The organism is Streptomyces sp. NPDC027663, from assembly GCF_055566415.1.
The window spans coordinates 1-396010 of sequence record NZ_JBVHSK010000005.1 but is presented as its reverse complement, the minus strand read 5'-3'; the positions used below and the strand labels follow the sequence as shown (position 1 = coordinate 396010).

The following is a 396010-nucleotide window of genomic DNA, read 5'->3' as shown; positions in this document are numbered from 1 at the left end:
GGGGTCCCTCCCGCGCGAGCGAAGCCGAGCCTGGGGGTCCCTCCCGCGCGAGCGAAGCCGAGCCTGGGGGTCCCTCCCGCGCGAGCGAAGCCGAGCCTGGGGGTCCCTCCCGCGCGAGCGAAGCCGAGCGTGGGGGAGCCGTGCCGGGCGCCGCGAGCCGGTGAACCTTTCCGGTCACAGCACTAGAGGTCCCTCAGCCGCGCCACGATCTCCCTGAGCAGCCCCGGATCGGCCGCCGGGCCGGTGGCCACGATCCGGCGGGGCGGATCGATGCGGATGAGCCGGGCCTCGGCCAGGTCGCCGAGGAGCACGCGGACGACGGTCAGGGGCAGGTCGGCGTCCGCGGCCAGCTCCACGACGGGACGCGGGCCGCGCCGGATCAGTTCGAGCAGGGCGGCACCCGCGTGGTCGACGCCGGCGGCCGGACCGCCGGTGTCCAGCGCGGTGACCCGCGACATCAGGTCGATGGTGTGCCGGCCGTCGGGCCGGGTGCGGCCCCGGGTCACCGTGTACGGGCGCACCATCGCCCCGGTCTCGTCCTCGTACCAGTGCTCGTCGCTCACCACGCGGTCACGGGGCGCTGCGGGCCGCGGCGTCCAGATGGCGGCCGAGGCGGCGGACGAGCAGGGCCATCTCGTGGGCGAGCTGGCCGACGTCGGTGCCGGCCTCGCTGAGCACGGCGAGCCGGCTGCCGTGCCCGGCCGGAGTGATGAAGAGGTAGGCGTCCTCCAGCATCACCATGGTCTGCCGCACCTTCCCCGCACCGAACCGCTCCCCCGCCGAACGGGCAAGGCCGTGGAAGCCGGAGCAGACCGCGGCCAGATGCTCGATGTCCCGCCGGCGCATGCCGTCCGAGCTGCTGAGCGGGAGGCCGTCGGCGGTGAGCAGCACGGCCTGGCGGACGTGCTGCGTACGGGCCACGAGGTCGTCCAGCAGCCAGCCCAGGTCCGTGCCGGGCGCGGCGGGCTGCTCGGGGGTCTGGTCGTCACGGTCGTCACCGTGCATCGTCGGTGTCCGTCCCTTCGTCGGCGGAGCCGGTGGGCGCGTCGGCGCCACCGGGTACGGGCAGGCCCTTGCGGCCACGGTCGAGACCACGCTGGAAGGCACCGAAGATCGCCCGCATCTCCTCGGCGTCCAGCTCCGGCCCGGCAGCGCCGCCCGGTGCCGGGGGCTCGTCCCGCAGCTCCGGCGCGAGGGATGCCTGCCGGACCCGGGTGGGCAGCGCGGGCACGTCCGGGGGGCCGGGTTCGGCGGCCGGCCCCGAGCCGGGTCGCGGCGGGTCCGGCGGCTCGTCCGCAGCCGGGGGCCCTCCGCCACCGGACAGCTCCGGGGCAAGGCGCGGCGGGTCCGGCGGCTCGTCCGCCGCCGCGGGCCCTCCCCCACCGGGCAGCTCCGGGGCAAGGCGCGGCGGGTGTGACGACTGCCCGGCCGACGGCACGTGTCCTGCCACGTCAGCCGGCTCCGCTTCCGGTGCCGTGCCGACCGCGACCGCCGGCTGCCGCCCGGCGGCCCGCTTCCTCGACGGCAGCTCGGCCGCCCCGGCGCTCCCCCGCGTCTGCGGCAGCTCCCGCAAGCCGGCCGGTCGCGGCTCCCCGTCCCCGGCGAGCGGTGCCGTCCGGCCCGCCGCCGGTTCCGGCTCGGCCAGCACCGCCGGAGGCAACCGCACCACCGCGGTCGTCCCCCCGTACGGGGAGTCCCGGAGGGTGACCTCGATGCCGTGGCGGGCGGCGAGGCGGCCGACGACGTAGAGGCCGAGCCGGTCGTGCCGGGTGGGGTCGAAGGCGTCGGGGGCGGTGAGGGTGCGCTGCGCTCCGGCGCGCGCCTCGGCGTCGAGGCCGAGCCCGCGGTCGTCGATCTCCACGACGAACCCGCTGCCGACCCGCCCGGTGCGCAGCGTGACCTGGGTGTGCGGCGGCGAGAACGCGGTGGCGTTCTCCAGGAGTTCGGCGATCAGATGGACGACGTCGGCGACGGCGTCCGCCGCCACGCCCACCTCGGGCATCGGCGGCACGGCCACGCGCGCGTAGTCCTCGATCTCGCCGACGGCCGAGGTGACGACGTCCGCGACCGGTACGGGCCGGCGCCAGCGGCGGCCGGGGACGGCCCCGGAGAGGATGATCAGGCTCTCGGCGTGCCGGCGCATGCGCGTGGTCAGATGGTCGATGCGGAACAGCTCCCGCAGCACGTCCGGGTCGTCGGTGCGCCGCTCCAGCATGTCGACGAGCTTCAGCTGCCGGTGCACCAGCGCCTGGTTGCGGCGCGCGATGGTGAGCAGCACGGCGAACTGTCCCCGGCGCAGGCCGGCCTGCTGCACCGCGGCCTCCACGGCGGCCAGCCGCGCGGTGTTGAAGGACCGGCCGACCTGGCCGATCTCGTCGTCGTGGACCTCGTCGGCGGCGAGCGGCGGCGCCTCGGTCACCGCGTCGACGTCCTCGCCGGCGCTCAGTCTCCGCATGACGTCGGGCAGTTGCCGCTGGGTCAGGACGTCGGCCGCGTCCCGCAGGACCTCCAGGCGCCGGGAGATCCGCCGGGCGCCGCGCACCGCGAACCACAGCGACAGGGCCACGGCGGCCAGTCCGACGGCGCCTACGACGGCGGCCTTGGTCAGCTCGCGGTAGGCGAAGGCCCGCCCACGCGCGGCGGAGTTCTCGGCGGAGCTGGTGCACAGCTCCCGGTAGCGGACGACGGCCCGGTCGATGGTCGACCGCCAGCTGCCGGCCGCGACGGCCTTCCCCGCCCCGCCGGCACCGGCCCGCAGCAGCGCGTCCTCCTCGCGCACCAGCGAGCCGTGCAGTTCGCCGCGCTGGAAGTGCTCGAAGAGGCCGCGCGAGTCGGCGGGCAGGTCGGGCACATAGGTCCGCTCGAAGACGCGCCGGTCCTCGACGGTGGCGGTGAGGGTGTCGTACTGCCGGTCGGTCAGGGCACCGGCCGCCCGCGCCCCGGCGACCAGGGCGTCCTCGCGCGAGACGAACTCCCGTACCCGGACCAGCTCGACGACGACCTGTGCCTCACGGGCGAGCTGCCCGGCCTGCAGGGCCGTGAGCGTGGACTGCACGTCGAACCCGGGTTCCACGAGCGCGCTGTACTCCTCGACGGCCCGGTCCCAGGTGATGCCCCGGGACAGCACGCGCGAGCGCAGCTTCTCCAGCTTGTCCGTCGCTCCGACCATGGTGTCCAGGGCCTGCCGCTGCCGGTGGGTGAGCCGGCCGCGGTCGCCGTCGCGGACCGCCTGCCGCATGGCGTCGACGGCCCGGTCGGTGCGGCGCTGCTGGCCGAGCAGGCCGCCGGCGGCGGCCGGGTCGGGGCGGGCGCCCAGATAGGCGGCGGACATCCGGCGCTCGATCTGGATCTGTCCGATCGCGGTGTCCACGGGGGTGCCGAAGTCCTCGTACACCCCCTGGAGCCGGACGAGCGCGCGGAGTTCGGCGGTGACGGACACCATGGCGAAGCTCCACAGGGTCATCAGGGCGACCGCCGGGGCGAGCGCGAGCGCCACGATCCGCGCACGGACGGTGGTGGGACGGCCGAGGGGCCAGCGCATGAGGTACCTGCCGGTGTTACCAGTCAGTAGAAAGTGCGGGACAACCTACGGGATCGTCGCCCCGCACCGCAATGGTGACCTGGGGTAACCCCGAGTCACCCAGGGGGCAGCGCGAAGGTGGTGAGCACCGCCGCGTGGTCCGACGGCCAGTCGTTGTCCGCCACGTCCGGCCAGGGACGAGGCTCGCCGGTGACGACGGTGCGCGCATCCCGCACGGTCAGGCCGCGGTGCAGCACGTAGTCGATCCGGTCCTGCGGCTCGGGCCGGCCGCTGCCGTCCTCGTGCACGGGGTGGACCGGCGACCAGGTGTGCCCCGGCGCGGCGACCGGGTCGGGGTGGGCTTCCCGGTAGGAGTCGTTCAGGCCCGCCGCCTCGGCGGCCCTGGTCACCGGCCACTCGACGTCCGGCCGGTCCAGGTGCGAGGGACAGTTGAAGTCACCGACCAGGACGACCGGTACACCGTCCCGCGCCGACTGCTCGATCCGTTGCAGCGCGTCCCGCATCTGGGCGAGCCGCACCCCCTCGTGAGCGATCAGCTCGGCCGCCGGCAGCCCGTCGAAGACGGACTCGTACGGCCCGTAGGGCGTGTAGTGCAGATGCACGGTCCATACGTCGACCTCGCGGCCGGGGGCCACCGCGACACGCACGCCCGCGGCGCCGTAGAAACCGACGTCCGGGTCGCCGAACCGGGCGGTGATCGGGTGGCGGCTGAGCACGCCGAGGTTCTCACCGGCCCGGTGGTGGTGCCAGCCGAGCGCCTCGGCCAGCTCCTGGGCCGCGGTGCCGGCGGTCTCCTGGAGTCCGACGACGTCGGCACCGCTCTCCAGGATCACCTTCAGCTGCTTGGCGCGGTGGTCGTCGACCTTGCTGCCGCCGAGCCACAGGTTCCAGCTCATGACCGTCAGTCCGGGCGCGACCATGCGGCCCAGCCCCTCCGGGGTGACTCCGACCAGGCTGTCCCGTACGGTCCGCCCGGGTGCCGCGCCGATCGGCGCGAGGGACGGTACGGCGAGCACGGCGCATCCGGCGGCCTCGGCGGAGGCCACCCCCGTCTCGGTGTCCTCGACGGCCACGCAGGCGGCCGGCTCGACGCCGAGGGCGTGGCAGGCCGCCAGGTAGGGATCGGGGGCGGGCTTGGTGCGGGCGGTGTCGTCGGCCGTCACGGAGGCCGCGAACCGTCCGGCGCCGAGCGCGTCCAGGACGACGTCGGCCACCGCGCGCGGGGACGCGGTCACCAGGGCGGTGGGGATACCGGCGGTGGCCAGGGCGTCCAGCAGGTCCAGGGCGCCGGGGCGCGGCACGATCCCGGTACGGACGCGCTCGGCGAACTCGCGGTGCAGGTCGGCCGCGAGCTGTCCGCCGGGGCGGCCGGTGGCCGCGCCGAGCCAGGCGGCGGTGTGCTCGACGGGGCGGCCGAGCACGTCCGGCTGGTCGGCCTCGGTGAGCGGGCGCCCGGCGACCTGCTCGACGGCCTCCCACCACAGGCGCTCGGTGTCCACGAGCGTGCCGTCCATGTCGAACAGGACCGCCTGCAGCGGGAGGGTGGGGGTGTGGGGGGTCACGTCGGTGTCGTTCCTCACTTCTGGATGCGTTCGGCCACCAGCACGGCACGCTCGGGCAGCGACACGCCGACGGCCGCTCCGGCGCCGAGCCCGGCGGCCTCGTGCGCGGGCAGGTCGGCCTTGGCCTCGGTGCCGTCGGCGAGCCGCATGGTGACCCGGACGACCGCGCCGAGGAAGGCGGTGGCGACCACGCGGGCGCTGCCCTGCTCGTCGGCGTGCACGCGAACGGCCTCGGGCCGCACCAGTACGTCGACGGCGCCGTCCGGCACCTCGCCGTCGGCCGGCAGCCGCTGCCCGAGCACCTCCACCGTGCCGTCCTTCAGCTCGCCCGGGATCCGGCTCATGGTGCCGACGAACTCGGCGACGAAGGCGGTGGCGGGGCGGCCGTACAGCTCTGCGGGTTCGGCGCACTGTTCGAGGCGGCCGGCGCGCATCACGGCGACCCGGTCGGCGACCGACAGTGCCTCTTCCTGATCGTGCGTCACGAACAGGGTGGTGATGCCGAGTTCCTGCTGGAGCCGGCGGATCTCCTCGCGCAGGCTGAGCCGGACCTTGGCGTCCAGCGCGGACAGCGGTTCGTCCAGCAGGAGCACGCGCGGGCGCAGCGCGAGGGCGCGGGCGAGCGCGATGCGCTGCTGCTGGCCGCCGGAGAGCTGGTGCGGGTACCGCTCCCCCTTGTCGCCGAGGCCGACCAGCTCCAGCAGCTCCGCGGCGCGGGTCCGGCGTTCGGCGGTGCGGACCTTGCGCATGCGCAGCCCGAAGGCGACGTTGTCGAGGGCGTTCAGGTGCGGGAAGAGGCTGTACGACTGGAAGACCATCCCGGCGTCCCGGCGGTGGGCCGGGACGTGCGTGACGTCCCCGCCGTCCACCAGTACGGCGCCGGAGTCCGGGTGTTCGAACCCGGCCAGCATGCGCAGCGCGGTGGTCTTGCCGCAGCCCGACGGGCCGAGCAGCGCCAGGAACTCCCCCGGACGGACGGTCAGGTCGAGTCCGTCGAGGGCGACGGTGGAGCCGAACTCGCGGCGCAGTGAGCGGAATTCGACGGTGGCGGCCTTTTCGGCGACGGCCTTCTCGAGCGTGGTGGCGGTCATGGTGTGTGTCATCCCCGGGAAGGAGCGGTTCGGGAGCGTCCGCCGCCGGCACCGGCGAGCGCGAGGAGCAGGGCCCAGGTGACGAGCAGGCTGAGCACGGACACGGCGACGGACATCTGGGCCTGCGAGCCGCCGATGTTGTAGATCCACACGGCGAAGGGCCGAAAGCCCAGCAGCTGGGCGACGGTGAACTCGCCGAGGACCAGGGCCAGCGTGAGGAAGGCCGCGTTCAGCAGGGCGCCGCGCAGGTTCGGCAGCACGGCCCGGACGAGGGCCTGGGGCCAGGAGGCGCCGCAGCTGCGGGCGGCCTCGACGAGGGTGCGCACGTCGACTGCGCGCAGGCCGGCGTCCAGCGCGCGGTAGACGAACGGCAGCGCCATCACGACGTACGCGAGGACGAGGACGACCGGGAAGTTCTCGTCCTGGATCGCCACGAAGGTCTGGAACAGCGGGGTGTGGGAGAGGTGCTCCGGGCCCCACTTCAGCACGGTGACGATCCCGGCGACGAAGGCGATCGGCGGCACCACGAGCGGCAGCGAGCACACCACCTCCACCACCGGCCGCAGCCGGGGCGCGCCGAGCCGGAGCGCGACCACCGCGGGCACCATGAGCAGCAGCACGACCGCGATGGTGGCCACGGCCAGCTCCAGCGAGAGCAGCAGGCTGGAGGCGAAGCCCTCGGTGGAGAGGATCTTGCTGTAGGCATCGAGGGTGATGCCGTGGCCGGGCACGTCGACGGTGAAGATCACGGACGCCGCGAGCGGCACCAGGAAGTACAGGGCGGCGAGACCGAGGACGACCCACCGCCAGAGGGTCAGGCGTCGAGCCATCGGGCACTCCGTCGCTGAAGGGGCAGGTACACGGCCATGACCAGGCCCGCGACCAGGACCATGTCGAGGCTGAGGGCGAGGGCGACGTTCTCCTGGCCGACCAGCACGTTGCCGGAGAGGGCGTCGGCGATCTGCAGTGTGACCAGCGGAACGGCGCTGCCGACCATGGCGGCGGCGGTGGCGTAGGCGGCGAAGGCGCTGCCGAACAGCAGGACCAGACCGCCGAGCAGGGAGGGCGCGAGCACGGGGAGGGCCACGTGCCGCCAGTACTGCACGCCGGTGGCGCCGTTGTTCAGGGCGGCCTCGCGCCACTGGGAGCGCAGTCCGTCCAGGGCCGGGGTGATGGTGAGGACCATGAGGGGGATGAGGAAGTACAGGTAGACGAGGACCAGGCCCCAGAAGCTGTACAGGTCCCAGCCGCTGTCCTTCAGACCGAGGTGCACGGTCAGAACGCCCGCGTTGCCGAGGGTGGCGACGAAGGCGAAGGCCAGCGGGACGCCGCCGAAGTTGGCGAGCACACCGGAGGCGGTGAGCACGGCCTCGCGCAGCGCGCGGGAGCGGGAGCTGACCACGGCCTGCGCGAGCGGCAGCCCGAGCAGGGCGCCGAGCGCGGCGGAGACCGCGGACAGCTTGACGCTGCCGAGCAGCGCGGTGAGGTACGGCCCCTGCAGCGAGGTCGTCAGGTTGGCGCCGGTGTAGGAGGCGGCGCCGCTGGTGGCGTCCTTGACCGTGAAGGCGCCGTCCACGATGGCCACGGCGGGCAGCCCGAAGGCGATCGCCGTGAACACCAGCAGCGGCACCACGGCCAGCCAGCCGGGGGCGCGGCGCCGCCGCTTCGCCGAAGCGGCGGGCGCCACGTCCGCGCGCGTGAGGGCGGCGGTCATCCGGAGACGGCCTTCCCCCAGCCCTGCGCGAGGGCCGTCTTGGCCTTGCTCTGCTGGTCCTCGGTCGGGAAGGTGGGCGTGCCGGTGACCTTGGGCAGCTTGGCGGCGGCCGTCTTGTCGAGGGTGCCGGCCTTGTCCATGGCGGTCATCAGGGCCGGGCGGGCGTATCCCTTGAGCCACAGGTTCTGGCCCTCGGCGCTGTAGAGGTACTCCTGCCACAGGCGGGCGGCCGCCGGGTGCGGGGCGTCCTTGTTGATGGCCTGGGAGTAGTACTGGGCGTACTGGCCGTCGCTGGGGATGGCGACCTTCCAGTCGACGCCCTTGGACTTGAACTCGTCGGCGTAGCCGGCGTTGAGGTAGTCCCAGTCGATCGAGATCGGCGTCTCGCCCTTCTCGACGGTGGCCGGGGTGGACTCGACGGGCGTGTAGTTGCCGTTCTTCTTGAGCTTGGCGAAGAAGTCCAGGCCGGGCTGGATGTCGTCGAAGGAGCCGCCGTTGGCCAGGGCCGCCGCGTACACGCCGCCGAAGGCCGAGCCGGACTTGGTCGGGTTGCCGTTGAGGGCGACCTGGCCCTTGTACCGGGGCTCGAGGAGGTCCTTGAAGGTGGTCGGGCACTCCTTGACGCGTCCCGCGTCGCAGCCGATGGAGATGTAGCCGCCGTAGTCGTTGAACCAGCGGGCCTGCGAGTCCTTCTGGCCTTCGGGGAGGTCGGCGAAGGAGGCCACCTTGTAGGGCGCGAGCAGGCCCTGCTGGGCGGCGCTGAGCGCGAAGGAGCTGCCGAGGTCGAGGACGTCGGGGGCGCGGTCCTGGCCCTTGCGGGAGGTGACGGCGTTGATCTCGTCCTGGCTGGAGCCGTCGGGGCTCTCCACCTCGATCTTGATGCCGTACTTCTTCTGGAAGCCGTCGATGAGGGCGCCGTAGTTGGCCCAGTCGCGCGGGATCGCTATGGCGTGCAGCGTGCCCTCCTTCTTGGCCGCCTTGACCAGGGCGTCCATGCCGCCGAAGTCGGCGGCGGAGGTGGCGGTGGCGGCGCTCTTGCCGTTCTTGGTGGCGGTCGACGCGTTGTCGGGGGCGGCGCCGCAGGCGCTCAGCGCGAGCGCGGCGACGACGGCGAGGGAGCCGCCGAGGACGGCGTTTCTCGGCAGGGACACGGTCACGGTCTCTCCAGGGGACGCACGGGAGTGGAGTAGTGCGGGGAACTTGTCTGAACAAGTTGGCCTCAGTACGCCCGTCGCCGGTGTCGTGTTCGTGAACACTGATCAAACGACAGGCCCCGTTTCCCTGCACACTTCCGGCTGACACGGATCACCGGAGGTGTGGATTAGGCTGGTCACGCTGTGCACAGTGAGCTGAGCAGAGGGGAAGCATGACGGCGCGACACGAGGAGATCGCCGGCGAACTGCGGCGGGCGATCGACCGCGAGGAGTACACGGTCGGCAGCCGGCTGCCCTCGGAGTCGGAACTCGCGGCGCACTACGGCGTCTCACGCGGGACGGTCCGCCAGGCCGTCGCGACCCTGACCGCGGAGGGGCTCATCGGCTCCCGCCAGGGCGCCCGCCGGGTCGTGCTCGCCAGCCGCCGCAGCCAGAGCTTCGCCGAACTGCGCAGCTTCGCCCAGTGGGCCCGGGCGATGGGCCGCGAGGCCACCGGCCAGGTGGTGTCACAGGAGTACCGCCCGGCCACGCAGGAGGATGCCGTACGCCTCCAACTGCCCGTCGGCACCCCCGTGTTGCACGTGGTGCGGGTCCGTGGCCTGGACGGTGAGCCGGTGCTGCTCGAGCGCACGGTGTACGCCGACTGGATCGCCCCGGCGGTGAAGGCCATCGAACCCGACTGCGCATCCGTCACCCAGCGCCTGTACGACGACACGGGTCTGGTCTTCGCCTACGGGGAGCACGTGATCGACGCGGTCGCCTGCGGCGCGCTGGACGCCGAGCTGCTGGGGGTGCGCCGGACGAGCCCGCTGCTGCGGGTGCGGCGGGTGACGACGACGCCCGAGGGCCGCCCGGTGGAGTGGTCCGACGACCGCTACCGCTCGGACGCGGTGAGCTTCAGCGTGCGCAATTCCATAGGAAGCAACGCGCTGGCGCGGAAGACCGCGGAATAGAACCCGGGGCGCCTGGTCGTACGCCGGGTGCGGACCGTCGTGGTTTCTCGCGCAGTTCCCCGCGCCCTTTCAGGGACGCTGCAGCTGAGCGCCCTTCAGGGGCGGGGGGAACTGCGCGACCAGCCGACGACGGCCCGCACCCGGCACACGACCGGACGCCCCGAGCCCGAGTCCCCCTTACCCCGGCGCCCCTGAGGAGAAGCGCCGCAGCAAGGGCGACAGCACCAGAACCGACTTGGTCCGCTCGACGAACGGCTCTCCTGCGATCCGCTCCAGCACCCGCTCGAAGTGACGCATGTCGGAGGCGAAGACCTGGGCGATCGCGTCCGCGTCGCCGGTGACGGTCGACGCGGCCACGACCTCCTGATAGCGCTCCAGACCCCGCTGGATGGTCTCCGGGGACGTGTTGCTCCGGCAGTAGATCTCGATGTACCCCTCGGTCTCCCAGCCGAGCGCTCCCGGGTCCACCCGGACGGTGAATCCGGTGATGGCTCCGGTGGCCCGCAGCCGGTCCACGCGCCGCTTCACCGCGGGCGCGGACAGGCCGACCATCTGCCCGATGTCCGCATAGGAGCGGCGGGCGTCCTCGGCGAGGGCGTGCACGATGCGTTCGTCGAGATCGTTCAGCACAGGGGGTGGTTCACTTCTTCGGTCCGGTCACTTCTCTGCCGTCACCGCGAGGTCCTCACCGGTCGCGAGACGGGAACGGCGATAGCCGTACAGGAAGTAGAACACGAGCCCGACGGCCATCCAGACACCGAACACGATCCAGGTGACGGAGTCGAGGCTGAACATGTTGTACGCGCAGAACCCGAAGCCCAGCACCGGCAGCACCGGCCCGAGCGGCACCTTGAACGTGCGCTCCAGCCCGGGCCGCTTGTAGCGCAGGACGACGACCGCGATGTTGACCAGGGCGAAGGCGAACAGCGTGCCGATGCTGGTGGCGTCGACCAGCTTGCCCAGCGGGATCAGGGCGGCGAGCACACCGCAGAAGAGCGACACGATCACCGTGTTGAGGCGGGGGGCGCCGGTCTTCGGGTGGATCTTGCCGAGCGCCTTCGGCACCAGGCCGTCGCGGGACATCGCGAAGAGGATGCGGGTCTGGCCGTAGAGCACGGTGAGCACCACGCTGGCGATGGAGATGACCGCGCCGAGCGCGAGCATCGTGCCCCAGAAGGTCTGCCCGGTGACGTCGTTCATGATCGCGGCGAGGGTGGCCTCGGAGCCGTCGAACTTCTTCCAGTTCCAGGCGCCCACGGCGACGCCCGCGACGAGCACGTACAGCGCGGTCACGATGATCAGCGAGAGCATGATCGCCCGCGGCAGGTCCCGCTTGGGGTTCTTCGCCTCCTCGCCGGCGGTGGAGGCGGCGTCGAAGCCGATGTACGAGAAGAACAGCGTGGCGCCGGCGGCGCTGACGCCCGACATCCCGAGCGGCATGAAGTCGCGGTAGTTGCCGGACTTGAAGCCCATGAAACCGACCGCACAGAACAGCACGAGCGCGGCGATCTTCACACAGACCATGATCGTGTTCGCGCGGGCGGACTCGCGGGCGCCGCCGAGCAGGAACACCATCGCCAGGAGGACGACGATCAGGGCGGGCAGGTTGACGATGCCGCCCTCGCCGGGCGCCGAGGACAGCGCGGCGGGGATGGTGACGCCGATGGTGCCGTCGAGCAGCTCGTTCAGGTACTCGCCCCAGCCGACGGCGACGGCGGCCACCGACACGCCGTACTCGAGGACGAGGCACCAGCCGCAGACCCAGGCGACCAGCTCACCCAGCGTTGCGTACGCATACGAGTAGGAGGAGCCGGCGACCGGGATGCTGCCCGCCAGCTCGGCGTAGGACAGGGCCGAGAAGAGAGCCGTGAGACCGGCGATCACGAAGGCCAGGGTGACGGCGGGACCGGCCTCGGGAACGGCGTCGCCGAGGACGACGAAGATGCCGGTGCCGAGGGTGGCACCGATGCTGATCATGGTCAGCTGCCACAGCCCGAGGGAACGGCGCAGCTGGCCCCCCTCACCGTGGCCGCCCTCTGCGACCAGGCGTTCCACGGGCTTGCGACGCATGAGGCGCGCGGCGACGCCCGGGGACGCGGGGGCGGCCGGTATCTGGTTCTGCGGGGGTGCGCCATGGTCGAGCACGCGTGGGCTCCTTATCGCTGCCGGTCTTTGCGGGTACGGACCGGCACGACTGCCGGCCCTCGTGGACGGGGACCGGTGGGGCCTGCGAGGGCAGGAACCCACCGAGCGGGGTCCCCGCCACGCCACGTACTAGCGCATGACCCTACGAGGCAGGCCTTCACGGGCGTAATGCAGCAACCTTGCGCATCCCCGCATGATCATTGCGTTCATCCGGCCGGAATGACAAATCGTTGCACGCGGGCTGTCGACCGTTGCACAGACCCTTCACAGGCCCCTTCCCGTGCCCTTCCGCACACCCGGCCGCGGCGCCCTCCGCACACCCGGCCGCGGCGTCCTCCGGGCGCCCGGCCGACCGGCTGTCCCGCGCGGGAACACCGACGGCCCCCGCCGTTCCCGGCAAGGGAACGACGGGGGCCGTGACAACGGGACTTGAGGTCAGCTCCAGCTGGCGTGCAGCGGCTTGCCCTCGGCGTAGCCTGCCGCGCTCTGGATGCCGACGATGGCCTTCTGGGCGAACTCCTCCAGGGAGCCGGCACCGGCGTAGGTGCAGGAGGAGCGGACACCCGCGATGATCGAGTCGATCAGGTCCTCGACGCCCGGGCGGGCCGGGTCGAGGAACATGCGGGAGGTCGAGATGCCCTCCTCGAACAGCGCCTTGCGCGCCCGGTCGTACGCCGACTCCTCCGACGTACGGTTGCGCACGGCACGCGCGGAGGCCATGCCGAACGACTCCTTGTAGGCGCGGCCGCTCGCATCGTGCTGGAGGTCTCCGGGCGACTCGTAGGTGCCGGCGAACCAGGAGCCCACCATCACGTTGGACGCGCCGGCCGCGAGGGCCATGGCGACGTCGCGCGGGTGCCGGACACCGCCGTCGGCCCACACGTGCTTGCCGTACTTCTTCGCCTCGGCGGCGCACTCCAGGACCGCGGAGAACTGCGGCCGGCCGACGCCGGTCATCATGCGGGTGGTGCACATGGCGCCCGGGCCGACACCGACCTTGATGATGTCCGCACCGGCGTCGACGAGGTCCTTGACGCCCTCGGCGGAGACGATGTTGCCCGCGGCGATCGGCACCTGCGGGTCGAGCGCACGCACGACCTTGACCGCGCTGATCATCGACTCCTGGTGGCCGTGCGCGGTGTCGATCACGAGGGTGTCCACACCGGCGTCGAGCAGCTGCTTGGCCTTGCCGGCGACGTCACCGTTGATACCGACGGCGGCGGCGATCCGCAGCCTGCCGTTCGCGTCCACGGCCGGCGTGTACAGCGTGGCCCGCAGGGCGCCCTTGCGGGTGAGGATGCCCGCGAGCCTGCCGTCCTTGTCGACGGCGGGGGCGTAGCGGCGGTTGTGGTGGTCGAGGGTGTTGAAGGCCTCGCGCGGGTCGATGTCGGCGTCCAGCAGGAGCAGGTCCTTGGACATGACAACCTCGAGCTGGGTGAAGCGGTCGACGCCGGACAGGTCGGCGTCGGTGACGACACCGACGGGCCGCTGGTTCTCGTCCACGACGACACCGGCGTTGTGCGCCCGCTTGGGCAGCAGCGCCAGGGCGTCGGCGACGGTCTGGTGCGGGGCCAGCACGATCGGGGTGTCCAGCACCAGGTGGCGGCTCTTCACCCAGGAGACGACGTCGGTGACGACGTCGATCGGGATGTCCTGAGGGATGACCACGAGGCCGCCCCGGCGGGCCACCGTCTCGGCCATGCGGCGGCCGGCGATGGCGGTCATGTTGGCGACGACGAGCGGGATGGTCGTGCCCGTGCCGTCCGGCGAGGCGAGGTCCACGCCCTGACGCGAGCCCACCGCGGAGCGGCTCGGCACCATGAACACGTCGTCGTACGTGAGGTCGTACGCGGGCTGGATGTCATTGAGGAAACGCACGTGCTGCACATCCCAGTCGATCAGAGGTGACCCCCGGACGGGTGCGCCAGGGGGAAAGAGCACGTACTTCATTGTCCCATGACCGCCTGGCCGTCATGGCCTCACAAAACATCCAGGGCGGCCGGAGAGGCGTTAGGAGGATCCTCCAAGGGCGAGGAGGACGGTGAGCGCGGGCGTCCGGTCCACCGCCTCCGCGAAGACCTCTTCGGCGGTCCGCCACTCGTCCGGCACCGCCTCGGCATAGGTGCGCCAGCGCCGTACGACGATGAGCAGCCCCTGCTCCACGGCGCCCTCGGGCCAGACGGTGTGATCGGAGAGGGAGTCGGCCAGCGCGTCCCAGTTCCGGCCGAACCAGTCGGGCAGCGCCAGGGCCCGGGAGATGCGGTCCATCAGGCCCGCTTTGCCCGTGACCCCGTCCAGGTCCAGGGTGACCGTGTACCGGCCGCCCAGGTCTTCCGTCATCTCAGCACCGCCCGGAACGACTCGTAGTGATCATCGGTGGAGTGGGGACCGCCCCGTCGGCAGGACGGCGAGCAGGCCCGCGAACGCGCGGGTGACGAACCGCAGCAGCAGCGCGCCGTTGCTGCCGCGGCCGTCCCGTCACGACGGCGCCGCGACCCGCTGTCCGGTCCCGGGCCGGTGCCCGGCCGGACCGTGCCCGGCCGGTGCCCGTCCGAACCCTGCCCGGCCGGTGCTCGTCCGGACCGTGCTCGTCCGGACCGGTCCCGGGCCGGTGCTCGTCCGGACCGGTCCCGGTCAGTGCCCGTCGGGGTCCGCCCGGCTGAGCGCCGGCTTCGGCGCCGGGCCCGCCGTCATCAGGTAGTCGGCGGCCGAGGTGTCGGTCACCAGGCTGGTGACCAGCCCGGAGCGCAGCACCGCGTCGATGGCCGACGCCTTGCGCTGCCCGCCGGCGATGGCCACGACCTCCGGGATCCGGCGGAGCTGGTCGGCCTTGACCGTGATGCACCGCTCCCCCAGGTCTCGCCCGATCCGGCGGCCCTCGGCGTCGAAGAGGTGCGCGGACATCTCGGCGGCGACACCGAGCGAGGCGTAGTGCGCGCGCTCCTCGTCGCTGAGCATGTCGTGCACGGTCGAGATGCCCGGCTCCCAGGAGCCGATGGAGACGCAGGCGACCGTGACCTTGTCGAAGTACTCGAAGGCCCGGGCGAGCCCGGTCTGGTTGCGCAGCGCCGCCGCGGTCGCCGCGTCCGGCAGCAGCATCGGCGCGTAGATGGGGTGCGCGTCACCGCCCGACACCTGGGCCGCCCGGCGCACGGCCTCCACCGAGCCGCGCTCGGCGGTCCCGGCGTCGTACACGCCCGTCAGCTGCACCACCGTGCAGGGCGGCAGCCGGTCGAGCGCCGCCGCCATGTGGATGGTGGACCGGCCCCAGGCCAGCCCGAGCACGTCCCCCTCGTTGACCAGCTCGCCGAGCAGGTCGGCGGCGACCTCGCCGAGGTTCTCCGGGTCGGGGGTCTCCTCGGCCTCGGCCGGCGACTCGACCACGACGGCGTGCCTCAGGCCGTACCGGGCGCGAAGCGCGTCGGAGCGCTCGGCGTCCAGCTCGGCCGGGACTCGGATCTCGATACGTACGAGATCCCGTTCGAGGGCCGTCTCCAGGACCCGGGCCACCTTGAAGCGGCTGACGCCGAACTCCTCCGCGATCTGGATCTTGGACTTGCCCTCGAGGTAGAAGCGGCGGGCCATGGCCGCCGCCTGCACCAGCTCAGCGGGTCCCATCCGCATGGCTGACCGGCCCGCCGACATACCCGACACGGCGATCTCCTCACTGCTGTTCACACTCTGGATTCGCCGTTCATCCTTGCAGATTCGGCGCGACTGATCCGCCCTGATGGGCGCCGTTCACTTAACCGTTCACTTGACTGTGGCTCAGTGGTCGCATGCCCAGGACGCCTTGGCGGTGGCCGTCTCCGCCTGTGCGCGCAGGGCACGGACCGCCTCCGCCGGGTCGTTCGCCCCGTAGACGGCCGAGCCGGCGACGAACACGTCCGCTCCCGCGTCCGCGCAGCGCTCGATCGTCGAGGCCGAGACACCGCCGTCGACCTGCAGCCACAGCTCCAGACCGTGCTTCTTGATCAGCTCCCGGGTGCGGCGGATCTTCGGCAGCATGATGTCGAGGAAGGCCTGGCCGCCGAAGCCCGGCTCGACCGTCATGATCAGCAGCATGTCGAGTTCCGGCAGCAGGTCCTCGAACGGCTCGATCGGCGTGGCGGGCTTCAGCGCCATGGAGGCACGGGCGCCCTTCGCGCGGATCTCCCGGGCGAGCCGCACCGGGGCGGCGGCGGCCTCCACGTGGAAGGTGACGGACGACGCCCCCGCCTCGACGTACTGAGGCGCCCAGCGGTCGGGGTCCTCGATCATCAGATGGCAGTCCAGCGGGGTGTCCGTCGCACGGGCCAGGGACTCCACGACCGGGACGCCGAGCGTCAGGTTCGGGACGAAGTGGTTGTCCATGACGTCGACGTGAAGCCAGTCGGCGCCTTGGACCGCCTTGGCCTCCTCCGCCAGTCGGGCGAAGTCGGCGGACAGGATGCTGGGGTTGATCTGCACGGCCATGACCCAAGCCTGCCATGCCGCTGCGCTTGGCTGTAGCCGCGGTCCCCCGAGGTCGTGGTTCGACTGCGGGCCGGTGGGTGGCCGGTCGCGCAGTTCCCCGCGCCCCTGGGGAACGACCTGAGCGGCGTCAGGCAGTCCTGCGGATCAGGGCCAGGTACATCGCGTCCGTGCCGTGGAGATGGGGCCACAGCTGTACGTCCGGCCCGTCGCCCAGGTCCGGTACGCCGGGCAGGAGGGGGCGGGCGTCGATCACCTCGGTGTCCGGGCGCTGCTTGAGGACGTCGGCGACGACGGCGCGGGTCTCGGCGAGGTGGGGGGAGCAGGTGGCGTAGCCGACGACTCCGCCCACACGCACCGAGTCGAGGGCGGTGCGCAGCAGGGAGCGCTGCAGCGGCGCGAAGTTGTCGAGGTCCTCGGGGCGGCGGCGCCAGCGGGCCTCGGGGCGGCGGCGGAGCGCGCCGAGGCCGGTGCACGGGACGTCCACCAGCACCCGGTCGAAGGAGCCGAGGCGCCACGGCGGGCGGGTGCCGTCGGCGGCGATGACCTGGTACGGCCCGGGATTGCCGTGCAGCGCCTTCTCGACCAGGCCGGCCCGGTGCGGCTGCTTCTCGGAGGCGAGCAGCACGGCTCCGCGCTCGGCGGCGAGGGCGGCCAACAGCGCGGCTTTGCCGCCCGGCCCGGCGCACCCGTCGAGCCATGTCTCGTCCGGCCCGTCCAGCGGGGCGTTCGCCAGCGCGAGGGCGACCAGCTGGCTGCCCTCGTCCTGCACGCCGGCGCGTCCCTGGTGCACGGCCTCGACCGCGCCCGGTTCGCCGCCCTCGGCGAGCCGCACGGCGTACGGCGACCAGCGCCCGGGTACGGCCGCGTCCTCGCGGAGCAGTTCCTCGGTGGTGGCCCGGCCAGGACGCGCGACGAGCGTGACCTCGGGGCGCTCGTTGTCCGCGGCCAGCAGTTCCTCGATGCCGGCCCGGCCGCCGCCCAGGGAGTCCCACAGCGCGGAGACGACCCAGCGGGGGTGCGAGTGCACGACGGCGAGGTGGTCCTCGGGATCCTCGTCGTAGGGCGGCGCGACCTTCTCGATCCAGCCCTGGAGGTCGTCCTGGGCGATCTTGCGGAGCACGGCGTTGACGAACTTGGCCCGTCCGTCGCCGAGCACCACGCGCGCCAGCTCCACGGAGGCGGAGACCGCGGCGTGCGTCGGGATGCGCGTGCCGAGCAGCTGGTGCGCGCCGAGGCTCAGCACATCGAGCACGGGCGGGTCGACCTCGCGCAGCGGCCGGTCCACGCAGGCGGCGATGACGGCGTCGTACGTGCCCTGCCGGCGCAGCGTGCCGTACACCAGCTCGGTGGCGAGGGCGGCGTCCCGAGCGTCGAAGTCGCCCTTGTCCCGGGCTTTCTTCAGCAGCGGCGGCAGCACGAGGTTGGCGTACGCGTCCCGCTCGTCCACCGCGCGCAGCGCCTCGAAGGCCAGGATGCGGACGGGATCCTTCTGGGGACGGCGGTAGGGCTTGGCGGGCCTGCGCGGCCGCCGGGACTGCTCGCTCACGAAAAAGGTGCTCCGGGTGTGATGAAGAAGGTGCGCCTCCAGCCTACGTCGGCGCACCCTCCTCTCCGCCGTCCGGGGCACCGGCCCGGTGCGAACCGGCCGCCCCGCGGACCAGGCCGCCAGCTGCTCCGCGAACCCGGCCGCCGGCTACTCCGCGCACCGGGCCGCCAGCTGCTCCGCGAACCCGGCCGCCGGCTACTCCGCGCACCGGGCCGCCAGCTGCTCCGCGGACCCGGTCGCCGGCTGCTCCGCGATGGGCCGGGCCGCCGGCTGCTCCGCGATGGGCCGGGCCGCCGGCTGCTCCGCGAACCGGGCCGCCGGCCGCCCCGCGAACCCGGTCGGGGGCGACGGCACGGGCCCCGTCGGCTGCCCCACCGTCCCGGCCGTCAGCCGCCCAGCGTCTCGCCCTCCGCGATGCGCACCCCGCGGGCCCAGTCGGCGGCCCGCATCGGCTTCTTGCCCTGGGCCTGCACCCACAGCAGCTCGACGCCGTAGGAACCGGTGCCCACGTGCACGCTGTTCTTGCCCACCGCGAGCCGGCCCGGCGCGAGGTCCGTCCGCCCGGGCACGGGCGTGACATGGATGAGCTTGAGCCGCTCGCCGCGGAAGGTGGTCCAGGCGCCGGGCGCCGGGGTGCAGCCGCGCACGACCCGGTCGACGCGCAGCGCGGGCGTCGCCCAGTCCACCTGGGCGTCCTCGACGGTGATCTTCGGCGCCACGGTGATGCCCTCGGCCGGCTGCGGTACGGCCTTCAGGGTGCCGTCCGCGATGCCGTCCATGGTCGCGGCGAGCAGCCCGGCACCGGCGAAGGCGAGCCGGGTGAGCAGGTCGCCGCTGGTGTCGGTGGGACGGATCTCCTCCGTCACGGTCCCGTACACGGGCCCGGAGTCGAGCCCTTCCTCGATGAGGAACGTGGAGGCGCCGGTGATCTCGTCGCCCGCCATGATGGAGTGCTGCACGGGCGCGGCACCGCGCCAGGCGGGCAGCAGCGAGAAGTGCAGGTTGACCCAGCCGTGGGCGGGGATGTCCAGGGCCGCCTTCGGCAGCAGGGCGCCGTAGGCGACGACCGGGCAGCAGTCCGGCGCGATCTCCTTCAGCCGCTCCAGGAACTCCGGGTCCCGCGGCTTCAGGGGCTTCAGCACCTCGATCCCGGCCTCCTCCGCGCGCTCGGCCACGGGGGACGCGACCAGCCTGCGCCCGCGCCCGGCCGGCGCGTCGGGCCGGGTGACGACGGCGGCCACCTCGTGCCGCCCGGAGGCGAGCAGGGCGTCCAGAGCGGGAACGGCGACCTCGGGGGTACCGGCGAAGACGAGCTTCATGGGCGGGATCGGGCCTCTCGGGCGGGGGTGAGCGGGCAGCGCACCAGTCTATGACCTTGGACGGCGCACGAGCAGACGGGCGGCGTACGCATATGCCCGTACGCCCCCACCCCGTGACCAGCGGACCGCGAGCGCGTTGGTCAAGAAAGAGTTGACCACATCGGGCCGCTTTGGCGGCCCAATTCCTTTCAACGCCGGTTCGAGAGGCTTGTTCATGGCCGACCACGCAACCCACGACGCCCAGGCCCGGGCCAGCCTGCACTTGCTGGTGCGGGACATCGAGCGGGTCCGCCGGCAGGTGGACGCGCTGCGCACGCTCACCGCCCAGCTGGGCAACGTCTACCGTCCACGCCGCTCCGGCCCGTCCACGGGCTTCGTCGTCTACGGGCGCGCCCCCGCCCCGACGGTCCGCCTCGCCCAGGAACTGCGGGACAGTGTCGAAACCCTGGTCACGGCCGCCGTGGACTTCGACCGCTCGCTCGGCTTCTCGTGGGACGCGGTGGGTTCGGCGCTCGGGGTCACCAAGCAGGCGGTGCACCGCCGCTACGGCGCCCGCCGCGCCGCGGCCCAGACGGCGGCCGACCCGGAGCGGACGCCGGAGCCGTCCGGCACCCGCACGCTCAACGTGAACGCGGCGCTGCCCGCGCTGCCCGCGGTGCCGACGGTCCCCGCGGCCCGTTCCATGCCGACCCAGCCGACCGCGGGCAGCCCGGCCCTGCGCGACGACGTCCGCCCGACGGCCTTCCCCGGCCCCCGCAACGGCTGACGCCACTCACCCGTGCCTTGCCCTCCCGGCGTCTCCGGGAGGGCAGACGTAGGGCATCCCGCATCCACTCCCCCGCGCCTCGTCACCCGATGTCCGGAGGGTCGACCCGCACCCGGACCGGCTCCCCGCTCCCCCGGGCCATCCGTCCGGCCTGCGCGGTCTTGAGCGCAGCGGCGAGCGCGGACCCACTGCCCGGGGGCACGCGGACGAGTGCCCGTTCCCAGTGCTCGCCGGGCGGCGGTGCGCCGGTCCTGCGCGGGCTGCCGGGCATCGTGGGCGCAAGCGGCACCGGACCCAGCAGCTCGGCGTCCGGCGGCAGCTCGACCGTGGTGAGGAACTCGGCGACCGCCGCGGACGGCCCGGACACGGCCGCCATCCGGGAAACCGGCGGGAAGCCCAGCTCGGCCCGCTCGGACAGCTCCCGCACGGCGTGCCCGACGGGATCCCAGCGCACCAGCGCCTGTACCGGCCGCAGCGTCGGCTCGGCCACCACGACCACCGTGCCGCCCTCGGTCTGCGGCCGCACCAGCGCGCCGGCCGCGATCCACCGGCGCAGCGCGTCCTCGCCGGCCCGCAGGTCGGGTCGCACGAGCATGGCCCAGCCGTCCAGCAGCAGGGCCGCGGCATAGCCGCCCTCGGCGACCGGCTCGGCGCCGGGCGTGCTGACGACCAGCGCGGGCGTGCCGGGCACGGTGTCCAGCACATGCTCCCGGCCCGAGGTGCGCACCGGTACCGCGGGAAAGGCCCGCCCCAGCTCTTCGGCGGTCCGCCGTGCTCCCACGACTTGGGCGCGGAGCCGGAAGCCGCCGCACTCCGGACAGTGCCAGGCGCCCTCGTCGCGCCCGCACCAGGCGCACCGCAGCGCCCCCGCGTCCTGCCCCTGGAGCGGCCCGGAGCAGTGCCGGCACCGGGCGGGCGCCCGGCACTGGGCGCAGGCCATGCGCGGCGCGTATCCGCGCCGGGGCACCTGCACCAGCACCGGCCCGTGCCGCAGCCCCTCGCGGGCGGCCTGCCAGGCGAGCGTGGGCAGCCGGGCGGCGCGGGCGGCCTCGTCGCGCGCGAGGTCGTCGTCCCCGACCGTCCGGACGAGGGGTGCGGTGCGGCGCACCTGTTCCCGCCCCGCCACCAGCGGCCGGGCCCAGCCGCTCTCGACGAGCTGGGCCGCTTCCACGGTGCAGCTCCAACTCCCCAGCAGGAAGGCGCACTTGTCCAGCGCGGCCCGCAGCAGCAGCACGTCCCGGGCGTGCGGCTGGGGAGCGTGCTGCTCGCTGTGGCTGTCGTCCCCGTCGTCCCAGATGGCGACGAGCCCCAGGTCCTGCACCGGAGCGAACATCGCCGCCCGCGTCCCCACGACGGCCCGCACGGAACCCCGGCGCACCGCGAGCCACTGCGCATACCGCTTCTCGGGCCCGGCGTCGGCGGTGAGCAGGGCGTGCCGGCCCGCGCCGAGCAGCTCGGTGAGCGCGGCGTCGACCCGTGCGGCGGCCCGGCCGTCCGGTACGACGACGAGGGCGCCGCGTCCCGAGGCGAGCGTGGCGGCGACGGCACGTGCCAGCTCCTCGCTCCACAACGGCCCCGGCAGGGCGTTCCACACGGCCCTGGGCGCCCCGCCGGAGGCCAGTGCGTCGAGGAATGCGCCCCCGTGCTCGTACCGCGTCCAGGGCCCGGCGTCGGGGGTCCGGGGCGGCGGGAGCGGTGTCGGGGACGGCCGCTGCTCGGCGCGGGCGCTGCGCGGCGGCACGGCCAGCTGGAGGACGTCGGCGAGACTTCCCGCGTACCGGTCGGCGACGGCTCGCGCGAGTCCCAGCAGCTCGTCGCTCAGCACCGGCTCCGGCGACACGACCTGGGCGAGCGCGGCCAGTGGTCCGGAGTAGTCGGTCTCGGCCCGCCGCTCGACGAGGAAGCCGTCGATCAGTCCGCCGCCCTCCCGGCGCCCTTCCCGCACCCGGCCGCGCCCGGCCCCGAACCGCACCCGCACCCGCACGCCGGGCTGCGCCTGTGCGTCCAGTTCCTCGGGCACGGCGTAGTCGAAGTACCGGTCGAGGTGCAGCACTCCTTTGTCGACCAGCACCCGGGCGACCGGCAGCTCCTTGGCCAGCGCGGCCCCCCGCCAGGTCCGCGGTTTGGCCCGCGGCTCCTTGGCCTTGCGCACACTCTCCCGGATGAGCGCGAGCTGCTCCGGCGGCGCCCCTTCGGCCCCGCCGTCCCCCTCTGCCGGGGGCACCCCGTTCTCGCTGCTCACGCTTGCATTCTTACCAAACGGCACCGACAAGCCGGGCTCACGGGCATGAGCGGACCGGCGCCCGGCCGCCCGGAACACCTGCGGGGCCGTCCGGCGGCCCCGGTGGACAGGTGGCGTCCGGCGGCGCGACGGGGTTCGACGGGGACGACGACGGACGACGCGGACGTCCGGCAGCCGACCGTCCGGATCGTGGGGTCGACCGCGTCCTGCGCCGGATCCGCCTGGAGGCGGCCTGACGGCCCCGCACACGCTGAGGCCCGGCCCCCCTTTCGGGGGCCGGGCCTCAGCGTTAAGAGTGGGCGGAACTACAGGCCGGCGGCCTGGCGCAGCGCGTCCACGCGGTCCGTGCGCTCCCAGGTGAAGTCGGGCAGCTCGCGGCCGAAGTGGCCGTAGGCCGCCGTCTGGGAGTAGATCGGGCGGAGCAGGTCGAGGTCGCGGATGATCGCGGCCGGGCGGAGGTCGAAGACCTCGTCGATGGCCTTCTCGATCTTCTCGTGGTCGACCTTGGCGGTGCCGAAAGTCTCGACGAAGAGACCGACGGGCTCGGCCTTGCCGATCGCGTAGGCGACCTGGACCTCGCAGCGGGCGGCCAGGCCGGCGGCCACGACGTTCTTGGCGACCCAGCGCATGGCGTAGGCGGCCGAGCGGTCCACCTTGGACGGGTCCTTGCCGGAGAAGGCACCGCCGCCGTGGCGGGCCATGCCGCCGTAGGTGTCGATGATGATCTTGCGGCCGGTCAGGCCGGCGTCGCCCATCGGGCCGCCGATCTCGAAGCGGCCGGTCGGGTTGACCAGCAGGCGGTAGCCCTCGGTGTCCAGCTTGATGCCCTCGTCCAGGAGCGCCTTCAGCTCCGGCTCCACGACGAACTCGCGGATGTCGGGGGCGAGCAGCGACTCCAGGTCGATGTCGGAGGCGTGCTGCGAGGAGACGACCACGGTGTCGAGGCGGACGGCCTTGTCGCCGTCGTACTCGATGGTGACCTGCGTCTTGCCGTCCGGGCGCAGGTAGGGGATGGTGCCGTTCTTGCGGACCTCGGAGAGCCGCTTGGACAGGCGGTGCGCCAGGAAGATCGGCAGCGGCATCAGGGTCGGCGTCTCGTCGGACGCGTAGCCGAACATCAGGCCCTGGTCGCCCGCGCCCTGCCGGTCCAGCTCGTCCTCGTCGCCCTCGACCCGGGACTCGTAGGCGGTGTCGACGCCCTGGGCGATGTCCGGGGACTGCGCGCCGATGGACACCGACACGCCGCAGGAGGCGCCGTCGAAGCCCTTCTTCGAGGAGTCGTAGCCGATCTCGAGGATCTTGTTGCGGACCAGGGTGGCGATGTCCGCGTAGGCCTTGGTCGTGACCTCGCCGGCCACGTGGACGAGGCCGGTGGTGATCAGGGTCTCGACCGCGACACGGGAGGTCGGGTCCTCGCGCAGAAGCGCGTCGAGAATGGTGTCGCTGATCTGGTCAGCGATCTTGTCGGGGTGACCCTCGGTCACGGACTCCGAGGTGAACAGGCGACGGGACACAACGCTCCCTGTGGTTGCAGCGGCTGCTGGCTGATCATTTGCGGACGACGCTGGGCTGCGCCTGGCGTCGTCCGTGAAACAGTTTATCGGTCGCACTCGGCCGACGGGCCACCGTCTCGCCTCTCGGGAGCGCTGTGACCTGCGGCACGGGCATTCTGCACAATGGCGAGCGGCCTTGGCCAGGGCCGCCACGCCCGTTTCGAGCCCGGCGCGAGCGGACGGAGAGTTCGCCCGTTCGCGTGCCGGACGTTAGTCCAGTCGTCCTACGACCAGGTCCCAGACCGTGTCGGCGAGGGCCTCCTTGGGGCCGTGCGGCACCGGGGTCTCGGTGCCGTCCGCGCCCAGTACGACGGCCTCGTTCTCCTCCGCGCCGAAGGTCTTGCGCTCCCCGACCTCGTTGACCACGAGCAGGTCGCAGCCCTTGCGGGCGAGCTTGGTGCGGCCGTTGGCGAGGACGTCGTCGGTCTCGGCGGCGAAGCCGACGATCACCTGTCCGGGGCGCGCACGATCGGCCGAAATCTCCGCAAGAATGTCCGGATTTCGCAGGAGAACGATCGGCTCCGGTTCCTGGCCGTCCTTCTTCTTGATCTTTCCGGCGGCGTAGGCGGCCGGGCGGAAGTCGGCGACGGCGGCGGCCATGACCACGGCGTCGGCGTCCGCCGCGGCTTTGAGGACGGCCTCGCGGAGCTGGACGGCCGTGCCGACCCGGACGACGTCCACGCCCGCCGGGTCGGGCAGGCCGGTGTTGGCCGAGACCAGCGTCACCCGGGCGCCGCGGGCGGCGGCGGTGCGGGCGAGCGCGTAGCCCTGCTTGCCCGAGGAGCGGTTGCCGAGGAAGCGGACCGGGTCCAGGGGTTCACGGGTGCCGCCTGCCGAGACGACGACGTGCCGCCCGGCGAGATCGGGCTCGGTCACGCCCCGGGCCAGCACCCGGCGGCACACCTCGAAGATCTCCGCTGGGTCGGGCAGCCGGCCCTTGCCGGTGTCGACGCCGGTGAGGCGGCCGACGGCGGGCTCGACGACGACGGCGCCGCGTCGGCGCAGCGTGGCCACGTTCTCCTGGGTGGCCGGGTGCTCCCACATCTCGGTGTGCATCGCCGGGGCGAAGACGACCGGACAGCGGGCGGTGAGGAGCGTGTTGGTCAGCAGGTCGTCGGCGAGGCCGTGGGCGGCCTTTGCGAGCATGTCTGCGGTGGCCGGGGCCACGACGACCAGGTCGGCGTGCTGGCCGATGCGGACGTGCGGGACCTGGTGGACCTCGTCCCAGACCTCGGCGGAGACGGGGTTGCCGGACAGGGCCGACCAGGTGGCGGCGCCGACGAAGTGCAGCGCGGAGGCGGTGGGCACCACGCGGACGTCGTGACCCGACTCCGTGAACCTTCTCAGCAGCTCACAGGCCTTGTAGGCGGCGATGCCACCGCTGACCCCCAGCACGACCCTCGGCTTGTCCACCGTGTCTCCCCGGACTCGAAAACGTACGACGGAACCGTACGACTCCATGACACACCACAGGCCCGGCAGGGGCCCCCGGCGTTCGCCGGGGGAATGACTGCCGGGCCTGTTGGATGAGTCAACCGCAATCTGAAAAGTACTACTGAGCCGGGCCTTCGATGGCCTCGGAGGTCAGCAGACCGGCGTTGATCTCACGCAGCGCGATCGAGAGCGGCTTCTCGTGCACGTGGGTGTCGACGAGCGGACCGACGTACTCGAGGAGACCCTCGCCGAGCTGCGAGTAGTACGCGTTGATCTGGCGGGCACGCTTGGCCGCGTAGATCACGAGGCTGTACTTCGAGTCCGTGGCCTCGAGAAGCTCGTCGATCGGCGGGTTGATGATGCCCTCGGGCGCGGTGATGGAAGAGGACACGCTCTACCTTCCGATGGATGGAAAAGAATCAATGATCGTGATCAGAGTCACGATCACACAACGTCCATCAAGGCTAGCAGCTCGCGGGCCACGTCCTCGACGGAGGTGTTGACCAAGGTCTCGTCGAACTCCGGCTCGGCCGCCAGCTCGGTCCTGGCCGCCTCCAGGCGGCGTTCGATGACCTCGGGCGGCTCGGTCCCCCGGCCGGTGAGCCTGCGCACCAGCTCCTCCCAGGAAGGCGGAGCCAGGAACACCAACTGGGCGTCGGACATCGACTCCCGGACCTGGCGAGCGCCCTGGAGGTCGATCTCCAGCAGCACGGGCTCGCCGTTCTCCAGCCGCTCCAGCACGGCCGCGCGGGGCGTTCCGTAGCGGTTGCCGGCGAACTCGGCCCATTCGAGCAGCTCACCGTTGGCGATCAGCTTGTCCATCTCCTCGTCGGTGACGAAGAAGTAGTGGACTCCGTGCTGCTCACCGGGGCGCGGCTTTCGGGTCGTCGCGGACACCGAGAGCCAGACCTCGGGGTGTTCCTTGCGCATATGGGCGACGACCGTGCTCTTGCCGACCCCCGAAGGGCCGGAGAGCACGGTCAGCCGCGGACGTGCGTCCGGGGGCTCGGGGGTCGTCCCCCGGAGTGTTACTGCCATGCAGCGATTATTCCAGCAATCCCGGAGTGCCCGGGACTCCCGGTCCGCCCGGGGGCGGACTCAGGAGCCGGTGCTGCCGAACTCACGCTCCAGGGAGGCGATCTGGTTGGAACCGAGACCGCGCACACGGCGGCTCTCGGAGATGCCCAGACGCTCCATGATCTGCTTGGCGCGGACCTTGCCCACGCCCGGCAGGGACTCCAGCAGCGCAGAGACCTTCATCTTGCCGATGACGTCGTTTTCCTGGCCCTGCTTGATGACCTCGTGCAGGGAGGCGCCGGAGTGCTTGAGTCGATTCTTGACCTCGGCCCGCTCCCGGCGAGCCGCGGCGGCCTTTTCGAGCGCGGCTGCGCGCTGTTCAGGGGTAAGGGGCGGAAGAGCCACGCCTACGTCACCTCGGATGTCGAACTGTCGGATACGGACCGGTGAGGAACCTAGTCGCCCCACACCTGGGGAGCCACGAGCAACACGCTGCCCGCTGTCCCCCACTGCCTGAAGGGCGTGGGAGGCGTCCCCACTGCTCGGAGACTAGCGGGCAAGTCCGCCAGAGTCAGCGAGAACAGCGGAAAAGTCCTGGTCAGCCTCCGTCAGGCCGGACATTTGAGACATAATGCCCTCGATTTGAGGATGTATTCACACTCAAGTCGGCGCGATACCGCTCCACCGAGCCCACCGCCAGGGGTCAGGCGGCACGGACGGCTGCCTGGATCTCCGCCGCGAACCGCCCGGCCGCCTCCCGCAGCGCCGCGACGTCGGGACCGTGACGCAGAACACCCCGGCTGACGTTGGGCACGACGTTGCGGACAGCCGTCCCGAAGACCCCGGGCAGATCGGCCGGGGTCGCCCCCTGGGCCCCGATGCCGGGCGCGAGCAGCGGGCCGTTGATGTCCAGGTCGTACGAGGACAGGTCGCCGAGCGTGGCGCCCACGACCGCGCCGAAGGAGCCCAGCGGCTCCTCCCCCGCGTTCTCGGCCGCCAGGTGGGCCAGCATGGTCGCGCCGATGGTCCTGCCGTCCCCGCGCACGGCGTGCTGCACCTCGCCGCCCTCCGGGTTCGAGGTCAACGCCAGCACGAACAGCCCGGCACCGCTCTCCCGGGCCAGGGCCACGGCCGGGCTGAGCGAGCCGTAGCCGAGGTACGGCGAGACGGTGAGGGCGTCCGAGAACAGCGGGGCGTCCTTGTGCAGGAACGCCTCGGCGTAGGCGGCCATGGTCGAGCCGATGTCGCCGCGCTTGGCGTCCATCACGACCAGGGCACCGGCCGCGCGCGCCTCCTGCACCGACTTCTCGAGGACGGCCAGGCCGCGCGAGCCGAACCGCTCGAAGAAGGCGCTCTGCGGCTTCAGCACGGCCACCCGGTCGGCCATGGCCTCGACGACCGTGCGGCTGAACCGCTCCAGGCCGGCGACGTCGTCGTTCAGGCCCCACTCGGCGAGCAGGGAGGAGTGCGGGTCGATGCCGACGCACAGTGGGCCGCGCTCGTCCATGGCGCGGCGCAGCCGGGCGCCGAAGGGGTCCTGGGGGCTCATGCTGGTCATCGGGGCGTCCTCACGTCGGCGCCGACCGCGTCGGCGAGGGTGGCGTACGGGCTGTTGCGCAGACGGGCGGCGAGACCCTTGTGGATCGCGCGGCACCAGAAGGGGCCCTCGTAGATGAAGGCGCTGTACCCCTGGACCAGCGTGGCGCCGGCCAGGATCCGCTGCCAGGCGTCCTCGGCGGTCTCGATGCCGCCGACGCCCACCAGGGTGATCCGGTCGCCCACGCGCGCGTACAGGCGGCGCAGGACCTCCAGGGAGCGTGCCTTCAGGGGAGCGCCGGACAGGCCGCCGGTCTCCTTCACCAGGGCGGGCGCGGACCGCAGGCCGAGGCCCTCGCGCGCGATGGTGGTGTTGGTGGCGATGATGCCGTCCAGGCCCAGTTCCACGGCGAGGTCGGCTACCGCGTCGATGTCCTCGTCGGCGAGGTCGGGGGCGATCTTCACCAGCAGCGGGACGCGCCGGTTCGCGACCGTGCGGTCGGCGGCCTCGCGCACGGCCGTCAGTAGCGGCCGCAGCGCCTCCGTGGCCTGGAGGTTGCGCAGACCGGGGGTGTTGGGCGAAGAGACGTTGACGACCAGGTAGTCCGCGTACGGCGCGAGGCGCTCGGCGGACTTCACGTAGTCGGCGACGGCCTCCGCCTCCGGGACGACCTTGGTCTTGCCGATGTTGACGCCGACGACGGTCCTGAAGACCGGCTCGCGGGTGGCCAGGCGGGCCGCCACGGCCAGCGAGCCGTCGTTGTTGAAACCCATGCGGTTGATCAGCGCACGGTCCGCGACCAGCCGGAACAGGCGTTTCTTGGGGTTGCCCGGCTGCGGCTCCCCGGTGACCGTGCCGATCTCGACGTGGTCGAAGCCCAGCATCGACATGCCGTCGATGGCGACGGCGTTCTTGTCGAAGCCGGCGGCGAGCCCGAAGGGGCCGTGCATCCGCAGCCCGAAGGCCTCGGTGCGCAGCTCCTTGTACCGGGGGGCGAGCGCGGCGGCGACGAAGGTGCGCAGCACGGGGATCCGGGCGGCGAGGCGGATCCAGCGGAAGGCCAGGTGGTGGGCGGCTTCCGGGTCCATCCGGCGGAAGACCAGGCGGAAGAAGAGGTGATACATCGACTGTCCTCACACGGAGGGGGGACACCGTCTCCGGAGTCCCCCCTCATAGGCGGCTAGGGACCCGCGCCCCGAAGGGGCGCGGGGCGGCTTTGACATACGGCTCCGCCGCGCGGGCGCGACCGGCCACGGCCGGCCCGCAGCGTGGACACGGCCCGCGCGAAGCCCTGGTCGCGGGGCGAAGCCCTAGTCGCGGGCCGCGGTCAGGTGTTCCGCGTGTTCCTGGAGCGAGCGGACGCCCACGTCACCGTGGTTGAGGGCGTCGATGCCCTGGACGGCCGCCGCGAGCGCCTGGACGGTCGTCAGGCACGGCACGGAGCGGGCCACCGCGGCCGTACGGATGTCGTAGCCGTCGAGGCGGCCGCCGGTGCCGTACGGGGTGTTGACGATGAGGTCGACCTCGCCGTCGTGGATGAGCTGGACGATGGTCTTCTCACCGTTGGGGCCGGTGCCCTCGGACTGCTTGCGCACGACGGTGGCGTGGATGCCGTTGCGCTTGAGCACCTCGGCCGTGCCCGAGGTGGCGAGCAGCTCGAAGCCGTGCGCGACCAGCTCACGGGCCGGGAAGATCATCGAGCGCTTGTCGCGGTTGGCGACCGAGATGAACGCGCGGCCCTTGGTGGGCAGCGGGCCGTAGGCGCCCGCCTGCGACTTGGCGTACGCCGTGCCGAAGACGGAGTCGATGCCCATGACCTCGCCGGTGGAGCGCATCTCCGGGCCGAGGACGGTGTCGACGCCGCGGCCGTGGATGTCGCGGAAGCGCGACCACGGCATCACGGCCTCCTTGACGGAGATCGGCGCGTCCAGCGGCAGCTCGCCGCCGTCGCCGTGCTGCGGCAGCAGGCCCTCGGCGCGCAGCTCGGCGATGGTCGCGCCCAGCGAGATGCGGGCGGCGGCCTTCGCGAGCGGCACCGCGGTCGCCTTCGAGGTGAAGGGGACCGTCCGGGAGGCGCGCGGGTTGGCCTCCAGGACGTAGAGGATGTCGCCGGCCATCGCGAACTGGATGTTGATCAGGCCGCGCACGCCGACGCCCTTGGCGATGGCTTCGGTGGAGGCGCGCAGGCGCTTGATGTCGAAGCCGCCGAGGGTGATCGGGGGCAGGGCGCACGCCGAGTCGCCGGAGTGGATGCCGGCCTCCTCGATGTGCTCCATGACGCCGCCGAGGTACAGCTCCTCGCCGTCGTAGAGCGCGTCGACGTCGATCTCGATCGCGTCGTCCAGGAAGCGGTCGACGAGGACCGGCCGGGAGGGGCTGATCTCGGTCGACTCGGCGATGTAGGCGGCGAGGCGGGTCTCGTCGTAGACGATCTCCATGCCGCGTCCGCCGAGGACGTAGGAGGGCCGGACCAGGACCGGGTAGCCGATCTCGTCCGCGATGGCCTTGGCGCCCGCGAAGGTGGTGGCCGTGCCGTGCTTCGGAGCGGGCAGACCCGCCTCCTCGAGGACGCGGCCGAAGGCGCCGCGGTCCTCGGCCGCGTGGATGGCCTCGGGGGACGTGCCGACGATCGGCACGCCGTTGTCCTTCAGGGCCTGCGAGAGACCCAGCGGGGTCTGGCCGCCCAGCTGGACGATCACGCCCGCGATCGGGCCGGCCTGCTGCTCCGCGTGGACGATCTCCAGCACGTCCTCGAGCGTCAGCGGCTCGAAGTACAGGCGGTCGGAGGTGTCGTAGTCCGTGGAGACGGTCTCCGGGTTGCAGTTGACCATCACGGTCTCGTACCCGGCGTCGGACAGCGCGAAGGAGGCGTGGACGCAGGAGTAGTCGAACTCGATGCCCTGGCCGATGCGGTTCGGGCCGGAGCCCAGGATGATGACCGCGGGCTTCTCGCGCCGCGCGACCTCGGTCTCCTCGTCGTAGGAGGAGTAGAAGTACGGCGTCCTGGCGGCGAACTCGGCCGCACAGGTGTCGACCGTCTTGTAGACCGGGCGGATGCCCAGCGCGTGCCGGACCTCGCGGACGACGTCCTCGCGCAGGCCGCGGATCTCGGCGATCTGCTGGTCGGAGAAGCCGTGCCGCTTGGCCTCGGCGAGCAGGTCCGCGGTCAGCTCGGGGGCCTCGGCCAGCTCGTCCGCGATCTCCTTGATCAGGAAGAGCTGGTCCACGAACCACGGGTCGATCTTCGTGTACTCGAAGACCTCCTCGGGCGTGGCACCCGCGCGGATGGCCTGCATGACCGTGTTGATGCGGCCGTCGGTGGGCCGTACGGCCTCGTGCAGCAGGGCGTCCTTGTCGCCGGGCTCGCCGACGAACGTGAACTGGCTGCCCTTCTTCTCCAGGGAGCGCAGCGCCTTCTGGAAGGCCTCGGTGAAGTTGCGGCCGATGGCCATGGCCTCGCCGACCGACTTCATGGTCGTGGTCAGCGTGGAGTCGGCCTGCGGGAACTTCTCGAAGGCGAAGCGCGGGGCCTTCACGACCACGTAGTCGAGCGTCGGCTCGAAGGAGGCCGGGGTCTCCTGCGTGATGTCGTTCGGGATCTCGTCCAGCGTGTAGCCGACGGCCAGCTTGGCGGCGATCTTGGCGATCGGGAAGCCGGTGGCCTTGGAGGCGAGCGCCGAGGAGCGTGAGACGCGCGGGTTCATCTCGATGACGATCACGCGGCCGTCCTCGGGGTTCACCGCGAACTGGATGTTGCAGCCGCCGGTGTCGACGCCGACCTCGCGGATGACGGCGATGCCGATGTCGCGCAGGATCTGGTACTCGCGGTCGGTCAGCGTCATCGCCGGGGCGACGGTGATGGAGTCACCGGTGTGCACGCCCATGGGGTCGAAGTTCTCGATGGAGCAGACGACCACGACGTTGTCGTGCTTGTCGCGCATCAGCTCCAGCTCGTACTCCTTCCAGCCGAGGATGGACTCCTCCAGGAGCACCTCGGTGGTCGGGGACAGTGTGAGGCCCTGGCCGGCGATGCGGCGCAGCTCGTCCTCGTCGTGGGCGAAGCCGGAGCCGGCGCCGCCCATGGTGAAGGACGGGCGGACGACGACCGGGTAGCCGCCGAGGGTCTCGACGCCCTTGAGGACGTCGTCCATGGAGTGGCAGATGACCGAGCGGGCGGACTCGCCGTGCCCGGTCTTGCGGCGGACCTCCTCCACGACGGCCTTGAACAGGTCGCGGTCCTCGCCCTTGTGGATCGCCTCGGGCTTGGCGCCGATCAGCTCGACGCCGTACTTCTCCAGGACACCGTTCTCGTGCAGCGAGATGGCGGTGTTCAGGGCCGTCTGGCCGCCCAGGGTGGGCAGCAGGGCGTCGGGGCGCTCCTTGACGATGATCTTCTCGACGAACTCCGGGGTGATCGGCTCGACGTAGGTGGCGTCGGCGATCTCCGGGTCCGTCATGATCGTCGCCGGGTTGGAGTTGACGAGGACGACGCGCAGGCCCTCGGCCTTGAGCACCCGGCAGGCCTGGGTGCCGGAGTAGTCGAACTCGGCGGCCTGGCCGATGACGATCGGGCCGGAGCCGATGACCAGGACGGACTGGATATCGGTGCGCTTAGGCACGCTGGCCCTCCATCAGGGAAACGAAGCGGTCGAACAGGTAGGCGGCGTCGTGCGGGCCGGCTGCCGCTTCCGGGTGGTACTGGACGGAGAAGGCGGGCTGGTCGAGCAGCTGCAGCCCCTCCACGACGTCGTCGTTCAGGCAGACGTGCGAGACCTCGGCGCGGCCGAACTTCGTCTCGCTGACCTTGTCGAGGGGCGCGTCCACGGCGAAGCCGTGGTTGTGCGCGGTGACCTCGACCTTGCCGGTCGTGCGGTCCTGGACCGGCTGGTTGATGCCGCGGTGGCCGTACTTCAGCTTGTAGGTGCCGAAGCCCAGGGCGCGGCCGAGGATCTGGTTGCCGAAGCAGATGCCGAACAGGGGCGTCCGGCGCTCCAGGACGGCGGTCATCAGCGCGACCGGGCCGTCGGCGGTGGCCGGGTCGCCGGGGCCGTTGGAGAAGAACACGCCGTCCGGGTCGACCGCGTAGATGTCGTCGGCCGTGGCGGTGGCGGGCAGCACGTGCACCTCGATGCCGCGCTCGGCCATGCGGTGCGGGGTCATGCCCTTGATGCCCAGGTCGACGGCGGCGACGGTGAACCGCTTCTCGCCGACCGCCGGGACGACGTACGCCTCCTTGGTCGCGACCTCCTCGTAGAGGCTCGCGCCCTTCATGTGCGGCTGAGCCTGCACGCGCTCCAGCAGCTTCGCCTCGGGGGCGATCGCCTCGCCGGAGAAGACGCCGGCGCGCATCGAGCCGCGCTCGCGCAGGTGGCGGGTGAGGGCGCGGGTGTCGATGCCGGAGATGCCGACCACGCCCTGGCGCTCCAGCTCGTCGTCGAGGGAGCGCTTGGCCCGCCAGTTCGACGGCACGCGCGCGGGGTCGCGCACGACGTAGCCGGAGACCCAGATGCGGCTCGACTCGTCGTCCTCGTCGTTCCAGCCGGTGTTGCCGATCTGCGGGGCGGTCGCGACGACGATCTGGCGGTCGTACGACGGGTCGGTCAGGGTCTCCTGGTAGCCGGTCATGCCGGTGGAGAACACGGCCTCGCCGAAGGTCTCCCCCACGGCCCCGTAGGCGCGGCCGCGGAAGATGCGGCCGTCCTCCAGGACGAGTACGGCGGGAAGCGCCTTGTTCCTCTGAGAGGAGCTTCCCCTGGTGGAGGTCGTCATCGTGCGCCTTCCGTGTTGTCGGTCATCTGGTTCAGGGTGTCGACCCATGCGCTGTGCTCGGCCGAGTGGTCGGAGCGGAAGCCGGAGTCGATCAGTTTGTCGCCGTGTGCCCAGGTCACCACCAGCAAGCCGCCCTCGGTGAGGACCTTGCCGGCGATGCCCTTGTCCAGGCGGGCGCCGCGCAGTGCGGCGGTGGGGACGAAGAAGTCGGTCGCCCCCGGGCGCTCGACCTCCAGACCCTCGTCGGTCAGGGTGAGCTCGGCCCGGCTGCGGGTGCCCAGGCCGTGGGCCACGATGCGGTCCAGCCACTGCCCGGCGGTGGTGGAGCCGTGGTAGCGGCCGCTCATGCTCAGTCTGGCCGGGCCGGTCTCCTCCGGCGCGCTGGGCAGCGCGGGCAGGTCGCCCTGGAGGGTGCCGCGCCACTTCCAGCCCTCGCGCATCAGCCAGTAGACGAGCGCGATGAAGAGGGCGAGTCCGACGAGCCAGCCGATCCGCCCGGGCCAGTTGGTGACCTCGGCGGATTTCTGGGCCTCGGCCAGCAGGATTACAGGTGTCACGTGAGCTTCCCGTCGACGAGCGTGGCCTTGCCCCGCAGCCACGTGTGCGTCACACGGCCCGGCAGCTCACGTCCCTGGTACGGGGTGTTGCGGCTGCGCGAGGCGAAGCCCGCGGGGTCCACCTGGCCACGGTATGCCGTGTCGACGAGGGTGAGGTTGGCGGGCTCACCAGCCGAGACGGGACGGCCGTGCCCGGTGGCCTGTCCGATCTGCGCGGGCTTGACGGACATGCGGTCGGCGACGCCGGCCCAGTCCAGCAGGCCCGTGTCGACCATGGTCTCCTGGACCACCGACAACGCGGTCTCCAGGCCGACCATGCCCATGGCGGCGGCGGCCCACTCGCAGTCCTTGTCCTCGTGCGGGTGCGGGGCGTGGTCGGTGGCGACGATGTCGATCGTGCCGTCGGCGAGCGCCTCGCGCAGGGCGTGCACGTCCCGCTCGGTGCGCAGCGGCGGGTTGACCTTGTAGACGGGGTTGTACGTCCGCACCAGCTCGTCGGTGAGGAGCAGGTGGTGCGGGGTGACCTCGGCGGTGACCCGGATGCCGCGGGACTTGGCCCAGCGGACGATCTCGACGCTGCCGGCGGTCGACAGGTGGCAGATGTGGACGCGGGAGCCGACGTGCTCGGCGAGCAGCACGTCCCGCGCGATGATCGACTCCTCGGCGACGGCCGGCCAGCCGCCCAGGCCCAGCTCGGCGGAGACGACGCCCTCGTTCATCTGGGCGCCCTCGGTGAGCCGCGGCTCCTGCGCGTGCTGGGCGACGACGCCGCCGAAGGCCTTCACGTACTCCAGCGCGCGGCGCATGATCACGGCGTCGTCCACGCACTTGCCGTCGTCGGAGAAGACGGTGACGCCCGCGGCGGACTCGTGCATGGCGCCCAGTTCGGCGAGCTTCTTGCCCTCCAGGCCGACGGTGACGGCGCCGATGGGCTGCACGTCGCAGTAGCCGTGCTCCTTGCCGAGCCGCCAGACCTGCTCCACCACGCCGGCGGTGTCGGCGACCGGGAAGGTGTTGGCCATGGCGAAGACGGCCGTGTAGCCGCCGCTGGCCGCCGCGCGGGTGCCGGTCAGGACGGTCTCGGAGTCCTCGCGGCCCGGCTCGCGCAGATGGGTGTGCAGGTCGACCAGGCCCGGCAGCAGCACCTTGCCGCCGGCCTCGATCACCTCGGCGCCCTCCGTGCTGAGGCCCGTGCCCACGCCGGCGATGGTCTCGCCGTCGATCAGCACGTCCTGCGGCTCACCACCGAGCACCTTCGCACCGCGGATCAGGATCTTGCTCATGGTCTTACTTCTCCTCGGTGGTACGGGCGTGGGTGAGGGCGGGTTCGTTGCCGCCGAGCAGCAGGTACAGGACCGCCATCCGGATGGAGACGCCGTTGGCGACCTGCTCCACGGCGGTGCAGCGGTCGGAGTCGGCGACCTCGGCGGTGATCTCCATGCCCCGGACCATCGGGCCGGGGTGCATCACGATGGCGTGCTCGGGCAGCTTGGCCATGCGGTCGCCGTCGAGGCCGTAGCGCCGCGCGTACTCGCGCTCGGTCGGGAAGAAGGCGGCGTTCATGCGCTCGCGCTGCACGCGGAGCATCATCACGGCGTCGCACTTCGGCAGGGTGCTGTCGAGGTCGTACGAGACCGAGCAGGGCCAGGACTCGATGCCGACCGGCAGCAGGGTGGGCGGGGCGACCAGGGTGACCTCGGCGCCGAGGGTGTGCAGCAGGTCGACGTTGGAGCGGGCGACCCGGCTGTGCAGGACGTCGCCGACGATGGTGATGCGCTTGCCGGACAGGTCCTGGCCGAGACCGGTGTCGCGGCCGATCAGCCGGCGGCGCATGGTGAAGGCGTCCAGCAGGGCCTGGGTGGGGTGCTGGTGGGTGCCGTCGCCGGCGTTGACGACGGCGGCGTCGATCCAGCCGGAGTTGGCCAGGCGGTACGGGGCTCCGGAGGCGCCGTGCCGGATGACCACGGCGTCCACGCCCATGGCCTCCAGGGTCTGCGCCGTGTCCTTCAGGGACTCGCCCTTGGACACCGACGAGCCCTTGGCGGAGAAGTTGATGACGTCCGCGGACAGGCGCTTCTCGGCGGCTTCGAAGGAGATGCGCGTGCGGGTGGAGTCCTCGAAGAAGAGGTTGACGATCGTCCGACCGCGCAGGGTCGGCAGCTTCTTGATCGGCCGGTCGGCGACCCGGGCCATCTCCTCGGCGGTGTCGAGGATCAGGACGGCGTCGTCGCGGGTGAGGTCGGCGGCCGAGATGAGATGACGCTGCATCTGTCAGGCTCCGTAAGGCAGTTCATTCGGGAGGATTCGGGCAAACCAGTGCGCGGGTGGGCACGCCGAGGCGGCCCGGTGCCTGATCTGCTACTGGCCGGCCTTCACACCGAGCAGCACGGTGTCGCGACCGTCCTCCTCGGTGAGCTGGACCTTGACCGTCTCCCGCAGCGACGTGGGGAGGTTCTTGCCGACGTAGTCGGCGCGGATGGGCAGTTCACGGTGGCCGCGGTCGACCAGGACCGCGAGCTGCACCGCGCGCGGGCGCCCGATGTCGTTCAGGGCGTCGAGGGCGGCGCGGATGGTGCGACCGGAGAAGAGCACGTCGTCGACCAGGACGACCAGCTTGCCGTCGATGCCGTCGCCGGGGATCTCGGTGCGGGCCAGCGCACGCGGCGGGTGCAGGCGCAGGTCGTCGCGGTACATGGTGATGTCGAGCGAGCCGACCGGGATCTTGCGGTCGGTGATCTGCTGCAGTTTGACGGCGAGCCGCTGGGCGAGGAAGACGCCCCGGGTCGGAATGCCGAGGAGCACCACGTCGTCGGCGCCCTTGGCGCGCTCGACGATCTCGTGGGCGATGCGGGTCAGCACCCGCGCGATGTCAGGCCCCTCGAGAACGGGCCGGGCATCGGATGCATGCAGGTTTGCGTGCTTGTCCATACGAAACGGACCTCCTTCTCCGCCTCACGGGACGGACCTTAAAGGACGTCGGAATTGCGCCATCCACCGTAGCAGGTCCCCGGACGGCCTCGATCACCCCCTCGGCGTAACCGGCCGCCACTACCACGGAAGAGTCGGTGTGGACCATTCGGCTTGACGCATGAGAGTCACGCTGCGTAACCTCACAGTGAGTTACCAGCCGCGCGGCGGGAAGACAGCCGGCCGCGTCGACACAGTGTCCGGGGAGCTATATGTCCAGCGAATACGCCAAACAGCTCGGGGCCAAGCTCCGGGCCATCCGCACCCAGCAGGGCCTTTCCCTCCACGGTGTCGAGGAGAAGTCCCAGGGTCGCTGGAAGGCCGTGGTGGTCGGTTCGTACGAGCGCGGTGACCGTGCCGTGACCGTGCAGCGCCTTGCCGAGCTGGCCGATTTCTATGGCGTTCCTGTGCAGGAGCTGCTGCCGGGCACCACGCCGGGCGGCGCCGCCGAGCCGCCGCCGAAGCTGGTCCTGGACCTGGAGCGGCTGGCCACGGTACCGGCCGAGAAGGCGGGCCCCCTGCAGCGCTACGCCGCGACGATCCAGTCCCAGCGCGGTGACTACAACGGCAAGGTGCTGTCGATCCGCCAGGACGACCTGCGCACCCTCGCCGTCATCTACGACCAGTCCCCCTCGGTCCTCACCGAACAGCTGATCAGCTGGGGCGTCCTGGACGCGGACGCGCGTCGCGCGGTGGCCACGCACGAAGAGGCGTAGCCGCCTCCGAAAGCTCAGCAGAAACGTGCCGCCGGGGTGTCCGGAACTCTATGGTTCCGGACACCCCGGCGGCTTTCTGAGCGCGTCCCGGGGCGCGGAGGTCCGGATACACGCCGGAGGGCCCGCAGCACGCCTGCTGCGGGCCCTCCGGCGTTTGTCGTACCGGCTCAGGCGTCCCGGCGCAGCGTCGGCTTCAGCTCCTTGAGCCGGCCGAGCAGGCCGTTCACGAACGAGGGCGACTCGTCGGTCGAGAACTCCTTGGCCAGCTGCACCATCTCGTCCAGGACGACGGCGTCCGGGGTCTCGTCGACCCAGATCAGCTCGTACGCCCCCAGCCGCAGGATGTTGCGGTCGACGACCGGCATCCGGTCGAGCGTCCACCCCACCGCGTACTGGGCGATCAGCTCGTCGATGCGCGTCGCGTGCCCCGCGTAGCCCTCGACCAGCTGCATCGTGTACTCGCTGACCGGGGGCTGCCGGGTGTCGGACCGGGAGAGCCGGATCCAGTCGGCGAGGACCGTCAGCACGTCGGCGCCGCGCTGGTCGCCCTCGAAGAGGATCTGGAAGGCGCGCTTGCGGGCCGTGTTGCGGGCAGCCACGGTTAGCTGTTCACCCGGCCGAGGTAGTCGCTGGTGCGGGTGTCGACCTTGATCTTCTCGCCGGTGGTGATGAAGAGCGGGACCTGGATCTGGTGGCCGGTCTCCAGGGTGGCGGGCTTGGTGCCACCGGTGGAGCGGTCACCCTGGACGCCCGGCTCGGTCTCGGCGATGGTCAGCTCGACGGCGGCCGGCAGGTCGACGAAGAGCACCTCGCCCTCGTGCTGCGCGACGGTGGCCGTGAAGCCCTCGATCAGGAAGTTGGCGGCGTCGCCGACGGCCTTGCGGTCGATGTGCAGCTGGTCGTAGGTCTCCATGTCCATGAAGACGAAGTACTCGCCGTCCATGTACGAGAACTGCATGTCGCGCTTGTCGACAGTGGCCGTCTCGACCTTGACGCCGGCGTTGAAGGTCTTGTCGACGACCTTGCCGGAGAGCACGTTCTTGAGCTTGGTGCGCACGAAGGCCGGGCCCTTGCCGGGCTTGACGTGCTGGAACTCGACGACGGACCAGAGCTGGCCGCCTTCGAGCTTGAGCACCATGCCGTTCTTGAGGTCGTTCGTGGAAGCCACGGTTGCGGAATCTCCTGGACTGACGTACGACCCCGGGGTCACGCGCTACAGCGCGAGCAGCTCCTTGGTCGTGATGGTGAGTAGCTCGGGTCCGCCGTCCGCCTCGGGGCGTACGACGAGCGTGTCATCGATCCGGACGCCGCCCCGGCCCGGGAGGTGGACCCCCGGTTCGACGGTGACCGGCACGCAAGCGTCCAGTTTACCCATGGCCGCGGGCGCCAACTGCGGGTCCTCGTCGATTTCGAGTCCGACGCCGTGTCCGGTGAGCGGTGGCAGGGCCTCCGCATAGCCGGCGGCGTCCAGTACCTGGCGTGCCGCGCGGTCCACGTCGCGGTAGGCGGCGCCGGGTGCCAGGGACTCGCGTCCGGCGCGCTGGGCTGCGAAGACCAGGTCGTACAGCTGGATCTGCCAGTCGGCGGGTGAGGTGCCGATGACGAACGTACGGCCGATCTCGCAGCGGTAGCCGCGGTAGGTGGCCCCCAGGCACACGGAGAGGAAGTCCCCCTCCTCCACACGCCGGTCGGTGGGGCGGTGACCGCGCCGGCCGGCGTGCGGGCCGGTGGCCACCGAGGTCGGGAAGGCCGCACCGTCGGCTCCGTGGTCGACCAGTCGCCGTTCCAGCTCCAGCGCCAGGTGCCGTTCGGTGCGGCCGACCAGGATGGACTCCAGCAGCTCGCCGAGGGCCTGGTCGGCGATCTCGGCGCCGATGCGGAGGCAGGAGATCTCCTCCTCGTCCTTGACCACCCGGAGCTGCTCCACGGCGCCACCGAGGTCGGTGAGGCGGAGCCCCGGGACGACCGAGGTCAGCGCCCTGTGGCGGGCCACGGTGAGGTGGTGTTCCTCCACGGCCAGGGAATCGGCGCCCTGGGCCGCGCCCAGGTCGGCCGCGGTGACCGCCGGGTCGCCTCCGGGCGACGGGAGGACGTGCAGGCGCAGGTTCTCGTCCGGCCGGCCCTCGTACGGACGATCCTCGAGCGGGCCGACGCAGACGAGCATGTCTTCGCTCTTGCCGAGGAGCAGGACGGAGCCCCGCGGGGCTGCGGCGGCGAGGTAGCGCACGTTGGCGGGGCGGGTGACGAGCGCTCCCGCGGTGCCGGCCGCGTTGACGTGGTCCCTCAGCCGGGATCGGCGGTTCGCGTACACCTCTGACATGAGATGAGCGTAGGAGTTTTGTGTCGATTGTGCCGATTTGTGGAGGGCCGAGTGGGGCTTGGAGGGGGCGGTGCGGCTGTTTCCAGGGGCCGGTGAAGCGAGGGCTGGGGGCGCGGTCCCCCGCACTCCGCAGGGGCCGCCGGCTCCCGCAGCTACCAGCTCGGGGGGCTCGCGATCGCCCTCGCCAGGACCTCGTCCAGGACGCGGGCCGTGCCCGGGACGTCCAGCTGGGAGTTGTCGATGATCGGCAGGCCCGAGCCGTACCAGCCGGCCATGCGGCCGTGGATGCGGGCCACCTCCTCATCGGTGAGGCGGCGGTTGCCGGAGCGCTCGGCATTGCGCTCCAGGACGATGTCCAGGCCCGGGAGCAGAACGACCGGGAGCAGGCCCGGGCCCACGTGCCGCTTCCAGCCGCCGAGGCCGACGACCGGGCGGTCCGGGAAGACGGCGTCGTCCAGGATGCAGGAGATGCCGTTGGCGAGGAAGTTCCGTGCGGCGAAGCCGCAGGTCCGGCGGGCCAGCCGGTACTGGGCCTCGGAGTTGTCGTTCCAGCCGGACTGCGGGTCGGCGAAGCCCGAGCGGACCCATTCGCGCACGTCGTCCAGGCTGATGTGGGCCGTGGGGACGCGTCGGTGGTCCGCCCAGTACTTGGCGACGCTGGTCTTGCCCGCGCCGGCCGGGCCGATGAGCAGGACCGCGAGGGTGGTGGTCGTCGGGTCCGGGACGGGAGCCGCCGCGGGGGGTGCCGCGGGCACGCCCACCGGTCCGCCGGGTGGCAGCGGCACATGCCCGGTGGTATCAGGGGCGGGCGGGGCGCTGACCGGCGGGGCCGTGGACGGCGGCACCGGGCCGGAGAAGGCAGCGGGCTGCTGCGGGACCGTGGACGGGGGCACCGGCCCGGGCGAGGCCGGGAAACCGGGCGCCGGAACCGGCGGGGGCACGGGGGCCGGCCCCTGTGGGACTCCCGGGGGCGGCCCCGGGTGATGTGCGGCCGACGCCCAGCCGGCGTGCGGCCCCTGCCCCGGCTGGTGGGGCGGCGGCAGCGGAGACCCCACTGCGTGCTGCATCCGTTGCCACTCCGTCTCGTCGTCTCACGGCTCGTTCGCCTCCGGGGCGCCCGCGCCGGTGCCGGCAGCCCGGTCGCGCTCGGCCCTTCGGGCCTTTGCACGGCCGGCCTCTCGACGCCGACGCGCCCCTCCGTCCCACGTGTCGCAGGCGATTGGCGCAGGCAGCAGGGCGCACCCCCGCTGCCCACCGAACGGTACCGTCCCCGGCCGTCGTTTGGTGAAACGGCCGGGGACGGCCGGAAGTGCCCGTTCCGGAAAGGGGATCGGACGCGGCGAGCGGTCCGGTGCCTACTGGCCGACTTCGCCGTAGGCGGCGAGCAGGACGGCAGGGTCGGGGCCTTCGAGCAGGGTCGGCCTGGCCAGACCGTCCAGGACGACGAAGCGCAGCAGGTCTCCGCGGGACTTCTTGTCGACCTTCATCGTCTCCAGCAGCTTGGGCCACTGGTCGTAGCGGTAGTGCAGCGGCAGGCCGACGGATTCGAGGATGGTGCGGTGGCGGTCGGCCGTCCTGTCGTCCAAGCGGCCCGCCAGCCGGCCGAGTTCGGCGGCGAAGTGCATGCCGACGGCGACCGCGGCGCCGTGCCGCCACTTGTAGCGCTCGTTCTTCTCGATGGCGTGGCCGAGGGTGTGGCCGTAGTTGAGGATCTCCCGCAGGCCGGACTCCTTCAGGTCCGAGGAGACGACCTCCGCCTTGACCCGGATCGACCGCTCGATCAGCTCGGCCGTGTGCGGGCCCGCCGGGGTCCGGGCGCCCTCGGGGTCGGCCTCGATCAGGTCCAGGATCACCGGGTCGGCGATGAAGCCGGCCTTGATGACCTCGGCCAGGCCGGAGACGTAGTCGTTGACCGGGAGGGAGTCCAGCGCGGCGAGGTCGCACAGGACGCCGGCCGGCGGGTGGAAGGAGCCGACCAGGTTCTTGCCCTCGGCGGTGTTGATACCGGTCTTGCCGCCGACCGCCGCGTCCACCATGGCCAGCACGGTGGTCGGGATGGCGACCCAGCGCACCCCGCGCAGCCAGGTCGCGGCGACGAAGCCGGCCAGGTCCGTGGTGGAGCCGCCGCCGACGCCGACGATGGCATCGCTGCGGGTGAAGCCGGACTGGCCCAGCGCCTTCCAGCAGTAGGCGGCGACCTCGGCGGTCTTGGCCTCCTCGGCGTTGGGCACCTGGATGGCGACGGCCTCGTAGCCCTGCTCGGCCAGGTCGGCGCGGAGCGCGTCGCCGGTGCCGGCCAGCGCCTCCGGGTGGATCACCGCGACCCGCTTGGCCTGGTCCCCGATCAACCCGGCCAGCTCGCCCAGGAGTTGCCGGCCGACCAGCACCTCGTACGGGTCGGTGCCCGCGGTGCCCGCGACCTGGATCCGGGTGACTGCCTCGCTCATGCTTGCTTCAACTCCAGTGCGTCGAACGCTGCCTGCGTGACCTCTTCGGGGGTACGGCCGTCCGTCGGGACGACGGCGGTGGCGACCTCCTCGTACAGGTGCCGGCGCGCCTCCATCAGTTCGCGCCACTGCTTGCGCGGGTTGACCGCGAGCAGCGGGCGCGCCACGTTGAGGCCGGTCCGCTTGACGGCCTCCTCGACTTCCATCGAGAGGTACACCACCCGGTGCCCGGCGAGCAGCGCACGCGTGTCCGGGTCCAGGACGGCCCCGCCGCCGAGCGCGACGACGCCGTCGTGCTCGGCGAGCGCGACCTGCACGGCCCGCTTCTCGATGGCCCGGAAGGCGGGCTCGCCCTCGTCCACGAAGATCTCGGAGATCGCCCGGCCCTGCTCGGCGACGATGTCGTCGTCGGTGTCCCGGTAGCCGACGCCGAGGCGCTCGGCGAGCAGCCGGCCGACGGTGGACTTGCCGACACCCATCGGGCCGACCAGCACGACCGCTGGCACGACGCTCATCGGATGGCGAGGTTGTCGAGGTAGGACTGCACGTTGCGGCGGGTCTCGGTGACGCTGTCGCCGCCGAACTTCTCCGCCACTGCGTCCGCGAGCACCAGCGCGACCATGGCCTCGGCGACGATGCCGGCCGCCGGCACCGCGGAGACGTCCGAACGCTGGTGGTGGGCCTGGGCCGGCTCGCCGGTGGTGACGTCCACGGTCTGCAGGGCCTTGGGCACGGTGGCGATCGGCTTCATGGCCGCGCGCACCCGCAGCAGCTCACCCGTGCTCAGCCCGCCCTCCGTGCCACCCGCGCGGCCGGAGACACGCCGGATTCCGTCGGGCGTGCTGACGATCTCGTCGTGCGCCTTGGAGCCGGGCACCCGGGCCAGCTCGAAGCCGTCGCCGATCTCCACGCCCTTGATCGCCTGGATGCCCATCAGCGCCGCGGCCAGTCGCGCGTCCAGCTTGCGGTCCCAGTGCACGTGCGAACCCAGGCCGACGGGAACGCCGTAGGCCAGCACCTCGACCACACCGCCCAGCGTGTCGCCGTCCTTGTGGGCCTGGTCGACCTCCGCCACCATCTCCTTCGACGCGTCCGCGTCCAGGCAGCGCAGCGGGTCCGCGTCCAGCTTCTCCACGTCGGCCGGGGTCGGGTACACGCCCTGGGGAGCCTTCACGGAGCACAGCTCCACCACGTGCGAGACGATCTCGATCCCGGCCGTCTCCTTCAGGTACGACCGCGCCACCGCACCGAGGGCCACCCGGGCCGCGGTCTCCCGGGCCGAGGCGCGCTCAAGGATCGGACGGGCCTCGTCGAAACCGTACTTCTGCATGCCGGCCAGGTCGGCGTGACCGGGACGCGGACGCGTCAGCGGCGCATTACGGGCCAGACCCGCCAGCACCTCCGGATCCACCGGATCCGCCGCCATGACCTGCTCCCACTTCGGCCATTCCGTGTTGCCGACCATGATCGCGACGGGGGAACCGAGGGTCAGACCGTGCCGGACACCGCCCAGGAAGGTGACCTCGTCCCGCTCGAACTTCATCCGCGCACCGCGGCCATAGCCGAGCCGCCGCCGCGCCAGGTGATCCGCCACCATCTCCGTGGTGATCGGCACGCCGGCGGGAAGCCCCTCCAGCGTCGCGACAAGTGCGGGTCCGTGGGACTCACCCGCGGTCAGCCAACGCAGCCTGCTCAACGATGCTCCTCAGTGTTCGCGCCCGGTTACTGCCCGTCGTACGCACGTCCGCGCGTACGGCGACGGGGCGGCCGGGTGCGCGACCCCGGTACGCCACCTCTGATCCTCCCACGTCCGGGGTCCGCGATGGCCGCCGGTCCAGCAGACGGACGGAGCCGGGCGGCTGTCAGCGGGCCGCGAGCGCCTTCTCGCCGGCGCGGCGCATGGCCTCCAGCGGGGCCGGGGCATGCCCGGTCATGTGTTCGAACTGGAGTACAGCCTGGTGAACCAGCAGGTCGAGTCCGCTGATCACCGCCCCGCCGAACATGGACCAGCGCGCCGCCAGCTCGGTGGGCCAGGGTTCGTACAGCACGTCGAAGAGGGCGGCGGGACGTTCGGGTACGGCGGCGGCGAGGGCGTCGGTCGTCCCGGCGGGCGTGGTCGCGATCACCAGCGGGGCGCGCAGGGCCTCGGCGGCGTCGGCCCAGTCCGCCGTGCGGACCTCCACGTCGAGCCGTTCGCCCCACTGCCGCATCTCGGCGGCGCGGGCCTCGCTGCGGACGTAGGCGACGACCTCCCCGGTGCAGATCCGGGCCAGTGCGGCGAGCGCGGAGGAAGCCGTGGCGCCGGCGCCGAGGATCGCGGCGGAGTCGACCTGCTCGATGCCGTGCTCGCACAGCGCGGCCACCATGCCCGGGATGTCGGTGTTGTCGCCGAGCCGGCGGCCGTCCTCGGCGAAGACGAGCGTGTTGACCGCGTCGACCGAGGCGGCGGTGTCGCTGACCTCGTCCAGCAGCGGGATGACCGCCCGCTTCAGCGGCATGGTCAGCGACAGCCCCGCCCACTCCGGCCCGAGCGTGTCGAGGAAGCCCGGCAGGGCCGCCTCGTCGACCTCGAAGCTGTCGTACGACCATCCGGTGAGTCCGAGCGCGTCGTACGCCGCCCGGTGCAGCACCGGCGAGAGGGAATGGGCGATCGGCGAACCGAGCACGGCGGCACGGTAACAGTCGGCCCGTTCAACAGACATCGCCCCTCCAGGGAAACCCTCAATGGCCGAAAAGTGAGCCATAGCAAATCTAACAAGTTCGAGCGAAATGGTATCACCAGCCATTCCGACGACTTGACAGGCCAATACCCACAAACAAGATTCGATCTTGTGGTCAACTCCGCGCTAATTGGAAAAATCCAAAGAAACGGAAACCCTAGAGTGAATCGAAGAGTGATTACCGCTTGCGCAGCAGCCGCCGCATCAGTGGCTCTCATGTTCGCTGGCGCCGGATCCTCCTACGCCGGCACGACTGCATACGCCTGTAACGCTATAGCCAGCGGCGCTGGCGCCTGCGACGGAGAGGCCACCTTCGATCCTACTGACTTCGTCTTCAGCGGAGTCGCAGTGGGCGAGCGCGTCGTCGTCAAGGACAACAAGGCAGACGGCCATGGCGTGCAGGTGTACGGTCGTGGGACGGTACCCCCCACCGACACGTATGCAATGAAGGAGCAGGCAACAGCTGCTACTTCTATCACAAGATCCCGGAGGGCAAGTCCGTGTGGATACAGGTTTGCCTGACGGAAAAGAGCGAGGAGATTAACTCCACCTGCGGTAATTTGCGCTACGGCAAGGCGTAGGCCTACCGGCCGGTCAGTTCTTGCTCTAGAGAACTGACCGGCGTACCGCCTCCTCACCGGCAGTGTCGGCCGCTGCCGGGCAAGCAGCCCCGCCCAGCGTCGCCACAAGTGCGGCACCGCGCGACTCGCCCAGCAGGCCCAGACGGCAGTCCCGCCAGGAGAGAGTGAGTACTTCCAGATCTCCAAGCGAGCGGCGCGGCACCGTCAATTCCCTTTCCTTGAGGCATTCCACTCGTCCACCAGTTTCTCATGATCAGCCAGCGTCTTCGTGAACTTGCTCGTCTTGCCGTCCATGGAGATGAAGTAGTACCAGCCGTCCTGGGTCGGGTCGAGCGCGCCCTTGAGTGCCTCTTCTCCCGGGTTATCGATGGGACCCGGCGGCAACCCCTTGGAGAAGTAGGTGTTGTAGGGGTTGTTGTACTTGCGCAGCTCGGTAATGCTCAGATCAAGCTTGCTCTGGTTCTTCACATAGTTGTACGTGGAGTCGAATTCCAGCCGCCCATAGGTCTGGTTGTTATCGAGCTTGAGGCGGTTGTAGACCACCTCCGCCATCTTGCGGAAATCATCGTGACTCGTCCCCTCGGCCTGCACCAGGCTCGCCACGGTAAGGAGCTGCCAGGGGCTTTCGAGGCCGAGCGCCTTGGCTTTGCCTTCCAGACCCAGTTCCTTGTACTCAGCAGTGGCCTGGGACACCATCTTCTTAAGAACGTCCTCGGGCTTCTGCCCCTTGGCGACCGCGTAGCTCGAGGGGTAGAGGAAGCCTTCCAGTGGGTCCTTGAGGCTGGAGTGGTTCATCGCCCAGGCGGGCAGCCCGAGGTGCTTGTACTCCTTCTTCGCGACACGCGCCGTGGTGCCCGCCGCCACTCCGAGGCGCTTGTCGATCAGGGCGTAGACCGCCGTGTTGCGGAGGCCTTCGGCGATGATCAGATTACTCCGGCTCTTCGGACTCAGCATCAGTCCCACCGCGCTCGCGGCGGACATCTCCTTCTCCAGGGTGTACACACCATCCTGGAGCGACTTGCCGTCAGGGTTCGCCTGCAGTGCGGAGACGAACGCAGCCGCGCTCTCAACCACGCCCGCGTCCTTCAGCTTCTGGCCGATCTCCCAGCCCCCCGCGCCCTTGGGGATCTCCACCGTGACCTGCTCGCCGTTTCCGCTGCCCGCATAGTCCGGAGCCGCGCCGAAACGATTTTGGTAGAACTTGTAGCCGAAGTACCCGACTCCGCCGAGGCCGCCGCCCAGCACCAGGACGACCACCATGCAGGCGCAGCCGGTGCGGCCCTTCTTGTTCTTGACGGGCTTCCTGCCCTTGCCGCGCCGCTCGCGCCGGCTCTGGAGCTCGTGCTCCTCGTCGTCGTCCTCGCCGCCGCCTCCGGCGACGAAGGCGGGCTCCTCCTCGTCCGGCGCCCCGGGCTCCGGCTCGGGACGCCGGCGGCTGGGCGGCACCGGCGGCGGGTAGGCCTCGTCCGTGCCGTAGAAGTCGGGCTGTTCCCCGCCGTACGCCGCGGGCTGCTGGCCGTACGGGTCGCCGGGGTCGGGGGCGTAGGGCACATGGCCGTGGGTCCCGGTCGCGTCCCAGGTGCCCTGGTGGAACTGCTGCTGGGCGGTGCCGGCGAACTGCGGGTCGTACGAGGGCCGGCCCTGTGCGTCGTAGTACTGGTGCTGCTGCCCGTCGTAGCCGGGCTGCTGCCGGCTCCAGTCGCCGTGCTGCGGCGCCTGCGGATAGTGCTGTGGCTGACCGCCGTAAGGGGACTGCTGACCCGCGTGGGCCTGCTGTCCTCCCCATCCGCCGTCCCCGTACAACGGGTCCTCCGGATGCCACGGTTCGGAGCCTGGGCCCCGGCCATACTCAGTCATCGATCCCCTAGAGCCGCGAGGCCGACGGCCACGCGGCCGCTGGGCCGGCTGCCGTTCCGCCTCTTGCTGTGCCCCGGCTGTTCGAACACCGGCGCATCGCGCGGAACGTTACCGTATCGCGATCAGATGACCACTTCGACGCCTTCGCCGGGTGCTTTGCCTGACACCCGTTCGGATTCCAGGGCCTGCTGCAAAATGATGACCGCGGCGGCCTGGTCGATGACGGAGCGCCCCTTCTTCGACTTCACGCCCGAGGCACGCAGCCCCTGACTGGCCGTCACGGTCGTCATCCGCTCGTCGACCAGGCGAACCGGCACCGGCTCGATGCCCTTGGCCAGCTCCTGGGCGAAGGCGCGGACCTTGACCGCGGCCGGCCCCTCGCCCCCCTTGAGGGAGCGAGGGAGGCCGACGACGACCTCGATCGGTTCGTACTCCTCCACCAGTTGACGCAACCGGCGGTGGGCGGCGGGGATGTCCCGGCCGGGGACGGTCTCCACCGGGGTGGCGAGGATCCCGTCGGGGTCGCACGAGGCGACCCCGATCCGGGCGTCCCCGACGTCGATCGCGAGCCGACGTCCTCTGCGCATCGCCCCGGCCTACTTCGCCGTCTCGGCGACCAGGCGCTCGACGGCGTCCACGGCCTCGCCGACGGCGGCCGGGTTCTGGCCGCCGCCCTGGGCGACGTCCGGCTTGCCGCCACCGCCGCCGCCGAGGGTCTTGGCCGCGGCGCGGACCAGCTCACCGGCCTTGAGGCCGCGGTCGCGGGCGGCGTCGTTGGTGGCGATGACCGTCAGCGGCTTGCCGTTGTTGACCGTGAAGAGGGCGACCACGGCGGCCCGGCCGCCCTGGATGCGGCCGCGCACGTCGAGCACGAGCTTGCGCAGGTCGTCCGGGGTGGTGCCGTCGGGCACCTGGCCGGTGACCAGGGCGACGCCCTTGACGTCCTTGGCGGACTCGGCGAGACCCGCGGCGGCCTGGAGCACCTTCTCGGCACGGAACCGCTCGATCTCCTTCTCGGCGTCCTTCAGCTTGCCGAGCATGGCGGAGACCTTCTCGGGCAGTTCCTCGGAACGGCCCTTGAGCAGCTCGGTCAGCTGGTTGACGACCGTGTGCTCGCGGGCGAGGAAGTTGTAGGCGTCGACGCCGACGAGGGCCTCGATACGGCGGACACCGGAGCCGATGGACGATTCGCCGAGCAGCTTCACCAGGCCCAGCTGGGCGGTGTTGTGCACGTGCGTGCCGCCGCACAGCTCCTTGGAGAAGTCGCCGATGGTGACCACGCGGACGCGCTCGCCGTACTTCTCGCCGAACTCGGCGATGGCGCCCTGCTTCTTGGCCTCGTCGATGCCCATGACCTCGGCGTGCACGTCGAGGTCGCGGGCGAGCACCTCGTTGATCTTCTGCTCGACGTCGGTCATCACGGCCGTCGGCACGGCGGACGGGGAGCCGAAGTCGAAGCGGAAGCGACCGGGCTGGTTCTCGGAACCGGCCTGCGCGGCCGTCGGGCCGAGGGCGTCGCGCAGCGCCTGGTGGGTCAGGTGGGTGGCCGAGTGGGCGCGGGCGATGGAGTGGCGGCGGCGGGCGTCGATCGAGGCGTGGGCCTTGGCGCCGACGGTCACCTCGCCGACCTGGACGACGCCCTTGTGGACGTAGACGCCCGGGACCGGCTTCTGGCAGTCGCGGATCTCGATGACGGCACCGGAGTCGACCTTGATCCGGCCGGTGTCACCGATCTGGCCGCCGCCCTCGGCGTAGAACGGGGTGCGGTCGAGGACGACCTCGACCTCGTCGCCTTCGGAGGCGGCCGGCGAGGAGACGCCGTCGACGAGGATGCCGACGATCGTGGTCTCGCCCTCGGTGTCGGTGTAGCCGATGAAGTCGGTGGCACCGGCGGAGTCGGCGATCTCGCGGTAGGCGCCCATGTCGGCGTGGCCGGTCTTCTTGGCCTGGGCGTCGGCCTTGGCGCGCTCCCGCTGCTCCTTCATCAGGCGGCGGAAGCCGTCCTCGTCCACGGAGAGGCCCTGCTCGGCGGCCATCTCCAGGGTGAGGTCGATCGGGAAGCCCCAGGTGTCGTGGAGCAGGAAGGCCTTGTCGCCGGAGAGGACCGTGCCGCCGGAGGCCTTGGTCTCGGTGACGGCGGTGTCGAGGATGTTGGTGCCGGCCTTCAGCGTCTTCAGGAAGGCGTTCTCCTCGGCGAGGGCGACCTTCTCGATGCGCTCGCGGTCGGTGAGCAGCTCCGGGTACTGCCGGCCCATCATCCGGATCACGGTGTCGATGAGGTCCTTGACGACCGGACCGGTGGCGCCCAGCAGACGCATGTTGCGGATGGCTCGGCGCATGATGCGGCGCAGCACGTAGCCACGGCCCTCGTTGCCCGGGGTGACGCCGTCGCCGATGAGCATGGTGGCCGTGCGCATGTGGTCGGTCACGACGCGCAGGGAGACGTCCGAGTCGTGGGCGTCGCCGTAGCGGACACCGGTCAGCTCGGTGGCCTTGTCGATCACGGCCATGGAGGTGTCGATCTCGTACATGTTCTGCACGCCCTGCAGAATCATGGCGAGCCGCTCCAGGCCGAGACCCGTGTCGATGTTCTTGCTCGGCAGGTCCCCGAGGATCTCGAAGTTGTCCTTGCCGATGCCCTCGCCACGCTCGAACTGCATGAAGACGAGGTTCCAGATCTCCACGTACCGCTCGTCGTTGACGGCGGGGCCGCCCTCGACGCCGAACTCGGGGCCGCGGTCGTAGTTGATCTCGGAGCAGGGGCCGCAGGGGCCGGGGACGCCCATGGACCAGAAGTTGTCCTTCATTCCCAGGCGCTGGATGCGCTCCTTGGGCACGCCGACGACCTCGTGCCAGATCTGCTCGGCCTCGTCGTCGTCCTGGTAGACGGTGATCCACAGGCGCTCGGGGTCGAGGCCGTAACCGCCCTTGTCCTGGGCGCTGGTGAGCAGCTCCCAGGCGAGCTTGATGGCGCCTTCCTTGAAGTAGTCGCCGAAGGAGAAGTTGCCGCACATCTGGAAGAACGTGCCGTGGCGCGTGGTCTTGCCGACCTCTTCGATGTCGGGCGTGCGCACGCACTTCTGCACACTGGTGGCGCGTGGGAACGGCGGCTTGACCTCACCCAGGAAGTAGGGCTTGAAGGGCACCATGCCGGCGGGGACGAGGAGCAGAGTCGGGTCGTCCGCGATGAGCGACGCCGAAGGGACGACGGTGTGCCCGCGCTCCTCGAAGAAGCTCAGCCAGCGGCGGCGAATCTCGGCCGACTCCATCAGTGGTCCTCATTCCGGTTGTACGAGTGCATCGGGGGTTCGATGTACTTCGGGTTGCTGCGGTCGTTCTCGATGGCGGTGTACCGCCGGGGCGCGGGGAGTTCGGGGTCGTCGTGGATGCCGAGTGCCTCCCCCAGCTCGGCCTCCCGCCGGGCCATGTTGTCGCGGACGTCGAGCGCGAAGCCGACCGCGCGGTCCTTCAGCCGCTGACCGGTCTCCAGGGCCTTGTTCGCCGCGGTCGCGGCCAGGCTCTCCGGAGTCAGCTGCCTGAGCTTGCGGTTGACCTTGGTGGTGGCCCACACACCTGCGGCGACGCCGGTGCTGAACCAGAACGTACGGCGGAACATCGCTCGGTCTCAGTCCTTACTTCCGCTTGCGTCGTGCGGCGGGGACCGTGCGGCCCACGATCACGGTACGCCGGGGCGACTTCGCAGGCACGTCCGCCTCCTTGCGTCCGCCGAGCGCCCGGCGGACGCCGTAGCCGAAGGCCGCGACCTTGACCAGCGGGCCGCCGAAGGTGGAGGCGACGGTCGTCGACAGCGCGGAGGCGTTGGAGGTGACCTCCTGGACGTCGGAGGCGATCGCGTCGACCCGGTCGATCTGGGTCTGCGCGGAGCGCACGGCCGCGGAGGCGTCGGCGAGCAGGGGCACCGCCTGGTCGGTCACGTCCGCGACGAGCTTGGTGGTCGCCTTGAGCGTCTGGGCCAGCCTCGCCAGGGCGACGGCGAGGAAGGAGACCAGAATCGCCCAGAAGACGGCCACCAGGATCCCGGCCACCTCTCCACCGGACACTGTGCGCACCCGCTCCCTGAAACGTGCTCTGAACATCGGAACCATGAAAAAAGCAGTGCCCCGAGCCTATCGCGCCGGGGCGGACGCTCCGTACCGGAATAGGGCGCTGCGCGGGCGGACTTGCGGGAAGCGATTGTACGGAGTGAACACGGGTCAGTACGCTCCGTGTCTCATGCGAGGTCCTCAGAGCCCCGGCCCCTGGGCGGACGGCGAGCCGCCCCTCGAACTCACCGCATTCGTCGGGCGCGCGGCCGAACTGGCCGAGCTGGCGACGGCACTGCGTCAGGCACGGCTGGTGACCGTGACCGGGGTGGGCGGGGTCGGCAAGTCCCGGCTGGCCGTGCGGGTGGCGGCGCGGTGGCCGGCCGGTGGTACCGGGCGGGGCGGTGCCGCGGTGAGCCGGGGGCGGGTGGAGCTGGCGCCCGTGCGCGATCCGCAGTTCGTGGAGTACGCGGTCGTGGAGGCGCTGGGGCTGACCGACCACACCGCCCGCATGCCCCGGGAGACGCTGCTGGAACGCCTGGCCGGCCGGCGGGTGCTGCTGGTGCTGGACGGCTTCGAGCATCTGGTGGAGCCGTGTGCCGGGCTTGTGGCGGAGCTGCTGCGGAAGCTGCCGGACCTGCAGGTGCTGGCCGCGGGCCGGCGTCCGCTGGGCCTGGCGGGCGAGCGGGTGTTCCCGCTGGCGCCGCTCGGCGAGGACGAGGCGGTGGAGCTGTTCACGGACCGGGCCCGGGAGCAGGGGGTGCCGCTGTCGGACGGCGGCGAGGTACGGGAGCTGTGCCGCCGGCTGGAGGGGATCCCGCTGGCGCTGGAGCTGGCGGCGGGCCGGCTGCGGGCGCTGTCCCCGGCGCAGCTGCTGCAGCGGCTCGACGACCGGTTCCGGCTGCTGACCGGCGGCGGCCGGGACGCTCTCCCCGGCTCTCGGCTTCACCCGGTCCCGGGCGGACCCCCGCTCCGGCACCAGACGCTGCGCACGGCGATCGGCTGGAGCCACGAACTGTGCACGCCCGCCGAGCGGCTGCTGTGGGCACGGCTGTCGGTGTTCGCGCAGACCTTCGACCTGGAGGCCGCCGAGTACGTGTGCAGCGGGGACGGCCTGGCCGCGGAGGACGTCCTGGACGTGCTGTCGGAACTGCTCACGCAGTCGGTCATCTCCCGCGAGGAGACCCCGGCGGGTCCCCGCTACCGGATGCTGGACACGGTCCGGGCCTACGGCGTCGAGTGGCTGGCGGCCACGGGGGACGCCGGCCGGCTGCGCCGACGGCACCGCGACTGGTACCTGGGCCTGGCGACCTGGTGCGAGCTGGAGTGGTTCTCGCCGCGGCAGCGGGAGGTGGCCGCGCGCGTCGAGGCCGAGCTGCCCAATCTGCGGGCAGCTCTGGATTTCTCGCTGACCGACCGGGACGAGGCGCATCTCGGCCAGTATCTGGCGGGGTCGCTGTGGTTCTGCTGGGTGGGCTGCGGCCGGCTCGCGGAGGGGCGGCGCTGGCTGGAGCGCAGCGTGGAGCTGGAGTCGGGGTACGAGCAGTCCCGGCTCAAGGCGCTGTGGGTGCTCGGCTATGTGGCAATCCTGCAGGGCGACACCGTGCCCGCGCTGCAGGCCCTGCAGTTGTGCCGGGAGCAGGCGGAACGGGTGGCCGATCCGGCGGCGCTGGCGTACGCGGAGCACCGCGCCGGGTGTCTGGCCCTGGTGACGGACGACACGGCCCGCGCGGAGACCCTGCTGCGGTCGGCTCTGGAGCGCTACCAGCAGATCGGCGAGCTGAACAGCAATGTGCTGATGGGCCAGGTGGAGCTGGCCATGACCCGGGCCTTCCAGGGCGATCTGGCGGACGCCGTGCGGCTGTGCGAGGACGTACGGCAGGTCTGCGAGGACCACGGGGAGCGGTGGGCCCGCTCGTACGCGCTGTATGTGCTGGCGTACGCGGCCTGGCTGAAGGGCGACCCGGCCGGGGCGCGCGAGCTGCTTGCGGAGTGTCTCGGCAACGCGCACGCCTTCCGTGACCTGCTGGGCTCCGTGTTGTCGATCGAGCTGCTGGCGCTGGTGACGGTGACGCAGGGCGATCCGGTGGAGGCGGCGGTGCTCCAGGGCGCCGCCGGGCGGCTGTGGCCCTCGGTCGGGCTGCCGCTGTTCGGTTCGGCGCACTACAACGCCCCGCACGAGCAGTGTGAGGCGGCGGCACGGCGGGCGCTCGGCGACGCCCGGTACGCGGAGTGTGTGCGGGAGGGGGCGCGGCTGGACCGGGAGGCGGCGGTGGCGCGGGCGCTGCGCCACCGGGAGCTGGGGTCGCTGTCCGCTGTGCCGGCGCCGCGCGGGCCGGCCTCCCGGGACGGGGACGCCGGGGAGACGGGCAGACGGGGTGAGAGCGAGCCGGAGAGACGAGGGGACTGCGGGCCTCAGGGCGAGCCGGGCGGACGAGGGGACTGCGGGCCTCGGGGCGAGCCGGGGAATCCGGGTGAGGCCGGGAAACGCGAACCCGCCGCCTCGCCCACCCGGAAGGGCGGGGAGACGGCGGGCTGAGGTGCTGCGCCTGGGCTGGGATCAGCGGGCGTAGTACTCGACGACGAGCTGCTCGTCGCAGATCACCGGGATCTCCTTGCGGTTCGGCTCGCGGTCCAGGCGGAACGCCAGGGCCTTGAGGTTCACCTGCAGGTAGCGCGGGGTCTCACCGTCGGGGGCGAAGCCACCCTCACGGGCGATCGCGAAGAGCGTCTTCTCCTTGGAGCGGTCGCGGACCTGCACGACGTCGTCCGGGCGGACGCGGAAGGACGGCTTGTCGACCTTCTGGCCGTTGACCTGGATGTGGCCGTGGACGACCATCTGGCGGGCCTGGTAGATCGTGCGGGCGATGCCCGAACGCAGGACCAGCGCGTCGAGGCGGCGCTCGAGCTCGATGATCAGGGCCTCACCGGTCTTGCCCTGGACCTTGGAGGCACGCTCGTAGGCGCGGACGAGCTGGCGCTCGGACACGTCGTACTGCGCGCGCAGACGCTGCTTCTCGAGCAGACGGACCTTGTAGTCCGAGTTCTGCTTGCGGCCGCGGCCGTGCTCACCCGGCGGGTAGGGGCGGGCCTCGAAGTACTTGACGGCCTTCGGGGTCAGCGCGATGCCGAGGGCACGCGACTTCTTGACCTTGGGGCGGGACTGGTTCGCCACTGTCTTTCGTCTCTTTCGTAGTGTTCGGCTCGTCAGGGTTAGGGAGGTCGCATCCGCAGCCGGGAAAACCCGCGGGTCCACAGGGGACCTGCCGGGCAGCCGCTTCCCTGGTCTGGGCACATACGTGCAGCACGCGAGTGGCCCACCGACCGCTCCCGTGGGTTCCGGGTGGTGGTGGGCTGCCCGCGACACCGATCGACGGTGCGCGACGCTCCTGGAGCCAGTCCGCCAGGGACTGGTTCTCCGGCTGACGCTCCCGCTCTGACAGCACGGGACTCAGCACTCCGGAGCAGTCTACAGGGTGCTCAGGTCCGCTTGCGACCGAGGTGTGTACGGGTCCACTCGACGGCGTCCGCGTATCTGGCCTCCCCGCCGTGTCTGCTCGGGGCGTAGTACTCGCGGTCCTTGAGGGCGTCCGGGGCGTACTGCTGCCGGGCGATGCCCTCGGGCAGGTCGTGCGGGTACACATAGCCCTGTGCATGGCCGAGCTTGGCGGCGCCCTTGTAGTGCCCGTCGCGCAGGTGCGGCGGGACCGGGCCGGCCAGGCCCTTGCGCACGTCCTCCAGGGCGGCGCCGATCGCGGTGGTCGCGGAGTTCGACTTGGGGGCGAGGGCCAGGGCGATCGTGGCGTGGCTGAGGGTGAGCGCGGCCTCGGGGAAGCCGATCATGGCGACGGCCTGGGCGGCGGCGACCGCGATGGGCAGGGCGTTCGGGTCGGCGAGACCGATGTCCTCGCTGGCGGAGATCATCAGGCGGCGGGCGATGAACCGGGGGTCCTCACCGGCCTCGATCATGCGGGCCAGATAGTGCAGGGCCGCGTCGACGTCGGAGCCGCGGATGGACTTGATCAGGGCGCTGGCCACGTCGTAGTGCTGGTCGCCGTCGCGGTCGTACTTCACCGCCGCCCGGTCGACGGTCTGCTCCAGGGTCTGGAGGCTGATCTCGGTCTCGCCCTGGTCGAGGGTGGCCCCGGCGGCGGCCTCCAGGGCGGTCAGGGCGCGGCGGGCGTCGCCGCCGGCGATCCGCAGGAGGTGGTCCTCGGTGTCCGCGGGAAGGCCGACGGCGTCCTTCAGGCCGCGTTCGTCGCCGAGCGCCCGCCGGAGCAGTCCGCGGATGTCGTCGTCGGTGAGCGGCTCCAGCGTGAGGAGCAGCGAGCGGGAGAGCAGCGGGGAGATCACCGAGAAGTACGGGTTCTCCGTGGTGGCCGCGATGAGGGTCACCCAGCGGTTCTCGACCGCCGGGAGGAGGGAGTCCTGCTGGGCCTTGCTGAAGCGGTGGATCTCGTCCAGGAAGAGGACGGTCTCCTTGCCGAAGCCGCCGGAGGCGCGACGGGCGCCGTCGATGACCGCGCGGACCTCCTTGACGCCCGCGGTGATGGCGGACAGTTCCACGAACCGCTTGTCGGTCGCCTTGGACACGACGTAGGCGAGGGTCGTCTTGCCGGTGCCGGGCGGGCCCCAGAGGATCACCGAGGACGGTCCGGCCGGGCCGCCGTTGCCCTCGCCGACCAGCCTGCGCAGGGGCGAGCCGGGCCCCAGCAGGTGTTGCTGGCCCACGACCTCGTCGAGCGTGCGCGGGCGCATCCGCACCGCCAGGGGACTGGCTGCCGGGTCCTTCTCCTGGCGTTCTTCTGCTGCAGCGGTGAACAGGTCGGGTTCCACGCTGAAACCCTAGAACACCGCACTGACAATCCCCTCGGCAGCGTCAGCTGGTCCAGAAGTCCCACCAGCGGGTCAGGACCAGCATGCCGATGATGCCGACGTGCAGGACCGGCAGTACCCAGGTGAACTCGCCGAAGAACGACTTCAGCCAGCGCGGCGACGGCAGGAAGGCGTTGCGGACGTTGAACGAGGTGACGTACCAGAACATGATGATCGTCGCGACCCATGCCAGCGAGCACCACAGGCACAGCGCGTTGATCCGGTACAGGGACTGGAACTGCAGCCAGGTGCAGAAGGCCACGCCGAACAGCGTGCCGAAGTTGAAGGTCAGCCAGTACCAGCGGGGGAAGCGGGCGCGGGCCAGCAGGCTCATGCCGACGCAGATGACGATGCCGTAGCAGACCAGGCCGAGCATCGGGTTCGGGAAGCCGAACGCGGCGGCCTGCTTGCTCTCCATCACGCTGCCGCAGGAGACGATCGGGTTGAGACTGCACCCCGGGGTGAAGGTCTTCCCCGCGACCTTGGCCTCGAGCAGCTTGAACTTGTCGATCGTGATGACCCAGGCAGCGAGCAGTCCGGCCGCACCGGTGATGATCAGCAGCAGCGCGAAGGCACGGCTGCCGCCCTCCACGCGTGGCACCCCGGCGGCGCTCTCCGGCTCGGGATCCGTGGAGACGTCCTTGACTGTCGTCTTGCTCATCACGCCGATTCCGTCACTCGAGAGTTGGACCATCTTCGGGCAGGGCCATTGTGCCGCACAGGCCTGTGTGTCCACCGTTCGGTGGACACAAGGAGGTACGCACGGTGGTCACGGATCGTTCGGTTCCGGCCGATGCTCGTGGGTCACGACAGCACACGCGAACGAACGCGCGGTGGACGTAGGCGGCTGCGCCGGCAGTACGGGAAAGCGACGCAAGCCGTACAGGGACTGCGCAAGGGTACGGGGGCTGCGCAAGCCGGTACGGGGGCTGCGCAAGGGTACGGGGACGTGAGGCCTCGGTCCTCGGTGCGGCCCGGCTGCGGCCACGCGCGCGTGGCGAGCCCTTGCGGGAATTCCGCCGGCAGGACGAATCGGCGCGCACGGAGTTGACGGTCCGCGAGACGGCGGTCATCGGCCGGCGGCGCGGGTGCGATGCGGGTCGGCCGGGTGGCAGCGGGTGCGGCGCGGGTCGGCCGGGCGGCAGCGGGTGCGGTGCGGGTCGGCCGGGCGGCATGGAGGCCGGTGGGGGTCGGCCGGGCGGTGAGGAGGGCGCCGGGTCCCCCGGCGCCCTCCTCGTGGTTGTGCAATCAGCCGAGCCGCGCCTCGAGTTCCGCCACGATCTCGTTCACGCCGATCGCCGTCTGCTCGCCGGACTCCATGTCCTTGAGCTGGACGACGCCCTCGGCGAGGTCGCGCTCACCGGCGACGACCGTGTAGCGGGCGCCGGAACGGTTGGCGTTCTTCATGGCGCCCTTCAGGCCCTTGGCGCCGTAGGAGAAGTCCGCCGCGATGCCCACCTTGCGCAGCTCGGTGACCTTCGCGAACAGCACGCGCCGGGCCTCCTCGCCGAGGGGGACCGCGAAGACGCTGGTGGACGACGGGATGTCCAGTTCCACGCCCTCCGCCTCCAGCGCGAGGACCGTGCGGTCGACGCCGAGCGCCCAGCCGACGGACGGCAGGGCGGGGCCGCCGATCATCTCGGACAGGCCGTCGTAGCGGCCGCCGCCGCCCACCGCGGACTGCGAGCCCAGGCCGTCGTGCACGAACTCGAAGGTGGTGCGGGTGTAGTAGTCCAGGCCGCGCACCAGCTTCGGGTCGTCCTCGTAGGAGACACCCGCCGCGGTGATCAGTTCGCGCACCTCCTCGTGGTACGCCTTGCAGGCGTCGCACAGGTAGTCACGCAGGAGGGGTACACCGGTGAGCTGCCGCTGCACCGACTCACGCTTGTCGTCGAGGACGCGCAGCGGGTTGATGTCGATGCGCCGGCGGGTGTCCTCGTCCAGGTCCAGGCCGCGCAGGAAGTCCTGCAGCGCGGCCCGGTACACCGGCCGGCACTCCTTGTCGCCCAGGCTGTTCAGCAGGATGCGGAAGTTGCTGAGGCCCAGCGAGCGGTAGGCCTGGTCGGCCAGGATGATCAGCTCGGCGTCCAGCGCCGGGTCCTCCGCGCCGATCGCCTCGGCGCCGACCTGCGAGAAGTGCCGGTAGCGGCCCTTCTGCGGGCGCTCGTAGCGGTACTGCGAGCCCGAGTACCAGACCTTGACCGGCAGGTTGCCCGCCTTGTGCAGGTTCGCCTCCAGGACGGCTCGCAGTACGGGAGCCGTGGTCTCCGGGCGCAGGGCGAGCCTGTCGCCGCCCTTGGTCTCGAAGACGTACATCTCCTTCGTCACGATGTCGGTCGACTCACCGACACCGCGCGCGAAGAGCTCCACGTTCTCGAAGCCGGGCGTCTCGATGTAGCCGTAGCCGGAGTTGCGCAGGGGCGCGGCGATCGCCTCGCGCACCGCGAGGAACTTCGCGGAGTCGGGCGGAAGCAGGTCGTACGTGCCCTTGGGGGCCTTGAAGGTGCTCACGGAAGCTCTCTCGTCACATTCCTCGTCGGGGAACCTCGAAGGCTCCCTGGCCGGCGGCCACCTGCCGCAGATAGGGGTTGGTGGCGCGCTCCTGGCCGATGGTCGTCTGGGGGCCGTGGCCGGACAGCACCACGGTGGAGTCGTCGAGCGGCAGGCACACGCGGGCCAGCGACTCGAGCATGTCCTCCATGGATCCGCCCGGCAGGTCGGTGCGTCCGATGGAGCCGGCGAACAGCAGATCCCCGGAGAAGAACACCGACGGGATCTCGGCGGTCTCGGGCATCCGGAAGGTCACCGACCCCCTGGTATGGCCCGGCGCGTGCGCGACGGAGAACTCCAGGCCCGCCAGTTCGAGGGTGGTGCCGTTCGTCAGCTCCTTGACGTCGTCCGGCTCCCCCACGGTCAGCTCGCCCAGCAGCGGCATGCCGATGGACCGGCCGATGCCCTTCGCGGGGTCGCTCATCATGTACCGGTCCTCGGGGTGGATCCAGGCCGGCACGTCGTGCGCCCCGCAGACGGGGACGACCGAGGCCACGTGGTCGATGTGGCCGTGGGTGAGGACGACGGCGACGGGCTTGAGCCGATGCTTCTTCAGTGCTTCCTCGACGCCTTCGGCGGCCTGATGGCCCGGGTCGATGATCACGCACTCCTCACCGGCGGCGGGGGCGACGAGATAACAGTTCGTCCCCCAGGCCCCGGCGGGGAACCCGGCAATGAGCACGATCGTCCTTCGTTGTGTCGGTTGCAAGCGGCTTCAGCAGCAGTCAGAGCCTACCGGCGCTGCCGTTTCCTCAGCGAACCCATATACGGTACGGGGCTACACGCAGCGGTCGGATCACGAGGACGCACGCGTACCGCCCGACACACGACACGCATGAGGAGAAAACCCGGTGGTCAGCCAGGAGCAGCGGCGGCGTCAGCTCGCCCGGGAGAAGTTCTTGCGGCAGCAGCAGCGGCGCACCCAGGCGCGGCGCAAAGCCCGTCTGCGCAACTCCGTGATCGCGTCGGTCCTGGGCGTGGTCGTGATCGGCAGTGTCGCGCTGTACACGACCGGGGTCCTGAAGGACGACGACAAGAAGGCGAACGCGAGCGCCGAGACGACGCCCAGCGCCAAGCCGACCAGCAAGGCTCCGGACCCGTGCGGCAAGCCGGCGGCGGGCTCGGTGAAGAAGCTGAGCTGGAAGAAGGAGCCGGCGATGACGATCGACACGTCGGCGAAGTACACGATGAAGCTCGCCACGACGTGCGGTGACATCGGCATCGCCCTGAAGGCCGCCGAGGCCCCGCACACGGTGAACTCGTTCGCCTTCCTCACGGACAAGGGCTACCTCGACCACACCAAGTGCCACCGGCTCACCCCGGAGGGCATCTTCGTGCTGCAGTGCGGCGACCCGCAGGGCACCGGCATGGGCGGCCCGGGCTACACGCTCCCGGACGAGAACCTGAAGGACAAGAGCCTCAAGGGCAACACGTACCCGGCGGGCACGGTGGCGATGGCCAACACCGGGCAGAAGCACACGGGCGGCAGCCAGTTCTTCCTGGTGTACAAGGACAGCCCCCTGCCGCCCCAGTACGCCCCGTTCGGCACGATCGACGCGGCGGGCATGAAGGTGCTGAAGAAGATCGCCGACGCCGGCGCCCAGCCGGCCGACCCGACCTCGGGCAACACCGCTCCCAACGCGACCGTCGTGATCGACAAGGCGACCGTCACCAAGTCCTGACGGCGCCGGAAACCCAAGAACGGCCGACTGCGGAATTCGGTGGCGCTGGATGCGGACAGGCAACCCGCTGGTCGCCTATGTTGGCCGTGACGAAACTGTGGACGATGCCCGGGGGCCCTCAGGCCCCCGCAGGCATCATGTGGAGGAGGCGCTGTGAGCAGCGACCCGTGGGGCCGCGTCGACGAGACGGGGACCGTGTACGTGCGTACGGCCGACGGTGAGCAGGTCGTCGGTTCCTGGGCGGCCGGCTCCCCCGAGGAGGCGCTTGCCTACTTCGAGCGCAAGTACGAGGGCCTGGTTGTCGAGATCGGCCTCCTCGAGAAGCGAGTTCAGACCACCGACCTCTCGGCGAAGGACGCCCAGACCGCGATCGACCACCTGCGCGAGCAGGTGGACGCGCACCACGCGGTCGGTGACCTGGACGCGCTGCGGGGGCGGCTGGACAAGCTCGTGGAGACCGTCGAGGCGCGCCGCGAGGAGCGCAAGGCGCAGCGGGCCAAGCAGTCCGACGAGGCCCGCAAGGCCAAGGAGGACCTGGTCACCGAGGCGGAGCAGCTGGCACAGTCCGACCAGTGGCGGGCCGCCGGTGAGCGGCTGCGGGCGCTGGTGGACACCTGGAAGGGCCTGCCTCGTCTGGACCGCAAGTCCGACGACGAGCTGTGGCACCGGTTCTCGCACGCCCGGTCGGCGTTCTCCAAGCGCCGCAAGGCGCACTTCGCGCAGCTGGACGCGCAGCGCGAGGAGGCCCGCCGGATCAAGGAGCGGCTGGTCGCCGAGGCCGAGGCGCTGTCGGGTTCGACGGACTGGGGTCCGACGGCGGCTCGCTACCGCGAGCTGATGTCGGAGTGGAAGGCCGCGGGCCGGGCCCAGCGGGAGCACGAGGACGACCTGTGGAACCGCTTCCGCGGCGCCCAGGACGTGTTCTTCGCCGCCCGCAGCTCGGTCTTCGCCGAGCGGGACGCCGAGCAGTCGGAGAACCTGAAGCTGAAGGAGGAGCTGGCCGAGGAGGCCGAGAAGCTCCTGCCGATCGGTGACCTGAAGACCGCGCGGGCCGCCTTCCGCTCGATCAACGAGCGCTGGGAGGCCATCGGCCACGTCCCGCGGGACGCCCGGCCGAAGGTCGAGGGCCGGATGCACACCGTCGAGCGGGCCCTTCAGGAGGCCGAGGAGGCCGAGTGGCGCCGGACGAACCCGGAGGCACGCGCGCGTGCCGAGGGTCTGACCGGTCAGCTGCAGGCCGCCGTGGACAAGCTGAAGGGCCAGATCGAGCAGGCGCGCGCTCAGGGCAACAACGCCAGGGCCGACAAGCTGGAGCGTGAACTGGAGGGCCGTCAGGCGCTCCTGGAGCAGGCGCTGAAGGGCCTGCAGGAGTTCGGGGGCTGAAATCCCCTCACCCGCATGTGAAAGGGCCCCGTACGCGCGTACGGGGCCCTTTCGCATGCCGTTCCCGGTCCGGGGGCCGCCCGGCTACGAGCGGCTGCGTCCCGAGGTCACGCGGTACACGTCGTACACGCCCTCGACGCCGCGGACCGCCTTCAGGACGTGGCCGAGGTGCTTCGGGTCGCCCATCTCGAAGGTGAAGCGAGAGGTGGCCACCCGGTCGCGGGAGGTCTGGACGGCCGCGGAGAGGATGTTGACGTGCTGGTCGGACAGGACACGGGTGACGTCCGACAGCAGGCGGGAGCGGTCCAGGGCCTCGACCTGGATGGCGACCAGGAACACGGAGGACTGGGTCGGCGCCCACTCGACGTCGAGGATGCGCTCCGGCTCGCGGGACAGCGAATCGACGTTGACGCAGTCGCTGCGGTGAACCGATACGCCGCTGCCGCGGGTGACGAAGCCGATGATCGGGTCGCCCGGAACCGGCGTACAGCAGCGGGCCAGTTTGACCCACACGTCGTCGACGCCCTTGACCACGACGCCCGGGTCGGCGCTGGAGCGCCGCTTGCGGCCGCGGCTGCGGGTCGGCGGGACCGCCTCGTCGATCTCCTCGGTGGCGGCCTCCTCGCCGCCGAGGGCCTGGACGAGCTTCTGCACGATGTTCTGCGCGGAGACATGGCCCTCGCCGATCGCCGCGTACAGCGCGGAGATGTCCGAGTAGCGCATCTCGTGCGCGAGCGTGACGAGGGAGTCGCCCGTGAGGATGCGCTGGATCGGCAGGTTCTGCTTGCGCATCGCGCGGACGATGGAGTCCTTGCCCTGCTCGATCGCCTCGTCGCGGCGCTCCTTGGAGAACCAGGCCCGGATCTTGTTGCGCGCACGCGGCGACTTGACGAAGCCGAGCCAGTCGCGGGACGGGCCGGCGCCCGGCGCCTTGGAGGTGAAGACCTCCACCAAGTCGCCGTTGTCGAGGGTGGATTCGAGCGGTACGAGCCTGCCGTTGACCCGCGCGCCTATGGTGCGGTGACCGACCTCGGTGTGGACCGCGTACGCGAAGTCCACCGGGGTCGCGCCGGCCGGGAGCGCGATGACGTCGCCCTTGGGCGTGAAGACGAAGACCTCGTTGCGGGACAGGTCGAAGCGCAGCGACTCCAGGAACTCGCCGGGGTCCTCGGTCTCCTTCTGCCAGTCCAGCAGCTGCCGCAGCCACGCCATGTCGTTGATGGCGTCCTTGTCCTTGCCGGACGCCTTCGGCACGTCGGTGCGGACCTTGGAGGCGCCGGCGACGGCCTCCTGCTTGTACTTCCAGTGCGCGGCGATGCCGTACTCGGCGCGGCGGTGCATGTCGAAGGTGCGGATCTGCAGCTCGACCGGCTTGCCGTTGGGCCCGATGACCGTCGTGTGCAGCGACTGGTACATGTTGAACTTGGGCATCGCGATGTAGTCCTTGAACCGGCCGGGGACCGGGTTCCATCGCGCGTGCACCGTGCCGAGGGCGGCGTAGCAGTCGCGGACCGTGTCGACGAGGACGCGGATGCCCACCAGGTCGTAGATCTCGGCGAAGTCGCGGCCCCGCACGATCATCTTCTGGTAGACGCTGTAGTAGTGCTTCGGGCGGCCGGTGACGGTCGCCTTGATGCGGGCGGCACGCAGGTCGGACTGGACCTCGTCGGTCACTATGGCCAGGTACTCGTCACGCTTCGGTGCCCGCTCGGCCACCAGCCGTACGATCTCGTCGTACATCTTGGGGTAGAGGATCGCGAACGCGAGGTCCTCAAGCTCCCACTTGATGGTGTTCATGCCGAGGCGGTGGGCGAGCGGCGCGTAGATCTCCAGCGTCTCGCGCGCCTTCTTCTCCTGCTTCTCGCGCTTGAGGTACCGCATGGTGCGCATGTTGTGCAGGCGGTCGGCGAGCTTGATGACCAGGACGCGCGGGTCCTTGGCCATGGCGACGACCATCTTGCGCACGGTCTCGGCCTGTGCGGCCTCGCCGAACTTGACCTTGTCCAGTTTGGTGACGCCGTCGACGAGCAGGGCGACGGTGTCGCCGAAGTCGCGGCGCAGTTGGTCGAGGCCGTACTCGGTGTCCTCGACGGTGTCGTGCAGCAGGCCCGCCATCAGCGTGGCCGGGTCCATGCCCAGCTCGGCGAGGATGGTGGTGACGGCGAGCGGATGCGTGATGTACGGGTCGCCGCTCTTGCGCTTCTGGCCGCGGTGCCAGCGCTCGGCGACCTGGTAGGCGCGCTCGATCTGGCGCAGCGTGGAGTTCTCGATCTTGGGGTCGTTGCTGCGCACTATGCGGAGCAACGGTTCCAGGACCGGGTTGTACGGGTTCGCGCGCTGGACGCCGAGGCGGGCGAGACGCGCGCGGACGCGGTTGGAGGAGCCGGTGCGGCCCGGCTGCACAGCGGGCGGGCGCACCACGGGCGGCTGCACGGGGCGCTCGGGAGATGAGGGTCCCCCCGCGCGAGCGGAGTCGAGCGTGGGCTTGGGACGCGAGGCCTCGGCGCTCTTCTCGACGGGCGCGGACTGGGCGTGCTCGACCGTCCCGCGGGTGTCGTTCTTCACCTGGGAAGTGTTCGGCGCGGGCTTTGCCGCGGCTGCCGAGGCGGGCTCGGGCTTGGCGGCGGTCAGGTGCTGGGCCTCGTCTGGCAAGAGGACTCCTCGTGCGCGATCCGGGTCCCCCGGTCAGGCTCCGGAGACCCCATGGTAGCGATCCTGCGCCTCGACATCGCCTGCAGGCGGCTGTGAGGACCGTCTACCCGTGAAACGCGCGGGGTTCCCGCAGGATTCCGGCAGATGACCGCGGGGCGTCCTGAGGGTGTCGCCGCACAGGGCTCCGGGCGGGTACGACGGGCCCGGTTACCCCGGTACGACGCGGGCCCGGGTACCCGGGTGCGACGGACACAGCCGCCCGTGCGTTACTGGCCCGGCCTGGTGCGACGGACACAGCCACCCCGTTGCGACGGTCCAGGCCACGCAGGCGCGACGGACACAGCCACCCCGTTGCGACGGTCCAGGCCACGCAGGGGCGACGGACACAGCCACCCCGTTACGGCGAACGGCCGCCCCGGTCGTGTGCCGGGGCGGCCGTCGCCGTGCGGGTCCGGGTCAGACCTGGAGGAGCGCCTCCAGCGGGGCCCCGGCGAGCGCCGGTTCCAGGCGGGCGCGGCCGCCCAGGAAGCCAAGCTCCATGAGGACCGCGAGGCCGCAGACCTCGGCGCCCGCGCGCTGGATGAGGTGGATCGCGGCCTCGGCGGTGCCGCCGGTGGCCAGGACGTCGTCCACGATCAGGACGCGGTCGCCCGAGGCCAGGTCCTCGGCGTGGACCTCGATCTCGGCCGAGCCGTACTCCAGCTCGTACGCCTGCCGCAGGGTGGCTCCGGGCAGCTTGCCCGCCTTGCGGACCGGGATGAACCCCAGCCCCGCGCGGACGGCGACCGGGGCGCCGAGGATGAAGCCCCGGGCCTCCAGGCCCACGATCTTGGTCGCACCGGTGCCGGCGGCGATCTCGGCGAGGGCGTCGGTGAGCGCGGTGAAGGCCGCCGGGTCGGCCAGGAGCGGGGTGATGTCCTTGAACATCACCCCGGGCTCCGGGTAGTCGGCGACGTCACGGATGCGGCTGCGCAGCAGCTCCTGGATGCCGGTCATCGGCGCTTGCCCGGCGTCCGGCCACGGCCCCGGTTCCGGGACGCGGGCTGGTTGCGCGGCCCCACCACGGCGGGGGCGGCGTCCTGGCTCTCGTCACCGGCGCCGCGGTCCTCCGCGAGGTCCTCGCCGGCGCCGGCCTGGGCACGCTTGGCCATGACCCGCTTCTTGAGGGCCTTCATCGCCGGCTCGCGTTCCTTGAGGTCGGCGACGAGCGGGGTGGCGATGAAGATCGACGAGTAGGCACCGGCCGCGAGACCGACGAACAGCGACAGCGAGATGTCGTTCAGCGTGCCCGCACCGAGGAAGCCGCCGCCGATGAAGAGCAGACCGGCGACCGGGAGCAGGGCGACGACCGTGGTGTTGATGGAACGGACCAGAGTGCCGTTGATCGACCGGTTGGCGATGTCGCTGTAGGTGAACCGGGTCTGCTTGGTGATGTCCTTCGTCTGCTCCTTGAGGCTGTCGAAGACGACGACCGTGTCGTAGAGCGAGTAACCGAGGATGGTCAGCAGACCGATGACCGTGCCGGGCGTGACCTCGAAGCCGACCAGGGCGTAGATGCCGGTCGTGATCGTGATGTCGTGGATCAGCGCGACCAGCGCCGCGATGGCCATGCGCCACTCGAAGGCGATCGCCAGGTAGATCACGACGAGGACCATGAAGATCGCCAGGCCTTGCCAGGCCTTGGTGGCGATCTGCTCGCCCCAGCTCGGGCCGACCAGGTCGGCGGCGAGCTTCTCGGGGTCGAGGTTCAGGTCCTTGGCCAGCTCCTGCTTGATCTTGTCGGACTGCCCGGTGTCGATGCCCGCGATCTGGATGCGCAGGCTGCCGTTGCCGAGCTTCTGCACGACCGACTGGTGACCCGAGGCGTCGTTGGCGTACTTCTCGGCCTGGGCCACCGAGGTGCTCATGTTGGTCGGCGTGTTGAACACCGCGCCGCCCTGGAACTCGATGCCCATGTTCAGGCCGCGCACCGCCAGGCCGACGATGGCCGTGATGGTGATCAGGATCGAGACGCCGTACCAGATCTTGCGCTTGCCGACGAAGTCGTACGAGATCTCGCCGCGGTGCAGCCGGGCGCCGAGGTTACCGAGTTTCGACATCGCTCAGGCCTCCTTCGGGTCGACGGGGCCGGCGGCGGGACCGGCGGGACGGCGGGTACGGCGCAGCGGAGGCTTGGCGCCCAGGCCCTTCGGGTCGAGACCGGACCACTTGTGGCCGTTCGCGAAGAACGGGCGGCGCGCGAGAAGCGTCATCAGCGGCTTGGTGAAGAAGAAGACGACGACCACGTCGAGCAGGGTGGTCAGACCGAGCGTGAACGCGAAGCCCTGGACCTTGCCGACGGTGACGATGAACAGCACCGCGGCGGCGAGGAACGACACGAAGTCGGAGACCAGGATGGTGCGCCGGGCGCGAGGCCAGGCCCGCTCCACGGCGGGGCGCAGGGAGCGGCCCTCGCGGATCTCGTCCCTTATGCGTTCGAAGTACACGATGAACGAGTCCGCCGTGATACCGATCGCGACGATGGCACCGCAGACGGCCGGCAGGTTCAGCGCGAAGTTGATGGCCGGGCCGAGCAGCGACATGATCACGTAGGTGAGGATCGCGGAGACCAGCAGGGAGGCCATGGCCACGACCGACAGGCCGCGGTAGTAGACCACCAGGTAGATCACGACCAGGGCGAGGCCGATGGCGCCGGCGAGCAGACCGGCGCGCAGCTGCTCACCGCCGAGCGCGGCGGTGACGGTGGTGACGGACTGCTCCTGGAAGGAGAGCGGCAGAGCACCGTACGACAGCATGTTGGCGAGGTTCTGCGCCTCCTCCTGCTGGAAGCTGCCGGAGATCTGCGCCTGGCCGCCGGTGATGGCACCCTGCACGAACGGGCTGGAGACCACGTCGCCGTCGAGGACGATGGCGAACTCGTTCTGCGGGCGCTGGTTCTTGGCCAGCTCGCCGGTGATGTCCGCGAACTTCTTGGTGCCGCTGCCCGTGAAGGTCATCTGCACCTGCCAGCCGGCGGCGCCCTGAGTGTCGAAGATCGCCTGGGCCTTCTTCACCTCGGTGCCGTCCACGGCGACCGGGCCGAGCAGGTACTTGTACCAGGCACCGTCGTTCTGGCCGCAGGCCACGGTGGGCTCACCGGGCTTGGCGTCCTTGCCGGCCCGGGCGCGGTCGGCGGGCTTGGTGCAGTTCAGGGCCGCGTACTGGGCCTGCAGCTTGGAGTCGGTGGCCGACCCGCTGGAGGAGGCCGACGGGGTGGGCGACGGCTTGGAGCTGCCGGAGGCGGAGCCGCTGGGCGAGGGGGTGGCGTCGGCCTTGAGCGCGTCGCTGACGGACCGGCCCTGGGAGGTCGCCGTGGCCGTCGGGGACGCGGTGCCGGACGCCGACTGCGGGGACGAGGCGCTCGACAAGGGGCTCGTGCCCGGGGCCGGCGAGGAGCTGCCACTGGAGGAAGCGCTGGGCGAGGGGCTCTTCCCGGCCGGGACGCTGGGCTCGCTGGCCAGGACCGGCCGGAAGTACAGCTTCGCGGTGGTGCCGACCTGCTGCTGGGCCTCCTTGGAGTTGGTGCCCTTGGGGATGTTGACGATGATGTTGTCGTTTCCCTGGGTCTGCACCTCCGCCTCGGAGACACCCAGGCCATTGACACGGCGGTTCATGATGTCGACCGCGGTGTCCATGTTGGCCTTGTTGATCGCGGACCCCTGGTCGGCCTTCGCCTTGAGCGTGATGCTCGTGCCACCGGCGAGGTCGATGCCGAGACGCGGAGTCTTGTGCCCGGAGAGGAACATCCCCCCGGTGAGCGCCACGATGGCGATCAGGATGAGGGCCAGCGAGCGCCCTGGCTTGCTCTGGGCGCTCGCGCTTCGGCCCCTCTTAGGTGCTGCCACCTTCTCGTACTCCCTCTCGGGCCGCCCCGCGCCCGGTCGGCGCGGTCGGCCATGACATGGTGTCGGGCTCCCCTGCGAAACAGACGCGCCCGGGGTGCGCGGGGCGGGCTCGTGGCGCCGCCGCCGCGCGTCCCGGGGCGTGACTACTTCGTGTCGGAGTCGCCGTCGGACTTCTTCGGCTCGTCCTGCGCCTTGTCCTCGGCGGCGTCCTTCTTACCGAGGTCGATCTTCTCGTCGGAGGCGGCGGCAGCGGCGGCGGTTCCGTCGGTCTCGTCGGTCTCGGTGAGGGAGGAAGCGTCGTCCGGGACGACGTCGGCGTCGGACTTCAGGTCGTGCTCGATGCCGTGGACGATGCGGTTGTACTCGTCGTCGGTGAGGACGGCGCCGATGGCGTTCTTGGCGAAGAGCAGCTCGACGCCCGGTCCGGCGTCGAGGAGGACGGTGTCCTCGTTGACCTCCTTGACCGTGGCGTACATGCCCCCGATCGTGCGGACGCCGGAACCGGGCTGCAGCTGGTTCCGCATGTCGGCGGCCTGCTGCTGCTTCTTCTTGGCCGAGCGCGTCATCAGGAACATGGCCGCGATGAGCACGATGAACGGGAGAAGGGTCAAGGTATTCACGGGACGGAATTTCCTTCGCGCGACCGCGGCGGAGAGCGGCCTATGTGATGGGGGTGTGGTCGGCGCCGCCCGCAAAGGCGGCATCGGCGGAGTCTAAGCGAGTCCGCGTGCATGGAACAACGCTCAGCATGGCACCTGAGTTCCTGGTCCGGCCAATGCCCTCGCCGTCACAAAGGCATCACGTCGTCACGGGACGAAGCGCGGCTCGCCGCCCGTCGCCGCAGGATGGCGCCGCCTTGCCGGTCCTGCGCCGTCGGCCTCCGGAACAGGTCGTGCCGTCACGTCCCGAACAGGTCCTGTTGTCCGTTTCCCACAGCCCCTCCGGGGGCCGAGTGGGGCGGGACGAGGCCGAGGTGCGCCCAGGCGGCGGGGGTGGCGACGCGGCCGCGCGGGGTGCGGGCGAGCAGACCCTCCCGGACCAGGAAGGGTTCGGCGACCTCCTCCACCGTCTCGCGCTCCTCCCCCACCGCGACCGCGAGGGTGGACAGGCCGACCGGGCCGCCGCCGAACAGCTTCAGCAGGGCCTCCAGGACGGCACGGTCGAGCCGGTCGAGACCGCGCTCGTCGACCTCGTACACGGCGAGGGCCGCGGCGGCGATCTCGCGCGTGATCAGTCCGTCGGCCTTGACCTGCGCATAGTCGCGGACGCGGCGCAGCAGGCGGTTGGCGATGCGGGGCGTGCCGCGGGAGCGGCCTGCGATCTCGGCGGCGCCGTCCGGCTCGATCCCGACGTCCAGGAGGCTTGCCGAGCGGTGCACGACGCGCTCCAGTTCGTGCGGCTCGTAGAACTCCATGTGCGCGGTGAAGCCGAAGCGGTCGCGCAGCGGGGGCGGCAGGAGGCCCGCGCGGGTGGTGGCGCCGACCAGGGTGAACGGGGGCAGTTCCAGCGGGATCGCGGTGGCGCCGGGGCCCTTGCCGACGATGACGTCGACACGGAAGTCCTCCATCGCCATGTAGAGCATCTCCTCGGCGGGCCGGGACATGCGGTGGATCTCGTCCAGGAAGAGCACCTCGCCCTCCTGCAGGGAGGAGAGGATGGCGGCGAGGTCGCCGGCGTGCTGGATGGCGGGGCCGGAGGTGATGCGGATGGGGGCGCCCATCTCGGCCGCGATGATCATCGACAGGGTGGTCTTGCCGAGGCCGGGCGCGCCGGACAGCAGGACGTGGTCGGCGGTGGCGCCCCGCGCGCGTGCGGCGCGCAGGACCAGGTCGAGCTGCTCGCGGACCCTCTCCTGACCGATGAACTCGCCGAGGTCCTTGGGACGCAGGGCGGCCTCGACGGCCTGGTCCTCCCGGTCGGCCGCAGGGCCGACCAGCCGCTCCGCGGATGCGGTGGAGGTGTCGGTCGGGTCGTCCCAGTTCACTGCCATTCTCCTCGCGGTGGAACGCCGGTCGCGTCGGTCGGCCGGGGGTCCGGGGGTGGGTCGCACGGCACGGCGCGTGCGTGCCTTGCGGCGGTCTCGGGTCAGCGGGCTCGGTTCAGGGTCTGCAGGGCGGCTCTCAGCAGCCTGCCCACCTGGGGGGTGCCGTCGGCGGCCTCGGCCTCGGGCGCCACGGCGGCGACCGCCTCGTCGGCCTCCCGGGTGGCGTAGCCGAGGCCGATCAGGGCCGCGTGCAGCTGGTCGCGCCAGCCCTGGGTGACCGGGGCGCCGACGGCGGGGGCGCCGACGGGCTCGCCGAGCCGGTCCTTCAGCTCCAGCAGCAGCTTCTGCGCACCCTTCTTGCCGATGCCGGGGACGGCCGTGAGGGCCTTCTCGTCACCGGTGGCGACCGCGCGGCGCAGCGCGTCCGGGGTGTGCACGGCGAGCATGGCCTGGGCCAGGCGCGGGCCGACCCCGCTCGCGGTCTGCAGCAGCTCGAAGACCTGGCGCTCGTCGTCGTCGGCGAAGCCGTACAGGGTCAGCGAGTCCTCGCGGACGACGAGGGAGGTGCGCAGCTTGGCCGGCTGGCCGATGCGCAGCGTCGACAGCGTGTTCGGCGTGCACTGGACGGCCATGCCGACACCGCCGACCTCGACGACCGCTGCGTCGGGGGCGAGTGCGGCGACCGTGCCGCTGACGAAGGCGATCATGCCGTACGGCCTTTCGTTGCGTGGGCGGTGTGCTGGGCGACGGCCTGCTGGAGCCGGTTCTGGGCGGGGGCACGCCAGATGTGGCAGATGGCGAGCGCGAGGGCGTCGGCGGCGTCGGCCGGCCTGGGCGGCGCGGCGAGCCGGAGCAGCCGGGTGACCATGGCCCCGACCTGGGCCTTGTCGGCGCGGCCGCTGCCGGTGACGGCGGCCTTGACCTCGCTCGGGGTGTGCAGGGCGACGGGGATGCCACGCCGGGCGGCGCACAGCATGGCCACGGCGCTGGCCTGGGCGGTGCCCATGACCGTGCGCACGTTGTGCTGGCTGAAGACGCGCTCGACGGCGACGAACTCGGGCCGGTGCTCGTCCAGCCACTGCTCGATTCCCTGCTCGACGGCGAGCAGCCGGTGGCTGAGGTCGACGTCCGCGGGCGTCCGTACGACCCCGACGCCGAGCATGGTGAGCGGCCGGCCCGCGACCCCTTCCACGACACCGACGCCACACCGGGTCAGCCCTGGGTCCACCCCCAGTACACGCACGCGCGCCCCCTCCGTTCGACCGCCTGTTTGTGCAGGCTATCGGGTGCCACTGACAAAGCGACGGGCCGACGGGTGTGTGTCCCGTCGGCCCGTTCGGCAAGCCGCGTGCGTTACGCGTCCACCTTCTCCATGATCTCGTCGCTCACGTCGAAGTTGGCGAAGACGTTCTGCACGTCGTCGCTGTCCTCGAGCGCGTCGATGAGCTTGAAGATCTTCCTGGCGCCCTCCTCGTCCAGCTCGACCTGGACGGACGGCACGAAGCTGGAGTCGGCGGAGTCGTAGTCGATGCCGGCCTCCTGCAGGGCGGTACGGACCGCGACCAGGTCGGTGGCCTCGCTGATCACCTCGAAGGTCTCGCCGAGGTCGTTGACCTCCTCGGCGCCCGCGTCCAGGACGGCACCGAGGACGTCGTCCTCGGCCAGCTCGCCCTTGGGGACGATGACGACGCCCTTGCGGCTGAACATGTACGACACCGAGCCCGGGTCCGCCATGTTGCCGCCGTTGCGGGTCATGGCGACGCGGACGTCGGAGGCGGCGCGGTTGCGGTTGTCGGTGAGGCACTCGATGAGCACCGCGACACCGTTCGGCCCGTAGCCCTCGTACATGATCGTCTCGTAGTCGGCGCCGCCGGCCTCGAGACCGCCACCACGCTTGATGGCGGAGTCGATGTTCTTGTTGGGCACCGACTGCTTCTTGGCCTTCTGGACGGCGTCGTAGAGCGTCGGGTTGCCGTCGAGGTCCACGCCGCCCATCCGCGCCGCGACCTCGATGTTCTTGATCAGCTTCGCGAAGAGCTTGCCGCGCTTGGCATCGATCACGGCCTTCTTGTGCTTCGTCGTGGCCCATTTAGAGTGGCCGGACATCTGCCTGTCTCCTTCGCGTAACCCATCTATGAACGAACGCCAGAGATCCTACAAGGACTCGGCGGTCCCGATGGTGCGCACCATGTCGACGAACAAGGCGTGCACGCGGTGGTCGCCGGTCAGTTCCGGGTGGAACGACGTGGCGAGCGCGTTGCCCTGGCGGACGGCGACGATGTGCCCGTCGTGCTCGGCGAGCACCTCGGTCCCGGCGCCCACGGACTCCACCCAGGGGGCGCGGATGAAGACGCCCTCCACAGGATCGCCCGGGATGCCCTTCACGTCGAGCGCGGCCTCGAACGACTCGTTCTGCCGCCCGAAGGCGTTACGGCGCACGATCATGTCGATGCCGCCGACGGTCTCCTGGCCCGAGCGCGGGTCGAGGATCTTGTCGGCGAGCATGATCATGCCCGCGCAGGTGCCGTAGACGGGCATGCCGGCCCGCACGCGCGCGCGGAGGGGCTCCATCACGCCGAACAGGATGGCCAGCTTGGAGATGGTGGTGGACTCGCCGCCGGGCAGGACGAGGCCGTCGACCTCGGCGAGTTCCTCGGGGCGCCGCACCGGCCTGGCCACGGCGTCGGCCGCGGCCAGGGCGATGAGGTGCTCCCGTACGTCGCCCTGGAGGGCCAGGACGCCTATGACAGGAGTGTTCATGGGGTTCCAGTACCTGAAGGTCCGTGAAGGTCCGTCCCGGTGCGCCTACCAGCCGCGGTTCGCGTAGCGCTCGGCCTCGGGAAGGGTGTCGCAGTTGATGCCGACCATGGCCTCGCCGAGGTTGCGGGAGGCGTCCGCGATGATCTTCGGGTCGTCGTAGAAGGTGGTGGCCTTCACGATGGCGGCGGCGCGCTTGGCCGGGTCGCCGGACTTGAAGATGCCGGAGCCGACGAACACGCCCTCGGCGCCGAGCTGCCGCATCAGGGCCGCGTCGGCCGGGGTGGCGACGCCACCGGCGGAGAACAGCACCACCGGGAGCTTGCCCAGCTCGGCGACTTCCTTGACCAGCTCGTACGGGGCGCGCAGCTCCTTGGCGGCGGCGTACAGCTCGTGGTTGTCGAAGCCGCGCAGACGGGCGATCTCGTTCTTGATCTGGCGCAGGTGGCGGACGGCCTCGACCACGTTGCCGGTGCCGGCCTCGCCCTTGGAGCGGATCATCGCGGCGCCCTCGGCGATGCGGCGCAGGGCCTCACCCAGGTTGGTGGCACCGCAGACGAACGGGGTGGTGAAGGACCACTTGTCGGAGTGGTTGACCTCGTCGGCCGGGGTGAGGACCTCGGACTCGTCGATGTAGTCGACGCCGAGGGACTGCAGGACCTGGGCCTCGACGAAGTGACCGATGCGGGACTTGGCCATCACCGGGATCGAGACGGCGTCGATGATGCCCTCGATCATGTCCGGGTCGGACATGCGGGCCACGCCGCCGTCCTTGCGGATGTCGGCCGGCACCCGCTCCAGGGCCATGACCGCGACGGCGCCCGCGTCCTCGGCGATCTTCGCCTGCTCCGGCGTGACGACGTCCATGATCACGCCGCCCTTGAGCTGCTCGGCCATACCGCGCTTCACGCGGGCGGTGCCGGTCTCGGGAGCCTGGTTCTCGATGGTGGACACGGGTGACCTCACTGAAGTGAAAATGGGTTTCTGCTCCGATGAGGAAACGGGAGTGGACCAGGCCACAGCAAGGGCCAATGGCAAGCCGGTGGATCCTTTTGGTCCACGCGGGGTTTCAGGAGACCCGCTCCACCAGGGCCGCGGGCGGCTCGTCGTCCATCTCGACGGCCAGCGGGAACGGGGCGTGGCCGGCCAGCCGGAACCAGCGGACCTTGCGGTGCTCACGGAGCCTGCGGGCGGCCCCCACGGCGTCGTTGTGGAAGCGGCGGGCCATCGGCACCCGCCGTACGGCCTCGGCCAGCTCACGGGCCGCTTCCTCGCCGCCCGGGGCCTCCCGGACGGCCTCCACCTGTGCCGGATCCCCGAAGACGGCCCGCAGCGCCTGGCTCAGCTCGCTCTCGGCGACCTCCCGGTGCTCCTCCTCGGCCTGCCGGGCCGCGTGGGCGGCCTCGTACAGCACGATCGAGGCGGCCGGGTCCAGCACGCCCGAGGTCGCGAGTTCCTGCGCCACGGACGCCCGCCGCAGCAGCTGGGCGTCGAGCGCGGCCCGGGCGGCGTCCATGCGCACGTGCAGCCGGTCCAGCCGCCCGGCCGTCCAGCTCAGGTACACGCCGATGGCGAGGAGTGCGACAAGGATCCAGATCAGGGTTGCGGTCACGGCCGAAGGCTATCGGCTGGCAGGACACGCCCCAGCGGCCGGCGTCGAGCCGACCCCACCGGCCCCGGACCAGCCCAGCCCCGCCGGCCCCGACCGGTCAGTCCCGGGCCAGTCCGAACCGCGCCCGCAGCCCCGTCGTGCGCTCGTCGGCGCCTACCGCCGCCGCGCCCGCCGTCACCGTCTCGTAGACGGACAGGATGTCCGCGCCGACCGTCGACCAGTCGAACCGCCGCACATGGGCGCTGCCGCGCTTGCGCAGCTCCTCCCGGCGCGCGGGGTCCTCCAGCAGCCGCAGGGCCGCCTCGGCCAGCGCGTCGGCGTCCTCGTTGGCAAAGACCTCGCCGGCCTCGCCCTGGTCGAGTACCTGCACGAAGGCGTCCAGGTCGGAGGCGAGGACGGGGGCGCCCGCGGACATCGCCTCGACCAGGATGATGCCGAAGCTCTCGCCGCCGGTGTTGGGCGCGACGTACAGGTCGACGCTGCGCAGGAACCGCGCCTTCTCCTCGTCGCTGACCATGCCGAGGAACTCCACGCGCGAGCGCAGTTCCTCCGGCAGTTCCTCGACGGCCGCCTCCTCGTCGCCCCGGCCGGCGACCAGCAGCCGGGTCTCCGGGCGGGCGGCCAGGATCTTCGGCAGGGCCCTCATCAGCACCGGCAGGCCCTTGCGGGGCTCGTCGATCCGGCCGATGAAGCCGAGGGTGTCGCCCTGCCACTCGGGCTTGGGCTCGGCCCTCGCGAAGAAGTCCACGTCGACGCCGTTGGGGATGACCACCGCATCCCCGCCCAGGTGTTCGACCAGAGTGCGGCGGGCGTACTCGCTGACCGCGATCCGCGCGCTGATCTTCTCCAGCGCGGCCTGCAGGATCGCGTACGCGGCGATCATGGCGCGCGAGCGCGGGTTGGAGGTGTGGAAGGTCGCGACGATGGGTCCCTGGGCCGCCCAGCAGGTCAGCAGGCCGAGCGAGGGCGAGGTCGGCTCGTGGATGTGGACCACGTCGAAGGCGCCGTCGTGCAGCCAGCGCCGCACCCGCGCGGCCGACAGGAACCCGAAGTTCAGCCGGGCCACCGAGCCGTTGTACGGCACCGGGACCGCGCGGCCGGCCGAGACGACGTACGGCGGCAGCGGGGTGTCGTCGTCGGCCGGGGCGAGGACGGACACCTCGTGGCCGAGCCGGATGAAGTACTCGGCGAGGTCGCGGATGTGGAACTGGACGCCACCGGGCACGTCCCAGGAGTACGGGCAGACGATCCCGATTCTCACGAGGGTCCCTTCGCGGGGTCGAGGTCGGCGAGCCACAGCCGCTGGAGCATGTGCCAGTCCTCCGGATGTTCGGCGATCCCGGTGGCGAAGGCGTCGGCCAGCGCCTGTGTCATGACGGACGTCTTCTCGGCCCTCGTACCCGACTCGGGCACCTCGACCGGCGGGTGCACCCGGCCCTGCATGACGGGCGAGTCGTCGTACCAGAGGGTGACGGGCAGCAGCAGCGCGCCCGTCTGCTGGGCGAGCAGGGCCGGTCCGGCCGGCATGCGGGCCGTCTCGCCGAAGAAGTCGACCTCGACGCCGGAGGCGGACAGGTCACGGTCGGCGACCAGGCAGACCAGGCCGCCGTCGCGCAGCCTGCGGGCCAGGGTGCCGAAGGCGGTGCCGCCGCTGTGCGGCAGGACCTCCATGCCGAGGCCCTCACGGTAGGCGACGAACCGGTCGTAGAGCGTCTCGGGCTTCAGGCGCTCGGCGACCGTCGTGAACGGCGTCTCCAGCGCGGTGGTGACCCAGGCACCGGCCAGGTCCCAGTTGGCCAGGTGCGGCAGGGCGAGGACCACGCCCTGCCCGGAGGCGAGTCCGTCGGTCAGATGGTGGATGTCCTTGCAGTCGAAGCCCGTCTTCACACGCTCGGCGCTCCAGGCCGGCAGCCGGAAGGACTCCATCCAGTAGCGCAGGTACGACCGCATGCCCGCGCGGGACAGCTCGGCCAGGCGCTCCGGGGTGGCGCCGGGCACCACGCGCGCGTAGTTGGACTCCAGGCGCCGGACACCCTTGCCGCGCTGTTTCCAGGCGAGGTCGGCGATGGTCCGCCCGAGACGGACCGCGACGGGCTCCGGGAGCCTCTTGACGGTGCTCCAGCCGAGGCCGTACAGCGCGTCGGTCAACCGTTCCGCCGTGCTCACTTCGCCGCCTCGCTCCCCCGGGACGCGTTCTCGCGGGTGGCGGCCTCCTCGGCCTCCGCGGACTCCCGGCGGACGGTGACGACCCGCTGGATCAGCGTGACGAGGCTGCCGACGGCGACGATCCACAGGGCGATCGGCAGCAGCCACTGGATGCCCGGCACACCGAACGTGTGCAGGCCCGCGAAACCGGCCGCGACCAGCGAGACCACCAGCCGCTCGGCGCGCTCGACGAGCCCGTTGACGGCCACCGGAAGGCCGATCGACTCGCCGCGCGCCTTGGTGTACGACACGACCTGCCCGCTGGCCAGGCAGAAGATCGAGACGGCGCACAGGACGTCGTCGTGGCCGTTGCCCGCGTACCAGAGCGCGAAACCGCCGAAGATCGCACCGTCGGCGACCCGGTCCAGGGTTGAGTCCAGGAAGGCGCCCCAGCGGCTGGAGCGGCCCAGCTGGCGGGCCATGTTGCCGTCGACCAGGTCGGAGAAGACGAACAGGGTGATCACGACCGTGCCCCAGAAGAACTCGCCCCGGGGGTAGAAGACCAGCGCGCCCGCCACCACACCGGCCGTGCCGATGAGCGTCACCGTGTCGGGGCTGACGCCCCGGCGGATGAGAAACGCGGCGAACGGTGTGAGGACACGCGTGAAAAATGCACGCGCGTACTTGTTCAGCATGGCCTTCCCGACGGTCGGTGTCGCCGCGGCCCTGGTGGCCTCCGGCTGGCCCATCGTAGCCACGCGCACGCGTGCGTGACGGGCGGGCACCCGCAGCCCGTCGCGCGAGCCGGTGCGCGCTGCCGCGCGCGGCGCGGAGGTGACGCGATCGGTACGGGTCCGCACCCTTCGTGGTCCTTCGTATGGACGCGGCGTGACGGGAGTGGAAAGCTCGAATAACCGCGGGCGTCGCCGGAGCCGCCGCAGCACGCGGGTTCCGCGCGTCCCGCGCCCACAGTGACCTCACCGTGCACGGGAGGCAGGATCATGGGCGACAAGGCACAGTCTCACCACCCCGGGGCCGCCGGCAGGGCTCTGGCGGCCGACCAACCCGCGTCCGTACGGAATGTGGTGCTGGTCGGCCACTCCGGCTCGGGCAAGACGACTCTGGTGGAGGCCCTCGCACTGGCCGCGGGGGCGGTGAACCGGGCGGGACGCGTCGAGGACGGCGGCACCGTCTCGGACTACGACGACATCGAGCACCGCCAGCAGCGCTCGGTGCAGCTCTCCCTGGTGCCGGTCGAATGGGACGGCATCAAGATCAACTTGCTGGACACCCCCGGATACGCCGACTTCGTCGGTGAGTTGCGGGCCGGTCTGCGCGCCGCGGACGCGGCCCTCTTCGTGGTCTCGGCGTCGGACGGCGTGGACGGCTCGACGCGGATGGTGTGGGAGGAGTGCGCGGCGGTCGGCATGCCCCGCGCGATCGTGATCACGCACCTGGAGTCCGCGCGCGCGGACTTCGAGGAGATGACCCGGATCTGCGCGGAGGCCTTCGGCGGTGACGACCCCGACGCCGTCCTGCCGCTGTATCTGCCGCTGCGCGGTCCCGAGGGCCCCGACGGGCACGCACCGGTGACCGGTCTGATCGGGCTGCTGTCGCAGAAGCTGTTCGAATACGCGTCCGGGGAACGCAAGGAGTCCGAGCCCGGCGAGGACCAGCTGCCGGACATCGAGGAGGCCCGCAACCGGCTCATCGAGGGGATCATCGCCGAGAGCGAGGACGAGACCCTCATGGACCGCTACCTGGGCGGCGAGCAGGTCGACATCAAGACCCTCGTCCAGGACCTGGAGCGGGCCGTCGCCCGCGGCAGCTTCCATCCCGTCCTGGCCGCCGCCCCCGCGGCCGAGGGCGCCAAGCAGGGCCTCGGCACGGTGGAGCTGCTGGAACTGATCACCGGCGGCTTCCCGACCCCGTTCGAGCACCCGCTGCCCGGGGTGACCACCGTCGACGGCAAGAGGCGCGAGCTGAAGCCGTGCGACACGGACGGACCGCTGGTCGCCGAGGTCGTCAAGACGTCCTCGGACCCCTACGTCGGCCGGATCTCCCTGGTCCGCGTCTTCTCCGGCACCCTGCGCCCCGACCGGACGGTGCACGTCTCCGGGCACGGCCTGACCGATCGCGGCCATGAGGACCACGACGTCGACGAGAAGATCGGCGCGCTGTCCATGCCCTTCGGCCGGCAGCAGCGCCCGGTGACCCACGCCGTCGCCGGCGACCTGGTGTGCGTGGCCAAGCTGGGCCGCGCCGAGACCGGGGACACGCTCTCCGCCAAGGAGGACCCGCTCCTGATGGAGCCCTGGCAGATGCCCGACCCGCTGCTTCCGCTCGCCATCCACGCGCACAGCAAGGCCGACGAGGACAAGCTCTCCCAGGGGCTTTCCCGGCTGGTCGCCGAGGACCCGACGATGCGCCTGGAACAGAACCAGGACACCCACCAGGTGGTCCTGTGGTGCCTGGGCGAGGCCCATGCCGACGTCGCCCTGGAACGGCTGCGCAGCCGCTACGGGGTCCAGGTCGACGTCGTCCCGCACAAGGTCTCCCTGCGGGAGACGTTCGCGCACAAGGCGGCCGGGCGCGGCCGGCACGTGAAGCAGTCCGGCGGACACGGCCAGTACGCCATCTGCGCGATCGAGGTGGAGCCGCTGCCGGGCGGCTCGGGCATCGAGTTCGTGGACAAGGTGGTCGGCGGAGCGGTGCCCCGCCAGTTCATCCCGTCCGTCGAGAAGGGCGTCCGGGCCCAGGCGGCCAAGGGTGTCGCGGCCGGCTATCCGCTGGTGGACGTGCGGATCACGCTGCTGGACGGCAAGGCCCACTCGGTGGACTCCTCCGATGCCGCCTTCCAGACGGCGGGCGCGCTCGCCCTGCGCGAGGCCGCGGCGGACGCGAAGATCCATCTCCTGGAGCCGGTCGCCGAGGTCAGCGTGCTGGTCGGCGACGACTACGTGGGCGCAGTGATGAGCGACCTCTCCGGCCGCCGCGGCCGGCTGCTCGGCACCGAACAGGTCGGCTCCGGGCGGACCCTGATCCGCGCCGAGGTGCCCGAGTTCGAGATCGGCCGGTACGCCGTCGACCTGCGCTCGCTCTCGCACGGCACGGCCCGCTTCGACCGGAACTACGCCCGGCACGAGCCGATGCCGCCGCAGATCGCCGAACGCATCCGCGAACAGGGGGGCGACGAAGGGTAGTCGGAGCACGCCCGGCTCCGCGCGCGGGCGGGCGGCTTCGGCCGTCCGCCCGCGGGCTGTCGGTGCCGGCGGATACGCTGATCACCTGATCACGTCGTGCCGCAACCGTCCGGCTCTCGTCGGGTATCGCGGCGACGGCCGCTTCAACAGGTGTGCGGAGCAGGGAAGTCGGGAAGGCCGCAGGAGCGACACCGGCGGCGATGGGGGCGGGAATGTCGTTTGGAACGGAGTGGGACGGGCCCCAGGTGCCCGTCTCGGGCGACGAGGGGCAGGCGGCGACCTCCGCGCTGGCTTCCGCGGCGTACCGGGACAGCCCGGTCGAGGAGATCAAGAAGGCCGACAACGAGTGGCACCAGTCGACCGTGAAGGCCGGCCGGCTCAAGCTGTTCCGGCCCAATCTCGGCGAGGCGTTCTCCCGTGCCCTGGTCGACCGGATGCTCGCCCCCGGCCGCAAGCCGCTCATCCAGTCCTTCGGCTCCGAACCCCGCTTCGTGGTGGAACACGCCCTGGCCGCCAACAACATCCGCCGGGAGCGCGACAACCGCCTGACCGCCATCACGGTCGTGTGCGGCCTGCTCTTCCTTCCGGGGATGATCGGCTGGCTGCTCGTCTTCCAGCTGCGCACCTTCGTCGCCAGGCGCGACGACAAGCGGGCCGGGACGCTGGCCACCGCGCTCCTGCTGGGCGTCGGCGTGCTCGCCGCCCTGTTCCTGATCAAGATGCCGTTCACCGGCTTCTGGGCGTGGTACGCCCGCGCGGCCGTCGTGATGCCCGTGCTCGGCTGGTTCTGGGCCAAGCAGATCTGCGAGCGCACCGCGAAGGATCTGCGGGCCCGCTGGGACGGTCTGCTCTCCGGCACCAGCGTCGGCGCCAAGGTCCCGGAAGCCGTGCCGCGCGGGCCCGGCCAGACCGCCGCCGAGGACCTGCGCCAGGCACTGGCGCGGCTCAGCGCCGAACAGCAGTCCAACTCCGTCTTCTACGCAGGCCCCAAGGGCATACTCGGCATGGGCACCCGCTGGGGTGCCTGGCAGCTCGCCGAGGACCTGGTGCCCGCCGACGCCGGCCGGGAGATCCACCCCTTCCGCAGCTGGGACGTCATACGCGCGATCCACGACCAGCTGGCGCTGCTGGAGCGCGGCCCCCTGAACACGGGCGGCTTCCCCAAGCCGTCGATACGGCACTGGATCGTCACGCCGATCGGCGAGAAGGCGGCGGCGGTGTCCCGGCCCGAGGGCACCGACGTCGAGGCCTTCCAGGTCAAGCCGCACGCCATACAGGAGATCTGCAACAAGCAGCAGTTCGGCAGCGGCGACCGGCACTACCTGGGCGTGCAGTGGACCTTGTGGGACGGACAGCTGGTCATCACCATGCTGATCACGGTCACGGTGCTGCACGAGACGCTGCGCATCGAGGTCACCGGGCATGCGCTGGGACCGGTGAACCCGCTGTTCACCGGCAAGCCGGAGGCGCCGACCAAGGAGGTCGCCAAGTCCCTGAAGCCCTGGGAGAACCGCACGATCAAGCTGCCGTTGGTCACCACCGACGAGGTCGTGCGGCTCGCCGTGCGCGCCCCGCTCACCTGGTACCCGCCGCTGCTCAACTGGCTCGGCGGCTCGCTCGGACTGCCCGAGCCGTTCGGGCTGCGGCACGCGTGGGCCGACCAGCCGTGGCGCCACCGCTTCATGGCCGACGACGCGCTGCGCGCGGCCACGCCGGTGCTGCGTGTGGTGCACTCGGCGGCGATCAGGGTGCTGGAGGACAACGGCGTGAACACCGAGAAGTTCGGCGCTCGCTCGGCGTTCCTCAGCGGCAACGTCCAGGACCCGAGTCCGCGGAAGGCCGACCTGTACGACGCGTGAGCCTGCGGCGGCCCCGCCGGTGCGGAGCCTGCGCTGGTCCGGCCGGTGCGTCGGTATGGGGTGGTCCGCCCGGTGCGTGAGCCTTCGGTGGTCCGCCCGGTGCGCGGCGTGGGGCGGTCAGTCGAGTGCGGCTGCGTGGCCCTTTGCGGTTCCTGGGGGCTGCCGCCCCCGGACACCCGCCTCGGCCGCGCACGGCCTCGTCCCCGAACGCCGGACGGGCTGTTCTATGCCGCGGCCGGCCACGCCTCCGCCAGCATCTTCCTGGTGTCGGCCAGCAACTGCGGCAGCACTCTGGTGTGCCCCACGACGGGCATGAAGTTCGTGTCGCCGCCCCAGCGGGGGACGATGTGCTGGTGCAGATGGGCCGCGATACCGGCGCCCGCCACCGTGCCCTGGTTCATGCCGATGTTGAAACCGTGCGCGCCCGACGCCGTGCGCAGGGCGGTCATCGCCTGCTTGGTCAGCTCGGCCAGCTCGGCGGTCTCCGGCCCGGTCAGGTCGGTGTAGTCGGCGACGTGCCGGTAGGGCACGGTCATCAGGTGGCCGCCGTTGTACGGGTACAGGTTCAGCACGGCGTAGACGTGCTCACCGCGCCGGACGATCAACCCGTCCTCGTCGGACTTGGCCGGGATCGAGCAGAAGGGGCAGCCGTCGTCGGCCCCCGGACCGGTCGGCTTGTTCTCGCCCTGGATGTAGGCCATCCGGTGGGGCGTCCACAGGCGCTGGAACGCGTCCTGGGTCCCGACTCCGATCTGCTGCTCCGGCTCACTCGTCATGCTAGGCAGCATATGGCTTCGCTCCTTCCCGGCGTGTCGCCGGGGCTGCGGGAAGGAGGTCTCCGGCCAAGCTTGGCCGGTGGACGACGACATCCGTACGCAGCGCTGGAACCGCTGGGAGGGGCGCGCCGCCCTGCCGCTCGGCATCGCGTCGCTGGTCTACCTCGCCGGCTACGCGACACATGTGCTGGCGCACGGCCTGCCCCCGGGCCTGGACGACGTCGTGCGCGCGATCATCGGGGTCGCCTGGGCGGTCTTCGTCGTCGATTACGCGGTGCACTGGCGGCTGAGCGGCCGCGGCCCCCGCTTCGTGACCAGCCATTGGCTGGACACCCTGGTCATGCTGCTGCCGTTGCTGTGGCCGGTGCGCATCGTGCGGCTGTACGACGTGGTCCAGCGGCGGCGCCGCGGCGCACGTCTCACGCTGCACGCGCGCGTGATGCTCTACGCCAGCATCTCCACGGTGCTGCTGGGCTTCTCCGGCGCCCTCGCGGTGTACCAGGCTGAGCACGCCGCACCCCACGCCACCATCCGGACGTTCGGCGACTCGGTCTGGTGGACCTGCTCGACTCTGACGACGGTGGGATACGGGGACGTGGTCCCGGTGACCCCCATGGGCCGGACCGTCGCGGTGGGGATGATGGCCTGTGGTCTCGCTCTGCTCGGCGCGATCACCGGCTCGTTCTCCTCGCTGCTGCTGCAGCGCTTCGCCCGGGGCGCGGACGAGGAAGGGCCCCCGGGAAGCTGATCCCGGGGGCCCTTCGGGCTCGTGCGGTGCAGACCTCGTCAGACCTGGGCCCGCTCCTCCACGACCTTCGCGATCTTGGCGATGGCCTCGTCGAACGGGATGCCGTTCTCCTGGGAGCCGTCGCGGTAGCGGAAGGAGACCGAACCGCCCGACATGTCCTCGTCGCCCGCGATGACCATGAAGGGCACCTTCTGCTTCTGAGCGTTGCGGATCTTCTTCTGCATGCGGTCGGAGGAGGAGTCGACCTCGACGCGCAGACCCTTCTTCCTGGCCGCGGCCGCGAACTTCTCCAGGTACTCCACGTGCGCGTCGCCGATCGGGATGCCGAGCGCCTGAACCGGGGCCAGCCACGCCGGGAAGGCACCCGCGTAGTGCTCCAGCAGCACGGCGAAGAAGCGCTCGATGGAGCCGAACAGCGCGCGGTGGATCATGACCGGGCGTTGCTTGGAGCCGTCCGGACCGGTGTATTCCAGGTTGAAGCGCTCGGGCAGGTTGAAGTCGAGCTGGATGGTCGACATCTGCCAGGTCCGGCCGATCGCGTCCTTGGCCTGGACGGAGATCTTCGGGCCGTAGAACGCGGCGCCGCCCGGGTCGGGGACCAGGGGCAGGCCCTGCTTCTCGGCGACCTGGCGCAGGGTCTCGGTCGCCTCCTCCCAGACCTCGTCGGAGCCGACGAACTTCTCCGGGTCCTTGGTGGACAGCTCCAGATAGAAGTCGGTGAGGCCGTAGTCGCGCAGCAGGCCGAGGACGAAGGTGAGCGTCTTGTCCAGCTCCTCGGACATCTGCTCACGGGTGCAGTAGATGTGCGCGTCGTCCTGCGTGAAGCCGCGGGCGCGGGTCAGGCCGTGCACGACGCCCGACTTCTCGTACCGGTACACGGTCCCGAACTCGAAGAGGCGCAGCGGCAGTTCGCGGTAGGAACGGCCGCGCGCGTCGAAGATCAGGTTGTGCATCGGGCAGTTCATGGGCTTGAGGTAGTAGTCCACGCCCTCGTCGAGCTGCATGGGCGGGTACATGCCCTCGGCGTACCAGTCCAGGTGCCCGGACGTCTCGAAGAGCTTCCCCTTCGTCGCGTGCGGGGTGTAGACGAACTCGTAGCCCTCTTCCTCGTGCCGGCGGCGCGAGTAGTCCTCCATGACGCGGCGGACGATGCCGCCCTTGGGGTGGAAGACGGCGAGGCCGGAGCCGATCTGCTCCGGGATGGAGAAGAGGTCCAGCTCGTTGCCCAGCTTGCGGTGGTCACGCTTCTCGGCCTCGGCGAGGAAGTCCAGGTACGCCTTCAGCTCGTCCTTGGACGGCCAGGCGGTGCCGTAGATGCGCTGGAGCATCGGGTTCTTCTCGCTGCCGCGCCAGTAGGCGGCCGCGTTGCGCATCAGCTTGAACGCCGGGATGAGGCGGGTCGAAGGCAGGTGCGGACCGCGGCAGAGGTCCTTCCAGCACAGCTCGCCGGTCTTGGCGTCCAGGTTGTCGTAGATCGTCAGCTCGCCGGCGCCGACCTCGACGTCCGCGCCGTCGTCGTGGGAGGCCGAGCCCTTGAGGCCGATCAGCTCCAGCTTGTACGGCTCGTCGGCCAGTTCCTCGCGGGCGGCCTCGTCGGTGACGACACGGCGGGCGAACTTCTGCCCGCGCTTCTGGATCTCCTGCATCTTCTTCTCGATGGCCTTGAGATCCTCGGGCGTGAACGGCTTCTCGACGTCGAAGTCGTAGTAGAAGCCGTCCTTGACGGGCGGGCCGATGCCCAGCTTGGCTTCGGGGAACAGTTCCTGCACCGCCTGCGCCATGACGTGCGCGGTGGAGTGGCGCAGGATGCCCAGACCGTCCTCGGAGGAGATCTCGACGCCCTCGACCTCGTCACCGTCGGACAGCGCGTACGTGAGGTCCTTCAGCTCGCCGCCCACGCGCGCGGCGATGATCGAGCGCTCGCCCGCGAAGAGGTCGGCGGCCGTAGTGCCCGTCGTCACCACACGTTCTTCCCGCTCGGAATCGCGTTGGATGATCACACGGACGTCTGACACCGGTCTCTCCTGACTGAAGGTGGGGTGCGGCGCCATACCAGGAGCGCGCGCACAGGCGATCGTACCGACCCGACGGCGCCGACCGCGAAACGGTCACCCTCAGTCCTCGTCCGCGTACGCTCCCGGCTCCCCGTCGCCGCACGCCTCCTCGAAGAAGTCGAGGTTCTCCTGCAGGGCCTTCATCAGACGGTCCCGCTCGGCCTCGTCGACCTGCACGGGTACGACCCCGGAGGCGCCGGTCAGCCGGCGGAAGCCGCCCCGGCGCTCCAGCCTGCCGTGGACGCGCACCGGGAGCCCGACGAGGTGGGCGTGGCCGGCGATGCGGTAGTCCTCCTCGTCCAGGGTGACGCGGAGGTGCGGGACCTCGGCTCCGGTGAGGACGCGCAGGCGTACGGTGCCCTCGCCGCCGGGGCCGGAGCGGCGCATGCGGACGACGGCGCCGGTGATGCGGACCGGGACGGAGGGTTCCTCGCGGAGGTAGCGGGCGGCGGCCTCGCGCAGCACGGGCAGGTCGCCGGGTGAGAACTCGACGGGATCGGCGGAGGCGGCGCACCCTTCGGGTACGCGGACGCCGGGCGCCCAGGCGACGGCGACGCGGGCGCCCTCGGTGCCGCGGACCAGGGTGGTGAGCGCCTCGGTGAGTTCGCGGCTGACGCCTGCTTCGACGGCGCCGTCGAAGGCGTCCATGCCGCCGGTGGCCCGCTGGTAGTCGATGGCCTCGCGGGCGGCGTGCAGTGCCTGGTGGAGGCGGACGGCGAGGGGGCGGCCGGTGGGGACGGGCGCGAAGGCGGTGAGGGTGCGGCCGTCGGCGGTGGGTCCGACGAGGACGTCCTCCAGGAGGGCCGTGGCGGCGCGGCGGTGGCGGGCACCGTAGTAGCCGGCACGTGCGCGTGTGGCGAGCGCGGCGGCGAGCAGCATCTGCCGGGCGGCGCCGCGCAGGTGCTCGTCGGCGGTCCAGGGGGCGGCGCCCGCGGGGCCGCTCGGGCTGTCGCGCCACCAGCGGATCTCGTCGCTGGGTACGGCGAGGGAGATCAGCACTTCGCGCGCGGCGGAGGTGTCGCTGCGGGCGAGGGCGTCGAGGGCCTCGCCGAGCAGGTCGTCGCTGTCGGGGAAGGCGCGGCTCTCGGGGACGAGCAGGCTCGTCCCGCCGCCGCCCGGGCCGGGCGGGGTCCAGCGGCCGTAGCGCCCGGCCGCTCCCCCGCGCCGCTGCCAGCCGTGCCGGTGGAGCAGGGCACCGAGCACGGCGGGGTCCACGTCGGCGGGCTGCGGCGGCCGGTTCCAGGGCAGGTTGTCGGGGTGCGGCCGGACCTGCCGTACCGGCTCGTCGGAGGGACGGTTCCTCATGGCCTGCCTCCCGTCCCGACCCGCGTCATGATCTCGCAGAGGGCCCGGTCGTCGAAGATGCGCGAGGTCGGTATCCGCACGGTGGTCCGGTGCCGGCCGGTGACGGCGTGGCCGGCGAGGTTGACCCAGTAGCAGCAGTGCCTGAGGTCGAGCCGGTCGTGGCTGGCGCGCAGCCAGTCGTCCTGTGCGCGCGGGACCAGCATGACGACCAGGATCTTGTGCACCGAGACGGGTGTGCGGGCCAGCTTGCGCAGGTGGTCGTTGTCGAGGGTGAAGGAGAAGAAGCGCCCCGGGGGGTTCGGCGCGACCTGGTAGGTGGCCTTCAGCTGCACCTTGATGGTGACCTCGTCGTCGACCGTGTGTCCGGGTGCGCTGTGGCTGACGTGCCAGTCGATGCCGTTGTCCGGGAAGGGCTGGGACAGCGAGCAGCCGGCCGCGGCGGCGACCGCGTGGAGATAGCCGACCTGCAGTGTCTCCATGCAGGCGGTGGTGGCGAGCGTGCCGCGAAGGGGGCCCGGACGGTCGGGCAGCAGCCCGCCCCGCTCGGGCTGCGCTATGGCCATGACCAACAGCCTTCCAGGCAATGAGTTTCCCCGCTGCGGGCCGCTGAACTGCAAAGACCCGTACTCCTGTTGTGTCCTCCCGGCGTACGGCGCAAACGGCCCGGGTATCACCAAACAGGCAGAAGACGGAACGTCACCTGCCGTGGGTGAACGAGGAGTTGGGTTGGGATGACGACCTGGTACGAGGGGCCGCTGGCCGCCTTCGACACGGAGACGACGGGCGTGGACGTCGAGACCGACCGGATCGTGTCGGCCGCCGTCGTCGTCCAGGAGGCGCCGGGCACCCGGCCCCGGGTCACCAGTTGGCTGGTGAACCCGGGTGTGCCGGTGCCGGAGGCGGCGACGGCGGTACACGGGCTGACGGAGGAGCACGTGCAGCGCAACGGCCGCTGGCCGGCTCCGGTGATGTACGAGATAGCCGAGCAGCTGGCCGAGCACGCGGCGCTGGGCCGGCCGCTGGTGGTGATGAACGCGCCGTTCGATCTGACGCTGCTGGACCGGGAGTTGCGCCGGCACCGGGCGTCGTCGCTGGACCGCTGGTTCGAGTCGGTGCCGCTCCGGGTGCTGGACCCGCGGGTGCTGGACAAGCATCTGGACCGCTACCGCAAGGGCCGCCGCACGCTGACCGACCTGTGCGCGCACTACGGCGTGACGTTGCAGGGCGCGCACGACGCGGCGGCGGATGCGCTGGCCGCGCTGGACGTCGTACGGGCGGTGGGCCGACGGTTCGCGACCCGGCTGGAGCGTCTCTCGCCCGCCGAGCTGCACGCGCTCCAGGCGAACTGGCATGCGGCGCAGGCGCGTGGGCTGCAGGCGTGGTTCGCGCGCAGCGGCTCGGCGGAGATCGTCAGCACGGAGTGGCCGCTGCGGCCGGAACTGCCGGCGGCTGCGTGAGCCCTCGGCGGCATGCAAAAGGCCGGTCCGCTGCTGCGGACCGGCCCTTCCCGGTGGGCGATACTGGGTTCGAACCAGTGACCTCTTCGGTGTGAACGAAGCGCTCTCCCACTGAGCTAATCGCCCGGGAACGCACTGAACAATACAGGCCCGGGCGGCGTTCGTTCAAACCGCTTCCAGCCGACGCCGCAGTCCGCGCTGCCCGGCACGCATCATCAGCGCGTGGTTGGCGCGCAGGACGGGCCGTCCGGGTACGGAGAACAGCCTGAGCAGGGGCCTGCGCACATCGACTTCCTGGTCGTACCGGGCGAGGGTGCCGGGGCCGCCGGCGGTGACGGTCCAGCGCGACCAGCCCTCGATGTCGCCGGAGAGTGCGGCCTCCAGGACGCCGGCGGCCGGGTCGCGGCGGATCTCCCGCACGGTGAACGTGAGGGTGTACGGCAGCACGGACCGGATGGTGATCACACCGGTGGCGTCGTCCAGGCGGGTCGCCTTCCGCACCTGCGGCCACCAGCGGGGATAGTCCTCGGCCCGCTCCAGCGCCGCGTAGACGGTGGCCGGCGGGGCGGGCAGGGACCACAGGCTGCGGAAGCGGTAGTGGTTGCGGTCCATGGACCGAGTGTGCCCCGCCGAGGTGCATAAATCTGAGTACGCGTACTCATGTACCGGGCCGTGACCCCCATCACACTCAGGGCAGGAGCGCCGCCGCCCGTGCGACGGCGCTCCCCCGGCCAAGCCCGGATCTACCGCCCGCCCCCTGGGACCGGAGGCCGATGAGCATTCCTCACTTGTCGTATTTCCCAAGGAAAGTGACGGCGTTTCGGAAAACGTCTCGGGGATTTCCTCCGAGGGCCCGGGGCCGGAACTTCTCGCCGAAGGATTACCACGTCCGGAAGTCGGTCTTGACACCTGTCTTCGGGCGCCGCCTCTCGGCCGGGGTGATCGCCTGATCGGCCTTCTCGACCCCTCCCTCGACGCCCACCGAGAGTAACGGATCGTCACCATCCGTTTTGAGGCCGCACCGCACCCCGCACCCCGCACCCGATCATCGCGGCGAGCCCGAGCCAGGCCGGGGTCTCCGTGCGGCCTGTGGGGGCCTGGGTGCGGACGGGAGCGTACATACGCCGACGGCCCACCTGCATCTCGCAGGTGGGCCGTCGGTCCGGGTGGGCGATACTGGGTTCGAACCAGTGACCTCTTCGGTGTGAACGAAGCGCTCTCCCACTGAGCTAATCGCCCGGGCGCAGGAAGAACATTACCCCATGTCAGGGGGTGCCTCCGACCAGGGGCCGGGCCGACGGACGGCCGGGCCCCCGGGGATCGATCACTGGTCCTTGATCTTCCACGGCATCACGACGCCGAACTTCCACAGGTAGATCCCGGCGAGCGTGCCGATGATCAACAGTCCGATCACTGTCAGCGTGATGTTGCGACGCCGCACCTTGGGGTCGAGGGCCCGCTGGGCAGCCTCGGTGACCTTGCGTTTGGTCCAGCGCAGCACGAGCTGGGCCCAGACGAACTCGGTCGCCCAGATCGCCATGCCGCCGAAGATCACCACCCAGCCGGGTCCCGGCAGCGGCAGCATGACGATGCCGGCCGCGACCACTGCCAGACCGACCACGAAGACGCCGACCTGCCAGCTCAGATGCAGGGCCCGGCGGGCCTTGATGAACTCCGGCGCGCGGGAGCCGAGGCCGCTCCCGGCCTCCTGCCCGGCCTCTTGCCGGTTCGTCCTCGCATCGTCTGCTGCCACGGCGACCTCGCCCGCCTCGTCACTCCCCGTATTCATGCACACAAACCCTACCGGAGCGAATCCGGTCACCGGAATGGCCGTAGGTCTGGTACGAGTTCTCGGCCGGAAGAGTTACGTAAACACACGCAAAACCCTCAGAGGGGTTTACAACGGCATCGTAGGTGGCATGTCGATTTCGCCGACGTGCGAATCCCCGAGCGCACACTGAGCGAAAGGCCCTGGCGCTTATGAACACCACGGTCAGCTGCGAGCTGCACCTGCGCCTCGTTGTGTCGAGCGAGTCCTCCCTGCCTGTCCCCGCAGGCCTGCGGTACGACACGGCCGACCCCTACGCCGTGCACGCCACCTTCCACACCGGAGCCGAGGAGACCGTCGAGTGGGTGTTCGCCCGCGACCTCCTCGCCGAGGGGCTTCACCGGCCCACCGGCACCGGCGACGTCCGCGTCTGGCCATCCCGCAGTCATGGTCAGGGCGTCGTGTGCATCGCCCTCAGCTCCCCGGAGGGGGAGGCGCTGCTGGAGGCCCCGGCGCGAGCCCTGGAGTCCTTCCTGAAGCGAACAGACGCCGCCGTGCCGCCCGGCACGGAGCACCGGCACTTCGATCTCGATCAGGAGCTGTCGCACATCCTGGCGGAAAGCTAGGGCCGCGGCCCTTCCAAGCAGCCCGGCGCCGTCCACTCGGGGAGACGGCTCGGGCCAAGACAGCCGGATACGGCAGGACGTACGCCGTCACCGTGAGCGATCGCGGGGGCGGCGTCGGCCTGCGTCCGGGCCGGGCCCGCGTCCGCGGCGGGTGTGACGCGCGTCGACGGGACCGGGAACCCCTGGCGGCACGTAGGCGTTCTACCGGCAGTCCGGATCGGGCACGGGCCGGTGCAGTGGGCGCGGTAGTCGCTACCATCGGCCAGCATCGGCGGGCGTCCGCCCGACCCCCCAGGCCAGGGAGCGAAACGTGCTGATCACCCACGACACCCGGTGCGCCCTCGACACCGTGGTGGATCTGGTGAACACCGCGCCGGAGGACGACGCGGTGGCGGACGGACTGCCCGATGTCCAGGCGCTCGCTGACTTCGTACGAAGCCACGAAGTCAGCGATGTCGGTGTGCTGTCCGAGTTCGACCTCTCGGCGGTGCGCAAGGTCCGGGGACGCTTCGCGTCGATCTTCGCGGCCTCCGATCCCCGCGCCGCGGCCGGGATGATCAATGAGCTGATCGCCGCGGCGGGCACCACGCCCCGCCTGACGGACCACGACGGCTACGACTGGCATGTGCACTACTTCGCACCGGGCGCCTCCGTGGCCGACCATCTCGCGGCCGACTGCGGGATGGCGCTCGCCTTCTTCGTGGTGGCCGGGGAGCAGGAACGGCTGCGGCGCTGTGAGGCACCGGACTGCCGGCGCGCCTTCGTCGATCTGTCCCGCAACCGCTCGCGCCGCTACTGCGACAGCCGCACCTGCGGGAACCGGCTGCATGTCGCCGCCTACCGGGCCAGGCGCAAGGAAGCGACGGGCTAGCCGGCCGGGCCTGGGCGACGGGCGGCCGACCGCGAACCGCACCAGGCGACCGGGGCCGCGAAGGCAGGGAGTGGCCGGGCCGCGAAGGCACGGGGTGGCCGGGCCGGGACGCGCGGCACCCGGTGCGACGTCGGTCCCGGCGGGTGGCGCCGGGACGGACGTGTACGGCTCACAGCAACAGCAGGTCGTGCAGCGCAGCCGTGAGGAGCAGACACCCGATCACCGCAAGGAAGATCATCAGCGGTGGCTGGGAGAGGGCGAAAAGGCACCCGCGAGGCTCGTCCTTCGGCGGCGCGGCCTCGCTCTGTGTCGTGTCCAGCATCTCGCGGCCGATGATGGCGCACCCGCGTCGCCGCACGCGATCACTAACCCTGATCTTGCGAGTGTGCGCCGAATGCCCTCAGATCTCGTTCAGCCGGTGAACGATTCCGCACGTACAGGCGTCGCACCGTGTCGTTTCAGTGAGTCGTATGACTGTCATATGCCGTGCTTCTTGAGGATGGCCTCGATGTCGCTGAAGTCCTCCGCGGGGGCGCCGGACCGGGGGGCGGCGGGACGTGCCGCGGGCCGGGACGCCTGGCCCAGGGACGGCGCAGAGGCGCCGGGCGCCGTCGCGTCCGGCCCCGACCGCCTGGCCGCCTTGCGCCCGGAGCCGGCACCACCGCGCCGGCGCTCCACGGCACGCGTGCCGGCGAACAGGAGCCAGGCCGCGCCCAGGACCCCGAAGCCGGCCCAGGCGGTGGGGCTGAAGGCGGTGTCGGCCAGCCAGCCGACGACCCCGGTCATCACCAGGCCGACCGGCACGAGCGAGTAGGCCGCGATGCGGACCGCGGCCAGGAACCGCTTGCGGTAGGCCGTGACCACCGCAATGCCCAGGCCCGCCGCGGACACGGCGGAGCAGACGGTCTCGGCAATCATCCGGTCCTCCTGGCAGGGCTCCCGTAGGTCCCTTCCATCCTGCACCGCCCGGTCCCCGCGATGCCATGTCCCGGCCGCACATCAGGGAGATCTCCGGGTCGCCTCATCCCGTGGTGCCGTTCCCGGGAGCCGGCCCACCGACCCGCCGGCCCTCCTTCCCCGGCCGCTCCCCCCGCAGTGGCCCGGAGCCCGGCCCCGCCCCCACCGACCCACCCGCCCCGACCGCTCCCCCACAGTGGCCTGGGAACCGGCCCACCGGCCCATCGGCCCCGGCCGGTTTCCCGCGAGGTCCCGATTGGGTGGCCCGCGTCCCGCCTGGAAGACTGGGGCCCATGAGCGACTCCTCCCCCGCACGCACCGAAGCCCTCGTCCTGGACGTCTGGTGCGAGCTGCAGTGCCCCGACTGCCGTACGGCCCTCGACGACGTCCGCGCTCTGCGCGACCGCTACGGCGACCGGCTGGAGCTGCGTCTGCGGCACTTCCCGCTCGAGAAGCACAAGCACGCCTTCGCTGCGGCCCAGGCCGCCGAGGAAGCGCTGGAGCAGGGCAAGGGCTGGCCGTACGTGGAGGCCGTGCTGGGACGGGTGGAGGAGCTGGACCGGACGGGAGAACCCCTCCTGGTCGAGGTGGCCCGCGAACTCGGTCTGGACGCAGAGGAGTTCGACACCGCGCTCATCGACGGCCGGCACATCCTGGTCGTGGACGCAGACCAGGCCGAGGGCACGGCGATCGGCGTGACCGGGACACCGACGTACGTCATCGACGGCGAGCGGCTCGACGGCGGCAAGAGCCAGGAGGGGCTGCGGGCCCGGATCGAGGAGATCGCGGACCGGCTGCTGACCGAACGGGACGGCGGGGGAGCCTGAGCGGCATGGCACACCCCGGGCCCGCCTCACGGCCCTACAGCAGGGTCTTCGCCAGGGAGCGGCTCACGGTCTCGTACCCGAGTGACGTGTAGAGCCGCTCGGCCGGGGTGTTGCCCGCGAAGACGTTGAGGCCGAGGACCGGCCGGCCCGCCTCGATCGCCTGGCGCTCCGCCAGCAGCATGAGCGTACGGCCGTGTCCCCTGCCGCGGTGTGCCGCGTCCGCCTCGACGTCGAAGACGTACGCCCGGGTCTCCTCCAGAGCCACCCACAGGGTGCCCACCCGGCTGCCCTCGTGCTCCAGCACGCTGAAGAGCATGCCCTCGGTCGTGAGCCCGTCCGGCAGCAGGCGTGCGTGGTCGGCGCGGGCCTTGGCACGGGCCGCGGCCTCGGGGACGCCCAGGCCGATCCACATGCGCGCGTACCGCTCGCTCTCGCTCGCCCGCCAGGCGTCGAACTCGGGCCCGGTCATGGGCCGCCCGTGGCTGCCCGGTGGCAGTGCGGGCGGGGTGGTGCCGAGGCGCTTTTCCATACCGCGGTTGCGCTCGGTGTAGCCGAGGGCACCGAACAGGCGCAGCGCGGCGTCCGCGGTGGCGGGGAGCACGATCCCGATCTGGGTGCAGCCCCAGCCGCGCGCCACCTCCTCCGCGGCGAGCGCGGCCACGGTGCCCCGGCCGCGACGCCGGTCGGGCTCGGCGATCCGCAGGTCGGTGATGCGGGCCACCGAGTCGCCGAGGTCCGGCGCGGTGCCGAGGTGGATCTCGCCGACGGGACGGCTGTTCACGCACACCGTGTAGTGGCGGGAGCGGGTCCCGTCGGCGTTCCGCTGGAGCGGCTCGGCCGGCCGCAGGGTCGTGGTCATCACAGGTGTTCTACCCGCCAGGACCCCTCACGTCAGCCCGTTTCATCGTGCTCAAGGGTCCGGGTCCCGCCCTGCTTGCTCGTTTTCACCGGGCTCAGGGGTCCAGGTCCTGCCCGGACCGCTCGTCGAAGATCCGCATGGCCTTGGCGGTCACCGGGCCCGGTGTGCCTGCCAGTTCGCGCTCGTCGATCCGGTGCACGGCCTGGACGTCCCGCAGGGTCGACGTCAGGAAGACCTCGTCGGCGCGCCGCAGGACGTCCAGCGGCAGATCGGTCTCCTTGGCGCCGGTCCACTCGACGGCCAGGGCGCGGGTGATGCCGGGCAGACAGCCGGAGGCCACCGGCGGGGTGTGGACCTCGCCGTCCAGGACGACGAAGACGTTCGACCCGGTGCCCTCGCAGAGCTGTCCCACCGTGTTGCCGAACAACGCCTCGGAGGCGCCGTGTTGGTGGGCGCGGGCCAGGGCGACGACGTTCTCGGCGTACGAGGTGGTCTTCAGGCCGGTGAGGGCGCCGCGTTCGTTGCGGGTCCACGGGACGGTGATCACCGCGGTGGTGTCCGGACGGCGGGTGGTCGCGCCGAGGGCGACGACCAGGGTCGGTCCGTGCTCGCCGCGGTCGGAGCCGAGCGGGCCGTGGCCGCCGGTGTAGGTGATCCGCAGCCGGCCGAGCGGCATCGGATTGGCGTCGAGGACGGCCGCACAGGCGCGGCGCACCTCGTCGTGGTCGGGGTCGGGCAGGCCGAGGCCGCGGGCCGAGCGGGTCAGCCGGTCGAGGTGCCGGGTGAGCGCGAACGGCGCGCCGTCCACCGCCTTGACGGTCTCGAAGATGCCGTCGCCGACCGTCAGCCCGTGGTCGAAGACGGAGACCCGGGCGGAGTCCAGGTCGCGCAGTCCGCCGTCCAGCCAGATCCTCATGTGAGCGCCCCTTCGGTGTCCTCGTACGTTCCCGACGCTACCGCGAGCAGCCGGGACGCCTTCAGCTCGGTCTCCCGCCACTCGCCCTCCGGGTCGGACCCCCAGGTGATGCCGGCGCCGGTGCCGAAGCGCAGCGCGGCCGCGCCGTCCACGGACCGGTCGATCCAGAAGGTGCGGATGCCGACGGCCAGCTCGCCGGTGCCGCGGTCGGCGTCGACCCAGCCGATGCCGCCGCAGTACGGGCCGCGCGGTGCCGTCTCCAGCTCCTCGATGATCCGGAGCGCGCTCGACTTGGGAGCGCCGGTCACCGAGCCGGGCGGGAACGCCGCGTCCAGCAGCTCCGGCCAGCCGGCGCCCTCGGTCAGCTCGCCGCGCACGCTGGAGACGAGGTGGACGAGCCCCGGGTGCTTCTCCACGGCGCACAGGTCGGGGACGGTCACGCTGCCGGTGGCGCAGACACGCCCGATGTCGTTGCGGACCAGGTCCACGATCATCACGTTCTCGGCGTAGTCCTTGTCCAGGAGGTCCGCCTCGGTGCGCCCGGTGCCCTTGATGGGTCCCGACTCGACCGTGCGGCCGTGCCGGCGCAGGAACAGTTCGGGCGAGGCGGTGGCGATCTCCACGCCGTGCCCGGGCAGCCGGATCGTTCCTGCGTACGGCGCCGGGTTGCCGCGTGCCAGCAGCGCGGTCAGGGCGTCCACGTCGGCGCCGGGGGCGACGGGCGCGCTGAGCACCCTGCAGAGGTTGGCCTGGTAGACCTCGCCGGCCGCTATGTGCTCGCGGATCCGGTGGACGCCCGCCGTGTACGCGGCGCGGTCCAGGGAGGAGGTCCAGTCCCCCGTCGCCGGGCCCTGCCAGCGACCCGGCACCGGTGCGGGCACGGACTCCTCGCGTACGTCCGCGAAGCGGGCGCAGGTCAGCCGCCCCTCGAAGTCCGCGCACACGGCCCAGAAGCCGGTGGAGTCCAGGGCGGCCGGATCGCTGGTGACGTCGAGGAGCCCGGTGGCGACGCGGTCGCCGAAGCGGGCGAGAGGAGGGTGGTGGAGCACGTGGTCGAGTCTAGGTCGGGTGTCCGGCGGGTGGCCCCGCGATGTCCCGGCGGGGGCCCTGACCGCCGGGTCTGCCAGGTCCACCGCAGCACGCTGCGCAAACGCGTTTTTGTACTGGCCCGGGAATCCGCTAGAGTTCAACACGTCGCCGGGACGCGGAAGCGGACCGAAACGACAAGCGGACGTAGCTCAGTTGGTAGAGCGCAACCTTGCCAAGGTTGAGGTCGCGAGTTCGAGCCTCGTCGTCCGCTCGAAGGAAGAAGGGGTCATCCCGATCCCCTACACTCCTGGTGGAGTGGCCGAGAGGCGAGGCAACGGCCTGCAAAGCCGTCTACACGGGTTCAAATCCCGTCTCCACCTCCAAGGACGATTAGCTCAGCGGGAGAGCGCTTCCCTGACACGGAAGAGGTCACTGGTTCAATCCCAGTATCGTCCACTGGATCCGTCGGCTCGTACGACAGGTTCCGAATCCCGCGCGATTAGCTCAGCGGGAGAGCGCTTCCCTGACACGGAAGAGGTCACTGGTTCAATCCCAGTATCGCGCACTGTCTGTGACTCTCGAGTCACAGCCCGCGGACGATTAGCTCAGCGGGAGAGCGCTTCCCTGACACGGAAGAGGTCACTGGTTCAATCCCAGTATCGTCCACACACCAAGAAGCCCCCGACCGTCTCGTACGGCCGGGGGCTTCTTCGTCGGCTCAGCTGGAGAACAGCATGTGACCGAAGCTCTTGTGACGGTGGTGCCCGTACTGACCGTGGCCGCCGTGGTGGCCACCGTGCGGGGCACCCCAGGCGGGCGCGGCCGGCGCCGCCGGGTACGCCTGCGGGGCGGCCGGGGGCGGCGGGGCCGGCTGGGACCACTGGGACTCCAGGCGGGTCAGCGCCTCCAGCTCGCCGTAGTCGAGGAAGATGCCGCGGCAACCGCTGCACTGCTCGATCTGGACGCCATTGCGGTTGTACGTGTGCATCGGCGCATGGCACTTCGGACACTGCATGGTCGGCTCAACTCCTCGCCGGTCGGTCCTGCTTCGTGTTTCCCCAGGACAGACTCCGTCCGGCCCCGGGCGGTTGCAGCCTAGTCCGGGGAACCGGAAGCGGGTGCAGAGGGGACCGAAGGCATCCGCGCGCAGGCGTCGACCAGCGCCTGCTCCACCTCGTCCAGCGGTCGGTCCGCCGCGAGTGCCTTGGTGAGTGCCCGGGCTGCCGTCTGCACGGTGAGGGCGCGGGCCGGGACGTCCAGGGCGGCCCAGGGGTCGCCGTCGCCGGGGACGGCCGGGCCGCCGTGGTGCCGGTAGGCGGTCAGGAAACGGGTCCACTCGTCGGGCGGGAGGAGCCCGCAGGCGTACCAGGCGGCGGGGCGGGCGAGGTCCCAGGCCGGGACGCCGGCCCCCAGGTCGTCCACGTCGATCAGTTTCCAGGGCCCGTCCGGTGCGGGGTGCCGGACGAGCTGGCCGAGGTGCAGATCGCCGTGGCACAGGGTCTGTGGCCCCGGCATGGGGGCCGCCGCCCGGGCCCAGGCGGGCAGCGCGTCCCAGGCGGCCAGGACCGGGTCGACGGCCGGGGAGGGCCCGGTCCTGGCCGCTCGGAGCAGCAGGACGGCGCGGGCGGCTTTGGCGGGTCCCCGCATCGGGGGGATGCCGGGTGGCGCGGGCGTGCGGTGCAGCCGGGCGAGGAGAGCGGCGACCGCTTCCCAGGGAGCCGCGTCCGGGTCCTCCGGGTCCACCGGGGCGCCGTACGGCCAGAAGGTCACCAGACGGTCGTCGAGCCGGGCCGGGGTGGGGGCCAGCGGGGCGAGGAACACGGCCGGGAGGCGGGCGGCCGCGGTGAGGCGCAGGGTGAGCGCGGGGTGGTCGGTGCCGGGGGCGTGGGCCTTGACGACGGTACCGGCGTGCCGGACGACGGTGGCGTCGGGGCGGTCGGCGAGGGGGGTGGTGCCGCAGATGCAGGGGGAGTGAGGGGCGGCGGGAGTGTGGGGGTGGGCGGTTCCCATGGCCAGCGCGGTCAGCGTGGATATGAGGGGGGCCGTGGTGTGGGCCACTTCGTGTGCGTCTGCGTCTGCGGTCAAGGGTGCCTCTGCCGGGGTGGACTGTGTGGCCGAGGGTATCGGGGTGGGGGCGTTCGCGGGGTACGCGATGCCGTGGCGGGCCGGGGATCGGAGCGCCCGCCCGCGCCGGCGGGGTGCCGTTGCGCCCGCCCGTGCCGCCCCTGGCGGCACGACTGCCGCGGCTGGGTCCACGCGGTGACCGGAGTCGCGGCGCGGGTCGGAGACGCGGCGGGTGTGGCTCCCAGGGGCGCGGGAACGGCGCGGGCGGGTACGGAACCGCGGACGCGTGACGACCGGCAGGACACCACGACCGGCATCTCGGCGCCGCACCCGCAGTCCGCCGCACTCCCGCCAAAACGGCTATGCCGGCGCAGCTCCCCAGCTGCGCCGGCATGTGTGCCGTCCGCCGTACCCCCGTCCCCACGGGGTTTCATGGATCGATGTCCCCGCCCGGACCGCTCTTCCGGGCCTGGGGTCGCCGCTCAGCGCCCCAGCATCGCACCCACGGACGACGCCTGTGTGGCCACCGTCTCCCAGCCGTCGAAGACGAGCAGGAGCAGGGCCGCCAGGGGAAGGGCCATGAGCGTCGCCACCAAAGGGTGGCGACGGCCCGTCCGGCGGGGGGCGAACGCGGTGCGTCGCGGTGCCGTGTGGGCCATGGTCCCTCTCCTGACCGTTTCGGTTGTCATCTGCAGCGGCGGGTGCCTGACCTCGGGGGACGAGTGCTGCACCCGCCGCTTGACCTCAAATCTAGGCGCGCGGCGCACTCCGGGCGTCATGCCCTCGTACCGATTGCCGGGCCTCCCCGAGGATGAGCCACGACCTGCGGAGTACTCCCCAGGGTGGAGACGCGGTCGGACGTCTCGGGGTCTTCCCGGAGGGGTCGCCCACTGTGTCCGGGCATGTCCGAAGCATCCAGGGAGGGGCGGACGGAGTGACTTCGATCACTCGGGGCGGGGGTGCGAGGGGGGTCCGACGCGGATCGTGATGCGGTGCGCGTCCTCGGTCGCGGGGCGCCCCCGGCTGTACGGCGGTGAGGGCGCGGACCCGTGTCCGGAGCCCGCGTGCGACCCCAACCTCCCTGTGCCGAGGCGGGGTTGGTGCCACCGATGCCCCAAAGGTGCCGGAAGGCGAGGCTTTCTGACCGCGTTTCACCTCCCCTGAACGGCCCACACAATCCGCCCGGCCGAGAGGGCGCGGCCTCTGCGCGCAGGCGGCCGTGGAAACGTAAGCTGTGCCACGTCACAGGGACCGGGCAGCGGGGATGAACATGGCGATGATGCGCCTGAGGCGCGAGGACCCGCGCGTCGTCGGCTCGTTCAGGCTTCACCGACGGCTCGGCGCGGGCGGGATGGGCGTGGTCTATCTCGGCTCCGACAAGAAGGGCCAGCGGGTCGCGCTGAAGGTGATCCGGCCCGACCTCGCGGAGGACCAGGAGTTCCGCTCCCGGTTCGCGCGTGAGGTGTCGGCGGCCCGGCGCATCCGCGGCGGCTGCACGGCCCGGCTGGTCGCCGCCGACCTGGAGGCCGAGCGCCCCTGGTTCGCCACCCAGTACGTGCCCGGGCCGTCCCTGCACGACAAGGTCGCCGACGAGGGTCCGCTCGGTGCTGCGGACACGGCGGCGGTCGGTGCGGCCCTGTCCGAGGGGCTGGTCGCCGTGCACGAGGCCGGTGTCGTACACCGGGATCTGAAGCCTTCCAACATCCTGCTGTCCCCCAAGGGGCCACGGATCATCGACTTCGGCATCGCCTGGGCCACCGGTGCCTCCACGCTCACCCACGTCGGCACCGCGGTCGGCTCGCCCGGCTTTCTCGCGCCCGAGCAGGTGCGCGGCGCGGCCGTCACCCCGGCCACGGACGTCTTCTCGCTGGGCGCGACGCTGGCGTACGCCTCGACCGGCGACTCGCCGTTCGGGCACGGCAGTTCCGAGGTGATGCTCTACCGCGTGGTGCACGAGGAGCCGCACCTGTACGGCGTACCGGACGCGCTCGCCCCGCTGATCCGGGCCTGCCTCGCGAAGGACCCCGACGACCGGCCCAGCACCCTGCAGCTGTCGCTGCGGCTCAAAGAGATCGCCGCCCGGGAGGCGCAGGGTCTGGACGGGGTACGGCCGCCGGCCCCGCGTGCCGCCGAGGCGGACCGGCCCACCGGCCGGCTCACCGACACCTACCCCGAACAGCAGCGCACCCAGCGGCGTACCTCCTCCGGTACACCGGTGCCGCGCGGGGCCGCGCCGTCCCGGGGCGGTGCGCCGTCGCGCGGCGGGGTGTCCTCGCGCAGCGACATGTCGTCCCGGGGCGCGATGCCCTCACGCGGCGGCAGCGGTACGCGCGGTACGGGTGCCGCCTCGCGGCCGGGTGCGGTGCGCCCCACCCCGGTGCCCCGCGGCGGCGCCCCGCGCTCCGGCAGCGGCGGCCGGCCCGCTGCGCGCAGCGGTTCCGGGCGGCCGGGGATGCGCCCGTCGGGGACCGGGCTGCGGCCGGCCAATCCGCGGCTGCTGCGCCAGCGGCTGTTCGTCTTCGTGGTGGTGACGCTGCTCGTGGCGCTCGGCATCGCCGTGGCCCAGGGCTGCCAGGGACCGGCGCGCGGGCAGGGCGGCGACGGCGGTGTCCGGCCCCAGCGACAGACCCAGCCCAGCTACCCGCCGCTCGACGGCAAGGTGATGTCGGAGCAGTACAAGTCGACTCTCAGCCGCGACGCCGGGAACTGACCAGGACCGCGCCGGAGTACGGCCCCCGCTCGCACGAGCAGTACGCCGTCCGATCAGGAGACCGGCCCAGACCGGCCGGCCAGGTTCCCGGCCGGCCAGGACGGCGCCCGGCATCTGCTGCGTCCTCGGCTGGCCAGGTCGGATCGATCAGCCTTCGGCTGGTCAGGTCGGACGGGTCGGCCCCCGGCCGGTCAGGTCATCGACGGTCAGGACTCCGGTCGGCCCGTCGCCACCGCGTAGAAGGCCACCGCAGCCGCCGCGCCCACGTTGAGGGAGTCGACGCCGTGGGACATCGGGATGCGGACCCATTCGTCGGCGGCGACCAGTGCCTGTGTCGACAGCCCGTCACCCTCGGCGCCGAGCATGAGGGCGACCCGGTCCATCCGGTGCGGGGCGGCTTCGTCGAGGGAGCGGGCCTTCTCGTCGGGGGTGAGCGCGAGGAGCGTGAAGCCCGCCTCGCGGACCGAGTCCAGGCCCTTCGGCCAGGTCTCCAGGCGGGCGTACGGCACGGAGAACACCGCGCCCATGGAGACCTTGACGCTGCGCCGGTACAGCGGGTCGGCGCAGTCGGGCGAGAGCAGGACCGCGTCCATGCCGAGGGCCGCGGCCGAGCGGAAGATCGCGCCGATGTTGGTGTGGTCGTTGACCGACTCCATGATCACGACGCGGCGGGCTGACCGGAGCAGTTCGCCGGCCGTCGGCAGCGGCTTGCGCTGCATGGAGGCGAGGGCTCCGCGGTGCACGTGGTAGCCGGTGACCCGTTCGGCGAGTTCCGGGCTGACGGCGTAGACCGGGGCCGGGAGTTCGTCGATGACGTCGCGCATGAGGTCGATCCACTTGGCCGAGAGCAGCATCGAGCGCATCTCGTAGCCCGCTTCCTTGGCCCTGCGGATGACCTTCTCGCCCTCGGCGATGAACAGGCCCTCGGCCGGCTCGCGCTTGCGGCGCAGCTCGACGTCGGTCAGGCCCGTGTAGTCGGTCAGGCGCGGGTCGTCGGGATCCTCGACGGTGATGAGATCGGCCACAGGGTGATACTGCCTTGTCCTGGGTGTGCTGCCAACGGCTGGGAAGGGGCGGGTTACCCCGGGTTACGCGTGATCAAGCGGTGGGCTCGGGACCGACCCCGACGACCTCGCCGATGACGATGACCGCGGGCGGCTTCACGTCCTCGGCCCGCACCGTCTCCGCGACCGTCGCCAGGGTGGCGTCGACCCGCCGCTGCGCGGCCGTCGTGCCCTCCTGGACCAGGGCGACCGGCGTCTCGGGCGACTTGCCGTGCGCGACGAGCGTCTCGGCGATCTTCCCGATCTTGTCGACGCCCATGAGGATCACCAGGGTGCCGGTGAGCCTGGCCAGCGACGGCCAGTCGACCAGGGAGCGCTCGTCGTCAGGCGCCACATGGCCGCTGACCACGGTGAACTCATGAGCGACCCCTCGGTGGGTGACCGGGATGCCGGCCGCGCCCGGAACCGAGATCGAGCTGGAGATGCCCGGGACCACCGTGCACGGGATGCCGGCCTCGGCGAGTGCCTGGACCTCCTCCATGCCGCGGCCGAAGACGAACGGGTCACCGCCCTTGAGCCGGACGACCGCCTTGCCCTGCTTGGCGTGCTCGACGAGCGCGTTGTTGATGGCCTCCTGGGCCATGTAGCGGCCGTACGGGATCTTCGCCGCGTCGATCACCTCGACGTGCGGCGGGAGTTCGGCGAGCAGGTCGCGCGGGCCCAGCCGGTCGGCGATGACGACGTCCGCCTCGGCGAGGAGGCGCCGGCCGCGGACCGTGATCAGGTCGGGGTCGCCGGGGCCGCCGCCGACCAGGGCCACGCCGGCGGTGCGGGTGCGGTGGTGCGGGGCGACCAGGGTGCCGTCGCGAAGTCCCTCGACGACCGCGTCGCGGATGGCGGCGGTGTGGCGGGGGTCGCGGCCGCGCGCGTCCGTGGTGAGCACGGCGACGGTGACGCCCTCGCTGTGGCCGGTCGCCGGGGTCCAGGCGGTCGCCTTGTCGGCGTCGTCGGAGCGCACGCACCAGACGCGATGCCGCTCGGCCTCGGCGGAGGCCTGCTTGTTGGCGCGGGGGTCGCTGGTGGCGATGAGCGCGTACCAGGCCTCGGCGAGGTCGCCTTCGGCGTACGGCCGCTTCTCCCAGGTGATCTCGCCCGCGTCTGCCATGGCCTCGACGGACGGAGTCGCTTCGGGAGAGACGAGCAGGATGTCCGCACCCGCGGCGATGAGCGCCGGCAGACGCCGCTGGGCCACCTGACCGCCGCCGAGGACGACCACGCGGCGGCCGGAGAGGCGGAGGCCTACGGGGTAGGCGGGGTGTTCGGCCATGAGGGACGGCTCCTCGTGCAGCTGTGAGTTGGGCGCGCTGCACCTTCGGAGCGGCCCTGACGTGCGGATTTTAAGCCGTGGACACGGCAGACGGCAGGGGTGGTCCGGCAGCTGGGCACCGGACCGCCTCATGCAGACGGAACGGGTGGTCAGGCGGCTGGGCGCCGGACCGCCTCATGCAGTCGGTACGGGTGGTCCGGCAGCCGGGCGCCGGACCACCCCGTCGTCCGACGGCTACTTCTCGGTGACCCCCGCCGAATCGAACGTCGCCACCTCGTGCATGGCGCGCGCCGTGCTCTGCACCAGCGGCAGCGCGAGCAGCGCGCCCGTGCCCTCGCCGAGACGCAGGTCGAGGTCGACCAGGGGGCGCAGGCCCAGCTTGTTCAGGGCGGCCACGTGGCCCGGCTCGGCGCTGCGGTGGCCAGCGATGCAGGCCGCGAGCACCTCGGGGGCGATGGCCCGGGCCACGAGGGCCGCGGCACCGGCGCTGACGCCGTCCAGGATGACCGGCGTACGCAGGGACGCGCCGCCGAGGAGCAGGCCGACCATGGCCGCGTGCTCGAAGCCGCCGATGGCCGCGAGGACACCGATCGGGTCGGCCGGGTCCGGCTGGTGGAAGTCCAGAGCGCGGCGGACCACCTCGGTCTTGCGGGCCAGCGTCTCGTCGTTGATGCCCGTGCCGCGACCGGTGACCTCGGCCGGGTCGGCGCCGGTGAAGACGGAGATCAGCGCGGCGGACGCGGTGGTGTTGGCGATGCCCATCTCGCCGGTGAGCAGCGCCTTGTTGCCGGCCGCGACCAGGTCGCGGGCGGTCTCGATGCCCACCTCGATGGCCGCCTTGGCCTCCTCGCGGGTCATCGCGGGGCCGGTGGTCATGTCGGAGGTGCCGCCGCGGATCTTCCGGGGCAGCAGGCCGGGGGTGGCGGGCAGGTCGGCGGCCACGCCCACGTCCACGACGCAGACCTCGGCTCCGACCTGGGTGGCGAAGGCGTTGCAGACCGCTCCCCCGCCGAGGAAGTTGGCCACCATCTGGGCGGTGACCTCCTGCGGCCAGGGGGTCACACCCTGGGCGTGCACGCCGTGGTCACCGGCGAAGATGGCGACGGCGGCCGGCTCGGGGATCGGCGGCGGGCACTGCCGGGACAGCCCGGACAGCTGCGCGGAGATGATCTCCAGCATGCCCAGCGCACCGGCCGGCTTGGTCATGCGCTTCTGGCGCTCCCATGCCTCGCCGAGCGCCTTGGCGTCGAGCGGGCGGATCTGTGCGACGGTCTCGGCAAGCAGGTCGTGGGGTTCCTCTCCGGGCAGGGCACGTCGGCCGTACGTCTCCTCGTGCACCACCCAGGACAGGGGGCGCCGCTTGGACCAGCCGGCCTGCATCAGCTCGGGCTCGTCCGGGAACTCGTCGACGTACCCGACACACAGGTAGGCGACGACCTCCAGATGCTCGGGCAGGCCGAGCGCACGGACCATCTCCCGCTCGTCGAAGAAGCTGACCCAGCCGACGCCGAGGCCTTCGGCGCGGGCGGCTAGCCAGAGGTTCTCCACCGCGAGCGCCGAGGAGTAGGGCGCCATCTGCGGCTGGGTGTGACGGCCGAGGGTGTGACGGCCGCCGCGGGTGGGGTCGGCCGTGACGACGATGTTGACCGGCGTGTCGAGGATGGCCTCGATCTTCAGTTCCTTGAACTGCTTGGCCCGGCCCTTCGGCAACGACTTGGCGTACGCCTCACGCTGACGCATCGCCAGTTCGTGCATGGTCCGCCGGGTCTCGGCGGACCGGATGACGACGAAGTCCCAAGGCTGCGAGTGTCCGACGGAGGGCGCGGTGTGCGCGGCCTCCAGGACTCTGAGCAGCACCTCGTGCGGGATGGGGTCGCTGCGGAAGCCGTTGCGGATGTCACGGCGCTCGCGCATGACCTTCAGGACGGCCTCTCGCTCGGCGTCGGCGTAGCCGGGCGCGGCGGGGCCGGTGGACTGTCGTGCTTCCGCCACAGTGGCCGTGCTCTCTTCCTGGTCGGCGGCCCTGGTCTCCAGGTCCTCCGCGTGCTGGACGACATCGGGGGCGGGCTCCCCCTCCGACGCGGCCGGTACGACGGCCGGTTCACCTTCCCGCGGCGCGGGCACGGTGGCCACCGGCCCCGGCAGTTCCTGGGGGCCCTGGGTCCCTTCCACGGACAGGGCCTCCACCGGCAGACCGACAGCAAGCAAACCATCCGCGGACAGGCCGTCGACGGGCAGACCTTGCTTGGGCAGCAGGCCGTCGACGGGCAGGCCATGCACCGGCAGGCCTTCCGGGGGCAAGCCTTGCGCGGGCAAGACTTGCGCGGGCAGGCCTTCCATGGGCACGCCTTCCGTGGGCAGGACGAGGGGCTGCGGCGGCGTGGGCGCCAGGTGCGGGGTGGTGGGCACCTGTCCCTCCACCGGCACGAACTGGCCGAGCGGCTGCTCCGCGTCGGGCGCGTACGCGGCCGGCACCGTGCCGTCCGGAACGGCGTCCGCCGCCTGCGGCTGGAGCTGCGGGCCGGCAGGGCCGATGGCCGGCGCGGGTGCGCCGGCCCGGTCGGCGGCGTCCGGTACCTGCGACGGGTCCTGCGGCGCGGCGGACGTGGTCGGGGCGTCGGCGTCGAGCGGGGCGCGCTCGGCGAGCTGCGGGCCCTCAGCCTGGAGCACGGCCGGCTCGGCCACCTCTGCGGGCTCGGCCGTGACCGCACCCACGGGCTCGGCGACCACGGCGTCCTGGTCCGCGGGGGCGACGGGCTGTGCGGGCTCGGCGTGCGGTACTTCCGCGGCCGGTGCCAGGGGCTCGGCGGCATCGGCAGCGGCGGGCTCGTCGGTCGGTACGACGCCGGAGGCGTCCGGCGCGGCGCCGGGCAGGTCCGAGCCGGGCTCAGCCGGAGCGCCGCAGGCCGTGGTCTCGGGGGCCGTCGGGGCGGCGGGGGCCGCCGTGCCCTGGGCGGGAGCGGCGCCGGAAGCCGGAGCCGCCTGCGGTACGGCAGCCGCGTCGGCGGACGCGACGGCGCCCTGCGCGGCGACGGGCTCCTGAGCATCGGCGGGAGCCAGGGCTTCGACGGGGGCCTGCACTTCGCCGGGAACCTCGGCTCCGACAGGCACCTGGGCTCCGGCAGAAGGAGTCGGAACCTCGGCGGGAGTCTGGTCTGCGGCAAGTGGCTGGGCTTCGGCAGGTGCCTGGCCTGCGAGAGCCTGGGTTCCGGCGGGAACGTGGCCTTCGGCGAGAGGCTGCGCTTCTGCGGGTGCCGGCCCTTCGGTGAGCGCCTGGGCTTCGGTGAGCGCCTGGGCTTCTGCGGGTGCCTGGTCTTCGGCAGGAGCGTGGACTCCGGCGGGGGCCTGGCCTTCGGCAAGAGCCTGGCCCTCGGCAGGTGCCTGAGCCTGCGCCGCAGCGGCAGCCTGGGCCGCATCGGGGACCTGCGCGGCGTCGGCCGCTTGCGCGGCAGCACCAGGCTGCACGCCCTCGGCCGACTGCACATTCCGGACCGGATCGGTGGTCCCGGCCGGCTGAACCGTCTCGTCCGTCGTACCGGTCGGCGAAGCCCCCGAGGGGGCTTCAGCGGCCTGCGCGGGGTCCGGGACCTGGTCCGGAACGGCCTGCGCGGGGGCCGAGGTCTGGTCCGGAACGGCCTGCGCGGAGTCCGCGGCCTGTACGGCCTGAGAAGGGTCCTGGGCCTGGTCCGGTACGACCTGACCGGACGTCTCCTGGACCGGAAGAGTCTGTTCCGCCGGGTTCGCCACGGGGGCCTCCGGCGCCGGGGGCACCTGGCCGGCCACGCCCTGCTCGGCGGACGCCGCGGCTCCCTGAACGAGCGCGGGGTCCTGGACTCCGGCCGACACCTCGGCGGCCTGCGCCGGCTCGGCGGGCGTCGATGCGGGCTCTGCGCCCTCGGGGGCGGGAACGGCAGCGTCAGCCGTCTGCACGGTCTGCTCCGCCGGAGACGCCTCGGCCACGAAGGCCCCTTCGGCGACAGCCCCGCCGGCACCGGCAGCCACGTCCTCGGCGGCCGTCGGCACCGGCGCGTCCTCGGTGACCTGACCAGCCGGCGCCTGGGCACCCCGTGCCGCGGAAACCTGAACGCCTTCGGCACTCTGCACCACAGGAGCCCCAGCGCCCTCGGCACCCTCGCCCACGGGCATCGCAACACCCTCGGCACCCTGCACCGCCAGAGCCGCGGCCCCGTCGGCACCGCCCACAGGCACCGCAACACCCTCGGCGTCCTGCGCCACCGGAGCCACAGCCCCCGCGGCACCCTGCACCGCCGGGGCCTCGGCAGCGTAAGCACCCGGGTCCGCTGCTGACTGCGCGCCCCCGACGCCCTCCGGGCCGCCCTGCCCGGCCGCAGTCTGAGCAGTGTCGGCGCCCTGAGCGACCGGAGCCTCGTCGCCCTCGGCACCCTGCGTCGCCGAAACCACTAGACCCTCGGCACCCTGCGTCGCCGAAGCCACAGGGCCGTCGGCACCCTGACCCGCTGCCGGAACCGGCATGCCCTCGGCACCCGGCGCGGCCTGCGCAGTCCCGGTCGCCGTCGGCGCGCTGTACACCCCGTCGTGGCCGTGCACCGGCTGGACCCCGTCATGGGCGTGGACGACCTGCGCCTGGCCGGAGCCCGCGGGCGGCATCTGTGCCGCCGCTTGCCCGGCGAGGCGTGCCACCGCTGCCTGGGCGGCATCGGCAGGCTCGGCCGGGCCAACCGTTTCGGCAGCCGGGGCCCGTGCGGCGACCTGCCCCGGGGCGGTCTGGCCCGGGGAGATCTGGCCCGGGGCGGCCGGGGCCGCACCCCAGGGGGCCGCGCTCTGCGGGGCCATTTCGCGCAGTGGCTGCGCGTCGAGGTACTCGGGGCCCGTGGCCGGCGGCCCTGGCTGCCGTACCGGCGCGCCGGCGGGGCCGCGGTCGGCGAGGGAACGGACCGGGCTCGCGGAGGCGTCGGGGATCGGCGGGCCGAGGTGCAGCGGGCGGCGCGGCGGCTGCGGGGCCGCCGCCGGGTCGTGCGGCGCGGACAGGATGGGCGACGGCGGCACCGACGCGGGGGCCGGGTCGGGCAGGCGGACGCCGCTGAGGTCGACCGAGCCGCTGTCGCGGCCGGCCGTCTCGTGCGGGCCCGGTTCGTGGACGGTCTCCACCACCGGTTCCGGAGCGGGTGGCGGCACCTCGTTGCCCCACGCGCCCTGGGCACCCGGCAGCAGCAGGTCTTCGTCCTCGGCGGGTGCCTCGGAGAGGTAGGTGTACGCGCCGTGTGCGGGGACGCCCGGCTGCTCCACCATGCCTGCGCTCTCCGGCTGTCCCTCGCCCGGGATCTGGCCGGTGTCGGTCATGCGTACCCCTCGCCCATCGGTTAGTGCTTCTACGACCAGCTCATCCGGAACGGCGCACCGACCGCCCCGCAGTGAAGAACGAGCGTCCGTGCCCAGCGGCACGAACGACCCGCCGGAAAAGGCGACAAAGCCATTCGGTGGCATTGTCCCGGTCGTTCCGCCGTCGCGACAGCATGATCCGCGACAGCCCGCTGTGGACTGCGCCACGTTGCGCGTCCCCCGGTCCGCCGTACCACACCCACCCCAAAACGGGCGTGCGTTCCGGACATTGGCGAACGAAGTTCGGACCACCGGTGCGGTACAACGATCGGCCAGCCTACCGCGCGCGGTACGACAACACGATCACGGGGCGCGATCGGGCAGTACCCCGCTGAGCAGGAACGCTACGTTCCGCTCGGTCTCCGTCCAGGCCCTGGTGTCGAGTTCGACGGACTGGAACAGGGCGCACTCGACCCGGTAGCCGTGCTCGGTCAGGTCGCGGCCGACGCGCTCGGCCGCGTCCCGGGTGGCGGCGTGCGTGACGATGCGCTGCGGGCGCCGGTCGGCGACCGCGGAGACGACGGCCGGTCCGCCGCCACCGACCCGTACGACGTCGGGTTCGGGCAGGTTTTCGAGGATGTGCGGGGCACTGCCGTGGACGATCTGAAGGTGGACGCCGAACCGGCGTGCGGCTGCTTCGGCGCGGACACAGGCCGTCAGGTCGTGGTCGACGGCGATGACGGCGGCGCCGGCGCGTGCGGCCTCCGCGGCGAACGCGCCGCTGCCGCAGCCGATGTCCCAGACGAGGTCGCCGACCCGGGGCCCGAGGCGGGCGAGTTGGGCGGCGCGCAGCAGTTCCGTCTCGCCCTCGCCGAGCCGGCCGCCGTAGGTCTCGTCGGGCTGCACCCAGCCGCGCGGGCCGGCGCCCGGGTCCCGTCCGGCGATCCAGCCGCCGCCCTCGCCGGCGCCGACCGGGCCGCCGATGACGATGACCACGTTGGGGTCGCGCCAGCTGTGGTCGGGCGCCTTGTCGGAGGTGACGACACTGACCCGCTCGCGTTCGGTGCCCAGTTCCTCGCAGATGACGAAGGTCCGGTGCACGCCCTCCAGCAGGAGGCCCAGTTCGGCGGGGCCGGCGCCCGGGGCGGTGAGGACGGCGACCTTGGGGTGGGCGCGGCAGACGTTCACGGCCCGGCGCAGGGTGCGCGGGTGGGCGACGACGACCTGGGCGTCGTCCCAGGGCATGCCCGCCCGGGCGAAGGCGGCGGCGACGGAGGAGACGGCGGGGACCACCTCGACCTCCAGGCCGAACTCCGGTGCGCGCAGGGTCCGTACGACGCCGAAGAAGCCGGGGTCGCCGTCGGCGAGGACCACCGCGCTGCCGCGGTGGGCGGCGATGCGGCGGGCGGCCAGGGCGAGGCTGCCGAGGCGGATGCGTTCGGCGGCGGGAGGCACCTCGGGCAGCGCCAGGTGGTGGGCGGCACCGGCCACCAGTGTGGCGGCGCCGAGGGCGGCGCGTGCCGCGGCGGTCAGCGGCGAGCCGTCCCAGCCGATCACCGTGACCCGGTCGGCCATGGTCGTCAGTCTCCAGTGGGTTGTGCGCGGGTCTCGGGTGCACCCGGGCAGGCTCCGTGAGGGTACCCGGTGAAGGTGCGGGGCTCGTCGCCCGCGGACTCAGTTCCAGTCCGAGTACGAGGTGAATCCGTCCGGGTCGGCCGGCTGGTCGCTCACTCCGGCGAGGTCCTCCGGCAGCAGGCTCCAGACGATGACGTCCGTGCGCACGTCGGTCCAGGCACCGTCGCCGGTCCTGGTGCGCGCTATCCAGGCGTTGCGGAGCACGCCCTCACTGATGCAGCCGATCTTCTGGGCGACCTGCTGGGAGGCGGTGTTGTCGGCGGCGGTGCGCAGTTCGAGCCGCTCGAACTTCTGGTCGTGGAAGAGCCACTGGGCGATGGCGAGGGCGGCCTCGGACGCGTAGCCTTCACCGCGGGCCCAGGGCGCGATGACGTAGGCGATCTCGCTGGAGCGGACGCGCCAGTCGGTGTTCCTCAGGTGCACGAGGCCGACGAGGCGTTGGGTGAGGAACTCGGTGACGGCGAGGACGATGCCGCGCCCCTCGGTGCGTTCTTCCGGGGCGATGCGGACGATCCACTCGCGGGCGTCGGCCGCGGTGTAGGGGTGGGGCACGGAGGTCCAGGCGACGACCTGTTCGTCGTTCATCATCTCGGCCAGGGCGGGCACGTCGTCCTCGTCGAGGGGACGCAGCACCAACCGCTCCGTGCTGATGGAGATGTTGGGGAAGGTGCTCGTCATGCGCCGCTCCGTAACCTTCGGGAATTCATCGGACGACCGTCAGGGCCGTCAGGCCTGCTGAACTGCCCAGCATGCAGCATGAACCCACTGAACCGCACAACGGGGTCCACACCCGGTGAGGGTGTGGACCCCGTGTGTCGCGGAACGCCGTGTGCGGGTGCCGTCGGCTGTCGGTCACCGGCACGGCGGACCCGTGGTGTCCGACGGCTCTAGAAGGACGGGATGACCGAGCCCTGGTACTTGTCCTCGATGAACTTCTTGACCTCGGGCGAGGTGAGGAGCTTCGCGAGCTTCTTCACGCGCGGGTCGTCCTCGTCGCCCTTCTTCACGGCCAGGAAGTTGCCGTAGGGGTTGTCCTTGGCGGACTCCAGCACGAGGGCGTCCTTGGCGGGCTTCAGGCCCGAGGAGATCGCGTAGTTGCCGTTGACCACGGCCGCGTCCACGTCGTCCAGGGAGCGCGGGGTCTGGGCGGCCTCGACCTCCTTGAAGGTGAGGTTCTTGGGGTTCTTGACGATGTCCCGCGGGGTGGCCTCGGTGCCGACGCCGTCCTTGAGGGTGATGAGCCCGCCCGCGGCGAGCAGCTTCAGGGCACGGGCCTCGTTCACGGAGTCGTTGGGGACGGCGACGGTCGCACCGCTCTTGAGGGCGTCGGCCTTCTTGACCTTGTGGGAGTACAGGCCGAGCGGCTCCAGGTGCACCGTGACGACGGGCGCAATGTGGGTGCCGCGCTTCTTGTTGAAGTCGTCGAGGTACGGCTGGTTCTGGAAGTAGTTGGCGTCCACGTCGCCGTCTTCGGTCGCCGTGTTCGGCGTGATGTAGTCGGTGAACTCCCGGACCTCCAGGTCCAGGCCCGCCTTCTTCGCCAGCTTGTCCTTCACGAAGTTCAGGATCTCGGCGTGCGGGGTGGGGCTCGCGGCGACGACGAGCGGGCCGCTGGAGTCGGAGGAGCCGGAGTCCTTGCCGGAGCCGCAGGCGGTCAGCCCGAGGGTGAGGGCTCCGGTGGCGAGGACGGCGGTGGTGAACTTAGCGGTGTTACGCACGAAAAGTGCCTTTCCTTAAGGGTGGTGCGACCCCGTGTATGGGTGTACGGGGGTTCCCGTGTACGGGTGTACGGGGGTTCTGGGGGCGGGTCAGCTCTTCTTGACGGCGTCGGCGGCGACGGTGCCGGGGAAGATCCCCCGCAGCGGCTTGAAGAGGAGCAGTGCGCCGGTGCTGCCGCTGCGGCGGTGCAGCGAGCGTGCCGCGTAGTCGCCGGCGAACTGGAGCAGCGAGATGACGACGGCCAGGATGGCCACGGTGATCCACATCATGCCGGTCTCGAAGCGCTGGTAGCCGTAGCGGACGGCCACGTCCCCGAGGCCGCCGGCGCCGACGGTGCCCGCCATGGCGGAGTAGCCGATGAGGGCGATGATCGTGGTGGTGGCACCCGAGATGAGCGAGGGGAGCGCCTCGGGCACGAGGACGCTGCGGACGACCTTCCAGGTGCTGCCGCCCATGGACTGCACGGCCTCGACGAGCCCGCCGTCCACTTCGCGGACGGACATCTCCACCAGGCGGGCGAAGAACGGGATCGCGCCGATGGCGAGCGGCACGATCGCGGCCTCGCGGCCGATGGTGGTGCCGGTGACCCAGCGGGTGAAGGTCATCAGCGCCACCATCAGGATGATGAACGGCATGGACCGGGCGACGTTCACGATCTGCCCGATGGCCTTGTTGACGACGACGTTCTGCAACAGCCCGCCCTTGTCCGTGAGGACGAGGAGGATGCCGAGCGGGAGCCCGGCGACGATGGCGATCAGCGTGGACCAGCCGACCATGTAGAGGGTGTCCCAACATGCCTGGGACAGCACCGGCTGCATCTCCGACCAGGTCACTTCGCACCCTCCTTGACCAGCACGGGCGCCTCGCCCGCCGGGCCGACGACGTCGATCTGCAGACCCTGTTCGCGCAGGAAGCCGATCGGCACCACGTTGTCCTCGTAGCGACCGGGCAGTTCGATGCGCATGCGGCCGATCTGGAGGCCGCCGACGGTGTCGATGGCGGCGCCGAGGATCGAGATGTCGATGTTGTAGGTGCGCGCGAGCTGGGAGACGACCGGCTGGGTCGCGGACTCACCGTGGAAGGTGACGTCCAGGACGGTCCGGTCGGCGCCGGAGGCCTCGCCGCCCACCGGGAACAGCGCGGCGGCCAGCTCCGAGCCCGGGGTGGCCAGCAGCTCGCTGACGGTGCCGGACTCCACGATCCTGCCCTTCTGCATGAGCGCGGCGGAGTCGCAGACCGACTTCACGACGTCCATCTCGTGCGTGATGAGCAGGACGGTCAGGCCCAGCTGCCGGTTCAGGTCGCGCAGCAGCTGGAGGATGGAGCGGGTGGTCTCCGGATCGAGGGCGCTGGTGGCCTCGTCGGAAAGCAGCACCTTGGGGTCGCCGGCGAGCGCACGGGCGATGCCGACGCGCTGCTTCTGGCCGCCGGAGAGCTGGGCGGGGTAGGCCTTGGCCTTGTCGGCGAGGCCCACCAGGTCCAGCAGCTCCAGTGCCTTGAGGGAGCGCGCCCGTCCCGCCTGGCCGAGGATCTCCAGCGGCAGCTCGATGTTGTCCTGCACGGTCCGCGAGGACAGCAGGTTGAAGTGCTGGAAGACCATGCCGATGCGGCTGCGCGCCCGGCGCAGTTCCCGGCCGGCGCGGGGGCCGCGGCCGGCCAGCGCGGTGAGGTCCTGTCCGGCGACGGTCACGGTGCCGGACGTGGGGCGCTCCAGCAGGTTGACGCAGCGGATGAGGGAGGACTTGCCGGCGCCGGACTGGCCGATGACGCCGTAGACCTCGCCTTCGCGGACGTGGAGGTCGACGCCGTCGAGGGCGGTGACCTCACGGCCGTGGGAGCGGTGAGCCCGGTAGATTTTCGTCAGGCCCGAGGTGGTGATCACGTGGGTTTCCGTCACTGTCGAGTGCGCGGGCGTGGGTGTGCCCGGGCACGGGTGCATGCGGTTCAGGCATGGAGAGTGGTTGTGCGTCTCGTGCGGCTCAGCGCGCACGGACATGCCACGGCTCTCGCTTCGGGGCGCGAGGCTCAGCTGATGCGGGGGCCCTCTAGAAGGCGCACATTCGACACATCAGTCGACACATACAACGAGCACCGGGCGTCATGGTCGCCTCGGTCGCAAAGGTGCGGCAGCTCGTCGTGGTCATGCGATCAGTAAACCAGACGGACGGTCCTTACCGGCCGCCGCTGTCCGCATGCTGGACAGCGACGGACACCCCTGACCCTGGGCTCAGCCGCGGACGGTGATCTCCACTCCGTCTGCGGTGACCAGTGCGGACAGGGCCGACAGGTCCTTCACCACCAGGTCGGCGGTCAGCTCCTCCGCCCGGTGGGTTGTGGCCAAGGCCACGGTGGTCATGCCGGCCGCCCGGCCCGCCCGGAGTCCGGCGGGAGCGTCCTCGAAGACCACGCAGCGGGCCGGGTCCACGCCGAGCTGCCGGGCGGCGAGCAGGTAGGGCTCGGGGTCGGGCTTGCCGCGGGTGACGTCGTCGGCCGAGACGAACGCCTTCGGGGATATCCCGACGGCATCGAGGCGGGCCTCGGCGAGGCGGCGGGTGGCCGAGGTGACCACGGCCCAGCGGTCGGCCGGCAGGGAGTCCAGGAACGCGCGGGTGCCGGGCAGCAGGCGCACGCCGCCGTTCGGTACGTCCTCGACCTCCAGCTGTTCGACCCGGGCGACGGCCTGCGGCACGAGGTGCCCGGGCAGCAGGTCGGCGACGATCTCGGCCGCGGTCCGGCCGTGCAGTTCCACGCGTCGGAACTCCTCGGCGGTGATCCCGTACTCCCGGGCCCAGCGGGTCCAGCAGCGCTCGACGGAGGCGAGCGAGGAGACGAGGGTGCCGTCGTTGTCGAACAGGAGGGCGTGCGCGTAGATCGTCATGGTTCCAGACCCTACGTCGTACGCCGGGGGCGGCGGCCTGCGCCCGTTTCCGCCGTAATAAGGTCACCGCATGCTCAATGCCCTGACGCTGGTGACCGGGGTCGCCGCGCTGTTGCTCGCCGCCTGGTGCGGCTGGGCCGCCTATCGCGACCAGCCGACCAAGGACTGGCACTTCATCGGCATGGCCGTGGTGTCGCTGCTGGCCGTGATCCAGCTGGTGATCGGGGTCGTGCAGCTGGCGCGGGGCGAGAAGCCGGAGCAGGGCACGACGATCTTCGTGGCCTATCTGCTGGGCGCGCTCGCGTCGATCCCGGCGGCGGGCCTCATGTCGCTGGCCGAGCGGACCCGCTGGGGCTCGGTGACGGTGGCCGCCGGCGCAGTGGTGCTGGCCGTGCTCGAGGTGCGGCTCTTCGACATCTGGGGAGGCTGAGATGACGGCGGTGGAGGAGAAGCCCGCCCGGCTGATCGCCGGGCCGGGAATGCTGCTCGTCTGGTTCTACGGCGTGATGGTCGTCGGCGCGGTGTCGCGTTCCGCGTACCAGATCGCGACCGAGTTCGACCGGGCGCCGCTCGCCTATTCCCTGTCCGCCGTGGCCGGGCTGGTGTACGGGTTCATCACCTACACACTGATCCGGGGCGGGGAGACCGCCCGGCGGGCGGCGATGGTGTGCTGCGCCGCCGAGCTGGTGTGCGTGCTGATCGTCGGTACCTGGACTCTGGCCGACCGCTCGGCCTTCCCGGACGCGACCGTCTGGTCGTACTACGGGGCGGAATACATCTTCATTCCGGTGCTGTTGCCGATCTCCGCGATGTACTGGCTGCGCAAGGCGCGGACCGGGAAGGGCGCCTGAGGCCGGCTCCGGCGCTCAGGCCGTCTGTACGTACTGGCCGGCCGGCTTCTCCAGGACGATCATCTCGACCCCGTCGGAGCCCTTGGCCCGGCCCACCGCCTGGTAGCCCACCCGGCGGTACAGACGCAGGTTGCCCTCGCTGCGGTGGCCGGCGACGAGGCGGAACCTCGTGGCCCCCCGCTCCTCGGCGAGCGCCGACTCGGCCGCGCGCAGCAGCCGGGCGCCGATGCCGTGGCCCTGCAGGCGCGGGTGGACACAGAGCCTGCTGATGGCCGCCGGGCCGTCCTCGGTCACCTTGCCGCGCACCGAGCCGACCACCTCGTCGCCGAGCCGGGCGACGAAGACGCAGTCGGAGGCGACTTCCTGGCGCAGGGAGTCCAGGGTCTGGACGAGCGGCTCGATGCGGTAGTTGCCGTACAGCGCCGCCTCCCCCTGGAAGCACAGGTACTGGAGCCTGAAGATCTGCTCCGCGTCCTGCTCGGTCGCCACCGAGATGGTCACGCTCATGCCCATGTGCGCACGCCTCCCGCTCACCTGATCACCTGTCGTCCCACACTCCTATCCCCGTGCTTCGCACGCCGCAACCTCCGGCGCGAGCAATCGACGCAGACATCCCAGACATCTGGACCGTTCCGGGCCAAGACTGCCCTGTGAGATACCCAACTCCCCCGCGATCTCCCGGTATGTGAGGTCCTTCGGGGAGAGCAGGGCCTCCAGCAGACGGGGGCAGCGGCCGGGCAGGCGGCGAACCGCGTCCCGCAGGGCACGGTGGCGGGCGGCGGTCAGGACGAGCTGTTCGGGCCCGGGCCGGAGGTCGTCGGCCGGTTCGGCGCCGTACGGTCGCTCGCGGCGGGTGGTGCGGCGGCTGCGGCGCGCCTCGGCGCGGACGGCCCTGCGCAGCCAGCCCTGCGGGTCGAGCGGTGGTCCGTCGGTCTCCAGCCGCTCCAGGAGCCGGACCCAGACGGCCTGCTCCAGGTCCCCCGGCTCGCCCCCGGAGGCATATGCCTCGGCCAAGGCCTCGGCGGTGAGCAGCGGGCGCAGGGTGGCTACCAGGTCGGGCGTCATATGCGGAACGACGAGCCGCCCCGGCAACGGGTTGCCGGAGCGGCGGACAGTCACCCCGAACGGGGTGCGGGAGGCTGCGGTGGTTGACGAACCCAGCCCGTGCGGAGGGAGGCTCAGCCCTTCAGGAAGTCGGCGCGGGCGAGCAGACCGGTGTCGGCGTTATCGGTGAAGACACCGTCGATGCCGGTCGCGAAGTACGTCTTGAACGCGCCGAAGACGTCACCGTAGGCGTCGGCCGCGCTGCCCTTGCGGTACTCGGCCGGCAGGAAGGGGTTCTCGTTGCGCATGGTGTAGGGGTGCAGGACCAGGCCCACCCGGTGCGCGTCGGCGACCAGCGTGGTCGGCTTCGCCAGGGTGCCGTCGGCGTTCTTCGGGATGACCAGGTCCAGCGTCGGGCCGATGCCCTGGGCGTACCCGGCGATCTCCCTCAGGCCCCTGGGCGTGATGAGGTCGGCGACCGTGCGCGGGTCGTTCGCCTCGACGAAGTCCCACGGGCGGCTGTTCGCCGAGGAGAGCAGGACGACGAGCGGGTTGTCCACCAGCTGGTTCAGCTTCTGGATGCTGCTCGGCTCGAAGGACTGCAGGATGACCGGCGAGTTCCGGCTGTCCTTGCCGTACTTGCGCAGCAGCTTCGCCACCCGCTCCTCCAGGCCGAGACCCAGCTTGCGGAAGTAGGTGGGGTGCTTGGTCTCCGGGTAGATCCAGACCTGCCGGCCGCGCTTGCGGGTCTGCTCGTCCTGCCACCGCAGGACCTCTTCGAAGGTGGGGATCTCCCAGCGGCCGTTGTAGAGGGTGTTGTGCGGCCGGTTGGCCGGGATGCGCTCGACGGCCCGCAGCGTCTTCAGCTCGGCGAGCGTGAAGTCCTCGGTGAACCAGCCGGTGGTGGGGACGCCGTCCAGGACCTTGGTGGTCCTGCGGTCGGCGAACTCGGGGTGCGAGGCGACGTCCGTGGTGCCGCCGATCTCCGGCTCGTGACGGCAGACCAGATGGCCGTCCCTGGTGGGCACCAGGTCGCCCGCCTCGACCACGTCGGCGCCCAGGTCCAGGGCCAGGTCGTAGGAGCCGAAGGTGTGCTCGGGGCGGTAGCCGCTGGCGCCGCGGTGGCCGATGATCGTCGGCACCGGCAGGCTCTTCAGGCCGCGGCCGCCGTGTCCGGCGGTGCGGGCCTCGGCGGCCCGGGCCGCACCGGGCAGTCCGAGGACCGCTCCGCCCGCGCCGAGCATCGCGGCGCCGAGGAGCGCCCGCCGTCCCGTTCCCTGTGCCTGCCCGTTCGCCTGGTCGCTGTCCATGAGCGCCCTCCTGCCGCCTTCGTCTTTCGGTGCCGGCCGATCGTAGGGGCGGACACATGACCGAGGGGAGGCTTCGGTTCGAACATGCGGGTGACGCCGTATGGCAGATGAGGTGCGAGAGGTGACGGACCGTCGAACGCCGGCGTGCCGTTGCGCGCGATGTCCGTCACATCGCCGCAAGCACGTTACAGGCCGTCTCCGGGACGCCACCGCAGGTAAACCCGCGTCAACACTTCGTAAGACCTCGGTGAACCGGGCGTCCCCGATGTGCGCGTGACAGGGCGCCGCGAGTAATGTCCTCACCTGCACAGACTCATATCGCCCCCCTTGACATCGGAGGACCCGTTGTCCCGCTTCGCGCTCATCAAGGCAGTGCTCGGACCGATCATGCGCCTGATGTTCCGCCCACAGGTGGAGGGCGCGGAGCACATCCCGGGAGACGGGCCGGTCATTCTGGCCGGTAATCACCTCACGTTCATCGACTCGATCGTGCTGCCGCTGGTCACCAAGCGACAGGTGTTCTTCATCGGCAAGGACGAGTACGTCACCGGAAAGGGCGTCAAGGGCCGGCTGATGGCCTGGTTCTTCACCGGCGTCGGCATGATCCCGGTGGACCGCGACGGGGCGAGCGGTGGCGTCGCCGCGCTGATGACCGGGCGGCGGATCCTGGAGGAGGGCAAGGTCTTCGGGATCTACCCGGAGGGCACCCGGTCCCCCGACGGCCGGCTGTACCGGGGGCGCACCGGTATCGCGCGGCTGACGCTGATGACCGGTGCGCCGGTGGTTCCGTTCGCGATGATCGGCACGGACAAGCTCCAGCCGGGCGGCCGGGGCATTCCGCGGCCCGGCCGGGTCACCGTGCGGTTCGGCGAGGCCATGGAGTTCTCCCGGTACGAGGGCATGGACCGGGACCGGTACGTGCTGCGGGCCGTGACCGACTCCGTGATGACGGAGGTCATGCGGCTGTCCGGCCAGGAGTACGTGGACATGTACGCCACGAAGGCGAAGGCCGCCTAGAGCCATCCGGCGGACCGGCGCGGGGGCCCGCGTCCGTCCGCCTGCCGGTGGAATCTGCCGCCGACACATCGAGCATTCGGCCGTATGAAGCGGCCATATGACCACATAACATGTCTGATTCAGACATGTACAAACCTTCTCGGCGCACTCTGCTCCGCACCCCGATCGCCGCCGCCGGCGCGGGATTCCTGGCAGCCTGCACCAACTCCGCTTCCGAGCCGGGCCCCGGCCCCCAAGGCGCGACCGGCGGGGGAAAGTTCGTCCCCGCCGGACCCAAGGGGTACGTCAACCCGTCAGATCCGGAGGTCCTCGCAGCCGAGCGGAAACGCGGGGCCGGCCGCGTACGCACCTTCAGGTTCACCTCCGCCGAGTCCAAGCTGGACCTCGGCGGGCTGTCGGTCCGGACGTGGGCGTACAACGAGGAGGTGCCGGGCCCGCTGGTGCGGGTCACCGCCGGTGAGGTGCTCGATCTGACGCTGGCCAACCGGCTGCCCGCCACGACCACGCTGCACTCCCACGGGGTACGGCTGCGCTGCGACATGGACGGGGTTCCGGACCTGACCCAGGAGGCCATCGAGCCGGGGTCCGACTTCCGCTACCGCTTCACCGTCGAGCACCCGGGAACCTACCTGCTCCACTCCCACGTGGGGATGCAGCCCGACCGGGCCCTGTACGCACCGCTCGTCGTCGACGATCCCAAGGAGCCCCTCTCCTACGACAAGGAGTGGATCGTCATCCTGGACGACTGGCTCGACGGCATCGAAGGCTCCACGCCCGAGGGGGTCCTGGACCAGCTCAAGCCCGGCGGCTCCGGACACATGGCCATGGGCCCCGGCCGCCACAGCCCGAGCCCCGGCCGGTCGGCGACCGCGCACTCGCACTCGCACTCGTCCGGGAAGTCCACGAGCGGCCCCAGCCGGGTACTGCACAACTCCCACAGCCGCATGCTCAACGGAGAGGCGGGCAGCGTCGCCTATCCCCACTACCTGATCAACGGACGCCTGCCCGGCAATCCGTCGGTCTTCCGCTGCCGGCCCGGCGACCGGGTGCGGCTGCGCATCATCAACGCCGGTTCGGAGACCGCCTTCCGTGTCGCGCTGGGCGACCACGAGATGACCGTCACGCACACCGACGGCTATCCCGTGAAGCACAAGAGGACGGATGCCCTGCTCGTCGGCATGGCGGAGCGGTACGACGTCCTGGTCACCGCCCGGGACGGCGTCTTTCCGCTGGTCGCACTCGCCGAGGGCAAGAAGGGACGGGCCCTCGCCGTCCTGCGCACCGACAAGGGCAGGAACATCCCCTCGGCCGATGTCCGCCCGGACGAACTCGACGGGAACACCGTTCCGGCGCGTCGCCTCGTGCCCCATGACTCGGTGGCTCTCGACGACCGTGACCCCGACCGCGAGATGCGCATCAGGATCACCGGCAGCATGGAGAAGTTCGACTGGGGGTTCGACCACAAGCTCTACTCCGCGACGGAGCGCCACCCGGTCCGCGCCGGTGAACGGGTGCGGCTCACCCTCATCAACGCCACGAGCATGTGGCACCCGATGCACCTGCACGGGCACACCTTCGCGGTCGTCGGTCTGGACTCGGTGGGCGCACGCAAGGACACCGCACTCGTGCTGCCGCACCGCAAGCTCGTGATCGACTTCGACGCCGACAATCCGGGACTGTGGATGCTGCACTGTCACAACCAGTACCACTCGGAGAGCGGGATGATGACGGTGCTCGGTTACAAGCGGTGAGACGGGGGCGGTCCGGTCGGGTCGCGGGCGCGGGTGCGTGGGGGCTGGTCGTGCGGTTCCCCGCGCCCGCGGGCGGGTCTGCCTACCCGGCACTCTCCAGCTTCTGGCCCTTCAGCAGGAACCACGCCACCGCCGAGGCAGCCAGGAGGACCCCCGCGCCTGCCGCCGAGGCCAGGTGCAGGCCGTGCACGAACGAGTCGCGGGCCGCGCCGAGCAGTGCCTCCGCCTGGTGCGGGGGCATGTGCGCCGAGGCCTCGGTCGCCGCGCCCAGGGACTCGTGGGCCCCGGCCGGGGTGCCGGCCGGGCCCGTGAAGTCGCGGTAGACACCGGTCACGATGGAGCCCAGCAGGGCGATGCCCAGGGCCGCGCCGAGCTCGTACGCCGTCTCGGAGACCGCCGAGGCGGCGCCCGCCTGCTCCCTGGGGACGCTGGAGAGGATGACGTCGGCGGTCACCGTGAAGGAGAAGCCGGCGCCGACACCCACGACCAGCAGGGCGGCACCGAGGACCGGGTAGCCGCTCGACTGACCGATCGCCGTCAGGGCAGCCAGGGCGGCACCGACCGCGGCCAGGCCGCCCGAGACCACCGTGCGGACCGAGAAACGCCGGGCCACGCGGCCCGCGACCAGACCGGCCGCCACCGCACCGACGGCCGCTGGCAGTTCGGCCAGACCCGCCTCGAACGGACGCCTGTCCTGGACGAGTTGCAGGAACTGGGAGAGGAAGAACACCAGACCGGACATGCCGAGGACGGTCAGCAGGTCGGCGAGGACCGCGCCGCTGAAGCCCCGGCGCCGGAACAGGCGCATGTCCAGCAGCGGGACCGGCATGGTGAGCTGGCGGTGGACGAACCCGTGGAGGGCCGCCGCGCCCAGCAGACCGATGCCGAGGGTCGGCCAGGTGAAGCCGTGGGTGGCGGCCTCCTTGACCGCGTACACGAGGGCGATCATGCCGACGAGCGACAGGGCCACGCTGATCAGGTCCCAGGGGCCCGGGTCCGGGTTGCGGGACTCGGGCAGCGTGCGGATGCCGACCAGGACCAGGACGGCCATCACCGGCAGGTTGATCAGGAAGACCGAGCCCCACCAGAAGTGCTCCAGCAGGAATCCGCCGGTGATCGGGCCGACGGCGGTGCCGGCCGATGCGGTGGCGCCCCAGATGCCTACGGCGAGGCTGCGCTCGCGCGGGTCGTGGAAGATGTTGCGGATCAGGGCCAGGGTGGCGGGCATCAGGGTCGCGCCGGCGACGCCGAGCAGCGCCCGGGCCAGGATCATCAGCTCGGGGGTGGTCGCATAGGCGTTGAGGACGGACAGCGCGCCGAACGCCGTGGCGCCGACCAGCAGGATCCGCTTGCGGCCGATGCGGTCGCCGAGGCTGCCCATGGAGACCAGCAGACCGGCGATGACGAAGGAGTAGACGTCACCGATCCAGAGGAGCTGGGTGCCGGAGGGGTCGAGGTCTTCGGTGATGTAGGGAGTCGCCAGGCCGAGGACGGTGGCGTCGACGGCCACCAGCAGCACGGCCAGGACGAGCACGGACAGCGCCAGCCAGCGGCCGGGGCGCTTCACCGCCTCGGTCTCGGGGGCCGGCTGCAGGGTGCTGGTCATGATTCCTCTCTTCTGTGCGCGTCGGTGCGTCGTGCGCTCACGCGTCGGTGCGTCGTGCGCCGCCGAGCAGCAGCTCGACGATCATGTAGGCGAAGTCCTTGGCGGCCACGCGGCCTTCGCTCACGGCCCAGGCGCCGGAGGCCAGCAGGCCGAACAACGCCTCGGTGAGCCAGGCCGGGCTGAGGTCGATCCGGAACTCACCGGCCTCCTGGCCGCGCCGGAACAGGGCCGTTAGCCGTTCGTCGATGCGGGCCCAGCCCTGGTTCTGCTCCTCGCCCTCGAAGAGCTGGTTCTCGGTGTAGAGGAAGGCGAGGAGTCCGGCGGAGGGTTCGAACGCGCGGATCAGCCGGCGCACGGCCTCGCCCGCGGGGCCGTCGTCCAGGCGGGCCGCGTCCAGCGCCGCCTCGCACTCCGCGATGCCGAGCGACTCCAGCGCGCGGACGAGCGCGTCACGGCCGGCGAAGTGGCGGTGCAGGGTGGCCCGGCTGATTCCGGCGGCCTTGGCGACCTCGTCCATGGTCGCGGTTGATTTGCGGGTCAGCAGGGCTGCTGCGCTGCGCAGCACCTGGTCACGATCGAGGGCCATGAGACAAGAGTAGCGCACATGAGACATGCCTGTCTCAGAATAGGCACGCGTGACTCATCACTGCTGGTCAAGACGGCTGATCCTCAGTGCCAGGGCAGCTGTCCGCGCCGCTCCCAGTAGGCGCGCGGGTCCTCGTGCAGCGTGGCGAGCCGGGTCAGCTGGTCCACGTCGAGGTCGACGGCGGGGGCGTGCAGATTGGACAGGAGCTGCGGGACCGTCGCGGCGCCGGAGAGGACGACACCGGCCCAGGGCTGGCGCAGGATCCACGCGAGGGCCACGGCGTCACAGCCGAGGGAGGTCTCCTCGGCGACCGCCTTCAGCATGTCCGGGGCGTACGGTCCGGCCAGCCGGCCGTTGGCCATGCCCTCCTTGACGATCACGGTGAGCCCGGCGTCGTGCGCCTCGGCGAGTGCGGGGCCCGCCGAGGTCTCCAGGACGTTGTACGTCGACTGGACGGTACGGAAGAGGGGTTCGCCGTCGACCGTCACGGCGAGTGCGGCACGGATCGCGTCGGCCTGGCCGGGACCGCTGGTGGAGAAGCCGACGGTGAGCCCCTGGGCGGCGGCTTCCGCCAGCCTGGCGTGCAGGTCCTTGTCGGTGAGGGCCGGGCTGTCCGGGGTCACCGAGTGGATCTGGTAGAGGTCGAGCCGGTCGCCGAGCAGGGCGTCGGTCTCGGCGCGCTGCCGCTCGTACGTCGCCGGGCTGTGGTCCTTGACCTCGTGCTGCTCGGCGTCGGTGGACCAGCCGGCCGTGTAGGTGTAGCCCCACTTGCTGCCGACGACCACGTCGTCGACGTCGGGGCGGGCGCCCAGCCAGTCGGCGAGGAACTCCTCGGAGCGGCCGTAGGAGCGGGCGACGTCGAAGTAGCGGACGCCCTGGGCGTAGGCGGCGTCGAGGAGTTCGTGCGAGCGGTTGCGGAGGGCGTCGACGCTGCGGTCGTCTCCGAGGTCCTCCTCCCGGCCGAGGTTGATGTAGCCGGGGCGGCCTACCGCGGCCAGGCCGAGGCCGATGTGGCAGGTCGGCGTGGTGGCTGTCGCGAGGCGGGTGAAGGGCATCGCGGGCTCCGTTTCGGTCGGCTCCGGTACGGCTTGCGACCAACCTAACCCGCGATGACGCTCCGTTCGGGGAGCCGGGGGCGCCCGGGACCCGGTGGTGCCGGCCCGTCGGCGCGTGCGCGTCCGTTGTGGCTCGTCGCGCAGTTCCCCGCGCCCCTTTCGGGGCGCTGCCCTCAGCTCTTCTTCTTGGCGTCCGCCCATGCGTGCTGCGCCGCCACGTCCGCCTTGACCTCCGCCAGCTGGATCGCCACCGCGCTCGGGGCCGTGCCGCCGCGGCCGTTGCGGGAGGCCAGGGCGCCCGGGACGTTGAGGACCGACCGCACCTGCGGTGTCAGGTGGGCGGAGATCTTCGCGAACTGTTCGTCCGTGAGGTCGTCCAGTTCCTTGCCCTCGGCCTCGGCGACCTTTACGCACTCGCCGGCGACCTCGTGCGCCACCCGGAACGGCACCCCCTGCTTGACCAGCCACTCGGCGATGTCGGTGGCGAGGGAGAAGCCGGCCGGGGCCAGCTCCTCCATGCGCTCGCGGTTGACGGTGAGGGTGGCGACCATGCCGGTGAACGCCGGGAGCAGCACCTCCAGCTGGTCGCAGGAGTCGAAGACCGGCTCCTTGTCCTCCTGGAGGTCGCGGTTGTAGGCCAGCGGGAGGGCCTTCAGGGTCGCCAGCAGGCCGGTGAGGTTGCCGATCAGGCGGCCGGACTTGCCCCGCGCCAGCTCCGCGATGTCCGGGTTCTTCTTCTGCGGCATGATCGACGAGCCGGTGGAGAAGGCGTCGTGCAGGGTCACGAAGGAGAACTCCTTCGTGTTCCAGATGATGATCTCCTCGGCGATCCGGGAGAGGTTGACGCCGGTCATCGCCGTGATGAAGGCGAACTCCGCCACGAAGTCCCGGGAGGCCGTGCCGTCGATGGAGTTGCCGACGCTGCCGTGTTCGAAGCCGAGGTCCCGCGCGACCGCCTCCGGGTCCAGGCCGAGGGAGGAGCCGGCGAGGGCACCGGAGCCGTACGGCGAGACGGCCGTACGGTCGTCCCACTGGCGCAGCCGCTCGGCGTCGCGGGACAGCGACTGCACATGGGCGAGGACGTGGTGGGCGAAGAGCACGGGCTGGGCGTGCTGGAGGTGGGTACGGCCGGGCATGGCCACGTCCGGGTGGGCCTCGGCGAGGCCGATCAGCGCGTCCTGGAGATCGGCGATCAGGCCGCCGATGATCCGGGCGTGATCGCGCAGGTACATCCGGAAGAGGGTGGCCACCTGGTCGTTGCGTGACCGGCCGGCGCGGAGCTTGCCGCCGAGGTCGGGGCCGAGGTGCTCCAGCAGGCCGCGCTCCAGGGCGGTGTGCACGTCCTCGTCGGCGATGGTGCCCACGAAGGCGCCGGAGGCCACGTCCGCCTCCAGCCGGTCGAGCCCGGCGATCATGCGCTGCAGCTCGTCCCCGCTGAGGAGCCCCGCCGTGTGCAGCACGCGCGCGTGGGCACGCGAGCCGGCGATGTCGTAGGGCGCGAGCCGCCAGTCGAAGTGGACGGAGGCGGACAGCTTCGCCAGGGCCTCGGCGGGACCGTCGGCGAAACGGCCGCCCCAGAGCCGTACGTCACCGCTGTTGCTGCTCACTTGCGTTGCTCCTCGAAGCCGTCGATGTACAAGCTCTTGATGTGCCACCGCCTCCCCACCTTTCCAGGCGGGGAGGCGGCTGTCAGGCCGATGCGTGTGAGGTGGACCCGCGCGTGTGACCGGTGGGGGTTACGCGAGGTCCCGCTTGGCCGCGATCTTCGACGACAGGCTGTAGATGTCGATGAAGCCCTTGGCCGCGGCCTGGTCGAAGGTGTCGCCGGTGTCGTAGGTGGCCAGGTTGAAGTCGTACAGGGACGACTCCGAGCGCCGGCCGGTGACGACCGCACGGCCGCCGTGCAGGGTCATCCGGATGTCGCCGGACACGTGCTGGTTGGCCTCGTTGACGAAGCCGTCCAGGGCGCGCTTGAGCGGGGAGAACCACTGGCCGTCGTAGACCAGCTCGCCCCAGCGCTGCTCGACCTGCCGCTTGTAGCGGGCCAGCTCGCGCTCGACGGTGACGTTCTCCAGCTCCTGGTGGGCCGTGATGAGCGCGATCGCGCCCGGGGCCTCGTATACCTCGCGGGACTTGATGCCGACGAGGCGGTCCTCGACCATGTCGATCCGGCCGATGCCCTGGGCGCCGGCGCGCTCGTTGAGCTGCTGGATGGCCTGCAGGACGGTGACGGGCTTGCCGTCGATGGCGACCGGGACGCCCTCCTTGAAGGTGATGATCACCTCGTCGGCCTCACGGGCCTCGGCGGGATTGGAGGTGTACTCGTAGATGTCCTCGATCGGGGCGTTCCAGATGTCCTCCAGGAAGCCCGTCTCGACCGCGCGCCCGAAGACGTTCTGGTCGATGGAGTACGGGGACTTCTTGGTGGTGGCGATCGGGAGCTGCTTGTCCTCACAGAAGGCGATCGCCTTGTCCCGGGTCATCGCGTAGTCGCGGACCGGGGCGATGCACTTCAGGTCGGGGGCGAGGGCGACGATGCCGGCCTCGAAGCGGACCTGGTCGTTGCCCTTGCCGGTGCAGCCGTGGGCGACCGTGGTGGCCCCGTGCTTCTTGGCGGCGGCGACGAGGTGCTTGACGATCGTCGGCCGGGAGAGGGCGGAGACCAGCGGGTAGCGGTCCATGTACAGGGCGTTGGCCTTGATCGCCGGGAGGCAGTACTCGTCGGCGAACTCGTCCTTGGCGTCGGCGACCTCGGCCTCCACCGCACCGCACGCGAGGGCGCGCTTGCGGATGACGTCCAGGTCCTCGCCGCCCTGGCCGACGTCGACCGCAACGGCGATGACCTCGGCGCCCGTCTCCTCGGCGATCCAGCCGATGGCGACGGAGGTGTCCAGACCGCCTGAGTAGGCGAGTACGACGCGCTCGGTCACGGGTTTCTCCTCACAGTGCATTCGGTGACATGCATGAGTATGCAGGGCTCTGCATGATTCGTCAATCACCGCTCCGGGTGACACGGGGCGGCCACGGCGCCCCTCCGTTCGAACCGGACGGTTTCTTAGACAGGCGAACTAGTCGCGCGGATAATCGTTAGACATGGGAAAGAACTATGAGCGCATAGACGGCAGGCTCCGTACGTTCATCGAGGAACAGCCCCTCTTCTTCACGGCGACCGCCCCGCTCTGCGCCGACGGCACGGTCAACCTCTCCCCGAAGGGACTGCGTGGCTCCTTCGCCGTCCTCGACGAACTCACCGTGGCCTACCTGGACTTCGCCGGCTCCAGCGCCGAGACCATCGCCCACCTGCGGGAGAACGGCCGCATCACCCTGATGTGGTGCGCCTTCCAGGGCCCGCCGAACATCGTCCGCGTGCACGGCCGGGGCGAGGCGGTCTTCCGGGACGACCCGCGCTTCACGGAGCTGCTCACCCGCTTCCCGGACATCGACCCCGGCCTGCACGGGCTGCGCGCCGTCATCGTCGTCCACGCCGAACTGGTCCGGGACAGCTGCGGATACGCCGTCCCCCGCATGGCGTACGAGGAGGACCGCGACCTGCACGGCAAGCGCTTCGCGCGGGAGGACGACGCCTCGCTGAGCGCGTACTTCACCAAGAAGGAGCACATCGCGACCAGCCTGGACGGACTACCCGGGCTGCCGTTGCCGCTGCCGCCGTCTAGCGTCTGAGCCATGCGCCCCGGTGTGGTCCTCGCCCTCGTCTCCGCCACCTGCCTCGCCGTGCTCGGCAACGCGCCGGGCGCGCCGGAGCCGCTGCCCGCACGGATGACGGACACCGGCGGCGGCAGCCAGCTGATCGTCGCCGAAGCCCCCGGCACCACCGCCACGGACGGCACGGTCAGCTGGTGGGACCTGCGGGACGGACAGTGGACCCAGGCCGGTTCCGCGCCGGCCCGGTTCGGGGCCGGCGGGCTGGTCGAGGGCAGTGGACGCACACAGGGCACGAACACGACACCGACCGGGCTCTACGGCCTCCCCTTCGCCTTCGGGACCAAGGCGGCGCCGGAGGGGACACGCATCCCCTACCGCCCGGTGCGGGAGACTTCCTGGTGGTGCCAGGACAACGACTCGGCCGCCTACAACCGGTGGGTCGACCCCCTGCCGGCCGACTGCCGCGCCGCCGAGTCCGAGCATCTGGTCACCTACCCGACGCAGTACGCGTACGGGCTAGTGATCGGGTTCAACTACGACCGCCCGGTGCGCGGGCGGGGCGCCGGGATCTTCCTGCACGTCAACGGGGGCGCGGCGACGGCCGGTTGTGTGTCCGTGCCGGAGGAGGCCATGCAGCGGATCCTGCAGTGGGCGGATCCCGGGAAGAAGCCTCACATCGCCATCGGGACGGCGGACGGAGCGACGGCGGTCAACCGGTACTGACCCGCACGCCGCCCTGGGGCGGTGTGCCCGGCCGTTCTCGCGGGACCCGTCCGGCCTCTGAACACTCGGCGCGTGCGGCACGTATCTGTGGGCCAAGGGTCAAGTCCCCACGGAGGAACCGTGACCACCACGCTCGCAGGCGGACGTGCCGCCCGCCGACAGACGATGCGCCGCATCCGCCCGCGCCGCTCCCCGGCCGTTCCGCTGCTGATCGCCGTCTGGGCGGGTGCGGCGGCCGTGCTGTGGCTCTGGTGGCACAACACGCCGTCCATCGCGGACAACACCAGCCGGATCCTCAACGCGGGCCGGATCACCGGCCTGCTGGCCGGCTATCTGATGGCGCTGGTCGTGCTGCAGATGGCACGCGTCCCGGCCCTGGAACGGCGGGTCGGCTCGGACCGGGTGGCCCGCTGGCACGCGATGAGCGGCAGGTACACGCTCAGCCTGATCGTCGCGCACGTCTTCCTCACCATGTGGGGGTACGCGCTCCAGGCGGGCAAGTCGCTCGGCGACATCGTCCAGCAGACCATGGACTCCATCGACCAGCTGCCGGACATGGGCAAGGCGGCCATCGGCACCGGCCTGTTCGTGCTGATCGGGCTGACGTCGGCCGGCGGGATCCGCCGCCGGCTGCCGTACGACGCCTGGTACCACGTCCACCTGCTGACCTACGCGGCGGTGTTCCTGACGTTCTGGCACCAGATCAGCACCGGCAACGACTTCGCGGTCGAGCCGGCGGCCAAGACCTTCTGGTACGGGCTGTACGGCGTGGTCACCGCGCTGGTGGTCTGGTACCGGATCCTCACCCCGATCCGGCTGAACCTCCGGCACCGGATGCGGGTCGAGGCGGTCATCGAGGAGACGCCGGGCATCGTGTCCGTACTGATCGGCGGGCAGAGGCTGCACCGGATGGGCGCGGAGGCCGGCCAGTTCTTCCGCTGGCGGTTCCTCGCCCCCGGAATGCGCTTCAGCTCCCACCCGTACTCCCTCTCGGCCGCCCCGCGCCCCGACATGCTGCGGATCACGGTGAAGGCGATCGGCGACCACAGTGCCCGGCTGCGGGAGCTGACGCCCGGCACGAAGGTGTGGGCGGAGGGCCCGTACGGCGCGCTCACCGCCCAGCGCCGCAGCCGCGGCAAGGTGCTGCTGGTCGCCGGCGGGGTCGGTATCACCCCCATGCGGGCGCTGTTCGAGACGCTGCCGGGGGCGGCCGGTGACATCACCCTCCTCTACCGGGCCAACACCACCAACGACCTGGCGCTCTGGGACGAACTGGCCGCGATCGCCAAGGAGCGGGACGCCCGGCTGATGTACGCGGTGAACAGCCCGGAGGGCGAGCGGCCCGACATCTCCGCGGAGAACCTCCAGCGCAAGATCCCCGACATCGAGACGCACGACGTCTTCATGTGCGGCCCGCCCGGGTTCGCGCAGTCGGTGTACGAGGCACTGCGGGGCGCGGGCGTGCCCGCCCGCCGTATCCACCACGAGTCGTTCGAGATGTGAGCGGAGCTGCGAAGCGATGAGGAAGAGCCACCCCGTTCGGCGGGTCGTCCTGGCCACGGCCGCGACCGTGTCCGGAGTCGTGCTGCTGCTGTCGCTGAAGCCCGCGTCGGATCCGGCCGCCGCGTCGGCGGCGGGCGCGGCCCCGCAGCAGACGGCGGGGCCGCAGGACTCGCCCCAGGGCGGTGCGCAGGCCGCGGCCGGCTCCGGCACGGTGACCGGGGACGCGGCGCAGACGCAGTACGGGCCGGTCCAGGTGCGGATCACGGTGAGCAACGGGAAGATCACCAAGGCGGAGGCGGTCCAGGCACCCAAGGGCGGCGTCAGCGACCAGAAGACCCAGCTCGCCGTCCCCAAGCTCAACCAGGAAGCGGTCACGGCCGGGAACGCCGACATCGACGCCGTGTCCGGAGCCACCTACACCAGCGAGGGCTACACGAAGTCCCTGCAGTCGGCCCTGGACAAGATGAAGCCGGCGTCCTCGGGTTCGTCCTCGGGCTCGGCCCAGGCCCGTACGGTCACCGGGAAGGCGGCGCAGACGCAGTACGGGCCGGTCCAGGTGCGGATCACGGTGAGCGACGGGAAGATCACCAAGGCGGAGGCGGTCCAGGCACCCAAGGGCGGCGTCAGCGACCAGAAGACCCAGCTCGCCGTCCCCAAGCTCAACCAGGAAGCCGTCGCGGCCGGGAACGCCGACATCGACGCCGTGTCCGGAGCCACCTACACCAGCGAGGGCTACACGAAATCCCTGCAGTCGGCCCTGGACCAGGCCGGTGGCTGACACGGTGGCCGAGGCCGGACCGGCGCGGACGCCCGCCGCGGTGCGTCATGCGGAGCAGGTCATGGGTACCGTGTTCTCCTTCGACGTCCGCGGCGGGGAACCGGCCGCGGTGCACGAGGCACTCGCGCAGGCCGTCGGGGGGCTGCGCGAGGCAGACGCCGTCTTCAGCACCTACCGCGAGGACAGCGAGGTGTCCCGGCTGGCCCGGGGGGAGCTGAGCGTGGCGGGGTGCGTTCCGGAGATGGCCGAGGTGCTGGAGCTGGCCGCCGAGGCGGAGCGGGTGAGCGAGGGCTGGTTCAGCACGCGCTACCAGGGCTCGCTGGACCCCACCGGCATCGTCAAGGGCTGGGCGGCCGAGCGGGCGGCACGGCTGCTGGCAGGGGTCGACGGGGTGTCCGGGGTCAGCGTCAACGGGGGCGGGGACGTCCAGATGCTCGGTGTGCCGGAACCGCAGCGGTCGTGGCGGGTGGGCATCGCCGATCCGCTCCGGCCGGGCGGGCTGGCGGCGGTGATCTCGGCGGCCGGCGTGGCGGAGCTGGCGGTGGCGACGTCCGGTACGGCGGAGCGCGGGGCACACATCGTGGATCCGCGTACGGGCCGGCCGGCGGTCACCGACCTGGTCGCGGTGACGGTGGTGGCACCCCAGCTGACCTGGGCGGACTGCTGGGCCACGGCGGCGTTCGCGATGGGCTCGCGGGCGGGGCTGGCATGGCTGGACTCGCTGCCGGACGTGGAAGGCCTGCTGATCACCGCGGGCGACGAGGTGCGGTGCACCGGGGGCCTCGCGGCCCGTCTGGGCTGAGGCCCGCCCGAGGCGGGCGGGCCCCCCGTGCACGTCAGTGCCCGTTCTGCGCCAGTCGCAGCAGGTGGTCCGCCAGGGCCTGACCGCCGGTCGGCTTCCGGCTGATCAGCAGGAGCGTGTCGTCGCCGGCGATGGTGCCCAGGATGTCGTGGAGTTCAGCCTGGTCGATGGCCGAGGCCAGGAACTGGGCCGCACCCGGCGGAGTGCGCAGGACCACGAGGTTGGCCGAGGCTTCGGCGGAGATCAGCAGCTCCTGGGAGAGGCGCCGCATCCGCTCCTCCTTCGCCGACTCGCCCAGCGGCGCGCGGGGCGTACGGAATCCGCCCTCGCTCGGCACCGCGTAGATCAGGTCGCCGTCGTTGTTGCGGATCTTCACCGCGTTCAGCTCGTCGAGGTCCCGCGACAGCGTCGCCTGCGTGACGCTCAGCCCGTCGTCGGCGAGCAGCTTCGCCAGCTGGCTCTGTGACCGCACCGGCTGCCGGTTGAGGATGTCCACGATCCGGCGGTGCCGTGCGGTGCGGGTCTGCGGCACGGCGGGCCCGGCGCCCGCCGCCTGCTCGTGGTCCTGCGCCTGGCTCATCGTCGTCTCATTCCCCGGATCGTCCGTCCCCGTCTTCGCCGTCTTCGGCGTTCGCTGCGTCGAGAATGCCGGGCAGCGCCTGGAGCAGCGCTCCCGCCTCGTCGTCGCGCAGATTCAGCGGCGGCATGAGCCGTACGACGTCCGGGGCGGGCGCGTTCACCAGGAACCCGGCCTCCTGGGCCGCCTGCTGCACCTGCGGCGCGCGCGGCCCGGTGAGCACGATACCCAGGAGCAGGCCCGCGCCCCGGACATGGTCGATCAGCGGGTGGTTCAGGCCCTCGATTCCCTCCCGCAACCTCTCGCCCTGCCGCTTGACGTTCTCCAGCAGGCCCTCCTCGGCGATGGTGTCGAGCACGGCGAGTCCGGCGGCGCAGGCGACGGGGTTGCCGCCGAAGGTCGTCCCGTGGTGGCCGGGCTGGAGCAGTTCGGCGGCCCGGCCGAAGGCCACGGTCGCGCCGAGCGGCAGGCCGCCGCCCAGCTGCTTGGCGAGCGTGACGACGTCGGGGAGCACGCCCTCGTGGGCCTGGAACTCGAACCAGGTGCCGGTCCGGCCGATGCCGGTCTGCACCTCGTCCAGGACCAGCAGCGCGCCGGTGGCCGCGGTGATCGCGCGGGCCGCCTTGAGGTAGCCGGCCGGCGGTACGACGACGCCGTTCTCACCCTGGACCGGCTCGATGATCACCAGGGCCGTCTCCTCGGTGACCGCGGCGGCCAGCGCCTGGGCGTCGCCGTAGGGGACATGGGTGACCTCGCCGGGCAGCGGCTGGAAGGGTTCCTGCTTCGCGGGCTGGCCGGTGAGCGCGAGGGCGCCCATCGTCCGGCCGTGGAAGGCGCCGCCGGTGGCGACCATGTGGGAGCGCCCGGTGAGCCGGCCCATCTTGAAGGCGGCCTCGTTGGCCTCGGCGCCGGAGTTGCAGAAGAAGACCCGGCCCTCCCGGCCGAAGAGCTGCAGCAGCCGTTCGGCGAGGGCGACGGTGGGCTCGGCCATGAAGAAGTTGGAGATGTGGCCGAGGGAGGCGATCTGCCGGTTCACGGCCGCCACGATCGCGGGGTGGGCGTGGCCGAGCGCGTTGGTGGCGATGCCGCCGACGAAGTCGAGGTACGCGCGGCCCTCGGCGTCCCAGACCTTCACACCCTCGCCGCGGACGAGGGGCAGGCGCGGGGTGCCGTAGTTGTTCATGAGCGCGCCCTGCCACCGCGCGGTCAGTTCCTGGTTGCTCATGACTCCCCCTCGTGCTCGTCGGGCACGACCATCGTGCCGATGCCTTCGTCGGTGAAGATCTCCAGCAGGATCGAGTGCTGGACCCGGCCGTCGATGACGCGGGCGGTCCGCACGCCGTTGCGCACGGCGTGCAGGCATCCCTCCATCTTCGGCACCATGCCGGAGGACAGTTCGGGCAGCAGTTTCTCCAGCTGGGACGCTGTGAGGCGGCTGATCACCTCGTCGGAGTGCGGCCAGTCCTCGTAGAGGCCCTCGACGTCGGTGAGGACCATGAGGGTTTCGGCGCCCAGTGCCGCAGCGAGTGCCGCAGCCGCCGTATCAGCATTGACGTTGTAGACATGTCCGTCGTCCTGGGAGCGGGCGATCGAGGAGACGACCGGGATACGGCCGTCGGCGAGCAGCGCCTCGATGGCACCGGTGTCGATGTCGGTGATCTCGCCCACCCGCCCGATGTCGACCAGCTCGCCGTCGATCTCGGGGGTGTGCCGGGTGGCGGAGATGGTGTGCGCGTCCTCGCCGGTGAGGCCGACGGCGAGCGGGCCGTGCTGGTTGAGCAGGCCGACCAGCTCGCGCTGCACCTGTCCGGCCAGCACCATCCGTACGACGTCCATGGCGTCCTCGGTGGTGACGCGCAGGCCCGCCTTGAACTCGCTGACGATGCCGTGCCGGTCGAGGGCGGCGCTGATCTGCGGGCCGCCGCCGTGCACGACGACCGGCTTGAGGCCGGCGTGCCGCAGGAAGACGACGTCCTGCGCGAAGGCGGCCTTCAGCTCCTCGTTCACCATGGCGTTGCCGCCGAACTTGATGACGACGGTCTTGCCGTGGTGCCGGGTCAGCCAGGGCAGCGCCTCGATGAGGATCTGGGCTTTGGGCAGGGCCGTGTGCTTGCGAGTGCTCATGACGAGTAGGCGCTGTTCTCGTGGACGTAGTCGGCGGTCAGGTCGTTGGTCCAGATGGTGGCGGTCTCGGCGCCCGCGGCGAGGTCGGCGACGATGTGGACCTCGCGGTAGCGCATGTCGACCAGCTCGCGGTCCTCGCCCACGGAACCGTTCTTGCAGACCCAGACGCCGTTGATGGCGACGTTGAGCTGGTCCGGCTCGAAGGCGGCCTTCGTGGTGCCGATGGCGGACAGGACCCGGCCCCAGTTGGGGTCCTCGCCGTGGATCGCGCACTTGAGGAGGTTGTTGCGGGCGATGGAGCGGCCCACCTCGACGGCGTCCTCCTCGCTCGCCGCGTTGATCACCTCGACCTTGATGTCCTTGCTGGCGCCCTCGGCGTCGCCGATGAGCTGCCGGCCGAGGTCGTCGCAGACCTGTGTCACGGCCGCGGTGAACTCCTCGTGGTCCGGGGTGATGCCCGAGGAGCCGGAGGCGAGCAGCAGCACGGTGTCGTTGGTGGACATGCAGCCGTCCGAGTCGACGCGGTCGAAAGTGACCCTGGTGGCGGCGCGCAGGGCCTTGTCCAGGGTCTCGCTGTCGAGGTCGGCGTCGGTGGTGAGGACGACGAGCATGGTGGCGAGGCCGGGGGCGAGCATGCCGGCGCCCTTGGCCATGCCGCCGACCGTCCAGCCTCCCCCGGACTCCGTCCCGGGGGACCCGCAGGTCACGACGGACGTCTTGTGGACGGTGTCGGTGGTCTTGATGGCGATGGCCGCCTTCTCGCCGCCGTGCTCGGACAGCTGGGCGGCGGCCGTCTCGACGCCGGGCAGGAGCTTGTCCATGGGCAGCAGGACGCCGATGAGGCCGGTGGAGCAGACGGCGACCTCGATGGCGCCCCGGCCGAGCACCTCGGCTGCCTTCTCGGCGGTGGCGTGGGTGTCCTGGAAGCCCTGGGGCCCGGTGCAGGCGTTGGCGCCGCCGGAGTTGAGGACGACGGCCGAGACCTGGCCGCTCTTGAGGACCTGCTCGGACCAGAGCACCGGCGCGGCCTTCACACGGTTGGCGGTGAAGACGCCCGCGGCGGCACGGCGGGGCCCGTTGTTGACCACGAGGGCCAGGTCGGGGTTGCCGTTCTCCTTGATCCCGGCGGCGATGCCCGCCGCCGTGAACCCCTTGGCTGCCGTGACGCTCACTGCATCTCCTTGTTCGCCCCGCCGCGGTAGCGGCTGATGTCATGGCCGCCCCTGCAGCGCAGCGGTGCGGCCATCGTCGTCTGCGGCCCGACGGCTGCACGCGCGTCGCTCACGGTGCGACTCCGATCGTGGAAAGCCCGGTGGTCTCGGGAAGACCCAGGGCGATGTTCATGCTCTGGACGGCACCGCCCGCGGTGCCCTTGGTCAGGTTGTCGATGGCGCTGATCGCGATGATGCGGCCTACGGCGGCGTCGTACGCGACCTGCACCTGAACGGCGTTGGAACCGTGGACGGACGCCGTCGCCGGCCACTGGCCCTCGGGAAGCAGATGGACGAAGGGTTCGTCGGCGTAGGCCTTCTCGTACGCGGCGCGGACGGACTCGGCCGTCACCCCCGCGACGGCGGACGCACTGCACGTGGCCAGGATCCCGCGCGGCATCGGGGCCAGGGTCGGCGTGAAGGAGACCGAGACCCGCTCCCCCGCCGCCCCGCTGAGGTTCTGGATCATCTCGGGGGTGTGCCGGTGGCCGCCGCCGACGCCGTACGGCGACATGGAGCCCATGACCTCGCTGCCGAGCAGGTGCGGCTTGGGCGCCTTGCCCGCGCCGGAGGTGCCGGACGCGGCGACGATCACCGCCTCGGGCTCGGCGAGTCCCGCCGCGTACGCCGGGTACAGGGCGAGGGAGACGGCGGTCGGGTAGCAACCGGGCACCGCGATGCGCTTGGACCCCTCCAGCGCGGCGCGGGCACCCGGAAGTTCGGGGAGGCCGTAGGGCCAGGTGCCGGCGTGCGGGGAGCCGTAGAACGTCTCCCAGTCGGCCGGGTCCTTCAGCCGGAAGTCGGCGCCCATGTCGACCACGAGGACGTCCGGGCCGAGCTGCTCGGCGACGGCGGCGGACTGCCCGTGCGGCAGCGCCAGGAAGACGACGTCATGCCGACGGCCCTGCCCGGCGAGCACCTCGGGCGTGGTCTCGTCGAGGACGCGGTCGGCCAGCGGCAGCAGATGCGGCTGCAGCGCGCCGAGCCGCTGGCCGGCGTTGGAGTGTCCGGTCAGGGCGCCGATCTCGACCTCGGGGTGTGCGAGGAGCAGACGCAGGAGTTCTCCGCCCGCGTATCCGCTCGCTCCGGCCACCGCCGCACGTACTGCCATGTCCATCCTCCTCTGGATGGCATGACTATACGTATCGCTGCACGTTTATGCAATCGACTTGCCCTCGGCACCGGGGAGCATGACCCGGCGCGAGACGACGAAGGTGACCGGGATGGCCGCCGCCGAGGCGAGCAGCGGGGCGAAGCGACTGCCGGCGTGCAGGACGTCCACGATCACGTACACACCCGCGGTGGTGATCAAAAAATTGGTGACGTTCGTCAGCGGGAACAGCAGGAATTTACGCCAGGTGGGCCGCGTCCGGTAGGTGAAGCGCGCGTTCAGGAAAAAGGAACCGACCATGCTGAGCGCGAATGCCACAACATGTGCGGCCAGATAAGGGAAAGCGGTCAGAAAAAGCAGGTAAAGAAAGTAGTAGGCCGCCGTGTTGACGACACCGACCGCGCCGAAGGTGAGAATCTGCCGCATCAGGGGATGAGATCTTTCGTCCGTTCCACATTGGTCGCCTTCACCAGGAAGTGCGGGCGCCCCTTCACCTCGTAGTAGATGCGGCCGGTGTACTCCCCGATGACTCCCAGCATGACCATCTGAACGCCCGCGAGGGCGGTCACGGCGGTGATGATGGTCACATAGCCGGGTGTCTGGACGCCGTTGACGAGCGCCGCGCCCACGATCCAGGCGGTGTACAGGCCCGCGCACAGCAGCAGGCCCATGCCGAGCCAGAGCGCGGCGCGCAGCGGGCGGTTGTTGAAGGAGAGCAGGCCGTCGAGGCCGTAGTTGAGCAGCCCGCGCAGGTTCCAGGAGCTGCGGCCTGCCTCGCGGGCGACGTTCCGGTACTCGAAGGTGACGCTCGGGAAGCCCACCCAGGCGAACAGGCCCTTGGAGAAGCGGTTGTACTCGGTGAGGCCCAGCACCGCGTCCACCACCCGACGCGACAGGAGGCGGAAGTCCCCGACGCCGTCCGCGAGTTCGACGTCGACCAGGCGGTTGACGAGCCGGTAGTACAGCCGCGCGGTGAGGGTCCGGGTGAGCCGGTCACCGGTGCGGGTGCGCTTGGCGATGACCTGTTCGTGGCCCTGTTCGCGCAGTTCCACCATGCGCTTGACCAGGTGCGGCGGGTGCTGCAGGTCGGCGTCCATGACGATCACCGAGTCGCCGGAGGCGTTGCGCAGGCCGGCGAGCAGGGCCGCCTCCTTGCCGAAGTTGCGGCTGAAGGAGACGTAGCGCACCCGGGCGTCGCGGTCCGCGAGGTGCTTCAGGACGGCGAGCGTGCGGTCCCGGCTGCCGTCGTCCACGTAGACGAACTCCATGTCGTGGCCGAGGGGCAGCAGTTCCTCGGCGACCTTCTGGATCTCGTCGTGGAAGCGGGCGAGGACGTCTTCCTCGTTGTAGCAGGGCGCGACGATGGATATCAGCATGGCGGGTCCCCCCTGGGCGCGGTCAGAGAGCGGTGGTCACGCGCTCGCGCGGTGACGTGGTCGTGGGCGGCGCCGGGGCGCGCCGGCGACGGACGGCGGTGAGGGCGGTGAGCAGGACGAGGGTGAGCAGCGAGGCGGCCCCGACGGTCGTGCCCAGCCGCAGGCCGGGTGGGTGGAAGGTGCAGGTCAGGGTGGTCGGCGTGCCGTGGAGGGGGACGGAGACCAGGCCGTGGTACTCCCCCGCGGGCCGGGCCGGGCCGTCGCCGGTCGCGCACCGCCAGCCGGCGATCCGGGGCATGGCGACGACGGCGATGCCGGTGCTGCCGGCGGGCAGTTCGGCCCGCACGGTGCCGTCGGAGACGCTGACGTGCGTGGCCCCGCCGGACTTGAGGTGCGCGGCGGCGGTGCGCAGCCGGGCGGTGTCGAGGCAGCCGATCGCGCCGGGCGGGATCCGGCCGGGCAGCTTGGGGGTCAGCCGGATCCGCAGCCGGCCGGAGGCGGGGGCCGTGCCGAGCGGTGCCATGGCGGCACGGTTGCGCGGGTGCTCGAACCGGAAGATCGCGCCGGCGCCGCCGCCGGCGAGCCGGGCGGTGCCGGCGTAGTGCGGGGCCCACAGGTACACCTGGGTCCCGGCCGGGCAGCGGGCGGTGATCGCCGGCCCGGTCAGGGCCTTCCCCGAGCCGACCCGGCGCGAGGGGACCGGCTTCCCGGTGTCGTCCTGCACGGCGATCCGGGGCACGGTGTAGACGCGGCTGCCCAGCAGGATCTCCTGGTTGCGGTAGGGCGACGGGCCGAAGGGCCGGGGGTCCGGGGCTGGCCGCACCGTCACCAGGGGCGGGACGTCCCGCCGGGTCAGGGTCGCCGGGGTCTCGGCCGGCGGCACGTGTTTCTGGTGCGGGTCGGGCGGTGAGTGCACCCGCGCGCCGACGGAGAAGACGACGTCGGTGACGGCGTTGTCCAGGCTCTGCACGCTCCGCCCGCGCGAGGTCCACCCGTCGCCGAGCGCGGTGAGGGTGCGGCTGAGGACGTCGGAGGTCAGGCTGCTGTAGTACTGGGCGCCCTGACCGCCCACCAGCATCGGGTCGTTGCCCACGGTCTGCTCGCGGCCGGGGTCGGTGCGGTACCGCGGCCAGCCGTCCGCCTCGGCGATCAAGGCGGCCTGCCGGTCCTGCCGTTCGCCCCAGGGCGCGTAGTCGTCCAGGTGGCCGAGGCGCAGCCGGGTGGCGACGGCGGAGGTGGCGGCGCTCTCCCCGATCTGCGCGCCCAGCAGGAGTACGACGGCCAGCCCGGCGAGCCGGCCGCGCTGCCCGGAGCGGGCCAGGAGGACGAGCCCGCCCACGGCGCAGGCGACGGCGAGCAGCAGCACCGGCCAGGTGAAGATCCGCACCAGGCCGCTGCGGCCGGCGACGGCCGTGATCAGGGCGAGCAGTGCGGTCGCGGCACCGAGGGCCCGGCGGTCGGGCGGGCCGTGGGACAGTGCCTGCCAGGCGGCGATGACGAGCAGCCCGCACAGGACGAACGTCTGCCGGTAGGTGCTGCCCTGCGGGGTGGCGAAGGCGTGCCAGAGCAGATGGGTCGGGGCCCACTGGAGGGACAGGGCCACGGCGAGCACCAGGGCCGTCCAGCCCGCGCGGACCCGGCCGGGGACCGCCCGGTGGAAGGGCAGGGCGAGGGCGAGCAGCAGGGCGGTGATGCCGACGTAGAGGGCCGGGGAGCCGAAGCCGTACGTCGTCGGCAGCAGTCTGGCCAGGACGTCCTCGGTCGGGACGGGGCCGAACCGGCGCTCCCGGCCCGGGTGGGCGTGTCCGGTGCCGAAGTAGACGACCGTGACGAGCGGGGCGGCGAGGCCCACACCGAGGGCCGTGGTGAGCGCGGCGCGGCCGGCCGTGGCGAGGGCCCGGCGCGGCGGCGGACGGTCGAGCAGGAGGCGCAGCAGCAGGACCAGGGCGGCGCCGAGGGTGGCCATGTAGGCGGTGTAGAAGTTGGCGGTCCAGGCGAGGGCGACGATCAGGACGCCGAGCAGCCGCCGGCGTCCGGTGTGCGCCCATTCACCGACCAGGCAGAGCAGCGGCAGGGCGATGAGGCCGTCGAGCCACATCGGGTTGTAGTCGGCGTCGGCGACGGTCCAGCCGCACAGCGCGTACGAGGCGCCGAGCAGGCCCGCCGCCCACCAGCGGCCGGGCCGCAGGGTGAGCAGCAGCCAGGCCATGGCCGCGGCGGCACAGGCGATCTTCAGGGCGGTGATCACGTACACCGCGAGGTCGATCTCGTCGCGCGGGAAGAGGGCTACCAGCAGGGCGAACGGGCTGCCGAGGTAGGTGCCGAGGTCGGGCAGGAAGCTGGAGCCGTATCCGGACTGCCAGTTGACGAGAAGGCCGCCGTCGGCCCTGCCGTGCAGCAGGTCCCTCAGGTGGGCGTGGAAGGGCACGTACTGGTTGCCCAGGTCGCTGACGCTGCGGGTGCGGGGGCCGAAGGGGTAGCTGCGGGCCAGTACGTCACCGGCGCAGAAGGCGGCGACGGCGGCGGCCGCGGCCAGCAGGGCGGCGGCCTGCCCCGGCCGGGGCATCGATTTCACACCCCGGCCCTGTCGGGGTGTCGTCGCGCGTTCCCGGGTGCAATGCCGCTTTCGCCGGGCTGAGTACTGCGGTGCATTTTCGGCGGTCCTCACAGAATGTGTGCCCCATTGATTCGCCGACTTAGACGGAGCGTGATTCCGGTTGGTTGTGCGCTCACCCGGAAGTGAGGCGACTTCTTCCGAATACGGGAAACACCGCGTGAATTTCATGACCTCCCGGAGAACTTTGGATTTCCGGGAGATGTGCTCAAGGTGAACCGGCCTTGCGGGCCGCGTACGCGCGGGCGGCCCGGACCCGGTTGCCGCACTTGGTCGTGCACCAGCGGCGGGCGCCGTGGGAGCGCAGGAACCAGCGGGCGCAGCCCTGCGCCGCGCACTCGGTGAGCTGGTCCGCCTCGGTGCCGGTGAGCAGGTCGGCGGCGTCCTCGGCGAGCAGCGAGAGTGCGGCGGCGGCCGGGTTGCCCGGGTCGGGGACGTCGGCGCGGCGGGGGCCGTCGGCGGTCCAGGCCAGCCGGGGCGTGGCGGGGGCTGCGGCGAGCGTGACGTTGATGGTGTCGAGCGCGTCGGCGGGCGGCTGCGCTCCGCCGGCCCGGGCCGCGAAGAGGGCGCGCAGCGCCTCGCGGAGCGCGCGCAGCCGGCCGGACTGCCTGCCGTTCAGGGCGACCCGGTCGGGCAGCAACTCGTGCCGGACGAGCCACAGATGCGCGGCCTCGGTGTCGTCCAGGAGGTCGACCAGGCCGTGACTGACGGTGAACCGGGTGTTGACCAGCGCGAGCGAGGCGTACCGGTCCTCGCCGGGGACCGGGAGCTGGTGCAGATAGACGGGGGCCTCGTGATCCACGGCTCCCATCATAGCCGGTTCTCATGCCAATTCTTGCAGTTCTCCGTGAGGAGGGCTTACCGTGCCTAACGGAGAATCGAGTACGAAACCGTGAGAGGTGAGCCGTCGTGGGCTTCGACGTGGACGCGCTGCGCAAGGACTTCCCGATCCTGGAGCGGACGACGGCGAGCGGCGCCCCGCTCGTGTACCTGGACTCCGGGGCGACCACCCAGAAGCCCCTCCAGGTCCTGGACGCCGAGCGGGACTTCTACCTCACGCGCAACGCGGCCGTGCACCGCGGGGCGCACCAGCTGGCGGGCGAGGCGACGGAGGCGTACGAGGACGCCCGGCACACGGTCGCCCGGTTCATCGGCGCGGCCGACGACGAGGTGGTCTTCACCAAGAACACCACCGAGGGCATCAACCTCGTCGCCTACGCGCTGGGCGACGCCGGCCGGCTGGGCCCCGGCGACCGGATCGTGGTGACGGAGATGGAGCACCACGCGAACCTGGTCCCCTGGCAGCAGCTCGCCCGGCGGACCGGCGCCACGCTGGACTGGTTCGGCCTCACCGACGAGGGCCGGCTCGACCTCTCCCGGGTGGACGAACTGCTGGACGAGCGCACCAAGGTGCTCGCCCTCACCCACCAGTCCAACGTCCTCGGCACGCTCAACCCGGTCCGGGAACTCGCCGACCGGGCCCACGCCTGTGGCGCGCTGGTGGTCGTGGACGGCGCCCAGTCCGTGCCGCACCGCCCGGTCGACGTGCGGGAGCTGGGTGCGGACTTCCTCGCCTTCTCCGGGCACAAGATGCTCGGCCCCAGCGGCATCGGTGTCCTGTGGGGCCGCGCGGAGCTGCTCGCCGGCCTGCCGCCGTTCCTCACCGGCGGCTCGATGATCGAGATCGTGGAGATGGACCGCACCACCTTCCTGCCGCCGCCGCAGCGCTTCGAGGCGGGCGTGCCGATGACCGCGCAGGCGGTGGGCCTCGCGGCGGCGGTGGAGTACCTGGAGCGGCTGGGCATGGCCGAGGTGGCGGCGTACGAGGACACGCTCACCGCCCGCGCGCTGGAGCTGCTCGCCGAGGTGCCCGGGGTCCGGGTGGTCGGCCCCGCCGGCCTCACCGGCCGCGGCTCGGCCGTCTCCTTCACGGTCGACGGCATCCACCCGCACGACGTCGGCCAGGTCCTGGACGAGCGGGGCATCGCCGTCCGCGTCGGCCACCACTGCGCGCGGCCGATCGTCAAGCGGTACGGCATCCCGGCGACGACCCGGGCGAGCTTCTACGTCTACAACACGCCGGCGGAGGTGGACGCACTGGTGGACGGCGTCCGGGCGGCGCAGAAGTATTTCGGGGTGTGAGCACGCGGCACGCTCGGCCTTGAGGGGACCCGGCATGACGGCCCGATGGCCCGATCCGGGCCCGCGGCCGGACCCGGGACGATGGCCGGCCCCGGGACGATAGTCGGGCCCGGGCCCACGGCCGGAACCGGACCCGCGGCCGGAACCGGGCTCACGGCCGGGCCCCGGCCATGGCCGGAACCAGGCCCACGGACGGAACCAGGCCCACGGACGGAACCGGGACGATAGCCGGAACCCACGGCGGAAGGCGCGGTGATGGACGAGTACTGGCCGGTACCGGACCTGTTGGCACATCTGGCCGGCCGCTGGCGCGTCGAGCGCAGCGTGCGGGATCTCGCCGGCGGGGACCACGGGCACTTCACCGGCGTGACCGTCTTCCGCGCGCTGCCGGACGGCGGGCTGCTGTACGAGGAGTCCGGCACTTTCACCTGGCAGGGCGTGACGCGGCCGGCCACGCGGACACTGCGGTTCCTGCCGGGGCCCACGGCGGGCAGCGCGGACGTGCGGTTCGCGGACGGGCGGCCCTTCCACGAGCTGGACCTGACCGCGGGCCGGTACGTCGCCGACCACCCGTGCGCGGCGGACCTCTACCGGGGCGAGTTCACCGTCCGCGACGCCGACCACTGGCGCACGGTGTGGCGGGTCGGCGGCCCGGCGAAGGACCTGGTCCTGACCACCGACTACGTGCGCGAGGGCTGAGCGCCGGCCCCCTCGAGGCGGAGGTTCCAGCGGCCCGAGCGGCCGGTGACCGTGGTCGAGGAGAGCGGGCGGACGTCGATGTTCCAGTAGGTCGTGGGAGGCGCCTTGAGCGCATAGACCAGGGCCGCGCGGATCACGGAGGGCTCGGCCACCGCGACGATCCGGCCGCCGTCGTCCGCCGGCCGGGTGTCCAGCCAGCCCCCGACCCGCGAGATGAACGCCAGCAGCGACTCGCCGCCGTGCGGGGTGGACCGCGGGTCGGCCAGCCAGGCGTCCACCGCCTGCGGCTCCCGGGCCATCGCCTCGCCCAGCGTCAGCCCGCGCCAGCGGCCCATGCCGCAGTCGCGGAGCGCCGGCTGCACCAGCGGGGCGTACCCCAGGGCGTCGCCCGTGGCCCGGCTGCGCGGCGTCGGCGAGCAGTAGCGCAGCTCGGCCGCCGCGAGCGGGACCAGTTCCCCGGCGACGCGCTGCACCTCGTCCCAGCCCGCCTGGTCCAGCGGCCGGTCGTCCTCGAAGCGCTCGGCGAGCAGCGGGGCACTGCGCGCCGCGGCGACGAACGTCACCCTCAGTGGCATGCGGTGATGGTGAGCCGCCGCGGAGAGCAGGTCAAGAGGTGTTACCTGGGAGTTACCAGGGACCTCTGATCAGTTGGCGCCCGCTTGACCGAAGCTGTGGATCATCCACTGCCCGGGACGGTCCAGCGGCCGGAAGCCCAACTTCCGGTAGACCTCGTGCGCGTCCTCCGTCGCCAGCATCAGCCGGCGCAGCCCCCAGGGCGCCAAGTGGTCGCGGATACGCCCGACGAACGCCGTGCCGATGCCCATGCCGCGCACCGACGGGTCGACGTACACATCGGCGAGCCAGGCGAACAGCGCCTGGTCGGTGACCACGCGGGCGAACGCCACCTGCTCCCCCGTCGCCGTCGCATAGACCCCGAAGTTCAGCGAGGACGCCATCGCCCGCTCGTGCTGCTCACGCGGCCGCCCGATCGCCCAGTACGCGTCGGCCGACAGCCAGCCGTGGACACGGTCGACGTCCACGCGGTCGGAGTCGGCGGAGAACTCGTACCCCTCGGGAAGGTCAGGTATATCGCTCATACGATGATCCTCACAGGTCCACCCGGTCCGGCACGACCCCGTTTCGCACCTCGTCACAGGCCGCCCGCAGCCGTCGTACGCCTTCCATGATCTCTCCCGTTCCGGCCACCGCCGCGAAGCTCAGGCGCAGGTGGGCGCCGGGGGGTTCGGCGCTGAAGTAGGGACGGCCGGGGGTGAGGGCGACGCCGGCGCGCAGGGCCGCCACGGCCAGGGCGGACTCGTCGGCGCCCTCGGGCAGGCGCAGCCACAGGTGGTAGCCGCCACAGGGGATGTGCGGCAGGGCGAGTTCGGGCAGCTGCCGGGCGAGCGCGCCGGTCATGGCGTCGCGCCGGGTCTTCAGCTCGGCGGAGAGCGCGCGCAGATGGCGGGGCCAGGCCGGGGACCCGACGAGTTCCAGGGCGGCCTCCTGCAACGGCCGGGGAACGAAGAAGGTGTCCACGACCTGGATGGCGCGCAGGCGTTCGAGCACCGGTCCGTGTGCGGCGAGCGCGCTCACCCGGAAGCTGGGCGAGGTCGCCTTGGTCAGCGAGCCGACGTGCACGACCACGCCGTCCGGGTCGTCGGCGGCCAGCGGGCGGGGCAGCGGTCCGGCGTCGGCGTGCACGAGCCGGCGGACGAAGTCGTCCTCGACGACGAACGCGCCGGCCTCGCGGGCGATGCGCAGCACCTCGCCCCGCCGGTCGGGAGCCAGCACGGCGCCGGTCGGGTTCTGGAACAGCGGCTGGCAGACGAAGACCCGGGCACCGGTGGCCCGGAAGGCGTCCGCCAGCAGGCCGGGCCGCACCCCGTCGGGGTCCACGGGCACCGGGACGGGCCGCAGGCCGGCCGCGCGGGCGAGGGCCAGCATGCCCGGGTAGGTGGGCGACTCCACGAGCACCGGGGCGCCGGGCGGGGCGAGCGCGCGCAGGGCGGTGGCCAGCGCGGACTGGCCGCCCGCCGCGATCAGCACCTCGGCCGCCGTGACGGCCCCGCCGATTGAGCGCGCGAACCACTCCCGCAGTTCCGGCAGCCCCTCCAGCGGCGGCCGCGCCCAGGCGCCGGGCCGCCGGCCGGCCCGGGCCAGGGCCGCCGCCATGGCCCGCTCCGGCTGGAGCGAGGGGTGCAGATAGCCGCCGTTGAACTCCAGCACGCCGGGGGCCGGCGCGGCCAGCGAGACCGTGACACCGGAGGCGTCCACCGTGCGCGGCACGAGGTCCGCGGCACTGTCGGCGCTCAGCGCGACCTCCTGCCAGGAGGTGTCGCCGGCGGGTGTCTGCGCGGGGTGCGGCCGGGCCCGGAAGGCTCCGGCGCCGGGCCGGGTGACCACCAGGCCCTCGGCGGCGAGCCGGGCGAGGGCCCGCGAGACGGTCACCGGGCTCACCCGGAACCGCTCGACCAGCTCCCGGCTCGACGGCAGCTTTCCACCTGGTGAGTAGCGATCCAGCTCTTGCCGCAACTGTTCTGCCAGTTCGGCCACACTGCTACGCTGTTGCATGAGAAGCCAGAGTAGCGCTACTACCGCGAGCCCGATAGCAGTCACCTCGCAGAGGGAGGTCCACGGCCTGGGCACCCTGCAGGCCGCCCTGGGCGTGGTCGCCTTCTCGCTGACCTTCCCGTCGACCGCCTGGGCCCTGGAGAGCTTCGGACCCTGGTCGCTCGTGGCGGTGCGCGGTGTCCTCGCCGCGGTCGTCGCCGGCGGCTGTCTGCTCGCTGTCGGGGTCCCGCGCGAGCGAAGCCGAGCGGGGGGCAGGGCAGGGCTTCCGGCGCGGGGGCATCTCGCCGGTCTTGCCGTGGTCGCCGCCGGAGTGGTGCTGGGCTTCCCGCTGCTGACCACGCTCGCCCTGCAGACGTCCACCACCGCGCACGCGGCCGTCGTGGTGGGGCTGCTGCCGCTGACCACCGCCGTGTTCTCGGCCCTGCGCACGGGGTCCCGCCCCTCCCGGCGCTTCTGGCTCGCCGCGGTCGCCGGCGCGGCAGCCGTGCTCGCCTTCACCGTCGCCCAGAGCGGCGGCGCGCTCACCGCGGCCGACGGATACCTGTTCGGGGCGCTGCTCGTGTGCGCGGCCGGTTACACCGAGGGCGGCCGGCTGGCCCGGGTCATGCCGGGCTGGCAGGTCATCGGCTGGGCACTGGTGCTGTGCCTGCCGCTGACCGTGCCCGCCGCAGCCGTTGCCCTGGCGTACGAGCCGGTGCAGCCGACCGCCCACGGCGTGGTGGGCCTGATGTGGGTCGCGGTCGGTTCGACCTTCCTCGGGCTGCTCCTCTGGTACCGGGGGATGGCGGCCATCGGCATCCCCCGGGCCAGCCAGTTGCAGTTGGCCCAGCCCCTGCTCACACTGGTGTGGTCGGCGCTGCTGCTGGGCGAGCACTCCACGGTGGCCGCTCCCCTGACCGCCGTGGCCGTGCTCGTGTGCATCGCCGTCACGCAGCGGTCGTGATCGTGAGGAGGGCCTGTCAGATGCGCGCATCCAAGGGCGACCGGCTTGTCCAGCACGGCAGGGTGGTCGGCCAACACGACCAGGTCACGGAAGTCGTCGAGGTGATGGGCCAGGAGGGCAACCCGCCCTACCGCGTCCGTTTCCCGGACGGGCGCGAGGCCGTGATGTCCCCCGGGCCCGACTGCGAGGTCCGGCACCAGGACGAACGGCAACAGCAGTAGGTCAGCGCGGTGGTCTCGCCGGCCCCGGGTAGTGGTCGGCGACCACCCGTGCCATCGCCCCGACCGGATCGGCCGCCAGGTCCCTGGCGGCGAAGAACACGTGCCCGCGCACCTGCGGATATCCGGCGGCGAGGGTGAGGTGCCGGGACAGCTCGACCGGGTCCCGCCAGGCCGCCGGCTGCCCGGCGGCGCCGGCCCGGTACAGGGCCTCCCCGACGTAGAGGTGCGTCTTGGTCCCCTCGGCGACCTCGGCCCACCAGTCGACGAGCTTCGCGTAGTCGGCGGCGGCATTGCCGATGTGCCAGTACAGCTGCGGGACGATGTAGTCGATCCAGTGTTTGCGGACCCATTTCCGGGTGTCCGCGTGCAGGTCGTCGTACGTCTCGACACCCGCCTGCGTGTCGGAGCCCCGCGTGTCGGTCGAGGCGTTGCGCCACACGCCGAAGGGGCTGATGCCGAACCGGGTGCCGGGCCTGACCCGCTTGATCCCGGCCGCCGTCTCCTGCACCAGCCGGTCGACGTTGTCCCGCCGCCAGGCGGCCCGGCCCGAGAAGGCGCCGCCGTAGCGGTCGTAGGCGTCATCGTCGTCGAAGGTCTGCCCGGCGACCGGGTAGGGGTAGAAGTAGTCGTCGAAGTGGACCGCGTCGACCGGATAGCGGGCGACGGCGTCGAGGATCGCCTTCTGCACGAAGGCGCGGACCTCGGGCAGGCCGGGGTTGTAGTAGAGCCGGCCGCCGTGGCGCACCACCCAGCCGGGGTGTTTGCGGGCCGGGTGGGAGGTGGCCAGCCGGCCGGGGTCGGTGTGGTTGGCGATCCGGTACGGATTGAACCAGGCGTGCAGGCGCAGACCCCGGGCATGGGCCTCCTTGACGGCCGTGCCCAGCGGGTCCCAGCCCGGGTTCTTGCCCTGGGTGCCGGTGAGGTACTCGGACCAGGGCTCGTACGGCGACGGCCACAGGGCGTCGGCGGTGGGCCGCACCTGCAGGATCACCGTGTTGAGGCGGTCGCGGACCGCCCGGTCGAGATGGGCGGTCAGCTCCTTGCGCTGTGCGCTCGCCGTGAGACCGGGCCTCGAGGGCCAGTCCCGGTTCACGACGGTGGCGAGCCAGACGCCCCGCATCTCGGCACTCGCGCGCGACGGGCGCGGCGGCGTCGCGGGGCCACCCCCGGCCGCCGCGCGTGGTGCCGTGGCCAGGGTGGACAGCGCGGCCAGCGCGAAGGCCCGGCGTGACATGCGCCCCATCGCACACCCCCAATACGCTCCGGATCCGCTCCGTCACGGATCGTTTCGCGGTTCAGGATGCCCCCACCCGGACGATCGATCATCGATACTTGGCGGTAACGTGCACGATCGGAGCAGGCGCCGAACCCGGAGGTCTGCCGAGCGAGCCGGAGAACAGCGAAGGGAACGATGTGACCGACATCGAGCGCGTCGGAGTCGTGGGCTGCGGCCAGATGGGTGCAGGCATCGCCGAGGTGTGCGCCCGCGCGGGACTGGACGTGAAGGTCGCCGAAACCACCGGCGAGGCCCTGGAGATCGGCCGCACCCGGCTGTACAACTCCCTGGGCAAGGCCGCCGAACGCGGCAAGATCACCGAGGCGGACCGGGACGACACACTGGCACGCCTGAGCTTCACCACCGACCTCGGCGAGTTCGCCGACCGGGACCTGGTGATCGAGGCCGTCGTCGAGAACGAGCAGGTGAAGACCGAGATCTTCCAGGTGCTCGATCAGGTGGTGACCCGGACCGACGCGATCCTGGCCTCCAACACCTCCTCGATCCCGCTCGTCAAGCTGGCGGTCACCACCTCCCGCCCGGACCACGTCGTCGGCATCCACTTCTTCAACCCGGCCCCGGTGCAGAACCTGGTCGAGCTGATCCCGGCGCTCACCACCTCCGAGGGCACCCTCAGCCGCGCCCAGGCCTTCGCCGAGAAGGTGCTCGGCAAGCACGCCATCCGCGCCCAGGACCGCTCCGGCTTCGTCGTGAACGCGCTGCTCGTGCCGTACCTGCTTTCCGCGATCCGGATGTTCGAGTCGGGCATCGCGAGCCGCGAGGACATCGACAACGGCATGGAGATGGGCTGCGCCCACCCGATGGGCCCGCTGAAGCTGTCCGACCTGATCGGCCTGGACACCGTCGTCTCCATCGCCAACTCCATGTACGCCGAGTACAAGGAGCCGCTGTACGCCGCTCCCCCGCTGCTGCAGCGCATGGTCGAGGCCGGCCGGCTCGGCCGGAAGACCGGCTCCGGCTTCTACACCTACGGCTGACTACGAAGAGCGACGCCTGCGGGCCCGGCACCGGACTTCGGTGCCGGGCCCGTCTTTTTCACACACCGTGTGCGCGCCGGGCACGCATATGCCCTTCGCACACGCTCCCCACGCGCCCACCAGGCGAGTTGACTCTTCATGCGCATGCAAGGGATGCGGAACCACCTATTCGACTACCGAAAGGAGCGGACCCGTGACCGCCGACCCGGAGCATCCCGTGGTCCATGGAGAACTCGCAGAGTTACGGCGCCGCCTCGACGTGGCCTACACCCGCGTGGAGGGAGGGCTGGCGCTGCTCCGTCATCGCACCGAGGAGACCGCCAAGGAACTGGACGAGCTGAACTCCCGGATGGCCTCGCTGGAACATGCACGCTGGCCGCTGCCCTCGCTCGCCGCGCTGACCGCGCTCGGCGCGCTCGTGGTGACGGTCTGGCAGGTGCTGGGGCTCCACTAGCCTTCTGCGAGCCTGAGGTGATGCAGCAGGAGTAATGCGGCCGCCATGTTGGCGGCCGGGACCTCCCCACGGGCGATCAGGTCGGGAACGAGCTTGAGAGGGACCCATTCCCGCCGGTCCGACTCGAAGTCGTCCACGGGGTGTCCCACGTACTCGCCCCGGTCGGACCAGTAGATGTGGTGCCGGGCGTCGGTGAGGCCGTTGGACGGCTCCACGCTCAAGAGGTGGTGCAGGGGCCCCGGCCGCCAGCCGGTCTCCTCCTCCAGTTCCCTGGCCGCCGCGCTCGCGATGTCCTCGCCGTCCTCGACGACACCTGCGGCCAGTTCCCAGCCCCAGCTGTCGGTGATGAAGCGGTGCCGCCACAGCAGCAGCACCTCGTTCGCCTCGTTCACGACCGTGGCCACGGCCACAGGGCGCAGCCGGATCAGGAAGTGGTCCAGGTGCCGGCCGTCCGGCAGCTCGACATCTGCGAGATTGACGCTGAACCAGCGGTTTTCATACACAGTTTGTTCGTTCTGTTTCGTCCACTGCACGGTTCTGCCACCTTCCGCCGAGTAAGTGGCAATATCGCAGCAGGGACGATGCACCTACAGAGGGCCTACAGCGGTACGCGCAATGCCCCGTCGATGAGTTCGGCGGCTTCGGCGGTGCCGGCCGAGCCGCAGCGCACCAGGTGCTCGCGTACCGCACGGAGTCTGTCGCGCAGCCGCTGTGACTCCATCCCGCGTGCCTGCTCGGCCATCTGCACGGCGGTGACCACCGCCTTCTCGGCGTTGCCCTGGCGCAGTTCGATGGTGCTGAGCATGGCCAGCCGGTGTACCCGTCCCCGGTCGTGGGCGGGGTTGCCGACGGCCGCCGCCGCATGCTCCCGCGCGGCGGCGAGTTCCCCGAGGCTGAGCAGTGCCTCGGCCACCTGCACATTGACGAGCCCCGGCTGCACGTAACCGGTCTCGTCCGGCTCGTATCCGCGCCGGATCCGCTCGGCCGCCGTCTCCGCGCGGCGGATGCAGGACAGCGCGCTGCCGCCGTCACCGAGGTGCGCGTACGCCTTGGCCTGCATCGCGTACAGGTCGGAGGCGAGCGCCGGGGTGATGTGTCTGCCGGCCGCCCGCAGCGCCGCCTCGGCGAAGGCGACGGCCTGCCGGTACTCCCGCATGAACAGCGCCTGGTTGACCAGGAGAGCGATCACGTACGCGCCGAGTCCGCGGTCCCCGCTGGCCTTTGCCAGCCGCAGCGCCTGGTGGAAGTAGCGCTGGGCGAGCCCGTGGGCATCGGAGTCGTACGCACAGATGCCCGCGACCGCCACCAACCCGCCCGTGGCCCGGTGCAGTTGGCGTCCGGTGGCATCGGTGTAGCTGCCCCGCAGCAGCGGCGCCGCCTCGGCGTTGAGGAAGCCGACGATCCGCGTACGGGTCGCGATACCGCCCGCCTTCCGGTACATCTGCTCGTAGTGCGTGCGGGCTGCGCGCAGCATCTCGATGTCGGCCGCGGTGACCTGGTGCCGCCCGCCCCTGGAGACGTCGACGTCCTCGGGCGGGTTCTCCCACTCCCACACCGGCATCACGGCCGGGGTGCCGGTGACCGCCTGCGCGCCCAGCACATGGGGCCGTTGCTGTTCGTCCGAGCGCCACAGGGCGGTGGCCCGCTCCACGAAGCCGGACAGCGAACCGGCGTGCGGCGTGCTCGGCTGGCCCGGCACACCGAGGCCGATGTCGTCCAGCGTGACGGGCCGGTGCAGACGGGCGGCCAGCACCTCGCAGATCAGGTCGGGCACCTGGCCGCGGGGCCGCTGCCCCTTCAACCACCGTGCCACAGCGGTGTGTTCATAGCGCAGCGCGAGACCGCGTCCGCGTCCCGCCTGGTTGACGTGGGCGGCGAGACCGGCGTGCGAGATCCCCGCCTCGTCCAGGATGGCGTCGAGCAGAGTATTGGGCTGCATGGGATGCCCCCCGAGTGGCCTGGTGCGGTCAGCGTAGTGCGAACGGGTTCACACGGGGTGTGAACGAAGTGCCCGCATCCGCGGCGTGCACGCACTGTCGCCCAGCGTGTCCGGCCGGTTCACTGAGATGCCGGCCAAGCCGCCGGCTCCCCCTCGAAAAGCGGTGGCTTGGCCGGGCCCGCCGCTGCGACCCGGCGGTCGTTCCGCAGCACCAGCACAGCCACGTCGTCCGTCGGCCTGCCGCCCGTGTGGTGCAACAGCGCCGTGAAGAGCGTGCGCAGGATCGTCTGGGGGGAGACCGGGTGGTCCCGTACGGCTTCACGCAGGGTCCTCGGCAGCGGGAAGAACCGGCCCCGGCCGTCCCGGGCGTCCTCCGCGCCGTCCGTGAACAGCACGAGCGACTCTCCCGGCAGCAGGCGGCCGCACGGGCGGGCCTCGAGGTCCGCCGGCAACGGGAACGGCCCCAGGGGCGGCAGCGGATCGGCCCGGGTCAGCGGGTCGACCCGCGCGCCACTGAGCAGGTACGGCCACGGGTGGCCGCAGTTGAGGGCCCGCATCTCACCGTCCCTGCCGATCTCCAGGAGCAGTACGGTCACGAACTCCTCGGCGACCGGGTTGTCGGGGTCCGCGGCGCCGCTCGCCGGGTGTTCGGCCCGGGCGCGTTCCCTCAGGTGCCGGGCAAGGGCCCGGTCCAGCCTGCCCAGCACCCGGCCGAGTTCGGGCTCGTCGTGGGCGGCCTCCCGGAAGCTGCCGAGCAGCGCGGCGACCGTGCCCAGAGCGGCCAGTCCGTGTCCCCGTACGTCCCCCATCACCACGCGCACCCCGTGCTCGGTGACGACGGCCTCGTACAGATCCCCGCCGACGCTCGCGCCCCGGTCGGCGGACAGCTGAGCGGCGGCGACGTTGAGCCCGTCGAGGCGCGGCGGCAGCGGACGCAGCACGACACTCTGCGCCACCCGCGCCGCCCGCCGGGCGAGCCGCAGCTCCCGCAGCAGGGCGCGGCGGACATGGAGTATGAGGCCGGTGCCGACGGCGAAGAACACGGCGCTGGTGACGATGCGCGCCCCGAGCCCGTCCTGCTGGGCGAGCGGGCAGCCGAACTTGTAGCCGACGGCCACGGCTCCCCAGACCGTGGGCAGAACGACTCCCCGCGCGGTGGGTGCCCGTGCCTTGATGCGGATCATGCCTCTGGTCCCCCATGTGGGCCCTGACAGAGCAGACGGACCGACCCCGAAAGGCCGGTCCGATTCTGTCGACGGCGTGGACCGGGAGGACCGGATCACCTGGGAGGACCACCCGAACGAGTGAGGCAACCCCGACCAACCTGCATTTATGCAGCCGGCCGGAGCGCAAGCGTCCCCAAGGGACGCGTGGGAACCGCGCGGCCGGCCACGGAGAACCCGCGGCCGGCCGCACACGTACCCTCTACGGCGATCAGCCCCTGAGGACCGCCCCGGTCCGCTCGCCCGCGAGGGCCACCGCGGCGTCGCGGGCCGCCGACGCCTCATCGACGGTCAGAGTCCGGTCACCCGCCCGGAACCGCAGCGCATACGCCAGCGACTTCCTGCCGTCACCCAGCTGCTCGGCGTTCTCGTACACGTCGAACAGCCGGATGGACTCGAGGAGTTCACCCGCACCCTCGCGCAGCGCCGCCTCGACCTCGGCCGTCGGGACCGGCTTGTCGACGACGAGAGCGACGTCCTGCGTGGCCACCGGGAACGTGGAGATGCCCGGGGCCTGCGGAGTGGCGTCGCCCACCGCCTCCAGGGCGTCCAGGTCCAGCTCCATCGCGCAGGTGCGCTCGGGCAGGCCCAGGGCCTTCAGGACACGCGGGTGCAGTTCTCCCGCGTGGCCCACGACCTTCTCCGTGCCGTCGGCGACGACCACCAGCTCGGCGCAGCGGCCGGGGTGCCAGGGACCGTACTGACCCTTGCGCACGACCAGCTCCGCACCGGCCTCACGCGCCACGGCGCGGCCCGCCTCGACGGCGTCGGCCCACCCGGCCGGGCGGCCGCCGCCCCACCAGCCGGACTGCTCGCGCGCGCCCGTGAGGACGACGGCGACGTGCCGCGGCTGGTCGGGCAGCGCGGCGTTCAGGGCGGCCAGCTCCTCGTCGGTGGGACGCCGGTCGACGGGCAGGTGCGTGGCGGCGCGCTGCTCCTCGCGCGGGAGGAAGACCAGCCCGGTCTCGAACAGGGCCAGGTCGTGCGAGCCCCGGCCGTCGTTGCGCCGCAGCGCGCCGAGGAGGCCCGGCAGCAGCGTCGTACGGAGCGCGGGCTCCTCGTCGTTGAGCGGGTTGACCAGCTTCACGACACGGCGGGCCGGGTCGTCGGCCTCCAGGCCGAGCTGGTCGAAGACCTGCTCGCTGACGAACGGATAGTTCGGTGCCTCGACGTAACCGGCGCCGGCCAGTGCCCGGCCGACCCGGCGGTGCAGCCGCTGGCGGTGGGTCAGGCCGCGGCCCGAGGGCAGCCGGGGCAGCGTGGAGGGCAGGTTCTCGTACCCCTCCAGCCGGATGACCTCCTCGGCGAGGTCGTTCGCGTCGACCAGGTCGGGACGCCAGGACGGGACGGTGACGATCAGCTCGTCCTGCCCGTAGACGTCGCAGCCGACCTCCTGGAGGCGGCGCACGACCGTCTCGCGGCCGTACTCGACGCCCGCCACCTTGTCGGGGTGGTCGGCCGGGACGGTGATCGTGTGCGGAGCCGAGGGCGCGATGATCTCGGTGACGCCGGCTTCCGCGGTGCCGCCCGCGAGGAGCACCAGCAGGTCCACGGTGCGCTGCGCGGCGGCAGCGGCGGCCTGCGGGTCGACACCGCGCTCGAAGCGGCGGGACGCCTCGGACAGCAGCTTGTGGCGGCGGGCCGTGCGGGCGACGGAGACGGCGTCGAAGTGGGCGGCCTCGATGACCACGTCGGTGGTCCCGTTCACCCCGTCCTCTGTGGCCTCGTGGTCGGCGATCTCCGTGTTGGCGCCGCCCATGACTCCGGCGAGGCCGATGGGGCCGCGGTCGTCGGTGATGACGAGGTCCTCGGCGTGCAGCTTGCGCTCGACGCCGTCGAGGGTGACGAGCTTCTCGCCCTCCTCGGCCCGGCGCACGCCGATGGTGCCCTGGACCAGCCCCCGGTCGTAGGCGTGCAGCGGCTGGCCCAGCTCCATCATCACGTAGTTCGTGACGTCGACGGCGAGCGAGATCGGGCGCATGCCGACCTTCTGCAGGCGGCGCTGCAGCCAGATCGGCGAGCGGGCCTCGGGGCTCAGGCCGGTGACCGTGCGGGCCGTGAAGCGGTCGCAGCCCGCGGCGTCGGAGACCTGGACGGGATAGCCGTAGGCGTTCGGGGCCGGCACGTCGATCAGGGCCGGGTCGCGCAGCGGCAGGCCGTAGGCGATGGCCGTCTCGCGGGCGACGCCGCGGATGGACAGGCAGTCGCCGCGGTTGGCGGTGACGGCGATGTCCAGGACCTCGTCGACCAGCTCCAGCAGCTCGATGGCGTCCCTGCCGACCTCGGTCTCCGGCGGCAGCACGATGATGCCGTGGCTGCCGTCGTCGCCCATGCCCAGCTCGTCACCGGAGCAGATCATGCCGTGGGACGTCTTGCCGTACGTCTTGCGGGCCGCGATGGAGAAGCCGCCCGGCAGCGTGGCGCCGGGGAGGACCACGACGACCTTGTCGCCGACGGCGAAGTTGCGGGCGCCGCAGACGATCTCCTGGGGCTCGCCGGTGCCGTTGGCCTGGCCGACGTCGACGGTGCAGAAGCGGATGGGCTTCTTGAAGCCCTCCAGCTCCTCGATGGTCAGCACCTGGCCGACGACGAGCGGGCCCTTGAGGTCGGCGCCGAGCTGCTCGACGGTCTCGACCTCCAGACCGGCCGAAATGAGCTTGGCCTGGACGTCACGGCCGGTCTCGGTGGCCGGCAGGTCGACGTACTCCCGCAGCCAAGAAAGCGGGACCCGCATCAGATCTCCATCCCGAAGGGCCGGGTGAACCGGACGTCACCCTCGACCATGTCTCGCATGTCTTCGACGTTGTGGCGGAACATCAGCATCCGCTCGATGCCGAACCCGAAGGCGAAGCCGCTGTACTTCTCCGGGTCGACGCCGCAGGCCGTGAGCACCCGCGGGTTGACCATGCCGCAGCCGCCCAGCTCGATCCAGCCCTCGCTGGAGCAGGTGCGGCAGGGCCGGTCGGGGTTGCCGACGGACTCGCCCTTGCACACGTAGCAGAGCATGTCCATCTCGGCGCTCGGCTCGGTGAAGGGGAAGAAGTTCGGCCGCAGCCGGGTCTTCATGCCCTCGCCGAACAGCGTCTGGACCATGTGGTCCAGGGTGCCCTTGAGGTCGGCCATGGTCAGGCCCTCGTCGACGGCGAGCAGCTCGACCTGGTGGAAGACCGGGGTGTGCGTGGCGTCCAGCTCGTCGGTGCGGTACACACGGCCGGGGCAGATCACGTAGACCGGCAGCTCACGGTCGAGCAGCGAGCGGATCTGCACCGGCGAGGTGTGGGTGCGCAGCACGACACCGGACTCGGTGCCGCCGGACCCCGCGGCGGAGCCGCTGTCGGATGCCGTCTGCACGAAGAAGGTGTCCGCCTCGCCGCGGGCCGGGTGGTCCGGGCCGATGTTGAGGGCGTCGAAGTTGAACCACTCGGCCTCGACCTGCGGGCCCTCCGCGACCTCGTAGCCCATGGCCACGAAGATGTCCTCGATGCGCTCCGAGAGCGTGGTCAGGGGGTGCCGGGCGCCGGCCGGGACGCGGTCGTACGGCAGCGTGACGTCGACGTCCTCCTCGACCAGCACGCGGGCGTCCCGCTCGGCCTCCAGTTCGGCCTGGCGGCCGGCGAGAGCCTTGTTGACGGCGCCGCGGGCCTGGCCGACGCGCTTGCCGGCCTCGGCCTTGGCGTGCGGGGGCAGGGCGCCGATCTCGCGGTTCGCGAGGGCCAGCGGGGAGGCGGGGCCGGTGTGGGCGACCTTGGCCTCGTGGAGCGCGTCGAGGGAGCCCGCGGCGGCGAAGGCGGCGAGCGCCTCGTCCCGCATGCGCTCGATCTCTTCCGGTTTCAACGCCTCGACCTCGACAGGGTCGTACGACTTATTGGGTGCCGACATCTCTTCCCGTGCTTCCGATTGGCTGGCGGATGGTCCCCGTCACCGACTCAGGCACTCCCAGAAACTCGCCGAGCTTCTGCGCGGGCCGTGTGAAGGACACAAAGGTGCCAAAGGCCGAGTCTAACGGGGTGGGGGTGGACGAATGGCCCGTGGGCCGCTAGGCGAGATACGCCGGCGCGCTCACGGGCAACGTAAATCGGAACTCGGCGCCGCCTTCGGGGGCGCGGCCGACGGTGATGGTGCCGCCGTGGGCCTCCACGATGCCCTTGACGATGTACAGCCCGAGTCCCGTGCCACCGCGCTTGCTGCCCCGCCAGAAGCGGGTGAAGACGCGGTTCATGGACTCCTCCGGGATGCCGGGCCCCTCGTCGCTCACCGTGACCGACGTGCCGGTTTCCTCGCCTTCGCGCGGGGACGCCGAGGGCGTGACGTCAATGGTGACGGTTCCCTCGCCGTGCCGCACGGCATTTTCGATGAGGTTGCTGAGGACCTGGTCGATCTTGTCGGGGTCGGCCCACAGGTCGGGCAGCGGCTGTTCGATGCGGAGCAGGAAGCGGTCGGCGGGCTGGCCCGCGGCGACATAGGCCTGGATGTGGCGGGAGACGGCGGCTCCGATGTCGACGGGCTGACGGCGCACCTCCAGCCGGCCGGAGTCGATCCGGGAGATGTCGAGCAGCTCGGCGATGAGCCGGGTGACCCGGTCGGCGTCGGCGTCGACGGTCTCCAGCATGAGCCGCTTCTGGTCGTCGGTGAAGCGTTCCCACTTGGCGAGGAGGGTGGCGGTGAAGCCCTTCACCGAGGTCAGCGGGGAGCGCAGCTCGTGCGCGACGGTGGCGATCAGCTCGGCGTGACTGCGCTCGGTGCGGCGGCGGGCCTCGGTGTCCCGCAGGGAGACGGCGACGCGCTGCACGGGCCCCAGCGGCTCGTCGCGCACGTAGCGGGCGGAGACGAGTACCTCCCGGCCGCCGGGCAGCAGCAGGTTGCGCTCGGGCTGGCGCTTGCGGATGGCGAGTCCGCCGTAGGGATCGGTGAGCTGCCACCAGCGGCGCCCCTCGAGATCCTCTAACGGCAGCGCCTTCTCCAGGGACTGGCCGAGGGCGTCCGCGGGCCGTACGGCGGTGATGCGGGCGGCGGCGGCGTTGAAGCAGACGACGCGGCCGTGCGCGTCGGCGACGACGAGGCCGTCGGGCAGCTCGTCGGGGTCGACGGCGAGGCCGGGCTCGCCCGGCCGGGGCGCGGGTGTGCGCCGCACGTCCCGTCCCTGCGGCGTGGTGCTCGTGCCGGCCACACTCATCCCCGTACCCCACCTCTCAGACGGCGCAGGGCCCCGAGCTGGTCACCCTACTAGCTCTGGGTGACGGTTCGGCACCCTCCGGAGGCGCGCTGAGCCCGGGCCGACGCGTAGAGACATACGGCGGCGGCCGTGGCGAGGTTCAGGCTCTCGGCTTTTCCGTGGATGGGGACGCGGACGACGGCGTCGGCGAGGGCGCGGGTCTCCTCCGGGAGCCCCCAGGCCTCGTTGCCGAACAGCCATGCGCTGGGCCCGCCCATGGTGCCCTTGTCCAGTTCCTCGTCCAGGTCGCGGTCGCCGGCCCCGTCGGCGGCGAGGATGCGCACACCGGCGGCCCTGAGCCCCTCGATGGCCTCCTCGACCGGGACGCCGACGGCCACCGGAAGATGGAACAGGGAGCCGACGGAGGCCCGCACGGCCTTGGGGTTGTACAGGTCGACGGAGGCGTCGGTCAGGATCACGGCCTCGGCGCCGGCGGCGTCGGCACACCGGAGCACGGTGCCGGCGTTCCCCGGGTCGCGCACGTGGGCGAGGACGGCGACCAGCCGGGGCCGGGCGGCGATGATGTCCTCGAAGGGGGTGTCCAGGAACCGGCAGACCCCGACCAGTCCCTGCGGGGTGACAGTGGTCGAGATCTCGGCGATGACCTCTTCCGAGGCCAGGTGGACCCGGGCACCGGCGCCGCGGGCCTCCCCGACGATGTCGGCGTACCGGTCCGCGGCCTCGACGGTGGCGAACAGCTCGACCAGTGTGGCCTGCCCGCCGGCCCGATGCGCGGCCGCTTCCCTGACGGCCTGCGGCCCCTCGGCGAGAAACAGCCGGTCCTTCCCCCGGAAGTTCCGCTTGGCAAGCCGCCGAGCAGCGGAGACACGGGCGGACCGGGGAGAGATCAGCTCGGGGCTGACGGAGGACATGCTCTGCTTCACCTTCAGGAGGGTCTTCTCTTCATGACGCCGACGGGGCTGACGCCCCGCAGGGGCGCGGGGAACTGCGTGACCAGCCGCAACGCACCCGCAGCCGACCGACGCACCCAGCCCCCGAAGGGGCGCGGGTAACTGCGCGACCGGCCACGACGCACCGGCAGCCGACCGACGGCCGAACCACCGCGGCAACGACTGGACCCGCAAGCCATACAGCCTGCGGGTCCAGTGAACGTCGGCTCAGAGCCAGCGCAGCGTCACGCAGCCTTGGGGGCGTTGACGTCCGACGGCAGCGCCTTCTGCGCGACCTCGACCAGCGCCGCGAAGGCGCCCGCGTCGTTGACGGCCAGCTCGGCCAGGATCTTGCGGTCGACCTCGACGTTCGCGGCCTTCAGACCCTGGATGAAGCGGTTGTAGGTGATGCCGTTGGCGCGGGCAGCGGCGTTGATGCGCTGGATCCACAGCTGACGGAAGTCGCCCTTGCGCTTCTTGCGGTCGTTGTAGTTGTAGACCAGCGAGTGGGTGACCTGCTCCTTGGCCTTGCGGTACAGGCGCGAACGCTGACCGCGGTAGCCGGAGGCCTGCTCGAGGATCGCCCGGCGCTTCTTGTGGGCGTTGACTGCCCGCTTGACGCGTGCCACTTGTTAACTCCTTGTAGCGGGGTCGTGGTGATGCTCACACGACCCGGAAACGACTGGGTCCCGGTCCTGGCGTACGGCGCTCAGTGGATGGCGAGCGCCGGAACGTCACTTGCCGAGAAGCTTCTTGATCTTCGCGGCGTCGCCCGGGGCCATCTCGGCGTTGCCGGTGAGGCGACGCGTGACGCGGGACGACTTGTGCTCGAGCAGGTGGCGCTTGCCGGCGCGCTCACGGAGCACCTTGCCGGAGCCGGTGACCTTGAAGCGCTTGCTGGCACCGCTGTGCGACTTGTTCTTCGGCATAGCGCCGTTATCTCCTCGTCGGTGGCGCTCCGGTGCCCGGTCCTGAAACCGGGCACGGTGGAGCGTCGTCTCTTCTTGGGTTACATCCTGGGGACGGGTGTCCCCCGGGATCACGCCTCGGCAGGCTCCTCGGCGGACGCCTCGGCCTCGGCGGGGTTCTGCGAACGACCGGGGTTGGCCTTCGCCTCCGCCTTGCGGGCTTCCTGCGCCTGACGCGCCTCGGCCATCGCCTCGGTCTTCTTCTTGTGCGGACCGAGAACCATGATCATGTTGCGGCCGTCCTGCTTCGGGTTCGACTCCACGAAACCGAGGTCCTGGACGTCCTCCGCGAGACGCTGCAGCAGTCGGTAGCCCAGCTCGGGGCGGGACTGCTCGCGGCCACGGAACATGATCGTGATCTTGACCTTGTCGCCCTGCTTGAGGAACCGAACGACGTGACCCTTCTTGGTGTCATAGTCGTGCGGGTCGATCTTCGGCCGGAGCTTCATCTCCTTGATGACCGTGTGCGCCTGGTTCTTGCGCGCCTCACGGGCCTTCATGGCCGACTCGTACTTGAACTTCCCGTAGTCCATGAGCTTGCACACGGGCGGACGGGCGTTCGCCGCGACCTCGACCAGGTCCAGGTCGTACTCCTGCGCAAGCTCCAGTGCCTTCGCGAGCGGGACGATGCCCACCTGCTCACCACTGGGACCGACAAGTCGCACCTCGGGAACGCGAATCCGGTCGTTGATGCGGGGCTCGGCGCTGATGGATCCTCCTCGGTAGCACCACGCGACAGTCTGGCGGACAGCCGCGTAACGTCTCTGTTCGTGAGACCTAACCGCGCCGAAGCACAAAAAATGCCCCGGACGATCACAGGCGGGGCTCCAAAACACTACCGGAGCACCGCCGCGATGCCGCGGGGCGCACTTTCGGGCGACTCCATCGTCCGTACGGAACGATGGTGGCCGCCTGACCGGGTGACCCGCCGCCCCGGGGGACGGTCGGGTGGGAGAATCGGAGCCTCCACTTGTGGGCCGGGCACATGAATGTCCGGCCGGTCGTCTTTCAGATTACCAGGATCGCTTGACAAGGGCGAATTGAAGGGCGCCGGGCTGCACCACCTATCGTGTGGGGCATGAGTGACACCCCTCCTGACTCCCCCGACTTCGACGCGATGACCCGGGACATCGCCGAGGTCCCCGCCGTCGAGGTGATCGTGACGGTCGCCGTCAATCTGATGAGCGCCTCCGCCGTGAAGCTCGGGCTCAGCGAGGAGGGCGACAAGTACAAGGACCTGGACGAGGCCCGCAAGCTGATCACCGCCCTCGCCGGCCTGCTGGACGCGAGCACGACCGAGATCAGCTCCTTCCACGCGGCGCCGCTGCGCGACGGCCTGAAGTCGCTGCAGCTGGCCTTCCGCGAGGCGTCGGTCGTCCCGGACGACCCGGGCCAGGGCCCCGGTGAGAAGTACACCGGACCCGTCTACGGCTGATCCGCCGTCGTCATTCCTTCACGTACAAGGGCTCGCCCGGAGGCGTGGTCCCGGCCGGCAGCAGTGCCAGGTCGAGGCCGCGCACCAGGCGGGCCCGCAGTGTTTCGTCGGCCGCCAGGCGCTGTGCGACCGCGCGGGCGGCCTCGGCGGGTGGGGCGGCCGGGTCCAGGACGAGGGCGAGGGTGCCGTCGGCCTGCCCGGGCCCGAGGTGGGCGCGCAGGACGGCGGGCTCCGCGGCCACCGCCGTACGGACGGCCGCGACGACGGCCGGGTCGGCGAGCGGGTCGGTGCTGGTGCGGCCCTCGGCGAGGGCGAGCAGTGCCGGTCCGGTCAGCTCGAACGGCACCGGTCCGGCGAGATCGAGCACGACCGTGTCGGCCTTCTCGTGCGCGGCGGCCTCCAGCGCCTGGTGCAGGGGCACGGCGACCGGGCGGGCCGCGGGGTCCCAGCGGGCGAGGGAGTCCGTGGAGGTGAAGGCGGGCAGAGCGGTGCGGTCGCCGGCCTTCAGGGTGGGGACGGCCATGTCGCTGGTCTTCTCGCGGCGCAGCCCGTTCTCGTCCTCCTCCACCTCGCCGAGCACGGCGACGACGGGAACGAGCAGACGGGCGCCCTTGAGCGCCTCCAGGACGGGCCCGAGGGCGCTGCGGTCCTCGGCCCAGGCGGCGAGCGCGGCGCTCAGCCGGGGGTCGGCGGAGCCGTCGTCGTCGGAGAAGCCGGAGTCGGGAATGTTCTTGTTCGCCACGGTCACCGACCCTATAGGGGGGAAGCGGCCGGCCTCGTGCGGGGCCGGTGCCACCACCGACACGCCCTTCACAGGAAGCCCGGCATTCCCTGATCCGGCTCTCAGGCCCGTCCGAGGGTGCGCACAGTCCGCGCCCCGAGCATCGCGGGCATGGAGTCCTGCGGAACCCGCCGTCGCCGCCGTGCGCGGCCGTCCCGGCGCCGTCCCCTGCTGTGCGCCGTGCTCGCCGCCGTCGCCGTGGGCGGGGTGACGGCCGGCGGCACGGTCTGCGTGAAGAGCCGGGCGTACTCCGGGGCCGCGGCCGTATCGTCGGCGGCGTCGCCCTCGGCCTCCGTCCCGGCCGGGGCGGGTGAGGAGGCATCCGTGACCGAGCCGGCTCAGGACCGGGACGCACTGCTGAGCGCGGCGATGGCGAAGGTCGCGGTGCCGTCGGGCGCGGAGGTGTCGGTGGCGGTGGTGCAGCCGGACTCCGGTGAGCGCGCCGTGTACGGCGGCGCGGCCTTCGACACGGCGAGCATCGTCAAGGTCGACATCCTGGCCGCGCTGCTGCTCCAGGCACAGGACGCCGGGCGGCGGCTGACGGCGGCCGAGAAGGCGTACGCCACGAAGATGATCGAGAACAGCGACAACACGTCGGCGACGGAGCTGTGGCACACCATCGGGCGAGCGGCCGGCCTCGACACGGCGAACAAGCGCTTCGGGCTGACGGGGACCTCCGGTGGCGAGGGCGGGCTGTGGGGGCTGACGCAGACCACGGCCGCGGACCAACTGGTGCTGCTGGAGCAGGTGTTCGGGGAGGACTCGGAGCTGAGCGCCACGTCACGGACGTACGTCCAGGGCCTGATGAAGGGCGTGGAGGCCGACCAGCAGTGGGGGGTCTCGGCTGCCGCGGAGGACAGTTCCTGGGCACTGAAGAACGGGTGGCTGGCACGCGGCACGACGGGGTTGTGGGACGTGAACAGCATCGGACGGGTCACCGTGGACGGCACCGACTACCTGCTGGCGGTCCTGTCGAAGGGCACCGGCACCCGGGAGAAGGGCATCACGCTGGTGGAGGCGGCGGCGAAGGCGGCGCTGACGGCGTTCGGCGACGGATGAGGCGTAGACGTCACTTCCGCGATCCGCCGCTGCCTGGGTTTGTCGCAGCTTCGGTCCGTCGGTTCGGGCGATCCGTCGGTTGGGGCCAGCCGTCGCCGCCTCGGTCGGTCGGTTCCTCGGTCGGTCGGTTCCTCGGTCGGTCGGTTCCTCGGTCGGTCGGTTCCGCGGGCGGTCGGTTCCGCGGGCGGTCGGTTCGGGCGAGCTGCCGCTTCGGGTGACGCGTCGCTGCCTCGGTTCGCCGGGTCCGCGATCCGTCGGTTCGGGCGAGCCGGCGCTGCGGCGACCCGTCGTCTTCGGCGGTCCGGGCGTCCCCGGCGATTCAGGCCGACCGTCTGCGGCCCCGCCAGAGGATCACCCCGGCCACCAGGAGGACTCCGCCCGCGCCGCCGGCGAGCGGGGCCGCCCAGTCGGAGGCACCGCTCGTGTCGCCGGCCGCGTCCGGGCCGGCGCCGAAGTACCTGTCACCGTGCGAGGCGGCGCGCAGGCGCTCGGGCGTGAGGCGGGCGGCCTTCCGCAGGGCCGCCGCCGGGTCGATCATGCCGAAGCCCCGGGAGTCGTCGCGGCCGCCCACGGGGGCGTCCCGCGCGCTGTCCTCCAGGAGTTTCTTGATCTGGGCCGGGGACAGGCCGGGGTGGGCGGACCTGATCAACGCCGCCGCCCCGGAGACGAAGGCGGAGGCGGCCGAAGTGCCCCAGCCCTGGTAGTACTCGTGGTCCGGGTCGGCGATGACGATGTCGACGCCGGGCGCGCTGACCGCCGCGTACCAGCGGCGGGTGGAGAAGGAGGCGCGGGTGCCGTAGCGGTCGACCGCGGTGGCGGCGATGACGCCGGGATAGGCCGCCGGGTACGAGACGTGGTCGCCCTTGTCGCCGCCGTTGCCCGCGGAGGCCACCACGACCACACCCTTCTTGAGGGCGTACTGCACGGCCTCGTCCTCGCTCGGCTCCGGGTGCGCGGAGTCGGAGTCGTCGCCGAGGGAGAGGTTGATGACGTCGGCGCCGTGGTCGGCGGCCCAGCGGATGCCGTCGGCGAGGGCGTTGCCCCGGGTGGTACGGGCCTTGGCGCGGGCCGGGTCGCCGTCCTCCAGGATCACCCGCACGGGCAGGATCCTGGCCTCGGGGGCGACACCCAGCACGCCTTCGCCGTGGCCGGGGCCGTGACCGTGTCCGGCGATGATGCCGGCCATGGCGGTGCCGTGCCGGGCCCAGGTGCGATCGTAGCGCCGGGCGCCGAAGCCGATCATGTCCTTGGCGGGCAGGACGTTGCCGGCGAGGTCCGGGTGGTCGGCGTCGACGCCGGTGTCCAGGACGGCGACCGTGATGCCCTGTCCCTTGGTGGTCCGCCAGGCCTCCTCCAGGTGGAGGCCGGACAGGGCCCACTGCTGGGCGCGGATGCCGTCGGCGTGCGCGGTGGTGGCGGGCAGCAGCGCGAGGGAGCCGGCGAGCAGCAGGCTCACCGCCGCGCTGATACGACGGGCGGCGCTGATCGGTCGCTTCACGAGGGCTTCTCCGTTGCCGTGCCGACGGTCTTGCGCAGACGCCGTTCGATGCGGTCGGCCAGGCCCTGGGCCTCGTTGCCGAGGCCGGCCTGGGCTGGTGCCGTGGCGGCGCCGGAGCGGACGGCGTCCGCGGCGGGCTGCGGCGAGTCGACGGTACGGCCGTCGGTCCAGCCGGAGACGGCGTAGGCGACGACGGGGGCGTCGGTGAGGACGGAGACCGTCCAGGACGCGCGCTGCTTGTCGCCGAAGACGGCGGCGGCCGTGCCCTTGGCGGGGTAGGGCCGGGGCATGAGGTCGGCCCGGCGGTCCAGGTGCTCGTCCCGGAAGCGGGCGGCGAGCGCGGACATGGCGGCCGGGTCGGCCTTGGTGAAGAGCAGGCCGACGGTGGTGACGTAGCTCTGGGTGGCGTCGGTGTAGGTGGCGCGCAGCAGCCGCCGGCAGCCGACCGGGGCGAGGGCCTTGTACAGCAGCGGGTCGAAGGCGTGGGCGCAGCCGGTGTCGGGCGCGACGGCGATCCGGGTCCAGGTGCGGTCGGCGCCGCCGGGTCCGGCACCGGTGCCCTGGACGGTGGGCGGGAACAGCTCGTCCACGGGCACGCTGTGCCAGAGCGCCCCGGCGGTGCTGAACGCACTGCCGGCGCTCTCCTCCCCGCCGTCTCCGGTGAGCCAGCTCCCGGTCACGGCACCGCCGATGAGACCGAGACCGAGCACCAGACAGGCGGCGGCAGCGGCGGTACGGGGTCCTACCCGGTGGCGGAACCGTTCGCCGAACGCCTCGGGTTCCGCGAACGACACGACGGGGCGGGCGGCCGGGCCGGCGCTCCACGAGTGCGCCGGGTCCGGCGCGGGGCTCCCGGCCCGGCCGGGCCCCATCGGACTCCAGGCGGGCACCTCCTCCACCCGCGCACGGCCCCCCTCCCCGCCGACACCGGTCCCGGGTGCGGGCATGGCCCCGGACGGGGCTACGACGCCGGGCGCGGGTACGACGCCGGTACGGCGGTCGGCCGCCGCCCCCGCGGACGCCGGGCGACCGGCCGCGGGGGCGGGACGGCGTGCCGCGGCTGTCGAGGCGGAGGCCGGAGACGAGCCGGACGAAGGAGCTGAGGCGGGCGGAGGAGCTGAGGCGGGCGGAGGAGCTGGCGTATGAGAAGGGTGAGGCGGGTGAGCCGGAGAAGCAGGGGCGTGCGGGCGAATGGGACGGAGCCGGGCGGTCGTCTCCGAAGGAGTCTCCGCCGGGGCACCCTGGCGACGGGAGTCCCTGCCGGGCCGAAGCCGGGTTGTCGTCTCTTCGGCCACCTCCTCCCGGACCCCCGGACCACGCACCTGCGCACCAGGACCAGCCGCCTCCGGCGGACCCACCGGACGGCGCACCTGACCACCAGGACCGGGCGCCTCCTCCCGGCCTCCCGGACCGCGCACCTGCGCACCACGACCCGCTGCCTCCGCCGGAGCTGACGAAAGGTGGGGACGGGCGCCGGGGCGTGCCGGATCTGCCGTGCCGGGAACGGCGTGCCGGGTCTCGCGGCCGGTGCTCGGTGGTGTGTCGGGGAAGCGGGCCGAGGCCGGGGGTGGAGGCGGGCTCACAGGGGCGGTGGCCTCGGGCACCGTCGGTTGCCGGACGGCCGGCACCCTCGGACGGCCGGCGGCGTCCGCCGCCCCGGGCCGGTCGGCGGACCCGGGTTCGCCGATGGGCCGGCCCGTACCGGCACCCTCGGCTCGCGGTGCCGGGCCGGCCGGCGGCCGTGTGCCGCGCGGGGTGAAGACGGAAGGCTCGTCGCAGAGGTCGGCGTCCGGCGTCCGACGGGGCTGGCGTACCGGCGCGGAGCGCGTCGGCGGGCGCTGGGGCGGGGGGCCCGCCGCCGCACCCGGCGTCGCCGGTTCGGCGCCGTTGGCGGCGGGCTGTCCGGGCGGAGTCGACGGGCGTCGCGGGACGGGGGCGTGCCGCGCTTCCGTGCTCATGCACCCCCCGTTTCCTCGTGCCCGGGCCGCTTCCTCGTACGCGGGCCGCTGTGCTGCTCGGCCGCGCCCGGTGCGCAAGCTTCCTCCCGGGCACGCATACCCGTACGGCTTGAGCGGCATCCCGGTTCATGTGGTGCGCCGGGCGCGTTCCGCCGTTCGTGCGCGTCACTCTACGGGTTGTCGGGGGCCGGGACGGAACCGGTCCGCAGGCCCGGGGTATCTGCCCGGAACGTCCCCCTACCCTGCGGTAATCGTCTCTGGCAGGCTTCCGTCATGACTGCGCCTGCCGCCGACCGGGCCCGTTACGACCGGGCCACCGCCCATCTCGACGCCCCTCTCGCGATCGTGGACCTGGACGCGTTCGATGCCAATGCCGCCGATCTGGTGCGCCGCGCCGCCGGCAAACCGGTCCGGGTGGCCAGCAAGTCGGTGCGCTGCCGGGCCCTGCTGGAACGGGTCCTGGCCATGGACGGCTTCCGGGGCATCATGTCGTTCACCCTGGCCGAGTCGCTGTGGCTCGCGCGTTCGGGGTTCGACGACGTGCTGCTGGCCTACCCGTCGGCCGACCGGGGCGGGTTCGCGGAACTGGCCGCCGATCCCAAACTGGCCGGTGCCGTCACCGTGATGATCGACGACCCGGCGCACCTCGATCTCATCGACGCCGCGCGCGACGGCGGGCGTGAAGTGGTGCGGGTCTGCCTGGAGTTGGACACCTCACTGAAACTGCTCGGCGGCCGGGTGCGGGTCGGGGCCCTGCGCTCGCCCCTGCGCTCCCCGGCCCAACTCGCCGAACTGGCACGGTCGGTGGCCCGGCGGCCCGGATTCCGGCTGGTGGGGATCATGGCGTACGAGGGGCACATAGCCGGGGTCGGGGACGCAGTCGCCGGACGGCCGTTGCGGTCGCGGGCGATCCGGTTGATGCAGGCGACCGCCCGGCGGGAACTGGGCGAGCGGCGGGCCGCGGTCGTCCGGGCGGTCCGGGCCGTCGTGCCGGACCTGGAGTTCGTCAACGGCGGCGGTACCGGCAGCGTGCAGCACACCGCCGCCGAGGCCGCGGTGACGGAGATCGCGGCCGGCTCGGGACTGTACGTGCCGCGCCTGTTCGACAACTACACCTCGTTCACGGGCCGTCCGGCCGCCCTCTTCGCCCAGCCGGTCGTCCGACGGCCCGGCGTCGGTGTGGTCACCGTGCTCGGCGGCGGCTACCCGGCCTCCGGGGTCGCCGGTCCCGACCGGCTGCCGGTGCCGTACCTGCCGGAGGGACTGCGGTACGACCCGCAGGAGGGTCCCGGCGAGGTGCAGACCCCGCTGCTCGGGTCGCCGGCCGACGATCTGCTCATCGGCGACAAGGTGTGGTTCCGGCACGCGAAGGCGGGCGAGCTGTGCGAGCGGTTCGAGGCGCTGCACCTGATCGAGGGCGACACCGTGACGGCGACCGTGCCGACCTACCGGGGTGAGGGGCGGACGTTCCTGTGAGCCGGTGGGCGAGCCGGCGGTACGCCGTGCGGGCGAGCCGGGCGGTACGCCGTGCGCCCGAGCCGGTCGGTACGCCGTGCGGGCGAGCCGGGCGGTACGCCGTGCGCCCGAGCCGGTCGGTACGCCGTGCGGGCGAGCCGGTCAGTACGCCGTGTCCGGCTGGTCCGGCACCGGTGAGCCGTCGGCGCGGCGGACCGGTCCGTGCGTGCCGTCGGGCTCGGTGTACGCCGTGGTCGAGCAGGGATAGGGCGTGGGCCGGCGCGCCAACGGGGCGAGGAACATGGGGTTGACCAGCCAGCGGCCGTCCGCGTCGGCGTAGGCCCGGCACATCAGCTCCGGCTTGTTGCGGTTGATCACCAGGTGCGCGCCGGTGGCGTCGCCGACGAAGGTGACGTCGGTGTCGGCGTCCCCGGCGGCGAGCGCGGGCCGCTGCGCCCGGGTCTGCCGCTGCCAGGCCCGGGCGCCCCGGACGCCGTAGACCTCCTGGTTGATCCAGCAGCGCTTGCCGTCGATGTACGGGATGACGGTGCCGTGGCCGCCCGGGACACCGCCGCAGCCCTCGGTGCGCACGGTGATCCGGCCCCGGCGGTCGAGGACGGGACGGATGGCGATGGTGTGCGCCGCGTCCACGCCGACCTCGCGGGACCAGACCTCGGTGACGGGTTCGACGCCCGCCGAGACGACGTAGACCCGGAATCCGGCGCGGTGCAGGGTGCGGATCAGGTCGCGCTGCTGGTCGTAGTACCGGACGTAGGCGGGGACGGTGTGGGTGCCGAGGGCGCGGGTCGCGCCGACGGGGGCGGCCAGGGCCTCACGGCGGGCGGCGCGGGCGTAGGAGGCGAGGTCGGCGGGAGTGCGGCCGGCGAAGAGCTGGGGAACCCAGGCGTACTGCGGGATCGTGCGCCGGTGGTTCCAGCGGCCGGCGAAGGCGGGGGCGCCGCTCACGGTGGTGCCGTTCTCGCGGATCTCGAGGATCTCGTCCGTGCAGCGGGGCTCGGCGGAGGTCCGCAGGGGCACGCCCGCGCCGGTGCCGCAGGCGGCGGTGAGGGCCCGGTCGGCGGCATCCGTCAGCCAGGCGCCGGTGTCCTTCCAGCGGGCGGGGCGCAGCAGTGCGTCGTGGCGCAGGGCCCAGGAGAGGGTGGCGTCGGTGACGTCGTTCTTGGTGACCGTGTTGTCCCAGTCGAAGGCCGCGACCGCGCCCGTCCGTCCGGAGCAGCTGCCGTACGCGTCGATGACGTGTTGCAGGCGGGCGCGGTTGTCGCCGTACCAACGCGTGCTCAGCCGGGGGCAGTCGGGCACGGCCGGCGATGCGGTGGCCACGGCCGGCGATGCGGTGGCCACGGCCGGCGATGCGGTGGCCACGGCCGGCGATGCGGTGGCCACGGCCGGCGATGCGGTGGCAGCGGCCGGCGATGCGGTGGCAGCGGCCGGCGATGCGGTGGCAGCGGCCGCCAGGACGGCGGCCGCTGCCAGGGTCCACGCGAGAAGGAGTCGCATATGCGCGGACCGTACACCTTTGCCCCTACAGGGGTGTGACGTACGCGCCCGCGATTCCGCCGTCCACCAGGAAGTCGGTGGCGTTGACGAAGGACGAGTCGTCGCTGGCCAGGAAGGCGACCGCGGCGGCGATCTCCTCCGCCTCGGCGAACCGGCCGACCGGGATGTGCACCAGGCGGCGGGCGGCCCGCTCCGGGTCCTTGGCGAACAGCTCCTGCAGGAGCGGGGTGTTCACCGGGCCCGGGCACAGGGCGTTGACCCGGATGCCCTCGCGGGCGAACTGCACGCCCAGTTCACGGGACATGGCGAGGACACCGCCCTTGGAGGCCGTGTACGAGATCTGCGAGGTGGCCGCGCCCATCCGGGCCACGAAGGACGCCGTGTTGATGATGGATCCCCTGCCCTGCCGGCGCATGTAGGGAATGGCGGCCTTGCAGCACAGGTAGACGGAGGTGAGGTTGACCTCCTGGACGCGCCTCCAGGCCTCCAGGCCGGTCTCCAGGATGGAGTCGTCGTCGGGCGGCGAGATGCCGGCGTTGTTGAAGGCGATGTCGACGCTGCCGTAGGTGTCGTACGCCGCCTTGAACAGCGCCTCGACCTGCTCGGGGTCGGTGACGTCGGTCTTCACGAAGAGTCCGCCCACCTCGTCGGCGGCGGCCTTGCCGCGGGCGTCGTCGACGTCGGCGCAGACGACGTGGGCGCCCTCGGAGGCGAGCCGGCGGGCGGCGGCGAGTCCGATGCCGCTGCCGGCTCCGGTGACGACGGCGGTACGGCCGACCAGGCGGCGGCAGACGTGCTCTGCAGTCGATGCGGTCACTGTGCGGGGCCCTCCGTGCTGATGAAGACGTTCTTGGTTTCGGTGAAGGCGGTCAGGGCGTCGGGGCCGAGTTCGCGGCCGAGGCCGGACTGCTTGAAGCCGCCGAACGGGGTCCAGTAACGGACGCTGGAGTGGGAGTTGACGGACAGGTTGCCGGCGCGGACGGCCTGCGAGACGCGCAGGGCGCGGCTGAGGTCCCGGGTCCAGAGGGAGCCGGACAGACCGTAGGGGGTGTCGTTGGCGAGCCGGACGGCGTCCTGCTCGTCGGTGAACGGCAGGAGGACGGCGACGGGTCCGAAGACCTCCTCGCGGGCCGCGGCGCTGTCGTGACGCTCCCCGGTGAGGACGGTCGGCGGGAACCAGAATCCGGGCCCGTCGGGGGCCGTGCCGCGCAGGGCGGGAGCGTCCTCGGGGACGTACGACCGTACGCGGCTGAGCTGCTGACCGGAGATCAGCGGGCCCATCTGCGTCTTCTCGTCGGCCGGGTCGCCGACCACGACGGCGGCCAGCGCGTCGGCGAGGAACTCGCGGGCCTCCTCGTACACCGTCTCCTGGACCAGGATGCGGGTGCGGGCGCAGCAGTCCTGGCCGGAGTTGTCCAGGAACGAGAAGGGGTCGAGGGCGGCCTTCAGGTCGGCGTCGGCGAAGACGACGTTGGGACTCTTGCCGCCGAGTTCGAGGGTGACCGGCTTGACCAGGCGGGCGCAGCGCTCCATGACCTCGCGGCCGGTGCGGGTGGAGCCGGTGAACACGATCTTGGCGACGTCCGGGTGGTCCACCAGGGCGCGTCCGGCGGTGTGGCCGTAGCCGGGGAGCACCTGGAAGACGTGCTCGGGCAGGCCCGCCTCCAGGGCGAGTTGGGCGAGCCGCAGCGCGGTCAGCGGGGTGGTCTCGGCGGGCTTGAGGACGACCGTGTTGCCGGCCGCGAGTGCCGGGAAGGAGCCCCAGGCGGCGACGGGCATGGGGAAGTTCCAGGGCGCGATCACGCCCACGACCCCCAGGGGCTCCTGGAAGGTGACGTTCCAGCCGCCGGGGACCGGGATCTGCTTGCCGAGCAGGCGTTCGGCGCCGCCGGCCGCGTACAGCAGCAGGTCGCGGGCGTTGCCTGCCTCCCAGCGGGCGTTGCCGAGGGTGTGGCCGGCCTCCCGGACCTCCAGCCGGGCCAGCTCCTCGATGTGCGCGTCGACGGTGTCGGCGAAGCGGCGCAGCAGGCGGGCGCGGTCGGCGGGGGCGAGCGCGGCCCATGTCTGCTGGGCGCGTGCGGCCCGTACGACGGCGGCGGCCACGTCCTGCGCGGTGGCGGCGGGGACGGAGGCGACGACCTCTTCGGTGGCGGGGTTGAGGACCTTCAGCTCGTGCGGGTCGGACACGTGATGACCTTTCACAGGCGTTCGAAGGAGCGGCGCAGCTCCCAGTCGGTGACCGCGGCGTCGAAGGCCTCCAGTTCGACGCGCGCCATGTTGCGGTAGTGGGCCACGACCTCGTCGCCGAAGGCGGCCTTGGCCACGGGGCTGTTCTCCCACAGCTCGGCCGCCTCGCGCAGGGTCGTCGGGACGTGCTCGAAGCCCGCGGTGTAGGCGTTGCCCGGGCAGGGCTCGGGGAGTTCCAGCTTCTGCTCGATGCCGTACAGGCCGGCCGCGACGAGTCCGGCGACGGCCAGGTACGGGTTGACGTCACCGCCGGGGAGGCGGTTCTCGAAGCGCAGGGAGCGGCCGTGGCCGACCACGCGGAGGGCGCAGGTGCGGTTGTCGTGGCCCCAGGCGACGGCGGTGGGCGCGAAGGAGCCCGGCTGGAACCTCTTGTAGGAGTTGATGTTCGGCGCGTACAGCAGCGAGAAGTCGCGCAGGGCGGCGAGCTGTCCGGCGAGGAAGTGCCGCATGACGTCGGACATGCCGCCTTCGCCGTCGCCCGCCATCGCGTTGTTGCCGTCGGCGTCGGCGAGCGAGAGGTGGATGTGGCAGGAGTTGCCCTCGCGCTCGTTGTACTTGGCCATGAAGGTGAGCGAGACGCCTTCCTGGGCGGCGATCTCCTTGGCGCCGGTCTTGTACAGGGCGTGCTGGTCGCAGGTGCGCAGGGCCTCGTCGTAGCGGAAGGCGATCTCGTGCTGGCCCGGGTTGCACTCGCCCTTGGCGGATTCGACGGTGAGACCGGCGCCGGCCATGTCGTTGCGCAGGCGGCGCAGCAGGGGCTCGATGCGGCCGGTGCCGAGGATGGAGTAGTCGATGTTGTACTGGTTGGCCGGTGTGAGACCGCGGTAGCCGGCGTCCCAGGCCTGTTCGTAGCTGTCCTTGAAGACGATGAACTCCAGCTCGGTGCCGGCCTGGGCGGTGTAGCCCAGTTCCGCGAGCCGCTCCAGCTGGCGGCGCAGGATCTGGCGCGGGGCGGCGGCCACCGGGGAGCCGTCACTCCAGGCGAGATCGGCGACGAGCAGGGCGGTGCCGGGGTGCCAGGGGATGCGGCGCAGTGTGTTCAGGTCGGGGTGCATGGCGAAGTCGCCGTAGCCGCGGTCCCAGGAGGACATCGCGTAGCCGTCGACGGTGTTCATCTCGGTGTCGACGGCGAGGAGGTAGTTGCAGCCCTCGGTGCCGTGGTGCAGCACCTCGTCGAGGAAGAAGCGGGCGGCGAACCGCTTGCCCTGGAGCCGCCCTTGCATATCGGGGAAGGCCAGGACGACAGTGTCGATCTCACCGCTCGCGACGAGGGCGTGCAGTTCCTCGACGCTGAGCGGGGGTGTGCGGTCTGCCACGGGAGAGCCTCCTTCGGCGCCTTCGCGCTTTTTCGGCCGGGCCGGGAGCCATAAGGTATTGCGGAGAACCATTGCTTGGGAAGGGGGTACGACGGATGTCGCAGGACATGGGTCCCGACGGGCTGGACGACCGGCTGACTCCGGTGCTGCGGCCGGTGCGTGCGGGCAACGGCTTCGAGGAGGCACTGGAGCAGATCCTGCAGGTGGTGCGGCTGGGCCTGGTGCCGGGCGGCGAGCGGCTGCCGGCCGAGCGGGAACTGGCGGAGCGGCTCGGTATCAGCCGGGTGACACTGCGCGAGGTCCTGAAGGTGCTGCAGGACCAGGGGCTGGTGGAGGCGCGCCGCGGGCGGTACGGCGGAACGTTCGTGCTGCCTCGCACCGACGCGGGCGGCGAGGACGAGCTGCGGCGGCGGATCGCCGAGGTCGACATGGAGGACGTGCTGCGCTTCCGCGAGGTGCTGGAGGTGGGCGCGGCCGGGCTGTGCGCGGCGCACGGGCTGACGGACGAGCAGGCCGGCCGGCTGCGCGAGGCGCTGGACCGCACCCACGAGGCCCCGCTCGCGGACTACCGGCGGGCGGACACGCTGCTGCACCTGACGCTCGCCGAGCTGTGCGGTTCGCCGTCGCTGACCGCGCAGTACGCGGCGGTCCGGGCCACCGTGAACGACCTGCTGGACTGCATCCCGCTGCTGGTGCGCAACCTGGAGCACTCCCAGCGGCAGCACACCGCACTGGTGGAGGCGGTGCTGGACGGCGACGCGGACGGGGCGCGGGAGATGATGCGCGAGCACTGCGCGGGTACGGCGGCGCTGCTGCGGGGCTTCCTGACGTGAGCCGGCTCTGCAAAGGTACTCCTGTGGACCTTTGGACTTCCTGGAGGGCAGCATGTCCGTACGGCCGCTGATCGGTGTGAGCACATATCTGGAGACCGGCGCGCGCTGGGGCGTGTGGGAGCTGGACGCGGCCCTGCTGCCGGCCGGATACCCCCGGCTGGTGCAGCGGGCCGGTGGTCTCGCCGCGATGCTGCCCCCTGACGCGCCCGGACATGCGGCGGCGACGGTGGCACGTCTGGACGGGCTGGTGATCGCGGGCGGCCCGGACGTGGACCCGTCCCGGTACGGCGCCGAGCGCGACCCGCGGACCGGCCCGCCCGCCACGGCGCGCGACGCCTGGGAACTGGCACTGATCCGGGCCGCGGTGGACACCGGGACGCCGGTGCTGGGCATCTGCCGGGGCATGCAACTGCTGAACGTGGCCCTCGGCGGAACCCTCGTCCAGCACCTGGACGGGCACGCGGAGGCGGTCGGCGTCTTCGGCGGGCACCCGGTGAAGCCGGTACCGGGCACGCTGTACGCCGGGATCGTCCCGGAGGAGCTGACGGTACCGACGTACCACCATCAGGCGGTGGAACGGCTCGGCGAGGGACTCGTCCCGTCGGCCTACGCGGAGGACGGCACGGTGGAGGCCGTCGAACTGCCGACGGAGCGGGGGTGGGTGCTCGGCGTGCAGTGGCATCCGGAGATGGGGGAAGACGTGCGGGTGATGCGGGCGTTGGTGACGGCGGGCCGCTGAGCGCCACGGGGGTACGGGCCGGTGGACAGGCGCGGGTGCGTCGTGGCTCCTCGCGCAGTTCCCCGCGCTCCTGGGGAGTTGCGGTTGCGCCACGCCTGCCGAGCACCGCCCGCTGCGGCTGGCCGGGGGGCGAGTGCGGGTCCGTCGTAGCCTCTCGCGCAGTTCCCCGCGCCCCTGGGGAGCCACAGTTCCGTCGTCATCCAGGCGCCGCCCGCTGCTGTCGGCCGCCGGGCACGTGCGGGTGCGCCGTGGCCTCTCGGGCAGTTTCCCGCGCCCCTGGGGAGCCACCGTTCCGTCGTCTTCGGGGAGCTGTCGGCGCCCTCCGCACCCCCGCCGTTGCGGGCAGTCGTGCCGCTTGGGGCGGCACGGGTGGGCGCAGCGGCACCCCGCGAGCGCGGGCAAGCGGCCCCACCCCCGCCCGCGGGCCACCGCTCAGGTACCGCCAGCCACCGCTCATCCTCAGCCCAACACACCGCTCAGCCTCGGCTCAACCACCGCTCAGCGACCGCTCGACCACCGCTCAGCCTCAGCCCGACCACTGCTCAGCGACCGCTCAACCGCCGCTCAGCCGCGCGTCAGGGAGAGGAGTTCCCGGGCCGGTCCCGCCGGGCGGTGTCCCGTCGGCCACACCGCTCGCAGGTCCCGGCGCAGGGCGACGCCCTCCACCGGAATGCTCACCAGCCGGCGCATCGCCAGTTCCTCGCCCACGGCCAGCTCGCTGAGGACCGAGGGCCCCGCGCCGCTGACCGCGGACGCCTTCACCGCCGTGGTCGAGGACAGCTCGATGAGGGGCCGGGCCAGGCCGCCGAGTGCCGCGTCGAGGACCTGACGGGTGCCGGAGCCGGGTTCGCGGAGGATGAGGGGGGTCGCGGCCAGCTCGTCCGCCCTCACGGGCCGCCGGCGGCGCGCCCACGGGTGGCCGGGGGCGGTGACGACGATCAGGCGGTCATGGGCGATCACCGCCGAGTCCAGGCCCGCCGGAACCGTCAGCCCCTCCACGAATCCCAGGTCCGCCTCACCGGACAGGAGCAGTTCCGCGACCTTCGCCGAGTTGCCGGCGAGCAAGGACACCGCGGTGTCGGGCCGCTCTGCGTGCAGGGCGAGGAGCCAGCCGGGCAGCAGGTACTCGGCGATGGTCATGCTCGCGGCAACCCGGAGCCGCGAGTCCCGCCGGTCCCGCAGCGCCTGTGCCCCCGCGTCGAAGGCCGCCGCGGCCTCCACCACCCGGCGGGCCCAGTCCGTCACCAGGGCGCCCGCGTCGGTGAGCCGGGAACCGCGTGGCGAGCGGTCGACCAGGGCCACGCCCAGCTGCCGTTCCATGGAGCGGATCCGGCTGCTGGCGGCCGGCTGGGTGATGCCGACCTCCCGCGCCGCCGCCCCCAGGCTGCCCAGCCGCGCCACCGCCAGCAGCAGCTCCAGCGCGGCGAGGTCCGGTACCCGGTGCGCCAGCGATCCGGCCCGCCCCTGCTGTTCCTCCGCCTCGCTCATAAGACCAGCTTATGCCCTGATAGAAAAGAACTCCCTGGTCAGGGGTGACGGCGGGCAGCACCGTGGAGACATGGTCCCCGCAGTCCAGCCCCTCACCCTCCGCCGCGCGGCCTCGGCCCGCCACCTCGGCCCGAACTGGTACGCCTCCGTCATGGGTACCGCCGTCGTCGGCTCCGCCGGTGTCGCTCTGCCCGGCCACGGGCACGCCCTGAACGGTGTCCTCGCGGCCGTCTGGGTGCTCTCCCTGCTCATGCTCGTGACATTGCTGGGCGGCCGGGCGGTGCACTGGGCCCGTCATCGCGACCAGGCCCGCGCCGGTCTCCTCGACCCGGCCGTGGCCCCCTTCTACGGCTGCCTGGCCATGGCCCTGCTGGCGGTGGGCGGCGGCGCCCTGACCGCCGGACACGTCCTGATCGGCACCCGGGCCGCCGTCGCCCTGGACGCCGTGCTGTTCAGCCTCGGAACGGTGGCCGGGCTCGCCTCCGCCGTGGCCGTGCCGTACCTCATGGGCCTGCGGCGTCGCGCCGAGCCCGGCCAGGCATCCCCGGTGTGGCTGCTGCCGCTGGTCGCGCCCATGGTGTCGGCCGCGCTCGGCCCCCTGCTGGTGCCGTACCTGCCGCCGGGTCAGGCCCGGGAGTCCCTGCTGCTGGCCTGCCTGGCGCTGTTCGGACTGAGCCTGCTGGCGGTGCTGCTGATGCTGCCGCTGGTCTTCGCCCGGCTGATCACCTCCGGCCCCCTGCCGCTCGCGCTGACCCCCACCCTGTTCCTGGTCCTCGGCCCGGTCGGGCAGTCCACCACCGCCGTCGGACTGATCGCCGACGCCGCGCCCGGGGTCGTACCGGCCCCCTACGACCGTGGCCTGGCCGTGTTCGCCCTGCTCTACGGCGTGCCCCTCATGGGGTTCGCGCTGCTGTGGCTGGCGTTCGCGACCGTGCACGTGGTGCGGGCGCGCCGGCAGGGCATGGGGTTCTCGATGACCTGGTGGGCGTTCACCTTCCCGGTGGGCACCTGCGTCACCGGCGCCGCGACCCTCGCCCGGCACACCGGCCTGGTGATGTACGACGCCCTGGCCTTCGGGCTGTACGGCGTCCTCGTCGCGGTCTGGCTCGTTGCGGCCGGCGGCACCGTGCGCGGCCTGCTCAGCGGCGAGCTGCTCGCAGGGCCCCGGCCAGCACCCGTGGCGCCTGTGCCAGTGACGGCCCGTACCACGTCAGGTGCCGTCCGCTGAGCAGAGCGCAGGGCAGGCCGGGAAAGGCCTCCGGACCGTCGTCGGCCGTGAAGCGGTAGGGCTCGTCGGGGAGGACGACCAGGTCCGGGGCCGCCGCGCGCAGCTCCTCCAGCGGGACGCGGGGGTAGCGCTCGGGATGGCCGGTGTGGAGATGGTCCACGCCGAGGCGGGCCAGGACGTCACCGGCGAAGGTGTCGCGGCCGAGGACCATCCAGGGGCGGCGCCAGATCGGTACGACCGCTGTCGTGCGTCTCTCCGGCTCCGGCAGGGACGCCCACGCCTGCTCCGCCTCGGCCAGCCAGCCGGGCCGGCCCGAAGCTCCGCACGCGGTGAGCACCCGGTCCAGCTCGGTGAAGGCCTGCGGCACGGTGCGCACCTCGGTGACCAGCACGTCGAGCCCCGCCGCACGCAGGGCGTCGAGGTCGGGGGCGCGGTTCTCCTCCTCGTTGGCGATCACCAGATCGGGAGCCAGCGCGAGGATCCGCCGCACGTCCGGGTTCTTCGTGCCGCCGATCCGGGTGACGTCGAGGCCCGCCGGGTGGGTGCACCAGTCGGTGGCGCCGACGAGGACTCCGGGCGACGTCACGGCAACGGCCTCGCTGAGCGACGGGACCAGGGAGACGACGCGCACTATGCGACTCCGGCAAGGGCAGCGCCCCCCAGGGGCGCGGGGAACTGCGCGACGAGCCACAGCGGACCCGTGGACGGCCGACGGCCCGCCCCGCGGCGCACGCTAACGGGACCTGTCCTGCACGGCCTCGATGTGCTCCGCCACCGCCACCACGACGACCCGCGTATCGGGAACAGTCGCTCGCCAGCGGTGCCGGACCCCGCCGGTCAGGTACAGCGTGTCGCCCCGGCCGAGCCGATACGCGCGGCCCTCGGCCTCGATCTCCACCGCGCCGTCGGCGACGTACATCAGCTCGTCGTTGCGGTGCTGGAACTCGCGGCCGGCGTCGTGGTCGCCGGTGATCTCGGAGGCGTGCAGCTGATGGTGGCCGCGGACCAGGGAGCGGGTCCGCGGGGTGAAGTCGTCCTCGGCTGCGGGCTCGGCGCGGACCAGGTCCACGCTGGCGGCCGGGTCGGCGGCGGCGAGCAGCTCGACGGCCGTGGTCCGCAGGGCGTCGGCCAGCTTCTCCAGGGACGTACGGCTCGGGCGGGCCCGGTCGTTCTCGACCTGGCTGAGGAAGGGCACCGAGAGCCCGGTGCGCTCGGCCACGACGGCGAGGGTCAGTTCCAGCGCACGGCGGCGCCGCCGGACGGCCGCGCCCACCCGTACGGGCTGCTGCTCTTTGTGGTCGCCCATCGCTCCGGCTCCCTCCCTCACTCGTCGTGCCGCTGTCCGGGTGCCCGCGCCGGCGCACCCCACGTGTGATGACTTCTCTGCACCCTACGCATGTTCGGCAAACCGTTTCACGTGCCTCCCACATCCCGACGGGCCGTCGATCCCCACCCTCACGGTTCGCGCCAGCGTCTCGGGGGCCGCGAACCCTCCGGGACCCGGTACCCCTGCGGGGTGAATATGCCCGCCAGCTGGGCCGGGTGACGATGCACAGCCCCTCGGTCATCACGCTGAGTGATTGGCCTGATCCTTGCCGTAGGCGGAACGCCGTGAGGGGCGGGCGGCACCGGACGCGCGTCGGCGTCCGGCGGCGCCCGCCCCTCGGGAGGCGGTCCGGGCCGGTCAGGTCACCCGCCCGCCCGGCCGGCGGCGCCCTTCTCGGCGACCGGGGCCCACTTGCCGGCCAGGCCCGGATGCCGCCGCAGCCAGCTGCGCACGGCCTGCTGCTCCTTGCCCTTTCCCGCCTTCTGGATCTGCGCCTCCAGGCCGGTGAGCTGCTCCTCGGTCATCGAGAAGTCCTTCAGCCAGCGGCCGACCAGGGGATTGTCGGCGGCGAAGCCCTTGCGGGCGAGGGTGTGCACGCCGTCGCCCTTGCCCCAGGCACCCCTGGGATCCTTCAGCTTCTTCAGCCCGTAGTCGCTGTACGCCCAGTGCGGCGACCACAGGGTGACGACGACCGGCTGCTTCCTGGCATAGGCGCGCTTCAGCTCGGCGAGCATGGCCGGGGTGGAGCCGTCGACCACCTCGTAGGTGCCGTCCAGGCCGTACTCCTTGAGCACCTTGTCCTTGAGCAGGCCCATCATGCCGGCGCTCGGTTCGATGCCGACGATCTTGCCGCCGAACTCGGAGGCGTGGTCCTTCAGGTCCGCCAGGGAGTCGACGTCCTTCACGTAGGAGGGAACGGTCAGCTCCAGGGAGGTGGGGCCGTACCACGAGCCGAGGTCCTCCAGCTGCTTGCCGTACTTCGCCCAGTACTCGGCGTGCGTGGTGGGCAGCCAGGAGTCGGTCTGGAAGTCGAGCTGGCCGGTGGCGAGGCCGGTGTAGAGGGGGCCGGCCGCGTACTGGGTGGTGGTCACCTCGAAACCGCGCTCCTCGAGCAGTTCCTTCCAGAGGAAGGTGGAGGCGATGCCCTCGTCCCACGGGATGTAGCCGATCCTGATCTCCTTGCCCTTGCCGACGTTGCCGGCGGAGGCCTCGGAGGTGCCGGAGGAGCCGAAGATCCCGAGTCCGCCCGCGACGAGCGCGAGGACGACCACGCCGACGACGGCGACGGCCGGCCGCGGCCGGTAGGTCCAGGCGCGCACGGGGGTCTTCGCGGCGGCCCTGCGGGCCAGCGGGGAGAGCTGGGTGCCGAGCGCGCCGGTGACCCGGTCGAGGTAGATGGCGAGGACGACGATGCCGACGCCCGCCTCGAAGCCGTAGCCGATGTCCAGCCGGCCGATCGCCTCGTTGACGGCGCCGCCGAGGCCGCCGGTGCCGACCATGCCCGCGATGACGACCATGGACAGGCCCAGCATGATCACCTGGTTGACGCCGGCCATGATGGCCGGCAGGGCGAGCGGCAGCTGGACGCGCCACAGGATGTCGCGCGGGGTGGTGCCGAACGCCTCGGCGGCCTCGACCAGTTCGGCGTCGACCTGACGGATGCCCAGCTCGGTCATGCGGACACCGGGGGCGAGCGCGAAGATCAGGGTGGCGACGACACCGGCGGCCGTCCCGAGGCCGAAGAAGAGCATCGCCGGGATCAGCAGCACCATCGAGGGCATGGTCTGGAGCAGGTCCAGGACCGGCCGGACGGCGGCGCTGACCGTCCTGGAGCGGGCGGCCCGGATACCCAGCGGGATCGAGATCACCAGGGCGAGCACGGTGGCCACCAGGACGAGGGCGAGCGTGGACATGGCCTGGTCCCACAGGTCGAGCGAGTCCACGAGGGCGAATCCGGCGAAGGCGAGGACACCGGCGAGCAGCCCGCGCAGCCACCAGGCGAGCATGGCGAGCATGCCGGCCATCAGCAGCGGCGCGGGCGCGGCCAGCACGGCGTCGATGCCGTCGTACATGCCCTCCACGACCGCCTTGATGGCGTCGAACAGCCAGGACAGGTGGTCGGTCAGCCAGTCGACGCCGGAGTCGACCCAGTCGCCGAGGTGGATCCTAGGCACGGCTGATCACCTTCCCCTGCGGGTTGTCGCAGGGCGCCGGACCGGCCGTCTCGTCGCCGAGGAAGCCGACGAGCCGCTGCCGCGGCACGACGCCGACGACGCGGTTCGCCCCGTCCACGACCGAGACGCGGTGCGACAGCCGGGCGCTGATCGCGCACAGTTCCGTGAACGGCGTATCAGGGGTCGCGGTCTCGCAGCCGCACACCGGGGCGTCGCCGGTGACCGCGGTGTCCATGAGGGCGCCCGCGGTCAGCACCCGGGCGCGGTCCACGTCGCGGGTGAAGGAGGCTACGTAGTCGTTCGCGGGGCGCAGCAGGATGTCCTCGGCGGTGCCGGTCTGCACGATGCGTCCGTCGCGCATGACGGCGATGCGGTCACCGAGCCGCATGGCCTCGTTGAGGTCGTGGGTGATGAAGACGATGGTCTTCTTCAGGGTCTTCTGGAGTTCCAGCAGCTGGTCCTGCATGTCACGGCGGATCAGCGGGTCCAGGGCGCTGAAGGACTCGTCCATCAACAGCACGTCGGCGTCCGTGGCCAGGGCGCGGGCGAGGCCGACCCGCTGCTGCATGCCGCCGGACAGCTCGTCGGGCCAGGCCTCCTCCCAGCCGGCCAGGCCGCACAGGGCGAGCGCCTCGTCGGCGCGGTGCTTGCGCACGGCGCGGGGCACGCCCTGCACTTCCAGGCCGTAGGCGGCGTTGTCGCGGACGCTGCGGTGCGGGAACAGCGCGAAGTGCTGGAACACCATGCTGATCGCTTGCGAGCGCAGCCGGCGCAGTGCCCGGTCGGGGAGCGCGGTGAGGTCCTGGCCGTCGTAGCGGACACTGCCCGCGGTCGGCTCCAGCAGCCCGTTGAGCATGCGCAGCAGAGTGGACTTGCCGGAGCCCGACAGTCCCATGACCACGAAGATCTCGCCCGCCTCGACGCGGAAGGAGGCGTCGATGACGGCGGCCGTGGTGCCGTCGCCACGCAGCTCCGCCCGGTCGGCGCCCTGCCGCAGCCGTTCCACTGCCTCGTCGGGTCGTCTGCCGAACACCTTGAACAGATGCTCGGCCTCAAGCCTGGGTCGCACGCGTACCTCTCGTCTCGGCGGACAGGACAGAGGCCGCGCCTCCCCACGTCAAGCGGAGGCAAACCCGCACGTGGCCGGACTCACGGCGATGCGCATCACGCAACGCGTTCCGGGGCGCGGCATGGCTGTCGGTGCCGTACGGCATGATGCGAGCGTGACCGGACGACTCATGCTTCTCGACACCGCCTCGCTGTACTTCCGCGCCTACTTCGGCGTGCCGGACTCCGTGCGGGCGCCGGACGGCACGCCGGTGAACGCCGTGCGCGGGCTGCTCGACTTCATCGACCGGCTGGTCAAGGACCACCGGCCGGAGCGGCTGGTGGCCTGCATGGACGCCGACTGGCGGCCGCAGTGGCGGGTGGACCTCATCCCCACCTACAAGGCGCACCGGGTCGCCGAGGAGCACGAGGGCGCGCCGGACGAGGAGGAGGTGCCGGACACGCTCTCCCCGCAGGTCCCGGTCATCGAGGACGTGCTGGACGCGGTCGGGATCGCCCGGGTCGGGGTCGCCGGGTACGAGGCGGACGACGTGATCGGCACGTTCACCGCGCACGCGAAGGGACCGGTGGACATCGTCACGGGGGACCGTGACCTGTACCAGCTGGTGGACGACGTGCGCGGGATCCGGGTGCTGTACCCGCTGAAGGGCGTCGGCACGCTGCAGCTGACGGACGAGGCGGTGCTGCGCGAGAAGTATGGCGTCGACGGGCGGGGGTACGCGGATCTGGCGCTGCTGCGCGGCGATCCGAGCGACGGTCTGCCGGGCGTGGCCGGCATCGGCGAGAAGACGGCCGCCAAGCTGCTCGCCCAGTTCGGCGATCTGGCCGGGATCATGGCGGCCGTCGACGACCCGGGCGCGAAGCTCACGCCGTCGCAGCGCAAGCGGCTCACCGAGGCCCGGCCGTATGTCGCGGTCGCGCCGAAGGTGGTGCGGGTGGCCGGCGACGTGCCGCTGCCGGACGTCGACACCGCCCTGCCGAGGGCCCCGCGGGACCCGGCGGCGCTGCGGGAACTGGCGCGCCGGTGGGGACTGGGCGGCTCGCTGGAGCGGCTGCTCACCACGCTCGGCCAGTGAGCGCGACGGAATATTCCGGCAAAGGGCTCTCATTCGGCTCCCGGGAAAGAGGTGTTGACTCCGAGCGAGGTGCTAACTTAGGTAAACCTAACCAACCTTTGCAGGAGGCCGTGATGGCAGAGCGCCCGGGGCGAAAGCCGCGCAAACCCCATACCGCCCAGGTGGTACGCACCGAACGGCTGACTCCGCATATGCAGCGGGTGGTGTTCGGCGGCGAGGGTCTGACCGGATTCGCCGCGGACACCTGCACCGACCACTATGTGAAGCTGCTGTTCGGCGCGGCCGGCGTGACCTACCCGGAGCCCTTCGACCTGGAGCGGATCCGTGCCGAATTCCCGCGTGAGCAGTGGCCGGTGACCCGGACGTACACCGTGCGCGCCTGGGATCCGGTGCAGCGGGAGCTGACCGTCGACTTCGTGATCCACGGCGACGAGGGCCTGGCCGGGCCGTGGGCCGCCCGGGTGCAGCCCGGCGAGACCGTGCGCTTCATGGGTCCCGGCGGCGCGTACGCGCCCGACCCGGAGGCCGACTGGCATCTGCTCGCCGGTGACGAGAGCGCCCTGCCCGCGATCGCCCGCGCCCTGGAGACGCTGCCCGCCGGCGCCCGCGCGCACGCGTTCATCGAGGTGTCCGGCCCCGAGGAGGAGCAGAAGATCGACTCCGAGGTACCGGTGGTGTGGCTGCACCGCGGGGACCGGCCGGTCGGCCAGGCCCTCCTGGAGGCCGTACGGGGGATGGAGTTCCCGGTGGGCCGGCTGCACGCGTTCGTGCACGGCGAGGCGGGTTTCGTGAAGGAGCTGCGCCGGCTGCTGCGGGTCGAGCGGCAGATCCCGCGCGAGGACCTGTCGATCTCCGGGTACTGGCGCCTGGGCCACAACGAGGACGGCTGGCAGGCCTCCAAGCGGGACTGGAACGCCCGCATCGAGGCCGAGCAGGAGGCCGGCACGGCAGCAGCGGCCTGAGCACACCGAAGCGGCGGGACCCCGGCCCGGGGTCCCGCGGCTTTTGTACGTCCACCCTCCACGTCGGCCGCGTCCGCCCCCTGCGTCCATCCCCTGCGCCGGTCCCTTACGTCCGTCCCCTGCGTACGTCCCCGCAGCGGCAGGGGTCCCGTCGCGTCGCTCGTCCCGTGCACGGCCGGGCAGCCGGGCGGCCCGGCGCTTTCCCGGCGCCCTTGCGGTGACCGCACCCCCGTACCCTTGACCCGGTGAGACGCCGTACCCCTCCCCCTCCCGCCCCGCTCCCCCAGCGCGACGGTGTCGATCCGGTGCGGGTGCGGCTGCCCGCGGGCGGGGCGTGGGCGACCGTGCGGGAGCATCTGGTGGAGCGGCTCACGGGCGCCGGACCCGGGGTGGTCGCGTCGATGTTCGACGCGGGCCTGGTGGTCGGCGCGGACGGACGGGCCGTGGCGCCGGACGCGCCGTACCGGGCGGGGACGTTCGTCTGGTTCCACCGCGAACTGCCGGCCGAGGTGCCGGTGCCGTTCCCGGTGGAGGTGCTGTTCCAGGACGAGCACATCGTGGTCGCCGACAAGCCGCACTTCCTGGCCACGACCCCGCGCGGCGCGCATGTCGCCCAGACCGCACTGGCCCGGCTCCGGCACCGGCTGGGGCTTCCGGCGCTGACGGCGGCACACCGCCTGGACCGGCTCACGGCGGGGCTGGTGCTGTTCACGGTGCGGCCCGAGGAGCGCGGCGCCTACCAGACGCTGTTCCGGGACCGCCGGGTGCGCAAGGAGTACGAGGCGATCGCGCCGTACGACCCCTCGCTCGCCCTGCCCCGCACGGTAGTCAGCAGGATCGTGAAGGAGCGCGGGGTGCCTGCCGCCCGGGAGGTTCCCGGCGAGCCCAACGCCGAGACGCGCGTGGAACTGGCCGGGCACCGGGGCGGCCTGGGCCGCTACCGGCTCCTCCCGGCGACCGGGCAGACCCATCAGCTGCGGGTGCACCTGAACACGCTCGGCGTCCCCATCCTCGGCGATCCGCTGTATCCCGAGGTGACGGACCCGGTGCCGGCCGGCGACTTCCGGCGCCCGCTGCAACTGCTGGCACGCAGGCTGGAGTTCACCGATCCGGTCACCGGCAGGGAGCACGCGTTCGTCAGCGGGCGCGAGCTGCGTGCGTGGACGTCGTACCGGGACTGGTACGACGGGGCGTGACCCCTGCGGAGGCGGGCAGGCCCCGTAGGACACGGGCCGGCTCCATGGGCAGGGAGCCGGCCGCGGTCCCTCGCCGGGCCGCCACCGCGACCGGCAGTCCCACCGAGGGCAGCTGACCGCACCAGGAAGGATCCGCCCACGGACGGCCGGTCCCACCGGGGCAGGCGCCCTCCCCCACCACGGGCCGACGGCCCCGCCCGGAAGAGGCCGGGGTGGGGTTACTCGCCGCGCCACCAGTCCAGGAGTCGCCGCCAGACGCCGCGGCGCCGAGGTGGTTGCGGGGTGGGTGAGAGGGGTTCCGGCATGAGGGGCGGGTGGGGGGCCGTCGGCCGTGGTTCGGCGGCCGGGGCCGGGTCGCTGCTCAGCGTGCCGACCTGCCAGCCGGAGCGCTGCGGCGGCAGCGGCATGGCGCGCGGTGGCAGCTCGACGTCCTGCTGCGGCTTGGGTTCGAAGCGCACCGGCAGGGCCACCAAGTGCCGGGAGGCGATGGACGACCGCCAGCGCAGGTCCTCCTCCGGGCAGTCCAGCTGGATGTCGGACAGCCGGGTCAGCAGCGCGTCGACGCCGACGTCGGCGATGGCACGGCCGATGTCCTGGCCGGGGCACTCGTGCGGGCCGCCGCCGAAGGCCAGGTGCGAGCGGTTGCCCTGCATGCTCGCGGACAGGTCCGGCCGTACCCGCGGGTCGACGTTGCCCGGGGCGGGCGCGAAGAGCAGCCCGTCGCCCTTGCGGATGCGCCGGCCGCCCAGCTCGGTGTCCTGCTTGGCGTAGTAGCCGAGGACGGTGCTGAACGGGGGCTCGTCCCACAGGGACTGCTCGATCGCCTCCGGCACGGTCATCTGGCCGCCGTTGAGCTGGGCCCGGAAGCCCGGCTCGGTGAGGACCATGCGCAGCGCGTTGGCGAGCAGGTTGGCGGTGGCCTCGTACGCCGCGAAGAGGACGAGCCGCAGGTGTTCGCGGACCTCGTCGTCGGTGAGTCCGGCCGGGTGGGTGACGAGGTGACTGGTGAAGTCGTCCTCGGGCCGGTTGCGCCGCCGGGTGGTGAGCCGGCTCAGCGCGTCCATGACGTAGGCGTGGCTCTGGATGGCGGTCTCGGTGCCCTTGAGGGCGTCACGGGCGGCCTGCACCATCCGGTCGTCGTATTCCTCGGGCATACCGAGGACCTCGCACATGACGGCCATGGGCAGGTGCTCGGCGAACTGCGAGACCAGTTCGGCCCGGCCCCGCTCGCAGAAGCCGTTGACCAGGCCCTGGGTGTGGCGGCCGATGTGCCGGCGGACGCTGCGGTGGTTGATCGTGGCCATGGCCGAGGTGACCGCCTCGCGCAGCCGTTCGTGCTCGTCGCCCTCGGCGTGCGAGCAGATGGGCTGCCAGGCGATGTGCGGCATGAGCGGGTGGTCGGGCTTGACCATGCCCTCCCGCAGCGGGGTCCAGATCCGGCTGTCCCGGGTGTACTGCGAGGGGCTGCGCACCAGTTGCAGGTTCTCGGCGTGCCCGAGCACCACCCACATCGGTACGTCGTCGTGGAGCAGCACGGGGGCCACGGGGCCGTGCTCCTCACGCAGCCGCTCGTAGAGGCCGCCGAGGTCCTCGGCGTCGGGGCCGTAGATCCGGTGCACTCCCCCGGGCCCGAGGCGGTGCGCCGGGCAGCCCGGCGGCGGGCCGGACGTGGGGTCTGTGCCGGTCAGGGATGGGGATTCAGACGTCACGGTGTCGCTCCGGAACGGATGGTGTGGGGGCGGTCGGGTCGGCGCGGGTCAGGTGAGGGCGCCGGAGAGGGCGAGGGAGTGCAGGAAGCGCACGAGGGTCAGCAACACGTCCTTGCTGGAGGCCCGGCGGCGCACGTCGCAGTCGATGATGGGGATCTCCGGCGTCAGGTCCAGCGCGGTGCGCAGTTCCTCGACCGGGTAACGGGGCGCGTCGGGGAAGGTGTTGACGGCGACGACGAACGGCACGCCGCGTTCCTCCAGCCGGCCCATCACGTCGAAGCTGACTTCCAGGCGCCGGGTGTCGACCAGGACCACGGCGCCGAGGGCGCCCTCGAACAGGCCGTTCCACAGGAACCAGAAGCGCTCCTGGCCGGGGGTGCCGAAGAGGTAGAGCACCAGCTTCTCGGTGATGCTGATGCGGCCGAAGTCCATGGCCACGGTGGTGGCCGTCTTGGTGTCGGAGCCGTAGTTGTCGTCGACGCCGATGCCGGCCTGGGTCATGGTCTCCTCGGTGGTCAGCGGTCTGATCTCGCTGACGGAACCGACCATGGTGGTCTTGCCGACGCCGAAGCCGCCCACGATCACGATCTTCACCGCGGCCTGGGCCGTGTGCGGCAGTTGGTCCTCGGTGCGCGGGCCGGGGATCGTGTCAGAGCTTTTGAAGTCCATGCATCACCGCTTCGAGAAGTGATCGGTCGGGAACCGCCTGGCGGACGATCGGGGCACGCGCCTGCACCAGCTCGGCCGCGATCAGCTCGGTGATCACCACGGTCATCGCGCTGAACGGCAGTTGGAGATAGGCCGCAAGCTCGGCCATGGAGAGCGGGGCGATACAGAGCCGGAGCACGGCCGCCTCCTCCGGCGAGGCGGACGGCGTGGGCGCGGAGCGCGCCACGATCAGGGTCACCAGATCGAGTTCGGCGCGGGCGCCGTCGGCGGCTGCGGCAATGGTGTAGAGCCGTTCGGGGTTCCTGGGCCTTGCCTCGCCGCTCGCCGGTGCCGCAGACGGCAGGGGCGGCGGCGGGGGCGGAAGGTGTCGCGGCTGGCGCCGTTTACGTCGTGGAGGTGTCATACGGTCTGCCCGTTCCGCCGGGGCGGACTGGTGAGATGGGCGCCGATCCGGACGACGAGGTCGCGCATCATGCCGCTCATCCGGCCGGGTTCGCAGGTGACGTCGGCGAGCACGGCCAGGTAGGCGTTGGGACCGGCGTTCATGAGGTAGAAGTAGCCGCCCTCGATCTCGAAGACCACGACCCGCATCTCGCCGGCGCCCGGCAGCTCCTGGATGATGGCGCCGGCCAGGCTCTGCACGCCCGCGCAGGCCGCGGCCACCCGGTCGGCGGCGTCGGGGTCGCCGCCGTAGCGGGCGATGCGCAGTCCGTCGGCGGAGAGAACCACGATCATCTCGATGCCCGGCACACCGTCGTTCAGCTGCTTGAGCATCCAGTCCAGGTTGCCTCGCTGCTGGATCACTTGAGGTCCCTCTCGTCTTCCTCGTCGGCGGCGCCCTCGGCGAGGCCGTCCGAATCGTTGAGCAGATGCAGGTACTTGGTCGGGTTGCGGGTGAAGTCGGTCAGCTCGGGCCCGGTGGCGTCCGCGGGCATGCCCTTGCGCAGGCCCTCCCAGAAGGCTTCGATCCCCGCACCCGGCGGCTGGTCCATGAGCTTCTTGCGCTCGGGATCGATCTCGGGCTCGGGTTCCGGTTCGTGGCGGGACTGGGACCAGATGGTCGGCCTGCCCTCACGCTCGGCGCGCTCGATGGCGGCCTGCTCCGCGATCCGCTGGCTGAGCGGGGTCTTCACCCGGCTGCGGCGCTGCGGCAGACCACCCGCGGTCCACTCGGTGACCTCCGGGACGTCGTCCTCCATGGAGATCCCGGCGGGGATCTTGGGGCTCGTGGGGCGGCGCTTCTTGGGCGGGCGCTTGGGGCCCTCGACCGCGCCGAGTTCGGGCTTGGGGATGCCGGTGGCGCCGATGCCGTGCGCGGCGCCGACTCCGGGCTCGGTGGTCGTCATCACGCGCGGCACGACGAGGATCGCGCGGACGCCGCCGTAGGCGGAGGCGCGCAGCGAGACCTCCATGTCGAACTGCTTGCAGAGCCGGCCGACGACCGCGAGACCGAGGCGCGGGTTCTCGCCGAGGTTGTCCGCGTCGTCGAGGTTCTTGGCGTCCTCGATCGCCTTCTCGATCCGGGCTCGGGACTCCTCGCTGAGGCTGACCCCCGCGTCCTCGATCTCGATGACGATGCCGGCCTGCACCTCGGAGGCGGTGACGTGCACCTTGGTGGTGGGCGGCGAGTAGCGGGTGGCGTTGTCGAGGAGTTCGGCGGCGGCGTGGATGACCGGCTCGACGGCGGTGCCCTTGATGTTGATGTTGACGATGGAGCTCAGCTCGATGCGGCGGTACTCCAGGATCCGGGACATCGCGCCGCGCAGCACGCTGTAGAGGGAGACCGGCAGGGGCCACTGACGGCCGGGGCGGCCGCCGCCGAGGACGGAGATGGTGTCGGCGAGGCGGCCGATCAGCGAGGTGCCGTGGTCGATGCGCAGCAGGTCGTCGAAGACCTCGGGGTTGCGCCCGTGGTCCTCCTCCATCTCGCGGAGTTCCTTGGCCTGCTGGTGGACGATGGCCTGGACCCGGCGGGCGATGCTCACGTACGAGCGCTCGGTTGCGTCGCGCATCGAGATCTCGTGGTCGGCACCGCGCAGCGCCATGAGCACCAGGTCCCGGTAGGGCTCGGGCAGGCCGCGCAGTCCGGGGTCCGCGTCGTAGACGTTGCGTACGACGTCCCGGAGTGCTTCGCCGCGGCGCAGCCGGTGGAAGCCGGTGGGCAGCACGTCGGCGATGAAGCGGTCGACCACCTGCTGGTGGGCGAGGATCTGCTGTTCCAGATGCGTGGCGTTACGGACGTGTTCGGCCTGCGCCTCACGGAGCCGACGGCCGCGGCGAACGGCCTCCCCGGCCGAGCCGAGGACCAGCAGCACGGCCAGCGCTCCGCACACGCCGACGGCGAGCCGGGCCGAATGCGGTACCAGCGCGACGGCCGTTCCGGCGGCGGCGGCCATCACTATGGCCGGCGGCAACAGCACACGCGCATAGGGACGTTCACGGCCGCGAGGAGGCTTCTGAGCACTCACCATGGATGCCTTCTGAGACGAGTCGGCTGGGTGTCGGGAGAGCTTGCGGGGGGAAGGTTCATGGGAACAGTTGGGGATCTGTTTCATGTTTGGGAACAAGCGCGCGAATTACCTCAACTCGCTGCGCCGCGGGCGAGCTTAGTCCGACCGGATCATCGCCGTGTCATATTCAGCAAGCACCTGAAAACGCCCCCACAACAGGAGTACGCTCAACTTCTTTTACACACAGGGCTTTCATTCGTACACAATCCGTAATGTCCTACAGGTGTACGAAAGTCACTCACCGTGAAGAGTGAAAAGGGAGCCGAGACCGCTCCTCGACGCCGCCCGTGACCGTTGCCCTCACCGTGACCGCCACCCAGGGTCACGCGGGCACCGCTCACTCGCACCGGCCGGGCGCCGGTGCCTCGCAGGCCTCCGGGCGAGGCGGGCCTGGCGCACATGGCTGGTCCCGGACCGCCGCACGGACGATCCGGGACCTTGCAGGACGGGTCGCCGGTGACGGCGACCCGGAAGGGGCACGGGGGAACCACGCGATCGGCCACGCGGCACCCGCACCGCGGCCGGTCAGCCCACCGACGAGTAGGCCACGACCCCCCGCAGCAGCTGATCCACGGCCTTGCGGGCGTTCTTGGCCACGGTCGAGCCCTCGGTGGAAGCCGCCGCGGAGATCTGCCCGAGCACGTCGATGACCTGCTTGCACCAGCGCACGAAGTCACCGGCCGGCATCTCCGCCTCGCGCAGCACCTCGTCGAGGCCCTTGCCGGACGCCCACATGTAGGCGGCCCAGGCGAACCCGAGGTCCGGCTCGCGCTGGCCCACGCCCTCGGTCTGGTTGATCCGGAACTCCTCCTCCAGACCGTCGAGCCGGCCCCAGATCCGGACCATCTCGCCGAGCGCGGCCTTCGCCTTGCCCGACGGCAGTTTCGGCGCCAGGGCGTCGTCGCCCACCCGGGCCTCGTACACCAGCGCCGAGACGCAGGCGGCCAGTTCGGCGGGGCCGAGCCCCTCCCAGACGCCCTCGCGCAGGCACTCACTGGCCAGCAGGTCCAGTTCGCCGTAGAGCCGGGCCAGCCGCTTGCCGTGCTCGGTGACCTCGTCGCCGCGCAGGTAGTCCAGCTCGGTCAGCAGCGCGACGATCCGGTCGAAGGTCCGCGCGATGGTGTTGGTGCGGCCCTCGATCCGGCGCTCCAGCTGCGAGGTGTCGCGCAGCAGCCGGTAGTAGCGCTCGGCCCAGCGGGCGTGGTCCTCGCGGTCGTTGCAGCCGTGGCACGGATGCGCGCGGATCGCCGTGCGCAGCTGCGCGATCTCGCGGTCGTCGGCGGCCTGGGACCGCTTCTTGCGCGCCCGCTCCGGCGGAATGTGCCCGGCCTTGCTGCGCAGCGCCGAGGCGAGGTCCCGACGGGACTGCGGCGAGCGCGGGTTGAAGGTCTTCGGGATCCGCATCCGGTCCAGCGCCTCGACCGGCACCGGGAAGTCCATCGATGCCAGCCGCTTGACCTGCCGCTCCGCGGTCAGCACCAGCGGGCGCGGCCCGTCGTGGTGGTCGAAACCGCGGTGGCCGTTGGAGCGGCCCGCGGGCAGACCGGGGTCGAGGACCAGCGCGAGGCCCGCGTACTTGCCCGTGGGCACGTGGATGACGTCGCCCGGCTTGAGCTTCTCCAGGGCGACGGCGGCCTCGGCCCGGCGCTGGTTCGCGCCCTGCCGGGCCAGCTCGGTCTCCCGGTCCTTCAGCTCGCGGCGCAGCCGCGCGTACTCCTCGAAGTCGCCGAGATGGCAGGTCATGGAGGCCTTGTAGCCCTCCAGGCCCTCCTCGTTGCGCTGCACCTGGCGGGAGATCCCGACGACCGACTTGTCGGCCTGGAACTGCGCGAAGGAGGTCTCCAGCAGCTCGCGCGAGCGGTGCCGGCCGAACTGCTCGACCAGGTTGACCGCCATGTTGTACGACGGCTTGAAGCTGGAGCGCAGCGGGTACGTACGCGTGCCCGCCAGACCGGCGAGGTGCTCGGGGCTCATGCCGCGCTGCCACAGGACGACCGCGTGGCCCTCGATGTCGATGCCCCGGCGGCCCGCACGGCCCGTCAGCTGGGTGTACTCGCCCGGCGTGATGTCGGCGTGCTGCTCGCCGTTCCACTTGACGAGCTTCTCCAGCACCACCGAGCGGGCGGGCATGTTGATGCCCAGCGCGAGGGTCTCGGTGGCGAACACGGCCTTCACCAGGCCGCGCACGAACAGCTCCTCGACGACTTCCTTGAAGGTCGGGAGCATGCCCGCGTGGTGGGCGGCGATGCCCCGCTCCAGGCCCTCCAGCCACTCGTAGTAGCCGAGGACGTGCAGGTCCTCCGACGGGATGGAGGCGGTGCGCTCCTCGACCAGGGCGCGGACCTGTTCCCTGGCGTCCTCGTCGTTGAGCCGGAGGCCCGCGTACAGGCACTGCTGGACGGCGGCCTCGCAGGCGGCACGGCTGAAGATGAAGGTGATGGCCGGCAGCAGGCCCTCGGCGTCCAGCCGCTCGATGACCTCGGGGCGGCCCGGGGTCCACACGCGCGAGCGCTGTCTGCGCTCCCGCTCCCGGTCGGCCTCACGCATCGACCGGCCCCGCCTGCGGTCCTGGTACGACGGCCGGGTGGCCTCCATGCGGGCCAGCCGGGCCAGGTCGGGGTTGACGGCCTTCTTGTGGCCCTCGCCCTCCTCGAACAGGTCGTACATCCGGCGCCCGGCGAGCACGTGCTGGAACAGCGGCACGGGCCGGTGCTCGGAGACGATCACCTCGGTGTCGCCGCGTACGGTGTCCAGCCAGTCGCCGAACTCCTCCGCGTTGGACACCGTCGCCGAGAGCGAGACCAGGGTCACCGACTCGGGCAGGTGGATGATCACTTCCTCCCAGACGGCGCCGCGGAAGCGGTCGGAGAGGTAGTGCACCTCGTCCATGACCACGTAGCCGAGGCCGAGCAGGGTCTGGGAGCCGGCGTACAGCATGTTCCGCAGCACCTCGGTGGTCATCACGACCACCGGGGCGTCGGAGTTCACGCTGTTGTCGCCGGTGAGCAGGCCCACCTTCGCCGCGCCGTAGCGGCGGCACAGGTCGGCGTACTTCTGGTTCGACAGCGCCTTGATGGGTGTCGTGTAGAAGCACTTCTTGCCCTGCCGCAGGGCGAGGTGGACGGCGAACTCGCCCACGATCGTCTTGCCCGATCCGGTGGGCGCGGCCACCAGAACGCCCTTCCCCGCTTCGAGTGCCTGGCAGGCCTCGATCTGGAAGGGGTCGAGGCCGAAGTCGTACATCTCGCGGAAGGACGCGAGCGCGGTGGCCTGCTCGGCAGCCCGTCGCCGGGCTGCCGCATACCGCTCGGCCGGTGAGAGGTCCTCTGTCATCGTGCTTTCGAGCGTACCGGGCCCCACTGACAACAGGACGATCATTATCCGGAACGTGGGCTGATCGACAAAGACGGATGCCCCCGTCCTGGAGGACGGGGGCATCACCGCACGGTTCGCCGGACGGTCAGGTCACGTCGTCGTAGCCGTTGACCCGGTCCGTGCCCGACTGCTCGGGCAGCGCCCGGGTGGCCGGGACGGGCTCGACCTCGCCGATGTCCTCGGGCCTGAGGTCCAGCTCGGAGGCCTCGTCGTCGGCGGGGCCCTCGGCCTCGCGGCGGCGCCTGCGCTTGTCGTTGAGCAGTGAGAAGGCGACCGCGGCGAAGTACAGCACCCAGATCGGCCCGGCGAGGGCCAGCATGGACAGCGGGTCGGTGCTCGGCGTGGCCACGGCCGCGAAGACCGTGATGCCGAGGATCATCGCGCGCCACCAGCTCATCATGCGCTTGCCGGACAGCACCCCGGTGAGGTTGAGCATGATCAGCAGCAGCGGCAGCTCGAACGAGAGACCGAAGACGATCACCATACGCGTGACCAGCTGGAGCAGGTCGTCGAGCGGCAGCAGGTTCTTGATGTCGCCGCTCGGCGTGAAGTCGATCAGCACCTTGGCGGTGGTCGGCAGCAGCCTGTACGCGAAGTAGCCACCGCCGAAGAACAGCGGGGCGCCGGTGAAGACGAAGGCGTACGCGTACTTCTTCTCGTGCCGGTGCAGGCCCGGCGCCACGAAGGCCCACAGCTGGTAGAGCCAGATCGGCGACGCGAGCACGACACCCGCCATCAGTGAGACCTGGAGAGCCAGCGTGAACGGCGCGAGGAGACCGTTGATGGTGATCTCTGCGCACTGGGTCTTGCCGCTGGACTTCGCCAGCTCTTCGAACGTTTCCCGGCAGCCGACCGAGTCGAGGATCGGCTTCGTCAGGAAATTGATGATGTCGTTGTAGTAGAAGGCCGCGACGACCGTCACGATGACGATCGCCAGCATCGCCTTCGCGAGCCGGTTGCGGAGCTCACGAAGGTGATCCGCAAGGGGCATGCGTCCCTCGGGATCTCTCTCCTTCTTGCGGGCAGGCTTGAGCAACCCACGTCCTCATCTCGTGCGGCAGGCCGGGACAGGCCCGGCCCTGCGTCAGCGCTGGGTGGTGTCCGTCGGCTCGTTGACCGGCCGCGAGCTGGACACGTCGCCGGGAGCCGCCTGGATGGTGCGCTGGGCCGCGGACTGCTCGTTGGAGCCGGAGGCCTGGGTGGAACCGTTGCTCTCTTCCTTCATCGCCTTGGCCTCGCTCTTGAGGATGCGCGCGGACTTGCCGAGCGAGCGGGCCATGTCCGGCAGCTTCTTCGCGCCGAACAGCAGAATGACGATGACGAGGATCAGGATGATCTCGGGAGCGCCGATTTTTCCACCGAACATGAATCTTTACCTTCTCACCGAGGCGGCTGGGTGGGTGCTGTCCGACCAGTCGGACATGCGTCCGATGGTCGTGCTGGCAGCGATCGTAACGCTCAGGGGTAAACAGGGGGCAATCCCCGTGCGTACGCCCGGTCCACGGTGCGGGCCTCGTTCACCGCACCACGACCAGCAGCGTACCTGTCCCACAGGCCGGGATGACAGGGCGAAGTGACGCAAACCGCTTGTACCGTACGACTCACCGACATCGCCCGGCACGGCTCACAGGCCGTGCACGGCCCGGGCGGCAGATCCGGCGCGGCTCACAGGGCGTCCACGGCCCGGGCGGCGGACCCGGCCGCCCGCTCCAGGTCCTCGGCGGCCCGGTTGATACGGCGAGCGGACTCCGAGACCTGCTGCCCGAGGCGCCGCGCCTCCAGGAACACCCGGACGGCGAGCACTCCCAGGACGGCGAGACTCAGGAAACCCACGGCTACCGCGAACATCGGCCAGAACATGCCCCCGAGACTAGACGGTCCGCACCGGACCGTCCGCCGTGGGCCCGCGCACCCGGCCACACCGCGGCAGGCGCTCGGCCGGGCCCGGACGGGCCGGTCACACCGTGGAGTGCAGCCGCAGGGTCCTGACCCCGCCGCCGGTGAGCAGTTCGACGATCCGCTCCCCGGCGGGTTTGCGGACCGCGGAGCCGCAGTCGGGGCAGGTGAAGGAGTAGAACGTCGTCCGGCTGCTGGCGCCGATGGCGAGCCGCAGGGCGCTCGCGGCGAGTTCGAAGCGGCCCCGGCAGTCCGGGCAGCCGGCCTTGAACATCACGGGGACCACTCTCCGCATCCCGGCGAAGGCGGTCGCCACCGTCATCTCACCCGCACCGGCCATCGGAGACTCGCTCACAGCTCTCGCTCCTCTTCTCTGGTCGCTCTGGTCGTTCGCCGCCGGGGCGGCACGGCCTCGGCTCACGCAGACCGCTCGGCGCCGTCACCCGCGCCCGGCACCGCGCCCACCGAGCCCTCGCCCGGCACCGCGCCCTCGTACGCCGCCAGAGCCTCGCGGGCCGCCCGGCGGGCGCTCTCGGCCAGCTCCGGCGGGGAGACGATCCGGCCGTCGCGGCCGAGCCGCAGCGCCAGCCGGCGCAGGGAGGCCGGATCGGGGGTGCGCAGAGTGATACGCAGCCCGCCGTCAGGAAGCTCATCGGCGCTGTCGTGCGGGTAGTACTCGGCGACCCAGCGACCGCCGGGGCCGACCTCGACCACGACCTCCGGGTCCTCGGCGGCCGGCTGCACCAGCGCCTCGGACAGGTCACGCAGTTCGATCTCGGGCGGAGCGGACGGCTCGTCGAGGATCCGGATCTCGGCGACCCGGTCGAGCCGGAAGGTACGCCGGGCCTCGGAGCGCCGGCACCAGGCCTCGACATAGGTGTGACCGACGCTGACCAGCCGGATGGGGTCGATCTCGCGCTCGGTGACCTCGTCGCGGGCCGGGGAGTAGTAGCGGATCCACAGCCGGCGGCGCTCGGAGATCGCCCGGTCGACGTCGGCGAAGACGCCGCCCTCGGACTCGAAGGTCACCGACAGGCGGGAGCTGGCGCCGGCGGCCTCACCGGCCGCCGCCTCCACCTTGGCCGTCGCCCGCAGCAGGGCCTGGCGGTCGCCCTCGCGCAGCCCGGGCAGGGTCGAGACCGCCCGGGCGGCGACCAGCAGCGCGGTGGCCTCGTCGGCGGCGAGCCGGAGCGGCTCGGCCGCCTCCTCACCGAGCGCGGCCGGGTTGTGCCACCAGATGCGCTCGCCGTCGGTGTCGATGTCCAGCAGGTCGCCGCCGCGGAAGCTGGTGCCGCACATGGGCAGCAGATCGAGGTCGGCGACCAGCTCGTCCTCACTGATGCCGAAGGCACGCGCGACATCGGCGATCCGCGCGCCGGGACGCTCCCTCAGGTACGTCACCAGCGAGAGCATCCGCCGGGTCTGGTCGATGGCGTTGACGGTCCTGGCCGGTTTGCCTGCCACAGTCCTGCTCTCCCTCAGCCCTTGGCCACGGCACGCAGCCGGTCCACCACGTCGGCCCGCAGCTCGGCCGGCTCCTGGACCACCACGTCCGGCCCGAACTCCACCAGCCAGGCGTCCAGACCGTGTCCGTACGGAATCTCCAACTCGTCCCAGCCGTCGCCGAGTTCCCGGACCCTCGTGGCCTTCGCCCGAAGGGGGTAACCGGCGCCGGAACGCAGCCGGATCAGCGCCGAGCGGTCGGCGATCTCACCGGCCCAGCTCGCGACGGTCTCCCGCACGGTGACGACGTCCGGCACCGGCGCGGTGAAGCCCGTGCCGCGCGAGCGGACCCTGCCGGTGATCCGCGAGAGCCGGAAGACCCGCTCGGCGCCCCGCTCGCGGTCGAAGCCGGCCAGGTACCAGTGGCCGCGCCAGCACTCCAGCGCCCACGGCTCGACGTGCCGCGGCTCGGGGTGGGCGGCAGAGGCCTTGCGGTACTCGAAGAGGACCGGCCGACGGTCGCGGCACGCCAGCATCAGCGGCTCGAAGGCGGCCTCGTGCACCGGGATACGCGGCTCCAGGGCGCCGTGCGCCTCGTACGGGTCGACGTCCTCGGGCAGCCCGGCGGCCCGCAGCTTCTGCAGGGCGCCGCTGGCCGCACCGGCCAGCCGCGCCTGCTGCCAGACCTTGGCGGCGAGGCCCAGGGCGGCGGCTTCCTCGGCGTCCAGGGTGATGGGGGGCAGGCGGTTGCTGTCGCGGCGGGCGAGATAGCCGACCTCGCCGTCGAGGTTCTCGACGGTCTCGATGACCAGGCCCAGCTCGCGCAGATCGTCCTTGTCCCGCTCGAACATGCGGTTGAAGGAGTCGTCGCTCCCCGCCGCACCGTGTTCGGGCCTGGCGGCCTCGACATACGCCTCGATGGAATCCCGCAGCTCGCGCTTGCTGAGCGGCCGGCGTGTGCCGAGCAGACACAGCGCGAGGTTCATCAGCCGCTCGGCCTTGGCAATGGCCATCGACGCCCTTCGCCTTCCCTATGGTGCTTCTGATCGATGACCGTACCGCTCCGCGGTGCGGTGACAAAAGCCGAGGGCCCATGCCCGAACAGGCATGGGCCCCAGGTGATCGGATCCGGACGGACCCGGGCAGCGGATCAGACGCCGAGCAGGTCCACCACGAAGATGAGGGTCTCGCCGGGCTTGATCGCCGGGGTCGGGCTCTGGTTGCCGTAGGCGAGGTGGGCCGGGATGGTCAGCTGGCGGCGGCCGCCGACCTTCATGCCCTGCACGCCCAGGTCCCAGCCCTTGATGACACGGCCCCCGCCGAGCGGGAAGCGGAACGGGGTGCCCCGGTTCCAGCTGGCGTCGAACTCCTCGCCGGTGCTGAAGGCGACGCCGACGTAGTGGACGGTGACGTTCTGGCCCGCCGCGGCGACCGGCCCGTCACCCTCCCAGATGTCCTTGATCTCGAGGTCCGCCGGCGGCTCGCCGCCCGGGAAGTCGATCTCGGGCTTCTCGATGCTCACGTCAAAAGCTCCTGCTTGTGTACGACACGAAACGCGGACAGTCTTTCATCTCCACAGCCCTCTCGCCCGCCACGGGCGCAGCGGGCCCTACATGGCGGCGAGGATGTCCACCGTGAACACGAGGGTGGAGTCTTTCTTGACGGGCCCGCCGCTGGGCGGGTTGTTCCCGTGGCCCAGCTCCGGCGGGACGACGATCAGCACCCTGCTGCCCACCTTCTTTCCGACCAGGCCCTGGGCGAGGCCCTTGATGGTCTGCTGCATCTGCTCCAGCGAGAACTGGCTGAGCCGGCCCGAGCCGTAGGTCCGCTGGAAGGTTTTTCCGCCGTCCCAGACCAGGCCCTGGAACTGGCACAGCACCACCTGCTCGGCCTTCAGCTCGGCGCCGTCGCCCTCCAGGACGTACTCCGACACCAGCTTCTTCGGCGGGTCCGTCTTCGGGATCGTCACCTTGGGCACCTGGCCGTCGGTGTTGGTGCCCACCTTCGGCAGCGCGGTGTCGTCCTGCGGCACCGGCTTGCCGTCGGCGGAGCTCTTGGAGTTGAAGGCGCCGACCACATCGATGACGAACACCAGGGTGTCGGTGCCCTTGATGCCCGCCTGCGGGTTCCCCGACGTGCCGTAGCCCAGGGCGGGCGGGACGGCGACCAGCACCCGGCTGCCCACCTTCTTGCCCGCCAGGGCGTACCGCCAGCCGTCGATGGTGCTGCCCTGGGCGAGCTGAATGACCAGCGGGCGCTTCTTGTCGTAGGAGTTGTCGAAGACCTTGGCGGTGTTCCAGATCTGGCCGAGGTAGTTCGCCTGAACGAAGTCGTTCTCCGCGACCGTGCGGCCGCTGCCCGCGATCAGCGTCTTGACCGTGAGATTCTTCGACGGATCGCCCGGCCCCTTGGCGACGGTCGGCTTCTCACCGAACTTCGTGCCCGCCGTGACCGCGGGCAGCGGGCCGTCCACGATCTTCGGCGGGGGCGAGGAGGACGCCGACGGTGAGGCACCGGCCTTGCTGGAGTCGGACTTGTCGTCACCGCATGCGGCGAGCGTGGCCAGTCCTGCGGGTACGGCGGCGAGGATGAGTGAGCGTCGGCGCACGGAAGAGCCTCGTAATCGGTCGATCTTGCGGATGGCGTGCGCGCAACTCTACGTCGTGAGAAGGGCGCCGTACGGGAAACGTACGGCGCCCGTGTGGCGTTCCGGCATCCCGGCCGGGAAACGCTCGGCTCTCCGCCTTTCGCTACATTCCGGCGATGAGCTTCTCGACCCGGTCGTCCACCGAACGGAACGGGTCCTTGCACAACACGGTGCGCTGTGCCTGGTCGTTGAGCTTCAGGTGCACCCAGTCGACCGTGAAGTCCCTGCGCTGTTCCTGTGCCCGTCGGATGAAGTCGCCGCGCAGCCGCGCCCGAGTGGTCTGCGGGGGAACCGACTTGCCCTCGAAGATCTTCAAGTCGTTGCAGATCCGGGTGGCTTGCCCCTTCTTCTCCAGCAGGTAGTACAGGCCACGACGGCGGTGGATGTCGTGGTAGGCGAGGTCTATCTGGGCGACCCGCGGGTGCGACATCGTCATGTTGTGCTTGGCCCGGTACCGCTCGATGAGCTTGTACTTCATGACCCAGTCGATCTCGGTCCCGATCCGGTCGAGTTCCTCGTTCTCGATCGCCTCGAGGGTACGGCCCCACAGGTCCAGGACCTGCGCGACGGTGCCGGTGCGGATGCCGCGGCGGTCGCAGAAGTCCAGGGCCTTGTCGAAGTACTCGCGCTGCACCTCCAGCGCGGACGCCTCACGGCCGCTGGCCAGGCGCACCTTGCGCCGGCCGGTGATGTCGTGGCTGACCTCCCGGATCGCCCGGATCGGGTTCTCCAGCGTGAGGTCGCGCATCACGGTGCCCGCCTCGATCATGCGCAGCACCAGGTCGGTCGCGCCGACCTTGAGCAGCATGGTCGTCTCGGACATGTTCGAGTCGCCGACGATGACGTGCAGCCGGCGGTAGCGCTCGGCGTCCGCGTGCGGCTCGTCCCGGGTGTTGATGATGGGCCGGGAGCGGGTCGTCGCCGAGGAGACGCCCTCCCAGATGTGCTCCGCGCGCTGGCTGACGCAGTAGACGGCGCCACGCGGGGTCTGCAGCACCTTGCCGGCGCCGCACAGCAGCTGCCGGGTGACCAGGAAGGGGATGAGGATGTCCGCGAGCCGGGAGAACTCCCCGTGCCGGGCCACCAGGTAGTTCTCGTGGCAGCCGTAGGAGTTGCCCGCCGAGTCGGTGTTGTTCTTGAAGAGGTAGACGTCGCCTGCGATTCCCTCCTCGTGCAGGCGTCGTTCCGCGTCCACCAGGAGTCCTTCGAGAATGCGCTCGCCGGCCTTGTCGTGGGTGACCAGTTCGGTCACGTTGTCACATTCGGGGGTCGCGTATTCCGGATGTGAACCCACGTCGAGATAGAGCCGGGCGCCGTTTCGCAGAAAGACATTGCTGCTGCGGCCCCATGACACGACACGGCGGAAGAGGTACCGCGCCACCTCGTCAGGAGACAGGCGCCGCTGTCCCCTGAACGTGCACGTGACGCCGTACTCGTTCTCCAGCCCGAAAATGCGGCGGTCCATGAGGGAACATTACGCCCGATCCCCCGAGCTGAAACGGGGTTCGGCAGCACGATTTGGATCATTTTCCGATGAAGCCGCAACGACCGCCCCGCGCGCGGGAGCTGCGAGGACCCTTCCGCAGGCGAACAGGACCAGCAGCGACACGGCCCCGGCCGCCCCCGGCAGCGCGAAGCCCCACACCGCGCCACCGGCCTGGACCACCGGCCCTGCCAGGCCCGTTCCGACCGAGGCACCCACGGTGAACGTGGTCACAAGCCAGGAGAACGCCTCGGTGACGGTTCCCCGCGGCGCGTGCCGGTCGACGATGATGAAGGCGCAGGCGATACAGGGCGCCAGGAACACCCCGGAGACCACGCTGAGCAGCACCATGGCGAACGCGCCCGGCATCAGCATCAGCGGCAGATAACACACCGCCAGCAGAGCCACCAGCACCCTGAGCCGCCGTTCGGGCACGCCGGCCCACTGCCGGGCGCCGTAGACGGTGCCGCCCACGAGCGCTCCGAGGCCCAGCCCGGCCATGAGCCAGCCGTAGACCGCATCACCACCGTGCCCGTCGGCGTACGACACCGAGGCGACCGTGATGGAGCCCAGCGCGATGCCGATGAACAGGAAGGCCGCGAGCAGGGCGAGCAGCCCCGGCGAGCGCAGGGCGCCCAGCCAGTGCGCCTCGCGCGGCGCCGAGCGCCACGCGCGCGAGGGCGGCGAGACCACCACCGAGAGCGCGCCGAGCACCCCCAGCAGATTCAGCACCAGCAGGGCGGCACGCTCGTCCCACACGGCCACGCAGAGGGTCACCAGCAGCGGGCCGACGGTGAACATGATCTCCTGCGCGACCGCGTCCATGGCGTACGCGGTGTGCACCTGCTCCTCGCGGCGCAGCACCGACGGCCACAGGGCCCGCAGGCCGCCCTCCAGGGGCGGGGTGAACAGGCCGGCCGCGGCGACGGACAGGTGGGCGAGCGGCAGCGGGTCGGTGCCCGAGAAGGCGAACACCGTCATGGAGAGCGCCGCGAGGACGGCCGCGGGCAGCTGCACGCGAGGCTGGCCGTACAGGTCCACGAGCCGGCCCAGCACCGGCTGGCCGACCGCGTTGGCGACCCCGTACACGGCCGCGAGCGCGCCGGCGAGGCTGTAGGTGCCGCCCTCGGCGCGGACGAAGAGCACCAGGGCGATGGCGGCGGTGGCGTTGGGCAGCCGGCCGACCAGGGTGCCGGTGAGGAGCCGGAGCGCGTGCCTCGCCCTCAGGATCTCCAGGTATCCCGTGGCCATGTCCTGTCCTCCAACGCCCCGAAGTGTTACGTATAACGTCCCTGTCCATACGTACCATGAGCGCTGTTCACCCGTCCAGACGACGAACGACCCGACACAAGGAGCAGCCCCGCGGTGGCACCCAGCAGCACCCGCCCGACCAGCCGTGACGTCGCCCAGGCGGCCGGGGTCTCCCAGGCGGCCGTCTCCCTCGTCCTCGGCGACAAGTGGCGCGGCCGGGTGTCCGAGACCACCGCCGAACGGGTCCGCGCGGCCGCCCGCGAACTGGGCTACCGCCCCAACCTCGCCGCCCGTAACCTCCGCCTCGGCCGCACCCGCACCGTCCTGCTCGTCGTACCCGCCCTGACCACGGAGTTCTTCGCCGGCGTCTACACCGGCGCCGCCCGCGTCGCGGCCGAGAACGGCTTCGGCGTGGTGCTCTACCCCTCCCCCGAAGGCATCGGGCCGGCCCGCGACCCCTTCGCCTCCGCTCAGGCCGCCCTGGACGGCGTCATCGCCTCCTCCATGGCCGCCGACGCCCTCACCGCCATCCGCGGCGACCAACTGCCCCTGGTCATGCTCGACAGCGACCCGGAAGGCAGCCTCGGCGCCGCCACCGTCAACCTCGACATCGCCGACGGCGTCCGCCAGGTCACCCGGCACCTCCTCGACCTCGGCCACCGCCGGCTCCTGCACCTCGCCGCGGACGTACCGTCCTGGACCTTCGAGGTCCGCGCACACGAACTGGCGGCACGCATGGCAGCCGTACCCGGCACCGAGATCCGCACGGCCCGGGCACCGATCTCCATCGACGGGGCACTGACCGCCACCGCGGCCGCGCTCACCACGCCCGGCCCCCGGCCGACCGCCGTGGTCTGCGACGACGACAAGCTCGCCGCCGGCGCCTACAAAGCACTGCGCCGCCTCGGCCTGCGCGTCCCCGACGACATCTCCGTCACCGGCCTCGACGACCTGGCCCTCGCCACCGCACTGGACCCCGAACTGACCACGGTACGACTGGACGCCGAACTGTTCGGGGAGCGAGGCATGCGGGCCCTCCTGGCCGTCCTGGAGGGCCGCGAGCCCGAGGGCGGCGACATCCCCGTCGAACTGGTCGTACGAGGCTCCACGGCCCCGCCTCGCCGGCCCTAGGAACCCCTCACACACGCCCGGACAGCCCGGACAGACAGATGCCCCGGCCGGACCTCCGACCGGGGCACCACCGAGCGGGGTGACTCACTCCTCCTCGGAGCTCTCCGCCTCCGTGGCCGCGCCGCCCGCCTCCAGCAACCGGGCGAGCTGACGGCCCACGATGCGCTTGAACTTGCGCTTCTGCGGACGCGTGCGGTCCAGCACCGCGACCTCCAGCCGCTCGGCGGGAATCTCCCGCTCGCTGCCGTTGGTGTCCCGGGACAACGCCTGCACCGCCAGCTTCAGGGCCTCCGCGAGAGTCATGCCGTCACGGTGCCGCTGGTCCAGGAAGCTGCTGATCTGCTCCGCGTTGCCACCCACCGCGACCGAGCCGTGCTCGTCCACGATGGAGCCGTCATGCGGCAGCCGGTAGATCTGGTCGCCCTCGGGCGTCTCCCCGACCTCGGCGACGACCAGCTCCACCTCGTACGGCTTCTCGGCCGCCGAGGAGAAGATCGTGCCCAGCGTCTGCGCGTAGACGTTGGCCAGACCACGCGCCGTGACATCGTCACGGTCGTAGGTGTAACCACGCAGATCGGCGTAGCGGACACCGCCGATGCGCAGGTTCTCGTACTCGTTGTACTTGCCGGCGGCCGCGAAGCCGATCCGGTCGTAGATCTCGCTGAACTTGTGCAGCGCACGGGACGGGTTCTCACCGACGAACACGATGCCGTCGGCGTACTGCAGCACGACCAGGCTGCGACCTCGGGCGATGCCCTTGCGGGCGTACTCCGCCCGGTCGGCCATGGCCTGCTGGGGTGAGACATAGAACGGCGTCGACACCGGTTTATCCGTCCCTTTCTGTCATGGTCACTGGATCACCTCGATAAGAACGGGCCCGCGCTCAGAGCAGGGCGGCCTTCGGCCCGTCCGGCTCCTCCAGGCGCTTCTGGAGCACCGCGCGGGCCAGCTCGGACGACTCGTCCTCGGTGAGCCGGCGGAAGCCGTCCTCGGTGATCACGGTGATGATCGGATAGATCCGGCGGGCGACATCGGGACCACCGGTCGCCGAGTCGTCGTCAGCCGCGTCGTACAGAGCCTGCACCACGAGGGTGGTGGCCTGCTCCTCGGTCAGGCTGTCCCGGAACAGCTTCTTCATCGCACCCCGCGCGAAGATCGAGCCGGAGCCCGTCGCCGCGAAGTTGTGCTCCTCGGAACGGCCGCCCGTGACGTCGTACGAGAAGATGCGCCCCCGCTCGCGATCCAGGTCGTACCCCGCGAAGAGGGGCACCACGGCCAGACCCTGCATGGCCATGCCGAGGTTGGAGCGGATCATGGTCGACAGCCGGTTCGCCTTGCCCTCCAGCGACAGCTGGGCGCCCTCGACCTTCTCGAAGTGCTCCAGCTCCAGTTGGAAGAGCTTGACCATCTCCACGGCCAGACCGGCGGTGCCGGCGATACCCACGGCGGAGTACTCGTCGGCCGGGAAGACCTTCTCGATGTCCCGCTGGGCGATCACGTTGCCCATCGTGGCCCGGCGGTCACCGGCGAGCACCACGCCACCGGGGAACGTCACCGCCACGATGGTGGTCCCGTGCGGCGCCTCGAGCACGCCCTTGGTGGGCGGCAGCTGCCGGTTGCCGGGCAGCAGCTCGGGCTGGTGCTCCGACAGGAAGTCCATGAACGAAGAGGACCCTGGCGTCAGGAAGGCAGCTGGTAGACGCCCGGTGCTACGAGTGTTGGCTTCCACGCGTTTCCTTCCACGTATGCAGCAGCCCGCCTTATGACCTCGGGCTGATCCTTGAACTGCCCCAGTGCAGCGTTGCAGCTGAAGCACAGTACGCCACGGACCCTACCCGTCTCATGGCAGTGATCCACATGTGCAGGCACAGCCGCCAAACATATGCAGCAGACGCCTCCTTGCGAGGCGATCAAATCGTCACGCTCAGCTTTGGTGAGGCCGTAACTGCGCCTCAGGTGATCCTCGCGTCCGAGCGCGGCACGGCACGCCTTGCACCGCGTCGAGAGCCCGTCGGAAGCGGTCGCGTTGCGATGCCATTCGCTGTGCGGCTTGATCTCACCGCACATGCGACAGAGCTTGTGCCCCGGCGGGGCGTCCACCTTCTCCCGGACCGGCTTGCCCATGGCCTCCCGGCGGCGCCGGTAGTGCGCGGCGCTGTACTCCGCCACGCACTCCCGGCAATGCACCTGGAGGCCGTCACGCCGATTCCTGTCCCTCGCGAAGGCCACAGGCGGCAGATCACGCCTGCATTTCCTGCACTCCTTCGCATCCGGCTCCTCAGCCACCCAACTCCCCCGTCACCTTCACTTCGAAGGTAAGACGACGACTGCGCCTCTACTCTCCACCTTTTTGCACGAAGGAGCGCACGAAATCCTCGGCGTTTTCCTCGAGTACGTCGTCGATCTCGTCCAGGACGGAGTCCACGTCGTCCGACAGCTTCTCGTGCCGCTCCTTCAGGTCCTCCGAGGCCTGCGCTTCCTGCGCCTGCTCCTCGACCTCTTCGGTGGAGCGCGTGGCCTTCTGCTGCCCGCCGCCCGTGTCCTTGGTTGCCATATCCCTCACCCCGCTCAGTTCGCCTGCCGATCGGTGATGATCAGACCCTATAGGCCGGGTCCGACATCGGCCCCGCAGTTTCCACAACGTGCGGGGGCCATCTCGATGATTCCCGGACGGTGGGGTTTCCACCCTGTCCGCCCGGGGCGGTACGAGTACCCGCTGATCGCGCTCAGCCGCCGGACAGGACCCTGACCAGGTCTTCCGCCGTGCGGCAGCGGTCCAGCAGCTCCTTGACGTGATTTCGCGTTCCGCGTAGCGGTTCCAGGGTTGGAACGCGCTGGAGACTGTCCCGGCCGGGGAGGTCGAAGATGACCGAGTCCCAGCTGGCCGCGGCGACGTCGTCGGCGTACTGCTCCAGGCAGCGGCCCCGGAAGTAGGCGCGGGTGTCCTCCGGCGGCTTCGTGCGGGCCCTGTCGACCTCGGACTCGTCCAGCAGCCGCTTCATGCGTCCGCGGGCCGCCAGACGGTTGTAGAGGCCTTTCTCGGCCCGTACGTCGGCGTACTGGAGGTCGACCAGGTGCAGCCGGGCGGCGTCCCAGTCGAGGCCGTCACGGCGGCGGTAGCCCTCCATGAGCTCGCGCTTGGCCACCCAGTCCAGTTCTCCGGCGAGGCTCATCGGGTCGTTCTCCAGCCGGCCGAGGGTGTCCTCCCAGCGGCTGAGGACGTCCTTGGTCTGGTCGTCGGCGTCGGCGCCGAAGCGTTCCTCGACGTACTTGCGCGACAGCTCGTAGTACTCCATCTGCAGCTGGACCGCGGTGAGGGTCCGGCCGCTGCGCAGGGTGATCAGGCGCTTGAGGGAGGGGTCGTGGGAGACCTGGTGGAGGGTGCGGACGGGCTGGTCCACGGCCAGGTCCACGGCGATGAAGCCGTCCTCGATCATGGACAGGACCAGGGCGGTCGTGCCCAGCTTGAGGTAGGTGGAGATCTCGGAGAGGTTGGCGTCGCCGATGATCACGTGGAGGCGGCGGTATTTCTCGGCGTCCGCGTGGGGTTCGTCGCGGGTGTTGATGATGGGGCGCTTGAGGGTGGTCTCGAGGCCGACCTCGACTTCGAAGTAGTCCGCGCGCTGGCTGAGCTGGAAGCCGTGTTCGTGGCCGTCCTGGCCGATGCCGACGCGGCCGGCTCCGGCGAAGACCTGGCGGGAGACGAAGAAGGGGGTGAGGTGGCGCACGATGTCCGAGAAGGGGGTCTCCCGCTTCATCAGGTAGTTCTCGTGCGTGCCGTAGGAGGCGCCCTTGTTGTCGGTGTTGTTCTTGTAGAGGTGGATGGGCTGGGCGCCGGGCAGCTGCGCGGCCCGTTCGGCGGCTTCGGCCATGATCCGCTCGCCGGCCTTGTCCCAGAGGACGGCGTCGCGGGGGTTGGTCACCTCGGGGGCGCTGTATTCGGGGTGGGCGTGGTCCACGTAGAGCCGCGCACCGTTGGTGAGGATCACGTTGGCGAGGCCGATGTCCTCGTCGGTGAGCTGGCTGGCGTCGGCGGCTTCCCGGGCGAGGTCGAAGCCTCGCGCGTCGCGTAGCGGGTTCTCCTCCTCGAAGTCCCAGCGGGCCCGTCGGGCCCGGTGCATCGCCGCCGCGTAGGCGTTGACGATCTGGGACGAGGTGAGCATGGCATTGGCGTTCGGGTGGCCGGGGACGGAGATGCCGTACTCCGTCTCGATGCCCATTACTCGCCGTACGGTCATGCGGCCCTCCTTGCCCGGCGGCACCCTCGGTCGTGGGCGCCGCTCAAGTACCGCTGGCGCTCCGGTGCGTGTGCGGTGCCCGTCCCCGCACTGCGCGTCCCGGCGGTAGGAACGAGCCTAGAACGCCTTTGCGCTGGTGGGGAGATCATTTGCGTCATTCGATGCTCCGGTCGTGGCCCGGAAACAGCTCGGCTGCGGGTACCCGGTGAGGGCACCCGCAGCCGCCCTGCCGTTACAGGTACTGACCGGTGTTCGCCACCGTGTCGATGGAGCGTCCGGTGTCCGCGCCCTGCTTTCCGGTGATGAGCGTACGGATGTACACGATCCGCTCGCCCTTCTTTCCGGAGATCCGGGCCCAGTCGTCCGGGTTCGTGGTGTTGGGCAGGTCCTCGTTCTCCTTGAACTCGTCCACGCAGGCCTGGAGCAGGTGGGAGACGCGGAGACCCTTCTGGCTCTTCTCGAGGAAGTCCTTGATCGCCATCTTCTTGGCGCGGCCCACGATGTTCTCGATCATGGCGCCGGAGTTGAAGTCCTTGAAGTAGAGGACTTCCTTGTCGCCGTTGGCGTAGGTGACCTCCAGGAAGCGGTTCTCCTCGGATTCGGCGTACATGTGCTCGACCGCCGTCTGGATCATGCTCTGGACGGTGGTGGCCTTGTCGCCGCCGTGCTCGCCGAGGTCGTCCGTGTGCAGTGGCAGGCGTTCGGTGAGGTACTTGCCGAAGATGTCCTTGGCGGCTTCGGCGTCCGGACGCTCGATCTTGATCTTCACGTCGAGCCGGCCGGGGCGCAGGATGGCGGGGTCGATCATGTCCTCGCGGTTGGAGGCACCGATCACGACCACGTTCTGCAGGCCTTCCACGCCGTCGATCTCGGCGAGCAGCTGGGGGACGATGGTGTTCTCCACGTCCGAGCTGACGCCGGAGCCGCGGGTGCGGAAGAGGGACTCCATCTCGTCGAAGAAGACGATCACGGGGGTGCCCTCGCTGGCCTTCTCACGCGCACGCTGGAAGACGAGGCGGATCTGCCGCTCGGTCTCGCCGACGTACTTGTTGAGCAGCTCGGGGCCCTTGATGTTGAGGAAGAAGCTCTTGCCGGCGGCTTGGCCGGTGACCTCGGCGACCTTCTTGGCCAGCGAGTTCGCGACGGCCTTGGCGATGAGTGTCTTGCCGCAGCCGGGCGGGCCGTAGAGCAGGACGCCCTTGGGCGGGCGCAGCTCGTGCTCCTTGAACAGGTCCGGGTAGAGGTAGGGCAGCTCGACCGCGTCGCGGATGGCCTCGATCTGGTTGCCCAGGCCACCGATCTGTTCGTAGCCGATGTCGGGGACCTCTTCGAGGACGAGTTCCTCGACCTCGCTCTTGGGCACGACCTCGTAGACGTAGCCGGAGCGGGGTTCGAGCAGCAGGGCGTCGCCGGGGCGGATGGTGACGTCCAGCAGCGGCTCGGCGAGCCGCACCACCCGTTCCTCGTCGGTGTGCCCCAGTACGAGGGCGCGTTCGCCGTCCTCGAGGATCTCCTTGAGGGTGACGATGTCGCCGACGCGCTCGAATTCCATGGCCTCGACCACGTTGAGCGCTTCGTTGAGCATGACCTCCTGGCCGCGCCTCATGTCGTCGAGGTCGACGCTGGGGCTGACGTTCACCCGGAGCTTGCGGCCCCCGGTGAAGATGTCGGCGGTGCCGTCCTCGTTCGCCTGCAGGAAGACACCGAAGCCGGCCGGTGGCTGGGCCAGCCGGTCGACCTCTTCCTTGAGGGCCACGATCTGGTCGCGGGCTTCACGGAGGGTGTTGGCCAGTCGCTCGTTCTGGGCGGAGACGCCGGCCAGGTTGGTCTGCAGCTCGACGATCCGCTCTTCGAGAATCCTCGTGTGACGCGGAGAGTCGGCGAGCTTACGTCGCAGGACGGCGATCTCCTGCTCAAGGTAGGCGATCTGCCCGGCCGGGTCGTCGGACCCGCGTCCCGGGCGGATGCCGCGGTTCATGTCGTCGTCGTGGGCTGCCACGGTCCTCACCTCCTCCAAGGGGAGCTGGACGCTTCCAGACCCTACCTGGGTGGGTATCGATTGAAACCCCTAGATCACAAAGACTGTCAAGGTGTGTCGTCGGTCACCCGGTGCGCACTCCCTCGCACCGAGGGGATACCCACTCAACGTGATGGGAAAGCAGCCTGTTCCGGGGATGGCGTGGTCAAAACCCGCCACGTCTGGCTGGAGTTGTCCGTTCGATGCGTGGTCGGCCCGGATGTGGACAGCACACGGCGCGCTCCGGCGATCATCACGCAGAGCGACGAAACGGGCGGGTGGTGTCACTGCGGGGAGCGGCCTGAAGTTGTCGACCCGGCCGCCGGGGCGCCCCCTTCCCGGTCCGGCGCTGGTACCCGAGCGGGGCGGGCCGGAAACCCCGAACCGGCCGAACCCGGCCGCGAACCGGGCAGGGGTAGGGTCGGGGTTGTTCAACAGCCGCTGGAGCGGACCCGGCTGGCCTTCGTGGCGGCGGGACCGCCCGGCGAACCGACGGCAGGAGAGATGACCGTGCAGCAGGAGGCCCCGGGCGGGGAGGCGCTGGAGGTCTGGATCGACCAGGACCTGTGTACCGGCGACGGGATCTGTGCCCAGTACGCCCCGGAGGTGTTCGAGCTGGACATCGACGGGCTGGCCTATGTGAAGGGCGCGGACGACGAGCTGCTCCAGGCTCCGGGGGCGACCACGCCGGTGCCGCTGCCGCTGCTGGCTGATGTGGTGGACTCGGCCAAGGAGTGTCCCGGTGACTGCATCCATGTGCGCCGGGTTTCGGACAGGGTCGAGGTGTACGGGCCCGACGCGGAGTGAGCCCGGTTCAGGCGCTGTGGGCCCCGGCCGGCGTGGAGCGGAGGAAGGCGCTGCCGTTCCACTGCCACGTGGCCGGGGTCTTCTCGTCGGGGCAGCAACTGGGCACGGTGTCCGATGAGTAGCCGAGCAGTGTGGCGGATACGGTGCGCGCGTGTACGGCGAAGTCGGTGACGGTGGTCCGGTCGCCTGGGTCGACGAGTGTGGCGACCACGTGCGGCTTGCCGCCGTCGGCGGAGCGGGTGAGGACGTAGACGCCGTCGGGCGGGGTTCCCATGGGGGCGTCGCAGTGGACCACGGCGACGGTTTCGGGCCTGCCGTCGCCGTCCAGGTCTCCGGTGGCCTTCTTGACGACCACCGGCTTCACCGGCCCGCATTCCAGCGGGAACTCGACACCGGCCGTGCTCGGCGGTGCGACGGCTGCGGGGGCGGACTTCGTCTCCGGGCCGGAGGCGGACTGGGCGGCTGTGGCCGATCCGGGCTGGGCGAGGGAGGAGAGAGCCACGACGCCTGCGACGGCCGTGGCGGTGGCGACCCAGTGGATGGGCCGGGTCTGGGCGTGGGCTAGCTCCGGAACGGCGGATTGCTGCACGAGGAGTGTCTCCTGTGAGGGCTGTGCCGGTGGGGTGGCCTGCATGGTGCCACACGTCACAGTGCGGGGGAACGGCGGGGTCATGGATTGCCCCGCCGGCAGGCGCGCGGTCGTGCGGGGCCGTCGCGCGGCGCTTTCGGCGGGCGCGCACGGGGCGTGGGGGTCCTGGTGCCCTGTCAACGGACGGGCGCCGTGACCGAGTTCCTTCGAGTGGGAGGAACTCGGCCACGGCGCCCTTGTGTTGTGCGTGCGCGGGGCCGGTCAGCGGCCGGCGCCGCCGTCGGCGTTCGGTCCGGCGTAGTCCTCGCCGTAGGCGCCCTTGGCGGGGCGGCGGCGGCGCATGGGCGGCTCGACGCCGTCGGCGAGGCGGCGGGCGGTGAGCAGGAAGCCGGTGTGGCCGATCATCCGGTGGTCCGGGCGGACGGCCAGGCCCTCGATGTGCCAGTTGCGGATCATGGTTTCCCAAGCGGTCGGCTCGTTGAAGCTGCCGATCTCCCGGATGGATTCCACGGTCCGGGCGAGCTGGGTGGTGGTGGCCACGTAGCAGCACAGGATGCCGCCCGGGACGAGCGCCTTGGAGACCGCCTCCAGGCACTCCCAGGGGGCGAGCATGTCGAGGATGACGCGGTCGACGTCGGTGTCGGAGAGGTTGTCCTGCAGATCGCCGACGGTGAGCTGCCAGGCGGGGTGCGGGCCGCCGAAGTAGCGTTCCACGTTCTGCCGGGCGATGTCGGCGAAGTCCTCGCGGCGTTCGTAGGAGTGCAGCATGCCCTCGTCGCCGATGGCCCGCAGCAGGAAGCTGCTGAGCGAGCCGGAGCCGACGCCGGCCTCGACGACGCGTGCGCCGGGGAAGATGTCGGCGAAGGCGAGGATCTGCCCCGCGTCCTTCGGGTAGACGACGGCTGCCCCGCGGGGCATGGACAGGACGTAGTCGGGGAGCAGGGGGCGCAGCGCGAGGTAGGCGACGTTGCCGGTGGTGCGGACAACGCTGCCCTCGGGAGCGCCGATCAGTTCGTCGTGCGGGAAGGAGCCCTTGTGGGTGTGGAAATTCTTCCCGGCTTCGAGCGTGAACGTGTAGTGGCGGCCCTTGGGGTCGGTCAGCTGTACCTGGTCCCCGACCTTGAAGGGCCCGCGCCTGCGGGCGGCACCGGTCGGTTCGGACATGTGAACAGCCTACCGGTTCCGTGCGGGGGGTTCGGCCGGTGGCAGTGGCGCCTCAGGCAGGCCGTGCCATCGCTTTGACGAAGGCCCGCTCCACGTCCGCCGCCGACAGTACGCCGTAGATCTCGCCTGTCTCCTCGACCACCAGGTACTCGGTGGCCGGGGTGGCGCGGAGGGTGTCCAGCAGGGCCTCGCCGGCCAGTTCCGCGGAGACCCGCATGCCGTCGGTCAGCTCCTGGGCCAGGCCGCTCACGGCCACCCAGGGGCGGCGGTGCTCGGGTACGCCGACGATGGCGGCCTCGCGGACGAGGGCGAGGGGGTGGCCGTCGGCGTCGACCACGACGAGGGCGCGGGCGCCGGCGGCGTTGGCCCGGCGCAGGGCTTCGGAGAGCGGGGTGTCGTTCTCGACCGGCACGGCCCGCCGGGTGAGGGCGCGGGCGCGCAGCTCGGGGAGGTGTTCGCGCAGCCGGGCCATGCGCAGGCTGTTGCCGGCGCCGGTCCAGATGATCGCGGCGAGGATGGCGGCGAGCAGGGCGTCGGTGACGGTGTCCATGCCGCCCACGTCCTCGGTGCCGTTGCCGAAGGCGCCGGACTGGTTGAGCAGTGGGAGGCCGATCAGGACGGTGACGGCGAGGGCGCGGCCGACCCAGGCTGCGGCGATCGTGCCGCTCATCGGCCTGCCGGTGACTTTCCAGACGACGGCGCGGAGCATGCGACCGCCGTCCAGGGGGAGGCCGGGGAGGAGGTTGAAGATCGCCACGATGAGGTTGGAGATCATCAGTCCGGCCAGCAGGACGCCGGGTACGGTGCCGGGCTCGACGGGTTTCAGGGCGAGGTAGAACAGCCCGGCCAGGACGAGCGAGAGCAGCGGGCCGACGAAGGCCAGCACGAACTCCCGGCCCGGGGTCTCGGCCTCCTTCTCGATCTCCGAGACGCCGCCGAAGAACTGCAGCTGGATGCGGCGGACCGGGAGCTTGAAGCGGATCGCGGCGACCGTGTGGGCCAGCTCGTGGACCAGGACGGAGGCGTAGAAGGCGACCGCGAAGAACAGGGAGACGAGGTAGCGGGCGGCGCCCAGCTCGGGCAGTACGCGGTCGAGCTGTCCGCCGAAGACCCAGGTGATCAGCGCGGCGACGAGGAACCAGCTCGGCGCGACGTAGACGGGCACGCCGAAGGGGCGGCCCATGAGAATGCCGCCGCCGGGTTCCTGTGGGCGCGGCTGGGGCGGCTCGCCCTTGGCGATCCCGGAGTGCGCGAGGGAGCGGTGCTCGGCGGGGCCGGCGTCGGGGCCCGCGGCCGGGGTGCGGTGGTCCGGATCGGCGCCGGGGCCGGGCGCCGGGGTGCGGTGCTCGGCGGGATCGTGGCCGGGCGCCGGGGTGCGGTGGTCCGGATCGGCGCCGGGGCCGGGCGCCGGGGTGCGGTGCTCGGCGGGGTCGTGGCCGGGCGCCGGGGTGCGGTGGTCCGGGTCGGCGTCGGGGCTGGGCGCCGGGGTGCGGTGCTCGGCGGGGTCGTGGCCGGGCGCCGGGGTGCGGTGGTCCGGGTCGGGGCCGGGGCCGGCGGCCGGGGTGGTGCGGTGGTCCGGGGCGGCGGCGCGTCGCGTGCCGGGCGTCGCGTGCTCCGCGTCGCCTTCGTCTTCTCGGGCGGCCGGTCCCGTCACACCGGTTCGGGCGGTTCCGGTGGTCCGGTCAGGCGCGTCGGCTTCGGCGGTTCCGGAGGTTCCCGAGGTCGTGGGTGCCGTGGCGGGTGCCGTGGGTGCGGCTGGGGTCGGGGCCGTCGGGCGCGGGTTCTCGGGGCCGTGCCCGGACCGCTCCGTGGGAGGGGTGTCCTGCCGGGAGGCCGGAGGGCGGGGTTGATCCGTGCGGGCAGGGTCGGGCGGCGGGGTCGTAGGGTCTGCGGTGTGCTCGGCCGGCTCGTCGTTGCCGGACCGCGGCTGCCCGCTCCCGCCGCTCACGTCCACGGTTTCCCCTCGTTCGAAGCGTCTTCCGGACCTGCCGGCCGGAAGGGTCTCTGGTCGATGGTATGCGGCATTGGTGGCGCGTTCCGCCCCGGCACCCTCTGTGTTTGCCCCGAGGTCGTACGGCCGACGCGCCCGGCGACTGGGTCACTGTCAGTGGTGGGCCGTATGGTCTGTGGACATGGACAGCAGCATCGAGGAGGCGGCGGCCCGAGAGGGCGGCGCCGAGCAGACGGGAGCGGCCGCCGCGCAGCAGCCTGCGATTCCCTCACCGGCGCCCCCGCTCCAGGAGGCCCCGCCGGATCCCTCGATGCCTCCGGCCGCGGAACCTGTGGCGGAGACGGCCGTGGAACCGCCGACGGGACACGTGGCGGAACCGCCGGCAGAACCGGCCGCGGAACCTCCGGCGGAACCGGCCGCGGAACCCCCGGCGCAGCCCGCGGCAGATGTGGCTGCGCAACCGCCGGCAGAACCGTCCGCGGAGCCGTCGGCGGAACCCGTGCCGATGGCGGCGTCCGGTGCGGAGCGGGTCGCCGTGGCGCCCGCCTCGTTGTCGCCCTCGCGGGCCAGTGACTTCATGCAGTGCCCGTTGCTGTACCGGTTCCGGGTGATCGACCGGCTGCCCGAGAAGCCGAGCGAGGCGGCCACGCGCGGGACGCTGGTGCATGCCGTGCTGGAGCGGCTGTTCGACGCGCCCGCCGGGGAGCGGACCGCGCCGCGGGCCAAGGCGCTGATCCCTGGCCAGTGGGACCGGCTGCGCGAGAGCAGGCCGGAGGTGACGGAGCTGTTCGCCGACGATCCGGACGGCGAGCGGATGGCGGGCTGGCTCGCGGAGGCCGAGCGGCTCGTGGAGCGCTGGTTCACGCTGGAGGACCCGACGCGGCTGGAGCCGGCCGAGCGGGAGCTGTTCGTGGAGGCCGAGCTGGAGTCGGGTCTGCGGCTGCGCGGGATCATCGACCGCGTGGACGTGGCGCCGACCGGCGAGGTGCGGATCGTCGACTACAAGACGGGCAAGGCGCCGCGGCCGGAGTACGCCGAGGGCGCGCTGTTCCAGATGAAGTTCTACGCCCTCGTGGTGTGGCGGCTGAAGCGAGTGATCCCGCGCCGGCTGCAGCTCGTCTACCTGGGCAGCGGGGACGTGCTGACGTACGACCCCGTCCTCGCCGACCTGGAACGGGTGGAGCGCAAGCTGCACGCGCTGTGGAAGGCCATCCGGCAGGCCACGGAGACCGGGAACTGGCGGCCCCGGCCGACCAAGCTGTGCGGCTGGTGCGACCACCAGGCCCACTGCCCGGAGTTCGGCGGCACTCCCCCGCCCTATCCGCTGCCGGTCGCTACGGCCGAGTCCGGCACCGTGTGAACCGATGTGAGCCGGTGATCGGACGCAGGGCAGAATGGGGCCGGACTAGCGAAGGAGTGTCACGTGGCCATCCGCGTCCTACTGGTCGACGACCAGCCCCTGCTGCGTACGGGTTTCCGGATGATCCTGGAGGCCGAGCAGGACATCGCGGTCGTGGGCGAGGCCGGTGACGGCCTGCAGGCCCTCGACCAGGTGCGCGCCCTGCAGCCCGATGTCGTGCTCATGGACATCCGGATGCCCCGCATGGACGGTGTGGAGGCCACCCGGCAGATCACCGGACCCGGCCGGGACGGCCCGGCCAAGGTGCTGGTGCTGACCACGTTCGATCTGGACGAGTACGTGGTGGAGGCGCTGCGCGCCGGGGCGAGCGGCTTCCTGCTCAAGGACGCGCCCGCCAACGAGCTGGTGCAGGCGATCCGGGTCGTGGCGGCCGGCGAGGCCATGCTCGCCCCGAGCATCACCCGGCGGCTGCTGGACAAGTACGCCACGCATCTGCCGTCCGGCGAGGAGCCGGTGCCGGACACCCTGGGCACCCTCACCGACCGTGAGGTGGAGGTGCTGAAGCTGGTGGCGCGCGGGCTGTCCAACGCCGAGATCGCGGCCGACCTGTTCGTCAGTGAGACGACCGTGAAGACGCACGTCGGACATGTGCTCACCAAGCTGGGGCTCCGGGACCGTGTGCAGGCGGCGGTGTACGCGTACGAGAGCGGGCTGGTGCGTCCCGGCGCCCAGTGAGGACGCAGGGCGGAAAGCCGCAGGGCGGAGAGCCGCAGAGCAGACAGAGGTAGGGCAGAAGGCCGTACGGCGGCCGGGCCTCGACGGCGAAGGGCGCCCTCTCCCGCGGAGAGGGCGCCCTTGCCGTGATCGTCGTCAGCTCTTGCTGAGTTCCCAGAAGCGGAACACCGTCGAGGCGTCCAGGCAGTACTCGAGGCCGTAGACACCGTCGCGGACGACCGCGTACTGCTTGGCCTGCCAGACCGGCAGCACGGGCAGCTCGTCGGCCACGATGTCCTGGAGCTTGCCGAACTCCCGGTCGGTGGAGGCCCGGTCGCTCTGTGCGGCCGTGGCCGGGATGAGGGTTCCGGTGATGGTGCGGTTGCTGTAGTTGTTCTGCAGCACGTTGCCCTTGCCGAAGAAGGGGGCCGTGAAGTTGTCGGCGTCCGGGTAGTCCGGCACCCAGCCCTTTATGTACACGCCGTATCTGCCGGCCGCGACGTCCTTCTCGTACTGGTCGAAGGCGATGGACTTCACGTCGGCGTCGAACAGGCCGCTGGCGTTGAGCTGGCCGGCGATGGCCTTCAGTTCCTCGTCGGTGGCGGGGCCGTACCGGGACGGCGTGGACCACAGGGTGAGCTTCACCTTGCCGCTGATGCCGTCGGCGTGCAGTGCGGCGGCGGCCTTGGCCCGGGAGGGACGGGCGCCGTAGGTGTCGAAGAAGGCGGTGTTGTGGCCCGCGATGCCGGCCGGGACGATCGAGTACAGCGGGGTGGCGGTGCCCTGGTACACGTCCTTCATCAGGGCGTCGCGGTCGATCAGGTAGGCCATGGCCTTGCGGACGCCGGGCTTGCCCGCCACCGGGTCCTTCATGTTGAAGACCAGGTGCTGGACCTCGGCGCTGTTGCCCTCGATGACGTCGACGTCCTTGTCGTCCTGCTGGTCGAGGTCGGCGATGTCGGAGGAGGTGAGGCCTCGGTAGGCGATGTCGATGTCGCCGTCGAGCAGGGCCTGCTTCAGGGCGCTGCGGTCGTCGTGGAAGAACTTGAGGGTGACGCCGGAGTTCTTGACCTTGACGGTGCCCTTGTAGTTGTCGTTGACCGAGAAGACCGCCTGCTCCTTGTCGAAGGAGTCCAGCTTGTAGGGGCCGGAGCCGACCGCCTTGTGGTCGGTGCGCAGGCCGTTCGCGTCGTACTGGCGGTGGTCCACGATGGAGCCGGCGCCGGAGGCGATCTTGCTGGGGAAGGTGGCGTCCGGCACCTTCAGGCGGAAGACGGCCGTGTTGGCGTCCGGTGTCTCGACCTTGTCGAGCATCGGGAACATGATCGCCGGGCCGGCGGGGTCGTTGATCTTCAGGATGCGCTCGAAGGAGAACTTCACGTCCTCCGAGGTGAGGGCGTCACCGTTGCTGAACTTGAGGCCGTCCTTGAGCCGGCACCGGTAGACCATGGCCCGGGTGTCGGTGAAGCCGCACTGTTTCGCCAGCTCGGGCTCGGGTTCGGTCGCGCCCTTGGGGAAACTGAGCAGCGACTGGAAGACGTTGTTGAACAACAGCCAGGAGCCGGGGTCGTAGCCGGAGGCCGGGTCGGTGGCGAGGACGTCGTCGGACATCCCCATCACCACCGAGGAGCCGGTCCCCCCGGAATCACCGGTCTCCGAGCCGCAGCCGGTAAGCAGGCCGGAGGCCAGCCCCGCCACGATGGGCAGGACTGGCCACTGGTTGCGCATGTTCACTTGAATTGTGCCTTGTCGTCGGATCGTCACCCCGGGGCCGCCGTCCTGGCCCCGGGACCCGGGGCAGCCGTCCCTGGCCCCCGGGTGAGAGAGCCGTCAGCCGCTCACACCACGGCCGAGCTCCCACAGCTGAAGCGTCGAGGAGGAGTTGAGGGCGTAGGACACGCCCGTGATGTCGTCCCGCGCGGCGACGTACTGCTTGCCCTGCCACAGCGGGAGGACGGGGACGTCCTCCGCGACGGTGTCCTGGATCTCGGTCAGGCTCTTGGCCGCGCCGAGCCGGTCGGCCTCACGGCGCGACTGCGGGATCAGCGAGCGCTGGATGGCGCTGTTGGAGTACGGCGAGCCGAGGAAGTTGTCCTTGTCGAGGAAGGGCGCGAGGAAGTTGTCGGCGTCCGGGAAGTCGGGGAACCAACCCATGCCGTAGACGTCGTACTCGCCCTTCCGCTCGGCGGGCCGGAAGTCCGCCCAGGGGTGGCCCTTGATGGAGGTGTCGAACAGGCCGCTGGCGTTGAGCTGCCGCTGCAGGATCTGGAACTCCTGCTTGGTGGCCGAGCCGTAGTGGTCGGTGGTGTAGTGCAGGGTCAGCTTCACCGGGGTGGTGATGCCGGCCTTGGCGAGCAGGCTCTTGGCCTTGTCGACGCTGGGGTTGCCGTACTTGTTGAAGAACGAGTTGGAGTGGCCGGTGACGGTGGCCGGGACCAGCGAGTACAGCGGCTCGGCCTGGGTGCCGTAGACCTTGGAGGTCAGCTCGCCGCGGTTGATGAGCTGGGCCATGGCCTGGCGTACGGCCTTGGACTTGACGCTGGACGCGTTGGTGTTGAAAGCCAGGTAGCGGATTTCGAGACCCGGCATGTCGACGAGGTCGACGTTGCTGTCACTGCCGCCGTCCAGCTTCTGGACCTGCGCGGGCGACATGGTGCGGGTCATGACGTCGATGTCGCCCTTGTCGATGGCGGTGCCCATGGCGTCGGCGTCGGCGAAGGCGCGCAGTTCGACCGCGTCGTTGTTCACCTGCACGCTGCCCTTGTAGGAGGGGTTCTTGGTGAAGGTGGCGCTGACGATCGCGTTGTCCTCGACCTCGGCCTTGAAGGTGTAGGGGCCGGAGCCGTCGACCTCGAAGCCGTCGCGGAGCTTGCCCTTGTCGTAGTCCTTCGGGTTGACGATGCCCGCGACCGGGGTGGACAGCTTGTACGGGAAGGTGGCGTCGGCCGTCTTCAGGTGGAAGATGACCTCGCGGTCGCCCTGCGTCTCGATCGTGTCGATGGTGTTCAGCAGGGCGGAGACACCGCTGTCGGCGTTGATGTGCAGCGCACGCTCGATGGAGTACTTGACGTCCGCGGCGGTCACCGCGTCACCGCTGGCGAACTGCAGGCCCTCGCGCAGCTTGCAGGCGTAGCGCTCGCTGCCGCTGTCGGTGAAGGAGCAGCTCTCGGCGGCGTCGGGGATGGGCTCGCCCTCGCCCTTGGACTGCGCCATCAGCGTCTGCACGGACTGGCGCAGGATGTTCCAGGTGCCGACGTCGTAGGCGTAGGCCGGGTCGAGGGGCGCCGGGGCGTCCGTGGTGGCGGTGAACCGGTCCGTGGTGCCGACGACGATGGCGTCGCCGCTCTTGCTCCCGCTGTCGGACCCGCCGCACGCGGCGAGAACCGGGGTGAGCAGGCCGGCCACCGCCGGCAGCACCAAAGTCTTGCGGTTCATGCGGGAGTTTCTCCAGAGCTGTTCGGGTCCGTGTATCCGGCATGCATGGGTGGTGCGGCGGACCACGGGGGTTCTTCGGCGATGTTCTCGCGACGAGATTAGTCCGCACCCGCAGGGGGGTTCGCAGCCGCGTGAGTTGACCCCCCATCACGCAGTGGAACCGGCCGCGGACAGACCGAAAACCCGACAGCGGCAGGATTAGTGCAGCATCCCACCAATCGGGACACAAAGACCCTCAGATTCTGCACAGACAGGACCGGCCAGCACACTTGGCCAACGTTGTCGAGCCCGTCCGGCGTGGGGAACGTCACACCTGCAACTGTCTGACCAGTCAGCAGAATTCGACCGGTCGGACCGGCCCGAATTCCAGCCGGGTGTACTTCCCCGGAAATATGTCCAGCGCGTCCAATGGACTTTGCGGCCCCTGACTCAACGAGCAGGGGTACCCCCGGTGAACAGCTAGGGCATTTGTGTGATCAAGCCTCGCAGAAATGCCAGGTCGACCTCTTCCAGGGACGAGACGACGGTCCGCCCCTCGGCCGGGCCGATGGGTGCGACGGAGGGTACGGCGACGACACGGCAGCCCGCGGCCTCGGCGGCGGCGACACCGGTCGAGGTGTCCTCGACCACGGCGCATCTGGCCGGATCCGCGCCCAGTCCCGCGGCGGCGAGCAGATAGGGGTCCGGGAAGGGCTTGGTGCGCGAGACCTCGTCGCCGGCGATGGAGAGGGTGAAGTGGTGCGGGCCCAGCACGGACAGCACACGGTCGATGATGCGCCGGTGGGAGGCGGAGACCAGGGCGGTCGGGATCTCGTACTCGTGCAGCTCGGCGAGGAGCCGGGCGGCGCCCGGCATCAGCGGCAGGGCCCGGCCGATCCGGTCCTCGAAACCGTCGTTGAGCAGCACGGTGAGTTCCGGCAGGGAGATGTCGGCGCCGGTCGCCTCGATGAGGAAGCCGGCGCTGCGGGTCATGGGGCCGCCGACCACGACGTGCCGCCATGTCTCGTCGAGGGTGTGCCCGAGGGAGGCGAAGACCTCCACCTCGACGTCCCACCAGAACCCTTCGGTGTCCACCAGGGTGCCGTCCATGTCGAGGAGCACCGCCTGCAGGGCGGAGCCTTCGGCCGTACGGGTTCCGAGCGCGGGGACCGTACTGGTCATCCGGGCGCACCTCCTTGAGGGACGACCAGGCCGGTTCCCCGGCTGGGGAACCGGCCTGCAGTGGACCGACCAGTGTACGACTTATCCGATCAGTGTGCTGAGTGAGACACGCGTCACCGTGCGTTGAAGTACTTCGCCTCGGGGTGGTGGATCACGATGGCGTCCGTGGACTGCTCGGGGTGGAGCTGGAACTCCTCGGACAGGTGGACCCCGATCCGCTCGGGCCGGAGGAGTTCGGCGATCTTGGCGCGGTCCTCCAGGTCGGGGCAGGCGCCGTAGCCGAGGGAGAAGCGGGCGCCCCGGTACTTCAGGGCGAACATGTCCTCGATGCCGTCCGGGTCCTCGCCGCCGAAACCGAGTTCGGCGCGGACCCGGGCGTGCCAGTACTCGGCGAGTGCCTCGGCCAACTGGACGGACAAACCGTGCAGTTCGAGGTAGTCGCGGTAGGCGTTGGCCTCGAACAGTTTCGCGGTCCGCTCGCCGATGCGTGAGCCGACGGTGACGACCTGGAGGCCGACCACGTCGGTCTCGCCCGACTCCTCCGGGCGGAAGAAGTCGGCCAGGCACAGGCGCCGGCCGCGGCGCTGGCGGGGGAAGGTGAAGCGGGTGCGCTCGTTGCCGCGCTCGTCCAGGATGATCAGGTCGTCGTCCTTGGACACGCAGGGGAAGTAGCCGTAGACGACGGCCGCCTCCAGCAGGTTCTCGGTCTGCAGCTGGTCCAGCAGACCGCGCAGCCGCGGACGGCCCTCGCTCTCCACGAGTTCCTCGTACGACGGTCCTTCCCCGGTGCGGGCCTGCTTCAGCCCCCACTGGCCCTTGAACAGCGCGCCTTCGTCCAGCCAGCTCGCGTATTCCTTGAGCTGGATGCCCTTGATGACGCGGGTGTCCCAGAAGGGTGGGGTGGGCACGGGGTTGTCGGTGGCGACGTCGGAGCGGACGTTGCCCTCCTGCGGGCGTTCGGCGACCTCGACGGCGGTGGTGGCCCGGACCCGGCGTTGTTTCAGTTCGGGCAGCCGGGCCCCGGGCACGCCGCGTTTGACGCCGATCAGGGCGTCCATCAGGCGCAGGCCCTCGAAGGCGTCGCGGGCGTAGCGGACCTCGCCCTGGTAGATCTCGTGCAGGTCCTGCTCGACATAGGCGCGGGTGAGTGCGGCGCCGCCGAGGATGACCGGGAAGCGGGCGGCCAGGCCGCGCTGGTTGAGTTCTTCCAGGTTCTCCTTCATGATCACCGTGGACTTCACCAGCAGTCCGGACATGCCGATCACGTCGGCCCGGTGTTCCTCGGCCGCCTCCAGGATCGCCGCGACCGGCTGCTTGATGCCCAGATTGACGACGTTGTAGCCGTTGTTCGACAAGATGATGTCGACCAGGTTCTTGCCGATGTCGTGGACGTCGCCGCGCACGGTGGCCAGCACGATCGTGCCCTTGCCCTCGGCGTCCGACTTCTCCATGTGCGGCTCGAGGTAGGCCACCGCCGCCTTCATGACCTCGGCGGACTGCAGGACGAACGGCAGCTGCATCTGCCCCGAGCCGAACAGCTCACCGACCACCTTCATGCCGTCCAGCAGCGTCTCGTTGACGATGTCCAGGGCCGGACGGTCCTCCAGGGCCGCGTCCAGGTCGGCCTCCAGACCGTTCTTCTCACCGTCGATGATCCGGCGCTTGAGACGCTCGTCCAGCGGCAGCGCGGCCAGTTCCTCGGCCTTGCCCGCCTTCAGCGACTTCGCCGTGGCACCCTCGAACAGCTGCATCAGCTTCTGCAGCGGGTCGTAGCCCTCGGCGCGGCGGTCGTAGATCAGGTCCAGGGCCGTGGTGACCTGCTCGTCGTCGAACCGGGCGATCGGCAGGATCTTCGAGGCGTGCACGATCGCGGAGTCCAGCCCCGCCTTCACACACTCGTCCAGGAACACACTGTTGAGCAGGATCCGGGCGGCCGGGTTCAGGCCGAAGGAGATGTTCGACAGGCCCAGCGTGGTCTGCACCGCCGGGTGGCGCCTCTTCAGCTCACGGATCGCCTCGATGGTGGCGATACCGTCCTTGCGGGACTCCTCCTGACCGGTGCAGATGGTGAAGGTCAGAGTGTCGATGAGGATGTCCGACTCATGAATGCCCCAGTTCGACGTCAGGTCCTCGATCAGCCGCTCGGCGATCTCCACCTTCTTCTCCGGGGTGCGGGCCTGGCCCTCCTCGTCGATGGTGAGCGCGATCAGCGCGGCGCCGTGCTCCCGCGCCAGCCGGGTGACCTTGGCGAACCGGGAGTCGGGGCCGTCACCGTCCTCGTAGTTCACCGAGTTGATGACCGCGCGGCCGCCCAGCTTCTCCAGACCGGCCTGGATGACGTCGACCTCGGTGGAGTCCAGGACGATCGGCAGCGTGGAGGCGGTGGCGAAACGACCGGCCAGCTCCTCCATGTCCGCCACCCCGTCCCGGCCGACATAGTCGACGCACAGGTCGAGCAGGTGCGCACCCTCACGGATCTGCTCCCGCGCCAACTCCACACAGTCGTCCCAGCGGCCCTCCAGCATCGCCTCGCGGAACTTCTTCGACCCGTTGGCGTTCGTACGCTCACCGATGGCCAGATAGGAGGTGTCCTGACGGAACGGCACCGTCTGATACAAGGACGCGGCCCCCGGCTCCGGACGCGGGTCACGCGCGGTGGGGGTCAGACCCCGGACCCGGTCCACGACCTGACGCAGATGCTCCGGCGTGGTGCCGCAACAGCCGCCGATCAGCGACAGCCCGTAGTCCCGGACGAAGTTCTCCTGCGCATCCGCCAGACCCTCCGGACCCAGCGGGAAGTGCGCACCGTCCTTGGTCAGGACCGGCAGGCCCGCGTTCGGCATGCACAGCAGCGGGATGCGCGAGTGCCGGGTCAGGTAGCGCAGGTGCTCGCTCATCTCGGCCGGACCCGTCGAGCAGTTCAGGCCGATCATGTCGATGCCCAGCGGCTCCAGTGCGGTCAGCGCCGCACCGATCTCCGAACCCAGCAGCATCGTGCCGGTGGTCTCGAACGCCATCGAGCAGAGCAGGGGGACCTCGATGCCGAGGGCCTCCATGGCGCGCCGGGCACCCAGGATCGAGGCCTTGGTCTGCAGCAGATCCTGCGTGGTCTCCACGATCAGCGCATCCGCGCCGCCCGCGAGCAGGCCCTCGGCATTGGCCTGGAAACCGTCCCGGATCGTCGTGAAACCGACGTGACCGAGGGTGGGCAGCTTGGTGCCGGGACCGATGGAGCCGAGGACCCAGCGCGGCCGGCCGTCGCCGGCGGCGAACTCGTCCGCCACCTCACGGGCGATGCGGGCGCCGGCCTCGGACAGCTCGTGGACGCGGTCGGCGATGTCGTACTCCGCCATGGCCGCGTGGTTGGCCCCGAAGGTGTTGGTCTCCACGCAATCCACACCCACGGCGAAGTACGCCTCGTGGACGGAGCGCACGATGTCGGGGCGGGTGACGTTCAGGACCTCGTTGCAGCCCTCCAGCTGCTGGAAGTCCTCAAGAGTCGGATCCTGCGCCTGCAGCATGGTGCCCATCGCTCCGTCGGCGACCACCACACGGGTGGCAAGCGCCTCGCGGAGCGCGGACACACGGGTCCGGCTGTCGGCGGAAGGGGACGTTGGCAACGAGGCCATGAAGGGGCTCCCTGAGGTGCGACGGCTGTCGGCTATGCGGCTTCCCTGCCGGGCAGGGCTTGCCGCACGGCGCCAGAGTAACCGGGAGTGGGCTTGGATGGGCAGCGGCGTCCACGAACCGGACGTGGGTGGCGCCCGTGCCACGACAGTTCACGTGTGATGCAACAGGAGCCGTCCGACCATTAGCGGGAGGTCGGCATGGACCGGTAGTGTTCGACATTGCCGAACGGCGGTACGACGCGCCTGGGCAGTCGAAGGGGACGGAGGCAGAACGGCGATGGCACGGAACATCCAGTCGCTCGAACGGGCGGCCGCGATGCTGCGGCTGCTCGCGGGCGGCGAGCGGCGACTCGGCCTCTCGGACATCGCCTCGTCGCTCGGCCTCGCCAAGGGCACCGCCCACGGCATCCTGCGCACCCTCCAGCAGGAGGGGTTCGTGGAGCAGGACGACGTCTCCGGGCGCTATCAGCTGGGCGCCGAGCTGCTACGCCTCGGCACCACCTATCTGGACGTGCACGAACTGCGGGCCAGGGCCCTGGTGTGGGCCGACGACCTGGCCCGGTCCAGCGGTGAGAGCGTGTACCTGGGCGTCCTGCACCAGCAGGGCGTCCTGATCGTGCACCACGTCTTCAGGCCGGACGACAGCCGGCAGGTGCTGGAGATCGGGGCCATGCAGCCGCTGCACTCCACGGCGCTGGGCAAGGTGCTGTCGGCGTACGACCCGGTGGCGCACAGCGAGGTGCTGGAGAGCGACCGGAAGCCTTTCACCGACCGCACCGTGTGCGATCCCGGCGACTTCGAGCACCTCCTGGACATCACGCGCGCGCGTGGGTACGCGGCCGACGTGGAGGAGACCTGGGAGGGCGTGGCGTCGATCGCCGCCCCCATCCACGACCGGCGTCGCATGCCGGTGGGCTCGGTCGGCATCACGGGTGCCGTGGAACGGCTGTGCCCGGAGGGCGAGCTGCGGCCGGAGCTGATCGCGGCGGTGCGGGACTGCGCCCGCGCGGTCTCCCGGGATCTGGGCGCCGGGCGGTTCTGAGCCCCGGCGGCTGTTTGTAGGAACGACCGGGACGCCAGGCGGCGTTCCGGCCCTCGGCCTACCCTGAAATGGACAAACGCGACGAGATCGTACGTCCGTGCACGAAGGTCGATAACCCGCAGCGATCAATAACGATCCTGTTTTCGATAACAGAACTCTTGACGCACGCGTAACGCCGAAGCAAGACTCCCGTCCATCGGTCGGCATTGTCGAACACCTACCGGCATTACGCGCTAGAGTGTGACAACGCCAAGGGCCGGCATCGCTCTCACCCCCGAGGGCGCCAGAACCCCCGGCGGGACCAGGGGTTCGGGCTATCCCTGGACGAAGGACAAAGGAGTCGCGGGTGTCCAGCTCCGACATCTTCATCGGCGAGACCATCGGTACCGCCATACTCATCCTGCTCGGCGGCGGCGTCTGCGCCGCCGTCACGCTGAAGGCCTCCAAGGCCCGTAACGCCGGCTGGCTCGCCATCACCTTCGGGTGGGGTTTCGCCGTCCTGACGGCGGTGTACATCTCCGGACCGCTCTCCGGTGCGCACCTCAACCCGGCCGTCACCGTCGCCCTGGCCATCAAGGACAGCGACTGGAGCAACGTTCCGACCTACTTCGCCGGCCAGCTGCTCGGCGCGATGATCGGCGCGGCTCTGGTCTGGGTGGCCTACTACGGCCAGTTCCAGGCGCACCTGACCGACAAGGAGATCGTCGGCGGTCCGGGCGCGCAGGCCACCTCGGCCAAGGCGGTCGAGGCCCAGGAGAAGGGCGCCGGCCCGGTCCTCGGCGTCTTCTCCACCGGTCCGGAGATCCGGCACGTGGCGCAGAACCTCGCCACGGAGATCATCGGCACCGTCGTGCTGATCCTCGCGGTCCTCACGCAGGGCCTGAACGACAAGGGCAACGGCCTCGGCATCCTCGGCGGCCTGATCACGGCCTTCGTGGTGGTGTCGATCGGTCTGTCGCTCGGCGGCCCGACGGGCTACGCGATCAACCCGGCCCGTGACCTCGGTCCGCGCATCGTGCACGCCCTGCTGCCGCTGCCCAACAAGGGCGGTTCCGACTGGAGCTACGCCTGGATCCCGGTGGTCGGTCCCCTGATCGGCGCCGCTGTCGCTGCAGGCATCTACAACGTCGCTTTTGCTTAAGAAGCTTTAGGAAGCCCCGAGTCTTCGAGCACGCGCCGTACGTACAGCCACACCACCACGGACCTTTCAGGAGCACACAGTGACCGACGCCCACACCGCAGGCCCGTTCATCGCCGCGATCGACCAGGGCACGACCTCCTCGCGCTGCATCGTCTTCGACAAGGACGGCCGGATCGTCTCCGTCGACCAGAAGGAGCACGAGCAGATCTTCCCGAAGCCGGGCTGGGTCGAGCACAACGCCAACGAGATCTGGACCAACGTCCAGGAGGTCGTCGCCGGAGCCATCCAGAAGGCCGGCATCACCCGCGACGACATCAAGGCCATCGGCATCACCAACCAGCGCGAGACCACCGTGCTGTGGGACAAGAACACCGGTGAGCCCGTTTACAACGCCCTCGTCTGGCAGGACACCCGCACCGACGCCCTGTGCCGGGAGCTGGGCCGCAACGTCGGCCAGGACCGCTTCCGCCGCGAGACCGGCCTGCCGCTGGCCTCGTACTTCTCGGGCCCCAAGGCCCGCTGGCTGCTGGACAACGTCGACGGCCTGCGCGAGCGCGCCGAGGCCGGCGACATCCTCTTCGGCACCATGGACACCTGGGTCATCTGGAACCTGACCGGCGGTGTCAACGGCGGCAAGCACGTCACCGACGTCACCAACGCCTCCCGCACCCTGCTGATGAACCTGCACACCATGCAGTGGGACGACAAGATCGCCGAGTCCATCGGTGTCCCGCTGCAGATCCTGCCGGAGATCCGCTCCTCGGCCGAGGTCTACGGCGAGGTCACCGGCGGCAAGCTGGGCGACGTGCTCGGCGGCATCCCGGTCGCCTCCGCGCTCGGCGACCAGCAGGCGGCCCTGTTCGGCCAGACCTGCTTCTCCGAGGGCGAGACCAAGTCCACCTACGGCACCGGCACCTTCATGGTGATGAACACCGGTGACAAGATCATCAATTCCTATGCCGGTCTGCTGACCACGGTCGGTTACAAGATCGGCGACCAGCCGACGGTCTACGCCCTCGAGGGCTCGATCGCGGTCACCGGCTCGCTGGTGCAGTGGATGCGGGACCAGATGGGCCTGATCTCCACTGCCGCCGAGATCGAGACGCTCGCGCTCTCGGTCGAGGACAACGGCGGCGCCTACTTCGTGCCGGCCTTCTCCGGTCTGTTCGCCCCGCACTGGCGCTCCGACGCCCGCGGTGTGATCGCCGGTCTGACCCGGTACGTCACGAAGGCGCACCTCGCGCGCGCCGTCCTGGAGGCCACCGCCTGGCAGACGCGGGAGATCGCCGACGCCATGGTCAAGGACTCCGGCGACGAGCTGGTGACCCTCAAGGTCGACGGTGGCATGACCGCCAACAACCTGCTGATGCAGACGCTCTCGGACGTCCTGGACGCACCGGTGGTGCGCCCGATGGTCGCCGAGACCACCTGCCTCGGCGCCGCCTACGCCGCCGGCCTCGCCGTCGGTTTCTGGTCCAGCACCGACGAACTGCGCGCCAACTGGCGCCGGGCCGCGGAGTGGACCCCCCGCATGGACGCGGAGACCCGCGACCGTGAGTACAAGAACTGGCTCAAGGCCGTCGACCGGACCATGGGCTGGATCGAGGACGAGAGCTGAGCGCCCCTAGACGGCTCAGACATCTCTGACGAGGAGTAAGTACCCGACATGACCAGTCAGTCCACCCTGCAGTCCGTACCTGCCCTGGGGACCCACCCGGCATCCGGCTCGAACCCGAGCCGGGCCGAGACCAGGGAGCAGCTCGCCAAGGCGTCGTACGACCTTCTTGTGATCGGCGGCGGCATCCTGGGCATCTCCACCGCCTGGCACGCCGCGCAGTCCGGGCTCAGGGTGGCGCTGGTCGACGCCGGCGACTTCGCCGGCGCCACCTCCTCCGCCTCCTCCAAGCTGCTCCACGGCGGTCTGCGCTACCTGCAGACCGGCGCGGTGAAGCTGGTGGCGGAGAACCACTTCGAGCGCCGTGCGGTCTCCCGCCAGGTGGCCCCCCACCTGGCGAACCCGCTCACCTTCTACCTCCCCGTGTACAAGGGCGGGCCGCACGGCGCGGCGAAGCTCGGCGCGGGCGTCTTCGCCTACTCCGCGCTCTCCGCGTTCGGTGACGGCGTGGGCCACCTGCTCTCCCCCGCCAAGGCGGCGCAGGACGTGCCCGAGCTGCGCACCGAGAACCTCAAGGCCGTGGCCGTGTACGGCGACGACCAGATGAACGACGCCCGCATGGCGCTGATGACGGTCCGCGCGGCCGTCGAGTCGGGGGCGGTCGTCCTCAACCACGCCGAGGTCACCGGCCTGCGTTTCACCAACGGCCGGGTGACGGGTGCCGAGCTGAAGGACCGGACCTCCGGCGACGAGTTCGGCGTCAACGCCCGTCTCGTCCTGAACGCGACCGGCCCGTGGGTCGACCACCTGCGCAGGATGGAGGACGCGAACGCGGCGCCGTCCATCCGCCTGTCGAAGGGCGCGCACCTGGTCCTGAAGCGCACCTCGCCGTGGAAGGCCGCGCTCGCGACCCCGATCGACAAGTACCGCATCACCTTCGCCCTCCCGTGGGAGGACATGCTGCTGCTCGGTACCACCGACGAGGAGTTCGAGGGTGACCCGGCGGACGTGTCCGTCACCGAGAAGGACGTAGCCCAGATCCTGGACGAGGCCGCGTTCTCGGTCCGGGACCAGCAGCTCCGGCGCGAGCTCATCACCTACGCCTTCGCCGGCCTGCGGGTGCTGCCGGGCGGCCCCGGCGACACCGCCAAGGCCAAGCGCGAGACCGTGGTGACCGAGGGCAAGGCCGGCATGCTGTCCGTCGCCGGCGGCAAGTGGACGACGTTCCGCCACATCGGCCGGACGATCATGAAGAAGCTGGAGGCGCTGCCGGGTCACCCGCTCGGTGACGATTTCGAGCCGATCTCCTCGCTGCCGAAGAAGCTGCCGCTGCCCGGTGTCGCCAACCCGCGCGCGGTCGCCCACCGTCTCCTGGTGGACGGCCCGGCCCCCGGCCCGCGCATGGCCGCCGACACCGCCAAGCACCTGGCGACCCACTACGGCTCCCTGGCGTTCGACATCGCCCGCCTGGCGAACGAGGACCCGGAGCTGGCCGAGCGCGTCCACCCCGACGCCCCGGAGATCTGGGCGCAGGTCGTGTGGGCCCGTGATCACGAGTGGGCCGAGACGGCGGACGACGTGCTGCGCCGCCGGACCACGCTGACCATCCGCGGCCTCGCCACGGACGACGTCCGCGCCAAGGTCCAGGACCTGCTCGACAAGAAGTGAGCCCGCCGCCGGCCTCCACTCCCTGACCAGGGCCGGCGGCACGAGGGACGGCCCCCGCCGCACCGGGGCCGGACTCGATGAGAGGGGCGGCTCCACGCCGATGGAGCCGCCCCTCTCGCGCGCCCTGCCGTCGTCCGCGGATGCCCGTGAACCGGCGGTCGGCACCGGGTGCGTGAACCGGCGGTCGGCACAGGGCGGTTGAGCGTAGCGTCGTCCTTCGCCGCTCCAAGCCCCTCCATGCCCATGAGAGCAAGATTCCAGCCGACACCTCCATTGTCATGAACCTGCGGTCCGAGGGCCGGATCGCAGCCCTCATGGAGGTGTGGGATGCACCGCAGACTTGCCACCGGTCTCGCCGCCTCGGCGCTGGCCTTCCTCACCGTCACCGCCACCGCCACCGCGGCCGAGGCAGTTCCCGCCGACAAGCCCCAGGCGCTCGCCAACTTCACCCAGACCAGCGGGTCCAGCTACAACGCGTGGGCCGCCGCCCGCGCGAACCAGTCGGCATGGTCCGCCTACGCGTTCGACTGGTCCACCGACTACTGCTCCTCCTCGCCGGACAACCCGTTCGGCTTTCCCTTCTCCATGTCCTGTGCCCGCCACGACTTCGGCTACCGCAACTACAAGGCGGCCGGCACCTTCAGCGCCAACAAGTCGCGCCTCGACAGCGCCTTGTACGAGGACCTCAAGCGCGTGTGTAACTCCTACAGCGGGGCCACGAAGACCGCCTGCAACAGCACGGCGTGGACCTACTACCAGGCCGTCAAGGCCTTCGGCTGACGAGTCCTTGCCCGCTCCCCCGACCGGCCCCCGGTCGCGCCCGCACAAGGTGCCGAGACATCGGATGCCCGGGCGGCAGGGGGCCGGTCGTGGCATGCACCGACGAGGCGACGCCGGTCGCGCTGGGCGCCGAGCCGTCGGTGGAGCAACTGGTCGCGGCGGGGCCGGAGTTCCACCGGTGCATCGTGCAGAGCGCCGGCAACTCGGTGCTGTGCTCGCTGCCGGACGGCAGCCCCGTCGGGGTGCGGGCCGTCCTGCCGGTGCCGGCTCGTCGTGGCCGGTCTCTGTCTCCGCGGCGCATGCCGGACACGGTCCCGCGGCGCTCGAGCGGACCCACTCGCCCGAGTCGGAGCGCCGGTGTGTTCCCCAGCAGCGAACGGGGCAGTGATCCGGGCATCCCCCGGCCCGGGGGGCTGCGGACGCCCCCGCCGGACGCCGTAAGGTTGGTGAGTCAAGCGAGGGCACGTCGGAAGGAGGCACTGGGTGATCGAGCTGGAGGGGGTTCCCGAGCTGATCGACCCAGTCATGGTGGCCGCGTTCGAGGGCTGGAACGATGCCGGTGACGCCGCCTCCACGGCGGTCGCGCATCTGGAACGCGAGTGGAAGGGCGAGGTCTTCGCGGCGCTCGACGCCGAGGACTACTACGACTTCCAGGTGAACCGGCCCACGGTGTTCATGGACGCCGGTGTGCGCAAGATCACGTGGCCGACGACACGGTTGTCGGTGGTCCGGGTCGGCGGCGAGAAGCCGCGCGATCTGGTGCTGGTCCGCGGCATCGAACCGTCCATGCGGTGGCGCTCGTTCTGCAACGAGCTGCTCGGCTTCGCGCACGAACTGGGCGTGGAGCTGGTGGTCATCCTGGGCGCCCTGCTCGGTGACACCCCGCATACGCGGCCGGTGCCGGTCAGCGGGGTCACGTCGGATCCCGACCTGGCCCAGCGCATGGACCTGGAGGAGACCAAGTACGAGGGGCCCACGGGCATCGTGGGCGTCCTGCAGGAGGCGTGCACGCACGCCGGCGTCCCGGCGGTGTCGCTGTGGGCGGCCGTACCGCACTACGTCTCCCAGCCGCCCAACCCCAAGGCCACGCTGGCCCTGCTCAACCGGCTGGAGGATCTGCTGGACCTGCGCGTCCCGCAGGGCGAGCTGCCCGAGGACGCGCGCGCCTGGCAGGTGGGCGTGGACCAGCTGGCCGCGGAGGACAGCGAGGTCGCCGAGTACGTCCAGACGCTGGAGGAGGCCCGGGACACCGCGGAGCTGCCGGAGGCGTCGGGCGAGGCGATCGCCCGCGAGTTCGAGCGGTATCTGCGGCGCCGGGACGTGGGCCCTCCGGGCGGCAAGCCGAGGCCGCCGCATGCCTCCGGCGGTTCGGCCGACGAGGAGGACGGTTCGGAGGACTGAGGGTACGGAGGTCTGCGTACGGAGAAGGGGCGGTTCCCGTGTGGGGAACCGCCCCTTCTCGCTGTGGGCGCCGCGCTATGGGGTGCCGTGACGGGTCGTCGGGCGTCTGCGGGACCGTGGTGGCAGGTCGCGCAGTTGCCCGCGCCCCTTTGGGGCGCGGGTCCGCGCGGCGTTCAGAGTGCCACGCCCAGCAGAGCGTCCACCGCCCTCGTGACCAGGCCCGGAGCGGCCGCGTCCGTGCCGCCCTCCTGCTCCTGGCGGGCCGTCCAGCGGTCCACCGCGGTGAGCGCGGCGGGGGCGTCCAGGTCGTTCGCCAGGGCCTCGCGGATCTCCTCCACCAGTGCGTCGGCGGACGGGCCGTCGGGCCGGGAGACGGCCGCGCGCCAGCGGCCGAGGCGGTCGACGGCGTCCTGCAGGACCTGGTCGGTCCACTCCCAGTCGGCGCGGTAGTGGTGGGAGAGCAGGGCGAGGCGGATGGCGGCGGGGTCGACGCCGTCGCGCCGCAGCCGGGAGACGAAGACGAGGTTGCCCTTCGACTTGGACATCTTCTCGCCGTTCAGGGCGACCATGCCGGCGTGGACGTAGGCCTTGGCCATGGGGAACTCGCCGGTGATCACCTGGGCGTGGGAGGCGCCCATCTCGTGGTGCGGGAAGGCGAGGTCGGAGCCGCCGCCCTGGACGTCGAAGCCCATACCGAGGTGGTCGAGGGCGATGGCCACGCACTCGATGTGCCAGCCGGGCCGGCCGCGGCCGAGGGAGCCGCCGTCCCAGCTGGGCTCGCCGGGGCGGGCCGCCATCCACAGCATGGGGTCCACCGGGTTCTTCTTGCCCGGGCGGTCGGGGTCGCCGCCGCGTTCGGCGGACAGCAGCCGCATGGCGGCCGCGTCGAGGTTCGAGACCTTGCCGAAGTGCGGGTCGGACTCGACGGAGAAGTAGACGTCGCCGTCCAGCTCGTAGGCCGCGCCGAGTTCACGCAGCCGCTCCACGAGCGGGACGATGCCGGGTATCGCCTCGACGGCGCCTATGTAGTGCTGCGGCGGGAGCATCCGCAGGGCGGTCATGTCCTCGCGGAAGAGAGCCGTCTCCTTCTCGGCGAGGGCGACCCAGTCGACGCCGTCCCGGTCCGCGCGCTCCAGCAGCGGATCGTCGACGTCGGTGACGTTCTGGACGTAGTGGACCTGCCGCTTGGTGTCGAGCCACACGCGCTGAACGAGGTCGAACGCGTTGTAGGTCGCCGCATGACCCATGTGGGTCGCGTCGTACGGGGTGATGCCGCAGACGTAGATGCGGGCGACGGGACCGGGGTCGAGGGTGACGAGGCCGCCGGTCGCGGTGTCGTGGATCCTCAGGTCGCGGCCCTGACCAGGCAGGGCGGGGACCTCGGAAGCGGGCCAGGCATGCATGTACATGAGCCTAACCGGCGCCGAGCGGCGCATACGAACGGGATCAAGCCTGATGACCGGTTCTGCGTTCTTGTGTCTCGGCGCCAGGTGTGCTCACACCGGCGGCCAGGGGATGGCCGGCCACTGGCCGTTCGGCTCCGGGTGCAGGCCCGAGGCGAGCAGTGTGTCGACCCGCGCGCGCGTGGCGTCGATCTCGGCCGCGGTGATCAGCGGGGCCAGCCGCTCGCCCAGCTCCCCGTCCAGGCCGTCGCGCAGCCCCTCGAGGACGTCGAGGGCCTCCGGGGTGAGCGGTTCACCGGCCCAGCCCCACAGCAGCGTGCGCAGCTTGTCGTCGACGTTGAAGGTGACGCCGTGGTCGATGCCGTAGAGCCGGCCGTCGGCGGTGGGCAGCAGGTGGCCGCCCTTGCGGTCGGCGTTGTTGATCACCGCGTCGAGGACGGCGAGCCGGCGCAGCCGCTCGTCGTCGGCGTGCACCAGCAGCGCGGTACGGCCCTCGCCGACCTCGGCGAGCCCGATGGCCTTCCAGCCCGGTTCCGGTTCCTCACCGTCGACCAGGGCGAGCAGCTCGGCCTCCGGGCTCACGTCGATCCACAGCTGCACCATGCCCTCGCCGTAGGGTCCGTCGCGCAGCACGGTCGGCGGGACGAGTCCCCAGCCGGTGGTCTCGGAGACGGCGTAGGCGGCCACCTCCCGGCCTGCCAGCGTGCCGTCGGGGAAATCCCACAGCGGGCGCTCCCCGGCCACGGGCTTGTACACGCAGGAGGCTTCCCGGCCGTCGTGGGCGACCGTGCAGAACAGCGCCGCGTTGGACGCCTCACGGATCCGGCCGCGCACGGTGAGTTCCCCGTGCGTGATCAGCTCGGCGGCGGCCGTGTCGGCCGCCGCCGCCGTGGGCGTCACGCTCCGCGGCGGTATCCGTTCTGGCGCGGACATACGTGTCCTTCCGGATCGAGCGGGAGGCTGCACAGCGGGCACGGCGGCCGCCCGGCGTTGACGACGTCGAGGGCGCGCTTGGCGAAGGCCCGGGCCTGCGCGCCGGTCAGCCGGACCCGCAGCATCGGGGGCCCGTTCTCCTCGTCCTGGAGCAGGCGCTCCTCGGCCTCGGCGAGGTCCTCCTCGGTGTCGGCGTCCAGCTCCACCAGGGCCTGGGCCTCGACGATCATGCGCTGGTCCTCGCCGTCCCAGGCCAGTGCCATGGTGCCGACGCGGAACTCCTCCTCGATGGGGGTCTCCAGCGGGGCGGTGTCGGTGATCTCCGAGGGCGCCATGGCGGGGACGGCCGCGCTGCCGCCGCTACGCCGTACGACCTCGTCCAGGAGTTCGTCCATGCGCTCGGCGAGCGCGGCGACCTGGGTCTTCTCCAGGACCACGCTGGTCACCCGGGGGCCTGCGATGGCCTGGAGGAAGAACGTACGGCGCCCGGGCAGTCCGACCGTGCCGGCCACGAACCGGTCCGGCTGGTCGTAGAGGAACACCTGACGGGACACGTCCTGTCTCCATTGATTCGTGAGTTCGGGCGGGGTGGGCCATGCGGATGGGGGACTGGGTGGACCGCTTCACCCTACTGCGGCCGACGATCACGGTGCGCCCGCACCACCCCCGACCGGTGCGTCGCCCTCTCCGGGTTCCTCGCGCGGGGCGAGCGATGCGAAATCCCCGGTGTCGCCGAGGCGGACGAGAAACGGCCTGAGACGGGTGTAGCGGATCGCGGTGATGGAACACGGTTCCACGGAGATCCGCTGGAAGAGGTCGAGATGGAGGCCGAGCGCGTCGGCGACGAGGGACTTGATGATGTCACCGTGGGAGCACATGAGGTAGACGGCGTCGGCGCCGTGGTCGCGCTCCACGCGCGCGTTCCACTCGCGTACGGCCTCGGCGGCGCGGGTCTGCATGGCCCGCATGGACTCACCGCCGGGGAAGGCGGCGGCGGACGGGTGGGCCTGCACGACCTCCATCAGCGGCTCGTCCATCAGTTCGGCGAGCTTGCGGCCGGACCAGTCGCCGTAGTGGCACTCCCCGATCCGCTCGTCGGTGTGGGAGCGCAGCCCGGGGCGGGCCTCCAGCAGCGGCCGTACGGTCTCCTGGCAGCGCTGGAGCGGGCTGGTGACGACTTCCGAGAGCGGAAGGCCCGCGAGCCTTCCGGGCAGCGCGGCGGCCTGCGCGGCACCGCGCTCGTCCAGGGCGACGCCGGGCGTCCATCCGGCGAGCACGCCCGAGGTGTTCGCGGTGGAGCGTCCGTGCCTTACGAGGATCAGCGTGGGCATGCGGACCAGGGTAGGCGTATCAGGGAAGGCACTGATGGCCGGGCGAAGGGAGAATGCGCCGAGTGATCGTGGACTGCGCCGTCTACCGGCATGGGCACCGTACCGAGGGTCCGGAGGATCTGTCCGACGCTCTCGCCGAGGCCCGCGCGGCGGGCGGTTTCGTGTGGATCGGCCTGCATGAGCCGTCCGAGCGCGAGTTCGACCTGGTCACCCAGGAGTTCGGGTTGCATCCACTGGCCGTGGAGGACGCCCTCAAAGCGCATCAGCGACCCAAGCTGGAGGTGTACGACGACTCGCTGTTCATGGTGCTGAAACCGGTGGTCTACGAGCCCGAGAGCGACACCGTCTCGGCCGGCGAGGTGATGGTCTTCCTCGGTGAGGGCTTCGTGGTGACCGTTCGGCACGGCGAGGGCGCGCCTCTGGCTGCCGTGCGGCGGCGGCTGGAGGAGGAGCCCGAGATGCTCGAGAAGGGCCCCACCTCTGTCCTGTACGCCATCGCGGACGCCACCGTCGACCACTACCTGGAGGTGGCGACGGAGTTGCAGACGGACCTGGACGAGCTGGAGGCGGAGGTCTTCCAGCCGGAGGTCGGGGGTTCCCGCAACACCGCTTCCCGGATCTACACCTTCAAGCGGCAGGTGCTGGAGTTCCGGCGGGCCACCGGGCCGCTGGCGCTGCCGCTGGTCAAGCTGGCCGGCACCGGGCCGCTCGGCAGCGAGGTGCTCTTCGTGCACGACAAGGCGCGGCCCTTCTTCCGGGACGTCAGCGACCACCTCATGCGCGTGAACGAGTCGGTGGAAGCCCTGGACCGGCTGATCTCGGACATTCTGTCGGCCCATCTGGCGCAGACGGGCGTGCGGCAGAACGACGACATGCGGAAGATCTCCGCGTGGGCGGCCATGGCGGCGGTCCCCACGCTGATCGCGGGCATCTACGGCATGAATTTCCAGCACATGCCGGAACTGCGCTGGGTCTGGGGATATCCCCTGGTGCTCGCGCTGATGGCCTCACTGGAGGTGCTGTTGTTCCGGCTGTTCAAGCGGCGCGGCTGGCTGTGAGGCGCTAGGCGAACTCGGGCGCGGGCGTCGCCGGTCCGCCCAGGGCGTCGCGGTGCTCGGGCATGCTGAGGCGGACCATGCGGTGCCAGCCGGCGAGGCGTTCGCAGGCGTACGCGGCGTGGATGCCGGCGGCGAGCACCGCGGACCTGGCGCGGGGCCAGTGCAGGATGCGTGCCATGTGGGCCATGACGGCGAGGCTGACGTCCCGGTGCACGCGGATCTCGGCGAGCGCGCACTCGCGCAGGGTCCGCTGGATCAGCCGGCCGTGTCCGGCGGCGGCGAAGCGGAGCAGTTCCTCGTGGGTGTAGGCGAGGTGGTTGTCCTCGTCGTGGGAGATCATGCGGACGGCCCGGCCGATGTCGGGGCGGTCGGCGAAGTACCTGCGGAGCATCCGCATCTGCTCGGAGGCACGCTGTTCGGTGACGCGGCTGTGGGCGAGGTAGACGATGATGTCCCGCACGGTGAGGGGCTCGTCGCGGCGGAGCTTGTCGTGGGCGAGTCCGATGCCGTGCCGTTCCAGGAGCATCGTGTAGTCGGTCTCGGGCGGTACGGGGACGGGGGTGAGCCCGCGCTTCCTCATCAGGGCACCGAAGATGCGGCCGTGCTTGTCCTCGTCGGCGCCGTGGCGCGCGATCTTGGGGGCCAGCGCGCGCTCGCCGGGCGGTACCAGTGCGGCGATCCGCGCGTTCTCCCAGCCGCCCTGGGACTCTCCGCTGGCGGCGATGGAGCAGAAGAGCCGGAAGGACTCGTCGTGGTCGAGGATCTCCTGGAACAGACTCTTGGCCGAGAGCATGGACGCCACCTCCGCAGCATTCCGCAGGTTCCCGCAAAGAATGAGTCAAATGCGGACAGAGTGGCCGCGCAACAGGGATGCGGGGCGACTCGGCCGAACGATGGAGCGGCAGGGCGCGGATGGAGCGGCGGGGCGCGGATGGAGCGGCGGGGCGCGAAAGACGCGAAAGAAGGGCCCGGCGGGTCGTAACCGCTCGGCGCCCTGCGCGTTGTTCCCGGTGACGGCCGTGGCGGGGAAGACCCCCGAGCCCCCACCACGGCCGCTGAATGCTTTGCGGCCGGCCGCCGGGTACTAGGCGAGACCCGCACGCTCCAGGGCCTCACTGCCGGCCCGCAGGGAGGCGAGCCGCTCCTCCAGCGTGAAGCCGGCCGGGGCGAGACTGAGGGTGGTGACCCCGGCGGCCGCGTAGGCCTGCATCCGGTCGGCGATGCGGTCGACGGAGCCCAGCAGCGTGGTCTTGTCGATGAGGTCCTGCGGGATCGCGGCGGCGGCGCCCTGCTTGTCCCCGGACAGGTACTTCTGCTGGATGTCGGCGGCCTCCTTCTCGTATCCCATGCGCTGCGCGAGCTTGTTGTAGAAGTTCTGCTTGGCGCTGCCCATGCCGCCGACGTACAGGGCGGTGTACGGGCGGAAGGTGTCGGCGAGCCGGGCCACGTCCTTGTCGTCGCCCAGGGCGAGCGGCAGGGTCGGGCAGATGTCGAACCCGTCGAGGGTCAGACCGGCCTTCTCCCGGCCGGCGCGCAGATACGAGACGGTGGTCTCCTCCAGGTGCTCGGCGGAGGGGAAGATCAGCAGAGCGCCGTCGGCGATCTCGCCGGTCTGCTCCAGGTTCTTGGGGCCGATCGCGGCGATGTAGAGCGGGATGTGCTCGCGCTGCGGGTGCACGGTCAGCTTGATCGGCTTGCCCGGGCCGCCGGGCAGCGGCAGGGTCCAGTGCTCGCCCTCGTACGTCAGCCGCTCCCGGGTCATCGCCCTGCGGACGATCTCCACGTACTCGCGGGTGCGGGCCAGCGGCTTGTCGAACTTGACGCCGTACCAGCCCTCGGAGACCTGCGGGCCCGAGACGCCGAGGCCGAGGCGGAACCGGCCGCCGGAGAGCGAGTCGAGCGTGGCCGCGGTCATCGCGGTCATCGCGGGCTGCCTGGCCGGGATCTGGAAGATGGCGGAGCCGACGTCGATGCGCTCGGTCTGCGCGGCGACCCAGCTGAGCACCGTGGCCGCGTCGGAGCCGTACGCCTCGGCGGCCCAGCACACGGAGTAGCCCAGCCGGTCGGCCTCCTGCGCCACGGCCAGGTTGTCGCCGTCCATTCCCGCGCCCCAGTAGCCGAGGTTGATACCGAGCTGCATGCGCGATCCCCTTACCCATGAGTAACGTCCCTTTGCCGTGACCTTAGCGCGGGAAGGCGGGTGGGGGGCAGGGCAAGGGCTGCCGAGTCGTCGCCGGGTGCGGGGGGGCGGGGCAGGGCGAAGGGCTGCGAGTCGGCGCCGGGTGCGGGGGAGGCAGGGGGCCGGGGGCCGGCTACGCGCTGCCGAGTCGGCGCCCGACGCCGGGGGGCCGAGGGCACGGCAAGGAGCTGCCGAGTCCTCGCCCGGGTGCGGGGGCAGGGCAAAGGGCTGCGGGTCGGCGCTGGGTGCCGGGAGGCGCGGGGCTGGTCGGGCGGTCGGCCGCGTCCTTGGGGAGGCGCAGTGCGTCGGCTTCGCGGCACCGCGAGCGCGGGCCGGCGGAACCCGCCCCGCACCGGCCGATCCGGTTGTCCACAGGCACCCACCGCACCGGTTCTGGCCAGTAATCTCGCCCGCATGGAGCAGAGGCATCTCGGCCGTACCGGCCTGCGCGTGTCCCGGATCGGACTCGGCACCCTCACCTGGGGACGGGACACCGACGAGCACGACGCCGCTGACATGCTGAAGGCGTTCTGGGAGGCCGGCGGCACCCTCGTCGACACGGCGGACGTGTACGGCGACGGAGAGGCGGAGTATCTGCTCGGGCAGCTCATGGACGGTCTGGTGCCGCGCCGGGACCTGGTCGTCTCCACCAAGGCGGGCAGCGTCCCCGATCCCGACCGCCGCTTCGACGGCTCGCGCGGCCATCTGCTCGCCGCGCTCGACGCCTCCCTGGCCCGGCTCGGCACCGATTACGTCGACGTGTGGCACATCCACGCCTACGACCCCGGCACCCCTCTGGAGGAGACGCTCCAGGCCCTCGACATAGCGGTGAACAGCGGCCGCGCCCGCTATGCCGGTGTCTCCAACTACTGCGGCTGGCAACTCGCCAAGGCGGCCACCTGGCAGCTCGCGGCGCCGGGCACGCGGACCCGGCTGGCCAGCACGCAGATGGAGTACTCGTTGCTGCAGCGGGGCGTGGAGCGCGAGGTGCTGCCCGCCGCGCTCGACCTCGGTCTGGGCCTGCTGCCCTCGTCCCCGCTCGGCCGGGGCGTGCTGACCGGCAAGTACCGGCACACCACTCCCCCGGACTCGCGGGGTGCCTCCGAGCATCTGGCACCGTTCGTCGAGCCGTATCTGGACGACACGGCGACCCGGATCGTGGACGCGGTGACGACGGCCGCCGACGGGCTCGCGGTCACCCCGCTCCAGGTGGCCCTCGCCTGGGTCCGGGACCGGCCCGGCGTCGCCGCGCCGATCGTCGGCGCACGCAACGCGCAGCAGCTCACGGCGGCATTGTCAGTGGAGGCCCTTAGTCTTCCTGACGAGATCTGCCGGGCGCTCGACGATGTGTCGGCGCCCGTGCACCGCTATCCCGATCACGACTGGAGCACGCTGTGAGCACGGAGCCGGAGACCACGGAGGAAGCCGGGCCGGGGACACCGGAGACCACGGACACGGCCGGGGACCCGGCGGCCACGGGTAAGGACACGGCGGGCGCGGGTGAGGAACCGGCGGCCACGGGTCAGCAACCGGCCGACGCGAGTCACGGCACGGCGGACGGGGGTCAGGAACCGGCGGCCGCGGGTCAGGACCCGGTGGGCGCGGGTCAGGACCCGGTGGCGGGTGAGGGTGGGACGGCGGAGGGCGAGTCCGCGGCCGGCGGCGGCGAGGCGGACCCGCAGTTGTCCGAGGCCGAGGCCGAGCTGGCCGCGCAGAAGGTCGAGCGGGAGCGGATCGAGCGGCGCAAGGCCGAGAAGCAGGGCCCGATCGCGAGCGGCGCCAAGCTCAGCGGCACGGCCGCCGACCTGCTCGCCGCCGTCCGGGCCGTGGAGAGCGGCGAGAAACCGACGGCCACGGTGTTCGCCGAGCCCGCACCGGAACCCCGCCGCCCCGCCCCGGAGCCGGTGCGCAGGCCCCGGCCCGCTCCCGCCCCGGTAGCACCGGCCGCGCCCGTGCCGGAGTCCGTCGAGGCCGTGCGCCGCGTGCTGGCCGAGGGCGGCGCACCCGACACCCTGGCCCCGCAGGTGGCCGCGGCCCTCGGCGAGGGCGCCGCCGCCGCGCTCCGCGAGGACCCCTGGCTGCTGCTCCGGGTCGGCGGCGTACGGCCGGACCAGGCCGACGGCTTCGCGCGGGCGCTGCTCGGCGCCGCCTGCGGCCCGGACGACGAGCGACGGGGCCGCGCGCTGACCGGCCGGCTGCTGGAGCAGGCGGCGCTGGCCGGGCACACCGCCCTGGAACTGTCCGCGCTCACCGCTGCGCTCGGCCGGCAAGGCGTGCCGGACCCGGACGCGGCGGTGCAGAGCACGCTCGCCGAGGGCGAGGCCCTGGTGTTCCAGGACGCCCTGGAGGAGCCCGGCGCCCCGGCCCCCCAGGACACGGACGAGGAGCAGGAACGGCCGGTCCGGGTCCTCGTCGGTCTGGAGCGGTACGCGCTGGCCGAGGAGAGCCTCGCCGACGGCCTGGCCCGGCTGGTCAACTCGCCGGTCAGGGAGGCCGGGCAGACGGCCTGGGAGGCGGCTGCCGCGGAGCTGTCCGGCGGTGCGGCCGAGCTGGCCCGCGCGGTCACCGGGCACGGCCTGGTGCTGCACACCGGCGGGGAGGCGGCCCGCGCCGAACCGGCCGCGCTGCTCGGCGCCGCCCGCGCCGCAGGTCTGCGGGCCTTCGCCGCCTGCCACACGCCGGACGGGCACCGGCGTCTGGCCGCGCTGCCGGGCGGGGAGCAGGGCGTGGGCACGGTCGCCGGTCTGCTGTCCGGTGCCGAGGGGCCCGGCCGGGACGGGGAGGGCGCTCTCGAACTGGACCTGCTGATCGTGCTGGACGCGCCCCAGCTCGATGTGGAGACCGCCGCGATGCTGGTGGAGTCGCTGCCCGACGGGGCCCGGCTGGTGCTGAGCGGCGACCCCGGGGTGCTGTGGTCGGCCGGTCCGGGCCGGGTCTTCGCCGATCTGCTCGCGGCCCGCGTCTGCCCGCAGACCGCCTCCCGCGTCCCGGACCCGGGCCCGGTCGGGGAGCTGGTCTCCGGTGTCGGTGCCGGTGAGCTGAACCAGGTGGACGCGCCCGGCAAGGAGATCGTCATCGTCCCGGTGCGGGACGCGGGCGAGGCCGTGCACCGGACGGTGCAGCTGGTCGCGGACTCGGTGCCGCGGGCGATCGGCATCCCGGCCGACCAGACCGTGGTGATCACCCCGGGGCACGGTGGCGCCGCGGGCACCCGGGCGCTCAACGCCGCCCTGAAGGAACGTCTCAACCCCGGCCCCGGCCGGTTCGGCGGCTTCGACCCCGGCGACCGGATCGCCTACTCCCCCGCGCCGGGCCGCACGGTGCCGGGCGTGGTGGTGAACGCCGACGCGGACGGGCTGCACCTGGCGTGCGCGGGCGGCCCCGTCGTCGTACCGCGCGAGCGGGTGGAGAGCTGTGTCCGGCCCGGCTGGGCGCTGACCGCGCACCAGGCGGTGGGCGCCCGCTGGCCGGCGGCGGTCGTGGTGCTGCCCGGGGATGCGGCGCAGACGCTCAGCAGACCGTGGGTGTACACGGCGTTCGGCCGGGCGGACCGGCACCTGTCCGTGGTGCACGGCGTGGAACAGGCCCTGCCCAAGGCGGTCGCGGAGATCCCGGCCAGGCCCCGCACGACCCGTCTCCAGACGCTGCTGCGCATGCAGGACGCGGACTGACTCCTTCCCCGCCCAGGCCCTCGGCCGCCCTCGTCCCTTCCGCCGCACCGGCGGACCACCGCGAGGGCGGCCTGCGGGTGTCCCCGCGCCCCTTCAGGCAGTGACGGCGGTGCCGCGGGGGCCTCAGGCCCCGACGGCACCGCCACCCCGGTCACTTCTCGGCGTCGATCGGCTCCGGCTCGTCCTCGTCGTCCTCCACGAAGTCGAGGTCGTCGTCGTCATCGCCGGAGGCCTCGTCGTCGAACACCGCGCTCACGTCGAACCGGCACACGACCTGCTGCGGATCGATGTGCTCGAACGGCGTCTCCAGCCACTCGCCGGCCTCGGACGGCTCCTCGGCAGCGGTGACCCACAGCGTCGAGTCGCCCTCCTCCAGGCCGAACTCCTTGTGGCGGGAGGCGATCTCGTCCGGTTCGAACTCGCCGAAGAGGATGCCGAGCGCCCCGGGAACGGAGCCGGCGGCCTCGGCGTCGTCCACGCCGTGGTCGTACTCCGCCGCCTCGACCCGCTGAGCCTGCGCGAGCAGCCGCGGCGGCTCCGCCACGATGTAGTCGCGGCGGATCAGCACGCTGATCGCGTTCGGTTCCTCGGGACCCGCGTACGGCGGCAGCGCGTCCTCGGCCCCGGGGATCTCGAAGGGCGTGACCTCGTCGTAGCGGTCGTAGAGCAGCTCGTCGTAGGCCTCGGCGGCAGCGGCCAGCTGGTTGAACGCCTCCGAGACGGCCGGGTCGTCCTCCCCCGACCTGCGTTCGACCGCAGCCAGGTGACGGTCGAGCGCGGTCTTGATCGCCTCGGCGGCGGCGCGTACCTCGGCAGCGGTGGGCTGCGCAGCATCAGACATAGTGCAGACGCTATCCGTACCGGGCACCAGCCCGCACAATAGATGCGATGCCGGAATACGAATTTGTCGATGTGTATGTACCTCGCGGGGTGTCCCGCAAGGAGGCGACACGTCTGCTGACGGACCATGCCGAGTACGGACACTGGGAGTTGGACCGACTGAGCCTGCTGCGTGACGGCAGCCGCAGGGTGCGGCTGCGCCGGCGGATCATCCGCCAGGTGCGCGCCACGTGGTGAGGCAGGGGAAACCTGAACGGAGCGGGCCCGGCCGGCATGGCAGGGCCCGCTCCGTTCGTGCGGGCGGTACGGCCTTGTCACCAGGCCGTAGCGCCCTTCGACCCGGCGTTCGCGTTATGCCGCGGCGCGCGCCTTGCGGTAGAGCAGGGCGCCCGTGAGCAGCGCGCCCGCGCCGACCGGCAGCGCGAGGCCCAGCGGCACGTCGCTGCCCGTGTGCGCGAGCTGGGCGGTGGTCAGGGACTCGGCGGAGCGGCCCGCCTGCGCCTCGGCCTGGTTCGAGCTGTGAGCCGTGGTGCCCTTCTCGCCGCCCGTGCCGGAGTGGCCAGGCTTGTCCGGGTGCTGCGGGGTCCCCGGGCTGCCGGTGTGACCGGAGTCACCGTCGTGACCAGGGTGTCCGGGGTGTCCCGGGTGTCCCGGGTGACCTGGGTGCCCCGGGTGGCCGGGCTTCCCGGGCGGATTGCCGTGCTCGCCACCCGGCTGCGGGCCGTGGTGACCGCCGCCGTTGACGCAGTCGTCACCCGTGGTGGCGTTGCCGATGCCGATGACGTCGACGCTGTTGCCGCACACGTTCACCGGTACGTCGACCGGCACCTGCACGGTGTTGCCGGAGCCCACGCCCGGCGAGCCGCCGGTGTGGCCGTCCGCGTGCGAACCACCGGAACCGCTGCCGCCGGAATCGTGGCCGCCCGAGTCGCCGTAACCCCCCGGGGTGTCGCCGTGGTTGGCGCACTTGTTGCCCGCCGACGGGTTGAGAAGCCCGACCACGTTCACGGTGTTGCCGCAGACGTTCACCGGAACGTGCACCGGCACCTGCACCGTGTTGCCGGACAGTACGCCCGGCGAGCCGGCGGCGGTGCCCGCCGCGCCCGCGTCGGCGTGCGCGTAGCCGCTCGCGGCGGCGATCACGCCGGTCGCGGCCGCCATGGTCATCAGGCCCTTGCGCGTGCCCTGTCGCATGCTGATTCCCCCCTGCCTTCCATGCCTTGTTTCGAAAGGCCGGTCGGCCTCGGAGCGCATGGCACGCACTCCGAGGCCGACGGCCCGCAAGACGCCCCACCAGGGCGTCGGCGTCACTTGTTGAAGCAGGTGTTGCCGAAGGCGGGGTTCAGGAGCCCGATCACGTTGACCGTGTTGCCACAGACGTTCACCGGAACGTGCACGGGCACCTGGACGACGTTGCCGGAGACGACACCCGGGGAGTGCACAGCGGCTCCCTGGGCACCGGAGTCGGCGACGGCGAGGCCCGCGCCCGCGAGAACCAGCCCACCGGTGGCAGCCGCAGCAGCGACGACCTTCTTGATCATTCTTCCTCCTTGTTGGCAATGCGACCCCAAGGTTCGGGGTCACATCACCTGTAACGAGGAGGGGCTGATGAAGCTACGAACCGATCGTCGCATTCACCCTTCTCAGTCGATCTCGCACGGCTGCCCGATTACCTGAGGGCAGAGCCTCACGACGCGTCGATGAACCGGTCGAGGACCCGCACGCCGAACTGCAGCCCGTCCACCGGCACCCGCTCGTCCACGCCGTGGAACATGCCGGCGAAGTCCAGCTCCGGCGGCAGCTTGAGCGGGGCGAAGCCGAAGCCGCGGATGCCGAGGTCGTCGAAGGACTTGGCGTCGGTACCGCCGGAGAGCATGTAGGGGATGGCCTTGGCGGTGGGGTCCTCGGCCAGCAGCGCCGACTGCATGGCCGCCACCAGCGGTCCGTCGAAGCCGGTCTCCAGCGCCTTGTCGGAGTGCACGTCCTCACGGCGGACGTTCGGGCCGAGCAGCCGGTCGAGGTCGGCGAGGAACTCCTCCTCGTGGCCGGGCAGGAACCGTCCGTCGATGTGGGCGGTGGCCTCGCCCGGGATGACGTTGACCTTGTAGCCGGCGTTCAGCTGGGTCGGGTTGGCGGTGTTGCTGAGCGTCGCGCCGATGAACTTGGCGATGCCGCCGAGCCGGACGAGGGTGGACTCCATGTCCTCCGGGTCCAGCTCGGCGCCGAAGGCGTCGCCCAGCTCGTCGAGGAAGGCCCGGGTGGTCTTGGTGACCCGGACCGGGAACTTGTGCCGGCCGACCCGGGCGACGGCCTCGGACAGCTCGGTGATGGCGTTGTCCCGGTGGATCATGGAGCCGTGCCCGGCGGTGCCGGCCACGGTGAGCTTCATCCAGTGCATGCCCTTCTCGGCCGTCTGGATCATGTAGAGCCGGCGCTGCTCGTTCACGGTGAAGGAGAAGCCGCCGACCTCGCTGATCGCCTCGGTGACCCCCTCGAACAGCTCGGGGTGGTGGTCGACCAGCCAGCGGGCGCCGTAGGTGCCGCCCGCCTCCTCGTCGGCGAGGAAGGCGACCACGATGTCCCGCGGGGGCCGGCGCCCGCTGCGCAGCCGGTCACGGACGACCGCGAGGGTCATCGCGTCCATGTCCTTCATGTCGACGGCCCCGCGCCCCCACACGCACCCGTCGGTGATCTCGCCGGAGAACGGGTGGTGGGTCCAGTCGTCGGCGTTGGCCGGTACGACGTCCAGGTGGCCGTGGATCAGCAGCGCGGGCCGTGACGGGTCCTCGCCCTCGATGCGGGCCACGGTGGAGGTGCGGCCGGGGTGCGACTCGTAGATCCCGGGTTCCAGCCCGACCTCCGCGAGCTTCTCGGCGACCCACTCGGCGGCCTTGCGCTCCCCCGGCCCGGAGTGGTCGCCGTAGTTGCTGGTGTCGAACCGGATCAGCTCGCGGCAGAGGTCCACGACCTCGTCCTCGCCGGTGACGCCCTTGGCCGTGTCCGTCTCGCTCACGCTGGTTCCTCCCGCTGTCACTGCTGGTGGTTGCCCTCATCCTCTCTCCGGCCCTGGTCCGGACCCAAGACCGGTCCCGGCCCGTCACACGCCGTTCACGCCGGCCGGGGGGTGATCAGCCACCCCGGAAAGCCTGGTAATGTTTCCTTCGTCGCCGCGAGAGAAATCCCGCCGAAAGGGAGGACTCGCACGACAGACACCTTGTCCGGGTGGCGGAATGGCAGACGCGCTAGCTTGAGGTGCTAGTGCCCTTTATCGGGCGTGGGGGTTCAAGTCCCCCCTCGGACACCAGTGAGGGCCCCTGTTCATCAGGGGCCCTCCACTTTTCCCGTACCGGTGCGTTTCCCGTACCGAGCCGGCGCGCCCCCGTGCCGGCCCGTCGCGGCCCTGTTCCCCGTGCCGGGCCGTCACGCGCCCTGCCGGCCCGTCGCGTGCCTCTCTTCACCTCCCCGCGCCCGCCCGCCCCGCCGGGGCGGCTGACAGTCGCACCAACTGGCCCTGAATGTCCGCATTTTGGCGCTCGTGTGGGCCATCTCTCGTCCGCTGCACAGACCGGCAGGTCAGCGGGCCGGGCCGGTCACCGTGCGCATCCGAACAGTCCCTCCTGAGTGGCCGGACGAACGGGCGGAGCTTAGCGTCGCACTAAGATTTCCGGTTTGTTACCCGGCCGGACCCGACGTGAGGACCTGATGGCAGCCATAGACGAGAGCAGTGCTCTCGGCCTGCTCGACGAAGAGATCCGCACGCAGTTCGGTGACAGGGCGCGTTTCTCCGCGGGGCCGGCCGCCTCGCCGCGCACCCTGGTCGACGTCTTCGACGCGTCGGTGCGGTCGTACCCGGACGAGCCGGCGCTGGACGACGGCACCCACCGCCTCAGCTACCGTGCGCTGGCCGTGGAGGTGGAGCGGCTGCGGCTGCGGCTCGCCGCCGCGGGGGTCGGGCTCGGGGACCGGGTCGGGGTGCGGGTCCCCTCCGGGACCAATGAGCTGTATGTCGCGATCCTCGCGGTTCTGGCCGCCGGTGCCGCCTACGTCCCCGTCGACGCCGAGGATCCGGACGAGCGGGCCGAGCTGGTGTTCAAAGAGGCGGGCGTACGGGCCGTCGTCGGAGCCGGGCACCGGATCACCGTCGACGGTGCCTCCGACGTCCCGGCCGCCCGCCCCGGCATCGAGCACGACGCCTGGATCATCTTCACCTCCGGGTCCACCGGGAAGCCCAAGGGCGTCGCCGTCACGCACCGCAGCGCCGCCGCCTTCGTGGACGCCGAGGCCGCGCTGTTCCTGGCCGAGGAGCCGATCGGGCCCGGAGACCGGGTCATGGCGGGGCTGTCCGTCGCCTTCGACGCGTCCTGCGAGGAGATGTGGCTGGCCTGGCGCTACGGCGCCTGCCTGGTGCCGGTACCGAGAGCACAGGTCAGGAGCGGGGCCGATCTCGGGCCCTGGCTGGTCGAGCAGGAGATCACCGTGGTCTCGACCGTGCCGACGCTGGCCGCGCTCTGGGAGCCCGAGACCCTGAACGACGTACGGCTGCTGATCTTCGGCGGCGAGGCCTGCCCGCCCGAGCTGGCGCAGCGGCTGGTCACCGAGGGGCGCGAGGTGTGGAACACCTACGGGCCGACCGAGGCGACCGTCGTGGCCTGCGCGGCGCTGATGACGGGCGAGGAGCCCATCAGGATCGGGCTGCCGCTGAACGGCTGGGAGCTTGCCGTCGTCGACGACGCCGGGGAGCCCGTGGCCATGGGGGGCAGCGGGCAGCTGGTGATCGGCGGGGTCGGACTCGCGCGGTATCTGGACCCCGGGAAGGACGCGGAGAAGTACGCGCCGCTCACGTCGCTGGGCTGGGAGCGGGCCTACCGCAGCGGTGACCTGGTGCGGGCGGAGCCCGAGGGACTGATCTTCCTGGGGCGGGCCGACGAGCAGATCAAGCTCGGCGGGCGGCGCATCGAGCTGGGTGAGGTGGACGCCGCGCTGCAGGCGCTGCCCGGCGTGGCCGGGGCGGCCGCCGCCGTGCGCACCGCCCGCAGCGGCAATCAGCTCCTCGTCGGCTACGTGGTGACCCAGGACGGCTGGGACCAGGCCGCCGCGGTCGAGAAGCTGCGGGCCGCGCTGCCCGCCGCGCTGGTGCCGCTGCTCGCGCCGGTCGCCGAGCTGCCGACCCGGACCTCCGGGAAGGTGGACCGGGGCGCCCTGCCATGGCCGCTGCAGGGGGTGGAGGCCCCCAAGGCGGCCCTCTACGGCACCGAGGCCTGGCTCGCCGACCAGTGGGCGGAGGTCCTGGGCATCCCGGTGACCAGCGCCTGCGACGACTTCTTCGCGATCGGCGGCGGCTCTCTGGCCGCCGCTCAGCTCACCACCCGGCTGCGCACCCGGTACCCGAGCGCCGCCGTCCTCGACATCTACCAGCAGCCCGTCCTGCGCAAGCTCGCCCGGCGGCTGGAGGCCTCGGCGCAGGACGACGGCGCCCGGCGCACCGTCGCCCCGGTACCGGTCCGTGCCCAGGCCGTCCAGCTTCTCCTGCTCCTGCCGCTGGTCACCCTGCTCGGGCTGCGCTGGACGCTGGCCCTGGCCGCGGCCGGGAACCTGCTGCCCGGCTACGCCTGGCTGCCGACCGCGCCCTGGTGGCTGCTCGCGGCCGGTGCCCTGCTGTTCTTCACCCCGCCCGGGCGGATCGCGCTCGCGGCGGGCGGGGCGCGGCTGCTGCTGCGGGGGGTTGTGCCCGGGCGGTATCCGCGCGGTGGGAGCGTGCATCTGCGGCTGTGGGCGGCCGAACGGCTGGCCGAGTTCAGCGGGGCGACCGCGCTGACCGGGTCGTGGCTGGAGCGGTACGCGCGGGCGCTGGGCGCCAAGGTCGGGCCCGAGGTGGATCTGCACTCGCTGCCGCCGGTCACCGGCATGCTCAGGCTGGGCCGGGGCGCGGCCGTGGAGTCCGAGGTCGACCTGTCCGGGTACTGGCTGGACGGCGACCGGCTGGAGATCGGCCCGGTCAGGGTCGGCGCGCACGCCGTCGTCGGGACGCGCAGCATGCTGTTCCCGGGCGCGCGGGTCGGCAAGCGGGCCGAGGTGGCGCCGGGGTCGGCGGTCTCCGGGCAGGTGCCCACCGGTCAGCGGTGGGCGGGCGCGCCCGCGGTCAAGCTCGGCAAGGCCAAGCGCAACTGGCCGAAGGAGCGGCCGCAGCGGGGCAGGTGGTGGCGGGTGATGTACGGCGTGACGGGCGTCGCGCTGAGCGCCATGCCGGTGTCGGCGGGCGTGGCCGCGCTGCTGGTCGCCCGTGTCTTCGTGACACCCGGGACCGGACTCGCCGGGGCCCTCGGGGGAGCCGCGCTCGCGCTCGTGCCGGCCACGCTGGCCTTCGGGCTGGTGTACGCGCTGAAGATCCTGGTCGCCGTACGGCTGCTCAGCCTGGGGCTGCGCGAGGGCACGCATCCGACGCACGGCCGGGTCGGCTGGCAGGCGTGGACGGTGACGCAGCTGATGGACCGGTCCCGGGAGACGCTGTTCCCGCTGTACGCGGGTCTGGTCACGCCGGTGTGGCTGCGGCTCCTGGGGATGCGGATCGGGCGGGGGGCCGAGGTGTCGACCGTGCTGGCGCTGCCGAGCCTGACCACCGTCGGTGACGGGGCGTTCCTGGCGGACGACACGCTGACGGCGCCGTACGAGCTGGGCGGCGGCTGGGTCCGGATCGGGCGCGCGGAGATCGGGCGGCGGGCGTTCCTCGGGAACTCCGGGATGACCGCGCCCGGGCGGAGCGTGCCGGACGGCGGTCTGGTCGGCGTGCTCTCGGCGACGCCGAAGAAGGCGAAGAAGGGCACCTCGTACCTGGGGCTGCCGCCGGTGAAGCTGCCGCGCAGTGCGGCCGGCGGGGACCAGAGCCGTACGTACGAGCCGCCGGCCCGGCTGCTGTGGGCGCGGGGTCTGGTGGAGCTGTGCCGGATCGTGCCGGTGCTGTGCTCGGCGGCGCTGGCCGCGGCGACGGTGCTGGCTCTGTGTGCGCTGGGGGCGTGGGCCTGGGTCCTGTCGGGGCTGGTGCTGGCGGCGGCGGGGGCCGCGGCGGCGGCGGTGTCCGTCGTGGCGAAGTGGCTGCTGGTGGGGCGGCACCGGGCCGGGGAGCATCCGCTGTGGAGTTCGTTCGTGTGGCGCAACGAGCTGGCGGACACGTTCGTCGAGGTGCTGGCGGTGCCGTGGCTGGCCGGGGCGGTGCCGGGGACACCGGTGATGACGGCCTGGCTGCGCGGTCTCGGCGCGCGCATCGGCAGGGGGGTCTGGGTGGAGAGCTACTGGCTGCCGGAGACGGACCTGGTGACCCTGGAGGACGCCGCCACCGTGAACCGGGGCTGTGTGCTGCAGACTCACCTCTTCCACGACCGGATCTTGCGGACGGATACTGTGGTCCTCCGTGAGGGCGCCACGCTGGGTCCTGGCGGAATCGTGCTGCCCGGCAGCACGATCGGGGCCCGTACGACCCTGGGTCCCGCGTCGCTCGTCATGGCCGCGGAGTCCGTCCCGGACGACACCCGCTGGCTCGGCAACCCGATCGAGGCATGGCGTCCGTGACCGCGGGCCACCGGGTTCTCGTGGGTGAGGCACGGGCACCGGCAGGCAGTGGTGGCACAGCGCAGGGAGCGGACACAGCAGTGGCAGTTCAGCAGTCGGCCGGACGGGACCCGTACTTCCCGGACAACGGTGACGCCCGCTACCGGGTGCACCGCTACGAACTCGCGCTGGACTACCGCCCGGGCCCGAACCGACTGGCCGGGACCGCCCGGATCAACGCCATCGCGGGGCGGGCGGCGCTCACCGAGTTCCAGCTCAACCTGGCCGACTTCAGGATCGGCCGGGTTCGGGTGGACGGCCGGCAGCCGCACTACACGCACCGTGGCGGCAGGCTGCGCATCCGCCCGGCCAAGCCCGTGCGGGCCGGCGCCGCGTTCACGGTCGAGGTGCACTGGTCGGGCAACCCGAAGCCGGTGGCCAGCCCGTGGGGCGGGCTCGGCTGGGAGGAGCTGGAGGACGGGGCGCTGGTGGCGAGCCAGCCGGTCGGGGCGCCGTCCTGGTATCCGTGCAACGACCGGCCCGCCGACAAGGCGTCGTACCAGATATCGGTGACCACGCCGTCCGCGTACGCGGTGGTCGCGGGCGGGCGCCTGCTGACCCGTACCACGAAGGCCTCGACGACCACCTGGGTGTACGAGCAGTCCGCGCCCACGTCCAGCTATCTCGTCGGGCTGGCGATCGGCACGTTCCAGACGGTGCTGCTGGGCGACCCGGGTCCGGGCGGCGTTGCGCAGCACGGGCACATCCCGGCGCGGCTGCTCCCGGAGTTCTCCCGTGACTTCGCGCGGCAGCCCGCGATGATGGACCTGTTCCAGGAGCTGTTCGGGCCGTACCCGTTCGACAGTTACGCGGTCGCCGTGACCGAGGAGGAACTCGATGTGCCCGTGGAGGCACAGGGGTTGTCGCTGTTCGGCTCCAACCACGTGGACGGGGCCCGGGGTTCGGAACGGCTGGTGGCGCACGAGCTGGCGCACCAGTGGTTCGGCAACTGTGTGTCGATCGCCGACTGGCGGCACATCTGGCTGAACGAGGGCTTCGCCAAGTACGCGGAGTGGCTGTGGTCCGAGCGCTCGGGCGGCCGTGGTGCGCAGCAACTGGCCGCCGCCGCACACCGGTTGCTGGCCACGCTGCCGCAGGACCTCAAGCTGGCCGACCCGGGCCGCAAGTCGATGTTCGACGACCGGGTCTACGAGCGGGGCGGCCTGGCCGTGCACGCGGTGCGGTGCGCGCTGGGCGACGAGGCCTTCTTCCGCATGGTGCGCGGCTGGGTGCGGCTGCACCGGAACGGTGCGGTGACGACGGAGGTGTTCACCGCGCATGCGGCCCGCTTCACGGACGAGCCGCTGGACGGCCTGTTCGACGCCTGGCTGTACGGGACGGCGCTGCCTGCGCTGCCGGTGCTCCAGGACGTTCCGTAGACGTCTTCCTAGACTTGAAGGGTGGCTCGGCGCAATGACGAGGTCGAGGCGCTCCTGCAGGAGTACGCCGATCTCATCGCGATCACCGGAGGCGACGCCTTCAAGGCGCGCGCCTACGAGAAGGCGGCGCGGGCGATCGGCGGGTATCCGGCCGACGTCTCGACGCTGGACGTCGACGGGCTGCGGGAGATCCCGAACGTGGGCCGGTCGATCGCCGAGAAGGTGACCGAGTATCTGCGCACGGGCAGGATGGCGGTGGTCGAGGAGCGGCGGGCGAAGATCCCCGCCGGGGTGCGTGAGCTGATCACGATCCCGACCCTGGGGCCGAAGAAGGCCCTGCGGCTCTACGAGGACCTGCACATCTCGTCGGTGAACGAGCTGGCCGCGGCGATCGAGGCGGACGCGCTGGCCGACCTGAAGGGCTTCGGCGAGAAGACGCAGGAGAACATCCGGCACGGCATCGAACTGCTCCAGCGGGCGGGTGCGCGGGTTCCGCTGTCGCTGGCCCTGGACACCGCCGAGGAGATCGTCGCCGAACTGTGCGGTGTGCCGGGCTGCAAGCGCTGTACGTACGCCGGTTCGCTGCGCCGGATGCGGGAGACCGTCGGTGATGTGGACGTGCTGGTCGCGGCGGAGCGGTCGGCGCCGTTCATGGCGGCGCTTTGCGAGCTGCCGGTCACCGCCGAGGTCATCGCGCGGGGCACGAAGAAGACGTCCGTGCGCACCGGCAAGGGGCTCCAGGTCGATCTGCGGGTGGTGCCGCCGGGGTCGTGGGGTGCCGCGATGCAGTACTTCACGGGTTCCAAGGCGCACAACATCCGCACCCGGACCATCGCCGTGCACCTGGGGCTGAAGCTCTCCGAGTACGGCCTGTTCGACGCCGAGAGCGGGGAGTCGCTCGCCTCCCGCACCGAGGAGGAGGTGTACGCGCGGCTCGGTCTGCCGTGGATCGCGCCGACGCTGCGGGAGGACCGCGGGGAGATCGAGGCGGCGCTGCACGGGGAGCTGCCCGAGGTGGTGACCGAGCGGGACGTCCGCGGTGACCTGCACACCCACACCGACCTCACGGACGGCCTGGCTTCGCTGGAGGCGATGGTGGAGGCCGCCGCGGAGCGCGGCTACGACTACTACGCGGTCACCGATCACGCGCCCGACCTGTACATGCAGCGCATGACGGACGAGAAGATCCTCGCCCAGCGGGAGCGGCTGCGGGAGCTGGACGGCACCCGGCGCCGGATGCGGCTGCTGCACGGCACCGAGCTGAACATCGGCCCGGACGGGGAGGTGGACTGGCCGGAGGAGTTCCTGGCCGGGTTCGATCTGTGCGTGGCCTCGCTGCACTCGCACTTCGACCTGGGCCGTGAGGCGATGACGCGCCGGCTGGTGCGGGCCTGCGAGAACCCGTACGTCGGCATCATCGGGCATCCGACCACCCGGCTGATCGGCAGACGGCCCGGTGTCGACGCCGACTGGGACGAGGTGTTCGCCGCCTGCGCGCGCACCGGCACCGCACTGGAGGTCAACTCCCAGCCGGACCGGCTCGATCTGCGCGACGAGGACATCCTGCGGGCCAAAGCGCACGGGGTGAGGTTCGCCGTGAACACGGACGCGCACGCGGTGCCGCACCTCGGGCAGCTGCGGTACGGCGTCGGCACCGCGCAGCGCGGCTGGCTCACCCGGGACGACGTGATCAACACCTGGCCGCTGACCCGGCTGCGCCGGTTCCTGCGCAAGCCGGGCCGGAACTGAGCCCCGGCCTCACAAGGGCGCTTCCGCGTGCGGGGGCCGGACCGTGAGCGTGCCGCCGTCCCCGTGCTCGACCCGGGTGCCGAGGTCGCGGGCGTGCCGGTCGAGGACGGTGCGCAGCCAGGCGGTGTCCTCGGCCGAGGCGTGTTCCAGGCGCATCCGGCGCGCCTGGAGGGGCACCATCCGCAGACCGGTCAGCAGGCCGGTGCCGGGCTCGACCGAGACCAGGTACAGCAGCCGCAGGTCGTCGCGGTAGCGCTCGTGGCCGCCGATGCCCTCGTAGTCGTCGACGAGGTCGCCGCAGCCGTACAGGACGAGCCTGCCCCGGTACACCTCCGGTGCGCGCGGATGGTGCGAGGAGTGTCCGTGGACGACGTGGGCGCCCGCGTCGATCAGGGCGTGGGCGAAGCGGATTTCGTTGCGGGAGAGGGTGTGGCCCCAGTTGGCTCCCCAGTGGACGGAGGCGACGACGAGGTCGCCCGGCCGCTCGGCCCTCCGGAGGCGGTCGGCGAAGTCGTGCGCGGCGGCCGCGGTCGGTGCGCCGGCCAGGGCCACGCCGGGCCGTTCGGCGGTGGCGGCCCAGCTGTGCGGGATCCCGCTGGACGGCATCCCGAAGGAGAAGACCAGCACGCGTCCGCCGGGCCGCAGCGGGACGGCGGCCGGGCGCCATGCCGCCTCCTCGTGGCCCGCTCCGGCGGTGCGCAGCCCGGCCGCCGCCAGGGAGCCGAGCGTCTCCGCCAGGCCGGTGGGTCCGAAGTCGAGCACGTGGTTGTTGGCGAGGACGCAGACGTCGGGGCGGGCAGCGGCGAGGCAGGGCAGGTTGGCGGGGTGCATGCGGTAGTGGACGCCCTTGCCCGGTGCGAAGTCGTCGCAGCGCGTGACGGCGGTCTCCAGGTTGATCACCCGCACGTGCGGCGCGGCCCGCTCCAGGACGGGCAGTGCCTCGCCCCACGGCCAGGTGGGGTCCACGGGCCGGGGTATCGGTCCGTTCGCGGCCTCCGCGAGGGTGACGTAGTCGCGGGCGTCGCGCACGTAGTCCTCGCGCAGGGCCGGGTCACCGGGGTGCGGGAGGATCTGGTCGACGCCCCTGCCGAGCATGACGTCTCCGGCGAGGAACAGGGTGACGGCTCCCTCGCGCACGGCCCGCGGCTAGACGTGCGCGGGTGCCATGTGGTCCGTGAACCAGTCGCGGGCCATGTCGGTCACCCTTTCCAGCGTGCCGGGTTCCTCGAACAGGTGGGTGGCGCCGGGGACGATCTCCAGCCGGTTCTCGCACCGCAGCCGTGCCTGTGCGTCCCGGTTGAGGTCGAGCACCAGCGGATCGGCGCCGCCGACGATGAGCAGGGTGGGTGCCGTCACCTCGGGCAGCCGGACTCCGGCGAGGTCGGGACGCCCGCCGCGGGAGACGACCGCGGCGGGCCGTGCGGAGGGTTCGGCGGCCGCCCACAGGGCGGCGGCCGCGCCGGTGCTGGCGCCGAACCAGCCGACGGCGAGCCCCTCGGCGTCGGGTTCCTCGCGCAGCCAGTCGGTGGCGTCCAGCAGCCGGCCGGCCAGCAGGGCGATGTCGAACACGTTGCCGCGGTCGGCCTCTTCCGCGTCGGTGAGCAGGTCGAACAGCAGGGTGCCGAGGCCGGCCCGGTGCAGTCCCTCGGCCACGAACCGGTTGCGCGGGCTGTGCCGGCTGCTGCCGCTGCCGTGGGCGAAGACCACGACACCGGTGGCGCCGTCGGGCACGGTGAGCCGCCCGCCGAGCCGTACGGCGCCGGCCGTGACCGTCACCTCGCGGTCGGCGGATCCGGCGCCCGCCCCTCGCCGGTGACGGCTGGCCGCCTGCCGCAGACAGGCGGTCACCTCGTCGTCGCCGACCTGGGTGAAGTCGCCGTAGAACTGGCCGACCGCGGCGAAGTCCCACGGGGTGTCCAGGCAGACCAGTTCGTCGGCGTCCCCGCGCAGCCGGAGGGCGAAGTCCCGCGGGGCGACGGGGACCGCCAGCACGATCCGGGCGGCGCCCCGGGCCCGGGCGATCCGGCAGGCGACGCGTGCGGTGGAGCCGGTGGCCACGCCGTCGTCCACGACCACGGCGGTCCGGCCGGCGACGTCGGCCGGGGGTGCTTCACCCCGGTAGCGCGCGCCGCGTTCCCCGAGGACCTGGCGCTCGCGTTCCTCGACCCGTGCGAGATCGTCCTCCGAGACCCCGGAGGCGCGCAGCACCTCCTGGTTGACGACGCGGACGCCGTCCTCGCCGATCGCCCCCATTCCCAGCTCCGGCTGGTACGGCACGCCCAGTTTCCGCACCAGGCAGACGTCCAGGGGCGCGTCGAGTGCCGCGGCGACCTCCGCCGCGACCGGCACCCCTCCCCGCGGCAGGCCGAGCACCACCACGTCCTGGCCCCGCAGGTACTCCAGGCGAGCACCCAGCCGGCGTCCCGCTTCGAGCCGGTCGGTGAAGCGCACGGTGGGGCTCCTTCACTCCCGGGGCAGCCAGAGCGGCGCCGGACCGTCCGTGTCGGCCGCGCCGGTCGCCTTCATGTCTCCGTCGGCGGCGCGCAGCAGCATGCGGCCCATGGCGATCAGCGCGCGCCCGGCGGCCAGTTCGTCACCGATGTCGGGCATCGCCCGGTCGTAGGGACTGCGGCGGGCCTCCGCGTGGCTCTCCAGTACGTTGTCGCCTGTGTCCAGGACGATCCGGGCCGTGGTGTCCGGATCGTGCTCGGACAGGTACACGTTCAGCCGCCATTCCTTCACGGCCGGTGGACGGCTGATCAAGGGATCGGTCATCGTCCGTTTCGCCTCCCTGTGCTGCGAAGCCGGCCGTCGCAGCGCCGCGGCTGGCCGCGCGCGCCGGAGCCCGCATGCCGACGACGGTCCCGCGCCCCGTCGAGCGCGTGCGTCCGGCCTCTTCCACTGTGCACCCGGCCCGAGACGAACGCCTCCGCTGGGCCGGGCAGAATGAGGGCCATGACCTCGCGCTCCTGCCCCTGCGGACTCCCCCTGGCCTACGACGCCTGCTGCGGCCGCTTCCTCCGCCGGTCCGGAACAGGCCCGGCCGGAGGGACGCCCGTCGCTCCGGCGGCAGCGCCGACCGCCGAGCTGCTGATGCGGTCGCGGTACAGCGCGTTCGTGACGGGGGACGCGGGTTACCTGCTGCGCACCTGGCATCCCCGGACCCGGCCGGAGCGGCTGGACCTGGACCCCCGGACGAAGTGGACGGGGCTGGAGATCCTCGGCACCACCGGCGGGTCCGCATTCCACAGCACGGGCACGGTGACCTTCCGCGCGTCCTACCGGGGCGGCTCGCTGCACGAGCGGAGCCGGTTCGAGCGGCTGGACGGGGCGTGGGTGTACGTGGACGGGGACTTCCTGGACGAGTAGCCGCGCGGGCCTTTCCCGGCCGACGGCCCGCCTAGGGCGCGAGGACGTCCAGTTCCTGCAGGGCCCCCACGGTGATCTGCCGGGTCAGTTCCTCGGCGCGGGCCGCGTCGCCCGCGCGGACCGCCTCGGCCACCTGTACGTGCAGGGTGACTGCCGCCGGGTCGGGGTCCTCGAACATCACCTCGTGGTGGGTGCGGCCGGCCAGGACTTCCGCGACGACGTCGCCGAGGCGGGCGAACATCTCGTTGCCGGAGGCGGCGAGGATCACCCGGTGGAAGGCGATGTCGTGGACCAGGTACGCCTCCAGCTTGTGGCCGCGTGAGTTGGCCACCAGTCCCAGCGCGCACTCGGTGAGTTCGGCGCACTGCTCGGGCGAGGCGTGCTTCGCGGCGAGGCCGGCCGCCACGGGTTCGACCGCGGAGCGCAGCACGGTCAGCGAACGCAGTTGGTGCGGGCGGTCGGCGCCGGCGAGTCGCCAGCGGATGACCTGGGGGTCGTAGACGTTCCACTCGGCCTTCGGGCGGACCGTCACGCCCACCCGGCGGCGGGACTCGACCAGGTGCATCGACTCGAGCACGCGGACGGCTTCGCGCATGACGGAACGTGACACCTCGAAGTGCTGTGCCAGCTCGTCGGTGCGCAGGACGCTGCCCGGCGGGTACTCGCCGGCCGTGATGGCGGGGCCGAGGGTGTCCAGTACATGGCCGTGCAGCCCCCGGCCCGGTGTGGTCATGCACTCAGCGTACGGCGTGGATCACAGACTCAAAAAGTCAGACTTATAAGTCACAGACCCTTGAATTCGTCGTACCTAATGGGTTTCAGTGTGGCGACGCCGCAGTGGCGTCGGATGTCGAGGAAGACAGCGAGGCAGTGATGCGAACCCCCCAGGTCGTCGTCGTGATGGGCGTCGCGGGGACGGGCAAGACGACGATCGGTCCCTTGCTCGCCGCGCGGCTGGGCGTCCCGTACGCCGAGGGCGACGACTTCCACCCCCAGGCCAGCATCGACAAGATGTCGGCCGGGATCCCGCTCGACGACGCCGACCGGTGGCCGTGGCTGGAGGCCATCGGGCACTGGGCGCACGGCCGGGCCGGGCTGGGCGGGGTGGTCAGCAGCTCGGCGCTGAAGCGGTCGTACCGCGACCGGCTCAGGTCCGTGGCTCCCGGGATCGTGTTCCTGCACCTGACGGGAGACCGGCAGCTGATCGAGGAGCGGATGGCGCAGCGGCAGGGGCACTTCATGCCGACCGCGCTGCTCGACTCCCAGTTCGGCACGCTCCAGCCGCTCCAGCCGGACGAGGCGGGTGTCTCCGTGGACGTCGGCGGCAGCCCCCAGGAGATCAGCGAGCGCGCCGTACGGGCCCTCGCAGCGCTTCCCGACACCGCGGGCAGCTCCCAGTAGCTCTCTCGCAGAAGATCCCCCGTAACCACAAGGGAACCCCCGTGACCAGACTCAGCGTCGAGATGCTGGCAGCGGACGCACCAGCGCCGATCACCTCCGCCGGGCATGCCCAGTTGGGCATCGCCGTCCTGGTGGGCATCGCCGTCATCGTCCTGCTCATCACCAAGTTCAAGCTCCATGCCTTCCTGGCGCTGACCATCGGGTCGCTGGCGCTCGGGGCGGTGGCCGGGGCACCGCTCGACAAGGCCATCCTCAGCTTCACCACCGGGCTCGGAGCCACCGTGGCCGGCGTGGGCGTCCTGATCGCGCTCGGGGCGATCCTGGGCAAGCTCCTCGCCGACTCCGGCGGCGCCGACCAGATCGTCGACACGATCCTCGCCAGGTTCGGCGGGGAAGGGCCGCAGAAGGACGGCGGCGGGCGGCGGGCGGGCGGAGGCGCGATGCCCTGGGCGATGGTGCTGATCGCCTCGGTGATCGGCCTGCCGCTGTTCTTCGAGGTCGGCATCGTGCTGCTGATCCCGGTCGTGCTGATGGTCGCCAAGCGCGGCAACTACTCCCTGATGCGCATCGGTGTCCCGGCCCTGGCCGGTCTGTCCGTGATGCACGGCCTGATCCCGCCGCACCCCGGTCCGCTGGTCGCGATCGACGCGGTCAAGGCCAACCTGGGCGTGACGCTGGCGCTCGGCATCCTGGTCGCCATCCCGACCGTGATCATCGCCGGTCCGCTGTTCTCGAAGGTCGCGGCCCGCTGGGTGGACGTTCCCGCGCCCGAGCGGATGCTGCCGCAGCGCGCCTCCGAGGATCTGGAGCGCCGTCCGGGCTTCGGCGCGACGCTCGCCACGGTCCTGCTGCCAGTGGTGCTGATGCTGGCCAAGGCCCTGGTCGACATCGTCGTCGACGACCCGGGGAACAGGACCCAGCGCGTCTTCGACGTCATAGGCTCCCCGCTGATCGCCCTGCTCGCCGCCGTGCTCGTCGGCTTCTTCACGCTGGGACGGCCCGCCGGGTTCAGCCGGGACCGCCTCCAGCAGACCGTCGAGAAGGGCCTGATGCCGATCGCCGGCATCCTGCTGATCGTCGGCGCGGGGGGCGGCTTCAAGCAGACGCTCATCGACTCCGGTGTGGGCCGGATGATCCTGGACGTCTCCAAGGACTGGTCGATCCCGGCGCTGCTGCTGGCCTGGCTGATCGCGGTGGCGATCCGGCTGGCGACCGGCTCGGCGACGGTGGCGACGATCTCGGCCGCCGGGCTGGTCGCGCCGCTGGCGGCCGACATGTCGACCACCCACGCGGCCCTCCTTGTCCTCGCCATCGGCGCCGGCTCGCTCTTCTTCAGCCATGTCAACGACGCCGGTTTCTGGCTGGTGAAGGAGTACTTCGGGCTGAGCGTCGGGCAGACCGTCAAGACCTGGTCGGTGATGGAGACCATCATCTCGGTGGTCGCCGGCGGACTGGTCCTGCTGCTGTCCCTGGTGATCTAGGGGCCGTACGACGAGGACGGCCGCGCGGCGGACTTCCCCGGCGGGCGGGTGCGCCCAGGGGTGTCGTTCGGATCGGCCCGGCCATTCGGTTCGGCCCGGCTAGGACTTGTCCGGCCGATCATGTGACTACTTCGCAGTGGTGTCGTTGATGTGGACATGGGGCGGGGAGATCTGACGGATACCGAATGGGAACGGCTGCGGCCGTTCCTGCCGGTCAGCAACCGGCGTTGTGGCAGGTGGCGGGACCACCGGCAGGTGATCGACGGGATTCTGCACCGGGTTCGGACCGGTGTTCAGTGGCGTGACCTGCCCGAACGGTTCGGGCCGTGGAAGACGGTCTATGAACGCCACCGGCTGTGGTCGACCGACGGGACGTGGGAGCGTCTGCTCCAGCAAGTCCAGGCCGCGGCAGACGCGGCAGGTGAGATCGACTGGGACATCGCGGTGGATTCCACCATCGTGCGTGCTCATCAGCACGCGGCCGGCGCTCGGGCCGAACCGCCGCCGGCGCCAAAGGGGGCCGAAGAGGTGGAACACCAGGGCGAAACGCCGTGGCAGAGCCTGGTGGCCCGCCTGGTGGAGGTGGTGCTGGAGGTGAGGGCCTGGGCCGCTCGCGGGGTGGGTTCACCAGCAAGCTCCACCTGAGCGCGGACGGTCGCTGCCGCCCGTTGTCCCTGGTGGTCACCGGCGGGCAGAGGGCGGACTGCACCCAGTTCAAGCTCGTGCTGGAGAAGATCCGCATCCCCAGGACCGGTCCGGGCAGGCCGCGCAAGAAGCCCGACAGCCTGGCGGCCGACAAGGCTTACAGCAACGGGCCCTGCCGCGAGTACCTGCGACGCCGGGGCATCCGCCACACGATCCCCGAGAAGACCGACAGCCAGGCCGCCCGCCTGCGAAAAGGCTCACGCGGCGGACGGCCACCCGGCTTCGACGAAGACCGCTACAAGAAACGCAACACCGTCGAGCGGGCCATCAACCGTCTGAAGCAGTCTCGAGCAGTCGCCACCCGATACGACAAACGCGGGTACGTCTTCCTCGGCACCGCCACAGCAGCGGCCCTGGTCATCTGGCTGCGAACTTGATCGCCCGGACAAGTCCTAGTGGACGATGCGCGCGACCGCCCCCGCTGCGGGATCCCCGTACTCCGAGATGAGCTGAGCGTCGCTCATGCGGTCGACGTCCTCGCTGCGTTCGACGGGGAAGATCACATGGGTGTCCTGGTCCGTCCAGTACTCGACGACGCGGAGCGTGTCGGTGGCTCTGCTCATCTCCTGCTCCCTTCTGGCGCGGGGATTCAGAGTGCGTCTCTGCACGTCGCAGGGTCAACAGGAATCGGGGGTTCCATTTTTTCTTCCGGAAGGCTAGGTTCCGGTTACCCCGCGAGGGCGCCCTTCGAGGCGTCGGCCCGCCGGTCCCGGGACGGCGGGCCGCGCGGGGGCCAACCACCGTGGACGCAGGGCCGTGAAGAGGAACGCCAGGCGCCACCGGTCCGTCAGGAGCGCCACAAGGGGTGCTCCCGCTTCGCCCATTCCGTGCTCACCCAGCCCGTCCGCAGCCCCTTGCGGGCCTCCGGGTCCCCCAGGGCCATACCGATGTGCCCGGCCAGGACCACACCGATGGTCAGCGCCAGCCAGTCGTGGACGAAGGTCGCCGAGGTGCGCCACATCAGCGGGGTGACGTGGGTGAACCACATCATCAGGCCCGTACCCAGCATCACCAGGGTCGCGCCGGCGATCCAGGCGGCGTAGACCTTCTGGCCGGCGTTGAACTTGCCCGCCGGCCGGGAGGAGTGGCGTCTGTCGCGGCGCACGGCGGCACGCAGCCAGACCCGGTCGTGCGGGCCGAAGCGGTTGAGGAAGCGCAGGTCGGCGCGGAAGGCCCGGGAGGCCAGGCCCAGCAGGACCGGCACCGGCAGGGCGACGCCCGCGCACTCGTGGATGCGGACGACCAGCTCACGACGGCCGGCCAGCACGGCCAGCTGCGGGATGTAGAGGAAGGCCGCCGTCACCACACAGACACCCATCAGCGCGGCCGTGCCGCGGTGGACCCACCGTTCGGCCCGGGTGAAACGGTGGACGCGGGCGCCGGGCAGGGCCGGGGTCTCAGTTCGTAGGCTCATCGGTCCGTCCGTTCGAGCGGCCGACCCAGGCGTCGACGTCGTAGCCGAGTTTCTCCCAGTAGCCGGGCTTCACGCGGTCGGTGACCGTGATGCCGGAGAGCCACTTGGCCGACTTGTAGAAGTACATGGGCGCGACATAGAGGCGGACCGGGCCGCCGTGGTCGTGACCGATGTCCTTGTCCTGCATGCGCAGGGCGACCAGGACGTCCGGGCGGCGCGCCTGGTCGAGGGTGAGGCTCTCGGTGTAGGTGCCGTCGAAGCAGGTGAAGCGGAGGGCTCTGGCGGAGGAGCGGACACCGGCCGCTTCCAGCAGGTGGGAGAGGCGTACGCCTTCGAAGGGGGTGCCGGGGACCCGCCAGCCGGTGACGCACTGGACGTCCTTGACCAGCCGGGTCTGCGGCAGGGCGCGCAGCTCGGCGAGGGTGTAGCTGTGCGGGCGGTCGACCAGGCCGTCGATGGTGAGGCGGTAGTCGGCGGCGGTCTTGTGCGGGACGGAGGCGGCGACGGAGTAGTAGCGGAATCCGCCGCCGTTGGGCAGCAGTCCGGTCAGGCCGGTGGGGTCCTTGCCGGCGACACCGCCGAGCAGGCTTTCCATGCCGCGCTGGAGCGTCGGCGCGGCGACCACGCCGAGCGCGCCCAGGCCGAGGGTGCCGAGGAAGACCCGGCGGCCGATCGGCCGGCCGTGCTGCTCCTCGGATTGTTCAGGGTTCACGTATTCATTCGAGCACTCGGGGCCGTACGGGGCCAGGGAAAGGGATCGCCGGTCAGGGTTCCGTAATGACTTCTTGCGTACCTGTCCTGTCTTACGGCCCGAAGGGTCCTGGTGCTCAGTGCCCGAGCGCGCGGGTGCGGGCGGCGCGGAAGGCGGCCAGGGGGTCGCGGTGCCCGTACGACCAGGGTGCCGGGGTGGGGTGGCCGCCGATGCGCTGGAACAGGGCGGCGGCCTCGGCCGGGCGGCCGGCGCGGGTCAGAGCGAAGGCGAGGTGGTTGAGGTCGAGATGGCGGCGCGGGTGTTCGTCGTGCTCCCACTCCAGCCACCAGTCGAAACAGCCGCGCAGGATGCGCCGGGCCCGCGGGCCGGACCAGTGCGCGCGGGCGGCGGGATCGGCCGGGGCCAGGCCGGCCTCGGCGAGGACCCGGTACCGCTCGGCGTACGCGACGACCGGCAGGACGGCCAGCGGGGAGTCGGCGGGAGCCTCGGTGGCGGCCAGCTCGGCGAGGTCGTACACCTCGTGGGCCTCGGCCCGGCCGCCCGCGGGGCGTTCGGCGAGGCGGGCGATCAGCAGGTGGTGGGCGTGGTGGTGCTCGGGGTGGCGGCGACGCACCTCGGCGAAGGCGCCGAGCAGCTCGCGTTCGGGGCCGAGGGTGCGGGCCAGCAGCAGCCGGCCGAGCCAGGGGGTGGGGTCGGCGGGGGCGAGCGCGGCGGCCGTGTCGCAGGCCTCACGGGCCCGGCCGGGTTCCCCTTTGCCACGCAGGGCACCGTGGACCAGGGCCAGGGCGGACAGCGCGGCGGCGTCGGCGGACCCGGGCTCGGCGGCCAGCCAGTCGGTCGCCCAGGCGGCGGCGCAGGGATCCCGGGCGAGGACGGTGAGGCGGTGGCCGCGGCGGTCCCAGTCGTCGCCGGTGTGCACCAGCAGGGCGCGGGCGGCCTGCCGCCGGCCCTGGGCCAATGCGGCCCGGGCGGTGCGGAGTTCGGCGTCGCCGAGGGTGCCGTCGAAAGCGCCGGAGCCGTCGGCGGCGGTGTCGGTGCCGGCGTGGGTCCCGGAACCGTCGGCGTCGCCGGCCGGGTCTGCGGGGGCCCGGTATGTGCCGAGCAGAGGCGGGGAAGGAGGCACCGCGGGTTCCACTTTCTCGGGCTGCTATCGACCGATCACGCACAGCAAACCCTCAGCCTAGGATCACGTCAAGCGAAACGTTGGTCATCCTGGCTTCAACTTCCCTGCCGGGCAGGGCACTTGCGCTCTCCGGTGCAGGTGGCGGGGCTCGCTCCGCAGGCCCGGCTGACTTTCCTGTGGCGTACGCCATGACGTTTCCGCGGCGCGCACCCCGGCCCGCAGTGGCCTACGCCATGCCGTTCCGCGGCGCGCACCCCGGCCCGCTGTGGCCTACGCCATGACGTTCTGCAGCGCGCACCCCGGCCCGCTGTGGCGTACGCCATGGCGCAGGACGCCCCGGCCCCGGACCATGACGAGTCAACCGCCCGGTTCCGGGCACTCCGGGGCAATGCCGTACCCGGAGCGCTACAGTCGGCCCCTACGTGCCCGTGGTACGGCCGGATGATCGAGGTACACAGCTTGTCCGTTCTGGTTCTCCTGCTCGCCGTGAGTGCGGCCTGCTGTCTGGGCTTCGGATTCGTGCTCCAGCAGAACGCGGCACAGAAGGCACCGCTCAGCGACTTCCTGTCCTTCCGGCTGCTCCTCGACCTGATGCGGGTGCCGCGCTGGCTGGGCGGCCTCGGACTGATGGTCGCCGGCATGGTGCTCGGCGCGATCGCCCTCGGCAAGGGCGAGATCTCCCTGGTCGAGCCGCTGCTCGCGACCAACCTGCTGTTCGCCCTGGCCCTCTCCCGGCACCAGACCCGACAGCCCCTGGGCCGCCAGGGCTGGGCCGGTCTGCTGCTGCTCGCGGGCGGGGTGAGCGCGTTCATCATGGCGGGCGAGCCGCGCGGCAGCAGCGCGGTCGCCGATCCGCTGCGGCACTGGCTGATCATCGGGACCGTGGTGGGCGCCGCCCTGCTCCTGACGGCGTACGCCAAGCGCTCCCGGCTGAGCTGGGGCCCGGTGCTGCTGGCCCTGGCGGCCGGGCTGCTGTACGGCATCCAGGACGCGCTGACCCGGGTGAGCGGCACCCGCTTCTCCGCGGGCGGCTTCACCGAGCTGTTCACCGGCTGGCAGCCGTACGGCGTGGTGGCGTGCGGGGTCACCGGCCTGGTCCTGGTGCAGAGCGCGTTCGAGACGGCCCCGCTGCGCATGTCGCTGCCCGCGCTCACCGCGGCCGAGCCGCTCGCCGGGATCCTGTGCGGGGTGGGCTTCATGGGCGACCGGCTGCGCACCGACACCGGGGCGCTGGCCTGGGAGGCGGCCGGGCTCGCGGCCGTGGTCACGGGCATCGTCCTGCTCGGTCTGCACCCGGCGATGCCGTGCGGCACGGCCGGGGCGCGGCCCCCGGCCCGGAGCTTCCAGCACCGCTGAGCCCGCCTGCTTGGATGAGGGTATGAACCCTCCTGACGTGAACCCCGCCCAGGTGAGATCCGCCGGCGCCGGCGCCGTGAACCCCGCCGACGAGATCCTCGACGTCGTCGACGAACACGACCGGGTCGTCGGCCGGCAGCCGCGCGGTGAGGTCTACGCCCGCGGCCTGCGCCACCGCTGTGTGTTCGTGCAGGCCCGGGACGCGGCCGGCCGGCTCTTCGTGCACCGGCGCACGGCCACGAAGCTGGTGTTCCCCTCCCTGTACGACATGTTCGTCGGCGGGGTCGTCGGCGCGGGCGAGTCCTACGACGAGGCGGCGCTGCGGGAGGCCCAGGAGGAACTGGGCGTCAGCGGGCTGCCCCGGCCGGAGTACCTCTTCAAGTTCCTGTACGACGACGGCACGGGGAACAGCTGGTGGTCGGCGGTGTACGAGGTGCGCTGCGCACTGCCCGTGCAGCCGCAGGCGGAGGAGGTCCAGTGGTACGACTTCCTGCCCGAGCGGGAGGTCGAGCGGCGGCTCGGCGAGTGGGAATGGGTACCGGACGGGCTGGCCGCGTTCGAGCGGCTGCAGGCGTTCCGGGCGGGCCGGTGATCGCCGGGTAGGGTCGGCCGCGTGAGCGAATTCGTACGGAACATCCGGCTGTGGTTCGCGCCGGAGCGGGTGCGGGACGAGGGCGGGACGCCCGACTACCGGTTCTCGCTGGCCAACGAGCGCACCTTCCTCGCCTGGCTGCGGACCGCGCTCGCACTGATCGGCGGCGGATTCGCGGTGGACCAGTTCCTGCCGGACCTGCGCTGGGGGGCACGGGTCGGTCTCGCGCTCGCGCTCCTCGCAGCCGGTGTGCTGTGCTCCCTGCGCGCGGTGAACCACTGGGTGCGGTGCGAGCGGGCGATCCGGCGCGGCGACGATCTGCCCGCGTCCCGGTTCCCGGCGCTGCTGAGCCTGGTCGTGGCGGTGGTGGCCGTCGCCATGGTCGTGGTCGTGCTGGTCGGGTGGGAGGGATGACGACGGCGCAGCCGGGCCCGGCGGGCCGGGATCCCGGGCTGCAGCCGGAGCGCACCCGGCTGGCCTGGCGCCGGACCACCCTGTCCGCCACCGTGGCCGCCGTCCTGGCCGTGAAGACGGCACTGCACGGGGGCACTTCGGTCACCGGGGTCGTCCTGTGCGCGGTCTGCTGCGGGCTGTGGCTGGGCTTCCTCCGGGTGGCCCACCACCGTATCCGCACCCTGTCCGCCCGAACCCCGCCGCCCGCGCTCGCCCCCCGGCACGCGACGACGGCCGTGCTGTGCGCGGTGGCGATGGCGGTGTGCGCGGCCGTCCTGGCCGTCTAGGGGGCGTCCTCCTCGGTCTCCCAGTCCACCGTGACCACGATCTTGCCGCGGGTGTGGCCCTCCTGGTTCCGCCGGTGCGCGTCCGCCGTGCGCTCCAGCGGGAACGTCTCCTGGACGTGCACGGACACCACGCCCTGTTCCGCCAGCTCCGACAGCCGGCGCAGGTCGTCGGCGTCCGGGCGGACGAAGGAGTACCGGCCGCCGTAGCCGAACACCTCAGGGTCGGCGATCGACACCAGCCGGCCCTCGGGAGCGAGCAGGTTGGCGGAGACCTTCAGGGCGTCCCCGCCGACGGTGTCGAAGACCGCGTCCACTCCCCCGGGGACGAGCCCGCGCACCCGTTCCGCCAGGCCCTCGCCGTAGGCCACCGGCTCGCCGCCCAGGGCGCGGACGTGGTCGTGGTTGGCCGCGCCGGCGGTACCGATGACCCGGGCGCCGAGGTGGGCGGCGATCTGGACGGCGAGCGAGCCGACGCCGCCGGCCGCGGCATGCACCAGGACGGTCTCGCCCTGCTTGACGTCCAGCGCCTTGACCAGTACCTGGTAGGCGGTGAGGCCGGCCAGCGGGAGTCCGGCGGCTTCTTCGAAGGACAGGTTGCGCGGCTTGCGGGCCAGGGTGCGCACGGGCGCGGCCACGTACTCGGCGAAGGTGCCGCGGGAGAGGAAGTCCTCGCGGACGTATCCGATGACCTCGTCGCCGATGGCGAACTCCGTGACCGCGACTCCCGGCTGCACGACCACTCCGCTGACGTCCCAGCCGGGGATCACCGGAAAGACGGTGTCCAGGAGCGAGTCCAGGTAGCCCTCGCGGCACTTCCAGTCGACGGGGTTGACGCCCGCCGCGCGCACCTTCACCAGGACTTGATCGGGGCCGAGCTTGGGGTCGCGGACCTCGCCGTACTCCAGCACCTCGGGACCGCCGTAGCGGCTGTAGCTGATGCCCTTCATGCCCTCGACCCTCCGGGGTACTCGCACGCCACGCAACCGGGATGCCCCTGTATGCGGCTTATGCGTGGCAGCCTGTCCGTCGTCAGCACCCCGTATCCCCCGAAGGTGAACACCATGACCACCCTTCACCAAGAACACACCGCGCACGGGACGCACACCCACGGCCCGGACTGCGGACACAGCGCCGTGCCGCACGGCGACCACGTGGACTACGCCCACGACGGCCATCTGCACCGGGAGCACGAGGGGCACTGGGACGAGTGCGAGCCGGCCGGGCACTGCGTCCACCAGGGCCATGAGCATGTGCACCACGACGAGTGCGGGCACGCACAGGTGCCGCACGGCGACCACGTCGACTATCTGCACGACGGCCACCGCCACGCCGAGCACGGGGACCACTGGGACGACCACTGACCCACAGGGAGACAGGGGCCGACGGCTCCCCGGGCGACGCGCCGGGGGGCCGTCGGCCTATCGTGGCTCCGGTCACGTTTCCCGCCGGGTTCGCTCCCTGCACTGGACGGCATACCGACCGGTCGGCATCATGAGTCCTGTTCTTGTTCACCCGTTCACAGGAGTGATGAATGAGCGCCGACCACCCGCCCGGACTCGACCTCGACCGGCTGCGTGCCCTGCTCGACCGCGAGCGCCCCGGTCTGGTGAACGGCCCCCTGAGTGGCCGGCTGATCGAGGGCGGGCGGTCGAACCTCACCTATGCGCTCTCCGACGGCACCTCCAAGTGGGTCGTACGCCGGCCCCCGCTCGGCCATGTGCTGGCCACCGCACACGACATGAAGCGTGAGCACCGGGTGATCAGTGCCCTGCACCCGACCGACGTGCCGGTGCCGCGGCCGGTGCTGCTGTGCGAGGACGAGGAGGTGCTGGGAGCGCCGTTCTACGTCATGGAGTTCGTCGAGGGCACCCCGTACCGCACCGCCGGCCAGCTCGCCCCGCTCGGCGCGGAGCGCACCCGGAACGCGGTGCTGTCGCTGGTGGACACCCTGGTCGAGCTGCACGCGGTGGACCCCGCCGAGGTGGGCCTCGCCGACTTCGGCCGCCCGGAGGGCTTCCTGGACCGTCAGCTGCGCCGCTGGGGCAAGCAGCTGGACGCTTCCCGCAACCGCGAACTGGCGGGCATCGACCAGTTGCACGCGGCGCTCGGCCGCGCCCTGCCCACCTCCCCCGCCCCGGCCGTCGTGCACGGCGACTACCGGCTGGACAACGTCCTGATCGGTGACGACGACCGGATCAAGGCCATTCTCGACTGGGAGATGTCCACGCTCGGCGACCCGCTGACCGACCTCGGTCTGCTGGTGATGTACAGCCGGCCGCTCGGCATGAGCGACTCGCCCGTCTCCACCACCGCCGAGGCCCCGGGCCACCCCGACCCGCGGGAGCTGATCGAGCGGTACGCCGCCCGCTCCGGCCGGGACGTCTCGGCCGTCTCCTGGTACACGGCGTTCGCCTGGTTCAAGCTCGCCGTGATCCTGGAGGGCATCCACTACCGCTACACGCTCGGCCAGACGGTCGGCCGCGGCTTCGACCGCATCGGCGACCTCGTGCCCGTCTTCATCGACCACGGACTGACGACTCTTCAGGAAGGCTGACCGGCATGGACTTCGCGTTCGACGCGCGCACCGAGGAGCTGCGCGCAAGGCTCCTCGCCTTCATGGACGAGCACGTGTACCCGGCCGAGGCGGTCGCCGAGGAGCAGCGGGCCGCGCTGGCCTCGCCCTGGGACACCCCGGCCGTGGTCGAGGAGCTGAAGGCCGAGGCCCGCAAGCGGGGTCTGTGGAATCTCTTCCTGCCGGACGCCGAGCACGGCGCCGGGCTGACCAACCTCCAGTACGCGCCGCTCGCCGAGCTCACCGGCCGCTCCCCGCACCTCGCGCCCACCGCGACGAACTGCGCCGCGCCGGACACCGGGAACATGGAGGTGCTGGCGCAGTTCGGCACCGAGGAGCAGAAGAAGCAGTGGCTGGAACCGCTGCTGGCCGGTGAGATCCGTTCGGCGTTCGCGATGACCGAGCCGGACGTGGCCTCCTCGGACGCCACGAACATCACCACCCACATCGAACGGGACGGCGACGAGTACGTCATCACAGGCCGCAAGTGGTACATCTCCGGGGCGATGAACCCCGACTGCAAGATCTTCATCGTGATGGGCAAGACGGACCCGGACGGCGCCGACATCCGCCGCCAGCAGTCCATGGTCCTGGTCCCGCGCGACACCCCGGGTGTCACCGTCCAGCGCGCGATGCAGGTCTTCGGCTACGAGGACCACTCCCACGGCGGCCACGCGGAGGTCGTCTTCGACCACGCGCGCGTGCCGGTGTCCCACCTGATCGGCGAGGAGGGCGGCGGCTTCGCCATCGCCCAGGCCCGGCTCGGGCCCGGCCGGATCCACCACTGCATGCGGCTCATCGGCATGGCCGAGCGGGCGATCGAGCTGATGTGCGAGCGGGCCGTGTCCCGTACCGCGTTCGGCAAGGCGCTGGCGCAGCAGGGCGTGGTCCAGAACTGGATCGCCGACGCCCGGGTCACCGTGGAGCAGTTGCGGCTGCTGGTGCTGAAGACGGCCTGGCTGATGGACACCGTCGGCAACAGGGGGGCACACACCGAGATCCAGGCCATCAAGATCGCCACTCCGCGCGCGGTGGTCGGCATCCTGGACCGCGCGATCCAGCTGCACGGCGCGGGCGGCGTGAGCCAGGACTTCCCGCTGGCCGAGCTGTACGCGAGCGCCCGCACGCTCATGCTGGCCGACGGTCCGGACGAGGTGCACCAGCGGTCACTGGCACGACGGGAGCTGGCGAAGCACCGCTGACGAACGGGTGCGCGCGGCCGGCGAAGGTCAGTCGACGACCGCAGTCGCCTCCACCTCGACGAGATGCTCGGGTACGTCCAGTGCCGCGACGCCCAGCAGGGTGGCGGGCGGGACCGGGGTGACGCCCAGCCGCGCCGCCGCCCGCTCGACGCCCTGGAGGAGCAGCGGCATCTTGTCGGGGGTCCAGTCGACGACATGGACGGTCAGCTTCGCCACGTCGTCGAAGGAACCGCCGACCGCGGCCAGGGCGGTGGCGATGTTCAGGTAGCACTGCTCGACCTGGGCGGCGAGGTCACCCGCGCCGACCGTGGTCCCCTCGGCGTCCCAGGCGACCTGCCCGGCGACGAAGACCAGCTTGGACCCGCTCGCGACCGACACCTGCCGGTAGGCGCCGATCTCGGGCAGTCCGCGGGGGTTCACCAGGGTGATGGCCATGCCGTCCTCCTCCGTGCTCTCTTGTGGTTACCCGGGAACCGTAAGAGAGTTACCGTGGACCTGGAAGAACGCACTTTCCAGTGACTGGGGAACCTCATGGTGACCAAGCAGTTCACGGGCTCGCCCGAGGACGCGGACCTGACCCGGGCGGACTCGCTGGGAAGAGAGATCTTCTCCGACGTCGCCAACAAGTGGGCGCTGCTCATCATCGAGGAGATCGCCGACCGCACCCTCCGCTTCAGCGAGCTGCGGAACGCCATCGAGGGCATCAGCCACAAGATGCTCACCCAGAACCTGCGCATGCTGGAGCGCAACGGCCTGGTCGAGCGGACCGTCCACCCGACCGTGCCGCCGCGGGTCGAGTACACGCTCACCGAGCCGGGCCGCGCCCTGCGCGTCACGATCGACGGCATGTGCGACTGGACCCGCCGGTACCTCGGTGACATCGAGGCGTCCCGGCGCCGCTTCGACGCCTGACGGGGACGCCGCCGGCGCGCAGCAAGGCGCCCGGGCCCCGCAGGACCCTCACGCGCGGAGAGAGGCACCCTGGGCCCGCAGGGCCCCGGCTCAGGGTCGCAGCGCGCGCAGCAGCAGGTCGGCGAGGTGATCGGCGACCTGCTGGGGGGTGAGGGGGCCGTCGGGGCGGTACCAGGTCGACAGGTGGTGGACCGAGCCGAAGTGGTAGTCCACGACCAGGTCGGCCGGGGTCGCCGTGGCGAAGACCCCCGCTTTCTGGCCCTCCTCGATGAGCGAGCGGAAGCGCTCGTGGTAGCGCCGGCGCTCGGCGCGGACCTGCTTGCTCTTCTCCGGGCTCAGGTGGTGCATGGAACGGAAGAAGATCATCGCGTCGTCGAGGTTCTCGATCGTCGTGACGACCACGTCCGCCGCCGCGTCCCGCAGCCGCTGCTCCACCGGCGCGTCCATCTCGGCGAAGTGGTCCAGCCGCTCCTGCTGGACGCGCAGCACGCGCGCGTACACCTCGTGCAGCAGGTCGTCCTTGGAGCCGAAGTAGTGGTAGAGCGCCCCCTTGGTGACGCCGGCCGCCTCCACGATCTCCTGCACGGAGGTGCGGTCGTACCCCCGCTCGGCGAAGAGCCGGGTGGCGGCGGCGAGCAGCCGCTGCGGGACGGGCGTACCGTCACCGTCCGTCGTCCTGGGCACTGCCGCCACCTGCCTTTCAGATCTGCTGCTGGTCGTTCTCGGTCCGGGAACGCAGTTCCCGACGGAGGATCTTCCCACTCGCCGTCTTGGGCAAGTCGGGCAGGATCTCCACCTGCCGCGGGTACTTGTAGGCAGCCAGTCTCTCTTTGCAGTACACCGCGAGTTCATCCGGGTCCGCCTCGGACCCCGGGCGCAGGCTGATGTAGGCCTTGACGGTCTCGCCGCGGTAGCCGTCGGGCACGCCGACGACGGCCGCCTCGCGCACCGCCGGGTGGGTGTAGAGGACGTCCTCGACCTCGCGCGGCCACACCTTGAATCCGGACGCGTTGATCATGTCCTTCTTGCGGTCGACGACGTACAGCCAGCCCTGTTCGTCCATGAACCCGATGTCTCCGGTGCGCAGCTCGCCGTCCGGGAAGGACTCGGCGGTGGCGTCCGGGCGCCGCCAGTAGCCGGGTACCACCTGCGGCCCGCGGACCACGATCTCGCCCTGCTTGCCGAAGGGCACCTCCGCGCCCTGCTCGTCCAGGATGCGCACGACCGTGTCCGCGCCCGGCACGCCGACGGACAGTGTCCCCGAGACCGGGTCCACGGGCGCCTCGAGTCCGGGCGGCACGGTGGCGCAGGGGCCACTGCACTCGGTGAGTCCGTAGCCGACGCGGATGTACGGGCCGAAGCGCTCCCGGAACCTCGCCACCAGGGCCGGCGGCACGGGGGCGCCGCCCGAGGAGATGTTCACGAAGGAGGCGAAGTGCTCACGGGTGACGTCCGGGTGGGCGGCGAGCGCCATGTAGGCGGTGGCGGGGCCGACCGTGTAGTGCGGGCGGTGCTCGGCGAAGGCGTCCAGGACGACACCGGGCTCGAAGCGGTAGGTGAGCACCAGGGTGCCCGCGCTGTTGAGGCAGGCACCGAACTGGCAGACCATGCCGGTGATGTGGAACAGCGGCGCGAGGGCGTAGTAGACGGGCGGCACGGGCAGACCGAGCCCGGTCCGCTGCCGCTCGGCGTTGTGCATCATGTTGCCGTGCCTGTTGGTGGCGCCCTTGGGCGTGCCGCTGGTGCCCGAGGTGTAGCTGATCAGCGCGATGTCGTCCGGGCGGGGCGCACGCCCGTCGGGGGCCCGGCCGCCCTGCCGGGCCGCGGTGACCAGGTCGTCGGTGCCCGGTGCCTGGGGCAGCCGCTCGAAGGCCAGCACGCGCGGGTCGTTGCGCGTCTGGAAGTCCAGCTCGCAGGCGGTGAGCACGGTCCGCACCGGGGAGCCGGCGGCCGTCCGGCTCAGGTACGACTCCCAGGCCCGGTCGGAGCAGACCAGCGCGGCGACCTCGGCGTCCCGCAGGACGTGCGCCACCTCCCCCGACTTGTACATCGGGTTGACCGGGACGACGGTCGCGCCCGCCTTCCAGGCGCCGAGCACCGCCAGCACGAAGTGCGGGGAGTTCTGCAGCAGGACGGCCACCCGGTCGCCGCGCTCCAGACCGCGCGCGGCGAGGTGGGCGGCCACGCCATCGCTCAGCTCGTCGACCTCGCGGTAGCTCAGGCGCGCGTCGAAGTAGGCGAGGAAGGTGCGGTCCGGGGCCTCGGTGACGGCCGCGCGCAGTGCGTGCACGAGCGAGTCGGCGGGGTCGACCGGGGCGCGCTGGGCCTCGTTGAGGAGCGCGTGCCAGGGGCGGGCGGTGTCGCCGGAGGCGGTCACCGGGCGTTCTCCCACTTCTGCTGGATGTGGTTCATGGTGCCGAGCCAGCGGTCGGGCTCGCCGGCCCGCAGCTGGTAGAAGCCGGCGACCTCGGGGTGCGGCAGGATCAGGAAGCGGTCGTCGGCGATGCCCTTCAGGAGCGCCTCGGCCACCTCCTCCGGCTCGATCGCGGTCGGCTGCAGCACCAGGTCGCCCGCGCTGCCGGTGGCGGCCAGCATGTCGGTGCGGACGCCCTGCGGGCAGATGGCGTGGACCTTGATCCCGCGGTGACGGTACGTCAGTGACAGCCACTCGGCGAAGGCGTAGGCGCCGTGCTTGGTCACGCTGTAGGAGGGCGCGCCGATCATCGTCAGCAGCCCGGCGGCGGAGACGGTGGAGACGAAACGCCCGCTGCCCCGCTCCAGCCAGCCGGGCAGCAGCGCGTGGGCCGCGCGGACGTGGGCCATCAGGTTGACGTCCCAGGACGTCGCCCAGGACCGCTCGTCCAGGGTGCCGCCGAGGTCGCCGTCCTCGAAGGCGACGCCCGCGTTGGCGCAGTAGACGTCCACCGTGCCGCCGAGCGCGTCCCGGGCGTCGGGGACGATCGTGGAGGCGTCGCCGGGCACCGCGATCCCGCCGATCTCCTCGGCCACCGCCTGCGCCTTCACGGCGTCCAGGTCGTTCACCACGACCCGGGCCCCCGCGGCGGCGAACCGCCGGGCCAGTGCGGCCCCGATCCCGCCGCCCGCTCCGGTGACGACCACTCCGGCATCCTGCACGGCTTCCACCCTCGGTCTCCTTCGGCACGGCGCGACTCGGCTCAGCGGCACCAGACTAACCAGTCGGTATGTGTAAAGGGAAGGGTGACTGGACCAACCTCAAGAGGCGCGGGGCGGTGCCGCATGCGGTTCCGCCGCGCGTGCGCGAGACCACGAGCGCCCGCACGTCCCCACTCACCGGAGGACCACATGCATCTGTCCCGGCGCACCCTCCTCGGCTCGGCCACGATGGCAGCCCTGCCCGCCCCGTCCCGGCACCACGAGCACCTGCGCACCGGCTTCGAAAGGCTGGCAGCCGACGGTTACTCGATTCTCTCCGGCCAGAAGGCCGGTGTCGTCACCAACCCCACCGGCATCACCAGAGACACCCGTCACATCGTCGACGTGATGCACCAGGACCCGCGCGTCGAGCTGACGGCGGTCTTCGGCCCCGAGCACGGCTTCCGGGGCACCGCGCAGGCGGGCGGCTCCGAGGGCCGCTACGACGACCCGGCGACGGGGCTCCCGGTCTACGACACGTACCTCAAGAGCGGCCGGCCGCTCGCCGACGTCTTCACCTCCTCCGGCGTCGACACCGTCGTCTTCGACATCCAGGACGTGGGCGCCCGCTTCTACACGTACATCTGGACCCTGTACGACTGCATGGAGGCGGCCCGGCTCGCCGGCAAGCGCTTCGTCGTACTCGACCGCCCGAACCCGGTGACCGGCCGCGCCGCCCAGGGACCGGTCCTGCACAAGGAGTTCGCCACCTTCGTCGGCCGGCAGCCGATCGCCCAGGCGCACGGCATGACCGTGGCGGAACTGGCCCGTCTGTTCAACGGCGAGTTCCTGACCACGCCCGTCCCGCTGGAGACCGTCCTGATGACGGGCTGGAGGCGCAGCGCGTTCTACGACACCTCGGGGCTGCCCTGGGTGCCGCCGAGCCCCAACATGCCCAGCCCCGAGACCGCGTTGGTGTACTCCGGCACCTGCATGTTCGAGGGCACCAACCTCTCCGAGGGGCGCGGCACGACCAGGCCCTTCGAACTCCTCGGCGCCGAGGGCATCGACGGCCGCTGGGCCGCCGCCGCGAACGAAGCCGGACTGCGCGGGGTGCGGTTCCGGGAGGCGTACTTCACGCCGACGTTCTCCAAGTTCCAGGGCAAGACCGTCGGCGGGGTGCAGATCCATGTGCTCGACCGGGCCGCCTACGACCCCGTGCGCACCGGGATCGCGCTGCTGGTGACCGCGCGGAAGGTGTGGGGCGGCTTCGCCTGGCGGCCCGACAACTGGATCGACAAGCTCACCGGTTCGGCGCGCGTACGCACGATGATCGACGCGGGTGCCGGCCCGGACGAGGTGACGGGTGCCTGGCAGGAGGAGCTGGCCGCGTTCCGGCGGACCCGGAAGGAGTATCTCCTCTACAAGTGAGCCGCACTGTATGGCCAACTCGGCCTCCCGGCAGGACGATACGTGCGCATCGCACCGTTTCGGGGGGACGAGGGAGCCTGGCATGGCGGATCCTGGGATGAGCGTGACTCCCTACTGGGAGCTGACCTTCGACACGGACGGGGACGCCGACGGCACCGAGCGCGACCGGCTGTCGGCTCAGGTCACGGACCACGGTGTCCGTGACCTGATCGTCTTCTCGCACGGCTGGAACAACGACCGCTCGGGCGCGACCGCGCTGTACCGGCGCTTCTTCGCCCCGGTCCCGAAACTGGCCCCGAAGGCCCGGCTCGGATACGTCGGCGTGGTCTGGCCGTCGATGCGGTTCAGCGACGAGCCGATCCCCGACTTCCCGAGGTCCGTGGCGGCCGTGGAGGCGGTGGCGGCGGCGCCGCGCCCGGCATTGGACAAGGACACCCGGCGGGCGCTGCTGGAGACGTTCCCCGGCCGGGCGACGGTGGTGGACCAGCTGGCCCGCCTGCTGGACGAACGGCCCGGCGGGAACGAGGGCCTGGCCGAGTTCGGGCGGCTGGTGCGGCTGCTGCCGGCCGGGGAACCGCCGGGCGTGGCCGACACCGACGAGCCGGGCGAACCGGCCGTGCCGGGCGGGGATCCGGTGACCGCCTGCGAGCAGTTCGCACAGGCACTGGCGGCGCTCGACGCGTCGGCGAGGGGGGCACGGTTCAGCTTGCCGAATCCGTGGGAGGGTGCCAAGGAACTGCTGCGGCAGGTGACGTACCACCAGATGAAACGGCGGGCGGGTACGGTCGGTGAGCGCGGCCTCGGACCGCTGCTCGGGCAGTTGGCCGATGCGGTGCCCGGGGTCCGTGTGCACCTGGTCGGGCACAGCTTCGGCGGCCGGCTGGTGGCGTTCGCGCTGCGCGGGCTGCCCCCGGGCGTGACCGCGGTGAAGTCGGTGACCCTGCTCCAGGGCGCCTTCTCGCACTACGCGTTCGCGGCCCGCCTGCCGCACGCCCCGGACCGGTCGGGAGCGCTCCGGGACCTGCAGCGGCGCATCGACGGCCCGCTGGTGTGCTGCTACTCGCACTTCGACGCGGCTCTCGGCACGTTCTACCCGCTGGCCTCCCGGCTCACCGGGGACGACCGCTCCTGCGCGGGTGACGAGATCGCGGCCGTGCTGGGGCCGAGGTGGGGTGCCATGGGACACGACGGGGTGCAGGCGGTACCGGGGACCGCCCGCCTGGACCTGGCGGCCGCCCTGAGCGGACGGCTGCCCGCGTCGGGGTGCGTGAACGTGGACGCGGCGGCCGTGGTCAGACGCGGCGGCGCGCCGTCCGGGGCGCACAGCGACATCGTGCACCCCGAACTGGCGCGGGTGGTGCTGGCGGCGGGACGCGTCTCCTGACCCGCCGCCGACCAGGCATCCGCCGGCGCGTGCCGACGCCCGTCCGCCGGCGCCGTTCTGCCGGCGCCGTTCTGCCGGTCACCGGTCACCGGTCACCGGTCACCGGTCACCGGTGTGACGTGTACTCCACGACCTGCTGGAACGTCGGCCGGTTCTGCCAGCTGATCTTGCCGTGTCTGATACCGCCGAGGGTGCGCTGGGCGATCGAGTCGGCGCACCACTGGTCGCCCGCCGAGCACTGGTCGTCGCCCGGGTAGACCTGCGCGGCGGTCAGGCCGGCCGCCTGCTTCAGGGTGCCGGTCAGGACGTCCCGGCAGGCGCCCAGGCTGCCGCCACCGCAGTACTTCCGCGCGAGTGGGCCCTGCACGGACTCGCCCAGCACCGACCGGATGTCCTTGTCCACGTACGACCACCAGCCGTACTGGAAGGAGCTTCCGGCGTGCGAGCCGGTCGGGCCGTGTCCGGCGGACGGCGTCTCGTCGACCGGCAGGTTCGCGGTGATCGCCGAGTACAGGTCGTCGCCGAGCCCCGGCTGGAACTCGGCCTTGACCAGCAGCGGCCACCACGCGTCAAGGATGCGGATCGCGTCGGCGTCGGCGTACGTCTTCGAGCCGGGCGACGTCACCGTGCGCTTGGCGCCCGCGCTCACCCACGTCTGCAGCTTGCCCACCGCCGCGGCGACCGTGGGGTCCGTCACGGCGGAGGAGTTGATCACCTTGAGCAGCTTCGGCAGCACGTCCTCCGCGCGGAGATCGGCGAGACCCGCGTCCGCCATGGCCTGCACGAGCTTCGTACGGGTCACCCCGCCGGCCGCGACCAGCTTCTTCACCCGGTCGTCCAGCAGGTTCCCGCGGTGCACGGAGCCGTCGCCCCAGGGCGCGGTCGTGTAGTCCTTGGCCTGCTTGTTGTTCCAGGAGACGTAGTAGTCCTGGTCGACCGAGTTGGGGTGGGCGGAGGCGGGGGTGTAGTCGGCCGTGTTGGTGGCCGGGTCCCAGTTCTTCCACTCGTACGCCGGCCGCGCCCACACCGGGAACTCGGCGTCGACGCCGCCCGCCCGGACCGGGTTGTCACCGCTGTTGTAGTACGCGGTGTGCTCGGAGTCGGCGTAGAACCAGTTGAACGTGTAGTTGATGTGCTGCGCCGCGCTCTGGAAGTCCTGCGGCCCCTTGACGTAGCCGGGGTCGTTGAGCATCTGGAAGCCGATGATCGAGTCGGCCTCGTGCAGGTAGGAGGAGCGCAGGGTGGTGTAGGCGACCTTCTTGCCGCCGACGGTCGCCCGGTACTCCACCGGACCGTACCGGGTCCGCCATGCGCGCATGGTGTACGACCCCTCGGCGGTGCCGTCGGCCGTGGTCGGCTTCCAGGCGTTCTTCTGCTCGACCTTCTCCATGGCGGTGCAGGTGCCGTGGTACAGGTAGTGGTAGTCGTCCTGGCACAGTTCGACCGCGTAGGTGTCGATGATGTCCTGACCGGAGGTGGTGGCGCTCCAGGAGTAGTCCTGGCCGCGGCCCAGTTCGACGTACATGCTCAGACCCGCGAAGGAGGCGCCGCGGGCGCTGATGCCCGGGCCCTGGATCTCCTGGAGCATGAGCAGTTGCGGCGCGAAGTAGCCGGTCTGCGGTCCGAAGACGGCGATCGGGTGGCCGCCGGCGGTGTGCTTGCCGCTCACGACCAGGGCGTTGGACATGCCGCGCCTGGCGGAGCCGAGCGTGGTCCTCGCCGCGGTCGCCGAGGTGCTCCTGGCGGCGGCTGTGGCCGCGCTGCCGGTGCGGTCGTAGACGAGCGGTTCCTGGGTCACCGAGCCGGCGTCGGGCAGTGCCTCGCCCTGGGCGTCGGCGGGCCTGGCGCCGTAGGGGAAGCTCTCGCCGTTGTGGACGGTGAGGACGGCCTCGGGGTCGTTGCGCTCACGGAAGGACTCCCAGACCCGGGTGCCTTCCTCGACGCCGTACTTGGCCTGGGCGGCGAGCAGGGACAGCGCGTTGTTCACCTCGCCGCCCCCGCCGGAGCCGAACAGCGAGCCGATCACGGAGGCCAGCGCCACGAGGTCGGTGACCTTGAAGTGTTCGATGGTGCCGGCGTTGGTGATGGAGTCCTTGTGCCCGGTCAGGACGTACTCGCCGGGGAAGTAACGGCCGCTGTCGGAGGCGTCGATGTAGGCGTTGACGCCGGCGAGGTAGGCGTTGACGTCGGCCAGGGCCTGCTGGCCGCGGGCACCGTTCTGCGCCACGGCGTTGTCGATCTGCGCCTGCAGGTCGGCCTCGGTGTAGGGGGCGTTGCGGTAGAACTGCTGCTCCAGGCCCTGGTTGGCGGCGGCGCCGCCCGCGAAGGAGGTCAGCCGGCCGCGGCCCACGTGCCGGAAGACGTCCATCAGCCAGAGCCGGTCCTCGGCCGCCGCGTACCCGGCGCCGAACTCGGTGCCGTAGCGGGTGGTGCCGGTGATGTGCGGCACACCGGTCTTCTTGTCGCGGACGATGGTCACGTCACTGCGGCCGGCCGGTTTCTCGGTGGAGGCGACCTGGTCGGAAGGGACGCCGAAGGAGGCGTCGTTGAAGAAGGTGTTGATCTTCGCGTCGGTGAGGCCCGAGTAGCCGGTGGCCAGGCTGGCGTACGGGCCGAGCTGGTCCTCGGCGTGCGCGGGCTGGGTGCCGAAGACCTGGTTGAGCAGGATCTGCGCGAGCGTCGCGTTGCCGTTCTCACCGGGCGGCAGGATGTCGGAACACTGGCCGCCGCAGTGGTCGGCGGCGGCCGCGACGCCGGCCGCCGCCGATGCGGTCTGGGTGAGGGGGGAGAGAAGACCGGCTATCAGGACGCATACGGACGCGGTCTTCAGGAACCCGGGGAGACGGCGGAACGTTCTCAGTCTGTCAAAGGCGATACGTGGGGTTCGCCGTGGCATGGCAGCTCCTAGCGACAGGGGTGGCCGAACGTTACCGCCGGTATCCCCCAGTTCAAAGATGAACATGCGTCACTTTCCGGAGTACGCAAGCAGATCCCGAGAAGAGATGGAGCCGAATCGCCTGTCGATACGTCTATTCGGCGACGTCCGTGCGACGACGCCGAAGTGACCGAAGTACAGGTGCAGGTGTGACGGAGGTGCAGGGCGATGGCAGGTTTCCGGAGTCTGGCGAGACAGGTACGTGACCCGGGCTGTGATCTGGCACTGCGGCGGTACTCGCTGCGCAAGTGCCTCGAGAAGTTCGCCCCTTACGGGCATCGGGCGACCTGGGACCACCTGTGTTCCCGGGCGGGTTTCGGCCCGGAGGACCGCTCCCCCGATCCGGCGCGGCTCGTGGCCGCGCTGGAGGAGCTGGAGGCGGCCCGTGACGTCTGGCTCGCCTACGAGACCGACTTCACCGAGCGACGGAAGAAGGAGAAGCACGACGGGCTGCGCCGGCCCGGGAGTGTGGACGACTGGCACCGGCTGACCTGGGGCGGGTTCGGGGTGGCCTGGTGCGACGACCCCGGGGTCCACCCGGAGGCCCCGCTGGCGGAGGTGCTGCGCCGGCTGATCGCCGCGCTGGAGCGGGAACCGGGTTCGTGCTGCCCGGTGTGCGGTGGAGAGCGGCTGGTCTGGAGGTACGGCCTGGACCACGAGCCGTCCTCGGGACCGGTCTGCACGGACTGCGGGATCCTGGTACCGCGGCCCGTCCTCGACCCGCGGGTCCTGCAGTTCGCCAGGCGGGAACGCCTGTTGATGTCGGCCTGAGCGGCCGGGGCGCCACCGGGTGCGGTCCGCGCGACGGGCCGGCACCGGGCAAGGGGGGTGCGCAGGGGATGCCGCACCCCTTCCGCGGAGCGGCCGCGGGCCGGCGCTGAAGGTGATGCGCACGCTCAGCCGGCGGCTGCGGCACCGGCCCGGTACGGGTGATCCCAGCGCTCGCCCTCGGGGAGGGCGAGGAGTTCGCAGCGGACGGCGAGGGCGTGCTCGCCCAGCGCGTGCAGGCGGGCGGCGCCGGGGCCGGACAGCCAGGCGCGCAGCTCGGCGACCCCCGTCTCCTCACTCTCGTCGTACCACCAGGAGAAGGGGGAATGATCGGCCATGTGGTCGTAGAGCCAGGTGTCGGCGCAGTTCAGAGGTGCGCGTCGGCGACCGGACCGGGGTCCCAGGCGGCCAGGAACGGGGCCACGGTCCTGGCGATCTGCACGGCGTCGCCGCCGACCGAAGATCGCGACGCTACCAGATCCAAATCGGGTCGCTCCACCCTTTTCCTGCGCGGAGAGTGGGAGGCGATGAAACACGCCTGACGGGTCTGAACCCGCCCATTCCTCCGAGGAGTTGCGATGTCGACGCTGCGCGTCACCGCCGAAGTGCTGACCGTCCACGAGCATCCGAACGCCGATGCGCTGGAGCTGGCCCAGGTGGGCCTGTACCGGGCCGTCGTCGCCAAGGGCTCGTACCGCACCGGCGAGGCCGCCGTCTACATCCCCGAGCAGGCCGTCCTCCCGGCAGGGCTGATCGAGGAACTGGGGCTGACCGGGCGGCTGGCGGGCGGCGAGGCCAACCGGGTCAAGGCGGTGCGGCTGCGCGGTGAGCTGTCGCAGGGCATCGTGTGCCGGCCGGCGGAGCTCGGGGACGTCGACCTGGTGCGGGCGGCGGCCGAGGGCACCGACTTCGCGGAGCGGCTGGGCATCACCAAGTGGGTGCCGCCGGTCCCGCCCACCATGAACGGAGACGTCGAACCGGCGCCCGAGCTGTTGCCCTGGGTCGACATCGAGAACATCCAGCGCTACCCCGGCATCTTCACGCCGGGCGAGCAGGTCGTGCTGACGGAGAAGCTGCACGGTTCGGCGTGCCTGCTGACGTATGTCGCCTGCGAAGGGCGGGCGTATGTCTCCTCCAAGGGCTTCGGCGCCAAGTCCCTGGCCCTGAAGGAGGATCCGCGGAACCTGTACTGGCGGGCGGTGCGCGCACACGAGGTCGCCGAGACGGCGGCGCGGCTCTGCGAGCGGCTGGGCGCGACCCGGGTCGGCATCTTCGGGGAGGTGTACGGCGCGGGAGTGCAGGACCTGACGTACGGCGCCGACGGGCGCAGCGAGACGCTCGGCTACGCGGCGTTCGACGTGTCGGCGGAAGTGGACGGCGCCGTGCGCTGGCTGGACGCGGCGGAACTGCTGGACGGGGAGCTGCCGGTGGTGCCTCGCCTGTACGTGGGGCCGTACGACGTCGAGCGGGTGCTGGAGTTCACCGGCGGACGGGAGACGGTGTCCGGGCGGGGGCTGCACGTGCGTGAGGGCGTGGTGATACGGGCCGCGGTGGAGCGGTACAGCGCGGTGACGGGGGGCCGGGCCATCGCCAAGTCGGTCAGCCCCGCGTACCTGACGCGCAAGGGCGGCACCGAGTACGAGTGAGGCACCGCCCGCTGGGCCGGGCGGGGGTGGGTATCGCTCACCCGCGCTCGCGGGGTGCACCCGCGCCCACCCGCGCCACCCCAGCGGCACGACTGCCCGCAGACGGTGAAGCCACGCAAGCACCCCCGAAAGGGGCGCGAGGAACTGCGCGACCAGCCACGACGCACCCGCGGGTCGGGGACGACAGCAGCGCCCCGAAAGGGGCGCGGGGAACTGCGCGACCATCCACGACGCACCCGCACCCGACAACGGCGCCCTAGTTTCCGCGGCGCTCCGCCAGCAGCCGCGAACCCGTCAGCCGCTCACCGAACACATCGTCCGGATTCGACAGCACACACGTCTCCAGCGACAGACACCCGCACCCGATGCAGTCGGTGAGATGGTCCCGCAGGCGGTTCAGCTGGCGGATCCGTTCCTCCAGTTCCGAGCGCCACTTCTCGGACAGCCGCGCCCAGTCCTCCTTGGTCGGCGTCCGCTCCTCGGGCAGTTCGGCCAGGGCTTCCCGAATCGTGGCGAGCGGGATGCCCACCCGCTGGGCCGCGCGGACGAACGCCACCCGGCGCAGGGTGTCGCGGCTGTAGCGCCGCTGGTTGCCGGAGGTGCGCCGGCTGGAGATCAGTCCCTTGGCCTCGTAGAAGTGCAGGGCGGACACCGCGGCACCGCTGCGCGCGGACAACTGGCCCACGGTCAGCTCGTGGATCTTCTCGGGAATCTGGGGCACTCCTCAGAGATTACAGAGACCGCCCACCCGGCCGGCCGCACGCCCGTTGACAGCGGCCTCCCATCCGACCATGCTAAGCAGTCGCTTAGAGACGCGAGCGAGAGGCCGGGAACATGGCAGAACCGAGGACCTTCACCTCCCCCGACGAGCTGAAGGCGGCCGTGGGCGAGCAGCTGGGCCACACCGACTGGCTGGAGGTCGACCAGAAGCGCATCGACCTGTTCGCCGAGGCGACCGGGGACCACCAGTGGATCCACGTGGACCCGGAGAAGGCTGCCGCCGGGCCGTTCGGGACCACGATCGCGCACGGCTACCTCACCCTGTCGCTGCTGCCGCTCTTCGGCCCGCAGCTCATCCGGGTCGAGGGCGTGAAGATGGGCGTCAACTACGGGACGAACAAGGTCCGCTTCCCGGCCCCCGTTCCCGTCGGCTCCCGGCTGCGCGCCACCGCGAAGATCACCGGCGTCGAGGACGTCACCGGCGGTGTGCAGGTCACGGTCGCCTTCACCGTGGAACGTGAGGGCGGCGACAGGCCGGTGTGCGTCGCCGAGTCGGTGGCGAGGTACTACATCTGAGCCCGGAGGCCCGCCGCGAAGCCCGGAGGCCTGCCACCGAGCCCGGTAGCCGGCCTCTGAGCCCGGAGGCCCGCTACCGCGCTCCCACCATCCGCAGCACGAGGTCGGCGTAGAGCGCGCCGACCTCCTCGGGGGTGCGCGGGCCGTCCACCGTGAACCAGCGGGCCACGTCGATGCACAGCGACAGCACGGCGAGCGTCGTGCCGTGCACGTCCAGCACGTCGAACTCGCCCGAGGCCACGCCGTCCTCGATGATCCCGCGCACCTCCGCGTCCACCTGACGGCGCAGCGCGACGATCTCGGCGCGGGCCTCGGGGCCGAGGGCGTCGAGCTCGTACTGCACGACCCGTGCGGTGGTGCGCCGTCCCGCGTGCCAGCGGACGAAGGAGCCGACCGCGTCGGCCAGCCGCTCGGCCGCGGTGCCCTCCCGCTGCGACGCGGTGCGCAGGATGTCGAGGGCCTTGTCGTGGCCGATGCGGCTGATCCGGTGAAGCAGCTCTTCCTTGGTCTTGTAGTGGATGTAGAGGGCGGCCGGGCTCATGCCGGCACGGCCGGCGATGTCACGCGTCGTCGTCGCGTGGTAGCCGCGCTCGGCGAAGGCCTCCACGGCGGCGACGAGCAGCCGCCGGGCCGCGTCCGGGGTGACCTCTTCCCACGGCTCCACTTCGCCGCCGGCCGTCTCCTCCGCCGTACTCATCGCTCGTTCGCCCCTCTCGCCGACAGAAGCACCACCATACCGCCGACGGTGAGCGGGCGCTTAGTGCAGCCGCTCAGAGCTTTTCGAAGGGGTCGTGCTCGGCGAGCAGCTTCTCCAGCCGGGCCTGGTCGACCCGGCTGACGATCTGCCCGGCCTCCTGGCGGTCCCGGATGACCTTGGCGAGGGTGAAGGCGGACGTGACGAGGTAGAGAACGGCGATCGCCAGGAAGCCACGGACCCAGGCGCTGGCCTCCAGCCGGAAGATGCCGATGGCGGTGGCCGTCATGGCGACGGCGAAGGAGGCGACGGCCTGGCCGTAGAAGGCGGCCGTGCTCTGCTGTTTGACCGGTGTGTCGCTCATGGCACCCAGCTTCGGCGCACGTGGGCCGCGCCACATCCGCCGGGATACTCAGAACGCGCCCCGGCAGGTACTCAGAAGGCCGAAACGCCGGTCAGGGAGCGGCCGATGAGCAGCTTCTGGATCTGACTGGTGCCCTCGTACAGGGTCATCACGCGGGCATCGCGCAGGAGCTTGCCGGCCGGGTACTCGTCGATGTAGCCGTAACCGCCGAAGACCTGCAGAGCGTTGTTCGCGGCGCGGACCGCGGCCTCGGAGGCGAACAGCTTGGCCTTGGAGGACTCGACGGCGAACGGCTCGCCGCGGTCGATGAGGTCGGCGACCCGCCAGGTCAGCAGCCGGGCCGCGTCGACGTCGACGGCGATGTCGCTGATCAGCTCCTGCACCAGTTGGTGACGGGCGATGGGCCCCCCGAACTGCTCTCGCTCACCGGCGTAGCGCACGGCCGCGTCCAGCGCCGCCTGGGCTATGCCGACACAGCCGGCGGCCACCGACATCCGCCCCTTGGCCAGCGCGGACATCGCGACCGAGAAGCCCTTGCCCTCCTCGCCGAGCATGGCGGACGCGGGTACGCGGACATCCTCCAGGACCAGTTCGGCGGTGGCCTGGCCGCGCAGGCCGAGCTTGCCGTGGATGGTGCGGCGGGTCAGGCCGGGGGTGTCGGTGGGCACCAGGAAGGCGGACACGCCCTTGTGGCCGGGGGCGTCGGTGGAGCGGGCGAAGAGCAGGACGACGTCCGCCCAGGTGCCGTTGGTGATGAACATCTTGGTGCCGTTGACGACGTAGTCGTCGCCGTCACGCACGGCCCGGGTGGTGAGGCTGCCCGCGTCGGAGCCGGTGCCGGGCTCGGTGAGGCCGAAGCAGCCGACGTACTCGCCGGCGGTGAGTCCCGGCAGCCAGCGCCGCTTCTGCTCCTCGCTCCCCCGGGCGGCGATCGTCTTGGCGACGAGACCGAGGGAGACGGACACGATGCCGCGCACGGACGAGTCGCCGCGGCCCAGTTCCTCGGTGACCAGGCAGTACGCGAGGTGGTCGCCGCCGGAGCCGCCGTACTCCTCGTCGATGGTCAGCCCGAGGAAGCCGACGTCGCCGAGCTTCTTCACGATGCCCCGGTCGACCTCCTCGGCGCGGTCCCAGGCGACCGCGTGCGGGGCGATCTCGCGCGCCACGAAGTCCTGGGCGAGCTGCCGTACGGCCGTCTGTTCCTCGCTGAGTCCCAGGTTCACCACGAGATCACCCCAACCGACCGGAATACATCGCCGGATCTTGAAAGCCAAACATTTAAATTAGCACTGCTAGTTTCTAGCCGCAGCCCTACTATGTGCGCCATGGCCCGACCGCGCAAGCCCCTCCTCAGCACCGACCGGATCGTCGAGACGGCCCGGGACCTCGTGGACCGGGAGGGTCTGGCGGCCGTGTCCACCCGCCGGCTCGCCGCCGAGCTGGGGGTGAGCGGGCCCTCGCTCTACAACCACTTCCGCACCAAGGACGACATCCTGGAGGCGGTGGCGGACTCGGTGAGCGCGCTGGTCGATCTGTCGATGTTCGAGGACGGCCGGGACTGGCGGACCGCGCTGCACGACTGGGCCGTCTCCTACCGGGCTGCCCTGCGCGACCACCCGAACATCGTCCCGGTCCTCGCACGCGGCCCCGGCCGCCGCCCGGCCGCACTGCGGCTCGCCGACGCGGTCTACGGCGCGATGGTCGAGGCGGGCTGGCCGCCGGCGCAGGCGACCTCCATCGGCGCGCTGATGCGGTACTTCATCATGGGCTCGGCACTCGGCTCGTTCGCCGGGGGCTTCGTGGACGACGCCAGCGCGTACGACCCCGCCGACTACCCCCACCTCGGGCAGGCCCACCTCCTCGCCGAGCAGCAGGAGAAGATCGACGAGCGGGCCTTCGAGACGGGTCTCGGCGCGCTGCTGGACGGGCTCGCGCAGCAGTACGAGCAGGTGCGGGTGTGAGGACGCTTCGGCCGTCGCCGAAGTGCCGGTGCCCCATGCTGGGTGCATGAGCATCAAGGACCCCCAGGCCGCGGTCCTCGCCGCGGCCTGGCCGGGCTGATCGCCGACCGGACCCGGGCCACGTGCCTGCTCGCGCTCCTCGGCGGGCGGGCCTGGACGGCCGGCGAACTGGCGCGGCACGCGGGCGTCGCCGCGTCGACGCTGAGCGAGCACCTCGGCAAGCTCGTCGCCGGGGGGCTGCGCGCGGAGGAACGGCAGGGCCGGCACCGGTACGTGCGGCTGGCCGACGCGCGCGTCGCGCAACTCGTCGAGGATCTCCGGGTGCCGTACCGCCGGGCAAGCGAACCCGTACCCACCTGGCCGCAGCCTCGGCCGCCCCGTCCGAATTCCGCCAGCCGATGTCCTGTCGGCTACCTAGCCTCGGGAGCATGATGAACGCCGACCGGAACCGCGCCCGCATACTCGCGACCACCGCCGCCGCCGTCTCCGTACTGCTGTGGGCCTCCGCCTTCGTGTCCATCCGGAGTGCGGGCGAGGCCTACTCCCCCGGCGCGCTGGCCCTCGGCCGGCTGGTGGCGGGTGTGGTCGCCCTGGGGGTCATCTGGGCCGTACGCCGGGAGGGGCTGCCGCCGAGGTCCGCGTGGCGGGGCATCCTGCTGTCGGGGCTGCTGTGGTTCGGCCTGTACATGGTCGTCCTGAACTGGGGCGAGCAGCAGGTGGACGCGGGCACGGCGGCGCTCGTCGTCAACGTCGGCCCGCTGCTGATCGCCCTGCTGGGCGCCCGGCTGCTCGGTGATCCGATGCCGCCGAGACTGCTGGCGGGCATGGCCGTGTCCTTCGCGGGCGCAGTGACCGTGGGGCTGTCCATGTCGGGCGGAGGCGGCTCTTCCGTGCTCGGCGTGCTGCTGTGTCTGCTCGCGGCCGTCGCGTACGCCTTCGGGGTGGTCGCGCAGAAGCCCGCCCTGGGGCGGGCGAGCGCGTTGCAGGTGACGACGTTCGGGTGCCTGGTCGGGGCCGTGTGCTGCCTGCCGTTCGCCGGACAGCTGGCGGGCGAGATCGCCCACGCCCCCGTGCAGGCGACCTTGAACATGGTCTACCTGGGCGTCTTCCCGACCGCGCTCGCCTTCACCACCTGGGCCTACGCCCTAGCCCGGACCACCGCCAGCCGGATGGGGGCGACCACGTACGCCGTGCCCGCGCTGGTGGTGCTGATGTCATGGCTGGCGCTCGGTGAGGTGCCCGGGGTGCTCACGCTGGCCGGCGGGGTGCTGTGTCTGGCGGGCGTGGCGGTGTCGCGCTCCCGGGCGCGCGGCGGGCGGTCGACCCGGGTCGCGGCCGGGCAGCCGCGACCCGAGAAGGTGCCCTGAGCGTCAGAAGACGACCAGCGCCCGGCCGCCCTTGCCCGCGAGCATGTTCTCGAAGGCCGCCGGAATGCCCTCCAGACCGATCCGTTCGGTGACCAGTGCCGACAGGTCCATGCGTCCCTCGCGCACGTGCCCGGCGATCACCGGCAGATCGCGGGCCGGGTCGGTGTTGCCGTAGACGCAGCCGGAGAGGGTGCGGCCCCAGTGGAAGAGTTCCAGGGCGTTGAAGGTGACCTGCTGCTCCTTGCCGCCGATGCCGACGACCGTCGTACGGCCACCGCGGCGGGTCGATTCCCAGGCGGCGCGGATGGAGACCGCGCGGCCCACGCACTCCACGGAGACGTCGACGCCCTGCTTGCCGGTGAGGGCGCGGATCTCGCGGGGGGTGGTGTCGGAGGCGAGGACGTAGTCGGTGGCGCCGGCCGCCCGGGCCAGGTCCTCCTTCTCCGGGGAGACGTCGACGGCGATGATCCGGGACGCGCCCGCGATGCGGGCCGACTGGAGGGTGGCGAGGCCCACCCCGCCGACGCCGAACACGGCGACCGTCTCTCCGGGCCGGACGTGTGCCGAGTGGTGCACGGCGCCGTAGCCGGTGAGGACGGCGCAGCCGAGGAGGGCGGCGTCGACCAGCGGGACCCCGTCCGGCAGGGGCAGGGCGCAGGACGCCGGGACCACCGTCTCCTCGGCGAACGCGGCCACGTTCAGGCCTGGATGGAGGTCGGTGCCGTCGCTGGTGCGGGCGTGGACGCCGGCGGCGCCGTTCATCGCGTTGGCGCACAGCCAGACCTCGCCGAGCACGCAGGCGTGGCAACTGCCACAGGAGGGGGCCCAGTTGAGGACGACGGGGGCGCCGGGCGCGAGATGGGTGACGCCCTCGCCGACGGCGACGACCGTGCCGGCGCCCTCGTGGCCGAGGACGGCCGGGACCGGCACCCTCATGGTGCCGTTGGACAGGGACAGGTCGGAGTGGCAGACGCCGGCGGCGGCGAGGCGGACCCGGACCTGTCCGGGGCCAGGGTCGGGCAGCTCGATGCCGGTGATCTCCAGCGGGGCGCCGATGGCGGGCAGGACGGCGGCTCGTACGGCCATGTGTCTCGGTCTTCCTCAGAACTGTAGGGACTTGGTCTGCAGGTACTCGGCGAGTCCGTGGCTGCCGAGTTCCCGGCCGACTCCGGACTGCTTGTATCCGCCGAAGGGTGCGAGGGGGTTGAACCGGCCGCCGTTGATGTCCACCTGGCCGGTGTCCATGCGGCGGGCGAAGGCCACCGCCGTGGCCTCGTCGGCGGCCCAGACGGCGCCCGCGAGGCCGTACACCGTGCCGTTGGCGATGCGCAGGGCGTCCTCCTCGTCGTCGTACTTCAGGATCGACAGGACGGGACCGAAGATCTCCTCCTGGGCGATCGTCATCTCCGGGGTGACGTCCGCGAAGACGGTCGCGCTGACGAAGTAGCCCTTCTCGTGCGGGGATCCGGGGCCGCCGGCCACCAGCCGGGCGCCCTCGGCGACGCCCTTCTCGATGTAACCGCGCACCCTGGCCTGCTGCTCGGCGCTGACCACCGGACCGATGCGGTCGCCGTACTTGACGGCGGCGCCGGCGGCCAGCTCGACGGCCTCGTCGTACCGGTCGCGGTGGACCAGCATGCGGGTCCAGGCGCTGCACGTCTGGCCGGAGTTGGACATGACGTTGGCGACGCCCACGTTGACGGCCTTGGCGAGGTCGGCGCCCGGCAGGATGACGTTGGCGGACTTGCCGCCGAGTTCGAGGGCGACCTTCTTCACTGCCGCGCCGGCCACCGCGCCGATCTGCCGGCCGACCGCGGTGGAGCCGGTGAAGGAGACCAGGTCGACGTCCGGGTGTTCGGCGAGGGCCCGTCCGGCGACCGGGCCGAGGCCGGTGACCAGGTTGAACACGCCCGCGGGTACGCCCGCCTCGTGGACCGCCTCGGCGAACAGCTGGGCGGTGAGCGGGGTGTCCTCGGCGGGCTTGAGCACGACCGTGCAGCCGGCGGCGAGTGCCGGGGCGACCTTGGCGACGATCTGGTGGAGAGGGTAGTTCCACGGGGTGATCGCGCCGACCACGCCGATCGGCTCGTGCAGGACGGTGGAGTTGCCGACCTTCTCCTCGAAGGGGTGGGCCGCGGCCAGCTCGGCGTAGGAGCCGGCGACCGCGATCGGTACGCCGGCGTGCACGGCCTGGGAGAACTGCAGGGGCGAGCCGAGTTCGGCGGTGACCGTCGCCGCGATCTCGTCCTTGCGGGCCGCGAGGGCGTCGCGCAGGGCGGCCAGACGGGCGGCGCGCTCGGCCGGAGGCGTGGCGGACCAGGCGGGAAGGGCGGCGCGCGCGGCGCGGACGGCGGTGTCCACGTCGAGGGGGCCGCCCGCCGGCACCCGGCCGATGATCTGCTCGTCGGCGGGGTTCACGACCTCGATCACGTCCGTGCTCTCGGCGGAGCGCCAGGCGCCGTCGATGTACAGGCCGTCGTGTGCCTTCATGCTGCTTCCTCCCGGCGGGGCTGCGTCGTCCGGCACACAAACTAGCGATGTTAGTTTTCGTGCACCAGACGGTCCTGAGCCGCAGACGTACCGGGACATCATGACGAACGGACCGGCCGGTGCGGACACCGGCCGGTCCGCCGGTCACTTCACGGCGGTGACACCGGCCATTCCGTGGCGATCACACCGGTCACTTCGTGGCGGTGACACCGGTGATTCCGTGGCGGTTGCACCGGTCATTTCGTGGCGGTGAAGTGGGCGAAGACCACCACGTTGCTGGTGTAACCCGTGCGCCGGCTGAAGAGGCCGCCGCAGGTGATCACCCGCAGTTCCGGGCGCCCGGCGGGGCCGTAGACCTCCCCGTCGGGGAAGCCGGCCTTGTCGAACACCTTCACCCGGTCCACGGTGTAGACGGCGGTACGGCCGTCCGCACGCCGTACCTCGACGGGTTTGCCGGGCTTGACGTGGGCGAGGCCTGCGAACACGGCGGGACCGGTCCTGGTGTCACGGTGGCCGACGGCGATCGCGGTGCCGGACTCGCCCGGCGTGGGGCCGCCCTCGTACCAGCCGACCAGCTTGGGGGCCTCGACGGGCGGCGACTCCAACTGCCGGTCACGGTCGAGCCGGAGCGGCGTGATCGGGGCGTCGATCCCCAGGGACGGCACACGGAAGGACGTCGGCCGGGACCGGGGCAGCGGGCGGGGCGGAGGGCCGGAGGGCGCGGAGCCGGAGGTCTCGGCACCCTCCGGGCCCGCTCCCCGCCCGTCGGCCCGGGCGGAGCCCGCACCGGGGGCCGCCACGGCGTCCGGACCGCCCGGCGGTCCGGGCGCGGCCGGTCCGCCGCGCCCGCCGCAGCGCGGCACCACGGTCACCAGGACGACCACGAGCAGGGCCGTCCTGGCGAGGCGGTAGGCGCGGGTCCGGTACCAGGGCCTGCGTCGGTACCTACGCGGCACCATGGGGCCGCCGGCGGATCACCCGGACGTACACGACACCGCCGAGGGCCATCAGGCCCACGGCGGCCGCGCCGGCCACCGGTGCGTACGCGGCAGCGGTGTCGATGAGTCCGCCGCCACCCGCGTGCACCCCGCCCTTGGGGCCGTCCTGGTCGCCCTTCCCCCAGCCCGCGTCGTTGTGCTGGTCGTCGTGCCGGCCGTCGGCGATCTGTCCGTTGGGGCCACCCTGCCCCGGATCGTCCTTGTGCTCGTCACGGCAGTTGACGCGGAAGACCTTCTCCTTGGGAGCACCCGCCACCACCCAGGTGATCTTGTACTGTCCGTCCGCGAGCCCGAGCGGATCGGTGTGCCCGGCACCCCCGGCGAGCTGGATGGTGCCGGCGACGGTGGCCGAGGTCGGCAACGGCGGCTGCGGTGTGATGGTGTAGGCAATGGTGGGCAGGACGTCGAAGTTGACGGCGTCGAGGTAGAACTTGCACACCACCGGATCGTCCTTCGAGACGCCGAAGGGCACGCCCACGCGGTGGATCCTGATGTCGCCGTTCTCCCCCTGGGCAACCGCCATGGGCGCCGCCACCCACGACGCGCCTGACGCGGCGAGAGCGGTGAGGATGACAGTGGCGCCCGCGCGAGAGCCGAGGCCACGTGGGAGTTTCAGGGTGGGCATGGACGTTCCTCCGAGTCAGACGATTTTCATACAAATCGCTCTTTCGCCTGGACTCTGCGCCATACCCCGCGCGCCTCGCGGCACCGACGCCCGACGCGCCGTCAGAGATCGCTCGTACGGCGCAATCCGGGGCGCCTCGAACGCCTCCCGTTCACCCGTCCGGGCGAGCCCTCGGACCGGCCCGGCGAGCGCAGCGCCACCCCCGACGACAGCAGCAGCAAGACCCCCAGCATCGCGAACGGCGCCGCCACCCCGGCCAGGCCGGCGACCAGACCCGCGGCGGCGGGCGCGGCGACCTGGCCGAGCCGGTTGCCCGTCAGCCGCAGGGCGAGCGCGGTGGAGCGGGCCTCAGCGGGCGCTGCCTGCACCACCGTCGTCATCGACAGCGGCTGGCCCACACCCAGACAGAAGCCGAGGACCGTGAGCATCCCGGCCAGGGCCCACACCGGTACCGGCAGCGCCGTCCCCGCGCACAGCACGGCCGCGAGGAGGCAGGTGACGGTGAGCAGCGCGGGCCGCCCGAGCAGCCGGAGCAGCGGGGTCAGGACGAGCCGGCAGGCGATGGTGGCGCCGGCACGGAGGCTCAGCAGGACACCGATGACCGAGGGGGCGATGCCCCGGTGCTCGCCGACCACCGGCAGGTAGGCGGTGAGGACGTCGGTCGCGGACAGCACCGACAGGCTGAGCAGCATGCCCGCGGGCACCCCCCGGGCCCGCAGGATGGCGGTGACCGGAACCCGTCCGCCCTGCCGTGGGCGGGAGTTGACGGTGGCGCGGTCCTCGATGCGCCACAGCGAGGTGAACGCGGCCGCCGCACCGGCGCCCGCCACGGCGAGGGCGAGGGCGCTGCTGTGTGCCCTGTCCGGGCCGCCGATGAGCGCGCCCGCGGCGACGGGGCCGACGAGCTGGCCGAGGGAGGCGCCGATGGTGAAGTGCCCGAAGTTGCGGTCCTGTTCGTGCGGCGCGGACTGGCGGGCCACCAGTGACTGGGCGCCGATCACGAAGCAGAGGTGGCCGAGTCCCATCACCCCGCTCCACAGGGCCATCGCCCACAGGGAACCGGCGAGACCGCTGAGTGCGCAGCCGCCGGCGATGAGGACCACGCCCGCCGGCAGCAGGGGCGCGCAGCGGCCGTGGTCGGTGCGGCGGCCGAGCGGTACGGCGGCGAAGAGCGGCAGCAGCGCGTAGACGCCCGCGATGACTCCCACCGCCCGTTCGTCGGCGCCCAGCGCGAGGGCCCGGTAGGAGACCGCGGGCCGGGCCATCGACACCGCCCCCTGCGCGCAGCCGAAGGCGATGACGAGGCGGAGCAGCCAGCCGCGGTTCCCACCGGGCGCCATGAGTCGTGTCCTTCCCGGAGTGCTCAGACGATGCCGAACAGCAGTCCCGCGCCGAGGACCACCAGTGAGGTGAGCACGGCCCACTTGACGACGAACCGGGTGTGGTCGCCGAACTCGACCCTGGCCATGCCGACCAGGACGTAGACGGCCGGGACGAGCGGGCTGGACATGTGCAGCGGCTGGCCGATGATCGAGGCGCGGGCGATCTCCAGCGAGGAGACGCCGTGTGCGTGGCCCGCCTCGGCGAGCACCGGCAGGACGCCGAAGTAGAAGCCGTCGTTGGACATGAAGTAGGTGAGCGGGATGCTCAGCACGCCGGTGACGAGAGCCATGTGCGGGCCCATGCCGTCGGGGACGTTGTCGACCAGCCACTCGGCCATGTGGTCGACCATGCCGGTGCCCTGCAGGACGCCGGTGAAGACGGCGGCGGCGAACACCATGCCGGAGACGTTGAGGACGTTCTCCGCGTGGGCGGCGATGCGGGCCTTCTGGTCCGGCATGTGCGGGAAGTTGACGGTCAGGGCGAGGGCCGCGCCGAGCAGGAACAGCACCGGGATCGGCAGCCACTCCATGATCATGGCCGTGAGCAGGACGAGGGTGAGCAGCGCGTTGAACCAGTACAGCTTGGGGCGCAGGGTGGGGCGGTCGGGGGCCAGGCCCTGGAAGCCCTCGTCCTCGGACTGCTCGTCCGCAGGTGCCGCGCCGGTGCCGGACCCGCCGGCCGTCCGGGGCTCCTCGCCGGAACCGCCGGCGTGCCTGGCCTCCTCACCGGAACCGGCCCGCCTGGCCTCCTCACCGGAGCCGGCGCCGGCGCCGGCGCCGGCCAGGACCGTCTCCTGCTCCTCGACCAGCACCTCGTCCAGCGTGAGCACGCCGAGCCGCTTGCGCTCGCGGCGGCCGAGTGCGTAGGCGAGGGCGAACACGAACAGCAGGCCCATGGCGAGGGCGGGGATCATCGGCACGAAGATGTCGCCGGCGTCGAGCTTCAGCGCGGTGGCCGCGCGGGCGGTGGGGCCGCCCCACGGCAGCGTGTTCATCACGCCGTTGGCCATCGCGGCCACGCCGGTCATCACGACCATGGACATCTTCAGGCGCTTGTACAGCGGGTACATCGCCGAGACGGTGATCATGAAGGTGGTGGAGCCGTCGCCGTCCAGGGAGACGATCGCGGCGAGGACCGCCGTACCGATGACGATGCGCAGCGGGTCGGCCTTGCAGAACCTCAGGATGCCCCGCACGACCGGGTCGAAGAGACCGACGTCGATCATCACACCGAAGTAGACGATCGCGAACATGAGCATGGCCGCGGTGGGGGCGAGCCCGGTGACGCCGTCGATGACGTAGTCGCCGAGCTTGGCGCCCTTGCCCACGAACACGCAGAACAGCGCGGGTATGAGCACGAGCGCCGCGATCGGCGACATCTTCTTCAGCATGATCAGGACCAGGAAGGTCGCGATCATGGCGAAGCCGAGGATGGTCAGCATGAGTGGATACCTAACGTTCGCCCTTGAACATCCCACCTGGGGTCGGCGGTGCGATGACGTTAGGTCCGTTCAGACGGCGTTAACAAGTGGTCGACGCGCGAGCAATAAGCGCAAAAGTCCAGGTCAGGGAAGTGTGACGACATCAACGGGTACGCCGTTGAGTACCGCGTTGCCCGAGAGCGGGTCGAGCAGACTGCCGTCGAGCAGCTGGTTGACGTTGACGCCGGGGTGCGCGGCGGCGTGGCCGAGCCGGATGCCGGGACGGTCGTGGCCCCAGCCGTGCGGCAGGCTCACCACCCCGGGCCGGACCCGGTCGGTGACCTCGGCGGGTGCGACCACCTCTCCTCCGGCGCCCTTGACGCGTACGTCCGCCCCGTCCCGGACGCCGATGCGGGCGGCGTCCTCCGGGTGGATGTGCAGGGTGCAGCGGTTGCTGCCGCCGGTGAGGGCGGGCACGTTGTGCATCCAGCTGTTGTTGGAGCGCAGATGGCGGCGGCCGACGAGGACGAGGCCCGCGGGGCGTTCGTGCAGGGCGGCACGGAGCCGGGGCAGGTCCCCGGCGATCGGCTCGGGCAGCAGCTCTATCCTGCCGCTGCGGGTCTTCAGCGGCTGCGGCAGGCGGGGCCGCAGCGGGCCGAGGTCGATGCCGTGCGGATGGTCGAGCAGCCTGGCCAGGGTCAGCCCGTCGGGCCGGGCGCCGAAGCCGTCGCCGTACGGGCCGAGACGCAGCATCAGGTCGAGCCGCCGCTCGGGGCCGTTCTCGCCGGTGAGCAGGGCGGCGAGGTCGCGCGGGTCACGGCCGTGGACCGGTGAGTGCTCGTCCCGCACGGCCTTGCCGAGGGTCTGCTCGATGACCATCGCGTCGACGGCCCCCGGATCGGTGCCGTGCATGCCGGTCGCGGCCAGTGTCAGCCGGGCGAGGATCTCGCTCTCCGCCATGCGGCCGGGCTCCAGCGGGACGGCGGGGCGGGAGTAGCGGACCTGGTTGCGCACGGCGAGAGCGTTGAAGGCGAAGTCGTGGTGCGGGCTCTGGGCGGGCGGCGGCGGGGGCAGTACGACATGCGCGTGGCGCGAGGTCTCGTTCAGGTACGGGTCGACGCTGACCATGAAGTCCAGGGAGGCCAGGGCCTTGTCGAGCCGGTCGCCGTCGGGCGCGGAGAGCACGGGGTTGGCGGCGACGGCGATCAGCGCGCGGACCGGCGTGCCCTCGTCGGTCGCGGTGTCGATCTCCTCGGCGAGCGCGGAGAGCGGCAACTCCCCCTTGGCCTCCGGGTGTTTGCCGACGCGGGAGTGCCAGCGGCCGAGCGTGAAGCCGCGGCCCGGACCGGCCGGGCGGGGCGTCCTGTCGGTGGCGGCCTGCGGGAAGAGGGCGCCGCCTGGGCGGTCCAGGTTGCCGGTGAGGATGTTCAGGACGTCGACCAGCCAGCTCGCCAGGGTGCCGTGCGGGACGGTGCAGCTGCCGATGCGGGCGTAGACGGCGGCGGTGGGGGCCGCGGCGAGTTCCCTGGCGAGGGTGCGGATGACACCGGCGTCCAGATCGCAGGCGGGGGCCACGGCCTCGGGGGTGAAGCCGGCCAGGGCGTCGCGGAGTTCGGCGAGGCCCAGAACGTAGGGGGTCAGGTCCTTGAGGTCGGCCAGGTCTTCCGCGAAGAGCGTGTGCGCCATCGCCGCGAGCAGCAGGGCATCGGTGCCGGGGCGTATCGCCAGGTGCCGGTCGGCGAGGTCGGCGGTGCGGGTGCGGCGCGGGTCCACGACGGTGAGCCGGCCGCCGCGGGCCTTGAGTGCCTTGAGCTTGCCGGGGAAGTCGGGGGCGGTGCACAGACTGCCGTTGGACTCCAGGGGGTTGGCGCCGATGAGCAGCAGATGGTCCGTGTGGTCGAGGTCCGGCACCGGGATGGCGCCCGCGTCGCCGAACAGGAGCCCGCTGGAGACGTGCTTGGGCATCTGGTCGACCGTGGAGGCGGTGAACAGGCTGCGGGTGCGCAGGGCGCCGAGCAGGACGGCCGGATAGAGGCCACCGGCCATGGTGTGGACATTGGGGTTGCCGAGGACCACACCGACGGCGTCCGGGCCGTATCGCTCCACGACCGGGCGCAGTCCGGCGGCGACCGCGTCGAAGGCCTCCTCCCAGGTGGCCTCGCGCAGTTCGCCGTCCGCACGGACGAGTGGCGTCCGCAGCCGGTCGGGGTCGCCGTCCACGGCACCGAAGGAGGCGCCCTTGGGGCAGATGAACCCCTTGCTGAAGACGTCCTTACGGTCGCCGCGGGCACCGGTGACGCGGGTGCCCTCGATGGTGAGGGTCAGCCCACAGGTGGCCTCGCACAGGGGGCAGATTCGCAGGGCGGTGCGGGACACGGGTCCTCCCGAGGGGTCGGCGGCTGGGTCGTCCGAGCACGGACAGGCCCGCGGCGAGCATACCGACCGGTATGCACGGTGGGGAGCCCCGACGCCCGGCCGTTCCGGAAGACCGACACCCTGCCGATCGGGAGCCCCGGCGGCGCACCGTTCGGGCGGTCCCGGCGCCGGATCGCTCAGTCGAGCACGCGCCCGAGATAGGCCCGCAGCAGCTCCCGGGTCTCGGCGATGATCGCCTCGTCGCCCTGCGGATCGACCCGGAAGGCCAGTTGGACGAGGGTGTCGGCGCTTTCCACCGCGACCAGGAAGACCCGGCGCAGATCCTCGTCCGGGGTGCGGGTGAGGAAACCGGAGAGCAGGTCGGTGAGCCGGTCGGCGACCCTGGTGTTGGGCTCGCCGTTCCGCGCGCCGACCGGTATCTGGTTGCCGAAGTCGACCAGGGAGAAGCCCGGTGCGGTGCGCTTCATGGCCAGGTACTCGTCCAGGACGGCGTCCATGGCGGCCCGCCAGTCTCCCCCGCGTCCGGCCTGCCCCGGGCGGGAGCCGGGCCCGCCGCCCGCCTGCTGCAGCCGCTCGGTGACACGGTCGACGTACCGCTCGAGGTTGCGCTGGGCGAGGGCGTCGGCCATCTGCCGCTTGTTGCCGAAGAAGCGGTAGACCGAGCCGATGGGGACGCCGGCGCGCTGGGCGACCGCGCGCGTGCTCAGGGCGTCGTAGCCGACCTCGTCGAGGAGTTCGGCGCAGGCGTCCAGGATCCTGGTCAGCCGTTCGGCGCTGCGCCGCTGGACGGGCGCACGACGGAGCGATGTCGCGTGGGGCACGGGCTTCATGATGCCTTTCCGCCGGAGTCAGGTGAACCTCGCCCCACAGTACGAAGAACGGTGGCCGTTGCACTCACTCGGCGGCGCCGGGGGTGCCGGCCGTCGCGGTGCAGGCGGTGCCGACCGTCGCGGTGCAGGCGGTGCCGACCGTCGCCGTGCAGGCGGTGCCGACCGTCGCCGTGCAGGCGGTGCCGGAAGTGCCCGCGGTCGCGGTGCCGGAAGTGCCCGCCGTCGCGGTGCAGGCGGTGCCGGAAGTGCCGGCCTACGGCTGCGCGTCCGACACCGTGACGTCGGCGGTGCTCTCGACTGGCCTGCCCTGCACGGCCCACACCGTGCCGTCGTCGGCGTACAGCCGCGCGGTGACGTGGTGGGTGCCGTGCGGGACCGTCCCGGCGGCCAGGTGGTAGGCCGGTGTGCGCAGCCGGGCGACCCGGTGGCCGTCGACGAGGAGGGCGACCAGGCCGCGCCCGCGGGCCGCCGCGGGCTGGGCACCGGGCGCCGAGCAGCGGAAGCGGCGGAAGGTCAGCCGCACGTCCCAGCCGCTCCCGGCGGCCGGGGTCACCTCTATGCCGACCTCCGGCGCGTCCTTCCTGGCCATCTCGCGCAGATTCCGGCCCGTCTCGTCGGTGTCGTCCAGCACCTTCCCCACCGGCGAGGACGAGACCGTGCCCCCGTGCGCCTCCCCGGCCGCGCAGGCCGCCGCACCGAGCGGCAGCAGGACACACACCACGAGCGCGCCGAGCCGTCCACGCCTCCACTTCGTCCACGACATGGCCGGGAGCGTAGAACAACGCCCCATCACCCCGAATCCCCCTGAAGTCTGGTTCCCGTCCTCCCACGGAGGGAGGACCGGGCAACCCTCTTGCGCAGCCCCCCGTCCATTCCTACGGTGATACATAGGAATCGGGAGTGCAAGGGAGCGATCATGAGCGGGGACGCCAGGAAGACCGCCGAGGGGCTGTCGTATCTCACCGGGTTCGGCAACGAGCACGCCTCGGAGGCTGTGCCGGGCGCCCTGCCCGAGGGCCGCAACTCGCCGCAGCGCGCGCCGCTCGGCCTGTACGCGGAACAGCTGAGCGGTACGGCCTTCACCGAGCCCCGGGCGCACAACCGGCGCTCCTGGCTCTACCGGATCCGCCCGTCGGCCGCGCATCCCGCGTTCACCCGTACCGACAACGGCGGGCTGCGCACGGCCCCCTTCGCCGAGGCGGTGCCCGACCCCAACCGGCTGCGCTGGAACCCGCTTCCGGAACCCCCGGCGGGCACCGACTTCCTCGCCGGCCTGTGGACACTGGGCGGCAACGGCGACGCGGCCCAGCGCACCGGCATGGCCGTGCACCTGTACCACGCCAACGCCTCGATGGAGCGGGTGTTCTCGGACGCCGACGGGGAGCTGCTGATCGTGCCGGAGCGGGGCGGGCTGCTGCTGCACACCGAGTTCGGTCGTCTCCACGTGGAGCCCGCACATGTGGCGCTGATCCCGCGCGGGGTGCGTTTCCGTGTGGAGCTGCTGGACACCGCACCGGATGGCGGGGCGGCCCCGACGGCACGTGGTTATGTGTGCGAGAACTACGGGGCGCCGTTCCAGCTGCCCGACCTCGGCCCCATCGGCGCCAACGGGCTGGCCAACGCCCGTGACTTCCGCGCCCCGGTCGCCGCGTACGAGGACGTCGACGGCCCGGTGGAGGTGGTGAACAAGTTCTGCGGCAACCTCTGGACGGCGACCTACGACCACAGCCCCCTGGACGTGGTCGCCTGGCACGGCAACCATGTGCCGTACGTCTACGACCTGCGCCGTTTCAATGTGATCGGCACCATCTCGTACGACCACCCGGACCCGTCCATCTTCACGGTCCTGACCTCCCCTTCGGACACCCCGGGCCTGGCCGGTGTCGACTTCGTGGTCTTCGCGCCGCGCTGGCTGGTGGGCGAGAACACCTTCCGGCCGCCGTACTTCCACCGGAACGTGATGAGCGAGTACATGGGCCTGATCGAGGGCGCGTACGACGCCAAGGCCGAGGGCTTCGTGCCCGGCGGCGGCTCGCTGCACAACATGATGTCGGCGCACGGCCCGGACCGGGAGACCTTCGACCGGGCCAGCGCGGCCGAGCTGAAGCCGCAGAAGATCGACGACGGCCTGGCCTTCATGTTCGAGACCCGCTGGCCGGTGACCCTGACTCCGCAGGCGGCCGGGGCCGGACACCTCCAGCGGCGCTACGACGACGTGTGGCAGGGCCTGGAACGTCACTTCCGGGTGTGACGCGCGCGTTGCGCCGAACGTTCTCCGACAGGTACGGATAACCGCGTGACCTCCTTCGCTCCGGACTCGATCGTCCTGAACCGCAAGCTGCCGCTCTGGTATCAGGTGTCGCAGTCGCTGCGCGCCTCGATACTCGGCCGCTCACCCGAGGACCCGCTGCGCCTGCCCACCGAGGAACAGCTCGCGGAGCACTACGGCGTGAGCGTGCTGACCATGAGGCAGGCGCTGAAGGAACTGGAGGACGAGGGGCTGATCAGCCGGCACCGCAGGCGCGGCACGTTCATCGAGCCCGGGGTCCGGCGCGGGGCGCCGGTGCGGCTGCTGGGCTCGGTCGACGCGATCGTGGCCCAGCAGTCCGGGATGACGGCCGAGCTGCTGGACCACGGCTGCGTCGCGGTGCCGGCCGGGCTCGCCGAGTACTTCCCGGACGTGCCCGAGGTGGCGACGTACCACCGCCTGCGCAGCGACGCCAAGACCGGCGAGCCGACCAATCACGCCGTCAACCACGTCCGGCCCGAACTGGCGGCGCGCATCGACCCGGACGATCTGGTCCGCTGGCCGATGACCAAAGTGCTCCGGGACATCGTGAAGGCGGACATCAGCCGTATCACGGACACCGTGGAGGCCCGCCTCGCCGACCCGGAGACCGCGCGGCTGCTCCACGTCCCGCTGCTCAGCCCGATCCTGCACTACACGGGCGTGACGTACGACACCGACGGCCGGGTGCTGGACGTGGCGGTCATCCACTACCGGGGCGACCGCTTCTCGTTCACCGTCACGCTGGAGGCGACCTGATGGCGGGTGCCGGTCAGGCCGTACCATGCCCTGCGTGACGTACGACGACGCTCCGCCGCTGGCGGACCTCATGCCGTGGTCCGTCGCACCGCTGCGGCCGGGCCGCGCCTGGCCGACGGCGCCCGATCCGGCCTCGCTGAAGGCCCGTTGGGACGCCCTGCTGAAGGCCGGGGGCCCGGACCGGGAGGCCCTGTTCGAGCCGACCCGCGCCCGCACGCTCGCCTCGGCCGTGGGCCAGCTGCCCGGCCAGTCCACCGGCACGCGGCGGCTGGCCCGCGCCGAGGGTCCCTGCGCGGAGCCGGTCCGGGTCCTGACCGCGCCCTTCGACGAGCAGTGGCTGATCCCGGACCACCGGCTGATCGACACGGCCCGCCCGGAGTTGTGGCGGGTGGCGGACCCGCACCAGGTGTTCACGGTGGATACGGGCGACGAGGACGTCCCGCTGCTGGCGACCTCGCTCCTGCCCACCCTGCGCACCGGCCGCATCCGCCCGCTGTACCGCCGTCCCGGCGGCAGCGAGCCCAATCTGGCCGCGGGCCTGCTGGACCACCTGTCCGACCGGCTGGGAGGGCGCCCCACGGCGGCGGACGTGCTGGCCTGGATCCTGGCGGCGGTCCGGCCGGACCTGACCGTCCCGCTGACGGAGGACCCCGGCCTGTGGTCCGCGGGCGTGGACCTGGGCCACCGCATGCTGTGGCTGATGCGCCGCGACGGAGAGCGCCCCAAGCTGCCGGGGGGCCGCCGCCCGTACGTCCGCGCTCCCCTGCCGAGCCGCCCGGCCACCCTCTCCTACGACCGCGACGAGGAGGCTCTGCACCTCGACGACGGCCGCATCTCACCGGTCCCGCCCGCGGCATGGGACTACGAGCTGGCCGGAGTGCGGGTCCTGGAGACCTGGTTCGCGGTCCGCACGGACCCGGCCGAGCCCGGCACCCTGGCGGCGATCCGTCCCGCGCTCTGGCCGCAGAGCTGGACGTCGGAGCTGCTGGAGCTGATCACGGTGCTGGCGCTGCTGGCGGAACTCCGGCCTCTGCGGGCCGGCTTGGAGGTGCGGGCAGCGGTCTCGGCGACCGATCTGCGACAGGCGGGCGTCCTTCCCCCGCCGGAACCGTCCCGCCGCCCCGCCTCGGTCCTCGACCACCACGAGGAGGGCCCGGACGGCCAGTTCGCCCTGCTGTAGCCGGTCCTGCGGCGGCCCCCGGGGTCACCCGCCCCGGGTCATCTCCGGGGCCGGTGCGGCGTGAACGCGTCCAGCACGCGCTCCAGCGCCCGCTCGAAGACCGCCTCCAGATCGATCGGCCCCGCGTCCTCGGTGAACGCCGCCGCCATCCGCGGATACGCCCCCGATGCGATCTGTCCTGCGAGATACGCGATCCGCACCGCGTTCTCCTCGTCCTCCGACCAGGGCAGGGCGCGCACCCGCTCGGCGGTGTCGAGTTCGTTGCGGACGTAGGTCGTCACCACGCCGTTGAGCATCGCGATCAGTTCCAGCTTGGTGCCGTAGGCCGCCTGCAACGGGTCCAGGCAGGCCAGGCAGTGCTCCAGATAGCGCAGGGCATGCGGACTGAAGCCGTACACCGGTGACATCAGGCGCGGTACCCACGGGTGCCGGTGCATCAGTGCGCGCGTCTGGTGGGCCACCCGGAGCATGTCGGCCCGCCAGTCGCCGGTCGGCTCCCACGGCTCGTGCTCGGCGCTGACCGCGTCGACCATCAGCTCGTACAGGTCCTCCTTGCGGGGGACGTAGTTGTACAGCGACATGGTGCCGCAGCCCAGCTCGGCGGCGACATGCCGCATCGACACCGCGTCGAGCCCCTGCGCGTCGGCGATCCGGACGGCCGCGGCGGCGATGTCGTCGCGCGTGTACGCCGGTTTCGGGCCCCGGCCCGTGCGCTCGGGGCGCGCCCAGATCACTGCGGGGACGGCCCCTCGGACGGTCATCGGTCATCACCTCGGTTCACCATCCTAGTTACGTACGGCGTACGCAGTGCGCTATGGTCGGCGCATGACTACTACGTACGCTGTACTTAGTGAGGGGTTGGAGAAGCGCTTCGGCACCGTGCACGCCCTGCGCGGGCTGGATCTGGCCGTCGCCGAGGGCACGGTCTGCGGGCTGCTCGGTCCGAACGGGGCGGGCAAGACGACGGCGGTGCGGCTGCTGACCACGCTGCTGCGGCCGGACGGGGGTTCGGCCCGGGTCGCCGGGCACGATCTCGTCCGGGAGGCGGCGGCCGTGCGGAGCCGGATCGGGGTCACCGGGCAGTACGCCTCGGTCGACGGGGACCTCACCGGCCGGGAGAACCTGCGGCTGTTCGCCCGGCTGCACCGGGTGCGGGGACCGGCCGCCCGGGCCGACGAACTGCTGGAGCGCTTCGGCCTGACCGAGGCCGCGGACCGCAGGGCGGCGACGTACTCGGGCGGCATGCGCCGCCGCCTGGACCTGGCGGCGAGCCTGCTGCGGCGGCCCGACGTGCTCTTCCTGGACGAGCCGACCACCGGGCTCGACCCGGCCAGCCGCGCCCGCATCTGGCAGGCCGTGCACGAGCTGAAGACGGAGGGCACGACCGTGCTGCTGACCACGCAGTACCTGGAGGAGGCCGACCGGCTCGCCGACGACATCGCCCTGGTGGACCGGGGCCGGATCGCCCACAGCGGTTCGCCCGCCGGGCTCAAGGCGCTCATCGGGTCGTACGCGGAGGCGGTGGTCGCGGACGCCGAGGCGATGCCGCGTGCCGCGGCCGTGCTCGACCGGCTGACCGGCAGGGAGCCGGTGTCCGACCGCGAGCGCAACGCCGTCGGCGCGGTCAGCACCGACCCGACCCTGACCCTTCCCCGGCTGGTGCGCGAACTGGACGCGGCCGGTGTGCCGTTGCTGGACGCGAGCATCCGGCCGCCCACCCTCGACGACGTCTTCCTGCGGCTCACCGGGGAGACCACGGACAGCAAGGAGCCGGTGGCATGAGCACGTTGGCGTACGACGGGCTGGCGATGACGGGCCGGCAGCTGCGCCGGGTCCGCAACAACCCCGGTCTGGCCATCCTGTCCCAGATGATGCCGGTCAACATGCTGCTGTTCTTCGGCTACGTGTTCGGCAGCGCGCTGGCGATGCCCGGCCGTGAGTACCGTTCCTTCCTCGTGCCGGGTCTGCTCGTCGCGACGGCCGCCGGCGGCCTGATGACCGGCATGTTCCAGGCCGCCCAGGACACCCACCGCGGAGTCACGGACCGGTTCCGCACGATGCCGGTGAGCCGGGCCGCGGCCCCGCTCGGACAGGCCGTCGCGGACCTCGTCGTCACGACCGCCGGAACCGTGCCGCTGCTGGTGACCGGGCTGGCGGTGGGCTGGCGGGTCGAAGGGTCGGTGGCCGGTGCCGTGGCGGCCGTCGGGCTGCTGCTGCTCTTCCGGTTCGCCTGCACCTGCGCCGGGATCTGGCTGGGCCTGCTGACCCGCAGCGAGGAGGCCGCGGGCCAGCTGGGCGCGTCCTCCTTCGTGCTGCCGCTGCTGTCCGACGCGTACATCCCGACGGACGACCTGCCGGGCTGGCTGCGCACGCTCGCCGAGTGGAATCCGATCAGCGCGGTGACGACCGCCCTGCGCGACCTGTTCGGCAACGCGCCCGTGCCCCGGGGCGCAGCGTGGCCGGTGGCCCATCCCGTCGCCGGGTCGCTCGCCTGGAGCCTCGCCCTGATCCTGGTGTTCCTGCCGCTCGCCGTCCGCAGGTACGCGCGAGCCGAGTGATGCCGCACTGCTGACAAAGGCGCCGCTCAGGGGCCATGATCCGGTCATGGATCAGCCGATGGACCAGCCTCCGCAGCAGCCCCTTCCCCTGGCGGGACTCACCGTCGTCGCCGTCGAACAGGCCGTGTCCGCGCCCTTCGCGACCCGGCAGCTCGCCGACCTGGGCGCCCGGGTCGTCAAGGTGGAGCGCATCGACGGCGGCGACTTCGCGCGCGGGTACGACACGGCGGCCGGCGGTCTCGCGTCGCACTTCGTGTGGTGCAACCGGGGCAAGGAGTCCATCGCCCTGGACCTGAAGGACCCCCGCGGTCTGGACGTCGTACGGCGGCTGGTCGCGGACGCGGACGTGTTCGTGCAGAACCTCGCGCACGGCGCCGCGGCCCGGCTCGGTCTGGACGCGGCCACGCTGTGCGCCGCGCACCCGCGGCTGATCGCCGTGGACATCTCGGGCTACGGCGGCTCGGGGCCGTACACGGACAAGCGGGCGTACGACATGCTCGTGCAGTGCGAGGCCGGGCTGGTGTCGGTGACCGGCACGGCTGAGCAGCCGGTGAAGGCGGGGATCCCGGCGGCGGACATCGCGGCGGCCATGTACGCGTTCTCGGGGGTGCTGGCCGCTCTGGTGCGGCGCGGCACCACCGGCCGTGGCGGGCCGGTGGAGGTGTCCATGCTGGAGGCGCTCGCCGAGTGGATGGGGCACCCGCTGCACCATGCGCTGCACGGGGGCGAGCCGCCGGCGCGCACCGGACTCGCGCACGCCGTGATCGCCCCGTACGACGCCTATCCGACGGCGGACGGCGGGCGGGTGCTGCTGTCGGTGCAGAACGACCGGGAGTGGCGACGGCTGGCCGAACGGGTCATGGACCGGCCGGAGTTGGGGACGGACCCGGCGTACGCGACGAATGCCGCCCGAGTGGCACACCGGGAGCGGACCGATGCCCTGGTCGCGGAGGCGCTGGCGGTGCTGGACGCCGAGGAGGCGCTGGCCCGGCTGGAGAAGGCGGGCATCGCCTGTGCGCGGCTGCGGGATCTGCACGAGCTGGCGGAACACCCGCAGCTGGCGGCCCGCGAGCGGTGGCGCCAGGTGGGGTCGCCGGTCGGGCCGCTGAAGGCGCTGCTGCCTCCCATCACTCTGCCGGGCGGGGACGAGGCACGGATGGGCGACGTGCCCGCACTCGGGCAGCACACCGGGGCGCTGCTGCGTGCCGTGGGGATGGCGGACGACGAGATCGCAGCACTGCGCCGGGACGGTGTGGCGGCCTGAGTGCGGGCTGACCCGCGCGATGGCCGCTCAGGTGGCCGGTTCGGTGACCGCTCAGTGACCGCCGAACAGCGAACGGCGCAGTCGGCGCAGCGGTGCGAAGAGGGAGACGCGGCGGACCCGCGCGCCTCGGTCGCTGCGCTGGTGCACGGAGTCGCGCGCCGTCAGTTCAAGCATCAGCGAGGTCGCCTCGACCGTCTCCCGCTGCGGTATGGCGGGACCCGCCAGTACCGACAGATGGCGGTCGAGGCGCGAACTGGTCGCGCTGCTCCCGCAGGTGATCGCAGGGACCCTGGCCCTGCTGCGCACTGTTATCTGCTCCATGTCACTCCCCACCCGTACGAGTCCACCCGGCCCGGGCAGAGTAACCCTATCGCCCCAGTGAGGCATGCGTGTATCTCGGCCACAGGATTCACCTTCCCCACAAGGGGGTTGACCACCCCTCGTTGACTACTCTCCGAATCCGACCGATTTCAGGGTGAGTTGGACAATGGGCTGACCGGTGGGTTGTGCTGACCCTCCGTCAGGCTCGACGGTTACAGCGAGTGATGTCGAGGAGGTGTCGAGCCCCTTCGCGACCAAGGGCGTGTCGCCCGTGAAGAGGCCGAGGGAGCGCGGTTGCGCACGGGGGCGCATGAGCCAGAGCTGGTGCACGCGCCCGCCGGGCGGGGTGGCGTATCCGCTGAGGGTGACGACGGCCTCCCGCTCGGAGGCGGAAGCGATCACTCCGATACTGCGGCCCTGCGCGTCCTTCCCGCCGGCCGCGCGGGCGTCCGGAGCGGCCAGAACGTGGGCGATATCACGTGCCCTGGCCTGCTCTGCCGCGAGCCGGTCCTCGGTGCGGTGCGCCTGGACCGCGAACAGGGAGGCGACGACGAGGGCGGCAGCGGCCGTCGCCGTGGCGAGCGGGGCGAACAGCGGGCGTGAGCGGGGCGTACGGGTGCGTCCCGGCGGCGGCTGGGCGCCCCAGACGTGCGGAGGCAGCTGGGAGGTGCGCTCCCGGGCCGGTCCCTGTTCCTGCCGGGAGCCGCGGGCCGGTGCCGGCTCCTGCGGGATGGTGCGTACGGCGGCCAGCACCCGGTCGCGCAGGGCCGCGGGCGCGGGGGCCGCCGTCGACCAGGCGAGCCGCACCGCGTCCTCGGACAGGTCCCGCACCTCGGCGGCGCAGCGGTCGCAGCCCGCGAGGTGTTTCTCGAAGCGGCGCCGCTCGCCCGGTTCGAGGGCGTCGAGCGCGTAGGGCGCGGCGAGGGAGTGCAGGTCCTCCCGGCGCAGCAGCTTGCCGAGGATGCTCATGCGGCGCCTCCCAGGCACTGGCGCAGCCGGGTGAGTCCGTCGCGCATCCGCGTCTTGACCGTGCCGAGCGGCAGCGAGAGCCGCTCGGCCACCTCACGGTAGGTGTAGCCGTCGTAGTAGGCGAGGGTCACCGACTGGCGTTGCAGGGCGGTGAGCCGGTTCAGACAGCGGCGCACCCACTCGCGTTCCAGACCGGCCTCCACTTCTTCGGCGACCTGGTCGAACGCGGGCTCCCCGGCGCGCAGCGCCTCCCGCTGCTCGCGTTCCCCGGCCGCGCGGGCGCTGCGCACCCGGTCGACGGCACGGCGGTGGGCGAGGGTGAGGATCCAGGAGAGCGCGCTGCCCCGGCCGGGGTCGAACCGGGCGGCGGAACGCCACAGTTCGAGCAGCACCTCCTGGGCGACCTCCTCGGACTGGGCAGGGTCGCGGACCACCCGCCGGACCAGTCCGTAGACCGGCCCGGAGACCAGCCCGTACAACTCCTCGAACGCCCTCTGGTCGCCGCCCGCCACGAGCACCAGCAGCTCGTCCGCGTGCATGCGGGCCCCCTCTCCGTGGCCGCAGCCGGCCCTTCCTCGCACCCCGCGCATCCGCACCGAGACACACCTCCCCGAAGACTTACGGATCAACACGACGAAAACGCGGGTCGCGGGCCGGTGAAAAGTTTTTTGCCGCCGACCAATCCGAAAGGCGGCCCCGCTCCGTATACCCGTCCGTCAAAGCAAGTCGGCACTGAGGACGGACGGCATGACACCTCTCTTCTCCAGGAGCGGCACGGGACGCACGGGCCTGGTCACGCTCATCTGTGGCGCGCTGGCCGCCGGGGGGCTCGCAGCCGCCGGCGTCGCCACGCTGGAACCCGGGGCGGCATCCGCCTCCTCCCACCGGGAGGCGCCGCTGATCTCGGGCACCCCGCAGTACGACAACACCGACCTGTACGCGTTCGTCAGCCCGGACAAGCCCGACACGACGACGATCGTGGCGAACTGGATCCCGTTCGAGGAGCCTGCGGGCGGCCCGAACTTCTACACCTTCGCCGACGACGCCCAGTACGACCTCCACATCGACAACAACGGCGACGCGCAGGGCGAGTTGGTGTTCCGCTACACCTTCAAGACCCACACCAAGAACGGCAACACGTTCCTCTACAACACCGGTCCGGTCACCAGCCTGGACGACCCGGACCTCAACATCACACAGACGTACGACATCGACCTCGTCCGGCTGAAGAACCAGCACGAGATGTCGAAGACCAAGCTCGCCGACGACGTACCGGTGGCACCGTCGAACGTCGGCAAGGCGTCCATGCCGGACTACGGCAAACTGCGGGCGCAGGCGGTGCACAAGACGGCGGGCGGCGCGGCCACCTTCGCCGGGCAGGCGGACGACCCGTTCTTCCTGGACCTGCGCGTCTTCGACCTGCTGTACGGCGGGAACCTCACCGAGGTCGGCCGGGACACTCTCAAGGGCTACAACGTCAACACGATCGCGCTCCAGGTCCCGAACGACCTGATCCGCGAGTCGTCCCACCAGCCGGTCGTCGGCATCTGGTCGACCACCCAGCGCCGTAACGCCCAGGGCTACTACAGCCAGGTCTCGCGCCTCGGCAACCCGCTGGTCAACGAGGTCGTCAACCCGCAGAAGGACAAGGACAAGTTCAACGCGTCCCAGCCCTCGTACGACGCGCAGTTCCTGAAGAACGTCACCAACCCGGAGCTGCCGAAGCTCATCGAGTCGATCTACAAGATCAAGGCGCCGGCCGAGCCGCGCAACGACCTGGTCGACGTGTTCCTCAAGGGCGTCAAGGGCCTCAACCAGCCGCCGAACGTGAAGGCTTCGGAGCAGCTGAGGCTGAACACCTCGATCAAGCCGGCCATGCATCCCAAGCGGCTCGGTGTCCTGGACGGCGACAACGCGGGCTTCCCGAACGGCCGTAGGCTCACCGACGACGTGATCGACGAGGCGCTGCAGGTCGTCGAGGGCGAACTGGTCGGCTCCAAGAACGACCTGGGTGACGCGGTCGACAAGAACGACAAGAAGTTCGAGAAGTACTTCCCGTACGTCGCCGAGCCCACGGCCGGCTCGCGCGGCCGGCTCGCCAAGGGCACGACCGCGGGGGCGGACGTCCGCAGCCAGCTCGGTGACGCCCTGCAGCCGGCCGGGTCCTCCTCCTCCGGCTCGGGCAACACCGTGCTGATCGCGGCCTCCGCTGCCTCCGGTGCGGCCGGGATCCTGCTGATCGTCACCGCCCTGGCCTGGTGGCGCCGGCGCATGCAGCGCGCGTACTGACGCGCACCCCCCTTGAGACCGGCGCGGCCCGTGTTCCCCCTCCCCCACGGCGGGCCGCGCCTCCCAGACGACCGACGGAGGAGAGGGCATGGGCCCGCGCACGCAGGACGACGAGACGGACGGCCGGAGCCCGGGCACGGCACCGCCTTCGGCTCCGGGAACGGAGACCTCCGGCATGGCCGGGCATCCGCGGGACCAGGAGAACGAAGACGCCGTCGCGGGCGTGGCGGCGCGGGGCGGTGAGACCGCCGGCGCACGCGTGCCCGCGGAGACGGGCGACAGCCCCGGCGAGCGTCCGGCGCCCGGTGACGGCGAGAGCGCCGGCCGGGTCGACGGCGAGCGGGTGGAGGAGCGGGCCGCGGCCGTTCGCCGGGTCCGGGATGCCGGGGGGCGTTGGCGGGCCGGGCGGCTGCTCGGGTGTGCCGCTCTGCTGGCGGTCGCACTGACCGGCGGTGCGCTCGCTCTCGGCGCGCAGCGGACGCCGGCGTCCGTGCCGGTCGCCGCCGAGGCCGCCGGCCCCGGTGTCCTGGGCGGCGGGAACCTGGACGCGAGCATCACCGCGCTCCAGGCCCATCTACGGGCCCAGCCGAAGGACTCCGGAAGCTGGGCCACCCTCGGTCTGGCCTACGTCGAGCAGGCGCGGACCAAGGCCGATCCCTCCCGGTATCCGCAGGCGGAGCAGGCGCTGCGCCGGTCCCTGTCGCTGGCACCGGACAACGACCAGGCCCTGGCCGGCCGCGCCGCCCTCGCCGCCGCCCGGCACGACTTCGCGGGCGCCCTGCACTTCACGGACGCTGCCCTGCGGCAGAACCCGTACAGCGAACGTGCCCTGTCCTCCCGCATCGACGCCCTGGTCGAACTCGGCCGTTACGCAGACGCGTCCAGGGCTGCGACGACCGCCGACGCCCGCAAGCCGGGCGTGCCGGTGTTCACCCGGTACGCGTACGTGCACGAACTGCGCGGGGACGTCGGCACGGCGCGCCGGGTCCTCGAACAGGCGCTGACCGCCTCCACCGCACCCGGAGACACCGCGTACGTGGCCACCCAGCTCGGCCAACTCGCGTGGAACCAGGGCGACCACAGGACGGCACTCCACTACTACGCCCGTGCCCTGGCCGCCGACGACACCTACCTTCCGGCGCTCGAAGGCCGGGCCCGGGCGCGGGCGGCGGGCGGTGACCGCGCCGCTGCGATCAAGGACATGGAGGCGCTGGTCGCCCGCTCCCCGTTGCCCGGCCCGCTGGTCGAGCTGGGCGAGCTGTACGAGGCGCGGGGCGCGGCCGGCGACCGGGCGCGCGCCCGCCGGCAGTACGCGCTCGTCGACGCCTGGATCGCGCTGGCCCGCGCCAACGGCGTCAACGCCGACCTGGACACCGCGCTGGCCGCCGCCGACCACGGCGACAAGGCGGCCGCCCTGCGCGCGGCCCGGGCCGAGTGGGCACGCCGGCACACCGTGCACACCGCGGACGCCCTCGCCTGGGCACTGCACGTCAACGGCCACGACGACGAGGCCCTGCCGTACGCCCGCCGGGCCACCGAAACCGGCTACCGCAACGCCGTCTTCCGCTACCACCGCGGAGTCATCGAACTGGCCACGGGACACCGGGCGGCCGGCCGCGCCTCGCTGGCCTCGGCCCTGAAGCTGAACCCCGGATTCTCCCCGCTGGGTGCCGCGCGGGCCCGCAAGGCCCTGGAGGAGACCAAGTGAAGCCGCGTCTGCTGTGCGTCCTCCTCGCCGTGTGCGCCCTCGTGCTCCTGCCGGCCGGCGCCGCGGGCGCGCACCCCCTCGGGAACTTCACGGTCAACCGCTACGACGGTCTGGTCGCCGCTCCCGGGCAGCTCCGCATCGACCATGTGGAGGACCTGGCCGAGATCCCGGCGACGCAGGTCAAGCCCGAGTTCGACCGGCTGGGCCCGGCCGCGTGGGCCGAGCAGCGGTGCGCGCAGGCCGCCGCGGGCAGCAGGCTCACCGTCGACGGCCGTACGACCACGCTGCGGGCCGCCCGCAGCAGCGCGCAGCTGCGCCCCGGCCAGGCCGGGCTGGACACCCTGCGCGTGGTGTGCCGGCTGACCGCGCCGCTGCCCCGCGGCGGCGCCGTCACCCTCGGCTTCCACGGCGCGGGCGCCACCGGCGGGCCCGGCTGGCGGGAGATCACGGCGCGTGGCGACCGTATGACGCTCACCGCGACGGACGTGCCGAAGACGTCCGTCTCCAGGGAACTCACGTCCTACCCCGAGGACTTGCTGTCCTCGCCCGCCGACACGAGCACGGCCTCGCTGCGGGTACGGCCCGGTGGTGCCGCCCTCGCCGCCGGCCCCGCGGCGCCGGACGCGCCGGGCGCCGGTGTGCTGCCGCGGGGTGCCGACCGCTGGACCCAGGCCCTCGACAGCCTGGTGGCCCGGCACGACCTCACCCTCGGTTTCGCGGCCCTCGCGCTGCTCATCGCGCTCGCCCTGGGCGCGATGCACGCGCTCGCACCGGGCCACGGCAAGACCCTGATGGCCGCCACGGCAGCGGCACGCGGGGGCCGGGCCCGGCCGCGGGACGTGCTTCCGCTGGCCGCCTCGGTCACCGTGACCCACACCCTCGGCGTGGTCGCCCTGGGCCTGCTGGTCACGGCCGGTTCCGCGGCCACGCCGACGGTGATCGCCTGGCTGGGCATCGCCAGCGGCGCCCTGGTGCTGGCGGCGGGTGTCACCCTCGTACGCCGGGCCTGGCGCCACCGGGCGCAGGGTGCCGCGCATGCCCATCCGCATCCGCACGAGGAGGTGAAGCGGCGACAGTTGGCGGCGGTCGGCGCGGGTGGCTCCGCCCCTGGGGGCGCCGACCACCATCACCACCACGACGCCATGGAGCACGCCCACGGAGACCACACCGATGCACAAAGCCGTGGCGACCACGCCCATGGGGGGCACACTCATGGCGACCACACCCACGGGGAGCACGCCCATGGCGACCACGCTCATGGGGAGCACCCTCACACCCGCGGCCGCGGCCACGACAGCAGCCATAGCCATGGGGACCACAGCCATGGCGACCACACCCATGGGGACCACACCCATGGCGGCCTCACCCACACCCACGGCGGGCACACCCACACCCACGCCGTCGCGCCCACTCTCCGCGGCACGATCCTGCTCGGGTTCGCCGGTGGACTGGTGCCGAGCCCGTCCGCCGTGGTCGTGCTGGTCGGTGCCGCCGCGCTCGGCAAGGCGTGGTTCGGGCTGCTGCTGGTCACCGCCTACGGAGCCGGTCTCGCGCTGACGCTCACGGCGGCCGGTTTCGCCGTCGTACGGCTGGGTTCGGGCGCGGCGCGGGTGCTGGAGCGGCGCCCGCGCTGGACCGCGCACCCGATGACCGCTCTGGTGCGCCGGACCCTGCCGCTGGTGTCCGCGCTGGTCGTCGTCGCGCTGGGTACCGGATTGGTGCTCAAGGGGGCTGCATCCGCGCTGAGCTGAGCTACTTTTGTGGAGAATTCGCGCGAGATGCCTTGGGGGGCGCCCGTGTCCGAAGAGCCGGGCCGTGAACGTGTGATCGCGGGCCGTTACCGTCTGCTGTCCCCGCTCGGAGAGGGGGGCATGGGGACCGTGTGGCGCGCCCGCGACGAGGTGCTGCATCGCGAGGTGGCCGTCAAGGAGGTGCGCGCCCCGGCCGGGCTGGCCGCCTCCGAGGTCGAGCGGATGTACGCACGCCTGGAGCGGGAGGCGTGGGCGGCGGCCCGGGTCGCGAACCGCAACGTGGTCACGGTGTACGACGTGGCGATGGAGGGCGGCCGGCCGTGGATCGTGATGGAGCTGGTGCGCGGACTGTCGCTCGCCGACCAGCTGGAATCGGAGGGTCCGCTGCCGCCGCAGCGGGCCGCGCAGATCGGTGCCGAGGTGCTGTCCGCGCTGCGCGCCGCGCACTCCGCCGGCGTGCTGCACCGGGACGTGAAGCCGGCCAACGTGCTGCTGGCCGACGACGGCCGGGTGGTGCTCAGCGACTTCGGGATCGCCACGGTGGAGGGCAGTTCGGCGCTGACCATGACCGGTGAGGTGATCGGCTCGCCCGAATTCCTCGCCCCGGAACGCGCGCTGGGGCGCACCCCCGGCCCGGAGTCGGACCTGTGGTCGCTGGGCGTGCTGCTGTACGCGGCCGTCGAGGGCATCTCCCCGTTCCGGCAGGACACTCCGCTCAGCACACTGCGGGCGGTGGTGGACGAGGAGTTGCCGCCGCCGCGCTGGGCCGGTCCCCTGGCGCCCGTCATCAGGGGGCTGTTGCGCAAGGACCCCGCCGAGCGGCTGCCGGCCGAGCAGGCGGAGCGGGATCTGCGGCTGGTCGCGGCGGGCGGGACGCCCCGGTCGGACATGGCGCCCACGGTGTCGCCGTTCGCGCCGTACGCGCCGACGACGGCAGCCCGGCCCCCGGAGCCGTCCCGCACTCCCCCGATGCCGTTGCCCGGCGGACACCCGGACCCGGGCACCACGGCCACCGCGCCGGAGCCGCGGCCGGAGCGCAACCGCCGTGCCGCCGTCGTGCTGGTCGCGGGGCTGGTCGCGGTCGTGCTGGCGCTGGCGGGACTGACGTACGCGCTGCTGAACCGCGACAGCGGCGACAAGCGAGGGACCAACGCCACGAACGCCGACGGGACGAGCCACGAGGTGCACTCCCCGACACCGAGCGCCGCCACCGACACGGACACGGACACGGAGGGCGCGTCGCCCGCGCACAGCAGCGCTTCGGCGAGCAGCCGGCCGGCCCAGTCGGTGGGCGTCACCCTGACCGGCGCGCACACGACGTACTCCGGTGCCTGTCCGCCGGCGGCCGGGCAGGCACCGTCCTTCACGGCGGCGTTCACGGTGGGGCGGCTGCCCGCGCAGGTGGAGTACCGGTGGGTGCTCGCGCACGGGTCGGCGCCGGACCCCGGCTGGAAGACGCTGCCGTTCCCGGCGGACGGCCCGCGCACCCGGCAGCAGCAGGTGACGGTGACGACGTACGCCGAGAGCGGGACGGTCGAGAACGAGATCAGCGTGGAGGTGCGCGGTCCGGTGCGGGCCACGTCGGACTCGGTGCCGTTCTCGGTGACGTGTACGACCGAGGCGGAGACCCCGTCGAGCGGGGCCTCCGCCTCACCATCCGGTTCACCCTGAGCGGCGGACCGGGAAGTTCACCCTCACGGGCGAGCCCGTACGGGTCATGCCGCGTTCGTCAGCACCGGCAGGTAGCCGCCGGACTGGCCGGCCGCGGTGGGGTGGTACGACTCGCCGATGTTGAGCCAGTTGACGCTGTGCAGCCAGGAGTTGCTGGAGCAGATCTCGTGACCGGTGAACGTGGTGCGGACGTCGCCGAAGACGAAGCCGTGTGCGGTGGCGCGGACCTTGACGGCGGCGTCGATGTAGTCGGCGGCGCCGTTGATCGCGGACCGCTTGGCCTCCGAGAGACCGAGGCAGGACTGGCCGAGCAGATAGAAACGCGGGTAGCCGATGACGACGACCCGGGCGGACGGGGCTTTGGCGCTGATCGCGTTGTAGACGGTGTCCAGCTTGCCGGGAAGCGTGGAGTCGACGTACGCCTTGGCAGTGTTGATCTTGGAGATGCAGGCGCTGTCGGACTGGAGCACACAGGTCGTCATGACGTCGGCGAAGCCGGCGTCGTTGCCGCCGATGGTGATGGACACCAGTGAGGTGGACGAGTTCAGCGAGCCGAGCTGGCCCGCGAGCACGTCGTCCGTCTTCGCGCCCGAGCAGGCGTTGAAGGCGAACGAGGACGGGCTGTGGGCGGCGTTCCAGAGGTACGGGTACGCCTTGGTGCTTCGGTTGCAGCTGCCGCTGGAGCTGATGTAGCTGCCGGCACCCACCCCGGAGGAGTAGGAGTCGCCGAGCGCCACATAGCCGCCGGCTGCGGCCGTCGAGGAGGCCTGCGCCGAAGCGGCCCCGGAGAGACCGAGGCCGGCGGCGAGGAGGAGCGAGGTCACGAATCCGGTAAGTCGGGAACGTCTCATGGAACCTCCCTTTAGCAGGATCTCTGCCTCAACTGTCGTAGCAACTACGCGTGTTGACGGGAAGTGTTCATGCCAAGACTTTTGCGGTCTCAACAGGATCAACCCAAGTCGTTCACCGTGCATGTATTGCGTCTGCATGCGAGATCAGTTGACGCCGGGTCAACCGGCGCGAAGGGAACGTTTGTGTGCAAGGAACCGTCTTCTTGACGGCCCACCCGGATCTGCGCCACATTGAAGCCCGGCATCCGGCGCGTCGGGGGGCAAAGTCGCCAATGCAGACCTTACGCATCAAGACACCTTCGCCAGACGGTGCCGCAGCGGACACCGAGCGGGCACGGCCAGGACCGGGGAGGGACCTGTCGCCGCTGCTCGCCGGGGCCGCGACCGCCGTAGCGGCGGTCGGTGCGCTGCTCGCACTCGTCGGCTCCGACGCACCACTGCGCGCTCCGTGCACGCTGTTCTTCCTGCTCGTGGCGCCGGCCGCGGCGATCGCAGCGGCGCTGCGCGGACTGGATCCGTTCGGCCGCACGGTGACCGCCCTTGCGGGATCGGTCGCCGTGAACATGCTGGTTGCCCAGGGCATGTTGGCCGCGCACCGCTGGTCGGCCCGCGGCGGGGTGGTCGCGGTGACCGTGCTGAGCCTGCTGCTTCTCTTCCTGGCGCTGCTCCGGGAGCGAATTTCCGGAAAACGCGCGCAGAAGTGAACGATGTGGGCCAAGGTGATGTAAGGGCAAAACCAACAAAAACGTGAGGCACCCTTCCGGGTCTTGCGTTTCGGGTTCAACCGTCAATACCGTCATACATCTCACCCGTACCGGATCGTCGGCACACGGCTCAGGGGAGGGTTCAGGGCCACGGCGACTCCGGCGCGGGGCGCGGTAGGGGGGTGCCGTGCTCGGTGACCACAACTGTGACCGAGTCGTGCCGCGCGACCGGCTGCCGTCGTTTTCCGGCAGACCGGCCAGCTTTGCCAGCTCTTCTGCGGACACGGAGACCGCTCCGGGCGCCGGCCCGGAGACCGGCTCGCCGTACCGAAGACGAGAACCCCCCTTTCGAACCGGACACAGAGCCGGGCCGCCCCCGGGCGGGCGGTCCGCCGGACGAGAGGGAAAAACAACCATGAGTTCCGTTCTGCGCCCGCCTGGTTCGGGTCAAGATCCTCTGCTCGCCGCCCACTACCGGCCCATCTCCTCTCATCTGGCGATCACTCCGCCGGTGAGCGTGGTGATTCCCGCCATGAACGAGGCGGAGAATCTGCCCTACGTCTTCAAGACCCTGCCGGGCTGGATACACGAAGTGGTCCTGGTGGACGGCAATTCCACGGACGACACCGTCGACGTGGCGCGATCCCTGTGGCCGGACGTCAAGGTCGTCGGACAGCAGGGCAAGGGCAAGGGGGATGCCCTGATCACCGGGTTCGAGGCCTGCACCGGCGACATCATCGTGATGGTCGACGCGGACGGCTCGGCCGACGGAGGCGAGATCGTGTCGTACGTCTCCGCCCTGGTCTCGGGTGCGGACTTCGCGAAGGGCTCGCGTTTCGCCAACGGCGGTGGCACGGACGACATGACCTTCATCCGCAAGCTCGGCAACTGGGCGCTGTGCACCATCGTCAACCGCAAGTTCGGCGCCCGGTACACCGACCTGTGCTACGGATACAACGCGTTCTGGCGGCACTGCCTCGACAAGATCGAACTCGACTGCACGGGCTTCGAGGTCGAGACACTGATGAACATCAGAGTGGTCAAGGCGGGCCTTAAGGTGCAGGAGATCCCGAGCCACGAGTACCTCCGCATCCACGGCACCAGCAACCTGCGGGCCGTGCGGGACGGGTTCCGGGTGCTGAAGGTGATCCTCGGGGAACGCTCCAACCGGCGGGAGCTGCGCAGCCAGGATCACCACTCCCCGCTGCTCGACACGGTCGGGGGAGAGGTGTCTTGACAGATCCCGGCATCTCCGTCGTGATCTGCGTGTACACCGAGGACCGCTGGGAGGACATCCTCGCGGCGGTCTCCTCGGTGCGCGCGCAGTCGTACCCGGCGCTGGAGACGCTCCTGGTCGTGGACCACAACCCGGCCCTGAAGGACCGGCTGGCCCGCGAGTACAAGGAGACCGACGGCGTCCGGGTGCTGCCCAACGCCGGCCCGCGCGGCCTCTCGGCGGGCCGCAACACCGGCATCGCCGCCTCCAGCGGCGACGTCATCGCCTTCCTGGACGACGACGCCGTGGCCGAACGGGACTGGCTGCGCCGCTTCGCGGAGGGGTACGCCGATCCGCGGGTGCTGGCGGTCGGCGGCCGTACCGAGCCGGTCTGGGCGTCGGGCCGGCGGCCTGCCTGGTTCCCGGAGGAGTTCGACTGGGTGGTGGGCTGCACCTACAAGGGACTGCCGCCGGGCCGGGTCCGGGTGCGCAACGTCCTCGGCGGCAACGCCTCCTTCCGGCGTACGGCGTTCGAGGCGGCGGGCGGCTTCGCCACCGGCATCGGCCGCGACGGCGACCGCCGCCCGCTGGGCTGCGAGGAGACGGAACTGTGTATCCGCCTCACCCGGGCCCGCCCCGACGCCGTCCTGCTCATCGACGACCGCGCGGTGATCCACCACCGGGTGCCCGCGCCCCGCGAGCGCTTCGCCTACTTCCGCACCCGCACCTACGCCGAGGGCCTGTCCAAGGCGCTGGTGGCGAAGAGTGTCGGCGCGGACAAGGGCCTGGAGTCCGAACGCCGGTACGCCCTCAGGGTGTTGCCGGCCGGCCTCGCACGCGGCCTGAGGGACGCGCTGCTCGGCCGCCGGGGCGGAGGGGGACGGGCGGGCGCGATCGTGGCCGGTGTACTGAGCGCCGCCGGCGGCTATGCGGTGGGCAGCCTGCGTGCGCGGCGGGCGGGTACGGCCTTCTCGTCGGCGCCGATCGCAGGAGGCACCGAACCGGCCCGAGGCGACGGCGCGTCGGCCCGACCCGGCGGCACGTCGGCCCGACCCGGCGGCACGTCGGCCCGAGGTGGCGGCACGTCGGCCCGAGGTGGCGGCACGTCGGCCCGAGGTGGCGGGGCGTCGGCCCGAGGTGGCGCGCATGAATGACGCTCCCGTGCCCATCCTGATGTACCACTCCGTCGCCGACGCCCCCAACGACGCCACCCGTGCCCTGTCGGTCACGCCCGAGGCGTTCGCGGAGCAGATGGCGCTCATCGGCGACCTCGGCCTGACCCCGCTCACCACCGCCGACCTCGCGGCCCGCTGGCGCTCCGGCCGCCCGCTGCCCGCCCGGCCGGTGCTGATCACCTTCGACGACGGCTACGAGGGAGTGCACCGGCACGCGCTGCCCGTGCTCGCCCGGCACGGCTTCCCCGCCACCCTGTTCGTCTCCACCGGCTGGCTGAGCGGCCCGCACGGCACCGGGGGCGGCCTGGACACCATGCTCGACTGGGAGCAGGTGCGCGAGCTGACCTCGGCCGGTGTCGAGATCGGCGGGCACAGCCACACCCATCCGCAGCTCGACCAGCTCCCCGACCCCGCGCTGCGCACGGAACTGACCCGCTGCACGGAGATCGTCGCGGCCGAACTCGGCGCGTGCCCAGTGTCGTTCGCCTACCCGTACGGTTACTCCAGCCGCCGGGTCCGCCGGGCCGTGCGCGCGGCCGGGTACGCCCAGGCGCTCGCCGTCGGCAACGGTCTCGCCCGCCGCCGGCAGGGCCCGTACGCGCTGCATCGGGTCACGGTCCGCCGCGGCACGGGCGCCGAGGAGTTCGAGCGGCTGCTCGACGGCCGCGCCATCGCCCGCACCTTCGCCAGGGACCGCGCCCTCACCAAGGGCTACGCCCTCGTCCGCAGAGCCCGCCAGGTCCGCCGGAAGGCCATCCGTACCCGTGTCTGACACGACCACCACGACCGAGACCGAGACCCCCGACGCGACGGTGCCGGAGAAGGCCGGGCGCCGGCTGCGGCTGCCCGGGACCGGCCGGTCCGCCGGCGGGAGCCCGCTGTTCCGCAACGCCTACGCGCTGATGCTGAACACCGGCATCTCCGCCGTACTCGGACTCGGCTTCTGGCTGGCCGCGGCCCGCTACTACTCGGAGTCGGCGGTCGGCCAGGGCTCGGCCGCCATCGCCGCGATGAAGCTCCTCGCCGGGCTGACCGCGGTGACCCTGACCGGCGCCCTGGCCCGCTTCATCCCGGTCTCCGGGGACCGCACCGGACGGCTCGTCTTCCGTACCTACGCGGGAAGTTCGCTGATCGTGGCGCTGGCCGCCGGAGTGTTCCTGCTGACCCTGGACATGTGGGGGCCGTCGTACCGCTTCCTGCACGGAACGGTCAACGGGCTCGGGTTCGTCCTGGCCGTCGCCGCGTGGAACCTGCTCACCCTGCAGGACGGTGTGCTGACCGGGCTGCGCAGCGCGCCCTGGGTGCCGGTGGGCAACACCGTGTTCTCGGCGGTGAAACTGGCCCTGCTCGTGGCATTCGCCGTCGCCCTGCCGACCACGGGTGTCTTCGCGTCCTGGGTGGCCGCGATCGCCACCTCGGTGCTGCCACTGGGCTGGCTGGTGTTCCGGCGGCTGGTGCCCCGGCACGTCATGGAGACCGAGGACCACGCCGACCCGCCGAAGCTGAAGGAGATCGGGAGGTTCCTGGCCGGGGACTACACCGGCTCGCTGTTCTCCCTCGCCGTGGTCTACCTCGTGCCGGTGATCATCGCCGCGCAGGTCAGCTCCGAACAGAACGCGTACTTCTACATCACCACCACCATCGGCGGTACGACCAATCTGCTCGCCATCAACATGGGCGCCTCCCTCACCGTCGAGGGCTCGCACGACCCGGCGCGGCTGGCCGCCAACACCCGGGCCGCGCTGAAGCGGATGGCCCGGATCATGCTGCCGATCGCGGCTCTGCTGTTCGTCGGCGCGCCCTGGATCCTGGGGGTGTTCGGCGCCGGCTACGCGGACGCGGCCACCCCGCTGCTGCGCTGGTTCGCGGTCGGCGCGGTGCTGCGGACGGTCATGGAGACCCACTTCGCGGTGCTGCGCGCGCAGAGCCGGACAGCCGGTCTCGCGTGGCTGCAGGGCCTGTTGTGCGTGCTGGTGCTGGGCCTGACCCTGCTGCTCCTGCCCCGGATGGGGCTGACCGGCGCGGGCGTCGCCGAGATCTCCAGCCTCGCGGTGATCGTGGCGATCGCCGCGCCGAAGCTGTGGCGGACGGTACGGTCCGCGCGCGCCGACGTGGCGGACACGACCGCACCGGACGGAGACCTCGCCGACCTGGGGACGCTCCCCGGCTCCCGGCTCCTCCCCCACTCCCGGTCACGCTCGAACGGCGGGACCACGAGCGCGGGGACCCCCACCGTCCCGGCCGCTTCTGCGGATCACCGGCCTGGCCCGGCCTGGGCACTGGACTCCGACACCCTGGCCCTCGGCATCCATGTGGACTTCGACCATGTGGAGCGCCGGCCGGACGTCCGCCCGGGCCCGGGTACACCTCCTGCGGGCACATGGATCCCGGTGCCGGCCGGGAACCGGTCGGCGGGAGCCGAACCGGAGGACGCCGTACCGGTGTATGCCATACCGGTGGACTCCGTACGCGAAGAAGCCGAGCCCGAGGACGCCGTACCCGAGGACGTCGTACCCGAGGACGCCGTGCCGGTCGGGCCGCCGCCGTCGCCCGCGCGCGGGCGCCTGCTGCCCACCCGGGCCGGAGTCGTCCTCGGCTGCCTGCTGGCGGCGGCGCTGCTGCTGTACTGGGTGCCGGCGCTGCGGCTCGGCGAGGCGGACCTGGACCGGATGGGCGGGCTGGGGCTGGTCTCGGTACTGCCGTTGCCGACCCTGGTCGGGGCCGCGCTGCTGATCACCGTGTTCGCCGCGCTGCTCTGGCTGCGCCGCGAGCACCGGGCGCTGCTCCTGGTCACCCTGCTGGCGACCGTGGTGTCACTGCACGCGCTGCCCGCGGTGATCGAGACCGAGCCGCGGTTCCCGACGGCCTGGCAGCACCTGGGGTTCATCGACTACATCGACCGGACCGGCTCGGCCGTACCGGACCTGGACGCCCGCTGGAGCTGGCCGGGCTTCTTCGCGGTGGCCGCCTTCGTCGGCCGGGCGTGCGGGGTGACCGACTTCACCGAGGTCATCCGGTGGTGGCCGACGGCGGTGCAACTCGCCTATCTGGCACCGGTGTTACTGCTCACCCGAGCGCTGCGGGCGAGCTGGCGGGCGAAGTGGACCGGTGTGTGGATCTTCGTGCTGAGCGGTTGGGTCGGCCAGGACTACTTCTCCCCGCAGGGCTTCACCTATCTGCTGTACCTGGCGTTCGTGGCGATCCTGCTGGTCTGGTTCCGGCCACCACGGGTGATCTGGGCGCGGTTCCGCCCCGGTGAGGCCGAGGTGGTACCGGCCGACCGGCGGCAACGGGCCGTGCTGCTGGTGGTGTTGATCGGCCTGTACGCGGCGAGCGTGCCCGCGCATCAGCTCACCCCGTTCGTGATGCTGGGCGTGCTCGCGGCGCTCGTCCTGCTCGGCCGGTCCGAACTGCGCGGCCTGCCCCTGCTGTTCGCGGTGCTGGTCGCGGTCTGGGTCGGCTTCATGGCCGAGCCGTACTGGTCCGGGCACTTCGACGATCTCTTCGGCGGGGTCGGCGGGGTCGGCAGCAATGTCTCGACCTCGGTCTCCGGCCGTATCCAGGGCGGGAGTTCGTCCCACAAGCTGGTGCTGTACGTACGGGTGCTGCTGGCCGGCTCGGTGCTGGCCCTGGCCTGCTGGGGCTGGCTGCGCCGCCGTCGGCTCCGGTACCACGAACGGTCCCTGCTGGTCCTCACCTTCGTGCCGTTCCTGGGCTTCGGGATGCAGTCGTACGGCGGTGAGATGGCGCTGCGGGTCTTCATGTTCGCGGTGCCGGGTGCCGCCCTGCTCGGCGGGCTCGCCCTCTTCCCGCGCACCGGCGTCACGGCACGGGAGCGCGCGCGGGAGCGGCGGTGGCTCGCCGTGCCGGCGGCGCTGCTCGCCGGGCTGCTGCTGATGGGCGGATTCCTGGTGGCCCGCTGGGGCAACGAGCCGTTCGAGCGGACCCGGCCCGGCGAGGTCGCCGCGATGAACTGGGTGTACGCCCACGACAAGCCGTCGGCACGGTTGCTGTGGCTGACCCAGGACGAGGTCAACGACGTGACGCCGGCACTGCCGTGGGGCGCGCGGGACATGGAGCGGGTGAACTATGTGCCGACGCTCGCGCCGGCCGACCCGGTGCTGGTGTCGGGCCTGGTCAAGGCGCTCAAGGATGCCGGTCCGAACTCCTACCTCATGGTCAACCGGAGCCAGGTGACCTATCTGGAGATGGACGCGGGGTACCCGGCGACCTGGGCGCCCCGGCTGATCGGGAACCTGGACGCCCGGCAGGAGCTGACGAAGGTCGTCGTCAACGACGACGTCACCGTCTATGCGTTGCGCAAGCAGCCGGCGGATCCGGTGCCCGAGCCGGATCCGGGGCCGATCGGGCCGCAGGTGACGTGGACGCCGTGGTCGGTGGTCGGTGCGCTGGCCGCCGCCGTCCTGATCGTGCTGCTGGCCGCCCGGGAGCTGGTCGGGGTCGCGGTCCGGCCGAGCGTGCGCCGACTGCGGTTGCTGCAGGGCAGCTTCTGGTTCTCGCTGCCGCTGCTGGCGGTGGTGCTGGCCTCGCTGGTGCAGCGGTTCCTGACGATGAAGTGACGATGAAGAGAGGGGGTGGCTCAGCGGTCGAGCCACTTCACCTCGTGGGCGCGCAGGCCGAAGCGTTTGCCGTCGACCTGTGCGCTGATCGCCCGGCCGAGGGTGTTGACGACGAGGACGGCCCTGTCGTCGGCGAGGACGCGGACGTTGGGCACGTCGTCGGGGGCGACGGACACGGTCTCGTACCGCGTGCCCGGCGGGAACTCGGCGGCGAACCGGGACACCAGGTCGTACATGGGGAGGGGCTTCCCGCCGCCCGCGCGGTCGGTCGGGGACCACAGGCAGCCGGGACAGCGGCCCGTCTTCTCCTCCGGGTTCCAGTAGAAGCCGGTGCCGGCGCCGCCCTGCACCATGGCGATCATGCCGGTGGCCTGGACGGCGACCCGGTGCGGTTCGGTCCAGCCCTTGCGCTCGTCGTTGCCGTCGCCGGGCTCCACGTAGTACTCGGCCCACCACAGGGGCAGGTCGTGGGTCTGCCGCCGTACCCATTGGCCGACGGCGGTGAGTTTGCCGGTGGCCGCGAACTCGTCGGGGAGCAGTTCGTCGTCCCGGGTGTAGCTGGAGCCGTCGACCACGGTGAAGTCGGCGCCCTCCTTGTGGGCGTTCCAGTAGGAGAAGGCGTCCAGGACCCGCCGGTCCATGGCACCCCACGGACCCTCGAGCGCGGTGGAGGCGTTCGGGTCACGCGGGTCGACGCTGTCCATGACCAGGTACGGGCCGCCGACCATGATGTCCTTGTCGACCTTCTTCAGCGCCCGGTACACGAGGTTGTACATCGTGGTGTAGCCCTCGTAGTCCCAGCGGGACTCGGTGTCGTTCCAGAAGCCCTTGAACTCGTTCCAGACGATGAAGTGCCGGACGTCCGGGTAGCGCCGGGCGACGGTCGCCGCGAGGTCGGCGAAGTCCTGGTAATGGCCGGGGGTGGGCGGGGTCTCCAGCGCGGCCTGGCTCCAGTCGGTGCTGCCGGCGCCGGCCCTGCCGCCCTTCATCCAGTCCGGTGAGCAGCACAGGGTGATCACCGGGGTGCCGCCGGAGGCACGGACGAAGTCGATCCGGCGGTCCAGCGCGCCGAAGTCGTAATGTCCCTCGACCGGTTCGGGGTTGTCGGCGCCCCAGCCCATGATGTGCTGGTTCTGCGGCAGCCCGCCGCCCCTGCCGAGGAGTTGCTCCACGCGTGCGGTGGCGGCCGTCGGTCCCTGGTCGGCGCTGTACTGGGTGTGCGTGAAGCCCCAGCCGACATACGGTTGCGGTCTTCCGGCCGGTGTGGCCGGGGTGCCGTGCACCTTGTCGCCGTCGCGTGTGGTGCCTGCGGTGCTCGGGGCGCCGGACAGAGTGCTGAACAGGGTGACCACCAGGGCCAGCGCGGCCGCACCCACACCGAGCAGGGCGGTGAGCCGCCACCGCCGATTCCCCGCATCCCACCCATCAGGTCGCATCGAGGACACAGTAATGGCCGGGGACAGCCGGAGAGCAGGTCTTGGGAAGACCAGGGACGAACACAGCATCCCCTGCACGGCGCGGGGCTGCTCCGGCATGCGGCTCCGCCGCGCGGGCCCGGCCGGTCACGGCGACCGCGGTTGCCGGACCGCTCTTCCGGAGGAGCGATTCGCAGCGGAAATGCCGTGCACGGACGGCATCCGTGCCGGATCATGGCGGCATGGCTGCCAACCCGCACGACGCTCTGCCGATCCGGCTCCACGTCGACGACTCCGACTCGCCGTCCGACGTCGTCGACGCGCTGTTCCTCGGCCGTTTCGCGACGGGCGAGCAGCCGTACTCGCACGCGGCGAACATCGACCGGGTGCGCTCGGGCGCGACCCTGCTGCCGGAGGGCGCCGAGGTGCTGCGGGTCGCCCGCGACGACGACCGCAGCGCGACCCTCGCCGAGGGGGACGGCTGGACCCTGCTGGTCTCCCGCTGGAACCGGGGCGCGGACGTGACGGTCACGGCGACCAGCGCGGAACTGGCGAAGCGGATCCTGGACCAGGCCACGGACGGCGCGGCCGACGATCCCGAACCGCAGCCGGAGAACGTGACGATGGGGTTCTGGTACGTGTCCCCGCGGCGCGGCCCGCACCGCACCACCCGCCAGATCTCGGCGGGCACCTGGGACGAGGTGCGGCCCAACTACACGGGACCGGTGGCGGACGCGATGGACCGCCTGATGAAGACGACCCCCGAGGACATCGCGGGCCGGCTGCTGCTGCTCCACGGTCCGCCCGGCACCGGCAAGACCTCCGCCCTGCGCACCCTGGCCCGTTCCTGGCGGGACTGGTGCCAGGTGGACTGCGTCCTGGACCCCGAGCGGCTCTTCTCCGACGTCGGCTATCTGATGGACATCGCCATCGGCGAGGACGACGGCGCGGGCAAGGGCCGCTGGCGGCTCCTGCTGCTGGAGGACTGCGACGAGCTGATCCGCGGCGAGGCCCGGCACACCGCGGGCCAGGCCCTGTCCCGGCTGCTGAACCTCACCGACGGCCTGCTCGGCCAGGGCCGCAACGTCCTGGTGGGGGTCACCACCAACGAGGACCTGGAGCGCCTGCACCCGGCCGTGGTGCGCCCCGGCCGCTGTCTGGCCCGCATCGAGGTGGGCCCGCTGACCCGCCGGGAGGCGGTGACCTGGCTCGGCACCGAGGAGGGCGTCAGCCGCGAGGGGGCGACCCTGGCCGAGCTGTACGCGCTGCGCCGCGGCACGACCCCGACTTCGGTGCCGGGTGCCCGGGAGGGCGCGGACGCGGGCCTGTACCTGTAGTGCTTTCATGAGGGTATGACCCTGTTCGTCGGCACGTCGGGGTGGCAGTACAAGGACTGGCGGGACCTCGTCTATCCGGCCGGGGTCCCGGCGCGGCTGTGGCTGGAGGAGTACACCCGGCTGTTCGCGACCGTGGAGATCAACAACGCGTTCTACCGGCTGCCGTCGCGGGAGAACTTCGAGGCCTGGCGCGACCGTGTCCCGCCGGACTTCGTCGTGGCGGTCAAGGCCAGCCGCTATCTCACCCACATCAAGCGCCTGAAGGAACCCGAGGAGCCGGTCCACCGCCTGATGACCCACGCGCAAGGCCTCGGCGACCGCCTGGGCCCGGTCCTCGTCCAGCTCCCGCCGACCCTGCGCGCCGACCCTGCCCTGCTGGACACCTGCCTGGCCTGCTTCCCGTCCGGTACGCGGGTCGCCGTGGAGCCCCGCCACGACTCCTGGTGGGCCCCGGAGCTGCGGCGCGTCCTGGAGTCCCGGGGCGCGGCCCTGTGCTGGGCGGACGTCCTGGCCCGCCCGGTCACCCCGCTGTGGCGCACCACCGACTGGGGCTACGTCCGCTTCCACCAGGGCCGCGCCCAGCCATGGCCCCGCTACGGCAAACGGTCCCTGGAGACCTGGGTGGACCGCATCGCGACGACCTGGTCGGACCGGGAGGACGTGTACGCGTACTTCAACAACGACCCCGGGGGCGCGGCGGTGCAGGATGCGGTGGTCTTCGGGCGGGCGGCGAGGAGAGCGGGCCTGACGGTGACACGGACACCGGAGCCGACGAGAGCCAGGTAGCCCCTCGCACCGCTCACTCAGGCAGCCCCTTGCAGACCGGACAGCCACGACGGCGGAACCCGGCGGCGCCGAACCCTGCTCATCCGCAAGAAGTGCCCTGCTCCGCTCATGCCCGGAAGGGGTGCCCTACTCCCCGTAGGCGGCCCGCAGGGCATCCCGCACCGCGGCCAACGCCTCCTCCTCGCCCAGCCCCAGCCGCCGCACCCGCTCCGCATAGGCCTGCGCGGCCGACGACGCCTCCCGCTCCGCAGCCGAGCCGGCGGCAGCCACGAACGTGCCGTTGCGCCCCCGCGTCTCGATCACCCCGTCACCCTCCAGCGCCCGGTACGCCTTTGCCACCGTGTTCACCGCGAGTCCCAGGGACTCGGCCAGTCCCCGCACGGTCGGCAGCCGGTACCCGACGGGAAGCGCCCCGGACCGTGCCTGCTCGGAGATCTGCGCCCGCACCTGCTCGTACGGGGGCGCGCTGTCGTCGATGCGGATCTTCAGGCTCACAGTGCCGATTGTCCCGCACCCGCCGGAAAATGAGAGGCAGATCGGCCTCCACGCCCCGTACGGTGCCTCACCATGACCGTCCTCGTACGTGATCTCCGCCCTGACGACCCGGCCGACGCGGAGGGCTTCGTCCGCGTCCGTCGCCTCGCGCTCCCGTACATCCTGTTCACGCCGGAGTCGGTCCGGCACACGGCCGCCCACACCCACCCCGACGCCCGCTACCGGCCGCTGGTGGCGGAGGAGGACGGCGAGGTGATCGGCACGGCACAGGTCCATCTGGCCCACGACAGCCCGGAGCCGGGTCAGGGCTGTCTGAACATCTACGTCCGCCCGGACCGCACCCGGCGCGGTGCCGGCCGGCTGCTGGTGCAGGCCGCCGAGGAGTACCTGGCGTCCCTGGGCGCGACCAAGCTGTTCGCCTGGGCGCTGGACGAGCCGGCCAACCGTGCCTTCGCCGAGCGGCGCGGCTACCGGCAGGGCCGCAGCGGCCACTTCCTCCGGCTCGACCTGGCACACGGCACCCTCCCTGCACTGCCGGAGATCCCGGCCGGCGTGGAACTGCGCACCGCCGCCGACTTCGCCGACGATCCCCGGCCCCTGTTCGATCTGGACGCCGAGACGGTGCTGGACGAACCGGGCGACATCCAGGCGGAGTTCACGGACTACGACGCCTGGATCGCGCAGACCTGGAATCACCCGCTGCTGGACCGGGAGCTGACCACGGTCGCCTGCGTCGACGGCCGTCCGGTCGCCTTCACCGTGGCCTACACCGACGGCGGCACCCGTTACGTCACGGCGATGACCGGCACCGCCCGCGCCCACCGCGGCCGGGGCCTGGCCAAGCTCGCCAAGGTCCATGGGCTGCACCGGGCCCGTGCCGCCGGCATCACCGAGGCCTTCACCGGCAACGACACCGGGAACGGCCCGATGATCGCCATCAACGAGTGGCTGGGGTACGAGAGGTGCGCGACGGAGGTGCGCTATGTCCGCGAACTCGGCTGAGCCGGTGGACCGGTTGGAGGTCGTCCTGGTCAAGGCCGGCCGTACGAAGATCCGTTATCCGGCGGAGCTGCTCCAGGACGACGGCGTGCGGATCGCCGTACGCGCTCCGTGGGCGGGCTCCGGGGTGCGCGACTTCGGGTTCGTGCGCTTCGAGCCGGGTGACGTGTTCACCGAGTACTACTGGCGGGACCGGTGGTACTCGGTGAAGGAGGTCCGCGCCGCAGACGGTGCCGTGAAGGGCTGGTACTGCGACATCACCCGCCCCGCGGTGCTCTCCGGCAGGGACCTCGTCGTGGAGGATCTCGACCTGGACCTGTGGCGCTCCGCGGACGGCCGGGACGTACGCCGGCTGGACGAGGACGAGTTCGCCGAGAGCGGGCTGGGCGAGACGGACCCGGAGGCCGCGTCCGCCGCCGTTGCCGCCCTGGACACGCTGGAGGAGCTGGCGACCCGAGAGGGCGGCTTCACGCAACTGCTGGCCTGACAGGACCGACGACCGCGGGTCCCGGCTCCCCGCCCATGGCGCCGGGACCACAGGACGCCGGGACGCCGATGCCACACGGCTGCCACCACTCCGTACCGTTCGCCGCCCACGACCCTGCCCCCAGCACGGCGTCACCGGACAGTCACTCCACGCGCACGTCCCGGGCGAGCGGCTCCAGCAGTCCGATGGTCCCGCAGGCCGTGGTCCGGCTTCTCCCGGAAGGAGACGGCACGGGCATCCCGGCCCGCTTCCGGGGCAGCTGCAACCGTGTGCTCGTTCCCGCTCGTCATGACCTCAAAGTGACACACGCCACTGACAGTGCGGACGTGACAGCCGCCACTGACAAACCGGAACCGATGAGGAACTCTCCCCAAAAGCGTCTGTCGCCGTGACACCGCGGGACTCGACGGGCGCTGAAGGAGGCAGCCATGCGCCGCGTGACCGTGCAGAAGCCCCTGAAGAGGACGGACACCCGCCGACTCCGCGAGGAGACGGAAGAGCGCCCCAGGGAACGCTCCGAGGTGCGCAAAGACATCGCCCGCACCTGGTGGCCCGACGGTTGACGCCGGGACGCCTCAGTCCAGCCGCTTGCGGTAGTGGATGCGGTCGTACGGGCCGTCGACGCGCCGCTCCACGATCTCGTACCCGTGTCTCGGGTAGATCTTCTGGTTCTCCCACATCATCGCGTTGGTGTAGAGCCTGACCTCCGCGAGGCCCCGCTCACGCGCGTGTGCGTCGACGAAGTGCAGCAGCCGTCGTCCGACGCCCGTGCCGTGGGCCGCGGGACGGACCGCGATGCTGTCCAGGAAGAGGTGGTCGGCGAAGGCTTCGATCACCACCAGTCCGTCGACGGGTTCCCCGGTGACGAAGACCCTGCCGGCGGCCACGTCCGCCGCGTGGTCCGCCTCCATGGGCTGCGGAACCACGCCGATGCGCTCGATGTAGGGGCGGTAGGCCGCGTCCGTCACCGCCTTCACGGCCGGCACGTCGTCCGCGGCGGCGCGCCGTATCCGTTCGGGACCCGTGCTCCCGCCGTTGTCGGTCATGCACGCAGAGTATCTGTCTGAGCCCAGCCTGAGCGCCTCCTTAAGCGAACCATAAGGATCCCCTCCACCCGCCGTCAGCAGGCGATTCCACGGTTCTTCGGGGCTAGCTTCTGATCACCCCCACGGGATCCAGCACACCCCACGGACCGTTCCGAGGAGTTCCGCATGCCCACCAGCCGCAGGGCCAAGGCGTCCGCCGTCGCCGCGCTCGGCCTGGCACCGCTCGCCCTGACCGCACTCGCCGCCGCCCCCGCGTCCGCGCACGGCTCGCTGGGCGACCCGGTCAGCCGGGTCTCGCAGTGCTACGCGGAGGGACCGGAGAGCCCGAGGTCGGCCGCGTGCAAGGCGGCCGTTGCGGCCGGCGGTGCGCAGGCGCTGTACGACTGGAACGGCATCCGGATCGGCGACGCCGCCGGACGGCACCGGCGGCTGATCCCGGACGGCAAGCTGTGCAGCGCGAACAACGAGGAGTTCAAGGGCCTCGACCTGGCCCGCGCCGACTGGCCGGCGACGAGCGTGCGCAGCGGCTCGTACACCTTCAAGTACCGCGTGACGGCCCCGCACAAGGGCACGTTCAAGGTCTATCTCACCAAGGCCGGTTACGACCCGGCGAAGCCGCTCGCCTGGTCCGGCCTGGACCTGGAGCACCCGGTGGCGACGGTCACCGACCCGGTGCCCTCGGGCGGCTTCTACACGTTCTCCGGCACGCTGCCCGAGCGGTCCGGGCGGCAGCTGCTGTACGCGGTCTGGCAGCGCTCGGACAGCCCGGAGGCGTTCTACTCCTGCTCGGACGTGCAGTTCGGCGGAGCGGGCGGTGGCACGGGCGGCAGCGGCGGGACCACCCCGGCGCCGACCGCCTCCGCACCCTCGGACGAGCAGATCGAGGCGGGCAGCGACAAGTCGACCGTCGAGCACCACGGGCACGGGGACGACGACGCCGGCACCTCGGCGGAGCCGTCCGCCGGCCCGGCCCGGTCCGCCGCCGCCCCGGCCAACCGGCCGAAGGCGGCCGGGACGCCCCGCAGTCTCGCCGAGACGGGCGCGTCCCCCGGTACCTCGTACCTCGCGATCGGCGGCGCGGCGGCGCTGGCGATCGGCTCGGCGGCGCTGTTCCTGTCGGTGCGGCGGCGCGCGGCGGGTGGCGGCCGGCGCCGGTGACGGTTGCGGGGCCTGTCCGGCGGCTCAGGCCGGGCAGGCCCCGACGGCATGTCAGCTGAAGACCGATGCGCAGGTGGTGGCGGTGGCGTGCGCGGGGTCGAGCGCGTTGGCCACCTCATGGAACGCGATCCGGTCGAGCAGGCCGATCGCCACGTGTTCGGAGAGGTCGGGCGAGCACAGGTCCTGGAGCAGGACGTTGTGGACGTCGGAGCCGCTCAGGTACTGGCTGCGCCAGGGGGTTGCCACCTCGTCGTACTTGGTGGCGATGACCGTGTAGTGCACTCCGGGGACGGTGTCGCCGCCCGCGTTGAGTCTGGTGAGGAAGGCGGAGCCGGGGATCTGGTCGGCGAGGCCGGGGGTGGTGGCCTTGACCAGGTCTTCGGCGCCGGGGAAGTACGGCAGCAGGTGGGTGAGACCGCTCAGGGTGGCGCCGTGGTTGTCGGGGGCGATGCCGACGAGGGCGTTCACCTTGTCCGCTCCGCCGAGGAACTTCAGGTAGTGGCGGGGCATCATGCCGCCCTGGGAGTGTCCGACCAGGTCGGCTTTGCCGGCCCCGGTGGCGGCGAGCACCTTGTCGACAAAGGCGGAAAGCTGCCCCGCGGACTTGTCGATGGGGCCGAGACCGTGGAAGAACGGAACCCCGGGCAGCTGGCCGTAGTCGAGGGAGTAGACGCAGTATCCGCGGCTTGTCAGGTAGGGGGCGAGGCCGAGCCAGTTGTCGACCGAGTTGCCCAGGGTGCCGTGGACGAGGATGACGGGACGGGGGTGGGCGGCGGAAGGCTTGCAGGAGTAGTCGTTCCATCCGCTGGTGACCGCGTCCGACGTGCCGGCGCTGGCGGTGGCGGCGGGTACGACGGCGACGACGGCGGTGAGGAGCAGCGCGGCGAGGGGTCTGAGCACTCGCTTCCAGGGCAGCATCGTGTGATCTCCTTGCGGCTCACGGGAGGTGCACGGCCTAACCCTGTGATCCGGATCACGGGATGCTGTTCACTCGTCAAGTTACGAGCGAGTAGTGCAAGTGTGAAGTTACGCGTCAGTAAAAACTTCCAGTGATAGCCGGCGCTCCGCGGACCCCTGACGAGCCATCACCAGGCCGGCCGGATCGGACCGTAGGGGGCGATCCGCGACAACCGGTCCCGCAGTGCGTGCACTTCACCCTCGCCCAGCAGCTCGACCCACCCCCGCACCACCTCGGCGGCCGCCTGCTCCGCCGCCCGGGTGCAGGCCCACCCACGCTCGGTCAGCACGACCAGCCGGGCCCGCGCGTCCTCCGGATGCGGTCGCCGCTCGGCATACCCCCTGCGCACGATCTCGTCCACCAGCTGGCTCGCCGCCTGCTTGGTCACCCCGAGGTGCGCGGCCAGCTCGGTGGCGGTGGCCCCGCCCGGGGCCAGCCGGGCGAAGGCGAATCCGTGGGCGGGCCGGACATCCGTGAAACCCCGGGCGACCACGCCGTCATGGATGCGCTGAGTGAGGTCGCCCGCGGCGGCGAGCAGGGCGGCGGACAGGGCCATGGCTTCGGAGTTCTGCACGGAGGCATTGAAACACCCTTGACAGGACAGTCAAGCAGCTTGACTATATGGTCAAGCTACTTGACCAGTTTCCTCCTTCGAACGGAGATCACCCCATGCCCGTCATCCGCTCATCGCAGGCCGTGACCCACGAGATCCACGGCGCCCGCTTCGTCGCGTACGCCAACCCGCGCTCCGGCAGCAAGGAGCTGTGCGCCTGGCGCGGCGAGATCCCGGCCGGCACCAAGGCGCCCGCCCACACCGTCAACCGGGAGGAGATCTTCCATCTGCTCGTCGGAGAGCTGCTGATGACCCTCGACGGTCACACCGAGCGGATCTCGGCGGGCGACACGGTGATCGTCAACCCCGGCGCCACCCTGACCGTCGAGAACCCCACCGATCACACCGCCATCTCCTGGGTCACCACCTCCGTCGGCCTGGAGGCACAGCTCGCCGACGGCACGACCCTCACCCCGCCCTGGGCCAACTGACGGAGGGCCGGCCCGGGCCGCGGGCGCGGCCACCGGGGGGACGGCCGCCGCGCGCCGCGCCGGTCACGCCGCCAGCGCGCCCGGCATCACCGCCCGCGGTCCGAACCTGGCCCGCGCGCGGTCCGCGACCTCCTCGATCCGGCGGACCTTGTCGTCCACGGGGTCGAAGGTGAGCTGGTAGGAGGCCTGGTCGGCGGGGTCCAGGCCCTCGGCGCGCAGGGCGAGCGCGCGGACCCGGGCGCGCTGCAGGCCGAGCGCCTCGTACATGCCGTAGGCCGCCTTCGTCAGGGCCGCCGAGTGCGCGGTCGGCTCCTTCAGGGTGCGGCTGCGGGTGGTCGAGGAACGGTCGGCGTACCGCACGGTGAGGGTCAGGGTGCGGCAGACCTTCTCCACCGCGCGCAGCCGGGCGCCGATCTCCTCGGCGGCCGACAGCAGCGCCCTGCGGTGCCGGCCGGGATCCAGCTCGTCGATGCCGAAGGCCCGTTCCGTCACCACCGACCGGGCGACGGCGTTCGGGACGACCCGGCCGCGGTCGATGCCGCTCGCCTTCTCGCGCAGCTCCCGGCCCGCCTTCGCGCCGATCAGCCGCTGGAGCGTGGACAGCGGCGCGGCGGCGACCAGGCCCAGGGTGTCCAGGCCGTACTCGTTCAAGATGCGGGCGGTCGCCGTGCCGACGCCGGGCAGCGCGGACACCGGCCGCTCGGCGAGGAAGTCCGCGATGCCGTCCGGGTCCTCGGGCACCGCGCAGGTCACCCCGGGCCGGGCGTCGCGCAACGCCACGCGGGCCAGCATCGGTCCGGGAGCGGCGCCGGTCACGCAGTCGACGCCGTACCGCGCGAGGGCCCGCACCCGGATCACCGAGGCCAGCTCCACCGCGCTGCGCCCGAAGTACCGCTCGGCGCCGCGCAGATCCGCCAGCGCCCCGTCCGGCGGCAGCGCCTCCACGACCGGCGTGAACTCCTCGAGGAGGCCGAGCAGGCCCGGGAGGGCCTGCTCGTACATCGGCGGCAGCTGGAAACGTACGCAGAGAATGGTCATCCCGCACTCCCCGGACTCTGGTGCCACAACTTGCGTATCGCCGCGGGCCCTTGCGCGGCGTCCTCGCCCGCGGGCCGCAGATCGGCCCAGGGGTGCATCTCGTACCCCGTGGGCATGCGGATCGTCCGGGCCTCCATCGGGTCACGGGCCGCGGAGCCGGCCGGTGCGGGCAACCCGTCGGAACCGGCGAGCCGGGTCCGGGAGGGACCGCCGTCGCCTCCCGCCGAAGGCCCGTCCCCGGCCGGGCCGGCGGCTCCGGCCAGCCGGGCCGCGACCCCGTCGAGTCCCTCCTCGTCCCGCACGCCGACCAGTTCGGCGAGGTTCCAGGCGGCGGAGCCGACCACACTGAGGCTGCGCGGGCCGCGCCGCTGCACCACTCCGCGCACCAGCAGCAGCCAGGAGTGGAAGACGGTGTGGGCGCAGGCGTCGTGCGAGTCGTCGAAGAACGCGAGGTCGACCAGGCCCGTGCCGTCGTCCAGGGTGGAGAAGATGACCCGCTTGCCGGAGCGGATCGGCGGGGTCTGGGTGGCCGCCTTGGCGCCCGCGACCAGCACGGTCTCGCCGTGCCGGGCCTCGCGCAGCCGGCGCGCGGAGACCACGCCCAGTTCCTCCAGGAACTCCCGGTGGTCGTCCATCAGATTGCGCGAGGCGTCCATGGACAGCACGCCCAGCTCGGCGCTGAGCTTCTCCGCCGACGTCAGGTCCGGCAGGCCGGCCGGTGCGGTCTTCCGGCCGCCCGCCATCGGGAGCTGTCCCCCGCCGCCGCCCCGGGCGCCCCGGTGCAGCTCGGTCAGGTGCAGTTGCAGGTCACGCCGGTTGGCGCCGAACGCGTCCAGCGCGCCCACCTGGGCGAGGCGTCCCGCCAGCGGCCGGCTGGGCCGGGCCCGCTCCCAGAAGTCCACCAGCGAGGCGTACGGCTGCCCGTCCGCGATCCGCTTCGCCTCGGCCTCGCTGATGCCGTGCACGTCGGACAGGGCGAGCCGCAGCCCCCACACCTCCGGTGATTCAGACACCAGTTCGATCCTGTGTGCGACCCCGGACACGTTGACGTCCAGCGGCAGGATCGGCACCCCGCGCCGCCGGGCGTCGGCCAGCAGCAGCCGCTTCGGGTACATCCCGGGGTCGTGCGTGAGCAGCCCCGCGTAGAAGGCGGCAGGGTGATGCGCTTTCAGCCAGGCCGACTGATAGGTGGGCACGGCGAAGGCGACGGCGTGCGCCTTGCAGAAGCCGTACGACCCGAAGGCCTCCACGATCTCCCAGGTCCGCTGGATCGTCTCCGCGTTGTACCCCCTGGCCGCGGCCTGCTGTGCGAACCACACCTTGATCCGCCCCTGCGACTCCGGGTCGGACAGCCCGCGCCGCACCCGGTCGGCCTCGCCCCGGCCGCAGCCGGTCATGACGGCGACGATGTCGATGACCTGCTCGTGGAAGACGACGACCCCGTACGTCCCCTTCAGCGGCTCCTCCAGATCCGGGTGCGGACAGCGCACCGGCGCCCGCCCGTGCCGCGCCTCGATGAAGGGCCGCACCATGTCGGCGGCGACCGGCCCGGGCCGGAAGAGGGAGATGTCGACGACCAGGTCGTGGAAGGTGCTCGGCTGCAGCCGGCCCACCAGGTCCCGCTGTCCCGGCGACTCGATCTGGAAGCACCCCAGCGTCTCGGTGGACCGGATCAGCCGGTACGTCTCCGCGTCCCCGGCCGGCACCGCGTCCAGCTCGATCCGCTCCCCGGTCGCCCGCTCCACCTCGGCGACCGCATGGGCCATCGCCGACTGCATCCGCACGCCCAGCACGTCCAGCTTGAGCAGCCCGAGGTCCTCCACGTCCTCCTTGTCGAACTGCGACATGGGCAGCCCCTCACCGCTGGTCGGCACCACCGGCGTACGGGCGAGCAGGGAGGCGTCGGACAGCAGCACCCCGCACGGATGCATGGCGATCCCGCGCGGCAGGGCGTCGAGCGCCTCCACCAGCTCCCACAGCCTGCCGTACTTCTCCTTCTCCCCCGCGAGCCGCTTCAGCTCGGGCAGTTCCGCCAGCGCCGCACGGGCGTCACGCGCCCGGATGTGCGGGAACGACTTGGCCACCCGGTCGATCTCGGCCGGGTCCATGGACAGCGCGGCACCCACGTCACGGATCGCGTGCCGCACCCGGTAGGTCTCCGGCATGGAGACGGTCGCCACCCGCTCCTCGCCGAACCGGCCGATGATCGCCCGGTACACCTCGAGCCGCCGCGCGGACTCCACATCGATGTCGATGTCGGGCAGCACGACGCGTTCCTTGGACAGGAAGCGTTCCATCAGCAGCCCGTGCTCGACCGGATCGGCATGCGCGATCCCGAGCAGATGGTTGACGAGCGAGCCGGCCCCGGAGCCACGCGCGGCCACCCGGATCCCCATCTCCCTCACGTCATCGACGACCTGTGCGACCGTCAGGAAGTAGGAGGCGAACCCGTGGTGGGCGATGATGTCCAGCTCATGGTGCATCCGCTCCCAGTACGCGCGCCGGGTGCCGTACCCGAGCCGCAGCATCCCGGCCGTCGCCCGCGAGGCGAGCGCCCGCTGCGCGGTGCGCCGGCCGGCGCCGACGAGGTGCGGCTCGGGGAAGTGGACGGTGCCGATGCCCAGGCCGCCCTCGGGGTCGACCCGGCACTCGGCGGCCACGGCCAGGGTCTGCTCCAGCAGCCGGTGAGCGGTGTCCCTCCGGTACCCGGCGGCCTCCACGACCCGCTCGGCGACCTGCAGCATGGCCGGCGCGTCCTTCAGCCAGGCCTCGCCGGAGTCCAGCTCCCCGCGGGGGTCGATCGGCACCAGGCGCCGAGCGGCATCCAGCACATCGGCGACCGGCCCCTGCCCGGGGTCGGCATACCGGACGGCATTGCTGAGCACCGGCCGGACCCCCTGCTCGGCGGCGAACCCGACGGTACGGGCGGCGAGCCGCAGGGAACCGGCTCCGGTACCCGTACGACCGTGCCAGACGGCCTCCAGCCGCAGCGCGTCACCGTGGACCTCGCGCCACGAATCCAGCAGGGCCGCCGCCCGGTCGGGCCGCCCGGCTGCCAGCGCACGCCCCACGTCCGACCCCGGCCCGAGCAGTACCACCAGACCGTCCCCCTGGTTCTCGGCCCAGGGAAGCAGCGGAGTCCCCTCACCCGCATGTGCCGCGGAGACCAGTCGGCACAGACCGGCCCACCCGCGGGCACCGTCCCGGGCGAGGAAGGTCACCCGGGGGGCCGACTCGTCCACGAAGGCACCGCCGCGCACCGGCGTCCGCCGCCGGTCGGGCCGCACGGCCTCCCTCGCCGCCACCGCCAGGTCCACCCCGAACAGCGGACGGACGCCCACCCGGGCACAGGCCTTGGCGAAGCGCACCGCGCCGGCGAGGGTGTCGCGGTCGGTCAGGGCGAGGGCGTCCATGCCCCGCTCCGAGGCGCGCTCGGCCAGCCGCTCCGGATGGGACGCCCCGTACCTCAGGGAGAACCCGGAGACGGTGTGCAGATGCGCGAAGCCCGGCACACGCACCTCCCGCACTCGTGAGTCCCGAACGACTCTCGAACATCAGTTCCAACTTCCCCGCCTCCACCATACCCCCATTCTCGAACGTGTGTACGACATCTGCGACACGGTCTCCCACCTGCGCAAACCCCTCCACGACGCCGCAGCACGAGCCGCACACCCGGCTTCCGCGGCCGACGCCCGCCACCCCTGCCCGCCCGGCCCCACCACCCCGGCCCTCACCGCCCGACGTCCGACGCCCGCCCTCCGACGTCCAGCAGAACGAAAGCCTCGTCCCGGACAATCCATGACGAGGCTCCACAAGCAGATGAATCAGTCGATCTGCGACCCCGTGGCGGACAGCGCCTCGGTCACCGGCTGGAAGAACGTCTCCCCGCCGGTGGTGCAGTCACCGCTCCCCCCGGAGGTCAGCCCGATGGCATCGCTCCCGGAGAACAGCGAGCCACCGCTGTCCCCGGGCTCGGCGCACACGTCGGTCTGGATCAGACCGCCGACCGTGCCCTCGGAGTAGTTCACGGTGGCGTCCAGGCCGGTGACCGTGCCGGAGTGCACCTGGGCGGTCGAGCCGCTGCGGGTGACCTTCATGCCCACGGTCGCCTCGGCGGCCCCGGTGGTCTTCTGGACGGAGCCGTCATAGAGGTCGGCCTCGCTGGGGTGGTCCACCTGAGCCGTGTACTTGACCAGGCCGTAGTCGTCGCCCGGGAAGCTGGACTGCTCGTTCGTGCCGATGGCCTTGCCGGAGGAGTCCGACCAGCTGGAGACGGCCTCGGTGCAGTGCCCGAGCACACAAGGCCGCCTTCAGGACGCGCGCAGGGCGGGCTTACGCGCCCCTTCCTCGCTGCAAACTACGCACAAGTAACCACACCCACCCGTCAGGCATGGCCGAGAACCGACGCCCAGGAGTGTGAATGCGGCAGCACGAAGCCCCCGCACGCGACGCGCGTGCGGGGGCTCGACGCTGCCGACTGCGGCACTGTCAGGGCAGGGTGACACCGTAGTAGCTCAGCGCCTCGGTCACCGGCTGGAAGAAGGTCGTGCCGCCGGAGCTGCAGTTGCCGCTGCCTCCGGAGGTCAGACCGTAGGCGGTGGACCCGGCGTAGAGCGGACCGCCGCTGTCGCCGCCCTCGGCGCAGACCGTGGTCTGGATCAGGCCGTAGACGATGTCACCGCCGCCGTAGTTGACGGTGGCGTTGAGCGCGGTGACCCGGCCGCTGTGCGTGCCCGTGGTCGACCCGCGCCGGTAGACGGTCGTCCCCACGGACGGGGTGGCCGCACGGCTGATGGTCTGGCTGCCGACCGCGCTGGGGTGGGCGATCGAGGAGTTGGTGTAGCGGACCAGTGCGAAGTCGTTGCCCGGGAAGCTGTAGCCGACATTGGTGCCGAGCACCGTCGTCTTGCTGGAGTTGGCGTACCAGGTCGAGGCGACCTCGCCGCAGTGGCCGGCGGTCAGGAAGTAGTAGGTGCTGCCGCTGTGCACGTTGAAGCCGAGAGAGCAGCGGTACTGACCGCCGTAGATGGCGTCGCCGCCGGTGATCAGCTTGTTGAACTTACCGGGGGTGTGCTTGATGGTGAGCGCGCCCGCGTCCGCACCGGCCTGCTTCTTGATCTTGTTGATCTCGGCCTTGGACACGGTGCTGTCGACAGTGACGACGACTCGGTTCAACTTGCCGTCCACCGCCCAGGCCGTACCGCCGATGTCGGCCTTGAGCAGGGCGTCGCTCGCCTTGGTGAGCTGGGCGGCGCTGAACGTGTGGGCGTCGCTGGCGTTCGCGGTGGGGGCGGCGAACGCGGCTGCGGCCAGGAAGCCGGCGGCCACGGCGGTCAGCCGGGTCCGTCTAGCAGTGCCTCTGCGGGGAGTTGTGCGCTTGTTCCTCACGTTTCGTTCCCTCCAAGGGAAGTCGGGGGCCCGCGTGGGGTCGGGGCCGGTGAGGCGCAGCCAGGAGCCGACCGGATGTGAATACGCATGCCCCTGACAAGCGCTGAGGGGGAGTATTCGGCCGAACGGCCGGTCGGCACAAGGGTGCCTTTCGGCCGTCGCCCCGGAACCACCCGAAAGCAGCAGCGTGCACCGGCGTACCATGCCCGCCCGCGCCCGCACCCCACGTCAGAGCGGCTTGCGCTCCCCCGCCTCGATCGCCGTGCCCGACGTGTCGCCGGAGCCGGTCGCCGGAGACGTGCCGGCCGGCCACGGACAGGCCGTCGGCCTCGCCGGCGGTCGGCACCCCTGCGTCCTCTTTGCGCCACCCACGTCCCGGGAATGTCCGGAAGTCGCCCTTCCGGATGAGCCTCCGCCCCGTGCGTACCGGTCAGCGCGAGCGGTCCTCGGCGGCCGTCGCCTCGCGGTCGCGCGAGCGGCCCTTTTCGAGTGAGGCGCTCAGGAAGGCCAGCACCGCCCGGGCGGTCGCGTCGTTCTGCCGGAACGCGGGTCCGCCGGTGCGGGGGCGGGTGAAGGCGCCCGGAGTGCGGGTGTCGGTGTACGGGCCGAGGGCGAAGCGCCGGGGGTGCGGGCGCCCGGCGCCGTCGAGGATCCGGCCGTCGTGGGGGTCGACCCGGAGCAGGCCGCCGGGGGTCGCGGCGGCGCCGTCGGCGTGCAGCTCCCGCAGCAGGCTGTCCCTGGCACGGGCGACGGTGGGTTCGGGCAGCCGGGCCTCCACCAGCGCCCGGGCCGCGACGGAGAAGCCCGGCACGGTGGGGCTGGCGGCCCGGAACACCCCGTCCTCGGCGGTGACGGACATGTCGGCCCCGACGAATCTGAGCAGACCGGCCCGGGACAGTGCGAGCATCTGCCGCAGCCGGGGCCCGGGCGGCCCGGACGCCAGGTAGCTGAAGAACCCGTGCCACCAGGGCCCGATGTCCCCGAGCCGCACGAGCTGCCCGTAGACGGAGAGCAGGGCGAGGAAGACTCCCAGGTCCGGGCTGTGGGCGGGGTCGTGCCGGCGGGTCAGGTCGGCCTCGATGTAGCCCCTGAGCCCTTCCTGGAAGTCCTCGTGCGAGGCGTACCGCAGGCCGTCCAGCGGGTGGTCGAGCGCGGCGAGGTCGAGCCGGTCGGCCGGGTCCGGTACGGCGGCGGCGACCAGCGCCTGGGTCTCGGCGGGGTCACCGGCCGCCGCGTACTTCTCCTCGAAGTCGGCCCAGGCCATCGCGGTACGCCCGGGGTGGGCGGTGAACAGCCGGTGATAGTGGGCGAAGCCCAGCTCCTTCTCGACCAGGGGCCACACATCGTGCCGGAAGTCGAACCTTCCCCCGTTCCCGGCTTCGCCCGAACCGGCAGACCCCCATGGCCGGGCGAGCAGTTGGTCCACCTCCGCGGGGCCCAGGAAGCGGGGCAGCGGGGGCCGGCCGCCGGTCCAGTCGTAGCCGATCTTCGAGTGGTACGGCACTCCGCGCCGGGAGCCGGCGTACAGCACCGGCTCCCGGCCCGAGGGGACGTACGCGTCCCCCTCGTACCGCCCGCCGCGCCCCTCCGTGAGCAGCACCATCAGGTCCACGAAGGCCAGCCCGAAGCCGCGGACGAGGACGGGTTCGCCGGGCCGCAGCGACGAGAGGTCGCTGTCGGCGGTGAAGTCGGGCGGCAGGTGCACGAGCCCGTGTTCCCGGGCGTACGCTGCCAACTCCGCCTGCTCCGCGTCGGGTTCGCCGTCCAGGTGCCCCAGGGCGAGGATCACCAGATCGGCCAGGAGCGGGCGCGCGCGGCCCTCCAGCCACACCTGCTGGCGGCCCTCGCGCGGTCCGCCGACGCGCAGGGCGCGCCGGGGGTGGTGGTGGACGGTGACGTTCGGGGGCAGGTCGGCGAGGGCTCTTTCGTAGACCCAGCGCAGATAGCGGCCCTGGAGCTGCCGGTCGGGGAAGGTACGGCCGTCCAGCCCTGCCCACTCGTGCAGGGTCGGTCCTTCGCGCACCGGGCCGTCCATGGTCACCGTCTCGTCGGTGAACATGGTGACGTCCTCGGCCTGCGAGTTCATCCACAGCAGCGGTGACTGGGTCTGCCGCCAGATGCGTCCGCCGCCCGGCGCATGGGGGTCGACCAGGTGGATGTCGAGGCCCGGACCGGCGTACATCCCGGGCGCGTTGGCGGCGAGGCGTTCGATGATGCCGGTCCCCCGCGGCCCGGCTCCCACGATCACCAGCTGCTGCCTCATCGGGCGTACTCCGCGCCGCGCGCGTCGTGCTTCTCGACGTAGTGCCGGCCGGTGCCGAGCAAGGAGGTGACCACGGAGTACCAGAAGGCGGCGACCGTCAGCAGCGGGATCACCTGGTGGGTGCGGTGATGGATCGACCGGGCCGGGAACAGCAGGTCGTTGACGGCTTTCCCGGGCAGGACGAGGACGGCTGCGGCTGCCGCCCACTGGCCGTAACGGCGCCGCGGGACGAGGCGCGGGAGGTCCGCGGGCTCGGGTGTCCGCGCTGCGGTGGGGATTTCGGCAAGGGTGTCTGATGACATGCGAAGGCTCCGTGACGCGAGAAATCGTCGGAACGGGTGATGCCTTCACACGGGCGCGCAGCACGGCGCGGACACGGCCGAGCCCCTCAGCAGGGCCGTACACCGAGAGTACGGGGGCGTTTCGGTCCGCTGTCAAGGCTGTCCGGAGTGTGAGCCGTACGTCTCAAGCCAGTTGACGCGGAACCGGATGCCTGTTCCACTTGGCCCATGCATCCACAGCAGTGGCTGGTCACGCGCTCCCACATCGACTTCGGTCGCGTGTGGTCCTCTTCCTGTTGAGCTGACCCCCTGCCGCGCGCCTGCCCTTCCGGCGGGCGTCCTCGCATTCTGCTGTTGCCGCCTTCACACGCGCCCCCTCCCCTCGCGTTTCCGTACTCCCTTCAGCTCCAGGAGACCGCTTCCCGATGCGTACGCCTGCCCATCGTCGTTTCGTACCGTTCGCCGCCATCACCGCGGCCGCTCCGTTTCTCACCGCCTGCGGCGCCGGTTCCTAGCACCCGTCACAAGGGCAGCAGCAGTCACAGCCGTCGCAGCAGCCGGGGCAAGAGCAGTCGCACCACTGACAGCAGCCGTTCCGCTTCTTGCGGGACCACGGCCCCTCGTACTCCTCGGCGCAGCACATCTTGCAGGTGCAGAACACCGCGAAGAACGCCCCGCAGCCCGCCCAGAAACCACGCCGCCCCTTGGCGGGCCCGGGTTCGAATCCTCCACCGAAACCGCCACCGCCCCCGCCACCGCTCCCGCCGGAGCCCGCACCTGCGCCGAAGCCGACACCGCCCCCGGCATACGGGTTCCCGCCCGCGTACGGCCCACCGGCATACGGGTTCCCGCCCGCGTACGGCCCCCCGGCATACGGGTTCCCGCCCGCGTACGGCCCCCCGGCACCCTGCGGATTCCCGCCGGCGTACGGCCCTTGGGACACCCCGGCACCGTACGGCCCCTGCGGCACGGCCCCCGGCTGGTGCGCGGAGCACACCGGTGCCGTGCCGAACGCCCGGTCCACCGAGCGCCGCAGTTCGTGGACGAGGAGGAGATGGACGAGCCTGCCGTCGCCGAACTCGGCCGCGCGCAGGGCGAGCCGGATGCCGTGCAGGGCGTCGTCGGCGAGCCGGCGTGCCTCGGTGAGGGAGGTGCCGGTGGCGGTGAGCGGGTTCCAGGCGCCCGACACCGCGTCACGCTGCCGGTCCTCCACGGCGTCGAGCAGATGCGCGAGCCGTCCGAAGAACCGTCCGGCCTCCGCCAGCGGCTCGGCGTTGCCCGGCCGCCCGGCCAGCATCGCGGTGTGCGCGAAGGCGGCGGCCGTCGCCGTCTCGGTCGGTTCGGTGACCGTCAGGACCGGGGTGCCGGGCCCGGCCAGGGTCTCGATGCCGAGCTGCCGGTCGACGGCGTCGACCAGGACGCCGGTGTCGAAGCCGACCGCCGCCCCGCTGTGCTCGCCCGCCCGGCCCCAGCTCGCGGCGACCCGGCGAGCGGCGGCGGCGACGGGCCTGCGGGCCAGCAGTCCGTCCCGGTCGGCGACGTGGTCGCGCACCTTCGCCGAGGCGAGCACCAGCGAGACGGCGGCGGCGAGCCGCGCCCCCTCCCCCTGTGCGACGGACGCGGTCCGCATGCCGCGCAGCGCACACGGCCCGGCCGTGCGGCGAGCACCGCCCACCGGGCCGGTCTGCGCCTCCGTCAGAACCGAGATGAGAAGCCCGTCGTAATTTGTGACAATTCTTGCGAGCTGCCCGTGGTCACGGCGCAGGGCGAGGCAGAGCCCGCACAAGTGCGCCATCCAGTCGGCCTTGAGGCTCTCGCCGAGCCGGTGGGCGCAGGGTCTGACGATTCCGAACACAACATCCCCCGTACTGTGGTACGACGTTGGGATTCACCCATACGCCCCGGGCTTCACCCGTCCGCCGCGTACAATCATATTTCACTCTCAGTCAGCAGCCGTATGAGTCGCGACCCTTGGGGCACAAGGACTCTCGACGGATCGACTGTGCACCAGTACCGTCACAAACCCCCCGCGCGGCGTCTATCCACTTGGCGCGCCGTCCGCATCATGGATGACCATAGGGATGCGGAAAGCAAGAAGGACCGCTGTGAGAGGAGGCGTCCATGGGATCGGTACGCAAGGCGAGTGCGTGGCTCGGCCTCGTCGACGACAACGATGACGAGCGCTACTACGACGACGACTACTCCGAGGGCACCGAGTCCGGAGACGCCTGGGTCACCGACCCACGGGTGAAGGTGGCCACGGACACGGCCGAGGAGAAGGGCCGCCGGATCGGCACGGTCACCCCGGACAGCTTCCGGGACGCCCGCGCCATCGGCGAGCTGTTCCGGGAAGGTGTCCCGGTCGTCGTGAACCTCACCGGCATGGAGCCGGGCGACGCCAAACGGGTCGTGGACTTCGCGGCGGGACTGACCTTCGGCCTGCGCGGCACGATCGAGCGGGTGGCGAACCGCGTCTTCCTGCTGACGCCCGCGAACACGGAGATCGTCAGCGGCGAGCCCGCGCGGCACCGCGAGGACGGCTTCTTCAACCAGAGCTGAGGCAGGGCCGCGCACCGGCCCTGCCCCCTTCGACCGGACTCACCGGAAGGCGTCGAGCCCGGTGAGCGCCTTGCCCAGCACGAGCTGGTGCATCTCGACGGTGCCCTCGTAGGTGAGCACCGATTCCAGGTTGGTCGCGTGCCGCATCACCGGGTACTCCAGGGAGATCCCGTTGGCACCGAGGATCGTCCGCGCCGTACGGCAGATCTCGATGGCCTCGCGGACATTGTTCAGCTTGCCGAAGCTGACCTGCTCGGGACGCAGCCGGCCGGCGTCCATCCGCCGCCCCAGATGGTGGGCGAGCAGAATCCCCTTGTGCAGTTCGACCGCCATGTCGGCGAGCTTGGCCTGGGTGAGCTGGAAGCCGCCGATGGGCCGCCCGAACTGCTCCCGCGACTTCGCGTAGTCGAGCGCCGCCTCGAAGCTGCTGCGTGCGGCGCCCATCGCGCCCCAGACGATGCCGTAGCGGGCGTGCGACAGACAACTGAGCGGTCCGCGCAGGCCGGCACCCTCGGGCAGGACCGCGGTGGCGGGCAGCCGTACGTCGTCCAGGACCAGCTCGCTGGTGACGGAGGCGCGCAGGGACCACTTGTGCTTGATCTCCGGTGCCGAGAAGCCGCGCGCGTCGGTGGGCACGACGAAGCCGCGGATGCCCTCCTCGGTCTGCGCCCAGACGACGGCGACCCCGGCGACCGAGCCGTTGGTGATCCACATCTTGCGGCCGTTGAGGACCCAGTCCCCCCCACCGTCCCGCTTGGCGTGGGTGCGCATGGAGGCGGGGTCGGAGCCGTGGTCGGGCTCGGTCAGGCCGAAGCAGCCGATCACCTCGCCGGCGGCCATCCGCGGCAGCCACTGCTCCTTCTGCTCCTCGCTGCCGAACCGGTGGATGGCGTACATCGCGAGGGAGCCCTGCACGGAGACCAGCGACCGGATGCCCGAGTCGGCCGCCTCCAGTTCGAGACAGGCCAGTCCGTACTGCACGGCCGTCGCGCCCGCGCAGCCGTACCCGGTGAGGGACATCCCGAGGGCGCCCAGGGAGCCGAGTTCCCGGGCGAGGTCCCGGATCCCGGGCAGCTCGCCCTTCTCGTACCAGTCGGCGACGAAGGGCAGTACGCGGTCGGCCGCCCAGCTGCGGACGGTGTCCCGGACGGCCAGGTCCTCCGGCTCCAGGAGGTCGTCGATCCCGAGCGGGTCGGCGGCATCGAACGGGGGCAGCTTCGCGGACGCGGACATGGAACACCCTCCGGGACACGGGACACGGACTCGGGCGAAACTAGCAGCGCTAGTTACGGCTCTCCGGCCGACGTTACGGTGCAGTCTCCCGCACGTCCAGAGGAGGTCAGGCGGTGACCCGCGACGACCCGGCGGCCACTTCCGCATCCCGCGGCTTCCCGGCCGCCGCCTCCGCGTCCCACGACTTCCCGGCCGCCGCCTCCGCGTCCCTGGGCGCCGGCAGTACCGGCTCGCCCGCGGCGGGTTCCTCGCCGCACTGCATGATCCGGGGCAGCCGCAGCGCCATCCCCGCGCCCAGCAGCAACAGGCCCGCGCTCACCAGCAAGGTCACGTGCAGGCCGTGCACGAAGGAGTCCTGTGCCGCCCGGCGCAGGGCGTCCCCGGCGGTCCCGCCGAGGCGTCCGGCGACCTCGTAGGCCTCGCCGAGCGAGTGGCCCGCCGCGTCCGACGCGTGCGGAGGCACGCCCGGCACGGACCGCAGTCCGGGGGCGTAGGCCGCGTTCATCACGCTGCCCAGCAGCGCGATGCCGATACCGGCGCCGAGTTGGTACGACGTCTCGCCGATCGCCGCCGCGCCGCCGGCCTGGTCCGCGGGAGCCTCGCTGAGCATCGACTCGTACGCACCGAAGAGCGTGGTCTCCAGGCCGAAGCCCAGCAGCACGAACCCGGCGAGCAGCAGCGGGGCGTTGTCGGTGCCGCCCATCGCGGTGAGGGTCAGCACCGCGGCCGCCGTCAGACAGAACCCGAAGCACACCATCCGGCGCGGTCCGAAGCGGCGCAGCATGCGGGCGCCGGCCAGGCCCGCCGCCATGGCCGCGACGGTCAGCGGCAGCAGCCTCAGACCGGTCTGCAACGGCGACAGGCCGAGCACCAGCTGCAGGTACTGGGCGGCGATCAGCTCCAGGCCGACCAGGGCGAGCATGGCCAGCACGATGCAGCCGACCGAGGTGCTGAACGCGGGCCGGCGGAACATCCGCAGGTCCACCAGCGGGTGCCGGTGCCGTCGCTGGCGCCGCACGAAGAAGAAGAGGAGCGCCGCGCCGGCCAGCAGCGGCAGCAGGGTGAACGGGCTCGTCGCCGTTTCACCGCCGCCGAGCCGCTTGACGCCGAGGACGGCCCCGAAGAGCCCGGCCGCCGCCGTCAGCGCGCCGCTCACGTCCCACGGTCCGTCGCGGTCGCCACGGGACTCGGGCAGCAGGATCCGGCCGACCGGCAGGCTGACCAGCATCAGCGGGATGTTGATCAGGAAGACCGCACCCCACCAGAAGTGCTCCAGCAGGAACCCGCCGAGCAGTGGTCCCACCGCCGCGCCGACCGCCGCCACCGCACTCCAGATACCGATGGCGAGGGCGCGCTCGCGCCGGTCGGGGAAGACCAGGCGGAGGATCGACAGCGTCGCGGGCATGATCATGGCGCCGCCGACGCCGAGCAGCGCGCGGGCCAGGATGAGCATCTCGGCGGTCTGCGCGAACGCGGCCACGGCGGAGGCGACACCGAACAGGCCGTAGCCGAGCAGCAGGACGCGTCTGCGGCCGACCCGGTCGCCGAGGGTGCCGAAGAGGATCAGCAGCGAGGCGCAGACCAGCGGATAGACGTCGACGATCCAGAGCAGTTCTACGGCGCCGGGCCTGAGGTCCTCGGTGACGGCGGGGACCGCCACATGCAGCACGGTCGCGTCCAGGGCGACCAGCAGCAGGCTCACGCAGAGGACGACGAGGACGACCCAGCGGTTGGCACCGGCCCCGGCCGTCCGACGGCGCGGCCGTACGGCAGCCGTGGTCGTCCCGGACATGTACGTACCTCCCAGATGATCCCTCGCGTGGGGCGGACCGACGGGGTGGGGACTCCCTGTCGTACGGCCGGAGAGGAGCGGTGTCTCCGGCCCGCGCGAACCCACGCGGGTGACTCGTCAGCGTACGCGAGTTCACCGCGCGGTCACGTGGCGGACCTCTCACACGCACGAGGGAACCCATGTGGCGTACGCCACGTCGCCCTCTCTTGACCACGCCCCGGTGGCCGGTCCGGTTCTCCGCGCCGTCGATAATCGAGCCCGTGACCGAACTTGCAACGCGCGTGGCACCCCCGCACGCCCCCCTTCTGCGCCGGGCCGCTCCGGCTCTTGCGGGCTATGCGGCGGTGCGCGTCTTCGCGCTCGCCGTGCTGGCGGTGTGGAGCACCGCACGCGGCAAGAGCGCGTACACCTTGCTGACCGCCCGCTGGGACTCGCTTTGGTACGCGCGGGTCGCGGAGCTGGGCTACGGCTACGAGGTACGGCTGCCGAACGGGGACGTCCACTCCAACCTGGCGTTCTTTCCACTGCTGCCGGGGCTGGAGCGGCTGCTGCACACGGTCACGCCGCTGTCGTACGCGAGCGCCGGCTTCGTGGTGAGCCTGCTGGCGTCGCTGGCCGCAGCGGCCGGCGTCTTCGCGGTCGCGGACCGGGTCTACGGCCCCCGGGTGGGCACCTGTGCGGTGCTGCTGTGGGCGGTGCTGCCGGTCGGGATCGTGCAGTCGATGGCGTACAGCGAGTCGCTCTTCACGGCGCTGGCGGCCTGGTCGCTGTACGCGGTACTGACCGGGCGATGGGTGAGTGCCGGCGTGCTGGCCGCGCTGGCGGGGCTCACCCGGCCGGTGGGGGCGGCGGTGGTCGCCGCGGTGTGGGTGGCGGGCGTGGTCTCGTTCGTGCGAGAGCGCAGCGCGAAACGCACGCCGGGCGCAGGTGACGACGAACACGCCCCCGGCGCACTGCCCGTCACACGAGCCCCTCTTTTCCCAGCAGGCGCATGTGACACCCCGTACGCCCCCGTCCCGCGCCGTGCGCTGGGCTTGTTGCTCGCTCCGCTCGGCGCCGCCGGGTACGTCCTCTGGGTCGGCCGGCGCACCGGCAAGGGCCCGCTCGGTTATCTGGACGTCCAGGCCGGATGGCGCAACGGTTTCGACGGGGGCTACGCCTTCGCCTGTTTCGTGGCCGACAAGTTCACGTCATTTCCGTCGGCGCTCGCCGGGCTCGGCCTGATCATCGGCGTCGCCCTGCTGATCTGGCTGTACGTCAGCGGGGTCCGCGGGCGGCAGCCGGTCGAACTGCTGGTGTACACGGGTGTGGTGCTCGCGCTCGCCCTGTGCGCGTCGAGCTACTTCGGCTCCAAGCCCCGGCTGCTGATGCCGGCCTTCCCGGTGCTGCTGCCGCTCGCCTGCGCGCTGGCCCGACTGCGCACGTCCCGGTCCGCCCTGGTCACGGGCGCACTGGCGGTCGCGGCCGCGGTCTACGGGGCGTTCTGGCTGAACGGTTCCGGTCCACCATGATCGACTCGGTCGGCCGATGACGCCCCGGAGAATTCCGCCCAAGGCCAGGGTTAACGCATTCATAAGCGCCATATAAACAACACCCGGCATGATCAAAGGAATTGCCGGGGGCGGTGTCACCGGATTGCGGAAACACCGGAATTCGGGCCGCCCTTGAGAGGTTTCCCACATCACATCGTCATCACAAAGCCGCTGTTTCGACCGGGAACACAGCTCACTCGCTGTAACGTCGATTGGGTGCGTACCGAACGAAACCTCACCCGGCGTCTGGACCGGGTGTTCGCCAGGCTGGACCGTGAGCCGGAACGACCGGCTCACATCGATGTGCCGCGGATGAGCCGGCACCGGGTCGTGCTGTTCGCCGCGACCCTCGCCTTTTACCTGGCGATCGTCTGGGCCGTGGTGATCACCTCCTGGCTGGTCCGGCTCGACTGGCAGGTCATGTTCTTCCGGCCGTACCAGCAGTGGCCGTCCATCCACGCCTTCCTCGACTACTACGTGGTGCTCGGCCAGCGCGGCCCCACCGCCGTGATGGTCGCGGCCTGGCTCGGCTGGCGCTCCTGGCGGCAGCACACGCTCCGCCCGCTGCTCACCCTGGCGACCTCGCTGCTCCTGCTGAACATCACGGTCGGCGCCGCGAAGATCGGCATGGGGCGGCTCGGTCCGCACTACGCCACCGTGATCGGCTCGAACGAGATGGGCCTCGGCGGCGATATATTCCCCAGCGGGCACACCGCCAACGCGGTGGTGACCTGGGGAATCCTGGCGTATCTGGCCTCCACCCCGACAGCGCGCCGCTGGCTGTCGGCCCTCTCCGCGGTCGTCTCGCTCGGCGTCGGCCTCACCACCGTCTATCTCGGTACGCACTGGCTGAGCGACGTGTTGCTGGGCTGGGCCGCGGGCCTGCTGATCCTGCTCGCCCTGCCCTGGTTCGAGCCGCTGATCGCCAAGGCCGAGCTGTGGCTCTTCGACCTGCGCGACCGCTGGCGCGCCCGCCGCGGTCTGCCCGCGCCGGCCGTCCCGGTCACCGTGGTGCTCAAGCCGCGCACCACACCGGCGGAGCAGCCGGCACCGGCCCGCGAGCCGGTCTCCTCGACCCGGGCCTCCCGGGGCCCGGTGCACGTGTCCCCCGCACGGCACACGGCCCGTTCGGAACGCACCCCGGTCACTCCGGTCGGCAGCCGCCGCCCGCCGCACGCCGATCGTCTCCCGCGCGGTGCCTCCCAGCCCGCCCGTCCGCTGACGGGCGGCTGACGGCAGGAACGGGAACGGGACCGGTACGCACGGCCGTCCCGCACGGCGAAGGCCCCGTCTCCCGGAGGGAGGCGGGGCCTTCGCGTGCCGCGCCCGGTCTGCGGGGCGCGGGACGTACCGGCATGCGGCGGCGCCGCGTGGGCGCGACCGGCCACGGCGAAGCCGCACAGGACGAAGGGCGACCTGCTAGCCCTTCCACGCGCGGACCACCCGGCCGTCCCGCACCTCGAAGTTGAGCCGGCCCACCCGGTACTCCATGGTGATGATCGCGCCCGGTGGCAGCGACCGCACCGTCGGCCAGCCCCGCTGCCGAGCGAGCCGCTCGGCGTTCGCGGCGTCGAGGCCGACGTACCCGTCCGGACTGTCCTGGGGCTCCGCTGGCGGAGTGGGAATCGGTGCCATGCCGCCACGCTAGGCCGCATCATGCGGTGACGGAAGCCGGGCACAGCCGGGTAAGAGCCGTATCCGGCTCCGGTCACACTTCTGTCACAGCTCCCCGGTCCTGTTTCAGCCGTCGTGACAACAGCCGCTGCCGCGGCGGGCTTCACACGTACGGGGGTTTCCATACGGCTTACCGGGGTAATCGAACGAAATTCACGCGTGTCGCGATGCCGCTTCCCAATACCCGGCGGAAAGTGCCGCAGAGGGGATCGGGGCGGGCCCGGGGCGCGATTCCCCGGCATCCGGTGCGGTGCCACAGCAGCTGACGCCGCATAGGAATTTCACGGATTCAGCACACGCCCGCTGTGGCCCCCGGTGGGAGCAACGGCCCCGCGAGCATCATGGCGGCAGCTCGCGGGTACGCGTGCCGCGGGCTGTGGCGGGCCCGGGCGCGACGATGCGAAGGGGCGAGCGATGGGGACCCAGACCGTGGGAGCGACGGCGCGGCCGGCGCGCGGCAGCCGGGGCGGCCGGCTGGTGGTGGACTGGCTCACCACCACCGACCACAAGAAGATCGGCCACCTGTACCTGATCACGTCGTTCGGGTTCTTCCTGGCCGGCGGGGTCATGGCGCTGGTGATGCGCGCGGAACTCGCCCGGCCCGGGCTGCAGCTCGTCGACAACAACCAGTTCAACCAGCTCTTCACGCTGCACGGCACGATCATGCTGCTGCTGTTCGCGACCCCGAGCTTCGCGGGCTTCGCCAACGAGCTGATGCCGTTGCAGATCGGTTCCCCCGACGTGGCCTTCCCGCGACTGAACATGCTGTCGTACTGGCTGTTCGCGTTCGGCGGGCTGATCGTGCTGGGCTCGCTGGCGGTGCCCGCCGGGCCGGCCGCCTTCGGCTGGTTCGCCTACGCGCCGCTCAACGACATCACGCACTCCCCCGGCGTCGGCCCGGACCTGTGGATCATGGGGCTCGCGCTGGCGGGCTTCGGGACCATCCTCGGCGCGGTCAACTTCGTCACCACCATCATCGGGATGCGGGCGCCGGGCATGACGATGTTCCGGATGCCGATCTTCACCTGGAACACCCTGTTCACGTCGATCCTGATCCTGATGGCGTTCCCGGTGCTGGCCGCGGCGCTGCTGGTACTGGAGGCGGACCGGCGGTTCGGCGCGCAGGTGTTCGAGGCCGCCAACGGCGGGGCGCTGCTGTGGCAGCACCTGTTCTGGTTCTTCGGGCACCCCGAGGTCTACATCATCGCGCTGCCGTTCTTCGGGATCATCACGGAGATCATCCCGGTCTTCAGCCGCAAGCCGATCTTCGGCTATCTGACGCTGGTCGGCGCGACGATGGCGATCACCGGGCTGTCGATCGTGGTGTGGGCGCACCACATGTTCGCGACCGGTGCGGTGCTGCTGCCGTACTTCTCCCTGATGTCGTTCCTGATCGCCGTGCCGACGGGAGTGAAGTTCTTCAACTGGGCCGGCACGATGATCAAGGGCTCGCTGTCCTTCGAGACGCCGATGCTGTGGGCGCTGGGCTTCCTCGTGACGTTCCTGTTCGGGGGCCTGACCGGAGTGATCCTGGCGTCGCCGCCGATGGATTTCCACGTGACCGACTCGTACTTCGTGGTGGCCCACTTCCACTACGTCGTCTTCGGCACGGTCGTCTTCGCGGTCTTCGGCGGCTTCTCCTTCTGGTGGCCGAAGTTCACCGGGAAGATGCTGGACGAGCGGCTCGGGAAGATCCAGTTCTGGACCCTGTTCACCGGCTTCCACACCACCTTCCTGGTACAGCACTGGCTGGGTGCCGAGGGCATGCCCCGCCGGTACGCCGACTATCTGGCGGCCGACGGGTTCACCACGCTCAACACGGTCTCGACGATCGGTGCCTTCCTGCTCGGCCTGTCGACGCTGCCGTTCCTCTACAACGTGTGGAAGACCGCCATGTACGGCGAGAAGGTGGACACCGACGACCCCTGGGGCTGGGGCCGCTCCCTGGAGTGGGCGACATCCTGCCCGCCGCCCCGGCACAACTTCGTCACCCTGCCCCGGATCCGCTCGGAGTCCCCGGCGTTCGACCTGCACCACCCGGAGTACGCGGCCCAGGCTCCGCAGCCGGAGCCCAAGCGGCATCAAGCCGGTTCCTGACAGACCTGATCGCCTCGGCCGGTCCGGCCGGCCCGGGCACCCGAACACAGACAGCGGTCGTGCCGAGGTCCTGGACAGGGGGCGAGTCCGCCGACGGTGCGTACAGCCGCTGCCCCCGACCGGGACAGCGGCTGTACGCCTGCGCGGTGACCGGCACTCAGAGTTCGAGGCGCTGGCCGGGCACGATCAGGTCGGGGTCGGTGCCGATGACGGCCTTGTTGGCGGCGTAGATCCGCTGCCAGGTGGTTCCGTGCCGGGCGGCGATGATGCTCAGGGTGTCGCCCTCGCGGACGGTGTAGTCACCGCGGGAGCTGCCGCGGCCCGTGTGGGCCGTCGGGCGCTCCGGCGTCTTCGCCGGGGCGGACGTGGCCGGGGCCGGCTTCGCCGGGGCGGACTTCGTCGTCGCGCTCTGCCGGGACGGCGTGCCCGAGGAGGCTGCCGGGGCGGCGCCGGAGGCTCCGGCGCGGGACGAGCAGACCGGCCAGGCGCCCCAGCCCTGGGCGCGCTGGACCTTGGTGGCGACGGCGATCTGCGCGCTCCTGGAGGCCTGGTCGGCCGTCGGGGCGTAGGCGGTGCCGCCGTACGCGCGCCAGGTGCCGGCGGAGAACTGGAGCCCGCCGTAGTAGCCGTTGCCGGTGTTGATGTGCCAGTTGCCGCCGCTCTCGCACTGGGCGATGCGGTCCCACACTCCGTTGTCCGCCGCGACGGCGTTTCCGGTCGCGGCGAGCAGTCCCAGCGGGGCCAGCAGTGCGGCTCCGGCGAGCGCTGCGGTCGTACGGCCCTTGCGGGCGCTGTCGTTACGGGCGGTGGTGCGGCTGGTATCGGCACACTCGGACATGTAGTTCCCTCTCCACGAACCCGGGCTCCCCCAAGGCCGGCGCAGATCCCCGCGTATGGCCGCGGTTCCTCGCGCCCGCCCCCGTCCGCCGTCACCGGTGCGGTGATCGTGCTCTGCCGGTGCCGGCCGGCGGACGTACCCGAGCGGTGCTCGTTGCACACGGCGGAGGAATGTAAGGAGGACGAGCAGCCGGAATCAACCAAGTCGCCGTCCTTCCAGGCCAGTTGACGGTTACCGAGGGTATCGGCGATTTTCGGCCACCCACTACATGCACTGATTTCATGATTTGTCGACCATCGACTGAAGCGATCTGTGACCCACTTCACCCAATCAAGTTCCTTGACATGGCGCGGAGTTGACGATGAGTGGCCGGTTCCGCACACAAGGTGACCCTGTGCGGTGGAAGGTTCGAACCGGTTCGACGCGGGGCGTGACTCCCACCACAGGACGTCCGTTGTCTTCTTCATGAGCCCGGAACCCCGGGGCTCATCGGCCGGGAGCCACCCGGCCGACCCAGCACCGCATCCCGAGGGAGCCACCGTGCCGCGCATGCTCGACGTCAGCGACGCCGTACGCGCCGAGATCGGCGACGAAGAAGCCGACCGGCTGCTCGCCGGAGAGAACGCCCCGGGCAGTTACGACTGCACGTCCTGTCGCACCCCGGGCGACTCCGAGCAGGAGCGCACCAGCACCGTTCTGTTCATCGGCGACGAGACCGCCGTCCTCGCCTTCGCCCACGCGAGCTGCCTGCCCTCGCAGGTCGTCCAGGTCACCGAGGAGCAGTTGCAGGGCGCCGTGCGCTCCATCGGCGCGGCCGGCGGGGACATGGCCGGGGCGACCGCGGGCGGCCGGCCGCAGCAGGCCGTACCCGAGCAGGCGGTGCTCGGCGTGACCAGCGGACTCGTCCTGATCGAGGGCGAGTTGCATCCCGCGCTCGTCGTCGAGCCGACCTCGCCGATCGTCCGCCCGGGCACCATCGGGGCCGGCGACGACTTCCTTCCGCTCCTCATCGAGCAGGGCTTCATGCCGGTGACCGCGCTGGCGTCGGTTCCTCCGGTGCTGCACGGCTGGTCCGTGCTGCTGGCCGTGGGACAGCTGCACGCAGTGCTGCAGCCGTCGGCGGTCGGCGGACAGCCGGTGGCCTGGTGGCAGGCGCACCAGCCGCTCCAGGTGACCGACAGCTGGCGGGCCGCGGCGAACAAGCACCAGCAGGTGCTCATGTTCGCGGCACCGGTGGGGTCGATCGGGCGTCAGCCCCGGGAGGACCTCCTGCGGGACGCACTGGACAAGGCGGCCGCGAACGGGAAGCTGGTGGCGGCGGCGCTGCCGCTCGCGGGTACGTGACCGCCCACCGGGCAGGGGGTGCGGGTCGTTCGGCGGCTGCGGATCCGGTGTGGTTTCCCGCGCCGTTCCGCGCGCCCCTGAGGGGGTTGCGGAACCGCATCTCTTTGACGTCCCGGTCGTTTGGACATACGTGCACGCATACGACACCCCGCCTCCCCGTCGGTCCTCCTACGCCTCCGTCCCGTCCGCCCGGACGGCGCACGAGCCGGCCGGCGGGACGTCGGCCACGCCGATCTACGACACGCTCTACGCGGAGTGGGTCAAGACCTTCCGCACCCTGCCGGGAGACCGCAGCGGTGAGGAGGACCTGAGGTTCAGCGCCTTCGGGGACTTCCCGGACGGCATGGGCAGCTACGGCGGGCACCGGGCGGGGTCGTTCAGCAGCTCGTACAGCGCCTACAGCGCGGGGGCGTACAGCGCCCGGCAGCAGTCGCAGTGGCAGCGGGTGGGCACGCTGGGACGGCAGCAGGACAGCGGGACCGGCTACCAGCCGGCGGCGCTGCCACCGGGGCCGCGCCGGGGCCTGTGACGGGCCCACGGACGGCGAAGGGCGGCCCCTGGTGAGCCAGGGGCCGCCCTTCCTGTCGTACCGCTGTCACTTCTTCTTCGTGCCGCGCTTCTCGCGTACCCGCACCGAGATGTGGATCGGGGTGCCCTCGAAGCCGAACTCCTCGCGCAGACGGCGCTCGATGAAGCGCCGGTAGCCCGCTTCGATGAAGCCGGAGGCGAAGAGCACGAACCGCGGGGGCTTGGTGCCGGCCTGGGTGCCGAACAGGATGCGCGGCTGCTTGCCGCCCCGGACGGGGTGCGGGTGGGCCGAGACCAGCTCGCCGAGGAAGGCGTTGAGGCGGCCGGTGGGCACGCGGGTCTCCCAGCCGGCGAGGGCCGTCTCGATCGCCGGGACCAGCTTCTCCATGTGCCGGCCGGTGCGGGCCGAGACGTTCACGCGCGGGGCCCAGGCGACCTGGCCCAGCTCGGTCTCGATCTCCCGCTCCAGGTAGTAGCGGCGCTCCTCGTCGAGGGTGTCCCACTTGTTGTAGGCGATGACCATCGCGCGGCCCGCCTCGACGGCCATGGTGATGATCCGCTGGTCCTGCACGGAGATGTTCTCGGAGGCGTCGATCAGGACGACCGCGACCTCGGCCTTCTCCACGGCGGCGGCCGTGCGCAGGGAGGCGTAGTAGTCGGCGCCCTGCTGGAGGTGGACCCGCTTGCGGATACCGGCGGTGTCCACGAACTTCCAGGTCACGCCGCCGAGTTCGATCATCTCGTCGACCGGGTCGCGGGTGGTGCCCGCCAGCTCGTTGACGACGACGCGCTCCTCGCCTGCCACCTTGTTCAGCAGCGAGGACTTGCCGACGTTCGGGCGGCCGATCAGGGCGATGCGGCGGGGGCCGCCGATCGCGGTGCCGAAGCTCTGCTCGGGCGCCTCGGGCAGCGCCTCCAGGACGGAGTCCAGCATGTCGCCGGTGCCGCGGCCGTGCAGCGCGGAGACCGGGTGCGGCTCGCCGAGGCCCAGGTTCCACAGGTAGGCCGCGTCGGCCTCGCCGCTCGGGCCGTCGACCTTGTTGGCGCACAGCACGACCGGCTTGCCGGCCTTGCGCAGCAGCCGGACGACCGCCTCGTCGGTGTCGGTCGCGCCGACCTTGGCGTCCACGACGAAGACGACCGCGTCGGCCGCCTCGATCGCGTACTCGGCCTGCGCGGCCACGGAGGCGTCGATGCCGAGGACGTCCTGCTCCCAGCCGCCGGTGTCGACGACCTTGAAGCGGCGGCCGGCCCACTCGGCCTCGTAGGTGACGCGGTCGCGGGTGACGCCCGGCTTGTCCTCGACGACCGCCTCGCGGCGGCCGATGATCCGGTTCACCAGGGTCGACTTGCCGACATTGGGGCGGCCGACGACGGCGAGCACGGGCAGCGGGCCGTGGCCCGCCGCCTCGATGGCGCCCTCGACGTCCTCGATGTCGAAGCCTTCTTCCGCGGCGAGCTCCATGAACTCCGCGTACTCGGCGTCGCCGAGAGCCCCGTGATCGTACTCGTGCGCGGTCTCGTACGCGTCCGAGCCGTCGGGCTGGATGTGGTCGTTCATGAAGTCCGTACCTCGTCGTTCATCGTGGTGATCGGTGGAGCGGCCCTGGTGGGCTGATCCACTACTCAAGTGTCGCCGAGCGCCCGGTCAGGCGCCTGGCGTTTTCCAGGTGGCTGGTGAGCTGTTTCTGGATGCGCTCGGTCGCCTCGTCGAGCGCCTTGCGGGTGCGCCGCCCGGTGCCGTCGCCCGCCTCGAAGGGGTCGCCGAAGACGACGTCGATTTGGGAGCGCAGCGGGGGCAGTGCCTTTGTCAACCGTCCCGGCCGCCCGGAGCTTCCCAGGACGGCCACGGGGACGATCGGCGCCCCGCTGCGGACCGCGAAGTAGGCGAGCCCGGCGCGCAGCGAGGCGAAGTCGCCCTCGCCCCGGGTGCCCTCGGGAAAGATGCCCAGTACTCCCCCGGCCTCCAGCACGCCGAGGGCCTGGGTGATCGCGGTGCGGTCGGCGGCCGTGCGGTCCACCTTCAGCTGGCCGATGCCGGTCAGGAAGGGGTCCAGCGGCCCGACGAACGCCTCCTTCTTGATCAGGAAGTGCGTGGGCCGGGGCGACACGCCCATGACCATCGGGCCGTCGATGTTGTGGCTGTGGTTCACCGCGAGGATCACCGGGCCGGTGGCGGGCAGCTTCCAGGCGCCGAGCACGCGCGGCTTCCACAGCCCGTACATCAGGCCGACGCCGATGCGCCGGCCGACCTCGGCGCCCCGCTCCGAGGGAACCGGCGGAAGGCTCACTTCCCGGCTCGCTTCTCCTCGACCAGGGTGACGACGCACTCGATGACCTGGGCGAGGGTGAGTTCGGTGGTGTCCACCTCGACCGCGTCGTCGGCCTTGGCGAGCGGCGAGGTCTTGCGGCTGGAGTCGGCCGCGTCCCGCTTGATCAGGGCCTCGCGGGTGGCGTTGACGTCGGCACCGTTCAGCTCGCCGCTGCGACGGGCCGCGCGCGCCTCCGGGGAAGCGGTGAGGAAGATCTTCAGGTCGGCGTCCGGCAGGACGGTCGTACCGATGTCCCGGCCCTCGACCACGATGCCGTGCTCGGCGCCCGCGGCCAGGGAGCGCTGCAGCTCGGTGATCCGGGCGCGCACCTCGGGCACCGCGCTGACCGCGCTGACCCGGGAGGTGACCTCGTGGGTGCGGATCGCGGCCGCCACGTCGATGCCGTCGACCGTGATCGTCGGCTTGTCCGGGTCGGTGCCGGAGACGATGTCCGGCTTGCCGGCGACGGCCGCGACGGCGGTCGGGTCCTCCAGGTCGATGCCGTTGGTCACCATCCACCAGGTGATCGCCCGGTACTGGGCGCCGGTGTCCAGGTAGCTCAGGCCGAGCTGGGCGGCCACGGACTTCGACGTGCTCGACTTGCCCGTGCCGGAGGGACCGTCGATCGCGACGATCACGGGCTTGGCGGCGGCGCCGTTTTCCACGGGGGACACCTTCCTGGTGCGGTGCTGGCGGGGTGCGGGGAGCGAGAGCGCCCTGCACAAGGTTACTGGGTACGGGTCACTCGTCCGGACGCACGCGGGGAGGCCGGGCCCGGCCCTACTGCCGCAGCGCCCAGCCCCGCTCCCGCAACGCCTCCGTCAGGACGGCCGCCGCGCTCGGCTCCACGCTGAGCTGGACCAGACCGGCCTGCTGACCCGTCGCATGCTCGATCCGGACGTCCTCGATGTTGACCCGGGCCCGGTCCGCGTCGGCGAAGATCCGGGCGAGCTGGCCGGGCTGGTCGTCGATGAGGACGACGACCGTCTCGTACACGCGCGGGGCGCTGCCGTGCTTGCCGGGTACCCGCACCTGGCCGGCGTTCCCACGGCGCAGCACGTCCTCGATGCCGGTGCCGCCCGTGCGCCGCTTGTCCTCGTCGGAGGACTGCAGGGCGCGCAGCGCCTGGACGGTCTCGTCCAGATCGGCGGCGACGTCGGCGAGCAGGTCGGCGACCGGGCCCGGGTTCGCGGAGAGGATGTCGATCCACATCCGCGGGTCGGAGGCGGCGATCCGGGTCACGTCCCGGATGCCCTGTCCGCACAGCCGTACGGCGGTCTCCTCGGCGTGCTCCAGCCGCGCGGCGACCAGGCTGGACACCAGGTGCGGCATGTGGGAGACGAGGGCGACGGCGCGGTCGTGGGCGTCGGCGTCCATGACGACCGGTACGGCCCGGCAGTGCGAGACCAGTTCCAGGGCGAGGTTCAGCACCTCGGTGTCGGTGTCGCGGGTCGGCGTGAGCACCCAGGGGCGGCCCTCGAACAGGTCCGCGGTGGCGGCCAGCGGACCGGACTTCTCCCGGCCGGACATGGGGTGGGTGCCGATGTACGCCGTGAGGTCGAGGCCGAGCGCCTCCAGCTCGCGGCGCGGGCCGCCCTTGACGCTGGCGACGTCCAGGTAGCCGCGGGCCACGCCCCGGCGCATGGCGTCGGCGACCACCCGGGCCACATGGGCGGGCGGGGCGGCCACGAGCGCCAGGTCGACCGGGCCGTCGGGTGCCTCGTCGGTGCCGGCGCCCAGCGCGGCGGCCGTACGGGCCTGCGCGGGGTCGTGGTCGGTGAGGTGGACGGTGACACCGCGCTGCACGAGGGCCAGCGCGGCGGAGGTGCCGATGAGGCCGGTGCCGATGACGAGTGCGGATCTCACTGGGCGATGTCCTTGCGCAGGGCGGCGGCGGCGCCGAGGTAGACGTGACTGATGTCGGCGCGGGGCTTGTCCGACGCGATGTGCGCGAGGATCCGCACGACCCGGGGCATGGCGCCCTCGACGTCGAGTTCCTGGGCGCAGATGAGGGGGACGTCCACGATGCCGAGCTTGCGGGCGGCAGCGGCCGGGAAGTCGCTGTGCAGGTCGGGGGTGGCCGTGAACCAGATGCTGATCAGGTCGTCGACGGTCAGCCCGTTCCGCTCCAGGACGGCGGTGAGCAGGGCCCCGACCTGCTCCTCCATGTGTCCGGCCTCGTCCCGTTCCAGTTGGACGGCCCCCCGGACCGCTCGTACCGCCACGGCGCTGCTCCTCGCTGCCTGCGTGTGTGTTCTTGGTCCGTCCAGCGTAGTCAGCCCGCGCGGGGCGGGCGTGCGCCGCCCGCACGCTGAGACGATGCGAAAAGTTCCGGTATCCATCGATTCTCTACGTCTGTACGGAGGCGTGACATGACCCAGCCCGCGACGCGGCGGACGGTACTCGCGACGGGCGCCGGTGCGCTCGCCCTGGGATGTGTGGGATGCGGCAGCAGCGGCGACGAGAGCGGCTCCACGTCGTCATCGGAAGCCACCGCCGGGCGGCTGCCGGCTTCCCCGGCCCGCAGACAGCTGGCCGACACCAGCGACATCCCGGAGGGCGGGGGCAAGGTCTTCAAGAAGGAGAAGATCGTGGTCACCCAGCCGAAGAAGGGTGACTTCAAGGCCTTCTCGGCGGTCTGCACGCACCAGGGCTGCACGGTGAGCAAGGTCGCCGACGGCACCATCGACTGTCCCTGTCACGGCAGCAGGTTCCGCATCGCCGACGGCTCGGTGGCCCACGGCCCCGCCACCAGGCCGCTGGCCGAGGAGTCGATCACCGTGCACGGAAATTCCATCCACCTGGGCTAAGGGGCCGCGTACGCTCCCGGAATGCATCCGCAGGACCTCGTACGCGACCACACGGTCTACGCCTGTGTCATGGGCTCCCGCGCCTTCGGCCTGGCGACGGACGCCAGCGACACCGACCGGCGCGGGGTGTTCCTCGCACCGACCCCGCTGTTCTGGCGGTTCGAGAAGCCGCCGACGCATGTGGACGGACCGGGCGAGGAGCAGTTCTCCTGGGAGCTGGAGCGGTTCTGCGAGCTGGCGCTGCGCGGCAACCCCAACATCCTGGAGTGCCTGCACTCCCCGCTGGTCGAGCATGCCGACGACACCGGCCGCGAGCTGCTGTCGCTGCGGCACGCGTTCCTGTCCCGGCAGGCGTACGACACCTTCACCCGGTACGCCCTCGGCCAGCGCAAGAAGCTCGACGCCGACATCCGCAGCACGGGCGCTCCGCGCTGGAAGCACGCCATGCATCTGCTGCGTCTGCTGATGAGCGCCCGGGATCTGCTGCGCACCGGCGAGCTGCGGATCGACGTCGGCGACCAGCGCGAGCCGCTGCTCGCGGTGAAGCGGGGCGAGGTGCCGTGGCCGCAGGCCGAGGCGTGGATGGTCCGGCTGGCGGCCGAGGCCGAGGAGGCCCTGTGGGGCAGCCCGCTGCCGCCGGAGCCGGACCGTGCGCGTGTGGCCGGCTTCCTGTTCGAGGTGCGCCGGGCCTCAGCCCTGCAGGCGGAGGCGGACCACCAGGTCGTGCAGGGCGGCGTGGCCGCCGGGCGCGTCGGGCAGCGCTGAGGCGGCCTGCGCCTCGTCGAGGACGGTGTGCAGCCGTTCCACGTCGGCCTCGACACGCGCATGGTCGACGTCGGCCGTGCCGTGCTCCCGCTCCGCCTTGGCGGTTATCAGCCCGGGCAGATAGCCGGGGGCGTCCACCTGGTCCACCAGCGTGGGCAGATGGGCCTGCACCTCGCCGCTGCGCATGAGATGGATGCCGGTGAGCAGGACGCGGAAGGTGTAGAGCAGCGGTTTGAGTTCGCCGGTCTTCTCGAACAGCCGCCACTGGGTCACGGCGAAACCGCGGTAGTGGTGGGCGTGGTGGCTGGTCAGCACGCCGGGCACCAGGGCGGCCAGCTCCCGGTGGGCGTCGGTGGTGTGCACGACCAGGGGCGAGAGCAGCTGTTCCAGCACGTAGCCGTTGCGGCGGAGCATCAGCCGTACGAACTTGCGCAGGTCGTGGGTGACGAGGTCCAGCTCGACGCCGTACCGGACCCAGGTCCGCGAGCGGGTCTCCTCGGGCTCGCGCAGACCGACGAGGTCGGCGGCGGGCAGCAGATGGACCCCGCGCAGGTCCACGTCGGAGTCCTGGGAGGGGAAGCCGTACAGATGGGCTCCGGAGACGGTCGCGAAGAGCAGCGGGTCGGGCTGTTCCGCCACCACCGGGGTCAGGTCGATGTCGAGGTCGTCGATCATGGGCCTAAGCGTCCCAGAGCGTGCCGAGGGCCAACAGGTCTGCCCGGTACTCGATCCGCTCGGCCCAGTCGGCGGGCCAGGCGTCCGCGCCCCGCCAGGCGCCCGCGAAGGCGCCGGTGAGACAGGCGATGGAGTCGGAGTCGCCGGCGGTGCAGGCGGCCCGGCGCAGGGCGGTGACGGGCTCGTCCGGGAAGAGCAGGAAGCACAGCAGCCCGGTGGCGAGGGCCTCTTCGGCGATCCAGCCCTCTCCGGTGGCCAGGCAGGGGTCGGTCTCCGGGGAGACGGTCCGTACGGCCTCCTGCAGGCGTTCCAGGATCGCCAGGCACTCGTCCCAGCCCCGCGCGATGAAGTGCTCGGGGGTCGGGTCCTGGGAGCGGGTCCACAGGTCGCCGAGCCAGGTGTGGTCGTAGCGGGTGCGGTTCTCCTGCGCGTACGCGTGCAACTGCCCGACCAGTGCGGCCGGGCCGGTGCCCTGGACGAGCAGGTGGACGGCGTGGGCGGTGAGGTCGGAGGCGGCGAGCGCGGTGGGGTGGCCGTGGGTGAGCGCGGACTGCAACTGGGCGGCGCCGGCGCGCTGTTCGTCGCTCAGGCAGGGGACGAGCCCGATCGGGGCGACCCGCATGTTGGCGCCGCAGCCCTTGGAGCCGACCTGGCTGGCGTCCTGCCAGCGGCGGCCCTCCGTCGTGAGCAGGTCGCACGCGGTCAGGCAGGTGTTGCCCGGGGCGCGGTTGTTCTCCGGTGACCGGTACCAGTCGACGAACTCCTCGCGCAGCGGGCGCTCCAGCCGCTCAGGTGCGAGGGATCCGCGCTCCGTGGCCGTCCGGAGCGCGCGCCCGACGGCGAGGGTCATCTGCGTGTCGTCGGAGACCAGGGCGCGCTGCGGCAGCTCCAGCTCCCGCCAGGGACCGAACATCGTGAGGATCAACGGCACGGTCTTGAACTCGGTCGGGTAACCGAGGGCGTCCCCCAGAGCGAGGCCGAGAAGTGTTCCGGTTGCGGCTTGCTTGGACACGCGATCACCATCCCCTTTTATCGTCACCCTGACAATAAAAGGGGATGGTGATCACGGCAAGGCGCTTTAGAGGTCGACTTCCTTCATCAGCATGCCGACCTCGGTGTTCGACAGACGGCGCAGCCAGCCCGACTTCTGGTCGCCGAGGGTGATCGGTCCGAAGGAGGTGCGCACCAGCTTCTCGACCGGGAAGCCGGCCTCGGCCAGCATGCGCCGCACGATGTGCTTGCGGCCCTCGTGCAGGGTCACCTCGACCAGGTAGTTCTTGCCGGTCTGCTCGACGACCCGGAAGTGGTCCGCGCGGGCGTAGCCGTCCTCCAGCTGGATGCCGTCCTTCAGGCGCTTGCCGAGGTCACGCGGGATCGGGCCGACGATCGCGGCGAGATAGGTCTTCTTCACGCCGTACTTGGGGTGGGTCAGCCGGTGCGCCAGCTCACCGTGGTTGGTGAGCAGGATGACGCCCTCGGTCTCGGTGTCCAGCCGCCCGACGTGGAAGAGCCGCGTCTCACGGTTGGTGACGTAGTCACCGAGGCACTGCCGCCCATCCGGGTCCTCCATCGTGGAGACGACACCGGCGGGCTTGTTCAGCGAGAAGAACTGGTACGACTGGGTCGCGACCGTCAGGCCGTCGACCTTGACCTCGTCCTTCTCCGGGTCGACCCGCTTGCCCTGCTCCAGGACGATCTCGCCGTTGACCTCGACCCGGGCCTGCTCGATCAGCTCCTCGCAGGCGCGCCGGGAGCCGTAGCCCGCGCGGGCGAGCACCTTCTGCAGCCGCTCGCCCTCCTGCTCGGCGCCCGGGAAGGTCTTGGGGAGCTTGACGTCCTTCTTGCCGGCGTACCGCTCCCGGTTGCGCTCCTCGGCGCGGACGTCGTACTCACGGGAACTCGCCGGAGCCGTACGGCCGCGCCCGGTGCCCTGGCCCTGCCTGGGCCCGCCCTTTGCGCCGCCGCGCGCCGAAGCGCCACGACCCGACTTCGGGCCGTCCTGGGTGGCGCCGGGGCCTACGTCGTAGCGCCGCTCCTCCGGGCGCGGCTTCTTCGGCCGGCCGCCCTGCTTGTCGTCACGGGCGTTGCCGGCACCGCGGTAATTACCGCGGCCACCGCTGCTCCCGCCGCGGCCGCCGCTGTTGCCACCACGGCTCCCGCCGTTGTTTCCGCTGCTGTTCCTGCCGCTACTGCTTCGCATCAAAGTTCCGTCTTGTCGTCTGCGTCCTCGGAATCCGGAGCATCCGGATCGAACGACGGCACCCCCTCCTGGGTCTCGGCCTCGATCGCCTCCGCCTCGGGGAGGAAGGGCGCGAGTTCCGGAAGTTCGTCCAGGCCGCGCAGGCCCATCCGCTCCAGGAAGTAGTTCGTCGTCCTGTACAGGATCGCACCTGTTTCGGGTTCCGTGCCCGCCTCCTCGACCAGACCCCGCTGCAGGAGGGTGCGCATGACCCCGTCGCAGTTGACTCCGCGCACGGCGGAGACCCGGCTGCGGCTGACCGGCTGGCGGTAGGCGACGACGGCGAGGGTCTCCAGCGCCGCCTGGGTGAGCCGGGCGGTCTGCCCGTCCAGGACCAGCCGCTCCACGGCCGGTGCGTACGCGGCACGGGTGTAGAAGCGCCAGCCGCCGGCCACGAACCGCAGCTCGAAGCCGCGGCCCTGCACGGTGTACTCGTCGGCCAGCTCGCGCAGCGCGTCCGCGATCTGCCGCTTCGGCCGCTCCAGGAGCTTGGCCAGGTGCTCCTCGGTCGCGGGCTCGTCCACGACCATGAGCATCGCCTCCAGGGCGGGCTTCAGCTCCAGGCCGGTGACGCCGCGCAGCCCCGCCGGAAGTTCCGCGGTCTCCTCGCTCATGCCTTGCTCTCCTCCTCGGGCTGCTCCGGCGGCCGGTCGAACTCGTCGGTGACCATCGGCGCCGCGTCGGTGTCCCCGCCGGTCCAGCGCACGACCAGCTCGCCGAGCGCGGCCTCCTGCTCCAGGGCGACGGCCTTCTCCCGGTACAGCTCCAGCAGGGCCAGGAACCGGGCCACGACCGTGAGCGTGTCGTCGGTGTCCTCGACGAGCAGCCGGAAACTGACCTCGCCCAGCTCCTTCAGCCGCGCCACCACGATCCCGGCCTGCTCCTGGACGCTGACCAGCGGGGCGTGGATGTGGTCGACGTAGACCTGCGGCTTGGGCCTGGGCTGCATCGCCTTCACGGCGAGCCTGGCGAAGCCCTCGGGCCCGATGCTGATGACGACCTCGGGCAGCAGCTCGGCGTGCTGCGGTTCGAGGCCGACGGTACGCGGGTAGCGCCGGGCCTCCTCGTCGAGCCGGTGGTTGAAGATGTCGGCGATCTGTTTGTACGCGCGGTACTGCAGCAGCCGGGCGAACAGCAGGTCCCGGGCCTCCAGCAGCGCCAGGTCGGCCTCGTCCTCCACCTCCGCGGCGGGCAGCAGCCGGGCCGCCTTCAGATCGAGCAGCGTGGCCGCGACGACGAGGAACTCGGTCGTCTGGTCCAGGTCCCAGTCCGGCCCCATGGCCCGGATGTGCGCCATGAACTCGTCCGTCACCTTGGACAGCGCGACCTCGGTGACGTCCAGCTTGTGCTTGGAGATCAGCTGGAGCAGCAGGTCGAAGGGCCCCTCGAAGTTCGAGAGCCGCACCTTGAAGACACCGTCCCGAGGCTCTTCGGGCTCGGGGGCGGCGGGTTCTCCGGGCCGGGAAGCTGCGGGTGCTCCGGGCGCGGGAGCTGCGGGTTCGCGTACTACGGCGGCCGGCCCTTCGGTCGCGGCGGCTGCGGATTCGCGTACGACGGCTGCCGGCTCGTCAGGCGCTACGGCTGCCGGTTCCTCGGGTACGAGGGCTACGGGTTCCCCGGCCACGACGGCTGCCGGTTCCTCGGGCAGGACGGTCAGGGGTTCCTCGGGCCGGACGGCCCGGGGCGTCTCTTCCGGCGCCGGCCCACCGGCGACAGCCGGACTCCCGGCCTCGGCCGCCGGCTCACTCTTCGGCCCGGCCGGCGCGGCCCCGGGTCCCCGCCCCAGCGCACGCCGACGGCCGGTGCCGGCGCCGGGGGCGGGGTTGGAAACGTCACGCGAGGTCATAGCCCCCGCAGGCTACCGCTACCGCCCGCGCAGCCGCCGCACGAGGATGCTCGCGTCACCGCGGGACTCCAGGTCGGCCAGCACCACGGCCACCGCCTCGCGGACGATCCGTCCGCGGTCGACGGCCAGCCCGTGCTCGCCGCGCAGCACCAGCCGCGCGTGCTCGAGGTCCATCAGCTCCTCGGCCGACACGTACACGGTGATCTTCTCGTCGTGCCGCTCCCGCCCGCTGGGCCGCCGGGTCGCCGCCCGTCCGCGCTTGCGCGGCTGCGCGGCAGAACCTTCCTGCGCCGCCTGCCGGCGCGCAGGACGGCTGCGGGACTCGCCGGCCTCGGCCGGCTCGGCCTCCGCCGCCACGTGCTCGGCGCCCTCGCCGTCACCGCCCTGCACGGGCACCGACTGCGGTGCGTCCTCGGCGGCGGCCGCCTCGTCGCTCTCCCCCGCGGGTGCCGGCACCCGGGCCTCACCGTTGGCCGGGCGCCGGGGACTCGACGGCTGGAGCGCCGTTCCCCCTGTCGTACGGAAGAGTTCGTCGGCCCCCGGCAGACTCACTCGGCGTGACACCGGGCGAGCACCTCCCTGGCGAGCTGGCGGTAGGCGGCGGCACCGACGGAGTTGGAGGCGTACGTGGTGATCGGCTCACCGGCGACCGTGGTCTCCGGGAAGCGGACCGTGCGGCCGATGACCGTGTGGTAGACGTGGTCGTCGAACGCCTCGACCACACGGGCCAGCACCTCGCGGCTGTGGACCGTGCGCGAGTCGTACATCGTGGCGAGGATGCCGTCCAGTTCCAGCTCGGGGTTGAGCCGCTCCTGGACCTTCTCGATGGTCTCGGTCAGCAGGGCCACACCGCGCAGGGCGAAGAACTCGCACTCCAGCGGCACGATCACCTTGTGAGCGGCCGTCAGCGCGTTCACGGTGAGCAGGCCGAGCGAGGGCTGACAGTCGATCACGATGTAGTCGTAGTCGGGCAGCAGCGGCTTCAGGGCGCGCTGGAGCGTCGACTCGCGGGCGACCTCCGAGACCAGCTGGACCTCGGCGGCCGACAGGTCGATGTTGGAGGGCAGCAGGTCCATGTTGGGGACCGCCGTCTTCAGCAGGACCTCGTCCGCGGACATGCCCCGCTCCATGAGCAGGTTGTAGACCGTCAGGTCGAGTTCCATCGGGTTGACACCGAGACCCACCGACAGCGCGCCCTGCGGGTCGAAGTCCACGAGCAGCACGCGGCGGCCGTACTCCGCGAGCGCGGCACCCAGGTTGATGGTCGACGTCGTCTTGCCGACGCCGCCCTTCTGGTTGCACATCGCGATGATCGTCGCGGGGCCGTGACTGGTCAGCGGGCCCGGGATCGGGAAGTACGGCAGCGGGCGTCCGGTCGGGCCGACGCGCTCACGGCGCTGGCGGGCAGCGTCGGGCGCGAGCGTGGCCGCGTACTCCGGGTCCGGCTCGTATTCGGCGTCGGGGTCGTAGAAGTGCCCCTCGGGCAGTTCGTCGTAGTCGGCGAAGTGGTTGTGGGGCGCGCCACTTCCGTCGCCGGCCATGGCGTTCACGTGATGGCCATCCATGCTCTGGTGTGCTGTCCGGGCGGTCCGCGGACCCGGACTCTGGTGGGCTGCGAAGGTGCGCACAGCTACGGAGCCGACAGCCTCGGATCCCGCGGGCCCCTGGCCCCGTGCAGGCATTCCTGGTTGACCACCCCCGGGAGAAAATGTCGACTCATTCACAAGTCGTCTTACCTCCTTGGTGACCAGGAAACTTCTAGACAAGGTCAGCGTGGCACCATGCCGACGGTTGGCGACTCTATGGCGTGTCGGCGGTCCGCAGCAACACAATCCGCCGGACCCGGCAGGATGTGTCGGCAATGAAACATCCCGCTGTCAAGGGCGTACGGCCGTCGCACAGCAGGTTTCACCGGTGTGCGAATCGGTCGAAGGGTTACGTTCGAGGCGAGTTGACCGAGAGCCGCAAAGTGACCATACACACATCCGGCCGGACCTTGTCGGGCAAGGTCCGGCCGGGTGCGCGGGGTTGACGAGGTGTGTTGACGAATCGCCTTTTGCCTGCGGGCGATTTAACGACTCACCAGGTCACAGGGGTCAGACGAGCAGGGTGCCCAGCTCGACGTGCTCCAGGCCGTGAGCCTCGGCGACCTCCTTGTAAACGACCTTGCCGTCATGGGTGTTGAGACCCCTGGCGAGCGCGGCGTCACGGCGCAGCGCCTCGACCCAGCCGTTGTTGGCCAGCGAGACGATGTACGGCAGCGTGGCGTTGGTGAGGGCGTTGGTGGAGGTGTTCGGCACCGCGCCCGGCATGTTGGCCACGCAGTAGAAGACCGAGTTGTGGACGCGGAAGGTCGGCTCGGCGTGCGTGGTGGGACGGGAGTCCTCGAAGCAGCCGCCCTGGTCGATCGCGATGTCGACAAGAACACTTCCGGGCTTCATGCGGGACACCAGCTCGTTGGTGACCAGCTTCGGGGCCTTGGCGCCCGGGATGAGGACCGCGCCGATGACGAGGTCGGCGTCGAGGACGGCCTTCTCCAGCTCGAAGGAGTTGGACATGATCGCCTTGACCTTCGTACCGAAGATCTTGTCGGCCTCGCGCAGCTTGTTGATGTCGCGGTCGAGCAGGGTCACGTCGAAGCCCATGCCGACGGCGACCTGGGTGGCGTTCCAGCCGGAGACGCCGCCGCCGATGACCACGGCCTTGGCCGGGGTCACGCCCGGGACACCGCCGGGGAGCACGCCACGGCCGCCGGCCGCGCGCATCAGGTGGTAGGCGCCGACCTGCGGGGCCAGCCGGCCCGCGACCTCGGACATCGGGGCGAGCAGCGGCAGGGCGCGGTTCGGCAGCTCCACCGTCTCGTAGGCGATGGCGGTGGTACCGGACTCGATGAGCGCGTCCGTGCACTCCTTGGAGGCGGCCAGGTGCAGGTAGGTGAAGAGGACCTGGTCCTTGCGGAGGCGGTGGTACTCCTCCGCGATGGGCTCCTTGACCTTCAGCAGCAGGTCGGCAGTGGCCCAGACCTCGTCGGCGGTGTCCAGGATCGTGGCACCGGCGGAGACGTACTCCTCGTCGGTGATCGAGGAACCGAGGCCGGCGCCCCGCTCGATGACGACCTGGTGCCCGTGGCGCACCAGCTCGTGCACACCGGCGGGGGTGATGGCCACCCGGAACTCGTTGTTCTTGACCTCGCGGGGGATGCCGACCTTCACGTCGATCACGGTCCTTGGCTCAGAGGGTATGGGGGGTGCTTTACATGACATACCCAGGCATGCGGGGGCATACCGGGAGACACCGCAGGAGAACGTGCGGCAGAGCCAGTCTAATGAAGGCGTTCCGCGTGTCTAGCCTTTCATTGCATCAATCTTCGCTGGATGCAGTACGGATTTCGCAGGCATCGACGGCCTGATCCTGCCTGGTCTCGTCCTCCGGCGGCTCCTCACCCAGCATGCGCTCCGCCGCCGCGCGGTGCAGGCGGGCCGCCGCCGGGTCGCCGATGCGGTCCAGAGTGTCGGCCAGCCGCAGCTGCAGCGCGGCCTGCAACCGGGCGTCCTCGGCGCGCCGCGCCCATTCCACGGCCTCCTGGCAGGTGCGCAGCGACTCCTCGGGCCGCCCCGCGTATTCCTGCACCCGGGCGATCTCGCTCAACGCCCGCGCGGCGGCGGCGACATCGCCGCTCCTGCGGTAGCCGGCGAGTGCGGCACGCCAGTTCCTGAGCGCCTCGCCGTAGCGGCCCGCGTAGGTGTGGGCGGTGGCGGTCCGGCCGTAGAGCCGGGCGGCCTCCGGGTGCTGCCCACGGGCCAGCCGCTCGGCCAGGGCCCGGCCGAACCAGTCCGCGGCCCGGTCGTAGTCGCCCAGCTCCTGGTGGGCGCCCCCTACGGATTCCATTGCGCGGCCGGTCGCGTACGGGTCGTTCGCCTCGCGTCCGGCGTCCAGCGCGGCCCGGTAGCGGGCCAGGGCGTCCCGGGTGCGGCCGGTCTGCGCGTCGAGGTCGCCGAGGTTCAGCAGGGCCGCGGCCTTCTCCCGGGGCAGCCCGCGCCGCTCGGCGACGTCCAGCACCAGGCCGTGCACGCCGTACAGGTCGGGTGCGGCGGCCTGGGTGCCGACATGCGCCGCCATGGCCCTGACCAGCTGGGACATCAGCCGGCGGGCGAGCGTGTCCAGCTCTCCGTCGGCCACCGCGAGCCGCACGGACGCCAGGAGGGCGGGCCGCCGGATGCACAGCCAGTCGGCGGCGGCCCGCGGGTTGGGGAAGCGCACCTCGCGGGGCATGGCGTTCAGCTTCTCCCGGGCCTGCGGGCTGTCCGTCTCGGTGATCACCCGGCAGGAGTGCAGCAGCCGTACCGTCCGCTCCAGCATCCGGGCCCGGGCCAGCTGCAGCTCCGCGGGCCGCTCCTGGCTCTGGGCGAGGGCGCGCAGCAGCGGGTGCAGCCATCCGGGGACCTCGTACTGGGGCAGCGGCGACTCCACGGGCCGCAGCAGGCCCAGGGCGACAAAGTCGTCCAGAAAGGCCCGGGCGGCGTCGACCGAGCAGCCGGCGAGGGAGGAGGCGGTGTGCGGGTCGGCCAGGCCGGCCGGGGCGAGGCAGAGCAGGCGCAGTATCCGGGCGGCCTGGCCGGGCAGCTGGTCGTGGACCAGCCGGAAGAGACGGGCCACCGGGGTGCTGCCGTCCTCGGTGTCGGTGTGCAGCCGCTTGGCGAGGTCGGAGACGGCGGCCTTGGGCCGGGCGGCCAGCCAGCCGCCGGCCAGGACGAGCGCGGCCGGATGACCCTGGCAGGCCTCCACCAGGCTCTCCGCGGAGCGCGGGTCGACGGTGATGCGGACCGAGCCGGTCCAGCGGGTGAGCAGTTCCACCGCGGATTTGGTGTCGAGGCCGCCGAGGGTGCACGGACGGACGTCGGCGATGCCGGTGAGCGGGCCCCCGGAGACGGCCACGACCAGGCAGTCCGGGGCGTCCGGGAGCAGGGCGTCGACCTGTTCGGCACCGGCCGCGTCGTCCAGCAGGAGCAGCATCCGCCGGCCGGCGAGAGCCGTCCGCAGAGCGGCGGTGAGGTCGTCCTCGGCGGCCCCTGCGGGTGCGGGCAGGTCCAGCGCGGCGAGCAGGTCGCGGGCGGCCTGCTCGACGGGCACCGCAGTGCCGTCGGGCTCGCTCAGCCGGGCCCGCAGCACTCCGCCGGGGTAACGCCCGGCGACCTGCCGGACGAGTTCCTCGGCGAGGCTGGTGCGGCCGGAGCCGGGGCGGCCCGCGATGAGGAGCACGCGCGCGCGAGGCGCCTTGCGGCCGGAGAGGGTGTCCAGTCCCGCGCGCTCGATGTCGGCGCGCAGCTCCTTGAGTTCCCGGGTGCGGCCCAGGAAACGGTCCTCCGCGGCCGGGTGCGCCGACAGCCGCGCCTCGCCTGTGTCCACCGCCTGATCCGTCACGGGCCACACTCCCGTCCCACCGCACGCGCAATCCCGCCGGTGCCGTCCGGCACGGGCATCGCACCTGTCTATTGGCTCCCTCACCTCCGGGGCGCCTCAGCCGGTGTCGAGGCCACGAGCGTGCTCACCCCTTCGGGCCTGCGCGCGTTCGCGCTCCGACACCGGCGCGCCCCTTCGGCTCGCTCGCGACGAGCCTAGTTCACGCTCTGCGACGTACCGTGACGAGCAGGGCGGACAGGTCCCCCGATCGGATCAGGCGATGGTCACACCAATGTGCCAAGGGGTGGGCTCAGGACGCGAAGGGACGCGCCGGCCACGGCGCACCGGCGGGCCGCAGGGCGTCCAGACCGTCCCCGCCGCGGGCGGCGACCAGCGACAGCACACCCACCACCAGGCAGTTGTTGTGCACGTCTCCGGCCAGCACCCGGCGCACCAGATCCTCGACCGGCACGCGCGCGTGCTGCATGTCGGTCTCCTCGTGCTCCGCCGCGAACCGCTCGCCCTCGGCCTCGGACAGGTCCCGGGCCAGGAAGATCCTTACGGCCTCGTCGCAGCCGCCGGGGGTGGTGTACACGTCGGTGAGCACCCGCCAGTCCTCGGCCTTGACGTGCGCCTCCTCGTACAGCTCCCGCTGGGCGGCGTGCAGCGGGTTCTCGCCGGGCACGTCCAGCAGGCCGGCCGGGATCTCCCAGAGCTTGTGCCGTACCGGGTGCCGGTACTGGTTGATCAGCAGCACCCGGTCCTCCTCGTCCAGGGCGAGGACGGCGACCGAACCGGGGTGGACCTGGTAGTCGCGGCGGGCCACCGAGCCGTCGGGCATGACCACGTCGTCCGTGCGGACGGAGGTCTTGTTGCCCACGAAGGGGGTGTCCGTGGCCCGGATCTCCCACTCCTCGGGGGTGTCCTTGATCGTCATGCCCTGTCCTTCCACACGTGCACGCAGAAAACCGCCCGACACAGAAGCCGGGGTGCTCACCTTTGAAGGTATGCACCCCGGCCACCGTACAACTGGTGTGTTACTTCGAATTCTGCCGCTCGACGGCGGCCTTCACGAGGCCGGCGAAGAGGGGGTGCGGGCGGGTCGGCCGCGAGCGCAGCTCGGGGTGCGCCTGTGTGGCGACCAGGTACGGGTGGACGTCACGCGGGTACTCGACGTACTCCACGAGCTTGCCGTCCGGAGAGGTGCCCGAGAACAGGATCCCGGCCTGCTTCTCCAGCTCCGCGCGGTAGGCGTTGTTGACCTCGTAGCGGTGCCGGTGACGCTCCTCCACGTACTCCTTGCCGTCGTAGACCTCGCGGACGATGGACCCCTCGGCGAGCTTGGCCGGGTACATGCCCAGGCGCATGGTGCCGCCCAGGTCGCCCTCGCCGGCGACGATGTCCATCTGCTCGGCCATGGTCGAGATGACCGGGTGGGCGGTCGCCGGGTCGAACTCGGTGGAGTTGGCGTCCGGGATGTCGGCCAGGTTCCGGGCGGCCTCGACCACGATGCACTGCAGGCCCAGGCACAGGCCCAGCAGCGGGACCTTGTTCTCACGGGCGTACTTGATCGCGCCGACCTTGCCGTTCACACCGCGCTCGCCGAAGCCGCCGGGGATGCAGATGCCGTCCACGTCCCCGAGCTGGGCCTTGGCGCCGGCCGGGGTCTTGCAGTCGTCCGAGGTGACCCACTTGATCTTCACGCGCGCCTTGTTGGCGAAGCCGCCGGCGCGCAGTGCCTCGGTGACCGACAGGTAGGCGTCGGGCAGGTCGATGTACTTGCCGACCAGGGCGAGGGTGATCTCGTGGTCGGGGTTGTGGACGCGGTCCAGCAGGTCGTCCCAGGTCGTCCAGTCCACGTCCCGGAACGGCAGGTCCAGCTTGCGCACGACGTAGGCGTCCAGGCCCTCGGAGTGCACGACCTTCGGGATGTCGTAGATCGAGCGGGCGTCCGGGCACGCGACCACGGCGGCCTCGTCGACGTCGCACATCAGCGAGATCTTCCGCTTGATCGCGGTGGGGACCTCGCGGTCGCAGCGCAGCACGATCGCGTCCGGCTGGATACCGATGTTCCTGAGCGCGGCGACCGAGTGCTGGGTCGGCTTGGTCTTCAGCTCGCCGGACGGGCCGATGTAGGGCAGCAGGGAGATGTGGACGACGAAGACGTTGTCGCGGCCGACCTCGTGGCGGACCTGGCGGACCGTCTCCAGGAACGGCAGGGACTCGATGTCGCCGACCGTGCCGCCCACCTCGGTGATGACGACGTCGACCTCGTCGGTCGCCATGCGCCGGATGCGGTGCTTGATCTCGTTGGTGATGTGCGGGATGACCTGCACGGTGTCACCGAGGTACTCGCCGCGGCGCTCCTTGGCGATCACCGTGGAGTACACCTGACCGGTGGTGACGTTGGCGGAGCCGTCCAGGTCGCGGTCGAGGAAGCGCTCGTAGTGGCCGATGTCCAGGTCGGTCTCGGCGCCGTCGTTGGTGACGAACACCTCACCGTGCTGGAAGGGGTTCATCGTGCCCGGGTCGACGTTGAGGTACGGGTCGAGCTTCTGCATCACGACACGCAGGCCGCGGGCCTTGAGCAGCATGCCCAGGCTGGAGGCGGTCAGGCCCTTGCCGAGCGAGGAGGCGACACCCCCGGTGACGAAGATGTGCTTGGTCGTCGTAGATTTCGGCGGCATGGCCAAGAGGGGGCTCCCGTGGTCGCTGTCTGTCGTGCGGTGCGGCTGCCGGAGGGAAATCCTCCGGGGGTGCCGCCGCTGCGGTTCGGGGGTTTCTCGCCCACCGGTCCACGGGCTACCAGGGTATCAGCGCCTGACCGGGATGGCTTCCGGCCACGCTCCGCGCCCGCCCGAGCACGGGCCGCTTCACCACAGCCGTCCCTTCAGACTCTTCTCACCCGTTGGTCACTCGTTCGGCCCACACCGGTTGCCCGGAGCGGCACGCAGATCATCTACGTGCGTCGTATCCTGCTCGGACACTCGCTGCCGAGCCCGACCGGAACGAGGGCACACCCCCGCCTGCATCACCCGGAACAACGAGAGCGCGGCAGTTCGTTGAGCAAAGACTGCCGTGTTGCCTCAGGGCTCGGCGGACTGCTTTGCTTCACCGCTCAACGACGCATAACAACGACCCTTGACCGCACTAGCGACAGCCCCCGTGTGCGGGGGTGACGTGGCCGTTCGACTGGAGTTGCACGTGGCCGGGCGCATCGAAGACTACGCACTCATCGGAGACATGCAGACCGCGGCGCTGGTCTGCCGGGATGGCACGGTGGACTGGCTGTGCCTGCCCCGCTTCGACTCGCATGCCATCTTCGCCGGCCTGCTGGGCACCGAGGAACACGGATTCTGGCGGCTCGGTCCGGCCCACGCGGCCGAATCGCAGCCCCCCGCGGCCGCCCGGCGCGGCTACCGCGGCGACTCGCTGATCCTGGAGTCGGAGTGGGACACCCCCCGAGGCACCGTGCGCGTGACCGATTTCATGCCCCCGCGCGACGGCGCCCCCCAGCTGATCCGGATCGTGGAGGGCGTCACCGGCCGGGTGCCGATGCGCTCGGCCCTGCGGATGCGGTTCTCCTACGGCCGGGTGGTGCCGTGGGTGCACAAGCACGAGGGCCGCACGGTGGCCGTGGCCGGCCCGGACTCGGCCTGGTTCGACACCGAGGCCGAGACCTACGGCAAGTCGCTCACGACCTACGCCGACTTCACGGTCGGCCCGGGTGACCGGATCGCGTTCACGATTTCCTGGCAGCCCTCGCACAAGCAGCCGCCGCCGCTGCCGGAGCCGGAGACCGCGCTGGAGGCGACGGAGGACTTCTGGCGCGAGTGGGTGGATCACTGCACGTACCACGGGCCGTACCGCGAGGCGGTGATCCGCTCCCTGATCACGCTGAAGGCGCTGACGTACGCCCCGACCGGCGGCATCGTCGCCGCCCCCACCACCTCCCTCCCGGAGGACATCGGCGGCGTGCGCAACTGGGACTACCGCTACACCTGGCTGCGGGACGCGGCGATCACCCTGTCCTCACTGCTGCGCACCGGCTACCGCGAGGAGGCCCGCGCCTGGCGCGAGTGGCTGCTGCGGGCGGTCGCCGGCGACCCGGAGAACCTGCAGATCATGTACGGCATCGCGGGCGAGCGCGAGCTGGGCGAGGCCGAGCTGGACTGGCTGCCGGGCTACGAGAACTCGGGCCCGGTCCGGGTCGGCAACGGCGCCGCGCACCAGCTCCAGCTGGACGTGTACGGCGAGGTCACCGAGGCCCTGCACCTGGGTCACATGACGGGCCTGGCCCGCAACGACTACGCCTCGCTGCTCCAGCTGAAGCTGATCCGCTACCTGGAGGACCACTGGCAGGAGCCGGACGAGGGCATCTGGGAGGTGCGCGGCCCGCGCCGGCACTTCGTGCACTCCAAGGTGATGGCCTGGGTCGCGGTGGACCGCACGATCAAGCTGATCGAGTCCGGTGACGCGGACGGCCCGCTGGAGCGCTGGAAGGAACTGCGCGACGACATCCACCGGGACGTGTGCGAGAAGGGCTACGACAAGGAGCGCAACACCTTCACCCAGTCGTACGGGTCGCAAGAGCTGGACGCCTCGCTGCTGCTCATCCCGCAGATGGGCTTCCTGCCGCCGGACGACAAGCGTGTCATCGGCACGATCGAGGCGATCCAGCGCGAGCTGTCCACGCCGGACGGGTTCATCCTGCGCTATCCGACCGAGGGCGAGCACGCGGGCGTCGACGGCCTGCCCGGCGACGAGGGCGCCTTCCTCGCGTGCTCGTTCTGGATGGCGGACGACCTGGCGATGATCGGCCGGGTGGACGAGGCCCGCAAGCTGTTCGAGAAGCTCCTCGCGCTGCGCAACGACCTCGGTCTGCTCGCCGAGGAGTGGGACCCGCGTCTGAAGCGCCAGGTCGGCAACTTCCCGCAGGCCTTCAGCCACGTTCCCCTGATCGACACGGCCCTGCGGCTCACCGCTTCGGGAGCGTACGGCGGCTAGGCGCTGAGCGGGGGCCGCGAGGGACCGTCCGCCGTCCGCGGGTCCGCTGTGGCCGCTCGCGCAGTTCCCCGCGCCTCTTCGGGGCGCCCCCGCCTAGGCTGAAAGCGGACAAATCCCCCTTCCGGAAAGGGGGCGGCCATGGCTTCCCTCTCCAAGGCGGGCGCGGCTCTCACCGCGCTGCGTGAGGATCTCGTCGGCGAGGTGCTCGCCCCGGGGGACAGGGGCTACGACGAGGCCCGTACGGTCTTCAATGTCATGATCGACCGGCGGCCGGCGGTGATCGCCCTGTGTGCGGACGCGACCGATGTGGTCCGTGCCGTGCGCTTCGGCAGGGAACTGGATCTGCCCATCGCGGTGCGCGGCGGCGGGCACAGCGTGGCCGGTACGGCGCTGGGTGACGGGGCGCTCGTGGTGGATCTGCGGCGGATGCACGAGGTGACGGTCGATCCGGCGGCCGAGGCCGTCCGGATCGGGGGCGGGGCCACCATGAGCCACCTGGACCGGGCGACCCAGCCGTTCGGTCTCGCGACCACCGGCGGGCGGGCCTCCACCACCGGTGTCGGCGGCTTCGTCCTCGGCGGCGGCACCGGCTGGCTGGACCGTGCCTTCGGACTCGCCGTCGACAACCTCATCGGGGTCGAACTGGTGACCGCGGACGGCGAGCGGGTGCACGCGAACGCCGACGAGAACCCCGAGCTGTTCTGGGCGCTGCACGGCGGGGGCGGCAACTTCGGTGTCGCGACCGCGCTGACCCTGCAGCTGCACGAGCTGCCCGAGTTCTCCATCGTCCTGCTGATGCTCCTGCCGGAGTTCGGCCCCGAGACGGTCCGCACCTTCCGCGACGTCATCGGCAACGGGCCCGACGCGCTGGGCGGCATGGTGCTGTATCTGACCGGTCCCCCCGACGAGTTCATGCCGAAGCAGCTCGTGGGCACGCTGATGTGCACGGCGCTGCTGACGTACGCGGGCGGCGAGGACGATCTGCGCAAGCTCGCCGAGCCGCTGCTCGCGCTGCCGCACGAGGTCGAGCTGGCCGGTGACATGCCGTACGTCGATGTCCAGTGCATGCTCGACGATCCGCCGGGGCTGCGGAACTACTGGTCGGCGGAGTATCTGACCGGGCTGCCGGACGAGTCGGTGGACGTCTTCTGCGCCCGCGCCGGCAGCATGCCGGTGCCGACCAACACCCAGCACCTCCTGTTCCCGCAGGGCGGGGCGATCGCCTCCGGTCCGCACGAGTACCCGGTGCCGTACCGGGACGCCCCCTGGGCCGCGCACCCGTTCGCGATCTGGGCGGACCCGGCCGACGACGAGCGGGCCCGCGCCTGGGTGCGGGACGTGCGCGCCGATCTGAAGCCGTGGAGCACCGGGGACGTCTATCTCAACTTCATCGGTGACGAGGGGCCCGAGCGGGTGCGGGCGGGCCTGGGCGCCGGGAACACCCTGCGCCTGGAGAAGGTGAAGCGGCAGTACGACCCGGACAACGTGTTCCGCTTCAACCACAACATCAGGCCGGTGTAGCGCGGAACTGTCCCGAGGACGTTCCCGCAGGTAGCGTCCGCAGCATGGACAGCCGTACGGACCACCGTTTCGACACCCAGGGCGCCGGCATCACCGTGCAGCGGGCGCTGGAGCTGCCCGGCCTGCGCAGTGGGCTGCCGGAGATCCTGGCGGGCGCCGACCGGCTCGGCCGTACCGTGCGCTGGGTGCACGCGGGCGAGGTGCCGAACATCGCCTCGCTGCTCAAGGGCGGCGAACTGCTGCTGACCACGGGATACGGCCTGGGCACCCGCCCGGCCGAGCAGCGGGCCTTCGTCCGGACCCTCGCCGAGCGGGGGATCGCCGCCCTGGTGGTGGAGCTGGGCCCGCGGTTCGCCCGGCTGCCCGCGGCCCTGGTGGACACGGCCCGGGCGGCCGGGCTGCCGTTGGTCCAGCTGCACCGCGAGGTGCCGTTCGTGACGGTGACCGAGGAGATCCACACCGAGATCGTCAACGGGCACTACGCCCTGCTCCAGCGGGCCGAGGAGGTGCACCGGCGCTGCACCGAGGCGCTGCTGGGCGGTGGGGGGGTACCGCAGGTGCTGGGCATCCTGGCCGACTTCAGCGACAACCCGGTGTTCCTGGAGACCGCCGACGGCCGGCTGCTGTACGCCGCCGGGTCGGGGCCCGAGGGCGCGGACCCGTTGCAGGTGTGGGAGGGGCTGCGCGGCCCGCACAAAGGGGCCCCGCCGCCGGCCGGCTCCGTGCTGGTGGACGTGCCCGGCGGCGGACCGGGCACGGGGGGTTCGGTCCGCGCCCGGCTCGTTCTGCTGCCGGTCCGCTCGTCGTTGTCCCCGGTGCACCGGATCGCCGCGGAACGGGCCGCGGGCATCCTGGCCGTCGTGCTGATGCAGGCCCGGCAGGAGGAGGAGCTGGCGGCGCGCGGGCGCGGTGACTTCCTGACCGATCTCGCCGAGGGCCGGATCGTGGCGGAGGAGGCCCCGGCGCAGGCCCGGGTGCTCGGTTTCAAGCCCGGTGACAGCCCGCTGCTGCCCGTGGTCATGCGGATCGGTGACACCCTCTCGCCGGGCGGGGGCTGGGCGGTGCTGGCCAGGGCGGTCTCCGAGGAACTGGCCGCCGTGGGCGTGCCGGTGCTGCTGGGTGTGCGGCCGGTGGAGGGCCGGGTGCTGGTGCTGCTGGGGCTGCGCTCGGAGTCGGAACGGGCGGCGGTGGCCGACCGGGTGGCGGCGGCGCTGCGGGCGGGCGTGGAGCGCGCCGGGATGTGCCGGCCGGGTTCCCCGCCACCGGTGGTGGTGGTCGGGGTGGCCGGCGGCTGGGCGGCCGCCTCGGCCGGGCTGCGGCACGCCGCGGAGACGGCGACGGCGGCGCAGGGGCTGACCGACCGGCCCTGGTACGACGCCCGGCGCCTGGACATCGACCTGTTGTTGTGGCGGCTGCGCGATCACCCGGACCTGGCGGCCTTCGTGGACCGCGCGATCGGCCCGCTGCGCGACCACGACGACCGCTCCAGGCCGCCGCTGCTGCCGACCCTGGAGACCTATCTCGCGCACGCGGGGCGCAAGGCGGAGACGGCCCGCGAGCTGCACCTCAACCGGCAGACGCTGTACAACCGCCTCGCCCGCATCGGGGAGTTGCTGGGCACCGATCTCGACGACCCGCAGACGGTCCTGGCGTTGAGCCTGGCCCTGCGCGCCCGCCGTCACGTCCCCTAGGTGTCGTTCGGATCAGGCCGGATCAGGCCGGCTCAGGTCGGATCAGGTCGGATCAGGTCGGATCAGGCCGGCTCAGGTCGGCTCGGGCCGCGGCGTCCGGTGCGGTGCATCGCGCGGCGGAGGATCTCCCGCGTACTGGACGTACTCGGGTGATCCGACGACGCGGCGAGTTGCCGCACCGGACGCCGCGGGCCCGGACTGATCCCGACGACACCCCTCAGGCCAGCGGTCGAGGCTGGGTCAACTCGTCGTAGACGCTGAGCACTTGGGCGACGGTCTCGTCCTCCGAAGGCCAGGTCGCGGCCTGCCGTGCCCCACGCTCCCGCAGCAGTGCACATCGCTCGTGATCCCCGAGCAGCCGTACGACGGCGTCGGCCAGGGCCTGCGGATCGCCGTACGGAACGAGTTCGGCCGCGTCGCCGACGAGGTCCGGGATGCCGCCCACGCGGGTCGCGACGAGCGGCACGCCCGCGTGCAGCGCCTCCTGGGCGAGGACGGACCGGGACTCCCAACTGCTGGTCAGCAGTGCCAGGTCGGCGGCGGCGAGCAGTTCGGGCACGTCGTCGCGGCGTCCGATGAGCCGCACCGGCAGCTCCTCGTCCTCGATCCGGCGCTGCAGCACCGGACGCAGCGGCCCCTCCCCTGCGACGATCACCAGCGGTACCGGGTCCAGGTCCCGCCAGCTGCGCGCCGCGTCGAGCAGGAGGTCGTAGCCGCGCTGCCGGTCCAGGGAACCGACCGCGATGAGCAAAGGGCGGCCGGTGGCGCCGAGTTCGGCCCGGGTCTTGGGCCGCAGCGGGTCGGGGTCGTCCAGGTCCACGAGATCACCGGGCCGGCGTCGGCCCGGCAGGGCGACGGCCGCGAGCCGGGCGTCCCTGGCGCCGGTCAGCCGGGCCCGGTCGACCAGGTCGGAGCTGGTGCCGAGGACCACGGACGCGGTCTTCACCACCCGCCGCTCCAGCAGCCGCAGCAGATGCGCCCGCGGGCCCTCGGCGTGGGCACGGTTGTGCCAGGTGACGACCAGCGGGGTGGTGCGCCCGCCGAGCGCGAGCACGGTCCGGAAGGAGGCGTGCAGACCGTGCGCGTGCACCAGGTCGGCATTGGCGCAGGCCGTACGGAGCGCGGCCACCGAGACGGGGTCGCTGCTGCGCGGCACGTGCACGTGTTCGGCGCCGGCCCCGGTGAAGTCGTAGGCGTGATCGGCCTCGACGGGGGCGCACACGGTGACCCGCACGCCCCTCGCCACGAGCCCCTCGGCCAGGGAGCGCACATGCGCGCTGCTGCCGGCGTTGCCTCCGCCGAGCACCTGCACGGTGCGCAGCGGCGACTGGCCGTGCGGTGCGTTGCTGCTCACAGGGCTCACGTGGGCGAAGGCTCCTGGTTCGCGTGGGCGGTCACGAGGAAACGTACAGAAGGTAACGGGCTCAGGGGGGCGGAAGGACGCACCCCGCGTGCCTCCCGCGCGGACGGTTCGGACCCGCCGCCGGCCCCGCGTTCCCTGCCAAGCATGCCAGGCCGTACGGCCGTTCAGGGACATCCGGGAGGGCGCACCGTGCGGCGGGCCGGGGCAATGCGCCGGAGCACATCACCCACACGGGTGAAGAAGGCCCGCCACGGCCGGATGAAGTGCGCCGCATACGCGGAGGTCAGCCCCTCACAGCGCCCGCGCCCAGGCGCTCACCCGGTCCCCGTACCGGGCGGCGGCCACCAGCGCGACGGCGTGCGCGAGAAGGCCCGGGCGCCGGTTTCCGGCCACGACGGCCGCCCCCAGCGCGGCGCCGAGAGCGTGCGCCCCCGTGTCCCCGATCATCGCCCGCTCCCCGAGATCGTCCCGCAGGAGGGCCGCGGCGGCCCCCATCGCGGCGGCCGACAGCTCGGCCGCCGGCCCCTGGCGCAGCAGCCCCGGAGCGCCGAGCGCGAGCACGGCACCGAGCGCCTTCCCCGGCCGCACGTCGACCAGGTTGACGAAGTGCGCGCTGCCCGCGATCACGACCCCGGCGAGCAACCGGTCCAGCGGCCGCTCCTTCAGCAGCGCGCCCGCGACGAGCCCCGCCGCGGAGATCCCGAACAGTTTGACGGCGCCGCTGGTGACGTCACCGCCCCGCAGCGCGCCGAGATGCGCGCGGAAGCCCCGCCGGTGATCCCCGGCGACATCGTCGTACGCCCCACAGGCTCCCGCGGCCAGCACGACGAGCCCGGCACCGGGATGCACTCGGGCGGCGGCGACCGCCGTACCCAGTGCCGAGGCGGGCGCCGCGTACAGCTCGACGCCCCGTCCGGCGTGGTTCTTCCGCTCCCAGCGTGCCGGGCCCCCGGGCGCACTGGCGCGCAGGAGGGCCACGCCCGCCCGGGTGAGCGCGGCGGACAGCAGGAAGGAGCCGGACTTCCGGGTGATCGTCATCCGGCCACCCTAGGTCCTGCTACAGGTCCGCCCGCGCCGTCGCCAGCAACTCCTCCGCATGTGCCCGGGCCGTCTCGGAGTCCTCCTGACCGGCCAGCATCCGGGACAGCTCGCGGATGCGTTCCTCGCCCTCCAGGACCTTCACGCCGGAGCGGGTGACGGACCCGTCGCTGGTCTTCTCCACCAGCAGCTGCCGGTCCGCGAAGGCGGCGACCTGGGGCAGGTGGGTGACCACGACGACCTGCGCGGTCCTGGCCAGCTTGGCCAGGCGCCGGCCGATCTCGACGGCCGCCTTGCCGCCGACGCCGGCGTCGACCTCGTCGAAGAGGTACGTCGGCACGGGGTCGGTGCCCGCGAACACGACCTCCACGGCCAGCATCACGCGGGACAGCTCACCGCCGGACGCGCCCTTGGCGATGGGCCGCGGCGGGGCGCCCGGGTGCGGGGCGAGCAGCAGTTCGACCTCGTCCACGCCCGACGGTCCGTAGGCGACCGTCCGCCCGCCGACCTCCACGCCCTCGGGGTCCTCGGTCTGCCGGAGGGCGAAGGACACGCGCGCGTGGGGCATCGCCAGCGAGGCCAGCTCGGCGGTCACGGCGGCGGCGAACCGCTCGGCGGCCTCGGTCCGCGCGTCGGTCAAGTCCTGAGCGAGAGCTCCCAGTTCGCTGCGGAGCGCGTCCCGCTCTGCGGTCAGCTCCTCGATCCGCTCGTCGTCGCCGTCCAGCTCGGTCAGACGTGCGGCGCTCTGCTCGGCCCAGGACAGGACCGCGTTCACGTCGTCCCCGTACTTGCGGGTGAGGGCGGTGAGGGCGGCCCGGCGTTCCTCCACGGCGGCCAGCCGCAGCGGGTCGGCGTCGAGATCGTCGGCGTATCCCGCCAGCTCGCCCGCCACGTCGCCGAGCAGGATGCCGATCTCCCCGATCCGGTCGGCGAGCGCGGCCAGTGCCGGATCGTGTGACCGCACGGCCTCCAGGGCCCGGTGGGCGCCCGCGACGAGGGTGGCGGCGTCGATGCCCTCGGGGTCCTCGGGATTGCCCGCGAGAGCGGCGTGCGCGGCCGTCGCGGCGGACGACAGGGCCTCGGCGTGCCCCAGCCGCTCGGCCTCCTCGGCCAGCTCCACGTCCTCCCCGGCCCGCGGCTCCACGGCGGCGATCTCGTCGAGCCCGTACCGCAGCATGTCGGCTTCCTGCGCCCGCTCACGCGCGCGCGTGGTGATCTCCTCCAGCTCGGCGGAGACGGCCCGCAGCCGCTTGTAGGCCTCCGTGTACTTGGCGAGCGGCACGGCGGCACCGTCGCCGGCGTACCGGTCCAGCGCCTGCCGCTGCCGGGACAGCTTCAGCAGCCCCTGCTGGTCGGTCTGGCCGTGCACGGCCACCAGGTCGTCGGCCAGCTCGGCGAGCAGCCCGACGGGCACGCTGCGCCCGCCCAGGTGCGCCCGGGACCGCCCCTCGGCGGAAACGGTACGGCTGATCAGCAGGGCACCGTCGTCCAGCTCGGCCCCGGCCTCCTCGGCCCGTACGACCGCGGAGGCGCCCTCGGGCACGGTGACCCGCCCCTCCACGACCGCCTTCTCGGCCCCGATCCGCACGAGCGCCGGGTCCGCCCTGCCACCGAGCAGCAGCCCCAGGCTGGTGACCACCATGGTCTTGCCCGCACCCGTCTCACCGGTGACGGCGGTGAACCCCGGCGACAGCTCGACGACGGCATCGTCGATGACCCCGAGCGACCGTATCCGCATCTCCTCCAACACGGAACAGACCATACGAGGTCCGAGGTGGGGAGCGCACATGGCCCGCCCATGTCACTCCTGCGAGTGTCCCGGCCGAAGCGCGGCGCTGTGCCGATATGTCACTTTGCCGAGGGGTCCCGGCCGAGGGGCGCGGGGAACTGCGCGACCGGCTCCCACGCACCCGCGGCCGTCGGCGAAGCGTGAGCGTCCCCCACGAACCGCTAGTGAGGCGCCCCTCGCCACCCGGTGGTCGGCAACGCGAACTTCGCGACAAGCCGGTCCGTGAACGAGGAGTGATGCAGCCGAGCCAGCCGCACCGGCACCGCCCCCCGCCGCACCTCCACCCGCGCCCCGGGCGGCAGCTCCACCGTCCGCCGCCCGTCGCACCACAGCACGCCCGGCGGGATGTGCGGCAGCACCTCCACCGCGAGCACGGAGTCCGGCGAGGTGACCAGCGGCTTCGCGAACAACGCGTGCGCACTGATCGGCACCATCAGCAGCGCCTCCACCTCCGGCCAGACCACCGGTCCCCCGGCGGAGAAGGCGTACGCCGTGGACCCGGTGGGCGTGGAGAGGACGACCCCGTCGCAGCCGAAGCCCGTCACCGGCCGCCCGTCGATCTCCAGCACGACTTCGAGCAGCTTCTCCGCACCGGCCTTCTGCACGGCCGCCTCGTTCAGCGCCCAGTCGGTGTGCACGATGTCCCCGTTACGGTGCACGACGACGTCGACCGTCATCCGCTCCTCGACCTCGTACGACCGTGCCACCACCCGGTCGACCACCCGATCGAGGTCATCGCGTTCGGCCTCCGCGAGGAATCCGACGCGCCCCAGGTTGACGCCGAGCATCGGCACCCCGGAGGCCCGCGCGAACTCGGCCCCGCGCAGCAGCGTGCCGTCGCCGCCCAGGACGATCAGCAGCTCGCACCCGTCGAGGCACTGCGCAGTGGCCTCCTTGACCAGCTCCACCTCGTCCGGGAGCGGCAGGTCGCACGCCTCCTCCTCCAGCACCCGCACCCCGATGCCATGCCGAAGCAGGCCCTTGACGACGAGTTCCGCACTGCGGATCGCCGCGGGCCGCCCGGTGTGGGCGAGCAGGAAAACAGTACGCGCCAGGTTCTGTGTCAACGCGGCCCCTCCGCCACTGCACGGTCGACGTCGGCCGGGTCCACCTCAGGTGCCCCCGCCCGCAGCCAGAGAAAGTACTCGACGTTGCCCGAGGGGCCGGGCAGCGGACTTGCGGTCACTCCCCGCACTCCGAGTCCCAGCTCCCAGGCCTTCTCGGCCACTGCGCGTACGGCCTCCGCCCGCAGCTGCGGACTCCGTACGACACCCCCGCTGCCGAGTCGTTCCTTGCCCACTTCGAACTGCGGCTTGACCATCATCACCAGGTCGGCGTCCGGCTTCACGCACCGCTTCAGGGCGGGCAGCACCAGCCCGAGCGGGATGAAGGACAGATCGCCCACGACAAGATCCACAGGTTCCCCATCGATCGCCTCAAGCGTCAACTCGCGTACGTTCGTACGGTCCTTGACGGTGACGCGTTCATCGCTCTGCAGAGACCAGGCGAGCTGCCCGTATCCGACGTCCACCGCGACGACGTGCGCGGCGCCCGCCCGCAGCAGGACGTCGGTGAAACCTCCCGTGGACGCGCCGGCGTCCAGCGCGCGCCGCCCCTCGACCACGAGCCCCTGCGGCACGAAGACCTCGAGCGCGCCGGCGAGCTTGTGGCCGCCCCGGGAGACGTAGTCGGGGTCGCTGTCGTCGGCCTCCACGACGATCGCCGCCGCGGTCTCCACCTGGGTGGCCGGCTTGGTCGCCACGGTCCTGCCCACGGTGACCCGGCCGGCGGCGATCAGCTGGCTGGCGTGCTCGCGCGAGCGGGCGAGCTTCCGGCGGACCAGCTCCGCGTCGAGACGGCGGCGTGCGACTCCTGCCACGTTCGGTTCAGCTCCTGCTCTGGTGGTGGTACGAGACTGCAAGGGATGCGACCCGAAGGGTCTCATCGAGGGGCGGCGGTCGGATGACCGGCGGGAGCCGGAGGTCCCGGGCGGGCGTCGAGCGCGGTGAGCGCGTCACGCAGCCCCCGGTGTACATCCTCGTACACCTCGACGTGTCCGTCGGTGGCGAGGTGGTCGGCGTCGGCCAGCCGGTCCAGCTGGGCGTCGACCTCGGCGTTGCCCGTGGGTGTGCGCGGGAGGTTCAAGGGGGCCGGGGCGGCGGGGTCGTACTCGGGCTCGGCCTCGGTGACGGCCTCGGTCTCGGACACGGACTCGCTCATGCCCAGACGCTACCCCGAACCGCTGGGGTACCGTCGTGGGCGATGGCCACGATCGAGGAGTGCCGCGTCGCACTGGGCAAACTTTCGGACAACATGCAGGGCGCCGAGGGCGAGGTCCGCGCGGCGGCCGCCCTGGACCGCTCCGTGAGCTGTCACATCACCGACTTGGACGTCACCTTCGCCGGCCGGCTCACCGGCGGCCGGATCGAGGTGGACGAGACCCGCCCCGGACCACCGGCCGAGAAGGCACAGATCAGGCTCGCCCTGGCCGGGGACGACCTGCTGGCCCTGGTGGGCGGCGAACTGAACTTCGCGACCGCCTGGGGCTCGGGCCGGGTGAAGCTGGAGGCGAGCCTGCTGGACCTGTTCCGGCTCAGGAAGCTGCTGTAGCCGGCTCTGCTCCGGTGCTGCCCCCCGGCGTCGATGCTCGTACGGCCGCCGTGACGTGCCCGGATCAGGAAGCCGCCGCGGCCTGTTCCGCGCGGGCCTTGCGGGCGGCCGGCACGATCAGCGGGGTGCCGGTCTCCGGGTCGTCGATGACCTGACAGCGCAACCCGAACACCGCTTCGACCAGCTCGGCGGTCACGATGTCGGTCGGCGCGCCCTCGGCGATCACCTTGCCGCCGCGCAGCGCGATCAGGTGGGTGGCGTAGCGGGCCGCGTGGTTGAGGTCGTGCAGGACCGCGACCAGCGTGCGGCCCTGCGTCTCGTGCAGCTCGGCGCACAGGTCGAGGACGTCGATCTGATGCTGGATGTCGAGGTAGGTGGTCGGCTCGTCCAGGAGCAGCAGCGGGGTCTGCTGGGCCAGCGCCATGGCGATCCACACGCGCTGCCGCTGCCCGCCGGACAGCTCGTCCACGTACCGCTCGGCCAGCTCGGCGACCCCGGTCTGCCGCATCGACTCCTGCACGACCCGCTCGTCCTCCGCCGACCACTGGCGCAGCAGACCCTGGTGCGGGTAGCGGCCCCGGCCCACGAGGTCGGCGACCGTGATGCCGTCGGGCGCGATGGACGACTGCGGCAGCAGGCCGAGGGTGCGCGCGACCTTCTTCGCGGGCATCGACTGGATGACCTGACCGTCGAGCAGCACCCGGCCCTGGCTGGGCCTGAGCATCCGCGACAGGGCCCGCAGCAGCGTCGACTTGCCGCACGCGTTCGGGCCGACGATCACCGTGAAGGAGTGGTCGGGGATCTCCACCGACAACTGCTCGGCGATGACGCGCTGGTCGTAGGCGAGGGTGACGTTCTCGGCGGACAGGCGGTTCACAGTGCTCCTTGGGGTGTTCGGGTTCGTGCCGCTCATATCCGGCCCGCCCGGCGCTCGGTGACCAGCAGCCACAGCAGGTATCCGCCGCCGAGGACGCCGGTGACCACGCCGACGGGCAGCTGGTCGGCGCCGAAGACGCGCTGGGACGCCCAGTCGGCGGCGACCAGCAGGGCCGCGCCCATGCACAGGGAGGGCACGAGGTTCGGCCCCGGCGAGCGGGTCAGCCGGCGGGCCAGCTGCGGCGCGGTCAGCGCGACGAAGCTGACGGGGCCCGCGGCCGCCGTGGCGGCGGCGGTGAGCAGGACGGCCGAGACCACCAGCACGAGCCGGACCCGCTGCACGCGCACACCGAGCGCGTTCGACACGTCGTCGCCCATCTCCATCATCCGCAGACCGCGCGCGTTGACGAGCACCAGCGGGACGAGGGCTGCGCCCAGCGCCAGCAGCGGCCAGACCTGGTCCCAGTCCCGGCCGCCCAGCGAGCCGGTCATCCAGACCACCGCGCGGGCCGCGTCGACCAGGTCGGCCTTGGTGAGCAGATAGCCGTTGACCGCCGTCATGATCGCGTTGACGCCGATACCGACCAGCACCAGCCGGTATCCGTGCACACCCTGCTTCCAGGCGAGCACATAGACGGCGAGACCGGTCACCAGGCCGCCGATCAGCGCGCCGACGGTCACCTGGGCGGCGCTGCCCGACATCAGCACGATCACGACGAGCGCACCGGCCGTCGAACCCTGCGACAGACCGAGTACGTCCGGACTGCCGAGCGGGTTGCGGGAGATGGACTGGAACAGGGCACCGCCCAGGCCGAGCGAGGCACCGACCAGCAGGCCGACGAGGACCCGCGGCAGGCGCAGTTCGTTGACGATGAAGTCCTGGTAGGCGGTGCCGTTCCCGGCGAGCGTCCGCAGTACGTCGGACGCCGGGATCTTCGCGTCGCCGGTGCCGATCAGCGCGACACCCGCGGCAGCGGCGGCGGCCAGCAGCAGGACGACGACGATCAGGGCACGCAGGTCCAGGCACAGGGAGAGCCCGCCGGGAGTGCGCACGGCACGGCTCGTGGAGTGGGTCTTCACAGCTGGGCCGTCCTCCGCCGTCGTACGAGAAAGATGAAGACCGGGCCGCCGATGACCGCGGTGACGATGCCGACCTGCACCTCGGAGGGGCGGGCCACGACCCGGCCGATGACATCGGCGCCGAGCAGCAGCACCGGCGACAGAACCGTGGCGTACGGCAGGATCCAGCGCAGGTCGGGCCCGGTGAACGAGCGCACGACGTGCGGCACCATCAGGCCGACGAAGACGATCGGACCGCAGGCGGCGGTCGCCGCGCCGCACAGCACCACGGCGGCCAGCATGGCCAACGCGCGGGTGCGGTTGAGGTTCGCACCGAGGGCGCGGGCGGTGTCGTCGCCCATCTCCACGGCGTTCAGCGGCCGGGCCAGCCCGAGCGCGAGCACCGTACCGACCGCGAGGAACGGCAGCACCTGGAGGATGGTCGAGTCGGTGGCCGAGGACAGCGAACCCACCGTCCAGAAGCGCATCTTGTTCAGGGCCGCGCCGTCCATGATCATCACGGCCTGGAGATAGCCGTAGAGGGCGGCGCTGATCGCCGTGCCGGCGAGCGCCAGCCGTACCGGGGTGGCACCGCGGCTGCCGCCGAGGAACCACACCAGCGCACCCACCCCGGCCGCACCGAAGAACGCGAACCACACGTAGCCGGTGAGGCTGGTGACGCCGAAGTAGGTGATGGCCGTGACGATGGCCGCGGAGGCGCCCACATTGATGCCGAGCAGCCCGGGATCCGCGAGCGGATTGCGGGTCAGCGCCTGGAGCACCGCGCCCGAGAGGCCGAGCGCGGCACCGACCAGGAGCCCGAGGACCGTGCGCGACAGCCGCTGGTCCACGACGACGTCACCGTACGTCCCCGAGTCGTGGAACAGGCCGTGCCAGACCTGGTCCAGGGCCAGCGGTTTCGCCCCGATCGCGATGCTCGCCAGCGCGACGAGGACGAGGAGGGCGAGCGAGAGGAAGAGCCCAAAGGCCCTCACCGCCCGGCGGGTTGGGGGCGCGGCGGCGGTTTCCGCGCACTGTTCCGGAGGACTGTCGACCAACACGAGGTTAGGGTAGCCTACCCTGCTTACGATCTCGATCCGGTTCTGCGCACCCCGCCCTGAAACCAGGTCAGAGCCCCAGCCTGGCCAGCGCCTTCGCCCCGTCCAGCTCGCACGCACCCGCGCCGCCCGCCGTCCAGGCCGCCGCGCACAAGGCCCGCAGCCCGTCCGGCGCCGCACCCTCGCCCTCCAGCTCCAGCCGGTCCTTTCCGGCCGTCGCCGTCCAGCCGCCGCAGCGGAAGCCCTCACCCTCCGGGGCGACCTCCGGCTGCCCGGTCAGCAGCCCGCGCAGATCGGCGTCCACATACGTCGGCCGGTGCTCCGGCGGTGCCGCGAGCAGCTGGGCCCCGTCGGTGACACCGGTCAGCACCAGCAGCGAGTCGACCCCGCCGTTGAACGCCCCCTCGATGTCCGTGTCCAGCCGGTCCCCGACCACCAACGGGCGCTCGGCACCCGTCCGGATGATCGTCTCCCGGTGCATCGGGGGCAGCGGCTTGCCCGCCACCTGCGGATCGGCGCCGGTCGCGATCCGCACGACCTCCACGGCCGCCCCGTTGCCCGGCGCGATACCCCGGCCGCTCGGGATCGTCAGATCGGTGTTGGACGCGAACCACGGCACTCCGCGCCGGACGGCGTACGACGCCTCGGCGAACCGCCCCCACGGCAGATCGGGCCCGCCGTACCCCTGCACCACCGCCGCCGGATCGTCGTCCGCGGACTCCACCGGCGTCAGGCCACGCTCGCGCAGCGCCACCCGCAGTCCTTCCCCGCCGATCACCAGCACCCGCGCCCCGGCCGGAACCTGCTCGCTGATCAGCCGCGCGACGGCCTGCGCGGAGGTGATGACGTCGTCGGCCCCCGCCGGTATCCCCAGCTCCGTCAGGTGCTCGGCCACGGCGTCCGGGGTCCGCAGCGCGTTGTTGGTGACGTACGCCAGGTGCATACCGCCCGTACGGGCCACCGCCAGCGAGTCGACCGCATGCGCGATCGCGCTCCCGCCCGCGTACACCACCCCGTCCAGGTCGAGCAGCGCCGTGTCGTACTCCTCGCTCAGGGGCCGCCCGCTGCCCTCGGGCCTCGTCCTGACGTCTTGGCTCATGTCCGCATCGCTCCTCGTTGACTCGCCTTTCCCCCGAATCATCGCGCACAGCACCGACACACGTACGATGCCGGGATGAAGACAGCAGGTCACTCGGAGGCAACGGCGCGCCGAGGCCTGGAACTCACCACGTTCCGAGGCCTTCGCTACGACCCCGATCGGGTCGGCAGCCTCGCCTCCGTCACGTCCCCGCCCTATGACGTCGTCGTACGCCCCGACGGCCTGCACCACCTCCAATCGGCCGACCCGTACAACATCGTCCGGCTGATCCTGCCCCAGGCCGGCACCTCCAGCGAGCGCACGGAACAGGCGGCCGACACCCTCCGCCGCTGGCTCGACGAGGGCGTCCTGACCGCGGACACGGAGCCCGGCCTGTACGTGTACGAGCAGCGGGACGACACCGGCATGCTCCAGCGCGGTGTCATCGGCACCCTGCGGGTCACGGAGCCGGCCGAGGGGGTGGTGCTGCCGCACGAGGACGTCATGCCGCCCGTGGTCGCCGACCGCGCGGCTCTGATGCGCGCCACCCGGGCGAACCTGGAGCCGCTGCTGCTGACATACCGCGGCGACGGCACGGCGGCAGAGGTGGTCGAGCGCACGGCGGACCGCCCGCCCCTGCTGTCCACCACCACCGAGGACGGCTTCCACCACCGCCTGTGGTCCGTCACCGACCCCGACGACGTCCACCGCATCCAGTCGGACCTCACCGGCCGGCAGGCCCTGATCGCCGACGGCCACCACCGCTGGGCCACCTACCGGCAGCTGCGCGCGGAGCACCCCTCGCCCAGCCCCTGGGACTACGGCCTGGTCCTCCTGGTCGACACGGCCCGCTATCCGCTGCGCGTCCGCGCGATCCACCGTTTGCTGCACGGCCTGCCCGTCGCGGACGCGCTGACGGCCGTGGAGGGACTGTTCCGGGTACGACACCTGGACGTGCCGCTGCCGCAGGCCCTGGAGGCGCTGGCGGACGCGGCCTGCGAGGGCAACGCCTTCCTGCTGGCCGGCGACGGCGCCTTCCACCTGCTCGACCGCCCGGACCCCGAACTGCTGGCCCGGACGATCCCGGCGGACCGCCCGGCCGCCTGGCGCTCCCTGGACGCCACGGTCCTGCACGCCGGCCTGCTGGACCATGTCTGGCGCATCCCCGAGGACTCCCCGGCCCACATCGCCTACATCCACGACACGGCCGCCACCGTCGAGAAGGCGGAACGCGACGGCGGTACGGCCGTCCTGATGCACCCCGTCCGCGAGGAGGTCGTGCGCGACCTGGCCCGGCAGGGCGTCACGATGCCGCGGAAGTCGACGTCGTTCGGTCCGAAGCCGGCGTCCGGGCTGGTGCTGCGGGCGCTGGAGATCTGACACGACCGTCAGTGAAAAAGAGGGCGGGCTCCCCTGGGAGCCCGCCCTCTTTTTCAGTGACTTCCGCTCGTCGATTCCGCGGCGACCGCCGTCAGTCGTTCTCTTCTCAGCGGTTGCCGTCAGTCGTTCTGCCAGTGGCTGCCGTCAGTCCTTGGTGCCGTCGTCCTCGGAGGGCTCCGCCGGCTCGGCCGTGCCCTCGTCCTCGCCCTCGTCGAGGGCGTCGACGAACTCCACGCCGTCCAGCTCGGCGAGCCGGTCCGAGGCGTCCGTGCTGCCGTCCCGGTCGGCCTCGACGGCCTTCGCGAACCACTCGCGCGCCTCGCCCTCGCGGCCGGCGGCCAGCAGGGCGTCGGCGTACGCGTAGCGCAGACGAGCCGTCCACGGCTGGACCGCGTTGGAGGCCAGCTCGGGGCTCTGCAGGGTCACGATGGCCGCGTCCAGCTGTCCCATGTCACGCCGGGCACCGGCGGCGACGAGCCGCATCTCGACCTGGCCGGCCTTGTCCAGCTTGTGCACTTCCGGGGCGCCGGCCATGTCCAGGGCCTTCTCCGGCCGCCCGAGCCCGCGCTCGCAGTCGGCCATCACAGGCCACAGCTCCACGGTGCCGGTCATCCGCCGGGCGGCCCGGAACTCGGCGAGGGCCTCGCTGTACTTCTGGTTCGCGTACGCGGCGAACCCGGCGGCCTCGCGCACGGCGGCCACACGGGACGCCAGGCGCAGCGCCACCCTGGAGTAGCCGTACGCGCCCTCGGGGTCCTCGTCGATCAGCCGGGCGACCATCACCAGGTTCTTGGCGACGTCCTCCGCGAGCGTCTTGGGCAGGCTCTGCAGCTCCTGCCGGACGTCCTTGTCGATCTCGTCACCGGTGACGTCCTCCGGGATCGGCAGCCGCTTGATCGGCTCGCGGTCCCGGTCGCGCTCCTCGCGGAACCGGCCGCCGCCGCGGCGGTCGTCCCGACCGTCACGCCCACGGAAGCCACCGGGCCGGCCACCACGGTCGTCCCTACGGGGTCCACGGCCGCCGCGGTCGTCACGGCCCCGGAAGCCACCGCGCTCACCGCGGTCGCGGTCGTCCCGACGGAAGCCGCCACGCTCCTCGCCACGCCGGTCGCCACGCTCCTCGCCACGCCGGTCGTCACGGCGGTCGTCACGACGGAAGCCACCACGTTCGTCATCACGGCGGAAACCACCGCGGTCGTCGTCACGGCGGTCGTCGCGGCGGTCGTTGTCGCGGCGGAAGCCGCCGCGGTGGTCGCCGCGGTCGTCGCGGCGGCCGTAGCCGCCACGGTCGTCGTCGCGGCGGAAGGCGGGGCGGTCACCGCGGTCGTCACGTCGGCCGTAGCCGCCACGGTCGTCCCGGCGGTCGTCACGGCGCGGTCCACGGTCACGGTCGTCCCGCTGGAACGCCGGACGCGAACCCCGCTCGCCCTCGCGGCGGAAGCCGCCGCCACGGCCCTCCTCACGACGGTCCTCACGACGGCCGTAGCCACCGCGGTCGTCGTCGCGACGGAAGCCGCCGCGCTCACCACGGTCGCGGTCGTCACGACGATCGTCACGCCGGCCGTGGCCACCACGGTCGCTGTCGCGGCGGTCGTCGCGGCGGTCGTGGTCACGGCGGAAGCCGCCGCGGTGGTCGCCGCGGTCGTCGCGGCGGCCGTAGCCGCCACGGTCGTCGTCGCGGCGGAAGGCGGGGCGGTCACCGCGGTCGTCACGTCGGCCGTAGCCGCCACGGTCGTCCCGGCGGTCGTCACGGCGCGGTCCACGGTCACGGTCGTCCCGCTGGAACGCCGGACGCGAACCCCGCTCGCCCTCGCGGCGGAAACCGCCGCCACGGCCCTCCTCACGACGGTCCTCACGACGGCCGTAGCCACCGCGGTCGTCGTCGCGACGGAAGCCGCCGCGCTCACCACGGTCGCGGTCGTCACGACGATCGTCACGCCGGCCGTGGCCACCACGGTCGCTGTCGCGGCGGTCGTCGCGGCGGTCGTTGTCGCGACGGAAGCCGCCGCGGTCAGCCCGGTCACCACTGTCCCGTCGCCGCTGGTCGCGCTCCGGACGGTCGCCGGGAGAGTTGGTGGACATGGTGACTCCTGTCTTCGGTACCACAAGCATTGTAAAAACAAAAGGACCCCTGGTCCCAGCTGAACGCTGGGACCAGGGGTCCTCCAAAGATTGTTCGGCGGCGTCCTACTCTCCCACAGGGTCCCCCCTGCAGTACCATCGGCGCTGTGAGGCTTAGCTTCCGGGTTCGGAATGTAACCGGGCGT

General features: G+C 71.9%; 352 protein-coding genes, 8 tRNA genes, 1 rRNA gene and 3 pseudogenes. 117 read left to right on the top strand and 247 right to left on the bottom strand.

Annotation, left to right across the window (positions count from 1 at the left end):
- Positions 1-182: 182 nt before the first annotated feature.
- The 8 genes from ACZ4SF_RS17320 to ACZ4SF_RS17285 all read right to left on the bottom strand — a co-directional run bounded on the left by ACZ4SF_RS17320 (position 183) and on the right by ACZ4SF_RS17285 (position 9065).
- On the bottom strand, positions 183-566 hold the full coding sequence (locus ACZ4SF_RS17320; RefSeq protein WP_468384605.1) for a DUF742 domain-containing protein: 384 nt from the start codon (positions 564-566) through the stop codon (positions 183-185).
- A 4-nt stretch (positions 567-570) separates the two neighbouring features.
- Positions 571-1005, bottom strand: coding sequence for a roadblock/LC7 domain-containing protein (locus tag ACZ4SF_RS17315; RefSeq protein WP_468384604.1), 435 nt, complete (start codon positions 1003-1005; stop codon positions 571-573).
- On the bottom strand, positions 995-3541 hold the full coding sequence (locus ACZ4SF_RS17310; RefSeq protein ID WP_468384602.1) for a sensor histidine kinase: 2547 nt from the start codon (positions 3539-3541) through the stop codon (positions 995-997). Before ACZ4SF_RS17310 ends, ACZ4SF_RS17315 begins: the two co-directional genes overlap by 11 nt.
- 95 nt (positions 3542-3636) lie before the next feature.
- Positions 3637-5103 (bottom strand): HAD-IA family hydrolase, encoded by a 1467-nt coding sequence (locus ACZ4SF_RS17305; protein ID WP_468384599.1) that lies wholly within the window; start codon positions 5101-5103, stop codon positions 3637-3639.
- Between the two features lie 14 nt (positions 5104-5117).
- The gene (locus tag ACZ4SF_RS17300; protein WP_468384596.1) at positions 5118-6194 is read right to left on the bottom strand and encodes an ABC transporter ATP-binding protein; all 1077 of its coding nucleotides are present in this window, start codon (positions 6192-6194) and stop codon (positions 5118-5120) included.
- Positions 6195-6202: 8 nt separating this feature from the next.
- Complete coding sequence (locus tag ACZ4SF_RS17295) at positions 6203-7024, bottom strand: ABC transporter permease (protein ID WP_468384594.1); 822 nt, start codon at positions 7022-7024, stop codon at positions 6203-6205.
- The gene (locus ACZ4SF_RS17290; RefSeq protein ID WP_468384591.1) at positions 7009-7908 is read right to left on the bottom strand and encodes an ABC transporter permease; all 900 of its coding nucleotides are present in this window, start codon (positions 7906-7908) and stop codon (positions 7009-7011) included. The genes ACZ4SF_RS17295 and ACZ4SF_RS17290 overlap by 16 nt, the downstream gene beginning before the upstream one ends.
- On the bottom strand, positions 7905-9065 hold the full coding sequence (locus ACZ4SF_RS17285) for an ABC transporter substrate-binding protein (protein WP_468384588.1): 1161 nt from the start codon (positions 9063-9065) through the stop codon (positions 7905-7907). The genes ACZ4SF_RS17290 and ACZ4SF_RS17285 overlap by 4 nt, the downstream gene beginning before the upstream one ends.
- Positions 9066-9274: 209 nt before the next feature.
- Here ACZ4SF_RS17285 and ACZ4SF_RS17280 point away from each other — a divergent pair, with 209 nt between their 5' ends.
- On the top strand, positions 9275-10015 hold the full coding sequence (locus ACZ4SF_RS17280; protein ID WP_468384585.1) for a GntR family transcriptional regulator: 741 nt from the start codon (positions 9275-9277) through the stop codon (positions 10013-10015).
- A 177-nt stretch (positions 10016-10192) separates the two neighbouring features.
- Here ACZ4SF_RS17280 and ACZ4SF_RS17275 read toward each other — a convergent pair whose 3' ends face one another.
- The 8 genes from ACZ4SF_RS17275 to fmt form a co-directional block, all read right to left on the bottom strand.
- Positions 10193-10645 (bottom strand): Lrp/AsnC family transcriptional regulator, encoded by a 453-nt coding sequence (locus tag ACZ4SF_RS17275; RefSeq protein ID WP_201843557.1) that lies wholly within the window; start codon positions 10643-10645, stop codon positions 10193-10195.
- A gap of 27 nt (positions 10646-10672) precedes the next feature.
- On the bottom strand, positions 10673-12160 hold the full coding sequence (locus ACZ4SF_RS17270; RefSeq protein WP_468384581.1) for an amino acid permease: 1488 nt from the start codon (positions 12158-12160) through the stop codon (positions 10673-10675).
- A 435-nt stretch (positions 12161-12595) separates the two neighbouring features.
- Positions 12596-14038 (bottom strand): GuaB1 family IMP dehydrogenase-related protein, encoded by a 1443-nt coding sequence (locus tag ACZ4SF_RS17265; protein ID WP_468384578.1) that lies wholly within the window; start codon positions 14036-14038, stop codon positions 12596-12598.
- Positions 14039-14170: 132 nt separating this feature from the next.
- On the bottom strand, positions 14171-14500 hold the full coding sequence (locus tag ACZ4SF_RS17260) for a barstar family protein (RefSeq protein WP_468384575.1): 330 nt from the start codon (positions 14498-14500) through the stop codon (positions 14171-14173).
- 294 nt (positions 14501-14794) lie between these two features.
- A complete protein-coding gene (locus ACZ4SF_RS17255) occupies positions 14795-15838 on the bottom strand; it encodes a sugar-binding transcriptional regulator (protein ID WP_201843553.1) in 1044 nt (347 codons plus the stop codon).
- A gap of 90 nt (positions 15839-15928) precedes the next feature.
- A complete protein-coding gene (gene rpe / locus ACZ4SF_RS17250) occupies positions 15929-16615 on the bottom strand; it encodes a ribulose-phosphate 3-epimerase (protein WP_468384572.1) in 687 nt (228 codons plus the stop codon).
- A gap of 127 nt (positions 16616-16742) precedes the next feature.
- The gene (locus tag ACZ4SF_RS17245; protein ID WP_468384569.1) at positions 16743-18161 is read right to left on the bottom strand and encodes an RsmB/NOP family class I SAM-dependent RNA methyltransferase; all 1419 of its coding nucleotides are present in this window, start codon (positions 18159-18161) and stop codon (positions 16743-16745) included.
- A gap of 386 nt (positions 18162-18547) precedes the next feature.
- Entirely contained in the window at positions 18548-19480 is a 933-nt protein-coding gene (fmt, locus tag ACZ4SF_RS17240) for a methionyl-tRNA formyltransferase (RefSeq protein WP_468384566.1), read from the bottom strand.
- 214 nt (positions 19481-19694) lie between these two features.
- Between fmt and ACZ4SF_RS17235 the strand changes: the two genes are divergently transcribed.
- On the top strand, positions 19695-20246 hold the full coding sequence (locus tag ACZ4SF_RS17235) for a hypothetical protein (protein WP_468384563.1): 552 nt from the start codon (positions 19695-19697) through the stop codon (positions 20244-20246).
- Positions 20247-20328: 82 nt separating this feature from the next.
- On the opposite strand, the gene ACZ4SF_RS17230 is transcribed toward ACZ4SF_RS17235, so the two are convergent.
- The 14 genes from ACZ4SF_RS17230 to pyrR all read right to left on the bottom strand — a co-directional run bounded on the left by ACZ4SF_RS17230 (position 20329) and on the right by pyrR (position 37283).
- Positions 20329-22488, bottom strand: coding sequence for a primosomal protein N' (locus tag ACZ4SF_RS17230; protein ID WP_468384560.1), 2160 nt, complete (start codon positions 22486-22488; stop codon positions 20329-20331).
- A gap of 305 nt (positions 22489-22793) precedes the next feature.
- Entirely contained in the window at positions 22794-24002 is a 1209-nt protein-coding gene (gene metK / locus ACZ4SF_RS17225; protein ID WP_468384558.1) for a methionine adenosyltransferase, read from the bottom strand.
- A gap of 249 nt (positions 24003-24251) precedes the next feature.
- The gene (gene coaBC, locus ACZ4SF_RS17220; protein WP_468384555.1) at positions 24252-25454 is read right to left on the bottom strand and encodes a bifunctional phosphopantothenoylcysteine decarboxylase/phosphopantothenate--cysteine ligase CoaBC; all 1203 of its coding nucleotides are present in this window, start codon (positions 25452-25454) and stop codon (positions 24252-24254) included.
- Between the two features lie 139 nt (positions 25455-25593).
- A complete protein-coding gene (rpoZ, locus tag ACZ4SF_RS17215; RefSeq protein ID WP_005319902.1) occupies positions 25594-25866 on the bottom strand; it encodes a DNA-directed RNA polymerase subunit omega in 273 nt (90 codons plus the stop codon).
- A 53-nt stretch (positions 25867-25919) separates the two neighbouring features.
- The gene (gene gmk / locus ACZ4SF_RS17210; RefSeq protein ID WP_468384552.1) at positions 25920-26513 is read right to left on the bottom strand and encodes a guanylate kinase; all 594 of its coding nucleotides are present in this window, start codon (positions 26511-26513) and stop codon (positions 25920-25922) included.
- A 60-nt stretch (positions 26514-26573) separates the two neighbouring features.
- The gene (locus ACZ4SF_RS17205) at positions 26574-26897 is read right to left on the bottom strand and encodes an integration host factor (RefSeq protein WP_003977346.1); all 324 of its coding nucleotides are present in this window, start codon (positions 26895-26897) and stop codon (positions 26574-26576) included.
- A 298-nt stretch (positions 26898-27195) separates the two neighbouring features.
- A complete protein-coding gene (pyrF, locus tag ACZ4SF_RS17200; RefSeq protein ID WP_468384869.1) occupies positions 27196-28041 on the bottom strand; it encodes an orotidine-5'-phosphate decarboxylase in 846 nt (281 codons plus the stop codon).
- A gap of 5 nt (positions 28042-28046) precedes the next feature.
- A complete protein-coding gene (locus tag ACZ4SF_RS17195) occupies positions 28047-29153 on the bottom strand; it encodes a quinone-dependent dihydroorotate dehydrogenase (protein WP_468384549.1) in 1107 nt (368 codons plus the stop codon).
- A 186-nt stretch (positions 29154-29339) separates the two neighbouring features.
- Entirely contained in the window at positions 29340-32648 is a 3309-nt protein-coding gene (gene carB / locus ACZ4SF_RS17190) for a carbamoyl-phosphate synthase large subunit (protein WP_468384547.1), read from the bottom strand.
- Positions 32641-33798 carry a glutamine-hydrolyzing carbamoyl-phosphate synthase small subunit gene (gene carA / locus ACZ4SF_RS17185; protein ID WP_468384544.1) on the bottom strand — a complete coding sequence of 386 codons (1158 nt, stop codon included), beginning with the start codon at positions 33796-33798 and terminating at the stop codon, positions 32641-32643. Before carA ends, carB begins: the two co-directional genes overlap by 8 nt.
- Positions 33795-34355, bottom strand: a complete 561-nt coding sequence (locus ACZ4SF_RS17180) for a PH-like domain-containing protein (protein ID WP_468384541.1) — start codon at positions 34353-34355, stop codon at positions 33795-33797. The genes carA and ACZ4SF_RS17180 overlap by 4 nt, the downstream gene beginning before the upstream one ends.
- Positions 34352-35638: a dihydroorotase gene (locus ACZ4SF_RS17175; protein ID WP_468384538.1), complete on the bottom strand. Its 1287-nt coding sequence runs from the start codon at positions 35636-35638 to the stop codon at positions 34352-34354. Before ACZ4SF_RS17175 ends, ACZ4SF_RS17180 begins: the two co-directional genes overlap by 4 nt.
- A 4-nt stretch (positions 35639-35642) precedes the next feature.
- Entirely contained in the window at positions 35643-36623 is a 981-nt protein-coding gene (locus ACZ4SF_RS17170; RefSeq protein WP_468384535.1) for an aspartate carbamoyltransferase catalytic subunit, read from the bottom strand.
- Between the two features lie 90 nt (positions 36624-36713).
- The gene (gene pyrR, locus ACZ4SF_RS17165) at positions 36714-37283 is read right to left on the bottom strand and encodes a bifunctional pyr operon transcriptional regulator/uracil phosphoribosyltransferase PyrR (protein ID WP_468384532.1); all 570 of its coding nucleotides are present in this window, start codon (positions 37281-37283) and stop codon (positions 36714-36716) included.
- A 251-nt stretch (positions 37284-37534) separates the two neighbouring features.
- Between pyrR and bldD the strand changes: the two genes are divergently transcribed.
- Positions 37535-38038 carry a transcriptional regulator BldD gene (bldD, locus tag ACZ4SF_RS17160; RefSeq protein WP_014671524.1) on the top strand — a complete coding sequence of 168 codons (504 nt, stop codon included), beginning with the start codon at positions 37535-37537 and terminating at the stop codon, positions 38036-38038.
- Positions 38039-38205: 167 nt separating this feature from the next.
- On the opposite strand, the gene nusB is transcribed toward bldD, so the two are convergent.
- The 13 genes from nusB to ACZ4SF_RS17095 all read right to left on the bottom strand — a co-directional run bounded on the left by nusB (position 38206) and on the right by ACZ4SF_RS17095 (position 52033).
- Positions 38206-38637 (bottom strand): transcription antitermination factor NusB, encoded by a 432-nt coding sequence (gene nusB / locus ACZ4SF_RS17155; RefSeq protein ID WP_468384529.1) that lies wholly within the window; start codon positions 38635-38637, stop codon positions 38206-38208.
- A gap of 2 nt (positions 38638-38639) precedes the next feature.
- Entirely contained in the window at positions 38640-39206 is a 567-nt protein-coding gene (gene efp, locus ACZ4SF_RS17150; RefSeq protein ID WP_201840382.1) for an elongation factor P, read from the bottom strand.
- A 45-nt stretch (positions 39207-39251) separates the two neighbouring features.
- Positions 39252-40358: an aminopeptidase P family protein gene (locus ACZ4SF_RS17145; RefSeq protein ID WP_468384525.1), complete on the bottom strand. Its 1107-nt coding sequence runs from the start codon at positions 40356-40358 to the stop codon at positions 39252-39254.
- Between the two features lie 152 nt (positions 40359-40510).
- Positions 40511-41425, bottom strand: coding sequence for a Pro-rich N-terminal domain-containing protein (locus tag ACZ4SF_RS17140; protein WP_468384522.1), 915 nt, complete (start codon positions 41423-41425; stop codon positions 40511-40513).
- 288 nt (positions 41426-41713) lie between these two features.
- A complete protein-coding gene (aroB, locus tag ACZ4SF_RS17135) occupies positions 41714-42805 on the bottom strand; it encodes a 3-dehydroquinate synthase (RefSeq protein WP_468384519.1) in 1092 nt (363 codons plus the stop codon).
- Positions 42802-43320 carry a shikimate kinase gene (locus tag ACZ4SF_RS17130; RefSeq protein WP_468384516.1) on the bottom strand — a complete coding sequence of 173 codons (519 nt, stop codon included), beginning with the start codon at positions 43318-43320 and terminating at the stop codon, positions 42802-42804. The genes aroB and ACZ4SF_RS17130 overlap by 4 nt, the downstream gene beginning before the upstream one ends.
- Positions 43317-44501 (bottom strand): chorismate synthase, encoded by a 1185-nt coding sequence (aroC, locus tag ACZ4SF_RS17125; RefSeq protein WP_468384513.1) that lies wholly within the window; start codon positions 44499-44501, stop codon positions 43317-43319. Before aroC ends, ACZ4SF_RS17130 begins: the two co-directional genes overlap by 4 nt.
- A 166-nt stretch (positions 44502-44667) precedes the next feature.
- Positions 44668-45507 (bottom strand): shikimate dehydrogenase, encoded by an 840-nt coding sequence (locus ACZ4SF_RS17120; protein ID WP_468384510.1) that lies wholly within the window; start codon positions 45505-45507, stop codon positions 44668-44670.
- 803 nt (positions 45508-46310) lie between these two features.
- Positions 46311-47963, bottom strand: coding sequence for an endolytic transglycosylase MltG (mltG, locus tag ACZ4SF_RS17115; protein ID WP_468384507.1), 1653 nt, complete (start codon positions 47961-47963; stop codon positions 46311-46313).
- 122 nt (positions 47964-48085) lie between these two features.
- A complete protein-coding gene (ruvX, locus tag ACZ4SF_RS17110) occupies positions 48086-48550 on the bottom strand; it encodes a Holliday junction resolvase RuvX (protein ID WP_468384504.1) in 465 nt (154 codons plus the stop codon).
- Positions 48551-48559: 9 nt separating this feature from the next.
- Positions 48560-51232, bottom strand: a complete 2673-nt coding sequence (gene alaS, locus ACZ4SF_RS17105) for an alanine--tRNA ligase (RefSeq protein ID WP_468384501.1) — start codon at positions 51230-51232, stop codon at positions 48560-48562.
- Positions 51232-51579 carry a hypothetical protein gene (locus ACZ4SF_RS17100; RefSeq protein ID WP_468384498.1) on the bottom strand — a complete coding sequence of 116 codons (348 nt, stop codon included), beginning with the start codon at positions 51577-51579 and terminating at the stop codon, positions 51232-51234. The genes alaS and ACZ4SF_RS17100 overlap by 1 nt, the downstream gene beginning before the upstream one ends.
- A gap of 16 nt (positions 51580-51595) precedes the next feature.
- The gene (locus ACZ4SF_RS17095) at positions 51596-52033 is read right to left on the bottom strand and encodes a DUF948 domain-containing protein (protein ID WP_468384866.1); all 438 of its coding nucleotides are present in this window, start codon (positions 52031-52033) and stop codon (positions 51596-51598) included.
- Positions 52034-52196: 163 nt separating this feature from the next.
- Here ACZ4SF_RS17095 and ACZ4SF_RS17090 point away from each other — a divergent pair, with 163 nt between their 5' ends.
- On the top strand, positions 52197-54545 hold the full coding sequence (locus ACZ4SF_RS17090) for a winged helix-turn-helix domain-containing protein (RefSeq protein WP_468384495.1): 2349 nt from the start codon (positions 52197-52199) through the stop codon (positions 54543-54545).
- A 21-nt stretch (positions 54546-54566) separates the two neighbouring features.
- Here ACZ4SF_RS17090 and rpsD read toward each other — a convergent pair whose 3' ends face one another.
- The 5 genes from rpsD to ACZ4SF_RS17065 all read right to left on the bottom strand — a co-directional run bounded on the left by rpsD (position 54567) and on the right by ACZ4SF_RS17065 (position 60113).
- Entirely contained in the window at positions 54567-55181 is a 615-nt protein-coding gene (gene rpsD, locus ACZ4SF_RS17085) for a 30S ribosomal protein S4 (protein WP_201840357.1), read from the bottom strand.
- Between the two features lie 305 nt (positions 55182-55486).
- Complete coding sequence (locus ACZ4SF_RS17080) at positions 55487-56842, bottom strand: replication-associated recombination protein A (RefSeq protein WP_468384492.1); 1356 nt, start codon at positions 56840-56842, stop codon at positions 55487-55489.
- 43 nt (positions 56843-56885) lie between these two features.
- The gene (locus ACZ4SF_RS17075) at positions 56886-57542 is read right to left on the bottom strand and encodes a vitamin K epoxide reductase family protein (RefSeq protein ID WP_468384488.1); all 657 of its coding nucleotides are present in this window, start codon (positions 57540-57542) and stop codon (positions 56886-56888) included.
- A gap of 587 nt (positions 57543-58129) precedes the next feature.
- Complete coding sequence (gene hisS, locus ACZ4SF_RS17070) at positions 58130-59392, bottom strand: histidine--tRNA ligase (RefSeq protein WP_468384485.1); 1263 nt, start codon at positions 59390-59392, stop codon at positions 58130-58132.
- Positions 59393-59405: 13 nt separating this feature from the next.
- Positions 59406-60113 (bottom strand): MBL fold metallo-hydrolase, encoded by a 708-nt coding sequence (locus ACZ4SF_RS17065; protein ID WP_468384482.1) that lies wholly within the window; start codon positions 60111-60113, stop codon positions 59406-59408.
- 169 nt (positions 60114-60282) lie between these two features.
- Here ACZ4SF_RS17065 and ACZ4SF_RS17060 point away from each other — a divergent pair, with 169 nt between their 5' ends.
- Both ACZ4SF_RS17060 and ACZ4SF_RS17055 read left to right on the top strand, forming a co-directional pair.
- On the top strand, positions 60283-61113 hold the full coding sequence (locus ACZ4SF_RS17060; protein WP_468384479.1) for a peptidylprolyl isomerase: 831 nt from the start codon (positions 60283-60285) through the stop codon (positions 61111-61113).
- Between the two features lie 153 nt (positions 61114-61266).
- Entirely contained in the window at positions 61267-62496 is a 1230-nt protein-coding gene (locus tag ACZ4SF_RS17055; RefSeq protein ID WP_468384476.1) for a DUF349 domain-containing protein, read from the top strand.
- Positions 62497-62580: 84 nt separating this feature from the next.
- Here the strand turns inward: ACZ4SF_RS17055 and ACZ4SF_RS17050 are convergent, their stop codons facing one another.
- The 15 genes from ACZ4SF_RS17050 to pgsA form a co-directional block, all read right to left on the bottom strand.
- Positions 62581-65148: a RelA/SpoT family protein gene (locus tag ACZ4SF_RS17050; RefSeq protein WP_468384474.1), complete on the bottom strand. Its 2568-nt coding sequence runs from the start codon at positions 65146-65148 to the stop codon at positions 62581-62583.
- Positions 65149-65604: 456 nt separating this feature from the next.
- The gene (locus ACZ4SF_RS17045; RefSeq protein WP_468384471.1) at positions 65605-66144 is read right to left on the bottom strand and encodes an adenine phosphoribosyltransferase; all 540 of its coding nucleotides are present in this window, start codon (positions 66142-66144) and stop codon (positions 65605-65607) included.
- Positions 66141-67247 carry a protein translocase subunit SecF gene (secF, locus tag ACZ4SF_RS17040; protein ID WP_468384469.1) on the bottom strand — a complete coding sequence of 369 codons (1107 nt, stop codon included), beginning with the start codon at positions 67245-67247 and terminating at the stop codon, positions 66141-66143. The genes ACZ4SF_RS17045 and secF overlap by 4 nt, the downstream gene beginning before the upstream one ends.
- Before the next feature lie 3 nt (positions 67248-67250).
- On the bottom strand, positions 67251-69032 hold the full coding sequence (secD, locus tag ACZ4SF_RS17035) for a protein translocase subunit SecD (RefSeq protein WP_468384466.1): 1782 nt from the start codon (positions 69030-69032) through the stop codon (positions 67251-67253).
- A gap of 143 nt (positions 69033-69175) precedes the next feature.
- Positions 69176-69652 carry a preprotein translocase subunit YajC gene (yajC, locus tag ACZ4SF_RS17030; protein ID WP_468384464.1) on the bottom strand — a complete coding sequence of 159 codons (477 nt, stop codon included), beginning with the start codon at positions 69650-69652 and terminating at the stop codon, positions 69176-69178.
- A 278-nt stretch (positions 69653-69930) separates the two neighbouring features.
- On the bottom strand, positions 69931-71016 hold the full coding sequence (gene ruvB / locus ACZ4SF_RS17025; RefSeq protein ID WP_468384461.1) for a Holliday junction branch migration DNA helicase RuvB: 1086 nt from the start codon (positions 71014-71016) through the stop codon (positions 69931-69933).
- Between the two features lie 101 nt (positions 71017-71117).
- Positions 71118-71723: a Holliday junction branch migration protein RuvA gene (gene ruvA, locus ACZ4SF_RS17020; RefSeq protein ID WP_468384459.1), complete on the bottom strand. Its 606-nt coding sequence runs from the start codon at positions 71721-71723 to the stop codon at positions 71118-71120.
- Positions 71720-72259, bottom strand: a complete 540-nt coding sequence (gene ruvC / locus ACZ4SF_RS17015) for a crossover junction endodeoxyribonuclease RuvC (protein ID WP_468384456.1) — start codon at positions 72257-72259, stop codon at positions 71720-71722. The genes ruvA and ruvC overlap by 4 nt, the downstream gene beginning before the upstream one ends.
- Positions 72260-72369: 110 nt before the next feature.
- The gene (locus ACZ4SF_RS17010; RefSeq protein WP_468384453.1) at positions 72370-73122 is read right to left on the bottom strand and encodes a YebC/PmpR family DNA-binding transcriptional regulator; all 753 of its coding nucleotides are present in this window, start codon (positions 73120-73122) and stop codon (positions 72370-72372) included.
- A 48-nt stretch (positions 73123-73170) separates the two neighbouring features.
- Positions 73171-73776 (bottom strand): pyridoxal 5'-phosphate synthase glutaminase subunit PdxT, encoded by a 606-nt coding sequence (gene pdxT, locus ACZ4SF_RS17005; protein WP_468384450.1) that lies wholly within the window; start codon positions 73774-73776, stop codon positions 73171-73173.
- A 45-nt stretch (positions 73777-73821) separates the two neighbouring features.
- Positions 73822-74727 (bottom strand): pyridoxal 5'-phosphate synthase lyase subunit PdxS, encoded by a 906-nt coding sequence (gene pdxS, locus ACZ4SF_RS17000; RefSeq protein ID WP_468384447.1) that lies wholly within the window; start codon positions 74725-74727, stop codon positions 73822-73824.
- A gap of 115 nt (positions 74728-74842) precedes the next feature.
- A complete protein-coding gene (locus ACZ4SF_RS16995; RefSeq protein WP_468384444.1) occupies positions 74843-75385 on the bottom strand; it encodes a LemA family protein in 543 nt (180 codons plus the stop codon).
- 97 nt (positions 75386-75482) lie between these two features.
- A complete protein-coding gene (locus ACZ4SF_RS16990; RefSeq protein ID WP_468384441.1) occupies positions 75483-76646 on the bottom strand; it encodes a glycosyltransferase family 4 protein in 1164 nt (387 codons plus the stop codon).
- Entirely contained in the window at positions 76643-77551 is a 909-nt protein-coding gene (locus ACZ4SF_RS16985; protein WP_468384438.1) for a phosphatidylinositol mannoside acyltransferase, read from the bottom strand. Before ACZ4SF_RS16985 ends, ACZ4SF_RS16990 begins: the two co-directional genes overlap by 4 nt.
- Positions 77548-78279 (bottom strand): phosphatidylinositol phosphate synthase, encoded by a 732-nt coding sequence (gene pgsA, locus ACZ4SF_RS16980; protein ID WP_468384864.1) that lies wholly within the window; start codon positions 78277-78279, stop codon positions 77548-77550. Before pgsA ends, ACZ4SF_RS16985 begins: the two co-directional genes overlap by 4 nt.
- Positions 78280-78531: 252 nt before the next feature.
- Here pgsA and ACZ4SF_RS16975 point away from each other — a divergent pair, with 252 nt between their 5' ends.
- Both ACZ4SF_RS16975 and ACZ4SF_RS16970 read left to right on the top strand, forming a co-directional pair.
- Complete coding sequence (locus tag ACZ4SF_RS16975) at positions 78532-80733, top strand: elongation factor G-like protein EF-G2 (protein ID WP_468384435.1); 2202 nt, start codon at positions 78532-78534, stop codon at positions 80731-80733.
- 212 nt (positions 80734-80945) lie between these two features.
- Positions 80946-82592 (top strand): hypothetical protein, encoded by a 1647-nt coding sequence (locus ACZ4SF_RS16970; protein WP_468384432.1) that lies wholly within the window; start codon positions 80946-80948, stop codon positions 82590-82592.
- Between the two features lie 224 nt (positions 82593-82816).
- Here ACZ4SF_RS16970 and ACZ4SF_RS16965 read toward each other — a convergent pair whose 3' ends face one another.
- On the bottom strand, positions 82817-83380 hold the full coding sequence (locus ACZ4SF_RS16965) for an HIT family protein (protein WP_468384429.1): 564 nt from the start codon (positions 83378-83380) through the stop codon (positions 82817-82819).
- Between the two features lie 67 nt (positions 83381-83447).
- On the opposite strand from ACZ4SF_RS16965, the gene ACZ4SF_RS16960 reads away from it, so the two are divergent.
- Positions 83448-84116: a potassium channel family protein gene (locus ACZ4SF_RS16960; RefSeq protein WP_468384426.1), complete on the top strand. Its 669-nt coding sequence runs from the start codon at positions 83448-83450 to the stop codon at positions 84114-84116.
- Between the two features lie 38 nt (positions 84117-84154).
- Here the strand turns inward: ACZ4SF_RS16960 and thrS are convergent, their stop codons facing one another.
- The 3 genes from thrS to ACZ4SF_RS16945 form a co-directional block, all read right to left on the bottom strand.
- Complete coding sequence (gene thrS, locus ACZ4SF_RS16955) at positions 84155-86131, bottom strand: threonine--tRNA ligase (protein ID WP_468384423.1); 1977 nt, start codon at positions 86129-86131, stop codon at positions 84155-84157.
- 99 nt (positions 86132-86230) lie between these two features.
- Positions 86231-87475 (bottom strand): hypothetical protein, encoded by a 1245-nt coding sequence (locus ACZ4SF_RS16950; RefSeq protein WP_468384421.1) that lies wholly within the window; start codon positions 87473-87475, stop codon positions 86231-86233.
- The gene (locus ACZ4SF_RS16945; protein WP_468384418.1) at positions 87472-88038 is read right to left on the bottom strand and encodes a DUF4365 domain-containing protein; all 567 of its coding nucleotides are present in this window, start codon (positions 88036-88038) and stop codon (positions 87472-87474) included. Before ACZ4SF_RS16945 ends, ACZ4SF_RS16950 begins: the two co-directional genes overlap by 4 nt.
- A 168-nt stretch (positions 88039-88206) precedes the next feature.
- On the opposite strand from ACZ4SF_RS16945, the gene ACZ4SF_RS16940 reads away from it, so the two are divergent.
- Positions 88207-88932, top strand: a complete 726-nt coding sequence (locus ACZ4SF_RS16940; RefSeq protein WP_468384415.1) for an exonuclease domain-containing protein — start codon at positions 88207-88209, stop codon at positions 88930-88932.
- Positions 88933-88986: 54 nt separating this feature from the next.
- Here the strand turns inward: ACZ4SF_RS16940 and ACZ4SF_RS16935 are convergent.
- The 4 genes from ACZ4SF_RS16935 to ACZ4SF_RS16920 all read right to left on the bottom strand — a co-directional run bounded on the left by ACZ4SF_RS16935 (position 88987) and on the right by ACZ4SF_RS16920 (position 90721).
- Positions 88987-89058, bottom strand: a tRNA-Val gene (locus ACZ4SF_RS16935).
- A gap of 39 nt (positions 89059-89097) precedes the next feature.
- The gene (locus ACZ4SF_RS16930; RefSeq protein WP_468384412.1) at positions 89098-89544 is read right to left on the bottom strand and encodes an SRPBCC family protein; all 447 of its coding nucleotides are present in this window, start codon (positions 89542-89544) and stop codon (positions 89098-89100) included.
- Between the two features lie 555 nt (positions 89545-90099).
- Positions 90100-90171, bottom strand: a tRNA-Val gene (locus ACZ4SF_RS16925).
- Positions 90172-90256: 85 nt separating this feature from the next.
- Entirely contained in the window at positions 90257-90721 is a 465-nt protein-coding gene (locus tag ACZ4SF_RS16920) for a TIGR02611 family protein (RefSeq protein ID WP_468384409.1), read from the bottom strand.
- Positions 90722-90912: 191 nt separating this feature from the next.
- Between ACZ4SF_RS16920 and ACZ4SF_RS16915 the strand changes: the two genes are divergently transcribed.
- On the top strand, positions 90913-91326 hold the full coding sequence (locus ACZ4SF_RS16915) for an SsgA family sporulation/cell division regulator (protein ID WP_004002642.1): 414 nt from the start codon (positions 90913-90915) through the stop codon (positions 91324-91326).
- Positions 91327-91636: 310 nt separating this feature from the next.
- Entirely contained in the window at positions 91637-92197 is a 561-nt protein-coding gene (locus ACZ4SF_RS16910) for a CGNR zinc finger domain-containing protein (protein WP_468384406.1), read from the top strand.
- 169 nt (positions 92198-92366) lie between these two features.
- On the opposite strand, the gene ACZ4SF_RS16905 is transcribed toward ACZ4SF_RS16910, so the two are convergent.
- Positions 92367-92519, bottom strand: a complete 153-nt coding sequence (locus ACZ4SF_RS16905) for a hypothetical protein (protein WP_184971216.1) — start codon at positions 92517-92519, stop codon at positions 92367-92369.
- 155 nt (positions 92520-92674) lie between these two features.
- Positions 92675-93115 (bottom strand): hypothetical protein, encoded by a 441-nt coding sequence (locus ACZ4SF_RS16900; protein WP_468384403.1) that lies wholly within the window; start codon positions 93113-93115, stop codon positions 92675-92677.
- A 332-nt stretch (positions 93116-93447) separates the two neighbouring features.
- Here ACZ4SF_RS16900 and ACZ4SF_RS16895 point away from each other — a divergent pair, with 332 nt between their 5' ends.
- Positions 93448-93981: a DsbA family protein gene (locus ACZ4SF_RS16895; RefSeq protein WP_468384400.1), complete on the top strand. Its 534-nt coding sequence runs from the start codon at positions 93448-93450 to the stop codon at positions 93979-93981.
- 34 nt (positions 93982-94015) lie between these two features.
- Here the strand turns inward: ACZ4SF_RS16895 and ACZ4SF_RS16890 are convergent, their stop codons facing one another.
- The 3 genes from ACZ4SF_RS16890 to ACZ4SF_RS16880 all read right to left on the bottom strand — a co-directional run bounded on the left by ACZ4SF_RS16890 (position 94016) and on the right by ACZ4SF_RS16880 (position 96805).
- Positions 94016-94840, bottom strand: coding sequence for a GNAT family N-acetyltransferase (locus ACZ4SF_RS16890; RefSeq protein WP_468384397.1), 825 nt, complete (start codon positions 94838-94840; stop codon positions 94016-94018).
- Positions 94841-94934: 94 nt separating this feature from the next.
- Positions 94935-95756 carry an aminotransferase class IV gene (locus tag ACZ4SF_RS16885; protein ID WP_468384395.1) on the bottom strand — a complete coding sequence of 274 codons (822 nt, stop codon included), beginning with the start codon at positions 95754-95756 and terminating at the stop codon, positions 94935-94937.
- Positions 95753-96805, bottom strand: a complete 1053-nt coding sequence (locus ACZ4SF_RS16880) for a chorismate-binding protein (protein ID WP_468384392.1) — start codon at positions 96803-96805, stop codon at positions 95753-95755. Before ACZ4SF_RS16880 ends, ACZ4SF_RS16885 begins: the two co-directional genes overlap by 4 nt.
- A 178-nt stretch (positions 96806-96983) precedes the next feature.
- Here ACZ4SF_RS16880 and ACZ4SF_RS16875 point away from each other — a divergent pair.
- The 5 genes from ACZ4SF_RS16875 to ACZ4SF_RS16855 all read left to right on the top strand — a co-directional run bounded on the left by ACZ4SF_RS16875 (position 96984) and on the right by ACZ4SF_RS16855 (position 97451).
- Positions 96984-97056, top strand: a tRNA-Gly gene (locus ACZ4SF_RS16875).
- Between the two features lie 38 nt (positions 97057-97094).
- Positions 97095-97168, top strand: a tRNA-Cys gene (locus tag ACZ4SF_RS16870).
- Between the two features lies 1 nt (position 97169).
- Positions 97170-97241: transfer RNA gene (locus tag ACZ4SF_RS16865), tRNA-Val, on the top strand.
- Between the two features lie 37 nt (positions 97242-97278).
- Positions 97279-97350, top strand: a tRNA-Val gene (locus ACZ4SF_RS16860).
- Positions 97351-97379: 29 nt separating this feature from the next.
- A tRNA-Val gene (locus ACZ4SF_RS16855) sits at positions 97380-97451 on the top strand.
- A 52-nt stretch (positions 97452-97503) separates the two neighbouring features.
- Here the strand turns inward: ACZ4SF_RS16855 and ACZ4SF_RS16850 are convergent.
- The 3 genes from ACZ4SF_RS16850 to ACZ4SF_RS16840 form a co-directional block, all read right to left on the bottom strand.
- Entirely contained in the window at positions 97504-97800 is a 297-nt protein-coding gene (locus tag ACZ4SF_RS16850) for a TFIIB-type zinc ribbon-containing protein (protein ID WP_468384389.1), read from the bottom strand.
- Positions 97801-97880: 80 nt separating this feature from the next.
- Complete coding sequence (locus ACZ4SF_RS16845; protein ID WP_468384861.1) at positions 97881-98795, bottom strand: phosphotransferase family protein; 915 nt, start codon at positions 98793-98795, stop codon at positions 97881-97883.
- Positions 98796-99331: 536 nt separating this feature from the next.
- The gene (locus tag ACZ4SF_RS16840) at positions 99332-99508 is read right to left on the bottom strand and encodes a hypothetical protein (RefSeq protein WP_014671580.1); all 177 of its coding nucleotides are present in this window, start codon (positions 99506-99508) and stop codon (positions 99332-99334) included.
- A 605-nt stretch (positions 99509-100113) separates the two neighbouring features.
- Between ACZ4SF_RS16840 and ACZ4SF_RS16835 the strand changes: the two genes are divergently transcribed.
- Entirely contained in the window at positions 100114-101559 is a 1446-nt protein-coding gene (locus tag ACZ4SF_RS16835; protein WP_468384385.1) for a serine/threonine-protein kinase, read from the top strand.
- A 206-nt stretch (positions 101560-101765) separates the two neighbouring features.
- Here the strand turns inward: ACZ4SF_RS16835 and ACZ4SF_RS16830 are convergent, their stop codons facing one another.
- The 9 genes from ACZ4SF_RS16830 to ACZ4SF_RS16790 all read right to left on the bottom strand — a co-directional run bounded on the left by ACZ4SF_RS16830 (position 101766) and on the right by ACZ4SF_RS16790 (position 115423).
- Entirely contained in the window at positions 101766-102584 is an 819-nt protein-coding gene (locus ACZ4SF_RS16830; protein ID WP_468384382.1) for a TrmH family RNA methyltransferase, read from the bottom strand.
- A 73-nt stretch (positions 102585-102657) separates the two neighbouring features.
- Positions 102658-103890, bottom strand: coding sequence for a uroporphyrinogen-III C-methyltransferase (cobA, locus tag ACZ4SF_RS16825; protein ID WP_468384379.1), 1233 nt, complete (start codon positions 103888-103890; stop codon positions 102658-102660).
- A 234-nt stretch (positions 103891-104124) separates the two neighbouring features.
- Positions 104125-109212: a nicotinate-nucleotide--dimethylbenzimidazole phosphoribosyltransferase gene (gene cobT / locus ACZ4SF_RS16820; RefSeq protein WP_468384376.1), complete on the bottom strand. Its 5088-nt coding sequence runs from the start codon at positions 109210-109212 to the stop codon at positions 104125-104127.
- Between the two features lie 342 nt (positions 109213-109554).
- Positions 109555-110766, bottom strand: a complete 1212-nt coding sequence (gene cbiE / locus ACZ4SF_RS16815; RefSeq protein WP_468384374.1) for a precorrin-6y C5,15-methyltransferase (decarboxylating) subunit CbiE — start codon at positions 110764-110766, stop codon at positions 109555-109557.
- Between the two features lie 99 nt (positions 110767-110865).
- On the bottom strand, positions 110866-111504 hold the full coding sequence (locus tag ACZ4SF_RS16810) for a GNAT family N-acetyltransferase (protein ID WP_468384371.1): 639 nt from the start codon (positions 111502-111504) through the stop codon (positions 110866-110868).
- 209 nt (positions 111505-111713) lie between these two features.
- A complete protein-coding gene (locus tag ACZ4SF_RS16805; RefSeq protein WP_468384368.1) occupies positions 111714-112544 on the bottom strand; it encodes a MetQ/NlpA family ABC transporter substrate-binding protein in 831 nt (276 codons plus the stop codon).
- Positions 112545-112634: 90 nt separating this feature from the next.
- Positions 112635-113378: a methionine ABC transporter permease gene (locus tag ACZ4SF_RS16800; protein WP_468384365.1), complete on the bottom strand. Its 744-nt coding sequence runs from the start codon at positions 113376-113378 to the stop codon at positions 112635-112637.
- Positions 113375-114427, bottom strand: coding sequence for a methionine ABC transporter ATP-binding protein (locus ACZ4SF_RS16795; protein ID WP_468384362.1), 1053 nt, complete (start codon positions 114425-114427; stop codon positions 113375-113377). The genes ACZ4SF_RS16800 and ACZ4SF_RS16795 overlap by 4 nt, the downstream gene beginning before the upstream one ends.
- A gap of 345 nt (positions 114428-114772) precedes the next feature.
- The gene (locus ACZ4SF_RS16790) at positions 114773-115423 is read right to left on the bottom strand and encodes an HAD family hydrolase (RefSeq protein ID WP_468384360.1); all 651 of its coding nucleotides are present in this window, start codon (positions 115421-115423) and stop codon (positions 114773-114775) included.
- A gap of 70 nt (positions 115424-115493) precedes the next feature.
- Between ACZ4SF_RS16790 and ACZ4SF_RS16785 the strand changes: the two genes are divergently transcribed.
- Both ACZ4SF_RS16785 and ACZ4SF_RS16780 read left to right on the top strand, forming a co-directional pair.
- A complete protein-coding gene (locus tag ACZ4SF_RS16785; protein WP_468384357.1) occupies positions 115494-115853 on the top strand; it encodes a hypothetical protein in 360 nt (119 codons plus the stop codon).
- Between the two features lies 1 nt (position 115854).
- Positions 115855-116274 (top strand): hypothetical protein, encoded by a 420-nt coding sequence (locus tag ACZ4SF_RS16780; RefSeq protein ID WP_468384354.1) that lies wholly within the window; start codon positions 115855-115857, stop codon positions 116272-116274.
- A gap of 15 nt (positions 116275-116289) precedes the next feature.
- Here ACZ4SF_RS16780 and ACZ4SF_RS16775 read toward each other — a convergent pair whose 3' ends face one another.
- From ACZ4SF_RS16775 to ACZ4SF_RS16765, 3 genes are all read right to left on the bottom strand, one after another.
- Complete coding sequence (locus tag ACZ4SF_RS16775; RefSeq protein ID WP_468384859.1) at positions 116290-116787, bottom strand: GNAT family N-acetyltransferase; 498 nt, start codon at positions 116785-116787, stop codon at positions 116290-116292.
- Positions 116788-116832: 45 nt separating this feature from the next.
- On the bottom strand, positions 116833-117339 hold the full coding sequence (locus tag ACZ4SF_RS16770) for a sigma-70 family RNA polymerase sigma factor (protein ID WP_468384352.1): 507 nt from the start codon (positions 117337-117339) through the stop codon (positions 116833-116835).
- A 113-nt stretch (positions 117340-117452) separates the two neighbouring features.
- The gene (locus tag ACZ4SF_RS16765; RefSeq protein ID WP_468384349.1) at positions 117453-118628 is read right to left on the bottom strand and encodes a glycerophosphodiester phosphodiesterase; all 1176 of its coding nucleotides are present in this window, start codon (positions 118626-118628) and stop codon (positions 117453-117455) included.
- A 327-nt stretch (positions 118629-118955) separates the two neighbouring features.
- Here ACZ4SF_RS16765 and ACZ4SF_RS16760 point away from each other — a divergent pair, with 327 nt between their 5' ends.
- A complete protein-coding gene (locus ACZ4SF_RS16760; protein ID WP_468384347.1) occupies positions 118956-119645 on the top strand; it encodes a lysophospholipid acyltransferase family protein in 690 nt (229 codons plus the stop codon).
- A gap of 125 nt (positions 119646-119770) precedes the next feature.
- On the top strand, positions 119771-121396 hold the full coding sequence (locus ACZ4SF_RS16755) for a multicopper oxidase family protein (protein WP_468384344.1): 1626 nt from the start codon (positions 119771-119773) through the stop codon (positions 121394-121396).
- 82 nt (positions 121397-121478) lie between these two features.
- On the opposite strand, the gene ACZ4SF_RS16750 is transcribed toward ACZ4SF_RS16755, so the two are convergent.
- The 5 genes from ACZ4SF_RS16750 to ACZ4SF_RS16730 all read right to left on the bottom strand — a co-directional run bounded on the left by ACZ4SF_RS16750 (position 121479) and on the right by ACZ4SF_RS16730 (position 127573).
- Positions 121479-123002 carry an MFS transporter gene (locus ACZ4SF_RS16750; RefSeq protein WP_468384341.1) on the bottom strand — a complete coding sequence of 508 codons (1524 nt, stop codon included), beginning with the start codon at positions 123000-123002 and terminating at the stop codon, positions 121479-121481.
- Between the two features lie 37 nt (positions 123003-123039).
- On the bottom strand, positions 123040-123588 hold the full coding sequence (locus ACZ4SF_RS16745; protein ID WP_468384338.1) for a TetR/AcrR family transcriptional regulator: 549 nt from the start codon (positions 123586-123588) through the stop codon (positions 123040-123042).
- Between the two features lie 83 nt (positions 123589-123671).
- Positions 123672-124643: an aldo/keto reductase gene (locus ACZ4SF_RS16740; protein WP_468384336.1), complete on the bottom strand. Its 972-nt coding sequence runs from the start codon at positions 124641-124643 to the stop codon at positions 123672-123674.
- 173 nt (positions 124644-124816) lie between these two features.
- Positions 124817-126250 carry an argininosuccinate lyase gene (gene argH / locus ACZ4SF_RS16735; RefSeq protein WP_468384334.1) on the bottom strand — a complete coding sequence of 478 codons (1434 nt, stop codon included), beginning with the start codon at positions 126248-126250 and terminating at the stop codon, positions 124817-124819.
- A 129-nt stretch (positions 126251-126379) separates the two neighbouring features.
- A complete protein-coding gene (locus ACZ4SF_RS16730; RefSeq protein WP_468384332.1) occupies positions 126380-127573 on the bottom strand; it encodes an argininosuccinate synthase in 1194 nt (397 codons plus the stop codon).
- Between the two features lie 163 nt (positions 127574-127736).
- On the opposite strand from ACZ4SF_RS16730, the gene ACZ4SF_RS16725 reads away from it, so the two are divergent.
- The 5 genes from ACZ4SF_RS16725 to ACZ4SF_RS16705 all read left to right on the top strand — a co-directional run bounded on the left by ACZ4SF_RS16725 (position 127737) and on the right by ACZ4SF_RS16705 (position 132112).
- Positions 127737-128324 (top strand): pyridoxamine 5'-phosphate oxidase family protein, encoded by a 588-nt coding sequence (locus ACZ4SF_RS16725; RefSeq protein WP_468384329.1) that lies wholly within the window; start codon positions 127737-127739, stop codon positions 128322-128324.
- Between the two features lie 3 nt (positions 128325-128327).
- Positions 128328-129029, top strand: a complete 702-nt coding sequence (locus ACZ4SF_RS16720; protein ID WP_468384327.1) for a L,D-transpeptidase family protein — start codon at positions 128328-128330, stop codon at positions 129027-129029.
- Between the two features lie 120 nt (positions 129030-129149).
- Positions 129150-130532: a ferredoxin reductase family protein gene (locus ACZ4SF_RS16715; RefSeq protein WP_468384325.1), complete on the top strand. Its 1383-nt coding sequence runs from the start codon at positions 129150-129152 to the stop codon at positions 130530-130532.
- A gap of 16 nt (positions 130533-130548) precedes the next feature.
- Positions 130549-131310, top strand: a complete 762-nt coding sequence (locus ACZ4SF_RS16710; RefSeq protein ID WP_468384322.1) for an FMN-binding protein — start codon at positions 130549-130551, stop codon at positions 131308-131310.
- 61 nt (positions 131311-131371) lie between these two features.
- The gene (locus ACZ4SF_RS16705; RefSeq protein ID WP_468384857.1) at positions 131372-132112 is read left to right on the top strand and encodes an FAD:protein FMN transferase; all 741 of its coding nucleotides are present in this window, start codon (positions 131372-131374) and stop codon (positions 132110-132112) included.
- A 34-nt stretch (positions 132113-132146) separates the two neighbouring features.
- Here the strand turns inward: ACZ4SF_RS16705 and ACZ4SF_RS16700 are convergent, their stop codons facing one another.
- From ACZ4SF_RS16700 to ACZ4SF_RS16660, 9 genes are all read right to left on the bottom strand, one after another.
- Positions 132147-132692, bottom strand: a complete 546-nt coding sequence (locus ACZ4SF_RS16700) for an arginine repressor (RefSeq protein WP_468384320.1) — start codon at positions 132690-132692, stop codon at positions 132147-132149.
- 7 nt (positions 132693-132699) lie between these two features.
- Positions 132700-133914 carry an acetylornithine transaminase gene (locus tag ACZ4SF_RS16695; protein ID WP_468384317.1) on the bottom strand — a complete coding sequence of 405 codons (1215 nt, stop codon included), beginning with the start codon at positions 133912-133914 and terminating at the stop codon, positions 132700-132702.
- Positions 133911-134813 (bottom strand): acetylglutamate kinase, encoded by a 903-nt coding sequence (gene argB / locus ACZ4SF_RS16690; protein ID WP_468384315.1) that lies wholly within the window; start codon positions 134811-134813, stop codon positions 133911-133913. The genes ACZ4SF_RS16695 and argB overlap by 4 nt, the downstream gene beginning before the upstream one ends.
- Positions 134810-135985 carry a bifunctional glutamate N-acetyltransferase/amino-acid acetyltransferase ArgJ gene (argJ, locus tag ACZ4SF_RS16685; protein WP_468384312.1) on the bottom strand — a complete coding sequence of 392 codons (1176 nt, stop codon included), beginning with the start codon at positions 135983-135985 and terminating at the stop codon, positions 134810-134812. Before argJ ends, argB begins: the two co-directional genes overlap by 4 nt.
- A 109-nt stretch (positions 135986-136094) precedes the next feature.
- Positions 136095-137135, bottom strand: a complete 1041-nt coding sequence (argC, locus tag ACZ4SF_RS16680; protein ID WP_468384309.1) for an N-acetyl-gamma-glutamyl-phosphate reductase — start codon at positions 137133-137135, stop codon at positions 136095-136097.
- A 45-nt stretch (positions 137136-137180) separates the two neighbouring features.
- Positions 137181-137561 (bottom strand): GtrA family protein, encoded by a 381-nt coding sequence (locus ACZ4SF_RS16675; protein WP_468384307.1) that lies wholly within the window; start codon positions 137559-137561, stop codon positions 137181-137183.
- Complete coding sequence (locus tag ACZ4SF_RS16670; protein ID WP_468384304.1) at positions 137561-138511, bottom strand: glycosyltransferase family 2 protein; 951 nt, start codon at positions 138509-138511, stop codon at positions 137561-137563. Before ACZ4SF_RS16670 ends, ACZ4SF_RS16675 begins: the two co-directional genes overlap by 1 nt.
- Before the next feature lie 22 nt (positions 138512-138533).
- A complete protein-coding gene (locus ACZ4SF_RS16665; protein WP_468384301.1) occupies positions 138534-141077 on the bottom strand; it encodes a YfhO family protein in 2544 nt (847 codons plus the stop codon).
- 256 nt (positions 141078-141333) lie between these two features.
- Positions 141334-141936: an ABATE domain-containing protein gene (locus ACZ4SF_RS16660; protein WP_468384855.1), complete on the bottom strand. Its 603-nt coding sequence runs from the start codon at positions 141934-141936 to the stop codon at positions 141334-141336.
- A 98-nt stretch (positions 141937-142034) separates the two neighbouring features.
- Here ACZ4SF_RS16660 and ACZ4SF_RS16655 point away from each other — a divergent pair, with 98 nt between their 5' ends.
- Complete coding sequence (locus tag ACZ4SF_RS16655; protein ID WP_468384298.1) at positions 142035-143267, top strand: cysteine desulfurase; 1233 nt, start codon at positions 142035-142037, stop codon at positions 143265-143267.
- 255 nt (positions 143268-143522) lie between these two features.
- Positions 143523-143966 (top strand): DUF6314 family protein, encoded by a 444-nt coding sequence (locus ACZ4SF_RS16650; protein ID WP_468384295.1) that lies wholly within the window; start codon positions 143523-143525, stop codon positions 143964-143966.
- On the opposite strand, the gene ACZ4SF_RS16645 is transcribed toward ACZ4SF_RS16650, so the two are convergent.
- The 3 genes from ACZ4SF_RS16645 to ACZ4SF_RS16635 form a co-directional block, all read right to left on the bottom strand.
- On the bottom strand, positions 143948-144541 hold the full coding sequence (locus tag ACZ4SF_RS16645; RefSeq protein ID WP_468384292.1) for a histidine phosphatase family protein: 594 nt from the start codon (positions 144539-144541) through the stop codon (positions 143948-143950). The two genes, ACZ4SF_RS16650 and ACZ4SF_RS16645, sit on opposite strands and share 19 nt — an antisense overlap.
- Positions 144542-144610: 69 nt before the next feature.
- Complete coding sequence (locus tag ACZ4SF_RS16640) at positions 144611-145063, bottom strand: GNAT family N-acetyltransferase (protein WP_468384289.1); 453 nt, start codon at positions 145061-145063, stop codon at positions 144611-144613.
- Positions 145064-145073: 10 nt separating this feature from the next.
- Positions 145074-146537, bottom strand: a complete 1464-nt coding sequence (locus ACZ4SF_RS16635) for an aminotransferase-like domain-containing protein (protein WP_468384286.1) — start codon at positions 146535-146537, stop codon at positions 145074-145076.
- On the opposite strand from ACZ4SF_RS16635, the gene ACZ4SF_RS16630 reads away from it, so the two are divergent.
- Positions 146536-147480 carry a DMT family transporter gene (locus ACZ4SF_RS16630; protein ID WP_468384283.1) on the top strand — a complete coding sequence of 315 codons (945 nt, stop codon included), beginning with the start codon at positions 146536-146538 and terminating at the stop codon, positions 147478-147480. The genes ACZ4SF_RS16635 and ACZ4SF_RS16630 overlap by 2 nt on opposite strands.
- A 20-nt stretch (positions 147481-147500) precedes the next feature.
- Positions 147501-147701, top strand: coding sequence for a DUF1918 domain-containing protein (locus ACZ4SF_RS16625; RefSeq protein ID WP_468384280.1), 201 nt, complete (start codon positions 147501-147503; stop codon positions 147699-147701).
- A gap of 1 nt (position 147702) precedes the next feature.
- Here the strand turns inward: ACZ4SF_RS16625 and ACZ4SF_RS16620 are convergent, their stop codons facing one another.
- Positions 147703-148944: a glycoside hydrolase family 10-like protein gene (locus tag ACZ4SF_RS16620; protein ID WP_468384277.1), complete on the bottom strand. Its 1242-nt coding sequence runs from the start codon at positions 148942-148944 to the stop codon at positions 147703-147705.
- A gap of 170 nt (positions 148945-149114) precedes the next feature.
- Here ACZ4SF_RS16620 and ACZ4SF_RS16615 point away from each other — a divergent pair, with 170 nt between their 5' ends.
- Positions 149115-149975 carry a 3-hydroxybutyryl-CoA dehydrogenase gene (locus ACZ4SF_RS16615; RefSeq protein ID WP_468384274.1) on the top strand — a complete coding sequence of 287 codons (861 nt, stop codon included), beginning with the start codon at positions 149115-149117 and terminating at the stop codon, positions 149973-149975.
- Positions 149976-150168: 193 nt separating this feature from the next.
- Complete coding sequence (locus tag ACZ4SF_RS16610) at positions 150169-150429, top strand: hypothetical protein (RefSeq protein WP_468384271.1); 261 nt, start codon at positions 150169-150171, stop codon at positions 150427-150429.
- Here ACZ4SF_RS16610 and ACZ4SF_RS16605 read toward each other — a convergent pair.
- The 10 genes from ACZ4SF_RS16605 to infC form a co-directional block, all read right to left on the bottom strand.
- Positions 150426-150962 carry an NUDIX hydrolase gene (locus ACZ4SF_RS16605; RefSeq protein WP_468384268.1) on the bottom strand — a complete coding sequence of 179 codons (537 nt, stop codon included), beginning with the start codon at positions 150960-150962 and terminating at the stop codon, positions 150426-150428. The genes ACZ4SF_RS16610 and ACZ4SF_RS16605 overlap by 4 nt on opposite strands.
- A 65-nt stretch (positions 150963-151027) precedes the next feature.
- Complete coding sequence (locus ACZ4SF_RS16600) at positions 151028-152368, bottom strand: transcriptional regulator (protein ID WP_468384265.1); 1341 nt, start codon at positions 152366-152368, stop codon at positions 151028-151030.
- 119 nt (positions 152369-152487) lie between these two features.
- A complete protein-coding gene (locus ACZ4SF_RS16595; protein WP_468384262.1) occupies positions 152488-153552 on the bottom strand; it encodes a PP2C family protein-serine/threonine phosphatase in 1065 nt (354 codons plus the stop codon).
- Between the two features lie 250 nt (positions 153553-153802).
- On the bottom strand, positions 153803-156325 hold the full coding sequence (gene pheT, locus ACZ4SF_RS16590; protein ID WP_468384259.1) for a phenylalanine--tRNA ligase subunit beta: 2523 nt from the start codon (positions 156323-156325) through the stop codon (positions 153803-153805).
- Positions 156325-157470, bottom strand: coding sequence for a phenylalanine--tRNA ligase subunit alpha (gene pheS, locus ACZ4SF_RS16585; protein ID WP_468384256.1), 1146 nt, complete (start codon positions 157468-157470; stop codon positions 156325-156327). Before pheS ends, pheT begins: the two co-directional genes overlap by 1 nt.
- 157 nt (positions 157471-157627) lie before the next feature.
- Positions 157628-158764: a sensor histidine kinase gene (locus tag ACZ4SF_RS16580; RefSeq protein ID WP_468384253.1), complete on the bottom strand. Its 1137-nt coding sequence runs from the start codon at positions 158762-158764 to the stop codon at positions 157628-157630.
- A 50-nt stretch (positions 158765-158814) separates the two neighbouring features.
- Positions 158815-159675: a TrmH family RNA methyltransferase gene (locus ACZ4SF_RS16575; RefSeq protein WP_468384250.1), complete on the bottom strand. Its 861-nt coding sequence runs from the start codon at positions 159673-159675 to the stop codon at positions 158815-158817.
- A gap of 263 nt (positions 159676-159938) precedes the next feature.
- Positions 159939-160322, bottom strand: a complete 384-nt coding sequence (rplT, locus tag ACZ4SF_RS16570; RefSeq protein ID WP_004002577.1) for a 50S ribosomal protein L20 — start codon at positions 160320-160322, stop codon at positions 159939-159941.
- 105 nt (positions 160323-160427) lie between these two features.
- The gene (gene rpmI, locus ACZ4SF_RS16565; protein WP_004933563.1) at positions 160428-160622 is read right to left on the bottom strand and encodes a 50S ribosomal protein L35; all 195 of its coding nucleotides are present in this window, start codon (positions 160620-160622) and stop codon (positions 160428-160430) included.
- Positions 160623-160732: 110 nt separating this feature from the next.
- Positions 160733-161371 carry a translation initiation factor IF-3 gene (gene infC / locus ACZ4SF_RS16560; protein ID WP_229854162.1) on the bottom strand — a complete coding sequence of 213 codons (639 nt, stop codon included), beginning with the start codon at positions 161369-161371 and terminating at the stop codon, positions 160733-160735.
- Between the two features lie 368 nt (positions 161372-161739).
- Here infC and ACZ4SF_RS16555 point away from each other — a divergent pair, with 368 nt between their 5' ends.
- Complete coding sequence (locus tag ACZ4SF_RS16555; protein WP_468384247.1) at positions 161740-162096, top strand: DUF1844 domain-containing protein; 357 nt, start codon at positions 161740-161742, stop codon at positions 162094-162096.
- A gap of 10 nt (positions 162097-162106) precedes the next feature.
- Here ACZ4SF_RS16555 and ACZ4SF_RS16550 read toward each other — a convergent pair whose 3' ends face one another.
- Entirely contained in the window at positions 162107-162838 is a 732-nt protein-coding gene (locus ACZ4SF_RS16550; RefSeq protein ID WP_468384244.1) for an SseB family protein, read from the bottom strand.
- Between the two features lie 150 nt (positions 162839-162988).
- On the opposite strand from ACZ4SF_RS16550, the gene ACZ4SF_RS16545 reads away from it, so the two are divergent.
- Complete coding sequence (locus tag ACZ4SF_RS16545) at positions 162989-163936, top strand: serine hydrolase (protein WP_468384241.1); 948 nt, start codon at positions 162989-162991, stop codon at positions 163934-163936.
- Between the two features lie 319 nt (positions 163937-164255).
- Here the strand turns inward: ACZ4SF_RS16545 and mycP are convergent, their stop codons facing one another.
- Together mycP and ACZ4SF_RS16535 are read right to left on the bottom strand one after the other, a co-directional pair.
- Positions 164256-165434, bottom strand: a complete 1179-nt coding sequence (gene mycP, locus ACZ4SF_RS16540) for a type VII secretion-associated serine protease mycosin (RefSeq protein ID WP_468384238.1) — start codon at positions 165432-165434, stop codon at positions 164256-164258.
- A complete protein-coding gene (locus ACZ4SF_RS16535; RefSeq protein WP_468384235.1) occupies positions 165431-166381 on the bottom strand; it encodes a hypothetical protein in 951 nt (316 codons plus the stop codon). Before ACZ4SF_RS16535 ends, mycP begins: the two co-directional genes overlap by 4 nt.
- A gap of 1284 nt (positions 166382-167665) precedes the next feature.
- On the opposite strand from ACZ4SF_RS16535, the gene ACZ4SF_RS16530 reads away from it, so the two are divergent.
- Positions 167666-168868 (top strand): amino acid deaminase/aldolase, encoded by a 1203-nt coding sequence (locus ACZ4SF_RS16530; RefSeq protein WP_468384232.1) that lies wholly within the window; start codon positions 167666-167668, stop codon positions 168866-168868.
- A gap of 141 nt (positions 168869-169009) precedes the next feature.
- Here ACZ4SF_RS16530 and ACZ4SF_RS16525 read toward each other — a convergent pair whose 3' ends face one another.
- The 4 genes from ACZ4SF_RS16525 to ACZ4SF_RS16510 form a co-directional block, all read right to left on the bottom strand.
- Positions 169010-170251 carry a haloacid dehalogenase-like hydrolase gene (locus tag ACZ4SF_RS16525; RefSeq protein WP_468384851.1) on the bottom strand — a complete coding sequence of 414 codons (1242 nt, stop codon included), beginning with the start codon at positions 170249-170251 and terminating at the stop codon, positions 169010-169012.
- 139 nt (positions 170252-170390) lie between these two features.
- A complete protein-coding gene (locus tag ACZ4SF_RS16520; protein WP_468384229.1) occupies positions 170391-171182 on the bottom strand; it encodes a 3-oxoacyl-ACP reductase in 792 nt (263 codons plus the stop codon).
- Positions 171179-172552 (bottom strand): aldehyde dehydrogenase family protein, encoded by a 1374-nt coding sequence (locus tag ACZ4SF_RS16515; protein ID WP_468384225.1) that lies wholly within the window; start codon positions 172550-172552, stop codon positions 171179-171181. The genes ACZ4SF_RS16520 and ACZ4SF_RS16515 overlap by 4 nt, the downstream gene beginning before the upstream one ends.
- Positions 172553-172563: 11 nt before the next feature.
- The gene (locus tag ACZ4SF_RS16510) at positions 172564-173928 is read right to left on the bottom strand and encodes a glutamine synthetase family protein (RefSeq protein WP_468384222.1); all 1365 of its coding nucleotides are present in this window, start codon (positions 173926-173928) and stop codon (positions 172564-172566) included.
- Positions 173929-174023: 95 nt separating this feature from the next.
- Here ACZ4SF_RS16510 and ACZ4SF_RS16505 point away from each other — a divergent pair, with 95 nt between their 5' ends.
- Both ACZ4SF_RS16505 and ACZ4SF_RS16500 read left to right on the top strand, forming a co-directional pair.
- Positions 174024-174761: a FadR/GntR family transcriptional regulator gene (locus ACZ4SF_RS16505; protein ID WP_468384219.1), complete on the top strand. Its 738-nt coding sequence runs from the start codon at positions 174024-174026 to the stop codon at positions 174759-174761.
- A gap of 52 nt (positions 174762-174813) precedes the next feature.
- The gene (locus ACZ4SF_RS16500) at positions 174814-175500 is read left to right on the top strand and encodes a gamma-glutamyl-gamma-aminobutyrate hydrolase family protein (RefSeq protein WP_468384216.1); all 687 of its coding nucleotides are present in this window, start codon (positions 174814-174816) and stop codon (positions 175498-175500) included.
- A 564-nt stretch (positions 175501-176064) separates the two neighbouring features.
- On the opposite strand, the gene ACZ4SF_RS16495 is transcribed toward ACZ4SF_RS16500, so the two are convergent.
- Positions 176065-176988: a LysR family transcriptional regulator gene (locus ACZ4SF_RS16495; RefSeq protein WP_468384213.1), complete on the bottom strand. Its 924-nt coding sequence runs from the start codon at positions 176986-176988 to the stop codon at positions 176065-176067.
- A gap of 70 nt (positions 176989-177058) precedes the next feature.
- On the opposite strand from ACZ4SF_RS16495, the gene ACZ4SF_RS16490 reads away from it, so the two are divergent.
- A complete protein-coding gene (locus ACZ4SF_RS16490; protein ID WP_468384210.1) occupies positions 177059-178216 on the top strand; it encodes a TDT family transporter in 1158 nt (385 codons plus the stop codon).
- Here ACZ4SF_RS16490 and ACZ4SF_RS16485 read toward each other — a convergent pair.
- The 4 genes from ACZ4SF_RS16485 to ACZ4SF_RS16470 form a co-directional block, all read right to left on the bottom strand.
- Positions 178128-178847 (bottom strand): helical backbone metal receptor, encoded by a 720-nt coding sequence (locus ACZ4SF_RS16485; protein WP_468384208.1) that lies wholly within the window; start codon positions 178845-178847, stop codon positions 178128-178130. The genes ACZ4SF_RS16490 and ACZ4SF_RS16485 overlap by 89 nt on opposite strands.
- A gap of 102 nt (positions 178848-178949) precedes the next feature.
- Positions 178950-179522: a helix-turn-helix domain-containing protein gene (locus ACZ4SF_RS16480; RefSeq protein ID WP_468384205.1), complete on the bottom strand. Its 573-nt coding sequence runs from the start codon at positions 179520-179522 to the stop codon at positions 178950-178952.
- 383 nt (positions 179523-179905) lie between these two features.
- Positions 179906-181717, bottom strand: a complete 1812-nt coding sequence (locus tag ACZ4SF_RS16475; RefSeq protein ID WP_468384202.1) for an ABC transporter permease/substrate binding protein — start codon at positions 181715-181717, stop codon at positions 179906-179908.
- Complete coding sequence (locus ACZ4SF_RS16470; RefSeq protein WP_468384199.1) at positions 181710-182786, bottom strand: quaternary amine ABC transporter ATP-binding protein; 1077 nt, start codon at positions 182784-182786, stop codon at positions 181710-181712. The genes ACZ4SF_RS16475 and ACZ4SF_RS16470 overlap by 8 nt, the downstream gene beginning before the upstream one ends.
- A 154-nt stretch (positions 182787-182940) precedes the next feature.
- Here ACZ4SF_RS16470 and ACZ4SF_RS16465 point away from each other — a divergent pair, with 154 nt between their 5' ends.
- From ACZ4SF_RS16465 to ACZ4SF_RS16455, 3 genes are all read left to right on the top strand, one after another.
- The gene (locus ACZ4SF_RS16465) at positions 182941-183861 is read left to right on the top strand and encodes a 5'-3' exonuclease (RefSeq protein WP_468384196.1); all 921 of its coding nucleotides are present in this window, start codon (positions 182941-182943) and stop codon (positions 183859-183861) included.
- Between the two features lie 113 nt (positions 183862-183974).
- Positions 183975-184823 (top strand): siderophore-interacting protein, encoded by an 849-nt coding sequence (locus ACZ4SF_RS16460; protein WP_468384193.1) that lies wholly within the window; start codon positions 183975-183977, stop codon positions 184821-184823.
- A 245-nt stretch (positions 184824-185068) separates the two neighbouring features.
- A complete protein-coding gene (locus tag ACZ4SF_RS16455) occupies positions 185069-186019 on the top strand; it encodes an RluA family pseudouridine synthase (RefSeq protein ID WP_468384190.1) in 951 nt (316 codons plus the stop codon).
- A 218-nt stretch (positions 186020-186237) separates the two neighbouring features.
- Here ACZ4SF_RS16455 and ACZ4SF_RS16450 read toward each other — a convergent pair whose 3' ends face one another.
- The 16 genes from ACZ4SF_RS16450 to ACZ4SF_RS16375 all read right to left on the bottom strand — a co-directional run bounded on the left by ACZ4SF_RS16450 (position 186238) and on the right by ACZ4SF_RS16375 (position 203002).
- Entirely contained in the window at positions 186238-187728 is a 1491-nt protein-coding gene (locus ACZ4SF_RS16450) for a cytochrome P450 (RefSeq protein WP_468384187.1), read from the bottom strand.
- A 48-nt stretch (positions 187729-187776) separates the two neighbouring features.
- Positions 187777-188397, bottom strand: coding sequence for a GTP-binding protein (locus ACZ4SF_RS16445; RefSeq protein ID WP_468384184.1), 621 nt, complete (start codon positions 188395-188397; stop codon positions 187777-187779).
- Positions 188378-188800 carry a DUF742 domain-containing protein gene (locus tag ACZ4SF_RS16440; protein WP_468384182.1) on the bottom strand — a complete coding sequence of 141 codons (423 nt, stop codon included), beginning with the start codon at positions 188798-188800 and terminating at the stop codon, positions 188378-188380. The genes ACZ4SF_RS16445 and ACZ4SF_RS16440 overlap by 20 nt, the downstream gene beginning before the upstream one ends.
- Complete coding sequence (locus tag ACZ4SF_RS16435) at positions 188797-189201, bottom strand: roadblock/LC7 domain-containing protein (protein WP_468384179.1); 405 nt, start codon at positions 189199-189201, stop codon at positions 188797-188799. The genes ACZ4SF_RS16440 and ACZ4SF_RS16435 overlap by 4 nt, the downstream gene beginning before the upstream one ends.
- On the bottom strand, positions 189198-190868 hold the full coding sequence (locus ACZ4SF_RS16430) for an ATP-binding protein (RefSeq protein ID WP_468384176.1): 1671 nt from the start codon (positions 190866-190868) through the stop codon (positions 189198-189200). The genes ACZ4SF_RS16435 and ACZ4SF_RS16430 overlap by 4 nt, the downstream gene beginning before the upstream one ends.
- A gap of 564 nt (positions 190869-191432) precedes the next feature.
- On the bottom strand, positions 191433-194285 hold the full coding sequence (locus ACZ4SF_RS16425; RefSeq protein ID WP_468384174.1) for a DEAD/DEAH box helicase: 2853 nt from the start codon (positions 194283-194285) through the stop codon (positions 191433-191435).
- 82 nt (positions 194286-194367) lie between these two features.
- Positions 194368-195318: a twin-arginine translocase subunit TatC gene (gene tatC, locus ACZ4SF_RS16420; protein WP_468384171.1), complete on the bottom strand. Its 951-nt coding sequence runs from the start codon at positions 195316-195318 to the stop codon at positions 194368-194370.
- Between the two features lie 48 nt (positions 195319-195366).
- Complete coding sequence (gene tatA, locus ACZ4SF_RS16415) at positions 195367-195648, bottom strand: Sec-independent protein translocase subunit TatA (protein WP_468384168.1); 282 nt, start codon at positions 195646-195648, stop codon at positions 195367-195369.
- Between the two features lie 299 nt (positions 195649-195947).
- The gene (locus tag ACZ4SF_RS16410) at positions 195948-196142 is read right to left on the bottom strand and encodes a hypothetical protein (RefSeq protein ID WP_468384165.1); all 195 of its coding nucleotides are present in this window, start codon (positions 196140-196142) and stop codon (positions 195948-195950) included.
- Between the two features lie 97 nt (positions 196143-196239).
- A complete protein-coding gene (locus ACZ4SF_RS16405) occupies positions 196240-196518 on the bottom strand; it encodes a hypothetical protein (RefSeq protein WP_468384849.1) in 279 nt (92 codons plus the stop codon).
- A 77-nt stretch (positions 196519-196595) separates the two neighbouring features.
- On the bottom strand, positions 196596-197642 hold the full coding sequence (locus ACZ4SF_RS16400; protein ID WP_468384162.1) for a helix-turn-helix transcriptional regulator: 1047 nt from the start codon (positions 197640-197642) through the stop codon (positions 196596-196598).
- Between the two features lie 14 nt (positions 197643-197656).
- Complete coding sequence (locus ACZ4SF_RS16395; protein WP_468384159.1) at positions 197657-198634, bottom strand: helix-turn-helix transcriptional regulator; 978 nt, start codon at positions 198632-198634, stop codon at positions 197657-197659.
- 137 nt (positions 198635-198771) lie between these two features.
- Complete coding sequence (locus tag ACZ4SF_RS16390) at positions 198772-199143, bottom strand: FKBP-type peptidyl-prolyl cis-trans isomerase (protein ID WP_468384156.1); 372 nt, start codon at positions 199141-199143, stop codon at positions 198772-198774.
- Between the two features lie 87 nt (positions 199144-199230).
- The gene (locus tag ACZ4SF_RS16385) at positions 199231-200229 is read right to left on the bottom strand and encodes an FKBP-type peptidyl-prolyl cis-trans isomerase (protein WP_468384153.1); all 999 of its coding nucleotides are present in this window, start codon (positions 200227-200229) and stop codon (positions 199231-199233) included.
- A gap of 142 nt (positions 200230-200371) precedes the next feature.
- Positions 200372-201733, bottom strand: coding sequence for a Pup--protein ligase (pafA, locus tag ACZ4SF_RS16380; RefSeq protein WP_468384150.1), 1362 nt, complete (start codon positions 201731-201733; stop codon positions 200372-200374).
- A 9-nt stretch (positions 201734-201742) separates the two neighbouring features.
- Positions 201743-203002: an MFS transporter gene (locus ACZ4SF_RS16375; protein ID WP_468384146.1), complete on the bottom strand. Its 1260-nt coding sequence runs from the start codon at positions 203000-203002 to the stop codon at positions 201743-201745.
- Positions 203003-203116: 114 nt separating this feature from the next.
- Between ACZ4SF_RS16375 and ACZ4SF_RS16370 the strand changes: the two genes are divergently transcribed.
- Positions 203117-204133 (top strand): LacI family DNA-binding transcriptional regulator, encoded by a 1017-nt coding sequence (locus tag ACZ4SF_RS16370; protein ID WP_468384143.1) that lies wholly within the window; start codon positions 203117-203119, stop codon positions 204131-204133.
- Positions 204134-204217: 84 nt separating this feature from the next.
- On the opposite strand, the gene prcA is transcribed toward ACZ4SF_RS16370, so the two are convergent.
- The 6 genes from prcA to arc form a co-directional block, all read right to left on the bottom strand.
- A complete protein-coding gene (prcA, locus tag ACZ4SF_RS16365; protein ID WP_468384140.1) occupies positions 204218-204955 on the bottom strand; it encodes a proteasome subunit alpha in 738 nt (245 codons plus the stop codon).
- Between the two features lie 61 nt (positions 204956-205016).
- Complete coding sequence (gene prcB / locus ACZ4SF_RS16360; protein WP_468384137.1) at positions 205017-205862, bottom strand: proteasome subunit beta; 846 nt, start codon at positions 205860-205862, stop codon at positions 205017-205019.
- Entirely contained in the window at positions 205814-206419 is a 606-nt protein-coding gene (locus ACZ4SF_RS16355; protein ID WP_468384134.1) for an endonuclease VII domain-containing protein, read from the bottom strand. Before ACZ4SF_RS16355 ends, prcB begins: the two co-directional genes overlap by 49 nt.
- A gap of 49 nt (positions 206420-206468) precedes the next feature.
- Positions 206469-206687, bottom strand: coding sequence for a ubiquitin-like protein Pup (locus ACZ4SF_RS16350; protein WP_059248381.1), 219 nt, complete (start codon positions 206685-206687; stop codon positions 206469-206471).
- Positions 206688-206859: 172 nt separating this feature from the next.
- A complete protein-coding gene (dop, locus tag ACZ4SF_RS16345) occupies positions 206860-208371 on the bottom strand; it encodes a depupylase/deamidase Dop (RefSeq protein WP_468384130.1) in 1512 nt (503 codons plus the stop codon).
- 232 nt (positions 208372-208603) lie between these two features.
- Positions 208604-210370, bottom strand: a complete 1767-nt coding sequence (arc, locus tag ACZ4SF_RS16340; RefSeq protein WP_468384128.1) for a proteasome ATPase — start codon at positions 210368-210370, stop codon at positions 208604-208606.
- A gap of 522 nt (positions 210371-210892) precedes the next feature.
- Between arc and ACZ4SF_RS16335 the strand changes: the two genes are divergently transcribed.
- A complete protein-coding gene (locus tag ACZ4SF_RS16335) occupies positions 210893-211195 on the top strand; it encodes a ferredoxin (RefSeq protein ID WP_468384125.1) in 303 nt (100 codons plus the stop codon).
- Between the two features lie 7 nt (positions 211196-211202).
- On the opposite strand, the gene ACZ4SF_RS16330 is transcribed toward ACZ4SF_RS16335, so the two are convergent.
- The 3 genes from ACZ4SF_RS16330 to ACZ4SF_RS16320 form a co-directional block, all read right to left on the bottom strand.
- The gene (locus ACZ4SF_RS16330; protein WP_468384123.1) at positions 211203-211784 is read right to left on the bottom strand and encodes a hypothetical protein; all 582 of its coding nucleotides are present in this window, start codon (positions 211782-211784) and stop codon (positions 211203-211205) included.
- A 261-nt stretch (positions 211785-212045) separates the two neighbouring features.
- Positions 212046-212948 carry a tRNA (adenine-N1)-methyltransferase gene (locus ACZ4SF_RS16325; protein WP_468384120.1) on the bottom strand — a complete coding sequence of 301 codons (903 nt, stop codon included), beginning with the start codon at positions 212946-212948 and terminating at the stop codon, positions 212046-212048.
- 52 nt (positions 212949-213000) lie between these two features.
- The gene (locus tag ACZ4SF_RS16320; RefSeq protein ID WP_468384117.1) at positions 213001-214602 is read right to left on the bottom strand and encodes a site-2 protease family protein; all 1602 of its coding nucleotides are present in this window, start codon (positions 214600-214602) and stop codon (positions 213001-213003) included.
- A 478-nt stretch (positions 214603-215080) separates the two neighbouring features.
- Here ACZ4SF_RS16320 and ACZ4SF_RS16315 point away from each other — a divergent pair, with 478 nt between their 5' ends.
- Both ACZ4SF_RS16315 and ACZ4SF_RS16310 read left to right on the top strand, forming a co-directional pair.
- A complete protein-coding gene (locus ACZ4SF_RS16315) occupies positions 215081-216259 on the top strand; it encodes a RecB family exonuclease (protein WP_468384115.1) in 1179 nt (392 codons plus the stop codon).
- 63 nt (positions 216260-216322) lie between these two features.
- The gene (locus tag ACZ4SF_RS16310; protein WP_201840033.1) at positions 216323-216994 is read left to right on the top strand and encodes a response regulator; all 672 of its coding nucleotides are present in this window, start codon (positions 216323-216325) and stop codon (positions 216992-216994) included.
- A 135-nt stretch (positions 216995-217129) separates the two neighbouring features.
- On the opposite strand, the gene ACZ4SF_RS16305 is transcribed toward ACZ4SF_RS16310, so the two are convergent.
- The 4 genes from ACZ4SF_RS16305 to metH form a co-directional block, all read right to left on the bottom strand.
- Positions 217130-218707: an ABC transporter substrate-binding protein gene (locus ACZ4SF_RS16305; RefSeq protein ID WP_468384112.1), complete on the bottom strand. Its 1578-nt coding sequence runs from the start codon at positions 218705-218707 to the stop codon at positions 217130-217132.
- Positions 218708-218803: 96 nt separating this feature from the next.
- Positions 218804-220408, bottom strand: a complete 1605-nt coding sequence (locus ACZ4SF_RS16300) for an ABC transporter substrate-binding protein (RefSeq protein ID WP_468384110.1) — start codon at positions 220406-220408, stop codon at positions 218804-218806.
- A 459-nt stretch (positions 220409-220867) separates the two neighbouring features.
- Positions 220868-221569 carry an HAD family hydrolase gene (locus ACZ4SF_RS16295; RefSeq protein WP_468384108.1) on the bottom strand — a complete coding sequence of 234 codons (702 nt, stop codon included), beginning with the start codon at positions 221567-221569 and terminating at the stop codon, positions 220868-220870.
- A gap of 113 nt (positions 221570-221682) precedes the next feature.
- Positions 221683-225198, bottom strand: coding sequence for a methionine synthase (gene metH, locus ACZ4SF_RS16290; protein ID WP_468384105.1), 3516 nt, complete (start codon positions 225196-225198; stop codon positions 221683-221685).
- A gap of 277 nt (positions 225199-225475) precedes the next feature.
- Between metH and ACZ4SF_RS16285 the strand changes: the two genes are divergently transcribed.
- The 7 genes and pseudogenes from ACZ4SF_RS16285 to ACZ4SF_RS16255 all read left to right on the top strand — a co-directional run bounded on the left by ACZ4SF_RS16285 (position 225476) and on the right by ACZ4SF_RS16255 (position 232845).
- Complete coding sequence (locus ACZ4SF_RS16285) at positions 225476-226240, top strand: IclR family transcriptional regulator (RefSeq protein WP_468384104.1); 765 nt, start codon at positions 225476-225478, stop codon at positions 226238-226240.
- A 346-nt stretch (positions 226241-226586) separates the two neighbouring features.
- The gene (locus ACZ4SF_RS16280; RefSeq protein ID WP_468384101.1) at positions 226587-227381 is read left to right on the top strand and encodes an MIP/aquaporin family protein; all 795 of its coding nucleotides are present in this window, start codon (positions 226587-226589) and stop codon (positions 227379-227381) included.
- A 79-nt stretch (positions 227382-227460) separates the two neighbouring features.
- Positions 227461-228999 (top strand): glycerol kinase GlpK, encoded by a 1539-nt coding sequence (gene glpK / locus ACZ4SF_RS16275; protein WP_468384098.1) that lies wholly within the window; start codon positions 227461-227463, stop codon positions 228997-228999.
- Positions 229000-229047: 48 nt separating this feature from the next.
- Positions 229048-230664: a glycerol-3-phosphate dehydrogenase/oxidase gene (locus ACZ4SF_RS16270; protein ID WP_468384095.1), complete on the top strand. Its 1617-nt coding sequence runs from the start codon at positions 229048-229050 to the stop codon at positions 230662-230664.
- Between the two features lie 327 nt (positions 230665-230991).
- Complete coding sequence (locus tag ACZ4SF_RS16265) at positions 230992-231444, top strand: phospholipase (RefSeq protein WP_468384092.1); 453 nt, start codon at positions 230992-230994, stop codon at positions 231442-231444.
- 119 nt (positions 231445-231563) lie between these two features.
- Positions 231564-231674: pseudogene (locus ACZ4SF_RS16260) on the top strand (GntR family transcriptional regulator); the annotation flags it as partial.
- Between the two features lie 253 nt (positions 231675-231927).
- Positions 231928-232845: a PAC2 family protein gene (locus ACZ4SF_RS16255; protein ID WP_468384090.1), complete on the top strand. Its 918-nt coding sequence runs from the start codon at positions 231928-231930 to the stop codon at positions 232843-232845.
- 173 nt (positions 232846-233018) lie between these two features.
- On the opposite strand, the gene mshC is transcribed toward ACZ4SF_RS16255, so the two are convergent.
- The 4 genes from mshC to ACZ4SF_RS16235 all read right to left on the bottom strand — a co-directional run bounded on the left by mshC (position 233019) and on the right by ACZ4SF_RS16235 (position 236512).
- Positions 233019-234248 carry a cysteine--1-D-myo-inosityl 2-amino-2-deoxy-alpha-D-glucopyranoside ligase gene (gene mshC, locus ACZ4SF_RS16250; RefSeq protein ID WP_468384087.1) on the bottom strand — a complete coding sequence of 410 codons (1230 nt, stop codon included), beginning with the start codon at positions 234246-234248 and terminating at the stop codon, positions 233019-233021.
- Between the two features lie 93 nt (positions 234249-234341).
- Positions 234342-235181 (bottom strand): SCO1664 family protein, encoded by an 840-nt coding sequence (locus ACZ4SF_RS16245; protein WP_468384084.1) that lies wholly within the window; start codon positions 235179-235181, stop codon positions 234342-234344.
- A complete protein-coding gene (locus ACZ4SF_RS16240) occupies positions 235145-235735 on the bottom strand; it encodes a DUF3090 domain-containing protein (protein WP_468384081.1) in 591 nt (196 codons plus the stop codon). Before ACZ4SF_RS16240 ends, ACZ4SF_RS16245 begins: the two co-directional genes overlap by 37 nt.
- A 90-nt stretch (positions 235736-235825) precedes the next feature.
- Entirely contained in the window at positions 235826-236512 is a 687-nt protein-coding gene (locus tag ACZ4SF_RS16235) for a histidine phosphatase family protein (RefSeq protein WP_468384078.1), read from the bottom strand.
- A gap of 62 nt (positions 236513-236574) precedes the next feature.
- Here ACZ4SF_RS16235 and corA point away from each other — a divergent pair, with 62 nt between their 5' ends.
- The gene (corA, locus tag ACZ4SF_RS16230) at positions 236575-237570 is read left to right on the top strand and encodes a magnesium/cobalt transporter CorA (protein WP_468384076.1); all 996 of its coding nucleotides are present in this window, start codon (positions 236575-236577) and stop codon (positions 237568-237570) included.
- A 4-nt stretch (positions 237571-237574) separates the two neighbouring features.
- On the opposite strand, the gene ACZ4SF_RS16225 is transcribed toward corA, so the two are convergent.
- A complete protein-coding gene (locus tag ACZ4SF_RS16225; RefSeq protein WP_468384073.1) occupies positions 237575-238363 on the bottom strand; it encodes a ferritin-like domain-containing protein in 789 nt (262 codons plus the stop codon).
- 291 nt (positions 238364-238654) lie between these two features.
- Positions 238655-239710, bottom strand: coding sequence for an LLM class F420-dependent oxidoreductase (locus tag ACZ4SF_RS16220; RefSeq protein ID WP_468384070.1), 1056 nt, complete (start codon positions 239708-239710; stop codon positions 238655-238657).
- A gap of 453 nt (positions 239711-240163) precedes the next feature.
- On the opposite strand from ACZ4SF_RS16220, the gene ACZ4SF_RS16215 reads away from it, so the two are divergent.
- Together ACZ4SF_RS16215 and ACZ4SF_RS16210 are read left to right on the top strand one after the other, a co-directional pair.
- Entirely contained in the window at positions 240164-241147 is a 984-nt protein-coding gene (locus ACZ4SF_RS16215) for an aldo/keto reductase (protein WP_468384068.1), read from the top strand.
- Positions 241144-243420, top strand: a complete 2277-nt coding sequence (locus tag ACZ4SF_RS16210; RefSeq protein ID WP_468384066.1) for a helix-hairpin-helix domain-containing protein — start codon at positions 241144-241146, stop codon at positions 243418-243420. The genes ACZ4SF_RS16215 and ACZ4SF_RS16210 overlap by 4 nt, the downstream gene beginning before the upstream one ends.
- Before the next feature lie 151 nt (positions 243421-243571).
- Here the strand turns inward: ACZ4SF_RS16210 and ACZ4SF_RS16205 are convergent, their stop codons facing one another.
- The gene (locus tag ACZ4SF_RS16205) at positions 243572-244261 is read right to left on the bottom strand and encodes a hypothetical protein (protein WP_468384063.1); all 690 of its coding nucleotides are present in this window, start codon (positions 244259-244261) and stop codon (positions 243572-243574) included.
- Positions 244262-244308: 47 nt separating this feature from the next.
- Between ACZ4SF_RS16205 and ACZ4SF_RS16200 the strand changes: the two genes are divergently transcribed.
- Complete coding sequence (locus tag ACZ4SF_RS16200) at positions 244309-244497, top strand: DUF5703 family protein (RefSeq protein ID WP_014671721.1); 189 nt, start codon at positions 244309-244311, stop codon at positions 244495-244497.
- Positions 244498-244611: 114 nt separating this feature from the next.
- On the opposite strand, the gene ACZ4SF_RS16195 is transcribed toward ACZ4SF_RS16200, so the two are convergent.
- The 3 genes from ACZ4SF_RS16195 to ACZ4SF_RS16185 all read right to left on the bottom strand — a co-directional run bounded on the left by ACZ4SF_RS16195 (position 244612) and on the right by ACZ4SF_RS16185 (position 247273).
- On the bottom strand, positions 244612-245454 hold the full coding sequence (locus ACZ4SF_RS16195) for a chaplin (RefSeq protein WP_468384060.1): 843 nt from the start codon (positions 245452-245454) through the stop codon (positions 244612-244614).
- 113 nt (positions 245455-245567) lie between these two features.
- Positions 245568-245801 carry a chaplin ChpH gene (chpH, locus tag ACZ4SF_RS16190; protein ID WP_201842557.1) on the bottom strand — a complete coding sequence of 78 codons (234 nt, stop codon included), beginning with the start codon at positions 245799-245801 and terminating at the stop codon, positions 245568-245570.
- A gap of 146 nt (positions 245802-245947) precedes the next feature.
- Positions 245948-247273 carry a M20/M25/M40 family metallo-hydrolase gene (locus tag ACZ4SF_RS16185; protein ID WP_468384056.1) on the bottom strand — a complete coding sequence of 442 codons (1326 nt, stop codon included), beginning with the start codon at positions 247271-247273 and terminating at the stop codon, positions 245948-245950.
- 203 nt (positions 247274-247476) lie between these two features.
- Between ACZ4SF_RS16185 and ACZ4SF_RS16180 the strand changes: the two genes are divergently transcribed.
- From ACZ4SF_RS16180 to polX, 4 genes are all read left to right on the top strand, one after another.
- Positions 247477-247564: transfer RNA gene (locus ACZ4SF_RS16180), tRNA-Leu, on the top strand.
- A gap of 398 nt (positions 247565-247962) precedes the next feature.
- On the top strand, positions 247963-251823 hold the full coding sequence (locus ACZ4SF_RS16175) for a Pls/PosA family non-ribosomal peptide synthetase (protein WP_468384053.1): 3861 nt from the start codon (positions 247963-247965) through the stop codon (positions 251821-251823).
- An 80-nt stretch (positions 251824-251903) separates the two neighbouring features.
- The gene (locus tag ACZ4SF_RS16170) at positions 251904-253241 is read left to right on the top strand and encodes a M1 family metallopeptidase (protein WP_468384051.1); all 1338 of its coding nucleotides are present in this window, start codon (positions 251904-251906) and stop codon (positions 253239-253241) included.
- A 21-nt stretch (positions 253242-253262) separates the two neighbouring features.
- Positions 253263-254990 carry a DNA polymerase/3'-5' exonuclease PolX gene (gene polX / locus ACZ4SF_RS16165; protein WP_468384050.1) on the top strand — a complete coding sequence of 576 codons (1728 nt, stop codon included), beginning with the start codon at positions 253263-253265 and terminating at the stop codon, positions 254988-254990.
- Between the two features lie 9 nt (positions 254991-254999).
- Here the strand turns inward: polX and ACZ4SF_RS16160 are convergent, their stop codons facing one another.
- From ACZ4SF_RS16160 to ACZ4SF_RS16150, 3 genes are read right to left on the bottom strand one after another with little or no spacing between them, the layout of a single operon-like run.
- Positions 255000-256127, bottom strand: a complete 1128-nt coding sequence (locus tag ACZ4SF_RS16160) for a CapA family protein (protein WP_468384047.1) — start codon at positions 256125-256127, stop codon at positions 255000-255002.
- A 9-nt stretch (positions 256128-256136) separates the two neighbouring features.
- The gene (locus ACZ4SF_RS16155) at positions 256137-257441 is read right to left on the bottom strand and encodes a phosphoribosyltransferase family protein (RefSeq protein WP_468384043.1); all 1305 of its coding nucleotides are present in this window, start codon (positions 257439-257441) and stop codon (positions 256137-256139) included.
- 12 nt (positions 257442-257453) lie between these two features.
- The gene (locus ACZ4SF_RS16150) at positions 257454-257765 is read right to left on the bottom strand and encodes a dsRBD fold-containing protein (RefSeq protein ID WP_468384040.1); all 312 of its coding nucleotides are present in this window, start codon (positions 257763-257765) and stop codon (positions 257454-257456) included.
- Positions 257766-257945: 180 nt separating this feature from the next.
- Between ACZ4SF_RS16150 and ACZ4SF_RS16145 the strand changes: the two genes are divergently transcribed.
- Positions 257946-258359 carry a YchJ family protein gene (locus tag ACZ4SF_RS16145; protein ID WP_468384038.1) on the top strand — a complete coding sequence of 138 codons (414 nt, stop codon included), beginning with the start codon at positions 257946-257948 and terminating at the stop codon, positions 258357-258359.
- Positions 258360-258390: 31 nt separating this feature from the next.
- Here the strand turns inward: ACZ4SF_RS16145 and ACZ4SF_RS16140 are convergent, their stop codons facing one another.
- Entirely contained in the window at positions 258391-259092 is a 702-nt protein-coding gene (locus tag ACZ4SF_RS16140; protein ID WP_468384035.1) for a FadR/GntR family transcriptional regulator, read from the bottom strand.
- A gap of 140 nt (positions 259093-259232) precedes the next feature.
- On the opposite strand from ACZ4SF_RS16140, the gene ACZ4SF_RS16135 reads away from it, so the two are divergent.
- From ACZ4SF_RS16135 to ACZ4SF_RS16125, 3 genes are all read left to right on the top strand, one after another.
- A complete protein-coding gene (locus tag ACZ4SF_RS16135) occupies positions 259233-259760 on the top strand; it encodes a gluconokinase (RefSeq protein WP_468384033.1) in 528 nt (175 codons plus the stop codon).
- Positions 259761-259801: 41 nt separating this feature from the next.
- The gene (locus tag ACZ4SF_RS16130; RefSeq protein ID WP_468384030.1) at positions 259802-261241 is read left to right on the top strand and encodes a GntP family permease; all 1440 of its coding nucleotides are present in this window, start codon (positions 259802-259804) and stop codon (positions 261239-261241) included.
- Between the two features lie 156 nt (positions 261242-261397).
- Positions 261398-262323 (top strand): IS5 family transposase gene (locus ACZ4SF_RS16125; RefSeq protein WP_468384846.1). Its coding sequence is split into 2 segments (ribosomal slippage): positions 261398-261745 and positions 261748-262323, totalling 924 coding nucleotides; the frame shifts between segments, so codons are not numbered across the junction.
- Positions 262324-262338: 15 nt separating this feature from the next.
- Here the strand turns inward: ACZ4SF_RS16125 and ACZ4SF_RS16120 are convergent.
- The 4 genes from ACZ4SF_RS16120 to ACZ4SF_RS16105 all read right to left on the bottom strand — a co-directional run bounded on the left by ACZ4SF_RS16120 (position 262339) and on the right by ACZ4SF_RS16105 (position 265195).
- The gene (locus tag ACZ4SF_RS16120; RefSeq protein ID WP_468384029.1) at positions 262339-262509 is read right to left on the bottom strand and encodes a hypothetical protein; all 171 of its coding nucleotides are present in this window, start codon (positions 262507-262509) and stop codon (positions 262339-262341) included.
- A gap of 224 nt (positions 262510-262733) precedes the next feature.
- Positions 262734-263360: a cytochrome b/b6 domain-containing protein gene (locus tag ACZ4SF_RS16115; protein ID WP_468384026.1), complete on the bottom strand. Its 627-nt coding sequence runs from the start codon at positions 263358-263360 to the stop codon at positions 262734-262736.
- Positions 263344-264072, bottom strand: a complete 729-nt coding sequence (locus tag ACZ4SF_RS16110; protein WP_468384024.1) for a molybdopterin-dependent oxidoreductase — start codon at positions 264070-264072, stop codon at positions 263344-263346. The genes ACZ4SF_RS16115 and ACZ4SF_RS16110 overlap by 17 nt, the downstream gene beginning before the upstream one ends.
- A 115-nt stretch (positions 264073-264187) precedes the next feature.
- Positions 264188-265195: a hypothetical protein gene (locus ACZ4SF_RS16105; RefSeq protein WP_468384022.1), complete on the bottom strand. Its 1008-nt coding sequence runs from the start codon at positions 265193-265195 to the stop codon at positions 264188-264190.
- Between the two features lie 459 nt (positions 265196-265654).
- On the opposite strand from ACZ4SF_RS16105, the gene ACZ4SF_RS16100 reads away from it, so the two are divergent.
- The 4 genes from ACZ4SF_RS16100 (at position 265655) to ACZ4SF_RS16085 (ending at position 267883) form a co-directional block, all read left to right on the top strand.
- The gene (locus ACZ4SF_RS16100) at positions 265655-266551 is read left to right on the top strand and encodes a DMT family transporter (protein ID WP_468384019.1); all 897 of its coding nucleotides are present in this window, start codon (positions 265655-265657) and stop codon (positions 266549-266551) included.
- Between the two features lie 76 nt (positions 266552-266627).
- Entirely contained in the window at positions 266628-267143 is a 516-nt protein-coding gene (locus ACZ4SF_RS16095) for an NUDIX hydrolase (protein ID WP_468384843.1), read from the top strand.
- A gap of 21 nt (positions 267144-267164) precedes the next feature.
- Entirely contained in the window at positions 267165-267557 is a 393-nt protein-coding gene (locus ACZ4SF_RS16090) for a YidH family protein (RefSeq protein ID WP_468384016.1), read from the top strand.
- A complete protein-coding gene (locus ACZ4SF_RS16085) occupies positions 267554-267883 on the top strand; it encodes a DUF202 domain-containing protein (protein ID WP_468384014.1) in 330 nt (109 codons plus the stop codon). Before ACZ4SF_RS16090 ends, ACZ4SF_RS16085 begins: the two co-directional genes overlap by 4 nt.
- Here the strand turns inward: ACZ4SF_RS16085 and ACZ4SF_RS16080 are convergent.
- Entirely contained in the window at positions 267880-268830 is a 951-nt protein-coding gene (locus tag ACZ4SF_RS16080; RefSeq protein WP_468384012.1) for an NADP-dependent oxidoreductase, read from the bottom strand. The genes ACZ4SF_RS16085 and ACZ4SF_RS16080 overlap by 4 nt on opposite strands.
- 114 nt (positions 268831-268944) lie before the next feature.
- Here ACZ4SF_RS16080 and ACZ4SF_RS16075 point away from each other — a divergent pair, with 114 nt between their 5' ends.
- From ACZ4SF_RS16075 to ACZ4SF_RS16065, 3 genes are all read left to right on the top strand, one after another.
- Complete coding sequence (locus ACZ4SF_RS16075) at positions 268945-269244, top strand: hypothetical protein (RefSeq protein ID WP_468384009.1); 300 nt, start codon at positions 268945-268947, stop codon at positions 269242-269244.
- Positions 269245-269414: 170 nt separating this feature from the next.
- Positions 269415-270437, top strand: a complete 1023-nt coding sequence (locus ACZ4SF_RS16070) for a phosphotransferase family protein (RefSeq protein ID WP_468384006.1) — start codon at positions 269415-269417, stop codon at positions 270435-270437.
- Between the two features lie 5 nt (positions 270438-270442).
- A complete protein-coding gene (locus ACZ4SF_RS16065) occupies positions 270443-271657 on the top strand; it encodes an acyl-CoA dehydrogenase family protein (protein ID WP_468384004.1) in 1215 nt (404 codons plus the stop codon).
- 27 nt (positions 271658-271684) lie between these two features.
- On the opposite strand, the gene ACZ4SF_RS16060 is transcribed toward ACZ4SF_RS16065, so the two are convergent.
- Positions 271685-272092, bottom strand: coding sequence for a RidA family protein (locus ACZ4SF_RS16060; protein WP_468384001.1), 408 nt, complete (start codon positions 272090-272092; stop codon positions 271685-271687).
- Positions 272093-272188: 96 nt separating this feature from the next.
- On the opposite strand from ACZ4SF_RS16060, the gene ACZ4SF_RS16055 reads away from it, so the two are divergent.
- Complete coding sequence (locus ACZ4SF_RS16055; protein ID WP_468383998.1) at positions 272189-272569, top strand: winged helix-turn-helix transcriptional regulator; 381 nt, start codon at positions 272189-272191, stop codon at positions 272567-272569.
- Between the two features lie 90 nt (positions 272570-272659).
- On the opposite strand, the gene ACZ4SF_RS16050 is transcribed toward ACZ4SF_RS16055, so the two are convergent.
- From ACZ4SF_RS16050 to ACZ4SF_RS16040, 3 genes are read right to left on the bottom strand one after another with little or no spacing between them, the layout of a single operon-like run.
- Positions 272660-273253 carry a TetR/AcrR family transcriptional regulator gene (locus ACZ4SF_RS16050; RefSeq protein WP_468383995.1) on the bottom strand — a complete coding sequence of 198 codons (594 nt, stop codon included), beginning with the start codon at positions 273251-273253 and terminating at the stop codon, positions 272660-272662.
- A 16-nt stretch (positions 273254-273269) separates the two neighbouring features.
- Entirely contained in the window at positions 273270-274946 is a 1677-nt protein-coding gene (locus ACZ4SF_RS16045; RefSeq protein ID WP_468383992.1) for a class I adenylate-forming enzyme family protein, read from the bottom strand.
- The gene (locus ACZ4SF_RS16040) at positions 274943-275713 is read right to left on the bottom strand and encodes an SDR family oxidoreductase (RefSeq protein WP_468383989.1); all 771 of its coding nucleotides are present in this window, start codon (positions 275711-275713) and stop codon (positions 274943-274945) included. Before ACZ4SF_RS16040 ends, ACZ4SF_RS16045 begins: the two co-directional genes overlap by 4 nt.
- 180 nt (positions 275714-275893) lie before the next feature.
- Between ACZ4SF_RS16040 and ACZ4SF_RS16035 the strand changes: the two genes are divergently transcribed.
- Both ACZ4SF_RS16035 and ACZ4SF_RS16030 read left to right on the top strand, forming a co-directional pair.
- Positions 275894-277114: an exo-beta-N-acetylmuramidase NamZ family protein gene (locus tag ACZ4SF_RS16035; protein ID WP_468383986.1), complete on the top strand. Its 1221-nt coding sequence runs from the start codon at positions 275894-275896 to the stop codon at positions 277112-277114.
- 82 nt (positions 277115-277196) lie between these two features.
- Positions 277197-278498: a serine-threonine protein kinase gene (locus ACZ4SF_RS16030; RefSeq protein WP_468383984.1), complete on the top strand. Its 1302-nt coding sequence runs from the start codon at positions 277197-277199 to the stop codon at positions 278496-278498.
- 106 nt (positions 278499-278604) lie between these two features.
- On the opposite strand, the gene ACZ4SF_RS16025 is transcribed toward ACZ4SF_RS16030, so the two are convergent.
- Entirely contained in the window at positions 278605-281394 is a 2790-nt protein-coding gene (locus tag ACZ4SF_RS16025; RefSeq protein ID WP_468383982.1) for a penicillin acylase family protein, read from the bottom strand.
- A gap of 207 nt (positions 281395-281601) precedes the next feature.
- On the opposite strand from ACZ4SF_RS16025, the gene ACZ4SF_RS16020 reads away from it, so the two are divergent.
- Entirely contained in the window at positions 281602-282204 is a 603-nt protein-coding gene (locus ACZ4SF_RS16020) for a hypothetical protein (RefSeq protein ID WP_468383979.1), read from the top strand.
- 125 nt (positions 282205-282329) lie between these two features.
- Here ACZ4SF_RS16020 and ACZ4SF_RS16015 read toward each other — a convergent pair whose 3' ends face one another.
- Entirely contained in the window at positions 282330-282539 is a 210-nt protein-coding gene (locus tag ACZ4SF_RS16015) for a hypothetical protein (protein WP_468383977.1), read from the bottom strand.
- 240 nt (positions 282540-282779) lie between these two features.
- On the opposite strand from ACZ4SF_RS16015, the gene ACZ4SF_RS16010 reads away from it, so the two are divergent.
- Positions 282780-283847, top strand: a complete 1068-nt coding sequence (locus tag ACZ4SF_RS16010) for an RNA ligase (ATP) (protein WP_468383974.1) — start codon at positions 282780-282782, stop codon at positions 283845-283847.
- A 256-nt stretch (positions 283848-284103) separates the two neighbouring features.
- On the opposite strand, the gene soxR is transcribed toward ACZ4SF_RS16010, so the two are convergent.
- The gene (gene soxR, locus ACZ4SF_RS16005) at positions 284104-284568 is read right to left on the bottom strand and encodes a redox-sensitive transcriptional activator SoxR (protein ID WP_468383971.1); all 465 of its coding nucleotides are present in this window, start codon (positions 284566-284568) and stop codon (positions 284104-284106) included.
- 113 nt (positions 284569-284681) lie between these two features.
- Here soxR and ACZ4SF_RS16000 point away from each other — a divergent pair, with 113 nt between their 5' ends.
- Positions 284682-285143 (top strand): MaoC family dehydratase, encoded by a 462-nt coding sequence (locus ACZ4SF_RS16000; RefSeq protein WP_468383970.1) that lies wholly within the window; start codon positions 284682-284684, stop codon positions 285141-285143.
- A 73-nt stretch (positions 285144-285216) separates the two neighbouring features.
- On the opposite strand, the gene ACZ4SF_RS15995 is transcribed toward ACZ4SF_RS16000, so the two are convergent.
- From ACZ4SF_RS15995 to ACZ4SF_RS15985, 3 genes are all read right to left on the bottom strand, one after another.
- A complete protein-coding gene (locus ACZ4SF_RS15995; protein WP_468383967.1) occupies positions 285217-285840 on the bottom strand; it encodes a TetR/AcrR family transcriptional regulator in 624 nt (207 codons plus the stop codon).
- A 73-nt stretch (positions 285841-285913) separates the two neighbouring features.
- Positions 285914-286201, bottom strand: a complete 288-nt coding sequence (locus ACZ4SF_RS15990; RefSeq protein ID WP_468383965.1) for a YiaA/YiaB family inner membrane protein — start codon at positions 286199-286201, stop codon at positions 285914-285916.
- 71 nt (positions 286202-286272) lie between these two features.
- A complete protein-coding gene (locus ACZ4SF_RS15985) occupies positions 286273-287424 on the bottom strand; it encodes an acyl-CoA dehydrogenase family protein (protein ID WP_468384840.1) in 1152 nt (383 codons plus the stop codon).
- A 102-nt stretch (positions 287425-287526) separates the two neighbouring features.
- On the opposite strand from ACZ4SF_RS15985, the gene ACZ4SF_RS15980 reads away from it, so the two are divergent.
- From ACZ4SF_RS15980 to ACZ4SF_RS15970, 3 genes and pseudogenes are all read left to right on the top strand, one after another.
- Positions 287527-288162, top strand: a complete 636-nt coding sequence (locus ACZ4SF_RS15980) for a TetR/AcrR family transcriptional regulator (RefSeq protein ID WP_468383963.1) — start codon at positions 287527-287529, stop codon at positions 288160-288162.
- Between the two features lie 46 nt (positions 288163-288208).
- Positions 288209-288555: pseudogene (locus ACZ4SF_RS15975) on the top strand (ArsR/SmtB family transcription factor); the annotation flags it as partial.
- A gap of 38 nt (positions 288556-288593) precedes the next feature.
- The gene (locus tag ACZ4SF_RS15970) at positions 288594-289529 is read left to right on the top strand and encodes a DMT family transporter (RefSeq protein WP_468384837.1); all 936 of its coding nucleotides are present in this window, start codon (positions 288594-288596) and stop codon (positions 289527-289529) included.
- Between the two features lie 3 nt (positions 289530-289532).
- Here the strand turns inward: ACZ4SF_RS15970 and ACZ4SF_RS15965 are convergent, their stop codons facing one another.
- The 9 genes from ACZ4SF_RS15965 to ACZ4SF_RS15925 form a co-directional block, all read right to left on the bottom strand.
- A complete protein-coding gene (locus ACZ4SF_RS15965) occupies positions 289533-290615 on the bottom strand; it encodes a Zn-dependent alcohol dehydrogenase (RefSeq protein ID WP_468383960.1) in 1083 nt (360 codons plus the stop codon).
- A 15-nt stretch (positions 290616-290630) separates the two neighbouring features.
- Positions 290631-292019, bottom strand: a complete 1389-nt coding sequence (locus ACZ4SF_RS15960; RefSeq protein WP_468383957.1) for an aldehyde dehydrogenase family protein — start codon at positions 292017-292019, stop codon at positions 290631-290633.
- Between the two features lie 236 nt (positions 292020-292255).
- Positions 292256-292978 (bottom strand): class F sortase, encoded by a 723-nt coding sequence (locus ACZ4SF_RS15955; RefSeq protein WP_468383954.1) that lies wholly within the window; start codon positions 292976-292978, stop codon positions 292256-292258.
- Complete coding sequence (locus tag ACZ4SF_RS15950; protein WP_468383952.1) at positions 292965-293642, bottom strand: hypothetical protein; 678 nt, start codon at positions 293640-293642, stop codon at positions 292965-292967. Before ACZ4SF_RS15950 ends, ACZ4SF_RS15955 begins: the two co-directional genes overlap by 14 nt.
- A 101-nt stretch (positions 293643-293743) precedes the next feature.
- Positions 293744-294982 carry an MFS transporter gene (locus tag ACZ4SF_RS15945; protein WP_468383949.1) on the bottom strand — a complete coding sequence of 413 codons (1239 nt, stop codon included), beginning with the start codon at positions 294980-294982 and terminating at the stop codon, positions 293744-293746.
- Between the two features lie 23 nt (positions 294983-295005).
- A complete protein-coding gene (locus tag ACZ4SF_RS15940; RefSeq protein WP_468383946.1) occupies positions 295006-296466 on the bottom strand; it encodes a CitMHS family transporter in 1461 nt (486 codons plus the stop codon).
- A 123-nt stretch (positions 296467-296589) separates the two neighbouring features.
- Complete coding sequence (locus ACZ4SF_RS15935; protein ID WP_468383943.1) at positions 296590-298821, bottom strand: molybdopterin oxidoreductase family protein; 2232 nt, start codon at positions 298819-298821, stop codon at positions 296590-296592.
- Positions 298822-298997: 176 nt separating this feature from the next.
- A complete protein-coding gene (locus ACZ4SF_RS15930) occupies positions 298998-299651 on the bottom strand; it encodes a TetR/AcrR family transcriptional regulator (RefSeq protein ID WP_468383941.1) in 654 nt (217 codons plus the stop codon).
- 253 nt (positions 299652-299904) lie between these two features.
- Positions 299905-300414 (bottom strand): hypothetical protein, encoded by a 510-nt coding sequence (locus ACZ4SF_RS15925; protein ID WP_468383938.1) that lies wholly within the window; start codon positions 300412-300414, stop codon positions 299905-299907.
- Between the two features lie 153 nt (positions 300415-300567).
- On the opposite strand from ACZ4SF_RS15925, the gene hmgA reads away from it, so the two are divergent.
- From hmgA to ACZ4SF_RS15910, 3 genes are read left to right on the top strand one after another with little or no spacing between them, the layout of a single operon-like run.
- Entirely contained in the window at positions 300568-301902 is a 1335-nt protein-coding gene (hmgA, locus tag ACZ4SF_RS15920; RefSeq protein ID WP_468383935.1) for a homogentisate 1,2-dioxygenase, read from the top strand.
- Positions 301903-301947: 45 nt separating this feature from the next.
- Positions 301948-302697 carry a GntR family transcriptional regulator gene (locus ACZ4SF_RS15915; protein ID WP_468383932.1) on the top strand — a complete coding sequence of 250 codons (750 nt, stop codon included), beginning with the start codon at positions 301948-301950 and terminating at the stop codon, positions 302695-302697.
- A 25-nt stretch (positions 302698-302722) separates the two neighbouring features.
- Positions 302723-303877, top strand: a complete 1155-nt coding sequence (locus tag ACZ4SF_RS15910) for a type ISP restriction/modification enzyme (RefSeq protein WP_468383929.1) — start codon at positions 302723-302725, stop codon at positions 303875-303877.
- A gap of 38 nt (positions 303878-303915) precedes the next feature.
- Here the strand turns inward: ACZ4SF_RS15910 and ACZ4SF_RS15905 are convergent, their stop codons facing one another.
- Positions 303916-304638 carry a TetR/AcrR family transcriptional regulator gene (locus tag ACZ4SF_RS15905; protein ID WP_468383926.1) on the bottom strand — a complete coding sequence of 241 codons (723 nt, stop codon included), beginning with the start codon at positions 304636-304638 and terminating at the stop codon, positions 303916-303918.
- 64 nt (positions 304639-304702) lie between these two features.
- On the opposite strand from ACZ4SF_RS15905, the gene ACZ4SF_RS15900 reads away from it, so the two are divergent.
- From ACZ4SF_RS15900 to ACZ4SF_RS15890, 3 genes are read left to right on the top strand one after another with little or no spacing between them, the layout of a single operon-like run.
- Positions 304703-305659 carry an ATP-binding cassette domain-containing protein gene (locus ACZ4SF_RS15900; RefSeq protein WP_468383924.1) on the top strand — a complete coding sequence of 319 codons (957 nt, stop codon included), beginning with the start codon at positions 304703-304705 and terminating at the stop codon, positions 305657-305659.
- Complete coding sequence (locus ACZ4SF_RS15895; RefSeq protein ID WP_468383921.1) at positions 305656-306435, top strand: ABC transporter permease; 780 nt, start codon at positions 305656-305658, stop codon at positions 306433-306435. The genes ACZ4SF_RS15900 and ACZ4SF_RS15895 overlap by 4 nt, the downstream gene beginning before the upstream one ends.
- 46 nt (positions 306436-306481) lie before the next feature.
- Positions 306482-307699 carry a CaiB/BaiF CoA transferase family protein gene (locus tag ACZ4SF_RS15890; protein ID WP_468383918.1) on the top strand — a complete coding sequence of 406 codons (1218 nt, stop codon included), beginning with the start codon at positions 306482-306484 and terminating at the stop codon, positions 307697-307699.
- Between the two features lie 51 nt (positions 307700-307750).
- On the opposite strand, the gene ACZ4SF_RS15885 is transcribed toward ACZ4SF_RS15890, so the two are convergent.
- The 3 genes from ACZ4SF_RS15885 to ACZ4SF_RS15875 form a co-directional block, all read right to left on the bottom strand.
- Entirely contained in the window at positions 307751-308020 is a 270-nt protein-coding gene (locus ACZ4SF_RS15885; protein ID WP_468383915.1) for a hypothetical protein, read from the bottom strand.
- Between the two features lie 126 nt (positions 308021-308146).
- Complete coding sequence (locus ACZ4SF_RS15880) at positions 308147-308989, bottom strand: anti-sigma factor (protein ID WP_468383912.1); 843 nt, start codon at positions 308987-308989, stop codon at positions 308147-308149.
- Positions 308986-309528: a sigma-70 family RNA polymerase sigma factor gene (locus ACZ4SF_RS15875; protein WP_468383910.1), complete on the bottom strand. Its 543-nt coding sequence runs from the start codon at positions 309526-309528 to the stop codon at positions 308986-308988. The genes ACZ4SF_RS15880 and ACZ4SF_RS15875 overlap by 4 nt, the downstream gene beginning before the upstream one ends.
- Before the next feature lie 208 nt (positions 309529-309736).
- Between ACZ4SF_RS15875 and ACZ4SF_RS15870 the strand changes: the two genes are divergently transcribed.
- From ACZ4SF_RS15870 to ACZ4SF_RS15855, 4 genes are all read left to right on the top strand, one after another.
- Positions 309737-311278, top strand: coding sequence for a DUF4331 domain-containing protein (locus tag ACZ4SF_RS15870; protein ID WP_468383907.1), 1542 nt, complete (start codon positions 309737-309739; stop codon positions 311276-311278).
- 88 nt (positions 311279-311366) lie between these two features.
- Complete coding sequence (locus tag ACZ4SF_RS15865) at positions 311367-312986, top strand: tetratricopeptide repeat protein (RefSeq protein ID WP_468383904.1); 1620 nt, start codon at positions 311367-311369, stop codon at positions 312984-312986.
- Positions 312983-314737 carry a nickel transporter gene (locus ACZ4SF_RS15860; RefSeq protein ID WP_468383901.1) on the top strand — a complete coding sequence of 585 codons (1755 nt, stop codon included), beginning with the start codon at positions 312983-312985 and terminating at the stop codon, positions 314735-314737. The genes ACZ4SF_RS15865 and ACZ4SF_RS15860 overlap by 4 nt, the downstream gene beginning before the upstream one ends.
- A gap of 27 nt (positions 314738-314764) precedes the next feature.
- Positions 314765-316408 carry a serine/threonine-protein kinase gene (locus ACZ4SF_RS15855; protein ID WP_468383899.1) on the top strand — a complete coding sequence of 548 codons (1644 nt, stop codon included), beginning with the start codon at positions 314765-314767 and terminating at the stop codon, positions 316406-316408.
- A 44-nt stretch (positions 316409-316452) separates the two neighbouring features.
- Here ACZ4SF_RS15855 and ACZ4SF_RS15850 read toward each other — a convergent pair whose 3' ends face one another.
- Positions 316453-317259 (bottom strand): SGNH/GDSL hydrolase family protein, encoded by an 807-nt coding sequence (locus ACZ4SF_RS15850; RefSeq protein WP_468383897.1) that lies wholly within the window; start codon positions 317257-317259, stop codon positions 316453-316455.
- Positions 317260-317462: 203 nt separating this feature from the next.
- Between ACZ4SF_RS15850 and ACZ4SF_RS15845 the strand changes: the two genes are divergently transcribed.
- From ACZ4SF_RS15845 to ACZ4SF_RS15825, 5 genes are all read left to right on the top strand, one after another.
- Positions 317463-317963: a hypothetical protein gene (locus ACZ4SF_RS15845; RefSeq protein WP_468383894.1), complete on the top strand. Its 501-nt coding sequence runs from the start codon at positions 317463-317465 to the stop codon at positions 317961-317963.
- Positions 317964-318378: 415 nt separating this feature from the next.
- Positions 318379-319200, top strand: coding sequence for a glycosyltransferase family 2 protein (locus tag ACZ4SF_RS15840; RefSeq protein ID WP_468383891.1), 822 nt, complete (start codon positions 318379-318381; stop codon positions 319198-319200).
- Positions 319197-320333, top strand: a complete 1137-nt coding sequence (locus tag ACZ4SF_RS15835; RefSeq protein WP_468383888.1) for a glycosyltransferase family 2 protein — start codon at positions 319197-319199, stop codon at positions 320331-320333. The genes ACZ4SF_RS15840 and ACZ4SF_RS15835 overlap by 4 nt, the downstream gene beginning before the upstream one ends.
- Positions 320326-321126 (top strand): polysaccharide deacetylase family protein, encoded by an 801-nt coding sequence (locus ACZ4SF_RS15830; protein ID WP_468383886.1) that lies wholly within the window; start codon positions 320326-320328, stop codon positions 321124-321126. The genes ACZ4SF_RS15835 and ACZ4SF_RS15830 overlap by 8 nt, the downstream gene beginning before the upstream one ends.
- Complete coding sequence (locus ACZ4SF_RS15825; RefSeq protein WP_468383884.1) at positions 321119-324934, top strand: lipopolysaccharide biosynthesis protein; 3816 nt, start codon at positions 321119-321121, stop codon at positions 324932-324934. Before ACZ4SF_RS15830 ends, ACZ4SF_RS15825 begins: the two co-directional genes overlap by 8 nt.
- Positions 324935-324954: 20 nt before the next feature.
- On the opposite strand, the gene ACZ4SF_RS15820 is transcribed toward ACZ4SF_RS15825, so the two are convergent.
- Complete coding sequence (locus ACZ4SF_RS15820) at positions 324955-326370, bottom strand: GH39 family glycosyl hydrolase (protein WP_468383881.1); 1416 nt, start codon at positions 326368-326370, stop codon at positions 324955-324957.
- A gap of 221 nt (positions 326371-326591) precedes the next feature.
- Here ACZ4SF_RS15820 and ACZ4SF_RS15815 point away from each other — a divergent pair, with 221 nt between their 5' ends.
- Together ACZ4SF_RS15815 and ACZ4SF_RS15810 are read left to right on the top strand one after the other, a co-directional pair.
- Positions 326592-327686, top strand: a complete 1095-nt coding sequence (locus ACZ4SF_RS15815) for a DUF5925 domain-containing protein (RefSeq protein ID WP_468383879.1) — start codon at positions 326592-326594, stop codon at positions 327684-327686.
- A gap of 15 nt (positions 327687-327701) precedes the next feature.
- Positions 327702-328472: a DUF72 domain-containing protein gene (locus tag ACZ4SF_RS15810; RefSeq protein WP_468383876.1), complete on the top strand. Its 771-nt coding sequence runs from the start codon at positions 327702-327704 to the stop codon at positions 328470-328472.
- A 126-nt stretch (positions 328473-328598) separates the two neighbouring features.
- On the opposite strand, the gene ACZ4SF_RS15805 is transcribed toward ACZ4SF_RS15810, so the two are convergent.
- Entirely contained in the window at positions 328599-328967 is a 369-nt protein-coding gene (locus tag ACZ4SF_RS15805) for a GntR family transcriptional regulator (protein WP_468383874.1), read from the bottom strand.
- Positions 328968-329039: 72 nt separating this feature from the next.
- Here ACZ4SF_RS15805 and ACZ4SF_RS15800 point away from each other — a divergent pair, with 72 nt between their 5' ends.
- The 3 genes from ACZ4SF_RS15800 to ACZ4SF_RS15790 all read left to right on the top strand — a co-directional run bounded on the left by ACZ4SF_RS15800 (position 329040) and on the right by ACZ4SF_RS15790 (position 331016).
- Positions 329040-329969, top strand: a complete 930-nt coding sequence (locus ACZ4SF_RS15800; RefSeq protein WP_468383871.1) for a GNAT family N-acetyltransferase — start codon at positions 329040-329042, stop codon at positions 329967-329969.
- Positions 329950-330453, top strand: a complete 504-nt coding sequence (locus ACZ4SF_RS15795) for a ribonuclease FAU-1 family protein (RefSeq protein WP_468383868.1) — start codon at positions 329950-329952, stop codon at positions 330451-330453. The genes ACZ4SF_RS15800 and ACZ4SF_RS15795 overlap by 20 nt, the downstream gene beginning before the upstream one ends.
- 428 nt (positions 330454-330881) lie before the next feature.
- Positions 330882-331016: a hypothetical protein gene (locus ACZ4SF_RS15790; RefSeq protein ID WP_468383866.1), complete on the top strand. Its 135-nt coding sequence runs from the start codon at positions 330882-330884 to the stop codon at positions 331014-331016.
- Positions 331017-331028: 12 nt separating this feature from the next.
- On the opposite strand, the gene ACZ4SF_RS15785 is transcribed toward ACZ4SF_RS15790, so the two are convergent.
- Entirely contained in the window at positions 331029-331499 is a 471-nt protein-coding gene (locus ACZ4SF_RS15785; protein ID WP_468383863.1) for a GNAT family N-acetyltransferase, read from the bottom strand.
- A gap of 165 nt (positions 331500-331664) precedes the next feature.
- On the opposite strand from ACZ4SF_RS15785, the gene ACZ4SF_RS15780 reads away from it, so the two are divergent.
- Positions 331665-332657, top strand: a complete 993-nt coding sequence (locus tag ACZ4SF_RS15780; protein WP_468383860.1) for a lytic polysaccharide monooxygenase auxiliary activity family 9 protein — start codon at positions 331665-331667, stop codon at positions 332655-332657.
- Between the two features lie 51 nt (positions 332658-332708).
- On the opposite strand, the gene ACZ4SF_RS15775 is transcribed toward ACZ4SF_RS15780, so the two are convergent.
- Together ACZ4SF_RS15775 and ACZ4SF_RS15770 are read right to left on the bottom strand one after the other, a co-directional pair.
- Entirely contained in the window at positions 332709-333575 is an 867-nt protein-coding gene (locus tag ACZ4SF_RS15775; RefSeq protein WP_468383857.1) for an esterase/lipase family protein, read from the bottom strand.
- A gap of 167 nt (positions 333576-333742) precedes the next feature.
- Positions 333743-334189, bottom strand: coding sequence for a MarR family winged helix-turn-helix transcriptional regulator (locus tag ACZ4SF_RS15770; protein ID WP_468383854.1), 447 nt, complete (start codon positions 334187-334189; stop codon positions 333743-333745).
- 95 nt (positions 334190-334284) lie between these two features.
- Between ACZ4SF_RS15770 and ACZ4SF_RS15765 the strand changes: the two genes are divergently transcribed.
- Positions 334285-334659, top strand: coding sequence for a cupin domain-containing protein (locus ACZ4SF_RS15765; protein WP_468383852.1), 375 nt, complete (start codon positions 334285-334287; stop codon positions 334657-334659).
- Positions 334660-334722: 63 nt separating this feature from the next.
- Here ACZ4SF_RS15765 and ACZ4SF_RS15760 read toward each other — a convergent pair whose 3' ends face one another.
- The 7 genes and pseudogenes from ACZ4SF_RS15760 to ACZ4SF_RS15730 form a co-directional block, all read right to left on the bottom strand.
- Positions 334723-335697, bottom strand: coding sequence for a DNA polymerase Y family protein (locus ACZ4SF_RS15760; protein ID WP_468383849.1), 975 nt, complete (start codon positions 335695-335697; stop codon positions 334723-334725).
- The gene (locus ACZ4SF_RS15755; RefSeq protein ID WP_468384834.1) at positions 335694-339209 is read right to left on the bottom strand and encodes a DNA polymerase III subunit alpha; all 3516 of its coding nucleotides are present in this window, start codon (positions 339207-339209) and stop codon (positions 335694-335696) included. Before ACZ4SF_RS15755 ends, ACZ4SF_RS15760 begins: the two co-directional genes overlap by 4 nt.
- 312 nt (positions 339210-339521) lie before the next feature.
- A pseudogene (locus ACZ4SF_RS15750) lies at positions 339522-339989 on the bottom strand (S1 family peptidase); the annotation flags it as partial.
- Positions 339990-340185: 196 nt separating this feature from the next.
- Positions 340186-341085, bottom strand: a complete 900-nt coding sequence (locus ACZ4SF_RS15745; RefSeq protein WP_468383846.1) for a S1 family peptidase — start codon at positions 341083-341085, stop codon at positions 340186-340188.
- Positions 341086-341515: 430 nt separating this feature from the next.
- Positions 341516-343348 (bottom strand): FAD/NAD(P)-binding protein, encoded by a 1833-nt coding sequence (locus ACZ4SF_RS15740; protein WP_468383843.1) that lies wholly within the window; start codon positions 343346-343348, stop codon positions 341516-341518.
- Positions 343345-343650, bottom strand: a complete 306-nt coding sequence (locus tag ACZ4SF_RS15735; RefSeq protein ID WP_468383841.1) for a hypothetical protein — start codon at positions 343648-343650, stop codon at positions 343345-343347. The genes ACZ4SF_RS15740 and ACZ4SF_RS15735 overlap by 4 nt, the downstream gene beginning before the upstream one ends.
- 490 nt (positions 343651-344140) lie before the next feature.
- Complete coding sequence (locus ACZ4SF_RS15730) at positions 344141-345484, bottom strand: DUF5685 family protein (protein ID WP_468383838.1); 1344 nt, start codon at positions 345482-345484, stop codon at positions 344141-344143.
- Positions 345485-345750: 266 nt separating this feature from the next.
- On the opposite strand from ACZ4SF_RS15730, the gene ACZ4SF_RS15725 reads away from it, so the two are divergent.
- Positions 345751-346188: a cell division protein SepF gene (locus tag ACZ4SF_RS15725; protein WP_468383836.1), complete on the top strand. Its 438-nt coding sequence runs from the start codon at positions 345751-345753 to the stop codon at positions 346186-346188.
- A gap of 39 nt (positions 346189-346227) precedes the next feature.
- On the opposite strand, the gene ACZ4SF_RS15720 is transcribed toward ACZ4SF_RS15725, so the two are convergent.
- The gene (locus ACZ4SF_RS15720; protein ID WP_468383834.1) at positions 346228-347421 is read right to left on the bottom strand and encodes an acyl-CoA dehydrogenase family protein; all 1194 of its coding nucleotides are present in this window, start codon (positions 347419-347421) and stop codon (positions 346228-346230) included.
- A 106-nt stretch (positions 347422-347527) separates the two neighbouring features.
- Complete coding sequence (locus ACZ4SF_RS15715; protein ID WP_468383832.1) at positions 347528-349213, bottom strand: MFS transporter; 1686 nt, start codon at positions 349211-349213, stop codon at positions 347528-347530.
- Between the two features lie 260 nt (positions 349214-349473).
- Here ACZ4SF_RS15715 and ACZ4SF_RS15710 point away from each other — a divergent pair, with 260 nt between their 5' ends.
- Both ACZ4SF_RS15710 and ACZ4SF_RS15705 read left to right on the top strand, forming a co-directional pair.
- Positions 349474-350724 carry a glycosyltransferase family 39 protein gene (locus ACZ4SF_RS15710; protein ID WP_468383829.1) on the top strand — a complete coding sequence of 417 codons (1251 nt, stop codon included), beginning with the start codon at positions 349474-349476 and terminating at the stop codon, positions 350722-350724.
- A gap of 237 nt (positions 350725-350961) precedes the next feature.
- Positions 350962-351978, top strand: a complete 1017-nt coding sequence (locus tag ACZ4SF_RS15705) for a phosphatase PAP2 family protein (protein WP_468383827.1) — start codon at positions 350962-350964, stop codon at positions 351976-351978.
- A 186-nt stretch (positions 351979-352164) separates the two neighbouring features.
- Here the strand turns inward: ACZ4SF_RS15705 and ACZ4SF_RS15700 are convergent, their stop codons facing one another.
- Positions 352165-352380: an I78 family peptidase inhibitor gene (locus ACZ4SF_RS15700; RefSeq protein ID WP_468383824.1), complete on the bottom strand. Its 216-nt coding sequence runs from the start codon at positions 352378-352380 to the stop codon at positions 352165-352167.
- Between the two features lie 453 nt (positions 352381-352833).
- On the opposite strand from ACZ4SF_RS15700, the gene ctaD reads away from it, so the two are divergent.
- Positions 352834-354516, top strand: coding sequence for an aa3-type cytochrome oxidase subunit I (gene ctaD, locus ACZ4SF_RS15695; protein WP_468383821.1), 1683 nt, complete (start codon positions 352834-352836; stop codon positions 354514-354516).
- A gap of 157 nt (positions 354517-354673) precedes the next feature.
- Here the strand turns inward: ctaD and ACZ4SF_RS15690 are convergent, their stop codons facing one another.
- Positions 354674-355354, bottom strand: a complete 681-nt coding sequence (locus ACZ4SF_RS15690; RefSeq protein WP_468383818.1) for a LysM peptidoglycan-binding domain-containing protein — start codon at positions 355352-355354, stop codon at positions 354674-354676.
- A gap of 540 nt (positions 355355-355894) precedes the next feature.
- On the opposite strand from ACZ4SF_RS15690, the gene ACZ4SF_RS15685 reads away from it, so the two are divergent.
- Both ACZ4SF_RS15685 and ACZ4SF_RS15680 read left to right on the top strand, forming a co-directional pair.
- Positions 355895-356698 carry a hypothetical protein gene (locus ACZ4SF_RS15685; protein ID WP_468383815.1) on the top strand — a complete coding sequence of 268 codons (804 nt, stop codon included), beginning with the start codon at positions 355895-355897 and terminating at the stop codon, positions 356696-356698.
- A 130-nt stretch (positions 356699-356828) separates the two neighbouring features.
- Positions 356829-357227 (top strand): hypothetical protein, encoded by a 399-nt coding sequence (locus tag ACZ4SF_RS15680; RefSeq protein WP_468383812.1) that lies wholly within the window; start codon positions 356829-356831, stop codon positions 357225-357227.
- A gap of 66 nt (positions 357228-357293) precedes the next feature.
- On the opposite strand, the gene der is transcribed toward ACZ4SF_RS15680, so the two are convergent.
- The 5 genes from der to aroH all read right to left on the bottom strand — a co-directional run bounded on the left by der (position 357294) and on the right by aroH (position 361763).
- Positions 357294-358787 (bottom strand): ribosome biogenesis GTPase Der, encoded by a 1494-nt coding sequence (der, locus tag ACZ4SF_RS15675; protein WP_468383809.1) that lies wholly within the window; start codon positions 358785-358787, stop codon positions 357294-357296.
- 61 nt (positions 358788-358848) lie between these two features.
- Complete coding sequence (locus ACZ4SF_RS15670; protein ID WP_468383807.1) at positions 358849-359517, bottom strand: lysophospholipid acyltransferase family protein; 669 nt, start codon at positions 359515-359517, stop codon at positions 358849-358851.
- A complete protein-coding gene (gene cmk / locus ACZ4SF_RS15665; RefSeq protein WP_468383804.1) occupies positions 359514-360203 on the bottom strand; it encodes a (d)CMP kinase in 690 nt (229 codons plus the stop codon). Before cmk ends, ACZ4SF_RS15670 begins: the two co-directional genes overlap by 4 nt.
- A gap of 115 nt (positions 360204-360318) precedes the next feature.
- A complete protein-coding gene (locus tag ACZ4SF_RS15660) occupies positions 360319-361404 on the bottom strand; it encodes a prephenate dehydrogenase (RefSeq protein WP_468383802.1) in 1086 nt (361 codons plus the stop codon).
- Positions 361401-361763 (bottom strand): chorismate mutase, encoded by a 363-nt coding sequence (gene aroH, locus ACZ4SF_RS15655; protein WP_468383799.1) that lies wholly within the window; start codon positions 361761-361763, stop codon positions 361401-361403. Before aroH ends, ACZ4SF_RS15660 begins: the two co-directional genes overlap by 4 nt.
- Positions 361764-361910: 147 nt before the next feature.
- Between aroH and ACZ4SF_RS15650 the strand changes: the two genes are divergently transcribed.
- Entirely contained in the window at positions 361911-362348 is a 438-nt protein-coding gene (locus tag ACZ4SF_RS15650) for a Rieske (2Fe-2S) protein (RefSeq protein WP_468383797.1), read from the top strand.
- 21 nt (positions 362349-362369) lie between these two features.
- Positions 362370-363113 carry a nucleotidyltransferase domain-containing protein gene (locus ACZ4SF_RS15645; RefSeq protein ID WP_468383795.1) on the top strand — a complete coding sequence of 248 codons (744 nt, stop codon included), beginning with the start codon at positions 362370-362372 and terminating at the stop codon, positions 363111-363113.
- Here the strand turns inward: ACZ4SF_RS15645 and ACZ4SF_RS15640 are convergent.
- From ACZ4SF_RS15640 to ACZ4SF_RS15590, 11 genes are all read right to left on the bottom strand, one after another.
- Positions 363039-363788: a nucleotidyltransferase domain-containing protein gene (locus ACZ4SF_RS15640; RefSeq protein ID WP_468383793.1), complete on the bottom strand. Its 750-nt coding sequence runs from the start codon at positions 363786-363788 to the stop codon at positions 363039-363041. The genes ACZ4SF_RS15645 and ACZ4SF_RS15640 overlap by 75 nt on opposite strands.
- Positions 363789-363792: 4 nt before the next feature.
- On the bottom strand, positions 363793-364800 hold the full coding sequence (locus tag ACZ4SF_RS15635; RefSeq protein WP_468383790.1) for an ADP-ribosylglycohydrolase family protein: 1008 nt from the start codon (positions 364798-364800) through the stop codon (positions 363793-363795).
- 66 nt (positions 364801-364866) lie between these two features.
- Positions 364867-365988 (bottom strand): pseudouridine synthase, encoded by a 1122-nt coding sequence (locus ACZ4SF_RS15630; protein WP_468383787.1) that lies wholly within the window; start codon positions 365986-365988, stop codon positions 364867-364869.
- A complete protein-coding gene (gene scpB / locus ACZ4SF_RS15625) occupies positions 365988-366641 on the bottom strand; it encodes an SMC-Scp complex subunit ScpB (protein WP_468383785.1) in 654 nt (217 codons plus the stop codon). Before scpB ends, ACZ4SF_RS15630 begins: the two co-directional genes overlap by 1 nt.
- Positions 366638-367873 carry a segregation and condensation protein A gene (locus tag ACZ4SF_RS15620; RefSeq protein WP_468383782.1) on the bottom strand — a complete coding sequence of 412 codons (1236 nt, stop codon included), beginning with the start codon at positions 367871-367873 and terminating at the stop codon, positions 366638-366640. The genes scpB and ACZ4SF_RS15620 overlap by 4 nt, the downstream gene beginning before the upstream one ends.
- 18 nt (positions 367874-367891) lie before the next feature.
- Complete coding sequence (locus ACZ4SF_RS15615) at positions 367892-368437, bottom strand: hypothetical protein (RefSeq protein ID WP_468383779.1); 546 nt, start codon at positions 368435-368437, stop codon at positions 367892-367894.
- Positions 368422-369555, bottom strand: a complete 1134-nt coding sequence (locus ACZ4SF_RS15610) for a ParA family protein (protein ID WP_468383777.1) — start codon at positions 369553-369555, stop codon at positions 368422-368424. Before ACZ4SF_RS15610 ends, ACZ4SF_RS15615 begins: the two co-directional genes overlap by 16 nt.
- A gap of 414 nt (positions 369556-369969) precedes the next feature.
- Positions 369970-371094 (bottom strand): alanine dehydrogenase, encoded by a 1125-nt coding sequence (ald, locus tag ACZ4SF_RS15605; RefSeq protein ID WP_468383774.1) that lies wholly within the window; start codon positions 371092-371094, stop codon positions 369970-369972.
- A 139-nt stretch (positions 371095-371233) separates the two neighbouring features.
- Complete coding sequence (locus ACZ4SF_RS15600; RefSeq protein ID WP_468383771.1) at positions 371234-373294, bottom strand: tetratricopeptide repeat protein; 2061 nt, start codon at positions 373292-373294, stop codon at positions 371234-371236.
- Between the two features lie 289 nt (positions 373295-373583).
- On the bottom strand, positions 373584-374210 hold the full coding sequence (locus tag ACZ4SF_RS15595; RefSeq protein ID WP_468383769.1) for an NUDIX domain-containing protein: 627 nt from the start codon (positions 374208-374210) through the stop codon (positions 373584-373586).
- A gap of 100 nt (positions 374211-374310) precedes the next feature.
- The gene (locus ACZ4SF_RS15590; RefSeq protein ID WP_468383766.1) at positions 374311-375960 is read right to left on the bottom strand and encodes a CTP synthase; all 1650 of its coding nucleotides are present in this window, start codon (positions 375958-375960) and stop codon (positions 374311-374313) included.
- Positions 375961-376477: 517 nt separating this feature from the next.
- Here ACZ4SF_RS15590 and ACZ4SF_RS15585 point away from each other — a divergent pair.
- The 3 genes from ACZ4SF_RS15585 to ACZ4SF_RS15575 all read left to right on the top strand — a co-directional run bounded on the left by ACZ4SF_RS15585 (position 376478) and on the right by ACZ4SF_RS15575 (position 381492).
- Positions 376478-378280: a glycoside hydrolase family 15 protein gene (locus tag ACZ4SF_RS15585; protein ID WP_468384832.1), complete on the top strand. Its 1803-nt coding sequence runs from the start codon at positions 376478-376480 to the stop codon at positions 378278-378280.
- A 138-nt stretch (positions 378281-378418) separates the two neighbouring features.
- Complete coding sequence (locus tag ACZ4SF_RS15580; protein ID WP_468383764.1) at positions 378419-379801, top strand: FAD-binding oxidoreductase; 1383 nt, start codon at positions 378419-378421, stop codon at positions 379799-379801.
- Between the two features lie 44 nt (positions 379802-379845).
- Positions 379846-381492, top strand: a complete 1647-nt coding sequence (locus ACZ4SF_RS15575) for a PucR family transcriptional regulator (RefSeq protein WP_468383762.1) — start codon at positions 379846-379848, stop codon at positions 381490-381492.
- 217 nt (positions 381493-381709) lie between these two features.
- Here the strand turns inward: ACZ4SF_RS15575 and ACZ4SF_RS15570 are convergent, their stop codons facing one another.
- The 6 genes from ACZ4SF_RS15570 to ACZ4SF_RS15545 all read right to left on the bottom strand — a co-directional run bounded on the left by ACZ4SF_RS15570 (position 381710) and on the right by ACZ4SF_RS15545 (position 387902).
- Positions 381710-382855 carry a glycosyltransferase family 4 protein gene (locus tag ACZ4SF_RS15570; RefSeq protein ID WP_468383760.1) on the bottom strand — a complete coding sequence of 382 codons (1146 nt, stop codon included), beginning with the start codon at positions 382853-382855 and terminating at the stop codon, positions 381710-381712.
- Positions 382856-383146: 291 nt separating this feature from the next.
- Complete coding sequence (locus ACZ4SF_RS15565) at positions 383147-383893, bottom strand: hypothetical protein (protein ID WP_468383758.1); 747 nt, start codon at positions 383891-383893, stop codon at positions 383147-383149.
- 19 nt (positions 383894-383912) lie between these two features.
- Positions 383913-385655, bottom strand: a complete 1743-nt coding sequence (gene recN, locus ACZ4SF_RS15560) for a DNA repair protein RecN (protein WP_468383756.1) — start codon at positions 385653-385655, stop codon at positions 383913-383915.
- A gap of 188 nt (positions 385656-385843) precedes the next feature.
- Positions 385844-386749, bottom strand: coding sequence for an NAD kinase (locus ACZ4SF_RS15555; protein ID WP_468383754.1), 906 nt, complete (start codon positions 386747-386749; stop codon positions 385844-385846).
- Positions 386746-387561 carry a TlyA family RNA methyltransferase gene (locus ACZ4SF_RS15550; RefSeq protein WP_468383751.1) on the bottom strand — a complete coding sequence of 272 codons (816 nt, stop codon included), beginning with the start codon at positions 387559-387561 and terminating at the stop codon, positions 386746-386748. The genes ACZ4SF_RS15555 and ACZ4SF_RS15550 overlap by 4 nt, the downstream gene beginning before the upstream one ends.
- Positions 387562-387623: 62 nt before the next feature.
- The gene (locus ACZ4SF_RS15545) at positions 387624-387902 is read right to left on the bottom strand and encodes a hypothetical protein (protein ID WP_468383749.1); all 279 of its coding nucleotides are present in this window, start codon (positions 387900-387902) and stop codon (positions 387624-387626) included.
- Between the two features lie 42 nt (positions 387903-387944).
- On the opposite strand from ACZ4SF_RS15545, the gene ACZ4SF_RS15540 reads away from it, so the two are divergent.
- On the top strand, positions 387945-388292 hold the full coding sequence (locus tag ACZ4SF_RS15540; RefSeq protein ID WP_468383746.1) for an SCP2 sterol-binding domain-containing protein: 348 nt from the start codon (positions 387945-387947) through the stop codon (positions 388290-388292).
- 64 nt (positions 388293-388356) lie between these two features.
- On the opposite strand, the gene ACZ4SF_RS15535 is transcribed toward ACZ4SF_RS15540, so the two are convergent.
- The 4 genes from ACZ4SF_RS15535 to ACZ4SF_RS15520 all read right to left on the bottom strand — a co-directional run bounded on the left by ACZ4SF_RS15535 (position 388357) and on the right by ACZ4SF_RS15520 (position 392384).
- Positions 388357-389205 carry an ABC transporter ATP-binding protein gene (locus ACZ4SF_RS15535; RefSeq protein WP_468383743.1) on the bottom strand — a complete coding sequence of 283 codons (849 nt, stop codon included), beginning with the start codon at positions 389203-389205 and terminating at the stop codon, positions 388357-388359.
- Positions 389202-390248, bottom strand: coding sequence for a FecCD family ABC transporter permease (locus ACZ4SF_RS15530; RefSeq protein WP_468383741.1), 1047 nt, complete (start codon positions 390246-390248; stop codon positions 389202-389204). The genes ACZ4SF_RS15535 and ACZ4SF_RS15530 overlap by 4 nt, the downstream gene beginning before the upstream one ends.
- On the bottom strand, positions 390245-391288 hold the full coding sequence (locus ACZ4SF_RS15525) for a FecCD family ABC transporter permease (protein WP_468383739.1): 1044 nt from the start codon (positions 391286-391288) through the stop codon (positions 390245-390247). The genes ACZ4SF_RS15530 and ACZ4SF_RS15525 overlap by 4 nt, the downstream gene beginning before the upstream one ends.
- Positions 391289-391355: 67 nt before the next feature.
- On the bottom strand, positions 391356-392384 hold the full coding sequence (locus ACZ4SF_RS15520; protein ID WP_468383736.1) for an HAD-IIA family hydrolase: 1029 nt from the start codon (positions 392382-392384) through the stop codon (positions 391356-391358).
- 75 nt (positions 392385-392459) lie between these two features.
- Here ACZ4SF_RS15520 and ACZ4SF_RS15515 point away from each other — a divergent pair, with 75 nt between their 5' ends.
- Complete coding sequence (locus ACZ4SF_RS15515; RefSeq protein WP_468383734.1) at positions 392460-393743, top strand: DUF1015 domain-containing protein; 1284 nt, start codon at positions 392460-392462, stop codon at positions 393741-393743.
- 144 nt (positions 393744-393887) lie between these two features.
- On the opposite strand, the gene ACZ4SF_RS15510 is transcribed toward ACZ4SF_RS15515, so the two are convergent.
- Both ACZ4SF_RS15510 and rrf read right to left on the bottom strand, forming a co-directional pair.
- Positions 393888-394631, bottom strand: a complete 744-nt coding sequence (locus ACZ4SF_RS15510; RefSeq protein ID WP_468384830.1) for a tetratricopeptide repeat protein — start codon at positions 394629-394631, stop codon at positions 393888-393890.
- 1286 nt (positions 394632-395917) lie between these two features.
- Positions 395918-396010 (bottom strand): 5S ribosomal RNA (rrf, locus tag ACZ4SF_RS15505); the annotation flags it as partial.

Bases quoted from the DNA above. Each gene is read 5' to 3' on its own strand.
- ACZ4SF_RS17315 (WP_468384604.1), bottom strand. From the start codon at position 1,005: ATGCACGGTGACGACCGTGACGACCAGACCCCCGAGCAGCCCGCCGCG.
- ACZ4SF_RS17310 (WP_468384602.1), bottom strand. From the start codon at position 3,541: ATGCGCTGGCCCCTCGGCCGTCCCACCACCGTCCGTGCGCGGATCGTG.
- ACZ4SF_RS17300 (WP_468384596.1), bottom strand. From the start codon at position 6,194: ATGACCGCCACCACGCTCGAGAAGGCCGTCGCCGAAAAGGCCGCCACC.
- ACZ4SF_RS17295 (WP_468384594.1), bottom strand. From the start codon at position 7,024: ATGGCTCGACGCCTGACCCTCTGGCGGTGGGTCGTCCTCGGTCTCGCC.
- ACZ4SF_RS17290 (WP_468384591.1), bottom strand. From the start codon at position 7,908: ATGACCGCCGCCCTCACGCGCGCGGACGTGGCGCCCGCCGCTTCGGCG.
- ACZ4SF_RS17280 (WP_468384585.1), top strand. From the start codon at position 9,275: ATGACGGCGCGACACGAGGAGATCGCCGGCGAACTGCGGCGGGCGATC.
- ACZ4SF_RS17260 (WP_468384575.1), bottom strand. From the start codon at position 14,500: ATGACGGAAGACCTGGGCGGCCGGTACACGGTCACCCTGGACCTGGAC.
- rpe (WP_468384572.1), bottom strand. From the start codon at position 16,615: ATGGCCGTGCAGATCAACCCCAGCATCCTGTCCGCCGACTTCGCCCGA.
- fmt (WP_468384566.1), bottom strand. From the start codon at position 19,480: ATGAAGCTCGTCTTCGCCGGTACCCCCGAGGTCGCCGTTCCCGCTCTG.
- ACZ4SF_RS17235 (WP_468384563.1), top strand. From the start codon at position 19,695: ATGGCCGACCACGCAACCCACGACGCCCAGGCCCGGGCCAGCCTGCAC.
- gmk (WP_468384552.1), bottom strand. From the start codon at position 26,513: ATGGCAGTAACACTCCGGGGGACGACCCCCGAGCCCCCGGACGCACGT.
- pyrF (WP_468384869.1), bottom strand. From the start codon at position 28,041: ATGAGCCCCCAGGACCCCTTCGGCGCCCGGCTGCGCCGCGCCATGGAC.
- ACZ4SF_RS17195 (WP_468384549.1), bottom strand. From the start codon at position 29,153: ATGTATCACCTCTTCTTCCGCCTGGTCTTCCGCCGGATGGACCCGGAA.
- carA (WP_468384544.1), bottom strand. From the start codon at position 33,798: ATGACGACCTCCACCAGGGGAAGCTCCTCTCAGAGGAACAAGGCGCTT.
- ACZ4SF_RS17175 (WP_468384538.1), bottom strand. From the start codon at position 35,638: ATGAGCAAGATCCTGATCCGCGGTGCGAAGGTGCTCGGTGGTGAGCCG.
- ACZ4SF_RS17170 (WP_468384535.1), bottom strand. From the start codon at position 36,623: ATGCAGCGTCATCTCATCTCGGCCGCCGACCTCACCCGCGACGACGCC.
- pyrR (WP_468384532.1), bottom strand. From the start codon at position 37,283: ATGGACAAGCACGCAAACCTGCATGCATCCGATGCCCGGCCCGTTCTC.
- bldD (WP_014671524.1), top strand. From the start codon at position 37,535: ATGTCCAGCGAATACGCCAAACAGCTCGGGGCCAAGCTCCGGGCCATC.
- ACZ4SF_RS17145 (WP_468384525.1), bottom strand. From the start codon at position 40,358: ATGTCAGAGGTGTACGCGAACCGCCGATCCCGGCTGAGGGACCACGTC.
- ACZ4SF_RS17140 (WP_468384522.1), bottom strand. From the start codon at position 41,425: ATGCAGCACGCAGTGGGGTCTCCGCTGCCGCCGCCCCACCAGCCGGGG.
- aroB (WP_468384519.1), bottom strand. From the start codon at position 42,805: ATGAGCGAGGCAGTCACCCGGATCCAGGTCGCGGGCACCGCGGGCACC.
- ACZ4SF_RS17130 (WP_468384516.1), bottom strand. From the start codon at position 43,320: ATGAGCGTCGTGCCAGCGGTCGTGCTGGTCGGCCCGATGGGTGTCGGC.
- ACZ4SF_RS17120 (WP_468384510.1), bottom strand. From the start codon at position 45,507: ATGTCTGTTGAACGGGCCGACTGTTACCGTGCCGCCGTGCTCGGTTCG.
- mltG (WP_468384507.1), bottom strand. From the start codon at position 47,963: ATGACTGAGTATGGCCGGGGCCCAGGCTCCGAACCGTGGCATCCGGAG.
- ruvX (WP_468384504.1), bottom strand. From the start codon at position 48,550: ATGCGCAGAGGACGTCGGCTCGCGATCGACGTCGGGGACGCCCGGATC.
- alaS (WP_468384501.1), bottom strand. From the start codon at position 51,232: ATGGAGTCGGCCGAGATTCGCCGCCGCTGGCTGAGCTTCTTCGAGGAG.
- ACZ4SF_RS17100 (WP_468384498.1), bottom strand. From the start codon at position 51,579: ATGTTCCGCCGTACGTTCTGGTTCAGCACCGGCGTCGCCGCAGGTGTG.
- ACZ4SF_RS17090 (WP_468384495.1), top strand. From the start codon at position 52,197: ATGCGAGGTCCTCAGAGCCCCGGCCCCTGGGCGGACGGCGAGCCGCCC.
- ACZ4SF_RS17075 (WP_468384488.1), bottom strand. From the start codon at position 57,542: ATGAGCAAGACGACAGTCAAGGACGTCTCCACGGATCCCGAGCCGGAG.
- ACZ4SF_RS17045 (WP_468384471.1), bottom strand. From the start codon at position 66,144: ATGACCGGCATCCAGGAGCTGCTGCGCAGCCGCATCCGTGACGTCGCC.
- secF (WP_468384469.1), bottom strand. From the start codon at position 67,247: ATGTCGAAACTCGGTAACCTCGGCGCCCGGCTGCACCGCGGCGAGATC.
- ruvA (WP_468384459.1), bottom strand. From the start codon at position 71,723: ATGATCGCCTTCGTCAGCGGCACGGTCGCCGCACTCGCCCCCGACGCA.
- ACZ4SF_RS17010 (WP_468384453.1), bottom strand. From the start codon at position 73,122: ATGTCCGGCCACTCTAAATGGGCCACGACGAAGCACAAGAAGGCCGTG.
- pdxT (WP_468384450.1), bottom strand. From the start codon at position 73,776: ATGAACACTCCTGTCATAGGCGTCCTGGCCCTCCAGGGCGACGTACGG.
- pgsA (WP_468384864.1), bottom strand. From the start codon at position 78,279: ATGGGCCAGCCGGAGGCCACCAGGGCCGCGGCGACACCGACCGTCGGG.
- ACZ4SF_RS16975 (WP_468384435.1), top strand. From the start codon at position 78,532: ATGGGCGACAAGGCACAGTCTCACCACCCCGGGGCCGCCGGCAGGGCT.
- ACZ4SF_RS16970 (WP_468384432.1), top strand. From the start codon at position 80,946: ATGTCGTTTGGAACGGAGTGGGACGGGCCCCAGGTGCCCGTCTCGGGC.
- ACZ4SF_RS16965 (WP_468384429.1), bottom strand. From the start codon at position 83,380: ATGCTGCCTAGCATGACGAGTGAGCCGGAGCAGCAGATCGGAGTCGGG.
- ACZ4SF_RS16950 (WP_468384421.1), bottom strand. From the start codon at position 87,475: ATGAGGAACCGTCCCTCCGACGAGCCGGTACGGCAGGTCCGGCCGCAC.
- ACZ4SF_RS16945 (WP_468384418.1), bottom strand. From the start codon at position 88,038: ATGGCCATAGCGCAGCCCGAGCGGGGCGGGCTGCTGCCCGACCGTCCG.
- ACZ4SF_RS16940 (WP_468384415.1), top strand. From the start codon at position 88,207: ATGACGACCTGGTACGAGGGGCCGCTGGCCGCCTTCGACACGGAGACG.
- ACZ4SF_RS16930 (WP_468384412.1), bottom strand. From the start codon at position 89,544: ATGGACCGCAACCACTACCGCTTCCGCAGCCTGTGGTCCCTGCCCGCC.
- ACZ4SF_RS16920 (WP_468384409.1), bottom strand. From the start codon at position 90,721: ATGAATACGGGGAGTGACGAGGCGGGCGAGGTCGCCGTGGCAGCAGAC.
- ACZ4SF_RS16915 (WP_004002642.1), top strand. From the start codon at position 90,913: ATGAACACCACGGTCAGCTGCGAGCTGCACCTGCGCCTCGTTGTGTCG.
- ACZ4SF_RS16905 (WP_184971216.1), bottom strand. From the start codon at position 92,519: ATGCTGGACACGACACAGAGCGAGGCCGCGCCGCCGAAGGACGAGCCT.
- ACZ4SF_RS16900 (WP_468384403.1), bottom strand. From the start codon at position 93,115: ATGATTGCCGAGACCGTCTGCTCCGCCGTGTCCGCGGCGGGCCTGGGC.
- ACZ4SF_RS16895 (WP_468384400.1), top strand. From the start codon at position 93,448: ATGAGCGACTCCTCCCCCGCACGCACCGAAGCCCTCGTCCTGGACGTC.
- ACZ4SF_RS16890 (WP_468384397.1), bottom strand. From the start codon at position 94,840: ATGACCACGACCCTGCGGCCGGCCGAGCCGCTCCAGCGGAACGCCGAC.
- ACZ4SF_RS16885 (WP_468384395.1), bottom strand. From the start codon at position 95,756: ATGAGGATCTGGCTGGACGGCGGACTGCGCGACCTGGACTCCGCCCGG.
- ACZ4SF_RS16850 (WP_468384389.1), bottom strand. From the start codon at position 97,800: ATGCAGTGTCCGAAGTGCCATGCGCCGATGCACACGTACAACCGCAAT.
- ACZ4SF_RS16845 (WP_468384861.1), bottom strand. From the start codon at position 98,795: ATGGGAACCGCCCACCCCCACACTCCCGCCGCCCCTCACTCCCCCTGC.
- ACZ4SF_RS16840 (WP_014671580.1), bottom strand. From the start codon at position 99,508: ATGGCCCACACGGCACCGCGACGCACCGCGTTCGCCCCCCGCCGGACG.
- ACZ4SF_RS16835 (WP_468384385.1), top strand. From the start codon at position 100,114: ATGAACATGGCGATGATGCGCCTGAGGCGCGAGGACCCGCGCGTCGTC.
- cobA (WP_468384379.1), bottom strand. From the start codon at position 103,890: ATGGCCGAACACCCCGCCTACCCCGTAGGCCTCCGCCTCTCCGGCCGC.
- cobT (WP_468384376.1), bottom strand. From the start codon at position 109,212: ATGACCGACACCGGCCAGATCCCGGGCGAGGGACAGCCGGAGAGCGCA.
- cbiE (WP_468384374.1), bottom strand. From the start codon at position 110,766: ATGGCCGACCGGGTCACGGTGATCGGCTGGGACGGCTCGCCGCTGACC.
- ACZ4SF_RS16810 (WP_468384371.1), bottom strand. From the start codon at position 111,504: ATGACGAGCACCTTCCCCAACATCTCCATCAGCACGGAGCGGTTGGTG.
- ACZ4SF_RS16790 (WP_468384360.1), bottom strand. From the start codon at position 115,423: ATGACGATCTACGCGCACGCCCTCCTGTTCGACAACGACGGCACCCTC.
- ACZ4SF_RS16785 (WP_468384357.1), top strand. From the start codon at position 115,494: ATGCTCAATGCCCTGACGCTGGTGACCGGGGTCGCCGCGCTGTTGCTC.
- ACZ4SF_RS16780 (WP_468384354.1), top strand. From the start codon at position 115,855: ATGACGGCGGTGGAGGAGAAGCCCGCCCGGCTGATCGCCGGGCCGGGA.
- ACZ4SF_RS16775 (WP_468384859.1), bottom strand. From the start codon at position 116,787: ATGGGCATGAGCGTGACCATCTCGGTGGCGACCGAGCAGGACGCGGAG.
- ACZ4SF_RS16770 (WP_468384352.1), bottom strand. From the start codon at position 117,339: ATGACGCCCGACCTGGTAGCCACCCTGCGCCCGCTGCTCACCGCCGAG.
- ACZ4SF_RS16765 (WP_468384349.1), bottom strand. From the start codon at position 118,628: ATGGACAGCGACCAGGCGAACGGGCAGGCACAGGGAACGGGACGGCGG.
- ACZ4SF_RS16755 (WP_468384344.1), top strand. From the start codon at position 119,771: ATGTACAAACCTTCTCGGCGCACTCTGCTCCGCACCCCGATCGCCGCC.
- ACZ4SF_RS16750 (WP_468384341.1), bottom strand. From the start codon at position 123,002: ATGACCAGCACCCTGCAGCCGGCCCCCGAGACCGAGGCGGTGAAGCGC.
- ACZ4SF_RS16745 (WP_468384338.1), bottom strand. From the start codon at position 123,588: ATGGCCCTCGATCGTGACCAGGTGCTGCGCAGCGCAGCAGCCCTGCTG.
- ACZ4SF_RS16740 (WP_468384336.1), bottom strand. From the start codon at position 124,643: ATGCCCTTCACCCGCCTCGCGACAGCCACCACGCCGACCTGCCACATC.
- ACZ4SF_RS16725 (WP_468384329.1), top strand. From the start codon at position 127,737: ATGGGAAAGAACTATGAGCGCATAGACGGCAGGCTCCGTACGTTCATC.
- ACZ4SF_RS16720 (WP_468384327.1), top strand. From the start codon at position 128,328: ATGCGCCCCGGTGTGGTCCTCGCCCTCGTCTCCGCCACCTGCCTCGCC.
- ACZ4SF_RS16710 (WP_468384322.1), top strand. From the start codon at position 130,549: ATGAGGAAGAGCCACCCCGTTCGGCGGGTCGTCCTGGCCACGGCCGCG.
- ACZ4SF_RS16705 (WP_468384857.1), top strand. From the start codon at position 131,372: ATGGGTACCGTGTTCTCCTTCGACGTCCGCGGCGGGGAACCGGCCGCG.
- ACZ4SF_RS16700 (WP_468384320.1), bottom strand. From the start codon at position 132,692: ATGAGCCAGGCGCAGGACCACGAGCAGGCGGCGGGCGCCGGGCCCGCC.
- ACZ4SF_RS16695 (WP_468384317.1), bottom strand. From the start codon at position 133,914: ATGAGCAACCAGGAACTGACCGCGCGGTGGCAGGGCGCGCTCATGAAC.
- argB (WP_468384315.1), bottom strand. From the start codon at position 134,813: ATGAGCACTCGCAAGCACACGGCCCTGCCCAAAGCCCAGATCCTCATC.
- argC (WP_468384309.1), bottom strand. From the start codon at position 137,135: ATGGCAGTACGTGCGGCGGTGGCCGGAGCGAGCGGATACGCGGGCGGA.
- ACZ4SF_RS16675 (WP_468384307.1), bottom strand. From the start codon at position 137,561: ATGCGGCAGATTCTCACCTTCGGCGCGGTCGGTGTCGTCAACACGGCG.
- ACZ4SF_RS16670 (WP_468384304.1), bottom strand. From the start codon at position 138,511: ATGCTGATATCCATCGTCGCGCCCTGCTACAACGAGGAAGACGTCCTC.
- ACZ4SF_RS16665 (WP_468384301.1), bottom strand. From the start codon at position 141,077: ATGCCCCGGCCGGGGCAGGCCGCCGCCCTGCTGGCCGCGGCCGCCGCC.
- ACZ4SF_RS16660 (WP_468384855.1), bottom strand. From the start codon at position 141,936: ATGGGAGCCGTGGATCACGAGGCCCCCGTCTATCTGCACCAGCTCCCG.
- ACZ4SF_RS16650 (WP_468384295.1), top strand. From the start codon at position 143,523: ATGGACGAGTACTGGCCGGTACCGGACCTGTTGGCACATCTGGCCGGC.
- ACZ4SF_RS16645 (WP_468384292.1), bottom strand. From the start codon at position 144,541: ATGCCACTGAGGGTGACGTTCGTCGCCGCGGCGCGCAGTGCCCCGCTG.
- ACZ4SF_RS16640 (WP_468384289.1), bottom strand. From the start codon at position 145,063: ATGAGCGATATACCTGACCTTCCCGAGGGGTACGAGTTCTCCGCCGAC.
- ACZ4SF_RS16630 (WP_468384283.1), top strand. From the start codon at position 146,536: ATGAGAAGCCAGAGTAGCGCTACTACCGCGAGCCCGATAGCAGTCACC.
- ACZ4SF_RS16635 (WP_468384286.1), bottom strand. From the start codon at position 146,537: ATGCAACAGCGTAGCAGTGTGGCCGAACTGGCAGAACAGTTGCGGCAA.
- ACZ4SF_RS16625 (WP_468384280.1), top strand. From the start codon at position 147,501: ATGCGCGCATCCAAGGGCGACCGGCTTGTCCAGCACGGCAGGGTGGTC.
- ACZ4SF_RS16620 (WP_468384277.1), bottom strand. From the start codon at position 148,944: ATGGGGCGCATGTCACGCCGGGCCTTCGCGCTGGCCGCGCTGTCCACC.
- ACZ4SF_RS16600 (WP_468384265.1), bottom strand. From the start codon at position 152,368: ATGCAGCCCAATACTCTGCTCGACGCCATCCTGGACGAGGCGGGGATC.
- ACZ4SF_RS16595 (WP_468384262.1), bottom strand. From the start codon at position 153,552: ATGATCCGCATCAAGGCACGGGCACCCACCGCGCGGGGAGTCGTTCTG.
- pheT (WP_468384259.1), bottom strand. From the start codon at position 156,325: ATGCGGGTCCCGCTTTCTTGGCTGCGGGAGTACGTCGACCTGCCGGCC.
- pheS (WP_468384256.1), bottom strand. From the start codon at position 157,470: ATGTCGGCACCCAATAAGTCGTACGACCCTGTCGAGGTCGAGGCGTTG.
- ACZ4SF_RS16580 (WP_468384253.1), bottom strand. From the start codon at position 158,764: ATGAGTGTGGCCGGCACGAGCACCACGCCGCAGGGACGGGACGTGCGG.
- ACZ4SF_RS16575 (WP_468384250.1), bottom strand. From the start codon at position 159,675: ATGTCCTCCGTCAGCCCCGAGCTGATCTCTCCCCGGTCCGCCCGTGTC.
- rpmI (WP_004933563.1), bottom strand. From the start codon at position 160,622: ATGCCGAAGAACAAGTCGCACAGCGGTGCCAGCAAGCGCTTCAAGGTC.
- ACZ4SF_RS16555 (WP_468384247.1), top strand. From the start codon at position 161,740: ATGAGTGACACCCCTCCTGACTCCCCCGACTTCGACGCGATGACCCGG.
- ACZ4SF_RS16545 (WP_468384241.1), top strand. From the start codon at position 162,989: ATGGAGTCCTGCGGAACCCGCCGTCGCCGCCGTGCGCGGCCGTCCCGG.
- ACZ4SF_RS16535 (WP_468384235.1), bottom strand. From the start codon at position 166,381: ATGCCCGCACCCGGGACCGGTGTCGGCGGGGAGGGGGGCCGTGCGCGG.
- ACZ4SF_RS16530 (WP_468384232.1), top strand. From the start codon at position 167,666: ATGACTGCGCCTGCCGCCGACCGGGCCCGTTACGACCGGGCCACCGCC.
- ACZ4SF_RS16505 (WP_468384219.1), top strand. From the start codon at position 174,024: ATGTCGCAGGACATGGGTCCCGACGGGCTGGACGACCGGCTGACTCCG.
- ACZ4SF_RS16500 (WP_468384216.1), top strand. From the start codon at position 174,814: ATGTCCGTACGGCCGCTGATCGGTGTGAGCACATATCTGGAGACCGGC.
- ACZ4SF_RS16495 (WP_468384213.1), bottom strand. From the start codon at position 176,988: ATGAGCGAGGCGGAGGAACAGCAGGGGCGGGCCGGATCGCTGGCGCAC.
- ACZ4SF_RS16490 (WP_468384210.1), top strand. From the start codon at position 177,059: ATGGTCCCCGCAGTCCAGCCCCTCACCCTCCGCCGCGCGGCCTCGGCC.
- ACZ4SF_RS16480 (WP_468384205.1), bottom strand. From the start codon at position 179,522: ATGGGCGACCACAAAGAGCAGCAGCCCGTACGGGTGGGCGCGGCCGTC.
- ACZ4SF_RS16460 (WP_468384193.1), top strand. From the start codon at position 183,975: ATGGCAGAGCGCCCGGGGCGAAAGCCGCGCAAACCCCATACCGCCCAG.
- ACZ4SF_RS16445 (WP_468384184.1), bottom strand. From the start codon at position 188,397: ATGGACTTCAAAAGCTCTGACACGATCCCCGGCCCGCGCACCGAGGAC.
- ACZ4SF_RS16440 (WP_468384182.1), bottom strand. From the start codon at position 188,800: ATGACACCTCCACGACGTAAACGGCGCCAGCCGCGACACCTTCCGCCC.
- ACZ4SF_RS16430 (WP_468384176.1), bottom strand. From the start codon at position 190,868: ATGGTGAGTGCTCAGAAGCCTCCTCGCGGCCGTGAACGTCCCTATGCG.
- ACZ4SF_RS16425 (WP_468384174.1), bottom strand. From the start codon at position 194,285: ATGATCGTCCTGTTGTCAGTGGGGCCCGGTACGCTCGAAAGCACGATG.
- tatA (WP_468384168.1), bottom strand. From the start codon at position 195,648: ATGTTCGGTGGAAAAATCGGCGCTCCCGAGATCATCCTGATCCTCGTC.
- ACZ4SF_RS16410 (WP_468384165.1), bottom strand. From the start codon at position 196,142: ATGTTCTGGCCGATGTTCGCGGTAGCCGTGGGTTTCCTGAGTCTCGCC.
- ACZ4SF_RS16405 (WP_468384849.1), bottom strand. From the start codon at position 196,518: ATGGCCGGTGCGGGTGAGATGACGGTGGCGACCGCCTTCGCCGGGATG.
- ACZ4SF_RS16395 (WP_468384159.1), bottom strand. From the start codon at position 198,634: ATGGCCATTGCCAAGGCCGAGCGGCTGATGAACCTCGCGCTGTGTCTG.
- pafA (WP_468384150.1), bottom strand. From the start codon at position 201,733: ATGGACCGCCGCATTTTCGGGCTGGAGAACGAGTACGGCGTCACGTGC.
- ACZ4SF_RS16375 (WP_468384146.1), bottom strand. From the start codon at position 203,002: ATGGCCACGGGATACCTGGAGATCCTGAGGGCGAGGCACGCGCTCCGG.
- ACZ4SF_RS16350 (WP_059248381.1), bottom strand. From the start codon at position 206,687: ATGGCAACCAAGGACACGGGCGGCGGGCAGCAGAAGGCCACGCGCTCC.
- dop (WP_468384130.1), bottom strand. From the start codon at position 208,371: ATGACCGTACGGCGAGTAATGGGCATCGAGACGGAGTACGGCATCTCC.
- ACZ4SF_RS16335 (WP_468384125.1), top strand. From the start codon at position 210,893: ATGACCGTGCAGCAGGAGGCCCCGGGCGGGGAGGCGCTGGAGGTCTGG.
- ACZ4SF_RS16325 (WP_468384120.1), bottom strand. From the start codon at position 212,948: ATGTCCGAACCGACCGGTGCCGCCCGCAGGCGCGGGCCCTTCAAGGTC.
- ACZ4SF_RS16315 (WP_468384115.1), top strand. From the start codon at position 215,081: ATGGACAGCAGCATCGAGGAGGCGGCGGCCCGAGAGGGCGGCGCCGAG.
- ACZ4SF_RS16300 (WP_468384110.1), bottom strand. From the start codon at position 220,408: ATGAACCGCAAGACTTTGGTGCTGCCGGCGGTGGCCGGCCTGCTCACC.
- ACZ4SF_RS16295 (WP_468384108.1), bottom strand. From the start codon at position 221,569: ATGACCAGTACGGTCCCCGCGCTCGGAACCCGTACGGCCGAAGGCTCC.
- metH (WP_468384105.1), bottom strand. From the start codon at position 225,198: ATGGCCTCGTTGCCAACGTCCCCTTCCGCCGACAGCCGGACCCGTGTG.
- ACZ4SF_RS16285 (WP_468384104.1), top strand. From the start codon at position 225,476: ATGGCACGGAACATCCAGTCGCTCGAACGGGCGGCCGCGATGCTGCGG.
- ACZ4SF_RS16270 (WP_468384095.1), top strand. From the start codon at position 229,048: ATGACCAGTCAGTCCACCCTGCAGTCCGTACCTGCCCTGGGGACCCAC.
- ACZ4SF_RS16265 (WP_468384092.1), top strand. From the start codon at position 230,992: ATGCACCGCAGACTTGCCACCGGTCTCGCCGCCTCGGCGCTGGCCTTC.
- mshC (WP_468384087.1), bottom strand. From the start codon at position 234,248: ATGCATGCCTGGCCCGCTTCCGAGGTCCCCGCCCTGCCTGGTCAGGGC.
- ACZ4SF_RS16245 (WP_468384084.1), bottom strand. From the start codon at position 235,181: ATGTCCGCGCCAGAACGGATACCGCCGCGGAGCGTGACGCCCACGGCG.
- ACZ4SF_RS16235 (WP_468384078.1), bottom strand. From the start codon at position 236,512: ATGCCCACGCTGATCCTCGTAAGGCACGGACGCTCCACCGCGAACACC.
- ACZ4SF_RS16225 (WP_468384073.1), bottom strand. From the start codon at position 238,363: ATGCTCTCGGCCAAGAGTCTGTTCCAGGAGATCCTCGACCACGACGAG.
- ACZ4SF_RS16220 (WP_468384070.1), bottom strand. From the start codon at position 239,710: ATGCAGCTCGGTATCAACCTCGGCTACTGGGGCGCGGGAATGGACGGC.
- ACZ4SF_RS16215 (WP_468384068.1), top strand. From the start codon at position 240,164: ATGGAGCAGAGGCATCTCGGCCGTACCGGCCTGCGCGTGTCCCGGATC.
- ACZ4SF_RS16205 (WP_468384063.1), bottom strand. From the start codon at position 244,261: ATGTCTGATGCTGCGCAGCCCACCGCTGCCGAGGTACGCGCCGCCGCC.
- ACZ4SF_RS16200 (WP_014671721.1), top strand. From the start codon at position 244,309: ATGCCGGAATACGAATTTGTCGATGTGTATGTACCTCGCGGGGTGTCC.
- ACZ4SF_RS16195 (WP_468384060.1), bottom strand. From the start codon at position 245,454: ATGCGACAGGGCACGCGCAAGGGCCTGATGACCATGGCGGCCGCGACC.
- chpH (WP_201842557.1), bottom strand. From the start codon at position 245,801: ATGATCAAGAAGGTCGTCGCTGCTGCGGCTGCCACCGGTGGGCTGGTT.
- ACZ4SF_RS16175 (WP_468384053.1), top strand. From the start codon at position 247,963: ATGGCAGCCATAGACGAGAGCAGTGCTCTCGGCCTGCTCGACGAAGAG.
- ACZ4SF_RS16150 (WP_468384040.1), bottom strand. From the start codon at position 257,765: ATGACCGATCCCTTGATCAGCCGTCCACCGGCCGTGAAGGAATGGCGG.
- ACZ4SF_RS16145 (WP_468384038.1), top strand. From the start codon at position 257,946: ATGACCTCGCGCTCCTGCCCCTGCGGACTCCCCCTGGCCTACGACGCC.
- ACZ4SF_RS16140 (WP_468384035.1), bottom strand. From the start codon at position 259,092: ATGACCACACCGGGCCGGGGGCTGCACGGCCATGTACTGGACACCCTC.
- ACZ4SF_RS16135 (WP_468384033.1), top strand. From the start codon at position 259,233: ATGCGAACCCCCCAGGTCGTCGTCGTGATGGGCGTCGCGGGGACGGGC.
- ACZ4SF_RS16120 (WP_468384029.1), bottom strand. From the start codon at position 262,509: ATGAGCAGAGCCACCGACACGCTCCGCGTCGTCGAGTACTGGACGGAC.
- ACZ4SF_RS16115 (WP_468384026.1), bottom strand. From the start codon at position 263,360: ATGAGCCTACGAACTGAGACCCCGGCCCTGCCCGGCGCCCGCGTCCAC.
- ACZ4SF_RS16085 (WP_468384014.1), top strand. From the start codon at position 267,554: ATGACGACGGCGCAGCCGGGCCCGGCGGGCCGGGATCCCGGGCTGCAG.
- ACZ4SF_RS16080 (WP_468384012.1), bottom strand. From the start codon at position 268,830: ATGAAGGGCATCAGCTACAGCCGCTACGGCGGTCCCGAGGTGCTGGAG.
- ACZ4SF_RS16075 (WP_468384009.1), top strand. From the start codon at position 268,945: ATGACCACCCTTCACCAAGAACACACCGCGCACGGGACGCACACCCAC.
- ACZ4SF_RS16070 (WP_468384006.1), top strand. From the start codon at position 269,415: ATGAGCGCCGACCACCCGCCCGGACTCGACCTCGACCGGCTGCGTGCC.
- ACZ4SF_RS16065 (WP_468384004.1), top strand. From the start codon at position 270,443: ATGGACTTCGCGTTCGACGCGCGCACCGAGGAGCTGCGCGCAAGGCTC.
- ACZ4SF_RS16060 (WP_468384001.1), bottom strand. From the start codon at position 272,092: ATGGCCATCACCCTGGTGAACCCCCGCGGACTGCCCGAGATCGGCGCC.
- ACZ4SF_RS16055 (WP_468383998.1), top strand. From the start codon at position 272,189: ATGGTGACCAAGCAGTTCACGGGCTCGCCCGAGGACGCGGACCTGACC.
- ACZ4SF_RS16035 (WP_468383986.1), top strand. From the start codon at position 275,894: ATGCATCTGTCCCGGCGCACCCTCCTCGGCTCGGCCACGATGGCAGCC.
- ACZ4SF_RS16030 (WP_468383984.1), top strand. From the start codon at position 277,197: ATGGCGGATCCTGGGATGAGCGTGACTCCCTACTGGGAGCTGACCTTC.
- ACZ4SF_RS16025 (WP_468383982.1), bottom strand. From the start codon at position 281,394: ATGCCACGGCGAACCCCACGTATCGCCTTTGACAGACTGAGAACGTTC.
- ACZ4SF_RS16020 (WP_468383979.1), top strand. From the start codon at position 281,602: ATGGCAGGTTTCCGGAGTCTGGCGAGACAGGTACGTGACCCGGGCTGT.
- ACZ4SF_RS16015 (WP_468383977.1), bottom strand. From the start codon at position 282,539: ATGGCCGATCATTCCCCCTTCTCCTGGTGGTACGACGAGAGTGAGGAG.
- ACZ4SF_RS16010 (WP_468383974.1), top strand. From the start codon at position 282,780: ATGTCGACGCTGCGCGTCACCGCCGAAGTGCTGACCGTCCACGAGCAT.
- ACZ4SF_RS16000 (WP_468383970.1), top strand. From the start codon at position 284,682: ATGGCAGAACCGAGGACCTTCACCTCCCCCGACGAGCTGAAGGCGGCC.
- ACZ4SF_RS15995 (WP_468383967.1), bottom strand. From the start codon at position 285,840: ATGAGTACGGCGGAGGAGACGGCCGGCGGCGAAGTGGAGCCGTGGGAA.
- ACZ4SF_RS15990 (WP_468383965.1), bottom strand. From the start codon at position 286,201: ATGAGCGACACACCGGTCAAACAGCAGAGCACGGCCGCCTTCTACGGC.
- ACZ4SF_RS15980 (WP_468383963.1), top strand. From the start codon at position 287,527: ATGGCCCGACCGCGCAAGCCCCTCCTCAGCACCGACCGGATCGTCGAG.
- ACZ4SF_RS15970 (WP_468384837.1), top strand. From the start codon at position 288,594: ATGAACGCCGACCGGAACCGCGCCCGCATACTCGCGACCACCGCCGCC.
- ACZ4SF_RS15965 (WP_468383960.1), bottom strand. From the start codon at position 290,615: ATGGCCGTACGAGCCGCCGTCCTGCCCGCCATCGGCGCCCCGCTGGAG.
- ACZ4SF_RS15960 (WP_468383957.1), bottom strand. From the start codon at position 292,019: ATGAAGGCACACGACGGCCTGTACATCGACGGCGCCTGGCGCTCCGCC.
- ACZ4SF_RS15955 (WP_468383954.1), bottom strand. From the start codon at position 292,978: ATGGTGCCGCGTAGGTACCGACGCAGGCCCTGGTACCGGACCCGCGCC.
- ACZ4SF_RS15950 (WP_468383952.1), bottom strand. From the start codon at position 293,642: ATGCCCACCCTGAAACTCCCACGTGGCCTCGGCTCTCGCGCGGGCGCC.
- ACZ4SF_RS15945 (WP_468383949.1), bottom strand. From the start codon at position 294,982: ATGGCGCCCGGTGGGAACCGCGGCTGGCTGCTCCGCCTCGTCATCGCC.
- ACZ4SF_RS15940 (WP_468383946.1), bottom strand. From the start codon at position 296,466: ATGCTGACCATCCTCGGCTTCGCCATGATCGCGACCTTCCTGGTCCTG.
- ACZ4SF_RS15930 (WP_468383941.1), bottom strand. From the start codon at position 299,651: ATGAAGCCCGTGCCCCACGCGACATCGCTCCGTCGTGCGCCCGTCCAG.
- ACZ4SF_RS15925 (WP_468383938.1), bottom strand. From the start codon at position 300,414: ATGTCGTGGACGAAGTGGAGGCGTGGACGGCTCGGCGCGCTCGTGGTG.
- hmgA (WP_468383935.1), top strand. From the start codon at position 300,568: ATGAGCGGGGACGCCAGGAAGACCGCCGAGGGGCTGTCGTATCTCACC.
- ACZ4SF_RS15910 (WP_468383929.1), top strand. From the start codon at position 302,723: ATGCCCTGCGTGACGTACGACGACGCTCCGCCGCTGGCGGACCTCATG.
- ACZ4SF_RS15905 (WP_468383926.1), bottom strand. From the start codon at position 304,638: ATGACCGTCCGAGGGGCCGTCCCCGCAGTGATCTGGGCGCGCCCCGAG.
- ACZ4SF_RS15900 (WP_468383924.1), top strand. From the start codon at position 304,703: ATGACTACTACGTACGCTGTACTTAGTGAGGGGTTGGAGAAGCGCTTC.
- ACZ4SF_RS15895 (WP_468383921.1), top strand. From the start codon at position 305,656: ATGAGCACGTTGGCGTACGACGGGCTGGCGATGACGGGCCGGCAGCTG.
- ACZ4SF_RS15890 (WP_468383918.1), top strand. From the start codon at position 306,482: ATGGATCAGCCGATGGACCAGCCTCCGCAGCAGCCCCTTCCCCTGGCG.
- ACZ4SF_RS15885 (WP_468383915.1), bottom strand. From the start codon at position 308,020: ATGGAGCAGATAACAGTGCGCAGCAGGGCCAGGGTCCCTGCGATCACC.
- ACZ4SF_RS15880 (WP_468383912.1), bottom strand. From the start codon at position 308,989: ATGAGCATCCTCGGCAAGCTGCTGCGCCGGGAGGACCTGCACTCCCTC.
- ACZ4SF_RS15875 (WP_468383910.1), bottom strand. From the start codon at position 309,528: ATGCACGCGGACGAGCTGCTGGTGCTCGTGGCGGGCGGCGACCAGAGG.
- ACZ4SF_RS15870 (WP_468383907.1), top strand. From the start codon at position 309,737: ATGACACCTCTCTTCTCCAGGAGCGGCACGGGACGCACGGGCCTGGTC.
- ACZ4SF_RS15865 (WP_468383904.1), top strand. From the start codon at position 311,367: ATGGGCCCGCGCACGCAGGACGACGAGACGGACGGCCGGAGCCCGGGC.
- ACZ4SF_RS15855 (WP_468383899.1), top strand. From the start codon at position 314,765: ATGCCTTGGGGGGCGCCCGTGTCCGAAGAGCCGGGCCGTGAACGTGTG.
- ACZ4SF_RS15850 (WP_468383897.1), bottom strand. From the start codon at position 317,259: ATGAGACGTTCCCGACTTACCGGATTCGTGACCTCGCTCCTCCTCGCC.
- ACZ4SF_RS15840 (WP_468383891.1), top strand. From the start codon at position 318,379: ATGAGTTCCGTTCTGCGCCCGCCTGGTTCGGGTCAAGATCCTCTGCTC.
- ACZ4SF_RS15830 (WP_468383886.1), top strand. From the start codon at position 320,326: ATGAATGACGCTCCCGTGCCCATCCTGATGTACCACTCCGTCGCCGAC.
- ACZ4SF_RS15820 (WP_468383881.1), bottom strand. From the start codon at position 326,370: ATGCGACCTGATGGGTGGGATGCGGGGAATCGGCGGTGGCGGCTCACC.
- ACZ4SF_RS15815 (WP_468383879.1), top strand. From the start codon at position 326,592: ATGGCTGCCAACCCGCACGACGCTCTGCCGATCCGGCTCCACGTCGAC.
- ACZ4SF_RS15810 (WP_468383876.1), top strand. From the start codon at position 327,702: ATGACCCTGTTCGTCGGCACGTCGGGGTGGCAGTACAAGGACTGGCGG.
- ACZ4SF_RS15800 (WP_468383871.1), top strand. From the start codon at position 329,040: ATGACCGTCCTCGTACGTGATCTCCGCCCTGACGACCCGGCCGACGCG.
- ACZ4SF_RS15795 (WP_468383868.1), top strand. From the start codon at position 329,950: ATGTCCGCGAACTCGGCTGAGCCGGTGGACCGGTTGGAGGTCGTCCTG.
- ACZ4SF_RS15790 (WP_468383866.1), top strand. From the start codon at position 330,882: ATGCGCCGCGTGACCGTGCAGAAGCCCCTGAAGAGGACGGACACCCGC.
- ACZ4SF_RS15785 (WP_468383863.1), bottom strand. From the start codon at position 331,499: ATGACCGACAACGGCGGGAGCACGGGTCCCGAACGGATACGGCGCGCC.
- ACZ4SF_RS15780 (WP_468383860.1), top strand. From the start codon at position 331,665: ATGCCCACCAGCCGCAGGGCCAAGGCGTCCGCCGTCGCCGCGCTCGGC.
- ACZ4SF_RS15775 (WP_468383857.1), bottom strand. From the start codon at position 333,575: ATGCTGCCCTGGAAGCGAGTGCTCAGACCCCTCGCCGCGCTGCTCCTC.
- ACZ4SF_RS15765 (WP_468383852.1), top strand. From the start codon at position 334,285: ATGCCCGTCATCCGCTCATCGCAGGCCGTGACCCACGAGATCCACGGC.
- ACZ4SF_RS15760 (WP_468383849.1), bottom strand. From the start codon at position 335,697: ATGACCATTCTCTGCGTACGTTTCCAGCTGCCGCCGATGTACGAGCAG.
- ACZ4SF_RS15740 (WP_468383843.1), bottom strand. From the start codon at position 343,348: ATGAGGCAGCAGCTGGTGATCGTGGGAGCCGGGCCGCGGGGGACCGGC.
- ACZ4SF_RS15735 (WP_468383841.1), bottom strand. From the start codon at position 343,650: ATGTCATCAGACACCCTTGCCGAAATCCCCACCGCAGCGCGGACACCC.
- ACZ4SF_RS15725 (WP_468383836.1), top strand. From the start codon at position 345,751: ATGGGATCGGTACGCAAGGCGAGTGCGTGGCTCGGCCTCGTCGACGAC.
- ACZ4SF_RS15720 (WP_468383834.1), bottom strand. From the start codon at position 347,421: ATGTCCGCGTCCGCGAAGCTGCCCCCGTTCGATGCCGCCGACCCGCTC.
- ACZ4SF_RS15715 (WP_468383832.1), bottom strand. From the start codon at position 349,213: ATGTCCGGGACGACCACGGCTGCCGTACGGCCGCGCCGTCGGACGGCC.
- ACZ4SF_RS15700 (WP_468383824.1), bottom strand. From the start codon at position 352,380: ATGGCACCGATTCCCACTCCGCCAGCGGAGCCCCAGGACAGTCCGGAC.
- ctaD (WP_468383821.1), top strand. From the start codon at position 352,834: ATGGGGACCCAGACCGTGGGAGCGACGGCGCGGCCGGCGCGCGGCAGC.
- ACZ4SF_RS15690 (WP_468383818.1), bottom strand. From the start codon at position 355,354: ATGTCCGAGTGTGCCGATACCAGCCGCACCACCGCCCGTAACGACAGC.
- der (WP_468383809.1), bottom strand. From the start codon at position 358,787: ATGAACGACCACATCCAGCCCGACGGCTCGGACGCGTACGAGACCGCG.
- ACZ4SF_RS15650 (WP_468383797.1), top strand. From the start codon at position 361,911: ATGACCCAGCCCGCGACGCGGCGGACGGTACTCGCGACGGGCGCCGGT.
- ACZ4SF_RS15645 (WP_468383795.1), top strand. From the start codon at position 362,370: ATGCATCCGCAGGACCTCGTACGCGACCACACGGTCTACGCCTGTGTC.
- ACZ4SF_RS15640 (WP_468383793.1), bottom strand. From the start codon at position 363,788: ATGATCGACGACCTCGACATCGACCTGACCCCGGTGGTGGCGGAACAG.
- ACZ4SF_RS15630 (WP_468383787.1), bottom strand. From the start codon at position 365,988: ATGCGAAGCAGTAGCGGCAGGAACAGCAGCGGAAACAACGGCGGGAGC.
- scpB (WP_468383785.1), bottom strand. From the start codon at position 366,641: ATGAGCGAGGAGACCGCGGAACTTCCGGCGGGGCTGCGCGGCGTCACC.
- ACZ4SF_RS15620 (WP_468383782.1), bottom strand. From the start codon at position 367,873: ATGACCTCGCGTGACGTTTCCAACCCCGCCCCCGGCGCCGGCACCGGC.
- ACZ4SF_RS15610 (WP_468383777.1), bottom strand. From the start codon at position 369,555: ATGCCTGCACGGGGCCAGGGGCCCGCGGGATCCGAGGCTGTCGGCTCC.
- ACZ4SF_RS15595 (WP_468383769.1), bottom strand. From the start codon at position 374,210: ATGACGATCAAGGACACCCCCGAGGAGTGGGAGATCCGGGCCACGGAC.
- ACZ4SF_RS15590 (WP_468383766.1), bottom strand. From the start codon at position 375,960: ATGCCGCCGAAATCTACGACGACCAAGCACATCTTCGTCACCGGGGGT.
- ACZ4SF_RS15580 (WP_468383764.1), top strand. From the start codon at position 378,419: ATGGCTTCCCTCTCCAAGGCGGGCGCGGCTCTCACCGCGCTGCGTGAG.
- ACZ4SF_RS15575 (WP_468383762.1), top strand. From the start codon at position 379,846: ATGGACAGCCGTACGGACCACCGTTTCGACACCCAGGGCGCCGGCATC.
- ACZ4SF_RS15565 (WP_468383758.1), bottom strand. From the start codon at position 383,893: ATGACGATCACCCGGAAGTCCGGCTCCTTCCTGCTGTCCGCCGCGCTC.
- recN (WP_468383756.1), bottom strand. From the start codon at position 385,655: ATGGTCTGTTCCGTGTTGGAGGAGATGCGGATACGGTCGCTCGGGGTC.
- ACZ4SF_RS15545 (WP_468383749.1), bottom strand. From the start codon at position 387,902: ATGAGCGAGTCCGTGTCCGAGACCGAGGCCGTCACCGAGGCCGAGCCC.
- ACZ4SF_RS15540 (WP_468383746.1), top strand. From the start codon at position 387,945: ATGGCCACGATCGAGGAGTGCCGCGTCGCACTGGGCAAACTTTCGGAC.
- ACZ4SF_RS15535 (WP_468383743.1), bottom strand. From the start codon at position 389,205: ATGAGCGGCACGAACCCGAACACCCCAAGGAGCACTGTGAACCGCCTG.
- ACZ4SF_RS15520 (WP_468383736.1), bottom strand. From the start codon at position 392,384: ATGAGCCAAGACGTCAGGACGAGGCCCGAGGGCAGCGGGCGGCCCCTG.
- ACZ4SF_RS15515 (WP_468383734.1), top strand. From the start codon at position 392,460: ATGAAGACAGCAGGTCACTCGGAGGCAACGGCGCGCCGAGGCCTGGAA.